At 66.9% G+C, this 459,892-nt stretch carries 406 protein-coding genes, 4 tRNA genes and 10 pseudogenes (2 of these 420 running past the window's edge); 247 read left to right on the plus strand and 173 right to left on the minus strand.

Annotation, left to right across the window (positions count from 1 at the left end):
* Positions 1–169, minus strand: partial view of a PKD domain-containing protein gene (locus AC1MFL_RS11720; RefSeq protein ID WP_479809925.1) — the 5' portion only. Its footprint begins 2,015 nt before the window's first position; 169 of the gene's 2,184 nt are visible here — the first part of the coding sequence; it begins with the start codon at positions 167–169; the stop codon falls past the left edge of the window.
* Positions 170–919: 750 nt separating this feature from the next.
* Here AC1MFL_RS11720 and AC1MFL_RS11725 point away from each other — a divergent pair.
* From AC1MFL_RS11725 to AC1MFL_RS11770, 10 genes are all read left to right on the plus strand, one after another.
* Positions 920–1,705, plus strand: coding sequence for a glycosyltransferase family 2 protein (locus AC1MFL_RS11725; RefSeq protein ID WP_479809926.1), 786 nt, complete (start codon positions 920–922; stop codon positions 1,703–1,705).
* A gap of 1 nt (position 1,706) precedes the next feature.
* On the plus strand, positions 1,707–2,714 hold the full coding sequence (locus AC1MFL_RS11730) for a glycosyltransferase family 2 protein (protein ID WP_479809927.1): 1,008 nt from the start codon (positions 1,707–1,709) through the stop codon (positions 2,712–2,714).
* The gene (locus AC1MFL_RS11735) at positions 2,711–4,009 is read left to right on the plus strand and encodes a glycosyltransferase family 2 protein (protein ID WP_479809928.1); all 1,299 of its coding nucleotides are present in this window, start codon (positions 2,711–2,713) and stop codon (positions 4,007–4,009) included. The genes AC1MFL_RS11730 and AC1MFL_RS11735 overlap by 4 nt, the downstream gene beginning before the upstream one ends.
* 120 nt (positions 4,010–4,129) lie before the next feature.
* On the plus strand, positions 4,130–6,391 hold the full coding sequence (locus tag AC1MFL_RS11740; protein ID WP_479809929.1) for a hypothetical protein: 2,262 nt from the start codon (positions 4,130–4,132) through the stop codon (positions 6,389–6,391).
* Positions 6,392–6,431: 40 nt separating this feature from the next.
* Positions 6,432–7,211 carry a glycoside hydrolase family 16 protein gene (locus AC1MFL_RS11745; RefSeq protein ID WP_479809930.1) on the plus strand — a complete coding sequence of 260 codons (780 nt, stop codon included), beginning with the start codon at positions 6,432–6,434 and terminating at the stop codon, positions 7,209–7,211.
* Positions 7,212–7,339: 128 nt separating this feature from the next.
* A complete protein-coding gene (locus AC1MFL_RS11750; protein ID WP_479809931.1) occupies positions 7,340–8,701 on the plus strand; it encodes a hypothetical protein in 1,362 nt (453 codons plus the stop codon).
* A complete protein-coding gene (locus AC1MFL_RS11755; RefSeq protein ID WP_479809933.1) occupies positions 8,698–9,705 on the plus strand; it encodes an aminoglycoside phosphotransferase family protein in 1,008 nt (335 codons plus the stop codon). Before AC1MFL_RS11750 ends, AC1MFL_RS11755 begins: the two co-directional genes overlap by 4 nt.
* 107 nt (positions 9,706–9,812) lie before the next feature.
* On the plus strand, positions 9,813–10,979 hold the full coding sequence (locus AC1MFL_RS11760) for a cytochrome P450 (RefSeq protein WP_479809935.1): 1,167 nt from the start codon (positions 9,813–9,815) through the stop codon (positions 10,977–10,979).
* Positions 10,980–11,035: 56 nt separating this feature from the next.
* A complete protein-coding gene (locus AC1MFL_RS11765; RefSeq protein ID WP_479809937.1) occupies positions 11,036–12,724 on the plus strand; it encodes a long-chain-fatty-acid--CoA ligase in 1,689 nt (562 codons plus the stop codon).
* 296 nt (positions 12,725–13,020) lie between these two features.
* A complete protein-coding gene (locus AC1MFL_RS11770) occupies positions 13,021–14,889 on the plus strand; it encodes a hypothetical protein (protein ID WP_479809939.1) in 1,869 nt (622 codons plus the stop codon).
* 63 nt (positions 14,890–14,952) lie between these two features.
* On the opposite strand, the gene AC1MFL_RS11775 is transcribed toward AC1MFL_RS11770, so the two are convergent.
* A complete protein-coding gene (locus AC1MFL_RS11775; protein WP_479809941.1) occupies positions 14,953–16,404 on the minus strand; it encodes a lipopolysaccharide biosynthesis protein in 1,452 nt (483 codons plus the stop codon).
* Complete coding sequence (locus AC1MFL_RS11780; protein WP_479809943.1) at positions 16,401–17,570, minus strand: glycosyltransferase; 1,170 nt, start codon at positions 17,568–17,570, stop codon at positions 16,401–16,403. Before AC1MFL_RS11780 ends, AC1MFL_RS11775 begins: the two co-directional genes overlap by 4 nt.
* A 100-nt stretch (positions 17,571–17,670) precedes the next feature.
* Here AC1MFL_RS11780 and AC1MFL_RS11785 point away from each other — a divergent pair.
* A protein-coding gene (locus tag AC1MFL_RS11785) for an IS5 family transposase (protein ID WP_479809945.1) occupies positions 17,671–18,553 on the plus strand; the annotation gives its coding sequence in 2 pieces (ribosomal slippage) (positions 17,671–18,035 and positions 18,034–18,553; 885 coding nt in all).
* 106 nt (positions 18,554–18,659) lie between these two features.
* Here AC1MFL_RS11785 and AC1MFL_RS11790 read toward each other — a convergent pair.
* The 5 genes and pseudogenes from AC1MFL_RS11790 to AC1MFL_RS11810 form a co-directional block, all read right to left on the minus strand.
* Entirely contained in the window at positions 18,660–19,301 is a 642-nt protein-coding gene (locus AC1MFL_RS11790) for an NADPH-dependent F420 reductase (RefSeq protein ID WP_479809947.1), read from the minus strand.
* 44 nt (positions 19,302–19,345) lie between these two features.
* Positions 19,346–21,227: pseudogene (locus AC1MFL_RS11795) on the minus strand (Na+/H+ antiporter).
* Between the two features lie 139 nt (positions 21,228–21,366).
* The gene (locus tag AC1MFL_RS11800; RefSeq protein WP_479809949.1) at positions 21,367–22,800 is read right to left on the minus strand and encodes a S8 family peptidase; all 1,434 of its coding nucleotides are present in this window, start codon (positions 22,798–22,800) and stop codon (positions 21,367–21,369) included.
* A 182-nt stretch (positions 22,801–22,982) separates the two neighbouring features.
* Entirely contained in the window at positions 22,983–23,300 is a 318-nt protein-coding gene (locus tag AC1MFL_RS11805; RefSeq protein WP_479809951.1) for a DUF6221 family protein, read from the minus strand.
* A 64-nt stretch (positions 23,301–23,364) separates the two neighbouring features.
* Positions 23,365–23,589: a hypothetical protein gene (locus AC1MFL_RS11810; RefSeq protein WP_479809953.1), complete on the minus strand. Its 225-nt coding sequence runs from the start codon at positions 23,587–23,589 to the stop codon at positions 23,365–23,367.
* Between the two features lie 208 nt (positions 23,590–23,797).
* On the opposite strand from AC1MFL_RS11810, the gene AC1MFL_RS11815 reads away from it, so the two are divergent.
* Positions 23,798–24,547, plus strand: a complete 750-nt coding sequence (locus AC1MFL_RS11815; protein WP_479809955.1) for a GAF and ANTAR domain-containing protein — start codon at positions 23,798–23,800, stop codon at positions 24,545–24,547.
* A 59-nt stretch (positions 24,548–24,606) separates the two neighbouring features.
* On the opposite strand, the gene AC1MFL_RS11820 is transcribed toward AC1MFL_RS11815, so the two are convergent.
* Entirely contained in the window at positions 24,607–25,341 is a 735-nt protein-coding gene (locus AC1MFL_RS11820) for a GAF and ANTAR domain-containing protein (protein ID WP_479809956.1), read from the minus strand.
* Between the two features lie 122 nt (positions 25,342–25,463).
* Between AC1MFL_RS11820 and AC1MFL_RS11825 the strand changes: the two genes are divergently transcribed.
* Positions 25,464–26,141: an LLM class flavin-dependent oxidoreductase gene (locus AC1MFL_RS11825; RefSeq protein ID WP_479809958.1), complete on the plus strand. Its 678-nt coding sequence runs from the start codon at positions 25,464–25,466 to the stop codon at positions 26,139–26,141.
* A gap of 95 nt (positions 26,142–26,236) precedes the next feature.
* On the opposite strand, the gene AC1MFL_RS11830 is transcribed toward AC1MFL_RS11825, so the two are convergent.
* Together AC1MFL_RS11830 and AC1MFL_RS11835 are read right to left on the minus strand one after the other, a co-directional pair.
* A complete protein-coding gene (locus AC1MFL_RS11830) occupies positions 26,237–27,211 on the minus strand; it encodes a CapA family protein (protein WP_479809959.1) in 975 nt (324 codons plus the stop codon).
* Between the two features lie 66 nt (positions 27,212–27,277).
* Entirely contained in the window at positions 27,278–27,529 is a 252-nt protein-coding gene (locus AC1MFL_RS11835; RefSeq protein ID WP_226759016.1) for a DUF2630 family protein, read from the minus strand.
* A 255-nt stretch (positions 27,530–27,784) separates the two neighbouring features.
* Here AC1MFL_RS11835 and AC1MFL_RS11840 point away from each other — a divergent pair, with 255 nt between their 5' ends.
* The 6 genes from AC1MFL_RS11840 to AC1MFL_RS11865 all read left to right on the plus strand — a co-directional run bounded on the left by AC1MFL_RS11840 (position 27,785) and on the right by AC1MFL_RS11865 (position 31,414).
* On the plus strand, positions 27,785–28,351 hold the full coding sequence (locus tag AC1MFL_RS11840; RefSeq protein ID WP_479809961.1) for a type 1 glutamine amidotransferase domain-containing protein: 567 nt from the start codon (positions 27,785–27,787) through the stop codon (positions 28,349–28,351).
* Between the two features lie 318 nt (positions 28,352–28,669).
* Complete coding sequence (locus AC1MFL_RS11845) at positions 28,670–29,089, plus strand: VOC family protein (protein WP_479809963.1); 420 nt, start codon at positions 28,670–28,672, stop codon at positions 29,087–29,089.
* A gap of 75 nt (positions 29,090–29,164) precedes the next feature.
* Positions 29,165–29,521, plus strand: a complete 357-nt coding sequence (locus AC1MFL_RS11850) for a cytoplasmic protein (protein ID WP_479809965.1) — start codon at positions 29,165–29,167, stop codon at positions 29,519–29,521.
* 127 nt (positions 29,522–29,648) lie between these two features.
* The gene (locus tag AC1MFL_RS11855) at positions 29,649–29,858 is read left to right on the plus strand and encodes a hypothetical protein (protein WP_479809966.1); all 210 of its coding nucleotides are present in this window, start codon (positions 29,649–29,651) and stop codon (positions 29,856–29,858) included.
* A 30-nt stretch (positions 29,859–29,888) separates the two neighbouring features.
* Entirely contained in the window at positions 29,889–30,707 is an 819-nt protein-coding gene (locus AC1MFL_RS11860) for an alpha/beta fold hydrolase (protein ID WP_479809968.1), read from the plus strand.
* Positions 30,704–31,414 (plus strand): esterase/lipase family protein, encoded by a 711-nt coding sequence (locus AC1MFL_RS11865; protein ID WP_479809970.1) that lies wholly within the window; start codon positions 30,704–30,706, stop codon positions 31,412–31,414. The genes AC1MFL_RS11860 and AC1MFL_RS11865 overlap by 4 nt, the downstream gene beginning before the upstream one ends.
* Here the strand turns inward: AC1MFL_RS11865 and AC1MFL_RS11870 are convergent.
* Positions 31,411–32,308: pseudogene (locus AC1MFL_RS11870) on the minus strand (IS5 family transposase). The gene AC1MFL_RS11865 and the pseudogene AC1MFL_RS11870 sit on opposite strands and share 4 nt — an antisense overlap.
* A 46-nt stretch (positions 32,309–32,354) precedes the next feature.
* Positions 32,355–33,104, minus strand: a complete 750-nt coding sequence (locus AC1MFL_RS11875) for a GAF and ANTAR domain-containing protein (protein ID WP_479809972.1) — start codon at positions 33,102–33,104, stop codon at positions 32,355–32,357.
* Positions 33,105–33,338: 234 nt separating this feature from the next.
* Here AC1MFL_RS11875 and mgtA point away from each other — a divergent pair, with 234 nt between their 5' ends.
* The 3 genes from mgtA (at position 33,339) to AC1MFL_RS11890 (ending at position 37,936) form a co-directional block, all read left to right on the plus strand.
* Positions 33,339–36,038: a magnesium-translocating P-type ATPase gene (gene mgtA / locus AC1MFL_RS11880; protein ID WP_479809974.1), complete on the plus strand. Its 2,700-nt coding sequence runs from the start codon at positions 33,339–33,341 to the stop codon at positions 36,036–36,038.
* Between the two features lie 127 nt (positions 36,039–36,165).
* On the plus strand, positions 36,166–37,518 hold the full coding sequence (locus tag AC1MFL_RS11885; protein ID WP_479809976.1) for a phosphoribosyltransferase family protein: 1,353 nt from the start codon (positions 36,166–36,168) through the stop codon (positions 37,516–37,518).
* A 4-nt stretch (positions 37,519–37,522) separates the two neighbouring features.
* Entirely contained in the window at positions 37,523–37,936 is a 414-nt protein-coding gene (locus AC1MFL_RS11890; protein WP_479809978.1) for a DUF302 domain-containing protein, read from the plus strand.
* Between the two features lie 4 nt (positions 37,937–37,940).
* Here AC1MFL_RS11890 and AC1MFL_RS11895 read toward each other — a convergent pair whose 3' ends face one another.
* From AC1MFL_RS11895 to AC1MFL_RS11910, 4 genes are all read right to left on the minus strand, one after another.
* Entirely contained in the window at positions 37,941–38,735 is a 795-nt protein-coding gene (locus AC1MFL_RS11895) for a hypothetical protein (RefSeq protein ID WP_479809980.1), read from the minus strand.
* Between the two features lie 91 nt (positions 38,736–38,826).
* Entirely contained in the window at positions 38,827–39,537 is a 711-nt protein-coding gene (locus AC1MFL_RS11900; protein ID WP_479809982.1) for an SRPBCC family protein, read from the minus strand.
* Positions 39,538–39,589: 52 nt separating this feature from the next.
* Positions 39,590–40,459, minus strand: a complete 870-nt coding sequence (locus AC1MFL_RS11905) for a hypothetical protein (protein WP_479809984.1) — start codon at positions 40,457–40,459, stop codon at positions 39,590–39,592.
* Positions 40,459–40,920, minus strand: a complete 462-nt coding sequence (locus AC1MFL_RS11910; protein ID WP_479809986.1) for a universal stress protein — start codon at positions 40,918–40,920, stop codon at positions 40,459–40,461. The genes AC1MFL_RS11905 and AC1MFL_RS11910 overlap by 1 nt, the downstream gene beginning before the upstream one ends.
* A gap of 129 nt (positions 40,921–41,049) precedes the next feature.
* On the opposite strand from AC1MFL_RS11910, the gene AC1MFL_RS11915 reads away from it, so the two are divergent.
* Positions 41,050–41,922: an NAD-dependent epimerase/dehydratase family protein gene (locus AC1MFL_RS11915; protein WP_479809987.1), complete on the plus strand. Its 873-nt coding sequence runs from the start codon at positions 41,050–41,052 to the stop codon at positions 41,920–41,922.
* Between the two features lie 11 nt (positions 41,923–41,933).
* Positions 41,934–42,965 carry an aldo/keto reductase gene (locus AC1MFL_RS11920; protein ID WP_479809988.1) on the plus strand — a complete coding sequence of 344 codons (1,032 nt, stop codon included), beginning with the start codon at positions 41,934–41,936 and terminating at the stop codon, positions 42,963–42,965.
* Positions 42,966–43,024: 59 nt separating this feature from the next.
* Here the strand turns inward: AC1MFL_RS11920 and AC1MFL_RS11925 are convergent, their stop codons facing one another.
* Complete coding sequence (locus tag AC1MFL_RS11925; RefSeq protein ID WP_479809989.1) at positions 43,025–43,843, minus strand: FadR/GntR family transcriptional regulator; 819 nt, start codon at positions 43,841–43,843, stop codon at positions 43,025–43,027.
* A gap of 141 nt (positions 43,844–43,984) precedes the next feature.
* On the opposite strand from AC1MFL_RS11925, the gene AC1MFL_RS11930 reads away from it, so the two are divergent.
* The 7 genes from AC1MFL_RS11930 (at position 43,985) to manD (ending at position 51,395) form a co-directional block, all read left to right on the plus strand.
* The gene (locus tag AC1MFL_RS11930; protein ID WP_479809990.1) at positions 43,985–45,280 is read left to right on the plus strand and encodes an ABC transporter substrate-binding protein; all 1,296 of its coding nucleotides are present in this window, start codon (positions 43,985–43,987) and stop codon (positions 45,278–45,280) included.
* A gap of 90 nt (positions 45,281–45,370) precedes the next feature.
* Positions 45,371–46,339 carry a carbohydrate ABC transporter permease gene (locus AC1MFL_RS11935; RefSeq protein WP_479809991.1) on the plus strand — a complete coding sequence of 323 codons (969 nt, stop codon included), beginning with the start codon at positions 45,371–45,373 and terminating at the stop codon, positions 46,337–46,339.
* Positions 46,336–47,232 (plus strand): carbohydrate ABC transporter permease, encoded by an 897-nt coding sequence (locus AC1MFL_RS11940; protein WP_479809992.1) that lies wholly within the window; start codon positions 46,336–46,338, stop codon positions 47,230–47,232. Before AC1MFL_RS11935 ends, AC1MFL_RS11940 begins: the two co-directional genes overlap by 4 nt.
* Positions 47,233–47,239: 7 nt before the next feature.
* Complete coding sequence (dgoD, locus tag AC1MFL_RS11945) at positions 47,240–48,388, plus strand: galactonate dehydratase (protein WP_479809994.1); 1,149 nt, start codon at positions 47,240–47,242, stop codon at positions 48,386–48,388.
* Between the two features lie 5 nt (positions 48,389–48,393).
* On the plus strand, positions 48,394–49,080 hold the full coding sequence (locus tag AC1MFL_RS11950; protein WP_479809995.1) for a bifunctional 4-hydroxy-2-oxoglutarate aldolase/2-dehydro-3-deoxy-phosphogluconate aldolase: 687 nt from the start codon (positions 48,394–48,396) through the stop codon (positions 49,078–49,080).
* Complete coding sequence (locus tag AC1MFL_RS11955; RefSeq protein WP_479809996.1) at positions 49,077–50,093, plus strand: sugar kinase; 1,017 nt, start codon at positions 49,077–49,079, stop codon at positions 50,091–50,093. The genes AC1MFL_RS11950 and AC1MFL_RS11955 overlap by 4 nt, the downstream gene beginning before the upstream one ends.
* 72 nt (positions 50,094–50,165) lie before the next feature.
* Positions 50,166–51,395, plus strand: a complete 1,230-nt coding sequence (gene manD, locus AC1MFL_RS11960; protein WP_479809997.1) for a D-mannonate dehydratase ManD — start codon at positions 50,166–50,168, stop codon at positions 51,393–51,395.
* A 144-nt stretch (positions 51,396–51,539) separates the two neighbouring features.
* Here manD and AC1MFL_RS11965 read toward each other — a convergent pair whose 3' ends face one another.
* Both AC1MFL_RS11965 and AC1MFL_RS11970 read right to left on the minus strand, forming a co-directional pair.
* The gene (locus tag AC1MFL_RS11965) at positions 51,540–51,749 is read right to left on the minus strand and encodes a hypothetical protein (RefSeq protein ID WP_479809999.1); all 210 of its coding nucleotides are present in this window, start codon (positions 51,747–51,749) and stop codon (positions 51,540–51,542) included.
* A 62-nt stretch (positions 51,750–51,811) separates the two neighbouring features.
* Positions 51,812–52,948 carry a DNA alkylation repair protein gene (locus tag AC1MFL_RS11970; RefSeq protein ID WP_479810000.1) on the minus strand — a complete coding sequence of 379 codons (1,137 nt, stop codon included), beginning with the start codon at positions 52,946–52,948 and terminating at the stop codon, positions 51,812–51,814.
* 127 nt (positions 52,949–53,075) lie between these two features.
* Here AC1MFL_RS11970 and AC1MFL_RS11975 point away from each other — a divergent pair, with 127 nt between their 5' ends.
* Positions 53,076–53,882, plus strand: a complete 807-nt coding sequence (locus AC1MFL_RS11975; RefSeq protein WP_479810001.1) for a phosphatase PAP2 family protein — start codon at positions 53,076–53,078, stop codon at positions 53,880–53,882.
* Between the two features lie 138 nt (positions 53,883–54,020).
* Here the strand turns inward: AC1MFL_RS11975 and AC1MFL_RS11980 are convergent, their stop codons facing one another.
* Together AC1MFL_RS11980 and AC1MFL_RS11985 are read right to left on the minus strand one after the other, a co-directional pair.
* Entirely contained in the window at positions 54,021–55,514 is a 1,494-nt protein-coding gene (locus AC1MFL_RS11980) for an HNH endonuclease signature motif containing protein (protein WP_479815440.1), read from the minus strand.
* A gap of 408 nt (positions 55,515–55,922) precedes the next feature.
* A complete protein-coding gene (locus AC1MFL_RS11985; protein WP_479810003.1) occupies positions 55,923–56,216 on the minus strand; it encodes a MerR family transcriptional regulator in 294 nt (97 codons plus the stop codon).
* 180 nt (positions 56,217–56,396) lie between these two features.
* Here AC1MFL_RS11985 and AC1MFL_RS11990 point away from each other — a divergent pair, with 180 nt between their 5' ends.
* The 4 genes from AC1MFL_RS11990 to AC1MFL_RS12005 all read left to right on the plus strand — a co-directional run bounded on the left by AC1MFL_RS11990 (position 56,397) and on the right by AC1MFL_RS12005 (position 59,475).
* Positions 56,397–56,822 carry an Hsp20/alpha crystallin family protein gene (locus tag AC1MFL_RS11990; RefSeq protein ID WP_479815442.1) on the plus strand — a complete coding sequence of 142 codons (426 nt, stop codon included), beginning with the start codon at positions 56,397–56,399 and terminating at the stop codon, positions 56,820–56,822.
* Positions 56,823–56,917: 95 nt separating this feature from the next.
* Positions 56,918–57,301 carry a J domain-containing protein gene (locus tag AC1MFL_RS11995; RefSeq protein WP_479810004.1) on the plus strand — a complete coding sequence of 128 codons (384 nt, stop codon included), beginning with the start codon at positions 56,918–56,920 and terminating at the stop codon, positions 57,299–57,301.
* 108 nt (positions 57,302–57,409) lie between these two features.
* Entirely contained in the window at positions 57,410–57,799 is a 390-nt protein-coding gene (locus AC1MFL_RS12000; RefSeq protein WP_479810006.1) for a hypothetical protein, read from the plus strand.
* Between the two features lie 119 nt (positions 57,800–57,918).
* Positions 57,919–59,475: a GH1 family beta-glucosidase gene (locus AC1MFL_RS12005; protein WP_479810007.1), complete on the plus strand. Its 1,557-nt coding sequence runs from the start codon at positions 57,919–57,921 to the stop codon at positions 59,473–59,475.
* Positions 59,476–59,482: 7 nt separating this feature from the next.
* On the opposite strand, the gene AC1MFL_RS12010 is transcribed toward AC1MFL_RS12005, so the two are convergent.
* Together AC1MFL_RS12010 and AC1MFL_RS12015 are read right to left on the minus strand one after the other, a co-directional pair.
* Complete coding sequence (locus tag AC1MFL_RS12010) at positions 59,483–60,553, minus strand: App1 family protein (protein WP_479810009.1); 1,071 nt, start codon at positions 60,551–60,553, stop codon at positions 59,483–59,485.
* Positions 60,554–60,613: 60 nt separating this feature from the next.
* Positions 60,614–61,369, minus strand: coding sequence for a DUF72 domain-containing protein (locus AC1MFL_RS12015; protein WP_479810011.1), 756 nt, complete (start codon positions 61,367–61,369; stop codon positions 60,614–60,616).
* Between the two features lie 200 nt (positions 61,370–61,569).
* Between AC1MFL_RS12015 and AC1MFL_RS12020 the strand changes: the two genes are divergently transcribed.
* The 4 genes from AC1MFL_RS12020 to AC1MFL_RS12035 all read left to right on the plus strand — a co-directional run bounded on the left by AC1MFL_RS12020 (position 61,570) and on the right by AC1MFL_RS12035 (position 65,426).
* Positions 61,570–63,390: a glycoside hydrolase family 15 protein gene (locus AC1MFL_RS12020; protein WP_479810012.1), complete on the plus strand. Its 1,821-nt coding sequence runs from the start codon at positions 61,570–61,572 to the stop codon at positions 63,388–63,390.
* Positions 63,391–63,464: 74 nt separating this feature from the next.
* The gene (locus AC1MFL_RS12025) at positions 63,465–63,773 is read left to right on the plus strand and encodes a YegP family protein (RefSeq protein WP_479810014.1); all 309 of its coding nucleotides are present in this window, start codon (positions 63,465–63,467) and stop codon (positions 63,771–63,773) included.
* A gap of 1 nt (position 63,774) precedes the next feature.
* A complete protein-coding gene (locus tag AC1MFL_RS12030; protein ID WP_479815444.1) occupies positions 63,775–64,491 on the plus strand; it encodes an HAD family hydrolase in 717 nt (238 codons plus the stop codon).
* Between the two features lie 173 nt (positions 64,492–64,664).
* Positions 64,665–65,426 (plus strand): SDR family oxidoreductase, encoded by a 762-nt coding sequence (locus AC1MFL_RS12035; protein WP_479810015.1) that lies wholly within the window; start codon positions 64,665–64,667, stop codon positions 65,424–65,426.
* A 54-nt stretch (positions 65,427–65,480) separates the two neighbouring features.
* Here the strand turns inward: AC1MFL_RS12035 and AC1MFL_RS12040 are convergent, their stop codons facing one another.
* The 3 genes from AC1MFL_RS12040 to AC1MFL_RS12050 all read right to left on the minus strand — a co-directional run bounded on the left by AC1MFL_RS12040 (position 65,481) and on the right by AC1MFL_RS12050 (position 68,729).
* Positions 65,481–65,927, minus strand: a complete 447-nt coding sequence (locus AC1MFL_RS12040) for a sterol carrier family protein (RefSeq protein ID WP_479810017.1) — start codon at positions 65,925–65,927, stop codon at positions 65,481–65,483.
* A gap of 93 nt (positions 65,928–66,020) precedes the next feature.
* Entirely contained in the window at positions 66,021–67,037 is a 1,017-nt protein-coding gene (locus AC1MFL_RS12045; protein WP_479810018.1) for an asparaginase, read from the minus strand.
* 36 nt (positions 67,038–67,073) lie between these two features.
* Complete coding sequence (locus tag AC1MFL_RS12050; RefSeq protein ID WP_479810019.1) at positions 67,074–68,729, minus strand: molybdopterin-dependent oxidoreductase; 1,656 nt, start codon at positions 68,727–68,729, stop codon at positions 67,074–67,076.
* Between the two features lie 291 nt (positions 68,730–69,020).
* Between AC1MFL_RS12050 and purD the strand changes: the two genes are divergently transcribed.
* Positions 69,021–70,328, plus strand: coding sequence for a phosphoribosylamine--glycine ligase (gene purD, locus AC1MFL_RS12055; RefSeq protein WP_479810021.1), 1,308 nt, complete (start codon positions 69,021–69,023; stop codon positions 70,326–70,328).
* Positions 70,329–70,330: 2 nt separating this feature from the next.
* Positions 70,331–71,323, plus strand: coding sequence for a phosphoribosylaminoimidazolesuccinocarboxamide synthase (locus tag AC1MFL_RS12060; protein WP_479810023.1), 993 nt, complete (start codon positions 70,331–70,333; stop codon positions 71,321–71,323).
* Positions 71,324–71,344: 21 nt separating this feature from the next.
* Here the strand turns inward: AC1MFL_RS12060 and AC1MFL_RS12065 are convergent, their stop codons facing one another.
* Positions 71,345–72,613: a helix-turn-helix domain-containing protein gene (locus AC1MFL_RS12065; protein WP_479810025.1), complete on the minus strand. Its 1,269-nt coding sequence runs from the start codon at positions 72,611–72,613 to the stop codon at positions 71,345–71,347.
* A gap of 144 nt (positions 72,614–72,757) precedes the next feature.
* Here AC1MFL_RS12065 and AC1MFL_RS12070 point away from each other — a divergent pair, with 144 nt between their 5' ends.
* Positions 72,758–73,003: a hypothetical protein gene (locus tag AC1MFL_RS12070; RefSeq protein WP_479810027.1), complete on the plus strand. Its 246-nt coding sequence runs from the start codon at positions 72,758–72,760 to the stop codon at positions 73,001–73,003.
* A gap of 215 nt (positions 73,004–73,218) precedes the next feature.
* Here the strand turns inward: AC1MFL_RS12070 and AC1MFL_RS12075 are convergent.
* From AC1MFL_RS12075 to AC1MFL_RS12095, 5 genes are all read right to left on the minus strand, one after another.
* Positions 73,219–73,295: transfer RNA gene (locus tag AC1MFL_RS12075), tRNA-Pro, on the minus strand.
* A 141-nt stretch (positions 73,296–73,436) separates the two neighbouring features.
* Complete coding sequence (locus tag AC1MFL_RS12080; RefSeq protein WP_479810029.1) at positions 73,437–75,266, minus strand: ABC transporter ATP-binding protein; 1,830 nt, start codon at positions 75,264–75,266, stop codon at positions 73,437–73,439.
* Positions 75,263–77,095 (minus strand): ABC transporter ATP-binding protein, encoded by a 1,833-nt coding sequence (locus AC1MFL_RS12085; protein ID WP_479810031.1) that lies wholly within the window; start codon positions 77,093–77,095, stop codon positions 75,263–75,265. Before AC1MFL_RS12085 ends, AC1MFL_RS12080 begins: the two co-directional genes overlap by 4 nt.
* Before the next feature lie 331 nt (positions 77,096–77,426).
* Positions 77,427–78,374 carry a metallophosphoesterase gene (locus AC1MFL_RS12090; RefSeq protein ID WP_479810033.1) on the minus strand — a complete coding sequence of 316 codons (948 nt, stop codon included), beginning with the start codon at positions 78,372–78,374 and terminating at the stop codon, positions 77,427–77,429.
* A 3-nt stretch (positions 78,375–78,377) separates the two neighbouring features.
* Complete coding sequence (locus AC1MFL_RS12095; RefSeq protein WP_479810034.1) at positions 78,378–80,663, minus strand: transglycosylase domain-containing protein; 2,286 nt, start codon at positions 80,661–80,663, stop codon at positions 78,378–78,380.
* A gap of 37 nt (positions 80,664–80,700) precedes the next feature.
* Between AC1MFL_RS12095 and sp36 the strand changes: the two genes are divergently transcribed.
* Genes sp36 through AC1MFL_RS12110 form a run of 3 tightly spaced genes read left to right on the plus strand, consistent with a single transcriptional unit; the run spans position 80,701 to position 82,358 of the window.
* On the plus strand, positions 80,701–80,856 hold the full coding sequence (gene sp36 / locus AC1MFL_RS12100; RefSeq protein ID WP_003797879.1) for a Sp36 family protein: 156 nt from the start codon (positions 80,701–80,703) through the stop codon (positions 80,854–80,856).
* Between the two features lie 2 nt (positions 80,857–80,858).
* A complete protein-coding gene (locus AC1MFL_RS12105) occupies positions 80,859–81,428 on the plus strand; it encodes a RidA family protein (protein ID WP_479810036.1) in 570 nt (189 codons plus the stop codon).
* An 18-nt stretch (positions 81,429–81,446) separates the two neighbouring features.
* Entirely contained in the window at positions 81,447–82,358 is a 912-nt protein-coding gene (locus tag AC1MFL_RS12110; protein ID WP_479810038.1) for an NUDIX hydrolase, read from the plus strand.
* Positions 82,359–82,739: 381 nt separating this feature from the next.
* Here the strand turns inward: AC1MFL_RS12110 and AC1MFL_RS12115 are convergent, their stop codons facing one another.
* The gene (locus AC1MFL_RS12115) at positions 82,740–83,417 is read right to left on the minus strand and encodes a Crp/Fnr family transcriptional regulator (RefSeq protein ID WP_011693220.1); all 678 of its coding nucleotides are present in this window, start codon (positions 83,415–83,417) and stop codon (positions 82,740–82,742) included.
* A 206-nt stretch (positions 83,418–83,623) separates the two neighbouring features.
* Here AC1MFL_RS12115 and AC1MFL_RS12120 point away from each other — a divergent pair, with 206 nt between their 5' ends.
* Positions 83,624–84,808 (plus strand): MarP family serine protease, encoded by a 1,185-nt coding sequence (locus tag AC1MFL_RS12120; RefSeq protein WP_479810040.1) that lies wholly within the window; start codon positions 83,624–83,626, stop codon positions 84,806–84,808.
* Between the two features lie 54 nt (positions 84,809–84,862).
* Here AC1MFL_RS12120 and AC1MFL_RS12125 read toward each other — a convergent pair whose 3' ends face one another.
* On the minus strand, positions 84,863–85,960 hold the full coding sequence (locus AC1MFL_RS12125) for a DUF2332 domain-containing protein (protein ID WP_479810042.1): 1,098 nt from the start codon (positions 85,958–85,960) through the stop codon (positions 84,863–84,865).
* 2 nt (positions 85,961–85,962) lie between these two features.
* Positions 85,963–86,436, minus strand: coding sequence for a type II 3-dehydroquinate dehydratase (aroQ, locus tag AC1MFL_RS12130; protein ID WP_479810043.1), 474 nt, complete (start codon positions 86,434–86,436; stop codon positions 85,963–85,965).
* Positions 86,437–86,624: 188 nt separating this feature from the next.
* Here aroQ and AC1MFL_RS12135 point away from each other — a divergent pair, with 188 nt between their 5' ends.
* Positions 86,625–87,611, plus strand: a complete 987-nt coding sequence (locus tag AC1MFL_RS12135) for an SMP-30/gluconolactonase/LRE family protein (RefSeq protein WP_479810045.1) — start codon at positions 86,625–86,627, stop codon at positions 87,609–87,611.
* 16 nt (positions 87,612–87,627) lie between these two features.
* Here AC1MFL_RS12135 and AC1MFL_RS12140 read toward each other — a convergent pair whose 3' ends face one another.
* Genes AC1MFL_RS12140 through acs form a run of 3 tightly spaced genes read right to left on the minus strand, consistent with a single transcriptional unit; the run spans position 87,628 to position 91,332 of the window.
* Positions 87,628–88,032, minus strand: a complete 405-nt coding sequence (locus tag AC1MFL_RS12140) for an SRPBCC family protein (protein WP_479810047.1) — start codon at positions 88,030–88,032, stop codon at positions 87,628–87,630.
* Entirely contained in the window at positions 88,029–89,270 is a 1,242-nt protein-coding gene (locus AC1MFL_RS12145; protein ID WP_479810048.1) for a flavin monoamine oxidase family protein, read from the minus strand. The genes AC1MFL_RS12140 and AC1MFL_RS12145 overlap by 4 nt, the downstream gene beginning before the upstream one ends.
* Positions 89,271–89,313: 43 nt before the next feature.
* On the minus strand, positions 89,314–91,332 hold the full coding sequence (gene acs, locus AC1MFL_RS12150) for an acetate--CoA ligase (RefSeq protein WP_479810049.1): 2,019 nt from the start codon (positions 91,330–91,332) through the stop codon (positions 89,314–89,316).
* Positions 91,333–91,741: 409 nt separating this feature from the next.
* Between acs and AC1MFL_RS12155 the strand changes: the two genes are divergently transcribed.
* The 3 genes from AC1MFL_RS12155 (at position 91,742) to AC1MFL_RS12165 (ending at position 94,683) form a co-directional block, all read left to right on the plus strand.
* Positions 91,742–93,079 (plus strand): hypothetical protein, encoded by a 1,338-nt coding sequence (locus AC1MFL_RS12155; protein ID WP_479810051.1) that lies wholly within the window; start codon positions 91,742–91,744, stop codon positions 93,077–93,079.
* 81 nt (positions 93,080–93,160) lie between these two features.
* On the plus strand, positions 93,161–93,988 hold the full coding sequence (gene nth / locus AC1MFL_RS12160) for an endonuclease III (RefSeq protein ID WP_479815446.1): 828 nt from the start codon (positions 93,161–93,163) through the stop codon (positions 93,986–93,988).
* Complete coding sequence (locus AC1MFL_RS12165) at positions 93,985–94,683, plus strand: NUDIX hydrolase (RefSeq protein ID WP_479810052.1); 699 nt, start codon at positions 93,985–93,987, stop codon at positions 94,681–94,683. The genes nth and AC1MFL_RS12165 overlap by 4 nt, the downstream gene beginning before the upstream one ends.
* Here the strand turns inward: AC1MFL_RS12165 and AC1MFL_RS12170 are convergent.
* Together AC1MFL_RS12170 and AC1MFL_RS12175 are read right to left on the minus strand one after the other, a co-directional pair.
* The gene (locus AC1MFL_RS12170; protein ID WP_479810054.1) at positions 94,608–94,883 is read right to left on the minus strand and encodes a YegP family protein; all 276 of its coding nucleotides are present in this window, start codon (positions 94,881–94,883) and stop codon (positions 94,608–94,610) included. The two genes, AC1MFL_RS12165 and AC1MFL_RS12170, sit on opposite strands and share 76 nt — an antisense overlap.
* Before the next feature lie 141 nt (positions 94,884–95,024).
* Positions 95,025–96,746, minus strand: a complete 1,722-nt coding sequence (locus AC1MFL_RS12175; protein ID WP_479810055.1) for a bifunctional 3'-5' exonuclease/DNA polymerase — start codon at positions 96,744–96,746, stop codon at positions 95,025–95,027.
* A 126-nt stretch (positions 96,747–96,872) separates the two neighbouring features.
* On the opposite strand from AC1MFL_RS12175, the gene ssd reads away from it, so the two are divergent.
* From ssd to AC1MFL_RS12240, 13 genes and pseudogenes are all read left to right on the plus strand, one after another.
* Positions 96,873–98,078, plus strand: coding sequence for a septum site-determining protein Ssd (ssd, locus tag AC1MFL_RS12180; protein WP_479810056.1), 1,206 nt, complete (start codon positions 96,873–96,875; stop codon positions 98,076–98,078).
* A complete protein-coding gene (locus AC1MFL_RS12185; RefSeq protein WP_479810057.1) occupies positions 98,075–99,319 on the plus strand; it encodes a TadA family conjugal transfer-associated ATPase in 1,245 nt (414 codons plus the stop codon). Before ssd ends, AC1MFL_RS12185 begins: the two co-directional genes overlap by 4 nt.
* Positions 99,316–100,146, plus strand: coding sequence for a hypothetical protein (locus tag AC1MFL_RS12190; RefSeq protein ID WP_479810059.1), 831 nt, complete (start codon positions 99,316–99,318; stop codon positions 100,144–100,146). Before AC1MFL_RS12185 ends, AC1MFL_RS12190 begins: the two co-directional genes overlap by 4 nt.
* Positions 100,143–100,754, plus strand: coding sequence for a type II secretion system F family protein (locus AC1MFL_RS12195; RefSeq protein WP_479810060.1), 612 nt, complete (start codon positions 100,143–100,145; stop codon positions 100,752–100,754). Before AC1MFL_RS12190 ends, AC1MFL_RS12195 begins: the two co-directional genes overlap by 4 nt.
* 161 nt (positions 100,755–100,915) lie before the next feature.
* Entirely contained in the window at positions 100,916–101,194 is a 279-nt protein-coding gene (locus AC1MFL_RS12200) for a hypothetical protein (RefSeq protein WP_479810062.1), read from the plus strand.
* Positions 101,149–102,606, plus strand: coding sequence for a recombinase family protein (locus AC1MFL_RS12205; RefSeq protein ID WP_479810063.1), 1,458 nt, complete (start codon positions 101,149–101,151; stop codon positions 102,604–102,606). The genes AC1MFL_RS12200 and AC1MFL_RS12205 overlap by 46 nt, the downstream gene beginning before the upstream one ends.
* On the plus strand, positions 102,603–102,929 hold the full coding sequence (locus AC1MFL_RS12210) for a hypothetical protein (RefSeq protein WP_479810064.1): 327 nt from the start codon (positions 102,603–102,605) through the stop codon (positions 102,927–102,929). The genes AC1MFL_RS12205 and AC1MFL_RS12210 overlap by 4 nt, the downstream gene beginning before the upstream one ends.
* Positions 102,930–103,084: 155 nt before the next feature.
* Positions 103,085–103,312 (plus strand): hypothetical protein, encoded by a 228-nt coding sequence (locus AC1MFL_RS12215; RefSeq protein ID WP_479810066.1) that lies wholly within the window; start codon positions 103,085–103,087, stop codon positions 103,310–103,312.
* 100 nt (positions 103,313–103,412) lie between these two features.
* On the plus strand, positions 103,413–104,114 hold the full coding sequence (locus AC1MFL_RS12220) for a hypothetical protein (RefSeq protein ID WP_479810068.1): 702 nt from the start codon (positions 103,413–103,415) through the stop codon (positions 104,112–104,114).
* Between the two features lie 722 nt (positions 104,115–104,836).
* Positions 104,837–105,034: pseudogene (locus tag AC1MFL_RS12225) on the plus strand (WhiB family transcriptional regulator); the annotation flags it as partial.
* Between the two features lie 32 nt (positions 105,035–105,066).
* Positions 105,067–105,318: a hypothetical protein gene (locus AC1MFL_RS12230; RefSeq protein WP_479815619.1), complete on the plus strand. Its 252-nt coding sequence runs from the start codon at positions 105,067–105,069 to the stop codon at positions 105,316–105,318.
* Between the two features lie 272 nt (positions 105,319–105,590).
* Positions 105,591–106,772 (plus strand): phage major capsid protein, encoded by a 1,182-nt coding sequence (locus AC1MFL_RS12235; protein ID WP_479810069.1) that lies wholly within the window; start codon positions 105,591–105,593, stop codon positions 106,770–106,772.
* A gap of 687 nt (positions 106,773–107,459) precedes the next feature.
* Positions 107,460–107,771 (plus strand): hypothetical protein, encoded by a 312-nt coding sequence (locus tag AC1MFL_RS12240; RefSeq protein WP_479810071.1) that lies wholly within the window; start codon positions 107,460–107,462, stop codon positions 107,769–107,771.
* Positions 107,772–108,012: 241 nt separating this feature from the next.
* On the opposite strand, the gene AC1MFL_RS12245 is transcribed toward AC1MFL_RS12240, so the two are convergent.
* Entirely contained in the window at positions 108,013–108,147 is a 135-nt protein-coding gene (locus tag AC1MFL_RS12245) for a hypothetical protein (RefSeq protein ID WP_479810072.1), read from the minus strand.
* A gap of 368 nt (positions 108,148–108,515) precedes the next feature.
* Positions 108,516–108,797 (minus strand): hypothetical protein, encoded by a 282-nt coding sequence (locus AC1MFL_RS12250; RefSeq protein WP_479810073.1) that lies wholly within the window; start codon positions 108,795–108,797, stop codon positions 108,516–108,518.
* 441 nt (positions 108,798–109,238) lie between these two features.
* Between AC1MFL_RS12250 and AC1MFL_RS12255 the strand changes: the two are divergent.
* From AC1MFL_RS12255 to AC1MFL_RS12265, 3 genes and pseudogenes are all read left to right on the plus strand, one after another.
* Positions 109,239–109,358, plus strand: a pseudogene (locus AC1MFL_RS12255) (DUF4244 domain-containing protein); the annotation flags it as partial.
* Between the two features lie 23 nt (positions 109,359–109,381).
* Complete coding sequence (locus AC1MFL_RS12260) at positions 109,382–109,849, plus strand: TadE family type IV pilus minor pilin (protein ID WP_479810074.1); 468 nt, start codon at positions 109,382–109,384, stop codon at positions 109,847–109,849.
* Positions 109,846–110,223, plus strand: coding sequence for an Rv3654c family TadE-like protein (locus tag AC1MFL_RS12265; protein WP_479810075.1), 378 nt, complete (start codon positions 109,846–109,848; stop codon positions 110,221–110,223). Before AC1MFL_RS12260 ends, AC1MFL_RS12265 begins: the two co-directional genes overlap by 4 nt.
* Before the next feature lie 19 nt (positions 110,224–110,242).
* Here AC1MFL_RS12265 and AC1MFL_RS12270 read toward each other — a convergent pair whose 3' ends face one another.
* Both AC1MFL_RS12270 and AC1MFL_RS12275 read right to left on the minus strand, forming a co-directional pair.
* A complete protein-coding gene (locus AC1MFL_RS12270; protein ID WP_479810076.1) occupies positions 110,243–112,630 on the minus strand; it encodes a DEAD/DEAH box helicase in 2,388 nt (795 codons plus the stop codon).
* A gap of 114 nt (positions 112,631–112,744) precedes the next feature.
* Positions 112,745–113,437: a GNAT family N-acetyltransferase gene (locus tag AC1MFL_RS12275; RefSeq protein ID WP_479810078.1), complete on the minus strand. Its 693-nt coding sequence runs from the start codon at positions 113,435–113,437 to the stop codon at positions 112,745–112,747.
* Positions 113,438–113,704: 267 nt separating this feature from the next.
* On the opposite strand from AC1MFL_RS12275, the gene trhO reads away from it, so the two are divergent.
* The gene (gene trhO / locus AC1MFL_RS12280) at positions 113,705–114,628 is read left to right on the plus strand and encodes an oxygen-dependent tRNA uridine(34) hydroxylase TrhO (RefSeq protein ID WP_479810080.1); all 924 of its coding nucleotides are present in this window, start codon (positions 113,705–113,707) and stop codon (positions 114,626–114,628) included.
* A gap of 52 nt (positions 114,629–114,680) precedes the next feature.
* On the opposite strand, the gene AC1MFL_RS12285 is transcribed toward trhO, so the two are convergent.
* The 4 genes from AC1MFL_RS12285 to AC1MFL_RS12300 all read right to left on the minus strand — a co-directional run bounded on the left by AC1MFL_RS12285 (position 114,681) and on the right by AC1MFL_RS12300 (position 116,716).
* Positions 114,681–115,220, minus strand: a complete 540-nt coding sequence (locus tag AC1MFL_RS12285) for a hypothetical protein (protein ID WP_479810082.1) — start codon at positions 115,218–115,220, stop codon at positions 114,681–114,683.
* A gap of 86 nt (positions 115,221–115,306) precedes the next feature.
* The gene (locus tag AC1MFL_RS12290; protein ID WP_479810084.1) at positions 115,307–115,876 is read right to left on the minus strand and encodes a hypothetical protein; all 570 of its coding nucleotides are present in this window, start codon (positions 115,874–115,876) and stop codon (positions 115,307–115,309) included.
* A 69-nt stretch (positions 115,877–115,945) separates the two neighbouring features.
* Positions 115,946–116,449, minus strand: a complete 504-nt coding sequence (locus AC1MFL_RS12295) for a hypothetical protein (protein WP_479810085.1) — start codon at positions 116,447–116,449, stop codon at positions 115,946–115,948.
* A 48-nt stretch (positions 116,450–116,497) separates the two neighbouring features.
* Entirely contained in the window at positions 116,498–116,716 is a 219-nt protein-coding gene (locus tag AC1MFL_RS12300; protein ID WP_479810087.1) for a hypothetical protein, read from the minus strand.
* Between the two features lie 89 nt (positions 116,717–116,805).
* Here AC1MFL_RS12300 and AC1MFL_RS12305 point away from each other — a divergent pair.
* Both AC1MFL_RS12305 and AC1MFL_RS12310 read left to right on the plus strand, forming a co-directional pair.
* Positions 116,806–117,174: pseudogene (locus tag AC1MFL_RS12305) on the plus strand (TipAS antibiotic-recognition domain-containing protein); the annotation flags it as partial.
* A gap of 42 nt (positions 117,175–117,216) precedes the next feature.
* Positions 117,217–118,884, plus strand: coding sequence for a DUF7059 domain-containing protein (locus tag AC1MFL_RS12310; RefSeq protein WP_479810089.1), 1,668 nt, complete (start codon positions 117,217–117,219; stop codon positions 118,882–118,884).
* Between the two features lie 105 nt (positions 118,885–118,989).
* On the opposite strand, the pseudogene AC1MFL_RS12315 reads toward AC1MFL_RS12310, so the two are convergent.
* Positions 118,990–120,261 (minus strand): annotated as a pseudogene (locus AC1MFL_RS12315) (MFS transporter); the annotation flags it as partial.
* A 79-nt stretch (positions 120,262–120,340) separates the two neighbouring features.
* On the opposite strand from AC1MFL_RS12315, the gene AC1MFL_RS12320 reads away from it, so the two are divergent.
* The 8 genes from AC1MFL_RS12320 to AC1MFL_RS12355 all read left to right on the plus strand — a co-directional run bounded on the left by AC1MFL_RS12320 (position 120,341) and on the right by AC1MFL_RS12355 (position 129,190).
* Positions 120,341–121,009 (plus strand): ArsR/SmtB family transcription factor, encoded by a 669-nt coding sequence (locus tag AC1MFL_RS12320; RefSeq protein ID WP_479810090.1) that lies wholly within the window; start codon positions 120,341–120,343, stop codon positions 121,007–121,009.
* 181 nt (positions 121,010–121,190) lie between these two features.
* Complete coding sequence (topA, locus tag AC1MFL_RS12325) at positions 121,191–123,914, plus strand: type I DNA topoisomerase (protein WP_479810091.1); 2,724 nt, start codon at positions 121,191–121,193, stop codon at positions 123,912–123,914.
* A gap of 117 nt (positions 123,915–124,031) precedes the next feature.
* Positions 124,032–124,481 (plus strand): SseB family protein, encoded by a 450-nt coding sequence (locus AC1MFL_RS12330; protein WP_479810093.1) that lies wholly within the window; start codon positions 124,032–124,034, stop codon positions 124,479–124,481.
* Positions 124,482–124,610: 129 nt separating this feature from the next.
* Positions 124,611–125,654, plus strand: coding sequence for a Ppx/GppA phosphatase family protein (locus AC1MFL_RS12335; RefSeq protein WP_479810095.1), 1,044 nt, complete (start codon positions 124,611–124,613; stop codon positions 125,652–125,654).
* A gap of 116 nt (positions 125,655–125,770) precedes the next feature.
* Complete coding sequence (locus AC1MFL_RS12340) at positions 125,771–126,112, plus strand: YciI family protein (RefSeq protein ID WP_479810097.1); 342 nt, start codon at positions 125,771–125,773, stop codon at positions 126,110–126,112.
* 12 nt (positions 126,113–126,124) lie between these two features.
* Entirely contained in the window at positions 126,125–127,519 is a 1,395-nt protein-coding gene (locus AC1MFL_RS12345) for an RNA polymerase sigma factor (protein ID WP_479810098.1), read from the plus strand.
* Positions 127,520–127,720: 201 nt separating this feature from the next.
* Entirely contained in the window at positions 127,721–128,554 is an 834-nt protein-coding gene (proC, locus tag AC1MFL_RS12350) for a pyrroline-5-carboxylate reductase (RefSeq protein WP_479810099.1), read from the plus strand.
* A gap of 51 nt (positions 128,555–128,605) precedes the next feature.
* Complete coding sequence (locus tag AC1MFL_RS12355; protein ID WP_301231494.1) at positions 128,606–129,190, plus strand: HhH-GPD-type base excision DNA repair protein; 585 nt, start codon at positions 128,606–128,608, stop codon at positions 129,188–129,190.
* A 295-nt stretch (positions 129,191–129,485) separates the two neighbouring features.
* Here AC1MFL_RS12355 and AC1MFL_RS12360 read toward each other — a convergent pair whose 3' ends face one another.
* On the minus strand, positions 129,486–130,124 hold the full coding sequence (locus AC1MFL_RS12360; protein WP_479815448.1) for a potassium channel family protein: 639 nt from the start codon (positions 130,122–130,124) through the stop codon (positions 129,486–129,488).
* A 40-nt stretch (positions 130,125–130,164) separates the two neighbouring features.
* Positions 130,165–131,595: a TrkH family potassium uptake protein gene (locus AC1MFL_RS12365; RefSeq protein ID WP_479810101.1), complete on the minus strand. Its 1,431-nt coding sequence runs from the start codon at positions 131,593–131,595 to the stop codon at positions 130,165–130,167.
* A gap of 103 nt (positions 131,596–131,698) precedes the next feature.
* On the opposite strand from AC1MFL_RS12365, the gene AC1MFL_RS12370 reads away from it, so the two are divergent.
* The gene (locus AC1MFL_RS12370; protein WP_479810103.1) at positions 131,699–132,922 is read left to right on the plus strand and encodes an acetoin utilization protein AcuC; all 1,224 of its coding nucleotides are present in this window, start codon (positions 131,699–131,701) and stop codon (positions 132,920–132,922) included.
* A 12-nt stretch (positions 132,923–132,934) separates the two neighbouring features.
* On the opposite strand, the gene AC1MFL_RS12375 is transcribed toward AC1MFL_RS12370, so the two are convergent.
* Positions 132,935–133,474: a hypothetical protein gene (locus AC1MFL_RS12375; protein ID WP_479810104.1), complete on the minus strand. Its 540-nt coding sequence runs from the start codon at positions 133,472–133,474 to the stop codon at positions 132,935–132,937.
* Positions 133,475–133,637: 163 nt separating this feature from the next.
* Here AC1MFL_RS12375 and AC1MFL_RS12380 point away from each other — a divergent pair, with 163 nt between their 5' ends.
* Positions 133,638–134,288 carry an ArsR/SmtB family transcription factor gene (locus AC1MFL_RS12380; protein ID WP_479810105.1) on the plus strand — a complete coding sequence of 217 codons (651 nt, stop codon included), beginning with the start codon at positions 133,638–133,640 and terminating at the stop codon, positions 134,286–134,288.
* A 139-nt stretch (positions 134,289–134,427) separates the two neighbouring features.
* On the opposite strand, the gene AC1MFL_RS12385 is transcribed toward AC1MFL_RS12380, so the two are convergent.
* Positions 134,428–135,756, minus strand: coding sequence for an alpha-hydroxy acid oxidase (locus tag AC1MFL_RS12385; RefSeq protein ID WP_479810106.1), 1,329 nt, complete (start codon positions 135,754–135,756; stop codon positions 134,428–134,430).
* 123 nt (positions 135,757–135,879) lie between these two features.
* On the opposite strand from AC1MFL_RS12385, the gene AC1MFL_RS12390 reads away from it, so the two are divergent.
* From AC1MFL_RS12390 to AC1MFL_RS12405, 4 genes are all read left to right on the plus strand, one after another.
* On the plus strand, positions 135,880–136,569 hold the full coding sequence (locus tag AC1MFL_RS12390) for a FadR/GntR family transcriptional regulator (RefSeq protein ID WP_479810108.1): 690 nt from the start codon (positions 135,880–135,882) through the stop codon (positions 136,567–136,569).
* Positions 136,570–136,871: 302 nt separating this feature from the next.
* Positions 136,872–137,984, plus strand: a complete 1,113-nt coding sequence (locus tag AC1MFL_RS12395) for a 3-deoxy-7-phosphoheptulonate synthase (RefSeq protein ID WP_479810109.1) — start codon at positions 136,872–136,874, stop codon at positions 137,982–137,984.
* Between the two features lie 363 nt (positions 137,985–138,347).
* A complete protein-coding gene (locus AC1MFL_RS12400; RefSeq protein WP_226760556.1) occupies positions 138,348–138,560 on the plus strand; it encodes a helix-turn-helix domain-containing protein in 213 nt (70 codons plus the stop codon).
* 201 nt (positions 138,561–138,761) lie between these two features.
* Positions 138,762–138,860 (plus strand): 30S ribosomal protein bS22, encoded by a 99-nt coding sequence (locus tag AC1MFL_RS12405; RefSeq protein WP_003792170.1) that lies wholly within the window; start codon positions 138,762–138,764, stop codon positions 138,858–138,860.
* Positions 138,861–139,152: 292 nt separating this feature from the next.
* Here the strand turns inward: AC1MFL_RS12405 and AC1MFL_RS12410 are convergent, their stop codons facing one another.
* Positions 139,153–139,971, minus strand: a complete 819-nt coding sequence (locus tag AC1MFL_RS12410; RefSeq protein ID WP_479810111.1) for an HAD family hydrolase — start codon at positions 139,969–139,971, stop codon at positions 139,153–139,155.
* A 109-nt stretch (positions 139,972–140,080) separates the two neighbouring features.
* Here AC1MFL_RS12410 and AC1MFL_RS12415 point away from each other — a divergent pair, with 109 nt between their 5' ends.
* Together AC1MFL_RS12415 and AC1MFL_RS12420 are read left to right on the plus strand one after the other, a co-directional pair.
* On the plus strand, positions 140,081–140,341 hold the full coding sequence (locus AC1MFL_RS12415; RefSeq protein ID WP_479810112.1) for a glutaredoxin family protein: 261 nt from the start codon (positions 140,081–140,083) through the stop codon (positions 140,339–140,341).
* Positions 140,342–140,422: 81 nt separating this feature from the next.
* Complete coding sequence (locus AC1MFL_RS12420) at positions 140,423–141,118, plus strand: redox-sensing transcriptional repressor Rex (protein ID WP_479810114.1); 696 nt, start codon at positions 140,423–140,425, stop codon at positions 141,116–141,118.
* A gap of 70 nt (positions 141,119–141,188) precedes the next feature.
* On the opposite strand, the gene AC1MFL_RS12425 is transcribed toward AC1MFL_RS12420, so the two are convergent.
* From AC1MFL_RS12425 to AC1MFL_RS12435, 3 genes are all read right to left on the minus strand, one after another.
* Positions 141,189–142,052, minus strand: a complete 864-nt coding sequence (locus AC1MFL_RS12425) for a hypothetical protein (protein WP_479810115.1) — start codon at positions 142,050–142,052, stop codon at positions 141,189–141,191.
* A gap of 248 nt (positions 142,053–142,300) precedes the next feature.
* A complete protein-coding gene (locus tag AC1MFL_RS12430) occupies positions 142,301–143,005 on the minus strand; it encodes a hypothetical protein (protein WP_479810117.1) in 705 nt (234 codons plus the stop codon).
* Positions 143,006–143,248: 243 nt separating this feature from the next.
* On the minus strand, positions 143,249–143,797 hold the full coding sequence (locus AC1MFL_RS12435; RefSeq protein WP_479810118.1) for a YceI family protein: 549 nt from the start codon (positions 143,795–143,797) through the stop codon (positions 143,249–143,251).
* A 211-nt stretch (positions 143,798–144,008) separates the two neighbouring features.
* On the opposite strand from AC1MFL_RS12435, the gene AC1MFL_RS12440 reads away from it, so the two are divergent.
* The 5 genes from AC1MFL_RS12440 to ccsB all read left to right on the plus strand — a co-directional run bounded on the left by AC1MFL_RS12440 (position 144,009) and on the right by ccsB (position 149,142).
* On the plus strand, positions 144,009–144,674 hold the full coding sequence (locus AC1MFL_RS12440; protein ID WP_479810119.1) for a histidine phosphatase family protein: 666 nt from the start codon (positions 144,009–144,011) through the stop codon (positions 144,672–144,674).
* 1 nt (position 144,675) lies between these two features.
* Entirely contained in the window at positions 144,676–145,296 is a 621-nt protein-coding gene (locus tag AC1MFL_RS12445; protein WP_479810120.1) for a TlpA family protein disulfide reductase, read from the plus strand.
* 17 nt (positions 145,297–145,313) lie between these two features.
* On the plus strand, positions 145,314–146,069 hold the full coding sequence (locus tag AC1MFL_RS12450; protein WP_479810122.1) for a cytochrome c biogenesis CcdA family protein: 756 nt from the start codon (positions 145,314–145,316) through the stop codon (positions 146,067–146,069).
* A gap of 275 nt (positions 146,070–146,344) precedes the next feature.
* Complete coding sequence (resB, locus tag AC1MFL_RS12455; RefSeq protein WP_479815450.1) at positions 146,345–148,033, plus strand: cytochrome c biogenesis protein ResB; 1,689 nt, start codon at positions 146,345–146,347, stop codon at positions 148,031–148,033.
* Positions 148,033–149,142, plus strand: coding sequence for a c-type cytochrome biogenesis protein CcsB (ccsB, locus tag AC1MFL_RS12460; protein WP_479810124.1), 1,110 nt, complete (start codon positions 148,033–148,035; stop codon positions 149,140–149,142). Before resB ends, ccsB begins: the two co-directional genes overlap by 1 nt.
* A gap of 590 nt (positions 149,143–149,732) precedes the next feature.
* Here ccsB and AC1MFL_RS12465 read toward each other — a convergent pair.
* Both AC1MFL_RS12465 and AC1MFL_RS12470 read right to left on the minus strand, forming a co-directional pair.
* Positions 149,733–150,659 carry a hypothetical protein gene (locus tag AC1MFL_RS12465; protein ID WP_479810126.1) on the minus strand — a complete coding sequence of 309 codons (927 nt, stop codon included), beginning with the start codon at positions 150,657–150,659 and terminating at the stop codon, positions 149,733–149,735.
* A gap of 241 nt (positions 150,660–150,900) precedes the next feature.
* Positions 150,901–151,332: a PLD nuclease N-terminal domain-containing protein gene (locus AC1MFL_RS12470; protein WP_479810127.1), complete on the minus strand. Its 432-nt coding sequence runs from the start codon at positions 151,330–151,332 to the stop codon at positions 150,901–150,903.
* Between the two features lie 106 nt (positions 151,333–151,438).
* On the opposite strand from AC1MFL_RS12470, the gene AC1MFL_RS12475 reads away from it, so the two are divergent.
* Complete coding sequence (locus tag AC1MFL_RS12475) at positions 151,439–151,747, plus strand: DUF4229 domain-containing protein (protein ID WP_301229706.1); 309 nt, start codon at positions 151,439–151,441, stop codon at positions 151,745–151,747.
* A 177-nt stretch (positions 151,748–151,924) separates the two neighbouring features.
* On the opposite strand, the gene AC1MFL_RS12480 is transcribed toward AC1MFL_RS12475, so the two are convergent.
* From AC1MFL_RS12480 to AC1MFL_RS12505, 6 genes are all read right to left on the minus strand, one after another.
* Positions 151,925–152,806 carry a 1,4-dihydroxy-2-naphthoate polyprenyltransferase gene (locus AC1MFL_RS12480; protein ID WP_479810129.1) on the minus strand — a complete coding sequence of 294 codons (882 nt, stop codon included), beginning with the start codon at positions 152,804–152,806 and terminating at the stop codon, positions 151,925–151,927.
* 49 nt (positions 152,807–152,855) lie between these two features.
* Positions 152,856–154,010, minus strand: a complete 1,155-nt coding sequence (locus AC1MFL_RS12485; RefSeq protein ID WP_479810130.1) for an AMP-binding protein — start codon at positions 154,008–154,010, stop codon at positions 152,856–152,858.
* A 10-nt stretch (positions 154,011–154,020) separates the two neighbouring features.
* Positions 154,021–154,974 (minus strand): 1,4-dihydroxy-2-naphthoyl-CoA synthase, encoded by a 954-nt coding sequence (locus AC1MFL_RS12490; protein WP_479810132.1) that lies wholly within the window; start codon positions 154,972–154,974, stop codon positions 154,021–154,023.
* A gap of 21 nt (positions 154,975–154,995) precedes the next feature.
* Positions 154,996–155,436, minus strand: a complete 441-nt coding sequence (locus AC1MFL_RS12495) for a VOC family protein (RefSeq protein WP_479810134.1) — start codon at positions 155,434–155,436, stop codon at positions 154,996–154,998.
* Positions 155,437–155,605: 169 nt separating this feature from the next.
* On the minus strand, positions 155,606–156,886 hold the full coding sequence (locus AC1MFL_RS12500) for a S1C family serine protease (RefSeq protein WP_479810136.1): 1,281 nt from the start codon (positions 156,884–156,886) through the stop codon (positions 155,606–155,608).
* A 291-nt stretch (positions 156,887–157,177) separates the two neighbouring features.
* Positions 157,178–157,939 carry a CPBP family intramembrane glutamic endopeptidase gene (locus AC1MFL_RS12505; protein WP_479810137.1) on the minus strand — a complete coding sequence of 254 codons (762 nt, stop codon included), beginning with the start codon at positions 157,937–157,939 and terminating at the stop codon, positions 157,178–157,180.
* Between the two features lie 326 nt (positions 157,940–158,265).
* Here AC1MFL_RS12505 and AC1MFL_RS12510 point away from each other — a divergent pair, with 326 nt between their 5' ends.
* Positions 158,266–159,930: an ABC-F family ATP-binding cassette domain-containing protein gene (locus AC1MFL_RS12510; RefSeq protein WP_479810138.1), complete on the plus strand. Its 1,665-nt coding sequence runs from the start codon at positions 158,266–158,268 to the stop codon at positions 159,928–159,930.
* 272 nt (positions 159,931–160,202) lie between these two features.
* Positions 160,203–161,663 (plus strand): amino acid permease, encoded by a 1,461-nt coding sequence (locus AC1MFL_RS12515; RefSeq protein WP_479810139.1) that lies wholly within the window; start codon positions 160,203–160,205, stop codon positions 161,661–161,663.
* Positions 161,664–161,763: 100 nt separating this feature from the next.
* Here the strand turns inward: AC1MFL_RS12515 and AC1MFL_RS12520 are convergent, their stop codons facing one another.
* On the minus strand, positions 161,764–162,486 hold the full coding sequence (locus AC1MFL_RS12520) for a dienelactone hydrolase family protein (protein WP_479810141.1): 723 nt from the start codon (positions 162,484–162,486) through the stop codon (positions 161,764–161,766).
* Between the two features lie 581 nt (positions 162,487–163,067).
* Entirely contained in the window at positions 163,068–163,244 is a 177-nt protein-coding gene (locus tag AC1MFL_RS12525; protein WP_479810142.1) for a CsbD family protein, read from the minus strand.
* Positions 163,245–163,441: 197 nt separating this feature from the next.
* Here AC1MFL_RS12525 and AC1MFL_RS12530 point away from each other — a divergent pair, with 197 nt between their 5' ends.
* The 6 genes from AC1MFL_RS12530 (at position 163,442) to AC1MFL_RS12555 (ending at position 168,377) form a co-directional block, all read left to right on the plus strand.
* The gene (locus tag AC1MFL_RS12530) at positions 163,442–163,900 is read left to right on the plus strand and encodes an SRPBCC family protein (RefSeq protein WP_479810144.1); all 459 of its coding nucleotides are present in this window, start codon (positions 163,442–163,444) and stop codon (positions 163,898–163,900) included.
* Complete coding sequence (locus AC1MFL_RS12535; RefSeq protein ID WP_479810146.1) at positions 163,900–164,595, plus strand: pentapeptide repeat-containing protein; 696 nt, start codon at positions 163,900–163,902, stop codon at positions 164,593–164,595. The genes AC1MFL_RS12530 and AC1MFL_RS12535 overlap by 1 nt, the downstream gene beginning before the upstream one ends.
* Before the next feature lie 167 nt (positions 164,596–164,762).
* Positions 164,763–165,992, plus strand: coding sequence for a thiolase family protein (locus tag AC1MFL_RS12540; RefSeq protein WP_479810148.1), 1,230 nt, complete (start codon positions 164,763–164,765; stop codon positions 165,990–165,992).
* Positions 165,992–166,798: an enoyl-CoA hydratase/isomerase family protein gene (locus tag AC1MFL_RS12545; RefSeq protein ID WP_479810150.1), complete on the plus strand. Its 807-nt coding sequence runs from the start codon at positions 165,992–165,994 to the stop codon at positions 166,796–166,798. Before AC1MFL_RS12540 ends, AC1MFL_RS12545 begins: the two co-directional genes overlap by 1 nt.
* 2 nt (positions 166,799–166,800) lie before the next feature.
* Positions 166,801–167,673 (plus strand): 3-hydroxyacyl-CoA dehydrogenase family protein, encoded by an 873-nt coding sequence (locus AC1MFL_RS12550; RefSeq protein WP_479810152.1) that lies wholly within the window; start codon positions 166,801–166,803, stop codon positions 167,671–167,673.
* A gap of 95 nt (positions 167,674–167,768) precedes the next feature.
* Positions 167,769–168,377 (plus strand): GNAT family N-acetyltransferase, encoded by a 609-nt coding sequence (locus AC1MFL_RS12555; RefSeq protein WP_479815452.1) that lies wholly within the window; start codon positions 167,769–167,771, stop codon positions 168,375–168,377.
* Here AC1MFL_RS12555 and AC1MFL_RS12560 read toward each other — a convergent pair.
* On the minus strand, positions 168,374–169,207 hold the full coding sequence (locus AC1MFL_RS12560; RefSeq protein WP_479810154.1) for an SGNH/GDSL hydrolase family protein: 834 nt from the start codon (positions 169,205–169,207) through the stop codon (positions 168,374–168,376). The two genes, AC1MFL_RS12555 and AC1MFL_RS12560, sit on opposite strands and share 4 nt — an antisense overlap.
* Before the next feature lie 213 nt (positions 169,208–169,420).
* On the opposite strand from AC1MFL_RS12560, the gene AC1MFL_RS12565 reads away from it, so the two are divergent.
* Positions 169,421–170,176: a tyrosine-protein phosphatase gene (locus tag AC1MFL_RS12565; RefSeq protein ID WP_479810156.1), complete on the plus strand. Its 756-nt coding sequence runs from the start codon at positions 169,421–169,423 to the stop codon at positions 170,174–170,176.
* A gap of 10 nt (positions 170,177–170,186) precedes the next feature.
* Positions 170,187–172,937 carry a S1 family peptidase gene (locus tag AC1MFL_RS12570; protein WP_479810157.1) on the plus strand — a complete coding sequence of 917 codons (2,751 nt, stop codon included), beginning with the start codon at positions 170,187–170,189 and terminating at the stop codon, positions 172,935–172,937.
* A gap of 9 nt (positions 172,938–172,946) precedes the next feature.
* Here AC1MFL_RS12570 and AC1MFL_RS12575 read toward each other — a convergent pair whose 3' ends face one another.
* Positions 172,947–174,167, minus strand: coding sequence for a globin domain-containing protein (locus AC1MFL_RS12575; RefSeq protein ID WP_479810159.1), 1,221 nt, complete (start codon positions 174,165–174,167; stop codon positions 172,947–172,949).
* Between the two features lie 420 nt (positions 174,168–174,587).
* A complete protein-coding gene (locus tag AC1MFL_RS12580) occupies positions 174,588–175,004 on the minus strand; it encodes a PaaI family thioesterase (RefSeq protein ID WP_479810161.1) in 417 nt (138 codons plus the stop codon).
* 162 nt (positions 175,005–175,166) lie between these two features.
* Between AC1MFL_RS12580 and paaZ the strand changes: the two genes are divergently transcribed.
* Both paaZ and AC1MFL_RS12590 read left to right on the plus strand, forming a co-directional pair.
* Positions 175,167–177,278, plus strand: coding sequence for a phenylacetic acid degradation bifunctional protein PaaZ (paaZ, locus tag AC1MFL_RS12585; protein WP_479810163.1), 2,112 nt, complete (start codon positions 175,167–175,169; stop codon positions 177,276–177,278).
* Positions 177,279–177,477: 199 nt separating this feature from the next.
* Positions 177,478–177,885, plus strand: a complete 408-nt coding sequence (locus AC1MFL_RS12590) for a VOC family protein (protein ID WP_479810165.1) — start codon at positions 177,478–177,480, stop codon at positions 177,883–177,885.
* A gap of 658 nt (positions 177,886–178,543) precedes the next feature.
* On the opposite strand, the gene AC1MFL_RS12595 is transcribed toward AC1MFL_RS12590, so the two are convergent.
* From AC1MFL_RS12595 to AC1MFL_RS12605, 3 genes are all read right to left on the minus strand, one after another.
* The gene (locus AC1MFL_RS12595; RefSeq protein WP_479810167.1) at positions 178,544–178,939 is read right to left on the minus strand and encodes an Asp23/Gls24 family envelope stress response protein; all 396 of its coding nucleotides are present in this window, start codon (positions 178,937–178,939) and stop codon (positions 178,544–178,546) included.
* Positions 178,932–179,327: an Asp23/Gls24 family envelope stress response protein gene (locus tag AC1MFL_RS12600; protein WP_479810169.1), complete on the minus strand. Its 396-nt coding sequence runs from the start codon at positions 179,325–179,327 to the stop codon at positions 178,932–178,934. The genes AC1MFL_RS12595 and AC1MFL_RS12600 overlap by 8 nt, the downstream gene beginning before the upstream one ends.
* Positions 179,328–179,536: 209 nt before the next feature.
* Positions 179,537–180,250: an RNA polymerase sigma factor gene (locus tag AC1MFL_RS12605; RefSeq protein WP_479810171.1), complete on the minus strand. Its 714-nt coding sequence runs from the start codon at positions 180,248–180,250 to the stop codon at positions 179,537–179,539.
* 74 nt (positions 180,251–180,324) lie between these two features.
* Between AC1MFL_RS12605 and AC1MFL_RS12610 the strand changes: the two genes are divergently transcribed.
* From AC1MFL_RS12610 to AC1MFL_RS12630, 5 genes are read left to right on the plus strand one after another with little or no spacing between them, the layout of a single operon-like run.
* Positions 180,325–180,828 carry an Asp23/Gls24 family envelope stress response protein gene (locus AC1MFL_RS12610; RefSeq protein WP_479810173.1) on the plus strand — a complete coding sequence of 168 codons (504 nt, stop codon included), beginning with the start codon at positions 180,325–180,327 and terminating at the stop codon, positions 180,826–180,828.
* A 58-nt stretch (positions 180,829–180,886) separates the two neighbouring features.
* Positions 180,887–181,066, plus strand: coding sequence for a hypothetical protein (locus tag AC1MFL_RS12615; RefSeq protein ID WP_226758630.1), 180 nt, complete (start codon positions 180,887–180,889; stop codon positions 181,064–181,066).
* Positions 181,063–181,515: an Asp23/Gls24 family envelope stress response protein gene (locus tag AC1MFL_RS12620; protein ID WP_479810175.1), complete on the plus strand. Its 453-nt coding sequence runs from the start codon at positions 181,063–181,065 to the stop codon at positions 181,513–181,515. The genes AC1MFL_RS12615 and AC1MFL_RS12620 overlap by 4 nt, the downstream gene beginning before the upstream one ends.
* Positions 181,512–182,099 carry a DUF6286 domain-containing protein gene (locus AC1MFL_RS12625; RefSeq protein ID WP_479810176.1) on the plus strand — a complete coding sequence of 196 codons (588 nt, stop codon included), beginning with the start codon at positions 181,512–181,514 and terminating at the stop codon, positions 182,097–182,099. Before AC1MFL_RS12620 ends, AC1MFL_RS12625 begins: the two co-directional genes overlap by 4 nt.
* A gap of 48 nt (positions 182,100–182,147) precedes the next feature.
* A complete protein-coding gene (locus AC1MFL_RS12630; RefSeq protein ID WP_479810177.1) occupies positions 182,148–182,765 on the plus strand; it encodes an Asp23/Gls24 family envelope stress response protein in 618 nt (205 codons plus the stop codon).
* A gap of 556 nt (positions 182,766–183,321) precedes the next feature.
* Here AC1MFL_RS12630 and AC1MFL_RS12635 read toward each other — a convergent pair.
* From AC1MFL_RS12635 to AC1MFL_RS12655, 5 genes are all read right to left on the minus strand, one after another.
* A complete protein-coding gene (locus AC1MFL_RS12635; protein ID WP_479810179.1) occupies positions 183,322–184,188 on the minus strand; it encodes a DUF427 domain-containing protein in 867 nt (288 codons plus the stop codon).
* A gap of 133 nt (positions 184,189–184,321) precedes the next feature.
* Positions 184,322–184,927 (minus strand): TetR/AcrR family transcriptional regulator, encoded by a 606-nt coding sequence (locus tag AC1MFL_RS12640; protein WP_479810181.1) that lies wholly within the window; start codon positions 184,925–184,927, stop codon positions 184,322–184,324.
* An 84-nt stretch (positions 184,928–185,011) separates the two neighbouring features.
* Positions 185,012–186,340 (minus strand): phenylacetate--CoA ligase PaaK, encoded by a 1,329-nt coding sequence (paaK, locus tag AC1MFL_RS12645; protein ID WP_479810182.1) that lies wholly within the window; start codon positions 186,338–186,340, stop codon positions 185,012–185,014.
* Between the two features lie 16 nt (positions 186,341–186,356).
* Positions 186,357–186,899, minus strand: coding sequence for a hotdog fold thioesterase (locus AC1MFL_RS12650; protein WP_479810184.1), 543 nt, complete (start codon positions 186,897–186,899; stop codon positions 186,357–186,359).
* Positions 186,900–187,135: 236 nt separating this feature from the next.
* Complete coding sequence (locus tag AC1MFL_RS12655; protein ID WP_479810185.1) at positions 187,136–187,444, minus strand: hypothetical protein; 309 nt, start codon at positions 187,442–187,444, stop codon at positions 187,136–187,138.
* Between the two features lie 175 nt (positions 187,445–187,619).
* Here AC1MFL_RS12655 and pta point away from each other — a divergent pair, with 175 nt between their 5' ends.
* The gene (pta, locus tag AC1MFL_RS12660) at positions 187,620–189,731 is read left to right on the plus strand and encodes a phosphate acetyltransferase (protein WP_479810187.1); all 2,112 of its coding nucleotides are present in this window, start codon (positions 187,620–187,622) and stop codon (positions 189,729–189,731) included.
* 47 nt (positions 189,732–189,778) lie between these two features.
* Here pta and AC1MFL_RS12665 read toward each other — a convergent pair whose 3' ends face one another.
* Positions 189,779–190,045, minus strand: a complete 267-nt coding sequence (locus AC1MFL_RS12665; RefSeq protein WP_479810188.1) for a hypothetical protein — start codon at positions 190,043–190,045, stop codon at positions 189,779–189,781.
* Between the two features lie 194 nt (positions 190,046–190,239).
* Here AC1MFL_RS12665 and AC1MFL_RS12670 point away from each other — a divergent pair, with 194 nt between their 5' ends.
* A complete protein-coding gene (locus AC1MFL_RS12670; RefSeq protein ID WP_479810190.1) occupies positions 190,240–191,409 on the plus strand; it encodes an acetate kinase in 1,170 nt (389 codons plus the stop codon).
* 121 nt (positions 191,410–191,530) lie between these two features.
* Entirely contained in the window at positions 191,531–192,100 is a 570-nt protein-coding gene (locus tag AC1MFL_RS12675) for a GNAT family N-acetyltransferase (protein ID WP_479810191.1), read from the plus strand.
* 282 nt (positions 192,101–192,382) lie between these two features.
* Here the strand turns inward: AC1MFL_RS12675 and AC1MFL_RS12680 are convergent, their stop codons facing one another.
* The 6 genes from AC1MFL_RS12680 to AC1MFL_RS12705 form a co-directional block, all read right to left on the minus strand.
* On the minus strand, positions 192,383–193,294 hold the full coding sequence (locus tag AC1MFL_RS12680) for an HpcH/HpaI aldolase family protein (RefSeq protein ID WP_479810193.1): 912 nt from the start codon (positions 193,292–193,294) through the stop codon (positions 192,383–192,385).
* The gene (hpaH, locus tag AC1MFL_RS12685) at positions 193,279–194,064 is read right to left on the minus strand and encodes a 2-oxo-hept-4-ene-1,7-dioate hydratase (protein WP_479810195.1); all 786 of its coding nucleotides are present in this window, start codon (positions 194,062–194,064) and stop codon (positions 193,279–193,281) included. The genes AC1MFL_RS12680 and hpaH overlap by 16 nt, the downstream gene beginning before the upstream one ends.
* 2 nt (positions 194,065–194,066) lie before the next feature.
* Entirely contained in the window at positions 194,067–195,152 is a 1,086-nt protein-coding gene (gene hpaD, locus AC1MFL_RS12690) for a 3,4-dihydroxyphenylacetate 2,3-dioxygenase (protein WP_479810197.1), read from the minus strand.
* A gap of 112 nt (positions 195,153–195,264) precedes the next feature.
* Entirely contained in the window at positions 195,265–196,785 is a 1,521-nt protein-coding gene (gene hpaE / locus AC1MFL_RS12695) for a 5-carboxymethyl-2-hydroxymuconate semialdehyde dehydrogenase (RefSeq protein ID WP_479810198.1), read from the minus strand.
* An 83-nt stretch (positions 196,786–196,868) separates the two neighbouring features.
* Positions 196,869–197,600, minus strand: a complete 732-nt coding sequence (locus AC1MFL_RS12700) for a GntR family transcriptional regulator (protein ID WP_479810199.1) — start codon at positions 197,598–197,600, stop codon at positions 196,869–196,871.
* On the minus strand, positions 197,593–199,122 hold the full coding sequence (locus AC1MFL_RS12705) for a fumarylacetoacetate hydrolase family protein (RefSeq protein ID WP_479810201.1): 1,530 nt from the start codon (positions 199,120–199,122) through the stop codon (positions 197,593–197,595). Before AC1MFL_RS12705 ends, AC1MFL_RS12700 begins: the two co-directional genes overlap by 8 nt.
* A 236-nt stretch (positions 199,123–199,358) precedes the next feature.
* Here AC1MFL_RS12705 and AC1MFL_RS12710 point away from each other — a divergent pair, with 236 nt between their 5' ends.
* Positions 199,359–201,320, plus strand: coding sequence for an FAD-binding monooxygenase (locus tag AC1MFL_RS12710; RefSeq protein ID WP_479810203.1), 1,962 nt, complete (start codon positions 199,359–199,361; stop codon positions 201,318–201,320).
* 186 nt (positions 201,321–201,506) lie between these two features.
* Positions 201,507–201,752, plus strand: coding sequence for a VOC family protein (locus AC1MFL_RS12715; RefSeq protein ID WP_479810204.1), 246 nt, complete (start codon positions 201,507–201,509; stop codon positions 201,750–201,752).
* Positions 201,753–201,767: 15 nt separating this feature from the next.
* On the opposite strand, the gene AC1MFL_RS12720 is transcribed toward AC1MFL_RS12715, so the two are convergent.
* A complete protein-coding gene (locus AC1MFL_RS12720; protein ID WP_479810206.1) occupies positions 201,768–202,463 on the minus strand; it encodes a DUF998 domain-containing protein in 696 nt (231 codons plus the stop codon).
* A gap of 316 nt (positions 202,464–202,779) precedes the next feature.
* Between AC1MFL_RS12720 and AC1MFL_RS12725 the strand changes: the two genes are divergently transcribed.
* Together AC1MFL_RS12725 and AC1MFL_RS12730 are read left to right on the plus strand one after the other, a co-directional pair.
* The gene (locus tag AC1MFL_RS12725; RefSeq protein ID WP_479810207.1) at positions 202,780–203,853 is read left to right on the plus strand and encodes an iron-containing redox enzyme family protein; all 1,074 of its coding nucleotides are present in this window, start codon (positions 202,780–202,782) and stop codon (positions 203,851–203,853) included.
* A gap of 57 nt (positions 203,854–203,910) precedes the next feature.
* Entirely contained in the window at positions 203,911–204,147 is a 237-nt protein-coding gene (locus AC1MFL_RS12730; RefSeq protein WP_479810209.1) for a CDGSH iron-sulfur domain-containing protein, read from the plus strand.
* Between the two features lie 238 nt (positions 204,148–204,385).
* Here the strand turns inward: AC1MFL_RS12730 and AC1MFL_RS12735 are convergent, their stop codons facing one another.
* The 9 genes and pseudogenes from AC1MFL_RS12735 to AC1MFL_RS12775 form a co-directional block, all read right to left on the minus strand.
* Positions 204,386–205,687 carry a type II toxin-antitoxin system HipA family toxin gene (locus tag AC1MFL_RS12735; protein ID WP_479810210.1) on the minus strand — a complete coding sequence of 434 codons (1,302 nt, stop codon included), beginning with the start codon at positions 205,685–205,687 and terminating at the stop codon, positions 204,386–204,388.
* A complete protein-coding gene (locus AC1MFL_RS12740; protein ID WP_479810212.1) occupies positions 205,680–205,895 on the minus strand; it encodes a helix-turn-helix domain-containing protein in 216 nt (71 codons plus the stop codon). Before AC1MFL_RS12740 ends, AC1MFL_RS12735 begins: the two co-directional genes overlap by 8 nt.
* 267 nt (positions 205,896–206,162) lie before the next feature.
* Positions 206,163–208,670: a hypothetical protein gene (locus AC1MFL_RS12745; protein WP_479810213.1), complete on the minus strand. Its 2,508-nt coding sequence runs from the start codon at positions 208,668–208,670 to the stop codon at positions 206,163–206,165.
* Between the two features lie 8 nt (positions 208,671–208,678).
* On the minus strand, positions 208,679–209,314 hold the full coding sequence (locus AC1MFL_RS12750) for a peptidoglycan-binding protein (RefSeq protein WP_479815454.1): 636 nt from the start codon (positions 209,312–209,314) through the stop codon (positions 208,679–208,681).
* A 239-nt stretch (positions 209,315–209,553) separates the two neighbouring features.
* Positions 209,554–210,378 (minus strand): annotated as a pseudogene (locus AC1MFL_RS12755) (aldehyde dehydrogenase family protein); the annotation flags it as partial.
* A 261-nt stretch (positions 210,379–210,639) separates the two neighbouring features.
* Positions 210,640–211,593, minus strand: coding sequence for an alpha/beta hydrolase (locus AC1MFL_RS12760; RefSeq protein ID WP_479810214.1), 954 nt, complete (start codon positions 211,591–211,593; stop codon positions 210,640–210,642).
* Positions 211,590–213,077 (minus strand): flavin-containing monooxygenase, encoded by a 1,488-nt coding sequence (locus AC1MFL_RS12765; protein WP_479810216.1) that lies wholly within the window; start codon positions 213,075–213,077, stop codon positions 211,590–211,592. The genes AC1MFL_RS12760 and AC1MFL_RS12765 overlap by 4 nt, the downstream gene beginning before the upstream one ends.
* A gap of 31 nt (positions 213,078–213,108) precedes the next feature.
* A complete protein-coding gene (locus tag AC1MFL_RS12770) occupies positions 213,109–214,263 on the minus strand; it encodes an alcohol dehydrogenase catalytic domain-containing protein (protein ID WP_479810218.1) in 1,155 nt (384 codons plus the stop codon).
* Positions 214,264–214,410: 147 nt separating this feature from the next.
* The gene (locus AC1MFL_RS12775) at positions 214,411–215,853 is read right to left on the minus strand and encodes a PucR family transcriptional regulator (protein ID WP_479810220.1); all 1,443 of its coding nucleotides are present in this window, start codon (positions 215,851–215,853) and stop codon (positions 214,411–214,413) included.
* A gap of 138 nt (positions 215,854–215,991) precedes the next feature.
* On the opposite strand from AC1MFL_RS12775, the gene AC1MFL_RS12780 reads away from it, so the two are divergent.
* The 5 genes from AC1MFL_RS12780 (at position 215,992) to AC1MFL_RS12800 (ending at position 222,780) form a co-directional block, all read left to right on the plus strand.
* Positions 215,992–217,350: an aminotransferase class III-fold pyridoxal phosphate-dependent enzyme gene (locus tag AC1MFL_RS12780; RefSeq protein ID WP_479810221.1), complete on the plus strand. Its 1,359-nt coding sequence runs from the start codon at positions 215,992–215,994 to the stop codon at positions 217,348–217,350.
* The gene (locus AC1MFL_RS12785; protein ID WP_479810223.1) at positions 217,347–218,528 is read left to right on the plus strand and encodes a CaiB/BaiF CoA transferase family protein; all 1,182 of its coding nucleotides are present in this window, start codon (positions 217,347–217,349) and stop codon (positions 218,526–218,528) included. The genes AC1MFL_RS12780 and AC1MFL_RS12785 overlap by 4 nt, the downstream gene beginning before the upstream one ends.
* Positions 218,529–218,630: 102 nt before the next feature.
* Complete coding sequence (locus AC1MFL_RS12790) at positions 218,631–219,833, plus strand: acyl-CoA dehydrogenase family protein (RefSeq protein ID WP_479810224.1); 1,203 nt, start codon at positions 218,631–218,633, stop codon at positions 219,831–219,833.
* A 1,118-nt stretch (positions 219,834–220,951) separates the two neighbouring features.
* The gene (locus AC1MFL_RS12795) at positions 220,952–222,409 is read left to right on the plus strand and encodes an amino acid permease (protein WP_479810225.1); all 1,458 of its coding nucleotides are present in this window, start codon (positions 220,952–220,954) and stop codon (positions 222,407–222,409) included.
* A 98-nt stretch (positions 222,410–222,507) separates the two neighbouring features.
* Positions 222,508–222,780: a hypothetical protein gene (locus AC1MFL_RS12800; protein ID WP_479810226.1), complete on the plus strand. Its 273-nt coding sequence runs from the start codon at positions 222,508–222,510 to the stop codon at positions 222,778–222,780.
* Positions 222,781–222,874: 94 nt separating this feature from the next.
* Here AC1MFL_RS12800 and AC1MFL_RS12805 read toward each other — a convergent pair whose 3' ends face one another.
* Both AC1MFL_RS12805 and AC1MFL_RS12810 read right to left on the minus strand, forming a co-directional pair.
* A complete protein-coding gene (locus AC1MFL_RS12805; protein ID WP_479810227.1) occupies positions 222,875–224,854 on the minus strand; it encodes an APC family permease in 1,980 nt (659 codons plus the stop codon).
* 117 nt (positions 224,855–224,971) lie between these two features.
* Positions 224,972–225,217 (minus strand): hypothetical protein, encoded by a 246-nt coding sequence (locus tag AC1MFL_RS12810; protein ID WP_479810228.1) that lies wholly within the window; start codon positions 225,215–225,217, stop codon positions 224,972–224,974.
* Between the two features lie 147 nt (positions 225,218–225,364).
* On the opposite strand from AC1MFL_RS12810, the gene AC1MFL_RS12815 reads away from it, so the two are divergent.
* Positions 225,365–226,330, plus strand: coding sequence for an amidohydrolase family protein (locus AC1MFL_RS12815; protein WP_479810229.1), 966 nt, complete (start codon positions 225,365–225,367; stop codon positions 226,328–226,330).
* A gap of 64 nt (positions 226,331–226,394) precedes the next feature.
* Here AC1MFL_RS12815 and AC1MFL_RS12820 read toward each other — a convergent pair whose 3' ends face one another.
* Positions 226,395–228,614 (minus strand): S9 family peptidase, encoded by a 2,220-nt coding sequence (locus AC1MFL_RS12820; protein ID WP_479810230.1) that lies wholly within the window; start codon positions 228,612–228,614, stop codon positions 226,395–226,397.
* A 371-nt stretch (positions 228,615–228,985) separates the two neighbouring features.
* Between AC1MFL_RS12820 and AC1MFL_RS12825 the strand changes: the two genes are divergently transcribed.
* Positions 228,986–230,023 carry a S1C family serine protease gene (locus AC1MFL_RS12825; protein WP_479810231.1) on the plus strand — a complete coding sequence of 346 codons (1,038 nt, stop codon included), beginning with the start codon at positions 228,986–228,988 and terminating at the stop codon, positions 230,021–230,023.
* A 109-nt stretch (positions 230,024–230,132) separates the two neighbouring features.
* Here the strand turns inward: AC1MFL_RS12825 and AC1MFL_RS12830 are convergent, their stop codons facing one another.
* The 3 genes from AC1MFL_RS12830 to AC1MFL_RS12840 all read right to left on the minus strand — a co-directional run bounded on the left by AC1MFL_RS12830 (position 230,133) and on the right by AC1MFL_RS12840 (position 234,190).
* Positions 230,133–231,995: an Hsp70 family protein gene (locus AC1MFL_RS12830; protein ID WP_479810232.1), complete on the minus strand. Its 1,863-nt coding sequence runs from the start codon at positions 231,993–231,995 to the stop codon at positions 230,133–230,135.
* 151 nt (positions 231,996–232,146) lie between these two features.
* Positions 232,147–233,838, minus strand: a complete 1,692-nt coding sequence (locus tag AC1MFL_RS12835) for a P-loop NTPase family protein (RefSeq protein WP_479810233.1) — start codon at positions 233,836–233,838, stop codon at positions 232,147–232,149.
* Complete coding sequence (locus AC1MFL_RS12840; protein ID WP_479810234.1) at positions 233,822–234,190, minus strand: hypothetical protein; 369 nt, start codon at positions 234,188–234,190, stop codon at positions 233,822–233,824. Before AC1MFL_RS12840 ends, AC1MFL_RS12835 begins: the two co-directional genes overlap by 17 nt.
* Before the next feature lie 122 nt (positions 234,191–234,312).
* Between AC1MFL_RS12840 and AC1MFL_RS12845 the strand changes: the two genes are divergently transcribed.
* Positions 234,313–234,831, plus strand: a complete 519-nt coding sequence (locus AC1MFL_RS12845; protein WP_202129043.1) for an RNA polymerase sigma factor — start codon at positions 234,313–234,315, stop codon at positions 234,829–234,831.
* A gap of 11 nt (positions 234,832–234,842) precedes the next feature.
* Here AC1MFL_RS12845 and AC1MFL_RS12850 read toward each other — a convergent pair whose 3' ends face one another.
* Entirely contained in the window at positions 234,843–236,261 is a 1,419-nt protein-coding gene (locus tag AC1MFL_RS12850) for a GTPase (protein ID WP_479810235.1), read from the minus strand.
* Between the two features lie 168 nt (positions 236,262–236,429).
* On the opposite strand from AC1MFL_RS12850, the gene AC1MFL_RS12855 reads away from it, so the two are divergent.
* Positions 236,430–236,636 carry a hypothetical protein gene (locus tag AC1MFL_RS12855; protein WP_479810236.1) on the plus strand — a complete coding sequence of 69 codons (207 nt, stop codon included), beginning with the start codon at positions 236,430–236,432 and terminating at the stop codon, positions 236,634–236,636.
* A 215-nt stretch (positions 236,637–236,851) separates the two neighbouring features.
* Complete coding sequence (locus tag AC1MFL_RS12860) at positions 236,852–237,220, plus strand: hypothetical protein (protein WP_479810237.1); 369 nt, start codon at positions 236,852–236,854, stop codon at positions 237,218–237,220.
* A 13-nt stretch (positions 237,221–237,233) separates the two neighbouring features.
* Here the strand turns inward: AC1MFL_RS12860 and AC1MFL_RS12865 are convergent, their stop codons facing one another.
* Together AC1MFL_RS12865 and AC1MFL_RS12870 are read right to left on the minus strand one after the other, a co-directional pair.
* Positions 237,234–238,319: an LCP family protein gene (locus AC1MFL_RS12865; RefSeq protein ID WP_479810238.1), complete on the minus strand. Its 1,086-nt coding sequence runs from the start codon at positions 238,317–238,319 to the stop codon at positions 237,234–237,236.
* Positions 238,320–238,377: 58 nt separating this feature from the next.
* Positions 238,378–238,968, minus strand: a complete 591-nt coding sequence (locus AC1MFL_RS12870) for an arsenate reductase/protein-tyrosine-phosphatase family protein (RefSeq protein WP_479810239.1) — start codon at positions 238,966–238,968, stop codon at positions 238,378–238,380.
* A 238-nt stretch (positions 238,969–239,206) separates the two neighbouring features.
* Here AC1MFL_RS12870 and AC1MFL_RS12875 point away from each other — a divergent pair, with 238 nt between their 5' ends.
* The 4 genes from AC1MFL_RS12875 to AC1MFL_RS12890 all read left to right on the plus strand — a co-directional run bounded on the left by AC1MFL_RS12875 (position 239,207) and on the right by AC1MFL_RS12890 (position 243,033).
* A complete protein-coding gene (locus AC1MFL_RS12875) occupies positions 239,207–239,782 on the plus strand; it encodes a hypothetical protein (protein WP_479810240.1) in 576 nt (191 codons plus the stop codon).
* Positions 239,783–239,878: 96 nt separating this feature from the next.
* Positions 239,879–240,199: a PqqD family protein gene (locus AC1MFL_RS12880; protein ID WP_479810241.1), complete on the plus strand. Its 321-nt coding sequence runs from the start codon at positions 239,879–239,881 to the stop codon at positions 240,197–240,199.
* A 14-nt stretch (positions 240,200–240,213) separates the two neighbouring features.
* Positions 240,214–241,368: a hypothetical protein gene (locus tag AC1MFL_RS12885; RefSeq protein WP_479810242.1), complete on the plus strand. Its 1,155-nt coding sequence runs from the start codon at positions 240,214–240,216 to the stop codon at positions 241,366–241,368.
* A gap of 84 nt (positions 241,369–241,452) precedes the next feature.
* The gene (locus tag AC1MFL_RS12890; RefSeq protein WP_479810243.1) at positions 241,453–243,033 is read left to right on the plus strand and encodes a tyrosine-protein kinase domain-containing protein; all 1,581 of its coding nucleotides are present in this window, start codon (positions 241,453–241,455) and stop codon (positions 243,031–243,033) included.
* Positions 243,034–243,095: 62 nt separating this feature from the next.
* Here AC1MFL_RS12890 and lepB read toward each other — a convergent pair whose 3' ends face one another.
* On the minus strand, positions 243,096–243,809 hold the full coding sequence (gene lepB, locus AC1MFL_RS12895) for a signal peptidase I (protein WP_479810244.1): 714 nt from the start codon (positions 243,807–243,809) through the stop codon (positions 243,096–243,098).
* Between the two features lie 131 nt (positions 243,810–243,940).
* Here lepB and paaA point away from each other — a divergent pair, with 131 nt between their 5' ends.
* From paaA to galU, 7 genes are all read left to right on the plus strand, one after another.
* Positions 243,941–244,972 (plus strand): 1,2-phenylacetyl-CoA epoxidase subunit PaaA, encoded by a 1,032-nt coding sequence (paaA, locus tag AC1MFL_RS12900; RefSeq protein WP_479810245.1) that lies wholly within the window; start codon positions 243,941–243,943, stop codon positions 244,970–244,972.
* Positions 244,969–245,274, plus strand: coding sequence for a 1,2-phenylacetyl-CoA epoxidase subunit PaaB (paaB, locus tag AC1MFL_RS12905; protein ID WP_024367847.1), 306 nt, complete (start codon positions 244,969–244,971; stop codon positions 245,272–245,274). Before paaA ends, paaB begins: the two co-directional genes overlap by 4 nt.
* Positions 245,271–246,209 (plus strand): 1,2-phenylacetyl-CoA epoxidase subunit PaaC, encoded by a 939-nt coding sequence (gene paaC, locus AC1MFL_RS12910; protein WP_479810247.1) that lies wholly within the window; start codon positions 245,271–245,273, stop codon positions 246,207–246,209. The genes paaB and paaC overlap by 4 nt, the downstream gene beginning before the upstream one ends.
* A gap of 2 nt (positions 246,210–246,211) precedes the next feature.
* On the plus strand, positions 246,212–246,736 hold the full coding sequence (gene paaD, locus AC1MFL_RS12915) for a 1,2-phenylacetyl-CoA epoxidase subunit PaaD (protein WP_479810249.1): 525 nt from the start codon (positions 246,212–246,214) through the stop codon (positions 246,734–246,736).
* Positions 246,737–246,751: 15 nt separating this feature from the next.
* Positions 246,752–247,984 carry a 1,2-phenylacetyl-CoA epoxidase subunit PaaE gene (gene paaE / locus AC1MFL_RS12920; protein WP_479810251.1) on the plus strand — a complete coding sequence of 411 codons (1,233 nt, stop codon included), beginning with the start codon at positions 246,752–246,754 and terminating at the stop codon, positions 247,982–247,984.
* Positions 247,985–248,024: 40 nt separating this feature from the next.
* A complete protein-coding gene (locus tag AC1MFL_RS12925; RefSeq protein WP_479810253.1) occupies positions 248,025–248,804 on the plus strand; it encodes an enoyl-CoA hydratase/isomerase family protein in 780 nt (259 codons plus the stop codon).
* Positions 248,805–248,902: 98 nt separating this feature from the next.
* A complete protein-coding gene (gene galU / locus AC1MFL_RS12930; protein ID WP_479810255.1) occupies positions 248,903–249,793 on the plus strand; it encodes a UTP--glucose-1-phosphate uridylyltransferase GalU in 891 nt (296 codons plus the stop codon).
* Here the strand turns inward: galU and AC1MFL_RS12935 are convergent.
* The 6 genes from AC1MFL_RS12935 to AC1MFL_RS12960 all read right to left on the minus strand — a co-directional run bounded on the left by AC1MFL_RS12935 (position 249,790) and on the right by AC1MFL_RS12960 (position 256,288).
* Complete coding sequence (locus tag AC1MFL_RS12935) at positions 249,790–250,227, minus strand: VanZ family protein (RefSeq protein ID WP_479810257.1); 438 nt, start codon at positions 250,225–250,227, stop codon at positions 249,790–249,792. The genes galU and AC1MFL_RS12935 overlap by 4 nt on opposite strands.
* 86 nt (positions 250,228–250,313) lie before the next feature.
* On the minus strand, positions 250,314–250,640 hold the full coding sequence (locus tag AC1MFL_RS12940; RefSeq protein ID WP_479810259.1) for a hypothetical protein: 327 nt from the start codon (positions 250,638–250,640) through the stop codon (positions 250,314–250,316).
* A 387-nt stretch (positions 250,641–251,027) separates the two neighbouring features.
* Positions 251,028–252,890, minus strand: coding sequence for a DUF4012 domain-containing protein (locus AC1MFL_RS12945; RefSeq protein WP_479810260.1), 1,863 nt, complete (start codon positions 252,888–252,890; stop codon positions 251,028–251,030).
* 52 nt (positions 252,891–252,942) lie between these two features.
* The gene (locus AC1MFL_RS12950) at positions 252,943–254,313 is read right to left on the minus strand and encodes a sugar transferase (protein WP_479810262.1); all 1,371 of its coding nucleotides are present in this window, start codon (positions 254,311–254,313) and stop codon (positions 252,943–252,945) included.
* A 226-nt stretch (positions 254,314–254,539) separates the two neighbouring features.
* Entirely contained in the window at positions 254,540–255,661 is a 1,122-nt protein-coding gene (locus tag AC1MFL_RS12955) for an acyltransferase family protein (protein WP_479810264.1), read from the minus strand.
* A gap of 198 nt (positions 255,662–255,859) precedes the next feature.
* Positions 255,860–256,288: a hypothetical protein gene (locus tag AC1MFL_RS12960; protein ID WP_479810266.1), complete on the minus strand. Its 429-nt coding sequence runs from the start codon at positions 256,286–256,288 to the stop codon at positions 255,860–255,862.
* Positions 256,289–257,006: 718 nt separating this feature from the next.
* Between AC1MFL_RS12960 and AC1MFL_RS12965 the strand changes: the two genes are divergently transcribed.
* The 15 genes from AC1MFL_RS12965 to AC1MFL_RS13035 all read left to right on the plus strand — a co-directional run bounded on the left by AC1MFL_RS12965 (position 257,007) and on the right by AC1MFL_RS13035 (position 275,081).
* The gene (locus AC1MFL_RS12965; RefSeq protein ID WP_479810268.1) at positions 257,007–258,797 is read left to right on the plus strand and encodes an ABC transporter ATP-binding protein; all 1,791 of its coding nucleotides are present in this window, start codon (positions 257,007–257,009) and stop codon (positions 258,795–258,797) included.
* Positions 258,798–258,906: 109 nt separating this feature from the next.
* The gene (locus tag AC1MFL_RS12970; protein WP_479810270.1) at positions 258,907–260,961 is read left to right on the plus strand and encodes a glycosyltransferase; all 2,055 of its coding nucleotides are present in this window, start codon (positions 258,907–258,909) and stop codon (positions 260,959–260,961) included.
* Positions 260,958–261,863 carry a glycosyltransferase family 2 protein gene (locus AC1MFL_RS12975; RefSeq protein ID WP_479810272.1) on the plus strand — a complete coding sequence of 302 codons (906 nt, stop codon included), beginning with the start codon at positions 260,958–260,960 and terminating at the stop codon, positions 261,861–261,863. Before AC1MFL_RS12970 ends, AC1MFL_RS12975 begins: the two co-directional genes overlap by 4 nt.
* Before the next feature lie 59 nt (positions 261,864–261,922).
* Positions 261,923–262,417: an acyltransferase gene (locus AC1MFL_RS12980; RefSeq protein ID WP_479810274.1), complete on the plus strand. Its 495-nt coding sequence runs from the start codon at positions 261,923–261,925 to the stop codon at positions 262,415–262,417.
* A gap of 35 nt (positions 262,418–262,452) precedes the next feature.
* Complete coding sequence (locus AC1MFL_RS12985; RefSeq protein ID WP_479810275.1) at positions 262,453–263,517, plus strand: NAD-dependent epimerase/dehydratase family protein; 1,065 nt, start codon at positions 262,453–262,455, stop codon at positions 263,515–263,517.
* Positions 263,514–264,512 carry a CgeB family protein gene (locus AC1MFL_RS12990; protein WP_479810277.1) on the plus strand — a complete coding sequence of 333 codons (999 nt, stop codon included), beginning with the start codon at positions 263,514–263,516 and terminating at the stop codon, positions 264,510–264,512. Before AC1MFL_RS12985 ends, AC1MFL_RS12990 begins: the two co-directional genes overlap by 4 nt.
* A gap of 8 nt (positions 264,513–264,520) precedes the next feature.
* A complete protein-coding gene (locus AC1MFL_RS12995) occupies positions 264,521–265,540 on the plus strand; it encodes an RNA-binding protein (protein WP_479810279.1) in 1,020 nt (339 codons plus the stop codon).
* A complete protein-coding gene (locus AC1MFL_RS13000) occupies positions 265,537–266,250 on the plus strand; it encodes an acylneuraminate cytidylyltransferase family protein (protein WP_479810280.1) in 714 nt (237 codons plus the stop codon). Before AC1MFL_RS12995 ends, AC1MFL_RS13000 begins: the two co-directional genes overlap by 4 nt.
* Positions 266,247–268,490: an N-acetylneuraminate synthase family protein gene (locus tag AC1MFL_RS13005; RefSeq protein WP_479810282.1), complete on the plus strand. Its 2,244-nt coding sequence runs from the start codon at positions 266,247–266,249 to the stop codon at positions 268,488–268,490. The genes AC1MFL_RS13000 and AC1MFL_RS13005 overlap by 4 nt, the downstream gene beginning before the upstream one ends.
* A gap of 44 nt (positions 268,491–268,534) precedes the next feature.
* A complete protein-coding gene (locus AC1MFL_RS13010; protein ID WP_479810284.1) occupies positions 268,535–269,602 on the plus strand; it encodes a glycosyltransferase in 1,068 nt (355 codons plus the stop codon).
* Positions 269,603–270,030: 428 nt separating this feature from the next.
* A complete protein-coding gene (locus AC1MFL_RS13015; protein WP_479810286.1) occupies positions 270,031–270,792 on the plus strand; it encodes an O-antigen ligase family protein in 762 nt (253 codons plus the stop codon).
* Positions 270,789–271,847 (plus strand): glycosyltransferase family 4 protein, encoded by a 1,059-nt coding sequence (locus AC1MFL_RS13020; protein WP_479810288.1) that lies wholly within the window; start codon positions 270,789–270,791, stop codon positions 271,845–271,847. Before AC1MFL_RS13015 ends, AC1MFL_RS13020 begins: the two co-directional genes overlap by 4 nt.
* Positions 271,844–272,962 (plus strand): acyltransferase family protein, encoded by a 1,119-nt coding sequence (locus tag AC1MFL_RS13025; protein WP_479810290.1) that lies wholly within the window; start codon positions 271,844–271,846, stop codon positions 272,960–272,962. The genes AC1MFL_RS13020 and AC1MFL_RS13025 overlap by 4 nt, the downstream gene beginning before the upstream one ends.
* Entirely contained in the window at positions 272,959–273,903 is a 945-nt protein-coding gene (locus AC1MFL_RS13030; RefSeq protein WP_479810292.1) for a glycosyltransferase family 2 protein, read from the plus strand. Before AC1MFL_RS13025 ends, AC1MFL_RS13030 begins: the two co-directional genes overlap by 4 nt.
* Before the next feature lie 44 nt (positions 273,904–273,947).
* Positions 273,948–275,081, plus strand: coding sequence for a glycosyltransferase (locus tag AC1MFL_RS13035; protein WP_479810294.1), 1,134 nt, complete (start codon positions 273,948–273,950; stop codon positions 275,079–275,081).
* A 38-nt stretch (positions 275,082–275,119) separates the two neighbouring features.
* On the opposite strand, the gene AC1MFL_RS13040 is transcribed toward AC1MFL_RS13035, so the two are convergent.
* Together AC1MFL_RS13040 and AC1MFL_RS13045 are read right to left on the minus strand one after the other, a co-directional pair.
* A complete protein-coding gene (locus AC1MFL_RS13040) occupies positions 275,120–276,319 on the minus strand; it encodes an IS110 family RNA-guided transposase (protein WP_479810296.1) in 1,200 nt (399 codons plus the stop codon).
* 235 nt (positions 276,320–276,554) lie between these two features.
* Positions 276,555–277,019, minus strand: coding sequence for an Lrp/AsnC family transcriptional regulator (locus tag AC1MFL_RS13045; protein ID WP_479810298.1), 465 nt, complete (start codon positions 277,017–277,019; stop codon positions 276,555–276,557).
* A 159-nt stretch (positions 277,020–277,178) separates the two neighbouring features.
* On the opposite strand from AC1MFL_RS13045, the gene pdhA reads away from it, so the two are divergent.
* The 4 genes from pdhA to AC1MFL_RS13065 all read left to right on the plus strand — a co-directional run bounded on the left by pdhA (position 277,179) and on the right by AC1MFL_RS13065 (position 281,551).
* A complete protein-coding gene (pdhA, locus tag AC1MFL_RS13050) occupies positions 277,179–278,429 on the plus strand; it encodes a pyruvate dehydrogenase (acetyl-transferring) E1 component subunit alpha (protein WP_479810300.1) in 1,251 nt (416 codons plus the stop codon).
* On the plus strand, positions 278,426–279,538 hold the full coding sequence (locus tag AC1MFL_RS13055; protein ID WP_479810302.1) for an alpha-ketoacid dehydrogenase subunit beta: 1,113 nt from the start codon (positions 278,426–278,428) through the stop codon (positions 279,536–279,538). The genes pdhA and AC1MFL_RS13055 overlap by 4 nt, the downstream gene beginning before the upstream one ends.
* Positions 279,539–279,540: 2 nt before the next feature.
* Complete coding sequence (locus AC1MFL_RS13060; RefSeq protein WP_479810304.1) at positions 279,541–280,980, plus strand: dihydrolipoamide acetyltransferase family protein; 1,440 nt, start codon at positions 279,541–279,543, stop codon at positions 280,978–280,980.
* A 97-nt stretch (positions 280,981–281,077) separates the two neighbouring features.
* On the plus strand, positions 281,078–281,551 hold the full coding sequence (locus AC1MFL_RS13065; protein WP_479810306.1) for an acyltransferase: 474 nt from the start codon (positions 281,078–281,080) through the stop codon (positions 281,549–281,551).
* Positions 281,552–281,722: 171 nt separating this feature from the next.
* On the opposite strand, the gene AC1MFL_RS13070 is transcribed toward AC1MFL_RS13065, so the two are convergent.
* Both AC1MFL_RS13070 and AC1MFL_RS13075 read right to left on the minus strand, forming a co-directional pair.
* Positions 281,723–283,030 (minus strand): hypothetical protein, encoded by a 1,308-nt coding sequence (locus AC1MFL_RS13070; RefSeq protein WP_479810308.1) that lies wholly within the window; start codon positions 283,028–283,030, stop codon positions 281,723–281,725.
* A gap of 225 nt (positions 283,031–283,255) precedes the next feature.
* Positions 283,256–284,131: a nucleotidyltransferase family protein gene (locus AC1MFL_RS13075; protein WP_479810310.1), complete on the minus strand. Its 876-nt coding sequence runs from the start codon at positions 284,129–284,131 to the stop codon at positions 283,256–283,258.
* Positions 284,132–284,315: 184 nt separating this feature from the next.
* Between AC1MFL_RS13075 and AC1MFL_RS13080 the strand changes: the two genes are divergently transcribed.
* Positions 284,316–284,450: a hypothetical protein gene (locus tag AC1MFL_RS13080; RefSeq protein ID WP_479810312.1), complete on the plus strand. Its 135-nt coding sequence runs from the start codon at positions 284,316–284,318 to the stop codon at positions 284,448–284,450.
* A gap of 18 nt (positions 284,451–284,468) precedes the next feature.
* Here AC1MFL_RS13080 and galE read toward each other — a convergent pair whose 3' ends face one another.
* On the minus strand, positions 284,469–285,488 hold the full coding sequence (galE, locus tag AC1MFL_RS13085) for a UDP-glucose 4-epimerase GalE (RefSeq protein WP_479810314.1): 1,020 nt from the start codon (positions 285,486–285,488) through the stop codon (positions 284,469–284,471).
* Positions 285,489–286,039: 551 nt separating this feature from the next.
* On the opposite strand from galE, the gene AC1MFL_RS13090 reads away from it, so the two are divergent.
* From AC1MFL_RS13090 to AC1MFL_RS13120, 7 genes are all read left to right on the plus strand, one after another.
* On the plus strand, positions 286,040–286,855 hold the full coding sequence (locus tag AC1MFL_RS13090) for an MBL fold metallo-hydrolase (protein WP_479810316.1): 816 nt from the start codon (positions 286,040–286,042) through the stop codon (positions 286,853–286,855).
* A gap of 236 nt (positions 286,856–287,091) precedes the next feature.
* Positions 287,092–288,054: a LysM peptidoglycan-binding domain-containing protein gene (locus AC1MFL_RS13095; protein WP_479815456.1), complete on the plus strand. Its 963-nt coding sequence runs from the start codon at positions 287,092–287,094 to the stop codon at positions 288,052–288,054.
* Positions 288,055–288,703: 649 nt separating this feature from the next.
* Positions 288,704–289,576: a MinD/ParA family ATP-binding protein gene (locus tag AC1MFL_RS13100; protein ID WP_479810318.1), complete on the plus strand. Its 873-nt coding sequence runs from the start codon at positions 288,704–288,706 to the stop codon at positions 289,574–289,576.
* Between the two features lie 349 nt (positions 289,577–289,925).
* Positions 289,926–291,980 carry a S8 family serine peptidase gene (locus tag AC1MFL_RS13105; RefSeq protein ID WP_479810320.1) on the plus strand — a complete coding sequence of 685 codons (2,055 nt, stop codon included), beginning with the start codon at positions 289,926–289,928 and terminating at the stop codon, positions 291,978–291,980.
* A gap of 89 nt (positions 291,981–292,069) precedes the next feature.
* Positions 292,070–292,804, plus strand: a complete 735-nt coding sequence (locus AC1MFL_RS13110) for a GAF and ANTAR domain-containing protein (protein WP_479810322.1) — start codon at positions 292,070–292,072, stop codon at positions 292,802–292,804.
* Positions 292,805–292,840: 36 nt separating this feature from the next.
* The gene (locus tag AC1MFL_RS13115; protein WP_479810324.1) at positions 292,841–294,055 is read left to right on the plus strand and encodes an MFS transporter; all 1,215 of its coding nucleotides are present in this window, start codon (positions 292,841–292,843) and stop codon (positions 294,053–294,055) included.
* Positions 294,056–294,232: 177 nt separating this feature from the next.
* Complete coding sequence (locus AC1MFL_RS13120) at positions 294,233–296,635, plus strand: FG-GAP-like repeat-containing protein (protein WP_479815458.1); 2,403 nt, start codon at positions 294,233–294,235, stop codon at positions 296,633–296,635.
* A gap of 69 nt (positions 296,636–296,704) precedes the next feature.
* Here the strand turns inward: AC1MFL_RS13120 and AC1MFL_RS13125 are convergent, their stop codons facing one another.
* Positions 296,705–297,829: a flavin-containing monooxygenase gene (locus AC1MFL_RS13125; protein ID WP_479810326.1), complete on the minus strand. Its 1,125-nt coding sequence runs from the start codon at positions 297,827–297,829 to the stop codon at positions 296,705–296,707.
* Positions 297,830–297,907: 78 nt separating this feature from the next.
* Here AC1MFL_RS13125 and AC1MFL_RS13130 point away from each other — a divergent pair, with 78 nt between their 5' ends.
* A complete protein-coding gene (locus AC1MFL_RS13130) occupies positions 297,908–298,522 on the plus strand; it encodes a TetR/AcrR family transcriptional regulator (RefSeq protein WP_479810327.1) in 615 nt (204 codons plus the stop codon).
* Here AC1MFL_RS13130 and AC1MFL_RS13135 read toward each other — a convergent pair.
* From AC1MFL_RS13135 to AC1MFL_RS13145, 3 genes are all read right to left on the minus strand, one after another.
* Complete coding sequence (locus AC1MFL_RS13135; protein WP_479810329.1) at positions 298,519–299,700, minus strand: alkaline phosphatase family protein; 1,182 nt, start codon at positions 299,698–299,700, stop codon at positions 298,519–298,521. The genes AC1MFL_RS13130 and AC1MFL_RS13135 overlap by 4 nt on opposite strands.
* Positions 299,697–300,965, minus strand: a complete 1,269-nt coding sequence (locus AC1MFL_RS13140; protein WP_479810330.1) for an alkaline phosphatase family protein — start codon at positions 300,963–300,965, stop codon at positions 299,697–299,699. Before AC1MFL_RS13140 ends, AC1MFL_RS13135 begins: the two co-directional genes overlap by 4 nt.
* A gap of 275 nt (positions 300,966–301,240) precedes the next feature.
* Entirely contained in the window at positions 301,241–302,476 is a 1,236-nt protein-coding gene (locus AC1MFL_RS13145; RefSeq protein ID WP_479810331.1) for an aminotransferase class I/II-fold pyridoxal phosphate-dependent enzyme, read from the minus strand.
* 350 nt (positions 302,477–302,826) lie between these two features.
* Here AC1MFL_RS13145 and AC1MFL_RS13150 point away from each other — a divergent pair, with 350 nt between their 5' ends.
* Positions 302,827–303,339 carry a hypothetical protein gene (locus tag AC1MFL_RS13150; RefSeq protein ID WP_479810332.1) on the plus strand — a complete coding sequence of 171 codons (513 nt, stop codon included), beginning with the start codon at positions 302,827–302,829 and terminating at the stop codon, positions 303,337–303,339.
* 266 nt (positions 303,340–303,605) lie between these two features.
* Here the strand turns inward: AC1MFL_RS13150 and AC1MFL_RS13155 are convergent, their stop codons facing one another.
* The gene (locus AC1MFL_RS13155; RefSeq protein WP_479810333.1) at positions 303,606–304,607 is read right to left on the minus strand and encodes a phosphatase PAP2 family protein; all 1,002 of its coding nucleotides are present in this window, start codon (positions 304,605–304,607) and stop codon (positions 303,606–303,608) included.
* A 140-nt stretch (positions 304,608–304,747) separates the two neighbouring features.
* On the opposite strand from AC1MFL_RS13155, the gene AC1MFL_RS13160 reads away from it, so the two are divergent.
* The 6 genes from AC1MFL_RS13160 to AC1MFL_RS13185 all read left to right on the plus strand — a co-directional run bounded on the left by AC1MFL_RS13160 (position 304,748) and on the right by AC1MFL_RS13185 (position 309,394).
* Entirely contained in the window at positions 304,748–306,124 is a 1,377-nt protein-coding gene (locus AC1MFL_RS13160; RefSeq protein WP_479810335.1) for a glycoside hydrolase family 32 protein, read from the plus strand.
* 106 nt (positions 306,125–306,230) lie between these two features.
* Positions 306,231–306,788 carry a DUF6993 domain-containing protein gene (locus tag AC1MFL_RS13165; protein ID WP_479810337.1) on the plus strand — a complete coding sequence of 186 codons (558 nt, stop codon included), beginning with the start codon at positions 306,231–306,233 and terminating at the stop codon, positions 306,786–306,788.
* Positions 306,789–306,802: 14 nt separating this feature from the next.
* The gene (locus tag AC1MFL_RS13170; RefSeq protein WP_479810339.1) at positions 306,803–307,597 is read left to right on the plus strand and encodes a class E sortase; all 795 of its coding nucleotides are present in this window, start codon (positions 306,803–306,805) and stop codon (positions 307,595–307,597) included.
* Positions 307,598–307,600: 3 nt separating this feature from the next.
* Positions 307,601–307,756, plus strand: coding sequence for a hypothetical protein (locus AC1MFL_RS13175; RefSeq protein ID WP_479810340.1), 156 nt, complete (start codon positions 307,601–307,603; stop codon positions 307,754–307,756).
* Positions 307,757–307,765: 9 nt separating this feature from the next.
* Positions 307,766–308,809, plus strand: coding sequence for an o-succinylbenzoate synthase (locus tag AC1MFL_RS13180; RefSeq protein WP_479810341.1), 1,044 nt, complete (start codon positions 307,766–307,768; stop codon positions 308,807–308,809).
* A 129-nt stretch (positions 308,810–308,938) separates the two neighbouring features.
* On the plus strand, positions 308,939–309,394 hold the full coding sequence (locus tag AC1MFL_RS13185) for a MarR family winged helix-turn-helix transcriptional regulator (protein ID WP_479810342.1): 456 nt from the start codon (positions 308,939–308,941) through the stop codon (positions 309,392–309,394).
* A gap of 139 nt (positions 309,395–309,533) precedes the next feature.
* Here the strand turns inward: AC1MFL_RS13185 and AC1MFL_RS13190 are convergent, their stop codons facing one another.
* The 3 genes from AC1MFL_RS13190 to AC1MFL_RS13200 all read right to left on the minus strand — a co-directional run bounded on the left by AC1MFL_RS13190 (position 309,534) and on the right by AC1MFL_RS13200 (position 311,621).
* Positions 309,534–310,040: a hypothetical protein gene (locus tag AC1MFL_RS13190; protein WP_479810343.1), complete on the minus strand. Its 507-nt coding sequence runs from the start codon at positions 310,038–310,040 to the stop codon at positions 309,534–309,536.
* A 326-nt stretch (positions 310,041–310,366) separates the two neighbouring features.
* On the minus strand, positions 310,367–311,083 hold the full coding sequence (locus AC1MFL_RS13195; RefSeq protein WP_479810344.1) for a GAF and ANTAR domain-containing protein: 717 nt from the start codon (positions 311,081–311,083) through the stop codon (positions 310,367–310,369).
* A gap of 229 nt (positions 311,084–311,312) precedes the next feature.
* Entirely contained in the window at positions 311,313–311,621 is a 309-nt protein-coding gene (locus tag AC1MFL_RS13200; RefSeq protein ID WP_479810345.1) for a hypothetical protein, read from the minus strand.
* Positions 311,622–312,291: 670 nt separating this feature from the next.
* Here AC1MFL_RS13200 and AC1MFL_RS13205 point away from each other — a divergent pair.
* From AC1MFL_RS13205 to AC1MFL_RS13220, 4 genes are all read left to right on the plus strand, one after another.
* On the plus strand, positions 312,292–314,376 hold the full coding sequence (locus AC1MFL_RS13205; RefSeq protein ID WP_479810346.1) for a PhoX family protein: 2,085 nt from the start codon (positions 312,292–312,294) through the stop codon (positions 314,374–314,376).
* 316 nt (positions 314,377–314,692) lie between these two features.
* On the plus strand, positions 314,693–316,621 hold the full coding sequence (gene argS / locus AC1MFL_RS13210) for an arginine--tRNA ligase (RefSeq protein WP_479810347.1): 1,929 nt from the start codon (positions 314,693–314,695) through the stop codon (positions 316,619–316,621).
* Between the two features lie 116 nt (positions 316,622–316,737).
* Positions 316,738–318,426, plus strand: coding sequence for a 2-succinyl-5-enolpyruvyl-6-hydroxy-3-cyclohexene-1-carboxylic-acid synthase (gene menD, locus AC1MFL_RS13215; RefSeq protein WP_479815459.1), 1,689 nt, complete (start codon positions 316,738–316,740; stop codon positions 318,424–318,426).
* Between the two features lie 572 nt (positions 318,427–318,998).
* On the plus strand, positions 318,999–319,952 hold the full coding sequence (locus AC1MFL_RS13220; RefSeq protein ID WP_479810348.1) for a hypothetical protein: 954 nt from the start codon (positions 318,999–319,001) through the stop codon (positions 319,950–319,952).
* 150 nt (positions 319,953–320,102) lie between these two features.
* Here AC1MFL_RS13220 and AC1MFL_RS13225 read toward each other — a convergent pair whose 3' ends face one another.
* The 6 genes from AC1MFL_RS13225 to AC1MFL_RS13250 all read right to left on the minus strand — a co-directional run bounded on the left by AC1MFL_RS13225 (position 320,103) and on the right by AC1MFL_RS13250 (position 326,860).
* Positions 320,103–321,269, minus strand: a complete 1,167-nt coding sequence (locus AC1MFL_RS13225; protein WP_479810349.1) for a cation:proton antiporter — start codon at positions 321,267–321,269, stop codon at positions 320,103–320,105.
* 72 nt (positions 321,270–321,341) lie between these two features.
* Positions 321,342–321,776 carry a universal stress protein gene (locus tag AC1MFL_RS13230; protein WP_479810350.1) on the minus strand — a complete coding sequence of 145 codons (435 nt, stop codon included), beginning with the start codon at positions 321,774–321,776 and terminating at the stop codon, positions 321,342–321,344.
* Positions 321,777–322,437: 661 nt separating this feature from the next.
* A complete protein-coding gene (locus AC1MFL_RS13235) occupies positions 322,438–323,214 on the minus strand; it encodes an amino acid ABC transporter ATP-binding protein (RefSeq protein WP_479810351.1) in 777 nt (258 codons plus the stop codon).
* Entirely contained in the window at positions 323,211–324,185 is a 975-nt protein-coding gene (locus AC1MFL_RS13240; protein ID WP_479810352.1) for an amino acid ABC transporter permease, read from the minus strand. Before AC1MFL_RS13240 ends, AC1MFL_RS13235 begins: the two co-directional genes overlap by 4 nt.
* 35 nt (positions 324,186–324,220) lie before the next feature.
* Entirely contained in the window at positions 324,221–325,177 is a 957-nt protein-coding gene (locus AC1MFL_RS13245; protein WP_479810353.1) for an ABC transporter substrate-binding protein, read from the minus strand.
* A 240-nt stretch (positions 325,178–325,417) separates the two neighbouring features.
* A complete protein-coding gene (locus AC1MFL_RS13250) occupies positions 325,418–326,860 on the minus strand; it encodes an isochorismate synthase (protein ID WP_479810354.1) in 1,443 nt (480 codons plus the stop codon).
* Positions 326,861–327,012: 152 nt separating this feature from the next.
* Between AC1MFL_RS13250 and AC1MFL_RS13255 the strand changes: the two genes are divergently transcribed.
* From AC1MFL_RS13255 to AC1MFL_RS13270, 4 genes and pseudogenes are all read left to right on the plus strand, one after another.
* A complete protein-coding gene (locus AC1MFL_RS13255) occupies positions 327,013–327,801 on the plus strand; it encodes a demethylmenaquinone methyltransferase (protein ID WP_479810355.1) in 789 nt (262 codons plus the stop codon).
* Between the two features lie 12 nt (positions 327,802–327,813).
* Positions 327,814–329,109, plus strand: a pseudogene (locus AC1MFL_RS13260) (geranylgeranyl reductase family protein); the annotation flags it as partial.
* 137 nt (positions 329,110–329,246) lie between these two features.
* The gene (locus AC1MFL_RS13265; protein WP_479810356.1) at positions 329,247–330,347 is read left to right on the plus strand and encodes a polyprenyl synthetase family protein; all 1,101 of its coding nucleotides are present in this window, start codon (positions 329,247–329,249) and stop codon (positions 330,345–330,347) included.
* Between the two features lie 436 nt (positions 330,348–330,783).
* Positions 330,784–331,605, plus strand: a complete 822-nt coding sequence (locus tag AC1MFL_RS13270) for an endonuclease domain-containing protein (RefSeq protein ID WP_479810357.1) — start codon at positions 330,784–330,786, stop codon at positions 331,603–331,605.
* Between the two features lie 103 nt (positions 331,606–331,708).
* Here the strand turns inward: AC1MFL_RS13270 and AC1MFL_RS13275 are convergent, their stop codons facing one another.
* Both AC1MFL_RS13275 and AC1MFL_RS13280 read right to left on the minus strand, forming a co-directional pair.
* On the minus strand, positions 331,709–332,137 hold the full coding sequence (locus AC1MFL_RS13275) for a hypothetical protein (RefSeq protein ID WP_024366280.1): 429 nt from the start codon (positions 332,135–332,137) through the stop codon (positions 331,709–331,711).
* A 14-nt stretch (positions 332,138–332,151) separates the two neighbouring features.
* A complete protein-coding gene (locus tag AC1MFL_RS13280) occupies positions 332,152–332,823 on the minus strand; it encodes a trimeric intracellular cation channel family protein (protein ID WP_479810358.1) in 672 nt (223 codons plus the stop codon).
* Positions 332,824–332,884: 61 nt separating this feature from the next.
* Between AC1MFL_RS13280 and AC1MFL_RS13285 the strand changes: the two genes are divergently transcribed.
* The 13 genes from AC1MFL_RS13285 to AC1MFL_RS13345 all read left to right on the plus strand — a co-directional run bounded on the left by AC1MFL_RS13285 (position 332,885) and on the right by AC1MFL_RS13345 (position 348,221).
* Positions 332,885–333,619, plus strand: a complete 735-nt coding sequence (locus AC1MFL_RS13285; protein ID WP_479810359.1) for a sirohydrochlorin chelatase — start codon at positions 332,885–332,887, stop codon at positions 333,617–333,619.
* Between the two features lie 200 nt (positions 333,620–333,819).
* On the plus strand, positions 333,820–335,568 hold the full coding sequence (locus AC1MFL_RS13290) for a nitrite/sulfite reductase (RefSeq protein ID WP_479810360.1): 1,749 nt from the start codon (positions 333,820–333,822) through the stop codon (positions 335,566–335,568).
* The gene (locus tag AC1MFL_RS13295) at positions 335,532–336,281 is read left to right on the plus strand and encodes a phosphoadenylyl-sulfate reductase (RefSeq protein WP_479810361.1); all 750 of its coding nucleotides are present in this window, start codon (positions 335,532–335,534) and stop codon (positions 336,279–336,281) included. Before AC1MFL_RS13290 ends, AC1MFL_RS13295 begins: the two co-directional genes overlap by 37 nt.
* Positions 336,278–337,408, plus strand: a complete 1,131-nt coding sequence (gene cysD / locus AC1MFL_RS13300) for a sulfate adenylyltransferase subunit CysD (RefSeq protein ID WP_479810362.1) — start codon at positions 336,278–336,280, stop codon at positions 337,406–337,408. Before AC1MFL_RS13295 ends, cysD begins: the two co-directional genes overlap by 4 nt.
* Entirely contained in the window at positions 337,408–338,856 is a 1,449-nt protein-coding gene (locus AC1MFL_RS13305) for a sulfate adenylyltransferase subunit 1 (protein WP_479810363.1), read from the plus strand. The genes cysD and AC1MFL_RS13305 overlap by 1 nt, the downstream gene beginning before the upstream one ends.
* 188 nt (positions 338,857–339,044) lie before the next feature.
* A complete protein-coding gene (locus AC1MFL_RS13310; RefSeq protein WP_479810364.1) occupies positions 339,045–340,211 on the plus strand; it encodes an RtcB family protein in 1,167 nt (388 codons plus the stop codon).
* A 224-nt stretch (positions 340,212–340,435) separates the two neighbouring features.
* Positions 340,436–341,620 carry an ABC transporter substrate-binding protein gene (locus AC1MFL_RS13315; protein ID WP_479810365.1) on the plus strand — a complete coding sequence of 395 codons (1,185 nt, stop codon included), beginning with the start codon at positions 340,436–340,438 and terminating at the stop codon, positions 341,618–341,620.
* 45 nt (positions 341,621–341,665) lie between these two features.
* The gene (locus AC1MFL_RS13320) at positions 341,666–342,391 is read left to right on the plus strand and encodes an ABC transporter ATP-binding protein (RefSeq protein WP_479810366.1); all 726 of its coding nucleotides are present in this window, start codon (positions 341,666–341,668) and stop codon (positions 342,389–342,391) included.
* Complete coding sequence (locus tag AC1MFL_RS13325; protein ID WP_479810367.1) at positions 342,381–343,316, plus strand: ABC transporter permease; 936 nt, start codon at positions 342,381–342,383, stop codon at positions 343,314–343,316. The genes AC1MFL_RS13320 and AC1MFL_RS13325 overlap by 11 nt, the downstream gene beginning before the upstream one ends.
* 149 nt (positions 343,317–343,465) lie before the next feature.
* Positions 343,466–343,762: a putative quinol monooxygenase gene (locus tag AC1MFL_RS13330; RefSeq protein ID WP_479810368.1), complete on the plus strand. Its 297-nt coding sequence runs from the start codon at positions 343,466–343,468 to the stop codon at positions 343,760–343,762.
* Positions 343,763–344,219: 457 nt separating this feature from the next.
* Positions 344,220–345,560 carry a uroporphyrinogen-III C-methyltransferase gene (cobA, locus tag AC1MFL_RS13335; RefSeq protein WP_479810369.1) on the plus strand — a complete coding sequence of 447 codons (1,341 nt, stop codon included), beginning with the start codon at positions 344,220–344,222 and terminating at the stop codon, positions 345,558–345,560.
* A gap of 51 nt (positions 345,561–345,611) precedes the next feature.
* Positions 345,612–347,072, plus strand: coding sequence for an FAD-dependent oxidoreductase (locus AC1MFL_RS13340; protein WP_479810370.1), 1,461 nt, complete (start codon positions 345,612–345,614; stop codon positions 347,070–347,072).
* Between the two features lie 159 nt (positions 347,073–347,231).
* A complete protein-coding gene (locus AC1MFL_RS13345) occupies positions 347,232–348,221 on the plus strand; it encodes a DNA topoisomerase IB (RefSeq protein WP_479810371.1) in 990 nt (329 codons plus the stop codon).
* A gap of 11 nt (positions 348,222–348,232) precedes the next feature.
* Here the strand turns inward: AC1MFL_RS13345 and AC1MFL_RS13350 are convergent, their stop codons facing one another.
* Together AC1MFL_RS13350 and AC1MFL_RS13355 are read right to left on the minus strand one after the other, a co-directional pair.
* Entirely contained in the window at positions 348,233–348,814 is a 582-nt protein-coding gene (locus tag AC1MFL_RS13350) for a hypothetical protein (protein ID WP_479810372.1), read from the minus strand.
* A 216-nt stretch (positions 348,815–349,030) separates the two neighbouring features.
* Positions 349,031–349,909 (minus strand): DUF1206 domain-containing protein, encoded by an 879-nt coding sequence (locus AC1MFL_RS13355; RefSeq protein WP_479810373.1) that lies wholly within the window; start codon positions 349,907–349,909, stop codon positions 349,031–349,033.
* 134 nt (positions 349,910–350,043) lie between these two features.
* Here AC1MFL_RS13355 and AC1MFL_RS13360 point away from each other — a divergent pair, with 134 nt between their 5' ends.
* The gene (locus tag AC1MFL_RS13360) at positions 350,044–350,580 is read left to right on the plus strand and encodes a hypothetical protein (RefSeq protein WP_301230865.1); all 537 of its coding nucleotides are present in this window, start codon (positions 350,044–350,046) and stop codon (positions 350,578–350,580) included.
* A 134-nt stretch (positions 350,581–350,714) separates the two neighbouring features.
* Here AC1MFL_RS13360 and AC1MFL_RS13365 read toward each other — a convergent pair whose 3' ends face one another.
* The 5 genes from AC1MFL_RS13365 to AC1MFL_RS13385 all read right to left on the minus strand — a co-directional run bounded on the left by AC1MFL_RS13365 (position 350,715) and on the right by AC1MFL_RS13385 (position 358,344).
* The gene (locus AC1MFL_RS13365) at positions 350,715–351,395 is read right to left on the minus strand and encodes a FadR/GntR family transcriptional regulator (protein WP_479810374.1); all 681 of its coding nucleotides are present in this window, start codon (positions 351,393–351,395) and stop codon (positions 350,715–350,717) included.
* Positions 351,392–352,762, minus strand: a complete 1,371-nt coding sequence (locus tag AC1MFL_RS13370) for an MFS transporter (protein ID WP_479810375.1) — start codon at positions 352,760–352,762, stop codon at positions 351,392–351,394. Before AC1MFL_RS13370 ends, AC1MFL_RS13365 begins: the two co-directional genes overlap by 4 nt.
* A 174-nt stretch (positions 352,763–352,936) precedes the next feature.
* The gene (locus AC1MFL_RS13375; RefSeq protein ID WP_479810376.1) at positions 352,937–355,669 is read right to left on the minus strand and encodes a cation-translocating P-type ATPase; all 2,733 of its coding nucleotides are present in this window, start codon (positions 355,667–355,669) and stop codon (positions 352,937–352,939) included.
* 26 nt (positions 355,670–355,695) lie between these two features.
* Positions 355,696–356,517 carry a polyphosphate kinase 2 gene (gene ppk2 / locus AC1MFL_RS13380; protein ID WP_479810377.1) on the minus strand — a complete coding sequence of 274 codons (822 nt, stop codon included), beginning with the start codon at positions 356,515–356,517 and terminating at the stop codon, positions 355,696–355,698.
* Positions 356,518–356,901: 384 nt separating this feature from the next.
* Positions 356,902–358,344 (minus strand): PucR family transcriptional regulator, encoded by a 1,443-nt coding sequence (locus tag AC1MFL_RS13385; protein WP_479810378.1) that lies wholly within the window; start codon positions 358,342–358,344, stop codon positions 356,902–356,904.
* Positions 358,345–358,489: 145 nt separating this feature from the next.
* Here AC1MFL_RS13385 and AC1MFL_RS13390 point away from each other — a divergent pair, with 145 nt between their 5' ends.
* Entirely contained in the window at positions 358,490–359,920 is a 1,431-nt protein-coding gene (locus tag AC1MFL_RS13390) for a gamma-aminobutyraldehyde dehydrogenase (protein WP_479810379.1), read from the plus strand.
* Positions 359,921–360,016: 96 nt separating this feature from the next.
* Positions 360,017–361,372, plus strand: a complete 1,356-nt coding sequence (gene gabT, locus AC1MFL_RS13395; RefSeq protein ID WP_479810380.1) for a 4-aminobutyrate--2-oxoglutarate transaminase — start codon at positions 360,017–360,019, stop codon at positions 361,370–361,372.
* 170 nt (positions 361,373–361,542) lie between these two features.
* Here the strand turns inward: gabT and AC1MFL_RS13400 are convergent, their stop codons facing one another.
* Positions 361,543–362,388 carry an AMIN-like domain-containing (lipo)protein gene (locus tag AC1MFL_RS13400; protein WP_479810381.1) on the minus strand — a complete coding sequence of 282 codons (846 nt, stop codon included), beginning with the start codon at positions 362,386–362,388 and terminating at the stop codon, positions 361,543–361,545.
* A 201-nt stretch (positions 362,389–362,589) separates the two neighbouring features.
* Between AC1MFL_RS13400 and AC1MFL_RS13405 the strand changes: the two genes are divergently transcribed.
* Entirely contained in the window at positions 362,590–363,462 is an 873-nt protein-coding gene (locus AC1MFL_RS13405) for a universal stress protein (RefSeq protein WP_479810382.1), read from the plus strand.
* A gap of 87 nt (positions 363,463–363,549) precedes the next feature.
* Here AC1MFL_RS13405 and rarD read toward each other — a convergent pair whose 3' ends face one another.
* Positions 363,550–364,581 carry an EamA family transporter RarD gene (rarD, locus tag AC1MFL_RS13410; protein ID WP_479810383.1) on the minus strand — a complete coding sequence of 344 codons (1,032 nt, stop codon included), beginning with the start codon at positions 364,579–364,581 and terminating at the stop codon, positions 363,550–363,552.
* A gap of 174 nt (positions 364,582–364,755) precedes the next feature.
* Here rarD and AC1MFL_RS13415 point away from each other — a divergent pair, with 174 nt between their 5' ends.
* The 9 genes from AC1MFL_RS13415 (at position 364,756) to AC1MFL_RS13455 (ending at position 380,589) form a co-directional block, all read left to right on the plus strand.
* Positions 364,756–366,192, plus strand: a complete 1,437-nt coding sequence (locus tag AC1MFL_RS13415) for an FAD-dependent oxidoreductase (protein ID WP_479810384.1) — start codon at positions 364,756–364,758, stop codon at positions 366,190–366,192.
* 285 nt (positions 366,193–366,477) lie between these two features.
* Positions 366,478–367,947, plus strand: a complete 1,470-nt coding sequence (locus AC1MFL_RS13420; protein ID WP_479810385.1) for an amidase — start codon at positions 366,478–366,480, stop codon at positions 367,945–367,947.
* 98 nt (positions 367,948–368,045) lie between these two features.
* Positions 368,046–368,336 carry a hypothetical protein gene (locus AC1MFL_RS13425; RefSeq protein ID WP_479810386.1) on the plus strand — a complete coding sequence of 97 codons (291 nt, stop codon included), beginning with the start codon at positions 368,046–368,048 and terminating at the stop codon, positions 368,334–368,336.
* Positions 368,337–368,427: 91 nt separating this feature from the next.
* Complete coding sequence (locus AC1MFL_RS13430) at positions 368,428–369,816, plus strand: GAF domain-containing protein (RefSeq protein WP_479810387.1); 1,389 nt, start codon at positions 368,428–368,430, stop codon at positions 369,814–369,816.
* Between the two features lie 132 nt (positions 369,817–369,948).
* On the plus strand, positions 369,949–371,472 hold the full coding sequence (gene exaC, locus AC1MFL_RS13435) for an acetaldehyde dehydrogenase ExaC (RefSeq protein WP_479810388.1): 1,524 nt from the start codon (positions 369,949–369,951) through the stop codon (positions 371,470–371,472).
* A gap of 159 nt (positions 371,473–371,631) precedes the next feature.
* Positions 371,632–372,642 carry an alcohol dehydrogenase AdhP gene (adhP, locus tag AC1MFL_RS13440; protein ID WP_479815461.1) on the plus strand — a complete coding sequence of 337 codons (1,011 nt, stop codon included), beginning with the start codon at positions 371,632–371,634 and terminating at the stop codon, positions 372,640–372,642.
* Between the two features lie 33 nt (positions 372,643–372,675).
* The gene (locus AC1MFL_RS13445) at positions 372,676–373,083 is read left to right on the plus strand and encodes a DUF779 domain-containing protein (RefSeq protein ID WP_479810389.1); all 408 of its coding nucleotides are present in this window, start codon (positions 372,676–372,678) and stop codon (positions 373,081–373,083) included.
* Between the two features lie 153 nt (positions 373,084–373,236).
* Positions 373,237–374,856, plus strand: coding sequence for an APC family permease (locus AC1MFL_RS13450; protein WP_479810390.1), 1,620 nt, complete (start codon positions 373,237–373,239; stop codon positions 374,854–374,856).
* 825 nt (positions 374,857–375,681) lie between these two features.
* Positions 375,682–380,589, plus strand: a complete 4,908-nt coding sequence (locus AC1MFL_RS13455; protein ID WP_479810391.1) for a carboxypeptidase regulatory-like domain-containing protein — start codon at positions 375,682–375,684, stop codon at positions 380,587–380,589.
* A 545-nt stretch (positions 380,590–381,134) separates the two neighbouring features.
* Here the strand turns inward: AC1MFL_RS13455 and AC1MFL_RS13460 are convergent.
* The 4 genes from AC1MFL_RS13460 to AC1MFL_RS13475 form a co-directional block, all read right to left on the minus strand.
* Positions 381,135–383,033, minus strand: a complete 1,899-nt coding sequence (locus AC1MFL_RS13460) for an O-antigen ligase family protein (protein ID WP_479810392.1) — start codon at positions 383,031–383,033, stop codon at positions 381,135–381,137.
* Positions 383,034–383,723: 690 nt separating this feature from the next.
* Positions 383,724–384,359 carry a DUF2461 domain-containing protein gene (locus AC1MFL_RS13465; RefSeq protein ID WP_479810393.1) on the minus strand — a complete coding sequence of 212 codons (636 nt, stop codon included), beginning with the start codon at positions 384,357–384,359 and terminating at the stop codon, positions 383,724–383,726.
* Between the two features lie 179 nt (positions 384,360–384,538).
* Positions 384,539–386,044, minus strand: coding sequence for a catalase (locus AC1MFL_RS13470; protein ID WP_479810394.1), 1,506 nt, complete (start codon positions 386,042–386,044; stop codon positions 384,539–384,541).
* Complete coding sequence (locus AC1MFL_RS13475; RefSeq protein WP_479810395.1) at positions 386,044–386,535, minus strand: Fur family transcriptional regulator; 492 nt, start codon at positions 386,533–386,535, stop codon at positions 386,044–386,046. Before AC1MFL_RS13475 ends, AC1MFL_RS13470 begins: the two co-directional genes overlap by 1 nt.
* Before the next feature lie 148 nt (positions 386,536–386,683).
* On the opposite strand from AC1MFL_RS13475, the gene AC1MFL_RS13480 reads away from it, so the two are divergent.
* Both AC1MFL_RS13480 and htpX read left to right on the plus strand, forming a co-directional pair.
* A complete protein-coding gene (locus AC1MFL_RS13480) occupies positions 386,684–387,955 on the plus strand; it encodes an MFS transporter (RefSeq protein ID WP_479810396.1) in 1,272 nt (423 codons plus the stop codon).
* A 51-nt stretch (positions 387,956–388,006) separates the two neighbouring features.
* Positions 388,007–388,879, plus strand: coding sequence for a zinc metalloprotease HtpX (gene htpX / locus AC1MFL_RS13485; RefSeq protein ID WP_479810397.1), 873 nt, complete (start codon positions 388,007–388,009; stop codon positions 388,877–388,879).
* A gap of 226 nt (positions 388,880–389,105) precedes the next feature.
* Here the strand turns inward: htpX and AC1MFL_RS13490 are convergent, their stop codons facing one another.
* Positions 389,106–389,597: a YajQ family cyclic di-GMP-binding protein gene (locus tag AC1MFL_RS13490; RefSeq protein ID WP_226758422.1), complete on the minus strand. Its 492-nt coding sequence runs from the start codon at positions 389,595–389,597 to the stop codon at positions 389,106–389,108.
* A gap of 199 nt (positions 389,598–389,796) precedes the next feature.
* Between AC1MFL_RS13490 and AC1MFL_RS13495 the strand changes: the two genes are divergently transcribed.
* The 5 genes from AC1MFL_RS13495 (at position 389,797) to AC1MFL_RS13515 (ending at position 392,069) form a co-directional block, all read left to right on the plus strand.
* Positions 389,797–390,051, plus strand: coding sequence for a hypothetical protein (locus AC1MFL_RS13495; protein ID WP_479810398.1), 255 nt, complete (start codon positions 389,797–389,799; stop codon positions 390,049–390,051).
* 150 nt (positions 390,052–390,201) lie between these two features.
* Positions 390,202–390,283, plus strand: a tRNA-Tyr gene (locus AC1MFL_RS13500).
* 252 nt (positions 390,284–390,535) lie between these two features.
* Positions 390,536–391,000: an SRPBCC family protein gene (locus AC1MFL_RS13505; protein ID WP_479810399.1), complete on the plus strand. Its 465-nt coding sequence runs from the start codon at positions 390,536–390,538 to the stop codon at positions 390,998–391,000.
* Positions 391,001–391,262: 262 nt separating this feature from the next.
* Complete coding sequence (locus AC1MFL_RS13510; protein WP_479810400.1) at positions 391,263–391,718, plus strand: DUF6325 family protein; 456 nt, start codon at positions 391,263–391,265, stop codon at positions 391,716–391,718.
* A 30-nt stretch (positions 391,719–391,748) separates the two neighbouring features.
* Complete coding sequence (locus AC1MFL_RS13515) at positions 391,749–392,069, plus strand: SHOCT domain-containing protein (protein ID WP_479810401.1); 321 nt, start codon at positions 391,749–391,751, stop codon at positions 392,067–392,069.
* Between the two features lie 96 nt (positions 392,070–392,165).
* On the opposite strand, the gene AC1MFL_RS13520 is transcribed toward AC1MFL_RS13515, so the two are convergent.
* Genes AC1MFL_RS13520 through AC1MFL_RS13530 form a run of 3 tightly spaced genes read right to left on the minus strand, consistent with a single transcriptional unit; the run spans position 392,166 to position 393,329 of the window.
* Complete coding sequence (locus AC1MFL_RS13520) at positions 392,166–392,663, minus strand: SRPBCC family protein (RefSeq protein WP_479810402.1); 498 nt, start codon at positions 392,661–392,663, stop codon at positions 392,166–392,168.
* A 13-nt stretch (positions 392,664–392,676) separates the two neighbouring features.
* Positions 392,677–393,009: an ArsR/SmtB family transcription factor gene (locus AC1MFL_RS13525; RefSeq protein WP_479810403.1), complete on the minus strand. Its 333-nt coding sequence runs from the start codon at positions 393,007–393,009 to the stop codon at positions 392,677–392,679.
* A gap of 53 nt (positions 393,010–393,062) precedes the next feature.
* Positions 393,063–393,329 (minus strand): hypothetical protein, encoded by a 267-nt coding sequence (locus tag AC1MFL_RS13530; protein ID WP_479810404.1) that lies wholly within the window; start codon positions 393,327–393,329, stop codon positions 393,063–393,065.
* A gap of 799 nt (positions 393,330–394,128) precedes the next feature.
* Between AC1MFL_RS13530 and AC1MFL_RS13535 the strand changes: the two genes are divergently transcribed.
* Positions 394,129–394,341, plus strand: a complete 213-nt coding sequence (locus AC1MFL_RS13535; RefSeq protein ID WP_479810405.1) for a hypothetical protein — start codon at positions 394,129–394,131, stop codon at positions 394,339–394,341.
* Here AC1MFL_RS13535 and AC1MFL_RS13540 read toward each other — a convergent pair.
* The 3 genes from AC1MFL_RS13540 to AC1MFL_RS13550 form a co-directional block, all read right to left on the minus strand.
* A complete protein-coding gene (locus AC1MFL_RS13540) occupies positions 394,338–394,772 on the minus strand; it encodes a DUF1810 domain-containing protein (RefSeq protein WP_479810406.1) in 435 nt (144 codons plus the stop codon). The two genes, AC1MFL_RS13535 and AC1MFL_RS13540, sit on opposite strands and share 4 nt — an antisense overlap.
* Before the next feature lie 66 nt (positions 394,773–394,838).
* Positions 394,839–395,468 carry a GAF and ANTAR domain-containing protein gene (locus AC1MFL_RS13545; protein WP_479810407.1) on the minus strand — a complete coding sequence of 210 codons (630 nt, stop codon included), beginning with the start codon at positions 395,466–395,468 and terminating at the stop codon, positions 394,839–394,841.
* 53 nt (positions 395,469–395,521) lie between these two features.
* Positions 395,522–396,247 carry a GAF and ANTAR domain-containing protein gene (locus AC1MFL_RS13550; protein WP_479810408.1) on the minus strand — a complete coding sequence of 242 codons (726 nt, stop codon included), beginning with the start codon at positions 396,245–396,247 and terminating at the stop codon, positions 395,522–395,524.
* A gap of 246 nt (positions 396,248–396,493) precedes the next feature.
* Here AC1MFL_RS13550 and AC1MFL_RS13555 point away from each other — a divergent pair, with 246 nt between their 5' ends.
* From AC1MFL_RS13555 to AC1MFL_RS13575, 5 genes are all read left to right on the plus strand, one after another.
* A complete protein-coding gene (locus tag AC1MFL_RS13555) occupies positions 396,494–397,216 on the plus strand; it encodes an ANTAR domain-containing protein (RefSeq protein WP_479815463.1) in 723 nt (240 codons plus the stop codon).
* Positions 397,217–397,231: 15 nt separating this feature from the next.
* Positions 397,232–397,633, plus strand: coding sequence for a hypothetical protein (locus AC1MFL_RS13560; RefSeq protein WP_479810409.1), 402 nt, complete (start codon positions 397,232–397,234; stop codon positions 397,631–397,633).
* Positions 397,634–397,716: 83 nt separating this feature from the next.
* Positions 397,717–398,442 carry an MgtC/SapB family protein gene (locus tag AC1MFL_RS13565; protein ID WP_479810410.1) on the plus strand — a complete coding sequence of 242 codons (726 nt, stop codon included), beginning with the start codon at positions 397,717–397,719 and terminating at the stop codon, positions 398,440–398,442.
* 214 nt (positions 398,443–398,656) lie between these two features.
* Positions 398,657–399,199: a GNAT family N-acetyltransferase gene (locus tag AC1MFL_RS13570; RefSeq protein ID WP_479810411.1), complete on the plus strand. Its 543-nt coding sequence runs from the start codon at positions 398,657–398,659 to the stop codon at positions 399,197–399,199.
* Positions 399,200–399,267: 68 nt separating this feature from the next.
* Positions 399,268–399,672: a VOC family protein gene (locus tag AC1MFL_RS13575; RefSeq protein WP_479810412.1), complete on the plus strand. Its 405-nt coding sequence runs from the start codon at positions 399,268–399,270 to the stop codon at positions 399,670–399,672.
* Positions 399,673–399,725: 53 nt separating this feature from the next.
* On the opposite strand, the gene AC1MFL_RS13580 is transcribed toward AC1MFL_RS13575, so the two are convergent.
* Positions 399,726–400,214, minus strand: coding sequence for an N-acetyltransferase family protein (locus AC1MFL_RS13580; protein ID WP_479810413.1), 489 nt, complete (start codon positions 400,212–400,214; stop codon positions 399,726–399,728).
* A gap of 60 nt (positions 400,215–400,274) precedes the next feature.
* On the opposite strand from AC1MFL_RS13580, the gene AC1MFL_RS13585 reads away from it, so the two are divergent.
* From AC1MFL_RS13585 to trxA, 3 genes are all read left to right on the plus strand, one after another.
* Positions 400,275–401,015 (plus strand): Type 1 glutamine amidotransferase-like domain-containing protein, encoded by a 741-nt coding sequence (locus AC1MFL_RS13585; protein WP_479810414.1) that lies wholly within the window; start codon positions 400,275–400,277, stop codon positions 401,013–401,015.
* A gap of 10 nt (positions 401,016–401,025) precedes the next feature.
* Entirely contained in the window at positions 401,026–401,571 is a 546-nt protein-coding gene (locus tag AC1MFL_RS13590; RefSeq protein ID WP_479810415.1) for an acyl-CoA thioesterase, read from the plus strand.
* A 108-nt stretch (positions 401,572–401,679) separates the two neighbouring features.
* Entirely contained in the window at positions 401,680–402,084 is a 405-nt protein-coding gene (gene trxA / locus AC1MFL_RS13595) for a thioredoxin (RefSeq protein WP_479810416.1), read from the plus strand.
* A 152-nt stretch (positions 402,085–402,236) separates the two neighbouring features.
* Here trxA and AC1MFL_RS13600 read toward each other — a convergent pair whose 3' ends face one another.
* Complete coding sequence (locus AC1MFL_RS13600; protein ID WP_226758396.1) at positions 402,237–402,515, minus strand: putative quinol monooxygenase; 279 nt, start codon at positions 402,513–402,515, stop codon at positions 402,237–402,239.
* 101 nt (positions 402,516–402,616) lie between these two features.
* Here AC1MFL_RS13600 and AC1MFL_RS13605 point away from each other — a divergent pair, with 101 nt between their 5' ends.
* Together AC1MFL_RS13605 and AC1MFL_RS13610 are read left to right on the plus strand one after the other, a co-directional pair.
* Positions 402,617–404,293, plus strand: coding sequence for an AMP-binding protein (locus AC1MFL_RS13605; protein WP_479810417.1), 1,677 nt, complete (start codon positions 402,617–402,619; stop codon positions 404,291–404,293).
* A 161-nt stretch (positions 404,294–404,454) separates the two neighbouring features.
* Positions 404,455–405,375, plus strand: coding sequence for a hypothetical protein (locus AC1MFL_RS13610; protein WP_479810418.1), 921 nt, complete (start codon positions 404,455–404,457; stop codon positions 405,373–405,375).
* Between the two features lie 97 nt (positions 405,376–405,472).
* Here the strand turns inward: AC1MFL_RS13610 and AC1MFL_RS13615 are convergent, their stop codons facing one another.
* Complete coding sequence (locus tag AC1MFL_RS13615; RefSeq protein WP_479810419.1) at positions 405,473–406,453, minus strand: DNA-3-methyladenine glycosylase family protein; 981 nt, start codon at positions 406,451–406,453, stop codon at positions 405,473–405,475.
* Between the two features lie 165 nt (positions 406,454–406,618).
* Here AC1MFL_RS13615 and AC1MFL_RS13620 point away from each other — a divergent pair, with 165 nt between their 5' ends.
* Entirely contained in the window at positions 406,619–407,047 is a 429-nt protein-coding gene (locus AC1MFL_RS13620; RefSeq protein WP_479810420.1) for a VOC family protein, read from the plus strand.
* A 43-nt stretch (positions 407,048–407,090) separates the two neighbouring features.
* Here AC1MFL_RS13620 and AC1MFL_RS13625 read toward each other — a convergent pair whose 3' ends face one another.
* A complete protein-coding gene (locus AC1MFL_RS13625) occupies positions 407,091–408,257 on the minus strand; it encodes an SLC13 family permease (protein WP_479810421.1) in 1,167 nt (388 codons plus the stop codon).
* A 119-nt stretch (positions 408,258–408,376) separates the two neighbouring features.
* On the opposite strand from AC1MFL_RS13625, the gene AC1MFL_RS13630 reads away from it, so the two are divergent.
* From AC1MFL_RS13630 to AC1MFL_RS13650, 5 genes are all read left to right on the plus strand, one after another.
* Positions 408,377–409,762, plus strand: coding sequence for a cystathionine beta-synthase (locus AC1MFL_RS13630; protein ID WP_479810422.1), 1,386 nt, complete (start codon positions 408,377–408,379; stop codon positions 409,760–409,762).
* A gap of 68 nt (positions 409,763–409,830) precedes the next feature.
* Positions 409,831–411,030: a cystathionine gamma-synthase gene (locus AC1MFL_RS13635; RefSeq protein WP_479810423.1), complete on the plus strand. Its 1,200-nt coding sequence runs from the start codon at positions 409,831–409,833 to the stop codon at positions 411,028–411,030.
* Between the two features lie 6 nt (positions 411,031–411,036).
* Positions 411,037–412,338, plus strand: a complete 1,302-nt coding sequence (locus tag AC1MFL_RS13640; RefSeq protein WP_479810424.1) for a glycosyltransferase 87 family protein — start codon at positions 411,037–411,039, stop codon at positions 412,336–412,338.
* 69 nt (positions 412,339–412,407) lie between these two features.
* The gene (locus AC1MFL_RS13645; protein ID WP_479810425.1) at positions 412,408–412,944 is read left to right on the plus strand and encodes a winged helix-turn-helix transcriptional regulator; all 537 of its coding nucleotides are present in this window, start codon (positions 412,408–412,410) and stop codon (positions 412,942–412,944) included.
* Positions 412,941–414,299, plus strand: a complete 1,359-nt coding sequence (locus AC1MFL_RS13650) for an MFS transporter (protein ID WP_479810426.1) — start codon at positions 412,941–412,943, stop codon at positions 414,297–414,299. The genes AC1MFL_RS13645 and AC1MFL_RS13650 overlap by 4 nt, the downstream gene beginning before the upstream one ends.
* Here the strand turns inward: AC1MFL_RS13650 and AC1MFL_RS13655 are convergent.
* The gene (locus tag AC1MFL_RS13655) at positions 414,296–415,498 is read right to left on the minus strand and encodes an acyl-CoA dehydrogenase family protein (RefSeq protein WP_479810427.1); all 1,203 of its coding nucleotides are present in this window, start codon (positions 415,496–415,498) and stop codon (positions 414,296–414,298) included. The genes AC1MFL_RS13650 and AC1MFL_RS13655 overlap by 4 nt on opposite strands.
* 49 nt (positions 415,499–415,547) lie before the next feature.
* Between AC1MFL_RS13655 and AC1MFL_RS13660 the strand changes: the two genes are divergently transcribed.
* The 6 genes from AC1MFL_RS13660 to AC1MFL_RS13685 all read left to right on the plus strand — a co-directional run bounded on the left by AC1MFL_RS13660 (position 415,548) and on the right by AC1MFL_RS13685 (position 427,560).
* Positions 415,548–416,201, plus strand: coding sequence for an MOSC domain-containing protein (locus tag AC1MFL_RS13660; protein ID WP_479810428.1), 654 nt, complete (start codon positions 415,548–415,550; stop codon positions 416,199–416,201).
* A 393-nt stretch (positions 416,202–416,594) separates the two neighbouring features.
* Positions 416,595–418,757, plus strand: a complete 2,163-nt coding sequence (locus AC1MFL_RS13665) for a DEAD/DEAH box helicase (RefSeq protein WP_479810429.1) — start codon at positions 416,595–416,597, stop codon at positions 418,755–418,757.
* Between the two features lie 231 nt (positions 418,758–418,988).
* Positions 418,989–419,060 (plus strand) — tRNA-Thr (locus AC1MFL_RS13670).
* Between the two features lie 62 nt (positions 419,061–419,122).
* Positions 419,123–419,199: transfer RNA gene (locus AC1MFL_RS13675), tRNA-Met, on the plus strand.
* Positions 419,200–420,151: 952 nt separating this feature from the next.
* Positions 420,152–424,195, plus strand: coding sequence for an Eco57I restriction-modification methylase domain-containing protein (locus tag AC1MFL_RS13680; RefSeq protein WP_479810430.1), 4,044 nt, complete (start codon positions 420,152–420,154; stop codon positions 424,193–424,195).
* Positions 424,192–427,560, plus strand: a complete 3,369-nt coding sequence (locus AC1MFL_RS13685) for an SNF2-related protein (protein ID WP_479810431.1) — start codon at positions 424,192–424,194, stop codon at positions 427,558–427,560. Before AC1MFL_RS13680 ends, AC1MFL_RS13685 begins: the two co-directional genes overlap by 4 nt.
* A 428-nt stretch (positions 427,561–427,988) precedes the next feature.
* Here the strand turns inward: AC1MFL_RS13685 and AC1MFL_RS13690 are convergent, their stop codons facing one another.
* Both AC1MFL_RS13690 and istA read right to left on the minus strand, forming a co-directional pair.
* A complete protein-coding gene (locus tag AC1MFL_RS13690; protein WP_479815314.1) occupies positions 427,989–428,756 on the minus strand; it encodes an ATP-binding protein in 768 nt (255 codons plus the stop codon).
* Positions 428,756–430,345, minus strand: coding sequence for an IS21 family transposase (gene istA, locus AC1MFL_RS13695; protein WP_479810432.1), 1,590 nt, complete (start codon positions 430,343–430,345; stop codon positions 428,756–428,758). The genes AC1MFL_RS13690 and istA overlap by 1 nt, the downstream gene beginning before the upstream one ends.
* Before the next feature lie 344 nt (positions 430,346–430,689).
* Between istA and AC1MFL_RS13700 the strand changes: the two genes are divergently transcribed.
* A complete protein-coding gene (locus tag AC1MFL_RS13700) occupies positions 430,690–431,721 on the plus strand; it encodes a ParA family protein (RefSeq protein WP_479810433.1) in 1,032 nt (343 codons plus the stop codon).
* Positions 431,718–432,566, plus strand: a complete 849-nt coding sequence (locus AC1MFL_RS13705; RefSeq protein ID WP_479810434.1) for an SIR2 family protein — start codon at positions 431,718–431,720, stop codon at positions 432,564–432,566. Before AC1MFL_RS13700 ends, AC1MFL_RS13705 begins: the two co-directional genes overlap by 4 nt.
* A gap of 3 nt (positions 432,567–432,569) precedes the next feature.
* Here AC1MFL_RS13705 and AC1MFL_RS13710 read toward each other — a convergent pair whose 3' ends face one another.
* On the minus strand, positions 432,570–433,055 hold the full coding sequence (locus AC1MFL_RS13710; RefSeq protein WP_479810435.1) for a hypothetical protein: 486 nt from the start codon (positions 433,053–433,055) through the stop codon (positions 432,570–432,572).
* 44 nt (positions 433,056–433,099) lie between these two features.
* Positions 433,100–434,275, minus strand: a pseudogene (locus AC1MFL_RS13715) (Y-family DNA polymerase); the annotation flags it as partial.
* Positions 434,276–434,426: 151 nt separating this feature from the next.
* Between AC1MFL_RS13715 and AC1MFL_RS13720 the strand changes: the two are divergent.
* The 3 genes from AC1MFL_RS13720 to AC1MFL_RS13730 are packed head-to-tail and all read left to right on the plus strand — an operon-like array spanning position 434,427 to position 437,658.
* Positions 434,427–435,689 carry a site-specific integrase gene (locus tag AC1MFL_RS13720; RefSeq protein ID WP_479810436.1) on the plus strand — a complete coding sequence of 421 codons (1,263 nt, stop codon included), beginning with the start codon at positions 434,427–434,429 and terminating at the stop codon, positions 435,687–435,689.
* Positions 435,686–436,651, plus strand: a complete 966-nt coding sequence (locus AC1MFL_RS13725) for a tyrosine-type recombinase/integrase (RefSeq protein WP_479810437.1) — start codon at positions 435,686–435,688, stop codon at positions 436,649–436,651. Before AC1MFL_RS13720 ends, AC1MFL_RS13725 begins: the two co-directional genes overlap by 4 nt.
* Positions 436,648–437,658, plus strand: a complete 1,011-nt coding sequence (locus AC1MFL_RS13730) for a tyrosine-type recombinase/integrase (protein ID WP_479810438.1) — start codon at positions 436,648–436,650, stop codon at positions 437,656–437,658. The genes AC1MFL_RS13725 and AC1MFL_RS13730 overlap by 4 nt, the downstream gene beginning before the upstream one ends.
* Positions 437,659–437,768: 110 nt before the next feature.
* On the opposite strand, the pseudogene AC1MFL_RS13735 reads toward AC1MFL_RS13730, so the two are convergent.
* A pseudogene (locus AC1MFL_RS13735) lies at positions 437,769–437,879 on the minus strand (Y-family DNA polymerase); the annotation flags it as partial.
* 26 nt (positions 437,880–437,905) lie between these two features.
* Positions 437,906–438,337, minus strand: a complete 432-nt coding sequence (locus AC1MFL_RS13740; protein WP_479810439.1) for a LexA family protein — start codon at positions 438,335–438,337, stop codon at positions 437,906–437,908.
* Between the two features lie 438 nt (positions 438,338–438,775).
* Between AC1MFL_RS13740 and AC1MFL_RS13745 the strand changes: the two genes are divergently transcribed.
* Complete coding sequence (locus tag AC1MFL_RS13745; protein WP_479810440.1) at positions 438,776–439,900, plus strand: EcsC family protein; 1,125 nt, start codon at positions 438,776–438,778, stop codon at positions 439,898–439,900.
* A gap of 285 nt (positions 439,901–440,185) precedes the next feature.
* Here the strand turns inward: AC1MFL_RS13745 and AC1MFL_RS13750 are convergent, their stop codons facing one another.
* Positions 440,186–440,599: a helicase associated domain-containing protein gene (locus AC1MFL_RS13750; protein ID WP_479810441.1), complete on the minus strand. Its 414-nt coding sequence runs from the start codon at positions 440,597–440,599 to the stop codon at positions 440,186–440,188.
* A 427-nt stretch (positions 440,600–441,026) separates the two neighbouring features.
* A complete protein-coding gene (locus tag AC1MFL_RS13755; protein ID WP_479810442.1) occupies positions 441,027–442,823 on the minus strand; it encodes a choice-of-anchor L domain-containing protein in 1,797 nt (598 codons plus the stop codon).
* A 771-nt stretch (positions 442,824–443,594) separates the two neighbouring features.
* Between AC1MFL_RS13755 and AC1MFL_RS13760 the strand changes: the two genes are divergently transcribed.
* Complete coding sequence (locus AC1MFL_RS13760; protein ID WP_479815464.1) at positions 443,595–443,810, plus strand: zinc-ribbon domain-containing protein; 216 nt, start codon at positions 443,595–443,597, stop codon at positions 443,808–443,810.
* 286 nt (positions 443,811–444,096) lie between these two features.
* Here AC1MFL_RS13760 and AC1MFL_RS13765 read toward each other — a convergent pair whose 3' ends face one another.
* Together AC1MFL_RS13765 and AC1MFL_RS13770 are read right to left on the minus strand one after the other, a co-directional pair.
* Positions 444,097–444,774, minus strand: a complete 678-nt coding sequence (locus AC1MFL_RS13765; RefSeq protein ID WP_479810443.1) for a hypothetical protein — start codon at positions 444,772–444,774, stop codon at positions 444,097–444,099.
* A 269-nt stretch (positions 444,775–445,043) separates the two neighbouring features.
* Positions 445,044–445,355 carry a helix-turn-helix domain-containing protein gene (locus AC1MFL_RS13770; protein WP_479810444.1) on the minus strand — a complete coding sequence of 104 codons (312 nt, stop codon included), beginning with the start codon at positions 445,353–445,355 and terminating at the stop codon, positions 445,044–445,046.
* A gap of 129 nt (positions 445,356–445,484) precedes the next feature.
* Between AC1MFL_RS13770 and AC1MFL_RS13775 the strand changes: the two genes are divergently transcribed.
* A complete protein-coding gene (locus tag AC1MFL_RS13775; RefSeq protein ID WP_479810445.1) occupies positions 445,485–446,738 on the plus strand; it encodes an RNA-guided endonuclease InsQ/TnpB family protein in 1,254 nt (417 codons plus the stop codon).
* Positions 446,739–450,626: 3,888 nt separating this feature from the next.
* On the opposite strand, the gene AC1MFL_RS13780 is transcribed toward AC1MFL_RS13775, so the two are convergent.
* The 3 genes from AC1MFL_RS13780 to AC1MFL_RS13790 all read right to left on the minus strand — a co-directional run bounded on the left by AC1MFL_RS13780 (position 450,627) and on the right by AC1MFL_RS13790 (position 451,799).
* Positions 450,627–450,998: a helix-turn-helix domain-containing protein gene (locus AC1MFL_RS13780; protein WP_479810446.1), complete on the minus strand. Its 372-nt coding sequence runs from the start codon at positions 450,996–450,998 to the stop codon at positions 450,627–450,629.
* The gene (locus AC1MFL_RS13785) at positions 450,965–451,252 is read right to left on the minus strand and encodes a hypothetical protein (protein ID WP_479810447.1); all 288 of its coding nucleotides are present in this window, start codon (positions 451,250–451,252) and stop codon (positions 450,965–450,967) included. The genes AC1MFL_RS13780 and AC1MFL_RS13785 overlap by 34 nt, the downstream gene beginning before the upstream one ends.
* 322 nt (positions 451,253–451,574) lie before the next feature.
* Positions 451,575–451,799: a helix-turn-helix transcriptional regulator gene (locus AC1MFL_RS13790; RefSeq protein WP_479810448.1), complete on the minus strand. Its 225-nt coding sequence runs from the start codon at positions 451,797–451,799 to the stop codon at positions 451,575–451,577.
* A 325-nt stretch (positions 451,800–452,124) separates the two neighbouring features.
* On the opposite strand from AC1MFL_RS13790, the gene AC1MFL_RS13795 reads away from it, so the two are divergent.
* The 3 genes from AC1MFL_RS13795 (at position 452,125) to AC1MFL_RS13805 (ending at position 455,901) form a co-directional block, all read left to right on the plus strand.
* Complete coding sequence (locus tag AC1MFL_RS13795; RefSeq protein WP_479810449.1) at positions 452,125–453,270, plus strand: tyrosine-type recombinase/integrase; 1,146 nt, start codon at positions 452,125–452,127, stop codon at positions 453,268–453,270.
* 281 nt (positions 453,271–453,551) lie between these two features.
* Positions 453,552–454,211 (plus strand): NAD(P)H-binding protein, encoded by a 660-nt coding sequence (locus tag AC1MFL_RS13800; RefSeq protein WP_479810450.1) that lies wholly within the window; start codon positions 453,552–453,554, stop codon positions 454,209–454,211.
* Positions 454,212–454,332: 121 nt separating this feature from the next.
* Positions 454,333–455,901, plus strand: coding sequence for a Na+/H+ antiporter (locus AC1MFL_RS13805; RefSeq protein ID WP_479810451.1), 1,569 nt, complete (start codon positions 454,333–454,335; stop codon positions 455,899–455,901).
* Between the two features lie 117 nt (positions 455,902–456,018).
* Here the strand turns inward: AC1MFL_RS13805 and AC1MFL_RS13810 are convergent, their stop codons facing one another.
* On the minus strand, positions 456,019–458,964 hold the full coding sequence (locus AC1MFL_RS13810) for an FG-GAP-like repeat-containing protein (RefSeq protein ID WP_479810452.1): 2,946 nt from the start codon (positions 458,962–458,964) through the stop codon (positions 456,019–456,021).
* Positions 458,965–459,248: 284 nt separating this feature from the next.
* Positions 459,249–459,892, minus strand: partial view of an ROK family protein gene (locus AC1MFL_RS13815; RefSeq protein WP_479815465.1) — the 3' portion only. Its footprint extends 535 nt past the window's final position; the window shows 644 of its 1,179 coding nt (coding positions 536–1,179); its start codon lies off the right edge, out of view; the stop codon is at positions 459,249–459,251.

The raw sequence follows: 459,892 nt of genomic DNA on the forward strand, positions 1-459,892 counted from the left end.
ACATGTCCGCCCACCACGATCCGCCGTTGAACCAGAGCTTGCTCTGCGGTTTGTCCGATGTTGGCGGGTTGCTAACTCCGGAGTAGCTGATGCTGGGATACCCATAGTCGCTCGCCGCCGAGGCGCTGCCTGAGATTCCCAGCAGGCCTCCGGCCGCAACTAATGCCATTACCACTATCTGGCTAAGCCAGCGGGCTGTTCTTTTCATCTTGATCGCCGTTTCGTTCATGCGTTTGATCGCCGTTTCCATGGTGAGTTTGCAGATGTCTCCCGAATGGAGTGATGCTTTTCACTTTCTTCGGAAGCGAAAAAGGTATTACTCCTTCTTGGTGTTTTCGTTCTTTCCTGGCGGAGAAAGAACTGTCATGGAATACGCGATATGCCACGGGGTGCCAGCCTGGGCTGCCCCCGGGGATCCCGTTTCCCCCCGACCCCGCAGCCGCCGTGGAAACTGCGCTTTGGCTGCGGCATACCCCGGCACTAGACCTTGCCATCCCGTCGGCGTACGGTTCCAGTATCAGGACAAAAACGCGGAAACTCAACGGAAATTAGCCCTATCGCGGCTGACCGAGTACACCGTTCGCCAATGACTCGTGGTTCCCCGAGTAGGCCGCCGCGAAGACCCAAGTAGGGCCACCGCAATCCCGCGCCGAGTGGAACGAACAACCAAGTATTAGCCACTCGTGACACAACTTTGGGTGAACTTTAGGCTCTAGGCATGGCCACGGTCCAGTGGCAGCTGGGGTATGGGGTCGAGCATAATTTGGCGGATTTCTCTGAATCCGTTCTCAAGGTTCTCATTCGCTGAGGGCAGTGCCGTCGGCGCCGGAAATTTCATGAAGTGGTGAGGCTTTTGTCTATTCCAAATCTGGTCCCAAATTCGCCGTCTGAGCGAATTACCGCCTCACCAAGGGCTTCGGTGAGCGTAGTAATTCCAACACTAAACGAAGAAATGAATTTGCCCTGGGTTCTGCGGCGGATGCCTTCATATGTGGATGAAGTTGTCATCGTGGACGGTCGCTCCCACGACCACACAATCGACGTTGCCCGGGCACTCAGGGTCGACGTCGTCGTGGTGGCTGAACCGCGCAAGGGCAAGGGCATCGCTGTCCGCGCCGGCTTCGCAGCGGCGTCGGGCGACATCATCGTCATGCTTGACGCGGACGGGAGCATGGACCCGCAGGAAATCGGCTGGTTCGTGTCTCCCCTCCAGCACGACTACGACTTCGTCAAAGGCTCACGCTACGTAACCGGAGGCGGGTCGGAGGACCTGACCTGGCTGCGGAACACCGGCAACCGCGTCCTGACGAAACTGGCGAACACAGTGCTTAGAAGCAACTACTCGGACCTCTGCTACGGCTACATTGCACTGCGCCGGGAATGCCTTGAGGTTCTTGAGTTGGAGTCGGACGGCTTTGAGATCGAGACGGAGCTGATCGTGAGGGCGGCCCGCGCCGGGCTCCGCATTGCGGAGGTGCCAAGCTTCGAACTAGACCGCATCTCCGGGGTCTCAAACCTGCAGACCTTCCGCGACGGCTGGCGTGTCCTGCGCACTCTGGCCAAGGAATGCACAACCTGGGAAGCGCCAACCGCGGGGGCGCGGCCCGAAGCCCTGCGGCGGGTGAAGTACACCTATCCAAATGTCCGGATTGCCCGAACACCCACGGATCCGCAAAGCGTCCTTACCGTGGCGGAAGGAGCCTAAGGTGCTCGACTTCAATTTCCGACCTTCCGCCTCCGTGGTTATCTGCTCCTACACGGAGCAGCGCTGGGAACTGCTGATGGATGTCATAGACTCCGTCCACGCCCAGACGCTTCAGCCGAAGCAGGTGATCGTTGTGGTGGACCACAACGAGGACCTGTACAAGCGGCTCGTGGCCGCCGTGCAGGACGTCACCCTGGTGGAGAGCACCGGCCTCCAGGGGCTCTCCGGTGCACGCAACACCGGCGTCGGCCTGGCAACCTCAGAGATCGTGGCGTTTCTGGACGACGACGCCGTGGCGGCCCCCGACTGGCTTGAGAACCTGACGGCCCTCTACGACGATTCCGATGTCCTTGCCGTCGGTGGCAAGGTTGAGCCGGCGTGGGAAGCCGGCCGGCCCGGTCACTTCGGACCGGAACTGGACTGGATCGTCGGCTGCAGCCACCGCGGTATGCCAAAAGTGGCCTCCGAAGTGCGGAATGTCATCGGGGCCAACATGTCCTTTCGGCTTCAGGTGCTCCAGCAGGTGGGTGGCTTCAACCTCTCATTGGGCCGGCAGGGGACCAAACCGCTGGGATGCGAGGAGACCGAGATCTGCATCCGGGCCACGATCGGCTCCCCGGGCTCGCGCATCGTGTACGAGCCGGCGGCCCTGGTTCACCACTTTGTTCCGGTCCAGCGGGGGACGTTCCGGTACATGCTGGAGCGTTCCTGGTCGGAGGGCATTTCCAAGGCCCAGGTCAGCCACATAGTGGGCCACAAACGGGCCTTGGGCCCGGAGCGGCGCTACGTGCGCAGTGTCCTGCCGCGGGCGGTGTTCTCCGCCTTGGCGGACTGGAGCCGCGGAGCCGACCCCCAGGGTCTGCGCCGGGCAGGTGCCTACGTGGCGGTTCTCGCGGTCACAGCGGCCGGATACTTCCGCGGCCGCGGGCTTGCCCAGGGCTCAGGATCGCTCCTGGCCGGCTCAACTCCCGTCCCCAATGGCCGCCCTCCCTGGAGGGAAGCCACGTGATTGAAGTTGGAAATGAGTTCGTGGTGGCATCTGAGGACGCAGGACTGGACATTGCACCGTCGATGGGGACCGAATCGGTGCCCGACTGGGCTGGGGCCCTGTGGGTCGGCGCCGTCGATCTCGATGCGCTCGCGGGCTACACCCACCTGAGGCTCCAAGACTCCATGGGCTATCACCGCGCACGCCTGCTCGTGCGCAGCGGATCGTCCGTGCGCGGGTTCATCGACGTCGACGCGCCAGGCGGTGTCCTGGATTGCGGCGTCCTGGAGTCCGCAGTGGCGGCACTGCCCGCGGCGGTGGCTTCCCAGAAGTCGTCGACGCCGTCGATCACCGTGATCGTCTGCACGCGGGACCGTGCTTCGTTGCTGCGTGGCGCACTCACCGCGATCCTGCGCCTCGATTACCCGGATTTCGACGTCATCGTTGTGGACAACGGGGCGAGCACCGCCGAGACGCGTGACATGGTCCGGGACGAGTTTCAGGACCCCCGGTTGACCCTGGTCTCCGAGCCCAGGCCCGGGTTGTCGAGGGCGCGCAACGCCGGCTTGCGCCGTGCGCGCGGGGACATCGTTGCGTTCACGGATGACGACGTGGTCGTGGACGAGTTCTGGCTGCGGGGGATTGCAGCCGGTTTTGAACAGGCCCCCGATGTTGCCTGCGTGACCGGCCTGGTGCCGGCCGGTGAGTTGCGTTCGCCCGCCCAGGGCTACTTCGACGAACGGGTTAACTGGTCAAAGATCATCGCACCAAAGGTCTACTCCATGGCGGACCCTCCGGCCGATCTGCCGACATTTCCGTTTTGCGTAGGGGCCTTCGGCACCGGAGCGAACTTCGCGCTCGATCGACGGACTGCCCTGGCGTTGGGGGCCTTTGATCCGGCCCTCGGGGTGGGGACGCGTACCGGCGGCGGTGAGGACATCGACATGTTTACCCGGGTGATCCTTGACGGGCATTCGCTGGTCGTGCAGCCCTCCGCGATTGTCTGGCACCGCCACCGGGCGGAGCTGGAGGATCTAATCATCCAGGCACGTGGGTACGGCAAAGGGCTGGGATCCTGGCTGACAAAGATTCTCCTGAACCCGCACACGGCACGTCTGGCGATTGCCCGAAGCCCGCAGGGCGCGCTGCATTTCCTGAGAAACGCCCGGAATCACTCGCTGGGACAAAGTGCGGCGACGGCGGCGGTGCCGGCCCCCCGGGACCCGCAGGTCGCGAAAGCCCTGCGGACCGAGCTTCTCTCCGTGGCGCGCGGACCACTCAATTACCTCCTCGAGCGCCGATCCGGGAAGACATAGACGGGGCTCAGAGTTTCTGGCACGGCCGATGGCACACACACAGTTCCTGGGGGAACGCGTCTCAAGGGGACGCCGACTTCCGCGCAGTCTCCGCAGATCGATCAAGGAAGTATCAGCGACATGAGTCTCTTACTCCACGACGAAACACCTACCCCCGAGTCCCCGAAACGTTCGGTGTCGGCGCTGAGGGCCGACCGGCCCTGGGACTTTGGGCTGGCGGCGGCCGGCGTCCTGCTCGCCGTCCTTATTCTCTTTGATCTGGGCGGTCCGGTGCTCGCGCCGGTCACCCTTCTGGGCTGTCTCGTGCTGCCCGGATGGGCTCTGGTACGGCGGCTTCCCGACGCCGATCCGGCCGCACGCTTGGTATGGACAGTGGTGCTGAGTGCGGCCATCTACTCCGTTCCGGCGGTCATCATGGTGTGGACCCACCTGTGGCATCCCCGGCCAGTGGCGGCCGCCATCCTGGTGGCGGCGTCGGCTTTGATCGCCGTCCTTCCCCCTGGGGTTGGAACGGGCCGGCATTCAGTGCACGGGCAGCCGGCCCGCAGCCGAGCGATTGACTGGCGCTCTGCGCGGACCCTGGAGGCGTTCCGGGGCAGGGGTCCGTCCACGTACGTGCCGTGGGCCGTCCTCGGCTTCGCGATGGTGCTGTGGGGCGTGGCCCTGGCACTGACGGGCGAAGACCTCGTCGGCAACAGGGGGCTGCTGACAACGTTTCCGCTGATCTGGTACGTCGCCGTCGCCGCCGTGGTGGCGCTGTGCATCTGGGCGGTCGCGGCACGAAAGATGGCGTCCAACGGCTTCCTGGCGGCCGCCACGACCGGGCTCGTTGCCATGCTCTATGCCTCGGCGGCCATGGTTGTCAGTGTCCCCCGGCTGCCCTGGTCCTACAAGCACATCGCGGTGACGAACTACATCGGGGCCACGGGCCAGGTGGATCCATCGATCGACATCTACAACCGGTGGCCGGGTTTCTTCTCGGTCAGCGCCTTCATGGGCGAAGTTGTCGGCTACCACAACGCTGTGGACTACGCGGCTCTGGCGGAGTTCGGTTTCGCCATGCTGGACGTCGTGATTGTCCTCGCGATCGCGAGGACCCTCACTTCCAACCCGCGGATCTTCTGGACCGCGACCCTGGTCTTTACCCTCACCAACTGGGTAAACCAGAACTACTACTCACCCCAGGCCTTTTCCTACACCCTCTACCTGACGATGTGCCTCATCGCACTGACTTTCCTCCGCGGCACTCCGGTCCGCATCGCCACCGTGGTGGAGGGCCGGCTGCAGAGGCTGCAGGGGCGGTTCAAGCGGGGGCTGCCTGCGGCCCCGCAGACTGAAGCTGCCCGCCTGGGCCGTGACATGGTCCTGCCGGCGTCGCTGACGATTCTCCTGCTGCAGGCAGTGACGGTTGTGAGCCATCAGCTGACGCCGTACATGGCCATCCTGTCGCTGTTCCCGCTCTTCGTCTTCGGCTACTTCAGGCCCAAGTGGATCGGTCCGGTGCTGGCGCTTATGGCGTTCGCGTACCTGCTGCCCAACCTCGACTTTGTGTCCAATAAATACGGGCTGTTCACTGGCTTCGACTTCTTCAAGAACGCAAGCTACACGCTGCCCGAGGCCAGCCGACTCGATGACGCTTCCCGTTGGCTGTCCCGCACTCCGGATGCCCTCTCGTTCCTCATCGGGCTGCTCGGGATGGCCGGCTTCGTCCGCAACTTGTTCCGAGGCAACGTCCGGCAAACGGTGATCGTCGCGTGGCTGGCGGTAGCGCCAATGTTCTGGCTCCTGGGTCAGTCCTACGGCGGGGAGGCCAAGTTCCGCATCTTCCTCTTTGCCCTCCCGTGGCTGGCGGTCGGGGCGGCCTGGCTGTTCTGGTCGGGCCCCGTGCGGACCCGGAAAGCTGTGCTGGGCGCCACCGCCTCACTGACGATCATGGCCATGCTGTTCACGATTGTGTACTTCCAGCAGGAGGCGAAATTCCGGGTGCCCAAGGAGGACGTGGTGGCTGCGCAATGGCTCGACGCACGTGTCGGGGCGCGGGACGTGATTTTTGAGACCAATGCTTTCTTCCCGCTCCTGATCGGGCCGAACTACCCCAGCTACCTGGAATGGGGAAGGGTCACCTCGCTGACCAAGTTCATCCAGAAATCCAACGGACACGTGAAGCCGGAGGATGTGGCGCGTTATGCAAACAACAACTGGAAACCTGAGCGCATCTTCGTCGTTTTCTCTGACTCACAGCTTGCACAAGCGATCAAAGACAAACTATTCGATGCCAACCTGCTCCCCGCTCTTGAACGGGAGTTAGCTGTAGGGGACAAAGCCGATCATGTATTTGACAATGGAGCCGTCCGAATCTACCAAATCAAAAAAACCGGTTAGTTTGGGCAGGGGAGGCGGGACCTTCGTCAGGGTTGTGGCGATGGTCGCGGCCACCTCCCTGCTGATCGCCGTGGTCTGGTTCTTTTCGCGGGGCTCCTCGACGACCGATATGCCGGTGGGAGACCTCCCGGGCTGGAAGCAAACCGGTGCCCAGGACTTCACGACCCCGGCCCATCCGGGCCAGGTGGGTGAGGTCTATGGCCCGGACATGCGTGGTTATCACGATTTCGCGGACACCTCCGGAGTGGGGCGCTACTCGCCGGATTCCGTGCTCTCCGTGAAGGACGGGAAACTCGACTACTACCTGCACACGAACAACGGCACACCGCGGGTGGCGAGCATTGTCCCCTTCGGCTACGCCGGCCAGACCTATGGCCGCTACTCCATCCGGTTCCGCTCCGACACCCTGCCAGGCTACAAAATTGCCTTTATGCTCTGGCCCTCGAGCGATGACTGGCTTGAGGGCGAGATCGACTGGCCGGAAGGCGAACTGACCGGGAAAATGTATGGCGTCTCAGCCATCAAGGATTCGCCCCTCAAAGGACCGGCCCGGTTCGACCCTTCCACGAAGTACTACTCGCGGACCGACGCGACCGACTGGCATGTGGCGACGACGGAATGGACGCCCGGCAAAGTGAAGTGGTTTTGGGACGGGGAGTTCGTGGGCAAGACCTCAATCCCCGAAGGGGTTCCCAACACCAACATGAGGCTGACCCTGCAGGCGGAGACCAAGGACGGAGCGGACTCGTCATCACCCAGGCCTGAAACTTCCGGACATCTGGAAATCGACTGGGTCGTGCAGTATGCCTACGCGCCCTAGCTGCAGGCCTCCCGCGCAGCACCGGGAGGCAGGCGAAGGCCACAGCCAGCAGAAACCGACGTTGTTTGGGGGACTTCCCCGGCAGGATCCGCCAGGCACCATTTCCATTGTTACAGGGGGAGAAACACATGGAAGTCCCTATTAGTAACCAGACCGATCCCGGGGAATGGAGCGGCGAGCAGCCGGAGATCCACCCGACGATCGCGATGGCGTTCCGGGCCCTCGATGGGTCCGGACTCCCGTGGGTGCTGCTGCGCGGCGAAGATGACCTGGTCCGCCCACGCGGCGATGTGGATATCCTCGTGGGAGACGGCCAGAGCCAGCGCGTGGACGCGCTGCTGGCCGGCGTGGGATTCCGGCGGGTCCTGGCCCGCGGGCACGGAAGTCATCGGTTCTACTTCAACTACGACGCCGTGGAAGACCTGTGGCTCAAACTGGACATCGTCTCGGAGATCTCCTTCGGACCGTTTCAACAGTGGCACACCGCCCTGGCCGCCGGGTGCCTGAAACGGCGCATCCGCAACGGGTTGCTTTGGCTCCCCGCAACAACGGAGCAGGCATGGCTCCAGCTCCTCCACACCATGCTGGACAAAGGCGGGGCGGTCCGGCCTAAACGGATGGAAACCGTCCGGGTCGCCGGCGCGCTCGCATCGACCGACGACGACATCGCGGCGTACGTCGACCGGCAAATGGGCCCCGGCACCGCTGCGGAACTGCTGAAGCTTGTGCGGTCCGCCAGCTTTGACGATTTTCGTGAACCTGCCCAGCGCATGGCATCCGCCCTGACCCGGAACGCACCCCTGCGCACGCGCTTGACCGTGTTGCGAAACAGGGTGCTCCGGCTGCTCAGTCCCACCTTCCCTGGTCGCTTCAGTCGCGGGCTTGTGGTTGGTGTGATGGGTCCGGAGGGTGCAGACAAGACGACGCTGCTGCACCGGCTCGGGGAGAACTATCCCATTCCCAGCCGCTACGTGTCCCTGGGTGCGAAGGGGCCTGGACGCTGGGACAGCTGGATCACCAGGATTCCGGGCGGGCGACGCGGCCTGACCCTGATCAGGCAGCTCCGGGGCGCGTTGGCCGCAAAATACCATTGCCTTCGGGGCCGCGTGGTTGTTGTGGACCGGCCGGCCTATGACACCCCGATCGCGGGGCCAGCCGGGACCACGGCCGGAAGCCGGACCGAAACCGCTCTGGCGTCGGCGCTGATGCCCGACCCCGACGTGCTGCTCGTGCTCGACGTCCCTGGCGGGATCATCTTCCCTGGCAACGGCAGGCACCCGGCTGAGGCCTTCGAAAAGCGGCGTAAGGCCCATCTGGAAAAGGCGAAGCGGCGCCCGCAGACGTGGGTGCTTGATGCTGCCCAGCCCCAGCCGCTCCTGCAGCGGGCTGCCACCGGGATTGTCTGGGCACAGCTGGCGGGATCTTCCCCCGACGCGGCCGCATCCGCCCAGCCCGATTCGCGGTCGCCGGAACCCGGGGAGCAGCCGTGAACTTCATCGACTCAGTACTTCGCCAGCACTACGAAGAGTGGGGCCTCGCGGCATTCGGGGTGGGCCCGCAGTGGGACACCGTCATGATTACGCCGCAATTCACCACCTCCCGGCACGTGGTGGGGCTGGTGTTCGCGGCTGGAACCCGCCATCCCGCCCTTGTGGTCAAGGTACCGCGGTGCCCGGGCGATAACGAAGGCGTCCACCGGGAGGCGGAAATGCTGCGTGAGCTCACCGACCTCAGTGACGGGCGCGTGGACGGGATCCCCCACACTGTTGCCACCCTGGAGATGGGGGAACACACCGTCCTGGTGGAGACCGCCCTGACCGGAGCTCCGCTGGACCCGCAACGGGTCGCCGGGGATCTCGCCGGGGCGGTCGCCCTTGGCATGGACTTTGTAGCCGCCCTGCCCTGCACCCGGCCGGGACAGGACAACGGGGACTGGTACGGGCGGACGGTCGAGCGCCCGCTGGAGGCCCTCGCCGCACTGCTGCCGGGGGACGCCGAAGTGTCCGCGCTGGTCCGCCGGACCCACGAACTGCTAAGGCCGCTGCGGGACAGCACGCTGCCGGCCGTGTTCGAACACGCTGACTTGAGCCACCCGAACCTCCTGGTGCAGGCCGGCGGCGGGCTTCAGGTGATGGACTGGGAACGGTCGTCGCTCTATGGAGTGCCGGCACACGACCTCGTCTTCTACCTCCAGTACCTTGGTGAATCGTCCGAGATGGCGTTTTCCCGGGTCGCCCAGCTGGCAGCCTTCGACAAAGCCTTCGGGCCCGGCGGGTGGGCCCTTGCGCCGCTGCGCGAGCATCTGGTGTTCAGGGGCATTGATCCGGGGCTGCTCCCGTTGCTGGTCATTGCGACCTGGGCGCGCTCGGCCGCCACGCTGGCCTTCCGGCTTGCTTCCGAGGAGTTACCGGCGCCGGGGTCGGCGCAGCTGCGTGCGGCAATCCTGGACGACCGCGATTTCTGGCTCTGGCGGCATGTCGTCACGAGCTACTGACGTGGAGGGCTGGCTTGGATAAAATCAGGGTCCCACGGTCCAATAATCCGACGCCCCGACGGATCGGCCAGGCCGATACCGCGCCGGGCTGAGCAGAGAGGCCAGTCATGGAATTCGCCCCGGCCAACGAGTATCTGTTGGATCCTTTTCCCCATTACGAGAGAATGCGGGAAGGCGCACCCGTCTTTCACGACGAGCAATCGGGGAGCTGGCATGTCTTCCGGTATAACGACGTGCAGCGGGTGCTGTCCGAACATGCGAGTTTTTCCTCACGGATGCGCGGCGAGGATCCCTCCGAGACAGGTCACCTGTTCGCTTCGAGCCTGATCACCACCGACCCTCCGCGGCACCGGCAACTGCGCTCGCTGGTGACCCAGGCGTTCACCCCGAAAGCTGTCGATGCGCTCGCTCCCCGCATTTCAAATCTCACGGAAGAGCTTCTGGAGGGGATCGCAGCCCTCGGAACCGCAGACCTGATCCAGGCGTTGGCGTATCCGCTGCCGGTCATTGTGATCTCCGAACTCATGGGCATCCACGCCGAGGACCGCGACCGCTTCAAGCAGTGGTCCGATGTCATCGTGAGCCAGACGCGGACCAGTGCGACGAATGAGGACCACCAGGCCGCCAACGCGGAGATGACCGGGTACTTCCTGGACCTGATCGAACAGCGGCGGACCCGGCCCGGCACCGATTTGATCAGCAACCTGCTCGCCGCCGAAATTGACGGGCAGAAACTGAGCGTGGCCGAACTGCTGGGTTTCTGCGCCTTGCTGCTCGTCGCCGGCAACGAAACGACCACCAACCTGATAGGCAACGCAGTCCTTTGCTTTACAGAAGTGCCCGGCACCATGGAGCGGTTACTGAAGGAGCCGTCGCTGCTTCCGCAGGCCATCGAGGAAGTGCTCCGCTTCCGGTCACCCGTCCAGTCCATGTACCGGGTGACGGTGGCCGATACCACCCTGGGCGACGTTCACATTCCGGCCGGCGCCCCGGTGGTGGCCTGGATCGGATCCGCAAACCGCGACGAGCGGCAATTCCAGCGGGCCGCCCGGTTCGATATCGACCGGGACCAGATCCGGCATCTGGCGTTCGGCCACGGCATCCACTTCTGCCTTGGGGCACCGCTTGCACGGCTTGAGGCAAGGGTTGCGCTGGAAGGCATCCTGTCCCGGCTGCCCGGACTGACCCTGGACCCGGGATCGCGCCTTGAGCGGATGGAGAGCACCATCGTCTACGGGCTGAAGTCGCTCCCGGTCCGCTGGCAGGCAGCCTGATCGCAAGGCTGGCCTCCGATTCGCCGACGGAACGCGGTTCACGGCAAGATGTGGGCATGGAGAACACGGATCAGCAGCCCTGGGTGAAAAACTACCAGCCGGGCGTCCCGGCTGAAATCGAATTGCCCACCGAGTCGCTCGTCGCCATGCTGGAACGGTCCGTGGCTGAGGCTGGAAGTGCCCCCGCGCTGGAGTTCTTCGGCAGACGCACCAGCTACACCGAGCTCGGCGAACAGGTCGACAGGGCCGCCGAGGGCCTGCGCCGGCTGGGTGTCCGCGCCGGTGACAGGGTGGCCCTGATCCTGCCGAACTGCCCGCAGCACGTCGTCGCCTTTTACGCGGTGCTGCGCCTTGGCGCCGTCGTCGTCGAACACAACCCGCTGTACACCTCCCGGGAGCTGCGCCACCAGTTCGAGGACCACCAGGCCCGCGTCGTCATCACCTGGGACAAGGCCGCGGCGGCCATCCATGACTTCCCGGCCGACATCGAGATCGACCATGTGGTTTCCGTGAACCTCCTCGAGGCGTTTCCCGCCGTCAAACGCCTTGCGCTGAACCTGCCCGTCAAGAAACTGCGGGAGTCCCGTGCGGCGCTGACCGGCCCTGCGCCGGGAACCATCCCGTGGAAGCAGCTCCTCAGCCACGGCAACATCGATCCGGAACATCCCCGCCCCTCGGTGGAGGACCTCGCCGCGATCCAGTACACTTCGGGGACCACCGGCCGTCCCAAGGGCGCCATGCTCACCCACTTCAACCTGTACTCCAACGCCCTGCAGGGTGAGGCCTGGATGCAGGGGGCCGAGTACCGCAAGGAAGTCTTCTACGCGATCCTGCCGATGTTCCATGCCTTCGGCATGACGCTCTATCTCACCTACGGCATCCGCAAGCAGGGCCTGCTGGTGCTCTTCCCCAAGTTTGACCCGGACCTGGTGCTGGATGCCATGAAGAAGTCGCCGGCCACGGTCTACTGCGCGGTCCCGCCGATCTACGAGCGCACCGCCATGGCCGCCAAGGAGAAGGGCATCTCGCTCCGGTCCTGCAAGTACTGCATTTCCGGGGCCATGAACCTGCCGGATCATGTGGTGGAGCTGTGGGAATCCGTTTCCGGAGGGCTGCTCGTGGAGGGCTACGGCATGACCGAGTCCTCCCCGGTCGCGCTGGGCAACCCCTTCCACCCCACGCGCCGGAACGGCACCATTGGCGTGCCGTTCCCCTCGACCACGATGAAGGTTGTCGACCTGCACGATCCCACGGCCGAGGTGGCGCCGGGCGAGCCGGGGGAGCTGCTGCTGAAAGGCCCGCAGGTATTCCAAGGCTATTGGAACAACCCGGAGGAAACAGCCAAGACCCTCACCGCCGACGGCTGGCTGCGGACCGGCGATGTGGTGACCGTGGATGAGGACGGTTTCACCACGATCGTCGACCGGGCCAAGGAGCTCATCATCACCGGCGGCTTCAACGTCTCACCCACCGAAGTGGAGTCCGTGCTGCGCCTGCACCCGGACATCAAGGACGCCGCCGTCGTCGGCAAACCACTCGAGCGGGGAGGGGAGATGGTGGTCGCCGCCGTCGAGCTTGAACCTGGCGCCACGCTGGACGAGGACGCCCTCCGCGGTCACTGCCGCGAGCACCTCGCCGGGTACAAGGTCCCCAAGCGGATCGTTGCCATCCCTGACATGCCGCGTTCGATGCTCGGCAAGATCCTGCGCAAGCAGGTGCGCGAAAGAGTGCTGCCGATGCTCTGACCGGCCAGGGCTGGCATGGCGGGTGGGTACTCGTGGAAACAATGTCCTGCTCAAGTAGATCCTGATGGCCGGGGCCAGAAGCCGCTACTGGTGACACCCGGCGGTGCAGACCGTAGGCTTCAGCTACCACGGCTGTCTAGTCGCTGGTCTCTGGTGATTGAAGCAGTTGATGGCGGTGGCGAGCAGTTCCTCGCGGCAGCTAACTGGTAACCCGGCCAAGGAGGTCTCACGCCCATGGTCCCATCGCTTCGCAGCGACGCCCGGACGCCGCCGGGATACGCCCGACGGCGGCGCCCATGACTGCGGACCCGCCCACCGGCCGGCCGGACGTGCACCCGACGGTGGCCAGGGCCTTCCACGCCCTTGACGGAACGGGTCTTCCCTGGGTCCTGCTCCGCGGCGAGGACGACCTCGCCGCACCCTCCGGCGACGTGGACATCCTGGTGGCACCCGAGATGCTGCCCGGCCTGGACGGGCTGATGAACGGGATCGGGCTGTGCCGGGTGCGCGCCGCCGGACACGGAAGCCACCGCTTCTACTTCGGCTACGCGGAGTCCGGTGAGCTGTGGCTGAAATTGGACATTGTCACCGACATCTCCTTCGGGCCCTTCCAGCAGTGGCGGACACCCTTGGCTCCGGGCTGCCTTGAGCGGCGCGTCCGGAACAGCGGGTTGTGGATGCCGGCCCCGTCCGACCAGGCCTGGCTGCAGCTGCTCCATCTGGCGCTGGACAAAGGTGAGATCCAGCCGCAGCGGAAGGAAACCGCCCAGGCAGCCGCCGCCGTCGCGTCGCCGGGGGACCGCATCGCCCAGTACCTGGATCAGCGGGGCGGGGCAGGTGCCGCCACGCAACTGCTGGAACTGGTGCGGTCCGGCAGATTCGACGATGCGCCCGCGCTGGCTGCCCGGCTGAGGTCCGGCTGGACCGCCGCAGCGCCCCTGCGCACCCAGGCACTCGCCCTGACGAACCGTGCGCTGCGCCAGCTCAGCCCGAGGCTCCCGGGCCGGGGCCTGGTGGTGGGGGTCATGGCCCCTGACGGCGCCGGCAAGACCACGCTGCTCCACGGCCTGCGCGCCGAGTTCCCGATCCCCACCGCTTACGTCTATATGGGACTGTGGGGTGCGGGTCCCTGGGACGCCTGGCTCCCCCGGGTCCCCGGGGGACGAACGACGAAGAAGATGTTTCGGGTCCTTAAAGGCGGCATGGCCGCCCGGTACCACCGGTTCCGCGGACGCGTGGTGCTGATGGACCGGGTCGCCTACGACGCCCTGCTGCCGGGCGCGGTGGACAGTAAGGCGAAAACCGGCCTGTCCAACGCCCTGGCTGTGCGGTTGGCCGCGGCTCCTGACCTCCTGCTGATCCTGGACGTCCCCGGTGAGGTGATGTTCACCAGGAAGGGCGAACACACGGCGGAAATTCTGGAGAAATGGCGGCAGTCCTATCTCCAGCTGGCCGACAGGCTGCCGGGATCCCGCATTCTCGACGCCGGACAGCCCCAGCACCTGGTCCAGCAGCTGGCCACGAAAACGGTGTGGGGCAGCATGTGCCCCGGGGCGCCGGATAACCCCGAGGCTGCCCCGGGCGACGCCGAAGCCCTCTCGCTGCACCTGTGGCGGCTGCTCGACTGGCGCTTCCTGCTGCCGGTGTTGCAGCCACGCAGCGTGGGGTACGGCGGCGCGGTGGGCCCGGACCTAATGGCGGCGCTGCATCTGCTGGACCCCGGCGCCGTCCGCATCCAGTCGCCACCCGGCGGCACGCCGGCCGCTTCATGTGAAGTGGTGCTGCTCAGGGAGCCTGGGCTGCCGCTTTTCGAGGAGGCCGCGGCGGCGGTCCAGCCCGGCGGGTGGATCTGCGCCCAGGTGAAACGGTCGTTCCTCCGGCGCTCCGGCCCGCGAACGCTGGCCGGGTGGAAGCGCACGTTTGAGCGGCACGGATTCGAGGACGTCAGCGTCTACTGGCACGCGACGAGCCTGGACAGCCCGGGACGCCTGGTGCCGACGGCGTCGACCACCGCGGTCCTGGACACCCTGTCGCTGCACAAGGGAGTCCGCTTCGGGTTAGCCAAGGCCGTTATGGCACGGTTGGCCCTGATGGTCCGCTTGTTCGACGTGGCGGTCCCGGAGGGAACCGTGACGGGCCGCCGGCCGGAGAACGGGGAGCGCTGAGTCTGAGGCTGTTCCGGCTGTTCCGAGTCTTCCGACTATTCGGGCTATTCCGACTGTTCGAGTTCAGCGGCGCCGGACGAGCTGAACCAGCTCATCGTGAAGGGGCCGAAAGCCGAAGCGAATAATCGCGTAGACCACGGCAACGGCCGTGGGAACAACCAGGACCAGCGTGGTCACCCCGCCCAGGACCGGCGCCGCCAGGACGCCAAGTCCCGCGACCGCCACGGCCGCCCCGCAGACCAGCCCGGGCGCCACGGCGCGGAGCAGTTCGCGGGCCCGCAGCTCGATGACATTGGCGGCCACGAGCTGCATGCCGACGGCGAAGACCACAGCGACGACGAACTGTGCGCAGGCGACGCCCACGATGCCCCACTGGGTGGCGTACAGCAGGACCGGCAGCAGGATGACCAGCCGCACCAGCGATACCCAGATCGAGAGACCCGGACGGCCGATGGCCTTGTACACGTCGTTGGCACCAGCGCCCAGGGAACGGGCCGCGGCGTAGAGGGCCAGGAAGACCAGCGGCACCACGGCCTCCATCCACTTCTCGCCGAAGACCAGCGGCACCACAATGGGGGCCACGACCGCCAGACCCACCCCGGTGGTCACACCGTACAGGGACTGGATCCGCACGCTGGTCAGGTAGCCGGACCGGAGCCGTTCCGGCTCGCCGCGCACCTGGGCGTAGAGGGGAAAGAGTACCGTCGACAGCACAAAGAAGACGTTGAGGATCAGCACCTCCGGCAGTCGGAAGGCCAGCGTGTAGAAGCCCAGCGCATGCGCCCCGAGCAGCAGGCCGATGATGAGGTAGTCGATGTCGAAGATCAGCCGGGCCAGGATGCTGCTGCCGGCGACCGGGGCGCCGTATTTCACATTGGCTTGGAGGGCGTCCCTGCGCACACGCCAGATCTGCCACGGTGCACGCCGGCCAACCAGGAACCAGCACGTCGCTGCGTAGGCGACGGAACCGGCAGCCGTTCCTACCGCCAGCGACATGGCCCCGTGGCCCGAAAATGCCAGGGCAAGGGTCACGGTGCCCATCGTGGCGGCACGGATAACGGGAGCCGCCGTGAGCTTCTTGAATTGCAGGTCCCGGCGCAGCAGGGCCTCGGGGACGGCGCCGAGCGAGGTGGCCAGCACGGAGATCCCCAGGACCTGGACGAGCGGTTCGACGTCGGGGAGGTTGAAGATCTGCGCAATCAGGGGCCCGGCAAGGAAGGCGCCCAGGCCCAGGAGTGAGCCGAGCACCACGGAGATCAGCAGCGCGGATCTCGCAATGACACCGGTGCGTGGCAGGTATACCAGCGCCTGGGCCACTCCGGCGTCGGCAATGGTCTCGGCGTAGCCCATCAGGACCAGCGCCAGAGCCACCAGGCCGTACTCCTCGGGGGAAAGCAGCCGGGCCAGCACGATGGTGGTCGCCAGGACAATGATTTTCCCGCCGGCGAAGGCCAGCCCCTGCCAGATGGCCCCCCGGACGCCGGTCCGGGCCAGTTCCCCGGGAGCGTAGGTCATGCCGGCGAGCTTCCGAGCGGCAGACCGGCGGTGCCCGGATGGATCGCGCTGCGCAGCTCCTCCAGATACTCCTGCGTGACTGTCTGCCAGCTCCGGACGGCTTCGGCGCCGCGCCCTGCAGGGACCGTCCGGGTCCCCGCAAGCCGGTCCACGACGTGCTGGGCGAACCTCCCGGTGTCCTGTTCGACGGCCAGCAGGGGATGCGGATCCTGTTCGCGGGCGGCGACCGGAGTGGCAACCACGGCCAGGCCGGCGGCCAGCGCCTCGCGCACCGAGTTCCGGATCCCGACGCCGTGTTCGTCGGGAAAGGCTGCCACGTCGGCGGACTGGAACACGTCGAGGACCGACGGCACATTGGCCAGAACGTCTACCCGGGGGCCGGCCAGGGCAAGGACCTCGGGCCCGGGGCGACGCCCGGCGATGACAAACCGGGCGTCCGGTACCTGCTCCCACACCAGGGGGGCGATCGTGCTGATCAGGACTTTCGCGCTGTCGATGTTGGGCCCGTAGTTCAGGCTGCCGACGAAGCAGACCACCGGGCCGTCCTGCCTTTCGGGGTCCCGGAACGCCTGCTCGGCTCCGTTCGGGATGCTCCGTACCGGCCGCCCCAGGCGTTGAGACCATTCGAGGGCGTCCTTCGCCCCCACGGTGAGGAGCCGGGCCCGTGCCGGCAGCCGGTGCTCGGCCCGGAGTGTCCGGCGCTCCCTGAGCCGGTAGGCCGGCCGCAGGAGACGCGGCGCAATGGCAGTGTCCATCCCGGCCCGGATCGACCAGGGGTCCACTGTCTGCAACACAACCGGTCCCCGCACATGCCGGGCAAGGAAGAGCGCGTGCGGGCCGTGGATGAGGGTGGCATCGCTGCGGGCTGACAGCCTGGCCGCCGTCGAGATGGCTTCCGCAGTGGCCCGTTCGTGCTTCCCCACCCCGTCCAGCCCGGCAAAGGACCGCACGAGCGCCGCCTTGCGGCTCCGGGGGGTCAGGACCTGCGCCGCTTCGCACCGGCTATGGACCTCATCCGGCAGCCCGACCGGGCCCGAGTAGGTCAGCAGGGTCACTGCCACGTCGGCCGGCAGATTCCGCAGAATCTCATAAGGAATCATCGAGCTGCCGTCACCGAACACGGGGTCCCGATTGGGCGCACTTTCTGTGATGTACAGAAGCCTCATTGCATGAGTGTACTGGACCGCGCAAGCGCCTCGCCGGGGACCGAACGGCCTAGGGCGTGTCTCCCAAATAGGCTGACCGCTGGCTGGAAAACTTGGGGACGTGTCTCGTTTCCAAGTTTTTACCGATGATCAGTGGGCCCGAGTTGAGCCGTTGCTGCCCAGTTCCGATGGCCAGCGAGGGCGCCCGTTCCGGAACCACCGCCAGGTCGTGGAGGGCATTGCATACCGGTATCGGTGCGGGATCGCTTGGCGGGACCTGCCGGAGCAGTTTGGTCCGTGGCAGACGGTGTGGAAGCGCCACCGCCGTTTCGCCGCAGACGGGATCTGGGACCGGATCCACTCCATGCTGCTGAGCGAGGCCGACGCCGCCGGGGAGATCGACTGGACCGTGTCGGTGGACTCCACGATCAACCGCGCCCACCAACACGGAACCAACCTTCCCCGCAACACAGGGGGACGAACCGAATTACAAGAAACTCTGGGCAGAGCCTGACGACCACGCCGTGGGGCGTTCCCGGGGCGGGCTGAGCACCAAGATCCACCACGCCTGCGACGGGAAAGGCAGGCCCCTGGCGTTCATCATCGGGCCGGGCCAGGGCTCTGACTCACGGATGTTCCCGCACGTCATCGACGCCATCAATGTCCCGCGCGCCGGAACGGGCCGGCCGCGGACCCGCCCTGACGTGGTGATGGGTGACAAGGCCTACTCCTCCAGGGCCAACCGTTCGCTCCTTCGGGCCCGGAAGATCAAGGCCGTCATTCCCGAACCCAGAGACCAGATCGCGAACCGAAAACGCAAAGGCACCCGTGGCGGTCGGCCGGTGGACTTCGACAGCGAGGCCTACAAAGGCCGGTCCGTCGTCGAGCAGTCCTTCAACATTTTCAAGCAATGGCGCAGCATCGCCACCCGATACGACAAGCTCGCCATCACCTACCGCTCCGGAGTCGCCCTCCACGCAGTCCTGATCTGGCTACGCCAATAAGGAGACACGCCCTAGCCCGGGATCGGGCACCCGGACCCGTGCACCACCCCGAGCGGGACCGACCACGGCCCGGCACGCCGCCGTCAACCCCGGCGCCGCCGCGGTCCTAGATGGTGCGTGGCGCCCGGTCCAGGTTCTCCTTGAGCTCGGCCGCATCCTGCCGCACGACATAGGCCGGGCGGTCCCGTTCCACACGCCAGCTCTCCGACAGCGGCCCGATGTTGACCGTGTCGAAGCCGAACTCGTCATAGAGCCTGGTGACGAGTTCCGCAGCCTCCGGGAAGTCGCTGGCCGTGGCAAGCGCGCGGCGGTGTGGTGAGCCGGCGGGTGCCCCGTCGGTACTGATCTGCGTGGACATGATGTGGTTGAACGCCTTGGCCACCTTGGAGTCGGGCAGGTGTTCCTGCAGAAGTTCCGAGGTGGTGGTCTCGCCGTTGTCCAGGGCCGGGAAGCGGCCGTCCCGCTCCCAGTAATAGTTGTTCGTGTCGAGGACGATCTTGCCGGCCAGCGGCTCCACCGGGACGGCACCAATGCTCTTGAGCGGCACGGTGACGACGGCGAAGTCGCCCGCCGCTGCCGCCTCGGCCGCCGTCGCCGCCCGGGCACGCGGGCCCAGCTCCGCGACGAGCTCCGTGAGGGTTTCCGGCCCGCGGGAGTTGCTGATCACGACGTCGTACCCGAGCTGCACCGCCTTGCGCGCAAGCTGGCTGCCAATGTGTCCTGCACCGATGATTCCGATTGTTGTCATGTCCGGGCCAACACCGGGCCGGGCCGGGATATTTCGTGCCGCTGTCAGCCCAGAAGGTCGTCCTCGTAGCACCAGCGCCAGTCCTCGCCCGGTTCGATGCTCCGCATGACGGGATGGCCGGTCGCGGCGAAATGCTTGGAGGCATGGGTTCCAGGCGACGAATCGCAGCACCCCACGGTGCCGCAGGCCAGGCACATTCTGAGGTGGACCGGCGTCGTACCTTCCCGGACGCATTCCGCGCAAAACGGGTCATCTGGAACCCCGGGAACCCCGGGACCCCGCGCGGACTCCAGGTGCGCGCAGACCCCGCCCGGCTGGGCAGCACCCTCGCCGCCGCCGCTGGACGTGTCCAGGTCCTCGACTGCCGCGTCCAGCATCGATTCCTCAACGTCCAGCCGGTCCAGGACCGAGCTGAGGACCTCATGCGGGTACCCGCCGCCGCGCCGCAACTCCAGGACCTTGTCCCGTTCAGCGTCCAGCATCGCTAGCCGCAGGTGGGCGTAGCGCTGGCTCGGCGTTGCGGCCTCCGACGAAGGCCGGCCGAGGCGTTCCCAGGCCGCCAGCCCGCGTTCCTGGGTCCGCCGTTTGAGCATCGCCACGACCTCGGGCGGGTCGGCATCGGTCCGGAGTTCCTGCAGCCGCTCCAGACCCGCCGCCGTGGCCAGGTGCATCAGGGACGCCTGGTTCAGGGCATCCTCACGCTGGTCCGGTCCCTGCACCCGCAGCAGCCGGACCAGCGAGGGCAGGGTGAAGCCCTGCAGTGTCAGGGTTCCGCCGACCACCACCATGGCTGCCAGAATCAACACGGAACGGTGTTCCAGGTCCGCCGGCAGCACCAGTACCGCCGCGAGGGTGACCACACCGCGCATGCCGGCCCAGGAGACTATCGCAGCGTATTGCCACGGCGGTGCCGGGTCCTTCCGCCGAACGGCCGGAACCAGTCGCGGCAGGTAGGTCGCGGGGAACACCCAGACCGGCCGGACCAGCAGCACCGACAGCAGGATCACGGCACAGCCGGCCCAGATCCGGGATGCCCCGAGCGAGTCGCCCTGGACCCCCTCAATGATGGTCCTGACCTGGAGGCCGATCAGCAGGAAGACCGCATTCTCGAGCAGGAACTGCACCGTGTGCCAGTTGCTGCGCTGGCTCAGCCGCGCTGCGCCGTTCGGCATGGACGGCGCCTTTGTGCCCATCACCAGACCCGTAACGACGACGGCGAGGACCCCGGAGGCATGGATTGCCTCCGCCGGGAGGTAGGCGACAAAGGGTGCCATCAGGGAAATGGAGGTGTTGATTGCGACGTTCCGGATCCGCTTGCGCAGCTGTGTCAGGACGTAGGCCGCAGCCAGTCCCACCGCCAGCCCGCCGCCGGCCGCGAGGAGGAACCCGCCGGCCAGCCCGGCCGCTGAGACGGACCCCGCGATCGCGGCGATGGCAGCCCGGAGGCAGACCAGGGCGGTGGCGTCGTTGACCAGGGATTCGCCTTCGAGGATGGTGACGATCCTGCGGGGCATGCCCACCTTGCGCGCTATGGCCGTCGCCGCGACGGCGTCCGGCGGTGCCACGACGGCGCCGAGGGCCATCGCGGCAGCGAGGGGAATCTCGGGGAATAGCCACCAGACGACGAAGCCCACTGCGACGGTGCCAAAGATGACGTAGCCGACTGAAAGCAACCCGATGTCACGCCGGTTGGAGCCGAAATCGAACAAGGAGGTCTGCAGCGCCGCGGCGTAGAGCAGGGGCGGCAGCAACCCCACCAGGACCAGTTCGGGGTTCAACTCGATGTCCGGGATGAACGGCAGGAACGAACCGACGACGCCCGCCAGTACCAGGACCAGGGGCACGGACACATTGATCTTCCGGCCCAAAGCGGCTGCCCGCGCAGATTACCGACGTGAGGGCAAGCAATCCAAGGGCGACTTCCATGGGGCCATTCTGTCAGGGCCGGCCGGGTTGGGCGCCCGCAGACAATGCGGACAATGCGGACGTGCCAGGGGCCAACGTCCCTGGCACAGCCGTGTCCAGCGGCCGTGCCCCGTGCCCGGTCAGGTCGGGTCAGGTCAGGTCAGTACCACGCGATCTGGGCGAGGTAGCCGTAGTACTTTCCCTCGATCGGGCGCAGCGGGTCGCCCTCGAAGCCGAAACCCCGGTGTTTCTTGTTGTACGCGGCGGTGATGTCCAGGAACTGTGACATCACTGCCTTGCCCGAGCCTTCACAATCCCCGTCACTGATGCACCGCGCCACCGAGCCGGCGACGATGGGACTCGCGAAACTGGTTCCGTGGGCCACCGCATAGCCTCCGGGAGACGTGGAGGAGATGCAGACCCCCGGGGCGGCGACGGTGTGGGCCTTGTCCTTGGGTTCGGTGGCGTAATTGGAGAAGAACGCCGGCCGGTCGTCCAGCTGCCCGAGCTTGCTCCAGTCCTCGGTTCCGCAGACCGGGGCCGCGAGGCCGTCCGGCTTGCCGTCGAAGTCCGCCATCGCGGTCGCGGTCAGCACCTCGTCGTAGGTGGCCGGGACGAAGCCCGCGATGTCCTCCCCGGAGTTCCCGGCGGCCACGGCGTAGGCGACGCCGGCCTTGACCGAGCGGCAGATTGCATAGTGCATCGGATCTGTGCCCTTGCCGCAGTTGGCGGTGTCGGCGCCCGGGCCGCCGATGCTGATGTTGGCCACCTGGATGTCGTTGTCCGGGTCCTTGTCCTTGCGCGTTGCCGTCACCCAGTCGATGGCGCAGATCAGCATTTCCTCGGTGATCACATCGGCGTCATTGACCACGCGCACCGACCACAGCGGGGTTCCCGGCGCCGTGCCGACGACGCCCTGCTTGTTGTCCTTGGCGCCGATCACCCCGGCCACGAAAGTCCCGTGTCCGACCTTATCCGTGGGGGTCACCTCGACCGGCGAACCGGTGGAGCAGTCGATGCCGCCGCGCACATTGAGGTCCGGATGGGTGCCGTCGATCCCGCTGTCGATCACCGCCACGTTGACGTCGACAGCGTCCGATGCGTGCCCGCCAGCAGAGCTGGTGCCCCCGATCCTCTTCCACCAGTTCGGCGCCACCTGGGCGGTCGGCGAGGGGTCCTTTGGCTTCTGGAATTCCCTGGCCACGGTGACGAAGTCAACGCCCGGATCAGCAGCGAGTCGCGCCGCGACGGACGGCGTCATCGTGGCTGCGTAGCCGTTCATGGCATTGCGATAGACCGTCGAAACGGTAAGGCCATAGCTGCCCTGCTGGGCCGCGGCTTCGGTGCCGGCATCAACGGCGCTGTCCTTCAGCACCACGATGTAGTTCTGTTCCTGGTCGGCCGCGGATGCGGGGACTGCCGCGACGACGCCCGCGGCCACGGCCAGGCTGAACGCTGCCAGGATCCCGACGATGCCCCGGATCCGTGGCCTGCTTTTGGGCGGAGGCGCGGCCGTCCCGGGGTTCTGGCGCGGCCCGGCGGCTGCAAGCGCTGGTACCCGTGATGATCCCCGACGGCGGTCATGGCTGAACATAGTGGCCTCCCTTAAGCGTCTTCGCTGCTGAGCGCCCCCCGGTCATAGCTTAGGCCCGCGGATGCCCGTTGCACACGGACCTTTGGCATTACTTGGCGGGTATCATCGGACGGCAATCCGACGACGGCGGGACCCTGCCGCCGTCGGGCGCCCGGCCGGAGAGGCGCCGACCAGGAAACACGCTAGGCGCGGAGCCAGTCCTGCTCGAAGTCCGGGTGGTCGTAATAGGGCAGGGCCAGGGCGTTGAGCGATTGTTCCATCCATTCCAGCGACTGAGGGATCCAGCCCGCATCCTGCCCGGTCTCGCTGACCAGCGCCGCGAGCGCCGCCTGCCGGGCGGATTCGACGATCCGGATCAGGCGCCGTTTGGCCTCACATTCGAGCAGCAGGCGCTGTTCGTACCAGGCCCCCGATTTCGAGACGGTCCGGTCGCCGAGGAGGGTCCTGGCTACCGCCTCGTCCTCGCTGATCCGCTCGGACAGGAATTCGACAATGTCCACACGGCGAGCGTACGCGAGGTGCCCGGCCGGCAACCAGTCCCGGCTGCTGCAGCCCTGCCGGCGGTTAGTGTGCTGCCAGGTTTTCCGCGTCTTCGGGACCGACGAAGCGGCAGGATCCTTCATGCCGTTCGGGCACGTCGCAGGTCCGGCCGGTGGGCAGATGGACGTTGCCGCAGAGCCCTGTGATGGCCACGTCCTCGCGGACATGCACGCTGCTGAGGTCGGGACGGGCCTCGCTGCCCTCGTGGATCTGGGGGACGGCGGGGGCGTTGTGGTCTTGGCTGTTCATGTCTGCGTGGCTCCTTGGAGAGTCTGCTATGCAGCTGGGTTGCCAGTCTCGATTGAGTCCGATGCCCCAGTCTCACACGGCAACGCTAAAACGGGGTTACCTGGCGGTTAGATTTTTGCCCCAGTCACAGTGCCGGGAACCGCTCTCAGGGGTATATTTCGATGAGGAGCAGCATCGGGAATCAACGAGGCAAAAAGGGGGCGCCATAATGGTGCCAAATTCAGCTGAAGCCGGAGAACAGACGCGGGGTCCGCGGGACACCGCTCCGATCGGTGCCGACGCGCTGGCCGTTCGGCTGGGCGATATCGCCCGGGAGCTCCAGCAAGAGGAGGACCCCGAATCCATGATGGCCGGCATCGTGCACGCCGCGCTGGAGCTGGTGCCGCACGCTGCCGAGGCCTCGGTCAGCCTGATCACGGGCCGCCGGACGATCGAATCGCGTGCCGCTTCCAGCGACCTTCCGCGCCGGGTGGATGCCCTGCAAAGCGACACCGGACAGGGTCCCTGCATGGAGGCCTCCTACGATGAACGGATTGTCAGCGTTCCCGACCTCAGCACGGATGAGCGCTGGCCGGAGTTCTCGCGGCAGGCCTTCAAGCTCGGAGCGCGGAGCATGCTGTCCTTCCAGCTGTTTGTGAATGGTGACCACCTCGGAGCTTTGAATCTCTTCGGAAAGGAGGCGGGGGTCTTCGACGCCGAATCGGAGCGGATCGGGGCGCTGGTCGCTGCCCATGCCGCTGTCGCCGTCGCCGGCAGCCAGCAGATCAGCCAGCTCACCCTGGCCCTGGATACGCGGGACCTGATCGGGCAGGCCAAGGGCATCCTGATGGAGCGGTACAAGATCACCGCCCAGCAGGCGTTCCTGCTGCTCTCGCGGGCCAGTTCCGAGCTGAACCTCAAGCTCCGCGACGTCGCGGAACAACTGACCGTCAGCGGGGAAATGGCCAAGAAGCGCTGACGCCGGGCTGGATCGGGCTTCGGCCGCGCTGGTGTCTGGCCGAAGGCGCCGGCGGCGCGTCAGCCGATGGCAGGCAGGCGCGGGCCATCGGTGAGATCGGAGCAGACCCGGGACAGCGGCGACCCGTCGGTCCGGGCGCGACGCAGCAGTTCGAGGAAGGCCTGCTCGGCGGTCAACCCGTGGCGTTCCATCAGGATCCCGCAGGCACGGTTGGTGTTGTCCCGGCCGGCGAGTGCGCCTTTGAACGGCCCGCTCAGGTGCCGCGGCGTTTCCGGGCCCTGGACATGGGCCATCAGGGTGGCCGCCGGAACGGCGAACTTCTCAAGCAGTTGCCCGGTCGCGGCGGTAAACGCAGCCGGCAGGGCGGCGTAGATCTTCAGGGTCCCGATTGGTGTGCCGCTTGAGCCCAGCGGGGTGCTGACGAGGGAGCGGACCGGCAACTCAGCGACCGCCTGGCTCCAGAGCGGCCACCGGGCATCGGCAGCAGCATCGTGCACCAGGACGGTCCGTCCTGCCGTCCAGGCAGCGACACACGGGCCCTGCCCCAAATGGTGCTGGGCGGCGTCCGCCTGCTCCACGAGCCGTTCCGTCGCCGCAGTGCTGCTCCCGCGCCCCTGGGCGTCGAACAGTGAGATTCCGGCCCCGCACGATCCCGGGATGGCATCCCTGACAGCCTGCACCAGCAGCTGCAGCGCATGGTCCACCTTGTCCTCGGTCAGGAGCAGGTTTTTGATGCGCGCGAAAACGGCGGTCAGTTCATCGAGGGGGAGCGGGTTGAATGGCTGGTTGAGCACTTGCGGGCCTTATGGCGTGAGGGTAAAAGCTACCCTGCGAATGCCCCCTGCTTGAGCCGGGACGCCTCAAACGGCGGTCCGCTTAAAGCATAGCCCGGCGGGGCGCGCCGTGGTTAACGGCCGTGACGACGCCGCGACGCACCGCCGTCGTGGCCGGTGGCAAGCGGCCGGGCAGCCGGAATGAATTCCGATCCATCGGCGCGACTTCGCACTGTCCGCACCGGAAATCGTGTTGGCAGCCATCGGCCAGGGAGACCACGACGCTCCGGCTCAGCACTGCCGTCACGGTGCTCTCAACCCAGGACCCGGTGCGGCTTTTCGAGCAGTTCGCCACCCTGGACCTGATCTCCGACGGGCGCGCGGAGATCATCGCCGGCCGCGGCGCATTCATCGAGTCCTACCCGTTGTTCGGCCACGAACTGGAGGATTATGACGCCCTGTTCGAAGAGAAGCTGCAGCTGCTGCTGGAGCTGAGGAGCAACGCCGCAGTGACCTGGCAGGGGACCCTGACCCAGAACATTCCCGGCATGGACATCGCGCCGCGCCCGGTCCAGGCCAAGCTCCCCGTGTGGGTGGGGGTCGGCGGAACTCCAGCGAGCTTCGCGCGGGCCGGACGCCTGGGGCTTCCGCTGTTCGTCGCCCTGCTGTCCGGGCCGGCGCGGTTCCGCCGTCTCGTGGAGCTCTACCACCAGTCCGCCGCCGACGCAGGCCACGACCCCGCCTCCCTGGAGGTGGGTGCCGGCGGACATTTCTACGCGGCCCCGACATCGCAGCGGGCCCGCGACGCGTTCTACCCCTAACTACCGGGCCTACTTTGAACAGAACATGCCCCGCCCGGTGGACCACTTTCCCCGCTCCACCTTCGATGACGGCCCCGCCGGTGCCGGGCGGCAGCTCAGCCGGCCGCGAGCGGGATCTCCAGGAACCCGCCGGCGGCGTCCCAGCTGCCCGCGGTCCCGAGGTGCCGGCTTAGCCGCTGCATCCGTTCCGCGATCTGCCGGGAACTCCCGCCCGCCAGGCGGGCCTGGAAATCCGTGATCACGGTCGGATACAGCCGCAGGGACCGGGGTGTGCCCCCGTCCGTGTCGAGCAGGAAGATGAACGACTGGTCGTTGCGCTCCAGCGGATCCACCGCGTAGTCGTCCACGAAGTCCCCGGCGCTGTAGATGACGGGCCGGTCCCGGAAGACCTCGACGCCGCGGAAGATGTGCGGCGAGTGCCCGAAGACGACGTCGGCCCCCGCCTCGATGAGTGCCCGCGCCAGCTCACGGTGCTCGGACGGCACCCCGGAGCCCCAGTTCGGCCCCCAGTGGGCGGAGACGATCAGGAGCCCGACGCGGGCCTTCGTCCGCCCCACCAGGGCCAGCAGTTCCGCGACCCGGTGGTCGGGGCGCTCCACCGACACATAGAAGACGCCGGGTCCGCGGTCCGCTTCCCAGTCCGGCTGGTTGTCGGTGATGGCAATGAGCCCGACGGCGGTACCCGCCACGCGGCGCACCGCGGGGCGTTGGGCGGCATCCCGGCCCAATCCGGCACCGGCATGCAGGATGCCGGCCGAGTCGAGCACTGGCAGCATTTCCCGGAAGGCGCCGGCCCCGTAGTCCAGCACATGGTTGTTGGCCAGCGACACCATACCGATCCCCGCGGATCGGAGGCTCTCCACGTTCTTCGGGTCCGAACGGAAATGGAACACCTTCCCCGATTCGGGCTCCCCGCCGGCCGCCAGGACGCATTCCAGGTTGGCGACCGTGAGGTCGGCCCGGCGCAGCACGGAGTCCGTGTCTCCCCACGGGTAATCGGGGCCGACCCGCCTCAGCCGCTCGTTCACCAGACGGCCCAGCATGACGTCGCCCAACAACGCAATCAACATGGCACACCCGCCTGTCAGCGCTTCCCCATCAGGTTTCCGGTTCTTTAGCCGGGCCGCTCCGGGAGGTCAGGACTCGTAGTTTTCCACCTGCTTGACCGGGCGGGGCTCCGCCTCATCAGGGTTTTCGCCGTACTGCCTTTTCGCCCGCCGCTGCCGCAGGAGGTCCCAGCACTGGTCCAGATCCTCCTCGATGCGCTTCAGGCGGGCATGCTCCGGACCGTGTTCGTAGTCCGCCGACGAGGACGGGGCCTTCTCGCGGAGTGCCTGCTCCTCGTCCACCAGCGCTGAGATGCGTTCCAGGATGTGTTGTTCGTCCATCACGGCCTTCTTTCGGGTAGCAGTCCTTCCGCCAGAGTATCGAGGCCGCGATGCGCTGGCCAGAGGACTATCAGCCGGCGGAGTCAATGGGTTCAAGCGAAGTGCAGCATGCGGCACCCGGAGCCGGCATAATCAGCTTGCTTATTAGTTTGTTGCTTCCTAGAGTGAATCCTGTAAGGCATCAAACTCCCCCAGCGGAGGATCCCGGCCGGTGCAACGGCTGCGCGGACCTCCCGGGGCACCAGAGGAGGACGCATGTCAAAGCACAGCATTGCCGGTAAGAAAGTCGCCTTTCTGCTTACGGACGGCGTGGAGCAGGTGGAGCTGACCAGCCCCTGGAACGCCGTCAAGGAAGCCGGTGGCGAGCCCGCGCTGGTGGCGCCCAAGAGCGGGAAGCTCCAGGGCTACAACGGCACCGAAAAGGGGCAGACATTCGACGTCGACCTCACCGCCGCGGAGGCGAATGCTTCCGATTTCCATGCCCTGGTGATCCCCGGCGGCGTCGTCAACGCGGACCATCTGCGCGTCGATAAGGACGCCCAGGCCTTCACCCGCGCCTTCTTCGAGCAGCACAAGCCGGTGGCCTCGATCTGCCACGGACCCTGGCTGCTGATCGACGCCGGCGTCATCAACGGCCGCAACGTCACCTCGTACCACACGCTCCAGACCGACCTGAAGAACGCCGGGGCCAACTGGAGTGACCAGGAAGTCGTGGTCGACCAGGGGCTCGTAACCAGCCGGAACCCGCACGACCTCCCGGCCTTCAACGACAAACTTCTGGAGGAAATCGAAGAGGGCGAGCACGCCGGGCAGACGGCCTAGGCAGCAAAAGCGGCAGCAGCCCAGCCGCGTAAGCACAGCCCTGTAAGCACAGACCCGTAAGCACAGGCCCGTAAGCACAGACCCGTTAGGACGGGGACCGGCGGCGCAGGCCTCCGGTCCCCATCGTCTTGTGCGCCGGGCGCCTGCGAATCAGGACGCTGGCGCGAATCAGGACACTGCCGAAGCCGGACGCCGGCTGCAGCAGACACCTATCGGGAGCGGCTGATTTGGGGCAGGATATGCCCTGTAAAAGTGCGCCGGCCGCGGCCGCAACCTGGCACCCTCCGGCCGCGCCCCCAGCTGCAAGGAGTCCCGGACATGACCACGCTCAACCCGTACCTGAGCTTCCGCGACAACGCGAAGGAAGCCATGACTTTCTACCAGTCGGTCTTCGGCGGCCAACTGAACATGAGCACCTTCGGCGAGTATCAGGCCAGCGACGATCCCGCCGAGCAGGACAAGATCATGCACGCCATGCTGTCCACGGAAAAGGGCATGGTGCTGATGGGCGCCGACACGCCCAATGGGATGGACTACACGCCCGGCACCAGCATCTCCGTGTCCCTCAGCGGTTCCGACGAGGACGAACTGCGCGGCTACTTCGACAAGCTCGCCGACGGCGGAAAAGTGACCGTCCCGATGGAGAGGGCGCCATGGGGAGACATCTTTGGCATGTGCACCGACAAATTCGGGACCGACTGGCTCGTCAACGTCGGACCCGAACCCGGCGAGGCGTAGGGTCCGTCTGAGTTCCCGGGCCTCGCCGGGGCCGCACCTCTGGCAGGCGGCGGGATAGAGGCGTACGCTCGCGCCATGGGACAGGATCCGGTGGTGTCGAACCCCGCGTTGTACCGGGTAGTTTTCGAGAATGCGCGCGTCCGGGTGCTCGAATACCGCGACAGCCCGGGCGACAAGACCGTGGAGCATAACCACCCGGACAGCGTCATGATCACCCTGAGCTCGTTCCGCCGCCGGCTCTCGGGCCACGGGGAGGACATCGACGTCGACATTCCCGCCGGGACGGCCCGCTGGCTCGCCGCCCAGGACCATTCCGGCGAGAACATCGGCGACACCGAAACGCACACCATGTTCATTGAACTTAAGGAACCCGCGGCCGGGAAGAGCGCCGGCGCCGCGGGCCGCGCCCCGCTTGGTCCACAAGGCAGCTAGCTTCCTACCCGCTCACGCCGGCATGCCCAGGTCCGGCCGTATTCCCCTACCCTGCGGCCCCGGCTATCCTATATACGGCCGGGACACCGTATTTCGAGTCCACCCTTCCGGCCCAGAGAGGCGTGCCATGACCGAGAAGCTGCACCTCACCCCGGAGGATGAATTCCCCGAGGATCTCAGCAAGGTGGGGGACAAGGACCTGCAGGTCCTCGACAGCCAGGTCCAGCGGCAACTGGACCATGAGTATGTGGCCGACGGCGAACCGAATCCGGAGACCGAGTTCAGGCACTACGACCTTGACGAGGAGTTCAGCGAGCGGGACAGACGCGATGTCTGACGGGCGGAATTCTGTCAGTATGCTTACTGGATGCTGACAGAGCCCACCACGAGCAGGCCCCAACGATTCGAGATTGAGGCGGCGGGCCAGCTTGGCCACGTGTTTGTGACCAAAACCGCGGCCGGCAGCGGGCCGGACCGGACCGCCGTCGTACTGATCCACGGGATCGGCGCCTCGCACCGCTATCTCAGCCGGCTTCACGGGCTGCTGGCGGAATCCGTTGACACCTACTCGATCGATCTGCCCGGCTTTGGCGCCACCCCAAGGCCGGAAAATACCCTCCCGGTGGCGGACCACGCAGCCTACATCCTGGGCGCCCTCGAGCAGCTCGGCGTACTGGAGTTCGTGCTCGTCGGGCACTCGATGGGAAGCCAGTTCTCGATTGAAGCCGCACTGCAGCAGCCGGGCCGCATTTCCCATCTGGTCCTGATGGGGCCGGTGGTCGATCCATTGCGCCGCACCGTGGCGCAGCAGGCCACTGCACTTGGCCGTGACAGCCTCTTCTTCGAAAGCCCGTCCTCGAACGCCCTGGTCTTCACGGACTATCTCCGCTGCGGCCCGAGCTGGTTCCTGAAAACCCTGCGCGTCATGATGGACTACCCGACGGAGCAGCGGATCACCGGGGTCACGGCGCCGGTCCTCGTCCTGCGCGGCGCCAACGACCCCGTCGCCTCCGCGGACTGGTGCCGCCGGTTGACCGCCAGCGCGGCCCGGGGGCAGCTGCTCGAAGTCGAAGGCACCGGGCACGTGGTGCAGCACAACCGGTCGGTGGAAGTGGCCGGAGCCATCCTGGAGTTCGCCGGGATCCAGCCGGCGGCCCGGGAGACACCACAGGGGCGCCCGGCATGAACCGGGTCCTGCAGGCCGCCGGCTGGTGGGTCCAGGACTACGTCTACGCCGCGGGCCGGCAGCTGCGCAGCGCCGTCTCCCGGACCCGGCCGGAGGATTTCCTCGGCGGGACCGGCGGGCCTGTCGTCGTGATTCCGGGAGTGTACGAGGACTGGCGCTTTATGCTCCCGCTCGTCCAGCGGCTCCATGAGGCGGGCCATCCGGTGCATGTGCTGACCCTGCTGCACCGGAACCGGCTCGCGGTGCCCAAAGCCGCGGACCTGATCGCCGGATACATCCGGGACCGTGACCTGACGGACGCGATGATCGTTGCCCACAGCAAAGGCGGACTGATCGGCAAGTTCGTGATGATGCAGCTGGACCCCGAACGCCGGATCGCGGGCATGGTGGCGGTCTGCTCACCGTTCTCCGGTTCGCGCTACGCCTCGTTCATGCTGCTGCCGAGCCTGCGCGCCTTCTCGCCCCGCAATGCCGTGACGATGCAGCTCTCCCGCGAGGAACGCATCAACGAGCGCATCACCTCGGTCTACGGTCTCTTCGACCCGCACATCCCCGAGGGCAGCGTGCTGCCGGGCGCCCGCAATATCCAGCTCGACACCGCGGGCCACTTCCGCATCCTGGCCCACGAGGACACCATCCGCACCATCCTGGACGTCACCGCCGGGACGCCGGCCACCGGGACGCCGGCCACCGGGCCGGCCGCCTAGGGCATGTCTCCTAATTCCTTGAGCCAGATGGTGATGGCGCGGAGGACGACTCCGCCGCGGTAGGTCAGGGCGAGCTTGTCGTACCGGGTGGCGAGTCCGCGCCATTGCTTGAAGATGTTGAAGGACCGTTCGACGACGTTTCGTCGCTTGTAGGCTTCCGTGTCCAGCCCTACTGGTCTGCCGCCTTTGCTGCCGCGGCGTTTGCGGTTCGCTTCCTGATCGGAGCGTTCCGGGATCACCGCCTGGATGCCGCGCCGGCGCAGAAGATCCCGGTTGGCCTTTGAGGAGTACGCCTTATCCGCCAGGGCCCGGGCCGGGCGGGAACGGGCCCGGCCCGGACCCAGCCGGGGAACGCTGAGGGAGTCCAGCAGGTGCGGGAACATTGGGGAGTCCCCGCCCTGCCCGGGACCGAGCAGCATGACCAGCGGGCGCATCTTGCCGTCGCAGAGGTGATGGATCTTCGTTGTCAGCCCGCCGCGGGACCTGCCGATCCCGTGGTCAGGCGGTTCCTCTAACAGATTCATGTAATTCGACAGGTCCCCCTGTGTGGCGGGTGAGGTTCGTGGCGTGCTGGTGGGCCCGGTTGACCGTGGAGTCCACGGAGACTTCCCAGTCGATCATCCCGGCCGCGTCGGCCTCCGCCAGGATCCGGGAGTGGATTTTGTCCCAGGTTCCGTCGCCACTGAAGCGGCGGTGGCGTTTCCAGACTGTCTGCCACGGGCCGAAGGTCTCCGGCAGGTCGCGCCAGGGAATTCCCGCCCGGAAACGGTAGATGATGCCTTCAACGATCAGCCGGTGGTTTTGAAACGGTCTCCCACGGCTCCCGTCGGAGCTGGGCATCAAGGATTCAATCCGCTCCCATTGGGCATCGGTCAGGACGGCAGTACGCGACATGATTCAAGCATGCCAAAGCAGACGAGACCCAATTGGGAGACACGCCCTAGCCCTCGAAGTGGGTGCGGGCGGGTCCTTGACCGAGCGACTCCACGACCCCGGCAGCCACCACATGGAGCTTGATGTTGCGGGCCGCCGACGCCGATTTGAGAAGTTCAAAGGCAGCGGCCTGACTGCAGCGGTTCTGCGCCATGATGATGCCCACCGCAACGTCGATGCTGGTCCGGGTCTCCAGGGTGGCCTTGAGGTTCGCCGCCGTGTCGCTGTAGTGCGCAAAACGCACCGCCAGCCGCAACGCCAGGGACGTCTGGCTCACGAAGTCGCGGGCCAGTTCCATCGCCCTGCCCCCAAAACGGCCGGGGCGCCGCGAGTAGAGGTTGAGGGCCGCGCGGGTATCGCCGTCGAGCAGGAACGGCAGCGCCAGGATAGAGCGCACCCCGTGGCCCCGCACCGTGGCGGCGTACTGGGGCCACCGCCCGCACGCTTCCAGCTCCGGGATATGGACCGTTTCCTGCTCCCGGGAAGCCGTCACGCACGGTCCGTCACCGAAGGCGTACTGGATCTCGTCCATGGCCTGGGCCGCCGGGCTGCTGCTGGCAACCGTAGCCGCCTTCCGGTGCCGGAAGAGCGTGATCCCGCAGAGGATCTCGTCGCCGGGTTCCGAGAGGCTGCGCGCGGAAACCCGCGCCAGCTCACAGAGGAACTCCTCAACGTCGGAGCTGGCGAGTACCAGCTCATGCAGGTGCTGGCTGGCTGAAGTTGCGTCTTTTGAAGGTGCGGTTGATTCGCGAACCACTGTCTCGTCGTGCCGTTTCACTCAGGTCAAGACGATCCGGACCGGGAGGCGCTCAACCTGCGGCGCAGCGGCAGGGGGGACGGCAGACGGCCGGATCGAAGAACAATCCAACGGCTCGCTGCAAAACCGTACCGGGAAATTATATACATCCGGATTCCCGTGTTTCGACGCCCGTGAAGGATTCAGCTTGTGGACGTACCCTAGGGCATAACTCCACGTTCGAACGGATCCTGCATGCCAGAGCTTGATGTCCAGAGGCCACCCGCTCCGCCTTTGATGATCGCCGACGCCGCCCAGCGGCCGGTGGAAGAAGTCGCCGCGCAGCTTGGCTCCGGCGTGCAGGGCCTGAGCAGCAGCGAGGCCGCCCGGCGCCTCCTCGAACTGGGCCCGAATGCGCTCCGCAGCCATCAGGCCAGCGGCTGGTCCGTGCTGGGCCGGCAGCTGCGCAGCCCCATCCTGATCCTGCTGCTCGTCACGGCCGGTCTCTCGCTCTTCCTCGGTGACGCCACGAACTCGATCGTGATCGGCGTGATCCTGCTGGTCAGCGTCGGCTTGGGTTTCAGCAACGAATACCGCGCCGAACGCGCTGCCGAGGCGCTGCACTCCCGCGTCACCCACCGCGCCGTCGTGGTCCGCGACGGGACCCCGCAGGAAACCGACGTCACCGCCCTGGTGCCCGGCGACGTCGTGCACCTGGCCATCGGCGCGATCATCCCCGCCGATATGCGGCTGCTGACGGCGAAGGACCTGCTCTGCGACGAAAGCATCCTCACCGGCGAATCGATGCCGGTCAGCAAGGACCCCGCTCCCGTTCCGGGCGCTGCGGCGCTCGGTGACCTGACCTCGTGCCTGTTCATGGGCACCGTGATCCAGGCCGGCAACTGCACCGGCGTGGTGGTCGCCACCGGCGGGCGGGCCGAATTCGGACGGATCGCCCTCGGCCTCGGCGAACGCCAGCCGCAGACCGAATTCCAGCTGGGCCTCCAGCGCTTCTCCTACCTCCTGCTCCAGGTGGCGATCGGCCTCACGTCCCTGATCTTCATCGCCAACCTGGTGCTGCAGCGGCCCGTGATCGAGTCGCTGCTGTTCTCGCTCGCGATCGCCGTCGGGATCACCCCGCAGCTGCTGCCCGCCATCGTCAGCACGAGCCTGGCCACCGGCACCCGGCAGCTGGCCAAACGCAAGGTCCTGGTCAAACGGCTGGTCTGCATCGAGGATCTCGGCGACATGGACGTTCTGGTGACTGACAAAACCGGCACGCTGACCGAGGGCCGGATCAGCTTCACCGCCGCCCTGCCCGCCGGCCCCGGCATCTCCGCGGCCGAGCTGCTCACCCTGGGGCTGCTGGCCACCGAAGCCGACTACGCCGAATCCAAAGCCTCCCCGGTGGGCCTGAACCCCCTGGACGCCGCGCTGTGGGCCTCCGCCGGAGCCGCAGCCTTCCAGCCCGCCCGGTACGAGCGGCTCGACGTCATCGACTTCGATCATCTGCGCCGCCGGACCAGCGTACTGTTCAGCGAAGCGGGCGCCGCAGCCCGCATCGTCACCAAGGGATCGCCGGAAGACGTCCTGGCGCTCTGCGGGGACACCCCGGCACACGTGCAGGCGATGCTGGACGAAGAGTTCGACGCCGGGTCCCGGGTGGTGGCTGTCGCCACCCGCCCGGCCGGCGGCCTGACCGCAATCGGACCTCCGGACGAAAAAGACCTGGTCCTCGCCGGATTCCTGATCTTCCTGGACCGCCCCAAGGCAACCGCCCGGGCCTCCCTGGACCGGCTCGCCGAACTCGGTATCACCGTCAAGATCGCCACCGGGGACAACGCCAAGGTCGCCGAAAAAGTCTGCGACGAGCTCGGGGTCCTCTCGGGCGGCACGCTCACCGGCGCCGAGGTCGAGGTCATGTCCGATCCGGAGCTGGCCGCCGCCGCGCGTGAGGCCAGCATCTTTGCCCGGGTCTCGCCCGAACAGAAAGCCCGCATCATCCGGCTGCTGCGGCAAAGCGGAGGGTCCGTCGGCTTCATGGGGGACGGCGTCAACGACGCCCTGGCGCTGCACGCCGCGGACATCGGCATCTCCGTCGACAGCGCCACCGACGTCGCCAAGGACGCCGCCGACGTCGTGCTGCTGGACAAGGATCTGGGCGTCCTGGCCGAAGGCGTCATGGAGGGCCGGCGGATCTTCGCCAACACCATCAAATACGTTCTGATGGGCACCTCCAGCAACTTCGGCAACATGTTCAGCGCGGCGACGGCCTCCGTCGTGTTGAGCTTCCTGCCGATGTTGCCGGGGCAGATCCTGCTGAACAACCTGCTCTACGACGCCGGCCAGCTCGCCATCCCCGGGGACCGGGTGGACAAGGAACAACTGGTTGCACCCTCGCACTGGGACATCGGCTTCATCCGCCGCTTTATGTTCCTGTTCGGCCCGATCAGCTCCCTGTTCGATTTCGCCACGTTCGCCCTGATGCTGTTCGTCTTCGATGCCGTCCCCGGCGAATTCCGGGCCGGCTGGTTCATCGAGTCGATCGTCACGCAGACGCTCATCATCTTCGTCATCCGGACCCGGCGGGTGCCGTTCTTCCGCAGCCGGCCCTCGGTGGGCCTGGTCGGCGCCGCCCTGGCCGTCGTGGCCCTCGGTGTCTACCTTCCGCTCTCGCCCCTCGCCGGGGTGCTGGGCTTCGATCCGCTCCCCGTCCCGTTCTTCCTGGCCCTGCTCGGAATGGCCGTGGTGTACCTGGTGCTCGTTGAACTCGCCAAACTCTGGTTCTACTCCCGCGCCGCGCAGCAGCCGGTCCTGCCCAAGCCTCCGGGGATCCGGCGCCGCGGCCGGACCCACCACATCTCGCGCCGGGCCGCGCGGTTCAGCACCGCGACACCCGGCCACATGCTCCATCACCGGGGGGCCCAGCGGGTGCACCGGCCAAACCGGGCATAAAGGCCCTCACCCCCGGCGGGTTCCTGACAGATAGTGGGAGGGAGCGGCCTATTGGTCAATTTCCCAGCCTGCGGAACGCACGCCTGGATGAGCCCGCGGCCGACATCCCGACTGGAAAGCCGTAGCGATGAGCATTTTCGAAGACAGGGTCGACGCCGGCCGGCAACTGGGGAGGCGGCTCGCGGAACTGCGGGGCCAGGACATCGTCGTCCTGGGGCTGCCCCGCGGCGGTGTCCCGGTCGCCTTCGAAGTCGCCGCGGCCCTCAACGCCCCGCTGGACGTGATCGTGGTGCGGAAACTGGGACTTCCCTACCAGCCGGAGCTTGCCATGGGGGCAATTGGGGAGGGTGGCGCCAGGGTCCTGGAAGAGCACGTGCTGGCCCATGCCCGGGTCAGCGATGCGGAGTTGCAGGCCGTCGAAGACCATGAACGCGCCGTGCTGGCGAACCGGGTGGCCCGTTTCCGGAAGGGCCGGACGCGCCAGGATCTCACCGGGCGCATTGCCGTGATCGTCGACGACGGGATCGCCACCGGTTCCACCGCCCGGGTCGCCTGCCGGATCGCCCGGGAGCTCGGGGCCGCGAGGGTCATCCTGGCTGTTCCGGTCGCCCCCGCCGACACCCTCCGGAGCCTGACCGAGCCCGACGAGGTCGTCTGCCTCGCCACACCGCACCAGTTCTCCGCGGTCGGCTACCACTACCGCGATTTCTCACCCACCGAGGACGACGAGGTGGTGCAACTGCTCGACGCGGCGGCCAAGCGGCTGCAGAATTCAGCGCCGGAGTCCCGGAAGCCGGCCGCGGCCGGCGTGGACGACGCCGCCGAGTTCGACGAGGAAGTCGAGATCCCCTCGCGCGGGGTCCGTCTCCAGGGCCAGCTGCACCTGCCGGTCCCGGCCCCGGGCGTGGTGCTGTTCGCGCACGGCAGCGGCAGCAGCCGGCACAGCCCGCGGAACCGGTACGTGGCCGGGGTGCTCCAGCAGGCCGGACTCGGCACCCTGCTGCTGGACCTGCTGACCCCGGCCGAGGAACGAAACCGCGCCAACGTCTTTGACATTGAGCTGCTGGCCCGCAGGCTGTCCGCAGCCACGGACTGGCTCGCCACCCGGCCGGACACAGCCTCCTCCAGGATCGGCTACTTCGGAGCCAGCACGGGCGCCGGGGCCGCGCTCTGGGCCGCGTCCGAACCCACCGCCAGGATCGACGCCGTCGTGTCCCGCGGCGGCCGGCCGGACCTGGCCGGACCCAGGCTGTCCGCGGTCCGGGCCCCCACACTGCTCATCGTGGGCAGCTATGACCACGAGGTCCTCGAGCTCAACCGCAGGGCAAAAGCCATGATGCGCTGCCCCAACCAGCTGGCTGTGGTCCAGGGCGCCACCCATCTCTTCGAGGAAACCGGTACGCTGGCGGCGGCTGCCATCCTCGCCAGGGACTGGTTCGTCGACTACCTGTTAAAGGCCGAAACCAATCCCCAGGAGTAAACGCATGAGCTACACCTACACCGCCGTCGTCCCGCTGAACTGGGCGGAGGCCGTCGAAAAGACGCGTGCGGCGCTCGCCGCCCAGGGCTTCGGAATACTCTCGGAAATCGATGTGCGTGCCACCTTCGCCGCCAAACTCGGCGAGGACGCCGCGGAAGCGCTGGGGGACTACGTCATCCTCGGGGCCTGCAACCCGATGCTTGCCAGCCGGGCGCTGGCCGCCGAACCGGAAATGGGGGCGCTCCTGCCCTGCAACGTCGTGGTGCGCCGCGGAACCGGGGCCACCGCGACCACCGTCCATGCCATCGACCCGCAAACCATGGTGCAGCTCAGCGCCGCACCCGAGGTCCGCGAGGTCGCTGAGGATGCCGGCACCCGCCTGCGCGCGGCCATGGCCGAGCTCGCCGGGGGTGCCTGAGCCGTCAGGCGCCGTGCACGTTGTGTTCGGCGCCCGGGTGGGCGCCCGCCCGGTGGCGGTAGGCGTAGACCAGCAGCGCCACACCGGCGAGGACCAGGAGCGCCGGGACGAAGAACTCACTCGCGGTGAGCAGCGCCGTGGCCTGCAAGGCGAAAATGAGCCCCAGCACGGCCAGGACCGCCGCCGGAATCAGCGGCCACTTCATCCGTGACGGTTCAGCGGCCCCGGGCTGGCCGGGCAGCCCTGGGCGCCGCTCCGGGTAGCTGCCCGGGCCCGGGATAGGGCCGGAGCCAGGGTGCGAACCGTCGAGGGGGCCGGGCGCGGGGTGGACCGGAACCAGGGACAGGGCCGCGAACGTGGCAGCAAGGCCCAGGAACAGGACGGCGGCGACCGGTATGCCTCCCCAGGCCTGCGGGAGGGCCACCACGAGGGCGAGCGTCAGCATCACCCCGCAGGGGATCAGCGCCCACCAGTTGGAGCGTTCGCGCACGTAAACCGCGCCGAAGCCTGAGCCCATGAACAGGAAAAAGACAGCACCGCCCCAGTCCGCCGCGCCCGGCCAGAGCTGGGTGACCGTGATGACCGCCGCCAGGCCCAGGAAAACCGAGCCGGGGATGGCGGCCCACCAGTTGTCCCGGCTGCGGAGGAACAGTGTCAGGAAAGCGGCCCCGGCCGCCGCAAAAATAAGCGGCCACACGAGGGCAGCGCTGTCCAGGATCCCGAGCAGATCCAGCAGCAGCAGGACCCCTGCCGCCATTAAGGCGATGCCTGCGATGATGCTGGTTCTTGCCGATTTCACCGATTGCCTCCCGGAAGCCGGCGGGCGGCTGCGCACCGCCCCTGAACCTTCAGGCTAATCCGGCCCGGGGCCGCCGGCGTAGGGCACAAGGTCATGGACGCCGCGGGCCGCCCCGGTAGCGGCCGCGGCCCTCGGCCAGGGATTTGAGGCCCAGCAGCATGCGCCGTTCCATGACGAACTGCACGGGTTCCAGCAAAGGCCGGAGGATCAGCCCCACGGGCAGCGGGGAGTAATCGTACCGCGTGCGCGACAGCAGGCGCGTGGTGTTTCCGTCGACGGGCTGCAGCACAAAGGTCCAGCCAAGCTCCAGCCGCGGGCTCGCCGCGGCCCCGCGGGAAGGGCTGATCTTCCCGGTGCGCGGATCCACCGTGCCGCCGAGGGCCAGCACCGCTGCCGTCTCCAGGCGCCGGACCGGAATCCCGACGTCGGGGCCCAGCGGGATGACATCGCCGACGTCGAGCTGCTGGTATTCGGGCAGGATCCGGTCCGCGCTGTGCATGCCGGGGCCTGCGGCGTTCTCCATCAGGTCATAGCTGTACATGCCGCCGCGCCCGGCACCCAGCTGCAGCAGCCAGGGCCAGATCCCCTCGGCCCGTGCGTTGATGGTGACGGCCCGGGTGCTCTGCATCCGCGGTGTCCGCACGAGTTCGTCGCCGGGGAGCGGGCCGGCGGCTTCCTGGCTGGTGGCGCCCCAGTTCAGCAGCCGGGGCCGGACGGCGAGGACGTACCCGGCGGCGGCGGCCGCCGCGGTAAGGGCAGCGAGCGGTCCGCGGAGCCGGGCGGAGGCAGGGGAACGGCTCATCGGGCGGGCCTCTTCGCTGCCGGCGCCGAAACTTGCAGCTGCGCCATGGCTCCTACCCCTCCGGGCCGGCAACGGCGCCGGCGTCCGCGGTGTCCGGCCGGTGGATCCCGCGGCCCTGCGTCACCACGCCGCTGGAATCTAGCTCAAGTTTCCACAGGTGCAGCCCGCCCAGCACCAGGAAGAGCCCCGACAGGAGCACCGAGGACCACAGGGACAGCGCCGAGACCGGGACGTTGAACAGCGGTTTGAACAGCTCGCCCAGGGCCAGGGAGAAAATCAGGGTGAACCCGAGCAGGTACAGCGCCGGCATCAGAACCAGCCCCGGCCAGCGGCGGCGGAACGTCTGGACGGCCAGGATCAGGAACGCCGGCATGATGAAGCACAGGTCAAGGATGAACACGGAGTAGAGCGAATCGATCTGCTCGCCGGTCCGCATCAGCGGCAGCAGCATGGCAATCCAGAGCGGATAGAAGATGAGCGGCTGCAGGAGGGCGCCCCCGGCCGAGAGCACCCGGATGCCCCGGGGGAGCCGCGCACGCCGCGGCCCGTCCGCCCGGAGCTCCAGCGCCGTGTAGACCATCCCCCAGAAGGACAGGGCAAAGACGGCGAGGTAAAGGAGGTAGAAGCCGTTGTAGGTCCGCTCGATGGAGTAGATGCCGTACGCGTAGAACAGGTAGCCCAGGATTCCCAGCGCTGCGATCTGCACCTTGGCCTGCCCGCGCCGCGCGGCGAACGCCAGGACCGGGAGGGTGATCCCGGCGGCGGTGGACATCAGGTCCTGCGAGACCGCGCCGGGCAGCAGCTCCGCCGCCACAACGCCCCGGTAGATGCCGGGGAACAGCAGCCCGGTCACCGCGGCCGGGAGGGTCAGCGCTCCGGTGAGGATCCAGAGGCCCCGGACCGGCCACCGGCTGCGGCCCATCACTTCGCCTGGTGCTCTCCCGCGTCCTCGCCGACCACCAGCACCGGGCAGTGGGCGTGGGCCGCGCAGGCGCCGCTGACCGATCCCATGACCTGCGCGAGGAAGCCGCCGCGCCCGCGCCTGCCGACCACCAGGAGCTGGGCGTTCCGGCTTTCCTCCACGAGGACCTTCGCCGGGGGCCCGAACTTCACGGTCCGGGTCAGGCCCTCCGGGACGTCAGCGCCGAAGGCACGTTCCAGGGACTCGCCGACGAGCCGCTTGGCCGTCTCTTCCAGCTGGGTGGTGGTGGGGGAGCGCTCTTCCGGCAGGTGGGAGGCCAGGAAAAGATCCGAGGTGCCCAGGCAGGTGACCACCTCCAGCGGCGCCCCGAGGCTTCGGGCCATCCGCCCGGCGAGCCGCAGCGCCGTCGTCGAGAAATCCGAACCGTCCACGCCCACGACTATCCGCTGATCAGCGTTCATGGCCCCCAGCCTGCCCGGAACGCCCGGCAGTGCCTAGGGCCGAAAGTCACGCGGAGACCGCCCCGGGGGGTGTGCAGCGTCCCCGGCCCCCTCTAGGGTGGAACAAACCCAACGAGCCGAGGAGTGCAAATGAGAGTTGCTGTAACTGGAGGAAGCGGAAAGCTGGGCCGGAGCGTTGTCCGGCGGCTGGGCGAGGATGGGCACGAGGTCACCAACCTGGACCGCACGGGGACGCGCGGACACGGTTATACCGAGGTGGACCTGCGCAACTACGGCCAGGTGGTGGACGTGCTCCTGGGCCTTGAGGACCGGCACGACGGGTTCGACGCGGTGGTGCATCTGGCCGCGATCCCGGCCCCGGGCCACGCCCCGGACGCCGCGACCTTCGAGAACAACATGCAAGCCACCTACAACGTGTTCCAGGCGGCCCGCCGGGCCGGGATCAAGAAGATCGTCTACGCGTCCAGCGAGACGGTGCTCGGCCTGCCGTTCGACGTCGACCCTCCCTACATCCCGGTCGACGAGGAATACCCGGCCCGGCCGGAAAGCACCTATTCGCTGGTGAAGCACCTCGAGGAGCAGATGGCGGTCCAGCTCACCCGCTGGGATCCGGAGCTGAGCATCACGGCCCTGCGCTTCTCCAACGTGATGGACCCGGAGGACTACGAGGAGTTCCCCGGCTTCGACGCCGACGCGATGCTGCGCAAATGGAACCTCTGGGGCTATATCGACGGCCGGGACGGGGCGCAGGCGGTGGCCCGGGCCCTCGAACACGGCACCCCCGGGTTCGAGGCGTTCATCATCGCCAACGCCGACACCGTGATGAGCCGCAGCAGCGCCGGCCTCGCCGCGGAGGTCTTCCCGAACGTGGCTGTGACCAGGGAGCTCGGAGAGCACGAAACCCTGCTCTCGATCGACAAGGCCAAGCGCCTGCTCGGCTACGCGCCGGAGCACACCTGGCGGAACTACCACCCGCTGCGCACCACGCCCACCGAAGACTGAAGGGGGCACCCATGAAATACCGAACACTGGGCACCAGCGGCGCCGTCGTCTCCAACTACGCGCTGGGCACCATGACCTTCGGCGCCGAAGCCACCGAGGAACAGTCACACGCGATCCTGGACCGCTACCTCGCGGCGGGCGGCAACCTCATCGACACCGCCGACGTCTACAGCTCCGGGGTCTCGGAGGAGATCATCGGTCGCTGGCTCGCCGCGCGACCGGAGACCCGGGACCGCGTGGTGCTCGCCACCAAGGGCCGCTTCCCGATGGGCCAGGCCCCGAACGACGTCGGCACCTCCCGCCGGCACCTGAACCGGGCGCTGGATGAGTCGTTGCGCCGCCTCGGCGTGGAGCAGATCGACCTCTACCAGCTGCACGCCTGGGACCCCATCACGCCCCTGGAGGAATCGCTGCGGTTCCTGCAGGACGCCGTCTGCAGCGGCAAGATCGCCTACTACGGCTTCTCGAACTTCCTCGGCTGGCAGCTGACGAAGGCCGTCCACGTGGCCCGGTCCCACGGCTGGAACGGACCCGTGACCCTGCAGCCGCAATACAGCCTGCTGGTCCGTGAGATCGAGTCCGAGATTGTCCCGGCCTCGCTGGACGCCGGAATCGGGCTGCTGCCCTGGTCGCCGCTGGGCGGAGGCTGGCTCTCCGGAAAGTACAAGCGGGACCAGCCGCCGGCAGGTGCAACCCGGCTGGGCGAAAACCCGGAGCGCGGCATGGAAGCCTGGAAGGCCAGGAACGCGGACCCGCGGACCTGGGAGATCGTGGACGCTGTGCACGAGATCGCCGGACGGCACGAGGCAAGTGCCGCCCAGGTGGCCCTGGCGTGGCTGGCGGCACAGCCCGCTGTGACCTCGGTGATCCTGGGCGTGCGCAGCACGAAACAGCTCGCCGACAATCTCGCGGCCGCGGACCTCGCGCTGACCGAGGGGGAACTACTGCGGCTGAGTGAGGTGAGCCGTCCGCGCGTCGGGGTCTATCCGTACGGGCCGATGGCCCAGGAGCAGCGGAGCCGCAAGATCACCGGCGGCCGCTAACACTTCAACAACCCACCAACGACCCAGCAACGACCCAGCAACGCGGGGTCACATCGCGCCTATCCGGGCACCCCGGATGGGCGCGATGTGACCCCGCGTTGTGGTTCCGGGGCGGTTTCCGGGGACGGGGACGGGGGCGCGGCGGGGGCGGCCGGCTGCTGGTGCCTGGACCAGATGTCGCCCATCTCCTCCGAGGACTGCTCCACGATCCGGCTCATCGCGGCGTGCGCCGCGTTTGCCTCGCCGCGCTGGATGGCGCTGGCGACGTCGACGTGCAGCTGCAGCGCCTCGTGCTGGGGCAGGTGCGGCATCAGGCCGTGTTCGGTGCGCCCGGTCAGCACCTCGGTGACGAGTTTGTGCAGCTGGGAAAACATGGGATTGCCGGAGGCCTTGAGCACCGCGGCGTGGAATTCGATGTCCAGCCGGAGGAAATCGTCCTGGTCCCCTTGCTGGCCTGCCGACCAGAGCCGGGCAGCCCGGGCGACCAGGTCGCTGCCGGCGTCCCAGGAGGCGCGCTCGGCGGCAAGGCGGGCGGCCTGGGGCTCGATCGCGCCGCGGAGTTCGTTCAGCGCCTGCAGCTGTTCCAGCCGTTTGGAGGAGGCGAGCCGCCAGCGGATCACCTGCGGATCGTAGGCGTTCCAGGTGTCCTCCGGCTGCACCACCGTGCCGAGCCGCCGCCGTGATTCCAGCATGCCCTTGGAGGACAGCACCCGTGTGGCCTCCCTGACCACCGAGCGGGACACCTTGTACTGGGCCTCCAGCTCGTCCAGGCGCAGGATCGAGTGCGGCGCCAGCGTCCCCTCGGCGATGGCAAGTCCCAGCTTGTGGACCAGCACGGAATGCAGGTCAGCTGAGGACTCCGCCTTTGGGGTTTTCATAAATAAATCATACGGCTCGGGTGCAAGGGGTTGTTTAAGTCTGCTTTATTTCTCTAAGATCGCTTCCAGAGCAGATGTAACGATGCATGTGCAGCCGGCTGGACAGTGACGCCCAGCCCCTAAAGAACCAAGGGAGTCGTAATGAAGCGACGTTCGATCATGCAGTACGCGGCAGTCGCCGCGGCCCTGTCTCTGGGCCTCACCGCCTGCGGCGGAGCCAGCGGCAGCACCGATGCCAAGACCGCCGGCACCGTCCGGGTAACCCTCGCGAACCACGTCTGGACCGAAGGCATCAAGGCGGCCATTCCGGAATTCGAGAAGTCCACGGGCCTCAAGGTTGAGCTGACCCAGCTCGGCGAGGACCAGCTCTCGGACCAGTACAACGTCAAGCTCAACGCCGGCAGCGACGAGATCGACGTCATGATGTACCGCCCGCTCCAGGAGGGCAAGGCGTTCGCCAAGAACGGCTACCTCGCCGACCTGACGTCCAAGGTCTCTTCGGACGCCGGCTGGGACTGGAAGGACTACCAGGAGGGCCCGGTCAAGGCCAGCACGGTTGACGGCAAGGTGGTCGGCGTCCCGATCATCACCGAACGCGAAGTGCTCTACTACCGCAAGGACCTGTTGAAGGCCGCCGGCCTCGAGGTTCCCAAGACCATGGACGAGCTCGAAGCGGCCGCCAAGGCCATCAAGGCCGCCAACCCGGACACCGCGGGCTTCGTGGCGCGGACCAGCAAGTCCGCCGCCGTCACCCAGTTTTCCAGCTTCCTGTACAGCTTCGGCGGCGACTTCACCGACGCCAGCGGCAAGTCCGCCGTCAACTCCGACGCCGCCAAGAAGGCCTACGCGTTCTACGGCGGCCTGATCAAGAACTACGGCCCGGCCAACGTCAGCACCGACATGAGCTGGCCCGAGGCGATGGCCATCTTCACCCAGGGCAAGGCCGCTTTCTACACCGAGGCCGACTCGCTCTACAAGAACGCCACCGACCCGGCCAAGTCCAAGGTCGCCGACACGGTCGGCTTCGCAGCACTGCCCGCCGGTCCGGCAGGCTCCAAGCCGTACAACATCCCGTCATGGGGCCTCGCGGTGAACCAGGCCTCGGGCAACCAGGACAACGCCTGGAAGTTTATCCAGTGGGCCACCAGCAAGGAACGCACCCTGGCAGCGCAGAAGGCCGGCGTCCCCGGACCCCGCGCTTCCGTCTGGTCTGACCCCGCCGGCACCTCCACCTACCCGAAGGACCTGGCCGAGGCCATCGCCACCAGCGCCAAGAACGGCGTCGGCCACGACCGTCCCGAGGTTGTCACGGTCGGCAAGGCCCGCGAAATCGTGGGTGGCCCGATCGTGGCCACCATCACCGGCGCGGACGCGTCGGCCGCTGCTGACACCGCCCATGATGCCTTCCAGAAGTTCCTGGACAGCGAAAAGAAGTAGCACGCACTGAACCGCCCGGCGGGGCGGCGGCTAAGCCGTCGCCCCGCCGCGCCCAGCTCTCCACTTCACCCCCGACTCTTTAGGTGAACCATGCCTGTACTGACCCCTCCCCGCAACGCCCGGTCCCAGCCGGGATCCGGCCGGAATGCCGGCCCCGCCCGCAGTGCCGGTGAGAATTTCTCCGTCTGGGCCAACCGGCACCGCAAGTGGCTCTTCGCCGCCCCCGCGATGATTTTCGTCGGCGTCCTGATCGTCTTCCCCCTCGCGTGGACCCTGTACCTGAGCCTCACCGATTCGCAGGGCTCCGTCCGGGCCGCCTCCGAGTTCGTCGGCCTGGAGAACTACCTCACGGTCCTCTCCGACGGGGAACGCTTCTGGCCCGCCGTCGGACGCACCCTGACCTTCACCGGCGTCGCCCTCGTCTGCGAAGTGGTGCTGGGCATGTGCATCGCGCTGCTGCTGTGGCGCCCGTTCCGCGGCGAGAAGTGGGTCCGGGTGGCCATCCTCATGCCGCTCGTCGCGACCCCGGTGGCTGTCGGCATGATGTGGCGGCTGATCTTCGACCCGAACATCGGCTTCGTCAACCAGCTGCTCGGCATGGTCGGCATCCCGCCGCAGCCGTGGCTCTCCGGCCAGGACACCGCACTCGGCACCACGATCTTCATGGACGTGTGGCAGTGGACCCCGATGGTGGTGCTGATCCTGCTCGCCGGCCTGACCTCGCTGTCCGAGGAGCCGGACGAGGCTGCCCGGATGGACGGCGCCAACGCCGCCCAGCGCTTCTTCCTCATCACGCTGCCCCTCATGATGCCGACCGTGATCGTGGCCATCCTGCTCCGCGGCATCGACGCCCTCAAGACCTTCGACATCCTCTACGCCACCAAGGGCAAGGGCGGCGGATCCTTCCACGAGGTGGAGACCCTCAACGTCTACGCCTACGGCCTGAGCTTCGACTACAACCAGTACGGGCTGTCCTCCGCGGTGCTGATCCTGTTCTTCATGATCATCATCGGCTCCATGTGGCTGCTGACCATGCGCAAGAAAGCGGTAAGCAAATGACCGTACTGTCCAAAAACACCGAAACTGCACCCCAAGCCGCTGCCGCCCGGCTTGCGCCGGCGCCGCGCCGCCGCAAGCCGCTGGGCACCCGCGCCTACAAGGCCTTCCGGGTCGCCGCGCTGATCGCCGTCGTGCTGTTCCTGGTGGCGCCGCTGTTCTGGATGCTCCTGGCCTCCTTCAAGACCAACGTGGACATCTACGACACCGGCAAGTCGTTCTTCTTCACCCCCACGGGTGAGAACTACGCGAACGTGCTGCAGCGCAACAACTACTTCGTCTTCATCTTCAACAGCTTCTGGGTCGCGTTCGTCTCCACCGCACTCTCGCTGGTCCTCGGCGTCCCGGCGGCCTACGCGATGAGCCGGTTCACCATGCACCGATCGGCCCTCGTGGTCCTGATGGCGCGCGTCATCCCGGGTGTCTCCCTGCTGGTGCCCTGGTACTACGTCTTCTCCAACCTGAAGATGGTGGGCGGCTTCGAGGTCCTGATCCTCAGCCACATGTTCGTCTCGCTGCCGCTGATCGTCTACATCATGATGAGCTACTTCGACTCGCTGCCGCTGGAACTGGAGGAATCCGCGCAGGTGGACGGGCTCACCCCGATCGGCGCGTTCCGCCGCATCACCCTGCCGCTCTCCGTGTCCGGCATCGCCACCGCCGGCATCCTGTCCTTCATCTTCTCCTGGAACAACTTCATGTTCGCCCTGGTGCTCTCCGGCTCCAAGACCAAGACCCTGCCAGTCGCGATCTTCGACTTCGTCTCCTACGCCAGCATCGACTGGGGCGGACTGATGGCGGCCGCCACGGTGGTCACCATCCCGATCATGATCATTGCGCTCTTCACGCAGAAGTACATCGTCTCCGGCATGACCGCCGGCGCGACCAAGGGCTAGGCCACCGATGACACTGATCAGCAGGATTGAAACCTTCCTCGTCGCCCCGCGCTGGCTGTTCGTCAGGGTCGAGACCGCCAGCGGGATCGTCGGCTGGGGCGAGGCCAGCTGCGAGGGCCGCAGCGAAACGGTCCGCACCGCCGTCGACCAGCTCTCCGAGCTGCTGATCGGCAACGATGCGCTGCGGATCGAGGACCACTGGCAGGTGATGACCAAAGGCTCCTTCTACCGCGGCGGGCCCATCCTGGCCAGCGCCGTGTCCGGGCTGGACCAGGCGCTCTGGGACATCGCGGGCAAGCACTTCAACACCCCCGTACACCAGCTCCTGGGCGGCCACGTCCGGGACCGGATCCGGATGTACGGCTGGGTGGGCGGGGACGAGCCCAACGAGGTCGCCGACCAGATCAGCGCCCAGCTGGAGGTCGGGCTCACCGCCGTGAAAATGAACGCCAGCGGCCGGATGAGCCCCATCGGCTCCGTCGCGGAGCTCGACGGCGTCGTCCGCCGCGTCGCCGCAGCCCGCGAGGTCCTCGGGGACCACCGCGACGTCGCGGTCGACTTCCACGGCCGCTTCAGCCTCGCCAACGCCCGGCGGGTGGCGCCGCTGCTGGAACCGTACCGGCCCTTCTTCCTCGAAGAGCCCGTGGTCCCGGAAAACACCCACCTGCTGCGCGAATTCACCTCCTCCACCACGACGCCGGTCTCCACCGGCGAGCGGCTCTACAGCCGGCAGGAATTCCTGCCCGCACTGCAGGCAGGCATCGCCGTGGCCCAGCCGGACCTCTCACACGCCGGCGGCATCACCGAGGTCCGCAAGATCGCCTCGCTCGCCGAAATCTACGAGGTCCAGCTGGCCCCGCACTGCCCGCTAGGGCCGCTGGCCCTGGCCGCCTGCCTGCAGGTGGGCTTCGCGACGCCGAACTTCCTGATCCAGGAGCAAAGCATCGGCATCCACTACAACCAGGGCGCCGAAGTCCTGGACTACGTGATGGACAAGTCCCCGCTGAAGTTCGTGGACGGCCACATCGAACGCCTGACCGGCCCGGGCCTTGGCATCGAAATCGACGAGGCCGTGGTTCGCGCCGCGGACAAGCGCGGACACGCCTGGCGCGGGCCCGTCTGGCGGCACCCGGACGGAGCCTTCGCAGAATGGTGAATCACATGACCAACGAGCAGAACAACCACTTGACCCCCGAGGCCCTGCTGGCCGGAATCCGGCAGGCCCGGCTGGTCGCCATCGTGCGCGGCGCAGACGGCGGCGCCGCGGCGAGGGCTGCCCTCGCGGCCATGGAGGAGGGCTTCCGCTACGTCGAAATTGCGCTGACCACACCGGATGCGCTCGCGGCGATCCGCCACGTCCGCGCGGCCGCGCCCGACGGTTGCTTCGTCGGGGCCGGCACCGTGCTGACCGCGCAGGATGTGGAGCACGTGGCCGGGGCCGGCGGGCAGTTCATGGTGACCCCGGCGCTGGCCGAGTCGATCGGTGCCTCCGCCGCCGCCGGCATCCCGGTACTGGCCGGCGCGATGACGCCCACTGAGGCATACGAGGCCATGACCCGCGGTGCCACCGCGGTCAAGCTCTTCCCCGCGTCCATCGGCGGACCGGGCTACCTCAAGGCAATGCGGGATCCGTTCCCCGGGATCCCCTTCATCGCCGTCGGCGGCGTGGGGCTCGACGAGGCGACGGCCTACTGGCAGGCCGGGGCCGTCGCCGTCGGCCTGGGCAGCCCACTCTTCGGCGATGCCGGCTCGGGCGGCGACCTGGCCCCGGTCCGGGAACGCGCCCGCGGATTCCTGGCGCTCGCCGCCGAATACGACCGCCGGCTCGCCGCGGAGAGCCTGCGGTGATTCCCGACGGCGCCTGGACCCCGGAGCTCCTGACCCTCGGCGAATCCATGGTCTCGCTGCGCTCCGCCGGGCCGCTGTCCGCCGGCGGCGTCCTGGCCATGCACGTTGCCGGAGCGGAGTCGAACGTGGCCGTCGGCGTCGCGCGGTTCGGCCACCGGGTGGGCTGGGCCGGCGTCGTCGGCGCGGACCCGCACGGAGAGTTCATCCTGCGGCAGCTCCGGAGCGAGGGGATCGGGGTGCTGCACCGCGAGGACGCCAGCCGCAGCACCGGGGTGATGTTCCTCGAGCAGCGCACCGCCGACGTCACCCGCGCCTTCTACTACCGTGCCGGGTCCGCCGGATCCACCCTGGACCGGGACGACGTCGACCGGGCCTTCCGGAACGGCGCCCGGGTCCTGCATCTCACCGGGATTACCGCAGCCCTCAGCCCGGAGGCGCGGCGTGCCGTGGAGTATGCGGCCGCCCGCGCCGCCGGCGAAGGCCTGGAGGTCTCCCTCGACGTGAATTACCGCAGCAAGCTCTGGTCCCGGGACGAGGCGCGGGCCGTCCTCACCCCTCTCGCCCGGCACGCCAGCATCCTGATCGCCTCCGACGACGAACTCGGGCTGGTCGCTGCTGCGCCGGTGTGCGCTGTGCCAGGGAGTGCCGGGGCGGGGAGCGTCGGAACGGCCGACGACGCCGAAACGGCCATGGCCGCCGAACTTCTGGACCGCGGGGTCCGGGAAGTCGTGGTCAAGCGGGGCGCTGCCGGCGCCGGGGTCCACACCGCCGCAGGCCGGTGGGAAACGCCCGCCGTGCCGGTCACCAGCATCGACACCGTGGGCGCCGGCGACGCGTTCACCGCCGGATACCTCTCCGCCCTGCTCGACGGCGAGGACGTGGCCGGCCGCCTGCAGCGCGGCGCCCTCGCGGGAGCCTTCGCCGTCAGTACCGCCGGCGACTGGGAAGGCCTGCCCCGCCGGAACGAGCTGGCGCTGCTGGGGACCACGCCCAGCGGAACCACCCAACGCTAGAGCCCCCGGCACCATCACCCACGTGCCGGCCACCGACTCAGGACCAACCAAGACAGAAAGCCTGGACCAGCTGTGAAAATAATTGCCGCGGAAGTCTTCGTGACCAGTCCCTCCCGTAACTTCGTGACCCTCCGGATTACCACCGAGGATGGGGTGACCGGGATCGGGGATGCGACGCTGAACGGGCGCGAGCTCGCCGTGGCGGCGTATTTGAAGGAGCACGTCGCTCAGCTGCTGATCGGGAAGGACCCGCACCGGATCGAGGACACCTGGCAGTTCCTGTACCGGTCCTCGTACTGGCGGCGGGGTCCGGTGACGATGGCCGCGATCGCGGCGGTGGACATGGCGCTGTGGGACATCAAGGGCAAGATGGCCGGGATGCCGGTGTACCAGCTCCTCGGCGGGGCGTCCCGGAACGGGCTGCGCGCTTACGGGCACGCCTCGGGCGCGGATCTGGAGTCGTTGTTCGATTCGGTCCGTGAGCACCTGGAGCTGGGCTACAAGTCGGTGCGGATCCAGACGGCGGTGCCGGGGATCAAGGCGGTGTACGGGGTCGCGGCGCAGGCGCAGGCCTCGGGCGAGCGGTATGACTACGAGCCGGCGGGCCGGGGCGCGTTCCCGGTGGAGGAGGACTGGGACACCCGGGCGTATCTGCGGCACCTGCCTTCGGTGTTTGAGGCGGTCCGGAACGAGTTCGGTCCGGAGCTGCCGCTGCTGCACGATGGGCATCACCGGATGACCCCGATCCAGGCCGCGAAGCTGGGCAAGGCGCTGGAGCCGTATGACCTGTTCTGGCTGGAGGACTGCACCCCGGCGGAGAACCAGGAGGCGCTGCGCCTGGTCCGGCAGCACACCACGACGCCGCTGGCGATCGGGGAGATCTTCAATACGGTCTTTGATTACCAGACGCTGATCAAGGAACAGCTCATCGACTATATCCGGGCGGCCTCGACGCACTTCGGCGGGATCTCGCCGCTGAAGAAGGTGATGGACTTCGCCGCGCAGTACCAGATCAAGTCCGGCTTCCACGGCCCGACGGATATTTCCCCGGTGGGGTTCGCGGCCCAGCTGCACGTGGGTCTGGCGATCCATAACTACGGGATCCAGGAATACATGCAGCACTCGGACAAAACGAACGAGGTCTTCGAGCAGTCGATGACGTTCGTCGACGGGTACCTGCACCCGGGGGACAACCCCGGGATCGGGGTGGAGTTCAACGAGGAAGCCGCGGCGGCCTACCCCTACCAGCAGGCCTACCTGCCCTATAACCGCCTCGTCGACGGCACGGTACACGACTGGTGACGGGCACTGCCTCACGGGCCTGTCTGACAGTCACTTCCTGACAGCAGGTCAAACGCAAAAAAGGTCCCGGGCGGGAGTCGAAGCTCCGCCGCCCGGGACCTGGCTTTTTGCGCTGCAAAGGCAGCGCGCAAGGCCTCGTCAGGCTCAGTTAATGATTTCCCGCGTCATGCCGAAGGGCACCTGGTCGGAAAGCGCCGCCGTGTAGTGGCCTGCCTTGTGCCGCGTGAGCAGTATGCCCTGCGTCCCGGTGGCCATGGCGATCTGCTGGAGTCCGCGCACGGCGTCGTCGAGCCGTTCGTCAAGGACCTGCCGGCTGTCGACCTGGATCTCAATGCACTCGGTTACTGTCGTCATCGCACTGTTCTTTCTTGGGTTATTCGTCGGCCCCAATGATCGAAGCGACAATAACGTCATGTTTATCGACCCGTCAAATCTGCGGGCGGGGCCTCAGCGGCGTCGGTTCGGACCCAAAATTCGGCCGGCGCGTACCGCACGCCGTTGACCTGCAGTTCCAGTAGATGCGCCCCCGGATGATGGACCCGCGTGGTCATTTGGCGGAAAGCATGGCGCTTTGAAAATCTCCTGGACTCGCCCGGCCCGAGGACGGCTGTTCCGAGCTTGAACACCTTCTCCGCGCGGCTCCCGTTGGCCTTGGCATAATGCACCACATAGTCGACGGCGAGCCGCGCCTCCGACGGCCCGCTGTTGGTGACCGCGAAGTCGAAGGCGAGCTCACCGGGAAGTTCGACGACGGTCGGGTCCAGCCGGGGAGGCGTCACGGCCAGCGACGCCGGCGGGAACCCGAGCAGTTCCAGTGCGCCGGGGTGGGCCTTTTTGAGCAGCGTCCGCAAGCCGTGCCGGACCACCCTGGCGGTGTTCGCGTCCGGTGCGGCCATCCATCCGGCGGCGGTGGCCACCACCTCGTCCGGGGCGTGCCGGGCCAGATCGTTGAGGTGGTTGGCCACGGAGCGCCGCACGTCTTCCACCGGGTCACGGTAGAGGGCGTCGAGGATCGGCAGGGTAGCTGCGGGCCGCCCGGTGATTTCGGGAACACGGATGGCCCACGGCAGGTAGGCCCGGGTGCCCTCGCTGGCGAGCCGGCGGATATGCCAGTCCGGGTGGGAGGTCCAGCCCTGGATGACGGCCAGGGCCCGGTCCAAGTCGGCGGCGAGGAGCCGCCGGATCGCGAACTCAGCGGTGAGCCGCGGCGTCAGCTCAGCGAGCAGCGACAGGGAGTCCTCGAAGTCGTGCGGCTCAGGCGAGGCGAGGGCGAGCGTGGCCGCCGTCTCGGTCACGGGCCAGATCATCCAGCCGGTGAAGTCGGGATCGGCCAGCGCCCGGCGGAAGATGACCGCGGTAGCGGCGTAGTTTCCGGGCAGGTCAGCCAGCAGCGCGCGGCTTAGGAGGTCGGTGCGTTCCCGCAGGCTCAGTTCCTCCAGTTGTCCGGCCGTCCCGGCCAGGTGGGGAAGGCTGCCGCCGGGTGCAGCGGCGGCCAGGATCCGCTCCAGCGATCGGACGACCCGCGGATTGATCAGTTCATTCATGACGCCCATTTGATTCAGGCTACCGGGGAGCGGGCCGTCGGGCCGCCGGGCCGCCGGACAGGCCCTGCCACCGGCAGAACCCACAGCACCTTCCGCGCCGGAACCGGGATATTCTTCACGAAGTAAATATCCACACATGGTGCAGAGGCGGATGCGGGAAATGGCGCAGGAAAAATCAGAGAGCTCGCCAGGCTGGTGGCGGGTTTTCCACGACAAGTTCGTGGTCGAGGAACGCTACATGAGCGAGCACGACCGCAAGAACCTGTACCGGATCGCCGTCGGTCTCGCGGTTGTTGGAGCCGTGCTGTTCTTCTCCATCCTTGCCAGTGTTCTCCAGCATGGCGGCCTCACGGCAGGCGATGAACCCGTCCGTACCTGGCTCCTGACCCTTCGCTCCGAACCGCTCACCACGATAATGATCATCCTCGCGATCGTCTTCGGCCCCGTTGGCCTGCCGATCATCACTCTTGTGGTGACTGTGGTCTGGGGGCTGTTGGCCAAGCACGCCTGGCGGCCGATGCTGCTCGCCGGCGCCATGCTGACCGGCGTCATCCTTGCCCAGCTCATCGGACGCTCCATCGGGCGCCAACGCCCGCCAGTGGACCTCATGCTCTTCGGCGCCGACTTCACCTTTTCCTTCCCCTCCGGGCACGTGCTGGGAGCCTGTGACTTCCTGCTGGTCACGACCTTCCTGGTCTTCTCGCGCCGGAGCAACCGCATGGCCGCGGTCGCAGGCTTCCTGCTGGCCGGGGTCGGAATCTTCTTCGCCGCGGTCAGCCGGCTCTACTTGGGCTACCACTGGCTGACTGACGCCCTCGCCTCGCTGTCCATCTCGTTCGTGATCCTCGGCGGGGTGATCGCGCTGGACACTTGGCGGACGGCGCGCATCCGCGGCGAGCGGATCACGGGGGAGCTCTCCAAGGCCGACACCGGCCAGGAATAACTCCCGGCCGGTGTCTGTGTGGGTCTGCATGGCATCGCGGTACGTCCGCAAGGCCGAGCCCTGGCCCGGACCGATGACGAACGCCAAGGGCCGGCCTTCCGCGTCACTTATTGCGCTGAACGGCGTGCGACGTCGCGTTCAGGCGACGTGGCGCAGGAAGGACTCGGGGCATGTGTCCACGAGCGGCTCCGTCCAGTCCGGGACGGGGTCCTCGGGGAGTGCCTGGTCGGGATCCGGGCCGGGGTCCATGGGCAAGCCTTGGTCCATGAGCGCGTCTCCGTCCATATCTGCGTCCGTGTCCGTGTCCGTGGTCAGGAGGCCGGGTGGCCAGTGGGGTGGTTCCCAGTCCTGTTCTTCGCTGGGGTAGTACCGTCCCGAGGGTGAGGTCCAGCCGGGTGGTTTGTCTTTGCTGGCCCCGGAGGGTGTCCACGCCGAGCCGTGTTTGAGTCTGTGGTGTCTGGGGCAGGGCTGGCCGAGGTTGGAGATCCCGGTGGTCCCTCCGTCGGCCCAGGCCAGGAGGTGGTCCGCGTCGTTGTCCAGCGAGGCGTTGTTGCAGCCCGGGAACGGGCACTTCCCGTCGCGCAGGCGCAGCCACCGGCGCTGGGCCTTGGTGAGGCGGTAGCGGGTCCGGCCGATTTCCATCGGGGCACCGTCCCGCGGGTCGGTCAGGACCCGGTAGAACGACCCTGCACCGTCCGCGATGAGGCGCCGGGCCATCGAGGGCGGGATCGGCCCGTACCCGTCCAGGACCGCCGGTTCCCCGGTGACACCCAGCAGGGACAGGACCGGGACAGTGATCAGGACCTGCGCCCGCGGCACCGGAACATCCCCGCACCCGGCCCTCGTGTGCCCGCCCAGCCCGGTGCCGGCGAGAAGCAGGGTGGCGGCGATGTCGGCGCGCAGCTGGGCCAGGGTGCGGGCCTCGTCCGGGCCCTGCAGGGCCCGGGCGGCGGCGGTGGTCCGGTCCCAGATCCCCGCGGCGGTATCCGCCGGCAAGTACGCGGAGAACCACGCCATGCCGTCCCGGTCCGGGCGGAACTCCACCCGCCGGTCCGCGGCACCCTTGGTATGGCGTTTCTCGATGCTGACGGGGTGGTGGCGTTCCCGCCAAACACGTGTTTTGGCCCGGAACCGTCCCGGGACAAGCTCCCCGGCCGGACACCCACGGGCCGGGTTCGGTGCGTGCGCGTCCAGGAAGTGCGCTTCCAGCCCGGCCGCCCCGGCCGGGTCCAGGTTGGTGGTTTCATCGACCATGATCCGGGCGTGCTGCCAGGAAATCGTCCCGGCCTGCAGCGCCGCCAGGGTCAGCGGCAGCGACGTGGTCAGTGCCTGGCAGTCGCCCAGGAACGCGTCCGCGGTCCGTTCGCTGACGGTCAGGACACCGGCGACCTCCGCGGTCAGGGCCATCTCCTGGACGGAGTCCAGCAACGACGCCGGCGTCAGGAGCCGGGTGGCCTGCACGTATTCCGCGGCCAGCCGCACCTTCAACGCCGCCGAACCCGCCTCCAGCCGCGCCACCCCCGCCAACGCATCCAGGCAATCATCGGCAAGATCCCGCAACGGATCGATGCCCCGGAACGGATCCGTGTCCCGGACGGCCACCGCATCCCGCAGCGGATCCTGGTCCCGCAACAGGGCGTCGGCGCCGGGCGGGAAGTCGGCGTTCCGCAGCAGGTGGGTATCCGGCTGCGCGTCGCCGTTGGGCAGATCCGGACAGTCCGTGCCGGCGCCGATGAACGCAGCGAGCGCAGCCGTGGACGCCGCGAGGGCCGCAAGGGCCTGTCTGCTTTCCACACTGAACGCTGCTCCGCTGTCCACACTTACAGAATATAAGGGGCCTCTGACAGTAATCGGTTGGGGTGCAGGGTGACGCTGGAACGGACCGACATCCAGGACGGGTCGGTCTCCAATGGACAGATTTCGAGGTGACTCGGGCTCCGGCGTCGGGCACTCCCACGATCTCGAAGCGTTCAAACGGGCCAGCGCCGGGGAATGCCGTTGGCCCCACCTCGATGAGGTGACGCGGCCTGGCATGCTCCACTAGGACCGGCGTGAGCGGAGGCTGTTCAGTTCGTCCTGTAGCCGGGCGTTGGCCGCCTCCAACTCCAGGACTTTGGCCACGCCGGCCAGGTTGAGTCCCTCCTCCAGCAGTTCGCTGATCCGCCGCAGCACCGCCAGATCTGCGTTGCTGTATTGCCGCGTTCCTCCGGCCGTGCGGTCCGGCGTCAGCAGGCCCTTCCGCTCGTAGAGCCTGATGTTCTGCTGCCCGGTCCCGACCAACTGGGCCACCACGGAGATCGCATAGAGGCCTAGTTCCTGACCACGATCCGTCACGGTACCCCCTTGCAGTGTCGCGAGTTTTCAGTGTCTAGATGGTGCAGAGTTTGATGTTCAAATTTCCCCTTGCATCAGTGTCGCACCGGTGCTATAAAAAATCTATATCCACCACCACATATATTCAGGTCGGCTGGATACAGGAAAATTGGCAACCCTCGTATGAAGGAGTGGGAAATGATGTTGATGCGTACGGACCCGTTCCGTGAACTGGACCGTCTGACCCAGCAGGTTTTCGGAACGGCGGCACGGCCCGCGGCCATGCCGATGGACGCATGGCAGGAGGACGGCGAGTTCGTCGTCGCGTTCGATCTTCCCGGCGTCAACGTTGACTCGGTGGACCTCGATATCGAGCGCAACGTCCTGACCGTCAGGGCTGAAAGGCGCGATACTACGCAGCCCAACGTTGAGCTGATTGCCTCGGAACGGCCGCGCGGCGTCTTCAGCCGCCAGCTCATCCTCGGCGACACGCTGGACACCGAGAAGGTCAAAGCGCATTACGCCGACGGCGTCCTGACGCTCCGTATTCCGGTGCGGGAGCAGGCTAAGCCGCGGAAGATTGAAATTACTCACACCCAGGACAAACTGCAGGAGATCGGGAAGTAACGGCGCCGGCAGATACCGTCCCGCCAGCCGATAAGTACGGGGACCAGACGGCACCGTCTGGTCCCCGCCCGGTCTTTCCGGACAGGGATGCACCGATGAACCGTGACCCGCGTGGCTACTATGAGGCACTGCACGTGACGCCGGACGCGACGCCGGCCGAGATTCAGCGTGCCTTCCGGGCGCTGATGCGCCTCCGCCATCCAGACGTCGGTCCCTCGGCCGGCGCTGTGGACTCCGCCGCCGCGGACTCAGGGACCGGAGACGCCGGCGACGAAGTGCGGCGCATCCTGGAGTCCTTCGCGGTCCTACGGGATCCGAAATCCCGGGCCCAGTATGACCCGGCCGGCAGGGACGCCGGGCGCGGCACCACGGCTGCCAGAAGCGCCGTCACCGGAAGCCGCGAGATCCCGGTGCGTCACCACCGAAACGATCAGCCGGTCCTGCGGGTAACACCCGTGCGGTGGGAGCCCGGCCCGTGAGCCCGGCCCGTGAGCCCGCCCGTGAGCCTTGCCCGTGAGCCTTGCCCGTGAGCCCCGCCCGGACGCAACACCCACTCAGCAAAAACAAAAGAAAGAAGGAGTGCGGCCATGAGCGCATGGCGCCGCTACGATTCGCATCTGATGCCGGTCTTCCACGAGCGCTTCGAGGCCCGCTGGGGTCAGGGGACGGCCCCCTTCCTCGACCCGGAAGCCCATGAAGCACCGCTTCCGCGGGCCCAGTGGATCAACGTCGACACCGGTGCAGCCCTGGCAGTGGTTCCCATCTGGACCGCCGAGGACAGCCAGCACCGCTCTTTCGGTGTTTTCTACCTGCCGCCGGTCGGTGACATTTGGGTGCTGCGGCCCGGGTACACGAGTTATCTGGAACCCTCGGCGGATGAGACCGAACAGCTCCAGGCCCTGCGCAACGACGCGTTCAGGAAAGCCGTCGCCCACGCCAAGGATTTCCTTTTCGGGCCTGAAACCTCGGTGTATTGAGTCCGTGGCAGCCATGCCGGGACGGTGGCCGCCCGGCACGCTGATGCCGGTCGTGGCGCGGGGATGCGGCGCGGCCTAAAATCAGTCAACTGCCGCAAACTACCTGAGGGAATCCACTGATGAATGCTTCCGCCAAGGACTTGGCCGCCCTTTTGCCGTCGCGATTCACCCTGGGCGTGGCGACCGCAGCCTTCCAGATCGAAGGCGCCCTGGACGAGGACGGACGCGGCCCCTCTGGCTGGGACGTCTTCGCTGCCAGGCCCGGAGCGATCGTTCAGGACCACAGCCCGGCGGTTGCCTGCGACCACTACCACCGGATGCCCGAGGACGTGGCCCTGATGAAGGACCTCGGGGTCGATTCCTACCGGTTCTCCCTGTCCTGGTCCCGTATCCAGCCCGGCGGCAGCGGTCGGGTCAATCCTGCGGGGCTGGACTTCTATGACCGGCTGATCGACCTGCTGCTGGCCAACGGAATCGCACCGATGGCCACGCTGTATCACTGGGACACGCCGCTGGAGCTCGACCAGGCCGGTGGCTGGATGAACCGGGACACCGCCTACCGGCTCGGAGAGTTCGCCGCGATCGCCGCAGCCGCCTACGGAGACCGGGTGACACGCTGGGTGACGGTCAACGAACCCGCCACGGTCAGCACCAACGGCTACATGCTGGGGATGCATGCGCCCGGCGAGGCGCTGATGCTGAAGGCCATGCCGAGCGTCCACCACCAGCTCCTGGGCCACGGGCTGTCCCTGCAGGCCCTCCGGGCCGCCAACGTGCCCGGCGACATTGGCATCACGAACGTGTATTCGCCCATGGTGCCCGCCTCGATCAACCCGCTGGACAAGCTCAGCGCCGGACTGATGGACATGGCCCAGAACCGGCTCTACGCGGACCCCGTCCTACTCGGCAAGTACCCAGACACCGTCCGGGCCGCCACATTCTTCTCCTCCTTCAGCCCGTCCAGCGAGGACATGGCCCTGATCTCGCAGCCGCTGGACTTCTACGGGCTCAACTACTACATGCCAACGCGCGTGGCGTCCGGTCCGGGTGGAGGCGCCGTGCCCAAGGGGATGGCAGAGGCCATGGGCGATGACCTGAGCGGCACCGCGCCCGGTGCCCCGTTCCACATTGCCTCGTTCCCGGACACGGAGACCACCGCCTACGGCTGGCCCATCAAACCGGAGTACATGGGGGTCGCGCTCGCGGAAATGGCCGAACGCTACCCCGACCTTCCGCCGGTCTACATCACCGAGGGCGGAGCGAGCTTCGAGGACCTGGAGATCCGGGACCGGGAAGGCCGGCTCATCATCCCGGACGAACGCCGCGCGCGCTACCTGTCGGACCACATTGCCACCGCGATCGAGGCGACGTCACCCGGCGGTCCGGCGGAGTCCGTGGACCTGCGCGGATACTATGTCTGGTCGCTGATGGACAACTTCGAGTGGTCCGGCGGTTACAAGCAGCAGTTCGGACTGCTGCACGTGGACCGGGAGACCCAGAACCGCACGAAGAAGGCCTCCTACTACTGGCTCCAGGAAGTGCTCGCTGCCCGTCACCGGGACGCAGCCCCGAAGGCCCCCGCAACGCCGGCGTCCGGGGACGCAGCTGTCGGGGACGTGGCTGTCGGCGCCGCGGCGCAGGCGTCCGACGTCGAACGCCCCCACCCGGTCGGCTAGCGGCAGGCTAGAGAAGGTCCATGTCCAGCAGGCCCTTCGCCAGTCCGGCGCCGTCGGGGGAGTAGAGCCACGGGACGGACGTTCCGGTGTGGTCGCCGGTGTCCGAGTGGCCGCCGGCCAGCACGGCCTCGCCCGCCGAGAGCTGGCGGATCCCGACGGCGGCGACGCTGTCGGGGTGCTGCCGGGCGAAGTCCGAATAGATGGCTTCGTCGTGCTGGCCGTTGTCGCCGAAGAGCAGCCAGCGCATGTGCGGGAATTCCTCGGCGAGCAGTTCCAGGTTGCGGCGCTTGTGCTCCTGGCCGCTGCGGAACCAGCGGTCCTGGGTCAGGCCCCAGTCGGTGAGCAGCAGGGCGCCGGAGGGGTACAGGTTCCGGCTCAGGAACCTTGCCAGGGTGGGCGCGGCGTTCCACGGACCGGTCGAGAGGTAGATCACCGGGGCTTCCGGGTGTTCGACCAGGAGGCGGTCCATCAGCACGGCCATGCCGGGTGTCGCCATCCGGGCCCGCTCGTTCAGGACGAAGGTGTTCCAGAGCGCCAGGAAGGGGCGGGGCACGGCCGTGACCATGATCGTGTCGTCAATGTCGGAAACGATCCCGAGCTTGGTGTCGGGGGAAATGACGTAGATCCGCGCCTCGGCGGGCTCGGTGCCCTCGGCGCGGAGCACGGCGGTGTGCCACCCCGGAGTGAGGGTCACCTTGACGATGGTGTCCACGAGGCCGCCGCGGTCCGCATGCACCCGGGCGGTCACCCCGCCGATTTCGATTTCCACTTCGGTGAACTGGATCGGGACCGATGTGAATGCGCGCCAGCCCCGGATGTTCTGGTTGCCGTTCTTGGCGGCATGTTCCTCCCGGCTGCCGGGGTGCGGCCTGCTGGTGAGGACCACGCGGCCGAGCACGCGGACCCAGTCCGTGGAGCCGTACCCCTGGTAGGCGATGGTCTGAGGGATGAACTGCCAGCGCTTGGCCGCCTGTAGGCGGAACCCGTTGACTGTATCCGAGACCAGGTGCGCCAGGCGGAAGGCCCGGTTGCCGGTGACCGGCTGCTGCCGGGGTGAGTGCTGTGAGGCCAATTCCATGCCTCCACTCTGCCACAACGGCCCTTTCCGCCACGGACTGCGTCCGGAAATGCCAGGCGTTTAGGCAGCGCCCAGCATCTGGCGCAGGGTGTCGGCGTTGCGGACGGCGTTCCCGCCGCCGTCGTTGTTGAAATACACGAAGACCTCCTTGCCGCCAGCCTGCCATTCCCGGATCCGGTCCGCCCACCAGCGCAGGTCCTCGTCCGGGTACGAGCCGCCGTAGAGGTACTCCCGGTCCGGGCCATGCAACCGGACGTAGACGAAGGACGCGGTGGCACGCAGGACGCAGGGGAGCCCTGCGCCGCTCATGATGCAGTAGGCGGCGCCGTGGCGTTCGAGCAGCGCGTAGACCCCGGGATCGTCCCAGCTTTCATGGCGGAATTCCACGCTGACCCGGACCCAGTCCGGCAGCGCCGCCAGGAAATACTCCAGCCGCGCGTCGTCCCGGGCGAATGCCGGCGGCAGCTGGACCAGGAGCACCGCCCGCTTCTCTCCGAGTTCGTGCCAGCACCGGGTAATCCGCTCGATCCAGACCTCCGGGGCATAAAGCTTCTTCCCGTGCGTTAGCCCGCGCGGGGCCTTGACCGAGAGCAGGAAGCCCGGCGGAAGCCGGCGCCGCCAGCTGGCGAAGGAGGTGTCCCGGGGCCAGCGGTAGAAGCTGGCGTTCAGCTCCACTGTGCTGAAACGGGCCGCGTAGTACGCCAGCCGCTCCCGCGCCGGCAGCCCGGGCGGGTAAAGCACGTTCTCCCAGTGGTCATAGCTCCAGCCGCTGGTGCCGATGTGCACCGTTCCGTTCCCGGGAGTGGCGTGGTCCATCGTCTGTCCCTTTCCCGGCCGGCTGTGCCCGCCCTAAGACTTCCCGGCCCACTCGCCGGCATGGTCGGCGAAGGCGTCTTCCCGCCGCGCCCGCTCGGGCTCCGGCAGCGATGCGCGCGACGGCGGCTGCCGCGGCGCGTTCCGTTTGGGCATCTATGGATCCTAGTCCCCAGGTAAACGGGTGTGGCACTGTAAGTCCCATGGCTCGCATTGAAGATTACGCAATGGTCGGGGATCTGCACACGGCTGCCCTGATCAGCACCCAAGGTTCGATCGACTGGCTCTGCCTGCCGCGGTTCGACTCGCCGGCCTGCTTCAGCGCGCTACTGGACACGCCCAAGGCCGGTCGCTGGCTGCTGGCGCCCGAGGGCGGCGGGGAATGCACGCGCAGGCAGTACCGCAAGGACACCCTCATCCTGGAAACCGAGTGGGAGACCCCCACGGGAACGGTCAGGGTCATCGACTTCATGCCGCCCCGCGACGCGGTGGTGGACATCGTGCGGATCGTGGTGGGCATCCGCGGCACGGTCAAAATGCGCGGCGAACTGGTCCTTCGTTTCGACTACGGCCACATTGTCCCCTGGGTCCGCCACGACGAACACGGGATCCATGCTGTGGCCGGTCCCGACGCCGCATACCTCGTGACCGGGGCGCCGCTGCGGGGCGAACGCCTGCGGACCATCAGCGACTTCACCGTCACAGCGGGGGAACGGGTGCCGTTCGTGCTGACCTGGACGCCGAGCCACCTCTACCGTCCCCGCAAGGTGGACCCGGAGCAGGTCCTGGCGTCGACCCAGGAATTCTGGCGGGGCTGGTCGGCCAAGTGCACGGTCACCGGGCGCTACCGGGAGGCCGTGCTGCGCTCGCTGATCACGCTGAAAGCGCTGACCTTCGCGCCCACCGGCGGAATTGTGGCCGCCGTGACGACCTCCCTGCCGGAGGAACTGGGCGGCGAACGGAACTGGGACTACCGGTACTGCTGGCTCCGCGACTCCACCCTGACGCTGCAGGCGCTGCTAGCGGCAGGCTACACGGACGAGGCGGCTTCCTGGCGCGACTGGCTCCTGCGGGCGGTGGCGGGAGATCCCAAGGACCTGCAGATCATGTATGGCCTCCATGGCGAACGCCGCCTGCCCGAGATGGAACTGCCCTGGCTGCGGGGGTACGAAGATTCCGCCCCGGTCAGGACCGGGAACGGCGCGGCCGGCCAGCTGCAGCTCGATGTCTGGGGCGAGGTGCTGGACGGGCTGTCGCTGACCCGTAATTCGCTGCTGAAAAGCACCGACGAATCCTGGGACGTGGAGATCGCCCTGATGGAGCACCTGGAGACGGCTTGGGACCAGCCCGACAACGGTCTCTGGGAAATGCGCGGGCCACGGAGGCATTTCACCCACTCCAAGGTGATGGCGTGGGTGGCGGCCGACCGGATGGTCAAGGGCGTCCGGGAGTTCGGCCTCCCCGGCCCCGCGGACCGCTGGGAGGAACTGCGGGACACGATCCGTGCCGACGTCATGTCCAAGGGGTTCGACGCCGAACGCAACACCTTCCTGCAGTCCTACGGCCGGCCCGAGCTCGACGCGAGCCTGCTGCTCATCCCGCGCGTCGGGTTCCTGCCTCCGGATGACCCCCGCGTCCTCGGCACGATTGATGCCGTCCAGCACGAACTGACCCACGACGGCTTCCTGCGCCGCTACAAGCCCCAGGAATGCGACGACGGGCTGCCCGGCGGGGAGGGGGTGTTCCTCGCCTGTTCGTTCTGGCTGGTCGAGGCGCTCCTGGGGGCGGGCCGGCACCACGAGGCGCAGGAACTGTTTGAGCGGCTGCTGGCGCTGCGCAACGACGTCGGACTCCTCAGTGAGGAATGGAACATCGAGGAAGGGCGGCAGCTGGGTAATACGCCGCAGGCGTTCAGCCATTTTGCCCTGATCAGGAGCGCCCTGGAACTGCATGAGGACGGTGTGCACCGCAGCGACACCCCGCTCCGGGGGAGTGGAGCGGAGAAGCCCGTGAGCCAGGCTTAGGGTTTTCTTCCAGCGTTTAGATAAGTATACTTACTACTGTCCCAACGGTGGGGCAGAGGATTTAGGAGTGTGCGATGGCTGGGTATTTCGAGCTCGTGGACGCGCCCGACGGCGGCTACCGGATACGCATGCTGGACGGTGCCGGCGCGCTGATGGCCGTCTCGGTCACGTTTCCGACCAAGAGGGCCGCCGTCGCCGGCATAGCGCAGGCCCGCGAAATCGCCGGCACAGGTCTGATCCGGGACCGCAGCGCCGGCGGGCAGTCCGCACCCATGGGGCCACTCGCCAGGGGGAACAGAAGAACCGCCGGGGGAGCAGGCCGCGGAGCCGCCCTGTCCGGCGGGGCGCTGGCAGCCGGAAAGCGGGCGCGGGCTCATCACTGACATCAACCCTGACGGCACCCCGCCCGGCGGCGGCCGCAGAGCCGCGGTCCTGTTCGACGTCGACGGCACCCTGGTCGATTCCGTCTATTTCCACACGGTGGCTTGGTGGCAGGCGTTCCGGCAGGCCGGCTACGATGTGCCGATGGCGAGCATCCACCGCTCGGTCGGCATGGGCGGGGACAGGATCCTCGCCAGGCTCCTGCCGGCTGACCGGGACACCGGGGACGACAGCACGATCATGGCCGCGCACGCCGCCGTGTTTTCCACGTTCTGGCCTTCGCTGGGAGCCCTGGATGGCGCCCGCGAGCTGCTGGAGCGGTGCCACGTCGGCGGGCTCGCCGTGGCGCTGGCATCCTCCGCCCGGGAACGCGATCTCGAAGTGCTGCGGTCCGCAATCGGGGCCGACTCCTTCATCGACGCGGCCACGAGCTCGGCCGACGCGAAGGAAAGCAAGCCGGCGCCGGACATCCTCGTCGCCGCCCTCGATGCCGTCGGTGTGTCCGCCTCCGACGCCGTCTATGTGGGCGATGCCGTCTGGGACATCTACGCCGCCGGGAAGCTCGACATTCCGGCCATCGGACTGACGTGCGGCGGCACCAGTGCAGCGGAACTGCGCGACGCCGGCGCCGTCGAGATCTACGAGAGTCCCCGGGCGCTCCTGGCGAACCTGCCGGACAGCGCGATCGGACGGCTCGCCGCCCGCGTCGGCCAGGGCTAGCTGGCGGCAGCCGGGCCTCCCGGGCACGTGACCACCCCGCCGACCTGTGATTGCCGGGCATGGTCCTGCCCGCGCTGCCGGTGCGGGGCGGCCCGCCCCTGGCTCGATGACACGCTGCCGCAATGTTGGCCGGAAGACTGTCATGGGCCGGCAACTCGGCATACGCTGGCCGGATGACACGACAGCACCTGCCCGGCCGCGTAGCCGTAGTCACCGGCGCCGGCTCGGGGATCGGCCGGGCGGTCGCCCGGCTCATGCTTGCCGACGGGTACCGGGTGGTGCTGGCCGGCCGGAGGGAAGCACCGTTGCTGGAGACCGGGGCGGGACATGCCCAGGCGCTGGCGGTTCCCTGTGACGTCACAGTGCCCGACGACGTCGAACGGCTCTTCGCCGCGGCCCTCCAGCGCTGGGGGCGCGTGGACGTGCTGTTCAACAACGCCGGCGTGTTCGGCCCGGCCGCCTCCGTGGATGAGATCAGCCTGGCGGACTGGGACGCCACCGTGGCGGTGAACCTGACAGGGTCCCTGCTGTGCGCCGCGGCCGCCGTCCGGGCCATGAAGGCACAGTCGCCGCAGGGCGGGCGGATCATCAACAACGGCTCGATCGCCGCGCATTCACCCCGGCCGCGGACGGTGGCGTACACCGTCACCAAACACGCCCTGACCGGGCTCACCAAGAGCATTGAACTCGACGGCCGCGGCTTCGGGATCACGTGCGGCCAGATTGACATCGGAAATACGGCCACGGACCTGATGGACACGATCGGCGTCGGTTCCGGGGCCGTCCAGGCCGACGGCAGCAGCCGCGTGGAGCCGACCTTCCCGGTCGATGACGCGGCCCGCGCCGTGCTCCTGATGGCCGGCATGCCGCCCTCGGCCAGCGTGGGATCCCTCGTGATTACCGCCGCCGGGATGCCCTTCATCGGGCGCGGGTAGCCGGGCGCAGCCTGCCTAAAACGGCAACAGACCGCGGGGGGCCGCGCAGCCTGCCTAAAGCGGAAGCAGGCCCGAGAGGTCGGCGCGCAGCCCCGAGGCGGCGACCCGGCCGGCGTCGACCGCGTCCGCCCAGCTCAACTGCCCGCTGACCATCGCCAGCCAGGTGGCGGCGTCGCACTCGATGACGTTCGGGGGTGTGCCGCGGGTGTGCCGCGGGCCCTCCACGCACTGCGTGACGCCGAACGGCGGGACGCGGACCTCCACCGAGTTACCGGGCGCCCTCGCGGTGACCTCCTCCAGGGAGTAGCGGACCGCCGTCGCCAGCGTGCCGCGGGGGAGCGGCGCCGGGGCCCCGGGGTTGCCGGAAGCAGCGGCCGAATCCGCAACTGCGGCCGGCTCCGGAGCGTTGGCTTCCAGCCACGCCGCGAGGGCGGCCCGGCCCTCGTCGAGGCCGATACGACGTCTCGAAACCACCGTTAACTTACCTCCCGGCCGATCCATAGCGTAGCGGCAGACCGCTCTTCAAACCTGCACCCAGCTTACTCTGACGGTCACCACCGTCGGGCAGTCACAGCCCGGCCGGTCGGGTGCCGGTCAGTCGAGCAGTGCTGAGACGGCGTGGCCGAGGCGGATTTTGCCCACCGGCCGGCCGCCGCCAAGGACCGGGGCAACCACCTTGTCCAGGACACTGGCCACTTCCGGTACGTCCACAGCGCCGGCGGCTGCCAGCAGCGTCAGCCCGACAAGGGTCGTGGCCCGGATGCTGCCGTCGAGGATCTTGATGGCGACGGAGGCCCCCGTGGGGGTGGCCATCACCAGCACGCCCTCGGCGCCGATCTTGGCGAGGATGCCCAGGTCGTCCATGACGATCGTGTTGCACTCGCCTTTGCCCTGCACAGCCCACGGGTAGTCCAGCATCGACGTGGCGATCGTGGCGGCGCGGGCGTTGGAATGCTTGTCCCCGGGGGCCTTGGCCAGTTTGGAGAAGGCCCGGGCGAGTCCGCTCAGCGAGACGGCCGCCACGGGGGCGCCGCAGCCGTCGATGCCGAGGTGGGCGATTCTTTCGCCGCAGTATTCCTCGATCACGGAGCGGATGCGCTGCTGCAGCGGGTGGTTGGGCTCAAGGTAGCTGTGGGTGTCCCAGCCGTTTTCGGTGCAGGCCCAAAGGAACGCGGCGTGTTTTCCGGAGCAGTTGAAGGCGAGCTTGGACTTGCCCCGTTCGGAGCGGACCAGCCAGTTCCGGGCGGTCTCATCCTCGGGCCAGGCAGCCGGGCACTGCAGCTGATCCTCCTTGACCCCGGCGGCCTTGAGCATGCCTTCGACGACGTCCATGTGGTCCAGCGAGCCGACGTGGCTGCCGCAGGCGATCGCTGCCTGCGCGCCGCGCAGGGGGACGCCGGCCTGCATGGAGGCGAGGGCCTGCAGTGGCTTGAGCGTGGACCGGGCGTAGATCGGGGTGGTGATGTCGCCCAGTTCGGTGACCACCGTGCCGTCCCCGGCGATGAGGACGGCGGAGCCGATGTGCCGGGACTCCACAAAGCCGCTGCGTTCAACGACGGCCAGTTCGACGGCGGACTCGACGGTGAAGGTGGCATGCGAATTCAGGGGCATGCAGCAAGTCTATGGTGCCCGGCGGGGATACCCCGGTTATTCCACGGTCACCATCAGCGACTGCCAGCCGGATGCGCCGTCGGGGACCGGGTCCGCCCGCTTTTCCGTCTGGACCTCGCCTGTTCCGTCGGTGGCACGGGCCTTGATGTAGTGCGGGCCCGGGGTGGCCTCCCAGTCGAAAGACCACTGCCGCCAGGTCACGACGGAGAGCTCGGTGGAGAGCACCGCCTCGGTCCAGGGCCCGCCGTCAATCTGCACCTCAACCTTGGTGATGCCCCGGGTCTGGGCCCAGGCGGTGCCGCCGATTGCGACCCGTCCGGCGGGGACCTTGGCGAAGGACTTGGGGACCTCCACCCGGGCCATGGTCTTGATGGGGCCGCGCTCGGACCAGCCGCGCTGCGTCCAGTAGGCCTTGCTGTCCGCGAATCGGGTGACTTCCAGGTCCACGACCCATTTGGTTGCGGAGACGAAGCCGTACAGGCCGGGGACGACCATGCGCACCGGGTAGCCGTGCTCCAGCGGGAGGGCTTCACCGTTCATGCCGATCGCCAGCATGGCGTCGCGGTCGTCCTGGAGGACCTCGAGCGGAGTCGACGCGCTGAATCCGTCGATCGACGTGGAGAGCACCATGTCCGCGCCGTCCTTGATTCCGGCCATCTTGAGCACGTCACGGATGGGCATGCCCAGCCATTTGGCGTTTCCGGCCAGGTTCCCGGCGACGGGGTTGGACACGCAGGTCAGCGAGACGTGGGATTCGATCAGCTGCGCGTCGAGCAGGTCCTGGAAGCTGAGCCGCACCTCCCGGTCCACCAGGCCGTGGACGCGCAGCTCCCAGTCCTGGACGTTGATTTCGGGCACGCTCAGGGCGGTGTCAATTCGGTAGAAGTCGTTGTTGGGCGTCAGCCAGGGTGTGACGCCGGGGGCCTTGGACTGCACGCCGGCGGGTACCGCCGCGGCCGGTTTCGCCGGAGCGGGGAGCTGGAGGGAATCGCGGGCCTGGACAACGTTGCTGCGGGCGGCGCTGAGCAGTCGTCCGCCGGTCGCGGCGATGGCTGAGGCTGCGGCGGTGACGCCGGTCGCGGCGAAGAAGGTGCGGCGGCTGGTGGCGGGGCGTTCCGGATCCTTGGCGGCCAGGGCGGCGTCCATGTCCGGCCACTGCCGCATCCGCCAGAGCCTCGTGACCAGGAAGCGGAGCACAATGAGGCCGGCCGCGGTGCCGATCAGCGTGGGAATCGCGTCCAGCGGCTTCACGCTGGCCCGGGTCACCACGCTGCCGACGATCACGGCGCCCATCAGCAGCACACCCAGAACGCCGAGGGCCCACCTGCGGTAGGCCACGATGCCGAGGACGCAGGCGAGGAGCAGGATGGTCACGCCCATGCCGACGAACAGCGCGAGCTTGTCATTGGTGCCGAAGGTGGCGATCGCGAAGTCCTTCATCCACGGCGGGGTGAAGTCGATGAAGGTCGAGCCGAGGGCGATCACCGGCGTCGCCCGCGCCGTGAAGAATGCACCGATCAGTTCGGCGACGGACAGGACGACGGCGGCAGCAGCGACCCCGGCCAGCGCGGCAAGCGCGGTGGGGCCGGACAGCCGCTTCGCGGGTTTCTGTTCGCCGGGCTGCGGCGTCCGGGCGGGTGTCCTGATGCTGAGTTCTTCCGCGCGGGGCGTCTGCGTGCTGGGCTTCTCCATATCTGGTCTTCGGAGCCGCACCGTCCGCGGATTGCCGCCCGGCGCCCGCCCGTGGGACATGCCCTCCCCTGGGGTGCGGGGATGGACATGCTGGCACTATGTCCGGTGGGCGCGGCCAGGACTGGGCATGTCCCGTGGGGCGGGAAGCGGGTTCAGGAGGACATGCCCTCCCCTGGGGTGCGGGGATGGACATGCTGGCACTATGTCCGGTGGGCGCGGCCAGGACTGGGCATGTCCCGTGGTGGTCACAGCTTAGGAGCCTGCCGGGTCCACAAAGTACCCTTGGGAACTGTGAAGGTACTAGTCATCGGCCCCGGCGGCCGCGAACACGCCATTGTCCGGTCCCTGCTTGCTGACCCGAACGTATCCGAGGTCCACGCGGCCCCGGGCAACGCCGGCATCAGCAAATTGGTCCCCACTCACGCCATCGACGCGAACGATCCCGACGCCGTCGCGGCCCTGGCCACCAAACTTACTGTTGACCTCGTGGTGGTCGGCCCGGAGGCGCCGCTGGCCGCAGGAGTGTCCGACGCCGTCCACGCCGCCGGCATCCCCGTGTTCGGCCCCAGCAAGGCCGCAGCCCAGCTCGAAGCCTCCAAGGCCTTCGCCAAGGAAGTCATGGCCGAGGCCGGCGTCCCCACCGCCATGGCCCGGGTGGCCGCAAACGCCGAGGAAGCCGCCGACGCGCTCGATACCTTCGGCGCCCCATACGTGGTCAAGGACGACGGACTCGCCGCGGGCAAGGGCGTGGTTGTCACCAACAACCGCGACGAGGCCCTCGCGCATGCGCAGAGCTGCTTCGATGCCGGCGGCACCGTCGTGATCGAGGAATTCCTGGACGGCCCGGAGGTCTCGGTCTTCGTCCTCTGCGACGGCCGCAACACCGTGGCGCTGTCCCCGGCACAGGACTTCAAGCGGATCTTCGACAATGACGAGGGCCCCAACACCGGCGGCATGGGCGCCTACACCCCGCTGGAATGGGCCCCCGAGGGGCTCGTCCAGGAGGTCATCGACCGGGTTGCCCAGCCCACGGTCAACCAGATGGCGCACCGGGGGACCCCGTTCGTCGGCGTGCTCTTTGTCGGACTGGCGCTGACGTCGCGCGGCACCCGCGTGATTGAATTCAACGTCCGCTTCGGCGACCCGGAAACCCAGGCCGTCCTTGCCCGCCTCAAGACGCCCCTCGGCGGGCTGCTGATGGCGGCCGCCAAGGGCGAACTGGACAAGGTCCAGCCGCTGCGCTGGTCCAAGGAAACCGCCGTCGCCGTGGTCGTCGCGGCCGAAAACTACCCGGACACCCCGCGCACCGGTGACCGGATCCGCGGGCTCAAGAAAGTCGAGTCGATCGAGGGCGTCCACGTGATCCACGCGGGCACGAGGCTCGACGACGAAGGCAAGGTGGTGTCCGCCGGCGGGCGGGTCCTCGCCGTGGTGGCGCTGGGCACCGACCTCGTCGAGGCCCGGGAACGGGCGTACGACGGCGTCGAACTGGTCCAGCTGGACGGCAGCCAGTTCCGCACCGACATTGGAGGCAAGGCGGCCCGCGGCGAGATCAAGGTCATGACGCCCGGCGCCGCAGCCACGAAAGCGAAGGCCTGAGCATGACCAACCACGATTCCTCCGTGCCCGGCGCCCCGCTGAATGGCGCCCCGCTGCCCAATGCCCCGGTGGCCAAGGGCGGCCTGGACACTGAGACGCTCGATCTGCCCGGCTGGAAGCACATTTACTCGGGCAAGGTGCGGGACCTCTATATTCCGGCGGACGCGTCCATCACGGAGCGCATCGGCCAGGAGTGCGTCCTCGTCGTCGCCAGCGACCGGATCAGCGCCTACGACCACGTCCTCGCCAGTGAGATCCCGGACAAGGGCCGCATCCTGACCCAGCTGAGCCTGTGGTGGTTCGAGCAGCTCGGCGTGGAGCACCACGTGCTGGCGGCCACGGTCGACGCCGGTGTGCCCGCCGCGGTGGAGGGCCGGGCGATGATCTGCAAGAAGCTGGACATGTTCCCGGTCGAATGCATCGCCCGGGGCTACCTCACCGGCTCGGGGCTCCTGGAGTACCGGCAGTCCGGAACCGTGTGCAGCATCCCCCTGCCGGAGGGCCTGGTGGACGGGTCCCGGCTCGAGAAGGCCATCTTCACCCCCTCAGCGAAAGCCGAGGTGGGCGAGCACGACGAGAACATCACCTACGACGCCGTCGAGGAGCTCGTCGGGCCGGACATCGCCGCCCGGCTGCGCGAGCTCACCCTGGAGATCTACATCAAGGCTGAGGGGATCGCCCGCGGCCGCGGCATCATCCTCGCCGACACCAAGGTGGAGTTCGGCTTCGACGCCGCCACCGGCGTCATCACGCTCGGCGACGAGGTGCTCACCCCGGACTCCTCCCGGTTCTGGGATGCCGCCACGTACGAACCCGGCAAGGCCCAGCCCTCCTACGACAAGCAGTACGTCCGGGACTGGCTGACCTCGGCCGAATCCGGCTGGGACAAGTCCTCGGACACTCCGCCGCCGGTGCTGCCGCCCGACGTCGTCGCCCGCACCCGCAGCCGCTATGTGGAGGCCTACGAAAAGCTCACCGGCCGCACGTTCGTCTAGGCCCGTCGCGCGGCGGGCCGGCTAGCTTCCGGCCGAGGCGGCGGCCTGGGCGCGGCGCTGCGCGAGCCGGATTTCCAGCACGGCGTCCATCGCCTGCTGGACCCGGTCCGAGGCGCCGGCGGCGCTGAATTCCTTCTGCGCTTCCTCGAGATAGACGAGGGCTTCGTCCGATTCGCCGGCGGCCTTGAGCGCCTTGCCGAGCAGGAGAGCCACTTCGCCGGCGACGTGCTTGGCGAGTGCATCCTTTTCGGCGTGGATCTCGCGCAGCTTCTGGACGGCGGCGACAATGTCCCCGGTGAGGTAAAGCCAGCGGGCCCGGATGAAGGCGACCTCGAGCTGGTCCGTCTTGTTGCCGCCGACAATGGAGAGCGCCAGCTCGGCGCGCTCGATCGAGGTCAGCGTTTCCGGCTCGACGATCCCGGAGGACAGGCGGACGGCCGCCGAGGCTTTGTTGAACCGCGCCCAGAGGTCGATGTCGTTCGCGGGGGAGAGCAGCTGCGCCGCCCGCTCGTGGTACTTGATGCCCTCCTGGTAGTCGTGGCGCATAAAGGCCACGTTGCCGATCACCCAGGCGACCTCGCCGGCGAGCTGGGTCATGGAGTGTTCGTCCATGTGCCCGTTCATTTCCTGGCAGTACTCCCAGGCCTCATCGAGCCGGCCGCTTTCGGCCAGTGCGCCGATCAGGGCGCGCAGCGCGCCAATGATCAGGGTGGATCCCTTGGGCAGTTCGGCGCAGAGCCGCACCGCTTCCTGCGCGTGCCCGACGGCGACAGCCAGCTGCCCCTGTCCGTGGCACACGGCGGCGAGCATCTGCCGCGCCCGCACCCCCAGGCCCACCGACTCGGAGGCCATCGGGTGGTCCAGCAGCCGCTGCACCAGGTCCTGGCATTCCTTCAGCTTGCCCTGCTTCATCAGGCACTCGGCCTGCATATAGCTCATGTTCCACCAGGCGCTCGTATTTTTGGCGTCGAGGGCGATCTGGGCCGCCGCAGCAGCGTGCGACGCCGCCAGCTGGTAGTCCCGCAGATCCCAGGCCTGGCGCGCATAGAGTCCCGCGAGAACATACTCGGCGTCGCTGACCGACACCGGCTGGCTCCACGCTTCCAGCGCTTTGGGGGCGAGTTCGAGCCGCCGGGCCAGTTCCTCAATCACATCCGCAGTCGGTTCACGGCGCCCGGTCTCCAGAAGGGAGATGTAGCTGGGCGAGTACAGATCCCGGCCCAGTTCCGCTTGCGTCAGGCCGCGTTCGAGCCGTTCCGCTCGGAGTTTCTCCCCGAATCCGTTCCCCACGGATACCTCCTAATTCCGGACAGTCTTTGTACTAAATGCTTGACAGTCTCTGTGGAAGCCATTTTACAATGTATGTCAACAAGGGCTCTCGCTGGCTTTGTAATGTGTCCGACCCGCGTTTCCGACTCGTATTGAGGAACCCTCATGATCAAGAAGATTGCTGCTTCCGTCGCCCTGGCAGGTGCGCTGGCTCTCTCGGCAGCGGCTCCCGCAGTCCTGTCTATAAGCGCCATCGGTAACTGGCCTGATCCCATGGGCAACAGCACCCAGGCGATCGGCAATTGGCCCGATCCCATGAGCGCGGGCAAGGGAAGCCTCTCGGCCATCGGCAACTGGCCGGACCCCATGACCTTCGCCACCAATATCGGCAACTGGCCGGACCCGATGTAGGACTCAACAAAAGGCTCTCTTCACAGCCCCGGGACTGGTCCGAACCGTGTCCCGGGGCTGTTTTGCGCCCGGGAACCCTCAGTGACTGCTCAGTTACGGCCCTTTTGAGGGCTTGTGGAGCAGGCGATGGGGGTTTCGACGGCGGCGCCGGGCGGCTGACGCACGGCGGGCACAACAAGAAGAGGACCCTCCAGCTGGAAGGCCCTCTTCTTGATTGGTCGGGATGACAGGATTTGAACCTGCGACCTCGTCGTCCCGAACGACGCGCGCTACCAAGCTGCGCCACATCCCGATCCGTTACTTCAAAAGCAACTTCACAAGAGTATCCGATGAGGGCCCCGGATGCGAAATCGGGCCGCCGGCGGCCCCGCAACAGAACCCGTCATGGCACCTGAAAACAGGAACCGACGCCGACCGCACGGCCGCTCGCGGCTCAGACCAGCGAATCCTTCCAGGCCCCGTGCAGCTGCGCGAAGCGGCCTCCGCCGCCGATCAGCTGCTCCGGGGTGCCATCCTCGACGACCCGCCCGTCGTGGACCACAAGGACCCGGTCGGCAGTCTCCACCGTGGACAGGCGGTGCGCGATGATGAGGGCGGTCCGGCCGGTGCCGGCGCCGGTCCCCCGCAGCAGCCCGGCGAGGCCGGCCTGCACGAGCCGCTCGGACGGGATGTCCAGCGAGGAGGTGGCCTCGTCGAGGATCAGCACCGCCGGGCGGGCCAGGAAGGCCCGGGCGAAGCTGATCAGCTGGCGCTGCCCGGCGGAGACGCGGCCGCCGCGCTTGTTGACGTCCGTGTCGTAGCCGTCGGGGAGCGCCTGGATGAACTCGTGCGCGCCCACTGCCTTGGCGGCCGCCTCGATCTCCTCCCGGGAGGCACCGGGCCGGCCCAGGGAGATGTTGTCCGCCACCGAGCCGCTGAACAGGAAGGCCTCCTGGGTGACCATCACGACGTTCCGGCGCAGGTCCGCCGTCGCGAGCTCCCGCAGGTCCACGCCGTCGAGCGTGAGGGAGCCGGCGGAGACGTCGTAGAAGCGGGCGATCAGCTTGGCAAAGGTCGATTTTCCGGCGCCGGTCTGGCCCACGAGCGCCACGGTCTGGCCGGCGGGAATGTGCAGGTCCATCGTGGGGATGATGACCGGCCCGTCGCCGTACCGGAATTCCACACCCTTGAAGTCGATGGTGCCCTTGGCGTCGTGCAGGGCCACCGGGTTCCTGGGCGGCCGGACGGTGGGGACCTCCTCCAGCAGCCCGGAGACTTTCTCCAGCGCCGCCTGGGCGCTCTGGAAGGAGTTGTAGAACATGGCCATCTGGTCCACCGGCTGGAAGAAGCGCTTGGTGGACAGGATCAGGGCCAGCAGCACACCGACGGCGAGATCGCCGCTGAGCACCCGGAACCCGCCGGAGAGCAGCACGACGGCGACGCAGACGTTGCCGATCAGCACCAGGCCGGGCTGGAAGATGCCGTTGAGGTTGATCGAGCGGACCGTGACCCTGCGGTAGTCCTCGGAGAGGTCGGCGTAGCGGGCGGCGTTCTCGCGTTCCTTGCGGAAGGCCTTGACCGCGCGGATCCCGGTCATGGTTTCGACGAAGTGCACGATCAGCCGTGCTGAGACCACGCGGGATTCGCGGAACGCGATCTGGGAGTGTTTCTGGTACCAGCGGGCCAGGAAGTACATCGGGACGCCGGCGGCCAGGACCAGGAGCCCGCTGCGCCAGTCGAGGGCGAACACCGTCACGGCCGTGAACACCATAAACAGCATCCCCGAGACCAGCGAGCTGATCCCGGAGTCCAGGAGTTCCCGCAGCGCCTCCAGGTCCGAGGTCTGCCGGGCAATGATGCGCCCCGAGGTGTACTTTTCGTGGAATTCCAGGCTGAGCCGCTGGGTGTGCCGGAAGACCCGGACCCGCAGGTCCAGCAGCATCGCCTGGCTCAGCCGGGCCGTCGACGTCACGTACAGGGCGGTGAGGCACGCCGTGGCGACGGCGGCCGCGAGGTAGGCGGCGCCGGTGAGCAGCAGCGGCAGGTTGTTGCCGGCGCGCAGGGCCGGCAGGGCCCGGTCGATGCCGAAGGCGATCAGCGCGGGCCCGGCGACCCTCGCCGCCTGGGACAGCACGACGGCGGCAATGGTCAGCCAGAACCGCCGGCGGACCGGGCGGATGAGCGAACCGAGCAGGGCCCCGGAGCGGCGCCGGACGGTGTTGCTCTCGCTCTTGGACAGGTGCGCGTTGTCCTCGTTCGCGGTGCCGAAGGTTGCGCTGCTCATCGGGAAATCTCCTCGGCGCTGAGGCCTGACAGTTCGGAGTCCAGCAGATCGGAGTCGAGGTCCCGCGGTTCGGTCGCGAGGCTGGCGATCACGTAGCGGTAGTGGCGGTTCTCCGCGAGCAGTTCGGTGTGCGTGCCGACGGCGGTGATGCGGCCGTCCTCCAGCAGCGCCACCCGGTCCGCCAGCGCCACGGTGGAGGGCCGGTGGGCCACGATCAGCGTCGTGGTGTCGGCAAGCACCTCCCGGAGCCGGGACTCGACGAGTTCCTCGGTGTGGACGTCCAGGGCGGAGAGCGGATCGTCCAGGACCAGGACCCTGGGCCGGGCGGCGATGGCACGGGCCAGGGCGATGCGCTGCCGCTGCCCGCCGGAAAGGCTGAGCCCTTCCTCGCCGATCAGGGTGTCCAGGCCGTCCGGCAGCGAATAGGCGAAGTGGGCCTGGGCGACGTCGAGGGCCTCCTCGAGGGCCCGCTCGCGTTGCTCGGCGGCCAGCCCGGCCGGGGCTCCGAGCATCACGTTGTCGCGGACCGAGCTGGAGAACAGCGTGGTGTCCTCGAACGCGACCGCGACGACCGTGCGGAGCTCCTCGACGCTGAACTCACGCAGGTCCACCCCGTCGATGGTGATGGCACCGTCCGTGACATCGTAGAGCCGCGGGACCAGCTGGAGCAGAGCGCTCTTGCCGCTGCCCGTGATGCCCACCAGTGCCATGGTCTCGCCGGGGCTGATGTCCAGGTTGATGTCCTTGAGGATCGGTTTCTCCGGGGCATCCTCGTAGGCGAACGTGGCGTTGCGGAAACTGAGGGCGCCCTTCAGCTCGGCGGGGCGGCGGGTCTGCTCCGGGCTGGTGATGGTGTTCACCGCGTCCATCACCTCGAAGTGCCGGTCCACGGCGGATTTGGCGGTGAGGGCCATGGCCAGCAGCATCCCGGAGAACTCCACCGGCGTGGCAATCACGGCGGCGGTGGCGAAGAAGGCGACGAGGGCCCCGATGCTCAGCTCGCCGGTGGAGGCCAGCATGACGCCGACGACGAGGGCGGCCCCGAGGGCGAGCTCTGGCAGGAGGGTGACGACCAGGCTGAAGGTGGCGAGGTGCTTGGCCTTGGCGATCTCCGTCTGGCGGAGCTCCTCGGCCTGTTCGTTGAAGTTCTCCAGCGCCTCGCGGCTGCGGCCGAATGCCTTGAGCACACGGATCCCGTGGACCGATTCCTCGACCGTCGTGGCGAGGTCGCCGGCCTGGTCCTGGCTGCGGCGGGCCACCTTGCTGAAGCGGGTCCGGAAGCGGAAGCCGTAGATCATGATCGGGACGGCGGCGGCGAGGAAGATCAGCGCCAGCTGCCAGCTCATCGAGAACATCACCACGACGCCGATCACCACGGTCAGGGCGGTCACCACTAGCATGATGGCGCCGAAGGCCATCCAGCGGCGCAGGAAGTTCAGGTCCGTCATGGCGCGGGAGAGCAGCTGCCCGGAGCCCCACCGGTCGTGGAAGGAGACGGTCAGGTCCTGCAGGTGGTTGTAGAGGGATACCCGCATCCGGGTCTCGACGCTGGTGGCGGGGTTGATTACGAACTGGCGGCGCAGCGCCACAAGGCCGGCCTCGGCAATGCCCAGGCCCAGGATCACGAGGGAGGCGATCCAGACCGCTTCCGCGCTGCCGCCGGGTTTGAGGGACTGGTTGATCAGCACCCGCAGCACCTGGGGGATGGTCAGGGCCACCACGCTGGCGAGCAGGGCGCAGAGCAGGCCCATGACGAGCCGCGGAATGATCGGCCTGACGTGGGGATAGAGACGGCTGATGGAGGAGAAAAATGAGGTCTGCTTGGCCATGCCCGCTTCTTAAAGCTCACCTGCGAAGATCTAACGCAACTGGATGTCGTTTCCTGTAGCAACTACCCTAGGCCATTGATTGACAGGGTTCACGTGAAAATCCACGGCTTCAGGATCTCGCCCAGTAATTACATTCCGCAATGGCTGCACGCGCTCGCCCGGGCCCGGATGTGCCAAGTACGGGACATGCCCAGTTCGGGGCGCAGCGAGTGGACATGGCCCGGGCAGCCCAGCTGGGCATGCCCAGCCTTGACCTCAGCGGGTGAACATAGTGCCACTATGTCCATCCGCGGCGCCCGGGGGAGGGCATGTCCAGCGGCGGGCGGGAGGGTCAGGGGCGCGGGGTGAGCGTGAGGAGCACGGCCTCGGGCTTGCAGGCGATCCGGACCGGGGCGAAGCGTGAGGTGCCGATGCCGCCGGAGACGTTCACCGGCGTCGTGCGTCCCTTGCTTTCCCAGTCGTGCAGGCCCTTGGCGCGCCAGGTCGGCAGGTCGCAGTTGGCCACGAGGGCACCGAACCCCGGGACGCAGATCTGCCCGCCGTGGGTGTGCCCGGCGAGCAGCAGGTCGGCCGCGTCGTCGGTGAAGTGGTCCAGGACGCGCTGGTACGGGGCATGGATGACGGCGACCCGGAGGTGCGGCCGGCTGTCCTGGCCGGTGGTGCCGCGGGGCCAGCCGGCGTACCGCTCAAGGCCCAGGTGCGGATCGTCGACGCCGGAGAAGTCAAAGCGCAGGCCCCTGATGATCAGCGACTGGCAGCGGTTGGTCAGGTCCACCCAGCCGCCCATGCCGAAGCCGGTGCGGAGCCGCGGCCAGTCCAGTTTGGCGGGGTCCCTGGGCTTCTTGGACGGCCCCAGGAAGTACGACGCCGGGTTCTTCAGCCGCGGGGCGAAGTAGTCGTTCGAGCCGGGGACGAAGACGCCGGGGAACTTCATCAGCGGGCGCAGCGACTCCAGCAGGGGTTCCACCGCCTTGACGTGGCTGAGGTTGTCGCCGGTGTTGACCACCAGATCCGGTTCCAGCCCCGCCAGCGAGGACAGCCAGGCGGCCTTCCGGTCCTGGCCGGGCACGAAGTGGATGTCGCTCAGGTGCAGCACCCGGATCGGGCCGAAGCCTGCCGGGAGAATCGGCAGGGTCTCCTCGCGCAGGACGAACTGGTTCTTCTCCCACAGCCCGTAGCCGGCGGCCGCGGCACCCGTGAGGGCTCCGGCGGCGGCGGTTACGGCGAAGCCGCGCCCGATGCTTCGGACGCGGCCTGCCAATACGTTGGTAGCGGCCATGGGTTAGGGCTTGCCGGGGGCGCTGTTGCCGGGCTTGTCCGTCGGCGCCGGCGCCGGATCAGTGGTTGCCGGGCTGGACGGCGCCGTTGTCGGCTGCGTTGAGGTCTTGGGCACCGGCACCGGCGCGGGAGCCGGGCCGTTCACCAGGTTCGACGGCGGGGCCGTGAACGGGTTGGTGCCGTAGGCCGGCGCGACCTGGCTCATGTAGTTCGAGAACTGCGGGCCCGCGATCATGTAGCCGTCGATGGCCTTGTAGAACTTGCCGTTGAGGGTCAGGTTGCGTCCCGGCCGGTCCTGGCCGCCCAGGGCGTCGCCGAACCAGGACGCCGTGGCCAGGCCGCTGGTGAAGCCGACCACCCAGGTCGAGTTGTTGGGGTCGTTGGTACCGGTCTTGGCAGCGATCGGGAAACTGGTCCGGGTGGAGATCCTCGGCTGGATCAGGGAGCCGGAACCGCGGTTGAGGACTTCCTGCAGCGCGGCGGTCACGCCGCGGGCAACCTCCGGTTTGATCGCATCGCGGCAGCTTGTGGCCTGGGCAGGCAGCTTGGCGCCCGTCGCGTCCGTCACGGACTCAATGGCGATCGGTTCGCAGTACTTGCCGTCGTTCGAGAAGGTGGCGAACGCGCTGGCCATGGTCAGCGGCGAGGTCTGGGTCGCGCCGATCAGGTTGGACAGGCGGGTCATGGGGACGGGCTCGTTGGTCTGGCCGGCGTGGATTCCCACGGCGTCGACGATCTTCTGGATGCCGCAGAGGTCCACCTGCGCCGCGGTGGCGAACGTCATGGTGTTGATCGAGTTCGCCAGGCCGTCAACGACGGTCATGTTCTTGTAGTAACCATCTTCGGCGTTCTGCAGGTCGTCGGCGGCGCCGAGTCCCTTTTCCGCCGTGTTGTAGGCGCCGTCCACCGGGGTGGGGCAGGTGTTCTTCCACCGGTAGTTCAGCGGGTACCTGCGCACGGCGCCGTTGAGGACGGTGTTCATCGACTTGCCTTCGTTGAGCCACTCGGCGAAGGTGAACGGCTTCATCGTGGAACCGGGCTGGAATCCGCCCAGGCCGCCGAGGTCGTTGCCCTGGGCGTCCCTCATGTCCACGTTGAAGTTGATGACGTTGTTGAATTTCCCTTCGGCCTCCAGGAACTGGGTGTTCTGGGCCATTGAGATGATCTTGCCCGAGCCCGGCTGAACGGACACCAGCGAGGCGCCCCACTTGTCCGGGTTCGCCCCGGCAGAGCTGTCAACCTGGGTCTGCGCCACGGCCTGGGCGTTCGGGTCCAGCGTGGTCTTGATGGTCAGGCCGCCGCGGAATACCGTCCGGGCCCGGGCGTCGGCGTCGGCGCCGTAGGCGGGGTTGTTGAGCAGCAGGTGCAGCACGTAGTCGCAGAAGTACGGGGCCGTCGTCGAGTAGGCACAGCCCTGGCGTGCCGGCGTGACCTTTGTTTCCACCGGGGTGGCCACGGCGGCGTCGTAGTCGGCCTGCTTGATCTTGCCCTGGCTCAGCATCGCCTGGAGCACCAGGTCGCGGCGGATCTTGGCGTTCTCCGGGTTGTTGATCGGGTCGTAGAAGGACGGGCTGTTGACCAGGCCGGCGAGCAGTGCGGCCTGCGGCAGGGTCAGGTCCTTGGCGGTGGTGCTGAAGAAGAACTTGGAGGCGGCTTCGATGCCGTAGGCGTCACGGTTGAAGAACACAATGTTGAGGTAGCCCTCGAGGATCTGCTCTTTGGTGAACTTCTTCTCCAGGGCGATGGAGAGCTTCATTTCCCGAAGTTTGTCGCCGATGCCCTTGTTCACGCCGTTCAGGAGGACCTGGTCGCCCTTGCCCTCGGCCTCGAGGGAGGAGTTGATGACGTTGTTGACGTACTGCTGCGTGATGGTGGACGCGCCCTGCTTGTTGCCGCGGGCGGTGCTGACGAGCGCGCGCATGATCCCGGTGGTGTCCACGCCGCCGTGCTCGTAGAAGCGGTTGTCCTCAATGGCGATGACCGCGTCCTTGATGTACGGCGACATCTGGTCGAGGGATACCTTGGTGCGGTTCTCCGCGTACAGGCTCGCGATCACGCTGCCGTCGGCGGCCAGGATCTTCGTCGACTGGCTGGGCGGGTCCACTTTCAGTTCGGCCGGCAGCGTTTCGAAGAACTTGATCGATCCGCTGGCCGAGCTGCCCGTGACGGCGGCTGCAGGGACCAGCAGTCCCGCCACCAGGACGCCACAAATGGCGCTCACGCCCAGGAAAAGAAGGATCTTTCCGAGGGTGGTGGCCGTGTCAAATAAAGGGTTCTTACCAGTCGCCATGTTTTCCACTTTACCGGCAAGGACTAGGCTTTAGGTCATGACCAAATGGGAGTACGCCACGATTCCGCTCATTATCCACGCCACAAAGCAGATTTTGGACCAGTGGGGTGACGACGGCTGGGAGCTTGTCCAGGTTGTTCCGGGCCCCGATGGAAACGGCCTGGTTGCCTACCTGAAGCGGGAGAAGCAGTAGCCATGAGCACCCCCACATCCGCCGCTCCGGGCGCCTCTGCCGCGCCCGGGACACCGGCCCACAGCACCGCCGGGACGGGCGCGTCGTCCGCCGTCGAGCAGCGCCTCGCCGAGCTCGGGCTGAGCCTGCCCCAGGTTGCCGCCCCGGTGGCCGCCTACGTCCCCGCCGTGATCTCCGGCAACCATGTCTACACCTCGGGCCAGCTGCCGTTCGTCAACGGCAGGCTTGAGGCGACCGGCAAGGTGTCCTCCGGCACCGAAGGCTTCTCGGACGAGGCCACTGTCTCCCCGGAGGCTGCCCGGCAGTACGCCGCGATCTGCGCCGTCAACGCCCTCGCCGCCGTGAAGAGCGTCATCGGGGACCTGGACCGCATCACCCGGATCGTCAAGGTTGTCGGCTTCGTCTCCTCCGATCCGTCCTTCACCGGCCAGCCCGGTGTCATCAACGGCGCGTCCGAACTGCTCGGCAAGGTTCTCGGCGATGCCGGCCAGCACGCCCGGTCCGCCGTCGGCGTTGCTGTACTTCCCCTGGATTCCCCGGTTGAAGTCGAACTGATCGCCGAATTCGCCTAGAGGGCAGGTCAGTTTCCTTTGCCTCAGTTAGCCCGACGCCTGTTTCCCCTTCCCCCGGATCTTGAGGGGGCGGCCCGCAGCTGGATTGAACACGGCGAGCGGACCCCCCGCGCGCCCCGCTACGCCTCCTCGGTGGTGCTCCTGCGGGACTCGCCCACCGGCCTGGAGACCTGGCTGGGATACCGGCCCGGCTCCTCGCCGCTGGGCATCCTCGCCTTTCCGGGCGGCTCGCTGGAGGCGTCCGACGACGACGCCGTCGGCTGGCTGGGGCCGCCGCCGCAGTACTGGGCCGAGCGCATGGGCACCGCCGACGTCGGCCTGGCGCGCCGCCACGTGGTCGGCGCCATCCGGGAACTGTTCGAGGAAACCGGCATCCTCCTGGCCGGAACCGACCTGTCCACCACGGTGGAAGCGACCTCCAAGGCCGAGTGGATGCGGGCCCGGGTCGCGGTGGCGGACCAGGAGAAGACCTTCACCGAGGTGCTCGCCAAGCGCGGGCTCTCGGTGCGGACCGACCTGCTCAAGCCCCTGGTCAACTGGCTCAGCCCGGACTTCGCGCACCGCCGCTTCAACACCCGCTATTTCGCGGCCACCGTGCCGATGAACCAGCAGCCCTCCTTGCTGGCCAGCAAGGGGATCTGGGGACGCTGGGTGTGCGTCCGCAAAGCCGTCGAGGGACGGAACACCACCGTCCTCGGCGATGAGGTGGGCCAGGAGAACACGGTCGGGCGCACCCTCGGCCAGCTCCTGGTGCCCGGCTCGGAGATCATGCTCGAGAAGATGGCCGCCGCCAACGGCTGCATCGCCTACCTGAGCTACAAGCGCAAGGCCCACGTCTACCAGCCGAAGCTGGTCGAGGAAGACGGCCAGCTCATGCTCGAGGTCGAGGCGGCCAAGACCGTGGCCGGCGAACCCCAGCGCGAACGCTGACGCCCCGGTGGCCCGGGGTGTCCCAGCCCCCGGGCAGCCCGCCCCGCCCCGCCCCGCCCCACTGGACATGCCCAGCGTTGGCCCGGGCCAGTGGACATGATGGCATTGTGTCCACTTGTGGCCTTCAGGACTGGGCATGTCCCGTGGTCCCGAGGGCCACGAATGGGCACGCCCCGCGCTGGTTCGTGTCCAGGCCCTTCCTGACGCTGGACATGCCCAGCGTTGGCCCGGGCCAGTGGACATGATGGCATTATGTCCACTCGTTGCGGCCAGGACTGGGCATGTCCCGCGGGGGAGCGCGGAAGCCTAAATGCGGAAGCTTAAACACCGAAGGCCGGCACCGTTTTCACGGGCCGGCCTTCCTGGTGCTGCCAAACAGGTCTAGCGGGAGCGCTGGCGGAGGCGCTGCATGTCGAGGATGACGACGGCGCGGGCCTCCAGGCGCAGCCAGCCGCGCTGCACGAACTCGGCGAGGGCCTTGTTGACAGTTTCGCGGGATGCCCCGACCAGCTGGGCCAGCTCTTCCTGGGTCAGTTCGTGGGCCACCAGGACGCCGTCGGTCGCGGGACGGCCGAAGCGGTCCGCCAGGTCCAGCAGCGCCTTGGCCACCCGGCCCGGAACGTCGGAGAAGACCAGGTCGGAGAGGGAGTCGTTGGTGCGGCGCAGGCGGCGGGCCAGGGCCTGCAGCAGCTGCGCGGAGACCTCCGGGCGGGTGCGCAGCAGGGCGTTCAGGCTCTCGTTCTTCAGCCCGGCCAGGCGCGTCTCCGAAACGGCTGTTGCCGTGGCGGTGCGCGGGCTCGGATCGAACAGTGCCATTTCGCCGAAGAGCTCGCCCGGGCCGAGGATGGCGAGCAGTGACTCCCGGCCGTCCGGGGACGTGCGTCCGAGCTTGACCTTGCCGGAAACGATGAAGTAGAGCTGGTCGCCCTGGTCACCTTCCCGGAATACCGAGGCTCCGCGTGAGAGGTCCACCTCGGTGAGTTCGTCCGTCAGCAGACGGAACGCCTCGTCGTCGAGCGTGGCGAAAAGGGGTGCGCGGCGCAATACCTCGATATCCATGAAATCTCCTGACTAAAACTGTGTCGGCTGGGGCGCTTCAGCCATTGTTTCAGAATTTTGGCGCTTCTGTGACGTACTTGGCAGTCAAACGCGCCAAACGTCGTGGCGGCGGGTGCAGGAGCGGGGCCTCCGGCCGCCGGACGCGCTCGGGAAACTGTCAGCCGGCGCCGGTAGAATTGGGGCTTACCTGCCTAAAAGGAGCACCGGTGTTCGGCTTGACCATCTTGGACCTCGTGTTGATTCTGACGCTGCTGTCCTACCTGTTCCACGGCCTGCGCAACGGCTTCCTGGTCACCGCCGGCGGCATCGCCGGGTTCGCAGCGGGCGCTGTGGCCGCGTTTGTGTCCGTCCCGGTCGTCAGCGGCCTGGTGGCGGACAGCGGCTGGCGCCTCACGGCCATCATTGCCACCGCCGTGCTGCTGATGGTCCTCGGGCACGGGCTGGGCACCGCAATCGGCCGCAGGCTCCGCAACGTCGTCAGGATCAGGCCGCTCCGGTCCATGGACCGCCTGGCCGGCGGAGGCGTCAACGTGGTGGTCTCCGCCCTGGTCATGTCGATGCTGGCCTTCAGCATCGGTGCCCTCGGCGTTCCTTTCGTCTCCCAGCCGCTCGCCGAGTCCAAGGTGATCCGCTTCATCGACGGCGTGACCCCCGTACCGCTGAAAACGTCGATGGCCCAGCTGCGGTCCGCCGTGATCGGAGAAGGCATCCCCACCCTGTTCGAGGGGATCGGCCAGGGCCAGCCGGTGGCCGTCCCGGATGCCAGCACCGACACCCCGGCCCTGAACAGCGCCGCGGCCTCGGTCCTGAAGATCGCCGGCACCGCCTACCAGTGCGGACAAAACCAGACCGGAACGGGCTTTGTGGTGTCGCCCGGCCGGGTCGTCACAAACGCCCACGTGGTCGCCGGCGTGTCCGAACCGGTCGTGGAGATCCCCGGCGGCGGCGCCCTGCCCGGACGCGTGGTGTACTTCGACAGCCAGCATGACCTCGCTGTCGTGGCCGTGGACGGTCTCCGCTCCGCGCCGCTGCCCTTGGGTTCCGACCTGGCCGCCGGCAGCCCGGCCGCGTTTGCCGGCTACCCCCACGGCGGCCCGTTCCAGTCCAAACCCGCCACGGTGCAGGACATCTCGACGGTGCTGGTCCCGGACATCTACGGCAACAACCCCGCGGCGGAGGACGTGTACCGGATCGCCGGGGATGTCCAGCCGGGCAATTCGGGCGGTCCGCTGCTGACCACCGACGGCCAGGTTGCGGGAGTGGTCTTCGCCAAGTCCACGGGGGAGTCCTCGCTCGGTTACGCCATCACCATGACGGATCTGGGACCGGTGGCCGCCCGGGCCCCGGGTCTCGGCGATGCTGTCTCCCCGGGCCAGTGCATCCAGAAATAGCAGAGATCGAATAGCGGAGGTTGCGGAACCGGCCCGGCACCCCAGGGCAGCCGGCTAAAGCCATTCCAGGCTCTGGCCGTGCGGGCCGGTGATCGCCGTGGGCTTCCCGTTGTGCAGCAGCAGGAAACGGCCGCGGAGCCGGGAGTCGTCCATTTCGGGGACCACGCTGGAGCCATCCGCCTGGATGATGACGGTGTGCCCCTCGTTGGAGAGCCAGTGGCAGCCGCGTTCGATGGCGAGCCGGGACATGGTGCTGCGGAACCGCTCCCGGGCCTCCGCATCGAGGTAGGCCATCACCGCGCTGTGGAAGACCACCAGCGTGGCGCCGGCCGGAGCCTGGGCGGCCAGGGCCGGGAGCCGGTCGTTGAGGTCCCCGGCCACCAGGAGCGGCGGATCCGCCCGGGCGATCGCGATCGCCCGGCGCAGCCGTTCGCGGCGGAAGTCCTGCTCCGGCCAGACCAGCGCTTCCAGCCAGGCGACGTCGTCGGGGTTGCGGACATCGAGGGGGTTGAGGTCGATCCCCGCACGCCACACCACCCGGGGAAGTTCGGCCGGCAGCGGCGCGGGGCCGGTGACGGCGCAGTCCAGCACCGGGTAACTGCCGGGAGCAGCGCCGGCCGGGGCGAGCCGGGTGACCCCGGTGCCGGCGTCGTACGCATAGCCGTAGCGGTCCGGGAAGAGCGCGAGCCCGGCGGAGGCCCCGACCTCGAGCAGCGCCAGCGGTCGCCCGCCGGAGCCGGCGATCCGTGCCAGGGACGGCAGCAGGGCGGCGCAGCGCCCGGCCTCATTGGTCTGGGTGGCGCGGGTGAGCACGATCCGCGTGACGCCGTCCCAGCTTGCGTCAAGGAACGCCCGGAAGTCCGGGTAGGGGCTGATCCGGGCCCCGAGGAACCGTGCGGCCGCGAGCAGCAGCAGGGGCTGGCGTTTGTTGTACGGCCATTCGTCGATCCGCCGGATCAGCTCCGGATCATCCGCGATGCCCACTGACCATTCCGCGTAACACGCGGAATTGCCCGGCGCGTCGGCGGTGCCGAAGTGCCGGTACCACCGGGCCGTGGCGGACTCCGCCCCGGCCGGTTCCGCCCCGCCCGGTTCCCCGGTGGACGGTGTCCCTGCAGACGGTGTCCCGGAGCCGGAACCAGCGGAGGACATGCTCAGTCGCCGCTGGCCTGCAGCGCGGCGAGGTACTCGACGGCGAACCGGTAGCCCAGGATCCCTGCGCCGGCAATCACTGCCTTGCTGATGTCCGAGAGGTACGAATGGTGCCGGAACTCCTCGCGGGCATGGACATTCGTGATGTGGACCTCGACGGCGGGCAGCTGCACCGCGGAGATGGCGTCCCGGATGGCGACCGAGGTGTGGGTGTAGGCGCCGGCGTTGATGACGATGCCGAGGGCCCTGCCGCGGGCGGCATGGATGGCATCCACGAGGGCACCCTCATGGTTCGACTGGAAACACTCGACGTCGAGTCCGTGCGCCGCGCCGGTGTCCGTGGCGAGCTGTTCGACGTCGGCCAGGGTGGCGGTGCCGTATTTCTCGGGTTCGCGGGTGCCGAGCAGGTTCAGGTTGGGTCCGTTGAGGACCAGGATGGTGCCGCGGCCGGCGCCGGCGGGGGTGGCTTCGCTCATGCCTGACAATGTATCGCGTTGCGTTGCGGGCTGCCGCCCGGCCGGCGGAAACGGCGCGCAAATGACGGCCCGGGCAGCGGCGGCCCGGCTCTGGCCCGCACCGGCCCGCCTGCCTAGACTGAAAGGACCATCGTGCGGAGCTCCCGTACTGGTCAGCCCGCGCGGAAAGCCCGATCTCGGAGCACATCATGCGCAACATTCATGCAGGAAAATCAATCCGCCGGGTAGCCGTGGGCACGCTCGCCGTTGCGGCCTTCCTCGTGCCGGCGCCACTGGCCACCGCCGCCCGGGCGGAGCCGGCGGCCCGGGATGACCGGCCCCCGGTAATCAGGCTCCCCGGTGCCACCGGCGCTGAAGGCATCGCCGCCGGGGACGGCAGCACGTTTTTCGCCGGCGACCTGCTCAACGGGAACATCTTCCGGGGCGACATCGACAAAGGCAAGGCCAAACTGTTCATCACGGCGCCGGAAGGCCGGGCAGCCGCCGGCATGAAGGTCGACCGCGAAAACGACCTGCTCTTCGTCGCCGGCGGTGCCACCGGCCAGGCCTACGTTTATGACCTGGAGACGAAGAAAACCGTGAAAGTCTACGATCTGGCGCCGGCCGGTGCCAGCTTCATCAACGACGTCACCGTGACCCATGACGGCGCGTGGTTCACCAACTCCCGCGCCGGCGAGCTCTACCGGATCCCGATCGGCCGCGACGGGAAACCCGGCGCCGCCCGGACCCTGGCGCTCGAGGCACCCGCCGGCACCGTGGGCGAGGGGTTCAACCTCAACGGCATCGCCGCCGCCAAGGATGGCCACCGGCTGATCGTCGCCCACACGGGCAACGGCGCCCTGTACAGCGTGGACCCGGACGACGGGTCGAACAGGCTGATCGGCGTCACCGACTCCTCCGGGGCCCCGGTCACCCTGGCGAATGTCGACGGCATCATCCTCCGTGACAACACCCTGTGGGCGGTGCAGAACTTCACCAACCAGGTCAGCCGGATCGAACTGAACGGCTCACTGCGCAGCGGCGAGGTGCAGGAAGTCATCACCAGCAAGGACTTCGACGTCCCGACGACGGCGGCGCTGTTCGGCAATACCCTCGCCCTGGTCAACGCGAAATTCGCCACCCCGTCGGCTACCAGCTTCGAGGTGGTCCTCGTCAGGGCCTGCACCGGCGGCTGAGGCCCGGAACGGGTCCCTAACGCGCCGCGAGCCGCTCTATCCGCCGCAGCGCCAGGGCGCATACCGGAAGGTACGCCGGCGCCCACCACGGGACGGTGAAGGTGACGAGGCAGCCGCCGGGCTGCGGAACAACCCGGTGGCCGGTGGCCGGAACCCCCGCCACGGACCAGGACCAGTAGCGTCCCGGCTCAAACGCGGTCACGGTGTAGGGCAGCAATACACCCAGAACTGTGCGGACCCTACCCCGGCTGCCGAGCCCAATCCCACCGGGTGCTGGTACGGGTCCGGCCGGGCTTGCGGCCGCGGCCGGCTCCACACCGGTGACCGAGGGCCCCCAGGCCTGCCACTTCCTGGTATCGGTGAGCAGAATCCAGGCGTCCTCCGCGGGCGCGGCGATCCGGCGCGACACGGAGAAGGTCATCTGGGCCGACCGAGGATGGCCAGTGCGGCCCGGTGGCCACTGACGAGCGCACCGTTGATCGACGCCGTTTCCCGGTGATCGCCGCAGATGATCAGCCTGGACGGGCCTTCCAGAGGCTGCCTGGGCCGCAGCGGCGGCGGTTGCAGGGGCAGGGCATGCGGGATCTCGTGTCTCGCCACGAGCTCCCAGCCGGCTGTGGAGGAGCGGAAAAGTTCCGCGGCGTGGCGGCGGACGTCGTCGTCAGTCGGGACCGGCCGGCCCGGGCCCAACAGTGCTGAGGTCTGGATCAGGTGCCGCCCGGCGGGGGCGTAGCTCGGTGCCGCGTTTGAAATGACGGCAGCGTTGACCAGCGGACCGCCCGGGTGTGCGCGGCCGTCAACGTGGAGCATGTCCGCGCCGCTGGGTGCCGAGTCGGAGGCGAACCAGTGCGTCAGCACGCCCTTCATGGCCGGGACGTCGCCGCCGGCCAGTCGGGCGGAGCTGACCGGATCAGCGGCGAGGACGACGTGGCGGGCCCGGATCCTGGCATTCCCGGCGGTGACCAGGGTCGCGCCGTTGTCCGAATGGATCGACTCCACCCGGGTGGAGGTGCGCACCGGGGCGGTGAGGGATTGCGCCAGCTGCCGGGGGAGGGCCTGCATGCCCTCGCGCGGCAATCCGGGCACCCCGGTCGCGAAGACCCGCACAAGCTGCAGCGCGAATTCGTTTGAGGTGCTGCCCTCGTCCTCCAGCAGGACGCCGGCGAGGAACTGGTCCACTGCCCTGCGCAGTTCGCCGGAGCATCCGGCCCGGTCCAGGGCCTCCCGCAGCGGCAGGTCAGCGCCGGGATGCCGCCGGTGCCCGGCGAACGCCGGGGCGGCCCAACGCAGCAGCCCCATGGCGGCGCGGGGATCAAGCAGTCCGCTGCGCAGGGTCTGCAGGATCAGTCCGGGCTCGCGCAAGGGGTGGGCGAGGACCGCGACGGAGTCCCGCCGGCGGACCCGGAGGCCCGCGCCGAACGCCTGCAGCGCCAGGGCCTCGACGTCGACCCAGCGGCGGACCGCCGGGTACGCGGGATTGAGCACCTGAAAGCCGCGGTCCACGAGGAAGCCGTCGATCCGGTCGGTCCGGATCCTGCCTCCGACATCGTCGGATGCTTCCCACACCAGCACCTCGCGCCCGGCGGCCTGCAGCTCCCGGGCGCACTGCAACCCGGCCAGGCCGGCGCCAATGACGAGGACGTCGCACGCGTCTGTCACCGCTGCAACGTTCCGCCCTGGACGGCCCGGACCGGGTGCGTCCTCACTTTCTGAGCGAGTTCGCGATCTGGGCCATGACGGTGTTGTCGGCCAGGGTGGTGGCGTCGCCGACTTCGCGTCCTTCCGCGACGTCCTTGAGCAGGCGGCGCATGATCTTGCCGGAGCGGGTCTTGGGCAGCTCGGGCACCACGAGGATGGTCTTGGGCTTGGCGATCGGCCCGATTTCCTTGCTGACGTGGTTCCGGAGTTCCTGCACGATTGCGTCCCCGGTGTCCACGGCGTCCCCGCGCAGGATCACGAAGGCGACGACCGACTGGCCGGTGGTCTCGTCCGCGGCTCCCACGACGGCGGCCTCGGCGACGGCGGGGTGGGAGACGAGCGCGGATTCGATTTCGGCGGTGGAGAGGCGGTGTCCGGAAATGTTCATCACGTCATCGACCCGGCCGAGCAGCCAGATGTCGCCGTCCTCGTCCTTCTTGGCGCCGTCCCCGGCGAAGTACATGGTCTCGAAGCGGGACCAGTAGGTTTCCTTGAAGCGCTCCGGGTCGTTCCAGATGCCGCGCAGCATGGCCGGCCACGGCTCGCGGATCACGAGGTAGCCGCCGGAGCCGTTGGGCACCGACTCGCCGGCCTCGTCCACAACGTCCACGGCGATGCCGGGCAGCGGGACCTGGGCGGAGCCGGGCTTGGTGGCCGTCACCCCGGGCAGCGGGGCGATCATCTGCGCGCCGGTTTCGGTCTGCCACCAGGTGTCCACGATCGGGGCGGGGTTTTCCTTCCGCTCACCGTTCTTGCCGGCGTTGCCGCCGATGACCTCGCGGTACCACATCCACGCCTCGGGGTTGATGGGTTCGCCCACGGAGCCCAGGACGCGGATCGAGGAGAGGTCCGACTTCGCGGGGATCTCCTTGCCCCACTTCATGAACGTCCGGATGGCGGTGGGGGCGGTGTAGAGAATGGAGACCTTGTACTTCTCCACGATCTCCCACCAGCGGCCCTGGTGCGGGGAATCCGGGGTGCCCTCGTACATCACCTGGGTGGCGCCGTTGAGCAGCGGGGCGTAGGCGACGTAGGAGTGCCCGGTGATCCAGCCGACGTCGGCCGTGCACCAGTAGACGTCAGTTTCCGGTTTGAGGTCGAAGACGGCCTTGTGGGTGTAGGCGGTCTGGGTGAGGTAGCCGCCGGTGGTGTGCAGGATGCCCTTGGGCTTGCCGGTGGTGCCGGAGGTGTAGAGGATGAAGAGCGGGTGCTCGGAGTCATGCCCGACGGCGGTGTGCTCGGCGGAGGCGGTCTCGACCGTGTCGGCCCACCAGTGGTCCCGGCCCTCGTGCCAGTCGACTTCCTGGCCGTTGCGCTTGACCACGACCACGTTCTGCACGGTGTGCCCGTCGTGGGCCAGGGCCTCGTCGACGGCGGGCTTGAGCGCGCTGGGCTTGCCGCGGCGGTAGGTGCCGTCCGCGGTGACGACGAGCTTGGCCTCGGCGTCGTCGATCCGGGAGCGGAGCGCCTCGGCGGAGAAGCCGCCGAACACCACCGAGTGGATGGCGCCGATCCGGGCGCAGGCCAGCAGTGTGATGACGGCCTCGGGAATCATCGGCAGGTACACAGCCACGCGGTCGCCCTTGGCGACGCCGAGGGATTCGAAGGCGTTGGCGGCCCGCTTGACCTCGTCGGTGAGCTGGGCGTACGTGTAGGTGCGGGTATCGCCGGGTTCGCCCTCGAAATAGATGGCGACGCGGTCCCCGTTGCCGGCCTCGACGTGGCGGTCCAGCGCGTTGTAGGCCGCGTTGACCTCGCCCCCGACAAACCACTTCGCAAACGGAGGGTTGGACCAGTCCAGGGCCTGCGTGAAGTCCTTGCTCCAGCTCAGCATTTCGCGGGCCTGTTTCGCCCAGAAGGCGGGCCGGTCGGCGTCGGCCTCTGCGTACTCTGCGGCGGTGACCACCGCGTTGGCGGCGAACTCGGGGGAAGGGGCGAACTTGCGGTTCTCCTGCGACAGGTTTTCGAAGGCATCGCGCTGGGGAGCCTGCGTCGTCGTGGAGCCGGGTGTCTGCTGGGACATGGTGAACCTCATCATTCATCGATCCGTGCTGCGGCGGAGCGTCCGTTCCGCCGCAGCACCGGGGCGCTTACGCGTCCTCGGGCAGCGGCTGGTCACGGGCGTACCGCAAAGAGCTGTTCCGAAATACACACTATCGCCTGCGCCGGGTCTGACGTGTGCCGCGTCACACAGTGAACCGTGAGCGGTGTTTGTTAAGCGCCGAATGGCGGCCGGACGGCTCGCGAAGGCGCCGGCGGGGGCCGATTCCGTGCCCCCGTGCCCGGCTTGTCAGCTAGTGATCGGCCGGCCACTTGACTAGGCTGAGATGAAGTTGTGACATCCGATGGAGGCGACGGGACCGCCCGCGGTCCCTGCTCGGCCTGCCGTTAGACGGCGCTGTCCAGGGTGCCGCCATGCTAAGGAGAACCGAATGAACGAGCAAGCAAACGGGCAGCTGAAGCCGTCCGCCCAAAGCCAGGGCAACGGCACGGCCGACCGGCCTGCCGGCTACGGGGAAGCACCCCGTTTCACGGTGGACAAGGCAGAGCGCAAGACGGCCGGCACCAGGAACGAGGCGGTCCTCGGACCCTTCACCATCCGCGACCTCACGGTTTTCGGTTCGACGCTGATTCTCTTCGTTGCCTCGCTGATCCCGATGTTTGCCGTCCGGTACAACCTGTGGAACCTGGGCAGCCTGTTCTTCCTGGGCCTCGGGATCCTGCTGCCCGTACTTGTTGCCGCGCTGTTCGTGGCACGCCGGCTCAGCCCCGCGACGAAGCTCCGGATCGGCTCCCTGTCGGTGGACCAGTTCGCCTCCGTGGTGGCGTCCTTCGCTGTCGCGTTCTTCTTCCTGGCCGTCGCAGGAGCCTACATCCCCAGCATGTTGCTGGCACTCGTCGGCGCCCTCGGGCTGCTCTCGGCCACCGTGCTGGGCCGACTGATCCCCTTCTTCGCGGGTGATTTCCTGGGCCGCGCAGAGGTCCCGGCCCACATCGTGGCCCGCGAATCGGCAGTCCCCGTCCGCAAGCCCCGCGCCCCCAAGGCGCCGAAAGCGGCCAACGATGAGCACGCGCCGAAGGCAGCCGGCGCCAGTGCCGTCGCAGGCTGGGCGAAACGGATGACCTCGGGCGGGCACTCCGACGCCGCCGGCGCAGGCTCAGCGGGTGCCCCCGCCGGGGTGGCACCCGCAGCCGGCGCCGCTGGTGTCGCTGCAGCCGCGGGGGCCGCTGCCGGCTCCGCCGCAGGCCCTGCGGTTTCGACGCCGGCTGCGGAGCCGGAAGCGCAGGCCCGCACCGTCGCGCCGACCCCGGTCGTCAGCTCCCCGGAAACGCGGATCACGGGCCTCGTGCCTGCCGCGTCCGGGGCGGCGGCACCGTCCGCCGCTGAGCAGACCCAGGCAGCGGCCCTCACTCCCACGGCCGGGACTGCCCCCGCCGAAAAAGCAGCGGCCGAGGAAACCCGCGCCGCCGAAGTTCCCGCCCCCACCACCGTGAACCCACAGGTGCGCAAACACGAGCCGATCGGCGCCACCGTCGACCCGGCGAGCCGCCCGGAGGAACATGAGGTCCACATCGTCCATGAGGCATTCTGGTTCGCCGTCGCCCAGCCCCGCACCGCCGTGGACGAGCACAGCGGCGCACCGGCCTTCGTGATTGAGCCCGGCGGCTGGGTGCTCGCCCTGGAGGACCGGGGACACGAGTTCCTGGTCCAGCACACCGACGGCCGCGTGGGCCTGCTCCGGGACCTCAGCAACATCGAGCGCGGTTAGCCAGACCCGGTGGCCACCGAGTCCAGCAGCCCGGCCCCCGGCAGCGCCGCGCCCGGCCGCACCAACCCGGGTCCCGCAAACGTGCGTGCCAAGAGTGCCGGGCCGAAAAATGCCGGCCCGCGGGCGCCGGGGGAGTCGCTGCTGGGCCTGAAACGCCGGGCCCGCCGGATCAACAAGGCGCTTGCGGAACAGTATCCGTATGCGCACGCGGAACTCGATTTCCGCAGTCCGTTCGAGCTCCTGGTCGCCACGGTTCTGTCCGCGCAGACCACGGACGTGACCGTCAACCAGATCACGCCCCTGCTGTTCGCCCGCTACCCGGACGCGCGGAGCATGGCGGAAGCGGACCCGGCGGAGCTGGAGACCATCATCAAGCCCACCGGGTTCTTCCGGGCCAAGACCCGGAACCTGATGGCGCTGTGCAACCGGCTCGTGGATGAGTACGACGGCGAGGTGCCCGGCCGGCTGGCCGATCTGGTGACGCTTCCCGGCGTCGGACGGAAGACGGCGAACGTGGTGCTCGGTAATGCGTTCGGTGTCCCAGGGATCACGGTGGACACCCATTTCGGCCGGCTCGCCCGCCGCTTTGGCTGGACGGAGTCCGATGACCCGGTGCGGATCGAGTCCGACGTCGCGGAACTCTTCGAACCCCGCGACTGGACCATGCTCTCGCACCGCGTGGTGTTCCACGGCCGGCGCGTGTGCCATTCGCGCAGGCCGGCCTGCGGCGCCTGTGCCGTGGCGAACTGGTGTCCGAGCTACGGGATGGGTGAGACGGATCCGGAGAAGGCGAAGAAACTGTTGAAGTACGAGCTTTCCCCGGGGCAGGAGGAGCTGCTGTCGAAGCTCCTCGCAGAGACACACCGGGCCGCGGAAATCCGGATGGAATCCCAGAGGAAGCCGCTGTGACGGCCCGCCAGGACCTCATTGATCTGGTGGCCGCGGTGGAGGCCGGAACGGCCCCGTCCCCGGACCCGCGCTGGCGCGAACTCGTCGTCGAACCCGGCGGGCGGATCCGGCGGGCGGCCGTGCTGATGCTTTTCGGCTCCCTCGATGACGTCCCGGCGACCTCGGTCAAACTCCTGGCGCCGGCCGATCTGGACGTCCTGCTGCTGCAGCGGGCCCAGACCCTGGATGACCATCCCGGCCAGGTTGCGTTCCCCGGCGGCGGCATCGACCCCGGCGAATCCGTCATCGGCGCGGCCCTGCGCGAAGCGAAAGAGGAAACGGGACTGGATCCGGCCGGCGTCGAGGTCCTCGGCGTGATGCCGGAACTGGCCCTTCCCCGCGGGAACTTCCTGGTGACGCCGGTGCTGGGCTGGTGGGCCTCCCAGTCCCCCGTGCGGGTGGTGGACTACGGCGAGTCGGCCCAGGTCTTCCGCGTCCCGGTCCGGGATCTGCTGGACCCGGACAACCGCGTGATGGCCACTGTGACCCGGGCGGGGCAGACTTTCCAGAGCCCGGCTTTTACCGTCAATGACGTCGTGGTCTGGGGATTTACCGGGATGATCCTAAACCAGCTCTTCGATCAGCTGGGGTGGGCGGTCCCGTGGGACCGCACGAGCCTGCTGGACGTCGATGCCTGGAGCCGGCTCGACGGCTGAGGCGCGAAATCCGGAACCCTCCGGGACTTGTCGACGACGAGCCCGGTCGCCGCGTTCTCCCGCACCGCGGTGATTCCCGCGGCTGCGCCCTTGATCGTGTTGAACAGTGGTGAAACGGCGACCACCGTGCCGTCGGGTGCCGTGAGCTTGAAGAAATACTGCTTCCCGCCGGCCTCGGCGATCTCAAAAATGCCAGCCAATGTGCTGCCTCCCCAGAAAACTATGCGTCCTTGCATGGCCGGCGGATTGTTGGATCACCGACCGGCCTTTCGAGGGTAACTGCCCTCACTCGCGGCGCACAACGCTACCGGCGGGTACATTACGCCGGGTGGCCCGGGGGACTATTTGGCGTTGTCGTAGGAGTCCACGACGGCGATACTCACCGGGAATTCCACCGGGATCCTGCCGAACAGGAGCTCCTTGGCGGCGTTCGCTGCTTCCTCGATGACCCGGACGCAGTCGGCCACCCTGTCCTCGGGGCAGTGGACCATGACTTCGTCGTGCAGGAAGAAGACCAGATCCCCGGCGGGGGTGCCGTCCGCACGCAGGGAGCGCAGCCGGCGTCGCAGTTCTGCCAACCAGCAGGCGGCCCAGTCCGCAGCGGACCCTTGAACCACGAAGTTGCGGGTGAACCGGCCGCGGGAGCGGGCGATCGACTCGGCCCGCCGCTGTTCCTCGGCGCTGGTCGACTGCTGGCTTTGCAGCCAGCGTTCGGACGGCGGCGGGCTGCTGCGGCCCAGCCGTGACGTGACGGTCCTCCCGGCCTCGCCTTCGCGGGCGGCCTGTTCCACGAAGCCGACCGCACGGGGATATGTGCGGGTCAGCTGGGGCATCAGCCGGCCCGACTCGCCGGTCGTTGCCCCGTAGACCGCACCGAGCAGCGCCACCTTGGCCTTGGCTCGGTCGCCGCCGAACCCCTGCGCCGCGATGCCGGCATACAGGTCCTTGTCGCGCGCGGCTTCGGCCATCTTGGAATCCTGCGCCAGTGCCACGAGCACCCGGGGCTCAAGCTGCGAGGCGTCGGCGACGATCAGTTTGTGCCCCGGATCGGCATGCACCGCGCCACGGATCTGGCGCGGAATCTGGAGCGCCCCGCCGCCCCGGGAGGCCCAGCGGCCGGAGACCACCCCGCCCACCACATACTCCGGCTGGAACCGGCCGTTCTTGACCCACGAGTCCAGCCACACCCAGCCGTTGGCGGCGTGCAGGCGGGAAAGCTTCTTGAATGCCAGCAGCGGCTCGATCGCCGGGTGGCTGGATTCCTTGAGTTCCCACTGCCGGGTGGTCTTCACTTCGATGCCGTTCCGGTGCAGGGCCCGCATGAGCTCCTGCGGTGAATCCGGGTTCAGCGAGGGGGAATTCAGCAGCTGCCGCAGTTCGGCGGTGAGCGCCTCCAGTTTGGCCGGACGGTGGCCCAGGGGCGGCCGGGGGCCGAGGTAGTCCACCAGGATCCGCTCGTGCAGTTCCTCGCGCCACGGCACGCCGGTATGCTGCATTTCCGCCGCGATCATGGCGCCGGCGGATTCGGCTGCGAGCAGCAGCTGGAGGCGCTGCCTGCGGTTGTCGCCGTGGCGTTCGACGCCGGGCCCGCCCGCCTGGCTGAGGGCCTCCTGCTGCGCGGCGTATTCCGTGCGGAGGTCTTCGGGGCTGTGGCGGGGCGTGCCGCGCATGCCGGGATCATCAAACAGGGCGCCCTGGTCAGCCGGCGGGGGAGGGGGCTGCAGTACCCGCGGCGGCTGCAGCTCATCGTCCTGGGTCAGTTTGTCGGCGTTCTGCGCGTATGCCGTGTGGGCGGTGAACTCCGAGTGCGCGAGGATCGCGCCGCACAGGGTGAGGTCGTAGCAGCGTTCCAGTTCGACGCCGGCGGCGAGCAGCGCGGGGTACCAGTCCTGGGTGCGGTGCCAGATCCAGCGCGGCCGCCGCAGTTCGAGCGCGCGCACGACGCCGGCCAGCTCGGCGGCACCGACGATCCGCGGCACCGGTGTGGCAGGGTGCGGGGCGCCGTCCGCGGTGAGTTCCTGGAGGGCTGCGCCGTCAGCGTGGGCGGCGAGCAGCAGGTACATAGGGTCAATTCTGCCCTGCGGGCGGCGTTCCCGGGGCACCTGGCCTGCAGGGTCCTTGCCGCGTGCTTATCCACATAGCGGCCGGCGCGGGTTATGGCGGGTTCCGAGGAGGGGAAGACTGGCCGCATGAGCAGGCACCAGCTATCGGGTTCCGGGCCCGGCCCCCGGTCCGGCTTTCTGCCCGGCCCCGCGCCCGGGCCGGCTCCCGGGCCGGGTCCGGCTGCTGGACCGGCCCTTGCTTCGGCCGCCGCGCCGGGCCCGGCTTCGGCCGCCGCGCCGTGGCTGCCGGCGGAGTCGTCGGAGGACCTGCTGGTGACGGGGTCCGAGCTGCTGCGCGGTGAGGTGGAACGCGTCGTGGCGGCGTCCGGCGGCCAGCTGCGCACGGTACGGAACCTCAGGGAGGCGGCGCCGTTTTGGGACAGGGCACCGGTGGTGCTGATCGGCAGTGACCTCGCCGACTTGCCGCCGCGGGGACGTTCACCGGCCGTCCTGGTCGGCCTCAACGGCGACGGCGACGGCCTCTGGCAGCTGGCGGCCGCCATCGGTGCTGACCGGGTCGCGGTGTTGCCCGACGCAGCCTCCTGGCTCGCCGAGTACCTCAGCCGGTCCCGCACTCCCGAATCCGGCGGAACAGTCCTCGGGATTGTCGGGGGGTGCGGCGGCGCGGGGGCCAGCACGGCCGCGGTCTGGCTGGCCCAGGCCGCCGCCCGGGAGGGGCTGCGGGTGCTGCTCGTCGACGGTGACCCCTGGGGCGGGGGCCTGGAGCTGGCGCTCGCGGCCGAGGACATGCCCGGTCTCCGCTGGCCGGATCTGGCCGACGCCAGCGGCACGATCGATCCCCGCCAGCTCGCCGATTCCCTGCCCCTGGCCGGCGGGTTCCCGTTCCTTTCCTGGCCCGGGACCAAGGAGCGCCACAGCGCAGTGGACCACGCCGTCGTGGCCGGCGTGCTGGACGCCGCCCGGCGCGGCTACGAGTTGGTCCTGGTGGACATCGGCCGGGCCCGGGAAGCCTTGCGGACTTTCGCCTGGGACTGCGACCGGATCGTTGTCGTGGCGCCCGCGCTGCTGCGGGCGGCCGTGGCGACGGCCCGGCTCCTGCAGGACCTTCCTGCGGTGGAGACTGTGCTCGTGGTGCGGGGCAACTCCGGGGCCGCGCTGGACGCCGAGCTGATTGCCGCGTCCGTCGGGTTGCCGCTGGCCAGCATCATGCCCGACGTCAGGCGCGCCACGGCCGCGACCGAGCTCGGGCGCCTGCTGGATACCGGGCGGCAGCGCAAGGTGCGGCGGTTTGCCGGAATGGTGCTGGACTTCGGGCCTGGAGCCACCGGTTGAGCGCCCATTCGGCGCCCGGGCCACCGGACAGTGGCGGGCCCCCGGGCGCCGCGCGGTACCGGCGTCCTGCCCGCGCCTCCGTGGACGCGCGGCTGCTGGAGTCCGTCCGCGAATCCGTGATGTCCGACGCCGGGCCGGTGACCCCGTCCCGGGTGGCAGCCGCCGTGCAAGCGAGTGGACGCCTGCTGGGGACGGCGGGCGCCCTGGCCGCGGTCGAGGGGATCAGCGCGGAACTGAACGGTCTCGGACCCCTGCAGGCCCTGGTCCGTGACCCGGCCGTGACGGACATCTTCGTCAACGGCCCGGGCTCTGTCTGGCTGGACCGCGGCGGCGGACTGGAGAGGGCGCCGGTGGCGTTCTCCGGCGAAACGCAGGTCCGGGCGCTGGCGGCGCGGCTGGTGTCGGCCGGCGGGAGGCGCCTGGACGATGCCTCACCCTGCGTCGATGTCAGGCTCGACGGCGGCTTCCGGGTCCATGCGGTGCTGCCGCCGATCTCCACGTCGGGGACACTCCTGAGTGTCAGGATCCGGCGTGAACGGGTCTTCTCGATGGAAGAGCTCAGGCAGAACGGGATGTTCGGGACACTCGTGCGGTCCGTGCTGGAACGGATGGTGGAACACCGTCTGAGTTTCCTCATCAGCGGGGCCACCGGGTCCGGGAAGACCACACTGCTGGCCACGCTGCTGGGCCTGTGTTCGCCGGGCGAGCGGCTGGTTCTGATTGAGGACGCTGCGGAGCTCAACCCGGTTCACCCGCACGTCGTGTCGCTGGAGGCGCGACACGGAAACCTTGAAGGTGGTGGCGTGGTGGATCTGGGAGAGCTCGTGCGGCAGTCCCTGAGGATGCGGCCGGACCGGCTGGTGGTGGGGGAGTGCCGGGGTGCTGAAGTGCGCGAGCTGCTGGCTGCCATGAATACCGGCCACAGCGGAGGTGGTGGAACCATCCACGCCAACACCGCGGCCGACGTGCCCGCACGGTTAACGGCGCTGGGTGCGCTCGCCGGGTTGGGGCAGGACGCGGTGCGCCTGCAGGCAGCCAGCGCGCTCGACGCAGTGGTCCACGTGGAAAGGAAGAACGGTCGTCGCACCGTGGCATGCATCGGTGTGTTGGAAGGCGGCCCCGTGGGCCTGGTCGTCAGTTCCGCACTGGACATTTGCGGCGGAGCAGTCCGTTGCGGGCCAGCCTGGCCCGGGCTGGCGGGCCTTCTCGGATTTGATCCGGCCGCGGCGGGAACTGCATGACAGCCCTGCTCATTGGCGTCCTGGCGCTCGCGGTGTTTCTGGCGCTCTCCCCGCCGCGGGCCCCCCGCCGACGGATTCGCGCGGCGTTTGCTGCAGCACAATTTGTGCCAGCCGAGGGCCTCCGGGCGGATTCCGGCAGGCTGCCCGGATGGCGGCGCCGGAACGCGCCCACAGTTTCGATGACCCTGCTCGTGCAGCAGATGGCGGCGTTGCTGAAAGGTGGCCGCACTCCAGCGCGGTTGTGGGATGAGCTGTGGCTCCTGCACGGGGGCGGCCCGTCCGGCTCCCTGCACGGGGGCGGCACCTCCGACCGGAGCCCGGAGCTGGCACCAGGATCCGTGCGGCTGCTCGCTGCAGCCCGTGCCGCTGCGACGCGCGGATCCCCGGTCGCGGCGGCCATCCGCTCCGGGGGCGCGGCCCTGTCCGGCGGACCGGGCGCCCGGCGGACCAGGGGCGGCGGTGCAGGGCAGGGTCTGCGCGAACGTCGCGTCTGGGTTCAGCTCGCGGCGTGCTTCGACGTTGCCGAGGCCAGCGGCTGCCCGCTGGCAGAGGTGTTGACCCGCTTCGCGGCCCAGCTCGAGGCCGAGGACGACGCCGAGGCCGCCCGTCAGACGGCGTTGGCCGGGCCCCGCGCGACCGTCCGGCTGCTGACCTGGCTGCCGTTCCTGGGCGTGGGCCTGGGCATGCTGCTGGGTGTGGACCCTGTCGAGGTCCTGCTGGGGACCCCTTTCGGAGCGGCGGCGCTCGCGGCGGGTCTTGCGCTGACCGCGGCAGGCCGGATCTGGTCGGCGCGGCTCGTTCGCGCCGCTGCCGGACTTCACTCATGACAGCCGACGCGGCCGGCCTGTCGGTGCTTGCGATTCTGGCCGTCGCCGCCGTGACGGCGTCGTCAGAGCGTGGGGTGTCCCGGCGGAGGCTCCGACGCCAGCTGCAGTCTGTCCCGGGCAGCGGAAACTCACACCTCTCAAGCTCCGGCCACACGCCGGCCGGGGAAATCCACGGCCCCGGTATCGGCGACGTGGCAATGATGCTGGAGCTTATCGGCGCGATGCTTGACGCGGGAGCCGGGCTTGGCCGTGCGTTGGCTCTGGTGGCCGAACTCGCAGCCCCGGACGTCCGTGGCCCGCTGCGTCCGGTCGTCGCGGCGCTCGCCATTGGCGCGGACTGGGAAACGGCCTGGCGCGGTTGCGACGTCCGGTCGCCGGAACTCCTCGCCCTCCGACAGGCGCTGGGATTCGCAGCCCTTACCGGAGCCCCGTCCTCAGCCATCCTCTACGCCCAGGCGGCCCGCATGCGCCGTGAGCGATTCCGGTCCGCCGAGAAACAGGCCGCGGCCCTGGGCGTGAAGCTCGTTGTGCCGCTGGGCCTGTGTTCACTGCCGGCCTTCATCTGTCTGGGAGTCGTTCCGGTGCTGCTGGCCATGCTGCCGGGCTGACGCCGTGGGGTGGAAGGCGGTGCAGGGGAGCATTCCTCCACAGTCCCCATTGGGGGCGGTTTTTCCACTTGGCAGGGAAAGCGGCTTACCTGCCGCCGCGCCAGCCGGAAGAGTCTAGGGACAGCCGGCGGTACTGCCGGCACCCAAGGAAAGGAAAGCCCATGTCAGTCCAATACAACGCGCCCGCCGGCACCCGCAGGGTCCAGCACGTCCGGCACATCCAATACGTCCGCTCCGAGACGGACGGCGCAGAGATCCGCGAGATCTACCCGGGCGCCGCCGCTGTTGAGCCGTTCCGGGCGCGTCGCAGAAAGCTGTTCGGTTCCGAGAGCGGGATGGCGACGGCCGAGTATACGGCTATCTTGTCAAGTTACTATGGCGGTAAGCTTCCGGCATGGGACAAGGGCAGCCACAACGGGCCGCGATATACGTGCGGATAAGCAGGGACCAAGCGGGGACCGGGCTCGGCACGGAACGGCAGGAGACGCTATGCCGTGAACTGGCCGGCCGGCTGGGCGTGGAAGTTGCCGAGGTCTATTCCGATAACGATGTCTCGGCCTACAGCGGCCGCCGGCGTCCTCACTACGAGCGCATGTTGGCCGATATTGAGGCCGGCCGGCTGGACCTGGTCCTGTGCTACCACTCGGACCGGCTCATGCGGCGGACAAGGGACCTGGAACGCTATATCGATGTTTGCCGGCCGGCCGGTGTCGTCACTCATCAAGTCAGTGCCGGAGTCTTGGACTTGTCCACGGCTACCGGGCTGGCGGTCGCTAAAACTGTTGCGGCATGGAATCAGCACGAGTCGGACCACAAGGCGGAGCGGATCAAGGCGCAGAAGAAGCAGGCGGCCGCCGCGGGCAAGTACCTGGGCGGGCGGATTCCCTGGGGTTGGCTGAAAGTGGACACGATCACGGACACCCTCGGCCGGAAGCGTGGCGGCCGCGTGGTCGTGGATGAAGTCGCGGCCGGGCTGATCCGGTCCGGCATGGAGACCATTGTCGCCGGCCGGTCCCTCATAAGCGTTACGCGGGACTGGGCGGACGCCGGCGCGGTGAGTCTGAGCGGGCGGCGCATGAACACCACGCAGGTTCGGCGGGTGCTGATGCGGCCGCGGAATGCCGGGCTGGTGACGTTCCACGGGCAGGTCGTCGGTGATGACTGGCCGGCCCTGGTGCCGCTGTCGTTGTTGCGGAAAGTTGAGGCTATCCTGACGAGCCCGGACCGGCCGCGGCAGTCGGAGTCCAAGTTCCGGTATCTGCTCTCCGGGATCGCCGTCTGCTACTGCGGGCGGCACATGACCGGGTTCGGCGTTGAAACGGGCCGGCGCTCCTACCGGTGCAGTGTCCACCAAGAGGGCGGGCGGTACGTCGGCGGCCACGCTAACCGGGCCATGAGGCCGCTTGATGATTATGTCCGGGCCATGGCTGGCGCATACCTGGCGCGGGAGGACGTGCGCGCCGCGCTGGTCGCTGAGCTCCAAGCACAAGAGGACCGGTCCCGGCCCGTCGAATCCGCGGACGTCGTGGCGCTGCTCAACCGAAAAAAACAGTTGGCACGGCTGTTTGGTCAAGGCCAGATTTCCGAGGATCAGCTCACCGAGGGCACCCTGGAAATTGAGAAGATGGTTAACGCATTGGAGAGCATGGCGGCGGCAAACGGCGGAAGCCGTGCGCTGTCCGGGGTGCTTCTGTCGGATGATCCGCGGGCGACGTTCCTGGCGTCGCCGGTGGATATTCAGCGGGAGATTCTGCGGGACCAGTTCACGATTGAGCTGCAGGAATCCGGGCCGCACCGGGGCGAGTTCGATCCCGAAACGGTGAGGATGCAACCGAAGGCGGCGGGCGCGTGAGCCGCCGAAAGCCAAAGAGCCGGCAGGCGTTCGTCTTGCTGTTCTGCACCGGCCGGCAAACTCATGACCGAAGGGCCCTGGCCAGGGTGCTGTATATGGACGCATTGGAGGGGCCCGGCCTGTGGGGCGTGGAAGTCGAAGGGCACAAAGGCAGTAGCGGCACGAACCACACAAGGTTCAGCGGTGCCGGATTCCAGCATGCCTATGCCTTTCGGTGCCCGTCGTGCCGGGCGGACGTGCGGCTGAACGATGAACGTCTCAAGACCATCACGGCGGGCGCTGTTGCCGCCGGTCTCCGCTCCCTTGACCTGTCGAACTTCTAGCGGCCAAATTTTCATGGGGTATCGTCTACTTCTAGTAGTCGAAGCGGATTAGTTTTTTCCGTACAAGACCGCGCCGGGTGTAGGGGCGCGCGAGGTTTCTTTCTGGCAATCGGTCTCCGTCGGGCCGCGGTTTTTCCATGCCTGCGGAGATGCAAATGACTACACCGTCCGATTCCTGGACCCATGAACGCGCTAAAATCGCGTCCCTGTCCCGTTCCCGCCCCGCCGGTGATCCTGAGTTGGTCACGGCGCGGCAAAACCTCAAAGCGTTGCGGCTCGAAGAACACGTCCGCGAAAAAGTGGCATCCTGGCCGCCGCTGCGCCCGGAGCAAGCCGCACGAATCGCCGGGCTGCTGCGTGCCGCCGGCGGTGCCTCAAAATGAGGGCAGCAAAAAGGGCCCGCGCCGCTGGTAACGGTTCGGGCCCCAAGGTAAAGCATCCAGCCGTGAGTCTACGCGCCGGCGAGTTCCTGGCGGTGGCGGCGTGACCTGGACCAAACTCTCCGACGACTTCACGGACGACTGCTGGACGCTGTCCGACGCCGCGTACCGGCTCCACTCGGACGGGCTGGTCTGGTCCAACCGGAAGCTCCTCGACTGCGTCATCCCGAAAGAGGATTTCCCCCGGTTCGCAAAACGTCCGGAGGCTATCCAGGAACTGCTGGACGGGGGGTATTGGTCGGACGTCGGGCCGGCCTACGTGATCCGGCACCAGGCCCGATATCAGCGTCCGCGGGAGGCCGTCATTAAGCAACAGGAGGCCAACACCGCGAACGGTGTCAAGGGTGGCCGGCCGCGGGAACAAGTCCGGGAACTGAAAACCGAACGGCTAACCGAACCGCTAACCGAACGGCTAACCGAACGGGTTCTGAAAACCGAACCGCTAACCGAACGGCTAACCGAAAGGGACAGGCCGGGACTGAAAGAAGCTCTAGAAGAAGAAAGAGAAATAGAAGCTTTGCCGGTGCCGTCTAGTTTTCGTGCTCTTTCGTCTACGGAATGGACGCCGGCGGCCGATGCGGGGTGGTTGGATTACGCGCCGGCCCCGGTCGGGTCGTCTGCGGATTCGTTTTGCCATGGCTGCGGGGTGGAGCTGGTCGCCGGGAACGCCGGCAGCTTGTCCGGCCACTGCCGGGGTTGCTCGGGCCCGGCCGGCTGCTCGAATTGCATGGACGGTCCGGAATGATCGGCGCGGGGGTCCCGCCCGTGGTCAGGACGTGTGCGGCGTGCCGGCGTGACCTCCCGGCGGGCGAGTTTGGCCGGTGCAACTCCGGTCGGGGTGCGGGTATCGCTGCGGCTGCGGCTGCGGCTGCGGCTGCGGCTGGTGCTTTGCCGGTCCTGGTGGCTTCCGGGGGTCCTTCCGGGGTGTCTGCCCGTCGCGGACCGTTTGAGGCCGTGTGCGGGCCACACGGCGTTCCGGTGCCGCTGGTGTTGTTCGGGGTGCCGAGGTGAGTGCCGACGACGACGGCCGCCGGCAGGATCTCGGGTTGTCGGTGCTTCCGCCGGACACGCCGGACGCTCCGGAGCTGGCCGGCCACAAGTGCCTGGATGGGTGGCTCCCGGACGTCGCCGGCCGCGCCGTGCCCTGCCTGATCTGCAAGCCTCACCTTTCCCGCGTGCGAATTCCCGGCCGCCGGACGACGTGGAAGGCGCGGCGGTGAACCGGCCGGCCGCTGTTCCTCGATTCCTGGCCTGTACCCGCGGAACACGGAACACGGAACACGAACGTCTTGGGGACCTATGGGCCGGCCGGGTTGTAGCGCAGTCAGGTCACGTCTTTGTGACCAAGGTGTGTCCGGTCACGTTGGGCCGGCGGTCATGACGGACCGCCGGCCGAATCTGCCGCGGACCGCTGCGCGCGGGAAGCAACGGCCGGACACGGACCGGCACGGGGCCCACGCTGACCTCATGGCCGCGCTCGGTGCGGTGCTCCGGGCTGGTGGGTCGGTCCCGTGCCTGGGGAATCGTGCGTCGTGGGCGTCTGAGGATGTGGCGACGGCGGCGGCAGCTGCGGCCGCGTGCCTGGGCTGTCCGGCCATGGGCCCTTGTGGTGCGTATGTCGCGGCGTATCCGGAGCCGGCTGGCGTGTGGGCCGGCCTGTCAACCAAGCAACGAAACCAACGAACTAAGGACGCAAAATGGGCAGCACACAGATTCAGCGGGACACGCTCGGACTTATTCACGGGTACGCCGTGGACCCGGCCGGCGCGGTCGGGATGCTTGCCGGCATGGAGCCGGACGAGGTCCTCGAGCTCACGGTTTACCTGCTCGGGATGATGAAGGCGGCGCGGACGGTCCGGCCGGATCTGGGCCTGGCGGATTGGGCCGCGCTGATGCTCCGGCACCTGGACGAAGAGCGGGACCTGGCCGGGACTGAGGAACCGGAATAATGGCGGCGCTGCGGGTGGCCGGCGACGGTACATTGGTCCCAACGTCGCCGCCGTCGCAAACGGCCGGCCGGCGTAGGTGCCACGGCACCGCCAGGGATTGTGTGCCCGCCAACGGCACCGGTCAAGGTCAAGGGACGAGGGCGCTTTTGCGGGCGTCAAGTTTCGAGGAACCAGGACCCGGTCGCCGCCCGTAGAGCTCGCCCAGGTGTTCTCAAACCACTTTCGCGCGCCGGCATCCGGTGCACATTTCCCTGCCCTGAAAGGGGTCAATCATGAGTGTCAAAATTGAGAAGCTGCGGGCGTCCGCGGGCGCTGCTGCTAAAGAAGCGCGGGCCATTGCTGAGAAGGCGGGCGACGCCGGCCGGGACCTGACCGCGGGCGAGAAATCCGAATATGACCGGCTGCGGGCCACGGCCGTTGGGCACCTGGACGCGCTCAAGACGGCCCTGGCTGACGAGGAAATTATGGCGACGGCGCGGGCCCTCGCTGCCGACATTGACGGGCCCGGCGGTGCCGGTGCCGGCGTGGACCGGCTCGCGCTTACCGGCCGTGGCCGGAAGGCTGCGGCGGTCGGTATCGCCAAGAAAATGCACGCTTACGGTGGGGACCCTGCCGGGCGGAAGGCTCTGGTGGAGACGGGTTCGGTGCTGACCTCCGTGCCGGTATCCGGGGACGCGGTGCCGCTAGGCCGGCCGGCGACGTCGGTCCTGGACTTCCTCACCCTGGTCCGGCGGGAGTCCCCGACGTTCAAGACAATGCGGCAGGTCACGCGGACGAACAACGCGGCCGTGGTGCCGGCCGGCGGAACCAAACCCCAGTCGGTGTACACGATTCGCGGGGTAGACAACGAGCTGCAGACGGTAGCTCATTTGTCCGAGCCTCTTGACAAGTACCTGCTGCAGGACTCCGGGAACCTTGAGCGGTTCATTGCCGACGAAATGCTTTACGGTCTGGGCCTCGCCGTGGAAGCTGAGATCCTGAACGGCGACGGCACCGAGGGCCACATTGCCGGCATCCTGTCCACGTCGGGGACCCAGTCCGTTGCCGCGGGTGCGGACGACGTCGTGACGCTGCGGGCGGCGCTGACCGCGCTGGAGGTCGCCGGCCACGTGGGGTCGGTGTTCATGCTCAACCCTGCCGATTGGGAGAAGATCGAAACCAAACGGAACCTGTCCGGGAACTTTGACCTCGGGGGCCCGGTTGACCGTGCGGCGCGGACGGTGTGGGGCGTCCCCGTCGTGGTGTCCTCCGCGGTCACTCTGCGGACCGCGGTTGTCCTGGACGCTTCCGCCGTCGCGGTGGACACGGACCAGCAGGGAATCGAGACTCTTTGGGATTCCTCGGGCGTCCTCTTCGATAAAAACCAGGTCAAGGCGCGGACCGAGGGCCGGTTCTCCGTGAGCGTGTTCCAGCCGCTCGGCGTCGCTGAGATCACTTTGCCGGCGGCAGCATAAGCCGGCCCCTTTGACCGGCGTCAACGTCACTCGCTGCGGGTATCCACCACGTAGCGGGAACGATGGAAGACCTCCCCGCCCTGGCATGAGGCGGGGACCCTGGTCTTCCAGCGCCTGATAGTGCGGCCCGGCGTTTCTTCCCCTTTCCGGGAGACGCCGGGCCGGTTTCGTACCTGGGGGGTGCCTCGGCCCTGGGGTGGGGGTGCCCTTGCTAGGGGTGGGGGTATCTGCTCCGGGGGCAGGGGGCACGGGTGCCGGCCCGGTCATGGCTGGCACGGACCGGACGGGGGAACCAATGACGGCGGACAACACGGACCGCGGCGACGACGTCGGGAACGGGCAGGGTATCCCTGCCGGGGCGCACCGCCGGCGGCCGGCTGCCCGGACAACTCGGGCAGGACCCGGACCGGACGGCGGGGAACCTCACGGCACCGGACCCGGCCGGACCACCACAAAGCGCTGTCCCGGACGCGAACACTGCGGCGCACCACTGACCCGCGAAACGGTACGGAAACGCGGGAAATAAGGCAGCGTGCGTCTCTGAGCACACACCGGGGGGTAAGTGGGTTGGAATCGCTGGCTCATACGTCCGGAAACGCGAGATCCGGCAGTGATCTCTCTGTCTGCGGCCACTTTTAGCCCTGGGCGGTTCATGTGGAACGGAAAACGGGAAGGCGTCTAAAGGTTATGGACACTCAGCGGGAAGCATTGGAACGAACGATTAAGGCGGGGGTCGGGCTCCTGACGGATAAGCACGCGGCGCTCCTGGCGTTGTGCCGGGAGCTTGCGGGGCAGATGGACGACGCCGGCTATGACGCCGCGCCGTCGACCCGGTTGTCCGCGGCGTACTTGTCCGCGCTCAAGGATCTGGGCCGGGCCCTGGCGGTGCCGGTGGTGAAGGAGCGGGCCGGCGGGAAGCTCTCCCAGCTGCGGGGGCTTCAGGGTGGTGTGCCGGTGCCTGGTGTTGTGCCGGCTCGACGTCGGCGGGCGGGGGCGTGATAGGCGACGCCGTGCCCGTGGGGTGCGGGTGCGGGTGTTGCGCGGCGGTCCTCGCGGAACTGGCGGCGCTCCGGTTTGAGCTGGGGCAGCTGGCCGGCCTGGTCGTCGTGGCCTCGGTCGGCGGCGACTATGCCGGTCCTGTTCCAGCAGCTAGTCCGGATGGCCTCCACGGCGGAAATTGAGGACGACACAAAGCCCTCCCCGGACAGTGCGGCTCCGGGGAGGGCTTGTCGCTACTTGGCTAGCGGTTCGTGAATACCCACCAATGAAATACCAGCCCGGCGACGTTTACTGCCGTCTGAATAATCAGGCAGACGTTGGCGATCAGTGGGCTTTGGGCAGGGATGTTCGGCTGGTTTGGGTCGTGCGTGGTCAAGGCGGCTCCTTAGGCAAGGTTTGCCGACCACCTGCAAGCACCCGAGGTTTTTCAACTGGACGTCCACTGGACATTCGATTGCCACGGGCCTCCCGTAACGGGTATGTTTTAGGTGCTAGAACATTCCCTAAGATTCCTTTCGGTTCCCTTGCATACGGTGCAGGTGTCGGATTAGGACTTCGACGGACAGCAACCTCGCCCGGTTTTGGATTACAGCCAAAACCGACCACGGCGAGGTTGATTTGTATCGCCAGGAGCCGGAATGGTCCGGCTCATGAACCCAGTCTATTGAGAATCGCCAACATTGTCCGGGTGGGCGAGTATTACACGGTTGTTGCATCAGGCAGAACCGTTGAAATCCTCAAAATCTAGGCAAACCACTCCGTAATCCACATGGATATCCCCAGTTGCACCCCTGCTTGTGCTTCGTCTGGTTTGCGGTCGGGGTCCAGTCCGGTGGTGGCCTCGAGCTGGTAGTCGTCGCGGCCGTCAATGCTGGCGGCGAGTTCCCAGACTCCGGGACGGACCTCTTGGGCTGTGACGGGCATATCCGCGGGGATTGAGGCGGGCCGGGCGTACTGGCCGCCGGGGTGTCCGGGTGCCGGCTGGAAGGTTAGGCGGCGGGTGGTGCGGGCGGCGGTCCTGGTCATAGCGGTTTTCGCTTTCTCTGGTCTGGGCAGGGGGCGGGGAGAACTAGAACGGACTCCCGGCGGGAGAGCTACTTCTAGGTGAGTGACCCCTACCCCAAAAAAGCCCGCCGCCCCCGTCTCCGCTCTGCTGCATTTGCCCACGACACTTGGACCCGGCCCATTTTGGGCCGTGTCTTCCGGTATGGCCTGGACTCCGGAGCTAACGGGCGTCTCGCCTAGGCGGTTCTAGGCGTTCGGTGGAGATGTAACCGCGCCCCTCTGGTTATGCGCGGGGAGGGCTGGAACGCGCTGGGACGCTCAACAGCCCTGTGAAATATCAGACCCGGCCGGTATGCTGGGGATGCAGTCAAGGGAGCTATTGATTGCCACGCCCGGTAGATGTTTCCGCATCTGACCGGGCACTACTTGTATGAAGACAAGTAACTCCACCCATTGTTTGTATACGCCATTGCCACCCTGGCCGCGGTGGGGTTTGCCGGCATCCTCGTCTTCATCATGCGCAGTGACGAGGTCCGGGGTTTTCTGCTGAACCTCATCCGCACGGCGCTCGCCTTGCCATGAACCGCGGACGGCAGCCCGGAGGCGTGAACCGGGCAGGCGCGCCCCCTCGAGCGGACGCGCCTGCCCGCCCGTGGCCGGCCGGTCGCTCCGATCCGGGCCGCGGGGCCGTCACGGCTGAATTCGCGGTGGCGCTGCCCGCCGTCATGCTCCTGCTGGCGCTGCTGCTGGCCGGCTCAGCGGCGGGAGTCACCCAGCTGCGGCTGGAGGAGGCCGCGCGGGCCGGCGCCCGCGCCCTGGCCCGGGGCGAGGACGCCGGCGCAGTAGGCGCCATCGTCCGGCAGCTCGCGGGTGACTCGGCGGCCTCCGCCGTGGCGTCCGACGGCGAATGGCTCACCGTGACGGTCTCCGGCAGGGTTCCCGGCGCCGTTGGTTCGCTTCTTCCCTGGACATTCTCGGCCCGCGCCTGGACCCGGGGCGAAACGTCCGGCCCGTCAGCCGCGGCCCGGGCTATCCGGACGTGGCGCTACCAGCTGCAGAATCTCGCCGCATGAGCCGGCATTCGACGCGCGTGGCACCGGCAGGCGAGCACCCGGAGCGCGGCGCCGGGACCATCCTGGCGCTCGGGCTGGGGCTCCTGGTCGTCCTGGCAGCGGTCCTGATCGCGTTGCTGGCCCAGTCGGCAGCCTTGGCAACCCGGGCGGCCGCAGCCGCTGATCTGGCGGCCCTCGCTGCCGCGGATGCTGCCCGGGGAATTATCCAGGGAGACCCCTGTGCTGTCGCCGCGGACGTCGCACGCCGGAACAATGCCAGGGTTCTCAGCTGCTCCGAGGGCGCCGGCAGCACGGTCCAGGTCCGCACGGAGCTTTTGGTCCGCACCCCCGTGGGCGGGGCCACCGGCCTGGCCAGGGCCGGACCGCCCCCGTGAACCGGCGGCCGCAGGGGGACTAGGCCTGCAGCGGTGCAGCTGCCTGGTCCGGCTGGCCGGTGCGCATCCGGTCCGTCGCGTCCTTGAGCAGCACGTCGATGAGGGTTACAGCAGCGTCCTTGTCGAGGGGGTTGTTCTTGTTGCCGCACTTGGGAGACTGCACGCAGGACGGGCAGCCGGACTCGCATTCGCAGGCCTTGATCGCGTCGCGGGTGGCGGCGAGCCAGACCCTGGCCTTGTCGTAGCCGCGCTCGGCGAAGCCCGCCCCGCCGGGGTGGCCGTCGTAGACAAAGATGGTCGGCACGCCGGTGTCGGCGTGGATGGCGGTGGACACGCCGCCGATGTCCCAGCGGTCGCTGGAGGCAACCAGCGGAAGGAGGCCGATCGCCGCGTGCTCCGTGGCGTGCAGGGCGCCCGGGAACTGGGCCTCGATCAGCCCCGCGCCGGTCAGCGATCGGTTGTCCATGACAAACCACACCGCTTTGGTGAACAGGTCCCGGGCCCCCAGCTGCAGCGGTTCCTCGCCGAGGATCTCATTCGAGATCAGCGCCTTGCGCTGGAAGGAGACCACCTGCGTCGTCACCTTCACGTCGCCGAAATGCACAGCCACATCGCCCCACTGGGTGGTGCGCTGCGTTTCGAGCACCTCGATCTGGGTCACGTCCCGTGCGGTGGTGTAGTAGTCGGGGTTCGCTCGGCGCACCATCACGCAGTGGTCGTCCTCGTTCAGGTCCTCCACCACGTAGCTCTCGCCCTGGTGGACGTAGATGGCACCCGTGTGGGCCTGGTAATGCGTCTGCGGGGAATCCATGGTCCCGAGCAGGGAGCCGGTGTCGGCGTCCACGATGCTCATCGGGCCGCCGCCGTCGGCCCTCAGGTTCACCATGGCCGCGGCGCTTTGCGGGTGGGTCCAGAACCACCCCGCCGGGCGCCGGCGCAGATACCCCTGGGCCACCAGCTGGTCCAGCAATTTCTCGGACGTCGCACCGAAAAGACCCAGTTCGGCGTGCCCGAGCGGCAGTTCGGCGGCGGCGGCACACAAATGAGGTCCCAGCACATAGGGATTGGAGGGATCGAAGACCGTGGCCTCCACCGAGACGTCGAAGATCGCCTCGGGGTGGTTCACGAGGTAGGTGTCCAGCGGGTCGTCGCTCGCGACGAAGGCTGCGATGGCGTCCTGCCCCGCCCGGCCGGCGCGGCCGATCTGCTGGAACAACGATGCGCGGGTCCCCGGCCAGCCGGCGACGAGCACGGCGTCGAGGCCGGAGATGTCGATCCCCAGTTCCAGGGCGGAGGTGCTGGAGACGCCCAGCAGTTCCCCGGAGCGCAGGGATTTCTCCAGGGCGCGGCGTTCCTCCGGCAGGTAGCCCGAACGGTAGGCGGCGACCCGTTGCGGCAGGCTGGGATCGACCTCGTCGAGGAGGCGCTTAGTGATGGAGGCAATGGTCTCGGCGCCGCGCCGGGACTTGATGAACGCAATGGTGCGCACCCGCGAGGAGACCAGGTTGGCCAGCAGGTCCGCGGTTTCCGCCACGGCTGTGCGCCGCTCCTTGGCGCCGTTCTCGCCCCGGACCTCGCTCAGGGCAGGCTCCCAGAACGCGACGGTGGTGGAGCCGTGCGGCGAGGAGTCCTCGGACACGGCACGGACGGGAGCGCCGATGAGCCGGCCGAAGGAGGTCCCGGGCTCGGAAGCCGTGGCCGAGGCCGCGATGAACACCGGCCCGGACCCGTCGGGGCTGTAGTAGGCGCAGATGCGGCGCAGCCGCCGCATCAGGTTGGCCACGTGGGATCCGAAGACGCCGCGGTAACTGTGGGCCTCGTCGATGATCACGTAGCGCAGCCGGCGGAAGAACCGAGCCCACCAGGCGTGGTTGGGGAGGATCCCGAAGTGCAGCATGTCCGGGTTGGCCAGGATGAAGTTCGCGTGGTCCCGGATCCAGCGGCGGGAGGCGGGGTCGGTGTCGCCGTCGTAGGTCTCTGCCCGGACGGTGGGGAGCTTCAGGGCCCGGATGGCAGCCAGCTGGTCGGCCGCCAGGGCCTTGGTGGGCGACAGATAGAGGGTGACGGCGCCGTCGTCGTGGATCTTGCCCGGTTCGGCGAGGACCCGCAGCTCGGAGCGGTGGATCGCGTCCAGCGCCGGCAGCTGGTAGGCCAGCGACTTTCCGGAGGCGGTGCCGGTGGCGATCACGACGTGCTCGCCGGCGTGGGCGAGGTCGGCGGCCTGGATCTGGTGGCGGTACGGCTCGTGGATGCCGAGCGAACCGTAGGCGTTCACCACATCGGGATGGGCCCACCCGGGCCAGGGCGCGTGGACGGCCTGGCGGGCGGGGATGGTGCGCACATGACGGAGCTGTTCCGGGTCCGGGCCGCGGCCCAGCAACGGAATCAGGGAATCATGGGGGTTCACTCGTACATTCTTTCACCCGGCCTCAAATCCGCCCGGGGCGCGGAACCCGCCAGCACCCGTCCGCCGGCACTGAACCCGACGGCGCAGGACTGCCGGCCTGGACCTGCCAGGGCCTCAGCCCACGGAGAGGTCGGTGCCCTCGTCCGAGGCGGAGAGCATCAGCACATGGCTGACCGTGGTCCAGCCGAGGTGCGAGTACAGCTTTTGCCCGTCGAGGGACGCGAGCAACAGCCCGTTTTCGACGTCGTGCTCGAAAGCCTGGGCGGCGAGCGCCCGCATGATGAAGCTGCCCAGTCCCCGGCGCTTGTATCCGGGTTCCGTGACGATCTTGTCGAAGATTGCGGTGTGGTCCACCACGAACACCCGTCCGCTCGCGGCCACTTCGTCCCCGGCGTAGACCACTGCGTGGTGGACGCCGTCTGTGCGGGAGGGCACCCACCGGAGGTCATCATCCGGAAGCCAGGGATCCTCCGCGTCCTGGGTCTCCATGTCCACGATCATCATGGTCTGCGAGGCTGACGTGACGTTGAGCCCGTGCTGCTGGGCGAGGAAATGGTACCGCTGCACGTCATTCGTGAGGATTGTGAGAATCCGGGCTGGTACCTCGGCGGTGACGGCGGCCAGCGTCGCGAACTCGGCATCGGAGGGGTCGTGGGCGAAGTATTCCCATTCGTGGGTGGTGTCCGCCCGCAAAGCCGCGGGGAACCGGCCCTCCCGGCGTGTTTCATATCCCCGGCACCCGGCCCAGCCGGCGACCCAGATTTCCAGCAGATGCGTGGTGTCTGCAACCATGGCCTCAAGACTCATGTGATGAGCGTATTCCAGCCCCGCCACAAGCAACAGGGGCCGGGCCGGGGAAGCGGGCCTGCTTACTCAATTGTGACCGGACCGCCCGGCCGGAACCGGTGTCTTAGGGTCAGGACCACGGCGGGACCGGCACAGCGTTCGCCGCGCGATAGCACGGCGCTCGCCGCCCCGATCGCACCCCGGGCTCTCCCCGCTTCGCTCTGCCAGCGCAACCCTTGGCGCGGCCGCCCGGACCCTGGCTGCCGGTCCACCCAGTACCCTTAAAACGTGGCTTTGAACAGAATTGTGCTTTTTTACGGCTTTACCCCCCTCGCGGACCCGGACGCCATCCGGCTCTGGCAGCGCGCCCTCTGCGAGAAACTCGGACTGACCGGCCGCATCCTCATCTCCAAGGACGGCATCAACGCGACCGTCGGCGGCGAGCTGAACGCGGTCAAGCAGTATGTGAAGACCACCCGCGAATACAAGGGCTTCCACGCTATCGATGTGAAGTGGTCCGACGGCGGGGCCGCCGATTTCCCCCGGCTGAGCGTCAAAGTCCGCGACGAGATCGTGTCGTTCGGTGCGCCGGGAGAACTTAAGGTCGATGCCAACGGCGTGGTCGGCGGCGGCACGCACCTCAAACCCGAGGAGCTCCACCAGCTAGTGGAAGCGCGCAAGAACTCCGGCGAAGAGGTCGTCTTCTTCGATGGACGCAACGGCTTCGAGGCCCAGATCGGCAAGTTCAAGGACGCGGTGGTCCCGGACGTGGCCACCACCCACGACTTCATCAAGGAACTCGATTCCGGCAAGTACGACGCGCTCAAGGACAAACCGGTCGTCACCTACTGCACCGGCGGGATCCGCTGTGAGGTGCTGTCCAGCCTTATGGTGAACCGCGGCTTCAAGGAGGTCTACCAGCTCGACGGCGGGATCGTCCGCTACGGCGAAACCTTCAAGGACCAGGGCCTCTGGGAAGGCTCGCTTTACGTGTTCGACAAGCGCATGCACCTGGAATTCAGCGGGGACGCGAAGACCATCGGTGAATGTGTCCGCTGCTCGGCGCCCACAAGCAAATTCGAGAACTGCTCCAACCCGTCGTGCCGCACGCTCACCCTCTACTGCGCGGACTGCGCCGCCAGCCCGGAGACGCTCCGCTGCCCGGACGGCTGCGCTGCCCCAAAGACTGCCGTCTCAAACCCCGTCGCCTGACGACCTGCCGCCTGAGGACCTGCCGCCTGAGTTCGCGGACCGGCGTCGGACCTCAGACGCGGCCCACGCGATAGGCGAAGTTGGCTCCAGCGTTGGCCTCCACCCTGATGGTGAGCACAGAGTCTGCGGGCAGATAAACCACGTTTACCCGTGATGTTCCGCAATGCAGGTGAAGGTCCACCAGTTCGGTGTCGCCATGGCTCACGCTGAACAGCACACGGCGCGGACTCCGGCAGGCCAGGGTAATGGCGTAGCTGCCGGCGGGCAGGTTCGAGGTGGTCTCCTCCCGTTCCTCATCCGCCGCAAGGGTGCCATAGCCGGTGTGGAACACCTGGGACTCGGTGGCGGGGAGTACCTGCGCCAGCCACGCATCCAGCTCGGCCCCGGAAACGGGCCATCTCGTCGAAGGATCCCGCGGCACGGCCGCATCGCTGAACGCCGGGGCGGATGCGGACCCCGCCCCGCCGGCCGAAGCATCGTCGTATTCGTAGGCGCAGCCGGCCAGCGCCATGCTCATGGCCAGCGTCAAGGACAGTCCGACGGCGGATACCGTGCGGGTCCGGGCCACGCTGGACACCGGAACAGTAGGCATATTCCGACATTAACCCCGCCCGCCGCCCCGCAACAGAGTCCAATGGCGGCCGGACCGAGCTGTTTCAACCAAACTGTTCCCCGGATTCAGTGAGACTCGGTGAGGACAATCCGGATGCCGGCGACGGCACCGGTTCCGGGCCCGGGGACGCCGCCATAGCAGACGAGGTAAGCCGACACCGTCCCGGGTTCCAGGTCGATGAGAGCTTCCGCCACGCTGCCGCAGTCGAGGTTGAGCGTCAGGCGTGTGCCGCCGTGCCGGACGCTTTGAGTGACGGACAAATGCGCCTCCGGTGCCCCGAGGCAGGCTGCGCTGACCTTGTATTGTCCGGTACGGGTGACGGTGCCTGAGGTCGAGAACCCTCCGCTGCTGGTGCCGCCAAGCCCGCCCGAACCGCCGACCAGCAGCCCGTCCGGTGAGTCGCCGAGCATGGCCCCGAGCTCCAACAGATTGCGGGTTTCGGCGGCAACGAGTTCCGGGTTCCGGGTCGGCACTGGCGAACTCGCCGGGTACGACCGGGCGGGAGGGGCGGTAGCGGCGGGTGAGGGTCCGGCGTCGTCGGCGTATTCACACCCGGCCAGCCCGGCGGCGCTTGCGGCCACCGCCAGCAGCAATGCAGCCCGGACCCTCCAGCGCATACCCCCGGTAGCAGACATGCACCGAGCCTAGCGGCGGCGGCTCTGAAGGCAAGTTCCGGCGCCCCTGACGTGTCGGAGGCAGGGGCGTTACTCTCCGGGCACCAGCTGGTACGCGTAAATGAGCGGGGCATCAACGCTTGAGGTGCTGATCTCCAGCGTGCCGGCGGCCGGGACCTTGATCCGCGCCGTTTCGCGGCTGCTGTTGCAGGCCGCCCCGGCCTCGCTCAGCCGGGTGCCGTCAAGGGAAACCTGGAAGAAGGCCTTGCCGCCACCGTCGCAGCTCATGGTCAGCACGTACGTGCCTGCGCCGATCCCGGCCGCGGTTTTGGTGATCGGATCCCGGTTGAGGATTCTGCCCGCGTCCTCGAGCACTACCCCACCGGCAGAGGGGAGCGCTGTGGCCTTCCACGCCGGCACATCTGCGGACTCGATGGAACCGGCAGGGGAGCATGCTGCTGCGGCCAGGACGACGGCGGCGCCCGCCGCCAGGCCGCGGGCGGCGCGCCAGATCGGCCGGGCGGCGCGTCCGACAGGCCGGGCGCGCTGGAGATTGGTCCGGCCGCGCAGGGGGCCGGGGATAAGGAAGGGCATGCCTCCAACTTACCGCCGCTGCCGGTGGCCGCCGACTCCCGGGCCGGCCTACCCGGCGATCAGCTCCAGCACCCGTCCCCGGTGCAGGGCCAGGTACACGCGGTCGCGCAGACGGTTGGCTTCGCCGTCCGTGAGCGTCCGGTCCAGCGGTTGCAGCACCAGCCGCAGCAGCACATTCACCTGGCCCGGGGCGAGCCGGAGCCGTTCGACGGCGGCCTCTGCCGCGGACCCGAGGACGAGGGACAGGTCGCGCCTGATCTCCGGCATGACTGACACCGGCCGGTAGGGGTCCAGGTCCAGCAGCTGGGCCTGGACGTCGGGGTTCTCCGAGCGCAGGAGCCGGATATCCCGGATGCTGGGGCAAGGACGCTTACTCGGAAGGTGACTCCTGGTGGCGCGGGATGGGACCGGCGGAGAAGGACGTCTGGCGGGAACGTTCCCGGCAGCTGGGCAGCGACTGGATCGCCGCAGCCGAGTCGGGCGTCGCGGCGGACAGCGCCGAGGCCCAGGAACTGGCCCGTCGGCAGGTCGAATGGCTCACCGGAATTCCGGGCACACCCGCCTCGGCGTCCGCAGCCGGCGGCGACCGCGACGTGAAGGCGTACGTCATCGGGCTCGGCGAAATGTACGTTGCCGATCCGCGATTCGCCGCGAACTACGGCGGCGAAACGGGCGCGGCCTTCGTCCGCGACGCCCTGCGGATCCACGCGGGGCTGCACCTCTAGTCCCGGACCCGGGCGCGCCGGGGCCGGGACTAAACTTGTCCGGTGACTCCCTCAACGCATTTCACGGCCGGCAACACCCCCGACGCCCCGCGCAGCGACCTCCCTGGCCTGCTCGAATCCCTTGCGGCCGACCTGCGCGGCATCGGCTACACCGTAGACGGCGTCGCCGAACTGCTCGGCGCGGCCGCGCACAGTGCCCTGGCCCGTGACCAGCTCGTCCCGGCGCTGATCGTCACGGAGAAAGCCCGCAACGGGGAGCCGACGACGGCGGCGCTCGCCGCCGTCGTGCGCTTCTGGCTGCTGGCCGAACCGCAGCCCGCCGCGACCCTCGACGCCGCCCTGCCGGGCATCGGCGCTGCGGGCCTGCTGGAACTGGGCCTCGTGGAGCCGTCCGCTGACGGCCTGGTTCAGGCGAAGGTGGACCTGCGGCCGTACGGATGGGACGGCACCCCCGGGGACGGCGCCCAGGGGGGCGGCGCCGAGGGGGAAAACACTGCCGGCAGCGGCGGCGCGGAGCTCTGGGTGGCCAGTGATCTCGCCGCCCACCAGCGGCCCGGCGTGCTGCGCCACGACCACGTACTCGGGATCGGGCAGGCATCCACCACCCTGGTGCAGGTCACCGCGCGCCGCCACGTGGCCCGCGCCCTGGACCTCGGCACCGGCTGCGGCATCCAGACCTTCCACCTGCTGCACCACGCCGAGCATGTGACCGCCACCGACATTTCGGGCCGCGCCCTGGCGTTCACCCGCTTCAACCTGCTGCTCAACGCCGGCCAGCTGCACCTGGACCCCTCCGATCTGGAGGCCCGCGTGAGCCTGCGCCAGGGCTCCCTGCTTGATCCGGTGGCGGGCGAGGAGTTTGAACTGGTGGTCTCCAACCCGCCGTTCGTGATCACGCCGCGCAGCCTGGGCGAGGCCGCCGCGGACCAGTTCACCTACCGTGACGGCGGCCTGCCGGGCGATGACATCGTCGCCGCGCTGGTCCGTGCCCTTCCCTCGGTCCTCAGCCCTTCCGGCACGGCCCAGCTATTGGGCAACTGGGAGATTCCGGCGGGCTCCGCCTGGGACGAACGTCCGCAAGGCTGGGTCGGACCGGACACGGACGTCTGGTTCATCCAGCGCGAGCAGGTCAGCCCGGAACAGTACGCCGAAACCTGGCTGCAGGACGCCTCCGAGTCCCGCGACCGGCGGCTCTACCAGGACTCGTACGCCGCTTACCTGGACGATTTTGCCTCCCGCAACGTCGAGGCCATCGGCTTCGGGATGATCTGGCTGCGGCGCCCCGCCGAAGGGGCCGCACCGGTGCTGCGGCGCTTCGAGGAGATCACCTATCCGATCGAGCAGCCCGTCGGCCCGCACCTCGGCGCGGCCGTGGAACGTGCCGACTGGCTGGCCGCCCACGATCTCGCGGCTACGCACCTGCTCGTGGCCGAGGACGTCACCGAGGAACGGCACCAGCGCCCGGGAGCCGAACATCCCGGCGTTATCCTGTTGCGCCAGGGTGCCGGGCTCCGCCGCACCAACCTGCTGAGCACCGAGCTGGCCGGCTTTGTCTCAGCGTGCGACGGCGACCTCTCCGTCGGGCAGATCATCGGCGCCCTCGAGGCGCTGCTGGGCGGCGGCGAGGGCTGGGACAGCGGAACCTTCCGCAGCGGGCTCATCACCGAGGTGGGGAACCTGGTGCGCGACGGATTCCTGCTGCCCGCCTGACGCCCCGGCTGAATTTCCGGGGGCTGTGGCGGGTACGGCTGACCCTGGCGCCCCGGCGGACGCGGCCGACGTTGCCGGCACGGCGCGTGAACCGGGGGTTTCCGGCGGGGGAGCGCCCTCGCTGCCGTAACGCGGCAGGACATACGCGGCGACGGCCAGGGCAGCCAGGACCCCGGTCGCTCCGGCGAGCAGGAAGCTCATCCGAATCGGGAGCAGGGCGCCGAGCAGGCCGCCCAGCGCGAGCGCACCGATCGAGACGGCCCGTGTCAGGCCGCCGATGATCGCCATCGCCTGGCCGCGGCCGCTTTCCGGGATCCGCAGGATCGCAATCGCCCCGAAGCACGCGTTCAGGACCCCGCAGGCGGCCCCCATTGCGGTGTAGGCCACGAACAACAGTTCCATGCTCGGCACCAGGGCCATGATCCCGAGGAACGCCGAGGTCAGGGCCATCGCAGCCAGTAGCGCGCGCAGGCGCGCCGGTGGGGTCCCGATCCGCCCGGCCAGCGCCGCGCCTGCTGCCATGCCAAGACTGAACGACGCGGCCACCAAGCCGTACTGCATTTCGGTGGCGCCGAGCTCGTCGCGGGCCAGAAACACTTCCAGGACGTTGGTTGCTTCGCCGACGGTGATGAAAAACAGTGCGCCGAGGACCAGCGCCCAGACCAGGCCGTCGCGCCGGATCAGGCGAAGGCCCTCCAGGAGCGCGGGCCGGCCCTTGCCGACGCGTTCGGCGGCCGTGCCCCGGCGGGTCCGGATCAGCAGCGCGCCTGCGGCCATCGCAAGGTAGCAGCCGCTGGCGACGGAAAACACGAGACCGGATCCGCCCCAGCCGCTGAGCAGCCCGCCGGCCGCCGGCCCAACCATGCCGGCGATCATGATGGTTGCCTGCATGGTGCCCAGCGCCCGCGGGGTCCGTTCCTCGCCCACGATCCGGGGCAGCAGGGCCTGCCAGGTCGGTGCGGCGACGGCCTGGGCGGCGTCGAGGAGGAAGGTCATGGCAAACAGCACCGGCAGGTAGTTGTCCATATTCTGCAACCCCAGGCCCATGCCGGCGACTGCCGCGGCACTGACCACGGCAGACGCCGTCGCCAGCGTCCGTGAGTCCCGGGTGTCCGCCAGCCGTCCCGCCCACGGTGCGAGCAACACCAGCGGGAGCGCTGAGCAGAGCAGGTACGCCGCCACGAGCCAGGGCCCGGCAACCGGCGTCTGACCCGCGGCGGCCAGGTTCTGCAGGTGTAAGATGACGCTGATAATGACCGCGCCCATGCCGGCAGTGGCGATGAAGCGGGCGCTGCTGGCGAGAACGAAATCGCGGTTTCGCCAGAGCGGCTGCGCGGGCTGTGCCACACCCGGCGCCGCCTGAAGTGCCTTTTCCATAAATAGCAAGCTACTCTCCGGTATAATTCAGTGTCAAGCATTTCTTTCATAGTTTGGCGGCCGTCGGTAGACTTATGGGGTGAGTACAGAAACCCCAATGGCGGAGCCGCCGGCATCTCCGGGCCCCAAACGCCGGCAGCGTCCGGAGAAGAAAGTGGAAATCACTGACCCGAAGGCGATCCGGGCGCTCGCCCACGCCGCCCGGCTGGAAGTCATTTCCGAACTGTATTCCACCCAGGTCAGCCGGACGGCGACCGAACTCGCCGCGCAGACCGGCCTCACGCCAAGCGCCATGAGCTACCACCTGCGCGCCCTGCAGAAATGGGGCATTGTGGTGCCTGCCGCCACCGCCGGCGATGCCAGGGAACGCCGCTGGAAAGCCGCCGGCACCGACTTCACCATCAACTCGGGCGGGGGCGTGGCGAGCCCCGAGTTCGCCGTGCTGGATCTCGAGCTGGACGCCTACCGCCGCCGCGTCAGCGCCTACGCCAAAACCCGCGACGAGCGGCGCGAGCGCGGCGAACCCGTGGACGGACCCTCCTCCGTGGTGCTGGCCAGCAACCTGCTCTATCTCACGCCGGACCAGCGTAAGGAGTTGAACAACCGCATCTGCGAACTGCTCCGGGACTACGAACTGGAGGACCCGGACCAGGTCCCCGAAGGCGCGGAGCGGATGGCAACCATGTGGTCAATGATCCCGGACGACCGCGGAAAGGCCCCGGCGAACCCCGCCGCAGGGCCCGCCTGACACCCTCCGGGGCCGCCCTGTCCGCGCCGGACGGAGCCCCGCGGTGCGTGGGTCCATGACGTCCGGGAGTCGTGTATGGGAGCCCCTCATTTCGGGCTGAATGCACGGGAATCCGCAAAATATGGTGAACTAGGCGGGTATGGGCGCATCTGCCCGAGCAACCTTTTTCTGTAGGAGCACCGTGCCAAGCAAGGCCAAAACCGGTAAGAAACTCGTGATTGTGGAGTCTCCCGCCAAGAGCAAGACCATCGCCAAGTACCTCGGCGAGGGCTTCATTGTTGAGGCCTCCATCGGTCACATCCGCGACCTCCCGCAGCCCTCGGAACTGCCGGCTGAACTGAAGAAGACCTCGGTGGGCAAGTTCGCCGTCGACATTGATAACAACTTCAAGCCGTACTACGTGGTGTCCCCGGACAAGAAGAAAAAGGTCGCCGAACTCAAGGCCCAGCTCAAAGACGCTGACGCCCTCTACCTCGCAACCGATGGGGACCGCGAGGGCGAGGCCATCGCGTGGCACCTGCTGGAAGTACTCAAGCCCAAGGTGCCGGTCTACCGGATGACCTTCGGTGAAATCACCAAGGAAGCCATCCACCGCGCCATGGACAACCTGCGCGACGTCGACCAGGATCTGGTGGACGCGCAGGAAACCCGCCGGGTGCTGGACCGCCTCTACGGCTACGAGATCTCCCCGGTGCTGTGGCGCAAGGTCGCCCGCGGGCTCTCCGCCGGCCGCGTGCAGTCCGTCGTGACCCGCATGGTCGTGGACCGCGAGCGGGAGCGGATGGCCTTCAAATCGGCCTCCTACTGGGACCTGACCGGCCAGTTCGGCGCCGGTTCCGGCTCCTTCAAGGCCAAACTGGCCATGGTCGACGGCGCCAAGGTTGCCAGCGGCCGCGACTTCAACGACAGCGGTGAGCTCACCTCCCGCAACGCCGTGCACCTCAATGAGGAGCTCGCCACCTCCCTCGCCGCCGGACTGCAGGACGCCGATTTCCGCGTCCGCTCCGTCGACACCAAGCCCTACACTCGCCGCCCGGCCGCACCGTTCACCACCTCCACGCTGCAACAGGAGGCCGGCCGCAAGCTGCGCTTCTCCTCCAAGAGCACCATGCAGGTGGCGCAGCGGCTGTACGAAAACGGCTACATCACCTATATGCGTACGGACTCCTCCGCGCTGAGCAACGAGGCCGTCACGGCCGCACGCCGCCAGGCCTCCGAGCTGTACGGCCCGGAATATGTCTCCGCGTCCCCGCGCGTCTACACCGGCAAGGCAGCCAACGCGCAGGAGGCCCACGAGGCCATCCGTCCCGCCGGTGACTCCTTCCGCACCCCGGCCCAGGTGGCCAAGCAGCTTTCCGGCGACGAGTTCCGCCTTTACGAACTGATCTGGAAGCGCACCGTCGCCTCGCAGATGGCCGACGCCAAGGGCTCCACCGCCACGATCCGCCTCGGCGCTCTCGCTACCGACGGCCGCGACGCCGAGTTCTCGGCCTCCGGTACCGTCATCACCTTCCCCGGCTTCCTGGCCGCCTACGAAGAAGGCAAGGATGAAAGCCGCGACGACGAGTCCGACGAGGCCCGCCGGCTGCCCAACGTGGCCAAGGACGACGCCCTCACCGCCTCGGAGATCGTCGCCGTCGGACACGAAACGTCCCCGCCGCCGCGCTTCACTGAAGCGTCGCTGACCGCCGAGCTGGAAAAGAAGGGCATCGGCCGCCCGTCGACCTACGCCTCCACCATCTCCACGATCCAGGACCGCGGCTACGTCCGGAAGCAGGGCTCCGCGCTGGTCCCGAGCTGGATTGCGTTCTCCGTGATCCGGCTGCTGGAACAGCACTTCCACGACTACGTGGACTACGAGTTCACCGCCGACATGGAAGCGGACCTCGACAAGATCGCCAACGGCCAGGCCGAGGGACCCGCCTGGCTCAAGCACTTCTACTTCGGCGAGGATTCCAACCCCGGGCTGCTGAGCATCGTCAACAACCTCGGCGAGATCGATGCCCGCGAAATCAACTCCATCCCGATCACCGAGGGCATCACCCTGCGGGTCGGCAAGTTCGGGCCGTACCTGGAAAGCTCCATCCCCACGGTCGATCCGAAGACTGGCGAAGTTGTTGAGGCCGCCCGCGCCAACGTTCCCGAGGACCTGGCCCCGGACGAGCTCACCGCCGCCAAGGCGGTTGAGCTGATGGAAACCGCCGCCCCCGAGGAACGGGTGCTCGGCGCGGACCCGCACACCGGGCACACCGTCGTGGCCAAGAACGGCCGCTACGGCGCCTACGTCACCGAGGTCATCCCGGAGATGACGGAGGAACAGATCGCCAACCAGCCGGTGGAGTACTACAAGAACGGCAAGCCCAAGCCGCCGAAGAAGCCCGTGAAGGCCAAGCCCCGCACCGGGTCACTGTTCGCCTCCATGAGCGTGGACAGCATCACCCTGGACGAGGCCCTGCAGCTTATGAGCCTGCCCCGGGTGCTCGGCCAGGACGCCGAAGGCAACCCGATCACGGTGCAGAACGGCCGTTTCGGGCCGTACCTGAAGAAGGGCACGGACTCACGCTCCATCGGTTCGGAAGAGGAAATCTTCACGATCACGCTGGAGCAGGCGCTGGAGATCTACTCCCAGCCGAAGCAGCGCGGCGCCCGCGCCGCCGTCCCGCCGCTGGCAGAGTTCGGCCCCGACCCGGTCTCGGAGAAGAACATAGTGGTGAAGGAAGGCCGCTTCGGCCCGTACATCACCGACGGCATCACCAACATCACGGTGCCGCGCTCCACCGCGCTGGAGGAGCTCACCCGGGAACAGGCCGTGGAACTCCTCGCGGAGAAGCGCGCCAAGGGCCCGGTCAAGCGCACGACGACGGCCCGCAAGGCGCCCGCCCGCAAGGCCGCCGCCAAGAAGTAGCCCTGGCGCGCCGAAGTCGCCGGAAGCGTGCGGGTTCGCCGGAAGTTTTCGGCGATCTCGTGGGCTTCCGGCGATTTCGCGTTTGCGGACCCGGGCGCAACGTGATCGAGTAGAGGTATGACTGAACAGCCCGATCACTTGGACCTCCAGCCGCTGAACGACCTCGAAGAGAAGCTTGCCCGGGGGGAGGAGCCGGACGCCAACCCCGTTGATGTCATCCTCGCCTTCCTCAACAACGAGGTCTACATCGTCAGCACCGATACGCTCGAAGGAGCCGATTCCCAGGTCGAACCCCTGGTGCTGGCCAACTCCTCGGGGAAGCCTGTCCTGGCCGTGTTCTCCCACCCCAGCCGCGTCACCGAGCAGTACCTGGCCGCCGCGCCCAACGTGCTCGGAACCCAGGGCGCCGCTATCCTCGGCAACCTTGGCGATGACCTCGGCATGGTCATCAACCCGGGCGCAGCCTTCGGGTTCGAGATCGATCCGGAAGGCGTCGCCAACATCCGCCGCGACTTCAAGCCCGCCGACGAGGACGAAGAGACCGCCGGCGAGGACAGCCAGCCCTAATCCAGCCCCAGTACGGCGGATGTCTCCAGCGAGGCCGGCCAGCCCAGCGAGGCCGGCGAGCCCGAAGCCGGCGGTCGGGGCGCGGGCGGTCCGTTAGGCGGGCCGCGGCCCCGGGGGAATAATGGCACTATGCGCCTAGGTGTCCTTGATATTGGATCAAATACTGTCCATCTCCTGCTCGTGGATGCCCACCCGGGTGCGCGCCCTGTGCCCTTTGCCTCGCACAAACGCCCCCTGTCCCTCGTGCAGTTCCTTGAGAGCGACGGCAGCATCAACGACGCCGGGCAGCATGAGCTGATCGAGTTCGTCCTCGAAGCGTGGGAATTCGCGGCCAAGCACAAGGCCGAAGACCTGCTGGCGTTTTGTACTTCCGCGATCCGCGAGGCCACCAACGGCGCTGCTGTCCTGGCCCGCGTCAAGCATGAAACCACCGTGACGCTCCGGGAGCTGACCGGCAGCGAGGAAGCCTCGATGACGTTCTTCGCCGTCCGCCGCTGGTACGGCTGGGGTGCCGGTCCGATGCTGAACCTGGATATCGGCGGAGGTTCCTTCGAGATGGCCTACGGGGAGGACGAACTCCCCGAGCTCGCGACGTCGGTCCCGCTCGGAGCGAGCCGGCTCACCCGGGACTGGCTGCAGGAGGACCCGCCCTCGGCCAAGAGCGTCAAGGAACTTCGCCGCTACATCCGGGCCACGCTCAAACCGGTGGTGCGCGACTTCGCGAAGCTTGGCAGGGCGAACCACGTGGCCGGCACCTCCAAGACCCTCCGCTCCCTGGCCCGCATCGCCGGTGCGGCACCCAGCGGCGCCGGCCCCTACGTCAAGCGGGAGCTGTTCGCCACGGACCTGGGCCTCTGGGCGCAGCGCATCTCGGCCATGGAAGTGGAGGACAGGCTGAGTCTCCCCGGCGTCTCCGAAGCCCGCGCCCCCCAACTGCTGGCGGGTGCCCTCGTGGCCGAAGCCGCCCTCGAAATGTTTGAGTTCCCCAGTATGGAGATCTGCCCCTGGGCACTCCGCGAAGGCCTGATCCTCCGCCGGCTGGACCAGCTGGTCATCGAGGGGCCACTCGAGCCCGCTCCCCACGTGACCCAGTCAGACCAACCCGCTGAACCGCAGACACCGGAGGCAGAGTCACCCGACGCCAAAAAAACCCAGCCGGCGGACGCGCGGTGAGCGGTTCCGCTGAGGCCTGATTCCCGGCAGTGGAGTGTCGAACCGGAGGCGGCCCGTTCGTCTAGAAGGTGAGAGGCCGGCAGGGAGCCGGCCGCTTGGTCAAGGAGGACAGCACCATGGCACAGTACCTGCTCAGCGTTTACCAGCCGGTCGGCCCCGCCCCGGCCCCGGAAGTTCTTGGGCCCATCATGCAGGACCTCGAGGCCCTGAACCGCGAAATGAAGGCCGCCGGGGCCTGGGTGTTCGCCGCCGGTCTCCATCCCACCGATACCGCCACGGTCGTGCGCCAGCAGGGCACGGAGGTGCTCATCACGGACGGTCCCTTCGCTGAAGCCAAGGAACATCTCGGCGGTTTCACCGTTATCGAGGCGGAGGACCTCGACGCCGCGCTCGGCTGGGCCGGCAAGTTGGCCCGCGCCACGACCCTCCCCATCGAAGTACGACCGATCCAGCACTAGGCACCGCCGCAAATGGCCCGCGAAGCAGCGCCCGCACTGCCGCCGGAACCCGCTGGCGCCCCGGCGGCGGAGGCAGAGATCGCCCGGGTCTTCCGGCAGGAGTACGGGCGTGCCGTCGCCGTGCTGACCCGCGTGCTGGGGGACATCGACGCCGCCGAGGACGCCGTCCAGGACGCCTTTACGCTCGCCGTCCAGCACTGGCCGTCGGCCGGCACCCCGCCAAGTCCCGCAGGCTGGATCATCACCACTGCCCGGAACCGCGCGATCGACCGGCTGCGGCGGGAAGCGGGGCGCGTGGACAAACAACTCAAGGCGACACTGCTAGAGGCGGCCCGCTCCCCGGCACTCCGGACGCCCGAGGAGCAGGTGATCACTGAACTCTCAAGGGAGGGCACGGTGGACGATGACAGGCTGCGGCTGATTTTCACCTGCTGCCACCCGGCCCTGGCCCCCAACGTCCAGGTGGCACTGACGCTTCGGCTGCTGGGTGGACTCACGACGGCGGAAATCGCCCACGCTTTCCTGGTTCCGGAAACCACCATGGCCCAGCGTCTTGTCCGGGCCAAAGCGAAAATCCGGGATGCGCGGATACCGTACCGCGTGCCGCAGGGGGCGGACCTCCCGGCACGCCTGCAACCGGTACTGGCGGTGGTGTACCTGATCTTCAACGAGGGCCACAGTTCCAGCTCCCCTGGGTCCTTCATCATCCGGGATGACCTCTGCCGGGAGGCGATCAGGCTGGGCCGCCTGCTGGCGGCGCTGATGCCGGATGAACCCGATGTGACAGGCCTGCTCGCGCTGATGCTACTGACCGAATCACGGCGTCCGGCGCGGGAAGCCCGCGGCGCCCTGGTGCTGCTGGCGGATCAGGACCGGCGCCTGTGGGACCGTGCCCTGATCGCTGAAGGCCAGGCCCTGGTCCGGCAATGTTTGCGGCGGAACCAGCCCGGACCGTACCAGCTCCAGGCCGCGATCAACGCCGTCCACAGCGACGCGGCCGAGGCCGCAGCCACGGACTGGGGGCAGATCCTCCGGCTGTACGACCAGCTCCTTCAGGTCGCGCCCGGTCCGGTCGTTGCTCTCAACCGGGCCGTGGCCCTGGCTGAGCTCGAAGGCCCGGAACCTGCGCTGCGCCTCGCGGATGAGCTCGGGCTGGAGGGCTATCACTTGTTCCACGCCGTCCGCGCCGACTTCCTTGCCCGGCTGGGCCGCGCTGACGAGGCCGCGGCAGCGTACAGCTCCGCGCTGCACCTGGCCGGAAACGCGGCGGACCGAAAATTTCTGGAGGCCCGCCTGCGTGAAGCCGGCCTGCGTGACGGCCGCCGGGCTGACGGCCGCAGCCCGAACGCGGGTCCGGTCGCGGGTCCGGTCGCGGGGAAGACCGCAGGAGGGGAAGACGCCGTTTAACGACGAAAGCACCGGCCATCCGCTGCGGGAAAATGGGGGAAACCCGCCGCGGACCACCGGTGCCGGGCAGACATCCGCATGTCTGCCGCATCACTCGCACCCTCAATGAGGTAGTGACTACGTTACGTACGGAGTTTGTGTAGACCCTGACCCCAGGATGTGAGCTGGCTGTGAATCGGTCCGGACTGCGATGATGGGGACATGAGCAACCGAATCGCATTCCTGGGCTGTGGATCAATGAACGAGGCCATCATGAGCGGTCTGCTCGCGGGCGGAACCGACCCGGCGGACATCGTCGCCACTGTCCGCCGCGCCGAACGGGCCGACGAACTCGCCAAACGGCATCACGGCATTACGGTCATCGCCGGCGAGGAAGAGCCGGAGAACAACAAACAGGCGGCCACCGGCGCCGACGTCGTGATCCTGGGCGTCAAACCCGTGGGCATCGCGGACCTGGCGCGGGAGATCGCCAGTTCGCTGGCCCCGGACACAATCGTCATCAGCGTCGCCGCCGCAGTGTCGCTGGAGCAGCTGGAAGCGGCCCTGCCGGCTGGCCAGCCCGTGATCCGGAGCATGCCTAACACCCCGGCGCGGCTGGGCCGTGGTGTCGTGTCCGTCTCGCCGGGCACGTATTGCTCCGCGGCGCAGCTCCAGCTGGCCAAGGACCTCCTGGCTTCCGCGGGAACTGTCGTCGAAATCCCCGAACACCAGGTCGATGCGCTGTCGGCGATCAGCGGATCGGGCCCGGCCTACGCGTTCTACCTGGCCGAGGCAATGGCGGATGCCGGAGTCGAACTGGGACTGGACCGTGACCTGTCGCTGCTGATTGCCCGCCAAACCGTCGCCGGGGCCGGCTTTATGCTGGCCGAGCCCGGCGCGGACCCGGCGGTGCTGAGGAAGGCCGTCACCAGCCCCAACGGCACCACCGAACGCGCCATCGCCGCCTTTGACGCCCGCGGCCTGCCCGCGATCATTGCAGAGGGCGCCCGGGCCGCGTCCGCCCGGGCAGCGGAGATCACGACGCAGCTGGGCTAGCGGCAGGCGCAACGCATGACGCAGGCCGGACCGGGTGGCAGGATGGGACCCATGGAACTGCACATCACAGGGGATCCCGCGGCCGACAAACTGCTCAGCGACGACGCGTTTGCACTGCTCACAGGCATGCTGCTTGACCAACAGGTGACCATGGAATCGGCCTTCGCCGGTCCGGAAAAAATCCGGACGCGCATAGGATCCATGGATCCGGCCGCGATCGCCGGCTACGATCCGCAAGAGTTTGTCGAGATGTTCAAAGAGCGTCCCGCCGTCCACCGGTACCCCGGATCAATGGCCGGCCGCGTTCAATCCCTTGCGGAGACGGTGCACAAAGACTGGAACGGCGACGCTACTGCCATCTGGACGCGGGGTGACCCCGACGGGCCGGAGGTGCTGCGCCGGCTCAAGGCGCTGCCGGGATTCGGCGAGCAAAAAGCGAAGATCTTCCTGGCGCTGCTGGGAAAGCAGTGCGGCCTGCAGGCAGAAGGCTGGCGCGAAGCCGCGGGCCACTATGGCCTCGAGGACGCCTTCCTGTCCGTCGCTGACATTGTGGATCCGGAGTCGCTGAGCAAGGTGCGGGCCAGCAAGCAGGCGGCCAAGGCCGCCGCGAAGGCTGCGAAGACCGCCGGGCCCTGACCGTGCGGCAGGGGACGCGCATCCGTCTCATGACGCGCGCAACGTCTCATGACGCGCGAAAGCCCTGGCGCTACCGTATTCCGGCAGCGTCAGGGCTTTCGCGCGTCGCCAGGCGGAATCTGCCGCGCCGTGAACCGTGTCAGGCGCAAGGAGACTTCTCCGCGATGTCGATGTGAGTCGGTCTTCCCGGGCCCCGGGCCCCGGGCCCCGGGCCCCAGGCCCCGGGCCCCGGGCCCCGGGCCCCAGGCCCCGGGCCCCGGACCTCGGGCCCCAGGCCCCGGGCGCCGCGGCACCGCTACGGCCGGGCCGCGAACCTCTCGAGCAGATCCACGTGCCCGGAAACGATGAGCATGTCCCGTGAGGACACCTTCGTCTCCGGCCGGGCGTAGGTGAAGTCCTCGCCCGGGGATTTTACGCCCACGATGGTGACCCCGTACTTGGACCGGACCTTGGATTCATCCAGGGTGAAGCCCACGGTTTCGCGCGGCGGATACATCTTCACGATCGCGAAGTCGTCGTCGAATTCGATGAAGTCCAGCATGCGTCCGGAGACCAGGTGCGCGGCCCGGACGCCGGCGTCGGCCTCGGGGTAGATCACGTGGTTGGCGCCGATCCGGGTCAGGATCTTGCCGTGCGAGGGCGTGATCGCTTTGACCCAGAGGTGCTCGATGCCGAGGTCCACGAGGTTGACCGTGATCAGCACCGAGGACTCGATCGAGGTGCCCACCCCCACGACGGCGGAGCTGAACTCCTGCGCACCGAGCTGGCGGAGGGCGTCGATGTTGGTGGCGTCAGCCTCGACCACGTGCGTCAGGACGCCCGACCATTTCTGCACGAGGCTGCGGTCCCGTTCGATGGCCAGCACCTCGCGGCCCTGCTTGACCAGCTGTTCTGCAGTGGAGGCGCCAAAACGGCCCAGCCCGATCACCAGCACGGGTGCGTTGTGGGCGGGGCGGTTCACGGCGCTTTTGGAACTAGCCAATGATGGGTCTCTCTTCCGGATAGTGGAATAGCTGGCTGCGCTGGCGCAGCGCCAGGGCAGCTGCAAGGGTAACGGTCCCGACGCGCCCGGCGAACATCAGGACGGTGAGGACGTAGACGCCCGACGGCGGGAGCTCGGCGCTGAGGTTCGTGCTGAGGCCCACCGTGGCGAACGCGGAAATGGTCTCAAAGAGCACCCGGTCCAGGGACGCCCCGCTGATCTGGAGCAGGAGCATGGCCGACACGGCGACCAGCGTGGCACCGGCGACGATGACGGAGATGGCCACCCGCATGGTCCCCTCCGGAATGGTGCGGCCGTAAACCTTGACGTCGGAGTCGCCGCGGGCCTCGGCCAGGATCGCCAGGAACATCACGGCGATGGTGGTCACCTTGATGCCGCCCGCGGTCGACGCCGAGCCGCCGCCGGCGAACATGAGGGCGTCGGAGAGGAGCATGGTGGTGGAATCCATCTGGTTCTGGTCCACCAGGTTGAAGCCGCCGGAACGCGTCATCACGGACGCGAACAGCGAATGGATGACCTTGTCACCGACGCTCATGCCGCCGATGGTCCTCAGGTTCTCCCATTCCATCAGCCCCCACAGCAGCGTGCCGGACACCAGCAGGATCAGCGAGACCTGGATGGTCAGCTTGGTGTGCAGGTTCCATTTCTTCCAGTTCAGCCCGTTCTGCTGCAGCACCATCACCACAGGGAAGCCCAGGCTGCCGAGGAAGACGCCCACCATGAGCGGCACCAGGATCCACAAATCGGTCTCGTACGGGACGATGCCGTCCGAATGCGGGGTGAACCCGGCGTTGTTGAACGCCGAAATCGCATAGAACACCCCGTGCCAGACGGACTGGCCGAAGCTTTCGCCCAGGGTCAGGAACCGGGGGATCAGCGCGAGGGCCAGAGTGCCTTCGATCACCACCGAGGTGACGATGACGATCCGCAGCAGGGTGCCCACCTCACCGAGGCGGCCGGCGTTCATGGCCTCCTGGGCGATCAGCTTGCCGCGGACACCCAGCTTCTTGCTCACCATGAGGGCAAGCAGCGACGCCAGGGTCAGGGTGCCCAGGCCGCCGACGAAGATGCCCACGAGGATGACTAGCTGGCCGAAGAAGGACCAGTGCGCGGCCGTGGACACCACGGTCAGGCCGGTCACGCAAACAGCGGACACAGCAGTGAAAAGCGACTGGTACAGCGGCGTGAATTCCCCGGTGGCCGAGGAGACCGGCAAGGACAACAGCCCCGTGAAAACCAGGATGACCATGCCGAACGCGGAGAGCGCCAGCCGGGCCGGCGTCGTGTTGGCGATGTTGTCGATGAAGTCGCGGAGGCGTGTGAAGATCCACAGGCCCTCCCGCTCCGGTGTGCCGGGGTGCCAGTTTGCCGGGCTCTTGGACCTCGACTGGCTCTGCGTCATGTGTGGCTTATCCTCGCTTGAAACTGCTTCCTTCAGTAGTAAACCACTAAACCCCGCGCAATGACGGGGGAAGTGCACCCCACGCTCGGGTAGCCTGTGATTGATGACATACCTGCCGGGGCTCGCAAAGACCGCACTGCCAACGACGGTGGTGTGGGATCCGTCCATGACTGCCTACAATTTCGGCCACAGCCACCCGATGGCGCCCGAGCGGATGGAGCTCACAGCCAAGCTGGCCCAGAGCCTCGGCCTGCTGGACCTGGAGCACGTCACGGTCTCGGCCCCGGAGGTCGCCAGTGACGCCGAGCTGAGCACGGTCCACAGCCCGGAGTTCGTCGCCGCCGTGCGGCGGGTCAGCGCGGATCCCGGGACCCCGGACCTGGCACGCGGCCTCGGTACCGAGGACGACCCGGCCTTCCCCGGCATGCACGAGGCCAGTGCCCGGCTGGCCGGCGGCTCCCTGCTGGCCGCCGCCGCCATCCTGGACGGCAGCGCTGTCCGGGCGGTGAACTTCGGCGGCGGCATGCACCACGCGGCCCGCGAACGCGCGAGCGGCTTCTGCATCTACAACGACGCGGCCCTCGCCATCCAGCGGCTGCTCGACGGCGGCATGCAGCGTGTGGTGTATATCGACATCGATGCCCACCACGGCGACGGCACCCAGAGCATCTTCTGGGACGATCCGCGCGTGCTGACGATTTCCCTGCACGAGACGGGGCTGACCCTTTTCCCGGGCACCGGTTACGCCAACGAGATCGGCGGGCCCAATGCGCAGGGAACCGCGGTGAACGTGGCCCTGCCGGCCGGCACCGGGGACGGCGGCTGGCTTCGCGCCTTCCACGCCGTGGTGCCGCAGCTCGTGGGCGCCTTCGAACCCGAGGTCATCGTGAGCCAGCACGGCTGTGACTCCCACCGGCTGGACCCGCTCACGCATCTGAACATCAGCGTCGACGGCCAGCGCGAGGCCGCCACCGCCATCGGCAACCTCGCCGCGCGCTACTGCGAGAACCGCTGGATCTCCACCGGGGGAGGGGGCTACAACGTCATCACCGTGGTGCCGCGGGCGTGGAGCCACCTGATCGCCATCGCGGCCGGGCGCCCGGTCCCGCTCCGCACCCCCGTCCCGGAGGACTGGCGCAGCTATGTGAAGGAAAAGTACGGGGCCAAGTACGGGGTTGCCGCGCCGGAGATGATGGGCGACGACGTCGACCTCTGCTGGCGCTCCTGGGAAGTCGGCTTCGATCCGAACGACGAGGTGGACCGGACCGTGATGGCCACCCGCAAGGAAGTTTTCCCGCTCTACGGCCTGGACCCCTGGTTCGACTAGAACCCGTGTGGTTCAGGGTCCCTGCTCCGGCCGGCTCCCTGGCTGAACGGCTGCGGAAGCGTCGGCGACGGGCTTCTCGGCCTGGAACACGACTCCCGCCGCGCCGATGATCCAGCCCAGCAGCGAGAGCGAGAATGCCCCCACCAAGTCGGTGGACGCGGTGCCTTTCACCAGCCACACGCCGAGCACCAGCAGCCCGATCACGAGGTACACCATCAGCGCCGCGATGATCCGCCCGGATAGCTTCGTGGTGATCCCGCCGGGGTCCAGGACGCCGTCCCGTTCCTGGCCTGCGGCGTGCCCGCCGCCTTGTTCCTCCCGGCGCACCTCGGCAATGGTGAATCCCAGGGCGGAGGCGGTCAGCGAACTCAGCGAGGTGGACAGCACCCCTGCGGCGCACACAACGGCGCCGTTCAATTTCGGCGGGGTGCCCGGCACCTCCGGGAGGAAGACCCAGACCTGCACCAGCACGCTGCCCCAGACGATCACGAACAGGGCCAGGAACACGGCGGCGATGATGTTGAAAAGCTGTTTCCGGAAGAAGTTCCCCATGGCGGTCCACTCCTCTGCGTCGGTAGGCTGCGGCCTCACCTGCCGGGAAGGCGGTGCGTCCGTTCTAGCACCGGGCCCGATCCCGGGCAATGCCCGGTGACTATGTTTCGGGGCCGCCATTTTGTGGATGCCATCCGGCGTATATGTCGCTAATGTGGAGGGCATGGTGACAGACGACGTATTTGCCGTCATTGCTGAGGCAACGCGGCGTGACATTCTGGTATCCCTGCGCAAGGGGGACAAAGCCGTGGGTGAGCTGGTCCAGGAGCTCGAGGCCAGCCAGCCCACCATTTCCAAGCACCTGAAAGTCCTCCGCGAAGCGGACCTGGTGAGCATGCGCGCCCAGGGCCAAAAGCGCTATTACGCGCTCAATCCCAAGCCGCTCGCCGGGATCGCCAGCTGGCTGCAGACCTTCGACGTCGGCGGCGCCGCCGTGCCTGAGACCTCGGCGGAACCCGCGCCGGCACGGACCGCGGAGCCCCGGCTCCATCCCGCCCCGGACACTCTGACGGCAGCCGCGGCCACGGCACCTGCCGCCGCCATGTCGCCCGCGGCCGCCGCAGCCACGGCACCTGCCGCAGCCATGTCGCCCGCCGCCGCCGCAGCCACGGCACCTGCCGCAGCCATGTCGCCCGCCGCCGCGGCACTCGCCGGACGGCCCGCCGGCAGCCCGCTGAGTCCCGCCGTCGTCCTCCCGGTCGGCACCGCAGGCGAGGACAAGATGCCGCAGCAGATCGGCCGCACCGTCGGCCGCGCCGCCACCAAGGCCGCCGACCTCCTGGCCAACCTGCCGAAGTTCGGCCGCAGAAAGTAACCCGCAGAAAGCAACTCCCCGCCCTGGCAGCGGACCACCCCGACGACCCTCCGGACATGACAGCGGCGGCCGGGTTCTCGAAGAACCCGACCGCCGCTGCTATGTCCGTGGATCGTCCGCGGGGGATACTGGCTGCAGGCTACTTGCCGAGCAGCCGCACGTGGTCCGGGGTCAGCTCGGAGATACGGCTGACGCCCAGCAGCGCCATGGTGCGGAGCATGTCCTTTTCCAGGATCTCGAGGGCCCGGTCCACGCCGGCCCGCCCGCCGGCCATGAGCCCGTACAGGTAGGCGCGGCCGATCAGCGTGAAATCGGCGCCCAGGGCCAGGGCTGCGATGATGTCCGCACCGCTCATGATGCCGGTGTCCAGGATGATCGCCGCGTCGCTGTTGTCCGCCTTAAGCGCCGCAGAGACGTCCGGGAGCAGATGGAACGGGATCGGGGCGCGGTCCAGCTGGCGTCCGCCGTGGTTGGACAGCACGACGCCGTCAGCCCCGTGGTCCACCACCCTGCGGGCGTCCTCGACCGTCTGGATGCCCTTGACCACGAGCTTGCCCTTCCACGTCTCGCGCAGCCAGTCGAGGTCACCGAATGTCAGGGTGGGGTCGAACATCGAGTTGATCAGGTCCGCGACGGTGCCGGTGTAGCGCGACAGCGAGGCGAAGGTCAGCGGCTCGTGGGTGAGGAAGTTGAACCACCACGCCGGCCGGTAGGAGGCGTCCAGCACGGTCTTGACCGTCAGGGCCGGCGGGATGGTCATGCCGTTGCGCACGTCGCGCAGCCGGGCCCCGGCGACTGCCGTGTCCACGGTGACCATGAGGGTGTCGTTGCCGGCCCTGGCCGCGCGTTCGATCAGCTCCAGCGAGCGGTCCCGGTCCGTCCAGAGGTAGAGCTGGAACCAGTTCCGGCCATCCGGTGCGGCAGCGGCCACGTCCTCGATGGAGGCCGTGCCCATGGTGGAGAGCGTGTAGGGGATGCCGGCGGCCGCCGCGGCCCGGGACCCGGCGTACTCACCCTCGGACTGCATCATCCGGGTGAAACCGGTCGGGGCGATGCCCACCGGGAGCCGCGACGGCTTCCCGAGGATGTCGGTGCTGAGGTCCACACTGGAGACGTCCCGGAGGATACCGGGCCGGAACTCGATGTCGAGGAACGCCTCGCGGGCGCGGCGCAGCGTGATCTCGGCTTCGGCTGCGCCGTCGGTGTAGTCGAAGGGGGCCTGGGGCGTCCGGCGCTTGGCCATGTCCCGGAGATCCCAGATCGTGCTGGCGCGGCGCAGCCTTGCGGCGCGGCTGAACTCGGGCTTCTTGAACTGCATCAGCGGGGCGAGATCCGAGTACTTGGGGATGCGGCGCTTGAGCGCGGCGGGAACATTTCCCGGGGTGGCTGCGGTGGGCTGGCTGCCCGCGCCGGTGTCCGCTGCCTGGGTGGGCGCCTCGGGGTTGCCGGGCTCGATGGTCTGCGTCATTGCTGCCTCCGGGCAGGTCTCGTGTTCCTGGATGTCGGGTCCCCGCCAAAAAGTCTCGCGGGGCGGGTGTGGTCCAGCGACAGTCTAGGGGTGTGGTCCAACCACATCAAGTATTATGGCCCCATGCGTACCCACCAGCTTGTCCTGCAGTGGATTGAGGGCCAGCTCTCCAGCGGCCAGCTTGCCCTCGGCGGACGGCTGCCGGCCGAGCGGGCGCTCGCCGAGCAGCTCAAGGTCTCCCGCACCTCCGTCCGCGAGGCCATCCGGGTCCTCGAAGCCCTGGGTGTGCTCCGGGCCGGGGTCGGTTCGGGCCCGGACGCGGGGACCGTCGTCATCGCCGACCCCACCGCGGCACTGGGCTCGGCGCTCCGGCTGCATGTGGCCACCTCGCACCTGCCCGTCAAGGACATCGTGGAGACGCGTGTGCTGCTGGAGTCCTGGGCCGCCTCCCGGGCGCGCCCGGAGTCGCCCGCGCTGGCCGAGGCCGCCAGGCTGCTGGAGCAGATGGACAGCTGCACCGATACGGAGGAGTTCCTTGCCCTGGACATCCGTTTCCATCTGGCACTGGCGGATGCCGCTGGGAACGCGGTGGTCAGCGCCATGATGGGCTCCCTGCGCGAGGCCATCCAGGACTACGCCGGCCGGCTCACCGGAAACCTGCCCGACTGGGACTCCACCGCGGCGCGGCTCCGTGCCGAACACCGGGGGATCCTGTCGGCCATTTCGAACCACGACGGCGGCCGCGCGGCGCAGCTGGTGGCGGACCACATTGAGGGCTACTACGCGGAGGCCGGGCTGGGCTCCGGGGCCTGATCGCCTGAGCCTGATCCCTGAGGCCTGATCTCCCGGGTGGGGCTGCAACATTCCGTGCAGGAAATATTACGTCCGGAATATTACGTCCGGATTTTGCAGGGGCGGCAAGCGCCGGGCTATGGTCGGGATCATGACAAACCGTTGGTATGCGTATTTTTCGTTGGCTCTGGAGGGGCCCGCGTCTAGCTGACACGCATCCAACCTTCCTTCAGAGCCAACAGGGCAGAGATCATTCTCTGCCCTTCGCCATTTCCCGGCGGGTTCTGATCAGGGCCCGCTCCGCATCCCGGAACAGGACCCCCATGAGCATCGAAGCAGCCCCCGAATCCCAGCAGTCCACCTCAAACCTGCGCGTCAGCGAGTTCACTCCGCTGCCGACCCCGCGGGACATGCTCGCGGAGCTGCCGCTGGACGCCCGCCTCGCCGGGGTTGTGGCCCGGGGCCGGGACGAGGTCCGCGCCGTCATGGACGGGGTCGATGACCGCTTGCTCGTCATTGTGGGCCCCTGTTCCATCCACGACCCCAAGGCCGGGCTCGAGTACGCCCGCCGTCTGGTCAGCCAGGCCGAGAAGCACAAGGAAGACCTGCTGATCGTGATGCGGGCGTACTTCGAGAAGCCCCGCACGACGGTGGGCTGGAAGGGCCTGATCAACGACCCGCGTCTGGACGGCAGCCATGACATCGCCGCCGGGCTGCGCGCCGCACGCCGCTTCCTGCAGCAGGTCACGGCGCTCGGCCTGCCCGCCGGCACCGAGTTCCTGGAGCCCATCAGCCCGCAGTACATGGCGGATCTGGTCTCCTGGGGCGCCATCGGTGCCCGCACCACGGAAAGCCAGATCCACCGCCAGCTGGCGTCCGGGCTGTCCATGCCGATCGGTTTCAAGAACGGGACCGACGGCGACCTGCAGGTCGCGCTCGACGCGTGCAGCGCCGCCGGTGTGGCACAGTCGTTCCTCGGCATCGACGGCGGGGGCCGGGCCGCCCTGGTCGCCACCGCCGGCAACCCGGACACGCACATCATCCTCCGCGGGGGTCGCAAGGGCCCCAACTACGCCGCCGCCGACGTCGAGGCCACCACCGCCAAGCTGGCGGCCAAGCAACTCAACCCGCGGCTGATCGTGGACGCGAGCCACGCCAACAGCGGCAAGAACCACCACCGGCAGGCCGAAGTTGCCCTCGAAATCGGTTCCCAGCTGGAGAGCGGCGGTGCCTCGGCCGGTGCCATCGCCGGCGTCATGCTGGAGAGCTTCCTCGTTGGCGGAGCGCAGAACCTCGACGTCGCCGAGCACGCCGCCGGGACGGACGATCTCGTCTACGGCCAGAGCGTGACGGACGCCTGCATGGAGTGGGATGTCACGGCATCGGTGCTGGCACAGCTCGCGGCCTCCGCACGCATCCGCCGGACCCGGGGCTAGGCGCGGCAGCGGGGCGGGCCTTCCCCGGACCTGCAGCGGGCAGCGTGGCGGGCCTTCCCCGGACCGGCGGCGGCCAGCGGGGCAGGCCCTCCGCCGGACCTGCGGCGGCCAGCGGGGCAGGCCCTCCGCCGGACCTGCGGCGGCCAGCGGGGCAGGCCCTCCGCCGGACCTGCGGCGGGCAGGGAAGGGGCCGCGGAGCCGCCGGATCTGCGCCCCGGGGCCCTGCAATCCCGCGCAACTCTTTCACAGGGGCACCATCAGCCCCTACAGTATCTAGTACATGGTTGTTTGATGGCTCAGCATCGGCACACCGCCATGTCGTTTTGATGGGGCTGCCGTTCGCTTGAGTAAAGGAATAGGGAAATGTCTTCGGAGGCTAACTTCTCCAACGCACGCTTCTTGACCGTGGCCGAAGTCGCGGACGTCATGCGTGTATCCAAAATGACCGTGTACCGCCTTGTCCATTCCGGCGAGATGCCGGCGGTCCGCTTCGGGCGCTCCTACCGGGTGCCGGAAACCGCCGTCGACCAGTACCTCAAAGGTGCTGTCGTCGACGGGAACACGGAAACCGCCTGAGCATCCGGCGTCTTCTGCGGCGGGAATAAGAATCCGCGGGCCCAGGATGGCGCCTGCGGTCGTGGTGTGCCCCCGAGAGGCGGTACCCTGTTAAGGAACGTTTTACGTCATTGTAAGAACCTGTCAGTTGTACAGTCTGCTGCTTAGCCCGCGGACCCTTTCCAACAGGCAGGTACTGCATCTAGCCGGTAAGGAACTTTCGTGGGTTCAGTTATTAAGAAGCGTCGCAAGCGTATGGCCAAGAAGAAGCACCGCAAGCTGCTTCGCAAGACGCGCCACCAGCGTCGCAATAAGAAGTAGAGATACTTCGCATCATGTGAATGCCCGTTGCCTTCCAGGCAGCGGGCATTTTCTTTGGGGTTTCCGCGCGCGTTCCGGACGGCCGCGGCGCTTTTGGCCGGGCGGCGCTTTTTTGGCCGGGCGATGCGTTTTCGGACAGGCGACGCGGATTCGGAGGGACGCGACCCGGATCCGGGTAGCGCAGGGCCGGAAGCGTAGCGCCGGGCCGGAAGTGTAGCGCAGGGCCGGGAGCGTAGCGCCGGGCCGGAAGCGCAGCGGGAGACGGCGCGGCAGGGGCCGGCCGGGTCGCGGGTCAGACGGTGGGGCCGCGGAAGCGGGAGAACCCCCGCCAGAGGCCGTAGATGGCCCCTCCGACGGTGGCGGCCTTTAGCCCCAGGGTGGCCGCGCGCCGTCCGGAGCGGAAGTCATAGACCGGCCAGTTGTTTTCGCGGGCATGGCGGCGGAGCCGGGCATCGGGGTTGATGGCCACGGGATGGCCCACCATGCTCAGCAGCGGGACGTCGTTGTGCGAATCGCTGTACGCCCAGCACCGGCTCAGGTCCAGACCCTCTGCCTCGGCCACCGCGCTCACGGCCACGGCCTTGGCAGGACCGTGCAGGATCTCGCCGACCAGCCGTCCGGTGTAGGCGCCGTCCCGGACTTCGCCTACGGTGCCCAGGGCCCCGGTGAGGCCCAGCCGGGTCGAGATGACCGTGGCCACCTCGATCGGTGTCGCCGTCACGAGCCAGACCTTGCGGCCCACCCGGAGGTGCTGCTCGGCCAGGGCCTTGGCCCCCGGCCAGATCCGGGATTCAATCATCTCGTCATATACTTCTTCGCCGAGGGCCTCAATGTCCTTCACGGTGATGCCGCAGGCCAGGCCCAGGGCCGTGTCGCGAACGGCGTGGACGTCATCCAACTTCTCGCCGCGGAGCACGAACATAAGCTGTTTCCAGGCAATCCCGATCGCCTGGGGAATCGTGAAGGCCCCGCGCTGGTGCATCTTACGGGCCACATGGAACAGGCTGGCCCCCCGCATGAGGGTGTTGTCGACGTCGAAGAACGCGGCCTCGCCGTGCTGCGGTGCTGCAGCCGGCGCCGTGACCACAGCGACGTACTTCTCTTCGGACATGCCACGAGTCTAGTCAAAGCCCACGCCCGTTCCCGTCGCCGGGGCCGCAGCGGTGTCGGATATGTCTGCCGCGTCGACGCCGAACGGGCTCCCGGGCTACCGTGGAGCCATGCCAATCCCCGACGTCGTCCTCGTCACCAAAGCTGACTGCCACCTCTGCTCGGCGGCGCGCGCCGCCGTCGACCGCGTCACAAAGAGCCTCGGGATCGGCTGGCGGGAGCAGCCGGTGGACGACGACGCCGACCTGCGGGAACGCTTTGCGGAGGAGATTCCGGTGCTGCTGGTGGACGGTGTCCAGCGGGACTTCTGGAAGATCGACGAAACCCGGCTGGAGCGCACGCTGCGGCGCGCACTGGGCCAGCAGGCCTGACGGGCCGGATGGGCCTGCTTTGTTCGCTGAACTGCAGGACCTCTAGAGTGGAAGACATAACGCCACTCAATGGAGCAGATAGTGACTTCGCTGGATTCATCCCCTGAGGCGATGCCCGGGGGAGCAGGGACTGCCGCCAAGCAGATACCGCCCGCGGCCGTGGCCCGGCTGACCATCTACCTGCGCGCCCTCACCACCCTGCTCGGGGAGGGCATCGACCGTGTCTCGTCCGAATCCCTGGCCGAGGCCTCAGGCGTCAGCTCCTCCACTCTTCGCAAAGACCTGTCCTATGTGGGCTCCTACGGGACCCGTGGCGTCGGTTATGAAGTGCAGTACCTCAACCGGCACATTGCCGCGGCGCTGGGCCTGACGCACGACTGGAAAGTCGCCATCGTCGGCGCCGGCAACCTTGGCAAGGCGCTGGCCCGGTACGGCGGGTTCGAATCCCGGGGCTTCGACATTGTTGCGATTTTCGATGCGGACCAGATGGTGGTGGGCAGCGAGGTGGGCTGGCTGCGTGTCAGCGATGCGGCCGACCTCGAAGCCGTGCTGCAGCGGACCGGAGCCAACATGGTGGTGCTGGCACTGCCGGCCGCCGTGGCGCAGGACGTCTGCGACCGGGTAATTGCCGCCGGTGTGCGGAGCATCCTCAGTTTTGCCCCGGTGATGCTGCAGGTGCCGCCCGGGGTCAACCTGCGCAAGGTGGACATGGCCACTGAACTGCAGATCCTTGCCTATCACGCACAAAGGGCGCAGGACCCGGAGGATGCTGACTAGTTTCTAGTCAGCCCGTCCGGCTCCCGCGACCCTGCGCTGGTGCCTGGTGCCTGGTGCTTAGACCTGTTGCTTAGAAGGGCGCGCCCGGCTGCCCGTACGGGTTGGCGAACGGCTGCCGCTTGGCGAAGTACGGGGACGTCGCCGGCAGGTACAGCATGACGATGCCTGCGATGCCCAGGACGGCGGCAAGGGTGCCAAGGCTCAGCGGCAGAAGGCCGAAGATCGACAGGGCGGCGAAGACCGTGCCGAGGATCCGTGCCCAGTTCTTGCCCTTGCGCACGTTCAGGGCCACGAGGGCGTAGAGCCCGGCGCCGATTACGGCGAAAACCACGATGCTTCCGATCAGGAATCCCCTGATGTCCTCGAACCTGACGTCGGCGCCGCTGCCGGCCATCTGCTGATTGAACGCGTTCCGCATTTCGGGGGAGTCGACCATGCCTATCGACACCAGGAGGGAGATCACCCAGATGACACCGGACGCGACGATGAGCCAGAAGGCCGTGTTGACGAGCTGGGGCGTGCCCGTCTTGGCCACCGGCTGGTCCGAGGGGTACTGGCTGTAGGGGGACTGGCCGTACTGCGGGGTCTGCTGGCCGTACCCGGGCTGGCCGTACTGGGGCGCCTGCTGGCCGTACCCGGGCTGCCCATATTGCGGGGTCTGCTGGTTGTACTGGGGCTGGTTGGACTGCGGTGCGTTCTGGCCGTACTGGGGAATGTGCGGGGCGTTCTGCCCGTACTGCGGCGCCTGCTGGCCGTACTGCGGCGCGGACGGGGCCTGGCCGTATTGGGGCGCGGCGGGAGGAGTCTGCCCGTACTGCGGGGCGGACGGCGGCTGCTGGCCGGACTGGGGTGCGTTCTGGCCGTAGCGGGGTGTGGGCTGTTCGCCGGGCTCGGGGGCGTCCGGGTTCTTCGGCGGGACTGGCGGGATGCTCATTGGCGTTCCTTTGCGTGGCGGACTGGTTCAGATACCGGAAACAGCTTCCTGCCCTGCCCCCAGCATGGTTTAGGTCCACCGTACCGCGCGCCGCCGCCCGCGCGGATCATTCCTGAGAGGTATTCTCGGGCGCCCACGCGGAGTCCGAATGAAGCCCGGATGGAGTCCTGCTTAAGCCGGTGGTGCCGTCTCTTAAGCCGGATGGTGCTGTCTGTTAAGCCGGATGGTGCTGTCTGTTGAGCCGACGTTCAGATGCGGCCCCGCATCGAGACGAACCATGCCTGCGAGTTGGGCAGCCACATCAGCACAACCGCAGCCAGGCTGATGATGAAGCTGGGCCAGCTCCCGCCACCCCGGCCCTCGGCGGCGGCGGCGTTGAGGATGGCCAGCAGGAGGGAGATTCCTGCGACGATCGTAAGGGCGAAGCGGGCCCACTCGCGCCCTTCCTTCATCTTGATGCTCAGGATGATCTGGGCCGCTGCGAGTGCAAGTGCCACCAGCACCAGCAGGAGCACCACGAAACCCAGGGGCGGGATAACTGCCAGGAGCACGAATGACCCAAAGAGTCCGATGACACCGCCGAGCAGGCCCAACAGTCCACCGATGAGCCAGATCCAATAGGAGACTTTCAGCTCTGTTGGCATCGCTGTGACCGTAAACATGCCGGAGAACCCGCCGACGGGCATTGCGTCGTTGAAGTTCCGGGGCCGGTCCGAGGGCATTTCGAAGCGGAACCGGCCCGGCGCTTGCCCCTTCGCCTGGTAATCGGGAGGGGGCTGGTTCCCCGGCGGCGTCGAGTAAGCCGGAGGCACCTGGTTCCCCGGCGGCTGGTTCCCACCGGACTCGGGCCATGAGGCCCGGGGCGGCTCGGAGCCTGCGGGCGGAACGTTGCCCGCCGTCGGGGGCTGGGCACCCGGCTGCTGCCGAGGAGGGACCTCATGGGGGTTGCTCATGGCTCTCACTGTAGACCGCGGATGTGCCGGTATCTAGGGAATCGGAGCGTGTTGCGGAGCATGTCGGGACGCCGCGAAACAGGGGACCGCCGGACGGCGCGGAAGGCCCGGCTGCGGCTCCGACAGCACTCCGGGCTGAACGCAAAACACCCCGCTCCATTACACGGACGAAGCGGGGTGCCGGCGGCGCGTGGCCGCCGGCCGGCCAGTCGCCTGGCGACCGGCCGGCAAAGCGTTCAGAGACTAGGCTGCGGGAGCGATGAAGGCCAGTTCGAGGTTGACGGCAACCTTGTCGCTGACGAGCACGCCGCCGGCTTCGAGGACTGCGTTCCAGGTCAGGCCGAAGTCCTTGCGGCTGATCGTGGTCTCGGCGGACAGGCCGGCGCGGGTCATCCCGAACGGGTCGACGGCAACGCCGTTGAATTCGGTCTCGAGGGCCACCGGACGGGTAACACCCTTGATGGTGAGCTCGCCCTGGAGCTCGTAGGCGTCACCCTTGGAGACGATGTTGCTGGAGACGAAGGAGATTTCCGGGAACTTCTCGACGTCGAAGAAATCTTCGCCGCGGACGTGGCCGTCGCGGTTGGCGTCGCCGGAGTCGAAGCTCGCGGTCTTGATCGAGGCGTTGACCTTCGAGTCGGCAACGTTCTCGGCGAGGTCCAGGGTGGCCTCGGCATCCTTGAACTGGCCGCGGACCTTGCTGATGCCGGCGTGGCGGACGGTGAAGGCAATCTCGCTGTGCGAGTTGTCGAGGGTCCAGGTGCCGGTGGTGACGTTAGCGGGAAGTGCCATGGTACTGCTCCTTGTGTCGGGTGGGTCGTGCAGTGGGTCTGATCGTCAGCCAAAGCTTCATTTGTTGAAGTCTCAACTAACTGCTTCACCCAGTATAAACATGCATTTGCATCTTTTATTCCAACTCCGGGGAACATTTCGAAAAACTCTTGAGTTCTACTTCTTGTAGAAGATTTCGTCATTGCCCCTGCCCTTTGAGAAACTGGTACACATGCCCCAAGCCACTGTTCATTTGCTCCGCCACGGCGAGGTCTACAATCCCGACGGCGTCCTGTACGGCAGACTGCCCGAGTTCCACCTGTCCGAGCTCGGGCGGGAGATGGCCCGGATGCTTGCGGAGCACTTCAGCGAGCGGTCCGCGCAGGGGGCGAAGATTGTCCACCTCGCCGCCTCGCCGCTGACCCGCGCGCAGGAGACGGCCCAGCCCATCGCCGACGCCCTGAACCTTGCGATCACCACCGAGGCCCGGATCATCGAGGCCGAAAACTACTTCGAGGGGCTCCACGTCGACAAGGCGGAGATCCTCAAGCCGAAGCACTGGCCCATGCTGCGCAACCCGTTCCGGCCGTCCTGGGGCGAGCCCTACAAGGAACAGGCCGCCCGTGTCATCGCCGCTGTCCACGATGCCCGGCTGCGGGCCATCGAACTTGGCGGCGAAGGGGCCGAAGCGATTCTCGTCAGCCACCAGCTGCCGATCTGGGCCACCAGGCTCAGCGCCGAGGGCAAGCCCCTGTGGCATGATCCGCGCAAACGCGAATGCACCCTCACCTCGGTCACCTCCCTGGTGTTCGACGACGCCGGGAACCTCCTGCGGGTCGAGTACAGCGAGCCTGCCGCCGCCCTTCTTCCCGGTGCGTCCAGCACCCCCGGAGCCTGACATGGCCGGAAACCGCGGAAGCGCGTCACCCGTGTCCCGCCGCAGCGTCCTGACAGCGGGCGGTGCGGCCCTCGCCGTCGTGCTGGGCCTCTCGGGCTGTGCCCAGGAGGATGCGCTGGCCAAACAGGCCAAGGCCGGCGACAACAAGAACTACGTGGCCGGCGACGGGTCGGTGACGGAATTCGCCGTCGCGGACCGCAAGAGCCCCGTTGCCATCAAGGGCACGCTCTTCGACGGCACCGCGGTGACGGCCGAGGCTTTCCAGGGCAAGGTGACCGTGCTGAACTTCTGGTTCGCGGCCTGCGCGCCGTGCCGGGTGGAGGCACCCTCGCTGGAGGCCCTGCACCAGGACTTCAAGAGCCAGGGCGTGCAGTTCTTCGGCGTCAACCTCCGCGACGAGAAGGCCACTGCGGACGCGTTCGACAGCACCTTCAACCTGACCTACCCGAGTTTCAACGACAAGGACGGCGCCGTCCTGCTGGCCGTTTCCGGCCTGGTCCCCCCGGGGGCCGTGCCCACCACGCTGGTGCTGGACAAGCAGGGCCGCGTGGCGTCCCGTGTCCTCGGTGAAATCCAAAAGGGCACCCTCAAGTCCCTCATCGCCGCTGCCGTGGCCGAGTAGCGGACAGGCCACCCGCCGTGAACAGCCCCTTCGCCGAAGCCATCCTCAGCGGTTCGCTGCTTCTTGCCATCCCCGTGGCGCTGCTCGCCGGCTTCGTCTCCTTCCTCTCTCCCTGTGTGCTGCCCCTCGTGCCGGGGTATCTGGGCTACGTCACGGGACTGACCGGCGTCGACCTCCAGAAGCAGAAGCGCGGCCGCATGCTGGCCGGCATCGGGCTCTTTGTGCTCGGCTTCTCGGTGATCTTTGTGCTGCTCGGCGGGGCGTTCGGGCAGCTGGGGACGCTGATCACCGGCTCGCAGAACGCCTGGATCACCCAGGTCCTGGGCGTCCTCGTGATCATTATGGGTGTCGTCTTCATGGGCGGGTTCGGCTGGCTGCAGCGCGACGCGAAGATCCAGTCCAAGCCGCCGGCCGGGCTGTGGGGCGCGCCGCTGCTGGGCATCACCTTCGGCCTGGGCTGGGCGCCGTGCATCGGCCCCACCTACTCCGCGGTGCAACTGCTGAGCCTTTCCGGTGGATCCTCGGCGGCCAAAGGTGCGTTCCTGGCGTTTGTCTATAGCCTTGGTCTGGGCATCCCCTTCCTGCTGATCGCGCTGGCCGTGCGCCGCGGCATCGGCGTGATGTCCTTCTTCCGCAAGCACCGGCTCGCCATCCAGCGCATCGGCGGCGGGATCCTGGTCGGGCTCGGCCTGCTGATGGCCACCGGAGTGTGGGGGACCTGGGTCTCCGAGTTGCAGTACTGGTTCCAAACCGATGTGAAATTGCCGATCTGATGAGCGAGCGAGTGAACGTAGAGAAGAAGTCCCCAGCCCCCGGCAACACGCCCGACGGCACCGAACCCGACAGCGCCGAACCCGACGGCGCGTCCGGCGGCGGCAAGTCCGGCAGCCGGCCCGGTAGCACGTCCGGCGGCGGCAAGTCCGGCAGCAAGTCCGGCGGCGGCAAGTCCGGCAGCAAGCGTGGCGGCAAGTCCGGCAGCAGGCGCGCCGGCGACGCCAGCCCTGTCGCGGCTGCGAAGGCTGAGGCTGTGCTGCCCACGCTGGGCCCGATGGGCATGCTCCGCTGGGCCTGGACCCAGCTGACCAGCATGCGCACCGCGCTGTTCCTGCTGCTGATGCTGGCGGTGGCCGCGGTTCCCGGGTCGCTCTTCCCGCAGCGGCCCACCAACCCCTCGGTTGTCACGCAGTACATCAAGGACCACCCGGACTACGGCAAGATCCTCGACTCGCTCCAGCTTTACGATGTGTACTCCTCGGCGTGGTTCTCCGCCATCTACATCCTGCTGTTCATCTCCCTGATCGGCTGCGTGGTCCCGCGGGCCATCGCGCACTACAAGGCGATGCGGTCCCAGCCGCCGCGCACGCCCGCACGGCTGTCCCGGCTGCCCGAATACGGCACGCTGGTCATTCCCGCCGACGCCGGGATCCCGGCGTCGCGCGCCATCACGGATGCCGCGGCGCTGCTGAAGAAGCGCGGCTACCGCGTCGACGTCCGCGACCGCGACGGCGCACGGCCGTCGTTGGGTGCCGAACGCGGGTTCCTGCGCGAAGTCGGCAACCTGGTCTTCCACACCTCGCTGATCGGCGTGCTCGTGTCCGTGGCGGTCGGCGGGCTGTTCGGCTACAGCGGGCAGCGGATCCTCGTGGAGGGCGACACCTTCGTGAACACCCTCGTCGGCTACGACCAGTTCACGCCGGGCACCAACTTCCAGAGCAGCCAGCTGCAGCCCTACTCGGTCCAGCTGGACAAATTCCAGATCACCTTCGACCGGGAATCCAAGGGCAAGTTCGGCCAGCCCATCGACTTCAAAGCCGACGTGACCACGAAGGAAACCCCGGATGCCCCCGCCAAAAAAGAGGTGCTGAAGGTCAACGACCCGCTCAGCCTCGGCGGAACCAGCCTGTACCTCACGGGCAACGGCTATGCCCCCGTGGTAACAGTCCGCGACGGCGCCGGCAACATCGCCATGCAGGGTCCGGTGGTCGCCAAGCTCCAGGGCGAAAACTACTACTCCTCCGTGGTCATCAAGGTCCCCGACGCCAAGCCGGAGCAGCTCGCCTTCGCCGGCTTCTTCCTGCCTACGGCCTTCGTCACCGACAAGGGCGTCTCCTTCAGTGGCGATCCCGAGCTGATCAACCCGCAGCTGACCTTGAACTCCTACTATGGTGACCTCGGCCTGAACGACGGATCCCCGCAGAACGTCTTCGAGCTCGATGTGAAGAAGCTGACCCCGCTCAACGCCCGGAACCTCGAGACCAAGGGCATCGTCCTGACGCCGGGAGCCACCCACACCCTGCCCGACGGCAAGGGGACCATCAGCTTCGACGGCGTGAAGCGCTACGTCGGCGTCGACATCCACCACAACCCGGGCCAGCTCTACGCCCTGATCTTCGCGCTCCTGGCGGTGGCCGGCCTGGTCACCTCCCTCTACGTGAACCGGCGCCGGGTCTGGGTCCGGACCGGGACCCACTCCGACGGCCGCACCATGGTCGAATACGGGCTCCTGGCCCGCGGCGAAGACCACCGGCTTGCCAGCGAAGCTGCCGCGGTCCGCAAACTCCTCGCGGGCGCCTGGGATCTTGACGACTCCCAGTCCGCTCCCAGCGGGGGAGTGGATAATGGCCGGGCGGATACCATGCTGCCCGGTGCCGGTGCTGAGCAGGACTCCCCGGACCACCCCGCAGCAGACTTCATCCAGTCAACAGCAGGCTCTTCCGAGTCAAAGAAGGATCAGTAATGTTCCCCATCAACGAAACCATGGGCCAGTACAGCGAGTTATTCATGCTCCTCGCGGCAGGGACCTACACGGTGGCATTCATCGCCTTCGCCTGGGATCTGGCCAAGAGCAGCAAAATGCTGCGCGCGGTGGACCTTCGGGCCGCCGAACTGGCAGCCGCCGAGGCCGCCCGTGTTCCGGTGGGTGCCGGCGTCGGCGCCTCTTCCGCGGCTGTTGACCGGGCCGATTCCGATGTGGCCGGGCCCGTTGGCCGGGCCGAGCGCCCGTCGTCGTCCGTGGCGCACACCGCTACCGGGAACGCTGCCGGCATCGGACAGACCGCCGACGGCGCCATGCGCTACTCCGCCGAGCGCCGCGCCCCCGCCCGGGTGGCCGTCGCCCTGACGGTGCTGGGTGTCGCCATCCACGCGGCCGGCGTCATCACCAGGGCCATTGGCTCGGGCCGGGTGCCGTGGGGCAACATGTACGAGTTCCTGACCACCGGCGCGTTCGTGGTGGTGGCCGTCTTCCTGGTGGTTCTGATCAAGCGCGACCTGCGCTTCCTGGGCACCTTCGTGGTGGGCCTGGCGATCATCATGCTGGTGGCCGCCTCGGTGGCTTACTGGACGCCGGTGGGCCACCTCGTTCCCGCGCTGCAGAGCTACTGGCTGATCATCCACGTCTCGATCGCCGTGATGTCCTCCGCGCTGTTCACCCTGACCTTCGCGATGTCGGCGCTGCAGTTGGTCCAGTCGCACCGGCAGAAGTCCATCGCTGCCGGCGGTACCGACAAGCTGGGCTTCATGCGCCTGGTGCCGTCAGCGCTGAGCCTCGAGAACCTCTCCTACCGGATCAACGCCATCGCGTTCGTCGGCTGGACCTTCACGCTGATGTTCGGTGCGATCTGGGCCGAGAAGGCCTGGGGCCGTTTCTGGGGCTGGGACACCAAGGAAGTCTGGACCTTCGTGATCTGGGTGGTCTACGCAGGCTACCTGCACGCCCGCGCCACCCGCGGCTGGACCGGAACCCGTGCGGCGTGGCTGTCGATCGTGGGCTACCTTTGCGTGGTCTTCAACTTCACCATCGTGAACCAGTTCTTCAACGGCCTGCACTCCTACTCGGGGCTGTAGCCCGCACCACTTGTCTGCGATTCGTCACGAATGGCCGCTAAGCCGACCGGCTTAGCGGCCATTTGCGTCAGATGGGTGACCTGGCGCCCGGCTTAGCGGCCATATGCGTCAGATGGGCGGGCACGGGTTCGGCTTGGCGGCCATTTCGGTCAGATGGGTAACACTCGGTGCGGAGCGTTGTTCGGAAATGAACTTGGTTTCGGCCCAGGGTGCTTTCCAGGGCTGCGCTGGCCCGCATGCTTCATCGATTTGCCACGAATGGCCGTTAAGCCATTCCGGTCGGTGCCCATTCACCACAAGTGGCCGCTAAGACGCCCGACTTAGCGGCCATTTGCGTCAGATGGGTGGCGGAGCCTGGGGAGCTGCGTCCGGAAACGAGCGTGGGATTGGTCCGGAAGCGCCTTTCAAGCCTGCGCCGGCCCACATGCTTCATCAATTTGCCACGAACGGCCGCTATGCCATTCTGGTGGGTGCCCATTCACCACGAGTGGCCGCTAAGGCGCCAGACTTAGCGGCCACTTGCGTCAGATGGGTGACCGGGTGCCTGGGATAGCGGCCATTCGCGTCAGATGGGTGACCTGGCGCCCGGCCTAGCGGCCATTCCCGTCAGATGGGTGCGCGCGGGCCCTGCGACGTGGGTCTGGGCCCGGCAGATGGGTCCACCCGCGCTCCGTCAGCGCACTCCGTACCCGGCTCACTGCAGTCGGGTCCAGGCCGGATGCGACCGGGTCCAGGTCCCGCTGCGTCAATACGACAACGCGCCACCCGGCATCTCTGGCGCTTTCATCGCGGAAGATGTCGCTGCGACGCTGCGCCGGATCCGCGTGATGCGCGCCGTCGTACTGGATCGCGATCCTTTCCCGCTCATAGGACAAGTCCGGGTCCTCGATCCAGCATCCGTTCTCGTCGAAGATCGGAACGTTGACTCCGGGCTCCGGCAGACCATGGCGAACCAGCAGCAGCCGGAGCTCGGTCTCTTTGGGGGAGTCCGTGTTGGCGCGCATCAGGCTCCGGGCTCGCATGGCGCGCCGGTAGCCTGTCCTTCCCCTCTTCCCGGCGAGGAAGGCTTCCAGCGCATCGACCGTTGCCAGCGGATTCCTTCGTCGCAACAGGAAGTCGCCGGCCATCACTAAATCATCCGGGCTTAGTATTCCGGCGAGGTCGAACCACGTCCGCAGGGGTGAGGTGCAGCTCACCCAGATGCCGGCGACGATCTCGTCCGGCTCGAGCGACTGCTGATGGCCCACGACATACTTGTGCCGCACGGCCCGCTTGCCCGGACCACCCGTCAGGTGGATGACAGCCAGGTTCTCCAGTGACAGCGGCAGGGGGAAGCCCCAAAGCGCTGCTGCAGACAGGTGGCTCACGACGCCTCCGGTCACAGCGGCCAGGGCGCGCAATCGTTCCAGCAACGTGTCCTCTGTGGTGGCCGCGGTGCGCACTCCATGGCAGGGGCTGATGAGATCCTGAGCGCGGGTTCGACGTCGGCTCAGCCCGGCAGCACGGGCCTGGGCCACGGTGAAAGGCTGGTTTCGAAGCTGCAGGGGAAGCTCGCTGGGAGGTCGCATACCAGCATTCTGCGTCCGTCAGGAGCGGGCTTCGAGGTTATCCACAGAGTGGAGGAGAAGTGGGTCGTGCGACCGGCAGGAAGGTGCGTCGGACGCTACGGTGCTGGCCAGCCGGGGAGGGAAGCCGGGAGGGCCCGGGGAAGGGAAGCGGGCCAGCCGGGGAGGGAAGCCGGGAGCGCCCGGACTGGGGCTACTTGACCTCGTCGGTGCCCTGCGTGTCGCCGCTGCCGCGGGCCTCGCCGGACTCGGAGCCGTGGGTGGTGTCCGAGGCGCCCTTGCCGCCGTCGACCTTGCGTTCCTTGGCGTCCAGTTCGGCCTTGAGCTTCTTGAGCCGGTCGGCTTCAGCCTGGTTGCGGCGGCGGATTTCGAGGTTGCGCAGGAAGTCCGGGTCGTCGTCGGGCGCGAGGGTGTGGCTGTAGCTGGTGCGCGCGGGGGCGGTGTCGCGCGGCCGGCCGATGAGGAACCAAAGGACGGCGCCGATCACGGGAAGGACGATCTGCACGACAATCCAGGCAGGCTTCGAAATTCCCTTGGTTTGGCGCGAATCGGTGCGGATCACGTCGATGAGTCCGTAGACGAAGACAACGAGTACTGCGACGGCAACCACTACACGGAGAAGCATGATTTCAGTTTAGCCGTCGGGGGACTTCCCGGCGCCTCCTGTCCTGCCGGAGCGCACAATGCAGCCCCGGTGGAGAGGGCCCGCTGCCGGCGGCTAAACTTGGGGTGTGGCTTTCCTGAAATACTCCCTGATCCGGCTGGCGCTCTTCGCGCCTTTGTTCGCGCTGTTCGTCTACCTCCAGCTCGGCTGGCTGCTGGCCGTCCTCTGCGCAGGAATGATGGCGTTCGCGATCAGCTTCATCTTCTTCCAGAAGCAGCGCGACGCCGCTGCCGCGTCGCTCCAGCGGCAGTTCTCGGGCAAGGGCAAGCCTTTGCGCAGTGCCGGGGAAGTGGAAGACGCCGACGTCGAAGACCGCCTCGTCGATGCGAACCCGGACATCACCGTCCACACGGACGCCCGCCCGAAGGACTCCTAGCTCCTCACTGGGGTTGTGCAACCGCGGGACGCTTGGCTCTCGCGCGCCTCATCGCCCGCGGCTCCCGAAGCGCACTTGGAACCCGTGGCTCAGGATCGGGCCCGCGGCTCCCGCGCGCCTCGGGCCCGCGGCTCCCGCGCGCCTCAGAACCGCGGCACCCGCGGGCCCGAAGCGCTCCTAGAACCCGTGGCTCAGGATCAGGCCCAGCGAGAACAGCACCGCATAGCCGAGGTTGATCAACCCGGTCTGCTTGAGCACGGGAATCAGGCTCTTGCGGCGCCGGCCGGCGATCATCAGCCAGGACGGCATCAGGCTGGCCGGGATCAGCAGCAGCACAATCAGCATCCACGGCCGGGAAGGCGCCAGCACTATCGGCAGCAGGATCGCGACGCCCAGCATCAGCACGTAGCTTTCCCGGGCATGCTTGTCGCCGAGCCGCACGGCCAGGGTCTTCTTCCCGGCCTTCCGGTCGGTGGGGATGTCGCGGACGTTGTTGGCCATGAGCAGTGCGCAGGCGATGAGGCCCGTGCCGATCGCGCCGATGATGGCGGCGAGGCTGATCTGCCCCGCCTGCGTGTAGGTGGTGCCGAGGGTGGCCACGAGCCCGAAGAACACGAAGACGAACAGATCGCCCAGGCCGAGGTACCCGTACGGATTCTTCCCGCCCGTGTAGCCCCACGCGGCGAGGACGCAGCCCAGGCCCACCAGGATCAGCCACCATGTCTGCGAGAGGATCACCAGCGCCAGGCCGAACACCATGGCCAGCCCGAACGCGGCGAACGCGGCGTACTTGACGTGCTCGGGCTTCGCGGCGCCGGAGCCGACCAGCCGGAGCGGTCCCACCCGGTCCTCATCGGTGCCACGGATGCCGTCCGAGTAGTCGTTGGCGTAGTTCACGCCGATCTGCAGCAGCAGGGCCACCAGTGCGGCCAGGACGGCGTTGAGCGGAATGAACGAGTCCATCTCGTACGCGGCCGCCGTACCGATCAGGACAGGCGCGATCGCGGCCGGCAGGGTGCGCAGTCGGGCGCCTTGGATCCATTGAGCGGCTGTAGCCACGTGTCAGTACCTCGTGTTGGTTTGGCGAATCCGGGAGTGCCCGGCTTATCTATTTTCCCTGATGCAGCTCGGTGAGCCGAACCGTCATGCCCAGGCGGTCCGGTTTGCCGTTGGGCAGCATCAGCAGTTCACCGGCGGCGAGCACGGTCTTCGGGGCCAGCGCGCCCAGTGCCGGCGCCCAGGGGGCTCCCGCGGTGAAGCCCTCGAGGCCCTGCGGGGTGCTGTCCGCCACCGCCACATACGCGGCGACCGCCTGGCCCCACTCGGCGGAGGGGACGCCGGCGACGAAGGCGGCCCGCACGCCGTCGAGCTTCTCCAGCTCCGCCTGCACGTGCGCGGCGGAGACCTTCACGCCGCCGGTGATGACGACGTCGTCGGCCCGGCCCAGGACGGTCAGCTTCCCGGTGGCGTCGATGGAGCCGAGATCGCTGGTGCGGTACCAGCGGACGCCGTCCTCCTCGAAGAAGGCGTCGGCGGTGAGCCCGGGTTCGCCGAGGTAGCCGGCGGCAAGGGTGGCGCCGCCCAGCAGGATCCGGCCGTCCCCCTCCACCCGGGCCAGCACGTCCTCGATCGGGAATCCGTCGTAGACGCAGCCGCCGCAGGTTTCCGCGGAGCCGTAGGTGGTCACCACGCGGGCGCCGGCGTCGCGGGCGGCGGCAAGAAGTTCGGGCGAGGCGGGGCCGCCGCCGAGCAGGATGCCGTTGAAGCGGCGCAGCACCGCCAGGGTGTCGTCCGACGGCGCGTCCAGCAGCCGCTGCAGCTGGGTGGGCACGAGCGAGGTGAAGCGGATCTTGTCCGTGAGCTCCAGGGCCGCAGCGGTGAACGCCTCCGGGGTGAAGCCGCCGGAGAGGTCCATGGCCCACGGCCTGGTGCCGGCGAACAGCGAGCGGACCAGCACCTGGACCCCGGCCACATACTGCACCGGCAGGGCCAGCAGCCACTGGCCCTCGCCCTTGAGCGCGAAGGCGGTCGCCACGGAGGACGCCGCCAGCGCATCCACGGTGAGGACCGTCGCCTTGGGCGTGCCGGTGGAACCGGAGGTCCGCACCACGACGGCGGCGTCCTCATAGCCGGGCGTCTCGACCAGCTCCACGACCGTGGATCCGTCGGTCCCGGCGGAGAGTTCGACGGCGGGGCCCTCGCCGCCGAGGGCAGCGGCCAGCGCCGTGAGGGCGGGCTCGATGTTTACAGCTCTGGAAGTCATGAGGGCCGCCTTAGAAGTAGTACGGGAACTTGGACCAGTCCGGATCGCGCTTCTCCAGGAAGGCTTCCTTGCCTTCCACCGCCTCGTCCGTCATGTAGGCCAGCCGGGTGGCTTCGCCGGCGAAGACCTGCTGGCCGGCGAGGCCGTCGTCGGCCAGGTTGAAGGCGAATTTGAGCATCCGGATGGCCTGCGGGGACTGCCGGGCGATGTCCGCGGCGTACTCCAGCGCGACGTCCTCGAGCCGTTCGTGGTCCACGGCCTCGTTCACGGCGCCCAGCCGGACCATGTCCTCGGCGGAGTATTCGCGGGCCAGGAAGAAGATCTCCCGCGCGGCCTTCTGGCCGATCTGGCGGGCCAGCAGCGCGGAGCCGTAGCCGGCGTCGAAACTGCCCACCGTGGCGTCGGTCTGCTTGAACTTGCCGTGCTCGCGGGAGGCGATGGTCAGGTCGGCGACGACGTGCAGCGAGTGCCCGCCGCCGGCGGCCCAGCCGTTCACGACGGCGATGACCACCTTGGGCATGGTCCGCATGAGCCGCTGGACCTCGAGGATGTGCAGCCGGCCGGCGCGGGCCGGGTCGATGGTCTCCTTGGTCTCGCCCTCTGCGTACCGGTACCCGTCGCGGCCGCGGATCCGCTGGTCCCCGCCGGAGCAGAACGAGTGGCCGCCGTCCTTCGGGGAAGGGCCGTTGCCGGTGAGCAGCACCGTGGCCACGTCCGGCGTCATCCGGGCGTGGTCCATGGCGCGGTAGAGCTCGTCCACGGTGCCGGGGCGGAAGGCGTTGCGCACCTCGGGCCGGTCGAAGGCGATGCGGACCGTGGGCAGGTCGCGGACCACGGCGCCGTCCGCGGAACGCTCCACCTGCCGGTGGTACGTCATGTCCTGGAAGTCGTCGAAGCCGGTCACAGTGCGCCAGCGGGTGGGGTCAAAGACGTCGGACACCTTGGCGGGGATTTCGTTGCTCACAGTCCGAGTCTAGTAATCGCCTCAGCTGATGCAGAACTCGTTGCCTTCCGGGTCCGCCATGGTGTGCCAGGAATGCGGTCCCTCGCTGGCGGTCCAGAGGTAGGTGGCGCCGCGCGCTTCGAGGGCTTTGCGCGCCTCGTCCTTGTCCGCGCCGGCCAGGTTGACGTCCCAGTGGATCCGGTTTTTGACGGTTTTTGCCTCCGGGACCGCCTGGAACAGGATGCGCCGGGCGGGCGGTTTGGCGTCGAGGTCCTCAGGCGGACGGATGGCGGCCCCGGTGCGCCAGACGATTTGGCCATGGTGCAGCTTGGTTTCGGCCTCCGTGGCGAAGCCCTGCTCGATCATGGAGCGGATGAAGTTCTCGTCCTGCGGCTCCACGGCCCAGTCGAGGGTTTCGGCCCACCAGTCGGCGAGCTCATGCGGGTTCCGGCAGTCGACGGCGATCTGGATGTTCAGTGTCATGGAAAGAACCTACGACGTCGGCCCGGCCCGCGGTAGGCGCCCGCGGAGGTTTCCGCCCCCCACGACCCAGCAACGCGGGGTCACATCGCGCCCATGCGGGGCCCCGGAATGGGCCGTAGGTGACCCCGCGTTGCGTGGTTTGGGCGGGGCAGGCGGCAGGTCTTGTGTCTCAGCACGCCGTCGGCGGCCCTTGCGGGGTGGAGGAATCCGCGATGCGCCAGATCGACCCGTCCCACTGCATGAGATAGTCCAGGGCCCAGTCCGAGCAGGTCTGGCCGGAGGGCCCGTGCTCGGCATCCTGGACCGTCCGGAGCCGGACGGAGGCGATCAGCTCCGATCCCGACGCCTTGACGTCGGCGATGTCCAGGCTTTGCCAGAAGGAGGAGCCCAGACCTGAGCGCCAGGTCTCCAGTCCGCCCATCCGCTGCTGCATCTCGGGGCTCAGGATGGCGAAGGCGAGGTCGTAGGCGCCCAAGTTGATCGACTGGCCGTGGAACACCAGGCTCCGCGCGATGTTGACGGCTTCGGGATGGTTGGAGCTGACGGTGACAGCGATGGAGCCGGCCTGACCTGCGGGAGGCACACCGCAGCTTGCCGGCGGCAGAGCCGCGGTGCGGTTCCTCCAGCTCTCGACCGCGAGGGCGGCCTTGCGGCCGTCGACGGCAAACGCTGTGCCCTCGGCACTGAAGTTGTCGGGGCCACTGGTGCCGAACACCCAGGCCCGTTTGGAGCTGACGACGCCGGCCACCTCGCCCCCCAGCGTCAGCAGGGGGCCTCCGCTGTTCCCGGGGTTGATGGCGGCGTCCGTCTGGATCAGGTTGGTGACGGTCCGGGTGCCGATTGTCTGCTCCCGGTTGAGTCCGCTGACCCGGCCTGCGGTGAAGGTCAGGTCGGCATCCAGGGGGTAGCCCAGCGCCGCCACCTCCTCGCCGAGTTCCGGCGGAACGCCCACGAAGCCGAAGATGTGGCCGTCGACCGGACGGGCAGTGCGGATGAGCGCGAGGTCAGCCTGCTCATCGACCCCCAGCACCTCCGCGCTCACGATGTCCGTTCCGACGCTGACGCTGATGTCGGCCTGGTCCTTCACGACGTGGGCCGCAGTCACGATCAGATCGTCCTTGACCAGAAAACCCGTACCGACTCCGCCCCCGTCGCAGAATGTGACATTGATCTTCGCAACGCCGGAGCGGACCGCCGCCACTGTGTCGGACCAGGCTGCCGGCGGCTGGACCGAGGGTGTCGGCGTCGTGGCGGGCGGGGTGGATACAGGCGGGGATGTGGGCGGCGGAGGAGCCGGCGTCGGGGACGTTGCCGCCGCGGTACTTGGCGGAGTCTGGGGAGCCGGGGGCGGGACCGTTATGCAGCCTGACAGGGTCAGGATCAGGGTGACGAGCGCCGCCGGCACCGCGACTGCGGCGGGTGTGGAGCCTCGGGAGGCTAGGGATTTCATGGCGGTCCTTCCCCACAACAAAGGTTGCCGCTCTAGCCCGCCCAAACTATCGCGAAGTGTCCCCAAGATAGCCCATCCGCCCCCGGACGGCCAGAGCCGGATTCGCCCTCATCCCGCCACCAGGATCCGCCGTTTGCCGAGCGGTGCCGCGCGCCGTACCCCGCCGCAGCACGCCCCATCCCGGCAACGCGGGGTCACATCGCGCCCATGCGGGGCCCCGGGATGGGCCGTAGGTGACCCCGCGTTGCTTGGACCCCGCGTTGCTTGGACCCCGCGTTGCTGGTTGGGCGATTAGCCCTGGACTTTTTGGAGCTGCTCCATCACGTCCGGCGGAATGGCGTAGATGAAGACGACCGCCAGCAGGTTCTTGGAGGCGTGGACGAAGTAGGAGAACATCACGTTCTTCCCGGTCCATACGTAGACGAACACCAGGACGGCGCCCATTGCAAGGTAGGGCATCAGCACCGGCAGGGTCAGCTCCTCCTGGCCGACAATGTGCAGGGCCGCGAACAGCACCACCGACAGGACGCAGCACACCCAGAGGTTCACCTTCCGGCTCAGCTTGCCGACCAGCAGGTGGCGGAAAATGTACTCCTCCACAAAGGGCCCCACAATCACCAGCAGGGGCACCATCAGCCACGCCGGAACCTGCTGCATCAGCGACTGCAGGCCGGCCTGGTTGGCGGATGTCTGCACCGGCCCGGAGAGCGAGACCAGGACCGCGGTCAGGATCATCATGGCCACCACGGCCAGGGGGACCATCATCGCGGTGAACCACGGCCTCGTCGCGAGCACCCGAAGGTCCCGGGCGGCGACGTGCCGGACAGCGGCCAGGGCCAGGATGCCGATGCCGCCGTAGAAGATCAGGTTGACGGAGTAGGACGCCACGGCCGGGTTCGGCGAGAGCTGGAGCATCAGCGGGACCAGCAGTCCGCCGGCGACGGCGAAAAAGGCGGCCACCGCCACATACAGGCCGGCCGTGATGAAATCGAGCCGCGAGAACCGGTAAAGTTCCGGCCGCGGGGCGGGTGGTGTGCGGAGAACGGTGCCCATGCCACCAGCCTAGCGCCGCGGCAGGGCTGCGGAGCCAAGGACAGCCGATCATCCCGCCGACACGGTGGTGGCGCCGAACGGCCACGGTCGACGACGGCGGCGCTCGCCGCCGAACGGCCACGGTCGACGACGGCGGCGCTCGCCGCCGGGGGTCGGCCCGGGCCCCCGGCCCGGGGCCGGCAGGAGCCCCAGTACCCCACGAACAGCCGACGGTGTCATACTGGACGACGCACACCGCCGCCGCACGGGGCACGACGCACGACCCCGACGCGCGACGCCGACGCACACCGCCGCCGGGCCGGCTGGCACTTACTTGCGAGGACTCCTTGAGCGAACATCTCCGCCTTTCGGGCGTATCCCATGGTTGCGGGGACCGCCAGCTGTTTGCCGGCGTCGAAATTGCCATCACAGCCGGTGAACACGTGGCGATCGTCGGCGAAAACGGCGCGGGGAAATCCACGCTGCTCCGGATCCTGGCCGGGCTCGAGGCCCCTGACGAGGGGAGTGCCGTCAGCCAGGGCCGCGTCGGGTATCTTGCCCAGACCCTCGGCCTGCCGGCCGCGTTCACTGTGAGCAGCGCGATCGACGCCGCGCTCGAATCGCTCCGCGCCATGGAGGTCGAGATGGACCGCCTGGAAGACGGGCTGGCCGGCGCGGAAGCGGACGAACTGGAGCGTTACGGGAACCTGCAGACGCAGTACCAGCTCCGGGAAGGCTATGCCGCGGAATCCCGGGTGGAGGCGGCGCTGGACCGGCTTGGCCTGGGCGGACTGGACCGGATGAGGACCCTGGGCTCGCTCTCCGGCGGGGAACAGGAACGGGTGGCGCTGGCCTGCGTGCTGGCCGACCCCGCGGATATCCTCCTCCTGGACGAACCCACCAACCACCTGGACGCCAGCGGCACGGCCTGGCTGGAGGCGCGGCTGGCCGCGCACCGCGGAACCGTGGTGGTGGTCTCGCATGACCGCGTCCTGCTGCGCAAAGTGGCCTCAACCGTGATTGAAGTGGATGCCGAACGCCTCACGGTCAACCGCTACGGCAACGGCTATGAAGGCTATCTGCGGGAGAAGGCGGCCGAACGCGAGCGCTGGGCGCAGCAGTACCACGGGTGGCTTGATGCGATGGCGGCCGAGCGGCTCCAGGCGGATACCGTCGCGGGGAAGATGGGCTACGCCCGCCAGCGCGACAACGACAAGATGGGGTTCGACTTCAAAGCCGGCACGTGGCAGAAGGCGGCCACCAGCAAGGTCCGCAACGCCCAGGAGCGTCTCCGCAGGCTGGAGGAAAACCCCATCGACCGTCCGCCGGTGCCCCTGAAGCTGGCCACGGATCTGCGGGCCGACGTTGCCGCGGGCCCCGCCCTTGAAGCGCGGGGAGTGACCGTGCCGGGCCGGCTGGAACCGACGGACTTCCGGGTGGAGGCGGGCCAGAAGATCCTCATCACCGGTCCCAACGGGGCAGGCAAGTCCACGCTGCTCTCCGTCCTCGCGGGCACGCTGGAACCGGCCCAGGGCACGGTGGTGCGGCACGGCCGGATCGGGTACCTGCAGCAGGAGCTGGAGCTCCCGCAGCGCCCGGGGCTGCGTCTCCTGCCCGCATTCGCCGCGGGCCTGGGCGGCAACATCGATGAGCACGCCGAGGCGCTGCTGCGGCTCGGGCTGTTCCGGACCAGCGAATTCCACGTCCCGGTGGGCAGCCTGTCCGCAGGGCAGCAGCGCCGGCTGGCGCTGGCCCGGCTGCTGCTGGGCGGGTTCGGGACGATGCTCGTCGATGAGCCCACCAACCATCTGGCGCCCGTGCTGGTGGAACAGCTCGAAGCGGCCCTCTCGGACTTCGCCGGGACACTGGTGATGGTCAGCCACGACCGCGCGCTGGGGGAGTGGTTCAGCAACTGCGCCCGTGACAGCACCGGCAACCGCGCCGGCCACGGCACAGGGGCCGGTGCCGGGAACTGGCTCAGGTACGGGATGCGCGACGGCGCCCTGGCCTAACTGACGGACCCGCCGGCATTTAACGGGCCCATTTCGAAGATTATTCGGCACTAGAGCCCAGCGGGCGCCGATAATTAGTGAGAACGCCCCGCTGGTGTTGCCCGCGTCACGGCCGGGCCCCGAATGCTAGTACGATGGATGAGCCGCGCGAACTTCGACGCTTGTGAGGTTCGGTACATTGCTTGGTCCCCGCGAGGGGTCCAGGCCCGAATTTTGTGTACTTGAATCCACGGTCCCTTCCCGGCCATACCTCGACCTACAAGGAATCAGCTGTGCCATCAAACACCCCCACAGAACTTAAGAGCCCGACGGCGCCACCCGCCGTCGTCGACTCAACTCTCAGCGCCGAGGGCTACCAGAAGTCCCTGAGCGGTCGCCAGGTCACCATGATCGCAATGGGCGGCGCCATCGGCGTCGGCCTGTTCATGGGTGCCGGCGGGCGGCTGGCCTCCACGGGCCCCGCCCTGATTTTCTCCTATGCCCTGGCCGGCGTCATCGCCTACCTGCTGATGCGCGCCCTGGGCGAGCTCATCATGTACCGCCAGACGTCGGGCTCCTTCGTCAGCTACGCCGGCGAAATGTTTGGTAAGAAGGGCGCGTACCTGTCCGGCTGGATGTACTTCATCAACTGGGCCATGACCGGCATTGCCGAGCTCATCGCGATCGGACTCTACTTCCAGTTCTTCTTCCCCAACGTGCCGGTGGAACTCTCGGCCATCGCGGCACTGCTGCTGCTGGTGGGCGTCAACCTCCTGAGCGTCAAGGCGTTCGGCGAATTCGAGTTCTGGGCCTCCGTCCTCAAGGTCGGCGCCATCCTGATCTTCCTGGCCGTGGGCACCTTCATGGTGGTCACCAACGCCCAGGTGGGCTCCGGCCACGCGTCGGTCAGCAACCTCTTTGCAGCCGACGGCGGAATGTTCCCCAAGGGCGGCCTGGTCATGATCCTGGTCCTGAACGCCGTGATCTTCGCCTACAACGGCATCGAGCTCGTCGGCATCACCGCCGGTGAAATGCAGGACCCGGCCAAGGAAGTTCCCAAGGCCATCCGCGCCGTCGTCTTCCGCATCGTGGTCTTCTACGTCGGTTCCGTCACCCTCCTGGCCATGCTGCTTCCCTCCGACCAGTACGTGGCCGGCACCTCCCCGTTCGTCACCGTGTTCGGGCAGATGGGCCTCGGCTGGATGGGCGATGTCATGAACATGATCGTCATCACCGCCGCGCTGTCCTCCTGCAACTCGGGCCTGTACTCGATCGGCCGGGTCTTCCGCACTATGGCCAACAATGGACATGCCCCGCACTGGCTGACCAAGATGTCCAAAACGCACGTGCCGTACGCCGCCATCCTGGCCATCGGCGCCGTCTACCTCGTCGGCATCCTGCTCAACATCTGGCTCGGTGGCTCGCACGCCTTCGACCTCGCGCTGAACTCCGCATCAATCGGCGTGATCTTCACCTGGGGCGCCATCTTCGCCAGCCAGATCGCGCTGCGCAAGACCAAGGGCAAGGTCTCCTCGCTGCCCGCACCGGGCGGCGTCTGGACCAGCTGGGCCGGCCTGATTTCCCTGTTCGTCATCACCGTGCTGATCGGTTTCGACACCATGACCAGCAAGACCGGCGAGGTCTTCCAGCTTGGCCTTTGGACCCTGGCGACCATCCCGTTCTTCGCGCTCCTGCTGTGGCTTGGCTGGCAGAAGGTCAAGAACAACGAGCCGACGAACGCACTCTTCAACTAGGGCTTTTACAGAAGTACGACGACGGCGACGGTCACCGTCGGCGCGGCGTCAAGACAAAAAGGGGAGAGCCGAGGCGCTCCCCTTTTTGTCTGCCCGTGAGCTACAGGCCCGGCATAAGGTGCGCGGCGAAGTGGGCTTCGATCCGCTGCCAGGCTTCCGCCGCCGCTTCCGGGTCCGGCTTGATGCCCATAACGCGGAAGAGCGGCCGGAGTGGACGCGGTCCCACCTCGGCGTCGTTCATGAAGCCGTGGCCGGCACCAACGAACTCCTTGATGTCGTTCTCGATACCCAGGGTGTCCAGCGTGGCTGCGAGTTTCGCCGCGGCCCCGGGCAGGGTGCGGTCCGCCTTGCCGAAGTTGCCCACCACGGGACATGCTCCCCGCAGGGCTTCCTCCGGGTCCTTGGGCAGCCTGCCGTAATTCACGGCCGCCGCATCGAAGCCGTCCCTGGCGACCAGCAGGGCGAAGCCGCCGCCCATGCAAAAACCAATGACGCCAATCTTGCCGTTGGTGCGCCCCGACTGCTTCAGCCACTCCCGTGCGACGGCCAGATCCGTGAAGGCCTTGCCGGAGCCGGACGAGAGCGACCGCATGGTGGAGACCAGGCAGCGGCGCGCTCCGCCGTCGCTGAACAGGTCCACAGCCAGCGTCAGATACCCGGCCGCTGCCAGCCGGTCCGCCTGGCGCCGCGAGATGTCGTTGAGGCCGAACGCCTCATGGATCATCAGGACGGCGGGAAACGGGCCCGTTCCTTCCGGCTCCGCCAGGTAGCCGCGCAGGCTCGGGGATCCGGGGGCGGCCGCACTGAGGTCGATGATCGCCATGGAGCGGACCTTTCTTCGGGGGCTGGTGTTACCCGAGAGTCTCACAAATGCGGCGGCCACAAGGGGCGGCCCGCCGCGATGTTCCCGGCGGCGCGTGCGTGGGGCCACATGGGGCTGCGTCGGGCTGGCCGCCGGGGACGGGCTGGCCGCGGGGGACGGGCTTCCCTCCGGGGGAGGATCCGCTCCGGCGCCTAACCTCGCATCCGTTGGACGAGGATGGCCGCTATTCGGGTCGGTTTAGCGGCCATTTGTGGTGAATCGGTGGGGCTGGGCCGCTGTGTGGGCTGGTTTAGCGGCCATTTGTGGTGGATGGGCATCTCCGGGCTCCCCGCAGGGCGTTGGTCAGGCCGGGGTCGCATCCGTTGGACGAGGATGGCCGCTATTCGGGTCGGTTTAGCGGCCATTTGTGGTGAATGGGTGGGCCGGGCAGCTGTCCGGCGTGGTTTAGCGGCCACTTGTGGAGAAGCGACGCTCCCGGGCGCCTACAAACTGGGGTGCCTCGATGCCACCAATCCGGGCACAAAAAAGCGGCGTCGGCCATCCCCCAAAGGAAAGTCCGACGCCGCTTTAATACTGAAGGACTAGTCCTTCTTGACTGCGTCCTTGACGTTTTCGCCGACCTTCTTTGCGTCGGCTACGACCTGGTCCTTCTGGCCCTCGGCGCGCAGCTGGTCATTGTTCGTCGCGTTACCGGTGGCTTCCTTGGCCTTGCCGCCCAGGTGCTCCGCTTCGTTCTGAATCTTGTCTCCGATACCCATGGTGTGAACCACCTTTCGTTTCCGGTTGAAATTCAATGTCTATCCACCATAACACAAAGCATGCTTACTAAATCAAGGGGGATTCGTGTTCAGGTCGGAACTGACGTGGAAATCCGGCGGGAATCGCGTGGAGACGAAGCGGGATTCCGGCGCCGGAGGGGTGAAATCCGCAGCGAAGCCGGGCTAGGCTCGATCCCATGGATCACACAACCAGCCTGACCCAGCACGTCAATGCCCCGGCGGACAAGGTGTGGGCGGTGGTCTCCGACATCCCCGGTTCGGCCGCCACTTTGTCCGGCATCAATTCGATCCAGATGCTGAGCGAGGGCCCGTACGGCGAGGGCACGCGCTGGAAGGAAACCCGCAAAATGATGGGCCGGTCGGAGACCGTGGAGATGTGGGTGGCCCAGGCCGACCCGCCGCGGAGCACCACAGTGAAGGCGCGCCAGGGCAGCACGGACTACACCACCCGCTTCACGCTGGCCGACCGCGACGGCGGCACGGACCTCACGCTGACTTTTGGCGCCGAGATGGCCAGCCCCTCCCGGATGAGCAGGCTGGCGCTTGCGCTCTTCGGCAAACTGGGCATGCTCATTACCCGCAAGGCCCTCGCCAAGGACCTGGCTGAAATCGCGGCCAAAGCCGAGTCGCTCTGATGGCGCAGGGCACCGGGGCGGCCAACTCGCCCAAAACCCGCAAAGCACCCAAGGTTTCCCCGCCGCGGCTCAGCCCCGTCCGGCTGGCGGAGCTCACCGACGACCCGTCCCCGGATTTCCAGTCCGGGGAACGGTACGACGGCGTCCGGTACAGCAGGGCATCAGCCGACGGGCTCGACCTGGGCGGCACCGACTTCGCCGAATGTGAATTCCAGGGCGTGTCCTTCAACGAGACCCAGCTGCGCGGCGCCTCCTTCCGGGACTGCATCTTGGCCGAGGTGTACGCGCCCGTGTTCACGGCGCCCCGCAGCATCCTGCGCGACGTCGAGATCGGCAACCCCCGCTGGGGTTCCGCGGAGCTCTACGAAAGCGGCTGGCAGTCGGTGCGGATCGACGGCGGCAAGCTCGACTACGTGAACCTGCGCGGTTCCAAGCTCACGGACGTGCAGATCAGCGACTGCATCATCAATGAACTGGATCTCGGGTCCTGCGCGGCGACCCGGGTGGCGCTGAAGAACTGCACCATCGGCACCCTCGACGTCGCCGGCGCCCGGTTCAAGGACTTTGACATCCGCGGCACCGACTTCCGAGCCATCAGCGGACTGGAAAGCCTCGCCGGCCTCGTTATTGACGACTACCAGCTCGGGCTGCTGGCCCCGCTGATGGCAAGCCACCTCGGCGTCGTCGTCGCGTAATCCGGCGGGGATTCGGTTGACCCCCTTGCCCCGCCGTGTAATCTTTATAGAACGAACGGTCAGTAAATTGGCGCGCCAGCGGGTCGAACGCAGACGCCGGCGCCGATGAGAGTTCTTTCGATGACAGATTCGATGACAGAGACGTTTATCGCGTGAAGGGTGTACCCATGGCATCAGCAGCAGCAGGACCACAGGCATTTCTCGTAGGCGGCGCCCGCACTGCCGTGGGCCGCTACGGCGGGGCACTCTCCGCGGTCCGCCCCGATGACCTGGCCGCCCTGGTGGTCCGCGAGGCTGTGGCCCGTGCCGGGCTGGACCCCGACAGCATCGACGAGGTCATCCTGGGCAACGCCAACGGCGCCGGCGAGGAAAACCGCAACGTCGCCCGGATGGCCACCATCCTGGCCGGCCTGCCGCTGCACATCCCGGGCATCACCGTGAACCGGCTTTGCGCGTCCGGCCTGAGCGCCATCATCATGGCCAGCCACATGATTAAGTCCGGCGCCGCGGACATCGTGATTGCCGGCGGCGTGGAATCCATGAGCCGCGCCCCCTGGGTCCAGGAGAAGCCGACGACGGCGTTCGCCAAGCCGGGGCAGATCTTCGACACCTCCATTGGCTGGCGCTTCGCGAACCCGCTCTTCCAGAAGGGTGAGCTCTCCCGCGGCGGGAAGATGACGTACTCCATGCCGGAAACGGCCGAGGAAGTCGCCCGCGTGGACGGGATCACCCGCGAGGACGCCGACGCCTTCGCCGTCCGCTCCCATGAACGCTCCCTCGCGGCCATCGCCGCCGGCCGCTTCGCCGACGAGATCGTCCCGGTCACGGTCAAGACCCGCAAGGGCGAAACCGTCGTCGACACCGACGAGGGCCCGCGTGCCGGCACCACCATGGACGTCCTTGCTGCCCTGCGGCCCGTCGTCGCCGGCGGCTCGGTGGTCACGGCCGGCAACTCCTCCACCCTCAACGACGGCGCCTCCGCCATCATCGTCGCGTCCGAGGCCGCCATCGAACGCCTCGGCCTCACCCCGCGCGCCCGGATCATCGACGGCGCCTCCGCCGGCTGCGAACCGGAAATCATGGGCATCGGCCCGGTTCCGGCGACCCAGAAGGTGCTCGCCCGGACCGGTCTGAGCGTCGGGGACCTCGGCGCCGTCGAACTCAACGAAGCCTTCGCCACCCAGTCGCTGGCCACCATGCGCCGGCTCGGCCTGGACCCCGAGATCGTGAACCGCGACGGCGGCGCGATCTCCCTGGGGCACCCGCTGGGCTCGTCCGGCTCACGGCTCGCGATCACCCTGCTGGGCCGGATGGAGCGCGAGGACGCCCGGATCGGCCTCGCCACCATGTGCATTGGCGTGGGCCAGGGCACCGCGATGCTGCTGGAGCGCGTCTAATGGCGGCCGCCGCGACGGGTCTGGACCCGCAAGATTTCAGCACCCTGCTGATCGAGGAGCGCGAGGACCGGCTGGTGGTGCTCCTGAACCGGCCCGAGGTCCGCAACGCGATCGACCAGCAGATGGTCGAGGAGCTGCACGCCGTCTGCGCCGCGCTGGAGCAGACCCCGAAGGTGCTGATCATCGCCGGCACCGAGGGCGTCTTCGCCTCCGGCGCGGACATCGGGCAGCTGCGCGAACGCCGCCGCGACGATGCCCTGCAGGGGATCAACTCCACCATTTTTGTGCGGATCGCCAAGCTGCCGATGCCGGTCATCGCGGCCTTGGACGGCTTCTGCCTGGGCGGCGGCGCGGAGCTCGCCTACGCCGCGGACTTCCGGATCGGCACACCCTCGGTGCGGATCGGTAACCCGGAAACGGGACTGGGCATCCTCGCCGCGGCCGGTGCGAGCTGGCGGCTGAAAGAGCTCGTGGGGGAGCCGGTGGCCAAGGAAATCCTGCTGGCAGGCGCCGTGCTGCGCGCCGAGCGGGCCCTCGCCGTCAACCTCATCACCGAGATCCACGAGGCACCCGAGCTGATGGCGGCGGCCCACGCCCTGGCCGACAGGATCGCCGGACAGGATCCGCTCGCGGTCCGGATCACCAAGTCGGTGTTCCACGCCCCCGCCGAGGCCCACCCGCTGATTGACCAGCTGGCGCAGGGAATCCTTTTTGAATCCCAGGCCAAGTTCGACCGCATGCAGGCTTTCCTCGACAAGAAGTCAGCCAAGAAGTCCGAGCAGGATCCAGACCGGAAGAAGAACTGAAGATGAGCAACTCCGTACTCCCCGCGAACCTCCCCGACAACGTCGGAGTGCTCGGCGGCGGCCGGATGGGGGCCGGCATCGCGCACGCCTTCCTGATCAACGGCGCCAACGTCCTCGTCGTCGAGCGCGACGACGAATCAGCCGAGGCGGCCCGCGAACGGGTGGAGTCCGCGGCGGCCAAGAGCATCGAGCGCGGCGCCACGGACGGCAACCTGGACGAGATGGTCTCCCGGCTCTCGGTCACGGTCGACTATGACGACTTCAAGGACCGCCAGCTGGTCATTGAGGCCGTCCCCGAGGACTGGGACCTGAAAGTCGCCTCGCTGCGCGGGATCGAGGAACGCCTCGACGACGGCGCGTACCTCGCCTCGAACACCTCGTCCATCTCGGTCAACGCGCTGGCCCGCGAGCTGGCGCGCCCGCAGAACTTTCTGGGCCTGCACTTCTTCAACCCGGTGCCGGCCTCCACCCTGATCGAGGTCGTCCTCGGCGAGCACACCTCCGAGCAGCTTGCCCAGGCGGCCCGCGGCTGGGTCGACGCGCTGGGCAAGACCGCCGTCGTCGTCAATGACGCCCCCGGCTTCGCCTCCTCACGCCTGGGGGTCGCGATTGCCCTCGAAGCGATGCGCATGGTGGAAGAGGGCGTGGCGTCCGCCGAGGACATCGACAACGCCATGGTCCTCGGCTACAAGCACCCCACCGGACCCTTGCGGACCACGGACATCGTGGGGCTGGACGTGCGCCTCGGCATCGCCGAATACCTTGAGTCCACGCTGGGCGAGCGCTTCGCTCCGCCCCAGATCCTGCGCGACAAGGTGGCCCGCGGCGAACTCGGGCGCAAATCCGGCAAAGGCTTCTTCGACTGGAGCAAGTGACAGGACCGGGTGACCGGCCCCCGCCCGCCCGGCCCCCGCCCGCCCTGCCCCTGGGCCGGCCCTGCCTCTAGGATGGTGCGGTGACTTCCCCGGAGCTGCCCGCGATCGCCCCCATCACCCTGACCGGCAAGTACGTCGTCCTTGAGCCGCTGAGCCCGGACCACCACGACGGTCTCGTCGAGGCGGCCCGGGACGGCGAACTCTGGGACCTCTGGTACACCAGTGTGCCCGCCCCGGAACAGATGGCTGCCGAGATCGAACGGCGCTTGGCCCTGCAGGAGAGCGGCTCGATGCTGCCCTTCACCACGCGGCTGATTGATCCCGCCACCGGCGGACCGGGCCGGGTGATCGGCATGACCACCTACATGAACATCGACGCCGCCACGCCCCGGGTGGAGATCGGCTCCACTTGGAACGCGGCGTCCGCACACGGCAGCGGCAGCAACCCGGACTCCAAGTTGCTGCTGCTGCGCCACGCCTTCGAAACGCTGGGCTGCCCCGCCGTCGAGTTCCGGACGCACTGGCTCAACCACCAGTCGCGCGAGGCGATCGCGCGGCTGGGTGCCAAACAGGACGGCGTGCTCCGCAGCCACACCCGCAGCGTTGACGGCTCGCTGCGGGACACCGTGGTGTATTCCATCCTGGAACACGAGTGGCCGATGGTCCGCAATGCCCTGGAGTACAGGCTGGCCAAGCGGCGCTAGGGAGCCGAATAGGCGCTGGCGCCGTTCAGTGATGCGAAGTACGCCTCGTAGCCCGCAGCGTTCGGGTGGAAATTATCGGGGCTGCCCAGGTTGGCAAGGTCGAGGTTGATCCACGGATTTGCCGAGTTGATACCGTGGCCGGAGAAAGCGGCCCTGACGTCGACGTACGTCGCCCCCGCGGCCCCGGCGGCGATGGACGCGTTCAGGCCATCAGCCAGGAGAGTGGCTTTGTAGATGAAGACGGACATCGGATCGGTCTGGCCGGCGGGGACCGGATCGTAGAGGTAGGGGTAGCCGGTCACCACAATCTTGGCGTTTGGCGCGGCAGCCTTCACACTCTGAACCATCGCGGCCACCTCGCCGGCGAGTTCTCCGCTGGCGATCTTGCCCGCCGCGAAGTTGCTGGCAGTGTCACACAGTGGGGCGGCGGTGGGATCGACCATGGCAGCGCCGCAGTAAGTGAAGATATCCCCAACCTTGAGGTTGTTGCCGCCGGCGGTGATGGTCACCAGTTCCGTGCTCTTGTTCAGCTGGCGCAGCTGGGTGTTCACGACGTCCTCGGTCGTTTTGCCGCTGCAGGCCGCGTTCGTGACGAGCTTGATGGCTTTGTCGTCAGCGGCGAGTTCGGAGTAGGTGTTGTCACTGCGGTAACAAATATTGTCCTGGTACGGTCCCGCCCCCTGCCCGGCGGCGTACGAGTCACCGAGCGCGATGTACGAAGTCTTGTCGACGGCCTGCGCCGGGACCGCCGCCAAGCCGGCTGCCATCGCCAGAGTGGCGAGACCGGCCGCTAGAGCCGTTCGCCGGCGTCGAAGATTCAAGATTCCCATGGTGTTCCCCTCAGTAGCACGTAGGTTCAGCCCTCCGCGCCGCGAGGTGGTGTCAGTCCCGGCAGGCGAGCTGAAAAGAGCCCGGCGGCTACCGGGTTCACCGTCACCTTACGTGGACGCATACACCCCGCACCATGCCAATGGTCCCGTTGTGGAGAACTTTCCTGAATCCGGCCCGTGGGTCGGCGCCGGTGCGTGTGCTTAGCTTTCAGGATGACGATTCCTGCCACGCCCGGCGGCCAAACCCAGGGGACGGCCGTGCCCGGAGCGGCGGCCGTGCGCGCGGCCGCGGACTGGGACGGGGCGGTCAACGCCTGGCACGTCGCCGGCAGCGTGTTCCGGATGGGACGCCGCGAGTGGCTCACTGACGCCGGGTGGCATCAGGCGTACGACGGCGGCATCCGCACGGTGATTGACCTCCGCAACCCGGACGAGATCCGCCGCCGCGACACTGATCCACAGGTGAGCCCCGAGACTCTGGCGACGTTCGACGTCGTGCATGCCCCCACCGAGGATCCCGGCAACAGCGAATTCCGCGAGCTTTGTGTTCCCTACCTGAACGATCCGGCGTCATATGCGGACAATGCCCGGATCTTCCCCGGGAACCTGGCCCGGGTCTTCAGTGCCGTCGCGGCGGCGCGGGGCGGCGTCGTGATCCACTGTTCAGCAGGCCGCGACCGCAGCGGGATGATCGCGGCCATGCTCCAGGACCTCGCCGGAGAGGGCGAGGACGCCATTGCCCAGGGCTACGAGCACGCCATGCGGGGCATCAACGAGCACCACCGGGCATCGGGGATCCCGCATCCGCACGAGCGGTATCTGCCCGAGGAAATCCTCGCTCCAATGCTCGCAGCGCGGCTGGAAAGCCTGCTGCGGTTTGTGCGCAGCGTGAGGACTCAGGATTTCTTACGCCACAATGGGGTAACGGACCGGGAGCTGACTGCCATTCTGGCCAAATTGGGGCGCTAGAGTAACCCGGGTGAAGACTCCCAGATATCAGCTGACAGTGCGGGCGGTGGCGGCCGCCGCCGTCGCGCTCGCGGGATCGTTCTACGCCGTTCCCGCGCTGGCCGAAACCGGGGGAACCCAACCCGCCCCTGCAGCCTCGCCGTCGGCTGCCGCTGGTCCGACTGTCTCCAGTCCGGTGGCGAGCAGCCCGGCGGTCTCCACCCCCGCAGATCCCCGCCCGGCAGTCCCCGGCCCGGCAACGCAGGGAATCAGCGACGCCGGACTCGCGGAGGCCGTCCGGCGCGATCTGGGCATGACACTGGAGGAGTTCAACGCCGCAGGCCAGCTGGCCAGGACCGCCGCCGACGCCGTCCCTTCCCTGCGCGATCTCCCCGGCTATGTGGGGACCCGCCTGCAGGGAGGCAGGATTGTCGTCGAAGGCAGCGGCGCCGAGCTGCAGGCCCGGGTCAATGAACTGAACGGGCCCGGAACCGCTGCTGTGTTCGACCTCGTCGCGCCGGCAGTTCAAGCGTCCGCTGCTCCGTCCGCTGCTGCCGCAGCGGCTCCTTCGCCGGCTCCTTCGGCGGCTCCTTCGACTGTTGAAGCCTCCGCAGCCGCCTCGAAAGCCCCGTCCGCTGCGGAGCTGGTGGCCTCGAACACAGATCAGCTGTTTGAAGCCTATGTCCGCGAGGTCGGGCCAGCCGGGCTGCAGGCCGTGGCCTACTCCGGCGGCCGCTTCATTATCCGCACCGGCGGGACGAATGCGGCTGAAACCGGTCCGGCTCAGGCCCCGGGCCAGCTAACCGCCCCGGTCCCCGCGACGACCACCTCCCCGGCGCCCACCCCAACCACTCCTGCACCAGCCCCGGCGCCCGCCACAACCCCACCCATTCCCACTACCCCCGCCCAGGCGTCCGGGAAGATCTCCCCGGCCGACTTCGTGGCCCGCTACGCCAACGTGCAGCTGGAACAGGGGTCCCCGGTTAAGACCGAAGCGGATGTCTACGGCGGAGAGGGATACGTCATCGATGCAGGCTACTGGCGGACCATATGCTCCACAGGTTTCGGTGCCTACAGCTCGGCCGGACTGCCGGTCGTGCTGACGGCCGGGCATTGCGCCGAAGACGGCACAGGCACGGTCATCGGTCTTGAGCCTCCGGCCTCCTCCACAGCAGGCGGCGCGTCGTTGCCCTTGCCGGCCAGCCTCCTGCCGCTCGGCAAATTCGGTTTCAGCCAGTTCGGGGGAGTCAATAACTCACCTGTCCTGGACCCCCTATGGGAAAAGGGCGATCCGGGAGACCCCGGGAACGTGGGCACCGACATCGCCGTCATCGAGGGAATCAACGGCGGTGTCAACCTCCAGGCAGCAGCGACCACCTGGGCCGACGCCGCGAACCCCGCCGCCACCTCCGTGAAGATCATCGGCACGGTTGCCCCGTTCCAGGGCCAGGACGTGTGCCGTTCGGGTCGGACCGCGGGCTGGTCCTGCGGGCAGGTGGAGGAAACCGGCATTTACGTGGTGGGCGGCAGAAGCATAGCCCCGGAGGATGTCCGTGCCTTCCGCGGATTCCTCTCCAAGAACGTCCAGTCCAGCGGCGGAGACTCCGGCGGACCCTGGATCAGCGGCAACTTCGCCGTTGGCACCCACTCCGCAGGCGAGACGTCCGGCGAGAACTTTGCCATCGCCACGACCCTTGAGGACTCCCTCACCAAGATCCCGGACGCCGTGCAACTCCAGCTGTTCCTGAACAAGCCGGAGCTCGTGGCGCCGCAGAACTTGACCTTCATGGCCGGGCAACCCATCACGGGCCGGGTCCCGGCGGCCCCGGCGTCGGCCGTTGCCGCCAACTCGAAAGTCCGCATCACCGTCGATAAGAAAACGGCGGAGGTGCCTGTCGATGCCGCCGGCAACTGGGCCTTCCCGGCACCCAAAACCACCGGAAAACTGACCCTCACCGCCGAGACGGTGAACGGATTCAGCCGCTCGGGCGCCGCTGCCTTGACCGTCAGCGTGACCAAACTGGACGCGCCGGTGGTAACCACCCCGGCCGAGGGGGCGGCACTGAAAACCGTCACCCGCATCGACGGCACCGGAACCCCGGGGCTAACGGTGAAACTCACGGGCGACATCAGCGGCTCCGCAGCCGTCGCACCGGACGGCCACTGGACCATCCTTGCCGACGCACCCGCCCCCGGCAGGCTAGCCATCCACGCCGTCCAGACGTCCCCCGGCGAGGTGGACAGCCCCGCCGTCACCCGGAACTTCGCCCTCGCCCCCGCGGCGCCGGCCGTCACCGGCATCGGGGACGGCACCGCCCTCAGCCAGGAAGCGCTTCGCGGAACAATCTCCGGAACCGGCATCGGCGGCGCCGACGTTGCCGTGCTGATCGACGGACGGCCCGTCGGCACAACAAAGGCCGGTGCCCGCGGGGTCTGGAGCATGCCGTTCCCAGCCGGTCTCGCACCGGGGCAGCACACACTTTCCGCCACCCAGGCAGTCGACGGCGTTGCCTCGGACCCGCTGCTGGTGACCTTCAGCGTTGACGCGCCGGCCGTAGTTCCCCCGGCGGCAGCGGCAGCACCCGACACCCCGGCAACCCAGCCGGCAGTGCTTCCGGCCGGTTCCGGCCAGCTGCCCGACACTGGCGCCGGCGACTTGGCCGACACCGGCGCCGGTTCACTCCTGCCGACGGCGGGTCTCGCCGGTGGCGCGGTCCTGCTGGGCGGTCTCCTGCTGGCCGGTGTTCACCGGGCCGGGGCAGGGCGCCGCGCGATCCGTTAACCCCGGCCCCTACTGGAAGTCAGCAAGCCAGAGGTCCGGGCCGAACACCTCGTACTGGATATCTTTGGCCGGCACGCCACCGGCCACCAGCGCGCTCCGGACGGACTTCAGGAACGGCAGGGGACCGCAGAGGTAGTACTCGGCGTCGTCGGGGAGTTCCACGGCCCCGACGTCCATAAAGCCGGAGAACTCGGAGCCGGCAACAGTCCCTCCCGCGGCGGGATCCGCGGGAGGGTTGAGGAACCACGTCTTTAGCGACCCGTCCGTCAACGCAGCCAGATCCTCCCGCACCTGCCCCCGGAGCGGGAACGACGCCTCGCTGTCATCGGCATGCAGCAGCATCACCTGGCGCTGGGAGCCGGACTTGACGAGGTGCGAGAGCATGCCGGCCATCGGGGTGATCCCGATCCCCGCGCTGGCCAGCACCAGGGGGCGGTCCGTGTACTCCAGCACCACATCGCCGAAGGGCGCCGAGAGCACCACCTCGTCGCCCACCTGGATCTCGTTGTGAAGCAGATTGGACATCTCGCCGTCGGGCGTCTCGAGGCCGTGGACCCGCTTCACCGCGAACTGCCGGTGCTGCCCGTCGTCGGCCTTCGTGAGGCTGTATTGCCTGGGCTGGTGGACGCCGTCGTGCATGGGCATCTTGATCGTGACGTACTGCCCGGGCAGGGACGGCTTGACCTCGCGGTCGTCCATCCGCTCGACCACGAACCGGACGACGTCGTCCGTCTCCTGGACCTTCTCGGCCACCCGCCAGGTCCGCCAGATCGTTTCCGGGGTGAGGTGCACCGCGTTGTAAAGCCCACGTTCCTTGTTAATGAGCATGTTTGCCATCAGCCAGTAGACCTCGTCCCAGGCGGCGGCGACATCGGGCGTGACGGCATCCCCGAGCACATCCACGATCGCCCACATCAGGTGGTCATGGACAACCTGGTACTGCTCCGGGCTCAACCCCAGGGAGACGTGCTTGTGGGCGACCCGCGACAGGAGGTGGTCCGGAATCTGGTCCACGTTGTCCACGAGCAGCCCGGCGAACGCCGCAATGGAGCCGGCGAGGGCCTGCTGCTGGCGCCCGTCCGCCTGATTCCCGCGGTTGAAGAGGCCATCCAGCAGGTCCGGGCGCGCCTCGAACATGTGTTTGTAGAAGCGCTTGGCGATCTCCTCGATGTTCTCGCCGACGACGGGCAGCGTTGCCTTGATGACGGGAAGTGAGGTGTCTGAGAGCATGGTGGATCCCTTCCGGTGTGACCGGTTATACCCAGTGATGTCGGGCGAATCAGCACTTCCAAGCTAACAGTCCGGGCACAGGGCCTTCCGGGTCCATCGGCCCTACACCGACGGGATGGGTCGGGGTACCGCGAGCCGCTCGAGGCCGCTGTCGCCCGGCTGCGTGCTCGCCGGAAGGCCCGAGTTCGCCGGAAGCCGTCGCTGTCGCCCGGTTGCGTGCTCGCCGGAAAGCCCGAGTTCGCCGGAAGCCGTCGCTGTCGCCGTATGGTTACGGCGTCCCCGAAGCTCTCGGGCGACCCCGGTGTTTTCGCCCGCTCAGGCGGCAGGCGACCCCGGTGTTTTCGCCTGCTCAGGCGGCAGGCGAACCCGGTGGTATCGCCCGGCCCCCTCTGGCCCCGCCCGGCCCGGCCCCGCTGTGCCTCAGGCCTTGCGGTCCAGCAGCAGGTTGGTGATCCGCAGCGTGCAGAGCCGATCGCCGGCCGCATTGTTGATCAGCACCTCGTGGGTGGTGACGGTACCGCCGAGATGGATGGGGGTCGCCGTGATGGTGATCAGGCCCTCCCGTGCCGACTTGTGGTGGGTGGCGGAGACATCCACGCCGACGGCCGTCTTGCCCAGGGTGCTGGCGTGGATGACCGCGGCCCAGGAGCCCACTGCCTCCCCGACCGCCAATGAGGCGCCGCCGTGCAGCAGGCCGAACGACTGCCGGTTTCCCTCCACCGGCATGGTCGCCACCACGCGCTCCACGGATTCCTCAATGATCTTCACGCCCATTTTTTCGTCGAGTTCGCCGAGGGTGATCTTCCACAGCTCGGCGTTCCGGGGCTCAGGGGTCATAACGTCTCCTCTTTGGCCGGAAAGCCAAGGGCTCAGGCCGATCAGTGCCCCCGCAGCTAGTGTGCGGCAGGCCTCATTCATGTACTGTAGACATATTACCGAACGGACGGTCAGTAATGCTGGCCGTGTTGATCTTGCCCCTGTTGGAAGGACCCGTCAACGATGACCACCACTGCAACTGCTCCGGAACCCACAGTAGACACTGTCGGGATCGTTCCCAGCTTCATCCGGGATTCCTGGTGGACCCCCGACGCCGGTTCCGCATCCGGCGCGGCTTCCGTCCTGGACGCCAGCACCGGTGAACTCCTCGCCAAGGTGAGCACCGAGGGACTGGACCTCGCCGCCGTCGTGGATTACGGACGCACCACCGGCCAGGCGGAACTGGGCAAACTGACTTTCCACCAGCGTGCGCTCAAACTCAAGGAGCTGGCGCAGTACCTGAACGGCCGCCGCGACGAGTTCTACGCGCTCTCCGCCCAGACCGGCGCCACCAAGATCGACTCGATGGTCGACATCGACGGCGGCATCGGCGTGCTCTTCACCTTCGGCTCCAAGGGCCGGCGCGAACTGCCCAACGCCCAGGTGATCGTGGACGGCCCGATGGAGGTGCTGTCCAAGGACGGTTCCTTCGCCGGCGAGCACATCTACACCCGCATCCCGGGCGTCGCCGTGCAGATCAACGCCTTCAACTTCCCGGTGTGGGGCATGCTCGAGAAGCTGGCCCCCGCGTTCATCGCCGGCGTGCCCACGATCGTCAAGCCCGCCACCCCCACCGGCTACGTCACCGCCGCCGTGGTCAAGGCAATCATCGAATCCGGCATCCTTCCCAAGGGTTCGCTGCAGCTGATTTCCGGCTCGGTCCGCACCATCCTGGACCACCTGGACTACCGCGATATCGTGGCCTTCACCGGCTCCGCCTCCACCGCCAACACACTTAAGTCCCACGTCAACGTGGTCAAGGGCGGGGTCCGCTTCACCTCGGAAACCGACTCCCTGAACGCCTCGATCCTGGGCCCGGACGCCGTCAAGGGCACGCCGGAATTCGACGCCTTCATCAAGTCCCTCGTGACGGAGATGACCGCCAAGGCCGGCCAGAAGTGCACCTCGATCCGCCGGGCCATCGTGCCCCAGGAGCTGGTGCAGGACGTCATCACCGCCGTGGGGGAGCGGATCCAGGAACGCATCGTCCTCGGCGACCCGCGCGCCGAAGGCGTCAACATGGGCGCCCTGGCTTCCCTCGAGCAGCTCGCCGACGTGCGTGCCGCCGTCCAGTCCATGCTCGACGCCGGCGGCGAACTCGCATACGGCACGCTCGATTCGCCGAAGGTCACCAGCGCGGACGGCACGGTCGGCGTCGTTGAGGACGGCGCGTTCATGTCGCCCGTGCTGCTGAGCTGGGCGGACCCGGAAGCCGAAGAGGTCCACTCGCTGGAAGCCTTCGGTCCGGTCTCCTCGGTGATCGGCTACACGGACCTGGCCGACGCCGTCCGCCTCGCCGCCCGCGGCGGCGGCTCGCTCGTCGCCTCGGTCTGCACCAACGACCCCGACGTCGCCCGCGAACTGGTCACCGGCATCGCTGCCCACCACGGCCGGGTGCACATGCTCAACCGCGAGGACGCGCGCAGCTCCACCGGCCACGGTTCGCCGGTTCCGCACCTGGTCCACGGCGGCCCGGGCCGCGCCGGAGGCGGCGAGGAGCTCGGCGGCATCCGCTCCGTCCTGCACCACATGCAGCGCACCGCCATCCAGGGCTCACCGAACATGCTGACCGCCGTCACGGGCGTCTGGCACACCGGCGCCGACCGCAACTTCACGCTCGAGACCGAAGGCCAGCACCCGTTCCGGAAGCACCTGAGCACCCTGCACATCGGTGACGCGATCCGCTCCGGGCTGCGCGAGGTAACCCTGGACGAGATCACGAAGTTTGCCAACTCCACCGGCGACACCTTCTACGCCCACACCAACCAGGAGGCCGCCGCGGCCAACCCGTTCTTCCCGGGCATCGTGGCGCACGGCTACCTGCTGCTGGCCTGGGGCGCCGGGCTGTTCGTCGAGCCCGCACCGGGCCCCGTGCTGGCCAACTACGGCCTGGAAAGCCTGCGCTTCGTCACCCCGGTGGCCGCGGGCGATTCCATCCGGGTCACCCTGACCGCCAAGAAGATCACCCCGCGCGAGACCGACGAGTACGGCGAGGTGGCCTGGGACGCCGTCCTGACCAACCAGAACGACGAAATCGTAGCCACCTACGACGTCCTCACCCTCGTGGAGAAATAGCCGGGCACTGCACTGCCGCCCTGCGCCACCGACGCCGAGCGAGCCGCCGGCCACCGACGCCGAGCCGCCAGCCGCCGAGGTGAGATTTCGCGCCCATTGTCCCCGCGGACATGGGCGCGAAATCTCACCTCGGCGCGTATATTCTCCCGCTCTTTCCACCCCGCACCGGCGTAAAATTTTGCTCGTAGGAGGTGGCGAAATGACCCTAGTTCTAAACAAAGCCACAACGGTCCTGCCAGTCGATGATGTAGAGCGTGCCCACCGCTTCTATGCAGAGGCTCTGGGACTCCCTCACCGTGGAGTGGCAGACGACGGAAGCGACCTATTCGGCAGCGAAGGCGGCCCCATGCTGCAGTTGATGCCTGTCAGGGACGGAAAGCATTCTGAGCACACGACCCTGAGTTTTGAAGTCTCCGAGATCGAGCGGACCGTCCAGGAGATGGAGTCCAAGGGCATCCAGTTCCAGGATTACGACCTGCCGGATCTCAAGACCGAGAACCACATTTGTACAACGGATTCGGAGAAGTGCGCCTGGTTCATGGACACGGAGCACAACATCCTCTGCGTGCACGAGAACATCACCACAGCGGCTGATTACCAGCTCTAACCAACAGCATTTCACCCAGTACACCCAAGGGGAACAGCGTCCCGGCCTGCCGGGGCGCTGTTCTTGGGTCCGGGGAAGCCGCCGCCGCAACCGCCGGTGGCCGCCGCCGTCGGCCTGGGCAGCGCACAGGATGGTCCCCGGCCCGGCGCTGGACGCTGTCGTCCCCGCCGGGCGGGGGAACATTGACGTGGACACGCCGGTGTTGGTCGGCGAAATGGGTGTCGCGGCCCTCAATGTGCCCCCGGGCCGCTCGGGCGGGATCTGCGCCGAACAACACCGCGGGCAGAGCGCAAAAAACGGCAACTGTTATGGGTCCCGGCGGTCTTCATTGGGGTCCTGGGCCGTTGCGTCCCCGTTTCCGGCCCGCCTTTCGTCACGTACGCGTTTTTCACCTCGGCGCCGGCCAAAAGACACCAGCGCGGACAGGACCGCCAGGACGACGACGATTCCCGCGATGATCAGGATGAGCTGAACCGGTTCCATTGTGGTGCCTCTTCCCTTTGAAATCCTTGCTAGCGGCTCCCTGCCGCCCTGCTGGCTTTGAATACAAGGTGGGAAGTCGAGTGGGGCGGCGGTGTCGGCCTCCCCGGCGTTGGCTTCCCCGGTGTCGGCGCATGCTGCGCGACCGGGTGGTGCGCAGCCGGTGATTGCAGCCGGGTCAGGGCATTGTTGCGCCGCCGTGGGGCTCTATGGCGCGGATGGTGACGTCGACTGTGCCGGGGGTGAGGCCGGTGTGGCTGATGGTTTCACGCACGCGTTGTTGAACCGTTTCGGCGACGTGGAGGGCCGTGTAGGCAATGTCGGTGGCGATATCGAGGTGGACGCGTGCCGTTCCGTCGCTGATTGTCGCCGTGACGCCGTTGTGCCGGTAGGTGCCGTCTTGGCTGCCGGGATTGCGGAGGTTTTGCAGGGCGGCGGGACCGAGCCGGGCCAGGAAGCCTTGGATCGTGGGTTCAAGTCTGAGGACCCCGGGTGTTTCCAGTGCGGTGCGGGTGGCGATGGAAGCGATGAGCCGGCTGGTGATGATGGAGCCTTGGAGGGATTGCTCAGACATCGTAAAGGTCCTCAACAGTGATGTTGACGGTTCCGGCGCCGATACCGACGCCGGCCGGAAGCGCGTTGCTGATCTCGCGTCGCAACGACTCCATTGTTCGGGGGATCACGATGCCCGGGGCTGCGGCAACCCGAAGATCGACGATGAGGCGAGGACCGGCAGTGGTGGCGGTACCGGTGGTTCCGGAGGGGTGGTCTTCACCGGCGGGGCTGGCCACGGCTGAGCGTATTTCGATGCGGCAGCGCCGTGAGTGGACGCCGGGGATCGCTGCTGCCGCGAACCGGATGAGGGAGCGCAGGGCATGTTCGGTGATCTCCGTGGTGCCGCTGTCTGCGCTGCGCAGGAGGATTCTGCTGCCACGGCGGACTTCAGCGCGAGCCACGTCCATGATGGCGTTCTTTAGCGCGGGACGGGGTTTCAGCGCGGGATTGTGAAGATCGCTTTCGCGGAGTGAATGGGTTGCTTCACTGAGTCCCTGCAACCGGGTTCTGGCTGTTTGGCAGTGTTCGCAATGTTCTTCGTGTGCCGTGGGTGGCCGGTCGATGGTGGCCCAGATGCGGTCGATACTACGGCCGCAGCCGAGCCGGGGGATGTCATCTAGCGCCATTGGCTCATCCCTTCTGCTATCTGGTGCCGTGCCCGGGCGAGGGTGCCGCGTACGGCCGTGGGGCTGATCTTCAGTGTGACACCAATCTCGGCGTAACTGCGTCCGTGCATTTCCCGCAGCAGCCAACAGGCCCGCTGTGCCGGCGGAAGCGTGTTCAGTACAGCGGTCAGGCCATCCTGTTCGACGGACCATTCAGCCTCATGGGCCGGATCCGAAATGGCCGACACCGCGAGTACGCCAGCTTGGGCAATGGTGTCCATATCCTCCGGCCGGATGCAGTTCACGGCATGGGCGGACCGCTTGCGCAGCAGGTCCAGGCATTTGTTCGTCGCCAGCCGGTAGATCCAGCCACCGAAAGCATCGACATCAGCGAGCATGGGCAGACCGCGCCAGCTCGTTGTCAAGGTCTCCTGCACGATGTCTTCGGCTTCGCCATGGTCGTTGAGCATCCGATACGCCAGCCGAAAGAGTCTGTACTGATAGGTGAGGACCAGGTGTTCGAATGCTGCCAGGTCGCCGTCCTGGGCCCGCGCGACGATGCTCCCTTCGTCGGGGTCCGGTTCGAAGCCGGGGCCATGATCACCCATGCGCTGTCCATCCCGTCCGGTGGCATACCGGTGTCTGGCCCCAATATGCCACAGCCGGGCGACGCCGGGAACCGTGCCGAGGTTCCGTTGCCCAGTGAGGAAAAAAATCTGCGCCATCACGTGACGATTTCTGCCGGGTTTCGTCTTTATCGGTGTAAGCACGATCACCAGTCCACGAGGAGATGTTTTCCATGACAGAGACACCCAGAACCCCCGGAGCTGCCAGCGGCGTCGTGTCCTCACCCGAGGAGCAGAAGCGCGGCGGCGCGCTGGAACAAGTGAAGGTGAGGGACGCACTGCACACCGACCGCGGCGACACCACGATCGAGGAAACCGTAGTGCAGAAGCTGGCCGGCATTGCCACCCGCGAGGTTCCCGGCGTGTACGCCATGGGCAGTGCCGGCCGGAGGGCGTTCAGCGCATTGACCGAACGCATACCCGGTTCCCAGACCAATGTCAGCGGCGGCGTCAGCGTGGAAAAGGGCGAACGTCAGACAGCCATCGATGTCTCCATTGTCGTCGACTACGGGTTCTCCGTTGTGGAGGTCAGCCAGGCCATCCGCCGCAACATCATTCAGTCCGTTGAGCGCGCCACCGGGCTGGAAGTGCTCGAAGTGAACATCAATGTCACCGATGTCCACCTGCCCGACGAGGAACACGACGACCAGCAGGTCCAGAAGACCCAACTGCAGTAACCACCCGTCACAGAATCCTCCGCCAAGGGGAACGGGACGATGAGGAAAAAGGATGGCTATGTCTACTACACGTTGGTGCGTGACGATAGGTCTAGTACTGGGAATCGTTCTGGGCTTCGGCGGCTGGCTGGCGTTGCTGTCCGCGGTGATCCTCGGGTTTATCGGACTGCTGGTCGGCCGGGTCGCGGAAGGAAAACTCGACGTGCAGGCCCTGTTCGGTAGAGCATCGAGCCGATGAACCCGCCAGGAGCCCACGCCGGGCCCTTGCCCGGGGCCGGGGACGGGCCTTTGCCGGGGGCCGGGGACGGGGACGCCGGGCCGGACTTCGTCGAGACGGGCACGCGGGGGCAGACCGTCCTGGCGGCCAGGGTGATCGAGAAAATCGCCGCCCAGGTCGCCAGCGATGAGTCCTCCGCCGGCGGTTCCTCCGGCGGATTTCTGGGCATCGGGAACCGTGCTGACCTCTCCGCCCGGCCCAAGGCATCCGTGGAACTCGCCGGGAACATCGCGACTCTGAGGGTCGAGGTCGGGATGCGGTACCCGGTCCCGTTACGCCAGGCCACCGAAGCCTTGCGCGGCCGGATCAGGACCAGGGTGACGGAGTTGACCGGAGTTGACGTCCGAGAGGTTGACATCAGGATCTCGTGGCTGACCACCGACACCAACGGACGAAGGAAGTTGCTATGAGCCGGCACGGCCAACGGTCCTCGCGCCTGCGGCACCGGCCCAGCCGCGCCGTCCCGTCACTCATCGCCGGAATCCTGCTCCTGGCCGTCGGCGTCGCCTTGGTCTGGCTGACCATCATCCGGCTGGTCAACGGCACCTGGCCCACCCTCCTGCAGGGACCACGCGACTGGCTCGCCGCGCTGGCGTGGAACGACCCCGCTGTCCGGCAGATCGGGATAGCCGCCATCGTCGCAGGGGTGATCCTGTTGCTGTGCGCCATCATTCCCGGAGGGTTCAATGCCCTCACAATCGATGATTCCCGCAGCGTCGCGGGGGCTGAGGCGCCGCCGGTGCAGGAGCGGGAAACAGTGATGACCCGCCGCGCCGTCGCCCGCCTGGCGAAAGCCCGGTGCCTGCAGATCGACGGCGTCGGCTCGGCCGCAGCGACAGCCACCACCCGGCGCGTACACCTGAGCGTGGAGACGTCCCTGCACGAGCCGGGGGACCTGCGCACCAGGATCATCGAGGCTGTCCGGGCCCGTCTGGAAGAAACCGGGCTCTCCCCGGTTCCGCAGGTTACCGCCACGGTCCGGTCCAGAGAATAAGACCATTCGCGCACCCGCCCGCCGCGACTATTTGAAGGATGGTTTCCGATGAGACAGACCGCAGGAACCCTGAACCGGATCTGGCTGGCAGTTCTCGGCATCCTTCTCCTGGCCGCCGGTACCGCACTGCTCCTGCAGTCCAACGGGACACTGCATGCTCTTTTGAACACCGCCCGCCTTTGGGAGTCGGTCGTCACCGGTGACCTGCACGCGTTCTTTGCGCAGCCGTGGGTGGCGGCCACCCTCCTGATCATCGGCGTCATCATCGCGGTGCTGGGGCTGCTGTGGATCATCGCCCAGATCCCACGGAAAAACACGGCAGGCGCCTACCGCCTCCATGACGACGGCAGCCAGGGATTCACCCTCTGCGACCCGTCCGTCCTCGCCGCCGCCGTCGAAAGCCGGATCAACACCCTCCCCGGTGTCGTCAGTTCCGCGGTCCTGCTGCGAGGAACAGCCAGAGCCCCCGACCTGAGCCTGAGGGTGACGGTCAATGACAGGGCCGACGTCCAGGACGTCATCCACCGCCTCCAAACATCCACCCTGCCGGAGCTCTCCTACGCTCTGGAGGCGCCCCTGCAGCGCAGCCAGCTGCAGATCGACATCAGCGGACGAACCCAAAGCACCGGGACCGTGGTGCATTCCACCGGCACTGTCATCTACTAGCCAAGGATCCTTTCGTGCGACGAAGCGCTCCTGTCGGTTCCGTAGCGTCTGCGTCAGGGGGATCGGGCCGCTGGCCGCGTGCTGGCCGCGTGCTGGCCGCGCGACAGAGTCCGCCGTCGGCCGTGCGGGGGCACATTGACGCGGATACGCCGGCTTTAGTCGGCGAAACGCGTCGCGCAGCCCTCAATGTGCCCCCGGACCGCTCGACCCCGGACCGCTCGACCCCGGACCGCTCGACTCCGGACCGCTCGAGCTTGGACTGCTCGAGCTTGGACTGCGCCGCCGATTGCTGAGGCCGCCCCCTGCGAACCGGGGGTTGCCGTGTGCTGGAGAGGCGGGCCAGGCCGACGTTGTCTGCTGGCCAAGGCACCGCGCTCATACTGTCAGCCGTCAGGTGAGACAGGGTCGCTGGCCGAGTGCCGACGTCGGCCGTCGGTCGGGCGGGGGCACATTGACACAGAGACGCCGGTTCTAGTCAGCGAAAAGCGTCGCGCAGCCCTCAAAGTGCCCCCCGGAGCGCTTGAGTGAGGCCGGAGCATATCCCGCGCCGCGGCCGTCAAGGACCGTCGGGACCGTCGGGGCCCTCAGGCCGGGACCACGGGGACACGGGGCGGGATTGGAGCACGCCGTCGACCGTCAGGTCCACGCGTTCATTGAAGAAGCTGATGAGGCCGTGGATCTGCGCGGCGTCGAGGAACCGCCGGTCGTAGCTCCACGCGATGTTCCGGCCCTGCGGGGAACCCGGGTGGCTCCAGTAGCTGGCCTGGCCCTTGTACGGGCAGATCGTCCGCTTGGGGCTCTCCTCCAGCAGGTCCAGCCGCACGTCCGCTGGCGGGATGTAGTAACGCACCGGGAGCAGTGTCTCGTAGAGCAGTTGCGCGCCGTTCGTGCGGGCCAGCGTGACGCCGTCGAGCGCCACCTGCACATCCACGGACGACGCGCGGATGTCGACGCGGTGGAACGGATCCCGCGGGTGGCCGATGATCTCCTCATCGTCCTCAAGCCAGTTGAAGGCGTCGAAATCCAGCACCACATAGCCGGCCAGGTCGGGGTCCTCGGGCCGGAAAGCAGCCCGGGGAGCCGTCGCCTCTGGAATTACGACGTCGAGTTCCTCGCCGGCGCAGGTGTGCCTGCCGAACGACGTCCCGGGGTCGAGCGACGTCGGGGCCGCGCCCTGCCGGATGGCGACGGGGTGTTCCCGGACCGGAGCCGCCGGCTGGGCAGGCGGGGCGAGCTCGGCCAGCAGTTCCTGCTCCGGCACGGCGTAGATCGGGGTGATCCGGCGCGGTTCCCAAATCAGGCAGGCCTGCAGCGTGTCGACGACGGCGGTCCGGCCGAGGCTCGCGCGGACCCTTTTGGCGGTGGGCTCGTACCGCAGCTGGGGGAAGGTGCCCAGGAGCACCCGGGACAATCTGGTGGCCATCTTCCCAGCGTGGCCCGGGCGCGGGGCGCGGTCAATGGGATTTTCGCAGCGCCCCGGACCAGGCACCTGCCGCGGGACGTGGAGGCCGTGGGAACGTGCTGGGCGGTGCGGACAGCACGAGGAAGCGGGCGGCTTACTGCGGGACGTGGAGTCCGTGGAAGGCCATGGTGATGACGTCGTCGGCCAGCTTCTCGGGGGAGAGGGAGCCGCCGGGTTTGTACCACTCGACAATGGAGTTGATGGTGCCGAAGAGCAGCCGGGTGACGGTGCGGGGGTCGATGTCCTGACGGAGCGAGCCCTCGTCGCGGGCGGCGGAAATCAGGGCCGCGACCTTGTGATCGAAGGTGCGCCGGCGTTCCATGGCGTCGCGTTCGATCTCGGTGTTGCCGCGCAGGCGCAGCAGCAGGGTGACGAACGGAAGCCGCTCCACCAGCACGGAGATGGTCTCGCGGAGCACGAATTCGAGCCGGGCCTCGGCGGTGCCGGTCTGGGCCCGGGGCTCGTCCAGAATGGCCTCGAGGCCGCCCAGGGCGTGGTCCAGCGCAAGCTTCAGCAGGTCGCCCTTGGACGGCACGTGGTGGTAAATGGCGGACTTTGAGATGCCCAGGTTTTCAGCGAGGATGCCCATGGACGTGGCGTCGTAGCCGTGGCGGTTGAAGACGTCGACCGCGATCACCAGCACCGACTGCTGGTCATAGCCGGGACGGCCGCGTTTGGTGCTGCTTGCTGTTGTGGGCATAGTCGCTAGTTTCTCACGATCAGGAGATCAGTCAGCCCGCCGGGCGGCCCGGGGCGGGCCGTCCGGCGGGCTGACATGATGCGGTCAGGCCTTGGGACGCATGTCGTAGATCCGGCGCAGCTTTCCGTTGGACCGCTCCAGCGAGCCGGGCTCGACGACGTCGACCGTGCAGGAGGAGCCGACGTGGATCTTGATCTGCTGCTGCAGGACCTTGGCGGCGGAGGTGACACCCTCGACCGTGACGGACTCGCGGCGTTCAATCTTGACGGTCAGCTGGTCCATCCGCTGGCCCTCGGGGCGGGTGAGCTCAAGCTGGAAGTGCGGGCTCAGCTCGGGGATGCGCAGCGCGATTTCCTCGATCTGCGACGGGAACAGGTTCACACCGCGCAGGATGATCATGTCATCGCTGCGGCCGGTGATGCGGCCCATGCGGCGGTGCGCGGGGCGGGCCGTGCCGGGCAGCAGGCGGGTGAGGTCCTTGGTGCGATACCGGATGATCGGCAGCGCTTCCTTGGTGAGCGAAGTGAAGACCAGTTCGCCGGGTTCGCCGTCGCCCAGGACCACGGTGGGGTCGAAGGCGTCAATGATCTCGGGGCGGAAGTGGTCCTCCCAGATGTGGCTGCCGTCCTGGGTTTCCACGGCCTCGCCGGCGACGCCGGGCCCCATGACCTCGGAGAGCCCGTAAATGTCGCAGGCCTTGATGTTCATCGTCACCTCGAGCTCGTGGCGCATTTCCTCGGTCCACGGCTCGGCACCCAGCACGGCGAACTTGAGCGAGGTGGAGGCCGGGTCGATGCCCTGCTTCATCATTGCGTCGGCAATGGTCAGCAGGTAGGTCGGGGTGGCCAGGATCGCGTCGGGCTTGAAGTCCTGGATCAGCGTGATCTGGCGTTCGGTCTGGCCGCCGGAGATCGGGATGACCGTGCAGCCGAGGGCCTCGGCGCCGGCGTGGGCGCCCATGCCGCCGGTGAACAGGCCGTAGCCGTAGGCGTTGTGGACCTTCATACCGGGGCGGACACCGGAGGCGCGCAGCGAGCGGGCCACGAGTTTGGCCCAGTCGGCGAGGTCCTTCTTGGTGTAGCCGACGACGGTGGCGCGGCCGGTGGTGCCGGAGCTGGCGTGGATGCGGGCCACCTCGTGCTGCGGCACGGCGAACATGCCGAAGGGGTACTCCAGTCGGAGGTCCTCTTTGGTGGTGAAGGGGAACTTGCCCAGGTCCGAGAGTTCGCGGAGGTCGGTGGGGTGGACGCCGTGGTCGTCGAACTTGCGCTTGTACAGGGGAACGCGGTCGTAGGCGTAGGCCACGGTGTGCTGGAGGCGGGTGAGCTGCAGTGCCTCGAGCTCGTCGCGGGAGATCATTTCTTCGCGGTCCAGGACAGCATCACTGGTGGGTGCGACGGTTTCTTGGGTCATCTGGGGTTCCCTGTTTCTATTTCTTGGAGATGGTGCGGCTGCGGCCGCGGAACTCGGCGACGAGTTCGCCCGGGAGGATATCGGTGGGGAGTTCGCCCGGGACCGTGGCAGTCGGAACGGTGGCGGCGGGTGCCGGGGCGGCGGGTGCCGACTGCGGCACCGGAGGCGCGCCCGCGCCGGGATCGGCGGCGTAGATCTGGATGTCGTACAGGCCGCTGCGTCCGGTGCTGGCGCGGCGGTTGGCGACGGCGGTCAGGACCTGGCCGCGGAACGCCGGCTTAATGAAGTTGATATCGACGCCGGAGGCCACGGTGATGGTTCCCTCGGCAGCCGGTTCCGGGTTGGCGGGGTTGCAGGCCAGCGCAAAAGCCGTGTCGCCGAAGGCGAAGATCATTCCGCCGTGGGCCATGCCGAACCCGTTCAGCATTTCCTGCCGGAGCTTCATGCGGATCGTGGCATGTCCGTCGTCCAGCGCCACAACTTCGATGCCCATCCACTCCGACGCGTAGTCGTCTTTAAGGATGGGGTGGGTGTCACCGGAAATCGTCAGTTCAGCCATGCGTCATTGCCTCCAGCTTTATTTACCGAATGTTCATTAGGTAATCCCATTTAGGGGCCTTCTGTCAAGAGCTGGCGGGCGGATGAAGCTGTCGGCGGACACGGCGAAGCCTTCGGAAAACGCTCGGAAAGCCGTGAAAACGTGCCGGACCTCGGGAAACGCGCGGGGCAGCCCGGGGCGCGGAGCGTCACGGGACTTGGGCGGGAGCCCCCGATGCGAAGCGGAGGGCCCGGAGGTCAGTTCCGTTCGAAAGTCAGGGACCAGGGTTCGCTGCCCCGGCCGGTCTCGGTCCATCCGTCCTGCCGGATGTCGCCGACGAGTTCGTCCAGGCTGCGTGTCATGCCCGGGGCCCATTTTTCTTCCGGCGGAACCGGCGAAACCGGCGTCGGGGAGACGAAGGTGGAGCTCGAGTAGCGGACCTCGTCGGCCACCCGGCCAACGAACCGGTACTGTGTGCTGCCGTACTGGGACGAAAGCGTGGCGAGGATCCGGGCCCACCAGGCCGTGCCGCCGATGTCCTGCAGTTCCACACGAAGCGTTTCCACGGGATCCTCCGCCCTGCCCACCAAACCGTTGCCCTCCACACTCGCTGGCGGGCGCCGGCCGGGTAAGGGGCCAAAGTCCTGCGGTGGGCCTGCGGGCGCCGCATGGAGAAACGGCAACAACAAGTGAAAGTATGGAGGGACCGAGCATCACCACGGCACAACCTAAGGGCGAACCATGGCCAAAGGAATCTACGTCAGCGCGACCACCCCGGGCTCCGGGAAGTCGCTCATAGCCCTGGGCCTGGCGGACACCCTGCACCGGCACGCGGACCGGATCGGGTTCTTCAAGCCCGTGGTCAACGGCCACTCCGCAGCCTCGGACCCCATGGTGGCCCTGATGAAGGCCCGGTTTGACCTCGAGGATGAACGCTGCCGGGGCGGGCTGACCTTCGCCGAAGTCCGCAGCCTGCTCGCCGAGGGCCGGCGCGAGGACATCGACTCACGCTGCGTGGAGATCTTCGCCGAAATGTCCCGGTACTGTGACGTCGTCATCGTGGAGGGGACGGACCTGACCGGCCAGGACGCCGCCGTCGAGTTCGACCTCAATGCCAGGCTGGCCAACAACCTGGCCGCCTCCATCATCGCCGTCGTCGGCGCCAAGGGCCGCACCGTCGCGGAGACCGTCGACGCCGTCGAGGTCGCCCGCAAGGAACTCGTCGCCGAACGCTGCTCGCTGCTGGCCATCATGGTCAACCGCGCAGATCCGGAGGACCTGGAGGCCATCGCCGCCGAGGTCCGCCCCGGCGCCTCGGGCCGGCCCGTGTATGTCCTGCCGGAGTTGGAGTCGATCGCCCGGCCCACCACCGGCGAGGTCGCGTCCGCCCTCGGTCTTGGCCAGGTGGCCGGGCTGCCTGACCTGGAACGTGACGTGCATTCGGTCAAGGTGGCGGCGATGAGCGTGGCCAACTTCCTGCACGTGCTCGACGACGGCGCGCTGGTGATCGTGCCCGGTGACCGTGCCGACGTGCTCGTCGCCTGCCTTGCCTCGTCGTTCTCGCCCGAGTTCCCGGTCCCGTCGGCCCTGATCCTGACCGGCGGCCTGGCCCCGGACCCCACCATCTACTCGCTGTTGGCCCAAGCCCCGTTCCCGATCTTTGCCGCCCCGGACGACACCTACGTGACCGCCAAGCGGGTCTCCGAGGTGCGCAGCGAGATCTGGTCCGGGCACCGCCGCAAGGTGGCCTCCGCCCTGGGCCTGTGGTCCAAGCGGGTGGACGAGGCCGAGCTGCTGGAACGGCTGCACCTGCCTCGGCCGGAACGGATGACGCCGCTGCGCTTCCTGCACGACCTGATCGAGCGGGCCCGGCTGCAGCGCCGTCACATCGTCCTCCCGGAAGGAAACGACGTGCGGATCCTGCGTGCCGCCGAGATCCTGCACCGGCGGGACGTCTGCGACCTCACGATCCTGGGCAACGAGTCGGAGGTCCGGGAGCTGGCCTCCACCCAGGGCGTCGACCTCTCCGGCATGAACATCGTGGACCCCGCCACGTCGGAGCTGCGGCAGCAGTTTGCGGAGGAGTACGCGCAGCTGCGGGCGCACAAGGGTGTGGACCTCGCCCGGGCGCTGGAACTTATGCTGGATGGCAGCTACTTCGGCACCATGATGGTGCAGCTGGGCGTGGTGGACGGGATGGTCTCCGGCGCCGCGCACACGACCGCCCACACCATCCGCCCGGCCCTGGAGTTCGTCAAGACCCGCGAGGGCGTGAAGATCGTTTCGTCCGTGTTCCTGATGCTGATGCCGGACCGGGTCCTCGTGTACGGCGACTGCGCGGTCAACCCGGACCCGAACGCGGAGCAGCTGGCGGACATCGCGCTGGCCTCGGCCGAGACCGCAACCCAGTTCGGCGTGGAGCCGCGGGTGGCCATGCTCTCCTACTCCACCGGAGGCTCCGGCACCGGCGAGGCGGTGGACAAAGTCCGGCAGGCCACCGAGCTCGTGCGGTCACGCCGCCCGGACCTCGCCGTCGAGGGTCCCATCCAGTACGACGCAGCCGTGGACGCTGCCATCGCCGAGTCCAAGATGCCGGGCTCAACCGTCGCAGGGCAGGCGACCGTGTTCATCTTCCCGGACCTCAACACCGGCAACAACACCTACAAGGCGGTGCAGCAGTCCTCGGGGGCGGTCGCCGTCGGGCCCGTGCTGCAGGGACTCCGCAAGCCGGTGAACGACCTCTCCCGCGGCTGCACGGTGGAGGACATTGTGAACACGGTGGCCATCACCGCCGTCCAGGCGCAGTCGGCGGAGGCCGCCACCGTGAAGGCCCCCGCGGCTGCGCATGCCTAGTCAGCTAATGCCTGGGCAGCTGCCCACGCGTAGTCAGCGGCCCATGCTTAGTCAGTGTTTTCCGGCTCCACCGGGCTGTCGGTTTCTTCTTCCTTGGCGGGCTCGTTGGCCAGGCCCGACGGCGTGAGGTCCAGGTCCTCCAGGTTCTCCGGGGCCTCTGGGGCTTCTCCGGTCTCGGCGGCCTTGAACTTGCCCGTGTCGTCCAGCGCCGGGTTGGAGCCCTCGACGCCGGTGGGATCCGGCTTGCCGGAACCGCTGGCGGGCTCGGTGCCCTCCGGCTCGGTGCTGTCCTGCTGGGTCGTGTCGTCAGTCATGAAGGTCCCTTCGTGAGTTGTGCAGTTGCTCCGCCGACTCTAGGCGCCCGCCGCGGCTTACGCAACGAATGGGCGCCCTCGCCGGTCCGGCAATTTATAGTGGGTCCCACGGAGCGCTCCGCCAGGCTCCGGCGTGATGCCCGTCCCGACGCACCCTCCGGGGTCAGCGCAAAAGCCAAGGCGTAGGAGGCCCCATGCTCGTGCTCGTTATCAACTCAGGCTCATCCTCGCTCAAGTACCAGGTCCGCGACGTCGAGGCCGGCAGCGTGCTCGCCGAGGGACTCGTCGAGAAGATCGGCATGGGCTCCGGCGGCGAGGGCGACGGCGCGCCCGAGGGCCCCCGCGACCACGCGGAGGCCCTGGAACTGGTGGACGCGGAGATCCACAAGGCGCTCGGGGACCGGGAGCTCGACGCCGTCGGGCACCGCGTGGTGCACGGCGGGGAGCGCTTCGCCGAGCCGGTCCTGGTCAACAACGAGATCACCCGCGCCATCGAACGGCTCAACCCGCTGGCACCCCTGCACAACCCGGCGAACGTCCTCGGCATCCGCGCGATCTCGAAGAAGTGGCCGGACATGCCGCAGGTCGCCGTGTTCGACACCGCCTTCCACCGCACCCTGCCCGAGCACGCCTGGCGCTACGCGGTGCCGGACGAGCTCTACACCAACCACGGGATCCGCCGGTACGGCTTCCACGGCACCTCGCACGAATACGTCGCGCACCGGGCGGCGGCGCTGCTGGATGTCCCGGTGGATGAGTTCGACGCCGTCATCGCCCACCTCGGCAACGGGGCCTCGGTCACGGCGATCCGCGGCGGCCACTCCGTCGACACCTCCATGGGCTTCACGCCGCTGGAGGGCCTGGTGATGGGCACCCGCTCCGGTGACCTGGACCCGTCCATCCTCGTGTTCCTCGGCCGGGCCGGCTGGTCCCCGGAGGACCTCGACTCCATGCTGAACCGCCGGTCCGGGCTCAAGGGCCTCGCCGGCAACAACGACATGCGCTCGGTGGTGGAGGCCGCGGAGGCGGGCGATGCGAAGGCGGCCATGGCGCTCGCCGTCGCCTCCTACCGCCTCGCGAAGTACATCGGCGGCTACCACGTGGCCGTCGGCGGGGCGAAGGCCCTCGTCTTCACCGCCGGGATCGGGGAGAACTCGCACCAGTTCCGCACCCTCGTGGCGGAGCGGCTGGGTGCCCTGGGCATAGAGCTCGACGCCGGCCTGAACCGGGAGCGGTCCAAGGAACCCCGCGTGATCTCCTCGCCGTCCTCGGCCATCCCGGTGCTCGTGGTGCCCACCGACGAGGAGCGGGCCATCGCCGAGGCCACGTCCGCCGTCGTCGCCCGCTCATCGGTTGCTCCGTAACGGCCCTCCAAAATCCCAGGTAGCTAGCAAAAAATCCCAAGTAACAAGCAGTTGTGGCCGTTTTGAGCGTCCCAAACGGCCCCTGCTGCGAGCCACTTGGGCGGCGGGTAGCGTTGGGGGCATGACGGAACCCAAGCCACTCCCTCTGCCCATCCGGACCGGGCGGCTGGTGCTGCGCCGCTTCGAGGCCGGCGACCTGGACGCGTACCACGCCTACCATTCGCTGCCTGAGACCGCACGCTTCCTGCCGGGGGAGGCGAAGAGCTACACCAAGTCGATGGAGTCCGTGGGCAAGTACGCCAACTTCGTGTTCGAGAAGGAGAGCGACTGGATCTGTCTGGCCATCGAGGCCGCGGATTCCCCCGGACTGCTCGGCGAGGTGGTGCTGAAGTGGCTGCCTGGCTGCGGCCAGGCCGAGATCGGCTGGAGCCTCGCCCCGGAAGCCCGCGGCAAGGGCGTCGCGACGGAATCCGCCGAAGCCCTGCTCAAGCTGGGTTTCGAGGAGCTCCACTTCCACCGGATCGATGCCAAGCTCGACGCGCTCAACACGGCCTCCGCGGCGCTCTGCGAACGCCTCGGCATGCGTCGGGAATCCACCCAGGTGGACAAGTGGCACTACAAGGGCCAGTGGGCCACGGAGGTCGTCTACGCTCTCCTCGAGCACGAATGGAAGTCCCGGCACTCCTCTTAGGGCTCACGTGGCCTGGGACTCACCCATTCGCCACGTATGGCCGCTATGCCGCCCGAGGGTGTGGCCGCGGTGTCACCCGTTTGCCACGTATGGCCGTTATGCCGCAGAGGGTGTGGCCCGGATGTCGCCCGTTTGCCACGAATGGCCGCTATGCCGCGGAGGGTGTGGCCCGGATGTCGCCCGTTTGCCACGAATGGCCGCTATGCCGCACCCATTTGCCACGAATGGTCGCTATGGGACCTCCCATAGCGACCATTCGTGGCAAACGGGTGCAGGAGCTGGTCAGTAGCTGGCGGGGGAGTCTCCGGCATGCGTGTCCCCATCTGCGGGAGAGCCGCCGTCGGGCAGGATGCCGTCGGGAGAGCCGCCGTCTGGCAGGAGGCTGTCGGGCCGGCCGCCGTCGGGCCGGACGAAGTCCGCGGCGAGTGCCTCCGAGCCGCGGGCCAGCAGCGCCACGTCGGCGCCCACCAGAATAAAGGCTGCCCCTGCGGCCAGGTAGTGGTGTGCGGTGGCGGGGTTGAAGGCGTTCACCCCGGCGGGTTTGCCCGCAGCAGCTGCAGTGGTGAGGCAGTGTTCGACGGCGGCGCGTACCCGGGGGTGTTCCTGCTGGCCCAGCAGCCCCATCGAGGCGGCGAGGTCCGAGGGCCCCAGGAAGATGGCGTCCACACCGTCCACGGCAAGGATCGCGTCCACCGCGTCAACGGCTGCCGTGGACTCAATCTGGACGGTGACGCTGATGGTCTCACTGGCGCGGGCAAGGTAGTCGGGGACCCGGTTCCAGCGGGCGGCGCGCGCCAGGGCGGAACCGACGCCGCGCACGCCGTGCGGCGGGTACCGGGTGGCGGCGACTGCGGCCTCCGCCTCGGCCGCCGAGTTCACCATCGGGATCAGCAGGTTCTGCACGCCCAGGTCCAGGTACTGCTTGATCAGCACGGTGTCGTTCACCGGCGGCCGGACCAGGGTGTGGACCGGGTAGCCGTTGACGGCCTGCAGCTGGGCCAGGATGGATTCGAGCCCGTTGGGGCTGTGTTCGGCGTCGACCAGCAGCCAGTCCAGCCCGGAGCCGGCGCAGAGCTCGGCCACCAGCGGGCTGCCGGAGCAGACCCACATCCCGGCCAGCGGGCGGCCGGCACCGCCGGTTTGGTTGCGCAGGGCGTCGCCGAATGTGGGGGCAGGTTCTACTCGAAGCGGCATGTGACAACTCCCAATGGTCCGTAGTCGGCGTGGACGGTATCGCCCTTGTAGACCCAGAGGGGCCGGGTGAAGGAGCCGGCGAGGATGATGTCGCCGGCCTTCAGCCCGTCCCCGTGGGCGGCGATCTTGTTGGCGAGCCAGTGCACGCCGTTGGCGGGGTGGTCCAGGACCCCGGCGGCGACGCCGGTTTCCTCCACGGTCTGGTTCTTGTAGAGGATGGCCGAGACCCAGCGCAGGTCCACGGCGTCCGGTCTGACCGGGTTGCCGCCGATCACCATGGCCCCCATCGCGGCATTGTCCGAGATGGTGTCCACGATGGTCCGGCCCTCCATCTGGATCCGGGAATCGAGGATCTCCATGGCCGGAATGACATAGTCCGTGGCATTGAGGACGTCGAAGATGGTGCAGCCGGGGCCGGCGAGGTCCTTCTTCAGCACGAAGGCCAGTTCGACCTCCACGCGGGGATGGGTGTACTTGTCCCATTCCACGGAGCAGCCCGTCTCCAGCACCATGTCATCGAAGATGGCGCCGTAGTCCGGCTCGGTGATGCCGGTGGCGGCCTGCATGGCCTTGGAGGTGAGGCCGATCTTGCGGCCCACCAGCTTCCGCCCGGCTTCCTCGTTGCGCTGCCGCCAGAGCTGCTGGACGGCATAGGAATCCTCGACCGTCATCCCCGGGTAACGGGCGGTCAATAGCGGAACCGGAGTCCGGCGTCGGGCGGCCTCCAGCAGCTCATCGGCGATGGCCTCAATCGTCTTGGCATCCAGCATGGCTAGAGCTGCGCGCCGAGCTTGAAGCCCGTCCGGTCACCTTCGGGGGCGCCGTCCTTGCGGGTGTAGGAGAAGCCGTCGGCGCCGACGGTCACGGCCATCTCGGACTTTTCCTCGCGGATGACGACGGGCTGCGGGTTCCCGTCGAGGTCCAGGACCAGGGAGGCCTCGGTGTACCAGGACGGGACCACGGGGTTGCCCCACCAGTCGCGGCGCTGGTTGTCGTGCACGTCCCAGGTGACGACGGGGTTGTCCGGGTCGCCGGTGTAGTAGTCCTGGGTATAGATCTCCACGCGGTGGCCGTCCGGATCCAGGATGTAGAGGTAGAAGGCGTTGGAGACGCCGTGCCGGCCGGGGCCGCGTTCGATCCGGTCGGAGATGCGCAGGGCGCCCATCTTGTCGCAGATCTGGATGATGTTGTGCTTCTCGTGGGTGGCGAAGGCGATGTGGTGCATGCGCGGGCCGTTGCCGCCGGTCAGGGCGGTGTCGTGCACGGTCTGCTTGCGGTGCATCCAGACGGCGTAGGAGACGCCGTCGGAGTCCTGGATGTCCTCCGAGACCCGGAAGCCGAGGTCCTCGAGGTATTTCCGGCCGCGCGGGACGTCCGGGGTGACCTGGTTGAAGTGGTCCAGCCGGACCAGTTCACCGGCGGAGTAAAGGTCGTAGCGCTGGGTGAGGCGTTCGACGTGCTCGGTCTCGTAGAAGAACTCGTAGGGGAAGCCCAGCGGGTCCTCGACGCGGACGGCGTCGCCGATGCCCTTGGTGAAGCCTTCCTTGCGGCGTTCGGTGCGGCAGCCGAGTTCCTTGTAGTAGGCCTCGGCGGCGTCCACCTCGGCGGGGGACTTCACCCGGTAGGCGAACGCGGCGACGGCGGCGATGGGTCCCTTGCGCAGCACCAGGTTGTGGTGGATGAACTCCTCCAGGGAGCGCAGGTAGATGTTGTTCTCGTCCTCCTCGGTCACGTGCAGGCCCAGGACGTCCACGTAGAACGCGCGGGATTTGGCGAGGTCGGTGACAACGATCTCCATGTAGGCGCAGCGGACAATGTCCGGAGCGGGGACCGTGGGGGTGGGGATGAAATTGGTCATGGTCTTCTCTCTTCGTTGAGGAGGGTTCTGGGGGAAGGTACGACGGCGGCTGGCCGGCTGGGGCGGCAGCGCCGCCTAGGCCCTGGGCCGAATTTAGGAGTGTGAGCCGAACTTAGGAGTGTGAGCCGAACTTGGGGGTATGAACGGTGCCGAGGGTGATGTGGACGGCCTGCTGGTCGGTGTAGAAGTCGATCGAGCGGTAGCCGCCCTCGTGGCCGAGTCCGGAGGCCTTGACCCCGCCGAACGGGGTGCGCAGGTCCCGGACGTTGTGGCTGTTCAGCCAGACCATGCCAGCCTCGACGTTCTGCGAAAAGTTGTGCGCCCGGGTCAGGTTCTGGGTCCAGATGTACGCCGCGAGCCCGTACTTCGTGTTGTTCGCCAGGGCCAGGGCTTCCTCGTCCGTCTCGAACGGTGTGATCGCCACGACCGGGCCGAAGATCTCCTCCTGGAAGATCCGCGCGTCCGGGGCGACGTCGGCGAACACCGTGGGCGCGATGTAGTTGCCCTCCGGGAGGTGGTCGGGGCGTCCGCCGCCGGCGAGCAGCCGGCCCTCGGATTTGCCGATCTCGACGTAGGAGGCCACCTTGGCGTAGTGCTCGGGGTGGACCAGGGCGCCGACTTCGGTCTTCGGATCGTGCGGGTCACCGACGACGATGTTCTTCGCCCGGGCGGCGTACTTCTCGCAGAACTCCTCGTACACGGCGCGCTCCACCAGGATCCGGGACCCTGCGGTGCAGCGCTCGCCGTTGAGCGAGAAGACCCCGAACAGGGCCGAGTCGATCGCGGCGTCGAGGTCGGCGTCGGCGAACACGACGCACGGCGACTTCCCGCCGAGCTCCATGGACAGGCCCTTGAGGTTCTCCGCGGCGTTCCGGAAGATGGTCTGCCCGGTGGTGGTTTCCCCGGTGAAGGAGATCAAGGGGACGTCGGGGTGTTTGACGAGGGCGTCGCCGGCTTCCTCGCCGAGGCCGTTGACCAGGTTGAACACGCCGTCGGGCAGGCCGGCGTCCTTGAAGATCTGCGCCCAGAGCGAGGCGGAGAGCGGCGTGAACTCCGCGGGTTTGAGGACAACACAGTTGCCGGTGGCCAGCGCCGGGGCCAGCTTCCAAGACTCCAGCATGAACGGGGTGTTCCACGGGGTGATGAGGCCCGCGACGCCGATCGGCTTGCGGTTGACGTAGTTGATCTGCGCGCCGGGGACCTTCATGGCGTCGTCGAACTGCGCCACGATCAGGTCCGCGAAGAAGCGGAAGTTCTCCGCCGCGCGCAGCGCCTGTCCCTTGGCCTGGGTGATCGGCAGGCCGGTGTCGAAGGTCTCGAGCTCGGCGAGCCGTGCCTCCTGGGCCTCGACGGCGTCGGCGATCTTGTTCAGGATGCGGGCGCGTTCCCGCGGCTTCATCCGCGGCCACGGGCCGTTAGTGAACGCTTCCCGGGCGGCGGCGACGGCGAGGTCAATGTCCTCCTTCTGGCCCGCCGCCGCGGTGGCGTAGTTGGTGTTGGACACCGGGTCCAGCACATCGAAGGTCTTGCCGCTGACGGAATCAACGAACTCGCCGTTGATGTAGTGCTGGATGTGGGTGGTCAGATCCTGCGGGACGTAATGGGTGGTGGCTACTTCGGCGGTAAACGTCATTGTTTTTCCTTACTGATTTTGCAAGCTGATATTGCAGCGCTGATGCTGCAACGCGGGGTCACTTACGGCCCATGCGGGGCCGCTTAATGGGCGCTAAGTGACCCCGCGTTGCTTTGGGCGAGGTAGGCGTCCAGGGTGGCGGAGCGGTGCAGACGGGCGGCCTTTTCGATCTCGTCGGCGCCGGCTCCGGATTCGATGAGCCGGAGGAGTTCCTCGTGCTCGTCGACCGAGTCGTGCGCCCGCCCCGGGACGAAACGGAACGTCGAGGACCGCAGCGACGCGAGCCGGTTCCAGCCCCGGTGGACCAGGTCCAGGATGTGCGGATTGGGGCAGTGCTCGAACAGGACGCTGTGGAAGTCCTGGTTCAGTGCGGTGAACCGGACGGGGTCGAAGTGCTCCAGGCAGTCGCGCATCTCGGCGTTGACGGCCCGGGCGCGGGCCACGTCCGCCGGCCCGATCAGCGGGGCGGACAGGGCGGTCGCGGCGCCCTCGACGATGCTGAGGGTCTGCATCGTGTAGAGGTACTCGGTGGGGTCGATCCCGGCGACCGTGGCTCCGACGTTGCGCTCGAATTTCACCAGGCCTTCGGCTTCGAGCCGGCGGATGGCTTCGCGGACCGGGACCACACTGACGCCCAGGTCGTCGGCGATTTTCGCCAGCACCAGCCGGTAGCCGGGGGAGTAGGTCCCGTCCACGATCCGGGCCTTGACGGCCGCATAGGCCTGCTCGGACTTGCTGGCGGTGTGCGGGGCCGTGCGGGTGGCTGCGCCGGGGGCGGTGCCGGTGGCTGCGCCGGCAGTTGCGGTGTCATTCATTGGCTTTGCCTGCTTCCCAGTTCTCGTAGCGGGCCCGCCACTCAGCGTTCAACGGGTACAGCCCGTCCACACTGTGGCCCTGGCGCACCATCTCGGTAATGAAGGCTTCCTCGCGTTCCTGGGCAATGGAATCGTCCGCGAGCTCCGCGGCCAGCGCCGGCGGGATCACCAGGATGCCGTCCGCGTCGGCCACGATGATGTCCCCGGGCTGCACGGTGGTGCCGCCGCAGGCGATCGTGATGTCGGTGTCCCACGGGATGTGCCGGCGCCCCAGGACCGCGGGGTGCGGGTTGGCGTAGTAGGTGGGCATGTCCATCGCGGCGACGGCGGAGAAGTCGCGGACGCCGCCGTCGGTGATGATGGCTGCGGCGCCGCGGACCTGGGCGCGGAGGGCCAGGATGTCGCCGATGGTGCCCGTGCCCTTTTCGCCGCGCGCCTCCATCACCAGGATCTCGCCCTCGTTGACGGAGTCAATGGCCTTCTTCTGGGCGTTGAAGCCGCCGCCGTGGGTCTTGAAGAGGTCCTCGCGGTTGGGCACGTAGCGCAGAGTCCGGGCCAGGCCCACGATCCGCTTCTCCGGCCGGGTGGAGGTCAGGCCGTCGATGCTGACGTTGTTCAGGCCGCGCTTGCGCAGCTGGGAGGACAGGGTGGCAGTGCAGACGCTCTCCAGCTTCGCCTTCAGCTCCGGGGTCAGGACGTGAGCCGGCGCCTCTGCCGACTGGACATGCCCGACGTCGGGAAGCCCGGCTGCCGCGCGGGAGCCGTAGGCCTCCTCCCGCTGCAGGTCATCGGTCCGGGGCTGGGCGCCGAAGTCGCCGAACGGCGTCGTGCCCTCGGCCACCAGGGTGACCAGCCGGCCCGTGGTGAGGCCGCCGGAAGCGGCTCCGTCCGCCGTCGTGCCGTCGGAACCGACTGCGGCGCTGACTTCCACCTCGACGACGTCGCCCGGCCTGGCCACCGACGCCCCGGCGGGGGTGCCGGTCAGGATGATGTCGCCCTCCTCGAGGGTGAGCAGCTGGGACAGGTCGGCGACCAGCCGGGCGAACGGGAAGAGCAGGTCACCGGTGGTGTCGTCCTGGACCAGTTCGCCGTTGTGCCAGGTGCGGATCCGCAGGCCGGCCGGGTCCACGGCGTCCGCGGCGATCAGCCCCGGGCCCACAGGCGTGAAGCCGTCGCCGCCCTTGGAGCGGAGGTTGGAGCCTTTGTCGGCGTAGCGGAGGTCGTAGACGCCGAGGTCGTTGCTGGCGGTGACCCACTCGACGTGGCTCCAGGCGTCCTCGATGCCAACCCGGCGGGCGGCCTTGCCGATGATCAGCGCGATCTCGCCCTCATAGCCGAGGAGTTCGCACCCGGCCGGCCGCTCCACCGTTGAACCGCTGAGGGCCAGGGAGGACGATGGCTTGAGGAAATACGACGGCTGCTCGGGGGTGCGGCCGCGCTGGGCTGCCCGGCTGGGGTAGTTGATGTGCACCGCGATGACTTTGCGGGCCGCGGCCAGAGTGTGGTCGGTGACCTGTTCCAAAAGTAGCTCCTCATCGAGTACGAAATCGTATACGAAAACTATTGCCCAGGAAGCGTGGAACGTCAACCCCCTGTTGGCGGGAGTTTTGGGGGCACTTGTAACCCGCGTCATATCTGCCGTACAGTTTTGACTGGAGACCAGAGTTCTATTATCGAACGTTGCGTTCTAATATCGAACACTTTCGACGGCGACAGTCCGCCACCACGAAGTGCCACACAGCGAAGTGAGGAAAGCCCGTGCAGTTCCACCACCACGGTTACGTATCCGGTGACCCGCGAGTCCAGCCAGCCGCCGGCGTCGGCATCGACCGGCCCACGGAAGTTCCCGACGAGGTTGACGTGCTCATTGTCGGCACCGGCCCTGCGGGCGTCGTCACGGCCGCGCAGCTGTCCCAGTTCCCGGGCATCACCACCCGGATCGTGGAGCGCCGCGGCGGACGGCTGCCCATCGGCCAGGCCGACGGCATCCAGGCCCGCAGCGTCGAGACCTTCCAGGCTTTCGGCTTCGCCGAGCGGATCATCGCCGAGGCGTACCGCATCACCGAGATGGCCTTCTGGAAGCCGGACCCCTCCGACCCGTCCAAAATCGTCCGCTCCGCCCGCGCCAAGGACGACACCACCGGCATCAGCGAGTTCCCGCACCTGATCGTCAACCAGGCCCGCGTCCTGGACTACTTTGCCGAGTTCATGGCCAATGCCCCCACCCGCATGTCGCCGGACTACGGCCTGGAGTTCCGCGGCCTTGAGGTCGACGACGACGCGGACTACCCCGTCACCGTCACCCTCGTGCACACCACCGGCCCCGACGAAGGCCGCGAGCGCACCGTCCGGGCGAAGTACGTCGTGGGCGCGGACGGCGCCAGGAGCAAGGTGCGGGACTCGATCGGCTGCACCATGGCCGGCGACAAGGCCAACCACGCCTGGGGCGTCATGGACGTCCTCGCCGTCACCGACTTCCCCGACATCCGCACCAAGTGCGCCATCCAGTCCGGCACCGGCGGCAGCATCCTGCTGATCCCGCGCGAAGGCGGCTACCTCTTCCGGATGTACGTCGACCTCGGCGAGGTGGACAAAGAGGACAAGGGCGCCGTGCGCAGCACCACCATCGAGCAGATCATCGCCCAGGCCAACGAAATCCTGCACCCCTACACGCTGGACGTCCGCAATGTCGCCTGGCACAGCGTGTACGAGGTCGGCCACCGCCTCACGGACCGGTTCGACGACGTCCTGCCGGACCAGCTGGGCATGCGCACCCCGCGCGTGTTCATCACCGGTGACGCCTGCCACACGCACAGCGCCAAGGCCGGCCAGGGCATGAACGTCTCCATGCAGGACGGCTTCAACCTGGGCTGGAAGCTCGGGCATGTGCTCGAGGGCCGCAGCCCGGAGAGCCTGCTGTCCACGTATTCGGCCGAACGCCAGGTCATCGCGAAGAACCTCATCGACTTCGACAAGGAGTGGTCCACGCTCATGGCGAAGAAGCCCGAGGAGTTCAACAGCCCCTCCGAGCTTGAGGACTTCTACGTGAGCACCGCCGAGTTCCCGGCCGGATTCATGACGGAGTACACCCCGTCCCTGCTCATCGCCGACGCCGCCCACCAGGACCTGGCCACCGGATTCCCCATCGGCAAGCGCTTCAAGTCCGCACCCGTGGTGAGGGTCTGCGACACCAACCCGATGCACCTCGGCCACCACGCCATGGCCGACGGGCGGTGGCGGATCTACGTCTTCGCCGATGCCGCGGCCAACGCCGCCGCCGGGACCGCCGGGACGCCCGACGCCGGGACGCCGGGTTCGGCGTCGCCCCTCGCCGACTTCGCCGAATGGATCGCGAACGCGCCGGACTCGCCGCTCGCCGCAACCCCCGAAGGGGCCGACCGCGACGCGTGGTTCGACGTGAAGGTGATCTACCAGCAGGGGCACACGAGCGTCGACATCGGCACCGTGCCGGCGGCGTTCAAGCCCCAGGTCGGGCCGTTCCAGCTCACCGACTACGAGAAGGTCTACGCCACCGATCCGACGGCGGACATCTTCGAGCTGCGCGGCCTCGACCGCGGCGGCGTCGTCGTCGTGGTGCGCCCGGACCAGTACGTGGCCAACGTCCTGCCCCTGACGGCCACGGCTGAGCTCGGCGCCTTCTTCGCCCCGATCCTGAGTGCCGGCAACCGAGTCGCCGAATCCCTGGGCCACGCGGGCTAGGCGCCAATCCGGCCGGCGGGCGGCTGAAGTGCAGCCCTCCCGCCGGCTCGGTCCGGAACCTGGGCGATCGTGTTGCCACTCCCAGCCAATCGGCTCTCATTGCCATCGGTGCGCCGCCCGCGCAGTCGAAATCACTTTCCGGCAACCAGCCCGCATCACTCCGGCAGACCGGACCGCAGGTGGTCGATGTCGCGCTCTATGGGGGTGTCTTCGGCCTGGTGGAGTGCCCCGTCCGGACTGCGACGCCTGCGGCATGATCCGCCAGTCGGCGCGACGCTCCCGCCCGGTTACTTCCGCCCGCACCGCCTCGGCGCGCGGCGCGTGGACGTGAGCCAGGGCCCGGACGTCAGCTGGGTGGTCCTGGGCGATCCTGAGGGCAACGAGTTCTGCCTGCTGTCTCGAACCGTCCAGGATCTCGAAAATCCGGAATAAGAGGTTCAGCCAGCGTCAGCCGCCGCCGATCCTGCCGGGACCGCGGGGAGAGGCGGAAACCCGTCGCGGTGTTATCACGGCAAACACCACGATCCAGGCGAAATATGTGTAGGCGTTAATCCGTTCGAAGCCGCCGGCCCAGGGCGTCGCATTCTGGGCGAGGCCCTGGATGGCGGACGATGCCGCCGCCCCGAAGCCTGCGATGACCAGCAGGGTCGCGGCCGCGTACCACCGGAACCAACCCGGGTAGGCGACCGCGGACAGAACGATCGCCACGGAGACAAAGAGGCTGAAAGCCGACGTCAACGCAATGTGCATGACGTCGTTGAAGCCGCTGGGGAGCCACCGGGAACTCATTGCAAACACCGTGTGGGTCGGAAACCCGATGAGGCCGGTTGCAACCAGGCTGATGCCGGCCCAGCGGAGACTCCTGCGGTCGGCCGTCCGCCAGACCCCGACGCCAAAGGCAGTCATCAGCAGGGCATGAATGAGGATGGCTGTGACCATCAGCGGGCGTACCGGGGAGCCGAAGGCGCTGAGTTCGCTGATCGCCTGGTCCCTGAAGCTGTACCCGGGGTACAGAAGGCCGGAGACTAAGTCCCCCACGGCATAGATAACAACAGCGAGGATGCCGGCGGCCAGGAGGGCCGTGTCGAAAGCATCCGTGTGCGTTTGAGCGGTGAGCGCGGGTGAGTCCCGGGAGAAATTCATGGCCTGCTGCCCTTCGAACCGGACCAGATTCACGTCACCGTACGCCCGCCGTCAGCGCGGGGTCAGAGGCGAAGGGCACGCCGGCAGCAAAAGACAGCTTGCTTATCATCTAGTCTGCACCTAAAGTCTACAGTGTAGACAAATCGCCTGGACGGGCTTCCGCAGCACCCGGATGTCCGTCCCGGCAACGCACTTTCCCCGGACCTGCGGTGACGCGGCCCGGGATCCCTGCTTTATGCCGCGTGCACGGCGTCAAAGCCGAGCTGCTGTAGCCACGCGGCGGCACACGATGCACTGCGATGAAACGAGCCAAGCCATGGCAACTTCACAGAACACGACGATCCCCCAGGCGCGCGGACCCATCAGCGCCGGGCTCTTCCGCCTTCTCACCGGCAAGCCCGGAGACGAGCCCGCGGCCCGCGACGCCCTGCACAGTCTGGTCGAGGCGCGGCTGCCGCTGGTCGATGACATCATCGACGACGGCGACGTGCAGCTGACGCTGTTCTGCCTGTACGAGCTGCACTACGGAGGCCTGGACGGGGTGACCGACCGCTGGGAATGGAACCCCGGGCTGATCGCCCTCCGGCAGCTGCTGGAGGAGCCGTTCGAGCGGGCGCTTCGCGATGCGGCACTCCTGTCCGCCTGTCCGGGCCTGCCGGCTTCTGCCGCGGGCCTGGACAGCGACGCGGTGGCGGAGGTTCTGTTCGGGCTCGCGGCCCAGGAGGGTGGACCGGGCATGTCCCGCCACGTGGCGAAGAAGGCAACCCTGGACCAGCTCCGGGAATTCCTGATCCACAAATCGATCTACCAGCTCAAGGAAGCCGACCCGCACACCTGGGCGATCCCGAGGCTCAAGGGGCGCGCCAAGGCTGCACTGGTGGAGATCCAGGCGGACGAGTACGGGGGCGGCCGCCCGGACCGCATGCACAGCGCACTCTTCGCCCGAACCATGCGCGGGCTGGGGCTCGACGACCGCTACGGCGCCTATGCCGACGCCGTCCCGGCCATCTCGCTTGCCTCGGTCAACGTGATGTCGCTCTTCGGGCTGAACCGCAGGCTCCGCGGAGCGGTCGCGGGGCACCTGGCGATTTATGAGATGACATCGTCCCGGCCGAACCAGCTGTACGGGAACGGCTTTCGGCGCCTTGGATTCGACGCCGATGTGACCGGCTACTTCGACGAGCATGTCGAGGCGGACGCCGTCCACGAGCAGATCGCCGGCAGGGATCTCGCCGGCGGGCTCGTGGAGTCCGAACCTGAGCTGTTCCCGGACGTCCTGTTCGGTGCGACGGCGGTCATGGCCATCGACGCCCGTCTGACGCTGCACATCATGGGGGCGTGGGACAACGGCGAGTCCTCGCTGCAGCCGGCTGTGCCCGCCGCCGTCTGACCCGGACACGCCGGCCTTCCCGGCCCCGTACCCTCCAACCCCTGACAGTGAGCGTTGATGAACCAGAACCCGCAAGACTCCGCCAACGAGAACTCCATCGTTGTCTGCCCGGACGGACCGATCCTGGTGCGCGGCGACTTCGAGATCGTCACGCCCTCCGGGGAACCGGTGCCACGGCAGCGCAACACCGTCGCCCTGTGCCGCTGCGGCGCCTCCGCGATCAAGCCCTACTGCGACGGCACCCACAAACTGATCGGCTTCCGGACCGAAATCCCCGGCGGGCCCGGGAAGTAAGGAAGTCCCCGGCCCGCGCCGCCGGGCCGCCAGGCGCATGATTCGGTGCGTGCAGCGGAATTCTCATGGCCGGCGCCTCCGGCCGCCCCCTGAAGGCGCCGACGAAGGCAGGAACCCGGCCGCGACTCCGGGGTTGCGCTATCACTTTTGGGGGCCATTCGCCGGAAATGGCAGCCAAAAGTGATAGCGCAACGGGAGGTGGGGAGGGCTGGAAGGGGGCCTGCGATCCCCGGATGACTCAGCCGCGGGGTGCGTCCGGAACGGGACCCAATGCCGCCAGGGACGGGTGGGCGCCGCCGACGCCGGCGGCCTTGCCGTCCAGCAGGTTACGGGTGCCGTGGCCAATGTACCGGGCCACCCTCTCCCCGACGGCGGTGGCATCTGCGCCTTTGAGGGCAGAGACAAGCTCTTCAAGTGTGCCGGTGACGGCAGCTCTCGCATGGGGTTCGGCGAGGCCCCAGGAAATGCCTTCGGCCACGAGATCCTCGACAGTCAGGGACGGCTGATAGGCGCGCGAGTTGACCCGCAGGGACATGTTCAACTGGCCGTTGGGGGCGAGAGCATGCGTGGACACATCGTAAAGGGGTGCCAGCGTGACGGCCCCGTCGGCGGTGCGAAGGGCGGCGAAGTTCTTGGCATGCGCATCCGTGTTGCCGACCGCCGTATTGAAGGCCGTATGCGCAAGCAGCTTCTCCCGGTCGTCGGGACCGGTGCCGAGGATGCTACGCCTCCGCGGCAGCAGGCCGGCCAGGTTGCGCAGGTTCGCGGCCGCATTGACGCCCTCGAACTTGCTGTCCGTGTCCCAGGGCAGGCCCAGCGCCTGCGCGCCGTCCTCCTGATGGATGCGTTCAACTCTCCGGCCCGCGACGCGGCGGTCGTAGCGTTCCAGGACGAGCACAGTGCGGCCAGCGAAGGCCCGCACGTCGCTGGCAAACGTGGTCAGCCCGACCCGGCGCGAAAGCTCCAAGCAAAAGGCCTCGGCATGCAGTGCGTGTTCGTTCCCGGCAGCAGCCGGCTTGAGGATATGGGTGGACGCGGCGCCGTCCACCCCGGCATGCCAGGTGCCGTCCAGCAGGGCGAGGGTGGTCTTGGGCTGGTAACCGGCCAGGGAGCCGCCGCCGCCGACGGCACCGAGGGCGTAGTCGTTGATGAGGGTCAGCCGTTCGGCGATCTGCTCGTCGGTGAGAGCCTGGTAGGTTTCCGCCGGTTCCCCGGGGTCTCCGCCGATCCGGATGGCGCCGGCCACATCGCGCCCGGCGTACGACACGAGAGCGTAGACGTCGTTGCGGCTGGCGCCGGCCTGTTTGGCCAGGTTGGACCGGCCGGAGCCCTCAGGCAGCAGCCCGCCGAAGAACGCGGTGGCGGCCTCCGGTGTGGACGTCCGGGGTCCGAGGGGCAGGTTGGCAGAGAGGATCCGCGAGCCGATTCCGAACCGGGCCATGCCGGCGTCGGAGGACTGGAAGGTGACGGTGGTCGGGCTGGCCCGGACCATGCGGCCGATGACCGTGCCGTAGAGATGGACGTCCTGGGAATCAGGCACGGTCGGTGCCTTCCCGGAAGCTCAACTCGATGCCGAGCTTCTCCATGACCGCAAAGAACTGGTCGCTGAGGACCTTGGGCTTGCCGGTCTCCAGCTCGGAGAGGTAGCGCTGGCTCACGCCGAGCCGGCTGGCCAGCTCGCGCTGGGACAGCCCACTGCGCTGGCGGATGCCGTAGACCATGAGGCCCAGGTCCGACATGGATTTCATGACCCCGTGCAAGGACCCTCCTGATGAGCTGTTCGTAATAGGGACAGTGTGATTACGTTTTCGTAATCATATCAGTGTGATTACGAATATGTAATCAGGCAACCGATCTCGACGGCGGGCCATGGCCCTTTCGACGCCGGCCCACCGATCCGACGCAAGTGGCCGCTATGAGCGTTCTCATAGCGGCCATCTGTGGCGAACGGATACCCGGAAAGCCGCGCCCCACTGGAGGTGCATGGTCTCCGCAGCCTCCGCAGCCTCCGCGGCCTACGGTGCCGTCAGGGCGGCGGCCGTTGGAGCGGCCGACGTCGGGCCGAGAGCCGGTGCGGTGGCCGTTCCTGCAGACCCCGTGGGCTCAGCTCCCGCGGGCGAAGTAGCCGTGGAAGTGGCGGCTGGGGCGGTCCCGCCAGGCCCCTTCGCGCCAGACGTGGCACCCGATGTGGCAGCGGACGTGGTCCCGGGAGTGGCGCCCGGCGTCGCCGAAGGGCTCGCGCCGGGGCTCGCACTCTGGCTGGTTCCCGGCGAATTACCCGTCGTGGCTGGAGCCGTGCCGGACGAAACACGCGGCGTGGCGCTGGGGTCGGACTTGATGACCTCCATGATCTGGGCCCTGAAAGCGTCCAGGCGCCCCTGGATCTCCGAGAGCGGCACGTTCTGCAGGTTCCGTCCGTACTCCGCGATCTGCTGCCACAGCGCGTTGAGCCGGGTCATGCCGTCGGCGCTCAGCGGCCCGTCCAGGGTGAGGACCAGCTGGCTGGCCAGGGCGTAGGTCAGGCACCGCACGCAGTTGTAGTTCGCGGCGGCCGAGAGGTTCTCCGGGACGATCACGTCGGTCTGGCCCACGATCAGCACCACCTGGAAGCCCACCGCGACGGCGGCGCAGTCCGCGCAGCTGGCGAAGGCATAGGCCTCATTGCGGGTGGTGACGTCGGCGCCGTCGTCGGCCCAGACCAGCGCGAAGGCGACGTCGTAGACAACCGATCCGTCCGTGGTGTTGACGGCGAGCGACTGGTTGCCGCCCTCCCCGGGCGCGGCGGGCTGGTCGAAGGGGAACACCCACGACGGCGCCGCCGCCGTTCCGGAAGCTGCGGCATCACGCGGCACCAGGACCATGCTCAGCTGCGGGTCCTCCCGGGTGGGCTTGTCCTTGCCGACGGGCCAGAGCGCCACGGTCCGGCCAGCCCGGCCCTCCCGCAGGCCGGCGGCGGAACCGGCCGGGAAGATCGCGGTGGTGGCGTCGGCCAGGGTGCCGCGCTCATAGGGCTGGACGGGCCGGTAGCTCTCGGCGCCGGGCCACCACGCCCAGGCGAGTCCGGCCGTCACGGCGGCGATCAGGGCGAGGGCCGTCCCGCGCTGGAGTGCCCGGCCGTGGGTCTTCCGCCACAGCCCGGTGACCAATTGCCGGCCCAGCCGGAACAGGATGTAGAAGACGCCCAGGACGGGAAGAGCGAGGGCGGCGATCGCCAGGATCCGTACGGCGGCATCGACGGGGTCGCCGCCGGCGAGGCTGTGGTTGAACATGGCGTACTGCTTCTGCCCGCTGTCCCACGCGGTGCCCAGCACCCGCGGCAGCGACAGTACCATCATGACCATGCTGAAGAGCAGCAGCGGAACGGTGATGAGCACCCAGGCGGTGACGACGGCGCGGGCCCACGGTTTGAGGACCTGCGCCTCCGGGTCCTTCCGGCGCCAGGGGAGGAGGCCCAGCAGGGTGGGTTTGATCCGCTGGAACAGGTCCGGAACCCCGGTGGCGTCGGCGAGGATGTGGTACCCGTCGAAGCGGACCAGCGGCATCAGCTGCCGGACCATCTGCAGCACCTGGGTCACCACGACGAGCAGCAGTGCATCGAAGCCGGTGGCCCACCAGATACCCATGATGGCGACGGCGACGATCGCGTTGAAGTACAGTCCGCCGAGGTCGGTCCGGATCCGGCCGGCGCGGCCCAGCCGGTAGGAATCGGTGACGTCGGTGAAGAACGCGGGCCAGATCAGGTAGAGGCCGGTTCCCATCGCCCCCGGGGTGGCCCCGCCGCGGCGCGCGCCGGCAGCGTGCCCGAATTCGTGGAACCCCGCGGAGAGCACCGTCACCGCGAGGATCAGCAGCACCAGGCCGGGGTTGGCGAAGGCCTCGTGGGTGGCCGAGGCCAGGCCCTTCACCATGAACAGCCACCAGCAGGCGGCGAGGAAGGCCGCGGTCACGAGGACCACCACCAGCGGGTTGAAGAGGGAGGCGAAGGGTGCCGTGATCCGGCGGGTGCGCTCCGGGTCGGTGACGGTGTAGCGGAACTTCATGCCGAGCAGCGGGTCGGCCTTGCGGACCTCGGGCTGGGAGCCGTCGGCCAGCTGCAGCAGTCCCAGGGGCAGCAGCTGGGAGTCGATCAGCGTTCGGACATTGTCGGCGCTGACCAGCCGTCCGAACCCGGCGCTGGCATGGCCGGCGATTTCCTCGGCGCCCCGGGTGCCGTCGACCGCCTCGAGGACCAGGTACAGCAGACGGGTGAGCTGGAGCGTCTGGCCGTCGGCGCGGCGGACCAGCGAGGGTGCCTCTCGGTAGCCGGAGCCCTGGGTCTCGCCGAGGAGCTGGACGCCGTCGGCCCGGACCGGAACCGGGAGGGTGGAGGTCCCGGCGGACGCGGACGCCGACGCCGATGCCGACGCCGATGCCGACGTCGGCGCCGCAGACGCCGTAGCCGCCGTGGACACAGCCGGCGCAGCGGAATCCGGCGCTGAGGACGGGCCGTCCGCGTGGGACGGCCCGCCGTGCGGTGTACTCATCCGGGGAACTACTGCCGGAGGTCGGACTGCTGGTCGGCGGTGGCCGTGGCTTCGCCTGCAATGTTCTGGTTGATGATGGCGTCCTGCTGCGAGACGGCGAACGCGTTGCTGTCGATCGAGCCGATGTTGGCGGCGACGGCGGCATCGATCGGGGCGGCGACGTTGGCGTTCGCGGCCACGGCACCGTTGATCGGTGCCGCGATATCGGCGGCGGCGTCCAGGTCCACGTTCACGTTCAGGAGGTTGGAGTTGAGGGCACCGGGGACGTCGGTCGGCAGGGCGTTTTCCTCGGCCGTGACGCCGGTGGTGCCGGTCTCGGAGCCGTCGGTGCTGCCGGAGTCCTGCTGCAGCGTGCTGTCCTGGGTGGAGTCGGCGGTGGCATCGGCGTCAATGCCCTGGTTGATGATGACACCCTGGTCGGAGAGCGCCTGGGCGTCCGAACCGAAGGAGAGGATGTTGGCCGAGGCTGCGGCGTCGATCGGGGCGGCGACGTTGGCGTTGGCCGCGACGGCGAGGTCGATCGGTGCCGCAGCGTTGAGGCCGAGGTCCAGGTCCGCGTTGAGGTCCAGGACGGAGGCCACTTCCTTGTCCGGAAGCGCGGTGCCTGCCTCTGCCATCAACTCGGCGTCACTCAGCGGGGTCATTTCCTGTTCAATGCTCACGAAAAACTCCAGTTCCGGCACGGCTGCTGCTGCCCCCAGTGAGCAGTTTCCAGGCCGATGTGCCTAATGCGAGTCAATAGTAAGCATGATTAGCATTTATCCGGTAGGCGACTCCCGGGATTCCGTGCCCGGTGCCCCGCCCGCGGGCACAAGGTGCCCCGCCCGCGGGCACAAGGTGCCCCGCCCGGCGGGAACGCGGTGCGGCCCCGGAACTGTCCCGGTCAGCCTGCGTAGGGATCGGCGATGCCGATGTACTGGGTAGTGGTGTATTCGGCAATTCCTTCCGCGCCGCCTTCGCGGCCCAGCCCGGAGTGCTTGACGCCGCCGAACGGAGCGGCTGCGTTGGAGATGACGCCGGAGTTGAACCCCACCATGCCGAATTCGATCTGTTCGGCCACGCGCAGCAGCCGGTTGAAGTCCCGGCTGTACAGGTAGGAGGCCAGGCCGTATTCGGTGGCGTTGGCCAGGGCAATCGCGTCCTGCTCGGTGGCGAAGGTGGTGACCGGGGCGACGGGGCCGAAGATTTCCTGGCGGAGGATGTCGGCATCATTGGGCACGTTGGCCAGGACCGTGGGCGGGTAGAAGTAGCCGGGGCCCGAATCGGGTGCGCCGCCGGTGACTGCGGTGGCACCGGCGTCGACGGCGTCGCTGACCAGGGCGTGCACGTCAGCACGGGCGCCGGCGTCGATCAGCGGTCCCACCTGGCTGCCGGGCTCGGTGCCCCGGCCCACGCTCAGGGCGCCCATGGCCGCGGCGAACTTCTGCGTGAATTCGGCGGCCACGGATTCCTGGACCAGGAAGCGGTTCGCCGCGGTGCAGGCCTCACCCATGTTCCGCATCTTGGCGGCCATGGCGCCGTCGACGGCCTTGTCCAGATCCGCGTCCTCGAAGACGATGAAGGGCGCGTTCCCGCCGAGCTCCATGGAGGTGCGCAGCACGTTGGCGGCGGCATCGGCCATCAGGCGCTTGCCCACCGGGGTGGAGCCGGTGAAGGAAACCTTGCGCAGCCGCGCATCGGCCAGCAGCGGCCCGGAGATGCCGGTGGCGAGGACGGCGCCCGTCGACGGGTCGTGGACATCAAAGGTCCCGCCGTCGGACGCGTCGCGCCACTGGCCGCCGATCAGCAGGCCCTTCGGGACGGAGGCAAGAAGCTCGGCCTCACGCATGCGCGTGACGGCGGGCGGACCTACGAGGGAAGTAGTCATGGAGTCTTTTCCTAAGAACGTGAATGAAAGTGATGGCCCGTCAAGGAATTGACGGGCCATCACCGTGCTTCGATTGATCAGCCCGATGGGCCTCAGCCCGGGTCAGGCTGTGCGTACCCTGATGAAGCCGGCGATGTCGCCAACTGTTTGTTCGCCGCGCCGGATCCGCCCGGCCGACGTGAGCAGTCCGTGAGCGTATCCGGTGAGGTGCTGGTACTGGACCTCGGTTCCGGCCCGGGCCAGGGCCGCGGCGTAGTCCGCCCCCTCGTCAACCAGCGGATCGTTGTCCACTGTGATCACGTAGGCCGGCGGAAGCCCGGCAGGGAGCTGGGCCAGGGCGGGGCTGATGTCCGGCCGCGCCCGGTCGATCCCCTCGGGCAGGTAGTGGTCCGCGAACCAGGCGATGGTGTCCGCAACCAGGGGGAAGCCTTCGGCGACCCGGCTGTAGGACGGGGCAGACATCGTCAGGTCGACCATCGGGTAGATGAGGACCTGCGCCGCGATCGGCCACGGATAGGCGCTTTCCGCGTTTTCGATGGCCAGGACCGCGGCCAGCTGCCCGCCCGCACTGTCACCGACCAGGACGGCCTTGGTTACGTCCAGGCCATGGACCGGACCGGCGCTGAACAGCCAGTCCAGCGCCGCCCGGCTGTCCTCGATTGCCGCGGGGTAGGGGTGCTCCGGGGCGAGCCGGTAGTCCACCGCCACCACCGGCAGGCCCGTGAGCGCAGCCAGGCGCCGGCACAGCCCGTCATGGGTGGAGAGGCTTCCCATGACCCAGCCGCCGCCGTGGAGGAACAGCACAACGGCGGTCGGCCCCGTCTCGGTGCGCGGCTCGTAGACGCGCACCCCAAAATCCTGCACCCCGAAGTCCGAGACCGAGGAAAGCGGATCGCCGCTGAGACCGTTGGCGGCACAGCCGCGCTCGTACATCCCGCGCACCTCGTCCACGGGGTAGGTGTGGAACGGGCGTCCACCGGAGGCCCGGAACCGTTCCAGAACGTCTGCTGCGTCCTCGGCTACGGGCCTTCCGCTGAACAGATCCTGGCGGCTCACTTACCCGAACCGGTCGCGGCCAGCTGGAGGTAGTCCTCGAGCTGGAGGTCCTGGGTGTGGGCGCGGTACTCGTTGACGGTGCCGGACCAGTTGTTGATGACACGGCCGTCCTCATTCTTGTACCAGGAGGAGCACTCGGAGGAGAAGGCGGACTTGCCGAGCTCTTCCTGGACATGGGCGTTGAAATCCTCCAGCACCCCGCGGTGAACTTCCAGCACCCTCGTCGGGTCGGCGGCGATGTACTCCACAGCCTGCGCGATGTAGCGGTGCTGCGCCTCGAGCATGGACACCACCGAGTTGTGGTTCAGGTTGGTGTTCGGCCCGTAGACCATAAAGAGGTTGGGGAAGCTGTCGACGGTCATGCCGAGGTAGGCCTCCGGGGCGTTGCCCCACCGCTCGTCCAGGCCGAGTCCGTCGCGTCCGGCGACGCGCATGGAGCCCTGGAACGCGTGGCTCTTGAACCCGGTGGCGTAAACGATCACGTCGAATTCGTGCTCGACGCCGTCGGCCGTGCGGATGCCGCGGGGCGTGTATTCGGTGATCTTCTCGGTCACGAGGTCCACGTTGTCGCGGGTCAGGGCGGGGTAGAAATCGTCGCTGCGGAGGATGCGCTTGCAGCCGAAGTCGTAGTCCGGGGTGAGCTTGGCCCGCAGGGCGGGGTCCGCCACCTGGTTCTCGAGGTGCTGGCGGGCCTGCTGGACGCCTTCCTCGGATGCTGCACTGTGACGGCGGGTGCGTTCGAATCCGGCTTCGCGGAGCTCGTGGATCTCCTGGCGCTTCGTGCGGTAAAGCTCGGGGTCCGCCAGGAACGCTGCGGTCTCCTCGGCCGTGAAGACGTACTGGTCGCGGGGGAGGATGTAGTTGGCCGAACGCTGGAACACCGTAAGGTTCGCGGCGATCTTGGCGACCTCGGGCACGTACTGGACGGCGGTGGCCGCGGAGCCGATGGATGCGACGCGCTTGCCGGTCAGATCCAGGTCGTGGCGCCAGGAGGAGGAGTGGAACACCTCTCCCTCGAAGGACTCAAGGCCCGGGATGTCGGGGATGTTGGGCACATTGAGCTGTCCCCACGCTCCCACGACGGAACGGGTCAGGAACTGGGAGCCGCCTGCGGTATGCACGGTCCAAAGGCTGCGGTCCTGGTCCCATTCCGTGGCCGTGATGTTCTGGCCGAAGCGGATGTGCTTGGCCAGGCCGAATTCCTCCACCAGGGAACGCAGGTAACCCAGAAGTTCCTCCTGGCCGGCGAACAGCCGGGAAACCTTCAGGTTGAGGAAATAGCTGTAGCAGTACACGAGCGCCTGGGTGTCGCAGGCGGCGCCCGGGTACGTGTTCTCGCGCCAGACACCTCCGACGTCGTTGCCGCGCTCGAGGATGAGGAAGTCCTCAACGCCTTCCTGCACGAACTGGGCCCCCTGGCCCAGGCCTCCGAAGCCGGCGCCGATGACGATGGAACTGTAAATGTGGTCGTTGGTGGTTGCCATGGTGTTCTCTCCTCAGGGAAAGTCTGGTGGTTTAGGAAAAGGTGATGATTTGGCGCAGCGCGTGGCCGCCGTCGAGCGTGTCCATGGCCCGGTTGATCTCCTCGAGCGGGATGGTGTCCGAGACAAGGCCCTCCACGGCCAGTTGCCCGGAGCGCCACAGCTCCTCGTAGATCGGGATGTCGTGTTCCGGAACGGCTGAGCCGAGGTAGCTGCCGACGATGGTCCGGGCCTCGGCCGTCAGGGCGAGCGGGTCGATGGAGGCGGGCTGTCCGGGGGCCGGCAGCCCGACCGTCACGGTGATGCCGCCGGGCTTGGTCAGGGCGATGGCGGCTTCCAGCGCGCGGGGGTGTCCGGCGGCTTCAATGACGGCGTCGAACTTCTCACCGCTTTCCAGCGCTGCCGCGGAGGTCATGGCGTCACTCGCGCCGAGCCGCAGGGCGGCTTCCAGCTTGGCCGGCAGCGTGTCAATGCCGACCACGTAGTCGACGCCGGCGGCCTTGGCTGTGATGAGCGCGGCCATGCCGACGCCGCCGAGCCCGACGATGGCCACCCGGGAGGAAGGTCCGGGCTTGGCGACGTTGAGAATGGCGCCGCCGCCGGTGAGCAGGGCGCAGCCCAGCAGCGCAGCGATGTGCGCCGGCACGTCCGCGCCGACGGGCACTACGGAACGGCGGGAAACGACGGCGTGCGTGGCGAATGCCGAGACGCCGAGGTGGTGGTGCACGGGCTCTCCGTCCCGGGAGAGTCTCCGGCTGCCACCGAGCAGCGTGCCTTCGGCGTTGGAGGCGCTGCCCTGCGCGCACGGCGTCTTGCCGTTCGAGTGGCATCCGGCGCACTCTCCGCACCGGGGGAGGAAGGTCATCACCACCCGCTGGCCCAGGGCAATGTCGGTGACACCCGCACCCAGTTCCTCGACGATTCCGGCGGCCTCGTGACCGAGCAGCATCGGAACCGGCCGCGGCCGGTTTCCGTTCACGACCGACAGGTCCGAGTGGCACACCCCGGCGGCCTCGATGCGGACAAGGATCTCGCCCTGGCCGGGAGCTTCCAGCTCAAGTTCGGCCACCCGGATGGGAAGGCTGTCCTGGTACGGCCGGTCGGCCCCGATGGTTTCAAGCACGGCGCCGCGGATGGTCCTGGTGCGGCCGGCGGTCTTCGTGGCTGGCTTTGTGTCTTCGATCGTCACGATCGTCCTCTCCATGATGCAGTGAAGCTGTGCATTGAGAGTAGGCAACGTGACTACGCCAGTCACGGTGCAGAATGTCGCGACTTGGCCTTTTCTTTGTACGATCCGTCAAAGATCGGGGCGGCAAGGAGGTTGGCGGCAGGACCTTTAGTCTTTGGGGGGCGCCTGGGTGCGGCCCCTGAGGGCCAGCCAGAGCTGGGCTGCGACGTCGGGATCGTCCAGGTCGACCCCCAGCAGTTCCTTGGCCTGGGCAATCCGGTACCGCACCGAGTTCCGGTGTACGCCTATTTCGCGTCCGGCGGCCTCCCATTGCCCGCGGTGGGCCAGGTAGGCGCGGACGGTCTCGAGGAGGTGGCCCGGGTGCGCCACCAGCGTGTCCACCCATTCGTCGGCCGGGAGGTCGAGTCCGTGCCCGACGCGGATGAACTGTCCGGGAGGGGCGGAGGCCGCAATCTCGGCGACCTGGGCCCGGATTTCGTGCAGCCGCCGGAGCGGCATGGGCCCGCCCCACGCGCCGCGGGCACCCTTGGGCAGCTTCGGCGAGGGGCCGGATGCTGCCTGGAGCACGAACATCACACCGGAGCGTTCGAGCACGAGTCCGTCCGGGTGGGGCCGGTTGGCCAGCTCTTCCAGGTCCGGAAGCACGACGACGAATGCTGTCTCGGGCAGCGGGGCGGAGTCCATCTGGGTGGCCAGGAGGCGCGCGGCATCATCATGTCCCTCCAGGACCAGCGCGGCGAGCATTCCCTCGGCGCGGCGCCGTTCGGCCGCCGCGCGGCGCTGCCCGGCCGCCCTGGCGGCAAGGAGCGTGGACGCGGTCAGGAACAGGTGGCGTTCGGCGGCACCCAGCTGCCCGCTCCGGCCCAGCGCCAGGTAGCCGGACATCGCCGGACCGTCGGAGACGGGATAGAGGGACGCGGTGCCGGAGGCGAGTTGGATGTTGCCAGTCGCCCCCCGGCGGGCGGTCCGCAGCCGGGCGGACTCGCGCGCCAGTTCCGCCAGCAGCCCGGCCGGCAGTTCGCCGCCGCTGGCCGAAGCCGACGACGGCGTCCCGTCACCTTCCGGCAGGTAGGCAACCCAGGTGCCGAGGGCGCGGGAGAGCTCCCGGACGATCTCGGGCTCCGCGTCCTGTTCCGCGGCGGCGCGGGTCAGTGCCACCTGAAGACCCAGCAGGGCTGTAAGTTCGGCTTCGCCGCCCTGCCTGACCAGCTCCCAGTAGGCCCGCGATACGGCGAGAAAAGGGGATTCCCGGGGGACCGTCAGCAGGGGAAGGCCCAAGTCCATGCATGCCGCACGGAGCTCGTCGGGCACCATGGCGTGGCCTGAACCCAGGCCCAGACCCAGGGCCGCCACGCCGCCGTCGACGAGCCGCTGCACGTAATTCCGGGCTGCCTCCGCCCGGGCATCACCGTCGAGGCCGCCCAGCTGCAGCCCCACGGTCAGCAGCAGCTCGCCGCCGTAGAGGAACACGGTGGGGTCCTCAAGCTCGGACACATGGACGCCCGTCAGCTCAACGCGGGGGAGCGGAACCGGCCAGTAGGGCACCAGGTCGGGCTTTGCGGCCTCGACCAGCCGAGCGAGGGTGATCATGCCTAAAGCATAAGGTACAAGCCTTTGTATAAACCGGCTTCTGTGCGCTCTCAGCTGGACGAATCATCCAAAGACAGCAGGCTCTGCCGTCCTTATCGTGGGAGCCGAACCACGAATCCAAACCCACGAGGAGGACCCATGACGGTCACACCAGAGCTCGCCCCCAGCCGCGCCACTGACCCGGCCAGCGTCACAGCGACAGCCCGCCGCCTGCTCACGGAGCTTCCGGGCCCGCGCTCCCGCGAGCTGGAAGTCGAACGCCGGAAGCACGTTACCGACGCGTTCGGCATCACCATGCCGGTGTTCATCGACCACGCGCAGGATGCGCTGCTGGTGGACGTTGACGGGAACCACCTGATCGACTTCGCCTCCGGAATCGCGGTGACCAGCGTCGGTGCGGCCAACCCTAAGGTGGCCAAGCGCGCCGCCGCGCAGCTGGAGCGCTTCACGCACACCTGCTTCATGGTCACCGAATATGAGTCCTTCGTCGAGGTCTGCCGCTGGCTCAACGAGCACATCCCCGGGGACTTCGAGAAGCGGACCGCACTGTTCACCACCGGTGCCGAGGCTGTGGAAAACGCGGTCAAGGTCGCACGGGCCGCAACCCGGCGACCGAACATCCTCGTCTTCGACGAGGCCTACCACGGACGCACCCAGCTCACCATGGCCATGACGGCCAAGGAAAACCCGTACCGGCTCAACTTCGGGCCCTTCCCGGGTTCGGTCTTCCGCGGCCCGACGGCGCCCGCACACACCTCCCCGAACGGACCCGGCGAAGCCCTCGGCAAGATCGAGGAACTCCTGGCACAGCACGGGCCGGAGACGTTCGCAGCGATGGTCATCGAGCCGATCCAGGGCGAAGGCGGCTTCATCGTCCAGGCCCCAGGATTCCTCACCGGACTGCGCGAGATCGCCACGCGCCACGGCATTGTCCTGGTCATCGACGAGATCCAGTCCGGCATGGGCCGCACCGGAAAGCTGTTCGCGTCCGAGCACGAAGGCATCGCCGGGGACATCACCCTGACCGCGAAGGCCCTCGGCGCGGGTCTGCCGCTCTCGGCCGCCACCGGGCGGGCCGAACTCATGAACGCAGTTCACACCGGCGGCCTCGGCGGAACCTACGCCGGAAACCCGGTCGCCTGCGAGGCCGCCCTGGCGGTCTTCGAACTTCTCGAGGACGGCGCCCTCGTGGAAAACGCCGCCCGCATCGAGGCCGCCGTTCGCCGCCGCTTCGAGCCTCTTGTGGCCCTCGACGGCGTCGCCGACGTCCGCGGCCGGGGCGCCATGATGGCCATCGAGTTCCGCGACAGCTCAGGACCCCGCGGGGACCTCGCCAGCGCCGCCGCCAAGGCAGCCAACGCCCACGGCGTCCTCACCCTCACCTGCGGGACCAACGGAAATGTGATCCGCCTGCTGCCCCCGCTGGTCATCGAGGCCGACGTCCTCGACGAGGGCCTCGCCGTGCTGGAGGCATCCATTCGCTCTGTCCTCTCATGAGTAAACCGGGATCCGGCGCTCCCCTCGCGGGAATCCTCGTCGCGGACTTTTCCCGCGTGCTCGCCGGGCCGCTGGCCACCATGACCCTGGCCGACCTCGGCGCCCGCGTCATCAAGGTCGAACGGCCAGGAACCGGCGACGACACCCGCCGGTGGGACCCGCCGTCGTCGAAAACGGGGGCCACTTACTTCGAGAGCGTCAACCGGAACAAGGAATCCATCACCCTGGACCTGACCGACCCGGGGGACCTGGAGCTTGCCCGGGAACTCGCGCGCCGCGCGGATGTCCTGGTGGAGAACTTCAAGCCGGGCGGGCTCGACGGACTTGGGCTCGGGTATGAGTCGCTGGCCGGGGAGAACCCGGGACTTGTTTATGCCTCGATCTCAGGCTTCGGCTCCGCCGGCGGCCGGGATCTTCCCGGGTACGACTTTATCGTCCAGGCCCTCGGCGGGCTCATGAGCATTACCGGCGACCCGGACGGCGACGCCTACAAGGCGGGCGTCGCGCTGGTCGATGTCCTGACGGCGAAAGATGCCACCATCGGCATCCTCGCAGCCCTTGCCGAGCGTGTCTCCTCGGGGCGGGGCCGCCGGATCGAGGTCAACCTGCTGTCCAGCCTCCAGGGCGCACTCGCCAACCAGGGGCAGGCGTACCTGGGTGCCGGTGTTGTGCCCAAGCGGATGGGCAACGACCACCCCTCCATCGTCCCCTACCAGCTGCTGGCCACAGCAGACGCGCCCCTGGCCGTCGCCGTGGGCAACGACGCGCAGTTTGCCCGACTGTGCACGGCCATCGGGGCGCCGGAGCTTGCCGCGGACCCGCGCTTCGTGACCAACTCGGACCGGGTCCGGCACCGGCGCGAGCTCATCCCGCTGCTCGAATCCGGGCTGGCGGTGGCAGGGGCGGAGGCCTGGCAGGACACCCTGGTGGCCGTCGGGGTGCCCGCGGGACGGGTGGCCAGCATCGGGGAGGGCATCGCCTACGCGGAGTCCCTGGGCCTGGCGCCGACGATTGAAATGCACGACGCCGGCGGTTCAGTCATCGGACGACAGATCCGCCACCCCATCACCTGGACACCGCCGCTGCCGCCGCGGACCCAAGCGCCGCCCGCACTCGGGGAACACACCGAGGACGTCGTGGAATGGCTCCGGCTCCCGCAAAACAAGACTTCCCCATAACCCCCAAGCCCCCGTTCCCTAGCCGTTCCCCATTCACCTAGCCGTTTCCATCACCCAGCCGTTCCCATTTCCCCAGCCGTTCAGCCCCGGAAGGACCACACCATGAGCCTTGCCCCTAGTTCAGCCGACCTCGAGGCAGCCGCCGCCGTGGACCCCTCGGACCTGATCTCCTTCGACTCCCTCCTCAGCACCGAAGAGCTCGCCCTGCGCGACCGGGTCCGGGCCTTCGTCCGGGAGGAAATCAAGCCGAACATCGCCCAGTGGTACGACCAGGCCAGGTTCCCGATCGAAATCGTGCCGGAAATGGCCAAACTCGGCCTGCTTGGCATGCATCTCAAGGGCTACGGCTGCGCCGGCGGAACCGCCGTCGAGTACGGCCTTGCCGCCGCCGAACTTGAAGCCGGCGACTCCGGGATCCGCACCTTCGTGTCGGTCCAGGGGTCCCTCGCCATGTCCGCCATCGCCAAGCACGGTTCCGAGGAGCAAAAACAGGAGTGGCTCCCGCGGATGGCCGCGGGCGAGGCAATCGGATGCTTTGGTCTCACTGAGCCCACCGCCGGATCAGACCCCTCGGCCATGACCACCTTCGCCCGCCGGGACGGCCAAGACTGGGTCCTGAACGGCACCAAGCGGTGGATCGGACTCGCCAACGTCGCCCAGGTGGCCGTGATCTGGGCCCAGACCGACGACGGCGTGCGCGGCTTCGTCGTGCCCACCGGCACTCCCGGCTTCACCGCCACCCCGATCGAGCAGAAACTCTCGATGCGCGCCTCGATCCAGTGCGAAATATCGCTGGAGAACGTGCGCCTGCCCGGTGACGCGGTCCTGCCCGGGGCCGCCGGACTCAAGGGCCCGTTCGCGTGCCTGAACGAGGCACGCTACGGCATTGCCTGGGGCACCATGGGAGCGGCACGCGACGCCTTCGAGGACGCGCTGGCCTACTCCACGGAGCGCCTGCAGTTCGGCCGCCCGCTCGCCGGGTACCAGCTCACCCAGCAGAAGCTCGTGAACATGGCCCTGGAGATCAACAAGGGATTTCTGCTGGCCCTGCACCTGGGCCGGCTCAAAGACGCCGGAAAACTCCAGCCCCACCAGATCAGCGTGGGCAAGCTCAACAACTGCCGCGAGGCGATCGAAATCTGCCGCGAGGCCCGGACCATCCTTGGCGGCAACGGCATCACCCTTGTCTACTCACCGCTGCGCCACGCCAACAACCTCGAGTCGGTGCGCACCTACGAAGGCACCGACGAGGTCCACACCCTCATCCTGGGCCAGAAGCTGACGGGCGTGGGCGCATTCCGCTGAGTGCTGCGGCGGGGCCGTGGCGGCCGGTCCGGACGGCGCGGTCTACGTGACCCGCTGCGTGTGGGGAGGCGGGATATTCGTCCTTCCCCCGGGAGCCACCGCCCCGGAACGGTCTCGGTCATCCTCCCGACGCCTTGCGGTGACACCGGACGGCCGAAAGAGGCTCCCTCATGGCGGGCGGAGCCGCCGCCGTTCTTGCGGTCCTCGTGATAATTGGATTCTTACTCCGCCGCAGAACCACGCGGTAGGAGGCTACAGGCGCGTGGTGCGGGCGGCTGCGTTGGTGCTCGACGCCGGACCCGGGGTTCGGCTGTTCTCGGCATGTGTGCCCGCGCGGTCGTCAGGGGCCGATGGGTGCGCCGCCGGGCGAGGCTGTTCAGAAGATACGAGCCGGCGGTCGCTGTTGCTTCGAACCAGGGTTCTGCGTTTCATGGCCTTGCCATCCTTGTGGTGGGTGCGAGTGATGGGTCGAATAACGGGGCGCCCGTGAGCCGGCGCTGCGGGCTTCCGCACCGGACCCTGAGAGTGGGATCGAGCTCTTGCACGAGTTTCCACAGGGTCTGTGTGCCCCCGAGAGAGGGCATGATCTCGCCCTGCTGCAGGTAGCGGAACGGCTCCGGGTCGCCGTCCGGCCGCCACCAGCCGCTGGCGGGTGCATGGCCGGTAGTTGCGCTGACTGAGGAGTCGTGCGGGCGTTTTGACTGGAGTGGCATGGGGCTTCTTCTTTCAGTCCTGCGGCCCAGGTTGCAGGCAGCCGAAGTGGTTTATGGGTGAGGAACAGACCGTCCACTGAGCGTAGGCACCCCTGTGACGCCCGTCACCGTGCAGAACGTCAAGACTTGCGTCGTTGTTTGTATCAACCGCCAATCTCAGAGGCTGGGACAGGTTTTCAGGGCCCGGTATGCCGCCGTCAGTTTCGGCTCAACACGCGGCTGACCGGAGACGACTCCGTTGGGCGGAACTCAGCGGGCTCATTCGCGGGCTGGTCATTGTCCGTTGTGTTCAAAGAAGGGGCGGAAGCTCGTGCGAATCATCCATAGGCTTAGGGGGTGGCGCCCCTCACACTGGGCAGGAATCGTGTTCGGCATCACAACCCCCCAAAGCTTAGGAATAGCGATATGCAAGATCCCGTAACCCTCGCTGCACCACCACCGGTCGCCACCGGCGAATCCCGGAAGGCGGGCCAGGCGCCGTCCGCCCACGCGACCCTCCGTCCGCGGCACCTGACCATGATCGCGCTGGGTGGCATCATCGGCGCGAGTCTCTTCGTGGGCTCCGGCTCCGTGATTCGTTCGGTGGGCCCCGCGGCACTGATTTCGTACGCAATCGGCGGAGCGCTCGTCATCCTCGTCATGCGCATGCTGGGCGAGATGTCCGCGAACCGTCCGGTGGTCGGCTCGTTTATGGAGTATGCCCGGGACGGACTGGGCGAGTGGGCCGGATTCACCATCGGCTGGCTCTACTGGTACTTCTGGGTCGGGGTGGTCGCCTTTGAGGCGGTCATCGTGGGGCGGATCCTGAACGAGTGGATTCCCATGATCCCGGACTGGAGCTTTGCGCTGGCCGGCATCCTGCTGCTGACCATGAGCAACCTCATGTCCCTGCGCTCGTTCGGCGAAACGGAGTTCTGGCTCGCGTCGATCAAGGTCTCCGCCATCATCGTGTTCCTCATCTTCGGCACCCTCTACGTCCTGGGCCTGCTGCCGAATTCGACCGGATCCGTCGGGAACCTGACCGTGCACGGCTTCATGCCCCACGGCTGGACAGCGGTCCTGAACGGCGTCGCCGTCGTGGTCTTCAGCTACTTCGGCACCGAGATCGTCACCATGGCCGCGGCAGAATCAGAGCAGCCGGCCAAGGCCGTCGCCAAGGCCACGAACACCATCGTGTGGCGCATCGTCTTCTTCTACATCGGCTCGGTCGCGATCCTGCTTATGGTGGTCCCCTGGGACGAACTTCCCTCCCAGACGAGCCCCTTCGCGTTCGCGTTTGGCCGCTTCGGCCTCCCGGCCGCCGACCAGATCATGAACGCCGTCGTGCTCACCGCGGCACTGTCGGTGCTCAACTCGGGCCTGTACTCCGGCTCCCGGATGCTTTTCGCCCTCTCCAAGCACGGCTACGCGCCCCGCTGGGTGGAGGACCGCAACCGCTCCGGCGTGCCGTGGAAGGCAATCCTGCTCTCGACCGTGGTGGGCTACGTCGCGATCGCTGCCAACTACGTGGCGCCGAAGGTCATCTTCGACTTCATCATGAACTCCGCAGGACTCGTCGCAATGTTCGTGTACGGGTTCGTGGCACTCACCCAGTGGCGGCTGCGGAACCGCATGACCGCTGCCGAGCGGGACGGGCTCAAGCTCAAGATGTGGCTGCACCCGTGGCTCAACATCGCGGTCCTTGCCGCCGTTGTCCTCATCGTGGTCCTCATGGCCCTCGACCCCGCCAACGCCCCCCAGGTCTGGACGAGCCTCAGTGCGCTGGCGGTGCTGCTGGTCATCTACCCCTTCGTGCGGCAGCGCGTAAAACAGCGCACGTCGAGCAGCCAAGAGGCACCGCGCGTTGAGCAGCCAATAGGTTGAGCCTCTAGCAAGCAACGAATGGCCCGGTCGATTCCACGCAAGGAATCGGGCGGGCCATTCTGTTTTGTGGGGCAGCATAGCGCGGCACCGGACGAGGGTTGTGCAAGATCTGTTCCGGCGCGTTTCCGCTGCGCAAAATCTCCCGCGCCCCGGAGAAGGCTCTGCGCTACGGGTATACCGACGCGCTGGGCCCGTGGCGCGTCGCCAGGCAGGAACAGTGGCGAATTGATGCCAAAGTGCGACGGGGGCGCGGCGAGCAGGGTCACGGCGGAAATTCGGTCGACGACGCCGAACATCGTCAGGATGACGGCAGCGAACTGCAGAAACGTTCCGTTGTAGAACGCGGCAAGCCCATCGTCCACAGTGGTTAACGAGGTAGCCCGGTCGATTCCGTGCAAGGAATCGGCCGGGCCATTCTGCTGCGTGGGGGCAGGGTGCCGTGGAGCAGCCCCTGCCGCTGGAAAGTCACCCCACGTGGATGCGGGGGCGCCGGGCGGGATCAGTCTCATTCTGCCGGATGATTTCCCGCACGACCGGAGGGGTGTCGCCGCGGCCCAGGAGAAGATAACGCATCAGGTGGGCGAGGGGGTTACCTTCGGACCATTCGAAGTAGGAGTGCGGAATGACGCCGGTGGTGTCCCTGAGCGCCAGCAGAATCGCGGCCATGGCATTCGGCGCCGCCGGGCTTTCCACCCGAAGCACACGGTGGCCATCGACATCGACGCCGTGCACGTCGAGGGTCCCGCCGAAGTTGGAAGGGTCGATGATGTCGATTTCGAGGAAAATGATGTCAGCGGTCCCGGGGACAGCGTTCTGGCCCCGCTGGTCCGTTTCCTTCTCCGCATATTCCTCGGCGTCGCCGCTCTGCCGGCGGTGGGCAATCAGGTTGAGCGCCCCGTCATAGTCCAGGGAGTCGGCGATGAAGCGGCGGGCGACGTCGTCGAACCTGATGACGTCCGCGCGCAGTTCCGTGGTCCGCGCCACCCGGGAGACCAGCGAGATCGCGATGATGCCCAGGATGAAGAACGCCGAGATGGTTATTCCGTCGGGTTTCTCGATGACGTTCGCCGCCAGTGCGTAAAGCAGGATCAGTGAGAGCAGCACGAAGGCATAGCCGGCCCTGCGTTGGCCCCGGCGGAGAGCAGATATGGTGACGGCGATTGAGCCGGAGACCATCATGGCCAGGATGCCGGTGGCGTATGCGCCGGCCTGCGCGTTCACGTCAGCGTTGAAGCCGATGGTGATCAGGATGCTCACCGCGGTGTAGACGAGGACCACGGGGCGGACTGCACGCCCCCATTCCGGGGCCATACCGTAAGAAGGGAGGTAGCGCGGGACAATGTTGATCAGGCCGGCCATGGCCGATGCGCCGGCAAACCACAGGATCAGGATGCTGCTGACGTCATAGACCGTGCCCAAGGTGTTTCCGAGTTGCTCGTGTGCGAGGTAGGCCAGTGCCCGTCCGCTGGCCTCACCGCCTGGCTGGAATTTCTCGGCCGGAATCAGGACGGTGGTGACGAAGCTGCTGCCCAGGAGATAGACGCTCATGATTGCCGCGGCCGTGGTGAGCAGCCTGCGGGTGTTCCGCACCCGGGACGCCAGGCGCTCCTCGGGTGTCTTGCCTTTGGCGGCCACCAGGGGCATCATGCTGACACCGGTCTCGAATCCGGACAGGCCCAGGACCAGCAGCGGAAACGCAATCAGAGCCGGTCCCAGGAGGTCCCCGATGCTGCCGCGGGACGAAAGATCCCCGGTCCAGGTGGCCATCGCGGCGGGGTTGTTGATGACCTCGATGATGCCGGCGACGATGACGACGGCGTTCAGGACCAGGAATACTGCCACCAGCGGGATGGCAACCACCACGGCTTCGCTGAATCCGAGGAGGAAGACGCCGCCCAGTATGAGTAACAGGGCCACTGTGATGGGGACGGCCTGGCCGTGCAGGAATTCCGGGAGATAGGGATTCTCGAGCATGTGCACTGTGGCGTCTGCCGAGGAGAGGGTGATGGTGATGATCCAGGACGTGGCGACAAATCCGAGCAGGACCAGCACAAAGACCTTTCCCCGCCAGAAGGGCAGCAGGTTTTCCAGCATCGCCACCGACCCCTGGCCGTGCGGGCTCTCCTGGGCCACCCTGCGGTACATCGGCAGCATGCCCAGCAGAGTCAGGGCAACAATCAGGAGGGTCGCCAGCGGAGACAAGGCGCCCGCTGCGAGGGCTGCGATCGCCGGCAGGTAGGACAGCGTGGAGAAGTAGTCGACGCCGGTCAGGCACATGACCTTCCACCAGGCCTGCGGATTGGTGTGGTCTTCCGGGGTCTCCGGCCCGATCACCGGCTGGACACGATGCTTCAGCAACCACCGCACCAGAGGGTTTCCGGTGTCGGTCTCCGGCCGGGACCGTCGCACCTCTGCCGGGATGGTTTGGCGGCCTGTACTGCTCATCTGCGTCTCCTCATAATTCGCCGGGCGCAGCGTATTCAAATGGCCGACACCTCGGCAATTAAACCTAATCCGCGGACAAGCCTGAAATGACCGATTCCGTGAATTCTTTACGCTTTCCTAACGCCGCCGGCTCACGTCGCCTCCATCAGCTGTTGCCTCGGCAGCGGTTTCTCTTTCGGGTGTCCGGAGCGTGCTGTGGGGGTGTTCGTTCTTGTGGCGCGCTTCATCCAAGTGATGTTCCAGCTTTTCCTCCGCCTCACGCCGACGCTGCCCGACAGTGCGTAGCTGCTGCGTCGTCGGCGCTGTATGGGCATGCTGGTGCGGCCCATGGTCCTGCGTCGGCCCGTCGTGTTTCTCGCTCATATGAGCATCCTCCCATTGGAGTGATTTCGCGGGAAGACCCGGCTTGTGCTGCCGGTTAGCAGGCCGGCGAGTAGATTGTAGGCATCCGCCGCTGTCGATTGAAGAGCCCGCGGATCAGCGAGACGAGTACGTTGGGCAGGGATTCGGATGAGCCGGCCGCACCGCATAGACACTCACCAGCACATCGTTCCGCCGGGGTATGCGCGTTGGATGCACCAGAAGGGCATCCGCCCGGGTGGCCTGAGCCTGCCGTCGTGGTCGGAGCGCTCGGCGTTGAAGTTCATGGACGGGAGCGACGTGCAGACAGGGATCCTGTCCCTGTCCACTCCCGGTGTCTATCTCGGGGACGCCCTCGAAGCGCGGCGGCGGGCGCGGGAGGTCAATGAGTACACCGCCGAGGTGGTGGCCGGCCGGCCGGATCGATTCGGGTTCTTCGCGACACTTACCTTGCCGGACGTGGAAGGGGCCCTGACCGAGGCCGAGTACGCCCTCGACAGCCTGCATGCGGACGGCATTGTGCTGCTGGCCAACAATGCCGGACGCTACCTGGGCGACCCGGGCTTCGAGCCACTGCTGGAGTTCCTGCACCGCCGCCAGGCCGTGGTGTTCGTTCACCCCGGCGAGCTTCCTGCTCCGGCGGTACCGGGCATCCCCACCTTCGCCGCGGACTTCCTGCTCGATACCACCCGCGCCGCCATCAGCTTGATCCTGTCCGGTGCGATGGAGAAGTACTCTGGCATCAAGTTCCTCCTGGCCCACGCGGGCGGCTTCGCGCCGTACATCGCCTTAAGGATCCTGCTCACAATGCTTAACAACAGGGACCTGGCCCTCAGCGCGCTGGCCGCCCTGACCGATCCGAAGCAATCCATCCTCCGGCGGTTCTATTACGACCTCGCCCTGTCCGCAAGCCCGACGACGCTGCCCACCCTGCTCGAGGTCGCTGACCCCCGCCGCATCACCTACGGCACTGACTTCCCGTTCGCTCCGTCGATGGCGACCGGGCTCCTGAACACGCAATACGAGAGCTACCGGCTGGAGCCCTCGCTGCGCGCGGCGATCGACCGCGGCAATGCCGAGTCGCTCTTCCCCAGGCTGAAGCAGAGCCAAGGCTAAAACGGCTCCCGGCAACAGGCGGGACCCCGGATATCCTCCGGAGCACTAAGCCGGCAAGCCCGGACTAGCCACTGACCCCGGCCCCCGGCAGCAGCTCGGTGGCGCCCAGCGAGTCGGCGACAAAGGCGTAGTCCCAGGCCCGTTCCTTCCACTGAACGTAGCGGCCGGAGGCGCCGCCGTGGCCGCCCTCCATCTCGATCTTCATCACGATCGGCTCGCTGCCGGTGTTCAGTTCACGCAGCCGCTGCACCCACTTGGCGGGCTCCACGTAGAGCACCCTGGTGTCGTTGAACGACGTGACCGCCGCGATCTTGGGGTACGCCACCGCACGGACGTTCTCGTACGGCGTGTAGGACTTCATGTACTCGTACACGTCGCGGTCGGTGATCGGGTTGCCCCATTCCTCCCACTCCAGCGCGGAAAGCGGCAGGTTGGGATCCAGGATGGTGGTCAGGGCGTCCACAAACGGGACCGCCGCCACAATCGCCGCGTACTTCTCCGGGGCCAGGTTTGCCACCGCGCCCATCAGCAGGCCGCCCGCCGAGCCGCCCATCGCCGCGATCTGGGCCGGGTCCACCCAGCCGGACTGCGCCAGCCAGTCGGTGGCCGCGATGAAGTCCGTGAAGGTGTTCTTCTTCTGCAGCTTCTTGCCGGTGTCGTACCAGTGCCGGCCCAGTTCCCCGCCGCCGCGGATGTGCGCGATCACGAACACGATGCCCCGGTCCAACAGGGACAACCGGGGGATGCCGAAGCTCGGGTCCATGCTCATCTCATAGGAGCCGTAGCCGTAGACCAGCCCGGCCGCCGTTGAATCCTGCTTGACGGAGGCGTGGCGCAGCACGGAGAGCGGGATGCGGGTCCCGTCGGAGGCCACCGCCCACTCGCGGGTGGCGACGTAGTCCGTGGCGGAGTAGCCGCCGAGCACCGGGCTTTCCTTGCGCAGCAGCAGCTCGCCGGCGGGCTGCTCCGCAGTGGGCAGCACAAAGTCATAGACCCGGGACGGGGTGAAGTAGGAGGTGTAGCCCATCCGGATCACGGGGGCCTCGTAGTCGGAGCCGGCCACCCCTGCGGTGTAGAGCTCCTCCTCGAAGGCGGGCTCCACCGGTGCGCCCTGCTCGGGGGTACCCAGCCCGGCCAGCGGCAGGACCTGCACGCGCTCGATCGTGTCCTTGCGGATGGAGACCACCAGGTGCGTGGAGGTGACGCCGGCGCCGTTGACCCGCACCTGGTCGGAGTGCCCGACGACGGTGGTCCAGTGCTGCTCGGCGAGCGGTTTGGCGAGCTCGGCCGGGTCCACCAGGGAGACCATGGAGTTGATGGCGTCCCTGTTGTGGGTCAGGACGATCGCCTCGGCCTGGTTCCCGGCGGCGTCGGCCAGCAGGAACGGCTCGGCCTCGTAGAGGATGCGTTCGTCCCGGGAGATCACGGTGCTCAGTCCGGCGTCGAGCGCGTCGAAGCGCAGCAGCCGGGTCTCGCTGAATTCCGAGCAGCCGATGCCCAGCACCAGGTGGCGCCGGTCGGCGGAGAGCTCGAAGCCCAGCCACATGGCGACGTCGTCCTCCTGGTAGATGACCTCGTCCGACTCGACGGGGGTGCCGAGCACGTGGGCCTTGACCTGGTAGGGCCGCCAGGCGTCGTCCACCACGGTGTAGAAGATCCGGGTGCCGTCGGGGGAGAAGGAGATGCCGTAGAAGACGTTCTCGATCACGTCGGGCAGGAGCTCCCCGGTGCGCAGGTCCTTGATGCGCATGGTGAAGCGCTCGTCGCCGGCGTTGTCCACGGCGTAGGCGTAGAGGTTCCCGTCGATGGTCACGGCGGCGCCGCCGACGGCGAAGAACGGCTTGCCCTCGGCCTCGACGTTGCAGTCCAGCAGGATTTCCTCGCCCGGAACCTCGACGCCTACCTCGACGGCGGGGGGAGTCCAGTCGGCGACGCGGTCCCCGGTGTCCCGGGCCCGGACGCGGCACTGGATGCCGTATTCCTTGCCCTCCACCGAGCGGGTGTAGTACCACCAGCCGTCCTTGCGGTTGGGCACGGACAGGTCCGTCTCCTGGGTGCGGGCCTTGATCTCGCCGAAGATGGCCTCGCGCAGCGGCTCCTGGTGGGCCGTCACCGCCTCCTGGTAGGCGTTCTCGGCCTTGAGCAGGTCCACCACCTCGGCGGATTCCTTGTTCCGCAGCCACTCGTAGTTGTCCTCGAAGGCGTCGCCGTGGTGCGTGCGGACGGCGGGGATTTTCTTGGCAACGGGGGGCTGCGGGGACGGCTGAACAGGAGTTTGGGTCATGGCTCCAATCTACCGCCAGCGCACGGGGGGTCGGGCTGTGGTGGGCCGGAGCCGGCTTCGGCCCGATTCGGCAAAGAGTTATCCAAGCGTTGTGATATTTCAAGCGAGTATGTTGCCCATAAGTCCAAATGCGTGATAATAAGCTACCGCAACGAGGCGGTCGCGAGGAGGAAATCATGGAACCACACATGAACGGCCGGTCGCTTCGTAGGACGACACTTATGTTTGCGGCCACAGCGCTACTCGTTACAGGATGCCAGCCGGGTAACGCCAGCAAGCCGGAAGCGTCACCTACGTCTTCTGGCACGGCGTCGGGCACAGCTGCGGCGCCTGCCACCGAGATTCCCCATCACAAGGATGGCGGCATCATCATGGCCGACGCACTCGGTCACGGGAGTGACCATCCGGTGGACATGTCGCCGCAGCAGATCTATACGGTCGGTGAACAGGCCGTCTTTGCGATCGAGGGGCGCCGGCCGGACGACTTCACAGGGTTTGGCACGGGGTTCCTGGTGGACAAGGAAGGGGGGATGGGTGTCACCAACGCGCACGTCGTCGAGGGACTTGCCGCGATCTCCGGCCGGTTCAACTCCGGCGAGAAGGCGGCTCTTCATGTCATAGCTTCGGACCCTTGCTCGGACCTTGCCGTCGTGCACTTCTCCTCCCCGCTGCCGGAAAAGTCCGAGCCTGTCATCGTCGGCAACTCGGCCGATGTCAAGCCCGGCGACACCGTCACGGTTCTTGGCTACCCCAGTACTCTGACCCAGAGCCCGTCGGAGCAGAAACTGCTCATCACCTCTGGCCTCGTTAACGCTACGAATGTGGTGGCGCGAGGCCCGGGAATACCCGAGTACAAGGACACGGTCCAGCACGGGGCGGCCATCAACCCCGGCAATTCGGGAGGCCCCTTACTCGACCATCACGGCCGCGTGGTGGGGATCAACACCCTGACCAATCTCGGAGCGGCGGACGCGCCCGTGCAGGGCCAGTTCTATTCCATCGCGATCGACTCGGCCAAACGGGAGATCGTGGACAAGCTGCTCAAGGGTGAGTCCCCCAACAACATGGGATGGGCGGTCGAGGAGTATTACCCCGGCTACTTCAGGGCCCTGGACCGCGTCAAGGGCCCTGCGCTGGATGAGAAGCTGGCAGCGGCAGGAGTGCACGGCGGCCTGTACGTCAAGGCCGTGACCCCGGGTTCGGGGGCCAGTAAGGCTGGAATCGAGTCCGGCATGCTGGTGACGAAGTTCCAGAACGCGTCGACCTACACCATCTCCGAGATGTGCGCTATTTCCGAGTCCATTCTCCCTGGCGCAGTGGCCGAGGTCGAAGGGTTGTATCTTCTCTCGGATCCCTCAAAATTCAGCACACCGTTTAAGACAGAGTTCGTCATTCCGGGTAAGCACTGACAGGGGCCGCACTGAGACACGCTGCGCTGACAACGACTCTGAATGTCGCCCAGCCGGGGGTACCCCGGCTGGGCGTCTGTCGGCGGCGTCCCAGTCACTGGGACGTGGGCTACCACCTGTTCTTCCACCACTCAAGCATCCTTGGCACATCTGCGCCTTCGGACGCCGCCCGGTACTCCATGAGCGACTCCTCGTCGTTCCAGATCAAGTAGTTCTCACCGTCCCTGGAGGCACCCAGGATCCGTCCCTTGACTGTCTTGTCCCCGCGCACCCAGTCCTGCCAGCCCGGCGGATTCTCGGGTGTGCGTTCGGCTGCGCCGTATTGTTTGACGAGATCATCAAACGCCGTGGTCATCACGTCGACGGTGGCGTAGCCGTAGACGGAAATCTGCGGTTTCTCCAACGAGTTGAAGCCGCTGTCGGCGGGCGGGTCGCAAACGAGTCCGTAGCTGGCTGCCACCAGGTTTTTGTTGGGCGCACAGCTGTCCGGGGCCACCTGCCCCCGCGAGACCGCCTGGGTGAGCAGGTTGCATTCGCCGTCCGACAGTCTCGGCCGTGTTTCGCCAGCGCACTTCCTGGATTCCGGCGCCTGGGAAGTAGTGGGGGACAGCGGAGTCTGCGGGGGAGGGAAACCGCCCGCCAGCGCGATCGCTGTCCCGAGCAGCACTACCGCCGCACTCACGCCCCCACTGATCAGGGTCCGCTTGGAGAGCCGCAATGGCTTTCTGCCGCGTGGAGGGGCGGCTGGATCATCTGCAGGCTGATGTCCGACGGCGGCGCCCGGCTGACCGGCGCCCGAACCGTCACCAACACCGCCGCCCGCGCGAAGTCTGGCGTCTGCCCATTCGTCTGCGCTTTCTTCAGCGCCGCGTATCAGCCCGCCCGACGCCGGTGCCTCCAGTGCCCCGACGCTGGTGATCTGTTTGGGATCCCCCATCAGCCCCAGTTTCATCGGCAGGATTTCCCCGAGCCGGGCCTGGAGCGCCGGGATGTGGCTGGACCCGCCGGTGAGGTAGACCCGGTGGAGTTGCTGGGCCGAGGGCAGTGCCTCCTGGATGACCCGCTGGACAAGTTCCACGGCACGGCGGATCTGGCCGTCAATCAGTTGCTCGAACTCCGCGCGGGTCACGGTGCAGACCCACTCGTGCCCACCCGAGCGGACACCGATGGGGGCCGCCCCGTGGAAGCTCAGGGCATGCTTGGCCTCCCGCACCTGGTCTTTCAGTGCGGCCTTGTCGGCACTGGAACGCTCTGAAGCCAGGCCCTGCAGGAGCTCCGTCTTTCCCTCCGCGGCGAGCTGCGCGTAAACCCAGTTTTCCAGCTGTGCATCGAAGTCGTGCCCGCCCAGGGGGTCGATGCCGGCGGAGGCCACCACGCGAAAGGCCCGCACACCGGCGGTTTCGGCGAATTCCAGCACCGCGGCGTCACAGGTGCCGCCGCCGAAATCCAGCACGGCCACGTGCGCACCCACGCCGACGTCGGAGCCGGCCGCATAGTGCCAGCCCGCCGCAATGGGTTCAGCCATCAGGACCATGCCCTGCTCCGGGATGCCGGCCTTCACCGCAGCCGCGGCCAGGCGGCCCTTCAGGTATTCGTCCCAGGATTCCGGGTGGGTCAGGACCACCTCGAACGGAAATCCGCCGCCCACAAAGCGGACGGCCTGCCCGACGACGAACCGCAGTACCGCCGCGACGAGGTCGACCGGATCGAAGACGCTGTCGCCGAGCACCACAGCGTCCTCGCCGAGGCGCCGCTTGGGCGTCGGTTCGAACGCTGCGGGATAGATGCCCGCGATCTGGAGTGCGGCGTCGCCCGTCAGGATCTCACCGTTATAGGCGGCCACACACGAGGGGATGGCGTCCGAGCGTGTGCCCAGCCTGAGGACAAGAGCGCTGCCGGCTGCCGGTGCGACGGCGGCTGCCGTGTTTGAGGTCCCGAAGTCGATGGCCAATCGCCAGGGGGTTTCCTCCATGTTGGCTCCTTAGTCCACGTTCCCCCGCCCGTGAACAGCCGGGGCAGGGCACCAAAGCGAATCCCGGGCCGGAATCGCCGGCCCCCAACCCATAGTGTGCTCCCGCATCCGTGGATCGCGGTAGTGCCGGGCAGCCTGACTGTGGTGCGGGTCAGAGGTGGTGGAGGTGTGCCAGGCTCTCGTCGATTTCAGCGACTTGCTTGTCGATCGTGGCGACTTCCCGTTTGAGTCCCTCGATGCGCTGCTGCGACTCCTCGGCTGAGAGCCGTTCCTGGGCCTGGCTCTCCTGGATGAGCTGCTGGAGCCCGGCCAAAGATTCCTGCAGCTGGGTGCGGTACGTGACCACCAGCTCGGGTTTGAGCCGGCGTACCCGGGCGTCCAGATAGTCCCCAATCACCGCGCGTTCCAGCTGGGCGAGCCGGGGAATCTCCGCCTGCAGCCGGGTCCGCTCCAGGACGTTTTGGCGGTAGTACCGGTTGAAGGCAAACCAGCCGCCGGCTCCCGCCAGTGCCAGCGGGACGGCGGCGCCCGTCACGGCGACACCGAGGAGACCGGCGATCGAGGTCCCGATGCTGGATCCCATCACCACGGACATCACCACGGTGGGATCGAAACCGGCCCCGCGCCGCTCGCTGCCCAGGTGCGGCTGGTCGGCGGGGGCACCGGCGGCACTAAGTAGCTCGTTGAGCACCGCCGGCAGTGGAACCTCGCGGAAGAATCCGTGCGTGAGGACGGCCAGCCGCTCCTCGGCTTCCGCGATGAGGTCGGCACGCAAAGCCAAAAGTTCAGCGATCATGTCGCTGCTGAGTTGACGCATCCTTTTCTGGTCCCGGAGTCCCCGGGCGGCCTGGATCCGGTTCCGCCACAGGGAGATCCAGTCGTCAAACGCCGCAGCGGCGCTGCGCAGGACGCCCGCGCGGAGCTCCCCAAGGTCCCTTTCCAGGTCCAGGGACCAGCGCTGCTGCTCCTCCTTCAGCTCCGAGAACCGCTGGCGCTCGGCCAGCATTCCCGCCCGGGTTTCTGCCGGGGCGTCGGCCACGGCCAGTTGGGTGAGCCGGGCCCGGCGGTAGCCATCCAGCGCCGTCCGCGCCAGGCGGAGCGCGTTGGCCGTGGGGGCCAGGCCGGCGTGGGCAAGTTCCGTCTTCAGGGCCTCCACGAAGCGGGGGAGTCCGGAGGCGGCCAGGAGTTGGTCGCGCACGGCCGGATCCGCAGCGGAGGCCGCAGCCGCGGCAGTGACGGGCGAAACGCCAAGCACAAAGGTGTCCGCGAGCCGGGGAATCCGGGCCCGGAGCAGGGCCGCGTTGCCGGCGGCGACGTCCTGCCAGGATCCCGGGAAGAGGTCAGTCTTGGTGATGACTATGCCCAGCGATTCCACCTGGGCAGAGCATTGTTCCAGGTAGGCCAGCTCGCCGCTGGACAGAAGGGCGCCGGCGTCGGTGACAAAAACGGCGAGCGAAGCGGCTTCCAGGATTCTCAGGTTCAGCTGCGACTGTGGCGCGTCCAGGCCTCCCGGGCTCGGGGCGTCGAGCAGGACCGCGTCACCGAGCAGCCCCTTTCCTCCGTCCGTGGCCGGCGTGACCAGACGGTAGAGGGCCTCTCCTGCCGCGTCGGAATCCCGGCGCTCCAGATCGGGTGCCAGCAGGTTGACCAGTGAGGTCTTCCCCCGGCCGCTCTCGCCGAGAAAGACGACGACGGGAGCGGGGCTGGCGTCCGTGGCCTGCCGGATTGCCCGGTCGGCGGCGTCGGGAAATCCGACCGAGCGCAGCAGGCGGGTTGAGGTGCTGAGCACGGCCCTGGCCGAGGCCAAGGCGGCAAGCTGCGGCACCTCAGTATTGGACGTCATCGCCGTCGCCTGGAGCCTCGTCCCCGGAGGACCAGCCGTCGGAGCCGGACTCGTCGCCGTCGAACGACGGATCCGGCGTGGCCGCGAAGTCGTAGGCCGGTGCCCCGTCCCCGCCGGGATCATCGCCGTCGTCGTCGGGATCATCCCCGTCGTCGTCGCCGGCGTCGAAGTCTGCGTCAGGCTCGATTCCGACGGCGGCCGAGGCGGCGGCGGGGGAGGCGCCGTCCGGGCCGTCGTCTTGGTCCCCGGCGGCGAAGGCGGCCTCCAAAGCGCGTTCCCAGACGGCGGCCGGCGGTCCTTCGGGAACCAGCAGCATTTCTTTCAGCGAGATTTCAGGGACTTCGTGGCTCATTTTCCTCTACCTCCTGTGTAAGGGTGGTCGAACATTTTGTGCGGGTCTATAGTGGCCCTAATATCGGCTAGTGCGGGGGGCACGGCGACCAGAACCCGAGCGGGGGACGCATGGACGCGACCGTGGCCCAGAGGCAGCTGTTGGATGCCGCAATCAGGGGCGATGAAAAGGCTTTTGAGGCCCTGGTGACTGAGTCCCGGACCATGATCTGGTCCGTCTGCCTGCGGATCACCGGGAACACCTACGACGCCGAGGACGCCCTGCAGGACACCCTGCTGGCTGCGTGGCGCGGGATGGGGAATTTCCGCCGCGAGTCCGGCTTCGGGACCTGGGTCTACAAGATTGCGGCCAACGCGGCGTTGACCATTGTCCGGGCCAGAAAGAGCACCGAGGTCGAGGTGGACGAGACGTACTCCCCGGAACGCGACTTCGCCGAAAGGCTCGCGGAAGCTGACCTCGTCCAGCAGGCGATGAAGACCATGCCGGCGGATTTCCGGGTGGCCCTGGTGCTGCGGGAGCTGTGTGACTTCACCTATGCGCAGATCGCCGATTACCAGGGCGTGGGCGTCCCGACGGTGAAGACCAGGATCAGCCGGGCGCGGCAGGCCTTCGAGGCCGCCGTGACCTCCGGTGTTGCCTGACCTCCCGCCCGTCATGGCCGGCTCCCGGTAGCTCCGGAGCGGATCAGCAGGGAACGGGCAATGACCCTGGCCGCACGGGCTTCGGCGCCCGTTGATGCCGTGCCAACCATCGACTGGTAATGGGCGGCCAGCCCCAGGTAGCCGCTGCTTCCGGAAATGTCCGGCAGAACTCCGTCCAGTTCCGGATCATCCCGGGTAAGGCCCTGCAGCACCGCCACCATTTCATGCCCGGGGGCGTCCGCTTTCAGCAGGTCCAGCGCGGCTTCCTCGTGCAGGCGGTGAAAGGCGGGTGCGTGCCGCGCCCCTTCGATCAGGCGCCGCGCGTCGGCGGGCCAGGACCGGGAGCGCGCTGCAGCAAGGAGGCCGGTGAGCATCCCGTCCACGCGGGCACTTTCCGTCGGGCCGATCACCGCCGACTGCAGGGTCCGTTCCAGCGCCGCCAGTCCGGACCGTTCGTGCAGCCACCGGGTGAGCTGCCCGGCAGATCCGCACTGCTCCCTTCCATATCTGATTCCGTACGTGCCAATCAGTCCGGTGAGCCGCCGGAAATCCTCCCCGGACACCTCCGGGGGAGCGCCCAGCTGGTCGGCGAACTGGAGACGCAGATCGTCCGCGCCCTGCAGCAGGCGGAGGTTCCGCACGTCCTGTTCACGCAGCGCCCCGGTCTGCACCGTTTCGGCGAGCAGGGCCGAGACGGGAAGCACGGCGGTGAGCTGCGGCATCCTGCCGGCGAGTTCGGCTGCGGCTGCTCGGGCCTGGCCCACCGGCTCCGCGCCGTGCCACGGGCCGCCGCCAAAGTTGTCGGCGTGAGCCACGAGACCAACAACGGTGGATCGCCCCGGTCCGGCGCCGGGCCGGGCCTTGAACCGGGCAATGAATTCCTCATCGTCCGGGCGGAAGGAGTCCCGGACCAGGTAGAGCAGCGCGTCGGGGCCGTCCGCATCTGCGCCCCCCAGCATCCGGGCCTCCGTCCGGCGCGAATTGTCCGTCGCCGCCGAGCCCAGCCCGGGGGTGTCCACGATTGTGGCGGGCCGCAGCACGGCCGCCTGCACGTGGACCTGCAGGTAATCGATGGTCTCGGGCGGGATATTTTCCAGGGCCGGCCCGGATCCGGTGAGCGGTACCGGCACCACATCCCCGGTGTCCAGCACGGCTTCGGCGCGGGCCGGCGAACCGTAGACGTAGAGGCACAGCAACGCGGTGGTTTCCTGGGTCGAGGTGGGCGCCAGCTTGGCGCTGATCAGGCTGTTCACCAACGTCGACTTGCCCGTGTTCACCCGGCCCGTCACTGCCACCACGGCAGGACGCCGGAGCGCGGTCCGGAAATCGTCCATGACCCGTCCGCCGGACAGCCCCAGTAAGGCGTCGACGTCGTCCAGCAACTGCTCCGCGCTGGAGCGAAGGCCTGAATAGCCGTCTAGAGCATTCATGGCCGTACCCCTTTTCTGTGGACGTCTTTGTCCGTTTGATGCTGGCGGTGGGGCAAATGTTCCCGGAAGATCAATTTTTCTTTTTGGGAACTTTTCGGGGGCCCGGGGCCTCTAATCATCATCAGCAAAACAGGGAGCAAGAGCTTCCAGAACCTAAGGAGAAACATCATGGAACCGGTAATCTTTTTCGATGTAGTCGATGACGTTGTGGGCACGGGCGCCACGGGCAATATGGGGTTCTTCGATACGGACTCTATCTACGGCTATGACACCATAGTGTTTGACGCATTCGGCGACGGGGATTTCAGCTCAGCCTACGATTGGGGAGCTCAGATGCTCCCCAACGGGGACGTTGTGGTGGTATACAACTCCTAAATCTGCAACGTGGAGGAGCAGAGGTGCAAGATGCACCTCTGCTCCTTTTTGTGCGAAGGAGGGTCCCGGCCTTGGGTGGCCTTGTGGTTGCCGGGCCGCCCGGCCATCCCCGCAATCCATGCGTATTTTCGGGAACTTTCCGGCTGCCCCGACCCTCTAATAGTCATCAGCAAATGAATCCGGAAGCCCCGCTTCCCCATCAGTAGGAGTGCATCATGTCGCTGGAGGCCTTTACATTCATCGATACCAACGGCGACGGCCGGGGCGACGTCGGTGGCGCCGACCTCAGGGGCGGCGACGGCATCTTCGATACCTATGCCTTCGATATCGACTTCAACGGCGTGATCGATCACTACGCGGCAGACGCCAATCAAGACGGTTGCTTGGAGGTTGTCATCGGTGACAACAACGAGGACGGATACTTCGGTGCCAGGTTCTGGGATTCCAATGGCGACGGCGTCATCGACAGTTCGGCTCAGACCGTCGAGGACGGCGGCAAGTACGGGGGACCGACGGTGGTCGGCCCGGCCACAGACCCGGGGCCTGAACTGACTCTGATCTACGCCGGGTACAGGGCCTTCTGACCCGCGGCCCTCCTCAGTTCCCGTTCTGCAGATTGTTGGCGGCGATGTAGTCGGCCAGGGTCCCGGAGGACAGCGCGGCGGAGACGGCGGCGGTGGCGGCGGGGTCCTGCAGGACGATGGACTGGCCGTCCCGGCTGGTCCCCACGCCGGCGGTGGGCAGTGTGAAGAACACGGCGTTGCCGGGGGCCGTGCTGCGCAGGCTGAAGGCGAGGCGTTCCAGCGTCTCCACGTTCAGCCCCGGCGACACGGTGATGTGGGGGAGGACCGTGGACACCAGCTGTTTGACGGTGTTCCGGTCCTGCAGCCCGCCTTCGGCCGCCAGTTTGGCCATCACGGCCTTGAGGAAGGTTTGCTGGTTCCGGACCCGCTGGTAGTCGCCGTCGGCGAAGGCGTGGCGCTCGCGGACGTAGGCCAGTGCCTGCAGCCCGTTGAGCCGGTTCACGCCGGCGGGAAAGTACACGTAGTCGTCGACGGTCCCCTGGAAGCCCTGCTTGATGTCCACGTCCACCCCGCCGAGGGCGTCGGTCATGGCGGCGAAGCCCTGGAAGTCCAGCATCACGGTGTGGTCGATGTGCTGGCCCAGCAGGGATTCGACGGTCTGTGTCATGAGGGGCACGCCGCCGAGTTCCAGCCCGGCGTTGACCTTGGCCGCGCCGTGGCCGGGGATGTCCACCCAGAGGTCGCGCATGATGGAGATGCCGTAGACGCTCTGCCGGTCGGCCGGGAGGTGGATGAAGACTAGGGCGTCCCCGCGCTGGTCGGACGCCTCACCGGAGGCGGCGACGGCCCGGGCGTTGGTGCGGCTGTCGCTGCCGATGAGCAGGATGTTGAGCGCGGCGGGCGGTGGCTCCGTGGTGGGGGTCGGGGTGGGCGTGGGTTCCGGGGTGGTGGCGGGTGTTGTCTCCGGGGCCGGGGCGGAGGTTTCCACCGGGGCCGCAGTTTCGGTGCGCGGCCGGTTCAGCAGGAAGGCCGCGGCGGCGACCGCGATGACCACCAGCCCGGCAACGACGGCGAGGACGATGGTGCGGCGGCGGTGCAATCCGCCCGGTGCCGCGGCGGAGCCTGCGGCTGGTCCTGCTGGTTCCGGCGACGTTCCCATGGCCGGACACTACCACCGCCATCAACCAAATGATGCCGGCGGCGCAGAGGTTAAAAGGTCAGCCGTGCTCGCGGGCGAACCGCAGGATGGTAAGGATGGCCGGGGCGAGCTCATCCTCCATCTGGTTGTACAGCTCCTGCCCGCGCCGGTAAGGGTCCACCACGTCGTTGTCGGAGGGCTCGGGGGCCAGGGACAGGTGCCGCACGGACGCCGCGCGTCCAGGGAGTTCCCGCCAAAAGGCGGGAAGGTCGACGGCGGCAGCGGGCGTGTCGCGCTGCTCCAGGACCTCCAGCATCCGGGCAAATTCACGGATGGTGAAGGTGCGCTTCAGCAAGGAGGCGTCCATCTGCATCACGGCGCCGCGGTGTTTGGCGGTCATCGCCAGCACCAGGTCGGACTCCCTGAGGATCTTCGGCGTCAGCAGCCGGGCCGCAAAGCCGTCCGGGGTCCCGCCGTACGTCCGGATGATGTCCGCCGAGGGCGGCTGGATGGGATCGCCCACCATGGCCCGCGTGCCGGCGCTGCGCACCGCAAAGGCGCCGGGCTGGACCTGGTCCAGGCCGGTTTGCAGCAGGCGCTCGGCGACCGGCGAACGGCAGATGTTGCCGGTGCAGACCGTCAGGATCCGAAAGGGGTGGAGCGCTTCCAAGGTTTTCCCAACTTCCAGTAGCCAGACTCGTGCGGCGGCAGGTTTCCGAGTTTAGCCGCGCCGGGACATTTACGGCTGTGGAGAGGACATGGGACGCATTTCTGTGGATCTTGATATTTGAGAAGCTTGATATTGAAGATTCACGTTTTTCTGCGTACAGTCGTCCAAAGATGCCGAGTCGCTCGGTAGGAGCAGGCCCCATGGGGGGGTTCGCCGCACTAGAACCTGGGGTAGAAAAATGTCGGAGATCAAGAGCTTGGCCACACCGAAGGCCAGTTTCGACCGCCGTGCCGTTGTTAAGGGTGCCGCGTGGAGTGTTCCTGTTATCGCGGCAGCTATCGCTGCGCCGGCCGCAGCGGCGTCCGCGACCAACGCAACACTGACCTTTGATGCGGTTCCTGCGCTAGGCACCACGACGTTCACACCGAACACCGCCAGTGAAAAGAACAGGACCGGACAAGCCTCGCCTGGCTTTACCCTCAGTAACGGGTCGGGGGACCTCACTGTTATTAGCGCCACGCTCACCATCGGCCCTGCCAAGCCCGTTCAGGGCAAGGCCGGAGTAGGGGTCACCACGCTTACGGATGTAAATACGACGAAGACGTTTTCGGGAAGTTTTTCGGGCAAAACTTTCACGATTAACTTCAGCCACACGCCCACTATTGCGAGTAACGGCTCTGTCTCCTATACCCTCAGCGGGTTTAACTACAACGGGCTAACGAACGGGACGGGCGGGGACTACACGATGACGGTTACCTTCAACTTCTCTGGTGGTATCTCCTTGGCAGCTTCATCGACCATTAAATTGACCTAGTAGCGCCACCCCCACCCGCCGGGCCCGCGGTCGGCGCGGCATTTCCAACAGTGATCTAATGGCAGGTATCAACTGCCGGAATACTTTAGGGGTGTCATGTCGGAGCGGGTCTGGCGGCGTGCGCCCTTCGTGGCAGAAGTCAGGTCCGAAACTGCGGACATCATCGCCGTGCTGCAGCTCGACACGGATCAGCCCAGGGTTTTGAACGGCACGGCCGCGACCATCTGGGCACTGATCGACGGACACCGGAGCCAATCGGAAATCGTCGCGCAACTTTGCGAAGAGTATGATGATGCCGACGGCTTGATCTCCGCCCATGTTGAGACTTTCATGGCCAGCCTGAGCTCGGAGCTCCTCATCGAGCAGATCCAGGCGGGAATCCCCGGCACAATTGCGGGGGCTGGCGGAACAGCGTGATAGCTCCCGGCGATTTGCATATCGTTGTACTAGGCATCAGCCTCACCGTGAAATGGGGGGCCGGAGTCACCGGCGCCCAGCGCGACGCCACGGCCAAAGCCTGGAGCAGGTGTCTTGGCGAGCCGGTCCACCCCATTGAGCAGGAGTCCCAGCCCTCCACCACGGGCTCCCCGTTCAGCGCATCCGTCTATTTTGACTCCAAGGTGCCCGGCGCCGGGGTGAAACACCTCGGCGCGGATACCTTTGAGCGGTTGGTCGAAGCCGTGACCTCCGAAGTCACCATCGCCGCCATCCTCGAGCGGGCCGGGGAACTGACCATGCTGCACGCCTGTGGCATTGCCGATCCCGCCGACGGCGCGGTCATGGCCCTGGTGGCAAAATCCGGCACCGGTAAAACCACTGCATCTTCGCAACTCGGTAAGATCTTCGGGTACATAACGGATGAAACCGTGGCCATCCGTGCGGACGGAACTGTTGAGCCCTATCCGAAACCGCTTTCGGTGAAGCAGCATGTGTCTGGCGCCCCCAAGCTTCAGGTAGGCCCCGACGAACTTGGCCTGCAGGTCGCGCCGCTCGACCTCTATCTCAAAGCCATCGTGCTCCTCGACAGGGTTGATGGCGCAGACTACCAACCCCCCATCGTCAAGCACGTCCCTTTGGTCGAGGCGGTGCTGGCGCTGATCCCAGAGACATCGTCCCAAGCTGCCGTGTTTCAGCCGCTGCAATCCCTCTGTCGACTGATTGATAGCGTCGGCGGCGTATTTAGGGTTAGCTACTCAGAAGCGGTCGACCTTCGGGAGTCCTTGGCGCCACTATTCCTCCGCGATGCAGCAGAGCCGCCTAGGAGCACCAGCGGTCCGTGGTCGCCTGCACTTCCAGCAAACGGCAGTGAGCACGTTGACGCAGAAATTCCCGCTGGCTGCCTGCGGAGGGCCCCGGTGGTTGATGCGGTGGAGATCGACGGGGACCTACTTGTTCTCACGGATTCCGAACTCACTAGGCTGAGCGGAATCGGGCCGGTCATCTGGATGTCTGCGAAACGCCCGATCTCGATGCAAAGTTTGATCCAACGGATAGAAGCCCGGCATGGCTTACCCGAGGGCTATGAAGCCCTGCTCGCTGCCGCTGTTGACGAACTCGTCGGCCAAGGACTAATCGTGCGCGGTTAAAGTTGAACTCCACGTTGCGGCCATAGCGTAAAATTATTTCTCGTGTGGGTCGCTGGGGCCGGGCACTGGGGAAAGGACCTACGCGTGAGTAGTTTGGATGCTGCCGAAAACGGGCAGATTCCAGCGGGATTGACGCTGGCAGATTATCTTCGCATCGCTCGAGCCCGCTGGAAGGGTATCGTCGCTTTTACGCTGGCGCTGACCCTCCTTGCCTTCTGCTGGGCGCTTCTTCAGCCGAAGTTGTACGCGTCACAGTCCAGCGGAATCATAGTGGCAGGCGGCTCGGATAACCTGAGCCTGTCACTCATGAGCGAAAATCTGGCGAAGACCAAGGCCGCTAAATACCAGTCTGTGGCGACGTCCAGGCTGGTCTCGGAGCGGGTCGTTAAGTCTCTGGGCCTCAACACCTCTCCCGACGCGCTCCTCGGGTCCGTGACCGCCGTAGTGCAGCCCGATGGGGCACAAATCGCCATCACCGCCAAGTCTCCTGATCCAGCGACCGCCCAACGCCTTGCCGATGCCTGGGTTGTGGCGCTGGCCGAGCAAGTCAAGGAAATGGAAAGCATCCCCGCCATTGAAGGCGCGGCAACGGCCCCCGTGCCCGTCATCCGGATGGTCCCATTGACTACAGGCATCCTGCCGTTGGCCCCCGTCTCGCCGAACGTGAAGCAAGCCCTCGGTATCGGCGCCCTGGCGGGTCTGGTGCTCGGGCTCCTCTATGCGCTGTTGCGTCACCACCTGGACCGCCGCCTCCGGAACCCGGCAGCCATCGAACGCCGTTTCGGTGTGTCCGTGCTTGGCACCCTTCCGGTGGACGGTCGCCTCGACGGAAAAAGCACCGTGCTGGAAGACGGTTACGCCCCGTCCAAGCAGGCCAAGGGTTCCCATGCCATTACAGAGGCCCTTCGGGAACTCCGGACAAACCTTCAGTACGTCGACGTCGACAATCCGCCGCGGATCATTGTGGTGACCAGCTCGGTACCGTCCGAGGGCAAATCGACCGTTACCGCAAACCTGGCGGCCACCATGGCGGCCGCCGGCGAGAATGTGGTGGTGGTCGACGGCGATTTGCGGCGCCCCACCGTAGCCGACGTTTTCAACCTTATTCCTGGCGTGGGTGTCACCGACGTCCTGAGTGGGCACGCCGAACTGGCTGACGTCCTGCAGGAGTGGAGCGCAATGCCCAACCTGCGCGTGCTCGGATCTGGGCGGATACCTCCGAACCCCAGCGAGCTGCTCGGATCGCTAGCCATGAAGACTTTGCTGAAAACGTTAGCCCAGGATGCGATAGTGCTGGTCGACGCTCCGCCGTTGCTGCCCGTCACTGATGCGGCGGTGCTTACTCGCATTTCCGACGGGGCGATCATCGTCATTCGGTCCGGGCAAACGAAGGAAGACGAACTCGCGAAAGCGCTCGGAAACCTGCAGAGGGTCAACGGGCATGTGCTCGGCACCATCCTGAACCGTGTCCCCCTTTCGGGCTCGGACTCCTACGCCTACTATGCGTCGTACCAGTCTGTCGACCCGCAGCCCGAACTGGTGCCTGTCACTGCGGAGCCAAACCACCGGGAACCCGATCCGGCCTACGACTCTGAGCAGTTGGCCGAACCGCTTGCGCGTCCAGCGGCTCGGCTGCCCGCACGGAGCCGGCGGTATACGGACTGAGCACTGAAAGGTATCCTCTCGGAGCAAACGCTCCGGGGGGATATTTTGGTCTGTGGAGGCTGTCAGTTCACTCCGCCAACACGATTCAGAGGCCATATAACGCCCGCCACCTGGCCGACGACTGCCGAAGCCGGGATCGTCCTGACGCAGTCGTCGGCCCCACTGGCCGGTGTCCGGCAGTTGATGGCGGAATCCACCGAGTTGGAACGGTGGTCGCCCAGCACCACCAGTTCCCCCTCGGGGACCGTAAGCGGGGGAATGCACCGGAGTGACCGGGGACTGCTCTGGCAGTCGAGGATTCCGGCCTCAAACGGCAGGTCTTCGAAAATGTATGGTTCGTCCAGTGGCTGGCCGTCGATCCGCAGTTTGCCGTCGTCTTCGCAGCATCTGATGGTCTGGCCCCCGCGCGCCACCACGCGCTTCACCAGGAACTGCTCGTTGGAGGGCCCGATCCCGGTAAGGTCCCCAAAGGAACGGGCCACCCCGGCAACCCCCCCACTGCGAGGCACAGCGGATTCCGCCTGCCAGCTCTCCGGCCGGGTGAACACCACGATGTCGCCGGTGCGCGGCCCTGAGCCAGTATAGGCAAGCCGGTTGACCAGGATTCTGTCGCCGCCGTCCGCAGAACCTTGCAGCGTGGGCTCCATCGATCCGGACGGGATGCGGTAGGCCTTTACCAGGAACCCCTGGACCAGGGAGACGGCCACCAGGGCGATCAGCATGTTTCGGGCCACGGCGGCCCAAAGGGGGAGCTTCTTGCCGGCGCGGATATTCACGAGTTCAAGCTACCACCGGCCTGCGGACTCGATGCTGTCAGTTCGGGCCCGGTGCTTGACGCATCTCCCGCCTTCCGCATATCCTGAACGAACGGTCGGTAATTATTTATCGGAAATGCATAGGAGCAACCATGGCAGCGCAGACCCTGCAGTCAGTGCCCGGAGAGCCAACAGCGGCACGGCACGAACAGAGCCTCGAAGATGCGGCCCGGCGTGACGCTGAAGGCCAGGCATACTTCGACAAAGTCATGGCGGATGACTCAAGGATCGAACCCCGCGACTGGATGCCCCCGGCATACCGCAAGACCCTGCTGCGCCAGATCTCCCAGCACGCGCACTCGGAGATCATCGGCATGCAGCCGGAAGCCAACTGGATCTCCCGCGCCCCCAGCCTCAAGCGCAAGGCCATCCTGATGGCCAAGGTCCAGGACGAGGCCGGCCACGGCCTGTACCTGTACTCCGCCGCCGAGACCCTCGGCCAGCCGCGCGACCAGATGATGCAGGACCTGATGGACGGCAAGGCCAAGTACTCCTCCATCTTCAACTACCCCGCCCGCACCTGGGCGGACATGGGTGCCATCGGCTGGATGGTCGACGGCGCCGCCATCGCCAACCAGGTGCCGCTCTGCCGCGCCTCCTTCGGCCCCTACGGCCGCGCCATGGTCCGCGTCTGCAAGGAAGAATCCTTCCACCAGCGCCAGGGCTTCGAGATCCTGCTGGAACTCTCCCACGGCACGCCCGAGCAGAAGCAGATGGCCCAGGACGCGGTGGACCGCTGGTACGCCCCGGCCCTGATGATGTTCGGCCCGCCGGATGACGATTCGCCCAACTCCAAGCAGTCCATGGCCTGGAATATCAAGCGCTTCAGCAACGATGAACTGCGCAACCGCTTCGTCGGCATGATGATGGAGCAGGTCAAGGTCCTGGAGCTCACGCTCCCGGACAAGGACATCCGTTTCAACGAAGAAACCAAGAAATGGGAGCACGGCCCGCTGGACTGGGATGAATTCCACGAAGTCCTCGCCGGCCGCGGCCCCTGCAACGCCCAGCGCCTGGAACGGCGCCGCGAGGCACACCACGAGGGCACCTGGGTCCGCGAAGCCGCCGCCGCCTACGCGGAAAAGCAGAGCCGCAAGCAAGCAGAAAAGGAATCCGCAGCATGACCACCCCCGAACCGCACGCAGGAAACGTCTGGCCCATCTGGGAAGTCTTCGTCCGCTCCAGCCGCGGCCTCTCCCACGTCCACGCCGGCTCCCTGCACGCGCCGGACGCCGCCATGGCCCTGCGCAACGCCCGCGACCTCTACACCCGCCGCAACGAGGGCGTGTCCATCTGGGTTGTCCCGGCTGACGCCATCGCCTCCAGCGACCCGGACGCCAAGGGCTCGTTCTTCGAGTCCCCCCAGGGCAAGGACTACCGGCACGCGACGTACTACACCAAGAGCGAGGGCGTGAAGCACCTGTGAGCACCACACCTGAAACTGCGGCAGCTGCGGCACCCGCAGCAGAAACGGTCGGCCACGGGGACATCTCCGTCGGCGTCAAAGGCTCCGGCAACAGCGGCGAGGCCACGGCCAGCGCCACCCGCATCACACCCGGGAACGCCCTCCGCCCCGAGGACATCGCCCTGGCCGTCAGCCGCGGCACCGCCAAGCCGAGCGAGGACGTCGCCGAGTTCGCCCTGCGCCTGGGCGATGACGCGCTGGTCCTCGCGCAGCGCCTGGGCCACTGGATCTCCCGCGCCCCGGAGCTTGAAGAGGACATCGCCCTGGGCAACATTGCCCTGGACCAGCTGGGCCACGCCCGGTCCTTCCTCAGCTACGCCGGCGGACTCGACGGCCGGAGCGAGGATGACCTGGCGTACTTCCGCCGCGAGCCCGAATTCCGCTCCGTCGAGATCTTCGAACTCCCGAATGGCGACTTCGCCGTCACCATCGCCCGCCAGTTCGTCGTCAGCTACTACCAGTTCGAGCTCTACCGCCGGCTGACGCAGTCCACCGACGCCACCCTGGCCGGCATCGCTGCCAAGGCCGTCAAGGAAGTGGACTACCACCGCGACCACAGCGCCCAGTGGGTGCTGCGCCTGGCCCAGGGCACGGACGAGTCCCGCGAGAAGATGATCCACGCCTTCAAGGTCATCTGGCCCTACGTGGACGAGCTGTTCCGCGATGACGAACTCACCGCCCGCCTCAGCGCCTTCGGTGCCGCCGTCGAGCCGTCCAGCCTGCGCGCCGACTTCGACCGCCTCACCGGCGAGGTCCTCGCCGCAGCCGAACTGGACGTCCCCACCGTCCAGCCCGCCCCCGGCGGCGGCCGCAGGGGACTGCACTCCGAACACCTCGGCTACCTCCTGGCCGAAATGCAGGTGCTCGCCCGCGAGTACCCCGGAGCAAGCTGGTAGTCATGGCCGAGACGGACACCAAGACCGCCGAGCAGAAGGCCTGGGACATCGCGGCCACCGTCTGCGACCCGGAAATCCCGGTCCTCACGGTTGCGGACCTGGGCATTCTCCGGAACGTCCAGCTGTTCGACGACGGCGGCCCGGTTCCCGCGGTTCAGGTCACCATCACGCCGACCTACTCCGGCTGCCCCGCGATGGACGCCATCCGTGACGACCTCACGGCGGCGTTCCAGAATGCCGGCTACCCCCACGTCCGGGTGGAACTGGTGCTCTCGCCGGCCTGGACCACGGACTGGATGACGGAATCCGGCAAGGCCAAGCTGCAGGAGTACGGCATCGCGCCGCCCTCCGGCCACTCGGCTGCCGTCCGGCACGCCGGGCCCATCCGGCTCTCCCTCGCCGTCAAATGCCCGCAGTGTTCATCGCTGAACACCAAGGAACTCACCCGCTTCGGTTCCACCTCCTGCAAGGCGCTGTACGTCTGCCAGGACTGCAAGGAACCGTTCGACTACTTCAAAGTTTTGTAAGGAACAGGTGCTCCCATGACTGTTGTCCGCCAGACCGCGGCTGAAACGGCTGCAGCCACCGGCCGCCGCCGCGCCTCCTTCCACCCGCTGACGGTGGATGAGGTCCGCCGGCTCACCGATGATGCGATCGAGGTGACCTTCGGCGTTCCGGCCGAGCTGGCCGGCCAGTTCGACTACCTCCCGGGCCAGTACGTCGCCCTGCGCACCACCCTGCCGGACGAGAACGGCGAACCGAAGGAAATCCGGCGCAGCTACTCCATCTGCGCCGAGCCGCGGAGCTTCGCGGACGGCAGCAGCGAGATCCGGGTCGCGATCAAGAAGGACCTCGGCGGGCTGTTCTCCACCTGGGCGAACGCCGAGCTCAAGGCGGGAGACGTCCTGGACGTGATGAGCCCGATGGGCGCGTTCGTGTCCAGGCACGGCCGCGACGGCAAAGAGCAGAACCTGATGAACTCGATGAACCACCCGGAAGCGATGGCGAGCGAACTCGCGGGGGAGCCCGGCTCCTTCGTCGCGATTGCCGCCGGCTCCGGCATTACCCCGGTGATCGCGATTGCCCGCACCCTGCTCGCGGCGCATCCGGAAACCCGCTTCGACCTGGTCTACGCCAACAAGGCCGCCATGGACGTGATGTTCCTCGAGGAGCTTGCGGACCTGAAGGACAAGTACCCGGCCCGGCTCGCCCTGCACCATGTGCTCTCCCGCGAACAGCGGATCGCTCCGCTGCTCAGCGGCCGGATCGACGCGGAGAAGCTGCAGGCCCTGCTGGGGACCGCCATCCACGCCGACGACGTCGACGAGTGGTTCCTGTGCGGCCCGTTCGAGCTCGTCCAGCTCTGCCGGGACACCCTGGCCGAGCGGGGCGTCGACCCGGAGCACGTCCGCTTCGAACTGTTCACCACCGGCAAGCCGGACCGCCCCGAGGGCAACGCCGGCCGTCCCGTGATTGTGGACGAGTCCCAGGCCACCTACAAGATCACCTTCAAGCTCGACGGTCTCCAGGGCGAGGTGGCCAGCCCCACACACGCCCGCGAATCGATCCTGAACGCGGCCCTGCGGGTCCGCCCGGACGTGCCGTTCGCGTGTGCCGGCGGCGTCTGCGGAACCTGCCGCGCCAAGGTGGTCAGCGGTGCGGTCACCATGGACGAGAACTACGCGCTGGAGCAGGACGAACTGGACAAGGGCTACGTGCTCACCTGCCAGTCCCACCCCACCACGCCGGAAGTCACCGTCGACTTCGACGTCTAACTTTCCCACCTCGCAGTCCCGCCCCGACCCCAGGAGCCCCATGATTTCCCTCTCAATCGCCGACGGCATCGCCGAGATCGTCCTCGACGCCCCGCACAAGCTCAACTCGCTGGACGAACAGGCCCTCAGGGATTTAGCACAGGCGTATGACGACGCCGCCGCTGCCGCCTCCCGCGGCGAGGTGCGGGCGCTTCTGCTCCGGGGCGAGGGGCGCGCTTTCTGCGCGGGACGGGACATCGCCGGCGTCACGCCGGAGACGGACGACGTCCAGGGCTACCTGGGCGGCCTTCTGCAGCCGCTGCTGAAGAAGATGTCTGCCTTCCCCGCCCCCACCTTCGCGGCGGCCCAGGGGGCCTGCCTGGGTGTGGGGCTGGGACTGCTGCTGGCCACGGATGTGGTGTACGTGGCGGAGAACGCCAAGTTCGGCTCGCCCTTCGCGAATCTGGGTGCCACTCTCGACTCCGGCGGCCACTGGTACTTCACCGAGCGCCTCGGTATGCACCGGACCCTGGACCTGATCTACACCGCGGAACTCATGAGCGGCGCGGACGCCGTGGCCCAGGGGATGTTCAGCCGGGCCATGCCCGCGGCCGACTTGCTGGAGAACACCCGGACCATCGTCGCCAAGGCAGCCACCGGCGCCACCAGCGCCTTCAACGCCAGCAAGGAACTCGTGGCGCATATCCGGGACCAGCGGCTGGGCCTCTGGGAGTCCATGGAGGAGGAGAACGCCGAGCAGGCCCGCCTCTGCAAAACCGGGGACTACTCCGAAGGGTTCCTGGCGTTCCAGGAAAAGCGGAAGCCCGTCTTCAAGGGCTAGTATCGCTGGAATCCTGATGACTCGAGTCCGGATTAGTACAGTACTTGTCTTTTGTTGAGCCCATTTTCATTTCCCGGGTGCGCTTGTATGGTTCGTCTATGACTTCGGGGAAACCAGTAACTAAAGCTGTCATTCCGGCCGCAGGACTGGGGACGCGCTTCCTGCCCGCCACCAAGGCGATGCCCAAGGAAATGCTGCCGGTAGTCGATCAGCCGGCTATCCAGTACGTTGTCGAGGAGGCCGTCCGCGCAGGCCTGACCGACTTGTTGATGATCACCGGCCGGCAGAAACGCGCCCTCGAGGACCACTTCGACCGTGAGCCCAGCCTGGAACGGACTCTGGAACTCAAAGGCGATCTGGACAAACTGGAAGCCGTCCAGCACGCTTCCGCCTTGGGGCCTCTCTACTACGTCCGCCAGGGTGACCCCAAAGGTTTGGGACACGCTGTCCTGTGCGCCCGCCAGCACGTGGGGGACGAGCCCTTCGCGGTCCTGCTTGGCGATGATCTGATCGATGAGCGCGACGAGCTCCTGAGCATCATGATCGAAGTTCAGGCCCGGACGGGAGGCTCCGTCATCGCCCTGATCGAAGTGGACCCCGTCGAGATCAGCGCGTACGGTTGCGCCGACGTTTCGGTCCTGGACACGGAAGCCCATGTCCGCGTCAACCGGCTCGTGGAAAAACCCTCGGTCGCCGACGCTCCCTCCAACCTGGCCGTCATCGGACGGTACGTGCTCCACCCGGCGGTCTTCGATGTGCTGGAGGAAACCCAGCCCGGGCGCGGCGGCGAAATCCAACTCACGGATGCCCTGCAGACCCTGGCCACCTCGGACTGCGAGGGCGGCGGCGTGTACGGGGTGGTCTTCAAGGGCCGCCGCTACGACACCGGTGACAAGCTGAGCTACCTCAAGGCGGTCATCTCCATCGCCTCGGAGCGCGTGGAGTTCGGCGAGGAACTCAAGACCTGGATGAAGGCCTTTGTCAGCTAACCCCTGTGACTGGAGCGGCTCCGGGGACGTAGGAGGAGCACGACCAAGAGGGCCCCCAGTGCACATCCTGCTGTGTTGGTGGCAAGGTCCAGCGGGCTGGGGAAGCGGTACGGAAGGAAGAGGAGCTGGCCGAGTTCCATAAAGCCAGAAATCAGCAGCCCAAAAGCACCAATCTGCCACCATTGTTTCCTCGGGAAGGCAAGTGCCGCAAGCACGCCAAGCGGAACAAAGAGAATCACATTGGCGGACGCTTCAATGAATTTGTATCCCACCCGTGCGGGAACTCCGAGAGTGTGGATGAAGGTTAGGAATCCGGCGATCTGTCCCTGCACTGGCTGGTCCACAGGGCTGGGCCAAAAGCCAACCAGCGCCAGGATAGCCAGAAAGCCCGCCAGCACTCCGCGCCATACGCGCGGGGAGTACAAAGAATTCATGTGCTCCTTAGGAATTCGTTAAAGCAAAGGGTGGTGGTCTCCCGTCTCCGGGAGGCCACCACCCCTTATTGCTCGTTGGCTAGTGCTTAGGCGGAGGCCTCAGCCTTGGCCCGGCGTCGGACGACGACGACCGACGTCGTGCCGGCTACCAGCGCACCTGCGCCAACCAAGGACCACAGGATCAGGTCCGGGCTGGCACCTGTGTTGGCGAGCGACGTTCCACCGGTGCTAGCCAGTACAACCCCATTGGTGTTGCCCTGGCCCGCGACTGCGGACCCCCTGACGTTGACGGTAGCGGAAGCGGTCTTGCCACTCGAGCCGGTAGCCGTCAGGCTGTATGCTCCAGCCTTGGCGATGCTGACGGACAACGTGAAAGCACCGTTGGCGTCGGCGGTCACTGTATAGGTATTCACGATCGGCCCGTTTCCGTTTCCTTGACGGACGGTTACAGTGACCGTCTCGCCCGGCGCGAATCCACTGCCAGCGAAAGTGAACGTCTCTCCCCGGTCAACTGAGCCATCGGATACCGTTGCGCTGGGCACGGGGGCAGGGTACGTGTCTGCCATGGCCGGAACAGCTCCCATAAGTCCGAGCGATCCGGCAAGAGCTACCACTGCAAGTGTTTTCTTCAATTGTCCCCCTGAGACCGTTACTTCGGATGTAGTTCTAGCGATGAAGATTTCCGATCCCAAGCTTGGCCGGAGGTTGAAATCTCAATTTATTTCCCGGACCGACGATACCATCCCGTTTGACGATTTACGAAGTCTCTGCGGACGTTGGACTAAAAGTTCACCTATTGTCTACGGGGCGCCAGCGCAGTCCGCGGTTTGCGCTTCCAGAATTACGTCCTTGACGGCCTGAACAGTCGGGGTTACGACCAGGGTCGGGCTGGTTCCCGGCGATATGTTTCCGAACGTGACATCTACGGTGCGGCTTTGCCCCGGCGCGAGCGTGAGGGCCACAACACCGACGGGCCGGTCGCCGTGCTGGTGTGCGGCGAAGTCTGACTTCTGGCCGTCAACAACAGCTGTCTCCACGTACGCCTGGGGCGGGCCGTAGGCCACGATATTGGTCTGTACTGTGCCGGCGGGAACGCCGAAGACTCCTCCTCCTGTCACATAGGGGGGCAGAGACGTGGCGGCATCGGCGGGCGCCGTGTTGGTGCTCGTGACACGGACAGTTGTCTGCTCGTAGCCATCCCGTGGGCATTCCTTGAGGAGCTGGACGGTGCGCTTGACGTAGTAGTCCATTTTCGCGCCCGTGCCGTCGTTGAAGTAAGCGCCGAACGCGGCCCCCGAAGCCCCTACGGCTGCTGCAAGGGGATGCCTGCCGATGATGTCCTGCTCCGAGGGCGCAGCCGACCAGACGCTTATCCGTCGTTCCCCAACGCCTTGAGTGAGAGCGTCCATCAGTATCTTGGGGTCCGCCGTGCCGCTTGACAGTGCCGCAAAAATCTGGTTCGTCACCGCAGCAAAATAGGCATCCTGTAATTTCGGCGAGCGGATCTCCGAATAAACGTCTGAAAGCAGTGTCTTCACCACGTTCTGGCTGTTCAAGACTGTGGGCAACGATCCCGTCGACGTTTTCTGCAACGCGGGGTCGGCCAGTTTCACTGGCCCGGTGGCTTTCAGGATGTATCCCAGGGACACCGGATCGATAGAAATCACCCCATCCAGCCGTTCTCCGGTCTTCTTCTCCCACATTTGATGGGCCGTCCTGGCGGCGGTGGCAAAGTCGGGGGTCAGATTGACGTCCTGCATAAACATGCCAAGACGGCCGGAGTAAATAAGTTCCTGCTCGGCGTCGACGTCGAGGGGTGGTGAGAACTCGCCCAGGGCTCCTGCACTTGTTTGTGCGCCAAGCGAAAGACGGCCCCCTTCGATGGTGAGTTTAGCGAGGGCCCCAGGAATTCCGCCGGTGGCGCGAGCTTCTGCGTTGTTCTGGATCATTAGCAGATAGTTTCGGGGGCCTTCGTCGCCGAGCATCCCGGGGGCGAGACTCGAAAAATCGGCGGCCGCATCGAGACCATCGCTAAGTGTGGTCAGTTCAGCCCTAGCCTTGACAAGAGGACCGGACAACTGCGGAAGCAGGGATTCAGCATCTAGTCCATTGAGCCGTTCCGATGACTCTCTGACGGACTGGGCCGCCTTGGCAAGAACAGGCTTCGCCGCGGCCAGCGGAGCCAAATCCAGGCCCTCGCGTTTGGGGGCCAGCGATTTCCAATCCAAGGTCTGGTAAATGCCGAGGATCGGGACGGCACCGAGCTCCACCACGTCATCGGCGGACCTGGCCGTGTCAGAGACGGCCCGAAAGTTGGGTCCGATCCAGGGTAGTGCGCCCGCTGCAGCCCACAGAGGATCCTCGACCGCACGTCTGGCGCCAGACGTGCGGCTCTCGAGCTCGTCCAGGGTTGCATTAGCGCCGACCGAGTTGTCCTTCAGGACCTCCGCCTTGAGCCGGGGCACTAGTTGTGTCGCCGCAGTGAGGTCGTCCCGCAATGTTGATGCCCGGTACCCCAGCCACGCGGTGGACGCCGCCAGCACAGCGATGCAGATGGCAGCCACCCATGTCCCGCGGCGGCGCTTTTTCTCACGGGTTGATCGGCTTCGCGTGCTGGTATTGCGGGGGTCGTACCCGGAACTTGCTCCGTTGCTGTCCGTCATGGTTTTGGGTGGTCCTTCCAAGACGGAGTCAGCCCGCCGTAAGTCCAAGAGTTCAGTAAGCGCCGGTGCTGCGGAATACAGCTCGAGCGGTACGTAGGATGATGACAAGGTCGCCTGTCAGTGACCAGTTTTCGACGTAGTACAGGTCGAGTCGCACTGAATCCTGCCAGGAAAGATTGGAACGGCCGCTGACTTGCCAAAGCCCTGTTAGTCCAGGTTTGACCAGGAGCCTCCGTCGGACGTGGTGTTCGTAAGCGTCGACCTCTTGGGGAAGCGGCGGCCTTGGTCCCACCAAACTCATGGCACCGGCGAAGATGTTGAACAGCTGGGGCAGTTCGTCCAAGCTGTACTTTCGCAGTACCCTACCGGTCCGCGTCACCCTGGGATCGTTCTTGATCTTGAACAGGACGCCGTTTCCTTCATTGCGTTCGGCCAGGTCAGCCAGCTGGTCTTCGGCATCGGTCACCATAGAGCGGAACTTCAACATGGAGAATGGAGTCCCTTCCATCCCGACTCGCTCCTGTTTGAAGAGGACCGGTCCGCGGCTGTCGGCTTTGATCATGATGCAGACGAGGGACATGATGGGTGACGTGAGCACGATCAGCAGCGCCGAGGCGACCAGATCGAACAGCCTTTTCGCGACCCGCTGGCCGCCTTCCAGCGCGGGTGTCGTGACGTGGATCAGTGGTAGGCCGGCGATCTGCTGCGTATGGATGCGTGGACCCGCGATGTCCGTCAGGGCAGGCGCCATAATCAGACCCACATTGCGGGCGGCCAGTTCCCACCCCAGATGCCGGAGGATCTGAGGGTGCAACTGGACTCCAGCTGAGACGGCAACCGCATCGACGCCAGAGCGGTCGATGGCCTCGAGGATGGACGGAGTGTCCGGTGCGCTGCCCAGAATAGGAAGCTGGGACTCAGGCTCGGTCGGTGTTCCGTGTGAACCGGGCGTGTAGGCGGCGACCGGCAAGTATCCGGCTTCGCGGGCACCGCGCAGGGACTTTGCCAGATGGGCTACGGAGCTCGGTCCACCCAGGATCAGCAGCCGGGACATGCTCTTGCCGGACTGGCGGTTCACGCTTAGGTGCTGGCGAAGCAGCCACCTAGACAGCAGCAGTCCGGCCAGGCCGACAGGAAGGGCCACGCCGACGTAGCCCCGTGCGGTGTCAATTCTCAAGACGTACGAGAAGATGGCCACAAGTCCGAAGAGCCAGAGGGATGCTCCGGCGACGCGCCGGTATTCGTCAGTGCCGGCGCCGAGAATCCGGCTCTGACGGCTGTTCCAGGCGCCCAGCATGAGCCACCAGGCCACGATTAGTGCAATGGAAAAGAGTCCATACGCTGCCTCGTTGCTGAGCGTCGCCAGGTCGGGTTCGAACCCGAAGCGGACGATGTAGGCGCCAGTCACGGCCCACGCGACCACAAACCCATCCACCGCACGCAGAAGGCGTGACGTCCTGACACGCCAGTCGTGTGTACTTTCCAAGTTTGCCCCCTTTTCCTGATTTCAGAGCTTCTCCTTCATCAGGCATCCCGGATGATCTTAACCCACATCTGAAAGACACTCCTGCGCTGGCGGTTACGGTGACCACGGCCAGCTATCCGGAGATAACGTCACTAACAGCTCGCGGATTCCGGGCCCCAACTGCCTAAAGGGGGTCCACTAGTCGGCGTCCTGGAATCAAGCGCTTGAGAGTAAGGAACGGCTTTTCGACATATTTCCACGACCACCATGCGATCAAGGCCGTACTGACCAACGTCAAAGCCACGTTGGCGGCGATACCCCAACTTGAACTTCCAAGCAGAACTAAGAGTTGTTGGACAGGGAAAGCATAAATGTAAATTCCATAGGATATGTCGTTTTTAGAGGCGAAACCAGAGCAACGAACGGCCCCGACAGACAGAACCAAGTATGTGAGGGGGATCTGGCCTAAAAGCTCCGCACAGTCGATCATCCACAGCCCCAAGTAAGTCACGAGAGCGGCGATCGTGTACCAGGGCCGGAGCTTGATTCGTTCTGCCCAAAAGAAGAATGCTGCTCCCGCGACGAAGTACCCCGCAAGACGTAAGCCATTCAAGTAGAAATTTGTCGATACCTCGAGGGGACCCAGAGCCGCCAGGCGAGCCAAAATGACGGCTACGAGCAGCACAGGAATGATCACCGCAGCCCTTCGCCTGATCCAAGAACCTGTGAGCACAACACCCAAGAAAATATAGGCAATGAACTCGAAGGACAAAGTCCACAAAGAACCGTTCCAGACATTTTCGTAGGGCACCGATGCGAGGGTCCCGTCGATTCCGTACTGATGCATGGACAGCAGGGCGTTTCGGTAAACAAAAGCGAACGCCGAGTCCCATTGGTAGGGTTCTCCCGAAATCGACGCGGCCACCGGGGCAAATCCGAAAGCAATGAGCAGAAGACAACCTAGGAATGCGGGAAAGATTCGCAACACCCTACGCCAAATGAATGCCAGGAATGAAATCCTCGCACGACTGCCAGCAATAAGGTATCCAGATGCGGCAAAAAAACCATCAACGGCGATTCCACTCAGGAACTCCATCGAGGGGTGTTGGGTGCTTCCAGTAAGAGGCCAAGCATGTCCCAAAACAACCAGGGCGGCGAGGGCTAATCTCACGAGATTCAGTGAGTTGTCGCGATGGCTTAGCCGGGACGAAAGGGTTGCCGCGTTTGTCAAGCCTTCGAATTCAGAGTGAGACAGCTGCCGGTAATTCAATATGAGCCCCAGAGGTTTAGAGGGTGATTCTGACACCAAGGTCGGATATCGGAGACCTTTATGGCCCGAAGATGTTCTCGGATCTCATGTTAGTGGAAAAACATGAAATTGGGGGCGTTCCGGGGCTGATATAGGGAGCTTGGCAGCCACGCCTAGTTGCAAAACCAGAGCTCTCTAACTGCTATCCGGCTATCGAGGCGAACGCCCCGGGCCGCCCTTAATCTTAGGGCAGCCTCACCTATATTCGAAGAAATCGGGACGGATCGAATTATCGCGAATCAGTTTTTCGTGATGCTTCAACGCAAGGGGCGGCAAGATGTTGCCTAGGAGGTCTATCCAAGGAATTGGATAGCCGGGATTGTCCCCGCGCTCGTTGCCTGGGTTCTCGTCGAGTGCAGGTGTGTAGTCGTCCATTCTTTCTAGGAGTCTCGAATACCAGTCATTTGTCAGGGCGGTGCCTGCTTTCATAATGAAGGCACCATTTCCGATCAAAAGACTATAGTTTCGTCGGACACCCGCGCCGAGTCTACTAGACAAATCAGACGTCATGTCTGATGCAATTTCGTTGTATCCCAGCGCCCATTTATCAGCCGCCACATCAAGACGTTGGAAGGCATTCGTCCATGTGTCACGGACAGTCTTGATATCTGAGTAACCCCCCATGAAAATTCATGAAATAGTATCGAAGATAATCAGAGCGATGAACAAGTGACAGTTGAGGATAGGCGGGGTGGAGTGGCGCGTCGGGAAGAATGAAGCTATCGAGGTTGGCGGGCGTCACTAGCCTAACGTCGACACCTGAAACCTTTCTCAGACTTTCAAGACCGGACTTGCGGTCTGGTGATAATTCGTTTTCCCCAGTCCAGAAAAAATAGATAATACGGTCCAACGGCCGGCTCGGGGACAGAGGGAGATCACTCCGTACAAAATCGTCCCCATATCGAGACGGATCGAATTTGTATGGGCGGATGCGGAGCGGCGCGCGATACAGGGCATCTCTTGATTTCAGTCGATAGGGATAACTGGAAGCCGCCAGCCGTTTTTTCATGAGGAAGAGTCGATGCGTCATGCGCCCGGCGCCTTGCGGCATTCGCTCCACAACTCTTGGCAAAGTTTCCATCCTCATCCCCCGATTCGATACAGTCCGATGACTCTGTGACCCAAGGTTCTCGCCGTAGGCTACCGGGTTAAGGGCGGGCCACACAAAGCGAGCCAAGTCCTACAGGGCGTCGACTCGATTCTTCACATTGACCGTGCTCAGGTCCGCGACGCGGTCGTAGCCACGTCGACGGCTGATAGGATCGGCGTGCTCCACCGGTGCTCTCGGTGGCTTGGCGACGCTCACGCGGAAATGATGAGCAACCGTACCTGGGGGATTTCAATGATCGCTGAACTCAAGACTGTGCGCGCGCTTATCCATGGTCCTATCCGCGGGTGGATGAGTCTGGCAGTCGTTGGCTCGTGCATCCTTGCGGGACTAGATACGCTCGGGGTGGCCGCCATGCTCCCGCTGATGCAGTTGATGACCGGGGCGAATCCCAACACCGGCCTTCTAGGTTGGATTTCGGGCGTCATAGGAACGAATGACCCGCAGCGTCTCATTTTGGCCGTCGCTGGATCCGTCGGTCTTGCCTTCGTTGCGAAAAGCGCCGTCACTGCAAGTTTTCGGTGGTGGCTGCTCGGGCATACGACGAAATTGGAAGCCGAGGCATCTACGGAGCTAATGCGCCGGTACGTATCGGCACCCTACGCAGAACACCGGACTCGGAACCTCTCGGAGGTCTACCGAAATATTTCGTCTGCGGTCCCGCAAACCTTTGGCCAGGTCGTACTCGGCCTCGTTGGGCTTCTAGCCGACGTACTGACTTTGGTTGCCGTTGGCCTAGTGCTGATTGTGCTGTCACCGCTTGTGGCTGTGTTCACGGCAGTATTCTTTTCCGCCTTGGGTTGGGGAATACAGTCTGCGCTCAAATCAAGGCACCGAGAGATCGGACTAACGATTGCTGAGACCGACCTTGATGCGTGGACGGCACTGATGCCCGGGTTGAATGCTTTTCGTGAATCGCGACTCACGTCCAGTGCAGAGCACTTCGTTGAAAAATTCGGGAAGGCTAAGTTCACTAGGGCGCACGCAAATCGGTCAGCGTCCTTGATATCTGAGCTTCCAAAATATGTGCTCGAAATAGGATTCGTCGTAGGCATTTGCAGCATTGCCGGTATTTTGTTTGCAACAACGAGCCCGGAGGTAGCCTTGTCAACATTGGGCGTTTTCGCTGCTGCGGCAACGCGTATGCTACCGACGCTCAACCGTGTCGTCGCAACTGTTGGTGGAATCCGAGCCGGCCGAGTTGGTCTGGAAATCCTTAGCAGGGAAGTCGAATCATTGAGCAGGGACGTGCTTCCCCCTGAGGCGCAACCGTCAATTGGTGACAGTTTTTCAGGGGACATCATTTTCGACTCCGTGACCTTCAGTTTCGATGACGCTGTGGAGCCCGTGCTCGCCGCCGTGTCTACGCGGATCGAGCAAGGAAAGACGACGGCCTTTGTTGGAGCAAGCGGCGCTGGGAAGAGCACTTTACTGGATGTCCTTCTGGGCCTCCTCCGTCCGGCTTCAGGCACTGTCCGGTGCGGAGACAAGGACATTTTCCAGGACTTGCCCGGCTGGTATAGCACCCTTGGTGTTGTACCGCAGGACGTATTCCTTTTGGATGACACCCTGGCGAACAATATTGCCTTTGGCCGGCGTTCTAGCGATGTCGATTTCGAGCGGCTGAAGGAAGCCATCGAACTGGCGCAGCTGAGCTCCCTGTTGCAGGAGCTACCAGAGGGATTGGAGACGCGCTTGGGCGAGAGGGGCGTTCGCCTTTCCGGTGGCCAGCGCCAGCGGGTGGGCATCGCACGTGCGCTTTACCGGCGGCCTCAGGTGCTGGTTCTTGATGAGGCCACGTCCGCACTCGACAACGCAACCGAGAAGAAGATTTCCGAGACGATCGACGCGCTCAGCGGCCAGATGACCATCGTTCTAGTAGCACACCGTCTCTCAACGGTCAGACGGGCTGACAAGGTTGTATTCATGTCCGAAGGACGAATCGCTTCAGAAGGCTCGTTTGAAGAGGTCGAGAATGCAAACGCTGACTTTTCCCATTTGGTGGCTCTCGGGCGGCTTGCTTAGCATGGCCGAGAATGTGCAGAGTCATCCGAGGCTCCACTCACTGGTTATGCTGACGCCCGTTGTCCCGGCGTTCCCCGCCGACAACGCTGGGAGCCTTTACATTTATGCCGTGTCCGAAGCAGTTCAGAAGCATTATTCGTTCGTTGCTCTGGCACAGGATGGAAAGGCCGCGCGGCGTGCCCTGGAACTAGGCAGAACTGCTACGCACAAGTTGGTCAGCAGTCAACCCGTGATTACAAACCGACGAATCTCAGAACGGGCCGAATTTTGGATTAACATTTTGCGGCCAGTGCGTGTCCATGGATCATTCGTACGGTCGCTGAAAAACGATCCCGACATCCTGCAGGCAGTAAAGGATGCGGATGTCATTGATCTTCAATGGGAAGAGATGGGGACACTTATTCCTTTCTTACGCCGGGTTAACCCCGGCGCCCGTATCGTCTGCACCTTCCATGATGTGGTTTCACAGCGCTTTGTAAGAGCGCGAAATGAATCTGGTTCATTTGCTCGCTACCTGCGCTGGGACTGGGCGGTCCGACGCGCCCTGAGCGCCGAGAAGAAGATCATGCAGCGAGCGGACACAGTGGTCGTCTTAAGCGAGAAGGATGCAGGCCTCCTCCCGGGTGGCGCCGCCCAGATCGAGGTCGTCGTGCCACCGCTGACGACCGATGAACGCAGCCTGGACATTCCGACTTCAATTTCGCCGGAGATTCTCTTCGTCGGGAATCTTGCGCGCTGGGAAAATGAACAAGGACTCCTCTGGTTCATTGAAGATGTCTTGCCCCTGATCAAGGCTCGAGTTCCGCATGCTCGTTTGCGCATTGTCGGGGCTGGCGCTAGCCCTAAAATTCACGACGTCGTCGATCGTACGGGGATCGAGCTGTTAGGTTTCGTGGAGGATCTCAAGCCGCTGTACTCCAGCTCTTCCGTGGCTATCGCACCGCTGCACTTAGGGGCCGGCGTGAAGTTCAAGGTCGTGGAGGCAATCCTTGCGGGAGTGCCCGTTGTTACCACCCCCGTTGGCGCAGAGGGGATCGGCGACATCTCGTGGTTTGCAGGTGTGCACGGCGGCGCCAAGGAATTTGCGACGTCAGTAACCCAGGTGCTTCTCGACCCTCAGAGTGCGAGGTTGCAGGCCACCAATACGCGCACGACTGCACGCGCCTATTACAGCTGGGATAAGTTCGAGGACACCGTGGGACGAGTATATAGTCGCTCTACTGGACCGCGAGGCTGTGTCGTTTTGAGAAATGCTTATCCGGATCGCCCACCGGAAGTCAGTGTCGTCATCCCGGTCTATAATGGTGCGGGCACATTGGATCATCAGCTGAGAGCGCTAGCTGATCAGGAGACTGAACGGTCCTTTGAAGTTATCATTTCGGACAACGGATCCACAGACGCGACGCGCGAAGTTGCGGCTCAGTGGAAGAATCGCTTTTCCGCGTTCCTTATCGTGGATTCAGGGCAAAGGCGCGGAGTGTCTCACGCTCGCAACGAAGGCGCGCGCGCGGCGGGTGCTGCCAAAATCCTGTTCTGCGACTCCGATGACGTCGTCGATAGTCACTGGGTGGAGGCTCTCGCCGCCGCTCTGGATGAACACAGCATCGTAGGAGGCGCCGTCCGGATGAAATATGCCACGTCGTCGCGCGAGGTTCAGCAGCGATCGGAGGCCAGCAAAAGCCTCAACTCTATATTCGGGTTTTTGCCCTACGCACTTGGAGGTGCCTGTGGGGTGCGAAAAGACGCGTTTACGAGTGTCGGTGGATTCGACAGTTCTTACCCTGCTGGCCATGAAGAAGCCGACTTCTGCTGGCGCCTGCAACTGGCTGGCTTCGCCATCGGTTGGTGCCCAAGCGCACTGTTGGACTACCACCAACGGCCGGACAGCTCGGGCGCTGCTCGGCAAAAATTCTATTATGCGAAATCATCCATGCTGCTTTGGACCCGATTCGCCAGGGAGCAGCCCTTGAGTCCTGTTTCCTTTAAGCAAAGCCTTCGAAACCTAGCATCCCAAACTCTGCTGGCACCGCTCTTGTTGTCCGCGACCACAAGACGCAATCACGCCTTGAGCCTCGGCTGGTCTGCTGGTGTTGTCGCCGGGCACATAACTTATCGTCTACTCGGCAAGGTGCCGGCGAGACAGCTTATGGAGAAACAACAGTGAAGTCCCAGTCATCTACGTCCGTTGGCGTCGTGATACCCCACTACGGCGACCCCACCCCCACGCTGGAACTCCTCGATTCAGTGAAGGGTCAGCGAGGGCTGCATGATCTCCAGATAATTGTCGTAGACGACGCTTCACCTGAAGAGTTCCCCCACGTCGAGGGTGTAGAGGTTATCCGACGCAGTCAAAATGGCGGCTTCGGATCAGCGGTGAACTCGGGGATAACAGCTGTCGAAAGTGAATTTGCGCTTGTGCTGAACAGTGATCTCGAAATATCAACGACCCTCGTGAGTGATCTCCTTGCAGCCGCCGACCCTTGGCAGCCGGCAGTGCTGAGTCCACAAGTCTTGGGCCATGATGGGTCCCCCCAGTGGGTGGGGCGCCATTTCCCCACACCGGGGCAGCAGGTAGTTGAGTGGCTGACGCCTTTGGCACGTTTCCGTCATGAAAAGTCCTTGCACGAGGCCGTCGGCCACGACACGCGCTGCGTCACTGGCGCAGTTGTGCCCGTCGACTGGGTTGTGGGGGCGGCGATGCTAATCCCAGTCGAGCCCTTCCGCGCGGTTGGCGGTTTCGATGAGGAATTCTTCATGAACAGTGAGGAAGTCGACCTGCAACGGCGACTTCGTGAGATCGGTGTCCCCTCCATCTTCCTGGGGACAGTCAGCGTCACGCACGAAGGAGGCGGCTCCTCCGATCCGGAGAGGAGGCGTCACTGGCTCGTAACATCCAGATTCATTTACGCCAAGAAGTGGGGCAACCCCAAGGTGCTCCGTGCCGCGCTTGCCGCTGCTTCACTCGTGAACTTGGCGGTGAACGCCGGCAGGCAATTGGCTGGGCGGCAAATCGATGCTCTCGCAACGTTTAGGCAGGAGCTGAGCTACTTGGGGTCAAGCAAATGAACTGGGCAGCTGTGTTGACGCAATCTGCGCCATCGGTTCGTTGGCGCCTGGGTCAAGTCATGACAAAACTCATCTACAGCAAGGCATTTGACTTCATCGGGCCAGGAACGGTTATCGTCAAGCCTCTGGTTTTGCGCGGTGTGGAGCGTATTTGGCTCGGCGCACGCTGTGCAGTTTATGAAGGAACGTGGCTAGCGACTGAACAGAACTCGACGCTCACGGTGGGCGATGACGTGTACATGGGGCACAGCGTCCATGTTCATGCAGTTGATAACATCACAATCGGCGCCGGCACGATGATCGCGGACGGTGTTCTGATCAATTCCGGTAAACATATAACGGAAGACGCCATGCGCGTCGAAGGAACTGGGGAAATCAAGATCGGCCAAGGCTGCTTCGTGGGCCAGCGATCGGTCGTCTTGGGTGGAGTCACCATCGGGGACGGTGCCACGATAGGCGCCGGTGCCGTCGTTACTAGAGATGTCCCTGCCGGTATGACAGCCGCTGGTGTGCCTGCGCGCATCATATCTGGCTTGCAAAGCGAACGGCCATAGGACGGGCATCGGGAAAAGAAGACCATGAGGATGCAATGAAAATCTTGATCACTGGCGGTGCTGGCTTCATTGGCCAGCACCTCGCAAAGCTACTCGTAGACGCCGGTCACGAAGTGACGGCCCTGGACACGTTGGATGCCCAGGTTCACCAGAGCCCCGACGAATCAGTCCAACGGTTCCCGGGCGAGGTTCTTCGCGGTGACGTTGCCGAAGCAGACACGTGGAAATCCGTGCCACGTCACGACGCCATCGTTCACCTCGCGGCGGAAACGGGCACAGCCCAGTCTATGTATGAGCAAGACCATTACCGGCGAGTAAATGTCGAGGGCACCAGACTCGCTGCTGAGGCTGCAGTTCGGTGGAAGTCATCGATCGTCTCGCTCAGTTCGCGGGCAGTATACGGTGAGGGCCCCGTCCTAGTCGACGCTGGAGAGCTCCCCGAAGGTCTCGATGGCGGGCACTCTGGAACGCTGGCTCCGTCCCACGAAGATGATCCGCATCTCCCTCTGTCTGTTTATGGGGAGACCAAATCCGACGGCGAGGCCGCTCTGGCCGGTGTCGTCAGTGGCCAAACAGGAGCAACGGTCGTCCGACCGCAGAATGTTATCGGCCGTGGACAAGCTCTCCATAATCCCTATACCGGGGTTCTGGCAGCATTTCTTGCAAGGCTGAAGGAAGGGCGCGAACTGTCCATCTATGGCGACGGTTCGCAGACGCGGGATTTCGTCCATGTGGAAGACTTGGCCGCGTTGATCCGTTGGTGCCTGGAGAATTCACCAGAGGCTAGCGAACCAGTGCGCATCCTTAATTGCGGGACTGGCGTTCGAACCACCCTGGACCAGCTTGCTCAATATTCGATCGATGCGGCGCCCGGCGTAGAGGTTGAGATTGTCCACGTCGACGTTAAGCGGACCGGTGACATCGACCACGCCTGTGCTGATCTGCGTCGCGTCACCGAGATTGGCGCGCCACTCCCTCAATGGACAACCCAAATGGCCATTGCGGACTTCATCAAATCCTCGTGGAAAGCGGACGGCGCGGAGTCAAGGACGTGGGACGACGCCTTGGCAGACCTTGAGGCCAAGGGGCTCATTGAATGATCGCTCGGCGCATCCTGCTTGTAAGCCCCGGCTTTCACGGGTACTGGAAATCGATTTCCTCGGCACTTCAGTCCCGAGGTCACGAAGTCATAACCCACTGCTACGACGTGCCGCGGAATCTGCCAGAGCGGATGGCAAACAAGCTACTCCACGACCTTCCGGAGCAGCTCCGTTGGTCCACGGCGGCGGAAATTCTGACGCGCAGGGCAGCCCAGAAGCTGAGGGATGTGCGACCAGACGTAGTCATAGTTATCAAGGGAGACCAGCTCGGACCTGAGTGGTGGAATGAGTTAACCCGTTCTGGAGCGGCACGAGTCACCTGGCTCTATGACGAGTTGCGGAGGATGCGTTACACAAAGGACCTACTCGCCGACATTGGGCCCGTTGCCAGCTACAGCCCAGTGGATACGTTGACAATGGCCAACTGGGGCGTTTCTGCTGCCCATTTGCCTTTGGCATACGACCACCGGCTTACGTTCAATCACAAGCGCCGGAACGAGGTCTCTTTTGTAGGAGCCCGTTACGCGTCCCGAGAGAAGGTTCTGCGCGGCCTCAGGGAACAGGGACTGCCAGTCAAAGCCTACGGACGCACGTGGTCGCGTCACTGGCTGGATGTCGTACGAACAAGGCAATTTAAGGATGCAGGCATCCCGACAGGCCCTGACCTCACGCGCGAAAGCGCCTATGGCGTCATGGCCGGCTCTCCTGCCACGCTCAATCTCCACGGGGACCAGGACGGGTTTACTATGAGAACCTTTGAGGCCCCCGGTGTTGGGGCGCTGCAACTCGTCGACAGGCCGGACGTTGATCAGTACTACGATGTCGGAACGGAAACACTGGTCTTCAGAAATGGAGAAGAACTAGCGGACCTTTCCCGACGTGCTCTCATCGATACCTCGTGGGCTGAGAACATACGAGTGGCAGGCCGGCGTCGGACGCTCGCTGAACATACCTTCGACCACCGGGTCGCAATCTTGGAGGAAATGTGGGACTAAATCATCCTGTGGATCTGGCCAAATGGCACCGCTGGCAAAGTTCCCAATCCCCGGTTCGTCGAATCAAGGGGATGCTCAGTGGGTTGGATGAAACTGCTCTTTTCCTGTCGGTCCGAGGCACGTTTCCCCGGCTTCTCGTCGTCCTTGATTCAACCAAACCCACGTCCATTGCGGCCTACATGCGCCCGCTCGGATTCCTGCCCGACACGGACATTGCGGTGCTGGCGCCAGCTGATGTATCTCACTTGCTTCCCGGCAGCGGCTGGCAGACAACGCGTGTGGACCACGGCGAGGCCATCCCTGAATCCCTGAAAGCAGTCCGTGCAATGCTGGCTGCCGGAAACTACTTGCCAGCAGGAGCGGCGGCGCACAATTGGTCCATGTCGCTGGGCGCCCGATTTCTGGTTGTTCAACATGGCCTCGTGACACCACATGCACCTCCGCTTCCCGAAGGTGGCCACCTACTCGCGTTCAGCGTGGCCGACGCCGAATACTGGTCCGACGGACGGCAGGATGTGACCTTCGACGACGTCGGGTCGCAACTTCTGTGGGAGGCAGCCCAACGGCCTGCGCCAACCCAGAGCCTGACGGAACTGCCGATGTTTCTGGGCCAGCTTCACGGTGCAGAGTTGCCCAGGGTGGGTCTCGGCCGGGCGGCTTCTTCGTTTTGTCTCGCGACGGGCGCCACCTACAGGCCGCATCCATCCGAGACCGACAAGCTTTCACGCAGTCAGCACGCGTGGTGGGAAAGACGCGGCATAAGTATCGACCGTTCCGGCATGCCTTTGGTCGATGTCACGGCCCCGGTTGTTTCAGTTTTTTCCACAGGTGTCATGGAGGCCGCCGCGCGTGGTATCCCGTCCTGGGTCACTTACGTCCGCCCACCACGATGGCTAGAGGAATTCTGGGAGCGATACGGAATGTCCCGCTGGGGAGGTGAGCCGACCCCCGCACCGGCCCGCCCCGATGTCGAGCCGGCATTGGCCATAGCCCGAATTCTCGAAGAACTTATCGGAGGCCCCTCATGAACATACTTTGCGTTATACCGGTCCGCGGCGGATCAAAGGGCATCCCACGGAAGAACCTTCGTGACGTCGGCGGCAAACCCCTGGTCGTGTGGACGATCGAACAGGCACTCGCCGCAGCGAGCGGCCTCGACGTGCTGGTCTCCACCGACGACCTTGAGATCGCAGACGTCGCACGGGCAGCGGGCGCCGATGTCCCCTTCATCAGGCCCGCCGAACTGGCCCGCGACGAGACCGCCACTGAACCTGTCGTCCGCCACGCCATCAACTTCAGGACGTCTCAGGGGCAACGGCCGGACGCCGTGATGCTGCTGCAGGCGACCTCGCCACTACGGTTCCGCGGAACCCTGGACCGGGCTGTGGACCAGTTCCGCGCCACGGGGGTGGATTCGATGGTCGGGGTTGTGCCCCAAACGCCGTTCTTGTGGACGATGGGGGAGCCACCCACGGCCGACTACACTGTTGGGAGTCGGCCGCGTCGCCAGGACCTCCGTGAGAGCGATTTCCGCTACCGGGAAACCGGGTCCCTCTACGTGACTCGGACCGACATCTACGAACAGCACGACAACCGCCTCGGCGGCCGCATTGGACTGTTCGTTATGGCCGAGGGGGAAGGCATCGACGTAGACACAGAGCTGGACCTCTCGGTTGCCCAACAGCAAATGCTCCGCTTCCAGAAGGAAATGGGCACGGAAGAGGAACCGCGCAGATGATCGTCGAACGCAATATCAAACCCTACATTGTCTTTTCGGAAGACCCGATTCTTACCGGGCTGCAGAAGATCTCTGCCAACCAGGAGCGAATCGTTTTCTGCGTGGATGAGCACGGCGTGCTCCAGGGTTCCCTGTCCGACGGCGACTTCCGCCGCTGGATCGTGGAAAACTCGGCAGCGGATCTGACGACGCCCTGCCTGTCCGTGGCCAACCGAAAGGTCCGCACCGCACGGCACACCACCAACCCGGCAGAATTCAGCGCCTTCCTGACCCGCGGCGTGAGCCACCTTCCGCTTGTCGACCAGCGAGGCCACCTGATGGCAATCGCCATTGACCGGGCCGATGTACTGCGGATCGGCCGGCACGAAATCGGAGCGGGCAACCCGGCGTTTGTCATCGCCGAGATCGGCAACAACCACAACGGCTCGGTGGATCTCGCCAAGAGGCTGGTAGATCTGGCGGCCGATGCCGGAGCGGACGCGGTGAAGTTCCAGCTGCGTGACATGGAAGCCCTCTACCGCCAGTCAGGCGGCTCCAGCGCGGGAGAAGACCTCGGCGCGCAGTACACACTCGACCTGCTCTCCCGTGTCTCCCTGCCCGCGGACAGCCTCGTCGAGGTGTTCGACCACTGCAAGCAGCACGGTATCGACGTCATGTGCACACCGTGGGACTCACCCAGCGTGCAGGTGCTGGTGGACTATGGGATTCCCGCCCTAAAGATCGCCTCTGCCGACCTGACGAACCACGAGCTGCTGAACGACGCCGGAAGCCGTGGCCTGCCGCTGATCCTGAGCACCGGCATGTCCCGGGAAGACGAGATCCGCCAGACGGCGGCATTGATGCGGGGTCTGGGAGCGAGTTTCGCCATGCTGCACTGCCAGTCCACCTACCCGGCGCCCTTCAAGGACGTCAACCTGGCGTACATGGACCGGCTCGCGGAGATCGGCGAATGCGTCGTCGGCTACTCCGGACATGAGCGTGGCTACCACGTGCCCGTTGCCGCCGTGGCGCGTGGCGCCCGCATCATTGAGAAGCATTTCACCGTGGACACCTCCATGGAGGGAAATGACCACAAGGTCTCGCTCCTGCCGGACGAGTTCGCGCAGATGGTCCAACGTATCCGTGAGGTGGAGGAATCCATCGGCGAGAGCATGCCGCGTGAGGTGTCCACCGGCGAGATGATGAACCGAGTGACTCTCGCCAAGTCGCTTGTGGCGGCCCGCCCCGTGGCCAAGGGCCAGGTGCTGAGCGCTGAGGACGTGGTGGTGAAGAGCCCCGGCCGCGGACTGCAGCCGAACGCCTTGCCGCTTCTGCTGGGCAGGACCATGCGGCGTGACTTCGTGGGGGGTGACTTCTTCTTCGCCGGCGACCTGACGGATGAGGTTCCCACCGGCCGCGACTTCGACTTCGGCCGCCCCTGGGGCCTGCCGGTCCGGTACCACGACCACGCCGCCCTCATCGAGGACTGCACCCCGGACTTCCTGGAGTTTCACTTCTCCTACAAGGACCTGGAGATTGACATCGATTCCGTATTCCAGGAGCGGCTGGAGATGGGGTTCACGACCCACCTTCCCGACCTCTTTGCGGGCGATTTCCTGGTGGACCTGGCCTCAATGGACGAGCGGATCTGGGAGCGTTCCATCGTCGAGGTCCAGCGGACCATCGACATCACGCGTTCGCTGAAGAAATGGTTCACTGCGGATGATGATCCGATCATGGTCGTCACCATGGGGGGATTCACCGAGGACAAGCACGTGGCACCCACCGAGCGTCCGGCCATGTACGCGAGGGTCCACGACGCCCTGAAGCGCCTGGACACCACGGGCGTGCGGATCGCGGCGCAGACCCTCCCCCCGTACCCCTGGCTCATGGGCGGCCAGCAGTTCCACAACCTGTTCCTGGACCCGAAGGACACGGCGGAATTCGCCGCGGCCACGGGCACGAAGCTCTGCCTGGACGTTTCACACTCGAAGCTGGCGGCAAACTACCTCGGCATGCCGTTCTCCGAGGCCGTGGAGCTGATGGCACCCCACACCATCCACCTTCACCTGGTGGACGCCACTGGTGTCGACGGGGAGGGCGTCCAGGTGGGCGAAGGCGAAGTCGATTGGGCGGCACTGGCCGACCAGCTCGACCGGCTCACCCCGGACGCCCCGTTCATCCCGGAGATCTGGCAGGGCCATGTCGACAGTGGCGAAGGATTCTGGACCGCGCTGGACCGGCTGGAAAAGTGGTTCTGACTCCGTCGCCGGGCATGGGCCCGAACCGTACCGCTCTCTGGGTAGTGCCGGTTTCCGATCTGGGTGGGGTGGCGCGGCATGTCCTGGACGTGGCCCGTGTCGGCCTGCCCGCTTGGCGCATGGTCGTTCTGTGCCCCGAAGGGCCCCTGGCCGAGCGGCTCCGTGAGCTCGGCAGCGCAGTGATCGCCGCGCCATTCGGGCCGGCGGCAGGGTTTGCCACCTCCGTGGCAACACTCCGGACAAACATCCTGCGGCTCCGCCCCGACGTCGTGCATTCGCACCTGGCCTACGCCGACGTCGTGGCGGCAGCCGCGGTCTTCGGTCTGAAGACCAGGCTCGTCACCACGGAGCACGGCATAGCGCGCAACGATGCTGTATACCATGGCTCAGTCTGGAAATCCCGGCTCAAGGCCCTGATGCATCGCGTCCGGCTCCGGCGCGCGAACGCAGTCATTGCCGTCTCGAAAGCCACCCGCGATGCCATGCTCACCAAATGGAAGCCGAAGCAGGACATAGCGGTCATCCCGAACGGCGTCGACGCCGCAGATGTGAGGCGGCAGGTCGAGGCGATGCGGGCTGCCACTGGTTTACTGGAGAGTGACAGGTCTGGTTTGAGGGTCCTCTCGCTGTCCCGGCTGGCACCCGAAAAGGGACTGGACGTGTTGCTACGGGCGTTCGCCTTGGTGCAAGCGTCCGAGCCCACTGCCAAGTTGGCTATTGCGGGTGATGGGCCGGAGCGCAAGTCTCTGGAAAGTTTGTCGGCGCAGCTTGGGCTGTCCGGGGCCGTAGACTTCGTCGGCTACGTGGACCCTATCAAAGCTATGGCCGGCGCCGACGTTGTGGTGCAGCTGTCGGTCTGGGAGAATTGCTCCTACACGATTCTGGATGCCGTCAGTGCAGGACTCAGCGTAGTAGCTACCGCAGTAGGCGGGAACCCGGAGATCCTTCCGCCGCAAAGCCTGGTCAGCTGGGGAGATGCGACGGAAGTCGCATTTGCCATCCGCGCGCAACCAAAGCACCCGATCAGCTGCTCGGAGTCAATCCCCGACAGGGTGGACGTGCGTTCCATGGCCACACGTATTGGCGATGTATACAGCCGGGCAATGGCGTGATGCGTCGGAGGAGCTCTGTCGGAGTAAATGGGGCTTTTTGGGGCCCGAAGAACTCCGTCTTTGTGACGTTCCTGTTCTGCGCAATGTTCTTGGACGCAATTGCATTTCCTGGTTTGGGCATTCCCGTCAGCTCCGTTGCGGCAGTGCTGTCTGTTTTCTTCGCATTCAGTGCGCCCCAGCGGCTGCCCAAGCTTGAAGTGCACGCTCTTCCGGGCTGGTTTATCTTCCTTGTGCTTGCCATACCGTCGTGGCTGGCAGGAGTGTCAGTTGCTAGCGGATCACTGGACGTTCGGCGACTACTGAATATCGCTGTCTATTCAGTGGTAATACTTGTTCTTGCTGGTCCTAGGCTCAACGTGCGGTCCGTGGGGAGGGGCCTGGCCCTTGCTGTAGCGGTTGGAGTGACAATTGGCATCATATTGCTTCCAATGAGCAACTATGTCGGCCGAATGACGGGCCCTCTGGGTGACCCGAACTCGGCTGGGTTTCTCGTCGTGGTTTTTGCCGCACTAGCACTTCCCTCTGTAGAACGCCGCAAGTACCAGATCGGCTTGGTGGCAGTAGCCACCGCTGGAGTCTTGCTCACGCAGTCACGGACTTCGTTACTGGCCCTGGTCATCATGACTTTGTGGGTAGTGCTCAGCCGCTTCGCCAGTGCGTGGATCTCCTTGCCAGTCGTCGCTTCGGTGCTATTTTGGATAATCTCAGCGTCTGAGAGCCTGGCTGCCGATGCCTTTGCTGACCGCGCTGGGAGTGATCTGCTCCGGCAGCGCATATATGAGGTGGAGCTCGCGGACGTTGCTGTGAATCCGCTCATTGGTCAGGGGGCCGGCACCGCCAAAGTCTCGATGGACGGCATGACCTTTTTCTTCCACAGCTCATACTTAGCTCTCAGGGCTGAGGCCGGATGGATAGGCTTCCTCATCGTCATCGCACTACTGGCAGTAGTCTTCCTCAGGCTTCTCTCGCTCCCCCGCATCCACCGAAACTACTTCTACGAGGCCGCCCTAATCGGTGTTGCCGTATGTGCAGTGAATCTCGGTGAAGTCCTGCTGACACTGCCCGCGGCATTTGCCGTAGGACTCTCCATGCGTTATTTGATTCGAACGCGAACGCATTCGGTCAACCAGGGCCTGCTCGATGCGCGGGGCGCTGGGCATTTTGCTTCAATCAGAAGTGCCCAAACATGAGTATCGCGCACGCCAACAAGGTGTCCATCGCCGCGAATAATGGTGATATTGGCGGCGGGGAGGTTATGTTGCTCGCCCTGGCAGAAGAACTGACGCGTCTCGGGATAGCGGTCACGGTTGTAGGGCCGAACAGTCCCGCTGGACTCGTTGACGCAGCCCGGGACCGGGGCTTCGACACAGTGGTGCTCGAAGGGGACACACGCGTCAGGTACCTACGTGCCCTGCGCAGGTGGGATCGCCGCCACAGGAGTGGTGTCCTCTGGTGCAATGGGCTGCTGCCTGCGGTGGCAACCGCTTGCCACCGCAACCGTATAGTGCACTTGCATCAGCGTCCGCGACGTAAGCAGAGACTTCTGGCCAAAATCGCGAGGTGGCATTCAATGGTCACGCTGGTCCCTTCAGCGGACACGGCAACGGCAGTTCCAGGATCCTCCGTTCTGCAGAATTGGGTGCCTGGCATCTGCGAAGTCGATGAAGCGCCCCTTCACAGGGACCCATCGTCACCCGTCAAGCTGGGATTCCTCGGTAGACCATCGACCGACAAAGGGGTTGAAATCCTTGCCGAGGCAATTCACATCTTGGAGCGAGAGTCGCCTGGCCGCTATCGCCTGGTGTTGGGCGGGGAATCGCGATTTGTCAGCGACACCTCGCGGAACGCAGTTGAGGCAGCGCTCGAGAGCCTGGGTGGCCTTGTCGAAAGGACTGGATGGATCCAGCCAGCGGACTTTTTTCGACGTATAGATATATTAGTTTGTCCGTCGATCTGGCCGGAGTCCTTCGGATTGGTCGTTGCCGAGTCCATGTCGGCACGTGTACCTGTTGTAGTCAGCGACGCCGGCGCCTTGCCCGAGGTAGTCGGAGAGCGGCACCCTTGGATTTCCCGAGCGGGTGACGCCGACGACCTGGCACTTGCAATCAGACGATCGACGACGAGTGACCCGTTGGTGATCGACCGTGCCTATCAGCGATGGAGCGCGATGTGGTCCCCTGAGGCGGGCAGGAAACGCTTGGCCGACCTCCTCCAGAGCCTGCAAATGCTAGGGCGACAGCTATGAGAAGGGACACAGGGGCGGTTGTCAGCACAACTTTCAAAAATCTTGTGTCGGCCGAACGGCGTGACGGCTTCCTGGATGCCGCGCGCGGTCTGGCGATGGCAGCGATTGTTCTGGGCCATGTCCAAGTGGGCGTCTCTGACGCTGGAATCGAAGGCGCGAAGTTTGGAGGTTTGAATTCTGCCCTGTACCTGGTTCACGTGCCGCTCTTTGCTTTCGTATCAGGCCTGATGTTGGGCGGCTCAGCGGTACGACGTTCTCGCTGGCCATTCTTGGCAGATCGTATCGGCACGCTCCTCTGGCTCTATTTGGTGTGGACCGCCATACAGGGCGGGTTCGAGCTAGTGGCGAATCCACTTCGGAACAATAAGACGTCCATCGAGTCCGTTCTTGACTTGTGGACTCCAATTGGTCATCTGTGGTTCCTTACCTGGCTGGCCATAAGCACGGCGGTCGCCTTGATGATCCGCCCTTGGCATGGGGGTTTGATCCGATACGGCATCGTCTTTGTCGTGGCTGCGCTGAGTTTCGTTGCTTGGGGGTACGAGGGAGCCACTGTGGTCGAGCGCGGTATAGCGCTCATCGGGGTTTATCTAATGGGAGCCGCCCTGACATATAAGCGGTTTGTCCGGATCGCGGGCCGGATCCACACGACGTCTTTGGCCGTCATCGTCGCTGTGTCGAGCTGCCTGTTTGCCTTCACTGTGGCTGTCCCCCACTTCTCGACGCCCTCGTCACTCGATAGCGCCCGGACCGTGGCCAGCGTCGTTTGGGGAGGCACTGGCACATTGACAGGTATAGCTGCAGTCATAGGTCTGGTGCTCCTGCTCGACCGGATCGGCATACGACTGCGTTTGCTCCAATGGGTTGGACGGAATACGATGCCAATCTTCTTGCTGCACATCATTTTCGCTGCTGGAACACGGGTTCTGCTTCTCAGACTGGGGGTCCACGAAGCTGGAATCCACGTTGTGCTGGGTACTGTTGTGAGCGTTTTCATCCCACTGCTCTTGTCAGGGTTGCTCAACAAGGTTCCAGGCTTGCTGTCAGCACCGTGGCGGGCACCCAGTATCGCGGCGGCTGATTCTGATTCACGAATGAAGGAAGGTAAACCATGAGTGGAGCCCGCGGAGCCGCAATTGTCGTTCCGACTCGGGGCGGAGCTCAGAGACTCCCCGTGTTGCTCAACGCGCTCTCCCTTCAAGACACCACGGACTTTGAAGTGGTCGTGGTGCTGGATGGGGATATTGATAACTCTGAAGACCTTCTGCGACGGACCTCCGAGGAGACATCGTTTCCGCTTCGTTGGGTTGTTTTTCCGGAGAACCGTGGTCGCTCGGCTGCCCTCAATGCCGGCTTTTCTGAATCAAGCGGCGATGTCCTGATCCGTAGCGACGACGACTTGGAGCCGCGCCCGGATTTCGTGTCTGGCCATATCAAGCGACATCGGACCGCCCGAAACGGAATCGTGGGTCTTACGACCAACCGGTTCCCCCCCACAGCATATGCACGCATCTATGGAAACAAGACTGACGAATTGCACCGTGCAGAGGCGTTGGCATCTTCACCAATTACTCATTGGCGTCATTGGTCTGCAAATGTGTCGGTTACACGTGACGTACACGAGGACGTGGGTGGCTATGATGAGCGCTATCGTGCTTATGGCTGGGAAGATGTCGACTACGGCTACCGTCTTCACCTGGCCGGCATTCCAATTGTCATTGCCCCGGAACTCATGTCGGTTCATCATGCAGCATCCACAACGACCGTCATCAGGTCTGCGCGGGCCCTTCACTCTGGCGCTGCACGAGACGCCTTTCTGGAAATCCACGGGCGTGACGCTCTTCCGGAGCCAGCTGGCAGCGGTCTTTGGGGGCGTATCGTGTGGGCGGCCAGCAGTGTGGCGACGGAAAGGAGTATTCGAACCTGGTCAGCAGGTATAGATCGTCTGGCCGACTCGCTACCACGGCCGGTGGCGGAGAAACTGATTGCTCTGGCTGTGGAATCGGCCGGACTTGCGGGCATCCGTTATCCTGAGAGGGCTCGGAGCCGCTTCTAGTGAAGTCCGGCCCGTCAAAAACTCTCCCGGGGGGGAACTGAACAATGGTTGGACGCGAACCGGTCGTGGCTATTGCGCATGACTATTTGACCCAGAAGGGTGGCGCTGAACGCGTCGTCCTTGCCATGCATCGGGCGTTTCCGGAAGCGAAGATCTACACGACGCTGTATCACCCTGAAGGCACTTATCCGGAATTTGGGGACGCCCAGATCGTCACATCGTCGCTCAACCGAATCCCCTACTTCAGGAAGAACCACCGGGCTGCCCTGGCTCTGCTGGCTCCGGCATCGACGGGGCTCAGAATTCCGGCGGACATTGTGTTGTCCTCGTCCAGCGGCTGGGCGCACGGCTTCACGACATCAGGAAGCATGTTTGTCTATTGCCACTCACCGGCGCGTTGGCTTTACCTGACCGAGCAGTATCTGGGCAAGGCCCAGATACACTCGCCCATGGCGCTTGCCGTCAAAATGATCGCCCCAGCTCTCCGGCGGTGGGATCGCCGTGCTGCGGCTCGTGCGGACATGTATGTGGCGAACTCGACTGTCGTCCAGGCACGGATCAAAAGCGTCTATGGCATGGACGTCGACATTTTTCACCCCCCGCACAGTGTAGATACTGCCGGCGATCTGAAAGCGATCAGCGGGCTCGAGGACTTTGTGGGCGCGGGGGGACACTACCTCGTTGTCTCCCGGCTGCTGCCCTACAAGAACGTGGATCAGGCCATTGAAGCCTTCCGTGGCTCCGACGAGCGGCTGCTCATCATTGGCGCCGGCCCTCTCGCAGCCCAGCTTTTGGCCGCCTGCCCGGCCAACGTCCGGATCGCCTCAGACTTGAGCGAGGCTGAAATGCGCTGGGCCTACTCCTCGGCCAAGGCCGTGATCGCCACCTCCCACGAAGACTTCGGCATCACCCCGCTCGAGGGCGGCGCCTGGGGCAAACCCACGATTGCGCTGCGAGCCGGCGGCTACATGGACACCATCGTGGAAGGCGTCACCGGCGCCTTCATCGCCGAACCGACAGCCGAGTGCATTCGCGATGCTGTCCGGGGTTTCCGCGCGGAGGACTGGGATCCGCAGGAAATCAGGGACCACGTGGAGAAGTTCTCGGAGCAACGGTTCCGCAAGCGGCTGCGTGCGGACGTTTTCGCCATGGCCAGGAAGAACGCCCCCGTCAATTAGCTCCGATCAAAAGTCGGGGGGTGTCCCTATGCTTTTAGTCAAGCTGCTTGGGGAGTCTTTTCTTGGAAGAGGGTTCCGTTCTTGAGCATCGCGAAGATGACGTCGCAGCGGCGCCGGGCGAGGCAGATGATGGCGGCGTTGTGTTTCTTCCCTTCGGCGCGTTTCCGCTCGTAGTAGGCCTTGGAGAGCGGGTAGTGGCAGGAGGCTATCCATGCGGACCGGAAGAGTGCGTTCTTGAGTTCTTTGTTGCCGGAGCGGGCAGGGAATTCGCCGCGGATGGAGGTACCCGAGCGCCGTGTGACCGGTGCGATGCCGGCGTAGGCGGCGAGGTGGCCGGAGGTGCGGAAGCTGCTCCCGTCGCCGATGGTCAGGAGTATGGTCGCTGCGGTCTTGATGCCGACTCCCGGTACGGACATCAAGACCTGGGAAAGAGGGAAGTCGTCCAGGAGCTTTTCGACTTCTTCGGCCACGATGGTCCGCTGGTGTTTGAGTTCCTTGATTTGGGCGGCGACGCGCGGGATGACGAGTTCGACGGCTTCGGTTCCGGCGACGGTTACCGTTTGCTCGCCCAGGGCAGCGAACACGGCGTCGATGAGCGCGGTTGGGTCTTTGCGGCTGTGGTTGCGGGCCCAGCGCAGCACGTTCCCTCGTCCGGCGGCACGAAGACCGGTCGGGCCCGCATATTTGATCAGCAGTTCCAGGACCAGTGGACGGGTCAGGACGGTGCCGGGAAAGGCGCGCTCGAGGGCCGGGAAGATCTGCAGCAGCAGGGACCGGAGCCGGTTGATCGCCCGTGTGCATTCGTGGGTCAGATCCGTATCAAACCCGGAGAGCACCTTCAGCGCCGAGAGCACCTCGCTGTCACGATCGACCGCGCGCAGGGTGTGCGGCATCGCCCGGGCTGTCTCGGCGATGATGAACGCGTCCCGGGCATCAGTCTTCGATTTCCCGGGATACAGGTCCGCCGCTTTGCGCATCGCCTGGCCCGGCAGATAGGCGACTTCGCAGCCGCAGTACCGGGCCACTGCCACGGGCAGCGCGCCAATCGTGTTCGGCTGGTCCACGATCATCAGCACGTTCCCATGCTGCTGCAGCGTCATGAAAAGCTCCCGCAGCCGGGCTTCGTCCTGCGGCAGCGGCTTGTCAAAGAGACGTTCGCCGGCGCGGTTCAGCGCGGTGGCGTGGTGGTCGCTCTTGCCGACATCGAGTCCGCAGTAAACGTCGAATCCCTCATCCATACCGGCGCTCCTTTGCACCATTATATGGCCGCAGTCACGACACCCGATGCCGGCACCCACGTTACAAAGAGACCTGGGCGCTACCGCCCGGCCGTGTCCCTATCAGCGGTCAACAAGTGCCTCCGAACCCGGCGACAACACCCCCCGGATCATCAGTGACAGGGCGAGAAAGTCATCCCGGGTCCAGCGACCATGTCCCCGGCGATCGGGGACCCAATAAATGTAACGGGCTTCGCTACCGCGTATCCAAATCCTCAAATACCAGAAACGTCTGTGTGTCCAGCACACCGGGCATGGACTGCAGCTGGTCAAAGATCACTCGGCGCAGGTCGATGTTGTCCACGGCGCGCACCAACAGGATGACATCGAAGTCCCCGCCCACTAGGGCGATGTGGTGCACCTCCGGAATGGCGCGCAACAGCTCGCGGAGCTCCCGCCAGGAATGCTGGCGCACCTTCAGGGTCACGTAGGCCGAGGACTTTAGACCGGCTTTGATCGGATCCACCAGCGCCGTGAACTTTGTTAGCACGCCCTCACCGGTCAGCCGGGCAATCCGCGTATAGGCGTGGGCACGCGAGATGTGGACGTTCTCCGCTACCTGAGTGACGGACATCCGGCCGTCCCGGGTCAGCTCCGCAATGATGTTCCGGTCCACGTCATCCAGCGGCACCGCCGTCTGGTCCGCCTCGTCTTCTGCCATTCGTCCACAACCCCCGCCGGTAATCCAGATCATACTTACGATTCGTCTTCCAGATTAGGGTAGATTTCCGGATTTCTCCACGATTTCCGCCGGAGCTGGATACGAAACATCGTCCGGCGCCATAATTAAAACGAATAGTGGCTACAGAAGGACGGACCAATGACGATCTCCGCAGACCACACTGCGCAGCACCCGGCAAGCGAGGACCCAACACCAGGCTCCGCGGTACCCGGCAGTGCGCCGGAAGACGCCGCCAGCGAGGCCTTCCGCAAGTTCGGCATCACCGTCGAGGACTACATGCTGCCCGCCCGGCACCAGATCCAGATGGTCGGCCCGGACGGCACCCTGAATGCGCACACGGAACAAGGCACCCAGCCCGGTCACGAATACACCCTCCCCGGCGACGGGGAACTGATGGCCGCCTACGAGCAGCTCGTCGTCGGACGCCGCGTCAACGACCAGAACTCCGCCCTCGTCCGGCAGGGCCGCATGGCCGTCTACCCGTCCAGCCACGGCCAGGAGGCCTGCCAGGTCGCCGCCGCCCTCTGCCTGTCCGAGGGCGACTGGGTGTTCCCCACCTACCGCGACTCCGTGGCTGTGATGGCCCGCGGTGTTGATCCGGTCCAGACCATGACGCTCTTCCGCGGCGACTGGCACGGCGGCTATGACCCCTCCAAGCACAAGGTCGGCATCCAGTGCACCCCGTTGACCACGCAGCTGCTGCACGGTGTCGGAGTGGCCCACGCCGCCAAGCTGCGCGGCGAGGACACCGTCGTCCTCGCCATGTGCGGCGACGGCGCCACCAGCGAGGGTGACTTCCACGAGGCGCTGAACTTCGCCGCGGTGTTCCACCTGCCGGTCGTGTTCTTCGTCCAGAACAACCAGTACGCGATCTCGGTGCCGCTGGCGCACCAGTCCGTCGCCCCATCGCTCGCCCACAAGGCCGTGGGGTACGGCATGGCAGGGGAACGCGTGGACGGCAACGACATCGTCGCCCTCCTCGCGGTGCTGGGCCGCGCCGTCCGGCTCGCCCGGGAAGGCTCCGGCCCGCTGCTGGTGGAGGCCCACACCTACCGCATGCAGGCCCACACCAACGCCGACGACGCCACCCGGTACCGCCAGGACAGCGAAGTCGCCGAATGGGTCGCCAAGGACCCGCTGAGCCGGATGAAGTCCTACCTGACGGGCCGCGGACTGCTCGACGACGAACGCGCCGCTGGGATCGCCGAGAAGGCCGAAGCCGTGGCCACCCAGCTCCGCGACGGCCTGAGCGAGGAAGTCCCGGTAGAGCCGCAGGATCTTTTCAAGTACGTCTTCTCCACCCCCACCCCACAGCTGAAGGAACAGTCCGCCATGCTCGCCGACGAACTCGCCCGCGAGGCCTCCTCGAAGACGGAGGCCGCGAAATGAGCCCCACCGTCACTTCCTCGTCCGAGGCGAACGGCAACGTCAGCGCCGCCACCGCCCGCGCCGCCGCCACGGCGGCTGCGGCGGCTGAGCAATCGGGCCCCCAGACGATCACCCTCGCCAAGGCGTTGAATACCGCCATGGCCGACGCGATGCACGCGGACCCCTCGGTCCTGGTGTTCGGCGAGGACGTCGGCATGCTCGGCGGGGTCTTCCGGATCACCGACGGGCTCACCAAGACCTTCGGGCAAGGCCGCTGCTTCGACACCCCGCTTGCCGAGTCCGGGATCGTGGGCATGGCCGTCGGCATGGCGATGAACGGCATGCGCCCGGTCATCGAGATGCAGTTCGACGCCTTCGCCTACCCGGCCTTCGAACAGATCGTCAGCCACGTCGCCAAGATGCATAACCGCACCAAGGGCGCGGTCAAGCTGCCCATGGTCATCCGGGTGCCCTACGCCGGCGGGATCGGGGGAGTGGAGCACCACTGCGACTCCTCCGAGGCCTACTACGCCCACACCGCCGGGCTCAAGGTCTTCACCCCAGCCACCGTCGCCGACGGCTACCGGATGCTCCGCGAGGCCATCGAATCCGATGATCCGGTGATGTTCATGGAGCCCAAGAAGCTCTACTGGTCCAAGGATCAGGTGGACCTGGACGCACTCCGCGTCGAGCACGCCGAGAACACCGCACGCGGGACCTCCTCCGAGGGCCGCGCCGCCGTTGCCCGACCCGGTACCGACGCGACACTCATCGCCTATGGCCCGTCCGTCCCCACCGCGCTGGCAGCTGCCGCGGCGGCCGCCGAGGAGGGACGGTCGCTGGAAGTGATCGACGTCCGCTCGATCGTGCCGTTCGACGATGAGACGGTCTGCGCCTCGGTCCGCAAGACCGGCCGCGCCGTCGTCATCGCCGAGGCCCACGGCTTCGCCTCGGTGGCCTCCGAGATCGTCGCCCGGGTCCAGGAACGCTGTTTCCACCACCTGGCCGCACCGATCCGCCGCGTCACGGGCTTCGATGTCCCGTACCCGGCGCCGAAGCTCGAGCACTACTACCTGCCCGGCGTGGACCGCATCCTCGACGCCGTTGACGACCTCCAGTGGGAAGACTGACCATGAGCGAACCGAAAGTATTCCTCCTCCCGGACCTCGGCGAGGGACTCACTGAAGCCGAACTCGTGAACTGGCTGGTGGCCGTGGGCGACGAAATCCGTGTCGACCAGCCGATCGCCGAGGTCGAAACCGCCAAGTCCATGGTCGAGGTGCCCTCCCCGTACGCCGGCACCGTTGCCGTGCTGCACGGCGAACCCGGCCAGACCCTCGACGTCGGGAAGCCGCTGATCTCCGTGACTCCGGTCGGTGCCCCTCCGGTTGCGCCCGCTGCCCCTTCGGTGGAGCCTGCCGAAGCCGAAGATGCCGCCGCGGAGGCGTACCGCGAGGAGGAAAAGGCCGGCTCGGGGAATGTCCTGATCGGATACGGGACTCCGGGCGGGCACGGGGTTGCCCGCAGGACCCGGCCCCGGAAGTCCTCGGCCGTAACTGCCGTGGCCGAGCCGGCGGCTCAGGTGTCTGCAGCCGACAAGGCAGCGGATGACCTGCTGCTGATGCGGACCCGGGTGCCCGGAAAGCTGGGGGCTGTTATTTCCCCGCTGGTCCGGCGGATGGCACGGGACCACGGGGTCGACTTGGGCGAGCTCCAGGGGACCGGGGCCAGCGGGCTAATCATGCGCCGCGACGTCGAGGCGGTCATCAAGCCCGCGGTGGTAGAGCGTCCGACCGCACCTGCCGAGACCACGCGAGTTCCGACCACGGGTGACGCCGATGCCCGCACCGGGCTGGGCATCACCGGGCGGACCGCCGTCCGCGGCGTCCGGAAGGCCGTCGCAGCGAACATGACCCGCAGCCGTTCCGAGATCCCGGAAGCCACGGTGTGGGTGGATGTTGACGCCACCGCCCTGGTGGAGATGCGTGCAGCGCTGAAAAAGGCCGACCCGCACCACGCCCCGGGCCTGCTGGCCTTCATCGCGCGCTTCGTCACCGCCGGGCTGAAGAAGTTCCCTGAACTGAACACCCGGATCGTGACTACCGAGGATTCCACCGGCGGAGCCTCGCAGGAGATTGTGGCCTTCGACGGGGTCAACCTCGGCTTCGCGGCCCAGACCGACCGCGGCCTGATGGTGCCGTCGGTGCGGAACGCTGACAAACTCAGCGCCCGTGAACTCGACGCGGAAATCCGCCGGCTCACCACAGTCGTCCGCGACGGCAAGGCCAGCCCGGCAGAACTGGGCAGCGGCACCTTCACGCTGAACAACTACGGCGTCTTCGGGGTGGACGGCTCCGCCGCCATCATCAATCACCCCGAAGTTGGAATCCTTGGCGTGGGGCGCATCATCGACAAGCCCTGGGTGGTCAATGGCGAGCTCGCCGTCCGCAAAGTCACCGAGCTGACGCTCACTTTCGACCACCGCGTCTGTGACGGCGGCACCGCCGGGGGATTCCTGCGCTACGTGGCCGACGCGATCGAGAACCCGGGGTCGGTGTTGGCTGACATGTGAGGGCTGATGAAGTCACCCTCATCCGGCAGGCCAGTTTCACGGAGCTACGTCAAGTCGTGCAATCCCACACGCTGGGGCACTCAACCGGTCTTTCCTTGTGAACTCTGTGACCGTTTCCCGCCTGATGCCGAAGAAGCGGAGGTGGCAGGCGCTGCGTGCGCTTGGCCTCGACGTCGAGTTCAGCTCGATCACGCCGGGCTCGTTTGGCAGCAAGAATGTGAGCATCGGAGAGCGGACCTTCATAAACCAGGAATGCTTTTTCGACGCGTTCGACAGCATCACGATTGGCAAGGACTGCTCGTTTGGTCCCCGCGTCACCGTGCTGACGAGGTCTCACGAGATGGGTCCTGCCACGCGCCGGGCCGGGGCGACCGTAGGCGCTCCCGTTGTGATCAAGGATGGCTGCTGGATCGGCGCTTCCTCGACGATCTTGCCGGGAGTGACCATCGGGAGCGGCTGCATTGTCGCCGCTGGTGCGGTCGTGACGTCTGACTGCGCTCCCGATGGTGTCTACGCCGGCGTGCCTGCCCGGCGTGTTCGTGATCTTGAGCCAGCGCCCGTCCCTAGCTGAAAGCGAGCGCCGCGTTTGCCGGTTGCCGTCCCGGCTGGAGTGAGCGTAACAGGGGTTCCGCGCCCGTCTGGCAACCACCAGTCCATCAGGTGGGTGTTGCCGCTCAGTGGCGGGCGGTCCGGGATCGCGCCAACGTTCACCCGGGCGCTGGTTGTCGTCTCAACCCGGGTCTTACTTGCCCCTGAGCCAGTCGCACGAAACCGTCGCCGTCCAGCTCATCGGGACACCCTGCGGCGTGACAGGGACAGTGACGTTCTCTTGGTTTTGGGCCGTGCAGTCTCTGTTGGCTTCCTCGATAGTGTTTGCCCACTTTGGCCCGTGAGAGTTCCATGAGTCGCCGGGTGAGTCAGCTGCCGCGCCGGCCACCATCAGGCCCACCATTCCCCAGCCCGCGAGCCGCCCTATCGTGCCGGCCGCGATTGCCCAGGGGGCCACGATGAGCAGCGCCTGGGCGACAAGCGTTGCCGGGAGTAGCGCGTACCTCGACGCCGCGCCCACGCTGCCTTCGGTTGATAGGGCGATTACGTCCAGCGGCGCAAAAAGGAGCGTAGCGCACAGGATTGCCATGCCTGCGAGGACCATGATCACGGCCATCGCGTAGCTTGGCCGAGAGGCGCGCTTCCACGAGAGCGCGACCACGGCCAAGGGCACCAATAGTCCCACTAGAACGAGGTAGGGCCCGGCTATGTTGATCGCGACCTGCGCTCCGTTTTGTCCGATGATGGCCTCCAGTGGACCGCGCACGAGGGCCTGGGCAAAGAACTCGACTGGGTTACCTGTGATGTATCCCCAGTCCGCTGTTCGGGCGCTTGAATTCATCAGCACGAAGTGAAGGATCCCCGCCGCGATGTAAGCCGCCGGGACGAGCCGCCCCCATCCGCGAAGGACGATCGCCCGCCACAACGCAATCGGCAAGAGGACGAGAGCTAGAGGATCTGAGCAGGCCGCCACAATTGCGAGCAGAGACACTGCCAATGCTGGCGCCGGTTTTCGGAAGTTTCCCAGTAGCACCAACAGCGCAGCCACGTCTGTAAACCAGCGCATATTGGTGAGATTTCCGAGCACTTCATGCTGCCCTACGCCGATGAAGAGGAGTACGGCAGCCGCTCCTAGCGCCCACTTCCATGACTTGGCGTAGGGGAGGAATACGGCAAAAGCCACGGCAGCCAGGATGCCCCGGAATGCGGCCATCGAAACGCCTACGCATCCGGCAAACATGTCGGCTGGGAGCGCCGTGCCACAGGTCGCGGTGACCAGTCGGGGGCCCATATGGAGGTATCCGGTGTAGGTCTGGAACAGGCTGCCCCACCCGTCCCGCAGGAAGTCGGTCAGAAAGATCAAACCGTCTTCCTTGTGAAGGTACTCAAGCGTCCAGCCGGTTAGCCTCGGGAGGCCCAGGTAAACTACTCCGGCCATGATCACGATTACCGCTGCCGCCCGTGCCCGGTTGTCCTGCGGCCACGCGCTTACCAGGTTCATAGAACCCATCAATATCCCCCAACACATTCTTAGTCCGCCGTCACGAGTACGTTACCGGACTCACTGCTTCACCCCGGCTTCGTGCCGGGGCATGAAGCCGGGGTTGACTAGGTGTAATTCCCACGGACGTTCTGGGCAGTCAGGCCGGTCCCGCCAGCCTCGCCCTTGAGGGCAAAGGTGGCAGTAAGCGCCTCACGTGCCGCCGGTGAGCTTGTGGGCGAGTCCCTATTTCTTGATTCGGGAGGTGAACATAGACCACGCCTCAGCCACACGCCCTGACAGTTCCGCCAGATAGTCCATCAGGTTAGGCTCGCGTTGCAGAGCCATGCGCAGGTGGTCCCGGTTGGCAAAAATGCTGGACAGCAGGACCTTGGCGCGGCCCCGCAGCGAGGTTTCGGCCCGTGTACGGGCCTTCAGGAGTTCCATACGGGAACCTCCAGCGGACAGGACGGACCAGACATCGTGCCCCGGGTGGTCCTCAAAGTATGCCAACGCGCCCGTTGCCGCTGCGAAGGCGAGCCCGGCGCCGTAGCGCTCCGCCTGCATCTGCAAGACGTCCCAGTTCTCTGGAAGCAGAGTTTCACGCAGATGCCGCACGTCGCTGGTTCCCCGGTATGGATCGCGTGCGGCGTGGAGCACTATCAGAAGTGCCTGGTGATGGGTCTTTGGAACAGTGCACTCAACGGCCGCAATTAGCTGGGTGGTCCTGTACCGCCACAACTCCTCAAAAAATTCTCCGGGAGGTAGCTCAACGCCAGGAAACGAACGGTGGATGTCGACGTATCCCCATGTATCGTGCCACAGGGTCATTGCGTGCTGGAAGACAGATCCGGTCGTGAACCGGGTAACGGTCCTCCAGCCCCTGGCCTGCAGGGCCTCAATAAGCTTCGAGACGTGTTCAGGATGGATCAGGACGTCGACGTCGGAGCTCACGCGCCCCGGGTGATATAGCCCGTCGTCCGCGGAATATCCCTTGATGTGCAGTAGGCGCACGTCATCTTTCTCCGCCACCCGCTGCATCAGAGCGTGCCCCAGGCGAATCCGCATTTCTGATGGTAGCCCAGCTTCCATACCTGATTGGGCGGCCTTGTTCAGGCTCAATCTCCTGCTCCGGACCGCGACGCGAGAGCGGACGGAACAGCAGGACGCCTGCCATTCATCTCCACAGCCAACTCATTTGCTACCACGCCCTTCATTCTAAGGTCGTTGATGTCCCATCGGGCCGCACTCGTCATGCTTGCCAGCCCAAGGAAAACACAAGGTTTGCGCCTGTAGTATGTCCGGCATGGGGAAAATGTCTACACTCAACGACCGGGACAACCGCAGACTTCGACGACTTCAACTGGCCGGGAACATCGCGTTGTCCCTCTGCGCGGCGGCAGTCGTCGCGATTCTGGCCTGGGTGTTCGTTCTCGGGTAATCCCTGGACTTTCGGATCTCAGCTTCCGGCCTCAAAGCCCTGCGGGTTCAGACTTTGCCAGCGCCAGTGGTCGGCACACATCTGGGCCACGTTTCGTTGGGCCGACCATCCCAGCTGCTGGTGAGCCTCGGCCGCGTCCGCGTAGCTTACGGCTGCGTCGCCGCCCCGGCGGGGCGCGAACTCGTAGGGAATGGACTGCCCCGAGGCGGTGCCGAACGCCCTGATGACTTCCAAGACTGAGGATCCGAAGCCGGTCCCGAGATTCCACCGAAATGTGCCCGTTTTGCCGCCCAGGTAGCCAAGAGCGGCCAGATGGCCTTCGGCTAGGTCCATGACGTGGATGTAGTCCCTCACACCGGTTCCGTCTGGAGTCGGATAGTCGTTCCCGAACACCATGACCTTCTCACGGCGCCCCACCGCCACTTGGGCCACGAACGGAACGAGGTTGTTTGGGGCGCCCTTCGGGTCTTCGCCAATCCGGCCGGACTCGTGGGCGCCGGCCGGATTGAAATAGCGAAGCACCGCTATGCTCCACCGCGGATCGGCGCCGCTAAGATCGGAAAGGATATCTTCAATCTGTTCTTTGGTCCGGCCGTAGGGGTTGGTCGCGTCAAGTGGCAGGGACTCGGAGAGCGGCACAAGCTCCGATGCGCCGTAGACCGTGGCGGAGGAACTGAAGACGAGCTGGCGCACTCCGGCCTTCTCCATGCTGTCGAGCAGGTTCAGCGTGCCAACAACGTTGTTTCGGTAATACATCAGCGGGCGCTCAACCGATTCACCCACAGCTTTGAGCCCGGCGAAGTGAATAACGGCGTCGAAGCTGAATTCGGCGAAGACCAGGTCGACGGCGTCGGCGTCGAGAAGATCACCTTCGCGGAAATCGACAGTTCTGCCGACGAGCTCCTCGACCCGCCGGACTGATTCGGCACTGGAATTTGCCAGGTTGTCGAACACGACGACATCGTGCCCGGCCTCCAGAAGGCACAGAGTTGTGTGTGATCCGATGTACCCGGCGCCCCCGGTGACCAATACCTTCATGGGGCTAAGCTTAGGGCCGATGCCGGTATTCAAAAAACAGCCGGCCGGGGATGATTAACGAAAACTTCTTCCGGCGACACGCCGAATTGACAAAGCCTGTCGAAGCCGTGACGCGCCTGTAAAGTCCATCGTGTTTGGATATGAACGTTCCCACCGCGGGGCTGCCGTTTGACTGGGCGCTGAGTCGCAGCCCGAAGACCGGAAGCCTTTCCACCTCCTGGAGGTTCTACTGTGGCTATCAATGACTTTATCTCCGGACTCGGCATGCTTCTTGGAAGCTTGGTGCTTCCTATGTCGGCCATCTACCTGGCGCTGAACCTGCGGCGCAGGGCTCCGGCGGCGCCGGTCCTCCGGCGTCTGGGTTAGAAGGAGCCTGCGCCCGCCAGGATGTGCCATTCCCTAGGGGTGTGGTGACTGACGCAACCGGTGTGCTCGGCATTGCGACCTCCCAAAAGTGCCCTGTTTCCGGCATTTCCTCAAGCCTTTGAGGCAGCCGTGGGTAGAATCGGGGACTGAACATCGCAACAACAACGCCGGAAAACGGAGATTCAATGTCACGATGGCTCGAGGTTGGCCCGGACAACTACGTTCTGACCACCCAAGGTTCCCTGCTCAACACCGGCCTGGTCGTCGGCTCCGAACGCGCCATGGTGGTGGACACCGGCTGCGGACCCCGGCAGGGGCGCGAGATCCTCGACGCCGTGCGGGAAAAAACGCTGCTGCCCCTTGTCGTCGTGAACACGCACGCCCACTACGACCACTTTTTCGGTAATGCCGTGTTCGCTGATGCGGGCGTCACCGAGTTTTGGGCGCACGAGAACTGTGCCGCGGAGATCGAGGAGAACGGCGACAGCCAGCGTCGCCTCGTGGCCGGGCTCGAGCCCGAAATGTCCGCAGGGGAGGGCCCCAACGTGGAACTCGTGGTCCCCAACGCGATCGTGAAGGACCAGCCAGTTCTGGTGGATCTTGGCGGCCAGGCCGTTACTCTCTTTCACTTGGGCCTCGGACACACCGACGGGGATCTCCTGGTGGGAACGGCCACGACCCTCTACGCCGGCGACCTGGTCGAGCAGGGCTCACACCCTTCCTTTGAGGATTCCTACCCCGAAGAATGGGCAGGCGTCCTTCGGCATATCTCGGCACTGCGCCACAGGTACGAATTCCTGATTCCCGGGCACGGAGAACCGTGCAGCGACCAGTTCGTTAAAACGATGGCCAACACCATGACCACGGCAGTGCGGCAGGCCACCCAGGCGACACGGGAGACACCGGACGACGCCACCAAGGCCATCCCGATCCTGCCCTACGGGCCGGAGCAGTCCCGCTGGTTCATCAAGCGCCTGCAGGAGACCCGGGCGCACCACTGACCCTTTGGTCATGAACAAGCAACAGCACGGTATAGGGGCCGGAGAACTCAGGTATTGACTACGCGTGTGCAGCATCCTCGCAGTCGATACTCTCGGCACTAATCCGGACCTGCCCTTGGCCCAACCGGGTTGGTGGGATTGCCTCTGCGTTTTCTGCGGGGGTGGACTGCTACCCCCGGTGTCTTCAAGACCAGTTTCCCGGGAGACCCTCTCGTCGTGGGATCGGGCTGGTGCAGATGGATCTGAATGCGTACAGGTTTCCGAAAATTCGACAGTTTGTCGAGAAAACTTCCACCCTACTGGTCGCCGTCGCCTTCCTGCTCCTGAGTAGTAGTCTGGCAGTTTTCCTGGCCGTTCAATCTCCTGCCGACATGGCAACGGTGACGGCCTCCCAGAGCCCTTCGGGCACAGTGGTTGATGCCACTCGGCAAAGAACGGACCCGGCCACCGCGGCCGCAGCGCCAACACTTACCGCTGTAGCCGTACCCGAGGAGAGTCGGCCCCCGGAGGCTTACGGCCTGTCTCCTGAGCAGCCTCCCGTGGAAGCTACTGCCCCGATTCCCGCGGAAGCCGTGGCTTCGGCTTCAGAAGCTCCACCTCCACCGATGGACCCCGCCGTCAGCGTCGGTGACAGTAATCAGTACGTTGTGGTCGCAGGCGACACCGTCAGCGCCATTGCTTCGCGCTTCGGAGTGGACGTTTACGCCATGTTGGCGGCCAACGGCCTGGGTGTCTACTCAATCATCCTGCCTGGCCAGACGTTGAAGCTGACGGGTCCCCCGCTCGTCGTGCCCGTCGAAGCTCCCGCCGTGCCGGCGCAGGCTCCCGCGCAGGCCGCTGTAGCTCCCGCGCAGGTTGCTGCCGCCCCCGCAATGCGAACCATCTATGTGGCGGGCTCTGGTGGCCAGCCCTTGGTCGACGCTTGCATCGGCCCAATCCACTTCACGCCGACTGACGCATATTCCCTGTTCATCACCGAACATGATTTTTGCGGTGGCTGGGCGCGCTTTTCGGGGATCGGTGTCGGTGAAACCGTGAAACTCTCGGGTATCGGCACGTACACGGCAACAGGCCGCGCGCAGGTCTTTCAGGGAGGCACAACCAGTGACGTTGCTGCCGCGTTCGGAGGCTTTCCCCGCGCGGTACTGCAAACATGCATCCCCGGTACGAACCAGATGCTTGTGATCGCTTTGAACTAGACCAGACCTTTGCTGGTCTAACCGCGGGTCTGGTTGTCTCACTGTGCTTAGGGAAAATTGACCGGTTCGGGCCGCCGAGCATGTGCCGGTCCGTTACCCACACCCTATTCCCCTAGAATTGGTGTTTGGACCTTTTCAAACGAGCGCCGCAGCGGTCCGCGCGGTGAGTCCTAGGGGGACACGTATGCCCGAACCGGTGGACAACACATCAGCCGACCCTGCCCTGGAGGCAGAGCAACCCGAGCTCCGGCGCCGGCGTGACCGCCGAAGCGGCGATGACTCCGACCCCCGGACAGGAACCATGCCTACCATCACCCCTGACGACATTGACAGCCCACCGGCGCGGACAGTCCGCAGCAGCTCTTGGGCTGAGGCTGCCGCCGCAGCGGATGCCCCCGCGGTACCGAGCCGTGCTCCGCAGGACAGTGCGCCCATCACATCGGTTCCCCTTGACGCATCCACCACGAACGCGGTGACGCCGTCTCCCTCGCGGACGGCCGTGCCCGCCGCGCCCGGAACCTCACCCTCTGTGCCGCCCCGGCCGCTCCGGTCGAGTCGTTCTGAAAGCCGGGCGGCAGCACTTGCCGCACCCGCCCCCGATTTCATCAGCTCACCCGGCCTCTTCGTCCGCGAGCAGAAGCCCCGGCCCGTGGGCGGTTTCCGTGGCGCCCTCTACAAGATGACCGGCGGCGGCCTAAACCTGGGTCCGAACGCCCGGCAGCGTGAGGAAGACGAACTGGCCCGCCGCATCTCCCGCCAGCTCCAAGGCAGCTACAACACCGCCGTGCTGAGCCTCAAAGGCGGCATCGGCAAGACTTCCACCACGGTCGGGGTCGGACTGACCTTGGCGGAGTACCGCGGCGACCCGCCGTGCGCGATCGACGCGAACCCGGACTCTGGCGACCTCGTGGAGCGTGCTCTCGGCGAGGGTATCTACCAGCAGCAGAGCCCGCGGACCATCACGGACCTGCTCAAGAACATCGAATCCGTCGACTCTCTCACCGCCCTGGCCCGGTACATGCACCATGCCGGCCGGCTGCACCTGATTGCGGGCGAACAGGATCCCGAGGTCTCGGACTCCCTGACGGCCGAAGAATACCTGCGAATCCGCAAACTCATCTCCGGCTACTACTCGGTGGCCCTGACCGACTGCGGCACCGGAGTCACGCACAACGCCATGAGCGGCATCCTGCAGTCCGCTGACAACCTCATCATCGCCGCCGGCTATGCCGTCAGCGGCGCCAAACGCGCCCGTAGCACCCTGCACTGGCTGGCCAGCCACGGCTACGAGGAACTCGCCCGCAACGCAGTCGTGGTCATCACCGACAAAGATGAAGTCTCCTCCCGGGTGGACAAGGACGCGATCGAGGACCATCTCTCCGGCATCTGCCGCCAGCTGATCGCCGTCCCGCACGACCGTGGCGTCGCGGACGGTGACTTGGTCACCCTCGATGTGCTGCGGCCCGAAACCCGCCGGGCCTACAAGGAGATCGCCGCCGCCATTGTGGACGGCTACGTCTAGGTCAGTTCAACCGCCGGCGTGTGACCTGAGCTGACAGTCTGCTGGCTCAGCACCCGGATCAAGTGGAAAGTCTGCGGAAAACCTTGGCAAAAGTCGACCAACTCCTTGTTAGCATCGATTTGGACGCGGAGATCGCGGTCTCAAAATCTCCACGTTCGGGCGCTTAGCGGTCGACGCTCGCGACTAGGACGCCCGAATGACTACTGTGCCTCGACCCTATTCCCTTGTCGTCTTAGCGGGAGTTCTCGCGTTGGTAGGCACGGCCCTGGTAGCCATTCCAGCCGAAGCTGAATCAGTGCGCCCGCTGCCGGCCGCGCCGCACCTGACTGCATCGGTCGACCCTGCTGCGTTGACCGATCAATTCATCGTCAAGTTCAAAGAAACCGCCGGCATCAGTTCTGTTGCCCGTCAAGAATCCTATGCACGCGCTGAAGCTGTGGTCGGTGTGCCGGCGAAGGGTCTGCACCTCGCGGCGAATGGCGCCCAGATTGTTGGCACCGACAGGGCCTTGGACCCGGTCGAAGCCAGGGACTTCCTGACGAACCTGCGGGCAAACCCGGACGTCGAGTATGCGGAGCCGGACACGCTGATGTACCCGGCTAGCGTCGGTCCTAACGACCCCTACTACCCCCTGCAATGGGACCTGTGGGAGGAACCCGGCGGGATGCGGATGCCGGGGGCCTGGTCCGTCACCAAGGGCGACGGCGTCGTCGTCGCGGTGGTTGACACAGGCATCACAGACCACAGCGACCTGAACGCAAACGTTCTTCCCGGCTACGACATGATTTCGAGCGCTGCCAAAGCCCGCGACAACGACGGGCGTGATCCCAACCCGCGCGACGAAGGCGACTGGACGTCCGACGGACTCTGCAGCGCCGGCGCGGCCGGTGGCCCCTCCTCGTGGCACGGAACGCGGGTCGCGGGAACCGTCGCCGCAATCGCTAACAACGGGCGCGGCATCACGGGCGTAGCTCCAGGGGCGAAGATCCTGCCAGTCCGCGCACTGGGCCCCTGCGGTGGCTACACCTCGGACATCGCTGACTCCATCATCTGGGCCGCCGGCGGAGCTGTCCCGGGAGTTCCAACAAATCCGAACCCCGCCCGCGTCATCAACATGAGCCTGGGCGGCACTGCCGCTACCTGCTCGTCGACCTACCAGAACGCCATTGATTTTGCCTACAACGCAGGTTCTGTGATTGTTGCTGCCGCAGGCAACTCCAACACGTCTGCAGCCAACGTGAGTCCCGCGAACTGCCAGAACGTGATTACCGTCGCGGCAAGCGGACGGACCGGCGCGCGCGCCTCATATTCGAACTACGGGTCAGTTGTGGATGTGACCGCCCCCGGTGGCGACGTATCGACGAATGTGCAGGACGGTATCGCCTCCACGATCAACACCGGCACAACCGGACCCGCCGCCGAGGATTATGCCTACACCCTGGGAACGTCCATTGCGGCCCCGCACGTCGCGGGGCTGGCCGCGCTCCTCATGGCTAAGCTGGGCGCGAGTGCCACGCCCAAGGACGTCGAGGACCGGATCAAGAACACCGCACGGCCCCTGGCCGTGGCCTGTCCTGAGGGCTGCGGTACCGGTCTGGTGGATGCGGCCAAGGCCCTTGAATTCAGCACCGCCTTGCCCGGTCCGGCGATGCGGTTGAACGACTTCAACGGTGACGGCAAAACGGACGTCATCGCGCGGGACGCATCCGGTGAATTGTGGCTGTACCCCGGCACGGGGACCGGTGGCTGGTCCAAGCGGATCGACCTTGGCAGCGGCTGGAACGTGATGTCCACCATCGTCAGTGCGGGGGACTTCAACGGTGACGGCAAAGCGGACGTGATCGCCCGGGACAACAGCGGTGAGCTGTGGCTCTACCCGGGCACCGGGACCGGAGACTGGGCCAAGCGGCAGGATCTGGGAGCCGGCTGGAACGTCATGACTTCGATCGTTGCCCCGGGGGACTTCAACGACGACGGCAAGCCGGACCTGATTGCCCGGGATAGCGGCGGGGAACTCTGGCTGTATCCGAACAACGGTGCCGGCGACTGGCTCAAGCGCGTCGATCTGGGTTCCGGTTGGAACACCATGAACTCCATCGTGGCCCCGGGGGACTTCAACGCCGACGGCAAAGTGGACCTGGTCGCCCGCGACACCACCGGCGAACTGTGGCTCTACCCGGGCAACGGGCAGAACGAATGGTTCACCCGGGTAGATCTCGGAGCGGGCTGGAACACCATGGATGCCGTCACCGCTCCCGGCGACATGAACAGCGACAACTGGCCTGATGTGATCGCCCGCGACACAACTGGGGAACTCTGGCTCTACCCGAACAACGGTAGGGGTGACTGGTTCAGCCGCATCGACCTCGGCGGAGGCTGGAGCTCCATGAGTGCCATCCTGTAACCCCAGCCCGAAGGAGAGGCGACGCAGCGCCGTTGGGACTTCGGGCGCAGGCAAGTTGTTTCGCGCCGGGGACCGACTTAGATTTAGGCATGACCAACAACGCCGGTGACGAAGCCGTTCTGCAGCTGCAGGACCTCCTGATGGGAACAGAGAACGTCGAGGACTTCCTCGGCCGCCTTTCTGAATTCTCCGCGGCCACGCTCAGCCAGGCCGCTGGCGCCGAGATCGAATGCGGCGTCACACTGCAGCGCCGCAAGAAGACCATGACGGTGGCCGGGAGCAGCCCCCGGGCTATCATCCTGGACCGCATCGAGCAAAGCCTCGGCGACGGCCCCTGCATCGAGGCGCTGCGGACCCGGTCCGTAGTCCTGCTGGCCGACGTCGACACAGACCCGCGCTGGCCGGCCTACCAGCAGCAGCTCGCGGCCCAAGGCTGCCGCAGCACCCTCGGCGTGCCCCTGGAGATCGGCGCGGACGCGGCCGCCGCCCTGAACTTCTTCGCCCCCGGCACCGGGATCTTCACCCAGGACATAATTAACGATGCCGCCGGCTTCGCCGACCTCGCCGGCCGATCCCTCCGCCTGGCCGTCCGGATCGGCACCGAACAGTCCCGGGCCGAGGACCTGAGAGCCGCGATGGAGCACCGCACCTCGATCGACCTGGCCTGCGGCGTCATCATGGCCCAGAACCGCTGCTCCCAGGAGGAAGCCATGGGCATCCTCACCCGGGTCTCCAGCAACCGGAACCAGAAGCTCCGCGCCGTCGCGGCCGACGTCCTCCGCAATCTCACCGACGGGACCGTCCGGACGCACTTCGAGGCGTGAGCGGCCCGGCGCGCCGCCGGTCCTAGGATGAAGGGGATGACCACCACACGCCAAGCCGCCTTCAGCCTCCGCAGCATCGCCGTTCCCGCGTTCGGCCCGGCCCTGCTGTTCAGCATCGGCGAGGGCGCGATCCTGCCGGTGGTGGCCCTGTCCGCCCGCGACCTCGGCGCCTCGGTGGCCGTCGCCGCACTGGTGGTCACCCTGATCGGCCTGGGCTCCTGGTTTTTCAACCTGCCCGCCTCGCTCATCACCCTGAAGTTCGGCGAACGCTGGGCGATCGTCGGCGCTGCGGCGGCCAGCGCCGTCGCCCTGGCCGCCGCGGCACTGTCGCCGCTGGTGCCGGACGGGCTCTGGCTGCTCGCCGCCGCGATGCTCGTCGTCGGCATGGCCGCGAGCGTCTTCAGCCTGGCCCGGCAGAAGTACCTGACCGAGGCGGTGCCGGTGATGCTCCGGGCGCGGGCCCTGTCAACGCTCGGCGGGGTCAACCGGATCGGCATCTTCATCGGCCCCTTCATCGGCGCGGCGGTCATGCAGTTCGCCGGCATCACCGGCGCCTACTGGGTGGGCGTCGTCGCCATGGTGGCAGCCGCGGCCCTGTCGGTGACCATCCCGGATCTCGTGGCCACGCCTGCACCGGACGGCGACGTCCCCGTCCAGCGGGCGACGATGCGCAGCGTCGCCGTCTCCCACGCCGGGGTCTTCCTGACCGTGTGCATGGGGGTGCTGCTGCTCAGCGCGCTGCGCGCGTCCCGGCAGGTGGTGATCCCGCTCTGGGCCGAGCACCTCGGGATGGACGCGACGCAGGCCTCGCTGATCTACGGGCTCTCCGGCGCCATCGACATGCTGGTCTTCTACCCGGCCGGCCGGCTGATGGACCGCAAGGGCCGGCAGTGGGTGGCGATTCCGTCGACCCTCATCATGGGCACGGCCATGCTGCTGATCCCGCTCAGCACCGGCTTCGTGGGCCTGCTGCTCGCGGCGCTGCTGATCGGCTTCGGCAACGGCATCAGCTCGGGCCTGAACATGACGCTGGGCGCCGACTTCTCACCCGACAACGGCCGCGGGCAGTTCCTGGGCATCTGGCGGTTCATGGCCGACGCCGGGGCCACCGGCGGGCCGGTGCTGCTCTCAGGCGTGACCGCCGTCGCCTCGCTCGGGGCCGGGGTGGCCGCCACCGGCGTGCTGGGATTCGCCGCCGCCGCGGTCTTCGCCGTCACGATTCCCCGGCTGAAGCACCGGCGCAACTACTGATAGGCCCGGGACAGGCCCCGGCACCTAAAGCAGATCCTGAGAACCCGGGTCGTGCCCTCGCCGCAGAGTCGGTGCAATCGGGCCAGACTCCGTTACGCTTTCGGTAGCCGGATCCTGACCGGCGAACGTATTGGGGGAAACACTATGTCCGGTTTCACACGCGCGCGCCTCCGTGCAATGCGCGCCGTCACGTCCCGAGGTATCGCTGTAGCTCTTGCGGCAGTCATCCTTGCCTCCGCAGGGGGAGTATCAACGGCTCTGGTGTCGGCACAGCCGGCAGAGGCAGCGTCAACACAGACTCAAATTAATGCGGCAATTTCCCAGATTCTGAGCGAAACCAACGCTGAACGGGTCAAAGCTGGCCTGCAGCCGCTGAGCATTGCTCCAACCATGAACAGTGTCTCCCAGAACTGGTCGCAGACAATGGCGGCACAGTCGTCCATGACCCACAACCCGGACTATGCGTCGCAGCTTCCCCAGCCGTGGATGCGCGCGGGAGAAAACGTGGCGATGGGCTACACGCCGAGCACTGTCGTCGCCGCCTGGATGGCATCCCCCGGCCATAAAGCCAACATCCTTGGCGACTTCACCCACATTGGTCTTGGTTACTGGGTCGACGACACGGGACGCGCCTGGTTCACGCAGAACTTCGGTAAATATGACGTCGTCCCGCAGCCCACCATGATTAGCGATCCGACAAACGCAGTCGATAAATCCGGTTTCACCTCCAGCTGGGTGCCGAAGCCGGGTGAGACTGTCACCCGCTATGAGGTTCAGCTGTACTCCGCTGGCGGCGCTGCGCTCCTGGACTCAAAAACCACAACGTCTCCGACGGTGGCGTTCACGGGACTCACTGCGAGCACCGGCTACCTCGTGAAAGTCGCTGCGGTCGCCGTCGACGTCCCCGGACTTGTCTTCTCTTCTCCGGTGAAGTCCTTCACGGTCACCACCCTTGAAGACGTCCCAGCTGTCACAGCCCCTACGGGACTGGGGCTGACTGCCTCCGAGACCAGCGTTGCCGCATCCTGGTCCGCCCCTGCAACCGCGTATGGGAGCCTGCAGCCGTACAAGGTGGAGCTCAGACAAGGTGCCGCTTTGATTCAATCCGTGCAGAGTACCGAGCCCCGGTACGCTTTCAATGGTCTTGCGAGCAATACGGAATACTCCGTGATTGTCACAGCTTCAACGACGCTGAACACCAAAACGGCCACCGCGACTGCGACTGCGACGACAAGGACGGCGCTGTCCTCTGTTGCCCAGGTTTCGGAACCAACCGCCGTGGCTGTCGTTGCTGGTACCGACAGCACCATTTCGGCAACGTGGGGCGTGCCGGCAACAAGGGTGGGAACCGGGCTGACGTACAAGCTGACGCTTTCCACCGCCGGCACACCGGACACTGTTGTTGAGACCGTTTCAACTTCATACGCGTTCACTGGACTTCCCGCCAACACAATTTTCACTGTGAGGATCCAGGCGTCCATAACCGCCGAAAATGGCGTCACCACCAGTACCTCAGCCGGAGTGATCACAAACGTCAAGACTCCTCTCAAGGCGGCCCCTTACCCGGTGTCCCCGGCGGCGGTGGTTTTCACGGACAGGGACGGCACCGCGGCTGACACGTATACGGTCCCGGCGACCACCGGCGTGGACTACCTCGTCGGCGGAACGGCCAAACCTGCCGGTACTTACCCGGGGACCGGAACCGTCACGGTCACTGCTCAGGCCAGGACCGACTACATCCTGACCGCGGGTGCGACGGCTTCCTGGACCGCGACGTTCTCGACGTTCTCGACGTCCTCTGCGCCGACAGTGCCGGCGGCACCGAAGCGCTTGAACGACTTCACAGGTGACGGCAAGACGGACGTCATCGCCCGTGACGGGTCCGGTGAGCTGTGGCTCTACCCCGGGACGGGGACCGGTGACTGGTTCAAGCGGATCGACCTCGGCGGGGGCTGGAACGTGATGTCCACTATCGTCAGTGCCGGTGATTTCAATGGCGATGGCAAAGCAGACGTCATCGCCCGGGACAACAGCGGTGAACTGTGGCTATACCCGGGGACTGGAACCGGCGACTGGTCCAAGCGGCAGGATCTTGGAGCCGGCTGGAACGTCATGACATCGATTGTTGCCCCCGGTGACTTCAACGCGGACGGCAAGCCGGACCTGATTGCCTGGGACAGCAGTGGCGAATTGTGGCTCTATCCAAACAACGGAGCCGGCGACTGGCTCAAGCGCGTTGATCTGGGCGCCGGTTGGAACATCATGAACTCCATCGTCGCTCCCGGGGATTTCAACGCCGACGGCAAGGTGGATTTGGTCGCCCGCGACACCAGCGGCCAGCTGTGGCTCTACCCGGGCAATGGGCAGAATGAATGGTTCCGGCGGGTCGATCTGGGCGCCGGCTGGAACACCATGAACGCCATCACAGCTCCCGGCGACATGAACGGCGACGGCCGCCCCGACGTCATCGCGCGCGACACCACCGGTGAGCTCTGGCTCTACCCGAACAACGGTGCAGGTGACTGGTTCAAGCGCATCGATCTCGGTCCGGGCTGGAACCCTATGACCGCGATCCTGTAGCCAGGATTCCACCAGGAGGCCCTCCGCACCGTACTTCGGAAGCGGAGGGCCTCCTTGGGTTCGTGGATGTTAGAAAGCACGGGCGCCTACCGCTGACGGTTCCGGCACGCGCCTCGCTATTTGCCTGACCACATACGCCGCGTCCCGGTCCACGCCGCCGATCAGGCCCGAGGTGAGGGCGTACTGGAACGGCATGCCCACGAAGTACAGCCCCGGAATCCCGGGGACGGCGCCCCGTTCGGTCTCCGGCCAGCCCGACGGCGCCAACTGGAGCCCGTCGATCCAGCCCAGGTCCGGGCGGTAGCCGGTGGCCCAGATGACGGTCCGCACCCCGGCGTAAGTGCCGGCGTCGGACGCGCCGCTGACTGACGTGCCGCCGTCGAACGCGGGCTGGCCGTCCGCGGTGCCGGTCATGCGCGGCACCCGGAGGACCCCGGCGCTGTCCAGGTCCTTCGTGGAGATCCTGATCAGGGGTGCGCCGCGGTCGTGGAAGCTGGCCGCGACCTTGCGCCCGACCGGGGTGCGCAGCGTCAGGACCGAGTGGATGAACCGCCAGTAGGCCCCGCCAGCGTAGCGGAGCAGGGGGTCGGGAATGTGCGGGGTAGGTCTGCCCGACAGGAACACCCGGTGGTTGGCCGCGAGCTCCAGGGCAATTTCCGCGCCGGAGGTTCCGGCGCCCACCACCAGCACCTCGCCGTCGGGGATGTCCGCCGGGCTGCGGTACTGCGAGCTGTGAAGCTGGCGGATGGCGGAGTCCAGCCCGGCGGCGGCCTCCGGAAGGCGGGGGAGTGCATTCGCCCCGGTGGCCACGATGACGTTGCGCGTCCGCACGGTCCCGGCCGGGGTGTCGACGGCGAACCCGCCGCCGGCCCGGGTGACGCGCTCCACCCGGACGCCGGTCCGCACCGGGAGGCTGAACCGCTCCGCGTAGTCCTCGAGGTAGCCGGCGAAGTCCTCCTTGCGGGGGAAGGTGTTCCGCGCGGCCGGGAAGGGCAGGCCGGGGAGGCCGTCGTGCTGGGCGGGGGTGAACAGGCGCAGGGAGTCCCAGCGGCGGCGCCAGATATCGCCCACCCGCGGGGCGCCCTCGAGGATCTCGAACCGCAGTTTCGTCCGGGCGAGGTGGTAGCCGGCAGCGAGGCCGGCCTGTCCCGCGCCGATGACGACGGCATCAAGCTGCTGGGTGTCCTGGCTCATGGCCGGCTCCTTGGTTAGAGCATCTTCCTCTTATTCACTAGAATAGCGTTCCAGTGAGTGGAGCGATAGTCTAAATTTATGGAAAAGACCACGCGGCGGACGATCCAGGCGGCCGGCACCCGGGACGCCATCGTGGAGGCGGCCGGCCGGCTGTTCGCCGTCGATGGGTACGTCCGCACCACCATCGACGGGATCGCCGCGGAGAGCGGGGTGGCCGTCCAGACGGTCTACAACTCGGTGGGCAACAAGGCCGCGCTGCTCTCGGCCGTGCTCGACAATGCCGCCGCCGGGCCCGGGGCGCAGGCGGGCGTGCTGGACTTCATGCGGGAGCGCACCCGGCAGGCCCCCGACCTCGACGCCCTGGTCAACATGCTGGCGGACTGGTTCGTCGAGGTCCATCCGCGCACCGCCGGGATCAACGCCGTCATCGCCCGGGCCGCGGCCGTGGATGAGGCCGCGGCGCAGCTGGAGAAGGACCGCGGGCAGCAGCGGCTCCGGCGCTACGAGGAGGCCGCCGCCGCAGCCCGGGCCCGCGGCGGGCTCAGCTCCGGCATGTCCGATGCCGAGGGGGCCGCCGCCATCTGGTCGCTGGGCCATCCCCAGGTCTACCGGTCCATGGTGCAGGACGCCGGCTGGTCCGTGACGGCCTACCGGGAGTGGATAGCCAAGGCGCTGGCCGCGGCGCTCGCCTAGAGGCTGGCGTTGTAGACGTCGAGCCCGAACCGGTTCAGGCCCGGCGTCCCGGCATACCCGAGATAGGGCAGCCCGAAGGTGTCTTCGATGCTGGCGAGCAGGCTGTAGTGGTTGTACGGCGTGGTGGACCAGGTGCCGCCTTTGGTGAACGGCGAGAGGACCAGCGCACCGACCCGGCCCCCGCCCAGTCCGGTAATTCCCGGAAGTGGTGAGTTCGGCCCGGGGCCCTCACCGCAGCAGGCGCTGGCATCGGACTGCGGCCCGTCCGATTCGTCGAAGGTGATCACCAGGACGCCGTCCTGCTTGAATGCCGGGGACGAGGTAATGGCCGGGACCCACTGCTTCAGCCACTCGTCGGCGCTGGCCAGGCCGCCCGGCTGCCCGTCGACACAGGGGGAATCGTGCCCGTCATGGCAGAGGTTCGGCGTGATCATCGACAAATTCGGGGTGGTGGCGGCGGAGGCGAGGTCCGTCTTGAGGGCGGCGAGGTCGACGTCGTTCTTGGCGCAGTCCGGGGAACCGGTGATTCCGGCGAAGTACACGAACGGGTTGTGGCGCGCCGCGTACTGGTCCCCGACCTTTGCTTTCTGCGTGTCATCCACCGCGCCGAGTGCGGGGTGCCGGCAGGGGGTTCCCATGTCCTCCATGTAGCCCTTCCACGTTTTGCCGGCTCCGGTCAGCTGGCCGGCCACGGTGGGGACGCTGGCCGGGAAGACGCAGCCGTCGCCGACAGCCTGGCCGGGACTGGCCGTGCCCGTGCCGACGAACGGGGTGTAGCTCTGGCAGTCGGCCTGCATCTGCGGGTTCGGCCCCTGTCCGGAAATCTGTGCCACGTAGTTGGGCTGGGAGTTGTGCGCGGTGCCGAAGTACTGGTTCAGCAGCACCCCCTGGGCCCGGAGGGTCTGGGAGAGGTACGGTGCGGCCGACGCAGGCCCCCACGTCTCGTCATAGCCCTTGTTTTCGAGGTTGATGACGAAGATATGCTTCGCGCCCGGCAGGTAGGCCTGGGCCTGCGTAGCCGTCGGAGCGCTGGCCGTGGCAGCCGGCTGGGCAGGACCGGAGGAAATGGCCGCTGCGGCGAGCAGGACGGCGGCCGCGGCGGAGGCCCGCAGGGCCAACCGGCGGCCGCGCTTGCGGGATGCCGCAGTCGTCGTCGGGTGCTTTGTTTTGGGGTTCACGGCAGTGTCCATCCGTCGGCGAGTGCTTTCTGTTTCAGGCCGGACCATTCCTCGGCCGGCGGCGGGCCCACGGGCGTGCAGGCAGGTCCCGTCACGAACGGCGGGACAAGGTATTTGGGGGAGCTGAGGTTGGCCGGTGTGCCGAAGTCCAGGACTTCGGCGATGTTGCGGGCGGCCTTGTCCCGCGGCGTCAGGGGCGGCAGGTTCCAGCGCCACTCGATGGCCTTCAGGACCGAGGTGTGGTCGTAGACGTCGTGGGCGACGTACCGGCGCCGGGCCCGCGGGGAGATCACCACGGAGGGAACCCGGAAGCCGCGCAGAGCCGTGTCCGTGCTCGTGTCAGGGGCGCTGGCCGGCGGGACGTGGTCGTAGAAGCCGCCCCACTCGTCATAGTTGATCACCAGCATGGTGTTGGCCCAGCCCGGGCCGGAGGTGACCGCGTTGTAGACCTCGGCCAGGAACGTTTCGCCCGAGCGGATGTCGGCGTGCGGGTGGTCATCCCCCGAGGTGCCTGAGCCCTCGTCCGTGAACCGCGGATCCACAAAGGACACCGCGGGGAGGTTTCCGGCGGAGCAGTCCGTCAGGAACTCGGCGTAGTGGTGCGAGATTCCGAGGTACTTCGGGCCCCAGAGCGCGGTAAAGGGGATGTCGCCGTAGTAGTACTTTCCGGACACCCCGGCGGCAGCCAGCCGGTCCCAAATGGTGGGCAGGGTGCTGGTGACTGTGGAGTTGTGAATCCGGTCGGTGGCCGCGGCGTGCTGGTAGAACCTGTTGGGGTAGGTTTCGGCCATGGTCGCCGCGAAATACCGGTCGCAGACCGTCCAGTCCGGACCGGCCTGCCGCCAGAAGTCGAGGTCGGCGGCGTCGTAGTACCCGACGGCGAACTCGTCGTTTTCGCCGGCCCGGAGCCAGCCGTTGTTCTTGCCGTTGTTGAACTGAATACGGCCGCCCTCGTAGGAGTGGTCCGGGTCCGGGTGGCCGCAGCCCTGGAAGTCAGTCAGATGGTGGGTGGAGTGCGGGATGCCGTAGCGGTCGGTGTAGCTCAGCCCGGACTGTTTCCCGTCGGCCCCCGGCATCCAGCCGAGGAAATGGTCGAAGGAGCGGTTCTCCATCATCACCACGATGATGTGGTCGATTCCGGAGGTGCCGGGCGCCGGCAGCGCCGGTGTGGCGGCAGTGGCGGCACGGAGCGTGCTGCCGGTGGCCAAGGCGGTGGCGGCAGCCGTACCCGCCGCACCCAAAAAACTACGTCTAGAAAAGCTCACGTCGTGGATTCCTTCATCGTCGAGTCCGGCTTCCAGCGCCAGCAAGGAGGCAAGGTGCTGCCCGGGTCCACGGCAGCGCCAAGGACGGCGTCACGTGCCCTCGGGGCTGGGAAGAGGCAGGCAGGAAGTTACTGATGGGTACAGTTCACGCCCAAAAGTAGATCACGGAACCATTACGCTCCAGGGCGATTAGGGGGTCCGTTCATGCAGTGTTCACTGCACGTTCCCGCGACGGCCGGGAAGCCCCGGCCTGGCGCAAGCCGGGCCGCCGCGCGTCAGCGCTGCGGGGCCGTGTCGCCGTCGTGCTGGATCGCCGCGGCGAAGACCGGCAGGGCGCGCTGGATCATCTCTTCGGAGGCGGTGAGTGAGATCCGGAAATAGCCCGGCGTCTCGAACAGGGTGCCCGGCAGCACGAACACGTCCTGGTCCGCGAGGGCGGCGGTGAACTGCTCGTCGTCGTCGGCCGGGGTGCGGACGAACAGGTAGAACGCCCCCTCCGGCCGGGTGACCTGGTATCCCATGCCGGTCAGCGCCTCCACCATCAGGTCGCGTTTGCGCTGCAGCTGCCCGACGTCGATCGAGAATTGCTCCAGCCGCGGCAGCGCGTGCTGCAGCAGGGCGTTGGGGTAGATCCAGCCCATCGACATCTGCAGGGCGCTGACCGCCTCCCGCAGCGGGCCGCGGTCCGGCATGGTGGGCGGCAGCGCCAGGTAGCCGATCCGCTGCCCGGGCGCCAGATGGGTCTTGCCGCACGAGTAGGCCAGCAGCGTGTACGGATAGTATTCGGCCGGGCTGTGGAACCGGGCGCCGTCGTAGACGATCCGGTTGTAGGCCTCGTCGGAGAGCAGGTAGACGCGCCGGCCGTTGCTGCGCGAGGCCCCTTCGAGCATGTCGGCCAGGTCCTCCAGGAGCGAGGGCGGGTAGATCCGGCCGGTCGGGTTGTTGGGGGTGTTGACGATCACCACCCGGGTGCGCGGGGTGATGGCCGCCCCGAGCGCCGCCAGGTCGACGTCGAACGTCTCCTCGTCGCAGCGGATCTTGACCGGCACCAGCCCGGCCTCGAGCACCAGCGGCTCGTAGAAGAACCAGGGCGGCAGGGTGAAGATGACCTCGTCGCCGGGGTCGGCGACGGCCTTGAGCGCCAGCGGGATCGCGGTGAAGCCTCCCGTGGTGAGGTGGATGTCTGCCGGCTCGAAGGGCATGCCCAGCAGGCGCCGCAGGGACGCCGCGGCGGCGGACTGCGCCTCCGGCTCGTTGGTCTTGTAGGCAAACCAGCGCTCGTTCCGGGGCGTCAGCGCGTCCGCGAGGGCCTCGACGTAGGCGGACTGCGGCATCTGGTGCGGGTTGCCCAGGGCGAGGTCGCAGATCCCCGGCACGTGCTGGCGCCGGGCGTAGACCGAGTCGCGGAGGAAGGTGTTGATCCGCTGTTGCGACGGGACGGACGCGAGGGCGGCGGCGCGCCGTGAAACGCTCGGTGGAACGCTCCGTGAAACCGGAGAATCAGTGCTCATGACAGTCCCTCGAGACGTGGCAGCGTGGCGTTCTGGACGGATGGGCCGGACGCGCTGCTGAGCCAGCGGCTGGGCGGGACTAATTCTGGTCCTCGGAGGGGCGGATGTAAACGGGGTTTGTGTGGGCGGGCAGGTCGTCTCCAACCACAGCGGGTAACCGAGGGAGCGACTTACGAGTACCTACTACTCGGGCGGAAGCTAAGTGGGCTTAGTACGGTCGGGCGAGCGCGCCGGTTCATCCGCAAACCGGCCCCACGCGGGGCGGCACCAGTGCCGCCGTCAGGGTTCGCCCGTATCGATTTGCCGCGCATGGTCTCCGCCCGGATGGGTGATGCGTTTCGACGTAAAAAATGGAGGAGAACATCATGTTAGGAAAAAATTCCCGCCGGTTCGCGCCGGCAGCAGCCCTGTTTGCTGCCCTCACGCTCGCAGCACCGCAATCAGCCTTCGCCGCGGATGAACCGATCGTTTACCCTGGCTGCGAGGACTTCGGCATAACCTTCACTGGCACCGGTGGAAACCAAGCGGTGCGGTTACTCCGGGATAAGGACGGTGTCCAATACATCATTATTGGCGGACACGGCACTGTCCTGACAGTCACCAACGCCGAAGATCCCACAAAGTCAGTGACGTTTCCCACCCAAGGATCGGTCACGCAGATCAAGAGCTACCCGGACGGCACAGCCGATTTCCAGCTGACGGGGAAGAACTTGTTTATCCTTTACCCGGGGGATGTCCCTGGACCCTCCACCATCCTGTACACCGGGCGCGTCACGTTCAGCAACGATGTCAACGCTGTTTCAACAGTCACGAGTACATCCGGAAGGCAGAGAGACATCTGCGCAGAACTGGCAGCACCCTAGGTTTACACCTCTGGGGACGGGTGGGTGAACGTGATGGCACGCTGGGGTACTTGACTCAAAGAAGAGGGCCTCCAGTTGCGCTGGGATGCTTCATCGCTGACGCGGCCGTCTCCGGTGCTGCGCGTGGAGGATCACGACGCCGACCCGCTAATCCAAACTGAACAGGGAACGGCCCCGCATGCTTTGGCGCGCGGGGCCGTTTCAGGCCGTTCAGCGTCAGCGGCTCCCGGCCCGGCGGCGGACTCGTCCCCAGCCACCGGCGCCGGTCAGCGCCGGGGTGTGCTCCGCCGTCGTGCCGCATGCCCGAACAGCCACACGCCGCTGACCGTGGCGAGGTAGCCGGCGATGACGATCAGCGCGGTCCCGGCCCAGAAGTAGTTTGTGGTGCTGCCTTCAAGGCCCGTCCTGGTGATACTCAGCAGCGAAAAGGCAGCCACGGCGGCAGCGGCCAGCCCCAGCAGCGCCGGCAGCGCGAGCCACAGACGTGAGGAGGCCCAGTGTTCCCCGTAGCCGTCCCAGACGTTCCAGCCCGGGCCCCTGCGGATGATCAGCCAGCCCGCCGGGAGCATAAACGCTGCCACGACGAGGAAGGCCGCGACCACGTCGGCCGGTCGGTGCCACTGGTTGATCAGGGTGGACACCCCGGTGGCGACGGCGAAGCTGCCGCCCAGGAACCCGGCGAGCGGGCGCCAGCGCGGGGAGACCATCAGGAACACCGCCGCCGCGGCCGAGGCCGCCATGGTGGTGTGCCCGGAGGGCAGCGAGTTCAGCTCCAGGGTCTCGACGCCGGTGTAGGGCCGGACCGGGACGAGGTCCTTCAGGACCTGGGTGGCCACGTTGGCGCCCACGCAGGCCGCGACCGCGATCCCCGCGGCGGCCCAGCGCCGCTTCAGCACGGTGACGATGAGGACCATGACGGTGGCGATCAGCAGGGAAAGCGCGGGCAGCCAGTCGAGCAGCTTGTTGGCGGCCCTGCCGGCGGCGCCGTGGATTTCGACCGCCTCCACGAGGGCCGATTCGTCGATGAACTGGCCCGTGGTGGTGCGGACAAAGAAATAGTAGGTACCGGCCAGCGCGGCCATGCTGACCAGGGTGGCCAGCAGGAACAGGAACCCGGTGCCCCGGCCCTGGCGTCCGGCGGGGCCTGTTGCCGGGTCGCCGGGGGTGGCCCCGCGGGCGGCCCCGCGGGCGCGCGCGGCGCGCGGGGACGTCGGCTGCGGATACTCCGGAGCCGGGGGTGTGCTGGTGCGATCCTGCCGAAAACTCATCCGTAACAGGTTCCCACAGAAGCCTGCGAACTTTCTGAGGGGAGCATCCGCCGGGCAGATCAGGGCGGATGCCGGGTGCACATTCGCCCTGATCTGCCCGGCGGATGCCCCTCCGTCCGCGCCGCGGGTAGTGTTTGGCCATGGACACCGTTGCGATGCATCCGGACCCAGCCTTCCCGCGCTTCCACCCGCGTCCCGCGCAGGGCTGGATCAACGATCCCAACGGCCTAAGCCACGCGGACGGCCGCTACCACGTGTTCTTCCAGTACAACCCGGACTCGGCCCGGCACCGGAGCATCTGCTGGGGGCACCTGAGTTCCCCGGATCTGGTGCACTGGGACGAGGAACCGGTGGCGCTCCGGCCCCAGCCCGGCGGCCCGGACGCGCTGGGCTGCTGGTCCGGCGTCGTGACCGACGACGGCGGCGTCCCCACCGCCGCGTACTCCGGCGTCGACACCGTGGGCGGCCACTCCCGCGTGGTGCTGGCCCGGGCCGATAAGTCCCTGCGCACCTGGTCCCAGGACGGGCACGTCGCGGCCGAGGTCCCGCCGGACCCGCAGGTCACCGCCGTCCGGGACCCGTTCCTCTTCAGCTTCCAGGGCCGCCGCTTTGCGCTCCAGGGCGCCGGGCTCGCGTCCGGCCACGCCGCCGTCCTGCTGTACAGCGCGGAGGACCTGCGCCACTGGCAGTACGAGGGGATCTGGTTCAGCACCGAGGACCCGCTGGCGGCCCGGCACCTGCCCGCGGAGATCTGGGAGTGCCCGCAGCTGGTCCGTGTCCCGGACTCCTCCGGCGCGGAGACCTGGCTGCTGATGGCCTCGCTCTGGCTCGGCACCGACGACCACGACCACCCCAATGGGGTCGGCTACCTCCTCGGCTCGCTGGCCGCGAACGGCGCCGGGCTGCCGGTGTTCAGGCCCGAGGCGGGCGGAAAGGCCGACCTGGGGCAGGAGTTCTACGCCCCGCAGATCCTCGCGCTGCCGGACCGGTCGCTGCTCTGGGGCTGGTCGGCCGAGCTGGTGGACGGTGAGGGCCCCGGACGCAGCCAGGAGGAGATCGACAACGCCGGCTGGTCCGGGGTCCTGACCTTCCCGCGCCAGCTGTCCGTGCACGGCGGGGTCCTGGCCGTCGAGCCCGCCCCGGAACTCCGCGCCTACCGCGGCGAGCGGCTGCACCACGGCGCGGCGGGCACGTTTACCCTTCCGGCCGGGGCGGAGGTCCGGGTCCTTGGGGGAGAGGGCACCCTCCGGCTGGTCCTCGTCTCGGCAGGGCAGCGGCGGACCGTATTCGCCGACACCGTGGCCGGGGGCGATCAGCTGTGGATCTTCCTCGATGCCTCGATCGTGGAGGTCTACCGCCACGGCTCCGTGCCCGCGACGCTGCGCGCCTACCCCGGCCCCGGCGAGGAGTGGCAGCTCGAACTGCCGCACGGCGCCGCGGCGGACGTCTGGGAGCTCCGGCACCCGGAGCGGCCTGCACCTGCGGGGGAGCCTGCCGCGGAGGCGCCGCCTGTCTAAGTGCCTCCTGGGCGCGCTGGCTGGGCATGTCCGCCGCGTTCGCCAGGCCGCGGACGGGCGCGTCATCGTCGCCGGCGAGTCCGTCCCCGTATGGGAGGATGTTCCGGTGACTTCCCGAGCCCCCGCCCCGCCCCGCCGCCCGCGCGGCCGCCCGTCCGCGGGGCTTGTTGCGTTGGTGCTGCCCCTGCTGCTCGGTGTGGCTGCGTGTTCGGCCCCCGCCCCGACGGTGTCCTCCGGCGCTTCCACCCTGGCCGGATCCTCCGGCCCGGCCGGACAGGTGGGCGCGACGCCCGCAGCGGCAGGGCCCGCGTCGGCCGTTCCCTCCCCGGCAGCGACCGGGGCAGCGCCCTCCGCGTCCGCGGCCGCTGCAGCCTCCGGCACGTCCGGTGCCGTGGGCGCAGCGCTGCAGGCGCTCGTGGCCGCCACGCCGCAGCCGAGCCGGGAGCAGGTCCGCGCGAGCCTGTCCGCCGCCGGGTTCGCCCCGGCCGCCGTCGAAGTTTCAGCCTCTAAAACCCCCACCGGACTGGCCGCCGACGCCGTCGAGGTCGGGGTGCTGGGCGGCAGCGAATGTGTGATGGCTCAGATCCGGTCCGGAACTGTGGAAACGTCAGTGTTGCCGGTTCTTTCGAACGGGCGATGCTTTGTTGGCAGCGTCCAGCGGTAGGCAACAGGAGCGGCATGTCGAAAGTACTGACCCGCAGCGCCGGGAAAGCGCAGGAACCCCAGCGCACGCGCCGGCGTCGTTCGTTCATGGCCGTCCAGGTGGCGGGCGAACTGCTGATCACCCTCGGCGTGGTCGCCATGCTCTTCGTGGCCTGGCAGCTGTGGTGGACAAACGTTGAAGCCGACGCCGCCCAGAGGGCTGCCGTGAAGCAGTTCGTGCAGGAGCACCAGGTGCCTGTCCCCGCTGCCGCGGCACCGGCGGTCCCTGCCGTGCCCGTCGACCCGGCGGCCATGCCGGTCGGCACCGCCCCGGCCCACGGGGAGGCAATCGGTGTCATCTACATTCCCCGCTTCGGAGCCGATTACAGCAGGCCGGTCATCGAGGGCACCAGCAGCGACGTCATCGATACCCTGGGCCTGGGCCGCTACGCGGGAACGGCGATGCCCGGGGCCGTGGGGAACTTTGTGGTGGCAGGGCACCGCCAGACGCACGGCGCGGTGCTCGACAACATCCACACGCTCGTGCCCGGGGACAAAATCTACGTCCAGACAGCCGACGGGTTCTACACCTACGTGTTCCGGAACCAGGAGATCGTCCTGCCGGACCGGACGGACGTGATCGCGCCGGTGCCGACGCAGCCCGGCGTGGCGCCGGAGCAGCGGCTGCTGACCATGACCAGCTGCAATCCGCGCTTTGGGTCCGAGGAACGCATCATCGCCTATTCGGCGTTCGACTCATGGCAGCCGCTCAGCGCCGGGCCCCCGGCGCCCATCGCGAAGCAGCTCGCCGCGCTGCAGGGAAAGGGCTAGACAATGTACCTTTGGCTTTTTCAGCACCTTCCCGGGCCGCTCTGGCTAAGGATCCTGCTCTCGGCGGCGATCCTTGCCGGCGTGCTGCTCCTGCTGGTGGACTTCGTGTTTCCCTGGTTCGCTGAAATCACGCACCTGACCGACGCGACGGTCGGCTGACCGGTGCGGGTGAGCTCATCTTCACCGTCCGGGCCGGTGCCGTCCGTGCTCCCCGCGCTGGAGGAACTCCTCGCCGGCGCGCACGTGGTGAGCCTGCCGATGCGGGTGAAGTTCCGCGGGATCCTCCAGCGCGAGGCCCTGCTGCTGGACGGCCCGCTGGGCTGGGGCGAATTCTGCCCCTTCCCCGAGTACGGCGACCCGGAGGCCTCCCGCTGGCTCGCCGCCGCGCTCGAGGCGGGCTGGCAGGGTTTCCCGGAGCCGCTGCGCCAAGTCATCCCGGTCAACGCCACCATCCCGGCGGTCGCCGCGGACCGGGTCCCGGAGATCCTGGCCCGCTTCGGCCGGGTGGACGCCGTCAAAATCAAGGTGGCCGAGCCCGGGCAGAGCCTCGACGATGACGCCGCCCGGGTCGCCGCTGTCCGTGCGGCGCTCCCGGACGCCGCGCTCCGGGTGGACGCGAACGGCGGCTGGGACGTCCCGGACGCCGTCGCGGCACTGACCCGGCTCGCCGCCGTCGGGCTCGAATACGCCGAACAGCCGGTGCCGGACATCGCCGGCCTTGCCGAGGTCCGCCGCCGGCTGCGCGCCGCCGGCACCCCGGTGCTGATCGCCGCGGACGAAAGCGTGCGCAAGGAGGACGACCCGCTCAAGGTGGCCCGCGCCGGCGCCGCGGACCTGATTGTCGTGAAGGTGGCGCCGCTCGGGGGAGTACGGCGCGCCCTGGACATCGTGGCGCAGGCCGGGCTGCCCGCCGTCGTCAGCTCCGCGCTGGACACCTCCGTGGGAATCCGCGCCGGGCTGGCGCTCGCCGCCGCCCTGCCCGAACTGCCCTACGCCTGCGGGCTGGGCACCGTGTCCCTGCTCGCCGCCGACGTCACCCGGGACTCCCTGGTGCCCGACGACGGCGCCATCCGGGTCCGCGACGTCGCCGCCGATCCGGGGCTGCTGGCCCAGTACGCGGCCGCGCCGGAGCGCCGCGACTGGTGGCTGGAGCGCCTGCGCAGGGTCCATGCGGTGCTGGCTGCCAGCCAGGAGGCGCGGGCTTGCGAGTAAAGTAGGGCCGGAAGCGGCGAAGTAACCGCTGCACAGTAGCTTTGGAACGGAAATTTCGTAAAAATGACGGCGCTTACATCCCGAAAAATTGACAAGTCGTCTCCGGAGGAGCTCGCGAAGGGAACGAACGTGACCCCCAAAGACGGGCTGATCCGGATCGTGCAGGGCCTGCGGCGCGTTGATACCGGGACCTACGCCCTCCGCATCCGGCTGGCCGAGAAGCTGGGCATCGGCACCATCGACATCAACGCCATGGCGTTCGTGGGCGAGGTGGACGGCCTCACCCCCAAGGATCTCGGCAAGACGCTGAACATCACCACCGGCTCGGTCACGGCCATGGTGGACCGCCTGGAAGCCAAGGGCTTTATGGTGCGCAAGCCCAACCCCACGGACCGGCGGAGCGTGCTGCTGCACCTGAGCCCGGAGGGGACCGAGGCCATGCAGTGGGCCAACGACCACTTCGCCGCCGCGGCCGCCGCCCTGATCCAGGAATCCTCCGAGGAAAGCGTTGCGGAGATCGCCGAGTTCCTCGAGGGCATCGGCGGGCGGCTGATGGCCGCCGCAACCGACCCGGAAGAGGGCTAGGGACGTTTGGTTCCTTCGGCTTGATGCTCGGATCGTTTGGTTCAGGTCTTGAGCTGGTGAATCGGCGGCCGATGCGACGTCGGCGTCCCCGGGGACTGCAACGTAGCCGTCAAGAGTGGTTCGGCGTTATTGCCCAGGCCTACGGCGCCAGCACCTTGCAGACGTCAGTAATTTTGCCCGGTCCGGTCATCCCCCCGTTTGGGTACACCGGTCCGAATTGAGTCCATGTCACCAGTCCCACCGAGAGGAAAATGCCCGGAGTACCGTAACTGGCCTGGACCACCATCAGGTTTCTTCCGGTGGCCGTATAGACGTAGTCAAAGGGTTCGAACTGAACTGCCGTCTTCCTGGACCCGTTGAGCGAGTAACTGACAGTCTTCGGTGTCGACGTTAGGGCCGTCAGAGTGACGGTGGAATCGACCCCTGTTTCGGTCCAGAGCATGTAGGGCTTCGAATCGTGTAGGTGATGAAGCTGGAGTATGAACTTGTAAGAGCCCGAGAACGTGGCTTCGACCTTGAACCCAGGGCAGTCGACTATGTCCGTTGACGTGCCCTCTGGGACCGGTGGCGCGGCAACCGCGGCGCCCGTTCCGGCGAAAAGTCCGATTGCGACTGCGAGGGTGAGAGAGGTGATCAGGCGTTTCATGAGGTTGCTCCTTCGTGGATGGCGAGACAGTTGACTCCCCATGGGTGCGGGAAGACCCCTGACGCAACGTTTGCGCATGATAGGCCTCAGTCGCGGCGCCAACAAGAGTAGGCCCTACTTACTGGGTGACGGACCGTCCGCTGAAGGGGGCTGTCAACGGGGTCACAACATCATTGAGACGCCTTATGGTGTTGTCGGGTGGTGCCGCGTTGAGGGGAAACACGGGGTGCTGCCGCGCTAGTGGACCGACCCACCTTCGGGCGCAATCATCGAAATCGGCACCGGCTCCTACCGCCTCGCCCACCCCATCACCCAGCAACCGCAGGCTAGCCGCGAGCGGAGATGTCCCGTTCAGCCCGGACCGCCGAGCTTTTTGCGGCGGTAATTTCTCCACTGCTGGTCAAATGTTCTGCCACGTCACGCAGTTTACTGTGGGACGTGGAGCTGGCGCGGGTGAGGACCTGGAAGGCCTGCTGGGCGGTTATTTTGTAGCGTTCCATCAGGATGCCTTCCGCCTGGCCGATGAGCTGACGGGAGCTGAGGGCATGGTTGAGCTGACTGATTTTCTGGGAGTCTGCGAAAGCAACGGCTGCGTGCGCGGCGACGAGCAGCCCAATCTGCTCGGACTCGAGATCGAAAGCGTCAGGCCTGACGCCGAACAGGTTCAATGCTCCCAACCGGTCGCCTTCGACGAACAACTGGATTGAAAGCATGCTGCGCGCCCCAAGCGCAACGGCGCCGCTGGAGAACGCCGGCCAACGCGTCTCACTGCTGAGGTCGGGCACCCGCACAAGCAGGTCGTCGTATGCCGCATCCAGGCAGGGCCCTTGCCCGGTGGAACTTTGCAAAGCATCCACCCTGCTGGGGAGGTCGCCCGAAGCGATTCGTGAATCAATTTTCTTCCGGCCGGTGACCACGCTAATGGACGCATCGGCGGCGCCGGGGATGAGCTGGACGGCGGCCTGGACTATCCCCGAGAGCACGGAGTCAAGGTCAGCCTCGTGCTGCAGCGCCCTGGCGAGGTCGCCGAGCCGGGTGGCCACTTCGCCGCTGACACTCCCGATCTGATCTGAGGTCCCGGAGGGACCATTCATCTTTGACACGTCGATGTTCATCGACCCACCTCGGTTCTGTCCTTAATGATGATCGTACGTCCGGCATCGGGTAAAAGAGCCATCTCATACGGGAGATAATCCGCCCCGCCAAAGACTCGTTTACCGGGAGCGCTGGTGGCCTGACGAGCACCGCGTCGTGTGTAGTCCGCCGGTCCCTCTACCCGTGGCCGGGAGCCTTTTCAGGTGCATGGGCGGGGTGGGGCATCGAACCTCGAATGGCGTACCTGACACGCTTCAGATGGTGGGCAGAAGGTCCCTCGCCGCGCTGATCCCCCCACAGCTCGTGTTCGATGATCTCCCGCATCTGGTGGCTCGTGAAATTCTCCCGATCGTCGAGTATCCGGATCATGTTGTGCAGGATTCTGCCCACGCCCTGGGCCGACAGGTTCTGAAGGGACCGAGTCTGCTCCGGGTCGGCTGCTGCCGGCGCCTCTATCGCGTGCGGGTGTGGGGAGTCTGCGGACATGCGGCGGTTCCGCAGCGGGCAGAGAAGGGGCCGAATCGCCGAATGAGGGGTGCCGGCCGGACCGGTAAGCAGAGTCGATGATCGGTTCGAGTTCGTCGAGTACGGTGCGATTTCCGGGGAGCACCACATGGGCCAGAAATTCCGATTCAAGGGTGGCAGTGCCTGCCGCCGCTGCGCCGAGCTTGGCATCTATGGCCAGGGCCAGTGCGTGCCAAAATCTGCGGGTGGCGCGTTCGAGGATTTTTGCCTTCGCTTCGCGGAGCGGGCCCTCTGCGATGTCCGCCGGGATTGACGGGGCTCCACCCGGCTGCGGCAAGGAGACGACGAGACGAAATTGTCTCCCGTCGCCCTTGAACGCGATTGCGCTCCGGTCTCCACGTTGACTGAATAGAACGTCCGTCGCCCCATAGTCCAGGAGCGCACGCCCGATATGTTCCCGGGACGCCGCGGCGCTAATGGAGCCGCCACGGTCGTAAGAACTTGTCATCATCCCACTATGCGCTTTTCGGCCACTCCTTCATACGCCTCAAGGACGCTGCGCCTTCTTTTGCTGCTCGTGTCCTTCGCTTGGTTGCGGGAGTTCACCTCAACTTCATGTGAGAGTCGGCTCCGCGTTGTCTGCGGCTGGAACGGTGGGGAGGCCCGTACTCCACCCGTGGAAGGTCTCTCCATGTCTGTCTCCTCCGGACGCAAATTTTCCCTGCTCCCGATGCTCGGCCACACCAAAGGCAAGCGCAGCGCCGTCACCTGTGCGCTGAAATGCGACAACGCCTGCAGCGGCGAAGTCTGCAACACCAGCGCGAACGGCTACTTCCGCGACATCGCCTCCGCCACCATGTCCCGCCGCGCCGCCCTGGGCTTCGGCGCCGCCGGTGCCCTCGCCGTCGCGTTCGGCAGTGCCTTTACATCGCCCGAGTCCGCAGTGGCCGACGGCGGTCCCGGCCTGTCCGCGGCAGCCAAGAACGGCTTCGGCACCTCCAAGCTCAAGTTCACCGCCATCGCCCCGGTGGATTCCGCCGTCGACGCCCTCACGGTGCCGGCAGGCTTCACCTGGCAGCCGGTGATCCGCTGGGGTGACCCGATCTTCAACGACGCCCCGGAGTTCGACCTCGGCAACCAGACCGCGGCGGCCCAGGCGCGGCAGTTCGGCTACAACAACGACTACTCGGACATCCTCGAGGTCCCCGGCAGCAAGGGACGCCGCGCGCTGCTCTTCGCCAACCACGAATACACCAACGAGAGCATCATGTTCCCGGCCGCGATGGCCGCCGCCGAGGTCCGCGCGATCGGCGCCGCCGCGCACGGGCTCACCGTCGTGGAGCTGGAGCGCACGAACAAGACCAAGCCGTGGTCCTACGTCAGGGGCGCCGGGCTGAACCGCCGCTACCTGAACAACACCGCGTACCAGCTCACCGGCCCGGTGGCCGGCTCGCCGCTGGTGCGCACGACGGCGGACCCGGCCGGCCGCACCATCCTCGGCACCCTGGGCAACTGCTCCGGCGGCACCACCCCCTGGGGCACCATCCTCTCCGGCGAGGAGAACTTCAACGGGTACTTCGTCGCGCCCGGCACCTCGGCGTCCGACAAGCGCTACGGGCTCACCAGCAAGCCCACCGCCCGGCAGTGGGAGCTCGACGACCCGCGCTTCGACGCACGGAACCCCGGGTACGAAAACGAGACCAACCGCTTCGGCTGGATCGTGGAAGTCGACCCCTTCGACCCCACCTCCACCCCGAAGAAGCACTCCGCGCTGGGCCGGTTCAAGCACGAGGGCGCCAACGTGATCGTGGCCGAGTCCGGCCACGTGGTCGCGTACATGGGCGACGACGAGAAATTCGACTACCTCTACAAGTTCGTCTCGGCCGCGAAATACGTGGAGGGCGACCGCAAGCACAACATGACGCTGCTCACCGAGGGCGACCTCTACGTGGCACGGTTCACCGGGAACTCCCCGGCCCTTGAGATCACCGGCACCGGCGCGGTCCCGTCCGACGGCGGCTTCGACGGCACCGGCGAATGGCTGCCCCTGGTGGTCGGCGGGAAGTCTCTGGTTCCCGGGATGTCCGTGGAAGAGGTGCTGGTGTACACCCGCCTGGCCGCGGACAAGGTGGGCCCGACCAAGATGGACCGCTGCGAGGACGTCCAGCCCAGCCTGCTCACCGGCAAGGTCTACGTCGCCTGCACCAACAACTCCGACCGCGGCAAGATCGGCAAGGAAGGCGCCACCGAGGTCAACCCGCGCAACGAGAACCGCGACGGCCACATCGTGGAAATCACCGAGACCGGCGACCAGACCTCCACGGCGTTCAGCTGGAACCTGCTGATGGTCTGCGGCGATCCGTCCACCGGGGACGTGACCTACTTCTCCGGCTTCCCGGCGGACCAGGTCTCGCCGATCTCCTGCCCGGACAACCTCGCGTTCGACTCGGTCGGTAACCTCTGGATCTCCACCGACGGCGCCCCCTCCGGCATCGGCAAGGCCGACGGGCTGTTCAAGGTCACCCTCGACGGCGCCGAGCGGGGCCGCGTGGAGCAGTTCCTCGCCGTCCCGCGCGAGGCCGAGACCTGCGGGCCGATCGTCCACGACGAGGAACGCACCGTGTTCGTCTCCGTGCAGCACCCGGGCGAGGAGGGTTCCTTCGCGGACCAGCACTCCTACTTCCCGGACTACGTCCCGGCCGGCGCCACCCCGGCCCGAGGCCAGGTCCGCGCCCCCCGCCCGGCAGTAGTCCAGGTCTTCCGCACCGACGCCTAACCCAGCCGCACCACCACCCCACCACCACCACCACCACAACGCGGGGTCAGATCCGGCCCATGCCGGGGCCCGGGACGGGCGATATCTGACCCCGCGTTGCTTCTGGGGGCGGGGGAATACGCCGGCGTGCCGGGGGTTCCTGGCGCGGCCCTCCTGCTCCTGAACGGCAACCCGGGCGTGGGCTTCGACACAGCCACAGCAACGCGGGGTCAGATCCGGCCCATGTCGGGGCCCGGGACGGGCGATATCTGACCCCGCGTTGCTTCTGGGGCGGGGCGGAACTGATAATTTGAACAGTGTGAATAATCCCGCCGAAATGGTTGTCCCCAGAGTCCAGGCAGCAATTGCCAGCGCGTTCGGCGAAGAGTTCCGCGGGACCGATCCTGTGGTCCGGCCCTCGCAGTTCGCGGACATCCAGATCAACGCCGCCATGGCCCTGGCCAAGAAGGTCGGCCTGCCGCCGCGGGACGCCGCCGCCCGGATCGTCGAGGCCCTGGACCTGGACGGCATCTGCACCGGGGTCGAGATCTCCGGACCCGGCTTCATCAACCTCACCTTCGACGGGACCTGGATCGAGGAGCTGCTCAACACCGAGTCCCACGGCACCCCCGGCGTGCCGGCGGCGGACGCCCAGCGCGTCGTCGTCGACTATTCCTCCCCGAACGTCGCCAAGGAAATGCACGTCGGGCACCTGCGCACCACGGTGGTGGGCGACAGCATTGTCAAAGTCCTCGAATCGCTCGGCGACACCGTCATCCGGCAGAACCACATCGGCGACTGGGGCACCCCGTTCGGCATGCTGATCGAGCACTGGCTGGAAATCGGCGAGGACTCCCCGGAGGCCGCGCTGCTGGTCGATGACCCCAGCGCCTTCTACCAGGCCGCCCGCGCCAAGTTCGACGCCTCCGCCACCGACGAGGACGGCTTTGCCACCCGCGCACGGCTCCGGGTCGTGGCGCTGCAGGGCGGCGACCAGGAAACCTTCGCCGTCTGGCAGCGGCTCGTGGCCCAGTCCAAACGCTACTTCAACGCCATCTACTCGGTGCTCGGCATCAGCCTGACCGACGACCACATCGCCGGCGAAAGCTCCTACGACGAGCATCTGGCACAGCTGTGCCAGGAACTCGAGGAGCGCGGCCTCGCCCGCATCAGCGACGGCGCCCTCTGCACCTTCCCGGCCGGCTTCAGCGGCCGCGACGGCCAGCCGATGCCGCTGATCATCCGCAAGTCCGACGGCGGCTACGGCTACGGCACCACGGACCTCGCCACCATCCGGTACCGGGTCCGCGAGCTCGAGGCCAACCGCGTCCTGTACGTCGTGGGTGCCCCGCAGAACATGCACCTGCGCATGGTCATGGCCACCGCCCGCGACGCCGGCTGGCTGCCCGACACGGTCGAGGCCGTGCACGTGCAGATCGGCAACGTGCTGGGGGAGGACGGGAAGATCCTGAAGTCCCGCTCCGGGGCCCCGGTCAAGCTGATGGCCCTGCTGGAGGAGGCCGTGGACCGCGCCCGCGCCGTCATCGACGCCAGCCGGCCCGAGCTCACCGAGTCAGAACGCGCCGTGACCGCCCGGCAGGTGGGCATCGGCGCGGTCAAGTACGCCGACCTCTCCGTGGGGCACGACACCGAATACGTCTTCGACTTCGACCGGATGCTGGCCCTGAGCGGCAACACCGGGCCCTACGTGCAGTACGCCGCCGCCCGGATCCGCTCGATCCTGCGCAAAGCCGGCGTGCTGGAGCGGTACACCGCGCTCGAAGCCGCCGGGGTCGACGTCGGGGGGACCGCCTTCGCGACCGACGCCGGCGTCGAAGCCTTCGCAACGGACGCCGGCGTCGACGCCTACGGAACTGCCGGGACCGACACTGCCGGGACCGACACGGCCGGGACCGACGCTGCCGGGACCGACACGGCCGGGACCGACGCTGCCGGGACCGACAGCGACGGCGGCACGCCGGCGACGCCGATCGCCGTCGTCGAACCCGCCGAACGCGCGCTGGCCCTGCACCTGCTCGAATACGGCGCCACGCTGCACAAGGTGCGCGAGACGCTGGAGCCGCACCGGCTGTGCACGTACCTGTTCGAACTCGCCCAGCTGTTCACGTCCTTCTACGACCAGTGCCCGGTGCTGAAGTCCGAGGATTCGGTCCGGGAGTCGCGGCTGGCCCTGTGCGCGCTGGTGCTGCGCCGGCTGTCCGAGGGCCTGGAGCTGCTCGGCATCGAGACGCCGGAGAACATGTGAGCCGGCGAGGCACGTCCCCCGAGGGCCCCGAGGCTGAGGGCCCGGACGCTTACGGCCCGGATGCGGAGGGCACGGGGACGGAGGGCGCCCGGTCGGGTGCCGCGGACGCGGACGGGCTGTCCGCGCTCGACGCCGCACGGATCGCCGTCGCCGCCCTGCTGCTGGCAGGTGTCCGCTACGTGGTGGTGGCGCCCGGCTCCCGGTCCGCCCCGATGGCCTATGCCCTGGCCGAGGCCGACGCCGCGGGGCGGGTCGAGCTGCTGGTCCGGATCGATGAACGCGACGCCGGCTTCACCGCCCTCGGCCTGGCCCTGGCCACCGGCGCACCCGCAGCCGTCCTCACCACCTCCGGGACCGCCGTCGGCAATCTGCTCCCGGCCGTGATGGAGGCCAACCACGCCGCCGTCCCGCTCGTGGTGATCTCGGCCGACCGCCCCGAGGAACTCCGCGGGACCGGCGCCAACCAGACCACCATGCAGCTGGACCTGTTCGGTGAGCATGTCCGTTTCGCCGCCGATGTGCCCGCCGGCCGCAGCCCGCGGCACGCCGTGGAGACCGCGCTCAGCGCCGCCACCGGCGCGTTCGAGGACACCCCGCCGGGTCCAGTGCAGCTCAACCTGGCCTTCCGCGATCCGCTGGTTCCCGCCGCGGGCGACATGCTCCCGCCCGAGTCCGGCCGCCGGGTGTACCGCGCGCCCCGCGGCCCGCTGGCCCTGGACTTCCCGCCGGCCTCCGAGGCCCTGCCGGAACGGCGCACCGTGGTGCTGGCCGGGCACGACGCCGGCCCGGTCGCCGAAGCCTTCGCCCGCGCCCACGGCCTGCCGCTGCTCGCCGAGCCGTCCTCCAACGCCCGGTTCGGGCCCAACGCGGTGGGGCCCTACCGGCTCCTGCTGGCCGACTTTGGCCCGGAGTCCGCGCAGCCGATCGAGCGAGTGGTGCTGTTCGGCCGGCCCACCCTCTCCCGGCCGGTGAGTGCCCTGCTGGCCCGCGCCGACGTTCCCTCCGCCCTGTACCAGCCGGTTCCCGTGGGCTGGTACGAGCCCGGCCGCCGCACCGAACTGCCGCTCCACAACCTCGCGGACCTCGCCGACTTCGCCGGCCGGGGCTCCGCGGCCTGGCTGGACGCCTGGCTGCTGGCCGGGGCCGCCGCGCAGCACGCCCTCGACCTGGCCCTGTCCGGCTCCGCCGCCACCGGGCCCGCCGTCGGCGCCCTGGTCTGGGAGCACAGCCGCGGGCAGCTCGTGCTCGGCTCCTCCAACGGCATCCGCGACGTCGACCTCGCCGGCGCCCCCGCCGCCGAGCCGGCCGCCACGGTCTTCGCCAACCGCGGCCTCGCCGGGATCGACGGGACCCTGGCCACGGCCACCGGCATCGCGCTGGGCGGCCGGCAGGAGACCACGGTGCTGCTGGGCGACGTCACCTTCCTGCACGACGCCGGCGGGCTGCTGCTCGGGGCCGGGGAAGAGGAACCCAACCTGCGGATCGTGGTCCTCAACGACGCCGGCGGGGCCATCTTCGGGCTGCTCGAACACGGCGCCGTCGAGGCCTCGGGCCGCTACGGGACCGCCGTCGAACGACTCTTCGGCACCCCGCACAGCGTGGACCTCGCGGCACTCGCGGCGGCCTACGGCGTCGCGCACCGCTCGGTCAGCACGACGGCGGACCTCGCCGCGGCGCTGTCCCGTCCGGTGGAGGGCCGCAGCATCATCGAGGTGCGCACGGACCGGCACGGGCTGCGGGAACTGCACGCACGCATCCGCGCCGCGGTGGGCGCTGCCGCTGCCGGGGTGCTCGCGGCGGAGTAGGGCCCGGAGCCCGCTCACCCTCGACGCGCTCCGAGCCTGATGACGCGCCCGATACCCTGCGCGCCCGAATGCCCGCCGCGTCAGGGCTTTCGCGCCGCGCACAACGGGAACCGCGTCGAAGAACGGGAGCGCTGCTCACTATCGGTCCGCGACACGCGACCAGCCGGGCGATGCGCTGCCCGCCTGATGGCGCGCCCAATACCGTGCGCGCCCGAATGCCCGCCGCGTCAGGGCTTTCGCGCCGCGGAGGACGGGAACTGCGTCAAGGAATGGGAAGTTGCGCGCGCCAGGGGCCCGGGGCGACGCGCTACGCGGCCCGCGACGCTCTTCGGTTCCAGCGACCCGCGACGAGCCCGGCGATGCGCTGAAGGCTTGACGACGCACCCACTACCCTGCGCGCCCGAATACTCGCCTCGTCAGGGTTTTCGCGCCGCGGACGACGGGAACCGCATCGACGAACGGGAACCGCGTCGACGAACGGGATGCGCCGCGGACGACGGGGATCGTGTCAGTTGTCCACATGGCCGGGTCGGGGCGTAGCGCCACGGGTGAGGGGCTGGGATCTTCTTTGCATGACAGAACTGCCGAGGTTGATCCTCACCCGCGAGCACGTCCAGCATGGTCTGACTGCCAAGGAGTTGGCCCGGCGCTGCCGTTCGGGCGCGCTGGTCCGGCTGCGGCAGGGTGTCTACGTCGACGGCCGTGTCTGGCGGGATCTGAATCAATGGGACCAGTACCGGGTCCGGGTCGGGGCAGCCGCGGAGACCTTTGTTGCCCGGACGATCTTTGCCCGGCATTCCGCTGCCTCGGTCTGGAGAATTCCGACCATCGGACTCCGCCATCCCATCCACGCACTGACGCTTCAGAACAACGGCGGACGGTCCCGGGCTGGGGTGCTGCGACACTACGCTCCTGCGGCCGGGCTGAAGTGTGTGCGGCGGGACGGGATATTGGTAACCGGGAGAATTCGCACCGTACTGGATCTCGCGGCCTTCACCCCGTTCGCTGAGGCCGTGGCGCCCCTGGACCACGTGCTCAAACCTGACGTTGAGCAGCGACTGCCGGCCCTCACCAAAGAGTTGCTGCTGGCTGGGATCGAGGATAATTACACCGCGGCCGCCGCGCGGCGGATCCGGACTGCAGTGGAGTTTGCTGATCCGCGGTCGGGCTCTGCGGGGGAGTCATACAGCCGGGCGCTCATGTGGGTGGCCGGGTTCCAGGCGCCGGAACTCCAGCAGGAATTCCGCGACGGTTCAGGACTCGTGGGCTACACGGACTACTACTGGGAAGGAGTGCGGGTTGCAGGGGAATTTGATGGCGTCGAAAAGTACGTCAAGTCCGAATACCTGAAGGGCCGGACCGCATCGCAGGCTGTCGTTGACGAAAAGGAGAGGGAGAACCGGGTCCGGGCATTGGGAAACGGCATGGTTCGTTGGGTTTGGGCCGATCTGATGGCAGCCGGGCAACTCGACAGGAAGCTGGCAGCGGCGGGCGTGCCCCGCCGTCGTGCGCGTTCCGCGCGGTGACAAGGATGCTCAACACCGCACATGACGCGGAAAAGCACCGGCGCTGCCGAATTCCGGTAGCGGCGGGGCTTCTGCGCATCGCCGGCCGAAATCCGCCACGCAGGACGCAATGGGCGCGCGGCCGGCGGCGAGTCGGAGCGGATTCGTATCCTACGGCTCGGAGCGGGTGGCCTGGAACTGCTTGGCGACAAGGACGTCGGTCGAGGAATGCGCCAATATGGAAAGCGTTATGACCAGCGCCACGAGATGAAAAAGCTCGTCGGAGTGTTGGATCCCTGATTCGAGGACGAGGAGCCCGTAGACCACGGAAGCGAAACCTTTCGGACCGAACCACATCGCCGCGAGCTGCTCCTTGGCGGGCAGGCGGGTGCCGAGGAAGGAAACCAGTAGGGCCAACGGCCTCGCTACGGCGATGGCCAGGGCGGCGAATAACCACCCCGTCCACGCGATCTCGCCGAAAAGGAACTCTGGCGTGATCAGGGCGCCAAACACCAGGATGGCCGCGAGCTTCAGCAGTTCGGACACAAGCTCCCCGAACTGTTCGAATTCCTCCCGGAATCCCGGTCCTGCCGTGGCCACCGTGATTCCGCCCGCGAACGCCGCGAGGAAGAGGTTCGCCCCTGTCACCAGGCAGATGGCAAGGACCAGCAGGCCAATGGAGACCGCCACCAGCGGTTGCAGTCCTTTTGTCGCCATCAAGAAGGGAAGGTGCTCCAGCCAGATGACGATCAGCGGGACCACGACGCCGATAAGCAGGCCCAGGACGATTTCTTCGGCCAGTTCCCCAGGACCGACATCCGTTCCGCCACCGAGGGCCAACAGTATGAGGACCACGGGCAGGGCCAGGCCGTCGTTGAGTCCTGACTCGACGTTGAGGAGGTGGCGTAACCGCCCTGGAACTTCCTCATGCCCCACAATGGCGGCCGCGAATACCGGATCAGTCGGAGCGAGCACCGCACCAAGCAAGAAGCACTGCAGCCAGGGAAGTCCCGCAATGTAATGGGCCAGCACGGCGGTGACCAGAAGTGTCAGAGGCAGCCCGAGCAGCAGTGCCCGGCCGGGCAAACGCCACGCCCTGCGAAGGTCGGACAACCCCACTTTCATGCCGTCCGTATACAGGACCGAGAACAGAGCCAGCTGGGCCAGAACCCCGACGACAGGATCGGCAGGTGTTATCGGGACAACTCCGAGAACGCCCTGGCCCAGGACGAAGCCGCCGAGAAGGAACAGCACCGCAGTGGAAAGCACCGTTCGGCTGGCCCGCTCGGAGATGAGAACTCCCAACACGAGCAGCACCGCAAATGCGAGCGTAAGCATCGGTATCATCCACATTCACCCGCCTGCTTGGGTGCGTCAGAATTCAGGGGTGGAACTCTTTGGCGCCAGGAATCAGGTGCCGCTCCTGGGCCGGACGACCAGCACGGGGCAGGGGGCATGGTGCGCGACCTGGCTGGAGGTCGACCCGAGAAGAAGTCCTGCGAACCCTCCGTGCCCCCGGGATCCCCCGATGAGCAGGTCCGCGTCTTTGGCGGCATCCAGCAGAGCGGGGGCGGGTGAATCCCGAACAAGCATTCCTGTAATGTCCAGGCCCTCAGCAGCGACGGCTTTGAGTGCGCCGGCCTGAACACGTTGAGCAGCGTGAAGGGAGTCATTGGTGCCGCTGTCTTCCACTGCGGACGGCACCGGAGGATAGTGCCAGGCGGTGACGGCCCGGACCTTGCCAGGGCGCATGCGCGCTTCGTCAACGGCCCAGTGAAGGGCGGCCAGCGACTGTTCGGACCCGTCAACACCGACCACGATCAGGAACGTACCGGCGGCGTCCATTCGTCAGTCCTCTCACTTCCCGTGTCCACGGCATCGGCCAGTGCCAGTCTGTGCCCGTCGTGGTGAGCGGTCAAGGCTCCTTCAGCGCCGTGCAGTGACACGCCGCACGTCGGGCTGCCCTGGGTTGTCGACGGGGTAGTGGCGTACCTGGCATACCGCACGGCGGGCGGGCGCCGTCGCCGTGCATGCCCGCGGACGTGACCGCGACGCGGAACCTGCCTCATGACACGGAAAAGCCCCGGCGCTACCGAATTCCGGTAGCGCCGGGGCTTTTGCGCATCGCGAGGCGGAAACCGCCGCGCAAGGGGCACCGAGGCGTGCGCGGGACGAATCCGCGATGCCAAGGCGGGTCCGGGCGCCGGGAAACGCCATGGTTCGCGGGGTCTCGGCCGATCTGATGGCAACCGGGCAACTCGGAAGGAAAATGACGGCGGGCGGGCGCCGGCGTCGTGCTCCGGGCGGGCGGGCGCCGGCGTCGTGCATGTTCCGCGGGGTGACCGCGACGCGGAAGCTGCCTCATGACACGGAAAAGCCCCGGTGCTGCCGAATTCCGGTAGCGTCAGGGCTTTTGCGCATCGCCAGGCGGAATCCGCTACGAAAACGGACAGCCGCCACGTGGATCCACGTAGCGGCTGTCCGAAATCGGCGCGGGGTACCGGTGTTACAGCACCCGGCTGAGGAACTCCTTGGTGCGGGGGTGCTGCGGGTTGGTCAGGACCTCGGTGGGATCGCCGGATTCCACCACCACACCGCCGTCCATGAAGGTCAGGCGGTCGCCCACTTCGCGGGCAAAGCCGATCTCGTGGGTCACCACAATCATGGTCATGCCGGACCGGGCGAGGTCCTTCATGACGTTCAGGACATCGCCCACCAACTCGGGGTCCAGCGCGGAGGTGGGCTCGTCGAAGAGCATCAGCTCCGGATCCATGGCCAGCGCGCGGGCAATGGCCACGCGCTGCTGCTGCCCACCGGAAAGCTGGGACGGGTAGTGGCCGGCGTGGTCCGCCAGCCCCACGCGGTCCAGCAGTTCCATGGCCCGCTTCCGTGCGGCGTCCCGGGACTGGCCCTTGACGTGGACCGGTGCCTCCATGATGTTGTAGAGCGCGGTCTTGTGCGGGAACAGGTTGAAGCGCTGGAACACCATGCCGATCTCGCGGCGCTGGGCTGCGATCTCCTTGGTCTTCAGGTCATGGAGCCGGCCCTTGACATCGCGGTAGCCGATCAGCTGCCCGTCCACGGAGATGCGGCCGGCGCTGATGGTCTCCAGCAGGTTCACGCACCGCAGCATGGTGGACTTGCCCGAACCTGACGGGCCGATCACCACGGACACCTCGCCCTGGTTGACCTCCAGGTCGATGCCGCGCAGCACATGGTGCGTGCCGTAGAACTTGTGGAGGCCCTCGATCCGCACCAGCGGTTTCTCAGTGGTGATCGTCATTTTGCCTCCTCCTCGGGAAAGTCCATTTTCAGGGCCGGCTCCGCTGCAGCGCTCGGCGCCACGGCCGCGGCGGCCTTGGCTGCCGCCGGGTTGATGGTGGCCGGGGCGCGGTTGTCCACACCCTTGCCGTAGTAGGCCTCGATGAAGTGCTGGCCCACCATCAGCAGGCTGGTGATCACGAGGTACCAGATGGCCGCCACGATCAGCAGGGGCACCGGCAGATAGGTCCGGTTGGCCAGCGTGTTGGTGGCAAACGTCAGGTCCAGGGTGAACGGCACGGCCAGGACCAGGGAGGTGGTCTTCAGCATGCCGATGGTCTCGTTGCCGGTGGGCGGCACGATCACCCGCATGGCCTGCGGCAGGATGATCCGCCACATGATCTTGGTCTTGCCCATGCCGAGGGCCTCGGCGGCTTCCTCCTGGCCGCGGTCCACTGACTTGAGGCCGGCCCGGAAGATTTCCGCCAGGTAGGCGGACTCGTTCAGGCCCAGGCCCAGGATCGCCGCAGCCGTTGTTGTGATGACGGTGTTCGTGTCCACGGCGAACCACTCGGGCCCGAACGGGACGCCGGCGGTGATCTTGGGATAGAGGACCGAGATCAGGCCCCAGAAGACCAACTGCGTGTACACCGGAGTGCCGCGGAAAAACCAGACCCAGGCCCAGCTGGACCAGCGGAACACCGGGTTCTCCGACTGGCGCATGAACGCCAGCAGGATCGCCAGAATGATGGCCAGGACCATGGAGGCAAAGGTCAGCAGCAGCGTCCAGCCGACGCCCTGCACCACCTTGGTGTCAAGGATGTAGGTCCCCACGATGTCCCAGCGGAAGTTGGGGTTGGTGACCAGGCTCTGCAGGAACAGGGCGAGCACGCCGAGGATGATGATGGCGCTGATCCAGCGGCCCGGGTGCCGGACGGGCACCGGATTATTCAGGACTACCGGTGCCTCGTGCTTGTCCTGATGACTGTCCATGTGCGCACCTGGTGTGCGGCCGGTGGTGGGAAGACTCAAGATCCGACCGCCGGGTTGACCTCAGACTTGGTGATGGCGCCGTCGGCGTTGCCCCAGCCTTCCAGGATCTTCTTGTAGGAACCGTTCTCCATGAGCTTGGTGACGGCCTTCTGGACGACCTCGGCCAGGGCAGTGTCCGACTTGGCCACGGCGATCCCCTGCGGTGCGGAATCGTAGACGTCGCCGAGCTTTTCGATCTGGCCGTTGGTCTGGGTGATGGCGTAGCCGGTGATGGGGGAGTCTGCGGCCATCGCGTCGACGCTGCCGTTGACCAGGCGGGTGGTGATGTCCGTCTGGTTCTTGAGGGTCACCACGTTGATGGCCGGCTTGCCGTCGGCCACGCACTTCTTGCTGCGGTCCGACAGGTCCGGATCTTCCTGGACGGTACCGGTCTGCACGCCAACGGACTTGCCGCACAGGTCATCCAGCGAAACCTTCTTCGGGTTGCCCTTCTGCACGGCCCAGGCGGTGCCGGCGTTGAAGTAGCTGACCATGTTGACTGCGCCGAGCCGCTCCGGGTTGATGGTGAACGAGGAGATGCCGAGGTCGTACTTCGGGCCCAGGGCCGGGAGGATGCCGGTGAATTCGGACGTCTGCACCTGGACTTTCAGGCCCAGGGTGGCGCCGATCGCCTTGGCGATGTCGACGTCGTAGCCCACCGGGGTCTGGCCGTCGGTGCCGAGGAATTCCGCGGGGGCGTAGGAGGTGTCCGAGCCCACGGTCAGCGTGCCCTTGGACTTGATCGCCGCCGGCACCATGGCCGCCAGGGCGTCGTCCTTCTGCACGGTGCTGGGGTCGAAGCTGGCCGCGGCGCTGCCGGACACGGACGGCGCCGCGCCGGCGGGTGCCTTCTCGGAGGCATTGGTGCAGGCGGACAGGGACAGTGCGCCGATGGCCAGCACGGTGGCTGCCTTGAGCGTGGAGGTGCTAAGGAGCGAACGGGAGATCTGCATTTTCTTACCTTTTGTTGCAGGAGGGATGCGTAACCAAATCGGTTTATAGTGTATCGCCGAAGAAGAGATGTGCGTCACAGAAAACTAAGTTTCACTATTGGATAACTATTTCGGGGTCAAATGCAAGACTTTCACACGCCGGGGTGTCTGGAATCCCGGATTCAGGGACCGGCCCGAGGGACCCACAGCCCAAACGTTGCGGACCCGGTGGCGGGACGCAAGGCCCAAACGTCCCGGACTTCAGCTGCTGATGCCCAGGGACTCCAGCATCGGCCGGAACTTTGCCCAGGTCTCGGCGAGCTCGGCCTCCGGCACGGAGCCCTCGACGACGCCGCAGCCCGCGTACAGCCGCACCGTCTGCGGGGACTCGATGACGGCGCCGCGCAGCGCGATGCCCCACTCCCCGTTGCCGGCCGCGTCGAGCCAGCCGACCGGTCCGGCGTACGGGCCGCGGTCCAGGTGCTCCAGCTTGCGGATCAGCGCGCCCGCCACGGTGGTCGGCGTGCCGCAGACCGCCGCAGTGGGATGCAGCGCATTGATCAGGGCGAGGCTGGTGGGGACATGTCCCTCCACCTCCGCCAGTTCCGCCTTCACGTCCGAGGCGAGGTGCCAGACGTTGGGCAGTTCCAGGATGAAGGGCTCGCTGTGCGCGTTCATCGCCTCCGAAAACGGTGCCAGCTGGGTGGTCAGCGACTGGATCGCGATGTCGTGCTCATGGCGCTGCTTCTCGGATCCGGCCAGCACGCGCTCGGCGAACTCCAGCGGCGAGCCGGCCATGCCGTCGGCGTCGCGGCGGTCCAGGGTGCCGGCCAGGACGCGGGCCTGTGCGGTGCGCCCCTCCACCTGGATCAGCATCTCGGGGGTGGCGCCCACCAGGCCGTCGACGCCGTAGGTCCAGCATTCGCGGTAGCGGACGGCGAGCTGGCGCAGGATCTCGGCGGCGTTCACCCCGGCCGGGACGGTGGCGACGATGTCCCGGGCCAGCACGAGCTTCTCGAGCGCCCCGGTGCGGATCTCGGCCACACCCGCGGCCACGGCGGCCTTCCAGTCCTCCTCGCTGAGCGAGCCGGTGTGCAGCGTCGCCCCGGCAGCCAGCGGCAAAGGGCGCACGACGGCGGCACCGGCCCGGGTGGGCACGGCGGCGGGTGTGCCGTTCCCGGCGGCGCCGATGTCCGGCGTCGGGCCGTCCGCGAGGGTCACGTCGGCGGCAGGCGGGTCTCCGGCAGCGTCCGTCCCAGCGGGTACGACGCCGGGTGCCACCAGCCAGCGGTCCAGCGCGGCGCGGGCTCCCGCCTCGGTGAGGTCGCCGCCGTCGAACGTCAACTGGGTGAGCCAGGCCTTGCCGTCGCGCAGTCCCACGACGATTTCGGGCACGATCAGCCGCGACTCATGCGCGGAGGCTTTGGAGAAGGCGAAGGAGCCGAACGCGACGGGGCCGGTGCCGGGCCATTCGACGGCGTCGGTGATCTCGGCCTCGAGGACCAGGTGGCGCCACCAGATATCCGCCTCAAGGAAGCGGTCGGGTCCCGTGGCGGTGAACCGGGCCACCTCGCCGAAGCCGACGAGGCCGGCCTCCCGGCGGGTCCAGCAGAGGAGGTCGTCCCGGACCAGAAGCGACGGCAGCCCCCCGGGGAATGATTCTGCATCGAGGGGGACTGTCAGGGTTCGGAACGCGCTCGTCATAGTGAGACCACACTACTCCCGACACGCCGGAGGCCCTGCTCCGGGCGTGCTGAGCCTCTGCTCAGGGGCCGGTTAGGGGATGCCCGGCCCCTGGTCCGGGCCCGCTCAGGGCGTGGTTAGGGTGTGTGCTGATCATTTGAGACACTGTAAGGGTGAACCGAGCATCCTTGGATAAGCGTCCGGACGAAGTAGCCACGATGTTTGACGACGTCGCCCCCAAATACGACGTCGTCAACGATGTCCTGTCGATGGGGCAGACGCGGCGTTGGCGCAAGATTGTGGTCGAAGCCATGGATGTGAAGACGGGCCAGCGGGTGCTCGATCTCGCCGCCGGCACCGGCACCTCCAGCGAACCGTATGCCGACGCCGGCATCGACGTGATCGCGTGCGACTTCTCGCTGGGCATGCTCAAGGTTGGCAAGCGCCGCCGCCCCGACATCGACTTCATCGCCGGCGACGCCACCCGCCTGCCTTTCGCGGACAACACCTTCGATGCCAGCACCATCTCCTTCGGCCTGCGCAACGTCAACGAGCCGAAAAAGGCCCTGGCCGAGATGCTGCGCGTCACCAAGCCGGGCGGCAAGCTCGTCATCGCCGAGTTCTCCCAGCCCGTCGTGCCGCTGTGGCGCACCATGTACACCGAATACCTGATGCGTGCGCTGCCCGCGATCGCCGTCAAGGTGGCCTCCAACCCGGATGCCTATGTCTACCTCGCCGAGTCCATCCGCGCCTGGCCGGACCAGGACCACCTCGCGGCGTGGCTGCAGGAATCCGGCTGGGACAAGGTCACCTACCGCAACCTCACCGGCGGCATCGTTGCCGTGCACCGCGCCGTCAAGCCCGGCGCCGAGTCCGGCCCCGCCGCGGGCGCCGCAGCACTGGCCGCCCACACCGGACCGGTGGCGAAGCTGCGACGCAACATCATCCGGCCCGCGCGTTAGTCCATCGCCGCTGTGAAAGTACTGATCGTCGGAGCAGGTCCGGCCGGGTCCACTGCCGCCTACTACCTGGCCCAGGCCGGCATCGACGTCACGGTGCTGGAAAAGACCAGCTTCCCCCGTGAAAAGGTCTGCGGCGACGGGCTCACCCCCCGCGCCGTCCGCGAGATCCAGAAGCTGGGCCTGCCGCACCCCGAAACCGACGGCTGGCGCCGGAACAAGGGCCTGCGCCTGCTCGCCGGCGGCCGCAGCATCGAACTGCCCTGGCCCGAGGTCTCCGACTTCCCGCAGTACGGGCTGATCCGCACCCGGATCGGCTTCGACGAGGAACTGGCCCGGCACGCCCAGTCCGCGGGCGCCGTCGTGCTGGAACGCCACAGCGTCACCGAGGCACTGCGCTCCGACGACGGCCGCGTCACCGGGGTCCGCGCCGCCCTGCTCGACGAGTCCGGCCGCAAGACGGGGGAGACCCGCGACTTCAGCGCCGACGTCGTGCTCGCCGCGGACGGAAACTCCAGCCGCACCGCCGTATCCCTCGGCATCCGGAAGCGCGACGACCGCCCGCTCGGCGTCGCCGTCCGCACCTACTTCACCTCGCCCCGGCACGACGATGACTGGATGGAAGGCTGGCTGGAGCTCCCCGGCCGCGACGGCAAGCTGCTGCCCGGCTACGGCTGGGTGTTCGGCGTCGGCGACGGCACCTCCAACGTGGGCCTGGGCATCCTGAACTCCTCCAAGGAATTCGGCAAGCTGGACTACAAGCAGGTCCTGCGCGAATGGACCGCCGGCATGCCCGCCGAGTGGGGATTCACCCCGGAAAACCAGGTCGGCGAGATCCGCGGCGCCGCGCTGCCGATGGGCTTCAACCGCACCCCGCACTACTCGCCGGGCCTGCTCCTGCTCGGCGACGCCGGCGGCATGGTGTCCCCGTTCAACGGCGAGGGCATCTCCTACGCCATGGAGTCCGCCCGGTTCGCGGCCGAGTTCATCATCGACGGCGCCGCCCGCTCCGCCTCCGCCGGCTGGACCGGGGCCGACGCCGACGCGCACCTTTCGCGGTACGCGGACTACGTGCGGGACCAGTGGGGTTCGCACTTCACCCTGGGCCGGGCCTTCGCTGCCCTGATCGGCAAGCCGGCCGTGATGAAACTGGCCCTCCGGACGGGCATGCCCATTCCTGTGCTGATGCGGTTCGTGGTGCGGCTGCTGGCCAACCTGACCGATCCCGCGGCCAGGGGCTTCGAGGACCGCGTCATCCGGGTGCTGGAATCCCTCGTCCCGGCGACGTCCAACCAGGGCCGGTCCCGGGCGGACGCTGCCAGTACGGGGCCGTCGCCTGCCGGCCCGCCCCGGGCCGACACCCCTTCACACACCGGCGCCAACGCCGACACCACTTCGCACACCGGCGCCAACTCCGCGGTTTCCGCAACTGAAGTTAGGGTTAACCCGTGACCAACTCTGCAGACCAAAGCTGGACGCACGCCGGACACGGCCTGCCGAGCTCCGAGCCCAGCCTCAACACCACCGCGATCGCCACTGGATTGCAGCTGCCGGCCGGCTTTGCCGCGATCGCCGGGGACCCCGAACTGGGCCCTGCGATCACCACCAACCTGGCCCGCGTGGAGAAGAAACTGCGCGAAGCCATCGCCAACTCCGATCCGCTGGCTGACGCGACGTCGCGCCACCTCGTGGAAGCCGGCGGCAAGCGGATCCGCCCGCTGCTGACCCTGCTCTGCGCCCACCTGGGCGACGCCTCCCGGCCCGCAGTGGTGCAGGCCGCCGTCGTCGTCGAACTGACCCACCTGGCGACGCTCTACCACGACGACGTGATGGACTCCGCGCCGTTCCGCCGCGGCGCCCCCACGGCGCACGAGGTCTGGGGCAACTCCGTCGCGGTCCTGACCGGCGACCTGATCTTTGCCCGCGCCTCCATCCTGGTCTCCGAACTCGGCTCGCGCGCGCTCGGCATCCAGGCGCGCACCTTCGAGCGGCTCTGCCTGGGCCAGCTGCACGAGACTGTCGGCCCGCGCCCGGACGAGGACCCGGTGGAGCACTACCTCTCGGTCATCGCGGACAAGACCGGCTCCCTTGTGGCGGCCTCCGGGCAGCTCGGCGCGATCTTCTCCGGCGCCGATGAGTCCTATGAGCCCATGCTGGTCGAGTACGGCGAAAAGGTGGGCGTGGCCTTCCAGCTCGCCGACGACGTCATCGACGTCACCGGGGTTAAGGTCAAGTCCGGCAAGTCTCCTGGCACCGACCTGCGCGAAGGTGTGCCGACGCTGCCCGTGCTGCTGCTGCGCAAGAAGGCCGGGAACGGCGACCAGTCCGCCGTCGAGCTCCTGAAGCTCATCGACGGCGACCTCAGCTCCGACGAGGCCCTCGCCGCCGCCGTCGCCGGCCTCCGCGAGCACCCCGTCACGGCGGAGTCATGGGTGGTGGCCCGGGCCTGGGCCAACGAGGCGATTGCCGCCCTGGCGCCGCTGCCCGAGGGCGTGGTGAAGACCTCGCTGACCAACTTCGCGATGGCCGTGGTGGACCGCGCCAGCTGACTCTCCTGCGGTGGCGGGACCCGGTCCCTGCCTATCGCCTTTGCCTATCGCCTTTGCCCTGGCTGCCTCGCGGGTCTCCGGCTTAAACGGAATGGCCCCGGTTCTCTGCAACGTTTCGAGTCATCCGTTGCGTCGAACCGGGGCCATTTCTCCGTTCGCATCAGATCCACCGGAGGCATTTGGTGAACCCATGAATGAGCCTATGACAGAAATGTCATGCTGTCTAGCGCCTGTGTAAATTTGTTGTCACAGGTTCCTTTCTGGTGATTCCCGACGGACTTTCCCCACGTTTCAACGTTTCGACGACGGAAACCCTGGCCTTTCGCTGCGGCGCGCCGTGGAGGTGTCTGATACGTGGGGAAATTCGGCGGAGAGTTTGTCCACATAGTCCAACTGCCGGGTCTACGACGTGGTCACCGCCGGGTCTGCTGGAGTCATGGACGTCACCGAATACTTGAAATACGCCGGCTCAGTGGCCCGGACGGCGACGCTGTTACAGGCCGGATTCACCGAACGGACCATCAGGAGCACCCTGGCTTCCGGACAGGCGGTGCGGCTGCGGCACGGAGTCGTGGCGCTGCACGATGCGCAGCCGGACCTCGTTGCCGCCGTGCTGGCCAACGGCCTGCTGAGCTGCTGCTCGGCGGCCCCGCACCACGGGCTCTGGAGACTTCACGCCCCGGAGCGGCTGCACCTCCTGTGCCGGCACGGCTCGGCTGCCGGCGTCGTGGTTCATCGTGGCAGTGTGGTGCCGCCGGATTTCCCCCGCCCGGTGGCCGGGGTGACCGACTCGTTGTTGCATGCGCTGAGATGCCTGCCGGCCGTGGAAGCCGCGGTCATGGTGGAAAGCGCCCTGGTGCAGGGCCGCACCACGCTCGGCTATCTTGCGCAACGTCTTCCGGGAAATCGAAACGGCGGGGCACGCAGTGTCCTGGATCTGGTGGACGGAACCGCGGACTCCGCGATAGAAGTTGTGGCCAGGCTGCTGTTCCGGAGCGAAGGGATCTACACCCAGACGCAGATGGACCTGCCGGGAATCGGCATCGTGGACTTCCTGCTGGAGGGCTTCCTCATCGTGGAGATCGATGGAAGCACGCACTTGGCAGCCCGGCAGGTCAAGAAAGACCGCCTGAGGAACAATGCCAGCACACTTACCGGCTACGCCGTACTCCGTTACGGGTACCAAGACGTTGTCTACAACCCGCAAAAGATCGTCCGGGAAGTATGGCAGGTTCTGCGGGGCAGGGTGGTGCGCTGAGTTTCCCCACTTTTGGCTTCCTGGCGCCGGGGATCCCGGCGTTTCCGGGCAACACGCGGGTTGCGCCAGTCAAAGGTGGGGAAAAGCCGACGGCTGCCGGAGGTTAGTCCTCGTCCTCGTCGTTGAAAGCCCACTCGAACATGTCGAAGACGAACTCGGAGAAGGTGCCTTCTTCGCTCTTCCACTGGCCGCGGGCGTTGTTGCGGCGGTACACGATCGGGTCCGGGACGCTGAGGTCGCCGACCCGGAAGCCCCAAGTGAACTGTTCTTCCTCGTCCTCGAGGAACATGAGGAAGCCCTCGTCATCAACTTCGAGCTCTTCGGGGTCCCAGAAGTAGTGGTACGCCTCCATGATGTCCTCGCAGCCGCCGACCGCCAGGTAGAACTCGCGCAACACCAGGGGAACCTGGAACTGGTGCTCGGCGAGGGCCGCATCCAGCTCGTCGGCCGGGAGGCCATCCTCTTCCTGCCATTCGTCTTCGAGATACTTCGGAACAAGCGCGCGGAACTTCTCGAGGAACATGTCAGTCATGGTTCTTATCCTAGCTAATCCTTGGGCCCGCCATTGGCCGCGCCCAGCCCCAGCCGGTGCCAGCCGCGGACCGCCAGCGGCACGTGCCACTTCCGCCGCCAGGCCGTGACCCGGAACGCGAAAACGACCGCGGCCACGGCGCCCGCGGTCACCGCGTTGAAGGTGCCGGTGACGGACAGGGCCACGGTCAGCGCCGCCCCCGCAAACGCCGGCAGCGCATAGAGATCCTTCGGGTCGAACAGCTGGGGCACCTCATTGGCGGTGATGTCGCGCAGCAGGCCGCCGCCCACCGCCGTCGTGACCCCCAGGAGCAGCGACGCGATGGGGTTCATCCCGGCGGCCAGCGCCTTGAGGGATCCGGTGATGCAGAAGAGTGCCAGGCCGCCGGCGTCGAACAGGATCAGCAGCGAGGTGTAGCGCTGGACGCTGGAGAACAGGAAGTACACCAGCCCAGCGGCGAGCAGCGGCGGCGCCAGGTAGGCCGGGTTGGTGAAGGCCGCGGGCGGGCCGGCGTTGATGATGATGTCGCGGATGACGCCGCCGCCCAGGCTCACCACCGAGGCCAGCAGCAGGGAGCCGATGATGTCGAACTGCTTCCGGGCCGCGAGCAGGGACCCGGAGACCGCGAAGAAGAAGACGCCAGCCAGGTCCAGCCAGACCGCGACAACGCTGAAGGAAAAAGTCATGGAGGGTCCCGGTCGGATATCAAGGGGCGGATGGGGCGGCTCCAAGGCTACGCTAACGGCTATGAATAGCCCCATCCTGATCGCCTGCGCCCACGGCACCTCCAGCGCGGAGGGGGGCGCCGAAGTCAACGCCCTCCGGGACGGGATCGCCGCGCTCCGGCCGGGGCTCGACGTCCGCGAGGCCTACGTCGACGTCCAGGAGCCCGAGCTGCCGGCCGTCGTGGCGGGCCTGCCGGCGGGGGAGAGCGCCGTCGTCGTGCCGCTGCTGCTCAGCGTGGGGTACCACGTCAAGGTGGACATCGCCCGGGCGGTCAAGAGCCGGCCGGGCACCCGCGCCGCCGCGCCGCTGGGGCCCGACCCGCGGCTCGCGGCCCTGCTGGACGTCCGGCTCCGGGAGGCCGGTGTGACCGACAACGACGCCGTCATCCTCGCCGCCGCCGGGTCCTCCGACCCCACCGCCGCGACGAACGTCGAGGAACTCGCCAGCCAGCTGCGCGCGCTGCGTTCCAACCGGATCGTGGCCGCCTACGGCGCGTCCGCGAAGCCGTCCGTGCCCGAGGCCGTTGCCATGCTCCGCGAGGAGGCCGCGGGCGGCGCCGGAGCGGGGGAGTCGGCGGGGGCCGTGGACCTGGGCGGCCGCGTGGTCATCGCCGCGTACCTGCTGGCCCCGGGCTTCTTCCACGACCAGCTGCACAAGGCCGGCGCGGACCTCGTCACGGCGGCCCTGCTGCCGTCCCCGGTGCTGGCCGAAATCGCGCTGGACCGCTACGACGCCGCCCTCGCCGCGGGGGCCTGAACCGGGGGCCTGAACCGGCGTCGGCACGCCGCCGGCGACGCCCCGCACGCCGCCGCCAACCCCCAAACCGCGCCCCAAACCATGCACACGATCCGCGCCACTTCAAGGCTCGCCGACGCTTCGTGACGATTTGTTGCCCTAGGTGACCCCGCGTTTCCGGCCCTTTGTGACGGCATTACGGCCCGCCCTACAGTCGATCCATGACTGATACAGCTCTAGCCGGAGCGTCCCCGGACCAGGCTGCCCCAGGCCGCACCAAGCGCCCCACCTCCCGCCCCGCCGCAAAGCCGCACGGGCAGTGGAAAGTGGACGGCACCGCGCCGCTGAACGCCAACGAAACCTGGAAGCAGGAAGACAACGGCCTCAACGTCCGCGAACGCATCGAGTCCGTCTACTCCAAGCACGGCTTCGACTCGATCGACGGCACGGACCTGCACGGCCGTTTCCGCTGGTGGGGCCTCTACACCCAGCGCAAGCCCGGGATCGACGGCGGCAAGACCGCCACGCTCGAGCCGCACGAGCTCGAGGACAAGTACTTCATGCTGCGCGTCAGGATCGACGGCGGCGCCCTCACCACCGAGCAGCTGCGCGTCATCGGCCAGATCTCCGTCGACTTCGCCCGCGACTCGGCGGACCTCACCGACCGGCAGAACATCCAGCTGCACTGGATCCGGGTCGAGGACGTCCCGGAAATCTGGCGCCGGCTCGAATCCGTGGACCTGTCCACCACCGAGGCCTGCGGCGACGTTCCCCGCGTCATCCTCGGCTCCCCGGTCGCCGGCATCGCCAAGGACGAGATCATCGACCCGACGCCGCTGATCCACGAGCTCGCCGACCGCTTCATCGGCGACCCGGAACTGGCCAACCTGCCGCGCAAGTTCAAGACCGCCATCACCGGCCACCCCAGCCAGGACGTGGTGCACGAGATCAACGACGTCGCCCTGGTGGGCCTGGTCCACCCCGAACTCGGTATCGGCTACGACCTCTGGGTGGGCGGCGCGCTCTCCACCAACCCGATGCTGGGCAAGCGCCTCGGCGCGTTCGTCCGGCCCGACCAGGCCGCTGACGTCTGGCTCGGCGTCACCAGCATCTTCCGCGACTACGGCTACCGGCGCATGCGCACCAAGGCCCGGCTGAAGTTCCTGCTGGCCGACTGGGGAACGGAGAAGTTCCGCCAGGTCCTCGAGGACGAATACCTCGGCTACAAGCTCGACGACGGCCCGGCCGCGCCCAAGCCCTCCACCCCGGGCGACCACATCGGCGTGCACGAGCAGAAGGACGGCAAGTTCTTCATCGGCGCCACCCCGCTCGCCGGGCGCCTCTCCGGCGGCCAGCTCGTGAAGCTCGCCGACACCCTGGAAGCCCGCGGCTCGCAGCGGCTGCGCACCACCCCGCACCAGAAGCTCGTCGTCCTCGATGTGCCCAAGGACCAGGTGGAACCGCTCGTCGCCGAACTCGACGCCCTGGGCCTCTCCGCCCGGCCGTCCGTGTTCCGCCGCGGCACCATCGCCTGCACCGGCATCGAATACTGCAAGCTGGCCATCGTCGAAACCAAGGTCACGGCCGCCACCGCCGTCGCCGAGCTGGAACGCCGCCTCGCCGACCTCGTCGAGACCCGGCAGCTCCCGCAGGCCCTGTCGCTGCACATCAACGGCTGCCCCAACTCCTGCGCCCGGATCCAGACCGCGGACATCGGCCTCAAAGGCATGATGCTTCCCACGCCCGACGGCGACCCCACCCCGGGTTTCCAGGTCCACCTCGGCGGCGGGCTGGCTTCCGACAGCCGCGAGGAAGCCGGCCTCGGACGCACCGTCCGCGGCCTCAAGGTCTATGTTGCGGACCTGCCCGATTACGTGGAGCGCGTGGTCCGGAAGTTCGTGGCCGACCACACCGAGGGCCAGACCTTCGCCGAATGGGCCTTCGCCGCCGAAGAGGGGGATCTGCAGTGAACCGGACCCAGCCCCTGCGCTCCCACGACGAGCTCAAGGCCGTCGCCGAATCCGGCGCCGCCGAGCTGGGCTGGGACGCCCCGGCCCGCGAGGTGATTGCCTGGGTGGCGCGGAACTTCGAGCTGCCCGCCGTCGCCGTCGCCTGCTCCATGGCCGACGCCGTCCTCCCGGCGCTCGTCGCGGACCAGCTTCCCGGCGTCGACGTCCTCTTCTTGGAGACCGGCTACCACTTCCCGGAAACCTACGCGACCCGCAACGAGGTCGCCGCGAGCCTGCACGTCAACGTCGTCGACGTGCTGCCGGAGAACACCGTGGAGCAGCAGGACCGCCTCCTCGGCAAGGATCTCTTCGCCCGCGACGCCGCCCAGTGCTGCGCGCTGCGCAAGGTGGCCCCGCTGCGCCGCACCCTCGCCGGCTACGAACTCTGGTTCACCGGCGTCCGCCGCGACGAGGCCCCCACCCGCACCAACACCCCGCTGGTGACGTGGGACGAGACCAACGGCCTGGTCAAGGTCAACCCGGTCGCGGCCTGGAGCTTCGACCAGCTGGTCCAGTACTCCGACGATAACCTCCTCCCCGTCAACCCGCTGCTTTCACAGGGCTACCCGTCCATTGGTTGCCAGCCCTGCACCCGCAGGGTGGCGCCGGGCGATGACCCCCGCGCCGGCCGCTGGGCAGGAACCGACAAGACAGAATGCGGACTACACGTATGAGCAACTCCCCAACTTCCGTGGCCGTCGACCCCGATGCCGCCCCCATCACCCACGCCTCCGCAGCAGATGCCGCCCCCGCCCCTGCGCCGCGCGGCATCCGTCCTTCGGACGATGCGCGCGGCTCCGACAGCGGCAGCGGCCTTCCCAACGCTCGCAAGCTCGCGTCGGGTCCCTCGGCCGATGCCTTAGATGCCACTCCCGGGGCGGCATCTGCTGCTGCGGCTACGCGCTCGGCCCGCCTCTCGTCCCTGGACACCCTCGAGTCCGAGGCGATCCACATCATCCGCGAGGTCGTGGCCGAGTTCGAGAAGCCTGCGCTGCTGTTTTCCGGCGGCAAGGATTCCGTGGTGATGCTGCACCTGGCCACCAAGGCGTTCTGGCCGGGCAAGGTGCCGTTCCCGGTGCTGCATGTGGACACCGGGCACAACTTCCCCGAGGTCATCGAGTTCCGCGACCGGACCGTGGAGCGGCTGGGACTGAAGCTCGTCGTCGGCTCCGTCCAGGAGTTCATCGACTCCGGCGAGCTGGCCGAGCGCGCCGACGGCACCCGCAACCCGCTGCAGACCGTCCCGCTGCTGGATGCGATCCAGCGCAACAAGTTCGACGCCGTCTTCGGCGGCGGCCGCCGCGACGAGGACAAGGCCCGCGCCAAGGAACGGATCCTGAGCCTGCGCGACGAGTTCGGCCAGTGGGACCCGCGCAACCAGCGGCCCGAATTGTGGAACCTCTACAACGGCCGGCACACCGTGGGCCAGCACGTCCGCGCGTTCCCGATCAGCAACTGGACCGAACTCGACGTCTGGCGCTACATCGAGCGCGAAAACATCGACCTGCCCGGCCTCTACTACGCCCACGACCGCGAGGTCTTTGCCCGCGACGGCATGTGGCGCGCGGTCGGCGAAGTCTCCCAGCCCCGCGACACCGAACAGGTCATCACCAAGACCGTCCGCTACCGGACCGTGGGCGACATGTCCTGCACCGGCGCGGTGGAATCGTCCGCCGCCACCGTGCGCGACGTCGTGATCGAAGTTGCCGCCTCCACCATCACCGAACGTGGCGCGACCCGGGCGGATGACCGCATCTCCGAGGCCGCCATGGAAGACCGCAAAAAGGATGGCTATTTCTAATGAGCACTGAAATCGACACCGCCCGCGCGGCCGCCCTGCTTGACGAGGCCCCGCTGGCCCACGCTTCCCTGTTCCGCTTCGCGACGGCCGGCTCGGTCGACGACGGCAAGTCCACCCTGGTGGGCCGGCTCCTGCACGACTCCAAGGCGATCCTCGCCGACCAGCTCGACGCCGTCGCCCGCACCTCCGCGGACCGCGGCTTCGGCGGTGCCGGGGCAACCGGCACCCAGGCGATCGACCTGGCGCTGCTCACCGACGGCCTGCGGGCCGAGCGGGAACAGGGCATCACCATCGACGTCGCCTACCGCTACTTCGCCACGGACCGCCGCAGCTTCATCCTTGCGGACTGCCCCGGGCACGTGCAGTACACCAAGAACACGGTGACCGGCGCGTCCACCGCGGATGCCGTCGTCGTGCTCATTGACGCCCGCAAGGGTGTCCTCGAGCAGACCCGCCGGCACCTCTCCGTGCTGCAGCTGCTGCGTGTGGCGCACGTGATCGTGGCCGTGAACAAGATCGACCTCGTGGACTTCAGCGAGTCCGTGTTCCGCGAGATCGAGGCCGACGTGCAGCGCGTTGGCCGCGAGCTCGGGCTGGGCCGTGACGATTCAAATACCGGCGGCATCACTGATCTTTTCGTGATCCCGGTGTCCGCGCTCGACGGCGACAACGTCGTGGACCGCTCGGACCGCACCCCCTGGTACGAGGGGCCCGCCCTGCTTGAGGTCCTCGAGACGCTGCCGGCCGCGGACGAGCTCGAGAGCCACCTGGAGAGCTTCCGGTTCCCGGTCCAGCTGGTCGTCCGGCCGCAGGGGGCGCTGGCTCCCGACGCGGTCGCCGCGGGGCTCGACGTCGAAGGCTACCGCGACTACCGCGCCTACGCCGGCCAGATCACCGAGGGCTCCGTGAAGCTGGGGGACCGGGTAAGCGTCCTCACCCCGGGCCAGGCTCCGCGGAGCACCACGGTGATCGGGATCGACTTCGCCGGACGGCGGCTCACCGAGGCCGTGGCCCCGCAGTCCGTGGCGCTGCGCCTCGCGGACGAGTTCGACGTTGCCCGCGGCGACACGATCGCGGCGGCGGGGACCATCCGGGAAGCCTCGGCCGACCTCTACGCCGCGCTGTGCTGGCTCTCGCCGAAGCCGCTCCGCGAGGGTGCCAAGGTGCTGGTCAAGCACGGCACCCGCACGGTCCAGGCCCTGGTCCGGAACGTGACCGGAAAGCTCGACCTCGCCAACTTCCAGCTGGAGCCCACCACCACGCTGGAACTCAACGACATTGGACATGCCCAGCTGCGGCTCGCCGCGCCGCTGCCGCTGGAGAACTACCTGCACCACCGCCGCACCGGGGCGTTCCTGGTGATCGACCCGCTCGACGGCAACACCCTCGCCGCGGGTCTCGTCAACGACCACCCCGGCGACCACGAGGACGAGCGCTACTCGATCTAGGCGATCCTCCTCGTTTGGGCCCGACCACGGCCGCCCCGCGCCGGCGTCGGCGTCGGCCAACGAAATCGCCGGAAATGCGCGAGCTCGCGGGGAAACATACGGCGAGCTCGTGCGTTTCCCGCGAAGTCGCTGTTCCGGGCCCTTGCCACCCGGGCGCCCGGCCGACGATCATCGTGATGGGAGGCGCCGTGGAAGTCATCAACAGCCGGCTCATCAGCTGGGCCTCGATCCTGGATGACGCGACGCGCGAGCAGGCCCTGGTCACGGCGCAGTTGTCCATCATCTATCCGCACCTGGCGCTGATGCCGGACGCCCACCTGGGCCTGGGCGCCACCGTTGGCTCCGTCATCCCCACCCTGGGCGCGGTCATCCCTGCGGCCGTGGGCGTCGACATCGGCTGCGGCATGATCGCCGTCCGCACGCAGTACGCCCTCAAGGAGCTGCCCAACGATCGTAAACGGCTGCGCGAGGGCATTGAGCACGCCATCCCGCTCTCGGCCGGGCACTTCAACCACGGAATCAGTGCCACCGCGGCACCCCGGATTGCAGAACTGCGCCGCATGGCAGCCCACGCGCGCTTCGACCCCGCCCAGTACGCCGCGAACTGGACACTGCAGCTGGGATCGCTGGGCTCGGGCAACCACTTCATCGAGGTGTGCGCGGATGAGACGGACGCCGTCTGGCTGTTCCTGCACTCGGGCTCGCGCGGCGTCGGCAACAAGCTCGCGCAGCGGCACATCGGCGAGGCCCGGAGCGCGGTCCGGAGCGGGCAGATCGTGGTGCCGCACCCGGACCTGGCCTACCTCAGGGAGGGCACGCCTGAGTTCGACCGGTACATCAGGGAACTCCGCTGGGCCCAGCACTTCGCCCTGCTGAACCGCGAGGAGATGATGGACCGGGTGGTCGGGCAGTTTGAATCCTGGATCGGCGGCCGTGTCCGCGAGGCCGAACGGATCAACTGCCACCACAACTTCACAGCGAAGGAATGGCATTACGGCAAGTCTGTCTGGGTCTCGCGCAAAGGCGCCATCCGGGCCGAGGCGGGGGACCCCGGTCTGATTCCCGGCTCCATGGGCACCGCGTCCTACGTCGTCGTCGGGCTGGGGAACCCCAAATCGCTGAACTCCTCCCCGCACGGCGCCGGGCGCGAATACTCACGGCACGCGGCGCAGAAGACCTTCACTCTGGCCCAGCTGAAGGCCGCCATGCAGGGTATCGAGTTCCGTCCCAGCAAGGCCTTCATCGACGAAATCCCCGCGGCCTACAAACCCATCGACCAGGTGATGCGCGACTCCGCGGACCTCGTGAAGATACGGCACAAGCTCCGGCAGCTCGTCAACGTTAAGGGCGACTAATCCGCTGAAGAGCCGGATGGCGGCCCCGCATATGACGCTGCATGAACCCGCGTGACCCCGGGTTTCCGGACCGTTGAACGGTGTTCGCGGCAGTCCCTATGGTGAACCAATGACCACAACGGATCGGCTCTTCAACGGCCCCCGCGCTAAGTTCCGGGGGCGATGTCGCCGGCGCTGACCACCCGCCCGGCCTCCCCGCACACCCCACGAACAGGACTTCCCGCATGTCATCGCCCTCGAACAACACCACCCCCGGCCAGGCTTCCGGCGCCACCCCCGGCACCACCCGGATCGTCGCCGGCGAATCCGCCAGGCCCAGGCGCAGGCGCATCCTGGAGATCAGCCTGGCTGCCGGCCTCGTGCTGCTGATCGGCGCAGGTGCCGCGGTCGCGTCCACGGTGTCCCGCACCAATGACGCCGCGCCCGCAGCTGCGGTTGCCGACACCCCCGCCGCCGAACTCAAACTCGGCTACTTCGGCAACATCACGCACGCCCCGGCCCTCGTCGGGGTCAGCCAGGGCCTGATCGCGAAGAGCCTCGGCGAGACCAAGCTCAGCACCCAGGTCTTCAACGCCGGCCCCGCCGCGATCGAGGCCCTCAACGCCGGCGCCATCGACGCCACCTACATCGGCCCCAACCCGGCCATCAACTCCTACGTCAAGAGCAAGGGCGCATCGATCAGCATCATCGCCGGCGCAGCTTCCGGCGGAGCCCAGCTGGTGGTCAAACCCGAGATCGCCTCGGCCACGGATCTCAAGGGCAGGAAGCTCGCGACCCCGCAGCTCGGCGGCACGCAGGACGTGGCCCTCCGCGCCTGGCTCGGCAAGCAGGGCTACAAGACCGGCACTGACGGCAGCGGCGACGTCGCCATCAACCCCACCGAGAACGCCCAGACCCTGAAACTGTTCCAGGACGGCAAGCTCGACGGCGCGTGGCTGCCGGAGCCCTGGGCCTCCCGCCTGGTGCTCCAGGCCGGGGCGAAGGTCCTCGTCGACGAGAAGCACCTGTGGGAGAAGGGCGAGTTCATCACCACCGTCCTGATCGTCAACAAGAAGTTCGCCGCCGAGCACCCCGCCACGGTCAAGGCGCTGCTGAAGGGCCACGCCGATTCCGTGAACTGGCTCAACGCCGCACCCGCCGCGGAGAAGTCCACGGTCCTCAACGCCGCCCTCAAGGAATCCGCCGGCGCCGCCCTGCCCGCCGACGTGATCGACCGGTCGCTCAAGAACATCGTCTTCACCGTCGACCCGCTCGCCGGAACCTACAAGAAACTCCTCCAGGACGGTGTCGACGCCGGGACCACCACCCAGGCCGACATCACCGGCATCTTCGACCTCCCGGCCCTGAACAGCGTCCTCGCCGAGGGCGCCGGGAAGAAGGTCTCCGCGCAGGGACTGGGCAAGGACTAGCCAGTCTCCACCGCCCGTTCCGCCAACCTTAGTTAGGACATGACCATGCCAGTCGTACTGGAAAACCTGGGCAAGCGCTTCGGCGACGGCGCCCCGGTGCTGGACGACGTCAACGCCAGCATCGGGCAGGGCGAGTTCGTCGCCCTGCTCGGTGCCTCCGGCTGCGGCAAGTCCACCCTGCTGAACATCATGGCGGGACTGGAGGCCCCGACGTCGGGCGCCCTCGAGGTGCCCAGCGACGGCGCCGCCTTTATGTTCCAGGACGCGGCCCTCTTCCCCTGGCTGGACGCCCGGGAGAACATCGAGCTGGCGCTGAAGCTGCGCGGCGTGGGCAAGGCCGAGCGCCGGGTCAAGGCCAACGAGCTGCTGGACCTCGTGCACCTGGGCGGCGCGGGGGACAAACGCCCGCACGAGCTCTCCGGCGGGATGCGCCAGCGCGTGGCCCTGGCCCGCTCGCTCGCCCAGGACCGGCAGCTGCTGCTGATGGACGAACCGTTCGCCGCCCTCGACGCGATCACCCGGGACCTGCTGCACGACGAGCTGGAGCGGATCTGGAAGGAAACCGGCCGCACCATCGTTTTTGTCACGCACAACGTCCGCGAAGCCGTCCGGCTGGGCCAGCGCGTGCTGCTGCTCTCCTCCCGGCCCGGCCGCGTGGTGCAGGAATGGCACGTCAGCGAAGAGCACCGCACCGACGCCGGACTGGCCGGCCAGCTCACCGGCGAAATCACCGCCCGGCTACGCGAGGAGATCCGCCGCCATGCCAAGTAAACAAACCTCGCTTATTGAGCCCGGCGAGACCCGGCACATCACCGCGGCCCTGACCCGGTCCTCCACCGGGTCGGCCGACCTCCGCGAGCTGGAGGCCGGGCTGGACTCGCTGCAGTCCGACGCCGCGCGCAAGGCCCGCATCGACTGGAGCCGGATCCTGCTGCCGGTCGGCGCCATTGTGGTCCTGGTGTTCATCTGGCAGTTGTACGTGTCGATGGGCTTCAAACGGCAGGACCTGGTGCCCGGGCCGCTGGATGTGGTGGCCCAGTTCAGCCATCTCTGGGCCGAGGGCAAGCTGCAGGAAGCGGTCTGGACCTCGCTGCAGCGCGGGCTGGTGGGGTTCCTGATCAGCGTGGCCATCGCCACCCCGATCGGACTAGTGCTGGCCCAGGTCGCCCCGCTGCGCCGCGCCTTCGGGCCGCTCATCTCCGGGCTGCAGGTGCTGCCGTCCGTGGCGTGGGTACCCGCCGCCATCATCTGGTTCGGGCTCACCGACGCCACCGTGTACTTCGTGGTGTTCATGGGCGCCATCCCCTCGATCATCAACGGGCTGATCTCCGGCGTGGACCAGATCCCGCCGCAGTACCGCAGCGTCGGGAAAGTCCTGGGCGCCTCCCGGGTCCAGCTGGCGCTCCAGATCATCCTCCCGGCTGCCCTGCCCGGGTACCTGAGCGGCCTCAAACAGGGCTGGGCCTTCTCCTGGCGCTCGCTGATGGCCGCGGAAATCATCGCCGTCGGCGGCACCATCGGCTTCGGCCTCGGCTCCATGCTGAACCAGGGCCGCGACCTCTCCGACATGACCATCGTCATGTCCGCGATCCTGCTGATCCTCGCCGTCGGCATCCTGATCGAACTGCTGGTGTTCGGCCCGATCGAAAAGCGCCTCCTCCGCCGTCGTGGCCTCCTGGCCGGCAGCACCCGCTAAATCCCACGCTCCGCCCACAAGCAACGCGGGCACCCCCCAAGCATCGCGGGCTCCTCCTCGCGACGCCTTGTCCGGACCCCGGGACGGGCCTACACTCGCGGCTATAGGCCGGTTTGCGGCCGACCCCGCCCAATTCTGAGGAGACAGCCGTGGCGCCAAAATACGGAGTGCTGGCACTGGTCGAAGCCAAGCCCGGGAAGGAGCAGGATGTCTGGGACTTCCTCAACGGCGGCCGCGACATCGTTCTGGCTGAGCCCGGCACCCGGACTTGGTACGCCTTCCGCGTCAACGAGAACACGTTCGGCATCTTTGACACCTTTGACACCGAGGAGGACCGGCAGGCCCACCTCGACGGCGCCATCCCCGCGGCTCTCGGCCAGCACGGCCCGGCGATGCTAGCCAAGGACCCGGACATTAAGCTCATCGAGCTCATCGCGGTGAAGTAGGCCCGGGGGCCGCGCCGCTGCTGGTGGGTGGCTGCTCGCGCGCCGCCGCCGTCGAGCAGCAGCCGGGACGCCGCCGCCGTCGAGCAGCAGCCGGGACGCCGCCGTCGTCGCGCCGCAGCCGAGGTGCCGTCGCCGTCGGGCCGCCTGCGGAGCGGGGGCACTTTGGCGCGGACACGCCGCCATTAGAGCCTCGAGTGGCTGCCGCGGCCGTGAAAGTGCCCCCGGAGTGCTGCCTGGGTGCCCGCGAAGCCCGCCAAGGCGTGCCTGGGTTTGCCCCCGGACCGCCCGCAACATGCCCCGCAGCCCTACCGCGCCCGCCAGGCGGCACCGGACAGCCGCCGGCCCGCCCCCAAACCACCCGGCAGCCCGCCACAACTATGTGACGCGGCATTACCCTGCGTGAACGGGTGTTTCCGCACCGTTGTTTCACCGTCTGACGCCGCCCTATCGTCGATGCATGGCAATTCAGGACATTTACCCCACGGCGCTGCGCCTCCTTGGCCGCCCCGTGCTGGTCGTCGGCGGCGGCCCGGTCGCCGCACGCCGCGCCAAGGGACTGCTCGACGCCGGGGCCCGGGTCACCGTCGTCGCGCCCCTGGCCTGCCCGGCCCTGAACGACCTTGCCGGCGCCGGCCTCCTCAGCTGGGAGCAGCGCACGTACCGTTCGGACGACGTCGACGGCGCCTGGTTCGTCCAGACCGCCACCGGAAGCCCCGCCGTGGACGCCCAGGTGGCCGCCGACGCGGAGGCGCAGCGCATCTGGTGCGTCAACGCCTCCGACCACGAGGCCTCGGCCGCGTGGACGCCCGCCGTCGCCGTCGTCGATGACATCAAGATTGCCGTGAACGCCGGGGGAGACCCGCGCCGCGCCATGGCCCTGCGCGACGCCGTCGCCACCGCCCTGGAAAGTGGGGACCTGCCGCTGCGCCGGCGCCGTGTTTCCGGCACAGGCGCAACCACAACCGCCGGATCCGTGTCGCTCGTCGGCGGCGGACCCGGCGACACCGGGCTCATCACCGTCCGCGGCCGCCGGCTCCTGGGCCAGGCTGACGTCGTCGTCGCCGACCGGCTGGGCCCGCGTGAGCTCCTCAGCGAACTGGCCCCCGACGTCCGCGTGATCGAGGTCGGCAAGACCCCCGGCCACCACCCCGTCCCGCAGGCCGAGATCAACCGGATCCTGGTCGACGAGGCCCTGCAGGGGCACCGCGTGGTCCGGCTCAAGGGCGGCGACCCGTACGTCCTGGGCCGCGGCGGCGAGGAAGCAGAGTTCTGCCGGCAGCACGGCGTCGAGGTTGAAGTGGTTTCCGGCGTCACCTCGGCCATCTCGGTCCCCGCCGCCGCCGGCATCCCGGTCACGCACCGCGGGCTGGCCAAGGGCTTCAGCGTGGTCACCGGCCACGAGGAACTCTCCGAAGTCCCGGCCCGGGCCGACCACACCGTGATCCTGCTCATGGGCGTGGGCCAGTTGCGCGATTCCGCGGCCGCGCTGGGACGCGCCGGTTTGCCAGCGGGGACGCCGGTTGGCATCGTAGAGAATGGTTACTTGCCGAACCAGCGGGTGACCATCGGAACGCTCGGGACCATCGCGGACCAGGCGGAGGCTGCAGGCGTCGCGAACCCCGCCGTGATCGTGATTGGTGACGTGGTCCGCGTCAGCCCGTTCGCGCCGTCGCACTTCAGGACCGCGGACTACAGCACCACCTCCCCGAACGCCCCCCCGCACCGCCCGCACCCGCGTACTGACCCCCTAGACCCCACCCAACTAGCTCGCAGCAGAGCCGGTTATGAGCCCTCATAACGGCACTTGACTGCGAGTCGGATGGGCCGTGACAGAAAAAGGAACACAGCCGTGTCAACAAACACCCCTGTAGGAACTGCCGCCCGCCCGCTGCGCATCGCCGTCGTCGGCTCCGGACCCGCCGGGGTGTATGCCGCGGACATCCTGACCAAGAGCGAGGCCGTCAAGAGCGGCGAGCTCACAGTGAGCATCGACCTCTTCGACCGCTACCCGGCGCCCTACGGACTCATCCGCTACGGCGTCGCCCCGGACCACCCGCGGATCAAGGGCATCGTCAACGCCCTGCACAAGGTCCTGGACCGCGGCGACATCCGCTTCTTCGGCAACGTCGACTACGGCACGGACCTCTCCCTCGAGGACCTCCGCACCCACTACGACGCCGTCATCTTCGCCACCGGCGCCATCAAGGACGCGGACCTGAACATCCCCGGCATCGAACTCGGGGGCTCCTACGGCGGCGCCGACTTCGTCTCCTGGTACGACGGCCACCCGGACGTCTCCCGCGAATGGCCCCTGGACGCCCGGGAGGTCGCCGTGATCGGGAACGGCAACGTGGCCCTCGACGTCGCCCGGATGCTCTCCAAGCACGCCGATGACCTCCTCGTCTCCGAAATCCCGGACAACGTCTACGCCGGCCTGAAATCCTCCCCGGTCACCGACGTGCACGTCTTCGGCCGCCGCGGACCCGCCCAGGTCAAGTTCACCCCGCTGGAGCTGCGCGAGCTGTCCCACTCCAAGGATGTGGACATCATCCTGTACGCGGAGGACTTCGAGTTCGACGCCGAATCGGACCGCCAGATCCAGAGCAACAACCAGACCAAGACCATGGTGGGCACCCTCACGAACTGGATCGCCGAGCAGCCCGAAGACCTCGCCGAGCTCACGGCCTCCCGCCGGCTGCACCTGCACTTCCTGCACAGCCCGGTGGTGGTCTACGACGACGCCGCCACCCCCGGCCGCGTCGCCGGCATCAAGTTCGAGCGCACCGAGCTGGACGGCACGGGCAATGCCCGCGGCACCGGCGAGTTCGTCGACTACCAGGTCCAGGCCGTGTACCGCGCCATCGGCTACTTCGGTTCCTCGCTGCCCGAGGTCGAGTTCGACCACAGCAGGGGTGTCGTACCGAACGACGGCGGCCGCGTCCTGGACGCCGCCGGCACCCACGTGCCGGGCATCTACGCCACCGGCTGGATCAAGCGCGGACCCGTCGGGCTGATCGGCCACACCAAGGGCGACGCCCTGGAAACCGTGACCTACCTGCTTGAGGACCGCGAAAACCTGCCGCTGGCCGCGGCACCGGCACCGGAGACGATCGTCGAACTGCTGGAAAACCGCGGCGTGCAGTACACCAGCTGGGAAGGCTGGCTGGCGCTGGACGCGCACGAGCGGTCCCTCGGCGAGAAGGCAAGCGCCGACGCCGGTGCGGACGGCATCCGGCGCGAGCGCATCAAGGTGGTCCCGCGCGAGGCCATGGTGGAAATCTCCCGCGGCGGCGTGGCCGCAGAGGTCTGACCCCCGCACCCCCCAGCAACGCGGGGTCACATCGCGCCCATCCCGGAGGGGATTATGGGCCGTAAGTGACCCCGCGTTGTTTGGGGTGGGAGGGCAAAACGGGGCTTTAGTCAGTAGGCTTACCGTTATGGATGAGCAGCAGATGCCAGGGATCCGCCGATGAGGCTCCGTCGCAGCAACGCGTCCGGCCGGGGCTACCGCCGCGTCGCGGCCGGGACCGGCTTCAGCTACAAGGACCTGGACGGCTCCACCCTGGCGCCCGGGCCGGTGCGTGAGCGCCTGGAAAGCATCGGCATCCCGCCGGCCTGGACGGATGTCTGGATTGCGCCCTACGACAACGGGCACATCCAGGCCACCGGGGTCGACGCGGTCGGCCGGCGCCAGTACATCTACCATCCGGGCTGGCGGGAGCGGAAGGACCGGCTCAAGTTCGACCGCTCGCTCCAGCTCGCGGAAACCCTGCCGGCCGCGCGCCGGCGGGTCACCATGGACCTGCGCTCCGAGGGACTCACCCGGGACCGGGTGCTGGCCGCCGCCTTCAGGATGCTGGACAGCGGCTCGCTGCGGGTCGGCTCCGAGCGCTACACCAACGAAAACGGCAGCCACGGCCTCGCCACCCTGCTCTGCGCCCACGTGCGGGTCCGCAAGGACGAGATCCGGCTCAGCTTCCCGGCCAAGAGCGGCAAGACCTGGGAGTCAAGGATCGACGACGCCGACCTCGCCGCCGTCGTGCGCCAGCTCAAGCGCCGCGGCGGCAACGCCCGCCTGCTGGCGTACAAGGAGGGCAGGAGCTGGCACCCGGTGACCAGCCAGGAAATCAACCAGTACGTCAAGGAGCGCACCGGGCAGGACTTCACCGCCAAGGACTTCCGCACCCTGCGCGGGACGGTCGCCGCCGCCGCGAGCCTGGCGCGGAGCGGCCCGCAGCCCAAGGTTTCCGCCCGCAAACGTGCGGTGAGCCGCGCCATGGTGGACGCGTCCGCGGTCCTGGGGAACACGCCGTCGATCGCCCGGAAGAGCTATGTGGATCCGCGGGTCCTGGACCACTTCGCCGCGGGGGAGACCATCGACCCGAAGCGGCCCGACTCCGCCGAATCCGAGGTCCGGTCCCTGCTTTACCAGGAAGGCGACGTGGTCCCGCTGCGCTGAGCGGGCCCGGCTCAGAACCCGGCGTTGATGAACCCGATCACGATCGCGGTCCACCAGCAGGCCTGCGAGATGACCAGGCACACGAGCAGATGCGTCCGCTGCCCGACCGTCAGGTCTTTGAACGAGGCGTCGTCGGGCTGGCGGGCCAGCCGCCGCATGAGCGGGATCAGCATGGTGCCGTTCAGGCTGAGCACCAGGACGGCGGCCAGCTTGACGTCCGTCATCGGGTTGGTCAGGTGCGGGTTCAGGAACACGCCGGTGGCCAGCATGCCGGCGAGGCCGCCCCAGATCAGGGGGGTGGCTGCCCCGTCGAGCCGGATGGTCTCGGCCAGTTTGCGCCTGCCGATAAGCCACAGGAAGCCGTGCCAGTCCAGCAGGATGATGGCGCCAAAGGCCACCACCATACACAGGACGTGCAGCACGACGGCGATGTTCTGGACATAACTGTCAGCGTGGACTGCGGTGGACAAGGTGACGGACAGCAGCCACGCCACGGCAGCCGCTGCAGACAGCACGAAGACGAGGCGCCGGGTGGATCGCTCGGATTCACGGTGCCGCCGGATGGTGCGTCTGCTGACGGGAACGTAACTCATGGCCCACCTCGGAGAACCAGACTGCTGAGGGTGTGAACGGAGCCTAGCTCACACGATATCGCCAAAGCGCGGCCGGGAACAGGACGGCGCCGGCGGCGTCCCCGCCGGCGGCGTCCCCGGCGGCGCGTCCCCGGCGGCGCGTCCCCGGCGGCGCGTCCCCGGCGGCGCGTCCCCGGCGGGCGCCGGCGGGCGCTGCAGCCAGGGCTGCAGCCGGACCTACATCCGTCCGAAGCGTGCCCGAAGCAGTGCGAACGCCCCGTACGCGATGAACCCCGCGCCGATCGCCGCGAGCAGGGCCGGGCCGAACGGATGGTCCTGCAGGGCCTTGAGGCTGCCGTCCAGTCCCGTGGACGAGCCGGGGTCGTTGGTGGCTGCGGCGATGACAAACAGCAGCCCGGTCAGGATCAGCGCCGCACCCTTGGCGATGTGCCCGGCGACGCCGAAGCCGCTGACCAGCCGGCCCCGGTGTGTCCCCTCAAAATGGGCCAGCTCCTCCTTGAACTTCTTCCCCGCGCCCTTGACGATGAAGTACACGCCGATCCCGATGACGGTCAGGCCCAGTCCGACCAGCGCCGGCACCCCGAAAGGGCTGCGCACGAGGGCGGTGCTGAAGTCCCGCGTCGAGTCACCGGAATCGCCCGGGGTGCCGAGGGCGAAGCCGGCGAAGCTCAGCCCCACGCTGCCGTAGGCGATGCTGAGGAAGCCGGAGGACACGAGCTTGCCGAGCCGCTGCCGCCGCGGGAGGTGCCTGGCCCGCAGGGTTGCCTCGCTCAGCTGCCACAGGGAGAGCCCGACGCACGCGATGAAACCGGCCCACATGACCGCCGGGCCCCACGGGTTGGCCGCGAGCTGTTCGATCGCCCCGGTGGGCTCGGCCTGTCCCGGGGCGCCCAGCGCGAGTGCCACGGCAATCGCGCCGATCACGATGTGCAGCAGCGCCATCACAGCGAAACCGGACCGGGCGACGACGTCGAGCGCCGCGCTGTTCGACGCCGCCTCGGCCGCGTCGGCTGCGTCGCCGGCAGCCTCGCTGAGGGTTCCCCCGCCGCTCCCTCCAGCGGCGGGGGAACGGCCGTCCGCCCCGGATAAATCCATGCCGCCGAGTCTACGCAGGGGACTGCACGGCCGGACTATCAACTTTTTCATAAGTGTGCTTACCATAGCCGAGTCGCGGTCCTTCGAAGGCTGCGGCAGTTCCGGATTCGAACACAGACGATAGGAAGCTCTCCATGGCAGGTAATCTTGTTGCCCGATCCATCCACGACCTGACGGCGGGCGCCTGGTTCGGCGGCTCGCTGATGGGCGCCATCGGGCTGAACGGCGCGACGGCGGAGGCCAAGGACCCGGCCGAACGCACCCGGCTGTCGAGCCTGGGCTGGAAGAAGTGGGCCCCGGTCCAGACGGCGGCCTTCGGCGCGCACTTCCTCTCCGGCCTCGCGATCATGTGGGAGAACAAGGGGCGGATGGCCAAGCAGGACGGCGTCATGCGCCTCAGCGTCATCAAGTCCATCGTGACCCTGGCCGGTGCGGGTGTCAGCCTGTACGCCGGGCTCCAGGGCGCCAAGGTGGACAAGCTGGCCGGCGAGGGTGCCAAGGGTGCCACCGAGCCCAAGCCCGGCGCGTCCGAGGAACTCCGCTCCGCACAGCAGCAGCTGAAGATCCTGCAGTGGGCCATCCCCGTCCTCTCCGGCACGGTGATTGTCCTCGGTGCCAAGCACGGCGAAATGCAGCGTCCCAAGAACGTGTTCGCGGGCCTCGCGCGCTAGCAGAGGCTCCACGGCCGGCGCGGGGGCTCCCGCGCTCGCCGTGCCGGCCCCAACAACGCCGGCCCCAACAACGAAGGCCTCCGCACCGGAACGAGATTCCGGGGCGGAGGCCTTCATCGTTGGGCCGGGAGGACCTACTGCTGGATCCACTCCGCGCAGGAGTTCAGGTTCCGGTGCACGCTCTCGACGGCGGCAGTTTCGTCGTGTGCGGCGATGGCGTCCACGAGCTCGTCGTGGCCCTCGTGCGGGAGTCCGTCGAAGCCGCCGCGGCGCTGCTGCCGGAGCAGGTCGGCGTGGAAGACGGCCCCGAAGCTGTTGTACAGCTCGTGGAGCAGGGGGTTGCCCGACGCCTGCGCCACCAGGACGTGGAAATCCCAGTCCGCCCGGGCCCAGCCGGTGTAGTCCCCGGCGTGCCAGGCGGTGCGGCGGGCCTCCAGCAGCAGGCGCAGCGCCTCGACGTCGTCGGCGCTCGCGTGGCGGGCGGCGAGCCGGGCCGCCTGGGTGTCCAGGCCGACCCGGACCTCCAGGATGTGGACCTGCGAGTGGTCCCGGTACATCCGCTGGGCGGCGCCGGAAATCTCGCTGGTGGCGCGCACGTAGGTGCCGTCCCCGCGGCGGACTTCCAGCATGCCGCTGTGCGCCAGCGCCTTGACCGCCTCGCGCAGGGTGCCGCGCGAGACTCCGAGGACAGCCATGAGTTCGGGTTCGGCCGGGATCCGCTGCTGCAGCGGCCATTCGCCCGAATGGATCAGCTCCCGCAGCTTGCCGGTGATCTCCTCCACCAGCGGCGGCCGGTGGGACGTGGTGAGTGTCATGACTGCCCCTTTCCGGCGGACGCTGCGACGGGGGCGGACGCGGCGCCGGAGTTGACGGCGGTGCCGACCGGGACGGCGACGGCGGTGCCGGCACGGTGCGGCTCCGCACGGGGCGGTTCCCCCTGCTGCGGCCCACTGCGGATGGGGACCTTGGGCCGGGCGGTCAGCAGATGCCCGACGGCGATCTGGCCCAGGGCGACGGCGAGCAGCAGCACCAGCGGCAGCGTCCAGGCCCCGGTGGCGCTGTGCAGCAGCCCCATGCCGAACGGGCCGAGCGTTGCCAGCAGGTAGCCCGCGGACTGCGCGACCGTGGACAGGGCGGTGGTTTCGGCGGTGGTACGGCCGCTGCGGCTGATCATCACCATCACGAGCGGGAAGATGCCGAGCCCGAAGCCGAGCAGCACCGCGGTCAGCGGGGCCCAGGAAACCGGCAGGACCAGCATGGACAGGACCCCGACGGCCATCGTGACCGTGGCCAGGTAGAAGGCGGTGCGCTGCATCCGGGGGCGTGAACCGATTGCGACCAGCACCATGCCCGCCGGGACGGAGACGAGCTGCATCAGGCCGAACATCAGGCCGGCCTCGGAGGCGGAGAGGCCCAGCGTGACCAGCATGAAGGGGAACCAGCTGAGCACGGCGTAGGCCAGCAGGGCCTGGACCGTAAAGCCGAGAGTAATCAGCGCGCCGGTGCGGGTCCGCAGCAGCGGCCAGGGGGAGACCCGGCCGGCTTTGACGGCAGGCGCGTTGCGGTGGGCGTGCAGGGCGATCGGCAGGAAACCGAGGCAGGCGCCGAGTGCCAGGAAGCCGATCGCGCCGACCCCGGCGGAGGGCGAGCCGAGCTGCTGCGCCACCGGGACGATCAGCACGGCGACCACGGTGGCGCCGGTGGTCATGGTCACGGTGTAGAGCGCCGTCATCAGCGAGGTCCGGTGCGCGAAATGGACCCGGATGAAGGACGGCATCGCCACGTTGCAGATCGCCAGCCCGGACATCCCGACGACGGTGCCCGCCACCAGCATGCCGGTCGACGGGATGCCGCGGACCAGCAGCCCGGCCGCGAGCAGCACGAGGGAGAGCAGGATGGCCTTCTCGAGGCCCAGCCGCCGGGTGAGCCAGGAGGTCGCGGCGCCGGCCACGGCGAAGCACAGCGTGGGGATCGAGGGAATGATGGCCGCGACCAGCGGCCCGTAGCCCAGGACTTCCTGCAGGTCGTGCAGGAGCGCGGCGGCGCCGGTGATGCCGGCGCGCAGGTTGAGGCCGATCAGCACAATCGCGACGACTCCGGCGATGACCACGCCGCGGGGTGCGCGCTCGACGGCGGGAGGTGCTGTCTGGGGAGGGGCGGACGCCGCCGTGCTGATAGCCATTCCTAAAGGTTAGACGTTTGATGTTTGATGTCTAGCCTTTAGTGGCGGAAATCTCGGCAGGTGGGGCGGCCGCCGTCGCCCCTTCCACCAGCAACGCGGGGTCACTTCGCGCCCATGTTGGTGCCCGGGATGGGCGCGATGTGACCCCGCGTTGCTGGGGCGGCGGGGTCGGGGCTAGTGGGCGTGGCGGGCCCGGAGGAGGATCTTGAAGAGTTCACCGAGCACCAGCAGCAGCACGGCCGGAACCAGGCAGGCAACCCACTCCCGTCCGGTGAGCGGGACCGTGCCGAACAGGTCCTGCAGCACCCGCATCTGGGTGATCAGCATCGACCCGACGAAGGCCCACGCGAAGGACCACAGCAGCTTCGGGTTGGAGAGGGTGGAGGCTCCGAAAGCGCTCTCCGTGGGGTAGCGCAGGTTGAGGGCGACGGCGATGTTCATCAGCCCCAGACCCACAACCCCCATGCTCTGGCCGACCTCGAGGGAGCCATAGTTGGTCTTGCCGAGCTGGACGAGGACCAGCGTCGCGGCCGCCATGAACAGTCCGACGCCGACCAGCCGCAGCATCATGGACCGGACGATGATCGGCTGGTTGAAGGGCCGCGGCTTGCGGTCCATGATCCCAGGCGTGGCGAGGTCCAGGCCCATCACCGCGCCGATCGGCGCGACAATCGCCATGTGGATCCACAGCACCTGGGCCGGGCTGAACAGCGCCGTCCCGGCGATCGCGAAGGCGGACGATCCGATGAACGCCAGAATGAACATGAACAGGTTGGCGACCTGGATCCGGATGAACTTCTGCAGGTTGTCGTACACCAGCCGGCCCTCTTCGACGGCCGCGACGATGGTGGCGAAGTTGTCGTCGGCGAGGATCATCTTGGCCGCGCCCTTGGCGACGTCGGTGCCCGTGATGCCCATCGCGATCCCGATGTCCGCGGCCGCGATCGCCGGCGCATCGTTCACGCCGTCGCCGGTCATGGCCACGACGTGGCCCTTGCGCTTGAGCACCTGGACCAGCCGGACCTTGTGTTCGGGCGCGACCCGGGCGATCACGCCGATGCCGTCCACCTGGCTGTCGGCCTCGTCGTCGGACATCGCCGCGAACTCTGCGCCGGTGACCGCACGTCCCCTGATGCCGAGTTCCTCGGCGATCGCCGAGGCGGTGACGGCGTGGTCTCCGGTGATCATCCGGACCCGGATGCCGGCCTGCTTCGCCGTGGCGATGGCGGCCACCGCCTCAGCGCGCGGCGGGTCGACCTCACCGATCAGGGCGCTGATCTCCAGGTCCTGCATGAGCGCCATGAGGTCCCCGGACGGGTCGAACGTCGCCGGGTCGAACTCGCGCTGCGCCAGGGCCAGCACCCGCCTGCCCTGGCTGGCGATCCGGTCGTTCTCGGCGAGCACCCGCGCGCGCGTTTCCTCCGTGAGGACCTGGCCGCGGCCGCCCGGCATCCGCCCGGACGAGGACCTGCTGAGGACGACGTCGGGCGCCCCCTTTACGTAGGCCCGGATGACCGGCCTGCCGTCGGCGCCCGGCATCCGGTGGAACGTTGCCATGAACTTGTAGTCGGAGTCGAAGGGGACCGAAGCCACCCGCGGATGGTTCCTGCGGAACGAGGTGACGTCCACGCCGCCCTTCTGCGCGAGCACATACAGCGCCGCCTCGGTGGGGTCCCCGATGACCTCGCCGTCCTGGATGTCGGAGTCGTTGCACAGCGCGCACGGGAACATCACGTAGTCCAGGTCCCGTTCGGCGTCGCCGGTGGTCCGCTGGACCTGGCCGTCGAAGCTGTAGCCCTCACCGCTCACGGTGTAGTGGTGCTGCACGGTGGTGATCTCCCGGACCGTCATCTGGTTCAGGGTCAGGGTGCCTGTCTTGTCCGAATTGATCGCCGAGGTGGAGCCCAGGGTCTCCACCGCTGGCAGGACCTTCATGATGGCGTTTTTCTTGGCCATGTTGACCGAGCCGACGGACAGGATCGTGGTGACGACGGCGGGCAGCGCGTCCGGGATCGAGCCGACCGCCAGCGCCACGCCGATCCCGAAGAGCACTGCGAAGGATTCGCCCTGGGCCAGGCCCATCGCGACGATGGCGATGAAAGCGAAGAGGGCCGCGATGATGATGAAGATGGTGAGCCGGTCCACCTGCTTGGTGAGCGGGGTCTTCTCCGCCTTCTGTCCGGACAGCATGTGGGCGATGTGGCCCACCTCCGACCCCATGCCCGTGGTGGTCACCAGGATCTCGCCGTGGCCGCGGGTGACGTTGGTGTTCATGAACGCCATGTTCAGGCGGTCTCCGATGCCGACGTCGTGCCGGCTGATGGACGCGGTGTCCTTCTCGACCGCGACGCTCTCGCCGGTCAGGGCACCCTCCTCGATCTGCAGGGTCGCCGCCAGGATGATCCGGCCGTCGGCGGGGACGCGGTCACCGGCGTCGACCACCACGATGTCGCCGGGCACAATCTGCTCGGCGGGGACCTCCGCCATGACGCCGTCGCGGCGCACCTTGGCCATCGCCTTCATCATCTTCCCCAGGGAAGCGGCGGCCGCCTCGGCCTTGCCTTCCTGGTGGTATCCCAGCCACGCGTTGAACAGCGTCAGGACGGCGAGCCCGATGGCCGTGCCGTATTCCTCGATCAGCAGGCTGACCAGCGCGGCGACCACGAGCACGATCTGCATGTAGTCCGCATAGTGCTTGAAGAACCGTTTCCAGACCGGCTCCTGCTTCGCGGCGGCCAGCGCGTTGGGGCCGTACTCCTGCAGCCTCTGTTGCGCCTCGGCCGCGCTCAGGCCGCGGGCCGGGTCCACCCGCAGCTCCGCTGCGACCTCCCCGGGTGCCAGCGCGTACCAGGTCGCGTCCGCCTCGGCCGGGACCACCGCTGCTGCTGCTCCGGACTTGTCGGTCATGACTTACTCCTCATCGCGGACGCTGCTCAGAACGGGGTGGGAATGTGCCGCACCGGCAGGGTCGGCTCGCGGTAGTCGCCGGCCTTCTGGCGCTTGGGGAGTTCGACGTCGAGCCCCGGGAACGGCTCGTAGGGCACCTGGCTCAGCAGATGGCTGATGATATTGAGCCGGCCGCGCTTCTTGACGTCGTTGTTCGCGACGTACCAGGGCGCCCAGGCGGTGTCGGTCGCCTCGAACATGGCGTCCCGTGCCCGGGAGTAGTCGTACCAGCGGCTGTAGGACTTCAAATCCATCGGCGAGAGCTTCCACGTCTTGCGCGGATCGTCCATCCTGCTCTTGAGCCGCCGGGTCTGCTCGTCCGCGCTGACTTCGAGCCAGAACTTGAGCAGGATGATGCCGGAGTCGACCATCGCCTTCTCCACAAGCGGGGTCATGTTGAGGAACTTCTCGGTCTGCTCGGGGGTGCAGAAGCCCATCACGCGCTCGACGCCGGCCCGGTTGTACCAGCTGCGGTCGAAGATGACCACCTCGCCGGCCGCCGGGAAATGCGACATATAGCGCTGCAGGTACATCTGGGATTTCTCCCGCTCAGTCGGTGTGGGCAGTGCCACGACCCGAAACACGCGGGGGCTCACCCGCTCGACGATGCGCTTGATCGTGCCGCCCTTGCCGGCCGTGTCACGGCCCTCGAACACGATGCAGATCTTGGCTCCGGTGGACTTGACCCACTCCTGCAGGGCGACCAGTTCGCCCTGCAGCTTGGCCATTTCCGCCTCGTATTCCTTGCGGCGCATCTTTGTCCCGAGCTCCTCGTCGGCGCTCTTCTTGTTCTTCTTCTTTTTGCCCACGTTCGGCCTCCTAGTCGGTTACTTCCTAGGGCGAATCAGGCAACCGCACCGTGACACCGACGGGACCGGCAATTTCACCCGGGGAACGGGGACGGGAACGGGGCCGGCGAGTCGTAGGCACCCGTCACGCGCACTCCCGTGCAGCGACCTGCCTCTCCCAGTGTTGGCCCTGGCCGGAATCCGGGTCTACGGCACTAAGACCCTATTGGCGCGCGGACCCGGGATTGACGCGCCAAACCCGGGACTGAGGCGCCGGCCCGGGGAAGGTGGCCCGCCGCCGTCGCCCTCCACCAGCAACGCGGGGTCACATCGCGCCCATGTCGGGGCCCCGGATGGGCCGGATGTGACCCCGCGTTGCTCTAGTGGGGGTGGGGGAGGGGTGGGTCAGCGGGGGTGGCGGGCGCCGAGGCGCTGCACGGCCAGGGCGAGCCAGAGCTGCACCCGGTCCGAGGTCTGGGCCGGGTCGTAGCCGGTGAGCTCGGTGATCTGCGCCAGCCGGTAGCGGACCGTGTTCCGGTGCAGCGTGAGCGCCTCGGCGACGGCGGCCACCGAGCCGTTGTTGTTCAGGTAGCTCTCCAGCGTCGCCATCAGCTCGGCGCCGTGGGCGGCGTCGAAGGTCCGGAGCGGGTTGAGCGCCTCGTTGGCCATGTCCGCCAGCGGCACATCCTCGCTGGCCAGCAGCAGCGAGGTCAGGCTCAGCCGCTCGGGTTCGTTAACGGGCAGGCCGTGGCTGGCCGCGTCGCGGGCCTCGAAGTAGCTCCAGCGCAGCCCGTTGGGCTTGGTGTACGCCCCGCCGATCCCGATCGTGGCGTGGATCCCGGCCTCGGCCAGGTGGTCGCTGAGGCTCCGGGCCAGCGCGCTGGCGCCGCTGCCGTCGTCGGGCACCACCGCCACCAGGTCCTTGCCGACGACGGCGCTCACCGACTTCTCCAGCGGCTGCGGCAGCGAGGAGGTGCCGAGCTGTTTGAAGTGCGCGGCGGACTCGGCCAGCAGGACCACGTTCCGTCGGGTGCTGTTGACGCCGATCCCGGCGAGCCGCCGGGTGGCCTCGCTGGAGTCCAGGGTCCCGTGGATCACGTCCTCGAGCACCTGCCCGGCCAGGGCGCGCTGGGACTGGCGCTGCTTGACCATGTTGTTGAGCTCGACGCTGATCAGGTTCTGGGCGTAGCCCACGATCCCCGAGTCCTCGAAGGGCTGTTTGACCCACAGGGTGCACGCGTCGCGGCGGCCGGTGGGGATCGGGAAGGAGGCCCAGCCCTCGGCGCTCGGCGCGGGATGGCCGGGGATGCTGTTGTAGAGCTGCGCGGTGAACTGGGTCATCACGATGTCGGTGCGCAGCATGGAACCGAGGTGCTTGAGGAGTTCGGCGAGGCCGCCGCCGGTGAGCAGGGCCCGGGCCAGGATCTGGTGCCCGGCGATGAGCCGCTCCAGCTTGGTGAAGTGGTCCGCGGCCTGGGCGTCGGCGACGAGCTTGCCGATCGCGATGAACGGCGTCTCGTACGGCACCTCGACCACCGGCAGCCCCCAGCGGTTGGCCTCGGCAATCAGGGCCGGCGGCACGGCGTCGTGCGTCAGGCCGATCCCGAACCCGATGCCCACCGCCCCGGCGCGCTGGACCTGGCGCACGAAGCGGCGCTGTTCCGGGGCGCTCTTGAGCCGCATGCCGGTGGTGAGGATCAGTTCGCCGCCGTTGAGGAAGCGCTGCGGGTCCTCCTGCTCGGTGACTGCCACCCAGACAATGTCCTGGTGCCAGGTGGTTTCGGCGAGGCCGGCCTTGGCGAGTTTAAGGGATGGCACCGCCAGCAGGGCAGCGAGTGAAATGGCCATGGAATCAGGATAACCGGGGGCTGGTCAAGCGCACTAAATTATGGCGACAACGGTGTGCAGGTGACTATTCCCTGGGGTTGACCGGCTGGCATAGGCTCGGAGCAGTCTCATTGGGTCCTTTTCAGCGCGAAAGAGGTTGCACACCGTGGTTCAAACCTTGCAGAACTTCATCAACGGCGAGTTCGTCACCCCCGCCGGCACCGCGATGCTGGACATCGTCAACCCCACCAACGGCGACGTCGTTGCGAAGTCCCCGGTCTCGGTGCAGGCCGACGTCGACGCCGCCATGACCGCCGCGAAGGACGCCTTCAAAAGCTGGAAGCGCACGACGCCGGGGCAGCGCCAGCTCATGCTGCTCAAGCTCGCCGACGCCGTCGAGGCGAACAGCGACGAGCTCGTCGAGGCCCAGCACCGCAACACCGGCCAGGTCCGCTCGCTGATCGCCTCCGAGGAGGTTGCCGCCGGCGCCGACCAGCTGCGCTTCTTCGCCGGTGCCGCCCGCATCATGGAGGGCAAGTCCGCCGGAGAATACTTCGAGGGCCACACCTCCTTCGTCCGGCGCGAACCGATCGGCGTCGTCGCGCAGGTCGCGCCCTGGAACTACCCATTCCTGATGGCCATCTGGAAGATCGGCCCCGCCCTGGCCGCGGGCAACACCATCGTGCTCAAGCCCTCGGACACCACCCCGGAATCCACCCTGGTCCTGGCCCGCCTCGCCGGCGAGATCTTCCCGGCCGGCGTGCTCAACGTCATTCTGGGCACCGGCGAGACCGGCGCCCGGATGGTGGAACACAAGGTCCCCGGCCTCGTCTCGATCACCGGCTCCGTCCGGGCCGGCATCGCCGTCGCCTCCGGCGCCGCGAAGGGCCTCAAGCGCGCCCACCTGGAGCTCGGCGGCAAGGCCCCCGCCGTCGTTTTCGCCGACGCCGACATCAAGAAGAGCGCCGCGGCCATCGCCGAGTTCGCGTTCTTCAATGCCGGCCAGGACTGCACCGCGATCGCCCGCGTGCTGGTCCAGGACACCGCCTATGACGATCTCGTGGCGGCCCTCGTCGAGCACACGAAGACCCTCCGCACCGGCTCGCAGAACGACGAGGACAACTACTTCGGCCCGCTGAACAACGTGAACCACTTCAACACGGTCAAGGCCCTGGTGGAGTCCCTCCCGGCCAACTGCCGGATCGAGACCGGCGGCCACCAGGCAGGCGAGAAGGGGTTCTTCTTCGAGCCCACCATCGTCACCGGCGCCATGCAGAGCGATGACATCGTGCAGAAGGAAGCCTTCGGCCCGGTCATCACGGTGCAGAAATTCAGCACCGAGGAAGAGGCCGTGGAGCTGGCGAACGACGTCGACTACGCCCTCGCCTCCAGTGTCTGGACCTCCAACCACGGCACGGCCATGCGCCTGAGCCGCGACCTGGACTTCGGCGCCGTCTGGATCAACACCCACATCCTCCTGACCGCCGAAATGCCGCACGGCGGCTTCAAGCAGTCCGGCTACGGCAAGGACCTCTCCATGTACGGCGTGGAGGACTACACCCGCATCAAGCACGTTATGTCCGCATTAGATGCATAACGCTGCCGCATAGTCCCCACCGGCGCCCTAACCTCGCTCCGCTTCGGCCAGGGAACCCTGCCGGCGTGGCCCCATTCAGTCAAGAAAGGCTTTCCCATGACCACCACCGCACATGACATCACCTACCGTCTTGAGCAGAAACGCCGCGTCCAGGCCGACTTCCCGGGCCCGAAGTCCCTCGCCCTGACCGAACGCCGCAAGGCCGTCGTCGCCGCCGGCGTCGCGTCCAGCGTCCCCGTGTTTGTCGCCGACGCCGACGGCGGCATCATCCACGACGTCGACGGCAACTCCTTCATCGACCTGGGCTCCGGCATCGCCGTGACCAGCGTCGGCGCCTCCGACCCTGCCGTCGTCGGCGCGGTCAAGGAAGCCGTGGAGCACTTCACCCACACCTGCTTCATGGTCACGCCCTACGAGGGCTACGTGGCCGTCGCCGAGCAGCTGAACCGCCTCACGCCCGGTGACCACGAGAAGCGCACCGTGCTGTTCAACTCCGGCGCCGAAGCCGTGGAAAACGCCGTCAAGGTGGCCCGCCTCGCCACCGGCCGCGACGCCGTCGTTGCCTTCGACCACGCCTACCACGGCCGCACCAACCTCACCATGGCGCTGACCGCCAAGGCCATGCCCTACAAGACCAACTTCGGGCCGTTCGCGCCCGAGATCTACCGCATGCCGATGAGCTACCCGTACCGCGAGGAAAACCCGGAGATCACCGGCGCCGAGGCCGCCAAGCGCGCCATCAGCATGATCGAGAAGCAGATCGGCGGCGAGCAGGTTGCCGCGATCATCATCGAACCCATCCAGGGCGAGGGCGGCTTCATCGTCCCGGCCGAGGGGTTCCTGCCGGCGCTGGCCGCGTGGGCCAAGGACAAGGGCATCGTCTTCATCGCCGACGAGGTCCAGTCCGGTTTCTGCCGCACCGGTGAATGGTTCGCCGTGAACCACGAGGGCGTCATCCCGGACATCATCACCATGGCCAAGGGCATCGCCGGCGGCATGCCGCTCTCCGCCATCACCGGCCGCGCTGAACTGCTCGACGCCGTCCACCCGGGCGGCCTCGGCGGCACCTACGGCGGCAACCCGGTGGCGTGCGCCGCGGCGCTGGCGGCCATCGGCTCGATGGAGCAGTACGGCCTCAACGCCCGTGCCAAGCACATCGAGGAGATCGCCCTCGGCAAGCTGCGCGAACTGGCCGGGGAGCAGCCGGTCATTGGCGACGTCCGCGGACGCGGCGCCATGCTGGCCATCGAACTGGTCCAGGCCGGCTCGAAGGAACCGAACCCGGAACTGACCAAGGCCGTGGCCGCGGCCTGCCTCAAGGAGGGTGTCATCATCCTCACCTGCGGCACCTACGGCAACGTCATCCGGCTGCTGCCGCCGCTGGTCATCAGCGACGAGCTGCTGCTGGACGGACTCCAGGTCCTGGCCTCGGCCATCAAGGCGAACGCCTGACAGGTCCGGTGGGCCGGTCAGCCGGCTTAAAGGCAGATACGAAGCAGCAGAGCCGCGGACGAACCGTCCGCGGCTCTGCTGCTTAACTTCAACGGGCTCTGCTGCTTGAACCGGCTCCGCTGCCTTAGCTGGCAGTGCTGTTACAACGGGCTGAGCTGCGTTGCCCCGCGCTATTTCCAGTAACTGGCGTCGAGCTGGACCGCGACGACGTACACGTGCTGGCCCCGCTCGATCTTCTCGACCTCGTAGATCCGTACCTTCGTCTCCGGCACCGGGTTCGTCGGCCGGCCGACGCCGATCCCGTAGGTGACGACGCCCTCGAAGTCCCCGGCCGGGGCGTAGCTGGTGAGCGCCGGGTAGCCGAGCGCCGGGCCCGGTTCCCGCGTAATGGTGCTGGCCGTACCGTCCGCCGTGTGCGCCTGGGCACCGCGGAACACGACCTTCAGGATGGCGCCGGTGCCAGGCATGGGAACCGGCAGGCCGCTGCCGTCGCCGATCAACTCGGGCACGAACTCGATGTCGTAGCTCGGGAACCCGCCCAGGAACCGGAAGCTCATCTGGTCGAAGGGCGGGGTCTCCGCGGGGTGCATCCCGGCTCCGATGGCGTACAGCGCGGGCAGGGGAGCGGCCGGCGGCGGGGCAATCGGCACCGGGTTCTCATGCGTGGCCTTGAACGGCTGGCCCGGGCCGGGCCAGGTCCAGTCGAGGGCGATCCTCGAGGAGATCACCTTGACGCCCGCTTGCGGCGGCGCCGTTTCGTCAGAGTCGGCCGGCACGGTGGCGGACGCTGTGGCGGACGCTGACGGGGACGCCGCCGACGGGGCCGCCGTCGACGGGGCCGCCGTCGACGTGGCGGGGGAGGGCGAAGGCGCGCTGGAGGACGCCGCGGGCTGGCTGGTTCCGCCGGGTTGTGGGGTGGACGGACTGCAGGCGGTCAGGGCCAGCAGCAGGGCCAGCATCCCCACCCCGGCGTTCCGTGCACTGACGCGGAACTTCCCCGTGTTAATCGCGCTCATGATGGGCTCCCCTCGACACTGCCAGCCTAGGGGCGGGTGGTTGCACTGCTCAGGGCCGAAAGTCACGGACTGCCACGGCCAATTCCGGGTCCCGCTGGGCTAGAGTCGTTCCTACCACTGCAGGAACGCAGACCGGCCGACGTCGCCCGGAACCCCCGGGGCCAAGCTGGCTTCTGCCACAGACCCATAAGGGGTTCATACATGCGATACGTAGTTGGCTACACACCCACCGACCGCGGCGCCGACGCAGTCGCACTGGCCTCGGCGATGGCCCGCGCGCAGGGCGCGCACCTTGACCTCGTCTACGTGGTGGACCGGCGCACCCCCTACGTCGCGATGAACCCGGAGGGAAGCCGTGTCAGCGCCGCGGAACAGGAAGTCCTCAGCGCGGAACGGGAGGGACTCTCGCTCATCCCCAAGGACATCGAGGGCCGGTTCCACGTCCGCCAGGCCGACTCGCACGCCGCTGGCCTCATCGACGCGGCACTGGAATACAAGGCCGGCCTGATCGTCGTGGGCGCCGCCAGTTCCGGGCTGTTCAAGCGGTACACCATTGGCAGCGCGGCCAACGCCCTGCTCCACGCCTCGCCCGTTCCGGTGGCACTGGCCCCCCGGGGCTACCACCGCACGGAGCCGATTTCGCGGCTGACGCTCGCGGTGGGCCAGCGCGCCGGCGCGGAGGCGGCGATCGACGTCGCGATCGAATCCGCGGAACGCCGCGGTGTCCCGCTGCGGCTGGTCTCCCTCGTGGAACTCGACGCCGAGGGCGACAGCGGCGAAAACATCAACGCGGCGCATGTCCACGCCAACACCGTCCTGACCGCGGCAGCCCACCGGCTCCCGGCCGGGCACCACGTCACCGTTGAAGTTGCCCACGGGCGCACGATCGAGGAAGCGATCGACGACCTCGAATGGGACGAGGGCGAGATCCTGATCGTGGGCTCTTCCCGCCTGGCGGAAAAGAACAAACTGTTCATCGGCAGCACCGCCCACAAGGTGCTCCTGGCCCTGCCGGTACCCATGGTGGTGGTCCCGCGCGACTACGTGCGGATCGACACCAGCCCGAAGGACTGACAGCGCGGGAGTGCGACGCCGGCGGGGGCGGCCGCCGCCGGCGGCCACCCGGGCCGCCCCCGGGCCGCCGGGGCGCCGGGGCGAGTCTCAGGCGGCCGCGCGGGCCAGCTTCCGGGTCACGGAGTTCTTCCTCGTGACCAGGAGCATGTCCACGGTGAGCACCAGCAGCGCCAGCCAGACGACGCCGAAGCCGATCCAGCGGTCGGTCGTCATGGGTTCGTGGAACACAGCCAGCGCCACGATGAACTGCAGCACGGGGGCGAAGTACTGCAGCAGGCCGATCATGGTCATCGGCAGGCGCCGGGCGGAGGCGCCAAAGAACAGCAACGGCACGGCGGTGATGATGCCCGACGCCGCGAGGAGCCAGAAGTGCGCGGGACCGTTGGCCGCCAGGGTTGCGGCGCCGGTAAGCGCCAGGACGGTCATCGCGGCGGCGGCGACCGGCGCCAGCACCATCGTCTCGACCGTGAGGCTGGTGATCGAGTCAGCGCGCGGGCCGACGCGCTTCTTGACGAAGCCGTAGAGGCCGAAGCTCAGCGCCAGGGTCAAGGCAATCCACGGCGGTTTGCCGTAGGAAACCGTCAGGACGCCCACGGCGATGAAACCGATGACGACGGCGGCCCACTGCAGCGGCCGCAGTTTCTCCTTCAGCACCACCACGCCCAGCAGGACCGAGACGAGCGGGTTGATGAAGTAGCCCAGCGAGGCTTCGACGGCCTGTCCGGTGGTCACGCCGTACACATAGACCAGCCAGTTCACCGCGATCAGGACCGCGGCGATGATCAGCGGGAGGATCAGTGTCCGGGTCCGGAAGGCGGCGCCCAGGACGCGCCAGGAGCGGGTGACGGTGATCAGCAGGGTGCAGAACAGCAGGGACCACAGCACCCGGTTGGCCACAATTTCCACCGCTCCGGCTGGCTGCAGCATAAAGAAGTAGAGCGGCATCAGCCCCCACAGGCCGTAAGCGCCGATCCCGAAGATGATTCCCGCCGTCGTGTCCGTGTCCACTGCCTTGAGGGCGGCCGGCGGACGCTGCGACGGGCCGCCGGGGGCGGCAGCGCCCGGAGTGCTCAGCGCGGCAGGGGAGGGGGAGCGTTCGGGGGTAGGCACAAAATCCATAACACCACCTCCGGGACCCCTATTCCTGTCTTTCGGTTCCAATGCCCCCGGCGCCGGGCACCGATCCCTGCGATGTCGGTCACGGGGTCGCCCTTTCATCAGCGCGGACATTTAGAATAGGGGATTGTGCGCTGCATGAACTGGCGCTGTCGCTAAGACTCAGAAGGGTTCCCGGTGTCCAACTCGGCCGAAACCACGTCCAAACGTCCGCTCCGCGTTGCGATCGTCGGCGCCGGACCGGCCGGCGTCTACGCCGCGGACATCCTGACCAAGTCCAATGAAGTCAAGGGCGGCGACTTCGAGGTCAGCATCGACCTCTTCGAGGCGTACCCGGCCCCGTACGGCCTGATCCGCTACGGCGTCGCCCCGGACCACCCCCGGATCAAGGGGATCGTCAACGCGCTGCACAAGGTCCTGGACCGCGGCGACATCCGCTTCCTCGGCAACGTCACCTACGGCCGCGACCTGACCCTGCACGACTTCCGTGCCTTCTACGACGCGGTGATCTTCTCCACCGGCGCCATCAAGGACGCGGACCTGGAGATTCCCGGCGTCGGGCTCGAGGGCTCCTTCGGCGGGGCCGACTTCGTCTCCTGGTACGACGGGCACCCCGACGTTCCGCGGGACTGGCCGCTGGAGGCCAAGGAGATCGCGGTGATCGGCAACGGCAACGTGGCCCTCGATGTGGCGCGGATGCTGGTCAAGCACGCCGATGATCTGCTGGTCACGGAGATCCCGGACAACGTCTACCAGGCGCTCAAGAAGTCCCCGGTCACGGACGTGCACGTCTTCGGCCGCCGCGGGCCGGCCCAGGTCAAGTTCACGCCGCTGGAACTGCGTGAACTCTCGCACGCCCGGGACGTCGACATCGTCCTGTACCCGGAGGACTTCGAGTTCGACGAGGCCTCGGACGAAGCGATCCGCAGCAACAACCAGATCCGCACCATGGTCAACACCCTGACCAACTGGCTCGTCGAGGAACACGCCGAGGCCGAGGAGCCGTCCTCCCGGCGCCTGCACCTGCACTTCCTGCACAGCCCGGTGGAGATCCACGACGACGCCGCGCACCCGGGCAAGGTCACCGGCATCAAGTTCGAGCGCATGCAGCTGGACGGCACCGGCAACGTCAAGGGCACGGGGGAGTACCTCGACTACCCGGTCCAGGCCGTCTACCGTGCGATCGGCTACCACGGCTCGCCGCTGGACGAACTCGAATACGACGCCCGCCGCGGTGTCATCCCCAACGAGGGCGGCCGGGTGCTCGATGCCGAGGGAAATCCCGTCCCGGGCATCTACGCCACCGGCTGGATCAAGCGCGGACCCGTGGGCCTGATCGGGCACACCAAGGGCGACGCGCTGGAAACGATCGGCTTCCTGCTCGAGGACCGGCTGAACCTCCCGCCGGCGCAGAACCCGGACCCGCAGGCGATCATCGACCTCCTCGAGGAACGCGGCGTCGAATACACCACCTGGGAAGGCTGGAACAAGCTCGACGCCCGCGAACTGGCCCTTGGCGCGGAGTGGTCCGCTTCCGGGGACGCCAACGGCGTCGTGCGCGAACGCGTCAAGGTGGTCCCCCGCGAGGACATGGTGCAGATCTCCCGCGGCTGAGTGCTGTTGCGCGGCGCGGAATTCCTGGCGACGCGCAAAAACGCGGGCGCGCCGGCATTCCGGCGTCGGCAGCGCCTTGGCGCAGCGCGGAGCCCCTGACGCAGCGCAGGGCAGTTGGCGCAGCGCGGAACCCGTTGCCGGCCCCGCGCCCGGGGCGGCGCAGTCCGCTCGGGAGGACGACGACGGCCTGTCCCCGTCCCGCTGGCAGACGTAGAATTCTGTTGGGCAGCGGGGCTGCGGAGCGCTGGCGGGTGCCACGGAGTGTGCCCCGGCCCGGAGGGCATGGTGGACGAGGAACTCCGCTGGATGGACGCCACGGAACAGGCCGATCTGGTCCGCTCCGGACAAGTCAGCGCCGCCGAACTCCTCTCCGAGGCCCGTGAGCGACTCAGCCGCCTCAACCCGGCGCTGAGCGCCGTCATCGTGGAGCTGGATCCCGGCCGCGGAGACCCGCACGACGGCGGCCCGGGCAGCGCCCCCGATGCCCCCTTCGCGGGCGTGCCCTTCCTGGTGAAGGACCTCGCGCTGGAGATCGCCGGGACCCCGTTCAGCGAAGGATCCCGCTGGCTGGCCGGAAACGTCTCGGGCCACGACCAGGAGCTGGCCCGCCGCTTCCGCCGGGCCGGACTGGCCGTGATGGGAAAGGCCAACACCTCCGAATTTGGCCTGAGCCCGCACTGCGAACCGGCGCTGCACGGCGCCACCCGCAACCCCTGGAACCTGGCGCTGTCGACGAGCGGCTCGAGCGGCGCCTCGGCGGCGGCGGTTGCTGCCGGGATCGTGCCGATGGCCCACGGCAACGACCTCGGCGGCTCGCTGCGCTATCCGGCGGCGTGGTGCGGGGTGTTCGGCCTCAAACCCTCCCGCGGCAGGGTCCCGCTGGGCCCGGAATACGGCGACGTCGTCGGCGGTCTCGCGGCGGAACATGCCCTGACCCGCACGGTGCGGGACTCGGCCGCGCTGCTCGACGCTGTGGCCGGACCGGCACCCGGGGACCCCTACTGGGCGCCGCCGCAGGAACGGCCGTACCTGGCCGAGGTCCGGACACCGCCTGGGAGGCTGCGGATCGCCGCGACCGCGACCCCGCACGGCGGCCAGACCGTCCATCCCGACTACCTGCAGGCGTTCGAGGACACCGTGAAGCTGCTGGAGTCCCTGGGCCACACCGTGGAGGAAGGGCAACCAGCGTCTTTAGGCCGGGCCGGGCATCGCGCTATGAGGGCGGTCTACGGCGGCGGCGCCGCGTGGATCGAGGCCTACTGGACCCGGCGGCTGGGCCGCGGTCCGCAGCCAGGTGAGCTGGAACCCTACACCGAGGTGCTGTTCGAGCGCGGGCGGAAGGTCACGGCGGGTGAGTACCTGCAGGGTGTGGAGGAGCTGCAGCGGTTCACCCGGCGGGTGGCGGCCTTTTTCCAGGATTTTGACCTGTGGCTGACGCCCACGGTCGGCTGGCCACCGCTGCCACTGGGGGCACTCACGGCGACCGCGGAAGATCCGCTCCGCGGTGAACGCGAAGCCGGGCGCTTCCTGATGTTCAACGGCGAGCACGCCAACGTCACCGGGAACCCGGCGATGTCCGTTCCGCTGGCCACTGATTCCGCCGGGCTGCCCGTCGGGTTCTCCTTCCTGGCCGCCTACGGCGGGGAAGCCACGCTGTTCCGACTGGCCGGCCAGCTCGAACAGGCACGGCCGTGGGCCGGCCGGAGGCCGATCGTCCCGGGGGCTGAAACCACCGCGGGCAGACCCGTGGGCTGACCCCGCGCCACACGACCACCGCGGGCTGACCCCGCGCCACAAGACCACCGCGGGCTGACCCGGCGCCACGAACCCACCACGAATTAAGGAGAGCTCCGATGTACCTCGGAATGTACAGCTTCCGCGGCGACCCGGCCGAACTGCTCGCAGCCCATGACCGGCTGCTGGAGATGCTGCCCGCCGGCCAGCTCGAGCTGCACCTGTGCGTGCAGACCCCGGAGGGGATCATCGTCCTGGACAGCTGTCCCAGCCGGGACGTCTTCGACAGGTTCAGCAGCGGCCGGGAATTCCGGGGACTCGTGGCCGCCGCCGGGCTGCCCGAGCCGGAAGCCCGTGCGCTGGGCGAGGTCCGGGGCTACGTGCTGCCGGGCGGCGTGGTGGCTCCCTGAGCAGGGCATTTCCAAACTCCCCGGACGGAACTACACTTGACCGGACATGGCTGCCTCCGGCACGCCGTCGTGCCCGTCCGGTGGGAGTTCAATGAGGAATCTGATCCATCCGGCAGCCCGGTTCCCGCCCGCAGGCGGCACCCCCGCCGAGCTGCGCCAGCAGTACGCCAGCGCCGGACACGAGCAGCTGGACTCGCGGGGGCTCGTGTTCCCGGCCGATCTGCAGCTGCCCGGCCTCAGCAGCCTGATCCAGGAGTCGTGGCGGCGCTCGGCCCAGCTGCAGGCCAACCCGGACAACCCCGAAGCCCCGCTGGCGATGGACACCGAAGAGCTCGAAGAGTACCGGCGCCAGCACCCGCTGGCCGCCATCATGCCGGTCATCCACAAGCTCCTGGTCCTGCCCAGCCACGACAGCGGCATGCTGGTCGCCGTAGGGGACGAAGTGGGCCGGCTGCTCTGGGTCGAGGGCGATGCCGAGATGCGCCGCCGGGCCGAAGGCATGATGTTTGTCCCCGGGGCAGACTGGTCCGAGGCCACAGTGGGTACCAGTGCGCCCGGCACCGCCCTGGCACTGGGCCGCGGCATCCAGATCTCCGGCGCCGAACACTACAAGCGCTCCGTCCACCCCTGGAGCTGCACGGCCGTGCCCTTCCACGACCCGGATTCCGGTGCCCTGCTCGGCGTCGTCGACATCACCGGCACCGAGTCCGCCGTCGCCCCGCACACCCTGTCACTGGTCGAGGCCACCGTGGCCGCCGCCCAGGCACACCTGCGGGTGGAGCGGCTCCAGCTCGCGGCCGCCAAGCAGTCCTCGCCGGCCCGACGCCGGGGCCCCGCCTCCGCCGCGGCGGCCCGGGACAGCGACGGCGCGGCCGGCAGCCTGTACCGCAACAGCCTCCAGCTCCTCGGCCGGGACCAGGCGCTGCTGAGCATCGACGGCCGCACCCTGGCCCTGTCCGCCCGGCACAGCGAAATCCTGGCCCTGCTCAGCACCCACCCGGAAGGTCTCAGCGCCGAGGAACTCTGCGCCCTCCTCTACGAGGGCGACGCGTCCACCATGACGCTGCGGGCCGAGATGGTCCGCCTGCGCAAGGTCCTCCAGCAGCTCAACCCGGCTGCTGTTCCCCAGTCACGCCCTTACCGGCTGCCGCTGGACCTGGTGCCGGATTCCGGCCAGGTCCTGAGCTGCCTGCAGCGCGGCGCTCACCGGATCGCCCTGGAGATCTACCGCGGTGCCGTCCTGCCCCGCTCCGAGGCCCCCGGCATCGCCGAGCTGCGGACCCGCGTCTCCTCCCTGCTCCGCGAGGCGGTGCTGACCGACGGCAGCGCCGAGTCGCTCCTGCGGTACGCCGAGCTTCCCGAGGCCAGGGACGACGTCGAGGTCCGGACCGCCGCGCTGAAACTGCTGCCGCCCCGCTCGCCAAAGCGGGCCGCCCTCGTCGCCGATCTGGAACGGCTCGAGACCGAACTCAGCGCCTGACCCGCCAGATCCCGCCGGAGTGACCCGGGTCACTCCGGTTGCAACCTGGCTGCAACCTCCCCGCTCCTAGGCTGAACGCATTGGAGGCGCCAACAACTGGCCGCCACCGTCTTGCACAGCAAAGGAGCTGCAATGACTGTCTACGCACAGCCCGGTACCGAGGGCTCGAAAGTCACCTTCAAGGACCGCTACGAGAACTGGATCGGCGGCGAGTGGGTCGCTCCGGTCAAGGGCCAGTACTTCGAGAACATCACGCCCGTCACCGGGAAGGCCTTCTGTGAGGTCGCCCGCGGCACCGCCGAGGACATTGAGCTGGCGCTGGACGCCGCCCACAAGGTTGCCCCCTCCTGGGGCAAGACCTCCGTCGCCGAGCGCGCCGCCATCCTGAACAAGATCGCCGACCGCATTGACGAGAACCTCGAGATGCTCGCCGTCGCCGAGTCCTGGGACAACGGCAAGCCGATCCGCGAGACCCTCAACGCGGACATCCCGCTCGCCGCCGACCACTTCCGCTACTTCGCCTCCGCGGTCCGCGCCCAGGAAGGCCGGCTGTCCCAGCTCGACGAGGACACCACCGCCTACCACTACCACGAGCCGCTCGGCGTCGTCGGCCAGATCATCCCCTGGAACTTCCCGATCCTGATGGCCGTCTGGAAGCTCGCCCCGGCGCTCGCCGCCGGCAACGCCGTCGTCCTCAAGCCGGCCGAGCAGACCCCGTCCTCGATCCTGGTCCTGATGGAACTCATCGGCGACCTGCTGCCGGCCGGCGTCCTGAACGTGGTGAACGGCTTCGGCGTCGAAGCCGGCAAGCCGCTGGCCTCCAGCCCCCGGATCCGCAAGATCGCGTTCACCGGCGAAACCTCCACCGGCCGCCTGATCAGCCAGTACGCCAGCCAGAACCTGATCCCGGTCACGCTGGAACTGGGCGGCAAGAGCCCCAACATCTTCTTCAACGACGTCGCCGACACCAACGACGCGTTCTACGACAAGGCACAGGAAGGCTTCACGCTCTTCGCCTTCAACCAGGGCGAAGTCTGCACCTGCCCCTCCCGCGCCCTGGTCCAGGAGGACATCTACGATTCCTTCATGGCCGACGCCGTGGCCCGGGTAGAGAAGATCATCCAGGGCAACCCGCTGGACACCGAAACCCAGCTGGGCGCCCAGGCCTCCAACGACCAGCTGGAAAAAATCCTCTCCTACATCGACATCGGCAAGCAGGAGGGCGCCAAGATCCTCACCGGCGGCGCCCGCGCCGAAATGCCCGGGGACCTGGCCGGCGGCTACTACATGCAGCCGACCATCTTCGAAGGCCACAACAAGATGCGGATCTTCCAGGAGGAAATCTTCGGCCCGGTGGTGTCCGTGACCCGCTTCAGCGACTACAACGACGCGATGGGCATCGCCAACGACACCCTCTACGGCCTCGGCGCCGGCGTCTGGTCCCGTAACGGCAACGTCGCCTACCGCGCCGGCCGCGAGATCCAGGCCGGCCGCGTGTGGGTGAACAACTACCACGCCTACCCGGCGGGCGCTGCGTTCGGCGGCTACAAGTCCTCCGGCATCGGCCGCGAGAACCACGCGATGATGCTGGACCACTACCAGCAGACCAAGAACCTCCTGGTCAGCTACAACGAGAACAAGCTCGGCTTCTTCTAAGCCGCACCAAACCCGGGCGGGGCGGATCGGAAAGGATCCGCCCCGCCCGCACCACGTGTGCACCCACGCGGAAGGACGCCGTGCACACGCCTTTTTAGCTGCACCCATGTTTGATGACGCAAGGATTTCGCTATGACGACGACAACGACGACGACGACTATGCAAGCCGCGGTAGTAACCGAATTCGGCAAGGACCTCCAGATCCAGACCCTCCCCGTTCCCGTACCGGGCCGCGGCCAGGCTCTCGTCAAGGTCATGACCACCGGCGTCTGCCACACCGACCTCCACGCCGCGGAAGGCGACTGGCCGGTCAAGCCGACCCCGCCGTTCATCCCCGGCCACGAAGGCGTCGGCGAGGTGGTTGCCCTCGGCGAGGGCGTCACCGACCTGGCCGTCGGGGACCTCGTCGGCAACGCCTGGCTCTGGTCCGCCTGCGGCGATTGCCAGTACTGCCGCACCGGCTGGGAAACCCTGTGCGAGGCGCAGCAGAACGCCGGCTACAGCGTTGACGGCTCCTTCGGCGAGTACATGCTGGTGGACACGCGCTTCGCCGCACGGATCCCGGCCGGCTCGGACCCCGTCGAGGTGGCCCCGGTGCTGTGCGCAGGTGTGACCGTGTACAAGGGGCTCAAGATGACCGAGGCCCGGCCCGGCCAGTGGGTCACGATCTCGGGCATCGGCGGCCTCGGCCACATCGCCGTCCAGTACGCGGTGGCCATGGGCCTCCGGGTTGCTGCGGTGGACATCGCCGACGACAAGCTCGCCCTCGCCAAGAAGCACGGTGCGGAACTGACCGTCAATGCCCTGCACGAAGATCCCGCCGAAGTCATCCAGCGCGAAACCGGAGGTTGCCATGGAGTCCTGGTCACTGCAGTGCACCCGTCAGCGTTCGGCCAGGCGATCGGGATGGCCCGCCGCGGCGGAACGATTGTGTTCAACGGCCTGCCGCCGGGTGATTTCCCGGCGCCGATCTTCGAGATTGTGCTCAAGGGCCTGACCGTCCGCGGCTCCATCGTGGGAACCCGGCAGGACCTGGCCGAGGCGCTGGAATTCTACGCCGAGGGCAAGATCCACCCGACGGTCTCCACCCGGGAGCTGTCCGACGTGAATGCCGTCCTCGATGAAATGAAGCACGCCAAGATCGACGGCCGCGTGGTCATCAAGTACTGATGGTCAACAGGTACTGATGCAGAAAGGACTCTGATGCCACCGACCAAGCTCGACGCCGCCGTGACCGTTCCCGGGGAGGACTTCTCCCGGGTGGCGCTCACCGAGGAAGCGGTGGAACTGCTGCGCAAGCTGTGGCTCCAGCATGGACCGCTGATGTTCCACCAGTCCGGCGGCTGCTGCGACGGCTCCTCGCCGATGTGCTATCCGGCCGGGGAGTTCATCACCGGCGACTCGGATGTGCTGCTGGGCCTCTTCGACATTTCCGACGGGCTGCAGCCGCAGCCGATTGAGTTCTGGATGTCGAAGGAGCAGTTCAACTACTGGAGCCATACCCACCTGACCGTGGACGTGGTGCCGGGCCGGGGGAGCGGCTTCTCGGTCGAGGCGCCGGAAGGCAAACGGTTCCTGATCCGGTCCACACTGATGGACTGGCCGGTCTGAACCGGAGCTCGTGAGACGGGCGGGCCGTGCGGGGAAACCTGCGCGGCCCGCCTTTTGCGTCTCAGCATGTGGGACAAATCTGGCCGTCCAGTGGATGGACACTACTATGGATAGGTCTGTTTCCAACCAGCTAGCGAGATTTTGGATTTTCCTATGAACCTATTCCGGACCAAATCAATCGAGCAGTCCATGTCGGACGCCGAGGAACCCGGACGGAAGCTGAAGCGCTCGCTCAGCTCCTGGGACCTGATGATCATGGGCGTCGCCGTTGCTGTCGGCGCCGGCATCTTCTCGGTCGGGGCCAAGGCTGCAGCAAACTTCGCCGGCCCGGCCGTCACCCTTTCGTTCGCCATTGCCGCCGTCACCTGTGCGCTGGCGATCATGTGCTACGCCGAGTTCGCCACCGCGATCCCCGTCGCCGGGTCCGCCTATGTCTTCACCTACGCCACCATGGGCGAGCTGCTGGCCTGGATCATCGGCTGGAACCTCATCCTCGAGCTGTTCACCGCCGGTGCGGTGATCGCCAAGTACTGGGGCATCTACCTCAGCAAGGTGTTTGCGCTGATGGGCGTGGACATTCCGCCGTCGATCTCCCTAGGCGGGGTGGACCTCTACTGGGGCGCCTTCCTGATCGTCGCCGTCTTCACCGTGCTGCTGGTGCTGGGGACGAAGCTGTCCGCCCGCGTCGGCAACGTCTTCACGCTGATCAAGATCGCCGTCGTCCTCTTTGTGATCGTGGTGGGCTTCAGCTACGTGAAGTTCGAGAACTACGCCCCGTTCGTGCCCACCTCCCAGCCGACCGGCGGCACCGGTGCCGCCGACGTCATGAAGCAGTCCTTCTTCGGTTTCCTCACCGGCGCTGCACCGGCGCAGTACGGCACCCTGGGCATCTTCGCCGGCGCCGCCCTGGTGTTCTTTGCCTTCATCGGCTTTGACGTGGTGGCCACCTCGGCCGAGGAGGTCAAGAACCCGCAGAAGACCCTGCCCCGCGGCATCTTCGGCGGCCTCGCCGTCGTCACTGTGCTCTACATCCTGGTTTCCCTGGCGCTGACCGGCATGGTGTCCTACACCAAGCTGGCCGAGGCCAAGAACCCCACCCTCACCACCGCCTTTGAGGCCGTGGGCAACACCGACGCCGCCAAGGTCATCGCGTTCGGCTCCCTCGTGGGCCTGACCACCGTGATCATGGTGCTGCTGATGGGCCTCTCCCGCGTGGTGCTGGCCATGAGCCGCGATGGGCTGCTGCCGCGCTCGCTGTCCAAGACGAGCACCATCCGCGCGACGCCGGTCCGGCTGCAGATCATCTGCGGCGCCGCCGTGGCGGTTGTCGCCGGGCTCACCAAGGTGGACCTGCTGGAGGAAATGATCAACATCGGCACGCTGTCCGCCTTCGTGACGGTGAGCATCGGCGTGCTGGTGCTGCGCAAGAAGCGCCCGGACCTGAAGCCCGCCTTCCGGGTGCCGTTCGGCAAGGTGCTCCCGATCATCTCGGCCGTCCTGTGCCTGTACCTCATGACCAACCTGGCCGTGGAGACCTGGATCTTCTTCGCCGGCTGGCTCGTGATCGGCATCATCATCTACTTCTCCTACGGCCAGCGCCACTCCCGGCTGAACGAGAAGTTCGCCGCGGCCAGGGCCTCCGTCAACGGCCCCGCCGAGGCCGACGCCCAGGACGAGTCTGACGTCGAGGACAACAAGGTTGAGGTCGAGGGGAATGCAGCAGTGACGGAAGCTGAATCCGCGCAGAACGAGGGTACCCTCACCCGGTACTGACCGCAGGATCACTCATGGCGGCGTGCGCCCCGGGGTTTCCCTCGGTCGTCGAACCGCGGACGATTACGTAGTGTTTGAAGATCACGCAGACGCCCGGCTGGGATATCCCAGCCGGGCGTCTTGCGTTGTCGGGCGGGCGACGTGTTCGAGTTCTTGGACGTAGAAGGGCAGGCCCTTGCCTTTGGAGACCGCCCGGGTGGGTCGGCGGCCTGGCGGGTGGGCCAAGGCTGCATAGGGCACTTGATCGGCGCCTCGATGCCATTCATCGGCTATCCATCATTCCTGTTGTCACCGTCGTCAGCTGGCGGACCGCACTTTACCGCCGGACCGCACTTTACCGCCGGACCGGCATCGCATCGGCCGAATGGCAAAGCACATCCCACGTCCGAAAAGAGGCCACACCCTTTCGTAATAATCGCCATGTGGACGGACACATAGTCGTCCCCGGAGTGCTCACAATTGCGATTATTACGGATGAATTGGTGCCATGCGTCCTGGACTCACAGCAATGTGTGCGGAATGCTTGGCGTTTCCAGCGGCCGAGTAGACCGCCATTTCCAGCTGCTGTGTGGTCGCCAATCAAACATAAAGAAACGTCGGTAGCCGAAAACTTCCCCGCCTCGGAAGATACCCCCCCGACCGAATTCCCGGGCCGACGCATGAGCAGTCTTTTCTGTGTATACAATACGATCATCTGCCGTGGGGCAGGGGAACTGCGCCGGCTAATGTCCGTCGCATGCACATTTTGGGGGATTGGTCATGCGCGCGCGCAAATTTAACTTTAGGCGAAACGTCGCTTTAGTGGTCTCGGTATTTACCGCATTAATGATCGGGGGCGTTGTTCCCGCGCAGGCGGCCGGGACAACGACGAGTATCAGTGGCACCGTCACTGTGCCCGCGGGCGTTACGGCCAGCAATGTCACCGTGCAGGCTGCCATGAACGGCGCGTACGACGTGCGGGGGTCCGTCAATCTCAACCCGGACGGGTCGTACCAGCTCTCCGGCCTGGCTGCCGGGTCGTACAAATTGGAATTTGGCGGTAACAGCGGTGCCCTGGGCCAGTGGTACAACAATGCCTCCTCGTTCAGCACGGCGGCCGCTCTCACGCTGACCGCAGGGCAGGATCTGGCCGGCATCGACGCCACCCTGGTCAAGGGCGCCACGATCAGCGGCACCGTCACGGCACCCGCCGGGGTGAATCTGACCTCCACGTTCGTTTACGCCAATGGGGTCAACAACGGCGCGTACGCCCAGGTGGCCTCAGACGGGACCTACCGCTTGGTTGGACTTGCTGCCGGGTCCTACAAACTCGACTTCTCCGGCTCCAACAGCGGTGCCGTGGAGCAGTGGTACAACAACGCCTCGTCGGCTAGCACGGCAACCGCAGTCACCGTGACTGCCGGCCAGGACCTGGCTGGCATCGACGCCACCCTGGTCAAGGGCGCCACGATCAGCGGCACCGTCACGGCCCCGGCCGGCGTGAATCTCAGCTCCACTTCCGTTCGTGCCTATGCAGGGTCCAGCCTGACCAGTTCCTCTGTGAGCGCCAGCGTCGGCCCCGATGGCACCTATAAAATCCTCGGTCTTCCGGCGGGCTCCTACACCCTGGATTTCTCCGGCTACAACAGCGGAGCCCTGGACCAGTGGTACAAAAACGCCACTTCCCAAAACACTGCCACCGCCGTGACCGTGACAGCCGGCCAGGATCTGGCCGGCATCGACGCCACCCTGGTCAAGGGCGCCACGATCAGCGGCACCGTCACGGCCCCGGCCGGCGTGAACCTCACCTCCACTTCCGTTCGTGCCTATGCCGGGTCCGGCCAGTCGGGTCCCTCTGTGGGCGCGAGCGTCGGCCCCGACGGCGCCTACAACATCACCGGCCTTCCGGCGGGCTCCTACACCCTGGATTTCTCCGGCTACAACAGCGGAGCCCTGGACCAGTGGTACAACAACGCCACCTCCCAGGCCACTGCCACCGCCGTGACCGTAACTGCCGGCCAGGACCTGGCCGGCATCAACGCGACCCTGGTCAAGGGCGCCACGATCAGCGGCACCGTCACGGCCCCGGCCGGCGTGAACCTCACCTCCACCTCCGTTCGTGCCTATGCCGGGTCCAGCCAGTCTGGTCCCTCTGTGAGCGCCAGCGTGGGCCCCGACGGCACCTACAAAATCACCGGCCTTCCGGCTGGCTCGTACACCCTGGATTTCTCCGGCTACAACAGCGGAGCCCTGGACCAGTGGTACAACAACGCCACCTCCCAGGCCACTGCCACCGCCGTGACTGTGACCACCGGCCAGGATCTGGCCGGTATTAACGCGACCCTGGTCAAGGGCGCCACGATCAGCGGGACGGTCACGGCCCCTGCCGGAGTCGACCTGTCCGCGACCTCCGTCAGTGTCTATTCGGCTGACTCGACATCGCGTTACGGTGGCAGCGCCCGGGTGGCCGCGGACGGCACGTACCGGATCGTTGGCCTGGCTGCGGGGTCCTACAAACTGGATTTCTCCGGCTATAACAGCGGAGCCGTGGACCAGTGGTACAACAACGCAGCCTCAATGACCACGGCCACCGCCGTGACCGTCACGGCCGGGCAGGATCTTGCCGGTATCAACGCCGCCCTGGCCAAGGGCGCCACGATCAGCGGCACCGTCACGGCCCCTGCCGGAGTCGACCTGACCTCGACCAGCGTCAATGTCTCGACGACTGACTCGACATCTCGTTACGTTGTCGGCACCCGGGTGGCCGCGGATGGCTCCTACCAGATCGTTGGGCTGGCTGCGGGGTCTTACAAGCTGAACTTCTCCAGCATGGGCAGCGGGGCGCTGGAGCAGTGGTACGACAATGCCACCTCAGTGACCACGGCCACTGCCGTGACCGTCACGGCAGGGCAGGATCTGGCCGGTATCAACGCCACCCTAGTCAAGGGCGCCACGATCAGCGGCACGGTCACGGCCCCTGCCGGAGTCGACCTGACCGCCACATCGGTCAGTGTCTATTCCGCTGACTCGACATCGCGTTACAGTGGCGGGGCCCGGGTGGCTGCGGATGGGACCTACCGGATCATTGGCCTGCCTGCCGGGTCCTACAAGCTGGATTTTGCGGGCTACCGAGGAAGTGGGGCCCTGGAGCAGTGGTACAACAATGCCGCTACCGCGGCCGCTGCAACCGCTGTAACGGTCGCTGCCGGGCAGGATCTGTCCGGTATCAACGCTGCACTGGTCAAGGGCGCCACGATCAGCGGGACGGTCACGGCCCCTGCTGGGGTGAGCCTGGCCTCGGCCACAGTGGCTGCATATACGGCGGATTCCCAGGCAACGTATGCCGGGTCGAGTGCGGTAGCCGCGGACGGGACGTACCGGATCATCGGGCTGCCAGCCGGGTCGTACAAGCTGGACTTCCCCGGATCCGCCAGTGGCGCCCAGGACCAGTGGTACAACAATGCCGGTACCGCCGCCACGGCAACGGCTGTGACGGTCACCAACGGGCAGGATCTGGCCGGTATCAACGCCACCCTGGTCAAGGGCGCCACGATCAGCGGCACCGTCACGGCCCCGGCAGGCGTCGACATCACCTTCACATATGTCAACGCTTACACCGCGGATGCCTCGAGCAGGTTGCTGAGCGGGGCGCAAATCGCTTCCGACGGGACCTACCAGTTCATCGGGCTGACCGCCGGGTCCTACAAGTTGCAGTTCGCCGGCTACAACAGCGGAGCGCAGGACCAGTGGTACACCAACGCGGCCACCGCGGCCTCAGCCACTCCCGTGGCGGTGACCACCGGGCAGAGTCTCCCGGGCATCAACTTCACCCTGGTCAAGGGGGCCACAATCGCCGGTACGGTGACCGTGCCGACCGAGACCGGTACACAGTACCCGCTTGATGTGCTCGATGCCGCGGGTGCCGTCGTGAAGCAGGGTTACCCGGATTCGTCCGGTGCGTACAGTGTCGTCGGACTGGCGTCGGGCTCGTATAAGGTGGCCTTCAATAGGGCCAGCGGATTCTCCCTGGCGGAGGCTCAGTTCTACCAGAACAAGCCCGAATCCGCCGGACTCGGTGCGGCGACTTCGGTTGCCGTCAGCACCGGACAAAGCGTTTCAAACATCGACGCGGCCCTCACCGCCGGCGGAAGCATCAGCGGAACAGTCACGGACGCAGCAGGGAAACCCCTGGGCGGGGCGATGCTTCATGCCTACACCACGGACGGGTCCCTCGTTACCCGTTCCACGTACACCGACGCCCAGGGAAGCTACAAAGTCACCGGCCTGAGCACCGGACAATACCTGATCAAGGTCACCCCATACCCCCAGCCCTTGCTCGGGGACCTGTATTCGGGGGGCGTCACGACCGAGGCGTCGGCCGTACCCATCAGCGCAGCCGTCGGCAAGGATACAGCCATCGGTACGCTGTCCTATTCGTCAAGCCCGGCGCCGGTGTCTGCTCCGAAGGCGAGCGTGACGGTGGACGCGAATGTCGCGGGGAGCGCCACCGTGAGTATGGACAACACTGGCTCGACCGTTGCATCGGACTATCAGATCATCGTCAACGGAGACCTGACGCGTGCGAAGGAAACGGTAGCAGCAAGCCAGAAACGGGACGTGGCACTGACGGGTCTTGCGCCGTCGGCCACGATCGATGTGCGGGTATACGGTAACGGATCCGGCAGCGGCACCCTTCTCGCCCACGCCAGCCTTCCGCCGGCGCCGACGCCGACCCCGACCCCGACTTCGTCGCCGACCCCGACGCCAACTCCGACTTCGTCGCCGACGCCGACGCCGACGCCGACGCCGACGCCAACTCCGACGCCAACTCCGACTTCGTCGCCGACCCCGACGCCAACTCCGACTTCGTCGCCGACCCCGACTCCGACCCCGACGCCAACTCCGACTTCGTCGCCGACCCCGACTCCGACCCCGACGCCAACTCCGACTTCGTCGCCGACCCCGACGCCAACTCCGGGTCCGGGTGCGGGTGCGCCGAAACGGTTGAATGATTTCAACGGGGACGGGAAAACTGACCTGATCGCGCGGGACGCCTCGGGGGAACTCTGGCTGTATCCGGGCACGGGGACCGGGGACTGGTTCAAGAGGATTGATCTGGGGGCCGGGTGGAATGTTATGTCCACGATTGTCAGCGCCGGGGATTTCAACGGTGACGGCAAGGCCGACGTGATCGCCCGGGATATGTCCGGGGAACTGTGGTTCTACCCGGGGACCGGGACCGGAGACTGGTCAACGCGCCACGACCTGGGGGCCGGGTGGAATGTGATGACCTCGATCGTCGCTCCGGGGGACTTCAACGGGGACGGCAGGCCGGACCTGATTGCCCGGGATTCCTCGGGTGAGCTCTGGCTGTATCCGAACAACGGGGCGGGCGACTGGTTCAAACGCGTCGACCTGGGGTCCGGGTGGAACATCATGAGCTCGATCGTCGCCCCGGGGGACTTCAACAACGACGGGAACGTGGATCTCGTGGCCCGTGACACCAGCGGTGAATTCTGGCTCTATCCCGGTAACGGCGCGAATGAGTGGTTCAAACGCGTCGATCTGGGCGCCGGCTGGAACACGATGAACGCGATCACCGCACCGGGGGACATGAACAGTGACGGACGGCCCGACGTTATCGCCCGCGACAGCACCGGCGAGCTCTGGCTGTACCCGAACAACGGGGCCGGCGACTGGTTCAAACGCATCGACCTGGGCTCGGGCTGGAACCCAATGACCGCCATCCTCTAGCCGGCAACGTCAAAACGAAGACCCCGCAGCCGCCCGGCAACTGAAGGCTGTCAAGTCCCGCGGTGGTAGAAAACCTCCGGTGGCCGGTTGGGCGGCCCGCCGTAGCAAGAGCCCGGGTGATCTGCAGGATTCTGCAGGGCACCCGGGCTCTTCTTGTCTGCGGCGGTCCGGTCCCGACTCCGCAGGCAGTCGAGCTCCGCCGCAACGAAACCGAGCCCGCCATCTCCTGCAGCTACAGATCCCTGGACGCTCCGGAAGAGCCTGCCCCGCCTGGTTCAAAGACCGTGGCACCGGATACAGCACGGGGATCAAGACGGCGGCGCTGGATCCCTTCCAGCGGCTACGCCGACGCGCGCGTAACCGCCCGAAGCCGGCGGGGCCGGCTAGGTGATCCGCTCTTTCGTGTCCGCCAGACCCTGCAGATCTGCGCCGAACTTCGACCGAGAAACTGGATTCCCGTGGACGCGAGGCTCAGCTCAGATGACCCGGCCCACATCGCCGGGCGGCATCCCACCCACCAATCGCGATCCCGCCCGGTGAAGTCGCTACTTGCGGTTCCCGCCGCCGAGCCCTTCGGCACGTGCTTGGGCAGCTGCGCTCTGTGCCGTGTCGCCCAGTCGTTGGTACATGCGCGCCAGGATTTGCCATGGCACCGGGGACGACGGGGACTGTTCCGCCGCCATTCGCAGGTCCTGGATAGCCTCGTCAGGGTGCGCGAGCCCGAAGTTTGCGACCCCTCGCTGCACATAGAGGCCCGCGGTGTACGGAGCCCGTCTGATTAGCGGGTCCAGTGTTGCTTTAGCCGTCTGGAGGTCCCCCAAGTAGATATACCCGATGGAGAGGGCCAGCCCGGCTTCCACCGAACTCGGGGTTTGGGCCAGTGACATCCGGGCCCATTCGACCGTTCGTGACGCTGCTTCGTTGTCTCCCTTGCTGGCGGCTCCGGCAAATGCCTGTGCCGCCTGCAATGCGGTGTCGCTGTCCCAGGGCCGGAGTTGGTGTGCCAAAGTGAACCGCTGCTCGGCTAGCCCAGTCTCACCTGACCTGACAGCCTCTGCGCCGCTATTCATAGGCCATTCAGCAACGGTAGCCGGCACTGCCACGGCCAGCCCGGCGGCTACTGCGACCAGCGGGGCTCTCTTTAAGGTTTTCGACATCATCGGGTCGCCAAGCCGACTTTTCAGCCTCCCCCGAAACAGCCTAGTTTTATCGGACATGGGCAGCCCAATCAGGCCGCCGCAAATGAACAGGGCCAGGCCGGTTGTGCCGGGAGAGGTGAAATGGGTCAGCAGGCCGCAGCCGTAAGCAAGTACGGAAGCGAGCGCTCCGATTAGGGTCGTTTGTTGCGCCGGACTTACTGCATCATTAATCCGGGTCAGTGCGACGCGAAGGACGAGCACCGCGAGAACGCACGCGAGGATCAGCAACGGAATGCCGCCGACTACGAGCGCCTGCAACAACCAGATGTGCGGAGAATCGGGAGGAAATGCATCCCCCACCTGGACTGCCCACTGCTGGGATTCGTATTCCGGCACGCTGTCAACAAAACCGCTGGGGCCGACCCCGGTCCATAAGTGGTCCTTGGCCAGTCTCACGGCCTGTTGCCACAAAAGCCACCGGCCGGTGACCGTTTCCTCGGCCCAGAGACGGTCCCGAGCGGCCGGGACGGACAACACGAGGGCGACGACGGCGGCAGTGCCGCCGGCAACGGCCAACGATTGCCGCCGGGTTGGCCGCGTCCTCCGAAATGAGAGGAACCCAATAACGGCAGCCTCGACCACCAGCCCCAACAATGCTGCGCGCGAACCCGACAAGACCACCGTCAGGACGCTAGCGGCGAGCCCAATGACCAGGATCCAGTCCCGCGTGCGCCGGACCCTAAGGCCGGGAAGGGCCAGGAGCCCCGCAATCAACACTCCGACCAGGCCCTGATCGGTGGCATTTCCCAGAGTCGCCCCGGGCCGCAGGTCCGCTGCACCACCGAGCGGGCGCAAGCCGCCCGCTTCCAAGCAACTGATGATGCACAGCAGGACCGCTGCCACCGCCAGCGCCCGCTGCAGGGTGTGCCAGGCAGGCGACCGATCCCCGCCGAGGAGGCGGGCACCCAAGGCCAACAGGCCGACGTATAGGGCAAGCATCAGCGCACCCTCGTACCGTGGCCAACGGCCAAGAAAACTTGCAGCGGGATCAGCGGATGAAATCGCTGCACATCCGAGGACGGCGGCACCGGCCCACAACATCATCTTTACCGAACGCGGCAGCGCAGCGCGTGCTCCCGGAAGGACCCCTGCGCCCAGTGCAAGCAAAAGAACAACGGCCTTGACCCACGTGAAGCGGAACAGTCCCCCAGGCTGGAGGATAAGGATCGAGCCAGCAACAAGCCAGATACTGAGAACCGTGGCCACCTTCCGGAGTTGAACTTTCCGGGACTGACGATTCTTCACTCATTTCCTCACTGTGATTTGCTGACGTTTCTTATTACCGCGACGGGCCGGATGATAACCGAACTGAAGACGGCGTACCGGACCTTGGGGTTGGCATGCTTGGGTCGGTTGGAATTCCAACGTCGACGCGATAGCCATAGGTTCGCTTTTCTCCAGCAATTCCAGTGCCGGCTCGGGGGCAAAGCTGTGAAAGATCTGAGTCGCCGTTCTTGATCGTTAATAGCTTTCCATTCTGCGGCGAAATACTTGGCATCGGCCGTCGATGACTTCTCAGTCGAGTTGACCCCTCTGCAGAGGGTAGTGGGTGCTTCGATCAAGTCATTCTGCCAGCGCGATCTCTGGTCGATGAATGCGATTCCACGACGTTAGTGAACTCGGGCCATGGCGCCGGAACTCAACAATGCCTGATGGTGCCGCTGCCGCTTTCCCGTGCGCAAACGGTCAGGGACGATGCTTGAGGCCCCAAGGTTCGGACCTGGCTGAGTGTCTGGGAGAATTTCATCCCGTTTCTGGCATTCCGCCACCGTGCGACATCCCCTACACGAGCAATGCCCCCCGGGGCACCGGGCAGGAGCACTTCCGGATGCCGCATGAGGTGGCCCGGGGTAGGGCTTCGACCTGAGGATGCTGGTCTTCTTAGACAACCTCGACCGGCGCACTGCCGCCGAGGTCCCGTTCCGCTGACCCGGATCAGGGGGCGGCGAAGCGGCTGATCCAGTCGACCAGAGGCCGCAGGTCCTCCCAGCGCCGGGCCACCTCGGCCGCAGCGCCGGGGGTGGCGAGCCATCCGGGTTGGCCGACATTCACGCCCGCCGTCAGGGACTTGTGCCTGAGCAGTTCCGCACGCGGATGGTCCTTGTCGAAACCGCGCGGGACGGTTTTCAGGCGTTCGCCCTCCACGGCAAAGCCCGCCGCCTCGATGTCCTGCACGATGGACTGCACGGCCCCGCCGCTGGCAGGGGCATCGACAGCGGCGCGAAAACGCGTCAGCTGGGCGGACGTATGGGTGTGGCAGCCGCCTCCGATGAGGAGCCCGTCGGCGCTGAGCTTGATGTAGAAGCCGACACCGTCTGCGGTGGAGGCGAGGGCGCCCTGGGCAGTCTTGTACGGCGATTTGTCCAGGGAGAACCGGATGTCCCTGTTAGGCCGGAAGAGCTTGGCCGCCCCGAAGGACGGCTCCAGCTCGGCCAGCAGCAGGGTCAGCGGCCCTTTCGCCGCGGCCTCGTAGGTCGCCCGGTGTTCCAGCCACCAGTCGCGGTTGTTGTTGTGTTCAAGCTCTGCATAGAACTGGAAGGCGGCATCCGGGATGCCTGAGAATGTGTCCATGCATGGATCGTAGGGACACCGCCGGTGCCATGGCGAGCGGGCGCGGCCGCCATGTGGAAAAGCGCAAAAAACTCCCCGCCACGAGGATCCGTGGCGGGGAGTTTCAGGACGTGCGCTAACGCGCACTCAGCGGGCCAGCAGGCACGGACGGGCTAACCCGGACGCGCCCGGAAGCACGATCAGATCTTGTTGGCTGCCTCAGCGTCGGAGACAGCGACTGTGCCCAGGTTGGCCCGCAGCTTGGCGCCGAGTTCGGCGTCGACGTTGGTCCAGTACTGGATGGCGCGTTCCTTGATGCCGGCGTTCTGCACGCCGCTCACGGCACCGGTGATGGTGTCGAGGAAGCGGGCCTTGGCTGCGTCGTCATAGACCTCGCGGTAGAGCGTTCCGGCCTGGCCGAAGTCGCTGTCCTCGGAGTGCAGGGTCGCGGCGGTGCGGACCAGGGCGCCGTCGTACTCCCAGGAACCCTCACCGGCGCGGGCCGGATCAGCAACGGGGCCGCCGAAGGAGTTGGGGGCGTAGACCGGAGCCGATGCCGGCTTGTAGCCGTGGCGCAGCGAGCCGTCCTGCGAGTAGTTGTTCACCGGCGAGACCGGGCGGTTGACCGGCAGCTCGTTGAAGTTGGTGCCGACGCGGTAGCGGTGGGCATCCGGGTAGGAGAACACGCGTGCCATCAGCATCTTGTCCGGGGAAATGTCGTGGCCCGGCACAACGTTCGCGGGGGACAGGGCGATCTGCTCGATCTCGGCGAAGAAGTTCTCCGGGTTGCGGTTCAGCTCGAAGCGGCCAACCTCCACCAGCGGGTAGTCCGCGTGCGGCCAGACCTTGGTCAGGTCGAACGGGTTGAACCGGTAGGTCTTGGCATCCTCGTACGGCATGACCTGGACGTGCAGGTCCCAGCTGGGGAAGTTGCCCCCGGCGATGGCCTCGTACAGATCGCGGCGGTAGTAGTCGGCGTCCTCGCCGGCAAGCTGCGCAGCCTGTTCGTTGGTGATGTTGTGCTCGCCCTGGTTGGAGCGGAAGTGGTACTTGACCCAGAAGCGTTCGCCTTCGGCGTTCGTCCACAGGTAGGTGTGGGAGGAGAAGCCGTGCATTTCGCGCCAGGAGCGGGGGAGGCCGCGGTCGCCCATGAGGTAGGTGACCTGGTGGGCCGACTCGGGGGAGAGGGTCCAGAAGTCCCACTGCATGTCGGCGTCACGCAGGCCGGAGCCGGGGAGGCGCTTCTGCGAGTGGATGAAGTCCGGGAACTTGATGCCGTCCTTGATGAAGAACACGGGGGTGTTGTTGCCCACGATGTCCAGGTTGCCCTCGGGGGTGTAGAAACGGGTCGCGAAGCCGCGGACGTCGCGCCAGGTGTCGGGGGAGCCCTGCTCGCCGGCGACGGAGGAGAAGCGGATGGCGGTGCCGACCTGTGCGCCCGGCTGGAATGCGGCCACGCGGGTGAAGCGGGAAACGTCGCCGGTCACCGTGAAGGTGCCGAAAGCGCCGCCGCCCTTGGCGTGCACAATCCGCTCCGGGAGCCGCTCGCGGTTGAACTGTGCCAGCTTCTCGACCAGGTAACGGTCGTGCAGCGCGGTGGCGCCGTCGGCACCGGCGGTGAGCGAGTGCTCGTCGGACGCGACGGGGGCGCCGGTCTGGGTGGTGGTCGCGGTATGCGAGATGGGCGCGGAAAGGTTCGCAGTCATCATTCTCCTTTGTTGATTTCTTGCTGTTCAGATGTGGAGGGAAGTTTTTGGGTGCGCTGGCAGTCCTGGCAGATGCCCTGGTACAGCACATCGGCGATCTGGATGGTCATCGGCCGGGCGTTCTCGTCCCAGCTCGGCGTCAGGCACGGCGCATGTCCGACGGCGCACTCGACGTCCTCCACCCGGCCGCAGCTGATGCAGACGGCGTGGTGGTGGTTGTCGCCCACCCGCGTCTCGTAGAGGGCGGGGGAGTGCGGCGGCTCGAAGCGGCGCAGCATCTGCAGATCGGTCAGATCACCCAGGACCACGTACACGGACTGCGCGGTCAGCTCGGGAAGGTCCTGGCGGGCCGCGGCGAGGATGTGCTCGGCGGGGGAATGCGGGTGATGCTCGACGGCGGTGAGCACCGCCAGCCGCTGTTTGGTCACCCGGCGGCCGTGGGCACGCAGGGCGGCAGCCCATGCCTCGTGGGTGCCCGCCGTCTCCGTCATGCCCCCATTCAAGCACCTATTATGAACCGGTCATAATAAGGCTCGGCTTATCCCGGCGTGTTACGCCCTTCGGGGCGGGTCCTGTGCAGGCTTGCGCGTCGCCCCCGAGGTCGCCGGCCGGCCCTCCGGGCCCCACTAGAGTATCCGGGTGGGGAAATATCTGGCGGACATCACGCCCTTGCGCGAGAGTCCGGCGTTCCGCCGCCTGTGGCTGGGTTCCGCCGTCGCATCCGTGGGCAGCCAGCTGACCCTGGTGGCCGTGAGCCTGGAGGTTTACCGGCTCACCCAGGACAGCCTCTACGTCGGGCTGCTGAGCATCTTTGCCCTTGTCCCGCTGGTCTTCGGCGGCCTGCTGGGCGGCTCGATCGCGGATGCCCATGACCGGCGCAAGGTGGCACTGCTGGCCTCCTCGGTGTTGTGGCTGACCACCGGCTGCCTGGCGCTGCAGGCCTGGCTGCACCTGGGCAACGTCTGGCTGCTCTATGTCCTGATCGCGGTGCAGAGCGGTGCGCAGGCCATCAACCAGCCGGCCCGCAGCGCCATTATCCCGCTGCTGGTCCGCAAGGAGCTCCTGCCTGCCGCCAACGCGCTGAGCATGATCAGCTTCGGGCTGACCCTGACGGCCGGGCCGCTGCTGGCCGGGCTGCTGGTGGCCACGGTCGGGTTCGCCTGGACCTACACCATCGACGTCGCCACCTTCGCCTTCGCCGTCTGGGCGCTGTTCAGACTGCCCGCCATGCCGCCGGGGGAACACGCGCGTCCCGCGGGGCTTCGCTCCGTCGTCGAGGGCTTCCGCTTCCTGGGCACCCGCCCCAACCTGCGGATGACCTTCATCATCGACCTCGTCGCCATGATCTTCGCCCAGCCCCGGGCACTGCTGCCCGCGATCGGCGCGGTGATGATCGGCGGCGGTGAAACCACGGTGGGGATCCTGCTGGCCTCCACCGCCGTCGGCGCGTTCCTGGCCGGCCTGTTCTCCGGTCCGCTGGGCGCCGTGCGGCGGCAGGGGACCGCCGTCGTCTGGTCCGTGATGGGCTGGGGCGCCTCCATCGCCGGGTTCGGCCTCGTCGTCGTGCTCGCCGGGAATTCCGGCGCGGGAGGCGTGACGTGGTGGCTGCTGCCCGCGGCCCTGTGCTGCGGGCTGGCCGGCATCGCCGACTCGGTCAGCGCCGTCTTCCGCACCACGATCCTGCAGGCCTCGACCCCGGACCACTTGCGCGGCCGGCTGCAGGGCGTGTTCATTGTGGTGGTGGCCGGCGGGCCGCGGGTGGGGGACATGCTCGCCGGTGGTGGGACTAAGATTTTGAGTGAAGGCTGGGTCCTGCTGTTGGGCGGCCTGTTGTGCATCGCGGTGGCGTGGGCCGTGGCGCATTCGCAGTCGGGCTTCCTGAAGTACGACGCGCGGAACCCGGTGCCATAGCGGGACGTTTTTCTTGTGTGGGTCGATATTGGGACGACTTCTGGAGGAACAGTGCACCAGCATCACAACGGACTGAAGACCGCCGCCCTCTTCGGTGTGCTCTGGGCGGTGCTGTTGCTCCTCGGCGCGCTGATGGCCTCCAGCATGCGCAGCGCCGCACCGATCTGGATCATGGCCCTGGTCGGCGTCGCCACCACCGCCTACGGCTACTGGAACAGTGACAAGATCGCCATCCGGTCCATGCAGGCCTTTCCCGTGACGGAGGCCGAGGCGCCCCAGCTCCACCAGATTGTCCGGGAGCTCTCCGCCGCGGCGCAGCAGCCGATGCCGCGGATCTACATCTCGCCCACGATGGCCCCGAACGCCTTTGCGACGGGACGGAACCCGCAAAACGCGGCGGTGTGCTGCACCGAAGGCATCCTGCGGATGCTCGACGAGCGCGAACTCCGCGGAGTGCTGGGCCACGAGCTGATGCACGTGTACAACCGGGACATCCTGACCGCCTCGGTGGCTGCCGCCGTCGCCGGCGTCATCACCTCGGTGGCGCAGATGTTCCTGATTTTCGGCGGCGGCGGGGACCGGCGCAACGCCAACCCGATCGCCGCGATCGCCATGGCCCTGCTGGCGCCGTTTGCCGCCTCGCTGATCCAGATGGCCATCTCCCGCACCCGGGAGTTCGACGCCGACGAGGACGGCTCCAAGCTCACCGGGGACCCGCTGGCGCTCGCCTCCGCCCTGCGCAAGATCGAGCAGGGCGTGCAGCTGGCGCCGCTGCCGCAGGACCAGCGGCTGGTCAACGCCTCGCACCTGATGATCGCGAACCCGTTCCGCGCCGGGGGTGTCGCGAAAATGTTCTCAACGCACCCGCCGATGAGCGAGCGGATCGGCCGGCTCGAGCGGATGGCTGGCCGCCAGCTGGGCTAGCCGGGCTTGTTCGCGGCCGGGTTGCGTCCGCCCGGGGGCACTTTGGGCTTAATGTTCGACGCCGGCGCCCCACTTGCCGGGGTGTACGAGCCATGGGTGGCGCGGGAGCCCGGCTGCTTCGGCGACGCCCAACTGGTTCCGTGACGCGCAAAAGGGCTGGCGACACCGGAATACCGGCGCGCCAGCCCTTTCGCGCAGCGTCAGAAATTCTGCGCCGCGGACGACCCTAGCTGCGGAAGTTCACGAACTGCAGGTCGGCCTCGTCGAAGCCCTTCAGCAGGTTCATGGTCTCCTGGAGGTCGTCGCGGGACTTGGAGGTCACCCGGAGCTCGTCGCCCTGGATCTGCGACTTGACGGACTTGGGGGCCTCGTCGCGGATGAGCTTGTTGATCTTCTTCGCGAGGTCCTGGGCGATGCCCTCTTTGATGGTGGCCTCGAGCCGGAACTCCTTGCCGGAAGGGTAGGGCTCGCCCGTCTCGAGGGACTTCAAGGAGATGCCGCGGCGGATGAGCTTGGACTGCAGGACGTCCAGGACGGCGAGCACGCGCTCTTCCGAGTTGGCCTTCATGAGGATCTTCTCGTCGCTGAAATCGACCTCGGCGCCGACGCCCTTGAAGTCGTAGCGCTGGACCAGTTCCTTCTGCGCCTGGTGCAGCGCGTTGGCGACTTCCTGCTTGTCGACCTTGCTGACGACGTCGAATGTGGATTCGCCTGCCATGACTGTCCTCCTGATGGTTGGGGGGTGCCCGGTGAAGGGCCGTTGTGTCTGCAATCCAGCCTAGTACGGATGCCCCTGATGTGAAGGCTGTGGGAGCGCTGCCCCGTTCACAGCCCGCTCAAAGGTGGGTCAAGGCGGGAACGAAGTTTCGGGCGGCAGAGTTGCAGGGGTTGGAAGAGTCGTTCGAAAGGCACGCACCATGCAAAACAAGGCCGTCCGGTACGCCGTCCGCTCCACCGCAGCAGCCGCCGTGGGTTTCGCCAGCGCCGCAACGTCGGTGGCGGCGGCAACGCTGGCGGCCTCGATTATCTTCAGCCCCGCCGCGGATGCCTCGTCGAGGCTGGATGGCGTCCACACCGATCTGGCACGTGCCATCCAGCTGAACCAGATCACGGAGGAGCAGGCTGCGCGGTTTGAATCCAAACTCGCCGGACGCATCCTCGGAGAAGCCTGATTTTCCGGGGTTTTTGGGGCCACAAAGCGCCGATTCGATTCTTCGGCATAAGTTCTGTAAAGTTGTCTTGCCCGCGGTTACTGGAAGCGGAACGGACTGGAAATGGCCGTTCTGAACATGGGAGCCGCGAGTGATCTTCTTTTGAAGTTCGGCAGATTACCCGAGCGGCCAAAGGGGGCTGACTGTAAATCAGCTGGCAACGCCTACGGGGGTTCGAATCCCTCATCTGCCACCCTTGGAGAAGCCTCCGGAACCAATAGGTTCCGGAGGCTTTTTCTTTGCCCTGGTCCCGGATGGGCGCTGTTCTTGCAGCCCCGGCAGGGGTTGTGAACATCCTGCTGTCAGCCAAACAAGACGAGCAACGTAACAGGCAATCCGCGGGTTGTGGGATAAAACGTGACTTCGTCCCCTGTTGCGCTCCGCGGACGGCGGTCCAAGGTGAGGTACGTAGACCACTCACAAAGGCGGGCCCGCAGGGTCACCTATGCCCGACACCTCGGAGGAGATCAGCGCCATGGCGAAACTGACGAAGAGCATCACCATCAACGCCCCGGTTGAGAAGGTTTTCGATTTCGCGAGGGATGTCGGCAGGCTCTGGGCCTGCTTCCCGGAGGTTGCGGTCAGGGATGTTGAGGTAAAGCCCGACGGCGTCGGCTCCTCCGCCCGGTGGTTCACGCACACGCTGGGGATCCACAACGAAGGAACCATCGAATACACCGGGGTCGTCCCCAACCAGCGCATCGTCGCGAAGTCCTCGGCCGGCCCGGTCTTTATCTTCCTGTTCGAAGCCGAGGCCGGCGGAACGAAGCTGACGGTCGACGCCGAGTGGCACCTGCCAGTCCCGTTAATCGGCCCGCCGGTCGAGGCGCTGATCATGAAGCGGAGCGAGAAAGACGGCGAGGCGATGCTGGCTGGCATCAAAGTGCAGGTGGAGGGAACCGCGGCCTGACGGGCCTGGTAGGGCCACGCGGCACCCTGCCAAGTGTCCGGCGTCGTAAGCGCCGCCCCGGGGGACTCACCCGAAAGGGATGATGCGGCGGCCGCCCGCTGGCGCTGTAGTGGTCTCACGACCCCTGGTGGCAAATGATGCCTGCGCACTCCCGACCCGCCCTCGGGATCACCCGGTGCGGGTGGTGACGGCCCGGCAGGCGACGAACACACTTAGACGAGCGTGCCGGACAGTGCGCTCGAACCAGAACGGAGGAAAGCCAGTGACAACCACACCGGAGACCGAGGCCCACGGGCCGGTCGACTTTGTGCTCCTTGAGTTCCCCATGGCCGGACTGAATGGACGCGCGAGCGAAGAGCTCATCAAGCTTGTGGAGCAGGGTGTGATCCGGCTCTTCGATCTCCTTATAGTCATGAAGGGCGAGGACGGCACGGTAGAGGTGCTCGAGCTTACCGACCCCGGCGGTCCCGCGGAGGCATTCTCGTACTTCGACGGCGCGCAGTCCGGACTCCTCGGCGAGGAGGAAATTGCCGAAGCCGCAGATGCGATTCTCCCGGGAAGCCTCGCCGCGCTGATTGTCTACGAGAACATCTGGGCGGCACCTTTCGTGGCCGCCGTTCGGGACGGCGGGGGCGAGCTCGTTGCGAGCACCCGGATCCCTGCCCCGGACGTGATGGCAGCGCTTGAGGCCCTCGACGCCCAGCCGCCCGTGGCCTGACACAACCCGCGTTGCGAGAGGAGAAAAATCATGGGACTGCTTAGGGGTATGGCGCGGACGGCGGTCGTCGCCGGGACGGCATCAGCGGTCAGCGGCCGCGTCCAGCGGCGGCAGGCTTCGAAGTTCGCCGAAAAGGACGCCGCGACTGCGGCGAAGCAGCAGGAGGCCTACAACCAGCAGATGGGCCAGCAGCAACCTGCCTACCAGCAGGCGGCTCCACCCCCGCCGGCCGCCGGCGGAATCTCGAACGATGCCATCCAGCAGCTCAAGGAGCTCGGGGCGCTCAAGGAGCAGGGGATTCTCACCGAACAGGAGTTCGCGGTGCAGAAGGCCAAGATCCTCGGCGGCTAACGCCGCTACGGCGGCCTTGCTCCGACACGACACCCCGCACTTGCAAAGCAGGTGCGGGGTGTCGCCTTGCCCGTTGCCTCCTGCGGCCGGCTGCTGTCAGCCGACTTTGGACCCGGCGAGGATCGCGTCGATCTGGGCGAGGGCCTGGTTCATGCCCTCTTCCATTCCCATGGCGAGAACCTTCTCCAGTGCCTCGGCGGAGTCAAAGGTCGACACCATGGTCATCCGGGTGCGGTTGTCGATTGCCTCCAGCCGCATGACGGCGTGGCTCGTGCCCATGGAGGGATTCGGGTCGCCGTTCTCGTCGGCGAAGCCGTCGTCGAACTCCAGCCGGTGCGGGGCCTCGATGGCGGTGAAGCGCCACCAGCCCCGGCTCTTCTCGCCACCGGGCCCGGTCATGAAGTAGCTGGCCTTCCCGCCGGAGACGAACTCGTGGCTGTCGAAGGTCGCAGGCCAGGTAGGTGGGCCCCACCAGCGCTCAAGCTGGCGCGGGTCCTCCCAGACCTGCCACACGCGCTCGACGCCGGCGTCGAACTCGGCGACGACGGTGAAGCTCAGGGCCTCGGCATCCTTGTGCGAACTGATAACGGTCATGGCGGAACACTTCCTATCCCTCTGCGAGAATGTCTGCGATCCGGTCAGCCCGCTGCCGCCAGATCGATTCGTACTCATCGAGCAGCCGTCGCGCTCGTTGTAGGCCATCGTGGCTAGCCCGCACGATCTGCTCCCGTCCGCGCTTTTCCTTCGTAACGAGGCAAGCGCGCTCCAGCACCGCCACGTGTTTCTGTACGGCGGCGAAACTCATGGCGTAGTGTTCCGCCAGCCTGGACACCGAATAGTCGCCGACCGTCACCCGGGTGACGATGTCCCGGCGGGTGGAATCGGCGAACGCCTGGAAAAGGCGGTCCAGTTCAGCATCCCGGAGCTCATCTACAACCATTTGGTTGTAGAATAATCCGTCCGTTCCGGGGTGTCAACGGGTTTTTCGGAAGGCTATTTGGCCATCCCGGGGTGGACCGCCACGTACTCGATCTTGTTCGCGGGCTGGACGGTCTTTTTCGGCGCCCGGGAGAACCCCTTGGCGTCCAGGTGGTTCTCGGCCCGGTACACGGCCAGGGCCTCGTCATAGATCGCGTTGAGCCGCTCTCCGGAGAACTCCTCCGAGGATCCGTCGTTGAACGTTATGGAGATAACGGTGCTGCCCGGAAAGTGCCGCTTCATGCGGATGAAGCCTTCGGGGTCCTGCTGGAGATTGATCAATGCGGTCCTGCCTTCGGGATGGGGGACTTCCAGTGTCCCGCACCTTCCTCGCAACCTTCGCCCTTGGCAACATTCGCACTAAGTAGCCTGGCAGGGCGGAAGGCCCCTCACTGAGGGGCCTTCCGTTGATTCCGGGCTAAACCTTCTCACGTGTCCGGTCGGCCGTGGCCGGCTCTTCTACGGTGAATTTCCTGCTGCGGCGGGGGAAGGCCCAGAACTTGAACTCAGGCGCTTTGGCCCGGGGCTCCGGTCGCGCCTCGGTTTCCTTTGGTTCATCCTTCGTGACGTCCCGCCGGAATTCCCTGTTGTACGGGTAGCACATCACTGACCTCCTTATCGTGATTGCCCTTTAATCCTCCTCCGCATCGGCCGCTGCGTCGATACTCTCCACGGCACGGAACTACTTTCCGGCGGTGTCCACGACGCAGAAGCGGTTGCCTTCGGGATAGGCCAGAATGCGTGCGGCGGAGGCTTAGTGCGGCTGCGGTGACGGGCGGGTAGCTTGGTCCTTATTCCGGCTGGAAGGACGGTGGCGCGGTGGGCAGGATCGAGGAGTACCGGGCGGCCCTGAAGGGGCTCGATGACTGGATGCCCTAGCTGAACGCGCACAGCGCGTTGCCGGGCCCGCGCGGCAACCTCGAGCTCGTTGCAGCCTGCGGCGAGGAAGCAGAGGTACCGCGGGCCGAGCAGCTGATGGCGACGGGCGAGGAGTTCGCGACCGTGTGCGGCGTCGTCGTGCTCGGCCGGTATCTCGGCCTGCATCCCGGGGACAGCCGGCACGTGGAGGTCCTGCACCGGTATGCCGCCGATTCCCGCTGGCGCGTCAGGGAAGGTGTTGCCATGGCGCTGCAACCTCGGCTACGGCTGGAGCGTCGCGATGGCGGCGCTCCCCGCGGAAGGTCTGCGGATGTTCGCGGAACTGGAGCAGAGCGCTGATCCGGACATCGCCTGGATCGTCCTTGAGAACTCCAAGAAGAACCGGCTCCGCAAGCTGTTGGATGGGCGGCCCTAGCCTATGCCGAGGAGCTGGTCGGTCGCCTCATCCGGCTGCCCGTCAAAGTACTTGGCCAGGACCTCCTGGAAAACGTTCTGCTGCGGGTCCGCGCGGAGGAAGAGGGTCATGGAGGAGTGCAGCTTGCGCTCGTCGATCCCGCCGAAGATCTGCCCGGCGGTGCGGCCTTCCAGTCCGGCCACGATCCCGGCGCATTCGATCAGCCTCAGGCCCAGGACGGGGTGGCGCAAATAGGCCTTCGCTTCGGCCAGGGAGGTGACGGCGTACTTTCGGGCGGTCGGACTCTGCCCGAGCCCGGCGATCTGCGGGAACACAAACCACATCCAGTGGGTGCGTTTCAGCCCTCCACGCAGTTCGTCGAGGGCGCGCCGGTAGGTTCCGCCCGCGTCCTGGGCCGCGACGAACCGTTCCAGATCGAAGGGATCATCCACAGTGTCCTCCTGGTCCTGCCGGGCCGGGTGCCGCCACGTCCGGTAGCGCCAACCGCCGCCGGAAGATCATTCCTCGAAGCGTGCCGTGATGTCGGTGTCGCCGGCAATGGAGGCAACCACCACCGCCGCTACGTCACGGATCTTCATGTTCCTGTTGTTGGACGTATTCCGAAGGATCTTGAAGGCAGCTTCACGGCCGCACCGGTTCTGGGCCATGATCGCCCCGATCGCCATGTCGATGGTGGTCCTAGACTGCATCGCGGCGGCCAGGTTATCCCGGGACTCTGAGAGTTGGGAGACCCGCAGGGCCAGCAGGAGCGCCCGCGCGGCGTCGGAGGCAAACTGCTGCGCCACCGCCAGATCCTCGACAGAGAACGCATCTGTCCGCGGCGAGTAGAGGTTGACGACGGCGGAGTTCTCATCGTCGAGCAGCAGGGGGACCTGGACGATGCTGTCTGACCCTTCGCCGGTGCTGCCCACCGCTGAGGAAGGCTGCTTCCGCCGGCTGATGGTGATCCCACAGGTCACCTCGCGGTCGGGGCGGGACAGTTCCCTTGCTGTCAGGCTGGCCAATTCGGCCAGGAAACCATCCACCCGGGAGCCCGCCCCGGAGCTGACCAGCACAAGATCCAGCAGCGTACTGACGCTGCCGCTGATGGTGTGCGCCGTAGACGAAACGGCACGGTTGTCACTCATAACTTCCCCCAATTCCCGGCCGCACGCTGAGCAAACAGCGGCTTTCTTCCATCCTATTGTGGGGGATCCGCCGAAGGTAGTGTGGCGCCATGCAGGATATCCGCGGCGATGGTGTGCAGCCTGGTGTCAGTTGCCCTGGCGGCCAGATGCAGCAGTTCCATGGCCCGTTCCCTGCTGCACCGGTTCTGGACCATGATCAGCGCGACGGCGGCGTCCACGATGGCGCGGGATTTCAAGGCGGCACGGAGGTGCTCGGGGTAGATTTCCGGGGGGTGCACCTTGAGTGCCAGCCGCAGGACCCGCGAGATGGACGCGGCATGGCGCTCCACCTCCGCAACCGTGGCCTCATCAAAAACGCCGCTGGTGCGCGAATAGCAGTTCAGCGCTGCGGCTGAACCCGGATCCGTGCCGATTGGAACTGCCAGGACCGACCGGATGCCCTCGCCGGAGATTGCGGAGGCGTAGTGCGCCCAGCGGTCCTCATGTGCCACATCGGTAACGAGGACGGTGGTGCCATGCCGCAGGGCCGTCAGGCAGGGGCCGTCGTCGAACGCGTATTGCTTTTCATCCAGCCGCTTCGCCTCCTGGCCGCTGCTGGCAACGGTGGCTGGAGTGCCCTCCCGTTCCACCGTGATGGCGCACAGCATGGGCTCGGAACCGCCGAGAAGGGTCGCGGAGACGGTGGTCAAACCCAGAAGAAACTCGGTGAACCCTGGACTTTCCAGCAGGAGATCCTGCAGATGCTCGGGTGATGGAGATGCGCCGGTACCGGAAACCATGCCGGCCTCAATCCTAGGAACGCCGGGCGTCCGTGACGCGCCTGCTTAGCGGTTGCGAACTCTTAATCGCCCGCAACCCAAATAGCGAAACCTATGGACCCTCAAGGCTGAGATCAAGCTACTAGCGACACTACTCCCTGCGGTGGACCGTGAATACAGGCGCGCCCCGCCGGCCCGCCGTATGCTTGAGTCCTGCGGCGATACGCGCCGGCTGGCGTCTGCGCCAGTATGGACCCTGAGGTGAATATGAGCGTGGACCTGCCGCTGGCTGACGAGATCACCGCCGTTTTTGCCCGGGCCTCTAGGCTGCTGCTGACAGAGCAGACGGTGGCCCACGCCCTCCGGCTGATCACGGACGCCGCGACGGCGGCGATTCCGGGCTCTATCGGGGCGGGCGTGAGCCTGATCAACGGTTCGGGGCTGCGGCAGACGACGGCCGCGTCCGACGCCGTCGTGGCTGAAGCCGATGCGCTCCAGTACGAGCTGGGGGAAGGCCCGTGCATCACGGCCTGGGCCAGCGGTGAAACCGTTCTGGTCGAGAATCTGGCTTCCGAACGGCGGTGGTCGCGCTGGACCCCCGCCGCGGCCGCCCTGGGAATTTCGTCGTCGGTGAGCTGCCCGCTGCTGTCAGGCGACCTGGCATTGGGCGCCGTCAAGGTCTACTCGGACGGCGGTCAGCAGCTTGGCAACGGCATGGTCCGCTTGGCCGAGCTCTTTGCCGAACAGGCAACGCTTTTTGTCATCCACTCACAGGCCCGCGAGGCTGCCCTGACGCTGAGCGACCGTTTGCAGGAATCCCTGGCGCAGAGGGACGCGATCAGCATGGCCAAAGGCCTGCTGATGGCCCGCAAAGGCACCAGTGATGAAGAGGCATTTCGGGATCTGATGACGCTCTCGCGGCAGTCGGGAAAGCCCCTGGCCCGGGTCGCGGCGGAGCTGCTGGCCGCAGCCAGCCCCCTCGAAAACTAAGCGCAGGACGACGGCATGGCCTTGGGCGGCGAGGAGAGCGAGCAGCGGCGGCGATTCGCCGAATCGCTTCGCCATGGCGACGTCAGTATTGAAGAGCTCTGGCTGAGGTACTTCACGCTCGGCGGCCAGGCCGGACAATTCGAGGTCGAGGCCTACATCCACGGCGCCATCGCCCTGCCCGCACTTCAACGCGACATCCTCGCCCACGCCCTGAACGAACGCCTGGACGAGCTGTACTCCGGGGCGGCCCGGGCACCCTACAGCCAGCCTCTCGATGACCCCGATGAGGCAGCCGGCGAACCCGGGAACGGGCCTGGACAAGAGCCCGGCGGGGAACCCGGCGACGGGCCCGAAAGAGACGCCGACGGGCCTGAAAGAGACGCCGACGGGCCTGAAAAAGAGCCCGGCGACGGCTGACGGCGGCCTTGCTAGAGTCAGCCGTAGGGACAGTGATCTCCGGCCGGTCCGCCTCGCCTGACTGGCCAAGGAAGGCGGTCGAAATGTTCGCGTTCTTCACGGACACCAGCCTGGTTGAGGCCGGACTGCTGCTCGCGACGTTCGTGCTGTGCTCCCTGATCGGCATCGAGCGGCAGGTCCGGCAGAAGAGCGCGGGGTACCGGACGCACGTGCTGGTGGGACTCGGCTCCTGCGCCTTCACCCTTGTCTCCGCCTACGGTTTCGCGTTCGTGAGGGAGCCCGGAGCAGCCGTCGACCCGTCGCGGATCGCGGCCCAGATCGTGAGCGGGATCGGGTTCCTGGGCGCCGGCGTCATCTTCAAGGGCCGGGATGTGGTCCGCGGCCTCACGACGGCCGCCACCATCTGGGTGTCCGCCGCGGTGGGCATGGCCTGCGGGGCGGGCATGGTCTCCCTGGGGGTGGTGCTGACAATTTTCCACCTCATCACCCTGTTCGTGATTGCGCCGGCGGTCCGCAGAATCCCCTCCGTGGACCGGAACCGTGTCATGCACATCGATTACGCCGACGGCCAGGGCGTGTTGCGGCAGGTCCTGGAAATCGCCACCACCATGGGGTTCAGCTCCTCGATCCTGCGCACCCGGCGGACCGGGGACGAGCAGCGGCCGATGGTCTCCATGGAGGTCCGGTTCTTCGGGCGCCATCCGCTGCGGAACCTCGTCCTCCCGCTGATGGATCTGCACGGCGTCGAAAGCGTGATTGTCCGGGGCACCGATTCGAGCGAAGATGACGACGACGACGACGAAGCCTGAGCTGCCGCCAACTACAGGGGAGCTGAGGGCGGTGCCCGCCGTCGTCCTGTCCGCCGGGCCGGGTGGCGGGCTGCGCCGCATGCCGGCGGGGGTTGACGGGCGGTGCAAGGATAGAAGCCATGTCCGTCTCTGACGATCTTCCGGCCCTGCCGGAACGTCCGCGCCCGCCCAAGCGTGTGCCGGCGTACCGGCAGACCCCGGGCTGAGTCCTCGGATGACAGGCAACAGCACCCCCCTGGCCGGCAGCGTCCGGATCCGGATCCTGAGAGCCTCCGACGCGGAAGCCATGTGCGCGGCGTACCTGCGAAACCGCGAACATCTGGCACCCTGGGAGCCGCTGCGGGCCGAGGAGTTCTTCACCGCCGACGGCCAGATGGTGAGCGTCCAGTCCAAGCTGGCCCTGTTCATCGCCGGATCCGATATCCCGTGGGTCCTGACGGACGGCGAGGCGATTGTCGGGCTGATGAGCCTCAGCGGCATCGTCCGGGGGCCGTTCCTCAGCGCCCACCTCGGGTACTGGGTGGACAAGGACTACAACGGGCGCGGGATCGGCGCCGCGGCGGTCGCTTTCGCCGTCGAAGCGGCGCGGGACGAGCTGGGGCTGCACCGGCTGCAGGCCGCGACCCTCCAGCACAACGCTGCGTCGCAGAAGATCCTCAAGCGCTCCGGCTTCACGGAGATCGGCCTGGCCCCGGCCTACCTCAAGATTGCCGGCGACTGGCAGGACCACCTCCTCTTCCAGCGCATCCTGTTTTGAAGCGCATCCTGCCCTGAGTGGGCAGGGTCCGGGGAGCCCGTGCCCCTGCGTCGTGCGAGAATCTCAGGGTGACTGACGAAACCCGCGGCGCCCTGCACCATGTCGAACTGTGGGTGCCGGACCTTGGCCGCGCCAGGGACGAATGGGGCTGGCTCCTGGCCCGGCTCGGCTACCAGGACTACCAGGACTGGCCCGACGGGTGCAGCTGGCGGCGCGGGACCACGTACATCGTCGTCGAGGAATCCCCGGCCCTGAGCGGCCGCGCGCACGACCGCACCGCCGCCGGGCTCAACCACCTGGCCTTCAGCGCGGGGACCCGTCGCGAGGTCGACGCCCTGGCGGCGGCCGCCGTCGCGCACGGCTGGCGTGAACTGTTCCCGGGGAAGTACCCGCACGCCGGCGGCCCGGACCACTTTGCCGCATACCTGGTGAATTCGGACGGCTTCGAAGCTGAACTGGTCGCCGCCGGCTGACGCCGGTTCCGTTCGGCTCCACGCTCGGCTCCGCGTTCTGTTCTGCGCCCGGCTCAGCGCACCATCCGCAGGATGCGGACCGGCGTGCCGGCCAGCTCATGCTCCGCGGTGGCCCCGTCGGGGACGAAGCCGTTGCGCCGGTAAAAGGCTAAAGCGCGCGGGTTGCCTTCCGCAATCCAGAGGTACGCGCCGCCGTCGCCCACGGCTGCGTCCAGCAGCATCTGCCCGGCCCCCGAGCCGTGGTGGCTGGCCAGCACGTAGATTCCCTCCAGCTCCCGGGGGTGCGGTCCGTCGTCATCGCGTCCCGCCCCGGCACTCGCCCAGCCGACGATGGCGGTCCCCGCACAGGCCACCCAGGTATCCGAGACGGGGGCGGCGAGGATTGCATCCCATCTGGCCTCCCGCGGGGCCTGCTGCAGTCCCGCCAGTGCCTCGGCCGGCAGCAGGTGGGCGTAGCTCTCGCGCCACGCCTGGATGTGCACCCGCGCAATGCCCGCGGCGTCGTCCGGCACGGCGGCCCTGACGGTCAGGTCGGATGTCATCCGGCAACGGTAATACGGATTTGTGCCCCGACACGGGAGCGGTCCGGGTACGTTGTAGCCATGAGCATCTATCTGGTCGGCGGCGGCCCGGATACTGTGACCACTCCCGTGATCTTCGACCAGTTCACCGCGGAGGTCCGGCAGCGGGCCGGGGACGGCAGGCTGCCGCGGATCGCGGTGGTCCTGGTTGACCACGAAGGCAGTTCCGAATACTTCCTGCCCGCCTACCTGGACCCCCTGCACCGCCGGACCCCGTGTGAAGTGGCCACGGTCCCGCTCCGCCGCGGCGGATCCGTGGAGCCCGGCGTGTTCGACGGCGTCGACGCGATCGTCGTCGGGGGCGGCCCCACCCCTGTCTACCTGGCGGGTCTGCGGCCCGCCGCGGCCGCCATCCGCCGGGCGGTCCAGGCGGGCGCCCCGTATCTGGGGTTCTCCGCGGGGGCGATGATTGCGCCGGAGAAGGCGATTGTCGGCGGCTACCGGGTCCGCGGCGCCGAGGTGTGCCCGGAGGAATCCTCCGAGGGGCTCGGGGAGGTGGAGCTCCGCGAAGGGCTGGGCCTCGTGCCCTTCGCCGTCGACGTCCACGCCGCGCAGGCCGGAACGCTGGGCCGTGCCGTCGCGGCCGTCGTGCACGGCATGGTCGATAAGTCGGTGGCCGTCGATGAGAACACCGCGCTGGTGCTGCCGCACGCGGACCCGCGGGAGCAGCGGGTGATCGGGGCCGGCAACTGCTGGCTGATCCGCGGCCCCGGACCCAAAGCCACGGTCTCGGTCCTTGGCAGTGTTGTTACTCGCGGGTAACATAATTCCCATGCACCTGCTCCTCCGCACGCTTTTGCTGCTCTTCACGTCCTCCCGCCGCTCCCCGCTGAGCATCTGGGACACCGCGTCGCTGCCTTTGAAGGTCCTCCCGACCGACATCGACATTGCGATGCATGTCAACAACGGCATGTATTTCTCCCTGATGGACCTGGGCCGGTTCGACCTGATGGCCCGCAGCGGAACCTGGCAGGCCATGCGCCGCCGCGGATGGAGCCCCGTGGCCGCGGGGGAGACCATCGCCTTCCGCCGGTCGCTGCAAATGTGGCAGCGGTACACGATCGAAACGAAGATCATTGGCCTTGACGAGAAGGCCATCTACTTCGAACAGCGCATGGTGGTGGACGGGGAAATCTACGCCCGCGCCTTCATCGCCACCCGGCTGGTCAGCAAGGGCAAGCCGGTCAGCCAGGACGAAATCATCCGTGAGTTCGGGACGCCGCCGGCGGATCTGGTCCTGCCCGAATGGATCCATGAATGGCGCGAAACCAACGCCCTGCCCGGGGCCCGGCGGCCGGCGCCGCACGCCTGGGCCTAGATTCCGGGCTCCGGGGCGGCCTGCGGTCTGCGGCGGAGGGCCGTCACATGGCTGTGCCAACAGCGAAATGCAGGGGACAAGGCGGGGCTGCTCGCGTACCGTTGACCCATGGCTACCGTAGACATTACAGGTGAACAGTTCGCATCTACCGTCGAGGACAACGACATTGTCCTCGTCGATTTCTGGGCCGAATGGTGCGGTCCGTGCAAGCAGTTCGGACCCACATACGCCGCAGTGTCCGAGAAGCACAAGGACGTCGTCTTCACCAAGGTGGACACCGAAGCCGAGCAGCAGCTCGCCGCCGAGGCCGGCATCACGTCCATCCCGACGCTGATGGCGTTCCGCGAAAAGGTCCTCGTGTTCTCGCAGCCGGGCGCCCTGAACGCCCAGCAGCTGGAGCAGGTCGTCGACGCCGTCAAGGCCCTCGATATGGACGAAGTCCACGCGCACGTGGCCCGGTCCCAGGCCGAGGCCGCCGGCAAGCAGGACGGCAGCCAGATCCCGGAGGCCTAACCGCTCCGCATCTGACCGGCACACAAAACGCTGCACACAGCGCGCAGCAACATAGCGCCACAGCAACACAGCAACGCGGGGTCACTTCGCGCCCATGATCTTCCGATTTATGGGCGAGGAGTGACCCCGCGTTGTCTTTGTTGGGGGAGTGTTTAGAGGTGGACGAGTTTGACCGGTTCGGCCAGCAGCGCGCTGAGGGACTCGTTGAGGTCCTGGACCGCGGAGCCCTTCGAGTGCTTGTCCAGGTCCTCCTGCGAGGCCCACTGTTCGGTCAGCACCAGCCGGTCCTCGGTGGCCTCGGTCAGCTCGTACCGGATGCAGCCGGGTTCGGTGACCACCTCGTCGATCGCGATCTCCAGCGCGAGCTTCACACGGAAGAACTCGCCGTCGTTGGGAATGAAGATGGCCTGAAGGTCAATGGGTGCGCTCATGCTTTTCACAATACCGGGCCGCGGCTCAGTGTCCCGAAGATTTCGTAGGACATCCAAGCTTTACTCTTCTTTTGCCGGCCGAGTGTTGGTAGCGTCACATCATGCTTGCATACACAGCCGGGGACACTGACGTCCCGCTGCTCGAGGAAACCATCGGCGACAATTTCGAACGGATCGTGGCCAGGTTCCCCTTCCAGGACGCCCTGATCGAGGCCGCGGCCGTGCCCGGGGAAGAAGCCCGGCGCTGGAGCTACACCAAACTGAACGACGACGTCGACCGCGTGGCCCGCGCGCTGCTGGCCCTGGGCGTGGCCAAGGGCGACCGGATCGGCATCTGGAGCCCGAACTGCGCCGAGTGGACCATCCTGCAGTACGCCACGGCCAAGACCGGGGCGATCCTTGTCAACGTCAACCCCGCCTACCGCAGCCACGAGCTGGAGTTCGTCGTCAAGCAGAACGGCATGCGGATGCTGGTCGCGGCGCCGTCGGACCGCAACAGCGACTACACCGGCATGGCCCGGCAGGCGCTGGCTGGATGCCCGGAGCTGCGCGAACTCGTCTTCCTTCCCGACGCAGGCCTGCCGGCCCTGACGGCCGGGGTCCCCGAATCCGAGGCGGAGCGGACGTTCGCGGAGCTGCTCAAGCGGGCCGACGACGTCGCCCATGTCGACCTCAAGGCCCGGATGGCCGAACTGGACCCGCACGACGCGATCAACCTGCAGTACACCTCCGGCACGACCGGGTTCCCCAAGGGTGCCACGCTCTCGCACTACAACATCCTGAACAACGGCCACTCGATCGGCGAGCTGCTGGAGTACACCGAGCACGACCGGGTGGTGCTTCCGGTGCCGTTTTACCACTGCTTCGGCATGGTGATTGGGAACCTGGCCGCCCTCAGCCATGGCTGCGCCACCATCATTCCCGGCCGCGGGTTCACTCCCGCCGCAGCGCTGGAGGCGGTGCAGGACTTCGGCGGGACGTCGCTGTATGGGGTGCCGACGATGTTCATCGCCGAACTCGCCCTGCCGGACTTCGCGTCCTACGACCTCTCGACCCTGCGCACCGGGGTGATGGCGGGCTCGCTGTGCCCGATCGAGGTGATGAACCGCGTCATCTCCGAGATGAACATGTCCGACGTGGCCATCTGCTACGGGATGACGGAGACCTCGCCGGTGTCAACCATGACCCGCAGCGTGGACACCATGGCCCAGCGCACCGAGAGTGTGGGCCGGACCATGCCGCAGCTCGAGAGCCAGATCGTGGACCCGATGACCGGGGCGGTGCTGCAGCGCGGCGAGATCGGCGAACTGTGCACCCGCGGGTACTCCGTGATGAAGGGCTACTGGAACCAGCCGGAGAAGACCGCCGAGGCGATTGATGAAGGGGGCTGGATGCACACCGGCGACCTGGCCCGGATGGATGAGGACGGCTACATCGTGATCGAGGGCCGGATCAAGGACATGGTGATCCGCGGCGGCGAGAACGTCTACCCCCGCGAAATCGAGGAATTCCTGTACACCCACCCGGACATCCAGGACGTGCAGGTGATCGGCGTCCCCGACGCCCGGTACGGCGAGGAACTGATGGCCTGCGTGATCCTCAAGCCCGGCGCCGGCCCGATGGATGCGGTCAGCCTGGCCGGGTTCTGCCGCGGGAAGCTGGCGCACTACAAGATCCCGCGCTACGTGGACGTGCGCGAGGACTTCCCGATGACCGTTTCCGGCAAGATCCGCAAGGTGGACATGCGCCAGGAAGCCGTCGCCCGCCTGGGCCTCTGACGGCCCCGGCCCCTGGCATCACCGCCCTTCACACCAACGCGGGGTCACATCGCGCCCATAAATGCCCCCGGCATGGGCCGTAAGTGACCCCGCGTTGGTAGGAATCCGGGGGCTGTGGATAACCTCTGCGCCCTCGTTGGTTCGGGGCCACAATGGGTCGCATGGTCCGCATCGCGCCGCTCCCCGACAGCCTCGTCCAGACCCCGTTCACGGTCTATGAGTCCCGCGCGCTGGGGGTCCCGCCCAAACGGCTGCGGGCCCGTGACCTGTCCGACGGCGGCCGCCTCATCTACCTGCCCGCCGGCCGGCACCTGGGGATCGTCGAACGCGCCCGCATCCTGGCCGCCGCCACGCCGGGCGCCTGGGTGTCCCACGAAACCGCCGCCGTCCTGACCCTGCTCGGCCTGCCCCCGTGGCTGGGGGAGTGCTCCACCATCCACCTCAGCAAGCCGCATGCGCTGCCCCGGGTCCGGCGGGCCGGGGTCACCGGCCACCGCGTGCGGTCCAACCCCGGTGAGAGGACCGACGTCGACGGCATCCCCGTGACGGCGCCGCCGCGGACCTGGCTGGATCTGGCCGCGGACCTGCCGCTGAACTACCTCATCGCCCTGGGCGACCAGATCATCCGCAGACCCCGCCCGGGCCTCGAGCAGCGGTCCCAGCCCTACGCCCACAAGGAAGGGCTGCGGCTGCTCATCCGCCAGCACCCCAACATGAAGGGGGTCGAGAAAGCCCGGCTTGCACTGGACGAGATGCGGGTGGGGGCCGACTCCTTCCCGGAGACCTTCCTCCGGCTGGCGCTGCTGGACGCGGGCCTGCCCGAGCCGGAACTGCAGCTGCGACTGGAGCCGGAGGACCCGCGCTCGCCGGCTGCCGACCTGGGCTACCGGAGGTACCGGATCGCCATCCAGTACGACGGCGCGCCCCACCTCACGCGGGAACAGCAGTCCCGCGACAACCGGCGGGACGAGGCGTTCCGCCACGCGGGCTGGGCCTACTTCAAAGTCAACGCCGATGACCTGGCCGAAGGTTTCGAGGGCGTCATCGACCGAATCAAGCGGGTCCGGCCCGGTCGTGCCTGACCCGCCCCCAGACAGCAACGCGGAGTCAGATCGCGCCCATAAAGGGGCTCCGGACGGGCCGTAAGTGACCCCGCGTTGCAGTCAGGGGAGGGTGGGATTAGTGGGCGCGGTGGTCCTGGATGGTCATCCGCGGGCCGAAGGTCGGTTTGCGGAAGCCGCTGAGGCCGATCATCCGGACCACGCGCTGCCGGTGCCCGGCCCACGGGGCCAGCAGCCGGAGCATGCCGGCGTCGTCCGTCCTGCGGCCGGTCAGCGCCGCGCCCACATACGCCGCCAGGTGGTAGTCGCCCACGGCAATCGAGTCCGGGCAGCCGTGCGTGCGCTGCACCACCTCCGCGGCCGTCCATGCGCCGATGCCGGGAATGGTCTGCAGCTTCGCGGAGGCCTCCGCGGCCGGCACCGCGGCCAGCCGTTCCAGTGCGACGGCGGAACGCAGCGCGCGCATCACGGTCGCCGACCGCTGCGGGCCCACCCCGGCCTTGTGCCATTCCCAGGACGGGATGCGCAGCCACTGCTCGGGCGTGGGCTGCACCAGCAGATTGGCCGGCGCGACGGTGCCGGCGCCCGGCGCCGGGGTCCCGAAGCGGTACATGAGATAGCGGTAGCCGCGCCGGGCCTCGATCACGGTCACCTTCTGTTCCAGGATCGTGGGAACGAGGGAGTCGATGAGGCGCCCTGTGGAAGGCAGCCGCACGGCGGGGTTCCGGTGCCGGGCCTCAACGACCATCCGGGGGAGCGTGGCGTGGAACGCGGGCTCGTCAAAACCGGACCAGTCGTCGTCGCTGCCCAGCATCCGCGGGGCGGAGTTGGCGGCATCGGCCGCGCCCGGCCCCCAGGCCTGGACCTCGACGGCCGGTTCCGCACGCGGGCCGGCGGCGGTGAGGCGGACGGTGGCCGGCCCCGAGGGCGTCGTGAATCCCAGCCACAGGCCGTCCGGCATGGTGCGGATGGACGGATCGCCGTGCCCCCGCAGGAGCGTGCCGACCGTTTGGGACAGGTCGAAGGGGCCGCCCGGGTGCCAGCGCAGCGAGGCGTCCGCCGCGGCGGCCAAGCCGGCGGGGACGTCTGCAATGGTCATCCGACCATGATTCCACGAACGCCTGACAGCAGCCGTACCGGGGGCATCCGCGGCATGGGCCGTAGGCCCCTTATCCTCCCGCGTTGGCGGGGCTAGACTCCGCCTGTGGCACGGCCCGGCCGCGCCCGCCGCCGGGCCCGGATCCCTTCTTCCTAGGAGCATGTGATGGCTGGTGGAGTAGTACATTTCGAGATCCCCGCAGACGACGAGAGCCGCGCGCGGGACTTCTACAGTTCGATCTTCGGCTGGGAATTCCAGGTGCTGCCGGAGATGGACTATAGCCTCGCCATGACCACGCCGATGGACGAGCATGGCCGGCCCGCGGTGTCCGGCTCCATCAACGGCGGACTGTTCCGGCGTACGGACCAGCTCACTGCCCCGGTGGTGACGGTGGATGTGGCGGACATTGACGCCGCCCTGGAGCAAATCGCGGCGCACGGCGGTTCCGTTCACCGGGAAAAGATGGAGGTGCCAGGGTCCGGCTGGAACGCCTACTTCAAGGACTCCGAGGGCAACATTGTGGGCCTGTGGCAGAACGCGGTGCCCGGCGGCGGAGCCGGCTCCCCGGCCACCGAAAACGACATCGGCGCCTGACGGCCTCGAGCCACCCCGCGCCGCGCCCGGCGCCTGCCTCCGGTCAGTGCCTCCCGGTGGCGAGCCACAGCGCCACGACCGCGAGCGGCACGGTGAGGGCGGCGGCGGCGAGGCCGGCGACCGCGAAGCCGCCCCAGCGGATCTCGACGTTGAGCGTCCGGAGTCGTTCGTGCCAGAGCAGTGTGGCCAGCGAGGCCCACGGGGTCACCAGCGGGCCGAGGTTCACGCCGATCAGCAGCGCCGCGAGCCGCACCGGCGAGTCGCCGGCCGGTTCCAGGGCGAGGTAGGCCGGCAGGTTGTTGACCGCATTCGCGGCCCCGGCGCCCAGGCCCGCGAGTTGCAGCAGTGCCGGAAGGGACTCGCCGGAGCCGGCGATACCGGACAGGAACCGGGTCAGGCCGTTCGCGTGCAGGGCCTCCACCACCATGAACAGCCCCGAGGTGAGCATAAGCGGCCGCCAGGGGACCATGGACCAGCGCAGCGCCGAGCGGCGGCGCCAGAGGAAGAGGCCCAGCAGGACCGCCGCCGCCGCGATCGCCGGATACTGCACGGGCACACCGGAGACAAGCGCGGGCAGCAGCAGCACCATCACCCCCGACGCCGAATACAGCAGCACCCTGTCCCGCGGCTTGTGGACCGGCTGCGGCCCGTAGCGGCCGGCGAGGTCCTTCCGGAAGGCCAGCCACAGCAGCACGACCGGGACCATGATCCCCACCAGCGCCGGCGCCCAGAGCAGGGAAGCGAAGGCGGCCGGGCTCAGGTGCAGCCGGTCCTGGGCGAGCAGATTGGTCAGGTTCGATACCGGCAGCAGCAGCGAAGCAGTGTTGGCCAGCCAGATGGTGGTCAGGGCAAAGGGCAGCGGCGGGATCCGGGCGTGGATCGCCAGCAGCACGACGACGGGGGTCACCAGCACCGCCGTCGTGTCCAGGGACAGGAACACGGTGGAGACGGTGGCCAGGCCGATCACCAGCAGCCACAGCAGGAACACCCGGCCCCGGCCCAGCCTGGCGAGACGTTCCGTCACCACCCGGAACAGCCCGGCGTCGTCCACCAGTTCCGTCACCAGGGACATCGCCACCACAAAGGCCAGCACCGGCACGGTGCGGCCGGCCAGCTCCTGGAACGCCGGCCAGGGCAGCAGTCCGGTGAGCAGCGCCGCACACCCTGCCGCCAGCATGCCGGCCGGGAGCAGGTAACTCTTCAGCCTCATCGGCTACACCCACGGTTCACCGCATTATCTTCGCACCGGCGCTCCCCGGGAGCCGTTCCGACGTGCCCCGGGAGCCGTTCCGACGTGCCCCGGGCCGCGGAGACGGTAACTTTGTACCTATGAAGTACGCCCAGTCCGTTCTGGACCTCATCGGCAATACGCCGCTTGTTAAGCTGCACCACGTTACCGACGGCATCGGGGCCACGGTCCTGGTGAAGCTGGAATACCTGAACCCCGGCGGTTCCATCAAGGACCGCATCGCGGTGAAGATGATCGAGGAGGCCGAACGCAGCGGTAAGCTCCTGCCCGGCGGCACCATCGTGGAACCCACCTCCGGCAACACCGGCGTCGGACTGGCCCTCGTGGCGCAGCAGAAGGGCTACCGCTGCATCTTCGTGGTGCCGGACAAGGTAGGCGAGGACAAACGCGCCGTGCTGCAGGCCTACGGCGCCGAGGTCGTGGTGACGCCCACCGCAGTCGCCCCCGACAGCCCGCACAGCTACTACGGCGTCTCGGACCGGCTCGTCACCGAGATCCCCGGCGCGTTCAAGCCCGACCAGTTCTCCAACCCCGCCGCCCCGGCCAGCCACTACGAGTCCACCGGCCCGGAAATCTGGCGCGACACGGACGGCCGGGTCACCCACTGCGTGATCGGCGCCGGCACCGGCGGCACCATCACCGGCACCGGCCGGTACCTCAAGGAAGTCTCCGCCGCCCGTGCGGAGGCCGACGGCGGCGTGGTCAAGATCATCGGCGCCGACCCCGCAGGTTCGGTCTACTCCGGCGGCACCGGCCGGCCGTACTTCGTCGAGGGGGTCGGCGAGGACATGTGGCCGGCCAACTACGACAAGGCCGTCCCGGATGACGTCATCGCGGTCAGCGACGCGGACTCCTTCGAGATGACGCGGCGGCTGGCCCGCGAGGAGGGCCTGCTCGTGGGCGGCTCCTCCGGCATGGCCGTCGTCGCCGCACTGCAGGTCGCAAAGGACCTGCCGGAGGACGCCGTCGTCGTCGTGATCCTGCCCGACTCCGGCCGCGGCTACCTCGCCAAGATCTTCAACGACCAGTGGATGCGCTCCTACGGCTTCCTGGCCGGCGGCGACGAGGCCTCCGTGGGCGAGATCCTCAAGGCCAAGACCGGGGAACTGCCGGACCTCGTGCACATCCACCCCACCGAGAGCGTCCGCGACGTCATCAACATCATGAACGAGTACGGCGTCTCGCACATCCCGGTGCTGTCCCAGGAGCCGCCCGTGGTGATGGGCGAGGTCCTCGGCGCCGTCGACGAACGCACCCTGACCGCGAAGCTCTTCCGCGGCGAGGCGAAACTCTCGGACAAGATCTCCGAACACATGGAGGCCCGGCTGCCGGTGATTGGCTCGCTCGAATCGATCTCGACCGCCCGCGAACTCCTCTCCGACGCGGACACCCTCATGGTGACGTTCGTCGGCGCGGCGGTGGGGATCCTCACCCGCCATGACCTGCTCGCCTACCTGAGCAACTGACCCCAGCAGCTGACCCGGACACCGGACCGCCCCCCGGGGCGTCCGGCCGCCGGCCGAAAGGAACGCAAATGTCAATGCCCGAAAAGTCTTCCATAAAAAACGCCGGCTTCAACACCCGCGCCGTGCATGCCGGCCAGGAGTTCGAGCCGCGCACCGGCGCCGTCGTGCCGCCCGTGCACTTCTCCACCACCTACGCCCAGGAAGCGATCGGCGTGCTGCGGGCCGGCTACGAATACGGCCGCGGCACCAACCCCACCCGTGACTCGCTGCAGGAGCAGCTCGCCGCGCTGGAGGGCGGCTCCAACGCGTTCTCCTTCAGCTCCGGCCTCGCCGCCGAGGACTCGATGATCCGCGCCCTCACCCGACCGGGTGACCACATTGTGCTCGGGAATGACGCCTACGGCGGCACCTACCGGCTGATCGCCCGGGTGCTGGGGGAGTGGGGCATCGGCAACACCCCGGTGGACATGTCCAACCTTGACGCCGTCGCGACGGCCGTGGCCGGCAACAAGACCCGCCTCGTGTGGGTGGAGACGCCGTCGAACCCGATGATGAAAATCACTGACATCGCCGCCCTCGCCAAGGTCGCGCACGACGCCGGTGCCCTCCTCGTGGTGGACAACACCTTTGCCTCGCCGTACCTGCAGAACCCGCTGGCCCTCGGCGCCGACGTCGTGGTGCACTCCACGACCAAGTACATCGGCGGGCACTCCGACGTCGTCGGCGGCGCCATCGTCGTCAATGACGCGGAGCTGGCCGAGAAGATCGGCTTCGTCCAGTTCGCCGTCGGCGCCGTCTCCGGCCCGATGGACGCCTTCCTCACCACCCGCGGGCTCAAGACCCTCGGCGTCCGGATGGACCGGCACAGCGACAACGCCCAGGCCGTGGCCGAGTGGCTGCTGGCGCGCCCCGAGGTGGAGGCCGTGCTGTACCCGGGACTGCCCTCGCACCCCGGGCACGAGCTGGCCAAAAAGCAGATGAAGAAATTCGGCGGGATGATCTCCGTGCAGTTCAAGGGCGGCGAGGCGGCGGCACGCAAGGTGGCCGAATCGACCTCCGTGTTCACCCTCGCGGAGTCCCTGGGCGGCATCGAATCCCTGATGAACTACCCCTCCGAAATGACGCACGCCTCGGTCAAGGGCACCGAGCTGGCCGTCCCGGTCAACCTGATCCGGCTCTCCTGCGGCATCGAGGACGTCGAGGACCTCATCGCCGACCTCGAGCAGGCCTTCGCGCAGATTGCCTCCGCCGGCGAGTCAGGCAGCTAAGCACCCGTGACAACCACCACCAGGGCCATGCCCTCCACCACGCGCGGCTGGCTCGCGACGGCGGCCGGCGCGTCCGCCGTCGTCGCCGCCCTGGTGGTGCTGTACTCGGCCTACGATCCGCTGCTGAACGACTTTGAGGTCTACTTCTACGGCGGCAACCGGGTGCTCCAGACCGGGGAGGCCGGCGTCAACGAGCTCTACGCGGCCCGGGACGGGCTGCCGTTCACCTACCCGCCGTTCGCGGCGCTGCTGTTCGCGGCCCTGGCGACGCTGGGCCAGCGCGGCGGCGGCCTGGTGTTCATCACCACGGCCCTGCTGGGCGCCGGAATTGTGTCCGCCTGGCTCGCGCGGCATTACTTCCGCCTCGGCGGCTGGCGCAACGCGGTCGCCGACTGGCGGTTCCGCGCCGTGACACTGGCCGGCACCGCCGCGATCCTGCTCCTGGGGCCCTGGCGGGACACCTTCGACTTCGGCCAGATCAACATCATCCTGATGGGCCTGATCCTGGCGGACTTTGCGCTCCACGGCAAAGCCCGGGCCGGGGAGATCCGCTGGCCCGCGGGGCTGCTGATCGGGATCGCGGCCGGCATCAAGCTGACCCCGCTCGCCTTCGGGCTGTACTTCCTGGTCCGCCGCGACTTCAAGGCCCTCGGCTGGATGGCGGCCGGCTTCTTCGGCTCGATCGGCCTGGCCTGGGCCGTGCTGCCGCACGCCTCGCTCACCTTCTGGACCCAGATCCTGCCCGACACCGGACGGATCGGCGGACCGGCCTACGTGGACAACCTCTCGGTCAAGGGCCTGCTGCTGCACCTGGGCCTGCCGGATTCCGGTCTGACCAGCCTGGCGTGGCTGGTGCTCTCCCTGGCCCTGGCCGCCGTCGCCGCGCTTGTGATCAGGTGGGCGGTGGAGGCGGACGAGAACTTCGTCGCCGTCTCTGCGACCGCCGTGCTGATGCTCCTGGTCAGCCCGGTGTCCTGGTCGCACCACTGGGTGTGGATGGCCGTGGCGCTGCCCTGCATGGGCTTCGCGATCCACCGGGTGCCGTCCCGGAACGGGCGGATGCGCCTCGCGGGGTGGATCATCGTGGCGTTCTCGGCCCTCGCCTTCTACCTGACGCCCAAGTACCTCTCGGTCATGGCCGGGGCGGCCGAGTGGGGCAAGGACCCGCAGACCCAGTGGCAGCTCATTGTGGCCAGCCTCGGTGTGGTCTGCGGCATCGCCATGCTGGTGTACTGGGCGCTGGCCTACCGCCCCTCCCGCGCCGCGCTCCGCGGGCGCATCGACGCCGGGGCTCCGCTGAAGTTCTAGCTCCGGGGCCGCTGACATTTTGCCGCCGGACTATGGCTTTCTCGAAGATAGTCAGCTAGTTTGGTCCGCATGGCACTTCGATCAGACTGGTCCCAGCGGAACTGCAGCATGGCGCGCGGCCTGGACATCCTCGGGGACCCGTGGGGCATGCTCGTCCTCCGCGAGGTCTTCTTCGGCAACGGCCGGTTCGACGCGATCAAGTCCCGCCTCGGGGCCGCCGACTCCGTCCTCACCAAACGCCTGGCCGCACTCGTCGACGCCGGGCTGCTCACCCGGCAGCCCTACGACGACGGCGGCCGCACCCGCCAGGAGTACGTCCTCACCGCCATGGGGGAGGATGCCCTGCCGGTGCTGAACGCCGTCGTCCTCTGGGCCGAAAAGCACCTGCCGGCGCCCTCGGAGCAGTCCCACATGTTCGTGATCCACACCGGCTGCGGGGCGCGCACCACCTCGGCGGACAGCTGCACCGCGTGCGGGGAACGGCTCACCGTCCGGAACACCAGCTGGCACAGCCTCACCCGCACCCCGGACCCCGTTCCGCTCGCCGCCGCCCCGGCGCCGGCGGCCCCGGCCGGCATCACCCCCGCGCACGGAACAGCCGCATGAGCGCCCCCAAAGACACCCTGCTGCCCGGCCGCCGGCGGAGGATCCACCCGGCCTGGACCGTGGCCGCCGTCGCGTTCCTGGCGCTCGTCGGCGCCGCCGGCTTCCGGGCCGCGCCGGGGGTGCTGATGGTGCCGCTGCAAAACGAATTCGGCTGGTCCACCACCGTGCTTTCCGCCGCGGTCAGCATCAATCTGGTGCTCTTCGGCCTCACCGCGCCCTTCGCCGCGGCCCTGATGGAACGCTTCGGCGTCCGCGCCGTCACCGCCGTGGCGCTCGTGCTGATCGGGGCCGGCAGCGCCCTGACCGTGCTGGTGACCGAGTCCTGGCAGATCCTGCTGACCTGGGGGCTGCTGATCGGCCTCGGGACCGGGTCCATGGCGCTGGTCTTCGCCGCGACCATCGCCAACACCTGGTTCGCGAAGAGCCGCGGACTGGTGATCGGCATCCTCACCGCCGGCAGCGCCGCCGGGCAGCTGGTCTTCCTGCCCTTCATCGCCGCCCTGGCCCAGGATCCGGGCTGGCGGCAGGCGTCGCTGCTGATTGCCGCCGGGGCCCTGGCCGTGGTGCCGCTGGTGCTGAAGTTCCTGAAGAACTCGCCCGCCGACGCCGGCGTGCTGCCGTACGGGGCCGAGGCGGAGCCGGAGACCACCGCCGGGGCCGCGGCAGAGGCCGCGCCCGGGTCCACGCCCGGACCGGGCCCGGCCGGTGCCGGGGAACCCCACCGGAACGCCGCCGTCCGGGCCCTGCAGGTGCTCAAGCGCGCCAGCAAGGTGCGGACCTTCTGGGCCCTCGCGGCCGGGTTCGCGATCTGCGGCGCCACCACCAACGGACTGATCGGCACCCACTTCATCCCCTCCGCCCACGACCACGGCATGTCCCAGACGACGGCGGCGGGCCTGCTGGCCGTCGTCGGGATCTTCGACATTGCCGGGACGATTGCCTCCGGCTGGCTGACGGACCGTTTCAATCCGCGGATCCTGCTCGCGGTCTACTACCAGTTCCGGGGGATCGGCCTGCTGGTGCTGCCGCTGCTGCTGAGCGCCACCGTCCAGCCCAGCATGATCGTGTTCGTGGTTATCTACGGACTGGACTGGGTGGCCACCGTGCCGCCCACCGCCGCCATTTGCCGCCAGGTCTTCGGCGCGGACGGCAGCGTGGTGTTCGGCTGGGTCTTCGCGGCCCATCAGCTCGGCGCGGCCGCCGCGGCGCTGGCGGCCGGCGCCATCCGGGACGCCACCGGACAGTACACCTACGCCTGGTTCGGCGCGGCCGCGATGTGCACCATCGCCGCCGTGATCAGTGCGAGCATCCGCAAGGATGCCGGCGCCAAGGGCGCCGTGCCTGTCCCGGCCTAGCGGAACGCCTGCAGCCCGGTGATGTGCTGGCCCAGGACCAGGGTGTGGACCTCGTCCGTGCCCTCGTAGGTGCGCACCGACTCCAGGTTGGCGGCGTGCCGCAGCGGCGAATAATCCAGCGTGATGCCGTTCCCGCCCAGGATGGTGCGGGCCTCCCGGGCGATAGTGATCGCCTCCCGCACGTTGTTGAGCTTGCCCAGCGAGATCTGCTCGGGCCGCAGCTTCCCGGCATCCTTGAGCCGGCCCAGCTGCAGCGCCAGGAGCGTGCCCTTCTGGATCTCCAGCAGCATGTTCACGAGCTTCTCCTGGGTCAGCTGGTATCCGGCGAGCGGCCGGCCGAACTGCAGCCGTTCCTGGGCGTACTTCAGCGCCGCCTCGTAGGAGTCCCGGGCGGCACCCATCGCGCCCCACGCGATCCCGTAGCGCGCCTCGTTCAGGCAGCTGAACGGGCCGCGCAGCCCGCGGGCTGCCGGGAGCAGGGCCTCCGGACCCAGCCGGACGCCGTCGAACGCCACATCGCACTGGATCGAGGCGCGCATCGAGAGTTTCTGCCCGATCGGCGTCGCGGTCACCCCCGGGGTGCCGGCGGGGACCAGGAAGCCGTGGACGCCGTCGTCGGTCATCGCCCACACCACCAGCACGTCGGCCACCGAGGCGAGCCCGATCCAGCGTTTGGTGCCGTCCAGGATCCAGCCGGCGTCCTCGCCGGTGCCGTCGCGGCGGGCGAAGGTCTTCATCGCGGCGGGGTCCGAACCGGCGGTGGGCTCGGTCAGCGCGAAGCAGCCGATCAGTTCGCCGGCGGCCATCCGGGGGAGCCAGTGGAGTTTCTGCTCCTCCGAGCCCCATTTGTGGATGGCCGTCATGGCCAGCGAACCCTGCACGGAGACGAAAGTGCGGATGCCGGAATCGCCGGCCTCCAGTTCCATCGCCGCCAGGCCGTATTCGACGGCGGAGCGGCCCGGGCAGCCGTAGCCCTCCAGATGCATGCCGAGGACGCCGAGTTCCCCCAGCTCCGGGGCAAGCTCGAGCGGGAAGACGCCGTCGTCGTACCAGCCCGCGATGCCCGGGCGGATGCGCTGGTCGGTGAAATCGCGGACCCGTTCCCGGACGGCCAGTTCCCCGGCGCTCAGCAGGGAATCGATGGCCAGGACGTCGGACACGTCGTCGGACCCATGGGGAAAACCAGCTTCGTTGCTCATTCCAGCATCCTACGGTCTCGCCCGGCGGGCCCGGGCCTACACTGGTGCCATGGACACCGCTACTGTTCTTGCCGTCTGCCGCGTACACCAGCTGCTGGAGGACCCCGGCAGCGTCGGCGTCACCGCGATCGACAAACGGCCCGTGGCCGGCCCCGTCAAGGTGAACAAGCTCGGGCTGCGCGGTGACGTCCAGGCCAGCCGCGTCCACCACGGCGGCGAGGACCAGGCGCTCTACGCTTACTCCCAGGACGACGCCGACTACTGGGCAGCGGAGCTCGGCCGGGAACTGCCGCCGGGGATCTTCGGCGAGAACCTGCGCGTCGCCGGCATCAGCGCCACCGACGCCCTGATCGGCGAACGTTGGAAGATCGGACTTGACGTCGAAGTCGAGGTGACCTCCCCTCGCGTCCCCTGCGCCACCTTCCAGCGGCGGATGCATGAGCCGCACTGGGCGAAGCGGTTCGGCGACGCCGGGCGGGTCGGGACCTACCTGCGCGTGGTGCGGGTCGGCAGCATCCAGGCGGGGGACCACATCCACCGGATCTTCCTCCCCACCCACGGGGTCACCATCGGCAAGTGGTTCAGCGATCCCACGGTGGAGGATATGGAGGCCCTGCGGGACGCCGATGCCGACGGTGAGATCCGCCTCCAGCCGGAGTACCTGGGGGAGTTCGAGAAGCTGCAGCGCCGCCCCGGGCTGTAGCGGGCCGGGTGCCCGTGTGCGCAAGCTCACCGCCGTCGCGGGCTGCCGGGTTACCCAACGGCGGATCCATGCCCTACAATTGAAATATCCCCCACTCCGGAAATCCCTTATTTCCTGCCCAATTCTTGAGGCAAGACTGGTAAGTGTTGGGGCCCGCGCAATTGAGATGCGGGCATTTTCATAGGGAGAGCCGGCTAAAGAAAACGCTGTACAGACTGCTGGGATAGCAGCCAAGAGTTGCAGCGGGAAGTCCTGCCACGGGATTGCGAAAGCGCCGGGCTTCTATGTGACCGGCCGGTCAAAGTATGCCCGGCGATTTTGTGTCACGCGTACTGCGGCCCCGCTCACCTCGGGTTGTGCCGCTTGGCCCCTATGAATGAGGATATTTCACCTATGCCCGAAACTCAGAACAACTCCGTCGAAACCGAAAACATTCAGAGCGACGTCGAGACTTCTGAAACGGCTGCACCCGCAGCCGGCTCCGCCCCGGTATTCACCGAGGCTCCTGCCCCCGTTGACGTTCCGGCTGCTGCCGAGACCGCACCGCAGGCTGACACCAAGGCTGCCCCCGCCACTGAAAAGGCTGACACCAAGGCTGCCCCCGCCAAGGACGAGGACGAAGAAGAAGGGGTCAAGTTCGTTGACCTCGGCATCGACGCCCGTGTCCTGGCTGCCCTGCAGGACGTCGGCTACGAGAAGCCGTCCCCGATCCAGGCAGCAACCATCCCGCTGCTGCTCGAAGGCCGCGACGTCGTGGGCCTGGCCCAGACGGGCACCGGTAAGACTGCAGCATTCGCAGTACCGGCGCTGTCCCGCCTGGCCGAGCTCCACGACCTCAACGGCCCGTCCCGCAAGACCCAGGCCCTGGTGCTCGCTCCGACCCGCGAGCTCGCACTCCAGGTCGCCGAGGCCTTCACCTCCTACGCCAAGCACATCGATGACTTCACCGTCCTCCCGGTGTACGGCGGCTCCGCCTACGGCCCCCAGCTCGCCGGCCTGCGCCGCGGCGCCCAGGTTGTTGTCGGCACCCCCGGCCGTGTGATCGACCACATCGCCAAGGGCTCCCTCGACCTGTCCGAACTCCAGTACCTGGTGCTGGACGAGGCTGACGAGATGCTCCGCATGGGCTTCGCCGAGGACGTTGAGCAGATCTTCCAGCAGACCCCCGAGGGCCGCCAGGTTGCACTGTTCTCCGCCACGATGCCGAGCCAGATCCGCCGGCTGTCCAAGCAGTACCTGAACAACCCGGCCGAGGTCCAGGTCAAGTCCAAGACCACGACGGGCGCCAACACCCGCCAGCGTTACCTGCAGGTCATGGGCCCGCATAAGCTCGATGCACTGACCCGCATCCTCGAGGTTGAAGAGTTCGAAGGCGTCATCGCCTTCGTGCGCACCAAGATGGCGACCGAGGACCTGGCCGACAAGCTGCGCGCCCGGGGCTTCCAGGCCGCCGCCATCAACGGCGACATCCCGCAGCAGCAGCGCGAGCGCACCGTCGAGGCACTGCGTGACGGAAAGATCGACATCCTTGTCGCCACCGACGTCGCGGCCCGCGGCCTTGACGTCGAGCGCGTCAGCCACGTGATCAACTACGACATCCCCCACGACACCGAGTCCTACGTGCACCGCATTGGCCGTACCGGCCGTGCAGGCCGTTCCGGTGATGCGATCCTCTTCATGACGCCGCGGGAGAAGTACCTGCTGCGCTCCATCGAAAAGGCGACCCGCCAGCCGGTCGAGCAGATGCACCTGCCGACCGCGGAATCGGTCAACACCCTGCGCCTGGGCAAGTTCGCCGAGAAGATCACCGAGACGCTTGCGTCCGAGGACGTCTCCGCCTTCCGCGACCTCATCTCCTCGTACGAAGAAGAGCACAACGTTCCGGCGTCGGAGATCGCTGCTGCACTGGCCGTCATGGCCCAGGGCGGCCAGCCGCTCCTGGTCAAGGAACTGCCTGCTGCTCCTGAGTTCCAGAAGCGCGAGCGGTCCAAGGACGGCTTCGGCTCACGCGGCCCGACCCGCACCCTGACCGAGGGCAACGCCACCTACCGGATCGCCGTCGGACGCCGTCAGCGCGTTATGCCGGGTTCCATCGTTGGCGCCATTGCCAATGAGGGCGGCATCTCCTCGGCCCAGATCGGCGGCATCGACATCCGTGCGGACCACTCCCTCGTGGAGCTCCCGGCGGACCTCAGTGCCGACCAGCTGAAGGCGCTGTCCCGCACCCGGATCGGCGGCGAGCTGATCCACCTCGAGCTGGACAACGGCCGTTCGCCCGCGAGCGACCGCGGCGGCGACCGTGGCGGCTACCAGGGTGGCGGCCAGGGCGGCAGCCGCGGCGGTGACCGTGGCGGTTACTCCGGCGGCGGCGACCGTGGCGGCAACTTCAAGGGCAACGGCGGCTTCAAGCGCGAATTCCGCAAGACCGACGGCGAGCGGACCTCCGCTGACCGTGGCGGACGCTCCTTCAGCGACCGCAACGAGCGTGGCGTCGGCTCCGACGCGGCCCGCAAGCCGCGCACCGAAGGCGGCTTCAAGCCCCGCACCAAGTGGTAACCATCAGCTGCTAAGCACTGATTCACCCTGAAAACGGGCCGGCTCCAGAGCCGGCCCGTTTTCCGTTAAGTTCCCTTGGTCACATCCGGGTGCCCGGCGGTGCTCCCGGCCCGCCCCCAGGCCATCTCGGCGCTCTCTGGCGCCCTGAATTGCGCCAATTTTGACGCTTTCAGAGCCTTCCAGGCGCCGATTTGTTGGGAGCGGAATCTTCCGGTAGAGTATTTACTCGTTGCCCCCCTAGCTCAGTGGTAGAGCGCGTTCTTGGTAAGAACGAGGTCACCGGATCGATTCCGGTGGGGGGCTCTGAATGAGGGCCTGTGTCAAGGCGGTTTTTGACCGGCTTAGCGCAGGTTTTCCTCATTTATGGCGGCGTAGCTCAGTTGGTTAGAGCGCACGACTCATAATCGTGAGGTCGGGAGATCGAGCCTCCCCGCCGCTACCAGATAAGACCCCCGGAATCCGCGAGATTCCGGGGGTTTTTCTGTACTTGGAGAATAGTGCTTTCCGAGAGTCGTCTCTGAGAATCCCCGGTAACTCCTCACTTTCCCTGGCACGTGGCTGTTAAATGGCTGCTCCTGGCTAGGGCTTGCCGCCCGGGCGCCGGACTAGGCTGCGAAGCCCTGCGCGCCCCCTGTGCGCCGGCTGCAGCGTTCATAGGCGGCTGTGGACGTTTTGTGGACGGAGGGCGCTCAGGTGGGCCACCAGAGCGCTTAAGGCGGGTCTCTTTCCTTTTGCCGCAACTCGATACGCTCGTTCGGTCCCTGCCAGCGGGGCCGGCCACAATCGTTGTTGGAACATTGGTCTGATAATCGAAAGGTCTCCGGATCGACGCCGGTCGGAGCCACCAGCTAGAACCCCGCAGTTCCCAGTGTTTACACGGGAACGGCGGGGTTTTTTCGTTGCTCTAGGGACATGACCATTCAGTGTGCATCAGTCAGAATCAGCCAGGTTATGAGGCAGGCCTCTGGTATTCCCTTGGTAGGAACCAGACACTTAGGCCGCGGCCGAACTTAGGGCAATCCGTTCCTGGAAATCTTCGAGGGCAAAGGATCCTCGCGACTGGGAGCGTCTATGGATGGATCAACCAAAGGCCCCAAGGCAATCGGCACATGGGTCGCGCAGTCCCGTGCGAGTGTCATCAGTGCGCCCCAACTTGGGAAGACCTGAGCGTCGTCACGCGACAGCTCCGCTTCCGCCTCCGTGGCCCGCAGTGATTTACAGACTTGCTCGCAATGAGAAGGTCGCAAGTCGCCGGCGGCGGTAGGTCCGCTCCTTTCAGGTGATGACGGCCATCATGCGACATCGATGCTCAATGGTCCGGGTCGACCGCAACTGAAGGTAGGCAGCCGGGTAGCCTGATCCGAGAAGACAAGCGCAAATTCAAGAGGAGCACAATGACGACCCACGATGCGGCTTTGGAATCATTCCTTAGCGATTTCAATGGACGAACGTGGTCGCAGTCTGGGGCGCCCGACTACCTGACTCCAAAGTCCTTCTACCAACCGCTTGACGGCGTGCGGTTGGACATTGTTTACGCGACGGCGCCGCATCGCCCGAAGTCATCCGACGTGCGCGCCCTATGGGAAAGGCGGTGGAACCGCCGACCGACAGGTGCCCTTCTGGTCGTTGGTTATCCGGGAAGCGACGCCATTGCCCGTGCTGCTGTCGTGGGTCTGCGAGATGATGCCCAGCTCGCAACTGATCTGCCGTTGTCCCTCGTCGAGCGAATAGTTGAACAAAGCCTTGACGCGCCAACCACCGCGCAGGCCGAGCAATTACTCGGGCCGATATTCCTGGCGCGCGAGGACGACGACGTACTCGGACTACACAACACAGGCCTCTTCGCCACGCACGAGCTTCTCACCAACGTCCCTCATCGGCACGATTGGAAGACGGCAGGGGAGCATGCCCGATCATTCCGTGGTCATTCCGGTGAGGACCTCGTGCGTACGCTCGGCTGGGAAGTCTCCCACCAGGGCACTGACCTCATGCTCCGCAAAGATGGTCGGGAAGAGGCCATCGCTGTCCTTCTGCAAGGCAGCGAGCTTTTTGACCGCCCTTCATCTCGGTTCGGAGAGATTTCGCCTGTCCAGCATGGTCTTTCCGTCGCGCGCAATGCCCGAGTCAGGTGGGTTCTGGCGGTGCAGGATAGCCGCATCCGCCTCTATACGTCTGATCCAGACACTGGCATAGCACGCAAAGGCAGCGACACCTACACCGAGATCGACCTGGCCACGATGGACGATGAGCACCTCGCCTATGCCACGCTCCTCATGACTCCAGCGGCGCTATGCGAGGGAGGGACAGCCGACGCCATCCTAATCGGATCTATGGATCACGCCGCAGGCCTTGGGGAGCGTCTCCGGGAGCGGGTCTACGTCGATATCGTTCCCGACCTCGCCACCGCGGTCGCAGGACGGCTGGAGGCGACTACTGAAACTGAACTCCAAGAGGCCTACCATACGACGCTGGTGATTCTTTTCCGGCTCCTGTTCGTCGCATACGCCGAAGACCGCGGCCTCCTGCCTTACCGCACCAGCGAGGCTTACACGCATGTGTCCCTGAAGGAGCGGGCCCGGTATTACGCCAAGCAGGTTCAGGACGACAAAGACCTCTCCTTCGACGCCAACGCTTACGACTTGTGGGACACCCTGCTCAATATTTGGCACGGCGTCTTTGCCGGTCACACGGAGTGGCGCATTCCGGCCTACGGCGGCTCCCTTTTCGACCCCAACGATCCTACCGGGGCAACAATCGCCAACCTGCGGCTGACCAACGCCGAGGTCGGTCCGGCGCTCGTCAAGCTTCTGGTGGACACGGGCCGGGACGGCACCCAGGGCCCGGTCGATTTCCAGACCCTGAGTGTCCGCGAGTTCGGAACCCTCTACGAGGGCCTTTTGGAATCATCTCTGTCTATGGCGCCTCGCGATCTTTCTGTGGATAAAGAGGGCGTTTATGTCCCCGCGGGGGCCAACGACGAGGTGATCGTTCACGCCGGGGAGGTGTACTTCCATAATGCTTCCGGCAAGCGCAAGGCCACTGGCAGTTACTTCACGAAGCAGTTCGCGGTTGAGCATCTCCTCGAGACCGCTCTCGATCCCACGGTGGAGGAACACCTCTCCCGGGTAGCGGTCCATCTCGAGACCAGCGACGACGTCGCCGCATACGAGGCCTTCTGGGATTTTCGGGTCGCGGATATCTCGATGGGATCAGGGCATTTCCTGGTCGGCGCTGTCGATCACATTGCGTCCGCCTTTTCCGCTTTCCTTTCCGCGCATCCCATACCTCGTGTCACTCGCGAACTCGATGAGTTGCGCGCCACAGCGTTCGAGAAGTTGGGAGGGTCGGGAGTGGGCGCGTTGCCCGAGATCGATCAAATGACCTTGGTGCGCCGTCAGGTCGCCAAGCGCTGCATTTATGGCATTGACATCAATGCTGTTGCCGTCGATCTCGCCCGCCTCGCGCTCTGGATCCATACGTTCGTGCCCGGCCTGCCGATGTCTTCCCTTAATCATGGTCTCGTCCGAGGCGATTCCCTGACCGGTATCGGTACCCTGGATGAAGCCCTTGACATCTTCGAACCAAAGCGGCTGGGGATGCGTTCCCTTCTTGCTGATCGGCTTGACGCCGTGCTGGACGACTCGGCGGTGACGCTTCGCCGCGTCGGACTGGCGGCCGAGGCCTCGGCATCCGAGACGAAGGATGTTGAGCAAGCCTATGCAGAGGCGCGTCGGGAGGCCGAACCGGCCAAGGCCATCCTGGATGCTGCCGTTGCAAACCGCCTCGGCCTCGTCAACCTCGATGGCGTTCTCGACACGGATCTGATTCTCAAGACAGGCCGGGATTCAACCGTTCGGGAAACCGTTGACCAGTTGGGTGGCGTTCACCTCGCCCTCGCGTTCCCGGAAGTATTCATCAGCCGGGATGGTGGGCACGCGGGATTCCATGTGATCCTTGGCAATCCGCCCTGGGACGAAGTCATGGTCGAAGAGCCCAAATTCTGGCAAAGGTACTTCCCCGGCGTCATGGGGATGGCACCCGCTGCGCAGAAGAAGGCCATTAAGGAATACCGTTCAGCACGCCCGGATCTGGTCGCACTGCACCAGTCCGAGGAAGCGAAGGCAGAAAAGTACCGCCGCGCCCTGCTCGCCGGCCCTTACCCCGGCCTTGGCACGGGCGACGTCGACCTGTACAAGGCATTCTCTTGGCGGTTCTGGCAACTCCTCCGACAAGGCGGCCGCTTCGGCGTCGTGTTCCCCCGCTCAGTGCTGAACGCCGCCGGGTCCGCCCAATGGCGGAAAATACTCCTCAAAGACGGCCAGTTCCAGTCAGTCGTCTCGTTGACCAACACCGGAAAGTGGGTCTTCGACGACATTCACGGACAGTACACCGTGACTTTGCTAACAGTTGAAAAGGCCATGGCAGCTGAGCCTGAAGTCCGTCTCGCTGGCCCGTTCCACTCCCTGAAGGACTTCCTCGCCGGACGACACATCCTGGGCAAACTGCCAGCTTCGGGTCTGGCCGAGTGGGCCAGCGGGGCATCATTCCCGTTGTTGCCGGACACGTCCGCAATCGATGCGTTCCGAGCATTGCGTTCCCACCCGCGATTGGACTCAGGTGAACAATGGCTTTTCAAGCCCGTCGCCGAATTCCATGCCACGAATGACCGCAAGACCTTCGACGCCGGCGGCCCGGCGCCGGACCTATGGCCCGTCTACACCGGGGCGACGTTCAACCTCTGGTCTCCCGACGCCGGTGATCCCTACACATATGCAGATCCGGCCGCCGTTACCCAGTCGCTATTCGACAAGCGGAAACGCCAGGCACGTCTTGCCTCCTCGGCGTTCTTTGGTCTCGATCCGAAAATCGTCAATGACGCCGCCATGCTGCCCTGCTACAAGCCCCGTATAGCTTTTCGGGATGTAGCGCGTTCCACCGACTCTCGCACTGCCATCGTGGCTTTGGTCCCGGGCAACGTCGTGCTGACGAATACCGCACCATACCTGCTGCAGCGGGCCGGACACCGTACCGATGAGGCATTTCTCCTGGGAGTGCTTTCGTCCATCCCTTTGGACTGGTATGCGCGCCGGTACGTAGAGTTGCATCTCAATCAGCACCTCTTCAATGCCCTGCCGATCCCTCGTCCGGACCGCGACGATCCACGCCGGCTCCGTGTCGTGGAAATAGCGGGCCGCCTGGCTGCAGTGGACGAACGCTATTCAGGTTGGGCTGCCGAAGTCGGTGTCCCCGTCGGATCCACGACGGACACCGGGGTCAGGATCGATCTGATCCATGAGCTCGATGCCGTAGCGGCGCACCTGTACGGGCTGACCCGTGGGGCACTTATCCATATCTTCACGACGTTCCATCGAGGTTGGGACTACCAGTCCCGGCTGACTGCCGTTCTGAACCACTTCGATCGATGGAGCAACCAGTGAGCATTTCACTATCAGTGAACCGGCCGGAGTTCGCCACCAACAAATCCGGATCTGAACCGCAACGGGTTGCAGACGCGGTAGCGAAAATGATCGATAACGGCTCCGCAGGACGCGTGAAGCCAACCGGAGTGGACATTGCAACCGCCTACTTCAATGTCGGCGGATTCATGCTCCTGGCAGATGCGTTGGATGCCGCTGGTCCTGTTCGATTGCTCCTGGGTGCGGAACCTGTCGACTCCGAGGTGCGCGCCACCGTAACCCCCCTCAGCGTTCTGGGGGCACGTAGAGGTGATCCTCGCCTCCGCGAAGCTCTGGAGGACCACGATCATGCGCTCGCCGAGGACCGCAACCTTGTCAGCATCACTAAAGAGGGCGACAGCGCCGTTCAACGCCTCCTGATCTGGCTTCGCGAACATGACGTTCAGGTCCGCCGTCTTGAGAAGGACTTTCTCCACGGCAAGGCCTTCATCGTTAAGGACGGAGGCGCGAGCGTCATGGCCGGGTCCTCCAATCTGACCTATGCCGGACTGGCCAGGAACCGGGAACTGAACCTCGGCGTGTACCAGCCCTCGCCTGTGGAGCGAACCCAGGAATGGTTTGATGATCAGTGGGCCGACGCGGTGCCCTACGACCTGGCTGGACTGTATGCCGCCCGGACGGAGCTGCATCAGCCTTGGACGGTGTTCCTGCGGATGCTGTATGAGCTCTACGGCGACACATATAAGGAGGACACCGAATTCGACAATGAGCTCGGCTTGACCGAATTCCAGGCCGACGGCGTGCACCGCGCCAAACGGATCCTCGCCAAGCGCGGCGGTGTGATCGTCGCGGACGAGGTCGGCCTGGGCAAGACCTTCGTGGCCGGTGAACTGATCCGCGAAGCTGCCATCGAGAACCGGCAAAAGGTACTGGTTGTCGCCCCAGCTACCTTGAGGGACTCCACTTGGCGTCCGTTCCTCAAGGACAAGAACATCAACGCAGATGTGGTCTCCTACGAAGAACTCGCCGCCGATATCCAGACCGGCCGGGCCGGCAAAGCGGGGGCACATGTACAGTCGCTGGACTCCTACGCTCTGGTGGTCGTAGATGAAGCCCACAATCTGCGCAACGCCAGCACCCAGCGCGCTGACGCCTTCCGCATGCTCCTGGCCGGAGCAGTCGCCAAGAAGCTGGTGCTGCTGACGGCAACCCCAGTGAATAACTCCCTTCAGGACCTGCAGTCGCTTGTCTCCTACATTGACCCGGCCGACGGCGCATTCGCTGACATCGGAGTGCCCAGCGTCCGCAGGTACATAGGCTCTGCAATGGCAATGGACCCGGACGAGCTATCCGGCAAGCATCTGTTCGAGCTGCTCGACGCCGTAGCCGTTCGCCGCACGCGTCGCTTCATCAAGACCCAATACCCGAACGCCAAGGTCGGAGGGGTACAAATCACTTTTCCTCAGGCGAAGGTTCATCGGGTGGATTACCACCTGGACGACATCCTGCCTGGATTCTTCGGCAGGCTCGCGGACGCGCTTGGCGCCCGCATCGACGACGAGGATCTGGACAGCACCGGCGTCACGCTGAAAGAGCCCGGCACGGTCCTGACCATGGCCCGCTACGTGCCTTCCCGGTTCCTGCTCAGCAGGGAATCAGTTGAACAATATGAAGTCCAGAATGCCGGATTGCTCCGCTCCGCGCTGCTGAAACGATTTGAATCCAGTGCCGTGGCCTTCGCGTCGACAGTCATGAAGATGATCGCGTCCCAAGACCAGTTCCTCTCTGCCTTGGACAAGGGACAAGTCCTTACCGGGGACGCCCTTCGAGCATGGGCAGCGGCTGACTCCGATGACATCAATGCAATTATCGGAGCACTCGACGGAGAGACGGTGGACAACAATGTCGACCCGGTCTCGGGCTATGACCTTCCGGCGCTCCGGGCCGCGGTGGTGGCTGACCGCGGCCTCCTTCACCGGCTCTTCACCGAAGTGGCATCGGTGAGCTGGAAATTCGATCCGAAAATCCAGCAGCTTGCCAATGAGATTGGCCAGATTTCCGCGGAAGCCAGGAAAGACGGCGTCGGCCCGGAGAACACAAGGGACCGACGCAAAGTTTTGGTTTTTACATACTTCGCTGATACCGCAAACTACATCGGCGAAGCGCTCACCGCCCTGGCAGATCATGGTGACGAACGCCTGGCTGATTACCAGGGGCGAATCGTGTTGGCCACCGGGGGTGACCGGCATGGGCGGAAGGACGCTATCGTCGGGTTCGCACCACGCACCGCCGGCACGTCTGAGGACGAAGACAAATACGATCTGGCGATCGCCACTGATGTCCTTTCCGAAGGCGTGAACCTTCAGCAGGCCGGACACATCATCAACTACGATCTGCCATGGAATCCCATGCGCCTGGTGCAACGACATGGGCGCATCGACCGAATCGGGTCCCAGCACAAGCAAATCCACCTGCGCTGCTTTTTCCCAGACGACGAGCTCGAGGAGCTACTCCAACTGGAAGGACGCCTGCAGCTCAAACTCAAGCAGGCTTCCGCCGCCTTCGGTGTCAGCGACGGCGTGCTGCCCGGGGTTGAGGCCGCCGAACGCATCATGTCCGAAACCAAGGAGGAGATCGAGCGCCTCCGCAACGAAGACGCTTCCCTCTTCGATGACACAGGGTCCGCGGCGGCCTCCAGCGAGGAGTATCAGCGCCGCCTTGCGATCGCCCTAAAATCCGCAGATACAGCGCGGAAAGTCCTTGACCTTCCGTGGGGTGCCGGTTCCGTCATGTTTCGCCCCGGCGTTCAGCCCGGTGTCGTGTTGTGTGCCAAGATCGCGGATCATCCGCGTCCCGAGTTCCGCTACGTACCGCTCAAGGCCGGTCACCTACAGGTACTCGATGGCGAGCCTGAGATCGTTTCGGAGCTCTTGACCTGCCTCGAACAGGCCGATCCTGGCCACCCGAATTTCCACCCGGCCGAACCTTCCGACACCCTGCGTGAGGATCTGTACACCGCGTGGAACGCCGCCCAGATTGATATTCACAGGGACTGGATGCTGCGCACTGACCCCGCTACGTTTGAACCTTCTGTCCCCAAAGTAATGCGCGTCGCGGCCGATCTCGTGCGGAAGCAGGGGGGCGTTCTGGGTGACCAGCAGGACAGGCTGGTCGAGCGGCTCAATCAGGTGGCGAATCCCCGCGCCGAACGGGAAATCAGGGAAATTCTTAGCTCTCATCGTGGTGTCTCACCGGGGACAACTGCACAGGCCCTAATGGAGAAGGCCAACGAACTTCGGCTCAAGGCTCCAGCCCCTATTGACCCCCTCCCGCAGATAGGGCTGGAGGACATCCGGCTTGTGAGTTGGATGGCGATTGTGACTTAGGTTGGCCTGAAGTTGGCGCTCGAGTGGCAGCGACAAATCCCGTCTTTGGAGGCTCGAGCCCTGCACGCGGCGCCGCACTGTTTGAAGGCCGTAGAGACCCAACGGCAATGCACTGGGACCTGGCAGCAGCCGCACGGACGTTGAACATGGGGCGGTTTCTGGACCCAGCCGGCCATCAGTACGGAGGCCATTTCAGTGATCCGGCTACCGTGCACAGATCCCGTCTCCAATCAGTCATGGTAAAGCCGGTGGGTTGCTGAGCAGTCCTCTAGCGGAGGGCTTGCTCGAGTTGCCCTCGGATTAGGTGACTCTGAGTGTCAGCCAGCCTGGCGAGTAGTCCTTGATGGTAGCGCTAGTCCAGGCATCTGGTAGCGCAGTTCTGACGTGGTGGTAGCGGCCCGGGCGCTGTGCCCGGGCCGCGGCCGGTGTTACTCCCAGTAGGCCTCGTGGGCGCGGGCCTGGTCGTTGCGGTGCCGGCGCATGTCGATCTGACCGAGGTTGATGATCCGGGCGTTGTTGGCGAGGCGGTTCACGATCGAGTCCGCTGCGACCCGGTCGGGCAGCTCAGCAACCCAGTGCGCTGGCCCCGTCTGCGAGGCAATCATTGTCGGAAGCCGGTGCTCCCGGTTCGCGAGGATCGCGAACAAATCGCTGGCAGCGTCGCTGTCGATGCCGACGGTGAGGAAATCGTCGATGATCAGCAGATCGATGTTGGAGAGCTCGTTCAACAGCTTCTGGTGGGCGATGCCGTCGCCGCGGGCGATGACGAGCCGCCGTGCCAAGTCGTCCATCCGGAAGTAGAGAACCGAGTGCTCACTCTGGCAGGCACCGATGGCCAACGCGCAGGCAAGGTAGGTTTTCCCGCCTCCGGTGGGCGAGATGATGAGCAGGTTCGTCGCATCGGAGCGCCAGTCATGGGCGGCATAGCGTCGCATTCTGACCGGGGTGATCCCTCGCCCGTCGCGGTAGTCGACCTCAGCAACTGTTGCCCCCGGGATCGGGAAGGCGGCCTGACGGATGAGTTTGTCGACCTTGTTGATGCGGCGGGACTCCAACGCGTCGTCGACCGCAGTGAGAAACAACTGCTCGGGAGTGAGTGTGTCGTTGCCTTCGTCCTGGATGAGCTCCTCCAGCCGGGTCGCGACGTGGGTCACCCGCAGGGCCCGGAACTTGTCGTAATCGATGCTCGTGAACATCACTTCCCCTCCTCGTCGCGTGCGTAGTGGGAGGCATCGCGAACGTAAACGTCCGAGATGGTGTCACGGAAAACGACAGTGCTGCCGCGTTTGCGCGTCGAGGCCGCCGGGATCACCGGCCGGGGCTTCTTCGCATCATTATCGATCGCCGCCATCAACCGTTTCAGCGTCGAGTAAGTCGGATGAGCGCTGCGGTTCACAAGCTCCTGGCAGGCCGCCTCCAACCGTTCCCGGTTATTCTTGCCGAGCCCGTCGAGGATGTTCTGGCACGACAGGTAGCCCTGCGCCTCGATCACCTGACCGTCGAGGATCTGCTCGATCACCGTGACTGTTGCCGGCCCGACGCTGCGCGCCCGGTCGATGAACCACCGCCGGGACCACAACCCATCAATATCGCGGTGCCGCGGCGGGACATGGTCCGGCAAGGTCGAGTACTGGCCTTTGCGGCCCGTCAGCCGCGGGTGTTCGCAGATGCTCTCGTGCCCGTCGAAGACCGTCACTCGGGAAGACGTCAGCCGGACCCGCAGCAGCTTGCCCGCCAACGCGAAGGGCACGGAATACCGTTGTGTGTCCGCGGTGACGTGGTAGTTCCGGGCCGCCTTTAGTTCCTTCCACTCGACGTCCTCGAACCCGGCATCGGGCAAAGGGCCGAGCAGCTCCCGCTCCTCGGTGTCGAACCTCTCCCACCGGGTCGTGTCGTCGGCGCGGCGGATATCGTGGTTGATCTCCCGCACCCGCTCCTCGATCGCAGTATTCAACTCGCTCAGCGTCGTAAAGACATCGTCATCGAGGTAGCCGATGACGCGTTTGTTGACCACGTTCACCGCGTTCTCGGCTGAGGCTTTATCGCGGGGTTTCTTCACTCTGGCCGGGACAATTGCTGTCTGGTAGTGATCCGCGAGTTGCTGATACCTCGCGTTGACGACCCGCTCCGCATCGCCCTTATGGGTTTGGTGGGTGGAGGTCGTCGGGTTATCTGGCACGACGATCTGCGTCACGCCGCCGAAGAACGCGAACGCTTGAACATGCGCGTCGAGCCACGCCGGGGACTTCATATCCGCATATGCGCGGCAGAACATCAGCCCCGAAAACGGCAACACCGCGACGAACAAAATTGCCCGGACCACCTCGCCGGTGATCGTGTCGACGACATCCATCGTGTCGCCGGCCCAGTCCACCAGCATCGCCCGCCCCGGCTCATGGCGCAGCACCGCCACCAGATCGTGGGTGCGCAGGTAGCCAGTGAACAGGGCGCAGAACTGGGAATACCCGTACTTCTTCCCCGCGTCCTTGGTGTCGACGTAGCGACGCCACGCCAGCAGCAACGTGAAGTGCCGGTTCGCTTTCAAAGACGCCAGCACCCGCGACAAGTCGGGCTGGTCATACTCCTCCGACACTTTCCGGCGCCCGTCGGGGAACCAATCCGCCAGCTCGCTGTCACTGACCGCGACCGCCGAGGTGAGACCCCGCTCCTGGACCTCCTGCCGGACCCGGGCCACGTCGCGATGCGAGCACCCCGCGATCTCTACAACTTCGCGGTAACTCCTCCCCTCCAGCAACAACCCCAATATTTTACGATATTCCGCCATGGCCCGCCCTTAACAATGAGACGACAACGCCTTATGCGTTGTCATCTCACAGCACAGCAGTTCACCAGGGCGGGCGCTACCGTGTTCCCGGAATCTTGCTACCAGATGCCTGGACTAGCGCTACCTACAAGCGCTACTCGCCAAGCCTGAGCTGCATTTTGCCTTCTTCGATCGTGGCACACACCTAGAGACTTCTATCGGCTTGATTATTCACCGCATGGGCGTCGTCGCAGAGCGCGCCCAAGTCGTGTCGCACGGCCCCTCTTCTATAGGGTTCATGTGACAACAGCTAAAAAACTCGGTGAAGCAACGAGTTTAGCAATCACTATCTCCTGGGAGCTGCAATGAAGTCGCTAACGTTCTTCAATAACAAAGGAGGCGTTGGCAAGACGACTCTCGCTGTGAACATGGCACATCATCTCGGGAAGAAACACAAGCAGCGGGTGCTATTTGTGGATTGCGATCCACAGTGCAACGCAACTCAAATACTTCTCCCCGAAGAAACTTGGGAGGAGCTGTACAGGACTCCAGAATCGGCCACTAGTAGCACCATCCTCAAGACAATCAACGAGCTTCGACACGGAGACTCCCGTATTGATACCGATCTTCCAGTTATAAAAAGCGAAAGATTTGCTGTCGATGTCTTGCCAGGACATCCTTTTCTAGCGCTTCTAGAAGATGTCTTGAGTGAGTCCTGGGGACAATTCGCTGGTGGGATACTCGGCGCAGCAAGGCGGACACACTGGGTATCGCAACTCGTTGAAGCGGCGGACTATGACCTGGTCGTATTTGACGTGGGTCCGAGCCTCGGTGCGCTCAACCGCTCCGTCCTCATCGGATCCGACATGTTCATCACGCCCGTCGCGCCGGACTTGTTCAGCCTCTATTCGTTTGACAACCTGGCGACCTGGTTCAGTAAGTGGGGCAGAACTTATACCCGGGCGGTTGCCGCAACTCACAGCGAGAATGACGATGTTGCACTGGCTCCGCTGATGATGTCGGACTCAGGCGACGTCCGGGTGGTCTTTGGAGGCTATACAACTCAGGAGTACCTCACAAAGTACACAGAAGGAAAGGCGCGGTCGGTTCTCGCTTACGACAAGTACAAAGTACAAATACCCTCAAAGGCGAAGGCCTTGGCTAGCAATCTGCTCTCGCCGGAGCTGGATCTCGATTTGGGCGTAGTGCCATACATGTTCTCGATGGTCCCGCTTGCGCAATCAGCCCACGCTCCCATCTTTGAGCTGAAGGGATCGGATGGACTAAACGGCGCGCAATTCAACCAGCAAAGCCGCTATTCGAAGAAGCTGGCAGCGATAGGTGATAAGTTGGCTGCGCATTTGGGGCTGACTGCCGAGTCTAAGGCGGCCTTGTGAGCGGGATAGCTTGGCAGGGCGATCTTTTGAAGCAGGTTGCTCGGCGAAATGTGGTTCTATTTGTTGGCGCGGGTGTCTCTATGGCGAGCGAAAATGCGGCCAGTCAGCGCCCTCTCGGATGGAAGGCTCTGCTTCAGAAGCTAGCTAACATAATTTGCACCCAGAGCCAGATGCGAACGATGGTGAACCCTATGATCAATCGCGGGGAGTATCTACTTGCAGCGGAGTTCATAAAGTACACAGCAACCAAGACCGGCAACTTGAATCACTACCGCGACACCATTACCCTCTTTTGCGATGGGCCTGAGGGGGATAGATTCGCTCCCTCGGAGCTACACAATGCTTTGATGGACCTTGACCCCGCCGTTATCGTTACCACAAACTTCGACCGAATCCTCGAGCGAACTGCGGGCGATGGCTACCACACCATGTCGTTCAACGAACCGGAGATCGATAACGTTGTTAGGCAGTCAAACAACCTAATCCTTAAGTTGCACGGGTCTGTAAATCATGGCTCTCCTCTCGTCTTCACCCAATCCGAATACACCTTACTCAGGAGAGACGGCGCATTAGCACTGGAAGTGTTGCAATCGTTGCTGCTCACCAAGATGGCACTGTTCGTGGGCTATAGCTTTAGTGACCCGGATTTGAAGCTTATTCTCGAGACGATCTTCGGGGTTCCAGGTCGGGGACCTGGACACGTCCTAGTCATGAATGGCAAGATCCCAGACTTTCAGCAGGAACTCTTCACGGGCGTGTATGGCCTCAACGTGGTCTCCTACCCGGTTGGAGAGCACGGAGTGCTTCTCGAAGGTATTAAGGAACTGGCTGCGGCACTGGCCTGATACCTACGTGTCAGGCTGGAACGGTAATACGCGCCGCCGGATCCGGCCGGTCGCCTCCACGAGCCGGGGTTCCAGGTCCAGTGCGATCTCTGGTTCCCGCACGAGCTGTTGCCCGTCGGTGCGGGCCAGAACGACACGCCGCCGGTGCTGGTGATGACTTCGGCGTTCTCGGGGTTCAAAGGCACGGATGCTGCCCTCCCGCACGACGCCGGACCTTCCGCGGCGGAGAGCGACGGGTCGAAGGGCCGAACGGGTGCCGGGGCCTACCTGAACCCTCCAGAATTCGATGCTGACCAGGTCGCCGCTGCCGACGGCTGCTGTGCCGCGGGTGCCCCACCAGGCGTCTCGTCCGAACCAGTGCTGGGACTCGGTGTCGGGATCGACCAGCCAGATCCGTCCGTCGTGCCGGATGGCGAGGGGTTTGCCTGCCGCACCGGTCCGGACCTGAAGATCGTTGTTGCTTGTGGGGGCTTCGATGGTGGTGGTCATGACGGTGCGTTCTTTCGTGGTGCGGTCGTGCTGGCGTGTTTGGGTTAGGCGGCTTTGACGAGGGGGAGTTCGTCCCAGTGGGTGGTGTACCGGGGGGAGAGCATGTCCCGTTTCATGGTCCAGTCCGGCCCGCCCCGGATCCCGCCGTGGCCCAGGCCGATGGAGCCGCGCCCGTACCGGCGGGTGATGTCTTCCAGAAGTGTTCCGACGTGGCGTTCCTCGTGCGGGTTCTCGAACAGGGCAAGGGGCGCCTGGTTGCCGCTGGGGCGCAGGTCGGTGACCATGATCCCGGCCCTGGCGTACCGGATGCCCTCACAGATGCGGGGCAACAGGGCGTGGGCTGCTTTGGTCAGGATCACCGGGTCCGCGGTCGGCATGGGCAGTGGCACGCACACCGAGGGGTAGGAGGTGTCTTTCGGGTTGAAGTGTGAGGTGCCGGCGAACGCGGTGAGGACTTTGGCCTGGAGCCCGTGTTTGGCCAGCCGCGCCGAGGCCTGCTGGCCGTAGACGCTCATGACCTGACGGATCCCGGCGGCGGTGGTGATAGGGGTCGCGAAGGAGCGGGAGAAGATGAGCTGGTCCCGGCCGATGCGTTCTTCCTCCATCGGGATGCAGGGAGTTCCCTGCAGTTCCAGGACGGTGCGCATCATGACCACGGAGAAGCGGTCCCGGATCATCACCGGATCCGCCCGGGACAGATCAAGGATGGAATGGATTCCCAGGGCGTTGAGGCGTTTGGTTAGCCGGGTGGCGACACCCCAGATCTCGATCACGGACAGCCGGCGCATCAGCCCTTCCCTCTCGGCAGCGGGCACGGAGTCCCAGTGGCAGACCCCGTCGAAGGCCGGGTTGTTCTTGGCCCATTTGTTCGCCAGCTTCGCCAGGGTCTTCGTGGGGGCGATCCCGACACAGACCGGCACGCCGACGTTCCGCCGAACGGTTGCCTTCATGGCCCGGCCCAGGGCCAGGAGCTCGTCCGGGGTGCCTTTGACGCCGAGGAACGCCTCGTCGATGCTGTAGACCTCCAGCCAGGCCGAGTACCGGCCGAGCAGTTCCATGACCCGGGCGCTGATGTCGCCGTAGAGCTCGTAGTTACTGGAGAGGGCAACGAGTCCCCATTGTTTGGCGCGCGGGGCGAGTTTGAACCACGGCTCACCCATGGCGATGCCGAGGGCCTTGGCCTCGGGGGAGCGGGTGACGGCGCAGCCGTCGTTGTTGGACTTCTGTGCCCTGCCTGATTATGTGGCCGCGACTGCCGTGCGGTGGGCGCTGGCGGCTGTTTCGGGCTCTGAGCCGGTGTTCCATGGCACATAACGGTTGGCTGGGGCGATGGTGGTTACTTCATTTTCTTTGAGGAGAAAGGAAGTTGCCATGTTGGAGGAGTATTTCGCCAAGCCGTCCACTGTCGATCGGCTCCGGGGCTCATGGATGGGCGTTGAGATCGAGACGTACGTTGTTTGGCTGGCCGAGCACCACTACAAGGACAGGTGCATCTGGAAGCGGGTCCCGCTCGTCTTCGCGTTCGGCGAATTTGCCAGGGCCCGGGGTGCCACCACCATTGGAGAGTTGCCCAAACACGTGGACGCGTTCGTCGAGCACCGGGTTGCCCTTCACGACGAGCACACGGGCTCGACTCGTTCGATGGCCAACGAAGTCCGGGGCCCCGTGGAGCACATGCTCTCGGTTGTTCTGGCCGGGTACGCGCCGACCGGACGGAAGCGCGAGCTTCATCCGTTCACCGACACTGTCCCGGGCTTCTTCGACTACCTTGTCCAGGAGCGAGGCCTCCGTCCGTTTACGGTGCGTGGCTACCGCATCCACCTCGACCACTTCGAAACCTACCTGCGGCAGATCGGCGTGGAGTCGATTCGGGAGATCTCGCCGATTATCCTTAGTGCCTTCCTCGTCGAGCGCGCTGGCACCGGACTGGCCAAGACTACGGTGCGTGATGAAGCGGGTTCGTTGAAGGTTTTTCTGCGTTATGCCCACCGCCAAGGCATCCTCCCCGCAGACCTGAGTTCAGCCGTCGGATGGCCTCAGGTCTATCGGCTATCGGACATCCCCCGCTCCATTTCCTGGGACGACGTCACTCGGGTCTTGGCCAGTGTTGACCGCCGGACCGAGGCGGGCAGGCGCGACTACGCCATTCTGGTCCTGCTGGTCACCTATGGGCTGCGCGGCCGGGAAGTCGCTGCGCTGACCCTGGATGACATCGACTGGAAGCATGAGCGTTTGGCTGTCCCCGAGCGCAAGGCCGGCCACTCCACGGCATTTCCCCTTTCTGCCGTGGTCGGCGAGGCAATCCTTGACTACCTTCAGCATGGGCGCCCAACAACCAGTGACCGTCACGTGTTCTTTCGTGCCGTGGCTCCCCGCCAGCCAATCAGCGCCGCCGGGGTTTCGTCCTGCGCCCGCCTCTATCTGCTCAAGGCCGGAATCGACGTGGCCCGGCCGGGGTCGCACACGTTACGCCACACGGCGGTCCAACGCCTCGTTGATGCGAACTTCGCCCTGAAGACCATCGGTGACTTCGTCGGGCACCGCTCAGCACGTTCCACCGAGATCTATGCCAAGGTCGCCGTCGAGGCACTGCGGGAGGTCGCCCTGGGTGACGGGGAGGCGGTGCTCGGATGAGTGCGAACCTCACTGCCGCCGTGACAGACTTCCTGGCCTACAAACGGGCGCTGGGCCGGAAATACCTGAGCGAGGAAGCGACACTGCACCTGCTACTTGCATTCGCCGAACAGCACGCGGTGACCGATCTGGCGGACCTCACCCCGCGCCTGTTCGACGACTTCGTTGCCTCCAGGCCACGGCACCGGGCCCGCAGTTTCAACCACCTCATCGGAGTACTCGGGAGTTTCCTTGACTGGGCTGTCAGCCAGCAACGCCTGGATGCATCACCCTGGCACGGAACGCGTCGCCGGGAGACGGATCGGCGGCTGCCCTTCCTGTTCGATCCATCCCAGGCCCGGCAGCTACTCGCGGCGGCAGCGGCCCTTCCCGACAATTCCCGGGCCACCGGTCGTGGCCCGACCTACCATGCCATCTTCGCCCTGTGCTACGGACTCGGGCTCAGGGTCGGAGAGGCCTGTGGACTGCACATGGAGGACGTTGATACCGAGAGGCAGCTTCTCATCGTCCATGGTGGGAAGTTCGGCAAGAGCCGCTTCGTTCCCTTCGGTCCGCGCATCGGGGAGCTGCTCGCCCTCCAACTCGAGCGCCGACGCGAGCAAGAAGGATCCGAACCGGATGCACCGCTGTTCACTTTCGACGGCCGGCGCTGCGTGCACACGGGCAGCGCGAGCGGAACGTTCAGCCGCCTCGCCGCCGGCCTGGCGTTCCCGGTTCCTGAGGGCACTACGGCGCCGCGCTTGCACTGCCTGCGTCATTCGTTCGCCGTCGGATGCCTGCTCCGCTGGTACAGGGAAGGCGTGGATCCATCGGCGATGCTCTACCAGCTCTCAACGTTCATGGGCCACGTCAACCCATCCTCGACCGCTGTCTACCTGACCATCACCCCGGAACTCCTCTCCGAGGCAAGCCACCGGTTCGAAACCTATGCCGAACGCGCCTGGGCGGAGGCGGAACCATGACCGGAACACAACAGCTGGGGCCGCTGATCCACTCCTTCTTCATCGACCACCTCGTCACCGTCAAGGGCCTCCGCCCTGCCTCAGTGCGCAGCTACAGCGACACCATCCGGCTGCTGCTGTGCTTCGTGGCCGAGCAAAAGGGAACCAAGATCACCAAACTCACGCTCGAGGACCTGAGCTTCGAACGTATCCTCGGCTTCCTGCGCTACCTGGAAAGCGATCGCCATAACCACGTGCGGACCCGCAACCAACGCCTGGCTGCCCTGCACACCCTTTTCGAATACATCGCCAGCCGGGAACCGACGATGCTCGAAACCTGCCAACGGGTTGCGGCCATCCCCATAAAACGGGCGGCACCCGCCGAGACGCACTTCCTGGAACGCGACGAGATGGAGGCACTGCTGCGGCACCTGCCACGCACCGGCCGCCTCGCCCAGCGGGACCACGCCCTCATCCTGTTCCTCTACAACACCGGGGCGCGGGCACAGGAAATCGCAGAGCTCCGGGCCGGAAACCTGCAACTGGTCGAGCCCTACCTCGTCAGGCTCCACGGCAAAGGAGACAAATGGCGGACCTGCCCGCTATGGGACCAGACCGCAAAACGACTCACCGCCCTGCTCGACTCATCAGGTGCACCGGCAGCGGCAAACGCCCCGGTCTTCTGCTCGGCAACCGGTGAAGCACTCACCCGCTTCGGCATCTACAAGGCCGTACGGCGCCTCGCCGGACACCTCGACGATCCCGGCATCAACCGCACGGTCAGCCCACATGTCTTCCGCCACACCGCAGCGATGCACCTCCTTGAATCCGGAGTTGAAATCAACGTCATCCGCGGCTGGCTCGGGCACGCCGACCTGACAACGACGAATCGCTACGCTGAAATCAACACCAGGACAAAAATGGAAGCCCTGCGGGCCACCGAGCCGCCCGATACTTCGGCGGCACGCCGCCCCACCCCCGTCTGGAGGTCCGACGAAACACTGCTCAACTGGCTCTCAAACCTCTGATCGTTATGTGGCCCGAATCAACCAAACCAGCCCGCCAGAACCGGGTACCGGCGGCTCGGGCTACATAATCAGGCAGGGCACAGAACTCCAATTATGTTCCGCGGAACATAATTTGAGAAGACGATGACGGGCCGGCCCTCCAGGGACGGGTCGAACGCCCGCTCGGCCGAGGCATAGAAACAGTTCACATCCACGTGCGCGATCTGCGGCATGTGCCGCATCACCGCCCGTTTAGACACGGCCGGCCCTAGACGACGTGGAGGCATCGGGTCGCGACGCCCCACACCACCAGATCGGACAGGGAGGGCACCCGGATATCCGGGTAGGTCGGGTTCTCTGCCTGCAGCACGACCCCGGTTGCGGTGATCCGGAGCCGTTTGATGGTCAGCTCCCCGTCCAGGACGGCAACGACCACGGACCCGTCCACCGGTTCCAGGGCCCGGTTGACGATCAGCTCGTCCCCGTCGCTGATCCCGGCGCCTTCCATCGAGTCCCCGGACACCCTCACGACGTAGGTGCTCGTGATGTCCTTGATCAGGTGCTCGTTCAGGTCGATCCGGCCATCAAAGTAGTCTTGCGCGGGCGAGGGATACCCGGCCGCCACAGCGACCGGAGAGATCAGCACCGATAACAACGATGCACCCGCATCTATCACACGGGGACCAACAACAACGCCCACAACACACCCTTTATTCGAATATATGTTCGATTAACCATAGCTGTCAGGGCCGACAAAAGAACCATCACCGGCGCCGGTCGCCCGCCGTATCCCGCCACACTCTTCGAGCGGCTCAAACCCAGGTGTCCACGCTCCCGGCGTGCATGAAGCGCGGCCCTCCGCGTCCTCGCCCCAGAGATCGCCGCCGCTCGCACGTGGACGTGCCCGGCTACAGCCAGCTCGTAATCGGCCGCCCTACTGCGCGCGCAGACGTGCCAATGGCGGACTAATACGTCGAATTGAAGGGGTCACCCGCGCCGTAAGGGCGGGCACCTGCCGCCGTCCGCATCGACGGCCTAAGCCCAACGCAGCCTCAAAGCCGAGCCGCCCGTGCTCAAGCGCTCGGGATCGATCGCGTGTCGGAGTCCTTCACTCCTGATCGTGGGGCACAATGGCGGCATGACTGAACCCTCGGCCTATGAGCTCGATGCGTGGCGCAACGTCCAACGGTTCCAAGGCCGCCCCCTCTCTCGAGTGATGAGGGACGCCGGCGAGCAAGTGGCCAACGGCGCTGCGGAACTCGGCAAACGTGCCACGAAGTACTTGGAAGAACGCCCCGTAGCGCAAGCTGCCGTTTCGCGTGGGCAGGAAATGGTCGCCAAGGGTGCTCAGACAATGGGCGCTGGCGCCCGCAAAGCTGCCGATGCCATACCCGACGGCATGGCCAACTGGAGCGGCGGTGCTTTTGCGTCGATGCGGCAGACTGTGGCACGAGCCTCACGGGCGGGACTCTCACCCAAACAGGTCGTGAAAAAACACAGGAAGCGGGGACACGACGTCGCATCACTTTCCGACCTGCGACGCCTTGACCTCGAGCAAATCGACGCTGTCCGTGGCGGGGGAGCGAGCTGGGGCTACCCGCTTGCTGCGGCGATTTCTGGAGCGGGGGCAGGGCTTGCGATCTCCGGAGGAGAACTCGCCGTCCCCCTCACCGGCGGAGCCGCGGCAGCGCCATCCGGCGCTGTCATCGCCGGCGCCTTTGTTGGCGACGCCGCATTCGTTCTGGCACTCGGGTCCCGCTGCGTTGGCGAGGTGTCGTTGTTCCACGGCTACCATCCGGAAGATCCTGCCGAGAAGCTCTTCATAATGTCGGTCGTCAATGCCGGAACGGCTGTTTCAGCCGGCGCGAAGTCCGCGGCAATGGTCGACATCTCGCGGCTCACCCAAGCACTCGTCCGCAAAAAGAGCTGGGAGATTCTGGACCAGTCAATCGTCGCTCAGGTCTCGAAACAGTTCGCCAGCGCATTCGGCGTTCGCCTTACCAAGCAAGGGCTCGGCAAAGTCGTACCCGTAGCCGGGATCCTCGTTGGCGGCACCCTCAACTGGACAACCTTGGAGGGGATCGTTGACGCCGCCAACATGGCGTACCGGCGGCGGTTCCTCCTGGAGAAGTACCCACACCTTGGCGACGAGGAAGCGCCCGGATTGTTTCCTGATGACGACCATGACAGCCCAAAAGAAGTCGACGAGGCTATCAGCGTTATTAGCGAGCTCGCCGTGGCGGGTGGACCCGACCTTCACTGACCTGAGGCAATTCACACCCACAAAACATTCACCGAGTCGCGACTGCCGGACCGGCTGATGTGTCCGCGTCCCGGTAGCTGACGGTGTCCCCGAGGGACGCCTATTCCGGGTGGGATAGCTCTCGTGGTCACGGGCGGTTTGTGTCTGGCGTATGAGGAAAGCCTCCGCGCGAGTCCAGGACTCAAGCGCGGAGGCTCTCGGTTCTCCAAGCTGGGGGGACTGGAGAACCAGAGCCATTCTACTAGCCTGCCTGACGTCACGCCGCTGGGAAACGCGACCTTCCGGTCAGGGCAGGGGACGGCGGCCCCGGGTCCTCCCGGCCTTCCATCCGGGAACCGCATCGTCCAGGAGCTTGATTTTCACTGAGTCGAGGGCCCCGCGGCGCCGTTTGTACCGCTGGGCGTGGATCCAGACTCCGAGGCTGTGTTCACGCTTTGAGTCATAGTCGTGGTGGCGTGGCCAATCGTTTCCTTCCTGACGGAAATCCACGAGCTCGGCCAACCGGTCGTGCCACCTGGCCTCGTCCGCCGCTGCCCTGTGGTTCTCAGCCCATCCCGGCACGTGGGAGAGTCCGTCGCGATAAGCCGGGTCGAGGGTGCCTTCGACTGCTTCGCGCCGGCGGCCTGACAACCACCGCGCCATGGACCGTTCGCTCCGGTCGGCCGAATGGCCGTTGGGGAGCCGCCCCTCGGCCGTCACCCAGGCGATGACCTCCTCCAGCGGGCAAGATCCTTAGGCGAGGGGCAAGGAACGGGTACGGCGCCGGCGGCGGCCTGGTGTTCGGCCTCGAGTCCCGGATCCTGGCCGCGAGCGATGACCAAGTGGTATCCGACGGCTGCGGGGTGAACGCGCACGAGGGCAGCGATACGTTGCCGGCTCAGTCCGAGCCGGTACATCAGCACCCATTCCGCGTCCGGAGCGCGCCGCAGCCGCCTGTCCATGATGGACACCATCCTGCCACAGCCTCTCCACTGGGCGGGCGGGTACCCAAGGACCAAGGAAACTACTCTCGGGCCCCCGCTGGGGCGGTCGGCTGGCTGTACCGTCCGTAGTAGGGGCCAGTCGTCTTAGTCCTACTCCGGTGCCCTGCCCGGCCCCTTTGTTCACTGCCGTTTCATGCCCAAATTCATCGCGTACATGTGGCGGGATCGCCTCCGATGGTGTTACGAATTTCTCGGCAGTAGGCCTTCTGGCCGTCGCCCAGGGGATGGAAGCTCCATGGGCTGCCGGCCGCCCCCCAGGCCAAGTAGGACTGCCACGTGTTGAACTTCCAGTAATCGGCTTTAGCGCCGCGTATCCAAGGGCTGGACGCGCAAACCTCGTGGCCGGCGAACGCCTTCGCTACTGGGACGAAAGTGACGCGCGTACCAGTCGGATCGGCGGCCGTCACCTCGGATGCGATCGTCGAGTTGAGAAGATCGCTCATCTTGTTCATCCAGACCATGTCTGGCCGCGTGAAGAGCAACGTGGATGGCTTTATGTGGCCAACATAGAGCACTGTGCCGACGCGGCAAGTCGCGGGGGGAGAGTCCGGGAACAGGTGCGGATAGCCGGCCACGATGATGTGAGCCTCCGGGGCCCGGTCCATGATTTGCTGATAGGTCGCATGCAGGCTGGGCACCGCGCAGGGTGGGAAGGGAGGCAAGCAAGTATCTGGGCGGCCTGTGCTTAGCGCGCCGATGGCTTGCCGGACATCTTTGTCGAAGAAGCTGCAGGCGGGAGATTCTTTGGGTCCACCCTTTAGGCAACGCCCGAGGACGTCTGGGAATCCGGCGTCGTTGCCGCCGATTGTCAGCGTGACAAGATTGACATTATGGTCGGACTTTCCGGCCGGGGCGATCCGGTCGAGTTGGGGAGCTTCGCCCCACTGCCCGTGGAACAGGTTAGGAATCACGGCGCCGCTGCACGCAAAGTTCTTACCAAATGCCACGCCGCCCTTGCTACTGAGCAGAGCAGGGTAAGCGGCCGTGGAGCGGTGACAGCGGTTCTCTAGCTGCCCGATCTTACTGTCAGCAGGCTGGTCGGTAACCGAGATGAAGGGTGGGTTGCCCTCTCCGGATGAGTACGAGTCACCGAGCGCGACGTACCGATGATCCACTGTCTGTGCACCGGGTTTGCAGTCAGTTGCAACGTTCGCCACCTGGCCAAGCCGGAGGTTGTCGATCATCACTGCAGAGTCGAGTACTTGGTCGCCCTGATCGAAAATTGACAGATACAAGGAGTGGGCGCCTGGAGTTATAGGGACCGCGGCAGTGAGGACGGGAGTTGCGCCGTCGTAGGTGGTCCCGGCCGCTTGGTTCGCCGTGATTGACGTCTCCCCTGCGGCATTGATTGTGATGGGATTTCCCTTAGGGTCGAATGCAAAGTTATCTGGCGCGCTGATCGTTGAGCCCGCCGTCGTCCAGGTGGACTTGTCGAGTTCGGCGATGAAGGCGTCATTGAAGGCTGATCCGACGAACTCTGGATACTCCTCCGACAAGAAGCGGAAGTCGATTCCGACGAGGCAGTTTGCGTTGGTCGGAACATCCAAGTCCACTTTGAGCACAGTGACGTCGCGGTCGGTATCGCCGCGAACGTTTCCACCACCCAGAGCCTGCCCCGAGCTTGTCGAGGAGTTGGGTTGGTCTGCCAACGCTGCGTTCCCCGTGGTCAGCAGTGCGTAGCTGGGCCCGGAGGTTGGAAAGCCAGCCAGCGGAGTGGTCATGGCGGCGTTTGGAGTCCCCTGCGGTGGGACGCTGACGTAACTGGCACCGGTAATGACGCTGGGGTCTGCCGCCAGAGCCGTCGCTACTTGCAAAGGCGACGCACTTACGTCCGTGCTTGCCAGAACAGGAGGAGCCATGCCGACTATCGCCGCTGATGCCAGGACAATCACGGCCGCAAGTACGAACCCCTGACGGGCAATCGAGACGGGAACAGGCATGCTCGCACACGACCTCATCGATACTCCTTGGCTGTCATATCTACGCCTCACTAATCCCTTCTTTGAAGGGCCATGACTTCCGTCTCCCGCGGGGGGGCGAAGTCAAACACCTCCATATGCGGACATGCTCGGGGACGAAACCGTGACGGCACAGCGATATCGATCGCAGTTCGCCTGCTAGGCCGGATTTCTCCGTCTCAGTGGAAAGAGCATATGGGCACAATGGTCGCGCCGGACGATGAGGGACTACCTGATAATGATCAGGCGCTACCTGTTAATGGGAGGACTACCTAGGGCAGCGTTACATTTCAGGCTCAGCCCGAGCCGGTACATCAACACCCATTCCGCCTCCTGAGCGCGCCGCCACCGCCTGTTCATGACGGGCCCGTCCTGCCACGGCCTGCCCAGGGGAGATGGCACTCCGCGTTGGGCAGATGAGCCCCAGTACTATCGTCCGGCGCTCGCGGAATGGCGTGGCCGCAAAAGTGGTCTGTCCTAAGGGTGGGCAACGGCGGGTAAATTAGTCGCGGGGATGGAGAGGGCCCGGCCTGCTGGACTCAGTGGAATCGCACACCGTGAGTAAAGAGAGTCGTTGAATGAGGCGTGGAAAGATCCCACTTCGGCCGCGCTGTACCAGTTTAAGACCTCATTGATTGTGGAATTGAATGATTTGCTGGCGATTGTGTAGCTGATGCTTTGGCCGGGTTGTATGGTCAGGAAGCCCAGGTTCGGCTTGCCGAAAGGCGGTGCCCCGTCCCATTTTCCAAAGAGTTGGATTATGACGGATTCGCCGCGGATATTGAGCCGGGCGGCTGGATATGCCGGCGTGATCCGAACCATCGCTGGGAATTCGTAGTCAGTGCACGGCCAACAGACGGGACAGGATGCCCCTACTGCGACGGGAAGCGGCCCACTGACCGCAACCGTGTGTTCCTGAATAGGCCGGACCTCGCCGACCAATGGCACCGGCCAAGAATGGTCCCCTAACCCGTCCTTGTTGGACCCATATTTCTATTTCGACGTGAACATTTAGCGCACCCGCTCGCCGGACGTCAAAGCAATCACGGACAAGGTCCTGCGGCACGTCACCGAATTGGGCTGGGTCAGTCAGGAAGTCACCCATGATTACCTCGCCTCCCGCGAACCGAAGGCAACAGAGCTTGCCGCTGAAATATACGATTCCCTCCCGCCATCCGAGCGATTTGTTCCATACAGCGCCCGGGCAGTCCGGAATCGAACGTGACACGGTGACACGACTATGCTGATCCCGCAGTCAGTCGCCCCTTTGTGATGCTGCCGACCAATACACGGTGTGTGAGGTCGGATAGGGCCGTCGCCTCGTTCGCGGATTGAAGTCAGCGTCCGTGGCGGCGACTATCTGGAGCAGTTCACTCTCAATGACCATCGTCTCCAGGTCCGATCCGCACAACTGCTCGACAAGCCGCCGCCGGACTGGCTCGGTCACCTCGAACAGGAGATCGTCCGCCGTTTCGATGAGCTCGCGGAAACGCTCAACCAGCGACGGAGGGAGAGTCTGCGACACAGTCGTTGCCGTCACGTCCCGCACGCGTAGGGTCGCGGCATCGAGGACACCCACCGGGAAGGTGGCCGCGAGGTTTGACTGGGAATGTGCAATCGTGGTGTTCCTGAATGCACCTACCAGCCGGTGTATGTCTGAGAGTTCCGCCGGGATGGCGATGTGGTCGGTAAGTGGCTTTCGCACGTTCGAGGGGAAATACGCCCGGCAGTATGCGACGACGGCGAAGGCAATCAGGTAGGCCTCGGCCTCCTCGAAATGCGATCCCTCGCCGCGGGACTTGATCGCGAGGTCGAGGGCATGACTGGCCTCAGCAAGATCCGCCCCATAGCTGGACAACTCGACGAACAGCCGGGCATCTTCGGAGTCCGGTACCGTCACGAACTCGAAAACGGGTTCTTCAGCGCTGTTCACCGGACCATCATCGCTGAAATCGATCAGCTCGGCGACCGTTTCGAGAGGTGTCGCATCGTGGCGGGGCTCAAATAAAGGAAGACGATCCCAGTATCGGCGCGTTGACTTCGGGCGTCCAGCCGCTTGGTTCAGGCCGGTGGTTGGGGTCAGCAGTTGCAGCTACTTTAGCCAGCGTGAACCAGGATGAGGGCAACTATCATGCTGGCACCGAAGCCACCCGGTTGTGCCTATTGACGCCTGCAAGCGACGGTTCACAGCTTTCACTGCGGCTACCGGCCCATCGGTCGCCGACCGCCCCGGTATGGCGTGTTCTTTGCAGCGGAGTCTGGCGGAAGCAAAAGCTGGCTAACTGGTACATCCAGAACGTCGGCAATATCCCAAAGTCGCTCGTAAGCCACGCTCTTCCGGCCCCACTCGATCCCGATAATCATGTTCCGGCTCAATCCGGATTCCAGGGCCAAAGCCTCCTGAGAGAGCGCCTGTTCGAGTCGGAGCTCGCGTATTCGCGCCCCGACCATCGCCCGGCGGGCAGTCCACCGGCGGGTCTGCTCCTCGGAGGACTGGTGCGGGCGGGTGGGCATTTATCCATGTCAACTGACAATGTCAGTCTTGTCTGCTCTACTAGTGATACATACACGGGGCTGTATGGGCCGTCCCCTGGGCGGGCCGGATAGCTTTGCGTCAGTGACAGCCCAGCAGGAGGCGTATTTGTGACCAGTTTGCTGAAGAAGCAGTACTCCTACAGGGCCTACCCGACTCAAGGCCAGGAGCGGGCACTGGCACGGCTGTTCGGGTGTTGCCGCGTCGTCTACAACGACGTACTGGCAGCCCGCAACGCGGCCCTGGAGCAGGGCCTACCTTATCCAACGTCGGCAGAGCTTTCCAGGAAGCTGACTGAAGCCAAGCGGACGCCGGAGCGCGCATGGCTGGCGGAAGTGTCGAGTGTGGCACTGCAGCAGGCACTGGCGGACGCCGACCGTGCATACCGGAACTTCTTTGACTCCATGGCAGGGAAGCGCAAAGGCGGCAAAGTCGGCCGGCCCCGCTTCAAGTCAAAACGCGACAATCGTCAGTCTGCGCGGTTCACCAGGCACGCCATACCTAAGATCACCCAGACCTCCCACGGTGTTGGCTTCGTTACCCTGCAGAAAGTGGGACGCATCCGGTTTATACTCTCTCGCGAGCTACCGATCAATCCGTCGAGCGTGCGCATCATTCGGCAGGCCGATGGGACTTACACAGTGTCCTTCGTGGTCGACGTGCCCGTGACCCCGCTAGCAGCGACATCCCGTGTAGTGGGGGTGGATGTCGGGCTCATTCATCTGGCGCACATCGCCGGCAGCGACGGAACCAGGGAGCGGATCGAAAACCCGAGGCCACTCCGCAAGGCTGAACGACGGCTCGCTGCAGCCCAGCGTTCCATGGACCGGAAGCAGCCGGGATCGGCCAACCGGTCCAAGGCCCGGCTACGCGTCGCCAAGCTGCATTCCAAGGTCCGCAGCGTCCGACGTGACCACCACAACAAGCTTGCCCTTCGACTCGTTCGCGAAAATCAAACGGTCGCAGTCGAAGGACTCAGCGTGAAGGGGCTCGCCCGTACACGCATGGCAAAATCGATTCACGATGCCGGGTGGTCCATTCTCGTAGCCCTCCTGAAAGAGAAGGCTGCCCAGTACGGGCGGGAAATTCGTGTGATCTCGCAGTGGGAGCCGACCAGCCAGACGTGCTCCGTGTGCGGGACCAAAGGTGGCAAGAAGCCCTTGTCCATCCGTATCTGGTCATGCGAGACATGCGGCTCTCTGCTGGACCGCGACTACAACGCCGCAGTGAACATCATGCTCGCCGCCGGGCTGGCGGAGAGCCTAAACGCTTGTGGACCTGACGTGAGACGCACGCTTGCGTGCGCGACCGGGGAAGAAACAAGAACCCGCCGAACAGACCTCACCGTTGGTGAGGCTGCGTAGGAATCCCCTCCAAAGGGGAGGAGGTCAACGGCTCCTCTTCGGGTTCAGGCCGTCGGGGCGGAGGATGTCAAATGTGCTGGGTGCGCTGGCTTGGCGTGGAGGTCAGTCGGACAGAGCCGAAGGAACATGGGGACGGTTGGGCGTCCTCAGCGCAGCGCCATCCTCGGTAACGGTGACGGTGATGACGTTATGTGTGGGGCCGGGGAATGTGTGGTGGAGCTATTTTCAGGTGGCCAGGTCCCAGGCCCGGACGGCAGCTCTACCGGGGTGCTCAGATCCCAGACGCGTGCGGTGCGATCCCGGGCGGTGCTAATGGCGTGGGTAACGTCAGCGGTGATGGCTGCTGCGGTAGCCCCACCGGTGTGGCCGGCGGTCAGGGCCAGCGCGTGGACCTTTGTGGTTGCCGTTGAATCGACGCCACGGGCATCCAGGCCCTTGAGATTGAGGAGACGCTTGATAGCGTCAAAATTCAGCAACGCAGGGCCTGTGAGGGGCGCTGCAGCGTCGGCCGTGTAGTCGCCGACCACTTGGAAGTGCCTGTCCCAATCACCTCTGGGCCCAACCGGACGCCTGCGTCTCTCGCGATGCGCCGGGAGTCAGGGCCTACCTGCGTGTCTCCATCGTCGCGATGGTGCGGTGGGCGCACCTGCGTCTCATGTCACGACATGTGCGGCCAAAGTAATTTCGCCCCAGTGCGGGGCTGGCCTTCAAATCCAGCTTTCCTGGCACGTCCCCGGCAGTACCAAACGGCATGAACAGCCTTGCATTGGGCCGCGACCCCGAGTTCTTCTCAAGCGATACCGCCCGCCGTGCCCGAAATGCAACGAAGGTTCTTTGGCTTGCTGTCGTCGACCGAATGCAGCCAGCGTCGATCCATCCGACTTTTCCTTCCAAGGACTGCGGAGCAAAATGATCCCGGTAGTGTCCATGTGGTCGCCATAGACTCGTCCCCGGGCGACTAGCCCTGCGGTTACCGTCGGTCCCCCGGCCAGTCCGCCAACCGGTTCCACCTCTACAGGCAGGCACGGTCCTACAGGACCGGCCTGCCTTGGCCTTCTGGTGGGACTTGGCGAACCCTGCGTCGAAGCGCACGCTCCGCGAACAGCACCCCGAGTACGACGACACCATAAAGGGCCGTCGCGAACCCGCTGATCTGACCGGTCACGACTAGCACGCCGAGGAACACCATCAGGACCATCCAAAGGACCTGAAGAGCGACCACCCCGCGCTTTACTGTCATGCGCTGCATGAGGGCACCACCCCTTGACGTCGGATGGACTATAAGGATGCGCCTGTGTCGTACCACGCGCACTGGACAGTGCAACGGTGCGCGGTGATGCAGCTCAAGCGTCCACGGTCCCGCGAAACGACCCACCGGACCACCATCTGGACGGACGCTATTCAGCGACAATGATGTAGGTAATAACGACGTTGACCTGGTCGACGTCGGCACTTGGACGGCGGCCCGGTCGGGACGCTGGCGGGCAGTCTGGGGCCTGCCCGACGCTGGACCAAATTGGCGGTGAGCGTTTTGCCAGCGGACCGTCCGTCACTCGACTGAACGGGTGGGGGTGACCCCCACCCGGACTAGCCACCAGCCCGGCGGTCATAGCGGCTCGAATCGCGTACGGGATTAGAAGCGATTAAATATGATTTATTAATCCATCTTGTATGCCGGGGCGACCGACGCCCCGGCAGCATCTGGCTCACTCCTCTATCGACCCGTCGGCCCACAAGGCCGACAGGTCAGGAACCACATCCGTCCAGGTCCGCGACACTTGACGTGTCGAGGACGTCTCAACACGTCCGCGTGCGGGTTGCCCTTGCTGGGCAACCGTGCCAAATCAAACCGACGGCGCCGTGGTCGCCTAAGCGACCACTCGGCCGTAGTGTCTATCGATGGTCCAGGGAGAGATTCGGGCATCAGGGCGAATAGGGCCACAGCCCTGATGCCGGCAACGGCCATAAAGTTCGCAAGCCTTCCGGCTATAGCTCTCTTTATTTAGAGTGGGATTTTTAGAATGCCGGCCCTCCTTCATGCCAAGGTTGCCAGGGAGGAGGGGTCCAGCACTCCGGGTCGAGGCTGTCCCACCAGGCCGATTCCCTGACAGTCCAGGAACGCCCGGTCATTGGACGTCCCGGTTGCACTTCGCCCGCTGAAGCATCGGTCCCTGGGATGAGCAACGTGTGGACTGAGCTGTTGTTGAACCTCGCTTCACTCTTCAAGAGATGTGCGGCGCGAGCCCTTTTGAAGTGTTCGGTGATGGTACTCACATCCCGTGCCCCGGTGAGGCGACACAGGCCCGCCCTGTCAATGGTCGTTCGGTTGCCGGCGGAGTTGTCAGCCATCGCATGCAACGTGTTCTTAACCGGTGTCTTCAGCGATGACTTTTCGACCGCCTCGCGATATGCATCGATAGTCCACGACGGGGCCGTGAATTTCGCCATTGCGCGGCGTTGCAGATACCAGGAGCTGACAGTCTGTTCTGCCTCCATGGTTGCATCTGTGGTGGTGGCGGCGGACGCATCCGACAAGTAAATCTCCGGTGATTAGGGGCGGCGACCAGCTGCGGGCCGCGCATGGACTGCGCTCGGGGAGGAAGAGCCGTGCACCGTTACGGTGCAGACAAATCGGTAGTGGCACCACCGCCACTTGGCCCAGACACCCCAGTTGTAGCTTCAAAACTTTTCACGGGAGTAGGTGGTGACCCCGCAGGAGCCGAAGTCGGCAACGATGTAGGTAATGATGTCGCCGCGGCCCGGGGTCCGCGGACCTTTACAGTTCTTGCTCGTCGGCTCGGTCCGGTACCGGGGCAACGACCTCGACTCAAGCGGAGGTTACCCTTCGGGGCGTCCTCGTTGACAGTGCGCGGGTTGACACCGTCCAGGAGGCAAAATCGGACGCCGGCTTTCATCCGTTTCGCACGGTTTTTAGGGTGTTCTGGGCTGTTGTGGGGTGTCCGCGCGGAGGGCTGGGTACCTCCCCCCTTAGATCGACGTACGGCGGCTCCGAGGCGCAATTCCGGCAGACACCCTCCGGCCGTAGCGGCGGCTCCAGCTGCGCCAAAGTCCCGGCTCGTCTGTGGGGAAAGTCGCGATTATGGGCAGACAGTTGGCACAAGGTGCATTCACTGTGCTGAAGCCGTCCTGGTGACCATAGGCCGCCTGCGGCGCGCAGCGTGTGCAGAGCCCGAGGCGGCGGTAGTGGGAGTTGATCTTGTCCCAGTCTTTGGCGCGGTGAATTTCAGCAGAGGTCGGTCGTGGCATGGTTTCCTTCTGGTCGGATTGGATGGCGCCCCCGGGCGGGGACGCCGGATCGTGGTGACTGGCACTGAGCACCGGATCGTTGAGTTACGCGGAGCTTGCTCCGCCCTCCGGGCTGCGCGGCGCTCCGCTTCCCTGGACAGCAGCATCAATATTCCGGTTGCGGAGCGCTGCCACACTTCACCGATGACCCTTGCCCTCAAGCAAGGGTCATCGCTTCCTCGACCACGGAATGGTTGGTCAGTGATAGTGCGCACTCGTCCTGCCTTGCCGCAGGGAGGGACGACCTTGCCCCAAGGCAAGGTCATCCCGCCTCCGTCCCTTCATGGGTCATCTATGGACTCGGCCAGGCGTGCGGGAGGTAGTACCCGTTTCAATGGGGTAGTTTGGCGCCGGCATTGTCGGTGATGGCTTCGCCGCCCTTTTGGGGGCGTCGAAACCGTAAGGTAGATCGAATTGAGGTAGAAGTTGGGGTAGTTAGGCGCCGACTTTGTCGAGGGTCCAGGGGCGAATTTCTGGGGGTACCCACAGAGCGACCTTCTATGGGTACCCCCAGGTTGCTGAAGGCTGAGATTCAGGAGCCAACTTGCTGACGTCCGGCTTCGATATCTTCGACGAAGTCCATCACCACGGTGGTGGTCCCGGTACATCCTCGGCGGGGCTGTGCGTCCCGGTGTCGTCCACGGCAGGGATCGTGATCGTGTACATGATCGACGTATTGCTCCGCCGATCCTTGCGCAGGTAACCCTTCGACTCCGCCGTCCCGGTGTGCTTGGAAACCACGGCTTCCGACAGCCCTGTAGCCGCCGCAAGCCTTTTCACGGACGGCCACGCCCTTCCCGTGTCATTGTCAGCAAAGGTGGCGAGAGCCCAGCAGGTGGCACGGACACCCAGAGGAAGGCCAGATTCCGCAATTGCCTTGGCATACTGCAACGGCCGCGACGGCTGGCTCGGTACTGTGTTCACAGTCCCGTCTCCGGAATCAGCAGCGACCACCCGTAGTTCCGACCGAACCGTTCATCGATGTTCCGGTCGATGTATCCCTCCAGCGCGAGTTCTGACATGACCTCGAACACTGCGAGATCCCTCCGGTTGCGCCGGAGCGCGGCATTGATCCTTTGCCAGTCGGTGAAGGCCACGCGCCCAATGCCGACGGAACGTGCCATCACAGTTGCCACCCCGTACGCGTCTGAAGTCAGGCAACCGTCGCTGGCGATCGCTTCGAGCCAGCGATCCAGGAAGGGATTCATGCCTGAGCCCCTACTGCCAGGACGACGGACGATCCGTTCCAGCGAACGGGTGGCCAGGACGCGGCCATAGAGTTGAAATATGTGATCAGGACGAGCATGAATTCCTCCAGTTGGTGGGCAAAAAAATGGACACGATAAGGGCAGGGAAGAGCACATGATGTGCAGTGATGGTGATCGAGACTATGGGTGTGCTGGCTGTTCTCTTGCCAGGATTGCCGGGCGCCATTGTGGGGGCATTGCCCTCAGGTAGTGTCGCGAGTAGTGGTAGTAGCGGCCTTAGTTCTAGGCCGGCGACAATCGAGCGAAGCCGCCTGCCCGGGTCTTACCGCGTGATTTCCTGCTGGCGCATCCATTCCTCGACGTCCGCCAAGCGGTAGACAATCTTCGACCCGACGCGCAGGCGCTTGGGACCGTCGGTCAAGTGGGTGGCAAGAAACTTCTCGCTCATGCCCATGTATTTCGCCGTCGTACGGCGGTCCATGTAAACGGACTGGGTGATCTGCTGTGCCTTTTCGACAATGGCGTTGTGGATGGTGCTGCCTGACAAAGAAACTCCAGAAGGTAGTGCCGACGACGGACGGGCCGGCGAGCGACGGGGTGCGTAGAAGAAGGAGAGGGCGCGACTGCAGCGCGCGGCGGGTGGAACGGAAGATCTCCCCACGGAATGGTGTTGGACAGATCCTCGTTCACTCCGGGATCTGTGGGGGACCCTGGGGAAGGTCCGATACGACTATTCTCTTGACGGTTGCCCCGCCAGTCCACAGGCGTGTTGCCTCAAAAACGTGGCATTTCCACCATTTGTTGGGTCACCGATTTTCCGCGCCCGTGACACGACGCTCGCGAATGCACGATTTCTTGGCTACTGTTGCCGCATGGCCATCAAGAAACTTCCCGGCGGCAAGTACGAACACGACTACCGCGCCGACGGTAAGCGCCGATACAAGAGATTCAGGACCAAAGCGGAGGCCCTGGCACACGAACTGGAGATCAACACCGCGAAGGCAGGCGGGACGCTTGTTGACACCCGCAGTGGCGGCCGGATTCGGTTTCATGATCTCTACAAGGAATGGATACTCCGTATTGAGCGGGTCGGTGCGAGGGGCGCGCGGCCGGCTTCCCCGGTCACCGTCGCGGGCTACCGGAGCATATACGAGTCACACATGCGCCCTTATCTGGAGAACCGGACGCTGTCCACGGTCACGTTGACTGTCATTAACGAATGGTTGAAGACGTTTCGGACGGATGACGCGCGACAGCGCTCGTACCGGCAGCTCGGGCAGATGCTCCAGTACGCCGTGGACAGTGGGTACCTGTCTGCGAATCCCGCGCGCAACGCGACAATCAATAACGTGCCCACGCCCGAGCCGACCAGGGAGCCGGTTCCGCTCACTGCCCAGCAGTTGCAGGCGCTGGCCGAGCAGGCGGCGCTTGGCGGCCGCTATAGCGAAAAGTCCCACGACGCCTACAAACTGCTCATCCTGTTTGCGGGGACTACCGGTCTGCGCTGGTCAGAGGTTGCGGGACTCAGAGTCGATGCCATCAGCTTCGGTGGCCGCCCGGAAGTTGTTGTTCGGACCACGCTGGTGCCCGTGGCGGGACGCCTGGAGTTCAGGGAGACAACCAAAGGTCGCCGGCCACGCACCGTGCCCATTCCGGGATCGGTGGCGGCGATGCTGGAGAGTCATGTAGTGAACCTTGGGCGGTCGGCTCTAGTGTTTACGTCTCCGTCGGGTGCACCGTTGCGGTCGAGCAATTTCTCCCGCCGCGTACTTCATCCCGCTGTCGCTCGCTGCCAGGCGACCGATGAAAGCTTTCCGGGCATCGTGTTTCACGATTTGCGACGGACTGCCGTCTCACTCTCGTACAAGGTGGGTACCGGGGTGAAAGTCATCCAGGACCTCGCCGGCCACAAATCGGCGATGACGACGTTGGATGTTTATGCGCACCTCTTCGCCGACGATGCACAGGCATCGGCGAGGGGAGTGGACGCTCTGCTGAATCCTGCGCCTTCTTCTTAGTGGCGCCGTGGCGACCGTCAAAAAGCAGGTGGCTGCCTAGTGGCTGTTAATTGCCACAAAAACCTATGCATAGATAGGTGTTACTGTACGACTCATAATCGTGAGGTCGGGAGATCGAGCCTCCCCGCCGCTACAGAAAGACTCTGCAGGCCCAGCCTGTGGGGTCCTTTTGTTTTAACCCCCATTTGCTCTATCACTCTTGGTGCTCACACGGGCGCTTTGGCCGCGAAAAGTGATAGCACAACGGGGGGCCGGGGGCGGTTGTGGGACAGAATGGGTCCATGACGCGAATCGCAATCATTGGCGGCCACGGCAAAGTGGCTCTGGAACTGTCCCGCATCCTCTCCGGGGAGGGAATGGACGTGACCTCGTTCATCCGGAACCCGGACCACCGGGAGGACGTCGCGGCCACGGGAGCCACTCCCGTTGTCCTGGATGTTGAAAATTCGACGACGGCGGAGATCGCCGAGGCGCTGCGGAACCATGACGCCGTGGTCTGGTCGGCCGGCGCGGGCGGCGGAAGCCCCCAGCGGACCTACGCGGTGGACCGGGACGCCGCCATCCGGTCGATGGACGCTGCGGCCGAGGCCGGCGTCGGACGGTACATCATGGTCTCCTATCTTGGTGCCGGGCCGGACCACGGCGTCCCCGCGGACAACAGTTTCTACGCGTACGCCGAGGCCAAGGCCGCCGCGGACGCCTACCTGCGCGGGACGGCACTGGACTGGACCATCCTGGGCCCGGGAGCGCTCACGGACGGGCCCGGAAACGGCCTGATCGACGTCAACCCTGCGGATACGTCCGACGGCTCGGAGACGGCCCGGGCCAACGTGGCCCTCGTCGCGGCCGCGGTGCTGGGCCTGCCTTCCACGGCCCGGCGCACCATCGAATTCCGGGACGGCACGCTGCCCCTGGCGGCCGCCCTGGAGCCCGTGAGCTAACCCCGCCGGGAGTCCGCCGGACACCAGCCGGCTTGCGCCCTCCAGGTGCCGATATGGTGGTGGGGGCGGCCGGCTCATCCAAAGCAGCGGCCTGACCAGACGACTCCGGGAAGGCAAGCCAATGGACCAGCTGGCACTCATCATTGGACTCCTGCTGGCCACCGTGGTGGCGGTGGGCATCGGGGACCGGCTGCGGCTGCCGTTTCCCGTCCTGATGCTCATCCTGGCCGCCTCGCTGACCTTCATCCCGGGATTTCCGGAGATATCCATCTCGCCGGAACTGATCCTGCCCATCTTCCTGCCGCCCCTGCTCTTCGCCACGGCCCAGCGCAGTTCCTGGGCCGTGTTCCGGGTCCGGTGGCGCACCCTGCTGATGCTTGCCGTGGCCCTCGTGGTGGTCTCCACCGCCGTGGTGGCCGGGGCGGCCTGGCTCCTGATCCCGGGGATCGGTATTCCGGCGGCGATCGCCCTGGGCGCGATGGTCGCCCCGCCGGACCCGGTGGCCGTGGAGTCCATCGCCGGCCGCGTCCACATGCCCCGGCGGCTCATCACGGTGCTCCAAAGCGAGGGCCTCTTCAACGACGCCGCGGCCATCGTCATCTTCCAGGCCGCAGTCGCCGCGACCGTCTCCGGCACCCAGTTCTCAGCCGACGTCGCCCTGCAGTTTGTGCTCGGCGCGGCGGTTGCGGTTGCCGTGGGCGTCGGCATGGGCTGGCTCACCCGCCTGATCACCCGGCTGGTCCAGTCCATGGTGGCCCGCAGCGCCGTCACCCTCGTGGTGCCGTTCGCGGCCTACATCCTCGCCGAGGAGGTGCACGCCTCGGGGGTGATCGCCGTCGTCGTCACCGCACTGGAGATCCAGCGGCACGCCCGGCCGCAGGACGCCGCCGAGCGGGTCACCCGCAGCGCCTTCTGGGACGTCGTCGAGCTGCTCATCACCGGCCTGGCGTTCGGCCTGGTGGGGCTGGAGGTGCGGCAGGTCATCCGTGACGAGGGCGAGGGAATCGTCGGCATGATCGGCAGCGCGGTGGTGGTCTGCGTGCTGGTGTTCGCTGTCCGGTTCGCGTGGATGGTCATGATGTCCGGCCTGGCGCGCACCCAGGATTCCCTGCGGCCGACCTCCGCCAAGGAAGTCCTGATCCTCACCTGGTGCGGCATGCGCGGACTCGCCACCCTGGCCCTCGCCCTGGCGCTCCCGCTGACCGTTGCCGACGGGAGCCCGTTCCCGGCCCGGAGCCAGCTCATCGTCATCGCCTGCGCCGTCCTGCTGGCCACCCTGGTGCTCCCGGGGCTGACCCTGCCGTGGCTCATGCGGGGCCTGAAGGCTTCGGGCGACGGCTCGGAAGAGCGCGACGCCGCACGGGTCCTCGCCAGGCGCGCACAGGAGGCGGCCATCGCGGCGCTGAGGGCGAACGAGCTGGTGAAGGAGCTGCCGCCGGAGAAAGTGGCGCTGGTCAAGGAGAAGATGACCCGGCTGCACGCCGAACTGCTCGACGGCAGCATCCGCAACGAAAGTGTGGGGGAGCTGCGCCAACGCGGACGGGAGCTGGCGATTGCCGTCCAGACGATCGCGCTCGACGCGGCCCGCCAGGAAGTCGTCGCTGCCCGCAACGAGCCCGGCGTGGACCCCGGGGTGGCCGACCGGGTCCTGCGGCAACTGGATCTGCGCACCATGATCATGCCGGAGTAGGCCTGCGGCGCAGCCTGCTCTGCCGGCGCCCCGGGTTAACAGAAAAGGGCCGGATCGTTGACGATCCGGCCCTTCCTCTCATCTCCAGGGAGTCCGGGCTCCCGGCGCAGTCCCGGCCTACGACACCGAACCCGTGAAGGTCCGGGGGAGGTAGCCTTCGCTCGGCTGCATGCCCGTTCCCGAATAGGCCCACAGCGAACCGTCTGGCCTGCGCGCCACCAGGTCGGGGAAGCTGTCCCCGTTCAGGTTCCCGGCGCCCAGGACGGTGTCAAACACGCTCCAGCCGGTTCCGATCCTGCGGGGGGCGGAGAGCTTTCCCGTGCCGTCTCCCGGGTACATCCACAGCGTCCCGTCGAACTTCCTGGCGATGACGTCATTCTTTCCGTCGGCGTTGAAGTCACCGGCTCCGAACAGCTGGTCGAAGACCTCCCAGCCGTAGTCGCCGATCTTGACCGGCGAGGAGTAGCCCTCGTTGGTTCCGCTGATGGTGCCCGTGCCGCGGTAGAGCCAGAGCGAGCCGTCGGGCATCCTCGCCAGGAGGTCGTTCTTTCCGTCCCCGTTGAGGTCCCCGGTTCCGGTCAGGGCGGTGAAGGCGTTCCAGCCGGCGGTGCCGATTTTTTTCGGCGCCGTGTAGCCGGGATCGGTGGCGTCGACCCGGCCGGTGCCGGGGTAGATCCACAGGGTGCCGTCGGGCTTCCGGGCGATGAGGTCGCTCTTTCCGTCACCGGTGAAGTCCCCTACGCTGACCAGCGCATTGAACACATCCCAGCCGAAGTCGCCAATCTTCCGCGGCACACCGTAGCCGCCCTTCCCGTCGCCGGGATAGAACCACAGGGTGCCGTCCGGCTTCCGGGCCAGCAGGTCGGCGATCTTGTCGCCGTTGAAATCCTGGATGGCCGTCAGGGAATCGAAGACCTCCCAGCCATAGTCACCGATCTTCCGCGCGCTGGCGTACCCCTCGTCCCGCATGGCGGTCCCGGCGTAGAAGAAGACGTTTCCGTCGGCCTGGCTGGCCACGATGTCGGCCGTGCGGTCCCCGTTGGCGTCGCCGGTGCCCAGGATGTTGTTGTAGATTTCCCAGCCTGACCCGATCTGCTGGGGCAGGACAAGCTTCGCGGGCCCGGAGTTGGAGTACAGCCAGAGGCTTCCGTCCGGGCGCCGTGCCGCGAGGTCGTTGGTGCCGTCGCCGTTGAAATCCTGGATCGGGATCAGCTGGTCAAAGATCTCCCAGCCGTAGTCGATCTGTCGCGGGGTTCCGGGCCAGCCGGTGCCCATTCCGGGGTAAAGCATCAGCACGCCGTCCGGGCGCCGGGCCAGGATGTCCGGCTTGCCGTCGCCGTCGAAGTCGCGGACGCCCAGGAGCGCATTGAAGGCGTCCCAGCCGAAGTTGCCGATCTTGACCGCTGCCGCGTAGCCCTCGTTGCCGGCCGACACATTTCCGGTGCCTGCGTAGAACCAGAGCGATCCGTCGAACTTGCGGGCGACGAGGTCGTTCCTGCCGTCACCGTTGAAGTCGCCGGTCCCCATGATGGTGTCGTAGATCTCCCAGCCGGTGCCGATCCGCTGGCCGGCACCGGATTTGCCCGTGCCGTCGCCCGGGTAGAACCACAGCTCGCCGTTGACCTTGCGCTGAATCAGGTCGGCGATCCCGTCGCCGTTGAAGTCACCGGGGGCGACCAGCAGCGGCTTGGCCGCAGGCAGGGCGTCAATGGTGACCCCGGCGGCGGAATCCGAGATCCAGTCGATGGTGACCTTGGTCCCGGTATAGGTCGTGAAGGTCTGCCCGGCCTGCCAGGCCTGGTTGTAGCTGTAGTAGCCGCTGAAGGTTGTGGTGTTGGGCTGCAGGGCGAGGGAACCTGCGTCATAGGCCTGGACCACCTTGACGCCGCGGTTGCCGCCGACGGCTGTTGCCGCATCGTTGCCCACCGGAAGTCGAAGCTCAAGGTAGTAGATCTCCCCGCTGATGGGATCGGTGAACTTAACGGCGCGGCCCTCGTCGGCGCTTCCCCAGGCCTTCAACTGGTAGGAGTTCCTGCCGACAGCCTTCCCCAGGTTCGTGACCTCGGCGCCGGCGCCGAATCCGCCATATTCGTACATGGGCGAGCTGACCACCGGCTGGCTGCTCTGTGAGACGCCCATGACGTCGAGGTTGTCCTTGTATTCCTCCACGCTGCACGTGCTGTTCGCGAATGAACCGTCGGCGTTGGAGGCGGTGTCCACAGCCCCGTCCCCGCACCGGAGCCGGTTGGCGTGCATCAGGCCCAGGACGTGCCCGAATTCGTGCGTCAGGACGCTCTTGGTCAGCGTCGCCGGGAGCGGCATAATGACGCGTCCGCTCGTTCCGCTGTAGCTCCATCCGGCGCCGTAGGCCCCGTCGGACAGCGTGGGTGAGGACACGAAGACCACCAGTGCTGTGAGGGGGCTGGGGACCCAGCCGGTTTCCGCGACGATCGTGTTCATCATGGTCGAATAGCTCTGGGTGGATGTTGCCTTGCTCGTCCTGTTTTCGGCCGTGGCGACGCTCATGGACAGTCTGCCGTTCGACATGGCCTGCCAGTATTGGCTGCTGGTGTCGACGGCGGCACGGGCGTCCGCCTCCGGGATGGTCGCCGTCCGGTCGGCCAGCTGGACCATGACCAGCCTCACCTTGATGTCACCGCTGCGGCTGAGGGAGTAGGCCTCCGTGGTTGCCTTGCGCTGTTCGGCGCCCTTCTTCACCTGGATCGTCCCGCTCTCAACGGACGCGCTTGACGAGGGTTTGCTGCCGCCGAGGACTTCCGTGAATAGCGGTTCCGGTGCGGCCAGGGTCTGCGACTCCGTCGTTGCCGGGGCAGTGGTCAGCGCGGGGCTGGGCGCGGGCGACGCTGTCGGGACCGGGGTGGCGGTGGTCGTGGGGGAGCCGGCTGCCGACGGCGTCGCAGTCGCCGTGGGCGCGGGCGAAGCCGTCGAGGTGGGGGCGGGGGCCGTTTCAGCGAGGGCCGGGGAGAGCGTCACGGCAGTGAGCGAGGCGAGAGTAACGACAAACGCTGTGAGAAGCGCCGTCGTCTTCCGTATTGAGTTCACGTTTTGTCTTTCATGAGACCGCCGTCCCGCTGAAGGCTCAGCGGGACGGCCGGGGAGAGGAAGTGAGGTCAGTCTACGGACGGCGCGCCGTCAGACCCGGCAATCTGCAAGGAACTTTCGTCTTAGGTAGCAAATCGTTGCAGAATCTTGAGCAAAGCCTGCGCGCTACGGCCACCGGCCCCAGCCGCCAGCCCCGCCACCAGCAGCCCCGCCACCAGCAGCCCCGCCACCAGCAGCCCCGCCACCACCAGCCCCGCCACCAGCAGCCCCGCCGAATCCCGGTCCTACCGCCCGAGTTCCAGCTCGAGGGCGTTCGCCTCGACGTAGTCCAAGGCGTGCCGGATGGCGCCAACGGTGACGACCGCGTCGCCCAGCGGCGAGACCGTCACCCGCGGCGGCGTCGCCGTGAAACGGGGAAGCAGGGCAGTGATGCCGGGCAGCAGCGCCCCCGCCGATTCCGCCACGGCGCCGCCGATCACCACCTGTTCCGGGTTGATGAAGCTCGCCACGGAGGCGATGACCCGTGCCATCCGTTCCGAGAGGCGGTCGAGGATGGCCAGCGCTGCGGGGTCCCCGGCGGCGGCATCCTCGAAGACACGCCGGGCGCTGGCCTCGCCGCCGCCGGCAGGCCCGCCGCCGGCCGCGGACCACTGCCTGGCCAGGGTGGCGATGCCGTCGCTGGAGCCCACGCCCTGCACCAGGTCCAGGTACCCCATTTCCCCGGCCGCGCCGCCGCGGCCGTGCAGCAGCCGCCCGGACTCCATCACCCCTGCACCCAGCCGTTCACCGGCCAGCAGCACCACGAGGTCATCGACGCCGGCGCCGGAACCGCGCCAGCGTTCGCCCAGGGCGGCAAGGTTCGCGTCGTTCTCCAGCAGCACCGTCCAACCGTGCAGCTCCTTCAGCGCCGAGCGGAGCCCGACGTCGA

It is taken from the genome of Arthrobacter sp. BG3 (assembly GCF_056680185.1).

Coding starts and splice junctions, on each gene's coding strand:
- AC1MFL_RS11740 (WP_479809929.1), top strand. CDS start 4,130: ATGAGTCTCTTACTCCACGACGAAACACCTACCCCCGAGTCCCCGAAA.
- AC1MFL_RS11745 (WP_479809930.1), top strand. CDS start 6,432: ATGGTCGCGGCCACCTCCCTGCTGATCGCCGTGGTCTGGTTCTTTTCG.
- AC1MFL_RS11750 (WP_479809931.1), top strand. CDS start 7,340: ATGGAAGTCCCTATTAGTAACCAGACCGATCCCGGGGAATGGAGCGGC.
- AC1MFL_RS11760 (WP_479809935.1), top strand. CDS start 9,813: ATGGAATTCGCCCCGGCCAACGAGTATCTGTTGGATCCTTTTCCCCAT.
- AC1MFL_RS11765 (WP_479809937.1), top strand. CDS start 11,036: ATGGAGAACACGGATCAGCAGCCCTGGGTGAAAAACTACCAGCCGGGC.
- AC1MFL_RS11770 (WP_479809939.1), top strand. CDS start 13,021: ATGACTGCGGACCCGCCCACCGGCCGGCCGGACGTGCACCCGACGGTG.
- AC1MFL_RS11775 (WP_479809941.1), bottom strand. CDS start 16,404: ATGACCTACGCTCCCGGGGAACTGGCCCGGACCGGCGTCCGGGGGGCC.
- AC1MFL_RS11780 (WP_479809943.1), bottom strand. CDS start 17,570: ATGAGGCTTCTGTACATCACAGAAAGTGCGCCCAATCGGGACCCCGTG.
- AC1MFL_RS11790 (WP_479809947.1), bottom strand. CDS start 19,301: ATGACAACAATCGGAATCATCGGTGCAGGACACATTGGCAGCCAGCTT.
- AC1MFL_RS11800 (WP_479809949.1), bottom strand. CDS start 22,800: ATGTTCAGCCATGACCGCCGTCGGGGATCATCACGGGTACCAGCGCTT.
- AC1MFL_RS11810 (WP_479809953.1), bottom strand. CDS start 23,589: ATGAACAGCCAAGACCACAACGCCCCCGCCGTCCCCCAGATCCACGAG.
- AC1MFL_RS11815 (WP_479809955.1), top strand. CDS start 23,798: ATGGTGCCAAATTCAGCTGAAGCCGGAGAACAGACGCGGGGTCCGCGG.
- AC1MFL_RS11830 (WP_479809959.1), bottom strand. CDS start 27,211: ATGTTGATTGCGTTGTTGGGCGACGTCATGCTGGGCCGTCTGGTGAAC.
- AC1MFL_RS11835 (WP_226759016.1), bottom strand. CDS start 27,529: ATGGACGAACAACACATCCTGGAACGCATCTCAGCGCTGGTGGACGAG.
- AC1MFL_RS11840 (WP_479809961.1), top strand. CDS start 27,785: ATGTCAAAGCACAGCATTGCCGGTAAGAAAGTCGCCTTTCTGCTTACG.
- AC1MFL_RS11845 (WP_479809963.1), top strand. CDS start 28,670: ATGACCACGCTCAACCCGTACCTGAGCTTCCGCGACAACGCGAAGGAA.
- AC1MFL_RS11850 (WP_479809965.1), top strand. CDS start 29,165: ATGGGACAGGATCCGGTGGTGTCGAACCCCGCGTTGTACCGGGTAGTT.
- AC1MFL_RS11855 (WP_479809966.1), top strand. CDS start 29,649: ATGACCGAGAAGCTGCACCTCACCCCGGAGGATGAATTCCCCGAGGAT.
- AC1MFL_RS11860 (WP_479809968.1), top strand. CDS start 29,889: ATGCTGACAGAGCCCACCACGAGCAGGCCCCAACGATTCGAGATTGAG.
- AC1MFL_RS11865 (WP_479809970.1), top strand. CDS start 30,704: ATGAACCGGGTCCTGCAGGCCGCCGGCTGGTGGGTCCAGGACTACGTC.
- mgtA (WP_479809974.1), top strand. CDS start 33,339: ATGCCAGAGCTTGATGTCCAGAGGCCACCCGCTCCGCCTTTGATGATC.
- AC1MFL_RS11885 (WP_479809976.1), top strand. CDS start 36,166: ATGAGCATTTTCGAAGACAGGGTCGACGCCGGCCGGCAACTGGGGAGG.
- AC1MFL_RS11890 (WP_479809978.1), top strand. CDS start 37,523: ATGAGCTACACCTACACCGCCGTCGTCCCGCTGAACTGGGCGGAGGCC.
- AC1MFL_RS11900 (WP_479809982.1), bottom strand. CDS start 39,537: ATGAGCCGTTCCCCTGCCTCCGCCCGGCTCCGCGGACCGCTCGCTGCC.
- AC1MFL_RS11905 (WP_479809984.1), bottom strand. CDS start 40,459: ATGGGCCGCAGCCGGTGGCCGGTCCGGGGCCTCTGGATCCTCACCGGA.
- AC1MFL_RS11910 (WP_479809986.1), bottom strand. CDS start 40,920: ATGAACGCTGATCAGCGGATAGTCGTGGGCGTGGACGGTTCGGATTTC.
- AC1MFL_RS11915 (WP_479809987.1), top strand. CDS start 41,050: ATGAGAGTTGCTGTAACTGGAGGAAGCGGAAAGCTGGGCCGGAGCGTT.
- AC1MFL_RS11920 (WP_479809988.1), top strand. CDS start 41,934: ATGAAATACCGAACACTGGGCACCAGCGGCGCCGTCGTCTCCAACTAC.
- AC1MFL_RS11925 (WP_479809989.1), bottom strand. CDS start 43,843: ATGAAAACCCCAAAGGCGGAGTCCTCAGCTGACCTGCATTCCGTGCTG.
- AC1MFL_RS11930 (WP_479809990.1), top strand. CDS start 43,985: ATGAAGCGACGTTCGATCATGCAGTACGCGGCAGTCGCCGCGGCCCTG.
- AC1MFL_RS11935 (WP_479809991.1), top strand. CDS start 45,371: ATGCCTGTACTGACCCCTCCCCGCAACGCCCGGTCCCAGCCGGGATCC.
- AC1MFL_RS11940 (WP_479809992.1), top strand. CDS start 46,336: ATGACCGTACTGTCCAAAAACACCGAAACTGCACCCCAAGCCGCTGCC.
- dgoD (WP_479809994.1), top strand. CDS start 47,240: ATGACACTGATCAGCAGGATTGAAACCTTCCTCGTCGCCCCGCGCTGG.
- AC1MFL_RS11950 (WP_479809995.1), top strand. CDS start 48,394: ATGACCAACGAGCAGAACAACCACTTGACCCCCGAGGCCCTGCTGGCC.
- AC1MFL_RS11965 (WP_479809999.1), bottom strand. CDS start 51,749: ATGACGACAGTAACCGAGTGCATTGAGATCCAGGTCGACAGCCGGCAG.
- AC1MFL_RS11970 (WP_479810000.1), bottom strand. CDS start 52,948: ATGGGCGTCATGAATGAACTGATCAATCCGCGGGTCGTCCGATCGCTG.
- AC1MFL_RS11975 (WP_479810001.1), top strand. CDS start 53,076: ATGGTGCAGAGGCGGATGCGGGAAATGGCGCAGGAAAAATCAGAGAGC.
- AC1MFL_RS11990 (WP_479815442.1), top strand. CDS start 56,397: ATGTTGATGCGTACGGACCCGTTCCGTGAACTGGACCGTCTGACCCAG.
- AC1MFL_RS11995 (WP_479810004.1), top strand. CDS start 56,918: ATGAACCGTGACCCGCGTGGCTACTATGAGGCACTGCACGTGACGCCG.
- AC1MFL_RS12000 (WP_479810006.1), top strand. CDS start 57,410: ATGAGCGCATGGCGCCGCTACGATTCGCATCTGATGCCGGTCTTCCAC.
- AC1MFL_RS12005 (WP_479810007.1), top strand. CDS start 57,919: ATGAATGCTTCCGCCAAGGACTTGGCCGCCCTTTTGCCGTCGCGATTC.
- AC1MFL_RS12010 (WP_479810009.1), bottom strand. CDS start 60,553: ATGGAATTGGCCTCACAGCACTCACCCCGGCAGCAGCCGGTCACCGGC.
- AC1MFL_RS12015 (WP_479810011.1), bottom strand. CDS start 61,369: ATGGACCACGCCACTCCCGGGAACGGAACGGTGCACATCGGCACCAGC.
- AC1MFL_RS12020 (WP_479810012.1), top strand. CDS start 61,570: ATGGCTCGCATTGAAGATTACGCAATGGTCGGGGATCTGCACACGGCT.
- AC1MFL_RS12025 (WP_479810014.1), top strand. CDS start 63,465: ATGGCTGGGTATTTCGAGCTCGTGGACGCGCCCGACGGCGGCTACCGG.
- AC1MFL_RS12035 (WP_479810015.1), top strand. CDS start 64,665: ATGACACGACAGCACCTGCCCGGCCGCGTAGCCGTAGTCACCGGCGCC.
- AC1MFL_RS12040 (WP_479810017.1), bottom strand. CDS start 65,927: ATGGATCGGCCGGGAGGTAAGTTAACGGTGGTTTCGAGACGTCGTATC.
- AC1MFL_RS12045 (WP_479810018.1), bottom strand. CDS start 67,037: ATGCCCCTGAATTCGCATGCCACCTTCACCGTCGAGTCCGCCGTCGAA.
- AC1MFL_RS12050 (WP_479810019.1), bottom strand. CDS start 68,729: ATGGAGAAGCCCAGCACGCAGACGCCCCGCGCGGAAGAACTCAGCATC.
- AC1MFL_RS12060 (WP_479810023.1), top strand. CDS start 70,331: ATGACCAACCACGATTCCTCCGTGCCCGGCGCCCCGCTGAATGGCGCC.
- AC1MFL_RS12070 (WP_479810027.1), top strand. CDS start 72,758: ATGATCAAGAAGATTGCTGCTTCCGTCGCCCTGGCAGGTGCGCTGGCT.
- AC1MFL_RS12080 (WP_479810029.1), bottom strand. CDS start 75,266: ATGAGCAGCGCAACCTTCGGCACCGCGAACGAGGACAACGCGCACCTG.
- AC1MFL_RS12085 (WP_479810031.1), bottom strand. CDS start 77,095: ATGGCCAAGCAGACCTCATTTTTCTCCTCCATCAGCCGTCTCTATCCC.
- AC1MFL_RS12090 (WP_479810033.1), bottom strand. CDS start 78,374: ATGGCCGCTACCAACGTATTGGCAGGCCGCGTCCGAAGCATCGGGCGC.
- AC1MFL_RS12095 (WP_479810034.1), bottom strand. CDS start 80,663: ATGGCGACTGGTAAGAACCCTTTATTTGACACGGCCACCACCCTCGGA.
- sp36 (WP_003797879.1), top strand. CDS start 80,701: ATGACCAAATGGGAGTACGCCACGATTCCGCTCATTATCCACGCCACA.
- AC1MFL_RS12105 (WP_479810036.1), top strand. CDS start 80,859: ATGAGCACCCCCACATCCGCCGCTCCGGGCGCCTCTGCCGCGCCCGGG.
- AC1MFL_RS12115 (WP_011693220.1), bottom strand. CDS start 83,417: ATGGATATCGAGGTATTGCGCCGCGCACCCCTTTTCGCCACGCTCGAC.
- AC1MFL_RS12125 (WP_479810042.1), bottom strand. CDS start 85,960: ATGTCCTCCGCTGGTTCCGGCTCCGGGACACCGTCTGCAGGGACACCG.
- aroQ (WP_479810043.1), bottom strand. CDS start 86,436: ATGAGCGAAGCCACCCCCGCCGGCGCCGGCCGCGGCACCATCCTGGTC.
- AC1MFL_RS12135 (WP_479810045.1), top strand. CDS start 86,625: ATGCGCAACATTCATGCAGGAAAATCAATCCGCCGGGTAGCCGTGGGC.
- AC1MFL_RS12140 (WP_479810047.1), bottom strand. CDS start 88,032: ATGACCTTCTCCGTGTCGCGCCGGATCGCCGCGCCCGCGGAGGACGCC.
- acs (WP_479810049.1), bottom strand. CDS start 91,332: ATGTCCCAGCAGACACCCGGCTCCACGACGACGCAGGCTCCCCAGCGC.
- AC1MFL_RS12155 (WP_479810051.1), top strand. CDS start 91,742: ATGAACGAGCAAGCAAACGGGCAGCTGAAGCCGTCCGCCCAAAGCCAG.
- AC1MFL_RS12175 (WP_479810055.1), bottom strand. CDS start 96,746: ATGTACCTGCTGCTCGCCGCCCACGCTGACGGCGCAGCCCTCCAGGAA.
- ssd (WP_479810056.1), top strand. CDS start 96,873: ATGAGCAGGCACCAGCTATCGGGTTCCGGGCCCGGCCCCCGGTCCGGC.
- AC1MFL_RS12190 (WP_479810059.1), top strand. CDS start 99,316: ATGACAGCCCTGCTCATTGGCGTCCTGGCGCTCGCGGTGTTTCTGGCG.
- AC1MFL_RS12195 (WP_479810060.1), top strand. CDS start 100,143: ATGACAGCCGACGCGGCCGGCCTGTCGGTGCTTGCGATTCTGGCCGTC.
- AC1MFL_RS12200 (WP_479810062.1), top strand. CDS start 100,916: ATGTCAGTCCAATACAACGCGCCCGCCGGCACCCGCAGGGTCCAGCAC.
- AC1MFL_RS12205 (WP_479810063.1), top strand. CDS start 101,149: ATGGGACAAGGGCAGCCACAACGGGCCGCGATATACGTGCGGATAAGC.
- AC1MFL_RS12215 (WP_479810066.1), top strand. CDS start 103,085: ATGACTACACCGTCCGATTCCTGGACCCATGAACGCGCTAAAATCGCG.
- AC1MFL_RS12230 (WP_479815619.1), top strand. CDS start 105,067: ATGGGCAGCACACAGATTCAGCGGGACACGCTCGGACTTATTCACGGG.
- AC1MFL_RS12235 (WP_479810069.1), top strand. CDS start 105,591: ATGAGTGTCAAAATTGAGAAGCTGCGGGCGTCCGCGGGCGCTGCTGCT.
- AC1MFL_RS12240 (WP_479810071.1), top strand. CDS start 107,460: ATGGACACTCAGCGGGAAGCATTGGAACGAACGATTAAGGCGGGGGTC.
- AC1MFL_RS12250 (WP_479810073.1), bottom strand. CDS start 108,797: ATGACCAGGACCGCCGCCCGCACCACCCGCCGCCTAACCTTCCAGCCG.
- AC1MFL_RS12265 (WP_479810075.1), top strand. CDS start 109,846: ATGAGCCGGCATTCGACGCGCGTGGCACCGGCAGGCGAGCACCCGGAG.
- AC1MFL_RS12275 (WP_479810078.1), bottom strand. CDS start 113,437: ATGAGTCTTGAGGCCATGGTTGCAGACACCACGCATCTGCTGGAAATC.
- AC1MFL_RS12285 (WP_479810082.1), bottom strand. CDS start 115,220: ATGCCTACTGTTCCGGTGTCCAGCGTGGCCCGGACCCGCACGGTATCC.
- AC1MFL_RS12290 (WP_479810084.1), bottom strand. CDS start 115,876: ATGTCTGCTACCGGGGGTATGCGCTGGAGGGTCCGGGCTGCATTGCTG.
- AC1MFL_RS12295 (WP_479810085.1), bottom strand. CDS start 116,449: ATGCCCTTCCTTATCCCCGGCCCCCTGCGCGGCCGGACCAATCTCCAG.
- AC1MFL_RS12300 (WP_479810087.1), bottom strand. CDS start 116,716: ATGCCGGAGATCAGGCGCGACCTGTCCCTCGTCCTCGGGTCCGCGGCA.
- AC1MFL_RS12330 (WP_479810093.1), top strand. CDS start 124,032: ATGACTGAACAGCCCGATCACTTGGACCTCCAGCCGCTGAACGACCTC.
- AC1MFL_RS12335 (WP_479810095.1), top strand. CDS start 124,611: ATGCGCCTAGGTGTCCTTGATATTGGATCAAATACTGTCCATCTCCTG.
- AC1MFL_RS12340 (WP_479810097.1), top strand. CDS start 125,771: ATGGCACAGTACCTGCTCAGCGTTTACCAGCCGGTCGGCCCCGCCCCG.
- AC1MFL_RS12345 (WP_479810098.1), top strand. CDS start 126,125: ATGGCCCGCGAAGCAGCGCCCGCACTGCCGCCGGAACCCGCTGGCGCC.
- proC (WP_479810099.1), top strand. CDS start 127,721: ATGAGCAACCGAATCGCATTCCTGGGCTGTGGATCAATGAACGAGGCC.
- AC1MFL_RS12355 (WP_301231494.1), top strand. CDS start 128,606: ATGGAACTGCACATCACAGGGGATCCCGCGGCCGACAAACTGCTCAGC.
- AC1MFL_RS12365 (WP_479810101.1), bottom strand. CDS start 131,595: ATGACGCAGAGCCAGTCGAGGTCCAAGAGCCCGGCAAACTGGCACCCC.
- AC1MFL_RS12370 (WP_479810103.1), top strand. CDS start 131,699: ATGACATACCTGCCGGGGCTCGCAAAGACCGCACTGCCAACGACGGTG.
- AC1MFL_RS12375 (WP_479810104.1), bottom strand. CDS start 133,474: ATGGGGAACTTCTTCCGGAAACAGCTTTTCAACATCATCGCCGCCGTG.
- AC1MFL_RS12380 (WP_479810105.1), top strand. CDS start 133,638: ATGGTGACAGACGACGTATTTGCCGTCATTGCTGAGGCAACGCGGCGT.
- AC1MFL_RS12385 (WP_479810106.1), bottom strand. CDS start 135,756: ATGACGCAGACCATCGAGCCCGGCAACCCCGAGGCGCCCACCCAGGCA.
- AC1MFL_RS12390 (WP_479810108.1), top strand. CDS start 135,880: ATGCGTACCCACCAGCTTGTCCTGCAGTGGATTGAGGGCCAGCTCTCC.
- AC1MFL_RS12395 (WP_479810109.1), top strand. CDS start 136,872: ATGAGCATCGAAGCAGCCCCCGAATCCCAGCAGTCCACCTCAAACCTG.
- AC1MFL_RS12400 (WP_226760556.1), top strand. CDS start 138,348: ATGTCTTCGGAGGCTAACTTCTCCAACGCACGCTTCTTGACCGTGGCC.
- AC1MFL_RS12410 (WP_479810111.1), bottom strand. CDS start 139,971: ATGTCCGAAGAGAAGTACGTCGCTGTGGTCACGGCGCCGGCTGCAGCA.
- AC1MFL_RS12415 (WP_479810112.1), top strand. CDS start 140,081: ATGCCAATCCCCGACGTCGTCCTCGTCACCAAAGCTGACTGCCACCTC.
- AC1MFL_RS12425 (WP_479810115.1), bottom strand. CDS start 142,052: ATGAGCATCCCGCCAGTCCCGCCGAAGAACCCGGACGCCCCCGAGCCC.
- AC1MFL_RS12430 (WP_479810117.1), bottom strand. CDS start 143,005: ATGAGCAACCCCCATGAGGTCCCTCCTCGGCAGCAGCCGGGTGCCCAG.
- AC1MFL_RS12435 (WP_479810118.1), bottom strand. CDS start 143,797: ATGGCACTTCCCGCTAACGTCACCACCGGCACCTGGACCCTCGACAAC.
- AC1MFL_RS12440 (WP_479810119.1), top strand. CDS start 144,009: ATGCCCCAAGCCACTGTTCATTTGCTCCGCCACGGCGAGGTCTACAAT.
- AC1MFL_RS12445 (WP_479810120.1), top strand. CDS start 144,676: ATGGCCGGAAACCGCGGAAGCGCGTCACCCGTGTCCCGCCGCAGCGTC.
- resB (WP_479815450.1), top strand. CDS start 146,345: ATGGGCATGCTCCGCTGGGCCTGGACCCAGCTGACCAGCATGCGCACC.
- ccsB (WP_479810124.1), top strand. CDS start 148,033: ATGTTCCCCATCAACGAAACCATGGGCCAGTACAGCGAGTTATTCATG.
- AC1MFL_RS12470 (WP_479810127.1), bottom strand. CDS start 151,332: ATGCTTCTCCGTGTAGTGGTTGCCGTCGCAGTACTCGTTGTCTTCGTC.
- AC1MFL_RS12485 (WP_479810130.1), bottom strand. CDS start 154,010: ATGACTTCCAGAGCTGTAAACATCGAGCCCGCCCTCACGGCGCTGGCC.
- AC1MFL_RS12495 (WP_479810134.1), bottom strand. CDS start 155,436: ATGACACTGAACATCCAGATCGCCGTCGACTGCCGGAACCCGCATGAG.
- AC1MFL_RS12500 (WP_479810136.1), bottom strand. CDS start 156,886: ATGAAATCCCTAGCCTCCCGAGGCTCCACACCCGCCGCAGTCGCGGTG.
- AC1MFL_RS12505 (WP_479810137.1), bottom strand. CDS start 157,939: ATGGGCACCGTTCTCCGCACACCACCCGCCCCGCGGCCGGAACTTTAC.
- AC1MFL_RS12520 (WP_479810141.1), bottom strand. CDS start 162,486: ATGGCGATCATCGACCTCAGTGCGGCCGCCCCCGGATCCCCGAGCCTG.
- AC1MFL_RS12525 (WP_479810142.1), bottom strand. CDS start 163,244: ATGGGTATCGGAGACAAGATTCAGAACGAAGCGGAGCACCTGGGCGGC.
- AC1MFL_RS12530 (WP_479810144.1), top strand. CDS start 163,442: ATGGATCACACAACCAGCCTGACCCAGCACGTCAATGCCCCGGCGGAC.
- AC1MFL_RS12535 (WP_479810146.1), top strand. CDS start 163,900: ATGGCGCAGGGCACCGGGGCGGCCAACTCGCCCAAAACCCGCAAAGCA.
- AC1MFL_RS12540 (WP_479810148.1), top strand. CDS start 164,763: ATGGCATCAGCAGCAGCAGGACCACAGGCATTTCTCGTAGGCGGCGCC.
- AC1MFL_RS12545 (WP_479810150.1), top strand. CDS start 165,992: ATGGCGGCCGCCGCGACGGGTCTGGACCCGCAAGATTTCAGCACCCTG.
- AC1MFL_RS12550 (WP_479810152.1), top strand. CDS start 166,801: ATGAGCAACTCCGTACTCCCCGCGAACCTCCCCGACAACGTCGGAGTG.
- AC1MFL_RS12560 (WP_479810154.1), bottom strand. CDS start 169,207: ATGGGAATCTTGAATCTTCGACGCCGGCGAACGGCTCTAGCGGCCGGT.
- AC1MFL_RS12565 (WP_479810156.1), top strand. CDS start 169,421: ATGACGATTCCTGCCACGCCCGGCGGCCAAACCCAGGGGACGGCCGTG.
- AC1MFL_RS12575 (WP_479810159.1), bottom strand. CDS start 174,167: ATGCTCTCAGACACCTCACTTCCCGTCATCAAGGCAACGCTGCCCGTC.
- AC1MFL_RS12580 (WP_479810161.1), bottom strand. CDS start 175,004: ATGACCCCTGAGCCCCGGAACGCCGAGCTGTGGAAGATCACCCTCGGC.
- paaZ (WP_479810163.1), top strand. CDS start 175,167: ATGACCACCACTGCAACTGCTCCGGAACCCACAGTAGACACTGTCGGG.
- AC1MFL_RS12590 (WP_479810165.1), top strand. CDS start 177,478: ATGACCCTAGTTCTAAACAAAGCCACAACGGTCCTGCCAGTCGATGAT.
- AC1MFL_RS12595 (WP_479810167.1), bottom strand. CDS start 178,939: ATGTCTGAGCAATCCCTCCAAGGCTCCATCATCACCAGCCGGCTCATC.
- AC1MFL_RS12600 (WP_479810169.1), bottom strand. CDS start 179,327: ATGGACGTGGCTCGCGCTGAAGTCCGCCGTGGCAGCAGAATCCTCCTG.
- AC1MFL_RS12605 (WP_479810171.1), bottom strand. CDS start 180,250: ATGGCGCAGATTTTTTTCCTCACTGGGCAACGGAACCTCGGCACGGTT.
- AC1MFL_RS12610 (WP_479810173.1), top strand. CDS start 180,325: ATGACAGAGACACCCAGAACCCCCGGAGCTGCCAGCGGCGTCGTGTCC.
- AC1MFL_RS12615 (WP_226758630.1), top strand. CDS start 180,887: ATGTCTACTACACGTTGGTGCGTGACGATAGGTCTAGTACTGGGAATC.
- AC1MFL_RS12620 (WP_479810175.1), top strand. CDS start 181,063: ATGAACCCGCCAGGAGCCCACGCCGGGCCCTTGCCCGGGGCCGGGGAC.
- AC1MFL_RS12625 (WP_479810176.1), top strand. CDS start 181,512: ATGAGCCGGCACGGCCAACGGTCCTCGCGCCTGCGGCACCGGCCCAGC.
- AC1MFL_RS12630 (WP_479810177.1), top strand. CDS start 182,148: ATGAGACAGACCGCAGGAACCCTGAACCGGATCTGGCTGGCAGTTCTC.
- AC1MFL_RS12635 (WP_479810179.1), bottom strand. CDS start 184,188: ATGGCCACCAGATTGTCCCGGGTGCTCCTGGGCACCTTCCCCCAGCTG.
- AC1MFL_RS12640 (WP_479810181.1), bottom strand. CDS start 184,927: ATGCCCACAACAGCAAGCAGCACCAAACGCGGCCGTCCCGGCTATGAC.
- paaK (WP_479810182.1), bottom strand. CDS start 186,340: ATGACCCAAGAAACCGTCGCACCCACCAGTGATGCTGTCCTGGACCGC.
- AC1MFL_RS12650 (WP_479810184.1), bottom strand. CDS start 186,899: ATGGCTGAACTGACGATTTCCGGTGACACCCACCCCATCCTTAAAGAC.
- pta (WP_479810187.1), top strand. CDS start 187,620: ATGGCCAAAGGAATCTACGTCAGCGCGACCACCCCGGGCTCCGGGAAG.
- AC1MFL_RS12665 (WP_479810188.1), bottom strand. CDS start 190,045: ATGACTGACGACACGACCCAGCAGGACAGCACCGAGCCGGAGGGCACC.
- AC1MFL_RS12670 (WP_479810190.1), top strand. CDS start 190,240: ATGCTCGTGCTCGTTATCAACTCAGGCTCATCCTCGCTCAAGTACCAG.
- AC1MFL_RS12675 (WP_479810191.1), top strand. CDS start 191,531: ATGACGGAACCCAAGCCACTCCCTCTGCCCATCCGGACCGGGCGGCTG.
- AC1MFL_RS12680 (WP_479810193.1), bottom strand. CDS start 193,294: ATGCCGCTTCGAGTAGAACCTGCCCCCACATTCGGCGACGCCCTGCGC.
- hpaH (WP_479810195.1), bottom strand. CDS start 194,064: ATGCTGGATGCCAAGACGATTGAGGCCATCGCCGATGAGCTGCTGGAG.
- hpaD (WP_479810197.1), bottom strand. CDS start 195,152: ATGACCAATTTCATCCCCACCCCCACGGTCCCCGCTCCGGACATTGTC.
- hpaE (WP_479810198.1), bottom strand. CDS start 196,785: ATGACGTTTACCGCCGAAGTAGCCACCACCCATTACGTCCCGCAGGAT.
- AC1MFL_RS12700 (WP_479810199.1), bottom strand. CDS start 197,600: ATGAATGACACCGCAACTGCCGGCGCAGCCACCGGCACCGCCCCCGGC.
- AC1MFL_RS12715 (WP_479810204.1), top strand. CDS start 201,507: ATGTCGCGCTCTATGGGGGTGTCTTCGGCCTGGTGGAGTGCCCCGTCC.
- AC1MFL_RS12720 (WP_479810206.1), bottom strand. CDS start 202,463: ATGAATTTCTCCCGGGACTCACCCGCGCTCACCGCTCAAACGCACACG.
- AC1MFL_RS12725 (WP_479810207.1), top strand. CDS start 202,780: ATGGCAACTTCACAGAACACGACGATCCCCCAGGCGCGCGGACCCATC.
- AC1MFL_RS12730 (WP_479810209.1), top strand. CDS start 203,911: ATGAACCAGAACCCGCAAGACTCCGCCAACGAGAACTCCATCGTTGTC.
- AC1MFL_RS12740 (WP_479810212.1), bottom strand. CDS start 205,895: ATGAAATCCATGTCGGACCTGGGCCTCATGGTCTACGGCATCCGCCAG.
- AC1MFL_RS12745 (WP_479810213.1), bottom strand. CDS start 208,670: ATGAGTACACCGCACGGCGGGCCGTCCCACGCGGACGGCCCGTCCTCA.
- AC1MFL_RS12750 (WP_479815454.1), bottom strand. CDS start 209,314: ATGACCCCGCTGAGTGACGCCGAGTTGATGGCAGAGGCAGGCACCGCG.
- AC1MFL_RS12765 (WP_479810216.1), bottom strand. CDS start 213,077: ATGGCAACCACCAACGACCACATTTACAGTTCCATCGTCATCGGCGCC.
- AC1MFL_RS12775 (WP_479810220.1), bottom strand. CDS start 215,853: ATGATCACCCTCGCTCGGCTGGTCGAGGCCGCAAAGCCCGACCTGGTG.
- AC1MFL_RS12780 (WP_479810221.1), top strand. CDS start 215,992: ATGACGGTCACACCAGAGCTCGCCCCCAGCCGCGCCACTGACCCGGCC.
- AC1MFL_RS12785 (WP_479810223.1), top strand. CDS start 217,347: ATGAGTAAACCGGGATCCGGCGCTCCCCTCGCGGGAATCCTCGTCGCG.
- AC1MFL_RS12790 (WP_479810224.1), top strand. CDS start 218,631: ATGAGCCTTGCCCCTAGTTCAGCCGACCTCGAGGCAGCCGCCGCCGTG.
- AC1MFL_RS12795 (WP_479810225.1), top strand. CDS start 220,952: ATGCAAGATCCCGTAACCCTCGCTGCACCACCACCGGTCGCCACCGGC.
- AC1MFL_RS12805 (WP_479810227.1), bottom strand. CDS start 224,854: ATGAGCAGTACAGGCCGCCAAACCATCCCGGCAGAGGTGCGACGGTCC.
- AC1MFL_RS12810 (WP_479810228.1), bottom strand. CDS start 225,217: ATGAGCGAGAAACACGACGGGCCGACGCAGGACCATGGGCCGCACCAG.
- AC1MFL_RS12815 (WP_479810229.1), top strand. CDS start 225,365: ATGAGCCGGCCGCACCGCATAGACACTCACCAGCACATCGTTCCGCCG.
- AC1MFL_RS12820 (WP_479810230.1), bottom strand. CDS start 228,614: ATGACCCAAACTCCTGTTCAGCCGTCCCCGCAGCCCCCCGTTGCCAAG.
- AC1MFL_RS12825 (WP_479810231.1), top strand. CDS start 228,986: ATGGCCGACGCACTCGGTCACGGGAGTGACCATCCGGTGGACATGTCG.
- AC1MFL_RS12830 (WP_479810232.1), bottom strand. CDS start 231,995: ATGGAGGAAACCCCCTGGCGATTGGCCATCGACTTCGGGACCTCAAAC.
- AC1MFL_RS12835 (WP_479810233.1), bottom strand. CDS start 233,838: ATGACGTCCAATACTGAGGTGCCGCAGCTTGCCGCCTTGGCCTCGGCC.
- AC1MFL_RS12840 (WP_479810234.1), bottom strand. CDS start 234,190: ATGAGCCACGAAGTCCCTGAAATCTCGCTGAAAGAAATGCTGCTGGTT.
- AC1MFL_RS12850 (WP_479810235.1), bottom strand. CDS start 236,261: ATGAATGCTCTAGACGGCTATTCAGGCCTTCGCTCCAGCGCGGAGCAG.
- AC1MFL_RS12855 (WP_479810236.1), top strand. CDS start 236,430: ATGGAACCGGTAATCTTTTTCGATGTAGTCGATGACGTTGTGGGCACG.
- AC1MFL_RS12860 (WP_479810237.1), top strand. CDS start 236,852: ATGTCGCTGGAGGCCTTTACATTCATCGATACCAACGGCGACGGCCGG.
- AC1MFL_RS12865 (WP_479810238.1), bottom strand. CDS start 238,319: ATGGGAACGTCGCCGGAACCAGCAGGACCAGCCGCAGGCTCCGCCGCG.
- AC1MFL_RS12875 (WP_479810240.1), top strand. CDS start 239,207: ATGTCGGAGATCAAGAGCTTGGCCACACCGAAGGCCAGTTTCGACCGC.
- AC1MFL_RS12880 (WP_479810241.1), top strand. CDS start 239,879: ATGTCGGAGCGGGTCTGGCGGCGTGCGCCCTTCGTGGCAGAAGTCAGG.
- paaA (WP_479810245.1), top strand. CDS start 243,941: ATGGCAGCGCAGACCCTGCAGTCAGTGCCCGGAGAGCCAACAGCGGCA.
- paaB (WP_024367847.1), top strand. CDS start 244,969: ATGACCACCCCCGAACCGCACGCAGGAAACGTCTGGCCCATCTGGGAA.
- paaD (WP_479810249.1), top strand. CDS start 246,212: ATGGCCGAGACGGACACCAAGACCGCCGAGCAGAAGGCCTGGGACATC.
- paaE (WP_479810251.1), top strand. CDS start 246,752: ATGACTGTTGTCCGCCAGACCGCGGCTGAAACGGCTGCAGCCACCGGC.
- AC1MFL_RS12925 (WP_479810253.1), top strand. CDS start 248,025: ATGATTTCCCTCTCAATCGCCGACGGCATCGCCGAGATCGTCCTCGAC.
- galU (WP_479810255.1), top strand. CDS start 248,903: ATGACTTCGGGGAAACCAGTAACTAAAGCTGTCATTCCGGCCGCAGGA.
- AC1MFL_RS12935 (WP_479810257.1), bottom strand. CDS start 250,227: ATGAATTCTTTGTACTCCCCGCGCGTATGGCGCGGAGTGCTGGCGGGC.
- AC1MFL_RS12945 (WP_479810260.1), bottom strand. CDS start 252,890: ATGACGGACAGCAACGGAGCAAGTTCCGGGTACGACCCCCGCAATACC.
- AC1MFL_RS12960 (WP_479810266.1), bottom strand. CDS start 256,288: ATGGGGGGTTACTCAGATATCAAGACTGTCCGTGACACATGGACGAAT.
- AC1MFL_RS12965 (WP_479810268.1), top strand. CDS start 257,007: ATGATCGCTGAACTCAAGACTGTGCGCGCGCTTATCCATGGTCCTATC.
- AC1MFL_RS12980 (WP_479810274.1), top strand. CDS start 261,923: ATGACAAAACTCATCTACAGCAAGGCATTTGACTTCATCGGGCCAGGA.
- AC1MFL_RS12985 (WP_479810275.1), top strand. CDS start 262,453: ATGAAAATCTTGATCACTGGCGGTGCTGGCTTCATTGGCCAGCACCTC.
- AC1MFL_RS12990 (WP_479810277.1), top strand. CDS start 263,514: ATGATCGCTCGGCGCATCCTGCTTGTAAGCCCCGGCTTTCACGGGTAC.
- AC1MFL_RS13000 (WP_479810280.1), top strand. CDS start 265,537: ATGAACATACTTTGCGTTATACCGGTCCGCGGCGGATCAAAGGGCATC.
- AC1MFL_RS13005 (WP_479810282.1), top strand. CDS start 266,247: ATGATCGTCGAACGCAATATCAAACCCTACATTGTCTTTTCGGAAGAC.
- AC1MFL_RS13015 (WP_479810286.1), top strand. CDS start 270,031: ATGAGCAACTATGTCGGCCGAATGACGGGCCCTCTGGGTGACCCGAAC.
- AC1MFL_RS13020 (WP_479810288.1), top strand. CDS start 270,789: ATGAGTATCGCGCACGCCAACAAGGTGTCCATCGCCGCGAATAATGGT.
- AC1MFL_RS13025 (WP_479810290.1), top strand. CDS start 271,844: ATGAGAAGGGACACAGGGGCGGTTGTCAGCACAACTTTCAAAAATCTT.
- AC1MFL_RS13030 (WP_479810292.1), top strand. CDS start 272,959: ATGAGTGGAGCCCGCGGAGCCGCAATTGTCGTTCCGACTCGGGGCGGA.
- AC1MFL_RS13035 (WP_479810294.1), top strand. CDS start 273,948: ATGGTTGGACGCGAACCGGTCGTGGCTATTGCGCATGACTATTTGACC.
- AC1MFL_RS13040 (WP_479810296.1), bottom strand. CDS start 276,319: ATGGATGAGGGATTCGACGTTTACTGCGGACTCGATGTCGGCAAGAGC.
- AC1MFL_RS13045 (WP_479810298.1), bottom strand. CDS start 277,019: ATGGCAGAAGACGAGGCGGACCAGACGGCGGTGCCGCTGGATGACGTG.
- pdhA (WP_479810300.1), top strand. CDS start 277,179: ATGACGATCTCCGCAGACCACACTGCGCAGCACCCGGCAAGCGAGGAC.
- AC1MFL_RS13055 (WP_479810302.1), top strand. CDS start 278,426: ATGAGCCCCACCGTCACTTCCTCGTCCGAGGCGAACGGCAACGTCAGC.
- AC1MFL_RS13060 (WP_479810304.1), top strand. CDS start 279,541: ATGAGCGAACCGAAAGTATTCCTCCTCCCGGACCTCGGCGAGGGACTC.
- AC1MFL_RS13070 (WP_479810308.1), bottom strand. CDS start 283,030: ATGAACCTGGTAAGCGCGTGGCCGCAGGACAACCGGGCACGGGCGGCA.
- AC1MFL_RS13080 (WP_479810312.1), top strand. CDS start 284,316: ATGGGGAAAATGTCTACACTCAACGACCGGGACAACCGCAGACTTCGA.
- galE (WP_479810314.1), bottom strand. CDS start 285,488: ATGAAGGTATTGGTCACCGGGGGCGCCGGGTACATCGGATCACACACA.
- AC1MFL_RS13090 (WP_479810316.1), top strand. CDS start 286,040: ATGTCACGATGGCTCGAGGTTGGCCCGGACAACTACGTTCTGACCACC.
- AC1MFL_RS13095 (WP_479815456.1), top strand. CDS start 287,092: ATGGATCTGAATGCGTACAGGTTTCCGAAAATTCGACAGTTTGTCGAG.
- AC1MFL_RS13110 (WP_479810322.1), top strand. CDS start 292,070: ATGACCAACAACGCCGGTGACGAAGCCGTTCTGCAGCTGCAGGACCTC.
- AC1MFL_RS13115 (WP_479810324.1), top strand. CDS start 292,841: ATGACCACCACACGCCAAGCCGCCTTCAGCCTCCGCAGCATCGCCGTT.
- AC1MFL_RS13120 (WP_479815458.1), top strand. CDS start 294,233: ATGCGCGCCGTCACGTCCCGAGGTATCGCTGTAGCTCTTGCGGCAGTC.
- AC1MFL_RS13125 (WP_479810326.1), bottom strand. CDS start 297,829: ATGAGCCAGGACACCCAGCAGCTTGATGCCGTCGTCATCGGCGCGGGA.
- AC1MFL_RS13130 (WP_479810327.1), top strand. CDS start 297,908: ATGGAAAAGACCACGCGGCGGACGATCCAGGCGGCCGGCACCCGGGAC.
- AC1MFL_RS13145 (WP_479810331.1), bottom strand. CDS start 302,476: ATGAGCACTGATTCTCCGGTTTCACGGAGCGTTCCACCGAGCGTTTCA.
- AC1MFL_RS13150 (WP_479810332.1), top strand. CDS start 302,827: ATGGAGGAGAACATCATGTTAGGAAAAAATTCCCGCCGGTTCGCGCCG.
- AC1MFL_RS13155 (WP_479810333.1), bottom strand. CDS start 304,607: ATGAGTTTTCGGCAGGATCGCACCAGCACACCCCCGGCTCCGGAGTAT.
- AC1MFL_RS13160 (WP_479810335.1), top strand. CDS start 304,748: ATGGACACCGTTGCGATGCATCCGGACCCAGCCTTCCCGCGCTTCCAC.
- AC1MFL_RS13170 (WP_479810339.1), top strand. CDS start 306,803: ATGTCGAAAGTACTGACCCGCAGCGCCGGGAAAGCGCAGGAACCCCAG.
- AC1MFL_RS13175 (WP_479810340.1), top strand. CDS start 307,601: ATGTACCTTTGGCTTTTTCAGCACCTTCCCGGGCCGCTCTGGCTAAGG.
- AC1MFL_RS13190 (WP_479810343.1), bottom strand. CDS start 310,040: ATGAAACGCCTGATCACCTCTCTCACCCTCGCAGTCGCAATCGGACTT.
- AC1MFL_RS13200 (WP_479810345.1), bottom strand. CDS start 311,621: ATGTCCGCAGACTCCCCACACCCGCACGCGATAGAGGCGCCGGCAGCA.
- AC1MFL_RS13205 (WP_479810346.1), top strand. CDS start 312,292: ATGTCTGTCTCCTCCGGACGCAAATTTTCCCTGCTCCCGATGCTCGGC.
- argS (WP_479810347.1), top strand. CDS start 314,693: ATGGTTGTCCCCAGAGTCCAGGCAGCAATTGCCAGCGCGTTCGGCGAA.
- AC1MFL_RS13220 (WP_479810348.1), top strand. CDS start 318,999: ATGACAGAACTGCCGAGGTTGATCCTCACCCGCGAGCACGTCCAGCAT.
- AC1MFL_RS13225 (WP_479810349.1), bottom strand. CDS start 321,269: ATGCTTACGCTCGCATTTGCGGTGCTGCTCGTGTTGGGAGTTCTCATC.
- AC1MFL_RS13230 (WP_479810350.1), bottom strand. CDS start 321,776: ATGGACGCCGCCGGTACGTTCCTGATCGTGGTCGGTGTTGACGGGTCC.
- AC1MFL_RS13235 (WP_479810351.1), bottom strand. CDS start 323,214: ATGACGATCACCACTGAGAAACCGCTGGTGCGGATCGAGGGCCTCCAC.
- AC1MFL_RS13240 (WP_479810352.1), bottom strand. CDS start 324,185: ATGGACAGTCATCAGGACAAGCACGAGGCACCGGTAGTCCTGAATAAT.
- AC1MFL_RS13245 (WP_479810353.1), bottom strand. CDS start 325,177: ATGCAGATCTCCCGTTCGCTCCTTAGCACCTCCACGCTCAAGGCAGCC.
- AC1MFL_RS13250 (WP_479810354.1), bottom strand. CDS start 326,860: ATGACGAGCGCGTTCCGAACCCTGACAGTCCCCCTCGATGCAGAATCA.
- AC1MFL_RS13270 (WP_479810357.1), top strand. CDS start 330,784: ATGGACGTCACCGAATACTTGAAATACGCCGGCTCAGTGGCCCGGACG.
- AC1MFL_RS13275 (WP_024366280.1), bottom strand. CDS start 332,137: ATGACTGACATGTTCCTCGAGAAGTTCCGCGCGCTTGTTCCGAAGTAT.
- AC1MFL_RS13280 (WP_479810358.1), bottom strand. CDS start 332,823: ATGACTTTTTCCTTCAGCGTTGTCGCGGTCTGGCTGGACCTGGCTGGC.
- AC1MFL_RS13285 (WP_479810359.1), top strand. CDS start 332,885: ATGAATAGCCCCATCCTGATCGCCTGCGCCCACGGCACCTCCAGCGCG.
- AC1MFL_RS13290 (WP_479810360.1), top strand. CDS start 333,820: ATGACTGATACAGCTCTAGCCGGAGCGTCCCCGGACCAGGCTGCCCCA.
- AC1MFL_RS13295 (WP_479810361.1), top strand. CDS start 335,532: ATGGGCCTTCGCCGCCGAAGAGGGGGATCTGCAGTGAACCGGACCCAG.
- cysD (WP_479810362.1), top strand. CDS start 336,278: ATGAGCAACTCCCCAACTTCCGTGGCCGTCGACCCCGATGCCGCCCCC.
- AC1MFL_RS13305 (WP_479810363.1), top strand. CDS start 337,408: ATGAGCACTGAAATCGACACCGCCCGCGCGGCCGCCCTGCTTGACGAG.
- AC1MFL_RS13315 (WP_479810365.1), top strand. CDS start 340,436: ATGTCATCGCCCTCGAACAACACCACCCCCGGCCAGGCTTCCGGCGCC.
- AC1MFL_RS13320 (WP_479810366.1), top strand. CDS start 341,666: ATGCCAGTCGTACTGGAAAACCTGGGCAAGCGCTTCGGCGACGGCGCC.
- AC1MFL_RS13325 (WP_479810367.1), top strand. CDS start 342,381: ATGCCAAGTAAACAAACCTCGCTTATTGAGCCCGGCGAGACCCGGCAC.
- cobA (WP_479810369.1), top strand. CDS start 344,220: ATGGCAATTCAGGACATTTACCCCACGGCGCTGCGCCTCCTTGGCCGC.
- AC1MFL_RS13345 (WP_479810371.1), top strand. CDS start 347,232: ATGAGGCTCCGTCGCAGCAACGCGTCCGGCCGGGGCTACCGCCGCGTC.
- AC1MFL_RS13350 (WP_479810372.1), bottom strand. CDS start 348,814: ATGAGTTACGTTCCCGTCAGCAGACGCACCATCCGGCGGCACCGTGAA.
- AC1MFL_RS13355 (WP_479810373.1), bottom strand. CDS start 349,909: ATGGATTTATCCGGGGCGGACGGCCGTTCCCCCGCCGCTGGAGGGAGC.
- AC1MFL_RS13360 (WP_301230865.1), top strand. CDS start 350,044: ATGGCAGGTAATCTTGTTGCCCGATCCATCCACGACCTGACGGCGGGC.
- AC1MFL_RS13365 (WP_479810374.1), bottom strand. CDS start 351,395: ATGACACTCACCACGTCCCACCGGCCGCCGCTGGTGGAGGAGATCACC.
- AC1MFL_RS13370 (WP_479810375.1), bottom strand. CDS start 352,762: ATGGCTATCAGCACGGCGGCGTCCGCCCCTCCCCAGACAGCACCTCCC.
- AC1MFL_RS13375 (WP_479810376.1), bottom strand. CDS start 355,669: ATGACCGACAAGTCCGGAGCAGCAGCAGCGGTGGTCCCGGCCGAGGCG.
- AC1MFL_RS13385 (WP_479810378.1), bottom strand. CDS start 358,344: ATGGCCATTTCACTCGCTGCCCTGCTGGCGGTGCCATCCCTTAAACTC.
- gabT (WP_479810380.1), top strand. CDS start 360,017: ATGACCACCACCGCACATGACATCACCTACCGTCTTGAGCAGAAACGC.
- AC1MFL_RS13400 (WP_479810381.1), bottom strand. CDS start 362,388: ATGAGCGCGATTAACACGGGGAAGTTCCGCGTCAGTGCACGGAACGCC.
- AC1MFL_RS13405 (WP_479810382.1), top strand. CDS start 362,590: ATGCGATACGTAGTTGGCTACACACCCACCGACCGCGGCGCCGACGCA.
- rarD (WP_479810383.1), bottom strand. CDS start 364,581: ATGGATTTTGTGCCTACCCCCGAACGCTCCCCCTCCCCTGCCGCGCTG.
- AC1MFL_RS13425 (WP_479810386.1), top strand. CDS start 368,046: ATGTACCTCGGAATGTACAGCTTCCGCGGCGACCCGGCCGAACTGCTC.
- AC1MFL_RS13430 (WP_479810387.1), top strand. CDS start 368,428: ATGAGGAATCTGATCCATCCGGCAGCCCGGTTCCCGCCCGCAGGCGGC.
- exaC (WP_479810388.1), top strand. CDS start 369,949: ATGACTGTCTACGCACAGCCCGGTACCGAGGGCTCGAAAGTCACCTTC.
- adhP (WP_479815461.1), top strand. CDS start 371,632: ATGCAAGCCGCGGTAGTAACCGAATTCGGCAAGGACCTCCAGATCCAG.
- AC1MFL_RS13445 (WP_479810389.1), top strand. CDS start 372,676: ATGCCACCGACCAAGCTCGACGCCGCCGTGACCGTTCCCGGGGAGGAC.
- AC1MFL_RS13450 (WP_479810390.1), top strand. CDS start 373,237: ATGAACCTATTCCGGACCAAATCAATCGAGCAGTCCATGTCGGACGCC.
- AC1MFL_RS13455 (WP_479810391.1), top strand. CDS start 375,682: ATGATCGGGGGCGTTGTTCCCGCGCAGGCGGCCGGGACAACGACGAGT.
- AC1MFL_RS13465 (WP_479810393.1), bottom strand. CDS start 384,359: ATGGACACATTCTCAGGCATCCCGGATGCCGCCTTCCAGTTCTATGCA.
- AC1MFL_RS13470 (WP_479810394.1), bottom strand. CDS start 386,044: ATGACTGCGAACCTTTCCGCGCCCATCTCGCATACCGCGACCACCACC.
- AC1MFL_RS13475 (WP_479810395.1), bottom strand. CDS start 386,535: ATGACGGAGACGGCGGGCACCCACGAGGCATGGGCTGCCGCCCTGCGT.
- AC1MFL_RS13490 (WP_226758422.1), bottom strand. CDS start 389,597: ATGGCAGGCGAATCCACATTCGACGTCGTCAGCAAGGTCGACAAGCAG.
- AC1MFL_RS13495 (WP_479810398.1), top strand. CDS start 389,797: ATGCAAAACAAGGCCGTCCGGTACGCCGTCCGCTCCACCGCAGCAGCC.
- AC1MFL_RS13505 (WP_479810399.1), top strand. CDS start 390,536: ATGCCCGACACCTCGGAGGAGATCAGCGCCATGGCGAAACTGACGAAG.
- AC1MFL_RS13515 (WP_479810401.1), top strand. CDS start 391,749: ATGGGACTGCTTAGGGGTATGGCGCGGACGGCGGTCGTCGCCGGGACG.
- AC1MFL_RS13520 (WP_479810402.1), bottom strand. CDS start 392,663: ATGACCGTTATCAGTTCGCACAAGGATGCCGAGGCCCTGAGCTTCACC.
- AC1MFL_RS13525 (WP_479810403.1), bottom strand. CDS start 393,009: ATGGTTGTAGATGAGCTCCGGGATGCTGAACTGGACCGCCTTTTCCAG.
- AC1MFL_RS13535 (WP_479810405.1), top strand. CDS start 394,129: ATGCCGCCGATTCCCGCTGGCGCGTCAGGGAAGGTGTTGCCATGGCGC.
- AC1MFL_RS13545 (WP_479810407.1), bottom strand. CDS start 395,468: ATGAGTGACAACCGTGCCGTTTCGTCTACGGCGCACACCATCAGCGGC.
- AC1MFL_RS13550 (WP_479810408.1), bottom strand. CDS start 396,247: ATGGTTTCCGGTACCGGCGCATCTCCATCACCCGAGCATCTGCAGGAT.
- AC1MFL_RS13555 (WP_479815463.1), top strand. CDS start 396,494: ATGAGCGTGGACCTGCCGCTGGCTGACGAGATCACCGCCGTTTTTGCC.
- AC1MFL_RS13560 (WP_479810409.1), top strand. CDS start 397,232: ATGGCCTTGGGCGGCGAGGAGAGCGAGCAGCGGCGGCGATTCGCCGAA.
- AC1MFL_RS13565 (WP_479810410.1), top strand. CDS start 397,717: ATGTTCGCGTTCTTCACGGACACCAGCCTGGTTGAGGCCGGACTGCTG.
- AC1MFL_RS13570 (WP_479810411.1), top strand. CDS start 398,657: ATGACAGGCAACAGCACCCCCCTGGCCGGCAGCGTCCGGATCCGGATC.
- AC1MFL_RS13580 (WP_479810413.1), bottom strand. CDS start 400,214: ATGACATCCGACCTGACCGTCAGGGCCGCCGTGCCGGACGACGCCGCG.
- AC1MFL_RS13585 (WP_479810414.1), top strand. CDS start 400,275: ATGAGCATCTATCTGGTCGGCGGCGGCCCGGATACTGTGACCACTCCC.
- AC1MFL_RS13590 (WP_479810415.1), top strand. CDS start 401,026: ATGCACCTGCTCCTCCGCACGCTTTTGCTGCTCTTCACGTCCTCCCGC.
- trxA (WP_479810416.1), top strand. CDS start 401,680: ATGGCTACCGTAGACATTACAGGTGAACAGTTCGCATCTACCGTCGAG.
- AC1MFL_RS13600 (WP_226758396.1), bottom strand. CDS start 402,515: ATGAGCGCACCCATTGACCTTCAGGCCATCTTCATTCCCAACGACGGC.
- AC1MFL_RS13605 (WP_479810417.1), top strand. CDS start 402,617: ATGCTTGCATACACAGCCGGGGACACTGACGTCCCGCTGCTCGAGGAA.
- AC1MFL_RS13610 (WP_479810418.1), top strand. CDS start 404,455: ATGGTCCGCATCGCGCCGCTCCCCGACAGCCTCGTCCAGACCCCGTTC.
- AC1MFL_RS13615 (WP_479810419.1), bottom strand. CDS start 406,453: ATGACCATTGCAGACGTCCCCGCCGGCTTGGCCGCCGCGGCGGACGCC.
- AC1MFL_RS13620 (WP_479810420.1), top strand. CDS start 406,619: ATGGCTGGTGGAGTAGTACATTTCGAGATCCCCGCAGACGACGAGAGC.
- AC1MFL_RS13625 (WP_479810421.1), bottom strand. CDS start 408,257: ATGAGGCTGAAGAGTTACCTGCTCCCGGCCGGCATGCTGGCGGCAGGG.
- AC1MFL_RS13630 (WP_479810422.1), top strand. CDS start 408,377: ATGAAGTACGCCCAGTCCGTTCTGGACCTCATCGGCAATACGCCGCTT.
- AC1MFL_RS13635 (WP_479810423.1), top strand. CDS start 409,831: ATGTCAATGCCCGAAAAGTCTTCCATAAAAAACGCCGGCTTCAACACC.
- AC1MFL_RS13645 (WP_479810425.1), top strand. CDS start 412,408: ATGGCACTTCGATCAGACTGGTCCCAGCGGAACTGCAGCATGGCGCGC.
- AC1MFL_RS13650 (WP_479810426.1), top strand. CDS start 412,941: ATGAGCGCCCCCAAAGACACCCTGCTGCCCGGCCGCCGGCGGAGGATC.
- AC1MFL_RS13655 (WP_479810427.1), bottom strand. CDS start 415,498: ATGAGCAACGAAGCTGGTTTTCCCCATGGGTCCGACGACGTGTCCGAC.
- AC1MFL_RS13660 (WP_479810428.1), top strand. CDS start 415,548: ATGGACACCGCTACTGTTCTTGCCGTCTGCCGCGTACACCAGCTGCTG.
- AC1MFL_RS13665 (WP_479810429.1), top strand. CDS start 416,595: ATGCCCGAAACTCAGAACAACTCCGTCGAAACCGAAAACATTCAGAGC.
- AC1MFL_RS13680 (WP_479810430.1), top strand. CDS start 420,152: ATGACGACCCACGATGCGGCTTTGGAATCATTCCTTAGCGATTTCAAT.
- AC1MFL_RS13690 (WP_479815314.1), bottom strand. CDS start 428,756: ATGTTCACGAGCATCGATTACGACAAGTTCCGGGCCCTGCGGGTGACC.
- istA (WP_479810432.1), bottom strand. CDS start 430,345: ATGGCGGAATATCGTAAAATATTGGGGTTGTTGCTGGAGGGGAGGAGT.
- AC1MFL_RS13700 (WP_479810433.1), top strand. CDS start 430,690: ATGAAGTCGCTAACGTTCTTCAATAACAAAGGAGGCGTTGGCAAGACG.
- AC1MFL_RS13710 (WP_479810435.1), bottom strand. CDS start 433,055: ATGACCACCACCATCGAAGCCCCCACAAGCAACAACGATCTTCAGGTC.
- AC1MFL_RS13720 (WP_479810436.1), top strand. CDS start 434,427: ATGTTGGAGGAGTATTTCGCCAAGCCGTCCACTGTCGATCGGCTCCGG.
- AC1MFL_RS13725 (WP_479810437.1), top strand. CDS start 435,686: ATGAGTGCGAACCTCACTGCCGCCGTGACAGACTTCCTGGCCTACAAA.
- AC1MFL_RS13730 (WP_479810438.1), top strand. CDS start 436,648: ATGACCGGAACACAACAGCTGGGGCCGCTGATCCACTCCTTCTTCATC.
- AC1MFL_RS13745 (WP_479810440.1), top strand. CDS start 438,776: ATGACTGAACCCTCGGCCTATGAGCTCGATGCGTGGCGCAACGTCCAA.
- AC1MFL_RS13755 (WP_479810442.1), bottom strand. CDS start 442,823: ATGCCTGTTCCCGTCTCGATTGCCCGTCAGGGGTTCGTACTTGCGGCC.
- AC1MFL_RS13770 (WP_479810444.1), bottom strand. CDS start 445,355: ATGCCCACCCGCCCGCACCAGTCCTCCGAGGAGCAGACCCGCCGGTGG.
- AC1MFL_RS13785 (WP_479810447.1), bottom strand. CDS start 451,252: ATGAATCCCTTCCTGGATCGCTGGCTCGAAGCGATCGCCAGCGACGGT.
- AC1MFL_RS13795 (WP_479810449.1), top strand. CDS start 452,125: ATGGCCATCAAGAAACTTCCCGGCGGCAAGTACGAACACGACTACCGC.
- AC1MFL_RS13800 (WP_479810450.1), top strand. CDS start 453,552: ATGACGCGAATCGCAATCATTGGCGGCCACGGCAAAGTGGCTCTGGAA.
- AC1MFL_RS13805 (WP_479810451.1), top strand. CDS start 454,333: ATGGACCAGCTGGCACTCATCATTGGACTCCTGCTGGCCACCGTGGTG.